The organism is Pseudomonas sp. PSE1(2024) (genome assembly GCF_050990555.1).
Classification (GTDB): domain Bacteria; phylum Pseudomonadota; class Gammaproteobacteria; order Pseudomonadales; family Pseudomonadaceae; genus Aquipseudomonas; species Aquipseudomonas aphyarum.
Genome location: NZ_CP158967.1, coordinates 302059 through 763431, shown reverse-complemented (window position 1 = coordinate 763431; position 461373 = coordinate 302059). Strand labels below are relative to the sequence as shown.

389 protein-coding genes, 4 tRNA genes, 5 pseudogenes and 1 riboswitch (2 of these 399 cut by a window edge) are annotated in these 461373 nt (G+C 61.4%); of the genes and pseudogenes, 196 read left to right on the top strand and 202 right to left on the bottom strand.

Annotated features, from left to right (window positions below; genetic code table 11):
- A protein-coding gene (locus tag ABTV87_RS03280) for a prepilin peptidase (RefSeq protein ID WP_085609191.1) crosses the window boundary here: on the bottom strand, positions 1-137 show its 5' end (the start). 334 nt of this gene lie to the left of the window's left edge; only the first 137 of its 471 coding nucleotides appear in the window; it begins with the start codon at positions 135-137; the stop codon falls past the left edge of the window.
- Between the two features lie 75 nt (positions 138-212).
- Between ABTV87_RS03280 and ABTV87_RS03275 the strand changes: the two genes are divergently transcribed.
- Both ABTV87_RS03275 and ABTV87_RS03270 read left to right on the top strand, forming a co-directional pair.
- Positions 213-659 (top strand): TadE/TadG family type IV pilus assembly protein, encoded by a 447-nt coding sequence (locus ABTV87_RS03275; RefSeq protein ID WP_085609192.1) that lies wholly within the window; start codon positions 213-215, stop codon positions 657-659.
- Positions 656-3403: an ATP-binding protein gene (locus ABTV87_RS03270; protein WP_433898986.1), complete on the top strand. Its 2748-nt coding sequence runs from the start codon at positions 656-658 to the stop codon at positions 3401-3403. Before ABTV87_RS03275 ends, ABTV87_RS03270 begins: the two co-directional genes overlap by 4 nt.
- On the opposite strand, the gene ABTV87_RS03265 is transcribed toward ABTV87_RS03270, so the two are convergent.
- The 5 genes from ABTV87_RS03265 to ABTV87_RS03245 form a co-directional block, all read right to left on the bottom strand.
- Positions 3400-5397 carry a pilus assembly protein TadG-related protein gene (locus ABTV87_RS03265; RefSeq protein WP_433898985.1) on the bottom strand — a complete coding sequence of 666 codons (1998 nt, stop codon included), beginning with the start codon at positions 5395-5397 and terminating at the stop codon, positions 3400-3402. The genes ABTV87_RS03270 and ABTV87_RS03265 overlap by 4 nt on opposite strands.
- A gap of 146 nt (positions 5398-5543) precedes the next feature.
- Positions 5544-6101 carry a DUF4136 domain-containing protein gene (locus ABTV87_RS03260; RefSeq protein WP_007951006.1) on the bottom strand — a complete coding sequence of 186 codons (558 nt, stop codon included), beginning with the start codon at positions 6099-6101 and terminating at the stop codon, positions 5544-5546.
- A gap of 54 nt (positions 6102-6155) precedes the next feature.
- Positions 6156-6770, bottom strand: coding sequence for a DUF4136 domain-containing protein (locus ABTV87_RS03255; RefSeq protein WP_433898984.1), 615 nt, complete (start codon positions 6768-6770; stop codon positions 6156-6158).
- Positions 6771-6782: 12 nt separating this feature from the next.
- Positions 6783-7532: a methyltransferase gene (locus tag ABTV87_RS03250; protein ID WP_221534663.1), complete on the bottom strand. Its 750-nt coding sequence runs from the start codon at positions 7530-7532 to the stop codon at positions 6783-6785.
- Positions 7532-7834, bottom strand: a complete 303-nt coding sequence (locus tag ABTV87_RS03245) for a MazG-like family protein (protein WP_007951009.1) — start codon at positions 7832-7834, stop codon at positions 7532-7534. Before ABTV87_RS03245 ends, ABTV87_RS03250 begins: the two co-directional genes overlap by 1 nt.
- A gap of 143 nt (positions 7835-7977) precedes the next feature.
- Here ABTV87_RS03245 and ABTV87_RS03240 point away from each other — a divergent pair, with 143 nt between their 5' ends.
- Together ABTV87_RS03240 and ABTV87_RS03235 are read left to right on the top strand one after the other, a co-directional pair.
- Entirely contained in the window at positions 7978-8271 is a 294-nt protein-coding gene (locus ABTV87_RS03240; protein WP_007951010.1) for a hypothetical protein, read from the top strand.
- Between the two features lie 37 nt (positions 8272-8308).
- Positions 8309-9658 carry an MATE family efflux transporter gene (locus ABTV87_RS03235; RefSeq protein ID WP_433898983.1) on the top strand — a complete coding sequence of 450 codons (1350 nt, stop codon included), beginning with the start codon at positions 8309-8311 and terminating at the stop codon, positions 9656-9658.
- Positions 9659-9667: 9 nt separating this feature from the next.
- Here the strand turns inward: ABTV87_RS03235 and ABTV87_RS03230 are convergent, their stop codons facing one another.
- From ABTV87_RS03230 to ABTV87_RS03205, 6 genes are all read right to left on the bottom strand, one after another.
- The gene (locus ABTV87_RS03230) at positions 9668-10462 is read right to left on the bottom strand and encodes a DUF4123 domain-containing protein (protein ID WP_433898982.1); all 795 of its coding nucleotides are present in this window, start codon (positions 10460-10462) and stop codon (positions 9668-9670) included.
- Positions 10459-11790 (bottom strand): type VI secretion system Vgr family protein, encoded by a 1332-nt coding sequence (locus ABTV87_RS03225; RefSeq protein ID WP_433898981.1) that lies wholly within the window; start codon positions 11788-11790, stop codon positions 10459-10461. Before ABTV87_RS03225 ends, ABTV87_RS03230 begins: the two co-directional genes overlap by 4 nt.
- A 232-nt stretch (positions 11791-12022) precedes the next feature.
- Positions 12023-13936: an arginine decarboxylase gene (speA, locus tag ABTV87_RS03220; RefSeq protein ID WP_011332271.1), complete on the bottom strand. Its 1914-nt coding sequence runs from the start codon at positions 13934-13936 to the stop codon at positions 12023-12025.
- Between the two features lie 218 nt (positions 13937-14154).
- Positions 14155-14526: a translation initiation factor Sui1 gene (locus ABTV87_RS03215; RefSeq protein WP_007951016.1), complete on the bottom strand. Its 372-nt coding sequence runs from the start codon at positions 14524-14526 to the stop codon at positions 14155-14157.
- Between the two features lie 186 nt (positions 14527-14712).
- The gene (locus ABTV87_RS03210) at positions 14713-15270 is read right to left on the bottom strand and encodes an NUDIX hydrolase (RefSeq protein WP_221534671.1); all 558 of its coding nucleotides are present in this window, start codon (positions 15268-15270) and stop codon (positions 14713-14715) included.
- Between the two features lie 3 nt (positions 15271-15273).
- On the bottom strand, positions 15274-16341 hold the full coding sequence (locus ABTV87_RS03205; RefSeq protein WP_039772049.1) for a DUF2333 family protein: 1068 nt from the start codon (positions 16339-16341) through the stop codon (positions 15274-15276).
- Between the two features lie 428 nt (positions 16342-16769).
- Between ABTV87_RS03205 and gcbA the strand changes: the two genes are divergently transcribed.
- The 14 genes from gcbA to ABTV87_RS03135 all read left to right on the top strand — a co-directional run bounded on the left by gcbA (position 16770) and on the right by ABTV87_RS03135 (position 35232).
- Complete coding sequence (gene gcbA, locus ABTV87_RS03200; protein ID WP_085609200.1) at positions 16770-18440, top strand: diguanylate cyclase GcbA; 1671 nt, start codon at positions 16770-16772, stop codon at positions 18438-18440.
- A 50-nt stretch (positions 18441-18490) separates the two neighbouring features.
- Positions 18491-20437 (top strand): methyl-accepting chemotaxis protein, encoded by a 1947-nt coding sequence (locus tag ABTV87_RS03195; protein WP_433898980.1) that lies wholly within the window; start codon positions 18491-18493, stop codon positions 20435-20437.
- Between the two features lie 58 nt (positions 20438-20495).
- Positions 20496-22253, top strand: a complete 1758-nt coding sequence (locus ABTV87_RS03190; RefSeq protein WP_433898979.1) for a protein-disulfide reductase DsbD — start codon at positions 20496-20498, stop codon at positions 22251-22253.
- Between the two features lie 132 nt (positions 22254-22385).
- Positions 22386-22841: a type II 3-dehydroquinate dehydratase gene (gene aroQ / locus ABTV87_RS03185; protein ID WP_007951022.1), complete on the top strand. Its 456-nt coding sequence runs from the start codon at positions 22386-22388 to the stop codon at positions 22839-22841.
- 24 nt (positions 22842-22865) lie between these two features.
- A complete protein-coding gene (accB, locus tag ABTV87_RS03180) occupies positions 22866-23333 on the top strand; it encodes an acetyl-CoA carboxylase biotin carboxyl carrier protein (RefSeq protein ID WP_007951023.1) in 468 nt (155 codons plus the stop codon).
- 17 nt (positions 23334-23350) lie between these two features.
- On the top strand, positions 23351-24709 hold the full coding sequence (accC, locus tag ABTV87_RS03175; protein WP_007951024.1) for an acetyl-CoA carboxylase biotin carboxylase subunit: 1359 nt from the start codon (positions 23351-23353) through the stop codon (positions 24707-24709).
- Between the two features lie 166 nt (positions 24710-24875).
- Complete coding sequence (prmA, locus tag ABTV87_RS03170; RefSeq protein WP_007951025.1) at positions 24876-25754, top strand: 50S ribosomal protein L11 methyltransferase; 879 nt, start codon at positions 24876-24878, stop codon at positions 25752-25754.
- Between the two features lie 30 nt (positions 25755-25784).
- Complete coding sequence (locus ABTV87_RS03165) at positions 25785-27050, top strand: DUF3426 domain-containing protein (protein WP_433898978.1); 1266 nt, start codon at positions 25785-25787, stop codon at positions 27048-27050.
- Between the two features lie 185 nt (positions 27051-27235).
- The gene (gene dusB / locus ABTV87_RS03160) at positions 27236-28246 is read left to right on the top strand and encodes a tRNA dihydrouridine synthase DusB (RefSeq protein ID WP_011332261.1); all 1011 of its coding nucleotides are present in this window, start codon (positions 27236-27238) and stop codon (positions 28244-28246) included.
- A complete protein-coding gene (gene fis, locus ABTV87_RS03155; RefSeq protein WP_002555375.1) occupies positions 28243-28563 on the top strand; it encodes a DNA-binding transcriptional regulator Fis in 321 nt (106 codons plus the stop codon). The genes dusB and fis overlap by 4 nt, the downstream gene beginning before the upstream one ends.
- An 82-nt stretch (positions 28564-28645) precedes the next feature.
- The gene (gene purH, locus ABTV87_RS03150) at positions 28646-30253 is read left to right on the top strand and encodes a bifunctional phosphoribosylaminoimidazolecarboxamide formyltransferase/IMP cyclohydrolase (RefSeq protein WP_102688348.1); all 1608 of its coding nucleotides are present in this window, start codon (positions 28646-28648) and stop codon (positions 30251-30253) included.
- Positions 30254-30400: 147 nt separating this feature from the next.
- A complete protein-coding gene (purD, locus tag ABTV87_RS03145) occupies positions 30401-31693 on the top strand; it encodes a phosphoribosylamine--glycine ligase (protein WP_433898977.1) in 1293 nt (430 codons plus the stop codon).
- A 102-nt stretch (positions 31694-31795) separates the two neighbouring features.
- Positions 31796-34573 carry a hybrid sensor histidine kinase/response regulator gene (locus ABTV87_RS03140; RefSeq protein ID WP_007951031.1) on the top strand — a complete coding sequence of 926 codons (2778 nt, stop codon included), beginning with the start codon at positions 31796-31798 and terminating at the stop codon, positions 34571-34573.
- Between the two features lie 62 nt (positions 34574-34635).
- On the top strand, positions 34636-35232 hold the full coding sequence (locus ABTV87_RS03135) for a MarC family protein (RefSeq protein WP_007951032.1): 597 nt from the start codon (positions 34636-34638) through the stop codon (positions 35230-35232).
- A gap of 66 nt (positions 35233-35298) precedes the next feature.
- Here ABTV87_RS03135 and ABTV87_RS03130 read toward each other — a convergent pair whose 3' ends face one another.
- The 8 genes from ABTV87_RS03130 to ABTV87_RS03095 form a co-directional block, all read right to left on the bottom strand.
- Positions 35299-42429: a TcdA/TcdB pore-forming domain-containing protein gene (locus ABTV87_RS03130; protein WP_433898976.1), complete on the bottom strand. Its 7131-nt coding sequence runs from the start codon at positions 42427-42429 to the stop codon at positions 35299-35301.
- A gap of 303 nt (positions 42430-42732) precedes the next feature.
- Positions 42733-44436: a precorrin-3B C(17)-methyltransferase gene (gene cobJ / locus ABTV87_RS03125; RefSeq protein ID WP_433898975.1), complete on the bottom strand. Its 1704-nt coding sequence runs from the start codon at positions 44434-44436 to the stop codon at positions 42733-42735.
- Positions 44436-45170 carry a precorrin-2 C(20)-methyltransferase gene (locus ABTV87_RS03120; RefSeq protein ID WP_007951035.1) on the bottom strand — a complete coding sequence of 245 codons (735 nt, stop codon included), beginning with the start codon at positions 45168-45170 and terminating at the stop codon, positions 44436-44438. The genes cobJ and ABTV87_RS03120 overlap by 1 nt, the downstream gene beginning before the upstream one ends.
- Positions 45167-45793 carry a precorrin-8X methylmutase gene (locus ABTV87_RS03115; protein WP_433898974.1) on the bottom strand — a complete coding sequence of 209 codons (627 nt, stop codon included), beginning with the start codon at positions 45791-45793 and terminating at the stop codon, positions 45167-45169. Before ABTV87_RS03115 ends, ABTV87_RS03120 begins: the two co-directional genes overlap by 4 nt.
- Complete coding sequence (gene cobG, locus ABTV87_RS03110; protein WP_433898973.1) at positions 45786-47084, bottom strand: precorrin-3B synthase; 1299 nt, start codon at positions 47082-47084, stop codon at positions 45786-45788. Before cobG ends, ABTV87_RS03115 begins: the two co-directional genes overlap by 8 nt.
- 158 nt (positions 47085-47242) lie before the next feature.
- Positions 47243-47905 carry a hypothetical protein gene (locus ABTV87_RS03105; protein WP_433898972.1) on the bottom strand — a complete coding sequence of 221 codons (663 nt, stop codon included), beginning with the start codon at positions 47903-47905 and terminating at the stop codon, positions 47243-47245.
- A gap of 53 nt (positions 47906-47958) precedes the next feature.
- Positions 47959-48795, bottom strand: coding sequence for a hypothetical protein (locus ABTV87_RS03100; RefSeq protein WP_433898971.1), 837 nt, complete (start codon positions 48793-48795; stop codon positions 47959-47961).
- A gap of 120 nt (positions 48796-48915) precedes the next feature.
- Entirely contained in the window at positions 48916-49590 is a 675-nt protein-coding gene (locus ABTV87_RS03095; protein ID WP_433898970.1) for a hypothetical protein, read from the bottom strand.
- 221 nt (positions 49591-49811) lie between these two features.
- Here ABTV87_RS03095 and cbiE point away from each other — a divergent pair, with 221 nt between their 5' ends.
- The 25 genes from cbiE to ureC all read left to right on the top strand — a co-directional run bounded on the left by cbiE (position 49812) and on the right by ureC (position 74117).
- A complete protein-coding gene (cbiE, locus tag ABTV87_RS03090; protein ID WP_433898969.1) occupies positions 49812-51023 on the top strand; it encodes a precorrin-6y C5,15-methyltransferase (decarboxylating) subunit CbiE in 1212 nt (403 codons plus the stop codon).
- Entirely contained in the window at positions 51016-52113 is a 1098-nt protein-coding gene (locus tag ABTV87_RS03085; protein ID WP_433898968.1) for a cobalt-precorrin-5B (C(1))-methyltransferase, read from the top strand. Before cbiE ends, ABTV87_RS03085 begins: the two co-directional genes overlap by 8 nt.
- Positions 52110-52838 carry a cobalt-precorrin-6A reductase gene (locus tag ABTV87_RS03080; protein ID WP_433898967.1) on the top strand — a complete coding sequence of 243 codons (729 nt, stop codon included), beginning with the start codon at positions 52110-52112 and terminating at the stop codon, positions 52836-52838. Before ABTV87_RS03085 ends, ABTV87_RS03080 begins: the two co-directional genes overlap by 4 nt.
- Before the next feature lie 191 nt (positions 52839-53029).
- A complete protein-coding gene (locus ABTV87_RS03075; protein ID WP_085609241.1) occupies positions 53030-53332 on the top strand; it encodes a type II toxin-antitoxin system RelE/ParE family toxin in 303 nt (100 codons plus the stop codon).
- A gap of 3 nt (positions 53333-53335) precedes the next feature.
- On the top strand, positions 53336-53626 hold the full coding sequence (locus tag ABTV87_RS03070; RefSeq protein ID WP_085609233.1) for an addiction module antidote protein: 291 nt from the start codon (positions 53336-53338) through the stop codon (positions 53624-53626).
- Positions 53627-53723: 97 nt separating this feature from the next.
- Positions 53724-54125, top strand: a complete 402-nt coding sequence (locus ABTV87_RS03065; protein WP_085609232.1) for a DUF2946 domain-containing protein — start codon at positions 53724-53726, stop codon at positions 54123-54125.
- A gap of 48 nt (positions 54126-54173) precedes the next feature.
- Entirely contained in the window at positions 54174-54653 is a 480-nt protein-coding gene (locus tag ABTV87_RS03060; RefSeq protein WP_433898966.1) for a copper chaperone PCu(A)C, read from the top strand.
- A gap of 21 nt (positions 54654-54674) precedes the next feature.
- Positions 54675-55121, top strand: a complete 447-nt coding sequence (locus tag ABTV87_RS03055) for a DUF2946 domain-containing protein (RefSeq protein ID WP_221534699.1) — start codon at positions 54675-54677, stop codon at positions 55119-55121.
- Between the two features lie 84 nt (positions 55122-55205).
- A complete protein-coding gene (locus tag ABTV87_RS03050; protein WP_433898965.1) occupies positions 55206-57326 on the top strand; it encodes a TonB-dependent copper receptor in 2121 nt (706 codons plus the stop codon).
- A gap of 79 nt (positions 57327-57405) precedes the next feature.
- Positions 57406-58785 (top strand): PepSY-associated TM helix domain-containing protein, encoded by a 1380-nt coding sequence (locus ABTV87_RS03045; protein WP_433898964.1) that lies wholly within the window; start codon positions 57406-57408, stop codon positions 58783-58785.
- Positions 58786-58947: 162 nt separating this feature from the next.
- Entirely contained in the window at positions 58948-61074 is a 2127-nt protein-coding gene (locus ABTV87_RS03040) for a TonB-dependent receptor (RefSeq protein ID WP_433898963.1), read from the top strand.
- Positions 61075-61086: 12 nt separating this feature from the next.
- Entirely contained in the window at positions 61087-61875 is a 789-nt protein-coding gene (locus ABTV87_RS03035) for an ABC transporter ATP-binding protein (RefSeq protein WP_221534707.1), read from the top strand.
- Positions 61872-62819 carry an ABC transporter substrate-binding protein gene (locus tag ABTV87_RS03030; RefSeq protein ID WP_433898962.1) on the top strand — a complete coding sequence of 316 codons (948 nt, stop codon included), beginning with the start codon at positions 61872-61874 and terminating at the stop codon, positions 62817-62819. The genes ABTV87_RS03035 and ABTV87_RS03030 overlap by 4 nt, the downstream gene beginning before the upstream one ends.
- Positions 62816-63826, top strand: coding sequence for a FecCD family ABC transporter permease (locus tag ABTV87_RS03025; protein WP_085609224.1), 1011 nt, complete (start codon positions 62816-62818; stop codon positions 63824-63826). The genes ABTV87_RS03030 and ABTV87_RS03025 overlap by 4 nt, the downstream gene beginning before the upstream one ends.
- A 205-nt stretch (positions 63827-64031) precedes the next feature.
- A complete protein-coding gene (gene urtA / locus ABTV87_RS03020) occupies positions 64032-65297 on the top strand; it encodes an urea ABC transporter substrate-binding protein (RefSeq protein WP_007950596.1) in 1266 nt (421 codons plus the stop codon).
- Positions 65298-65455: 158 nt separating this feature from the next.
- Positions 65456-66958, top strand: a complete 1503-nt coding sequence (gene urtB, locus ABTV87_RS03015) for an urea ABC transporter permease subunit UrtB (protein ID WP_433898961.1) — start codon at positions 65456-65458, stop codon at positions 66956-66958.
- The gene (gene urtC, locus ABTV87_RS03010; protein ID WP_085609222.1) at positions 66958-68037 is read left to right on the top strand and encodes an urea ABC transporter permease subunit UrtC; all 1080 of its coding nucleotides are present in this window, start codon (positions 66958-66960) and stop codon (positions 68035-68037) included. Before urtB ends, urtC begins: the two co-directional genes overlap by 1 nt.
- On the top strand, positions 68034-68903 hold the full coding sequence (gene urtD, locus ABTV87_RS03005; protein ID WP_007950599.1) for an urea ABC transporter ATP-binding protein UrtD: 870 nt from the start codon (positions 68034-68036) through the stop codon (positions 68901-68903). Before urtC ends, urtD begins: the two co-directional genes overlap by 4 nt.
- A 59-nt stretch (positions 68904-68962) precedes the next feature.
- Entirely contained in the window at positions 68963-69661 is a 699-nt protein-coding gene (urtE, locus tag ABTV87_RS03000) for an urea ABC transporter ATP-binding subunit UrtE (protein ID WP_007950600.1), read from the top strand.
- Positions 69662-69704: 43 nt separating this feature from the next.
- Positions 69705-70544, top strand: coding sequence for an urease accessory protein UreD (locus tag ABTV87_RS02995; RefSeq protein ID WP_433898960.1), 840 nt, complete (start codon positions 69705-69707; stop codon positions 70542-70544).
- Positions 70545-70577: 33 nt separating this feature from the next.
- Positions 70578-70880, top strand: coding sequence for an urease subunit gamma (ureA, locus tag ABTV87_RS02990; RefSeq protein ID WP_039766748.1), 303 nt, complete (start codon positions 70578-70580; stop codon positions 70878-70880).
- 9 nt (positions 70881-70889) lie between these two features.
- Positions 70890-71423 carry a GNAT family N-acetyltransferase gene (locus ABTV87_RS02985; protein WP_007950603.1) on the top strand — a complete coding sequence of 178 codons (534 nt, stop codon included), beginning with the start codon at positions 70890-70892 and terminating at the stop codon, positions 71421-71423.
- A 5-nt stretch (positions 71424-71428) separates the two neighbouring features.
- The gene (locus tag ABTV87_RS02980; protein ID WP_262159149.1) at positions 71429-71962 is read left to right on the top strand and encodes a GNAT family N-acetyltransferase; all 534 of its coding nucleotides are present in this window, start codon (positions 71429-71431) and stop codon (positions 71960-71962) included.
- Complete coding sequence (locus ABTV87_RS02975) at positions 71962-72267, top strand: urease subunit beta (protein ID WP_007950605.1); 306 nt, start codon at positions 71962-71964, stop codon at positions 72265-72267. Before ABTV87_RS02980 ends, ABTV87_RS02975 begins: the two co-directional genes overlap by 1 nt.
- Positions 72268-72416: 149 nt before the next feature.
- A complete protein-coding gene (ureC, locus tag ABTV87_RS02970; protein ID WP_433898959.1) occupies positions 72417-74117 on the top strand; it encodes an urease subunit alpha in 1701 nt (566 codons plus the stop codon).
- 49 nt (positions 74118-74166) lie between these two features.
- Here ureC and ABTV87_RS02965 read toward each other — a convergent pair whose 3' ends face one another.
- A complete protein-coding gene (locus ABTV87_RS02965; RefSeq protein ID WP_433898958.1) occupies positions 74167-81216 on the bottom strand; it encodes an NEL-type E3 ubiquitin ligase domain-containing protein in 7050 nt (2349 codons plus the stop codon).
- A 178-nt stretch (positions 81217-81394) separates the two neighbouring features.
- Between ABTV87_RS02965 and ABTV87_RS02960 the strand changes: the two genes are divergently transcribed.
- Positions 81395-82522: a sensor histidine kinase gene (locus ABTV87_RS02960; RefSeq protein WP_085609218.1), complete on the top strand. Its 1128-nt coding sequence runs from the start codon at positions 81395-81397 to the stop codon at positions 82520-82522.
- 4 nt (positions 82523-82526) lie between these two features.
- On the opposite strand, the gene ABTV87_RS02955 is transcribed toward ABTV87_RS02960, so the two are convergent.
- Positions 82527-82832, bottom strand: a complete 306-nt coding sequence (locus tag ABTV87_RS02955) for a chaperone modulator CbpM (protein WP_085609217.1) — start codon at positions 82830-82832, stop codon at positions 82527-82529.
- Positions 82833-82855: 23 nt separating this feature from the next.
- Positions 82856-83809, bottom strand: a complete 954-nt coding sequence (locus ABTV87_RS02950; RefSeq protein ID WP_433898957.1) for a DnaJ C-terminal domain-containing protein — start codon at positions 83807-83809, stop codon at positions 82856-82858.
- 293 nt (positions 83810-84102) lie between these two features.
- Here ABTV87_RS02950 and ABTV87_RS02945 point away from each other — a divergent pair, with 293 nt between their 5' ends.
- Entirely contained in the window at positions 84103-85377 is a 1275-nt protein-coding gene (locus ABTV87_RS02945; protein WP_127796776.1) for an Hsp70 family protein, read from the top strand.
- A gap of 126 nt (positions 85378-85503) precedes the next feature.
- Here ABTV87_RS02945 and ABTV87_RS02940 read toward each other — a convergent pair whose 3' ends face one another.
- The 3 genes from ABTV87_RS02940 to ABTV87_RS02930 all read right to left on the bottom strand — a co-directional run bounded on the left by ABTV87_RS02940 (position 85504) and on the right by ABTV87_RS02930 (position 87779).
- Entirely contained in the window at positions 85504-86517 is a 1014-nt protein-coding gene (locus ABTV87_RS02940; RefSeq protein WP_007950612.1) for an AI-2E family transporter, read from the bottom strand.
- Between the two features lie 98 nt (positions 86518-86615).
- The gene (locus tag ABTV87_RS02935; protein ID WP_064379136.1) at positions 86616-86921 is read right to left on the bottom strand and encodes a PsiF family protein; all 306 of its coding nucleotides are present in this window, start codon (positions 86919-86921) and stop codon (positions 86616-86618) included.
- Positions 86922-86984: 63 nt separating this feature from the next.
- Positions 86985-87779 (bottom strand): AraC family transcriptional regulator, encoded by a 795-nt coding sequence (locus ABTV87_RS02930; protein ID WP_375745170.1) that lies wholly within the window; start codon positions 87777-87779, stop codon positions 86985-86987.
- A gap of 98 nt (positions 87780-87877) precedes the next feature.
- Here ABTV87_RS02930 and ABTV87_RS02925 point away from each other — a divergent pair, with 98 nt between their 5' ends.
- Entirely contained in the window at positions 87878-88765 is an 888-nt protein-coding gene (locus ABTV87_RS02925) for a DMT family transporter (RefSeq protein ID WP_085609214.1), read from the top strand.
- A gap of 96 nt (positions 88766-88861) precedes the next feature.
- Here the strand turns inward: ABTV87_RS02925 and ABTV87_RS02920 are convergent, their stop codons facing one another.
- From ABTV87_RS02920 to ABTV87_RS02910, 3 genes are all read right to left on the bottom strand, one after another.
- Positions 88862-89752, bottom strand: coding sequence for an alpha/beta fold hydrolase (locus ABTV87_RS02920; protein ID WP_433898956.1), 891 nt, complete (start codon positions 89750-89752; stop codon positions 88862-88864).
- Between the two features lie 91 nt (positions 89753-89843).
- Positions 89844-90149, bottom strand: a complete 306-nt coding sequence (locus ABTV87_RS02915) for a DMT family transporter (protein WP_007950617.1) — start codon at positions 90147-90149, stop codon at positions 89844-89846.
- Positions 90150-90788 (bottom strand): FMN-dependent NADH-azoreductase, encoded by a 639-nt coding sequence (locus ABTV87_RS02910; RefSeq protein WP_433898955.1) that lies wholly within the window; start codon positions 90786-90788, stop codon positions 90150-90152.
- Positions 90789-90907: 119 nt separating this feature from the next.
- Here ABTV87_RS02910 and ABTV87_RS02905 point away from each other — a divergent pair.
- Together ABTV87_RS02905 and ABTV87_RS02900 are read left to right on the top strand one after the other, a co-directional pair.
- Positions 90908-91877, top strand: a pseudogene (locus ABTV87_RS02905) (LysR substrate-binding domain-containing protein).
- A gap of 31 nt (positions 91878-91908) precedes the next feature.
- Positions 91909-92439: a ferritin-like domain-containing protein gene (locus ABTV87_RS02900; RefSeq protein WP_064379129.1), complete on the top strand. Its 531-nt coding sequence runs from the start codon at positions 91909-91911 to the stop codon at positions 92437-92439.
- A 63-nt stretch (positions 92440-92502) separates the two neighbouring features.
- Here ABTV87_RS02900 and ABTV87_RS02895 read toward each other — a convergent pair whose 3' ends face one another.
- Complete coding sequence (locus ABTV87_RS02895; protein WP_433898954.1) at positions 92503-94578, bottom strand: AsmA family protein; 2076 nt, start codon at positions 94576-94578, stop codon at positions 92503-92505.
- Positions 94579-94960: 382 nt separating this feature from the next.
- Between ABTV87_RS02895 and ABTV87_RS02890 the strand changes: the two genes are divergently transcribed.
- The 7 genes from ABTV87_RS02890 to ABTV87_RS02860 all read left to right on the top strand — a co-directional run bounded on the left by ABTV87_RS02890 (position 94961) and on the right by ABTV87_RS02860 (position 100212).
- Positions 94961-95467: a hypothetical protein gene (locus ABTV87_RS02890; RefSeq protein WP_127796770.1), complete on the top strand. Its 507-nt coding sequence runs from the start codon at positions 94961-94963 to the stop codon at positions 95465-95467.
- A gap of 172 nt (positions 95468-95639) precedes the next feature.
- The gene (locus tag ABTV87_RS02885) at positions 95640-96272 is read left to right on the top strand and encodes a TetR family transcriptional regulator (RefSeq protein ID WP_007950628.1); all 633 of its coding nucleotides are present in this window, start codon (positions 95640-95642) and stop codon (positions 96270-96272) included.
- Positions 96273-96476: 204 nt separating this feature from the next.
- Positions 96477-96977 (top strand): urease accessory protein UreE, encoded by a 501-nt coding sequence (ureE, locus tag ABTV87_RS02880; protein WP_011332214.1) that lies wholly within the window; start codon positions 96477-96479, stop codon positions 96975-96977.
- On the top strand, positions 96974-97648 hold the full coding sequence (locus tag ABTV87_RS02875) for an urease accessory protein UreF (protein ID WP_221534724.1): 675 nt from the start codon (positions 96974-96976) through the stop codon (positions 97646-97648). The genes ureE and ABTV87_RS02875 overlap by 4 nt, the downstream gene beginning before the upstream one ends.
- Before the next feature lie 22 nt (positions 97649-97670).
- A complete protein-coding gene (gene ureG / locus ABTV87_RS02870) occupies positions 97671-98285 on the top strand; it encodes an urease accessory protein UreG (RefSeq protein WP_008001031.1) in 615 nt (204 codons plus the stop codon).
- A 27-nt stretch (positions 98286-98312) separates the two neighbouring features.
- Positions 98313-98885 (top strand): HupE/UreJ family protein, encoded by a 573-nt coding sequence (locus tag ABTV87_RS02865; RefSeq protein ID WP_064379124.1) that lies wholly within the window; start codon positions 98313-98315, stop codon positions 98883-98885.
- A gap of 199 nt (positions 98886-99084) precedes the next feature.
- Positions 99085-100212: an AGE family epimerase/isomerase gene (locus ABTV87_RS02860; protein ID WP_433898953.1), complete on the top strand. Its 1128-nt coding sequence runs from the start codon at positions 99085-99087 to the stop codon at positions 100210-100212.
- A gap of 82 nt (positions 100213-100294) precedes the next feature.
- Here ABTV87_RS02860 and ABTV87_RS02855 read toward each other — a convergent pair whose 3' ends face one another.
- The 9 genes from ABTV87_RS02855 to amaB all read right to left on the bottom strand — a co-directional run bounded on the left by ABTV87_RS02855 (position 100295) and on the right by amaB (position 111221).
- Entirely contained in the window at positions 100295-101200 is a 906-nt protein-coding gene (locus ABTV87_RS02855; protein WP_375745154.1) for a cation diffusion facilitator family transporter, read from the bottom strand.
- A 129-nt stretch (positions 101201-101329) separates the two neighbouring features.
- On the bottom strand, positions 101330-102094 hold the full coding sequence (locus ABTV87_RS02850; protein ID WP_433898952.1) for an SDR family oxidoreductase: 765 nt from the start codon (positions 102092-102094) through the stop codon (positions 101330-101332).
- A 739-nt stretch (positions 102095-102833) separates the two neighbouring features.
- Positions 102834-103550 carry an ABC transporter ATP-binding protein gene (locus tag ABTV87_RS02845; protein ID WP_007950655.1) on the bottom strand — a complete coding sequence of 239 codons (717 nt, stop codon included), beginning with the start codon at positions 103548-103550 and terminating at the stop codon, positions 102834-102836.
- Positions 103547-104419 carry an ATP-binding cassette domain-containing protein gene (locus ABTV87_RS02840; protein ID WP_007950657.1) on the bottom strand — a complete coding sequence of 291 codons (873 nt, stop codon included), beginning with the start codon at positions 104417-104419 and terminating at the stop codon, positions 103547-103549. The genes ABTV87_RS02845 and ABTV87_RS02840 overlap by 4 nt, the downstream gene beginning before the upstream one ends.
- Positions 104416-105717, bottom strand: coding sequence for a high-affinity branched-chain amino acid ABC transporter permease LivM (livM, locus tag ABTV87_RS02835; protein WP_433898951.1), 1302 nt, complete (start codon positions 105715-105717; stop codon positions 104416-104418). Before livM ends, ABTV87_RS02840 begins: the two co-directional genes overlap by 4 nt.
- Positions 105718-105720: 3 nt before the next feature.
- The gene (locus tag ABTV87_RS02830; protein WP_007950661.1) at positions 105721-106635 is read right to left on the bottom strand and encodes an ABC transporter permease subunit; all 915 of its coding nucleotides are present in this window, start codon (positions 106633-106635) and stop codon (positions 105721-105723) included.
- 146 nt (positions 106636-106781) lie between these two features.
- Positions 106782-107915, bottom strand: coding sequence for an ABC transporter substrate-binding protein (locus tag ABTV87_RS02825; RefSeq protein ID WP_127796765.1), 1134 nt, complete (start codon positions 107913-107915; stop codon positions 106782-106784).
- A gap of 364 nt (positions 107916-108279) precedes the next feature.
- Positions 108280-109563, bottom strand: a complete 1284-nt coding sequence (gene amaA, locus ABTV87_RS02820) for an L-pipecolate oxidase (protein WP_433898950.1) — start codon at positions 109561-109563, stop codon at positions 108280-108282.
- Between the two features lie 167 nt (positions 109564-109730).
- Positions 109731-111221 (bottom strand): L-piperidine-6-carboxylate dehydrogenase, encoded by a 1491-nt coding sequence (amaB, locus tag ABTV87_RS02815; protein WP_127796763.1) that lies wholly within the window; start codon positions 111219-111221, stop codon positions 109731-109733.
- A gap of 161 nt (positions 111222-111382) precedes the next feature.
- Here amaB and ABTV87_RS02810 point away from each other — a divergent pair, with 161 nt between their 5' ends.
- From ABTV87_RS02810 to nadE, 3 genes are all read left to right on the top strand, one after another.
- Positions 111383-112288, top strand: coding sequence for a LysR family transcriptional regulator (locus ABTV87_RS02810; protein WP_007950669.1), 906 nt, complete (start codon positions 111383-111385; stop codon positions 112286-112288).
- 107 nt (positions 112289-112395) lie between these two features.
- The gene (pncB, locus tag ABTV87_RS02805) at positions 112396-113619 is read left to right on the top strand and encodes a nicotinate phosphoribosyltransferase (protein WP_085608510.1); all 1224 of its coding nucleotides are present in this window, start codon (positions 112396-112398) and stop codon (positions 113617-113619) included.
- A 4-nt stretch (positions 113620-113623) separates the two neighbouring features.
- Positions 113624-114451 carry an ammonia-dependent NAD(+) synthetase gene (gene nadE / locus ABTV87_RS02800; protein WP_007950678.1) on the top strand — a complete coding sequence of 276 codons (828 nt, stop codon included), beginning with the start codon at positions 113624-113626 and terminating at the stop codon, positions 114449-114451.
- A 55-nt stretch (positions 114452-114506) separates the two neighbouring features.
- Here the strand turns inward: nadE and azu are convergent, their stop codons facing one another.
- On the bottom strand, positions 114507-114953 hold the full coding sequence (gene azu / locus ABTV87_RS02795) for an azurin (protein ID WP_064593127.1): 447 nt from the start codon (positions 114951-114953) through the stop codon (positions 114507-114509).
- 341 nt (positions 114954-115294) lie between these two features.
- On the opposite strand from azu, the gene ABTV87_RS02790 reads away from it, so the two are divergent.
- Together ABTV87_RS02790 and ABTV87_RS02785 are read left to right on the top strand one after the other, a co-directional pair.
- A complete protein-coding gene (locus ABTV87_RS02790) occupies positions 115295-115882 on the top strand; it encodes a TIGR00730 family Rossman fold protein (RefSeq protein WP_039766689.1) in 588 nt (195 codons plus the stop codon).
- A gap of 68 nt (positions 115883-115950) precedes the next feature.
- A complete protein-coding gene (locus ABTV87_RS02785) occupies positions 115951-116130 on the top strand; it encodes a hypothetical protein (protein WP_007950694.1) in 180 nt (59 codons plus the stop codon).
- Between the two features lie 128 nt (positions 116131-116258).
- Here ABTV87_RS02785 and ABTV87_RS02780 read toward each other — a convergent pair whose 3' ends face one another.
- From ABTV87_RS02780 to rpsF, 9 genes are all read right to left on the bottom strand, one after another.
- The gene (locus ABTV87_RS02780; protein WP_085608509.1) at positions 116259-117152 is read right to left on the bottom strand and encodes a transglutaminase family protein; all 894 of its coding nucleotides are present in this window, start codon (positions 117150-117152) and stop codon (positions 116259-116261) included.
- The gene (locus tag ABTV87_RS02775; RefSeq protein WP_433898949.1) at positions 117152-119638 is read right to left on the bottom strand and encodes a circularly permuted type 2 ATP-grasp protein; all 2487 of its coding nucleotides are present in this window, start codon (positions 119636-119638) and stop codon (positions 117152-117154) included. The genes ABTV87_RS02780 and ABTV87_RS02775 overlap by 1 nt, the downstream gene beginning before the upstream one ends.
- Before the next feature lie 88 nt (positions 119639-119726).
- Positions 119727-123002 (bottom strand): DUF2126 domain-containing protein, encoded by a 3276-nt coding sequence (locus tag ABTV87_RS02770; protein ID WP_433898948.1) that lies wholly within the window; start codon positions 123000-123002, stop codon positions 119727-119729.
- Positions 123003-123337: 335 nt separating this feature from the next.
- The gene (locus ABTV87_RS02765) at positions 123338-125641 is read right to left on the bottom strand and encodes a YgiQ family radical SAM protein (protein ID WP_085608506.1); all 2304 of its coding nucleotides are present in this window, start codon (positions 125639-125641) and stop codon (positions 123338-123340) included.
- 112 nt (positions 125642-125753) lie between these two features.
- On the bottom strand, positions 125754-127151 hold the full coding sequence (gene dnaB / locus ABTV87_RS02760; protein ID WP_007950700.1) for a replicative DNA helicase: 1398 nt from the start codon (positions 127149-127151) through the stop codon (positions 125754-125756).
- 120 nt (positions 127152-127271) lie between these two features.
- Positions 127272-127718: a 50S ribosomal protein L9 gene (gene rplI, locus ABTV87_RS02755; protein ID WP_433898947.1), complete on the bottom strand. Its 447-nt coding sequence runs from the start codon at positions 127716-127718 to the stop codon at positions 127272-127274.
- Between the two features lie 19 nt (positions 127719-127737).
- On the bottom strand, positions 127738-128628 hold the full coding sequence (locus tag ABTV87_RS02750) for a hypothetical protein (RefSeq protein ID WP_221535376.1): 891 nt from the start codon (positions 128626-128628) through the stop codon (positions 127738-127740).
- Positions 128629-128664: 36 nt separating this feature from the next.
- A complete protein-coding gene (gene rpsR, locus ABTV87_RS02745) occupies positions 128665-128895 on the bottom strand; it encodes a 30S ribosomal protein S18 (protein WP_002551829.1) in 231 nt (76 codons plus the stop codon).
- A 28-nt stretch (positions 128896-128923) separates the two neighbouring features.
- Positions 128924-129352, bottom strand: coding sequence for a 30S ribosomal protein S6 (gene rpsF, locus ABTV87_RS02740; RefSeq protein WP_007950702.1), 429 nt, complete (start codon positions 129350-129352; stop codon positions 128924-128926).
- A gap of 486 nt (positions 129353-129838) precedes the next feature.
- Here rpsF and ABTV87_RS02735 point away from each other — a divergent pair, with 486 nt between their 5' ends.
- A complete protein-coding gene (locus ABTV87_RS02735) occupies positions 129839-130801 on the top strand; it encodes an IS110 family transposase (protein ID WP_433897948.1) in 963 nt (320 codons plus the stop codon).
- A 29-nt stretch (positions 130802-130830) separates the two neighbouring features.
- Here the strand turns inward: ABTV87_RS02735 and rlmB are convergent, their stop codons facing one another.
- On the bottom strand, positions 130831-131598 hold the full coding sequence (gene rlmB, locus ABTV87_RS02730; RefSeq protein WP_085608504.1) for a 23S rRNA (guanosine(2251)-2'-O)-methyltransferase RlmB: 768 nt from the start codon (positions 131596-131598) through the stop codon (positions 130831-130833).
- Positions 131595-134225 (bottom strand): ribonuclease R, encoded by a 2631-nt coding sequence (gene rnr, locus ABTV87_RS02725; RefSeq protein ID WP_221535375.1) that lies wholly within the window; start codon positions 134223-134225, stop codon positions 131595-131597. Before rnr ends, rlmB begins: the two co-directional genes overlap by 4 nt.
- 226 nt (positions 134226-134451) lie before the next feature.
- Here rnr and ABTV87_RS02720 point away from each other — a divergent pair.
- The 4 genes from ABTV87_RS02720 (at position 134452) to ABTV87_RS02705 (ending at position 137575) form a co-directional block, all read left to right on the top strand.
- Positions 134452-134538: transfer RNA gene (locus ABTV87_RS02720), tRNA-Leu, on the top strand.
- Positions 134539-134720: 182 nt separating this feature from the next.
- Positions 134721-134807, top strand: a tRNA-Leu gene (locus ABTV87_RS02715).
- A gap of 192 nt (positions 134808-134999) precedes the next feature.
- Positions 135000-136010, top strand: coding sequence for an extracellular solute-binding protein (locus ABTV87_RS02710; protein ID WP_085608502.1), 1011 nt, complete (start codon positions 135000-135002; stop codon positions 136008-136010).
- Complete coding sequence (locus tag ABTV87_RS02705) at positions 136010-137575, top strand: ABC transporter permease (protein WP_433898946.1); 1566 nt, start codon at positions 136010-136012, stop codon at positions 137573-137575. Before ABTV87_RS02710 ends, ABTV87_RS02705 begins: the two co-directional genes overlap by 1 nt.
- Positions 137576-137616: 41 nt before the next feature.
- Here ABTV87_RS02705 and ABTV87_RS02700 read toward each other — a convergent pair whose 3' ends face one another.
- The 12 genes from ABTV87_RS02700 to ABTV87_RS02645 form a co-directional block, all read right to left on the bottom strand.
- Complete coding sequence (locus ABTV87_RS02700; protein ID WP_007950714.1) at positions 137617-139551, bottom strand: methyl-accepting chemotaxis protein; 1935 nt, start codon at positions 139549-139551, stop codon at positions 137617-137619.
- Between the two features lie 140 nt (positions 139552-139691).
- Entirely contained in the window at positions 139692-140981 is a 1290-nt protein-coding gene (locus ABTV87_RS02695; protein ID WP_007950715.1) for an adenylosuccinate synthase, read from the bottom strand.
- Positions 140982-141035: 54 nt separating this feature from the next.
- Positions 141036-142223 (bottom strand): ATP phosphoribosyltransferase regulatory subunit, encoded by a 1188-nt coding sequence (locus ABTV87_RS02690; protein ID WP_007950716.1) that lies wholly within the window; start codon positions 142221-142223, stop codon positions 141036-141038.
- Between the two features lie 313 nt (positions 142224-142536).
- Positions 142537-143406, bottom strand: coding sequence for a protease modulator HflC (gene hflC / locus ABTV87_RS02685; RefSeq protein ID WP_007950723.1), 870 nt, complete (start codon positions 143404-143406; stop codon positions 142537-142539).
- Positions 143406-144575 carry an FtsH protease activity modulator HflK gene (gene hflK, locus ABTV87_RS02680; RefSeq protein WP_085608500.1) on the bottom strand — a complete coding sequence of 390 codons (1170 nt, stop codon included), beginning with the start codon at positions 144573-144575 and terminating at the stop codon, positions 143406-143408. Before hflK ends, hflC begins: the two co-directional genes overlap by 1 nt.
- 96 nt (positions 144576-144671) lie before the next feature.
- Positions 144672-145973, bottom strand: coding sequence for a ribosome rescue GTPase HflX (gene hflX, locus ABTV87_RS02675; RefSeq protein ID WP_007950725.1), 1302 nt, complete (start codon positions 145971-145973; stop codon positions 144672-144674).
- 12 nt (positions 145974-145985) lie between these two features.
- Complete coding sequence (hfq, locus tag ABTV87_RS02670) at positions 145986-146246, bottom strand: RNA chaperone Hfq (protein WP_007902656.1); 261 nt, start codon at positions 146244-146246, stop codon at positions 145986-145988.
- A gap of 93 nt (positions 146247-146339) precedes the next feature.
- Positions 146340-147311, bottom strand: a complete 972-nt coding sequence (gene miaA, locus ABTV87_RS02665; protein WP_433898945.1) for a tRNA (adenosine(37)-N6)-dimethylallyltransferase MiaA — start codon at positions 147309-147311, stop codon at positions 146340-146342.
- Positions 147311-149218, bottom strand: a complete 1908-nt coding sequence (mutL, locus tag ABTV87_RS02660; RefSeq protein ID WP_433898944.1) for a DNA mismatch repair endonuclease MutL — start codon at positions 149216-149218, stop codon at positions 147311-147313. Before mutL ends, miaA begins: the two co-directional genes overlap by 1 nt.
- Positions 149215-150600, bottom strand: coding sequence for an N-acetylmuramoyl-L-alanine amidase (locus ABTV87_RS02655; RefSeq protein ID WP_433899831.1), 1386 nt, complete (start codon positions 150598-150600; stop codon positions 149215-149217). Before ABTV87_RS02655 ends, mutL begins: the two co-directional genes overlap by 4 nt.
- A gap of 51 nt (positions 150601-150651) precedes the next feature.
- A complete protein-coding gene (gene tsaE / locus ABTV87_RS02650) occupies positions 150652-151122 on the bottom strand; it encodes a tRNA (adenosine(37)-N6)-threonylcarbamoyltransferase complex ATPase subunit type 1 TsaE (RefSeq protein WP_007950729.1) in 471 nt (156 codons plus the stop codon).
- Positions 151110-152609, bottom strand: coding sequence for an NAD(P)H-hydrate dehydratase (locus ABTV87_RS02645; RefSeq protein WP_433898943.1), 1500 nt, complete (start codon positions 152607-152609; stop codon positions 151110-151112). Before ABTV87_RS02645 ends, tsaE begins: the two co-directional genes overlap by 13 nt.
- 63 nt (positions 152610-152672) lie before the next feature.
- Between ABTV87_RS02645 and queG the strand changes: the two genes are divergently transcribed.
- Positions 152673-153743: a tRNA epoxyqueuosine(34) reductase QueG gene (queG, locus tag ABTV87_RS02640; protein WP_433898942.1), complete on the top strand. Its 1071-nt coding sequence runs from the start codon at positions 152673-152675 to the stop codon at positions 153741-153743.
- Positions 153744-153752: 9 nt separating this feature from the next.
- On the opposite strand, the gene ABTV87_RS02635 is transcribed toward queG, so the two are convergent.
- The 5 genes from ABTV87_RS02635 to orn form a co-directional block, all read right to left on the bottom strand.
- Complete coding sequence (locus ABTV87_RS02635; protein WP_433898941.1) at positions 153753-155243, bottom strand: leucine-rich repeat domain-containing protein; 1491 nt, start codon at positions 155241-155243, stop codon at positions 153753-153755.
- A gap of 338 nt (positions 155244-155581) precedes the next feature.
- Positions 155582-160345, bottom strand: a complete 4764-nt coding sequence (locus tag ABTV87_RS02630) for an RHS repeat-associated core domain-containing protein (protein ID WP_433898940.1) — start codon at positions 160343-160345, stop codon at positions 155582-155584.
- A 240-nt stretch (positions 160346-160585) separates the two neighbouring features.
- Positions 160586-161596: a hypothetical protein gene (locus tag ABTV87_RS02625; RefSeq protein ID WP_433898939.1), complete on the bottom strand. Its 1011-nt coding sequence runs from the start codon at positions 161594-161596 to the stop codon at positions 160586-160588.
- 298 nt (positions 161597-161894) lie between these two features.
- Entirely contained in the window at positions 161895-162506 is a 612-nt protein-coding gene (locus tag ABTV87_RS02620; RefSeq protein WP_064593093.1) for a trimeric intracellular cation channel family protein, read from the bottom strand.
- An 83-nt stretch (positions 162507-162589) separates the two neighbouring features.
- The gene (orn, locus tag ABTV87_RS02615; protein WP_065258764.1) at positions 162590-163132 is read right to left on the bottom strand and encodes an oligoribonuclease; all 543 of its coding nucleotides are present in this window, start codon (positions 163130-163132) and stop codon (positions 162590-162592) included.
- Between the two features lie 107 nt (positions 163133-163239).
- Here orn and rsgA point away from each other — a divergent pair, with 107 nt between their 5' ends.
- Both rsgA and ABTV87_RS02605 read left to right on the top strand, forming a co-directional pair.
- Positions 163240-164271 (top strand): small ribosomal subunit biogenesis GTPase RsgA, encoded by a 1032-nt coding sequence (gene rsgA, locus ABTV87_RS02610; RefSeq protein WP_123470897.1) that lies wholly within the window; start codon positions 163240-163242, stop codon positions 164269-164271.
- A gap of 112 nt (positions 164272-164383) precedes the next feature.
- Positions 164384-165637, top strand: a pseudogene (locus ABTV87_RS02605) (IS3 family transposase).
- 3 nt (positions 165638-165640) lie between these two features.
- Here the strand turns inward: ABTV87_RS02605 and motB are convergent.
- Positions 165641-166732, bottom strand: a complete 1092-nt coding sequence (gene motB / locus ABTV87_RS02600) for a flagellar motor protein MotB (RefSeq protein ID WP_127796743.1) — start codon at positions 166730-166732, stop codon at positions 165641-165643.
- Between the two features lie 3 nt (positions 166733-166735).
- Positions 166736-167587 carry a flagellar motor stator protein MotA gene (gene motA / locus ABTV87_RS02595; RefSeq protein WP_007952169.1) on the bottom strand — a complete coding sequence of 284 codons (852 nt, stop codon included), beginning with the start codon at positions 167585-167587 and terminating at the stop codon, positions 166736-166738.
- A 166-nt stretch (positions 167588-167753) separates the two neighbouring features.
- Here motA and ABTV87_RS02590 point away from each other — a divergent pair, with 166 nt between their 5' ends.
- The 3 genes from ABTV87_RS02590 to asd are packed head-to-tail and all read left to right on the top strand — an operon-like array spanning position 167754 to position 171026.
- Positions 167754-169292 carry an HDOD domain-containing protein gene (locus tag ABTV87_RS02590; RefSeq protein ID WP_258712799.1) on the top strand — a complete coding sequence of 513 codons (1539 nt, stop codon included), beginning with the start codon at positions 167754-167756 and terminating at the stop codon, positions 169290-169292.
- Positions 169293-169331: 39 nt separating this feature from the next.
- Positions 169332-170147 carry a rhodanese-like domain-containing protein gene (locus ABTV87_RS02585; protein ID WP_064379082.1) on the top strand — a complete coding sequence of 272 codons (816 nt, stop codon included), beginning with the start codon at positions 169332-169334 and terminating at the stop codon, positions 170145-170147.
- 18 nt (positions 170148-170165) lie between these two features.
- On the top strand, positions 170166-171026 hold the full coding sequence (gene asd / locus ABTV87_RS02580; protein WP_007952166.1) for an archaetidylserine decarboxylase: 861 nt from the start codon (positions 170166-170168) through the stop codon (positions 171024-171026).
- 60 nt (positions 171027-171086) lie between these two features.
- Here the strand turns inward: asd and ABTV87_RS02575 are convergent, their stop codons facing one another.
- A complete protein-coding gene (locus ABTV87_RS02575) occupies positions 171087-171488 on the bottom strand; it encodes a lectin OAA family protein (RefSeq protein WP_011332171.1) in 402 nt (133 codons plus the stop codon).
- 221 nt (positions 171489-171709) lie between these two features.
- Between ABTV87_RS02575 and ABTV87_RS02570 the strand changes: the two genes are divergently transcribed.
- The gene (locus ABTV87_RS02570) at positions 171710-173464 is read left to right on the top strand and encodes a molecular chaperone (protein ID WP_433898938.1); all 1755 of its coding nucleotides are present in this window, start codon (positions 171710-171712) and stop codon (positions 173462-173464) included.
- A 118-nt stretch (positions 173465-173582) separates the two neighbouring features.
- On the opposite strand, the gene serB is transcribed toward ABTV87_RS02570, so the two are convergent.
- Positions 173583-174797, bottom strand: coding sequence for a phosphoserine phosphatase SerB (serB, locus tag ABTV87_RS02565; RefSeq protein WP_007952163.1), 1215 nt, complete (start codon positions 174795-174797; stop codon positions 173583-173585).
- Positions 174798-174931: 134 nt separating this feature from the next.
- On the opposite strand from serB, the gene ABTV87_RS02560 reads away from it, so the two are divergent.
- A complete protein-coding gene (locus ABTV87_RS02560; protein WP_085608487.1) occupies positions 174932-176440 on the top strand; it encodes an AhpA/YtjB family protein in 1509 nt (502 codons plus the stop codon).
- Positions 176441-176806: 366 nt separating this feature from the next.
- Here ABTV87_RS02560 and ABTV87_RS02555 read toward each other — a convergent pair whose 3' ends face one another.
- The 6 genes from ABTV87_RS02555 to ABTV87_RS02530 all read right to left on the bottom strand — a co-directional run bounded on the left by ABTV87_RS02555 (position 176807) and on the right by ABTV87_RS02530 (position 184035).
- Positions 176807-177517, bottom strand: coding sequence for a PqiC family protein (locus tag ABTV87_RS02555; protein WP_007952202.1), 711 nt, complete (start codon positions 177515-177517; stop codon positions 176807-176809).
- A gap of 177 nt (positions 177518-177694) precedes the next feature.
- Positions 177695-179959 (bottom strand): DNA topoisomerase IV subunit A, encoded by a 2265-nt coding sequence (parC, locus tag ABTV87_RS02550; RefSeq protein ID WP_085608486.1) that lies wholly within the window; start codon positions 179957-179959, stop codon positions 177695-177697.
- Between the two features lie 7 nt (positions 179960-179966).
- Positions 179967-180491, bottom strand: coding sequence for a retropepsin-like aspartic protease family protein (locus ABTV87_RS02545; RefSeq protein WP_085608485.1), 525 nt, complete (start codon positions 180489-180491; stop codon positions 179967-179969).
- Complete coding sequence (locus ABTV87_RS02540; RefSeq protein ID WP_085608484.1) at positions 180488-181477, bottom strand: esterase-like activity of phytase family protein; 990 nt, start codon at positions 181475-181477, stop codon at positions 180488-180490. The genes ABTV87_RS02545 and ABTV87_RS02540 overlap by 4 nt, the downstream gene beginning before the upstream one ends.
- Complete coding sequence (gene parE, locus ABTV87_RS02535; protein WP_085608483.1) at positions 181477-183384, bottom strand: DNA topoisomerase IV subunit B; 1908 nt, start codon at positions 183382-183384, stop codon at positions 181477-181479. Before parE ends, ABTV87_RS02540 begins: the two co-directional genes overlap by 1 nt.
- A gap of 42 nt (positions 183385-183426) precedes the next feature.
- On the bottom strand, positions 183427-184035 hold the full coding sequence (locus ABTV87_RS02530) for a YqiA/YcfP family alpha/beta fold hydrolase (RefSeq protein ID WP_085608482.1): 609 nt from the start codon (positions 184033-184035) through the stop codon (positions 183427-183429).
- Between the two features lie 220 nt (positions 184036-184255).
- Here ABTV87_RS02530 and ABTV87_RS02525 point away from each other — a divergent pair, with 220 nt between their 5' ends.
- A complete protein-coding gene (locus ABTV87_RS02525; RefSeq protein ID WP_085608481.1) occupies positions 184256-185353 on the top strand; it encodes a type IV toxin-antitoxin system AbiEi family antitoxin in 1098 nt (365 codons plus the stop codon).
- Between the two features lie 2 nt (positions 185354-185355).
- Positions 185356-186255 carry a hypothetical protein gene (locus ABTV87_RS02520; protein ID WP_433898937.1) on the top strand — a complete coding sequence of 300 codons (900 nt, stop codon included), beginning with the start codon at positions 185356-185358 and terminating at the stop codon, positions 186253-186255.
- 24 nt (positions 186256-186279) lie between these two features.
- Here ABTV87_RS02520 and cpdA read toward each other — a convergent pair whose 3' ends face one another.
- From cpdA to ABTV87_RS02505, 3 genes are all read right to left on the bottom strand, one after another.
- Positions 186280-187095: a 3',5'-cyclic-AMP phosphodiesterase gene (gene cpdA, locus ABTV87_RS02515; protein WP_085608479.1), complete on the bottom strand. Its 816-nt coding sequence runs from the start codon at positions 187093-187095 to the stop codon at positions 186280-186282.
- Between the two features lie 105 nt (positions 187096-187200).
- Positions 187201-187653, bottom strand: coding sequence for a DUF1249 domain-containing protein (locus ABTV87_RS02510; protein WP_007952222.1), 453 nt, complete (start codon positions 187651-187653; stop codon positions 187201-187203).
- The gene (locus ABTV87_RS02505) at positions 187644-188261 is read right to left on the bottom strand and encodes an NUDIX domain-containing protein (protein ID WP_007952223.1); all 618 of its coding nucleotides are present in this window, start codon (positions 188259-188261) and stop codon (positions 187644-187646) included. The genes ABTV87_RS02510 and ABTV87_RS02505 overlap by 10 nt, the downstream gene beginning before the upstream one ends.
- A 221-nt stretch (positions 188262-188482) precedes the next feature.
- On the opposite strand from ABTV87_RS02505, the gene ABTV87_RS02500 reads away from it, so the two are divergent.
- A complete protein-coding gene (locus ABTV87_RS02500) occupies positions 188483-189229 on the top strand; it encodes an RsiV family protein (protein WP_085608478.1) in 747 nt (248 codons plus the stop codon).
- Here the strand turns inward: ABTV87_RS02500 and cytX are convergent.
- Together cytX and thiC are read right to left on the bottom strand one after the other, a co-directional pair.
- The gene (cytX, locus tag ABTV87_RS02495; protein WP_433898936.1) at positions 189198-190490 is read right to left on the bottom strand and encodes a putative hydroxymethylpyrimidine transporter CytX; all 1293 of its coding nucleotides are present in this window, start codon (positions 190488-190490) and stop codon (positions 189198-189200) included. The genes ABTV87_RS02500 and cytX overlap by 32 nt on opposite strands.
- Positions 190491-190678: 188 nt before the next feature.
- Positions 190679-192568, bottom strand: coding sequence for a phosphomethylpyrimidine synthase ThiC (gene thiC, locus ABTV87_RS02490; protein ID WP_011332157.1), 1890 nt, complete (start codon positions 192566-192568; stop codon positions 190679-190681).
- A gap of 146 nt (positions 192569-192714) precedes the next feature.
- Positions 192715-192820, bottom strand: a riboswitch (TPP riboswitch).
- Between the two features lie 196 nt (positions 192821-193016).
- Between thiC and ABTV87_RS02485 the strand changes: the two genes are divergently transcribed.
- The gene (locus ABTV87_RS02485) at positions 193017-194450 is read left to right on the top strand and encodes a TolC family outer membrane protein (protein WP_085608475.1); all 1434 of its coding nucleotides are present in this window, start codon (positions 193017-193019) and stop codon (positions 194448-194450) included.
- Between the two features lie 31 nt (positions 194451-194481).
- On the opposite strand, the gene waaA is transcribed toward ABTV87_RS02485, so the two are convergent.
- Positions 194482-195762: a lipid IV(A) 3-deoxy-D-manno-octulosonic acid transferase gene (gene waaA, locus ABTV87_RS02480; RefSeq protein ID WP_433898935.1), complete on the bottom strand. Its 1281-nt coding sequence runs from the start codon at positions 195760-195762 to the stop codon at positions 194482-194484.
- Between the two features lie 11 nt (positions 195763-195773).
- The gene (locus tag ABTV87_RS02475; protein WP_433898934.1) at positions 195774-196676 is read right to left on the bottom strand and encodes a LysR family transcriptional regulator; all 903 of its coding nucleotides are present in this window, start codon (positions 196674-196676) and stop codon (positions 195774-195776) included.
- 102 nt (positions 196677-196778) lie between these two features.
- Between ABTV87_RS02475 and ABTV87_RS02470 the strand changes: the two genes are divergently transcribed.
- The 4 genes from ABTV87_RS02470 to ABTV87_RS02455 all read left to right on the top strand — a co-directional run bounded on the left by ABTV87_RS02470 (position 196779) and on the right by ABTV87_RS02455 (position 200225).
- Entirely contained in the window at positions 196779-197111 is a 333-nt protein-coding gene (locus ABTV87_RS02470; RefSeq protein ID WP_085608473.1) for a DMT family transporter, read from the top strand.
- Between the two features lie 129 nt (positions 197112-197240).
- Positions 197241-198416 (top strand): NAD(P)/FAD-dependent oxidoreductase, encoded by a 1176-nt coding sequence (locus ABTV87_RS02465; RefSeq protein ID WP_258712794.1) that lies wholly within the window; start codon positions 197241-197243, stop codon positions 198414-198416.
- A complete protein-coding gene (locus tag ABTV87_RS02460) occupies positions 198413-199225 on the top strand; it encodes an aldo/keto reductase (RefSeq protein WP_433898933.1) in 813 nt (270 codons plus the stop codon). Before ABTV87_RS02465 ends, ABTV87_RS02460 begins: the two co-directional genes overlap by 4 nt.
- A gap of 31 nt (positions 199226-199256) precedes the next feature.
- The gene (locus ABTV87_RS02455; RefSeq protein ID WP_221533693.1) at positions 199257-200225 is read left to right on the top strand and encodes a metal ABC transporter ATPase; all 969 of its coding nucleotides are present in this window, start codon (positions 199257-199259) and stop codon (positions 200223-200225) included.
- Between the two features lie 66 nt (positions 200226-200291).
- Here the strand turns inward: ABTV87_RS02455 and hldE are convergent, their stop codons facing one another.
- The 4 genes from hldE to msbA all read right to left on the bottom strand — a co-directional run bounded on the left by hldE (position 200292) and on the right by msbA (position 205093).
- Positions 200292-201716, bottom strand: coding sequence for a bifunctional D-glycero-beta-D-manno-heptose-7-phosphate kinase/D-glycero-beta-D-manno-heptose 1-phosphate adenylyltransferase HldE (gene hldE / locus ABTV87_RS02450; RefSeq protein WP_007952241.1), 1425 nt, complete (start codon positions 201714-201716; stop codon positions 200292-200294).
- A gap of 102 nt (positions 201717-201818) precedes the next feature.
- Entirely contained in the window at positions 201819-202430 is a 612-nt protein-coding gene (gene cysC, locus ABTV87_RS02445; RefSeq protein WP_262159115.1) for an adenylyl-sulfate kinase, read from the bottom strand.
- Positions 202423-203127 carry a sulfotransferase family 2 domain-containing protein gene (locus ABTV87_RS02440; protein WP_007952246.1) on the bottom strand — a complete coding sequence of 235 codons (705 nt, stop codon included), beginning with the start codon at positions 203125-203127 and terminating at the stop codon, positions 202423-202425. Before ABTV87_RS02440 ends, cysC begins: the two co-directional genes overlap by 8 nt.
- 163 nt (positions 203128-203290) lie before the next feature.
- A complete protein-coding gene (msbA, locus tag ABTV87_RS02435) occupies positions 203291-205093 on the bottom strand; it encodes a lipid A export permease/ATP-binding protein MsbA (protein WP_221533692.1) in 1803 nt (600 codons plus the stop codon).
- Between the two features lie 154 nt (positions 205094-205247).
- Here msbA and ABTV87_RS02430 point away from each other — a divergent pair, with 154 nt between their 5' ends.
- On the top strand, positions 205248-207110 hold the full coding sequence (locus ABTV87_RS02430; protein WP_221533691.1) for a bifunctional O-antigen ligase/aminoglycoside phosphotransferase family protein: 1863 nt from the start codon (positions 205248-205250) through the stop codon (positions 207108-207110).
- Between the two features lie 2 nt (positions 207111-207112).
- The gene (locus tag ABTV87_RS02425; RefSeq protein ID WP_007952252.1) at positions 207113-208336 is read left to right on the top strand and encodes an acyltransferase family protein; all 1224 of its coding nucleotides are present in this window, start codon (positions 207113-207115) and stop codon (positions 208334-208336) included.
- A gap of 4 nt (positions 208337-208340) precedes the next feature.
- Here the strand turns inward: ABTV87_RS02425 and ABTV87_RS02420 are convergent, their stop codons facing one another.
- From ABTV87_RS02420 to glnE, 16 genes are all read right to left on the bottom strand, one after another.
- Positions 208341-208964 carry a CatB-related O-acetyltransferase gene (locus ABTV87_RS02420; RefSeq protein WP_085608468.1) on the bottom strand — a complete coding sequence of 208 codons (624 nt, stop codon included), beginning with the start codon at positions 208962-208964 and terminating at the stop codon, positions 208341-208343.
- A gap of 3 nt (positions 208965-208967) precedes the next feature.
- Positions 208968-209888: a glycosyltransferase gene (locus ABTV87_RS02415; protein WP_258713584.1), complete on the bottom strand. Its 921-nt coding sequence runs from the start codon at positions 209886-209888 to the stop codon at positions 208968-208970.
- A gap of 14 nt (positions 209889-209902) precedes the next feature.
- Positions 209903-211057 (bottom strand): glycosyltransferase, encoded by a 1155-nt coding sequence (locus ABTV87_RS02410; protein WP_433898932.1) that lies wholly within the window; start codon positions 211055-211057, stop codon positions 209903-209905.
- Positions 211054-212490 carry a PIG-L family deacetylase gene (locus ABTV87_RS02405; RefSeq protein WP_258712789.1) on the bottom strand — a complete coding sequence of 479 codons (1437 nt, stop codon included), beginning with the start codon at positions 212488-212490 and terminating at the stop codon, positions 211054-211056. Before ABTV87_RS02405 ends, ABTV87_RS02410 begins: the two co-directional genes overlap by 4 nt.
- Before the next feature lie 8 nt (positions 212491-212498).
- Positions 212499-213395 carry an antimicrobial resistance protein Mig-14 gene (locus tag ABTV87_RS02400; RefSeq protein ID WP_258712788.1) on the bottom strand — a complete coding sequence of 299 codons (897 nt, stop codon included), beginning with the start codon at positions 213393-213395 and terminating at the stop codon, positions 212499-212501.
- Positions 213395-214525, bottom strand: coding sequence for a glycosyltransferase (locus ABTV87_RS02395; RefSeq protein WP_221533688.1), 1131 nt, complete (start codon positions 214523-214525; stop codon positions 213395-213397). Before ABTV87_RS02395 ends, ABTV87_RS02400 begins: the two co-directional genes overlap by 1 nt.
- On the bottom strand, positions 214509-216266 hold the full coding sequence (locus ABTV87_RS02390; RefSeq protein ID WP_007952261.1) for a carbamoyltransferase family protein: 1758 nt from the start codon (positions 216264-216266) through the stop codon (positions 214509-214511). The genes ABTV87_RS02395 and ABTV87_RS02390 overlap by 17 nt, the downstream gene beginning before the upstream one ends.
- 172 nt (positions 216267-216438) lie before the next feature.
- Complete coding sequence (locus tag ABTV87_RS02385; RefSeq protein ID WP_221533687.1) at positions 216439-216774, bottom strand: YceK/YidQ family lipoprotein; 336 nt, start codon at positions 216772-216774, stop codon at positions 216439-216441.
- A gap of 159 nt (positions 216775-216933) precedes the next feature.
- Entirely contained in the window at positions 216934-218385 is a 1452-nt protein-coding gene (locus ABTV87_RS02380; RefSeq protein ID WP_258712786.1) for a lipopolysaccharide kinase InaA family protein, read from the bottom strand.
- Positions 218385-219137, bottom strand: coding sequence for a lipopolysaccharide kinase InaA family protein (locus tag ABTV87_RS02375; protein ID WP_007952279.1), 753 nt, complete (start codon positions 219135-219137; stop codon positions 218385-218387). Before ABTV87_RS02375 ends, ABTV87_RS02380 begins: the two co-directional genes overlap by 1 nt.
- Complete coding sequence (locus ABTV87_RS02370) at positions 219134-219868, bottom strand: lipopolysaccharide kinase InaA family protein (RefSeq protein WP_007952281.1); 735 nt, start codon at positions 219866-219868, stop codon at positions 219134-219136. The genes ABTV87_RS02375 and ABTV87_RS02370 overlap by 4 nt, the downstream gene beginning before the upstream one ends.
- Positions 219868-220674, bottom strand: coding sequence for a lipopolysaccharide core heptose(I) kinase RfaP (gene rfaP / locus ABTV87_RS02365; RefSeq protein ID WP_085608461.1), 807 nt, complete (start codon positions 220672-220674; stop codon positions 219868-219870). Before rfaP ends, ABTV87_RS02370 begins: the two co-directional genes overlap by 1 nt.
- Positions 220675-221796 (bottom strand): glycosyltransferase family 4 protein, encoded by a 1122-nt coding sequence (locus tag ABTV87_RS02360; protein ID WP_085685321.1) that lies wholly within the window; start codon positions 221794-221796, stop codon positions 220675-220677.
- Positions 221796-222857 (bottom strand): lipopolysaccharide heptosyltransferase I, encoded by a 1062-nt coding sequence (gene waaC, locus ABTV87_RS02355; protein WP_221533685.1) that lies wholly within the window; start codon positions 222855-222857, stop codon positions 221796-221798. The genes ABTV87_RS02360 and waaC overlap by 1 nt, the downstream gene beginning before the upstream one ends.
- Position 222858: 1 nt before the next feature.
- Positions 222859-223893, bottom strand: coding sequence for a lipopolysaccharide heptosyltransferase II (gene waaF / locus ABTV87_RS02350; RefSeq protein ID WP_039766536.1), 1035 nt, complete (start codon positions 223891-223893; stop codon positions 222859-222861).
- Between the two features lie 51 nt (positions 223894-223944).
- Positions 223945-226884 carry a bifunctional [glutamate--ammonia ligase]-adenylyl-L-tyrosine phosphorylase/[glutamate--ammonia-ligase] adenylyltransferase gene (gene glnE, locus ABTV87_RS02345; protein WP_085608459.1) on the bottom strand — a complete coding sequence of 980 codons (2940 nt, stop codon included), beginning with the start codon at positions 226882-226884 and terminating at the stop codon, positions 223945-223947.
- A gap of 384 nt (positions 226885-227268) precedes the next feature.
- Between glnE and aceE the strand changes: the two genes are divergently transcribed.
- From aceE to msrA, 5 genes are all read left to right on the top strand, one after another.
- Positions 227269-229914 (top strand): pyruvate dehydrogenase (acetyl-transferring), homodimeric type, encoded by a 2646-nt coding sequence (gene aceE, locus ABTV87_RS02340; RefSeq protein WP_007952295.1) that lies wholly within the window; start codon positions 227269-227271, stop codon positions 229912-229914.
- Between the two features lie 11 nt (positions 229915-229925).
- On the top strand, positions 229926-231890 hold the full coding sequence (aceF, locus tag ABTV87_RS02335; RefSeq protein ID WP_240872119.1) for a dihydrolipoyllysine-residue acetyltransferase: 1965 nt from the start codon (positions 229926-229928) through the stop codon (positions 231888-231890).
- A 278-nt stretch (positions 231891-232168) separates the two neighbouring features.
- The gene (locus tag ABTV87_RS02330) at positions 232169-233566 is read left to right on the top strand and encodes an alkaline phosphatase D family protein (RefSeq protein ID WP_433898931.1); all 1398 of its coding nucleotides are present in this window, start codon (positions 232169-232171) and stop codon (positions 233564-233566) included.
- A gap of 238 nt (positions 233567-233804) precedes the next feature.
- On the top strand, positions 233805-236501 hold the full coding sequence (locus ABTV87_RS02325) for a putative bifunctional diguanylate cyclase/phosphodiesterase (protein ID WP_085608456.1): 2697 nt from the start codon (positions 233805-233807) through the stop codon (positions 236499-236501).
- A 105-nt stretch (positions 236502-236606) separates the two neighbouring features.
- Entirely contained in the window at positions 236607-237272 is a 666-nt protein-coding gene (msrA, locus tag ABTV87_RS02320) for a peptide-methionine (S)-S-oxide reductase MsrA (RefSeq protein WP_007952303.1), read from the top strand.
- Positions 237273-237430: 158 nt separating this feature from the next.
- On the opposite strand, the gene ABTV87_RS02315 is transcribed toward msrA, so the two are convergent.
- The 5 genes and pseudogenes from ABTV87_RS02315 to putP form a co-directional block, all read right to left on the bottom strand.
- Positions 237431-238270, bottom strand: coding sequence for a 23S rRNA (adenine(2030)-N(6))-methyltransferase RlmJ (locus ABTV87_RS02315; protein ID WP_007952304.1), 840 nt, complete (start codon positions 238268-238270; stop codon positions 237431-237433).
- A 232-nt stretch (positions 238271-238502) separates the two neighbouring features.
- Positions 238503-238823 (bottom strand): annotated as a pseudogene (locus tag ABTV87_RS02310) (hypothetical protein).
- A 331-nt stretch (positions 238824-239154) separates the two neighbouring features.
- Complete coding sequence (locus tag ABTV87_RS02305; RefSeq protein WP_433898930.1) at positions 239155-239862, bottom strand: DUF4123 domain-containing protein; 708 nt, start codon at positions 239860-239862, stop codon at positions 239155-239157.
- On the bottom strand, positions 239852-241867 hold the full coding sequence (locus tag ABTV87_RS02300) for a type VI secretion system tip protein VgrG (RefSeq protein WP_433898929.1): 2016 nt from the start codon (positions 241865-241867) through the stop codon (positions 239852-239854). Before ABTV87_RS02300 ends, ABTV87_RS02305 begins: the two co-directional genes overlap by 11 nt.
- A 227-nt stretch (positions 241868-242094) precedes the next feature.
- The gene (putP, locus tag ABTV87_RS02295; protein ID WP_007952308.1) at positions 242095-243579 is read right to left on the bottom strand and encodes a sodium/proline symporter PutP; all 1485 of its coding nucleotides are present in this window, start codon (positions 243577-243579) and stop codon (positions 242095-242097) included.
- Between the two features lie 457 nt (positions 243580-244036).
- On the opposite strand from putP, the gene putA reads away from it, so the two are divergent.
- Both putA and ABTV87_RS02285 read left to right on the top strand, forming a co-directional pair.
- On the top strand, positions 244037-247990 hold the full coding sequence (gene putA, locus ABTV87_RS02290) for a trifunctional transcriptional regulator/proline dehydrogenase/L-glutamate gamma-semialdehyde dehydrogenase (RefSeq protein ID WP_221533681.1): 3954 nt from the start codon (positions 244037-244039) through the stop codon (positions 247988-247990).
- A gap of 278 nt (positions 247991-248268) precedes the next feature.
- Entirely contained in the window at positions 248269-250065 is a 1797-nt protein-coding gene (locus ABTV87_RS02285; protein ID WP_433898928.1) for an acyl-CoA dehydrogenase, read from the top strand.
- Positions 250066-250187: 122 nt separating this feature from the next.
- On the opposite strand, the gene ABTV87_RS02280 is transcribed toward ABTV87_RS02285, so the two are convergent.
- The 4 genes and pseudogenes from ABTV87_RS02280 to ABTV87_RS02265 all read right to left on the bottom strand — a co-directional run bounded on the left by ABTV87_RS02280 (position 250188) and on the right by ABTV87_RS02265 (position 252755).
- On the bottom strand, positions 250188-250895 hold the full coding sequence (locus ABTV87_RS02280; protein WP_431768100.1) for a methyl-accepting chemotaxis protein: 708 nt from the start codon (positions 250893-250895) through the stop codon (positions 250188-250190).
- A 207-nt stretch (positions 250896-251102) separates the two neighbouring features.
- Positions 251103-252080, bottom strand: a pseudogene (locus ABTV87_RS02275) (cache domain-containing protein); the annotation flags it as partial.
- Between the two features lie 145 nt (positions 252081-252225).
- Positions 252226-252528 carry a cell division protein ZapA gene (locus ABTV87_RS02270; protein WP_007952314.1) on the bottom strand — a complete coding sequence of 101 codons (303 nt, stop codon included), beginning with the start codon at positions 252526-252528 and terminating at the stop codon, positions 252226-252228.
- Positions 252525-252755, bottom strand: coding sequence for a hypothetical protein (locus ABTV87_RS02265; protein ID WP_007952320.1), 231 nt, complete (start codon positions 252753-252755; stop codon positions 252525-252527). Before ABTV87_RS02265 ends, ABTV87_RS02270 begins: the two co-directional genes overlap by 4 nt.
- Positions 252756-252927: 172 nt before the next feature.
- Between ABTV87_RS02265 and ABTV87_RS02260 the strand changes: the two are divergent.
- The 6 genes and pseudogenes from ABTV87_RS02260 to trxC form a co-directional block, all read left to right on the top strand.
- Positions 252928-253758: pseudogene (locus tag ABTV87_RS02260) on the top strand (MCP four helix bundle domain-containing protein); the annotation flags it as partial.
- A 30-nt stretch (positions 253759-253788) separates the two neighbouring features.
- Positions 253789-254661: a methyl-accepting chemotaxis protein gene (locus ABTV87_RS02255; protein WP_371850982.1), complete on the top strand. Its 873-nt coding sequence runs from the start codon at positions 253789-253791 to the stop codon at positions 254659-254661.
- Positions 254662-254954: 293 nt separating this feature from the next.
- Positions 254955-256697 (top strand): potassium/proton antiporter, encoded by a 1743-nt coding sequence (locus tag ABTV87_RS02250; RefSeq protein ID WP_258712782.1) that lies wholly within the window; start codon positions 254955-254957, stop codon positions 256695-256697.
- 34 nt (positions 256698-256731) lie between these two features.
- Positions 256732-260085, top strand: coding sequence for a mechanosensitive channel MscK (gene mscK, locus ABTV87_RS02245; RefSeq protein ID WP_433898927.1), 3354 nt, complete (start codon positions 256732-256734; stop codon positions 260083-260085).
- A gap of 48 nt (positions 260086-260133) precedes the next feature.
- Positions 260134-261597, top strand: coding sequence for a protein adenylyltransferase SelO (gene selO, locus ABTV87_RS02240; RefSeq protein WP_433898926.1), 1464 nt, complete (start codon positions 260134-260136; stop codon positions 261595-261597).
- 449 nt (positions 261598-262046) lie between these two features.
- On the top strand, positions 262047-262481 hold the full coding sequence (gene trxC, locus ABTV87_RS02235) for a thioredoxin TrxC (RefSeq protein WP_258712779.1): 435 nt from the start codon (positions 262047-262049) through the stop codon (positions 262479-262481).
- A 7-nt stretch (positions 262482-262488) separates the two neighbouring features.
- Here trxC and ABTV87_RS02230 read toward each other — a convergent pair whose 3' ends face one another.
- Positions 262489-263259: a ParA family protein gene (locus ABTV87_RS02230; RefSeq protein ID WP_085608442.1), complete on the bottom strand. Its 771-nt coding sequence runs from the start codon at positions 263257-263259 to the stop codon at positions 262489-262491.
- A gap of 369 nt (positions 263260-263628) precedes the next feature.
- Here ABTV87_RS02230 and ABTV87_RS02225 point away from each other — a divergent pair, with 369 nt between their 5' ends.
- Genes ABTV87_RS02225 through ABTV87_RS02125 form a run of 21 tightly spaced genes read left to right on the top strand, consistent with a single transcriptional unit; the run spans position 263629 to position 282079 of the window.
- Complete coding sequence (locus ABTV87_RS02225; RefSeq protein WP_115076289.1) at positions 263629-264354, top strand: beta-ketoacyl synthase chain length factor; 726 nt, start codon at positions 263629-263631, stop codon at positions 264352-264354.
- Positions 264330-265139 (top strand): lysophospholipid acyltransferase family protein, encoded by an 810-nt coding sequence (locus tag ABTV87_RS02220; RefSeq protein ID WP_258712778.1) that lies wholly within the window; start codon positions 264330-264332, stop codon positions 265137-265139. Before ABTV87_RS02225 ends, ABTV87_RS02220 begins: the two co-directional genes overlap by 25 nt.
- Positions 265120-265380, top strand: coding sequence for a phosphopantetheine-binding protein (locus ABTV87_RS02215; RefSeq protein ID WP_007952344.1), 261 nt, complete (start codon positions 265120-265122; stop codon positions 265378-265380). Before ABTV87_RS02220 ends, ABTV87_RS02215 begins: the two co-directional genes overlap by 20 nt.
- A 9-nt stretch (positions 265381-265389) precedes the next feature.
- Complete coding sequence (locus ABTV87_RS02210) at positions 265390-265644, top strand: acyl carrier protein (protein WP_007947135.1); 255 nt, start codon at positions 265390-265392, stop codon at positions 265642-265644.
- Entirely contained in the window at positions 265641-266186 is a 546-nt protein-coding gene (locus tag ABTV87_RS02205; protein WP_085608440.1) for a hypothetical protein, read from the top strand. Before ABTV87_RS02210 ends, ABTV87_RS02205 begins: the two co-directional genes overlap by 4 nt.
- Complete coding sequence (locus ABTV87_RS02200) at positions 266183-267862, top strand: acyl-CoA synthetase family protein (RefSeq protein WP_258712777.1); 1680 nt, start codon at positions 266183-266185, stop codon at positions 267860-267862. Before ABTV87_RS02205 ends, ABTV87_RS02200 begins: the two co-directional genes overlap by 4 nt.
- On the top strand, positions 267855-268589 hold the full coding sequence (locus ABTV87_RS02195; protein ID WP_258712776.1) for a glycosyltransferase family 2 protein: 735 nt from the start codon (positions 267855-267857) through the stop codon (positions 268587-268589). Before ABTV87_RS02200 ends, ABTV87_RS02195 begins: the two co-directional genes overlap by 8 nt.
- A complete protein-coding gene (locus ABTV87_RS02190; protein ID WP_433898925.1) occupies positions 268586-269533 on the top strand; it encodes a glycosyl transferase in 948 nt (315 codons plus the stop codon). Before ABTV87_RS02195 ends, ABTV87_RS02190 begins: the two co-directional genes overlap by 4 nt.
- On the top strand, positions 269514-271058 hold the full coding sequence (locus ABTV87_RS02185) for an HAL/PAL/TAL family ammonia-lyase (protein ID WP_163973891.1): 1545 nt from the start codon (positions 269514-269516) through the stop codon (positions 271056-271058). The genes ABTV87_RS02190 and ABTV87_RS02185 overlap by 20 nt, the downstream gene beginning before the upstream one ends.
- Positions 271051-271476, top strand: a complete 426-nt coding sequence (locus ABTV87_RS02180; RefSeq protein ID WP_085608436.1) for an acyl-CoA thioesterase — start codon at positions 271051-271053, stop codon at positions 271474-271476. Before ABTV87_RS02185 ends, ABTV87_RS02180 begins: the two co-directional genes overlap by 8 nt.
- A complete protein-coding gene (locus ABTV87_RS02175; RefSeq protein WP_258712773.1) occupies positions 271473-272075 on the top strand; it encodes an outer membrane lipoprotein carrier protein LolA in 603 nt (200 codons plus the stop codon). The genes ABTV87_RS02180 and ABTV87_RS02175 overlap by 4 nt, the downstream gene beginning before the upstream one ends.
- Entirely contained in the window at positions 272059-274398 is a 2340-nt protein-coding gene (locus ABTV87_RS02170) for an MMPL family transporter (RefSeq protein WP_258712772.1), read from the top strand. Before ABTV87_RS02175 ends, ABTV87_RS02170 begins: the two co-directional genes overlap by 17 nt.
- A complete protein-coding gene (locus ABTV87_RS02165; protein ID WP_258712771.1) occupies positions 274395-275555 on the top strand; it encodes a sodium:proton antiporter in 1161 nt (386 codons plus the stop codon). The genes ABTV87_RS02170 and ABTV87_RS02165 overlap by 4 nt, the downstream gene beginning before the upstream one ends.
- A complete protein-coding gene (locus ABTV87_RS02160; RefSeq protein WP_433898924.1) occupies positions 275542-276789 on the top strand; it encodes an NAD(P)/FAD-dependent oxidoreductase in 1248 nt (415 codons plus the stop codon). The genes ABTV87_RS02165 and ABTV87_RS02160 overlap by 14 nt, the downstream gene beginning before the upstream one ends.
- Positions 276786-277511: a class I SAM-dependent methyltransferase gene (locus tag ABTV87_RS02155; RefSeq protein ID WP_433898923.1), complete on the top strand. Its 726-nt coding sequence runs from the start codon at positions 276786-276788 to the stop codon at positions 277509-277511. Before ABTV87_RS02160 ends, ABTV87_RS02155 begins: the two co-directional genes overlap by 4 nt.
- Positions 277511-277993, top strand: a complete 483-nt coding sequence (locus tag ABTV87_RS02150; protein WP_433898922.1) for a hypothetical protein — start codon at positions 277511-277513, stop codon at positions 277991-277993. Before ABTV87_RS02155 ends, ABTV87_RS02150 begins: the two co-directional genes overlap by 1 nt.
- The gene (locus tag ABTV87_RS02145; protein ID WP_258712770.1) at positions 277990-279186 is read left to right on the top strand and encodes a beta-ketoacyl-[acyl-carrier-protein] synthase family protein; all 1197 of its coding nucleotides are present in this window, start codon (positions 277990-277992) and stop codon (positions 279184-279186) included. The genes ABTV87_RS02150 and ABTV87_RS02145 overlap by 4 nt, the downstream gene beginning before the upstream one ends.
- Positions 279183-279662 (top strand): hotdog family protein, encoded by a 480-nt coding sequence (locus ABTV87_RS02140; protein ID WP_007952360.1) that lies wholly within the window; start codon positions 279183-279185, stop codon positions 279660-279662. Before ABTV87_RS02145 ends, ABTV87_RS02140 begins: the two co-directional genes overlap by 4 nt.
- Positions 279655-280383 (top strand): 3-ketoacyl-ACP reductase FabG2, encoded by a 729-nt coding sequence (locus ABTV87_RS02135; RefSeq protein ID WP_258712769.1) that lies wholly within the window; start codon positions 279655-279657, stop codon positions 280381-280383. The genes ABTV87_RS02140 and ABTV87_RS02135 overlap by 8 nt, the downstream gene beginning before the upstream one ends.
- Entirely contained in the window at positions 280383-281618 is a 1236-nt protein-coding gene (locus ABTV87_RS02130; RefSeq protein WP_221533662.1) for a beta-ketoacyl-ACP synthase, read from the top strand. The genes ABTV87_RS02135 and ABTV87_RS02130 overlap by 1 nt, the downstream gene beginning before the upstream one ends.
- A 20-nt stretch (positions 281619-281638) precedes the next feature.
- A complete protein-coding gene (locus ABTV87_RS02125) occupies positions 281639-282079 on the top strand; it encodes an excinuclease (protein ID WP_258712768.1) in 441 nt (146 codons plus the stop codon).
- Between the two features lie 48 nt (positions 282080-282127).
- On the opposite strand, the gene ABTV87_RS02120 is transcribed toward ABTV87_RS02125, so the two are convergent.
- Positions 282128-282415, bottom strand: coding sequence for an addiction module antidote protein (locus ABTV87_RS02120; RefSeq protein WP_011332089.1), 288 nt, complete (start codon positions 282413-282415; stop codon positions 282128-282130).
- Positions 282416-282585: 170 nt separating this feature from the next.
- Between ABTV87_RS02120 and ABTV87_RS02115 the strand changes: the two genes are divergently transcribed.
- Positions 282586-283023, top strand: a complete 438-nt coding sequence (locus tag ABTV87_RS02115; protein WP_085608424.1) for an excinuclease — start codon at positions 282586-282588, stop codon at positions 283021-283023.
- Here the strand turns inward: ABTV87_RS02115 and ABTV87_RS02110 are convergent, their stop codons facing one another.
- On the bottom strand, positions 283024-283920 hold the full coding sequence (locus tag ABTV87_RS02110; RefSeq protein WP_039766450.1) for a LysR family transcriptional regulator: 897 nt from the start codon (positions 283918-283920) through the stop codon (positions 283024-283026).
- A gap of 139 nt (positions 283921-284059) precedes the next feature.
- Here ABTV87_RS02110 and ABTV87_RS02105 point away from each other — a divergent pair, with 139 nt between their 5' ends.
- From ABTV87_RS02105 to ABTV87_RS02095, 3 genes are all read left to right on the top strand, one after another.
- Positions 284060-285316, top strand: coding sequence for an MFS transporter (locus ABTV87_RS02105; protein ID WP_433899830.1), 1257 nt, complete (start codon positions 284060-284062; stop codon positions 285314-285316).
- Positions 285317-285394: 78 nt separating this feature from the next.
- Positions 285395-286660: an AAA family ATPase gene (locus ABTV87_RS02100; protein WP_258712766.1), complete on the top strand. Its 1266-nt coding sequence runs from the start codon at positions 285395-285397 to the stop codon at positions 286658-286660.
- A complete protein-coding gene (locus ABTV87_RS02095) occupies positions 286657-287301 on the top strand; it encodes a retron system putative HNH endonuclease (RefSeq protein ID WP_230734891.1) in 645 nt (214 codons plus the stop codon). Before ABTV87_RS02100 ends, ABTV87_RS02095 begins: the two co-directional genes overlap by 4 nt.
- A gap of 71 nt (positions 287302-287372) precedes the next feature.
- On the opposite strand, the gene hemE is transcribed toward ABTV87_RS02095, so the two are convergent.
- From hemE to ABTV87_RS02040, 11 genes are all read right to left on the bottom strand, one after another.
- Positions 287373-288440 carry a uroporphyrinogen decarboxylase gene (gene hemE, locus ABTV87_RS02090; protein WP_258712765.1) on the bottom strand — a complete coding sequence of 356 codons (1068 nt, stop codon included), beginning with the start codon at positions 288438-288440 and terminating at the stop codon, positions 287373-287375.
- Between the two features lie 253 nt (positions 288441-288693).
- On the bottom strand, positions 288694-290112 hold the full coding sequence (locus ABTV87_RS02085) for an FAD-dependent oxidoreductase (RefSeq protein ID WP_007909438.1): 1419 nt from the start codon (positions 290110-290112) through the stop codon (positions 288694-288696).
- Between the two features lie 33 nt (positions 290113-290145).
- The gene (gene gltB / locus ABTV87_RS02080; RefSeq protein WP_258712764.1) at positions 290146-294591 is read right to left on the bottom strand and encodes a glutamate synthase large subunit; all 4446 of its coding nucleotides are present in this window, start codon (positions 294589-294591) and stop codon (positions 290146-290148) included.
- Positions 294592-294941: 350 nt separating this feature from the next.
- On the bottom strand, positions 294942-296537 hold the full coding sequence (locus ABTV87_RS02075; protein WP_007952374.1) for an AAA family ATPase: 1596 nt from the start codon (positions 296535-296537) through the stop codon (positions 294942-294944).
- 10 nt (positions 296538-296547) lie between these two features.
- Positions 296548-297648 carry a 3-dehydroquinate synthase gene (aroB, locus tag ABTV87_RS02070; protein WP_007952380.1) on the bottom strand — a complete coding sequence of 367 codons (1101 nt, stop codon included), beginning with the start codon at positions 297646-297648 and terminating at the stop codon, positions 296548-296550.
- Between the two features lie 150 nt (positions 297649-297798).
- Positions 297799-298317, bottom strand: a complete 519-nt coding sequence (aroK, locus tag ABTV87_RS02065; RefSeq protein ID WP_045121685.1) for a shikimate kinase AroK — start codon at positions 298315-298317, stop codon at positions 297799-297801.
- A gap of 4 nt (positions 298318-298321) precedes the next feature.
- Positions 298322-300400: a type IV pilus secretin PilQ gene (gene pilQ, locus ABTV87_RS02060; RefSeq protein ID WP_258712763.1), complete on the bottom strand. Its 2079-nt coding sequence runs from the start codon at positions 300398-300400 to the stop codon at positions 298322-298324.
- Positions 300401-300414: 14 nt separating this feature from the next.
- Complete coding sequence (locus ABTV87_RS02055) at positions 300415-300939, bottom strand: pilus assembly protein PilP (protein ID WP_258712762.1); 525 nt, start codon at positions 300937-300939, stop codon at positions 300415-300417.
- On the bottom strand, positions 300936-301559 hold the full coding sequence (pilO, locus tag ABTV87_RS02050) for a type 4a pilus biogenesis protein PilO (RefSeq protein WP_085608413.1): 624 nt from the start codon (positions 301557-301559) through the stop codon (positions 300936-300938). Before pilO ends, ABTV87_RS02055 begins: the two co-directional genes overlap by 4 nt.
- Positions 301556-302122 (bottom strand): PilN domain-containing protein, encoded by a 567-nt coding sequence (locus ABTV87_RS02045; RefSeq protein WP_007952387.1) that lies wholly within the window; start codon positions 302120-302122, stop codon positions 301556-301558. The genes pilO and ABTV87_RS02045 overlap by 4 nt, the downstream gene beginning before the upstream one ends.
- Positions 302122-303186, bottom strand: coding sequence for a pilus assembly protein PilM (locus ABTV87_RS02040; protein ID WP_007952389.1), 1065 nt, complete (start codon positions 303184-303186; stop codon positions 302122-302124). The genes ABTV87_RS02045 and ABTV87_RS02040 overlap by 1 nt, the downstream gene beginning before the upstream one ends.
- 220 nt (positions 303187-303406) lie before the next feature.
- Between ABTV87_RS02040 and ABTV87_RS02035 the strand changes: the two genes are divergently transcribed.
- Entirely contained in the window at positions 303407-305851 is a 2445-nt protein-coding gene (locus tag ABTV87_RS02035; protein ID WP_371915874.1) for a penicillin-binding protein 1A, read from the top strand.
- 270 nt (positions 305852-306121) lie between these two features.
- On the opposite strand, the gene ABTV87_RS02030 is transcribed toward ABTV87_RS02035, so the two are convergent.
- The 3 genes from ABTV87_RS02030 to rpmE all read right to left on the bottom strand — a co-directional run bounded on the left by ABTV87_RS02030 (position 306122) and on the right by rpmE (position 308617).
- Positions 306122-307390, bottom strand: coding sequence for a malic enzyme-like NAD(P)-binding protein (locus ABTV87_RS02030; RefSeq protein WP_007952395.1), 1269 nt, complete (start codon positions 307388-307390; stop codon positions 306122-306124).
- A gap of 184 nt (positions 307391-307574) precedes the next feature.
- Positions 307575-308357: a thermonuclease family protein gene (locus ABTV87_RS02025; protein ID WP_433898921.1), complete on the bottom strand. Its 783-nt coding sequence runs from the start codon at positions 308355-308357 to the stop codon at positions 307575-307577.
- Between the two features lie 41 nt (positions 308358-308398).
- Positions 308399-308617, bottom strand: coding sequence for a 50S ribosomal protein L31 (gene rpmE, locus ABTV87_RS02020; RefSeq protein WP_007952398.1), 219 nt, complete (start codon positions 308615-308617; stop codon positions 308399-308401).
- A gap of 180 nt (positions 308618-308797) precedes the next feature.
- Between rpmE and ABTV87_RS02015 the strand changes: the two genes are divergently transcribed.
- From ABTV87_RS02015 to ABTV87_RS01970, 10 genes are all read left to right on the top strand, one after another.
- Complete coding sequence (locus tag ABTV87_RS02015) at positions 308798-311017, top strand: primosomal protein N' (protein WP_192563210.1); 2220 nt, start codon at positions 308798-308800, stop codon at positions 311015-311017.
- Between the two features lie 210 nt (positions 311018-311227).
- Positions 311228-312964, top strand: a complete 1737-nt coding sequence (gene argS / locus ABTV87_RS02010; RefSeq protein WP_102718298.1) for an arginine--tRNA ligase — start codon at positions 311228-311230, stop codon at positions 312962-312964.
- A 1-nt stretch (position 312965) separates the two neighbouring features.
- A complete protein-coding gene (locus ABTV87_RS02005) occupies positions 312966-313682 on the top strand; it encodes an SPOR domain-containing protein (protein WP_011332070.1) in 717 nt (238 codons plus the stop codon).
- Positions 313683-313940: 258 nt separating this feature from the next.
- Positions 313941-314471, top strand: a complete 531-nt coding sequence (gene hslV / locus ABTV87_RS02000) for an ATP-dependent protease subunit HslV (RefSeq protein ID WP_003196958.1) — start codon at positions 313941-313943, stop codon at positions 314469-314471.
- A 55-nt stretch (positions 314472-314526) separates the two neighbouring features.
- Positions 314527-315864, top strand: a complete 1338-nt coding sequence (gene hslU, locus ABTV87_RS01995; protein ID WP_007952406.1) for an ATP-dependent protease ATPase subunit HslU — start codon at positions 314527-314529, stop codon at positions 315862-315864.
- 76 nt (positions 315865-315940) lie between these two features.
- A complete protein-coding gene (locus ABTV87_RS01990) occupies positions 315941-316318 on the top strand; it encodes a DUF971 domain-containing protein (RefSeq protein WP_262159084.1) in 378 nt (125 codons plus the stop codon).
- A gap of 258 nt (positions 316319-316576) precedes the next feature.
- Positions 316577-318256 (top strand): class II poly(R)-hydroxyalkanoic acid synthase, encoded by a 1680-nt coding sequence (gene phaC, locus ABTV87_RS01985; protein ID WP_433898920.1) that lies wholly within the window; start codon positions 316577-316579, stop codon positions 318254-318256.
- Between the two features lie 68 nt (positions 318257-318324).
- Complete coding sequence (gene phaZ, locus ABTV87_RS01980; RefSeq protein WP_007952412.1) at positions 318325-319179, top strand: poly(3-hydroxyalkanoate) depolymerase; 855 nt, start codon at positions 318325-318327, stop codon at positions 319177-319179.
- Between the two features lie 151 nt (positions 319180-319330).
- The gene (gene phaC / locus ABTV87_RS01975) at positions 319331-321013 is read left to right on the top strand and encodes a class II poly(R)-hydroxyalkanoic acid synthase (RefSeq protein ID WP_433898919.1); all 1683 of its coding nucleotides are present in this window, start codon (positions 319331-319333) and stop codon (positions 321011-321013) included.
- Between the two features lie 28 nt (positions 321014-321041).
- A complete protein-coding gene (locus ABTV87_RS01970; protein WP_007952414.1) occupies positions 321042-321662 on the top strand; it encodes a TetR/AcrR family transcriptional regulator in 621 nt (206 codons plus the stop codon).
- 69 nt (positions 321663-321731) lie between these two features.
- On the opposite strand, the gene ABTV87_RS01965 is transcribed toward ABTV87_RS01970, so the two are convergent.
- The 3 genes from ABTV87_RS01965 to ABTV87_RS01955 form a co-directional block, all read right to left on the bottom strand.
- A complete protein-coding gene (locus tag ABTV87_RS01965; protein WP_115076253.1) occupies positions 321732-322598 on the bottom strand; it encodes a phasin family protein in 867 nt (288 codons plus the stop codon).
- A 10-nt stretch (positions 322599-322608) separates the two neighbouring features.
- A complete protein-coding gene (locus tag ABTV87_RS01960; protein ID WP_007952416.1) occupies positions 322609-323031 on the bottom strand; it encodes a phasin family protein in 423 nt (140 codons plus the stop codon).
- A 258-nt stretch (positions 323032-323289) separates the two neighbouring features.
- Positions 323290-323565 (bottom strand): polyhydroxyalkanoic acid system family protein, encoded by a 276-nt coding sequence (locus ABTV87_RS01955; RefSeq protein WP_007952417.1) that lies wholly within the window; start codon positions 323563-323565, stop codon positions 323290-323292.
- A gap of 165 nt (positions 323566-323730) precedes the next feature.
- Here ABTV87_RS01955 and ubiE point away from each other — a divergent pair, with 165 nt between their 5' ends.
- The 10 genes from ubiE (at position 323731) to ABTV87_RS01905 (ending at position 331790) form a co-directional block, all read left to right on the top strand.
- Positions 323731-324501, top strand: coding sequence for a bifunctional demethylmenaquinone methyltransferase/2-methoxy-6-polyprenyl-1,4-benzoquinol methylase UbiE (gene ubiE, locus ABTV87_RS01950; protein ID WP_007952418.1), 771 nt, complete (start codon positions 323731-323733; stop codon positions 324499-324501).
- Positions 324501-325124 (top strand): ubiquinone biosynthesis accessory factor UbiJ, encoded by a 624-nt coding sequence (locus tag ABTV87_RS01945; RefSeq protein ID WP_007952419.1) that lies wholly within the window; start codon positions 324501-324503, stop codon positions 325122-325124. The genes ubiE and ABTV87_RS01945 overlap by 1 nt, the downstream gene beginning before the upstream one ends.
- The gene (gene ubiB, locus ABTV87_RS01940) at positions 325121-326725 is read left to right on the top strand and encodes a ubiquinone biosynthesis regulatory protein kinase UbiB (RefSeq protein ID WP_221533646.1); all 1605 of its coding nucleotides are present in this window, start codon (positions 325121-325123) and stop codon (positions 326723-326725) included. The genes ABTV87_RS01945 and ubiB overlap by 4 nt, the downstream gene beginning before the upstream one ends.
- A gap of 80 nt (positions 326726-326805) precedes the next feature.
- A complete protein-coding gene (gene hisI / locus ABTV87_RS01935) occupies positions 326806-327207 on the top strand; it encodes a phosphoribosyl-AMP cyclohydrolase (RefSeq protein ID WP_007909357.1) in 402 nt (133 codons plus the stop codon).
- The gene (locus ABTV87_RS01930) at positions 327200-327532 is read left to right on the top strand and encodes a phosphoribosyl-ATP diphosphatase (protein WP_007952422.1); all 333 of its coding nucleotides are present in this window, start codon (positions 327200-327202) and stop codon (positions 327530-327532) included. Before hisI ends, ABTV87_RS01930 begins: the two co-directional genes overlap by 8 nt.
- Positions 327533-327557: 25 nt before the next feature.
- Positions 327558-327836: a twin-arginine translocase TatA/TatE family subunit gene (locus ABTV87_RS01925; protein WP_007952423.1), complete on the top strand. Its 279-nt coding sequence runs from the start codon at positions 327558-327560 to the stop codon at positions 327834-327836.
- 10 nt (positions 327837-327846) lie between these two features.
- Positions 327847-328293, top strand: a complete 447-nt coding sequence (gene tatB / locus ABTV87_RS01920; protein WP_085608403.1) for a Sec-independent protein translocase protein TatB — start codon at positions 327847-327849, stop codon at positions 328291-328293.
- Positions 328290-329078 (top strand): twin-arginine translocase subunit TatC, encoded by a 789-nt coding sequence (gene tatC, locus ABTV87_RS01915; protein WP_007952425.1) that lies wholly within the window; start codon positions 328290-328292, stop codon positions 329076-329078. Before tatB ends, tatC begins: the two co-directional genes overlap by 4 nt.
- Positions 329075-329782, top strand: a complete 708-nt coding sequence (locus ABTV87_RS01910) for a 16S rRNA (uracil(1498)-N(3))-methyltransferase (RefSeq protein ID WP_127796664.1) — start codon at positions 329075-329077, stop codon at positions 329780-329782. The genes tatC and ABTV87_RS01910 overlap by 4 nt, the downstream gene beginning before the upstream one ends.
- Positions 329783-329873: 91 nt before the next feature.
- Positions 329874-331790: a methyl-accepting chemotaxis protein gene (locus ABTV87_RS01905; RefSeq protein ID WP_085608400.1), complete on the top strand. Its 1917-nt coding sequence runs from the start codon at positions 329874-329876 to the stop codon at positions 331788-331790.
- Between the two features lie 168 nt (positions 331791-331958).
- Here ABTV87_RS01905 and ABTV87_RS01900 read toward each other — a convergent pair whose 3' ends face one another.
- The 20 genes from ABTV87_RS01900 to hutC all read right to left on the bottom strand — a co-directional run bounded on the left by ABTV87_RS01900 (position 331959) and on the right by hutC (position 356449).
- Entirely contained in the window at positions 331959-332693 is a 735-nt protein-coding gene (locus ABTV87_RS01900; protein ID WP_085608399.1) for an amino acid ABC transporter ATP-binding protein, read from the bottom strand.
- On the bottom strand, positions 332686-333645 hold the full coding sequence (locus ABTV87_RS01895; RefSeq protein WP_007952431.1) for an amino acid ABC transporter permease: 960 nt from the start codon (positions 333643-333645) through the stop codon (positions 332686-332688). Before ABTV87_RS01895 ends, ABTV87_RS01900 begins: the two co-directional genes overlap by 8 nt.
- Positions 333646-333786: 141 nt before the next feature.
- Positions 333787-334584 (bottom strand): transporter substrate-binding domain-containing protein, encoded by a 798-nt coding sequence (locus tag ABTV87_RS01890; protein WP_039772466.1) that lies wholly within the window; start codon positions 334582-334584, stop codon positions 333787-333789.
- A 247-nt stretch (positions 334585-334831) separates the two neighbouring features.
- On the bottom strand, positions 334832-337402 hold the full coding sequence (gene mdoH, locus ABTV87_RS01885; RefSeq protein WP_433898918.1) for a glucans biosynthesis glucosyltransferase MdoH: 2571 nt from the start codon (positions 337400-337402) through the stop codon (positions 334832-334834).
- Complete coding sequence (locus ABTV87_RS01880; protein ID WP_085608516.1) at positions 337395-339209, bottom strand: glucan biosynthesis protein G; 1815 nt, start codon at positions 339207-339209, stop codon at positions 337395-337397. Before ABTV87_RS01880 ends, mdoH begins: the two co-directional genes overlap by 8 nt.
- A gap of 321 nt (positions 339210-339530) precedes the next feature.
- Positions 339531-339968 carry a D-aminoacyl-tRNA deacylase gene (dtd, locus tag ABTV87_RS01875; RefSeq protein ID WP_064592873.1) on the bottom strand — a complete coding sequence of 146 codons (438 nt, stop codon included), beginning with the start codon at positions 339966-339968 and terminating at the stop codon, positions 339531-339533.
- Complete coding sequence (gene pip, locus ABTV87_RS01870) at positions 339965-340936, bottom strand: prolyl aminopeptidase (RefSeq protein ID WP_007952436.1); 972 nt, start codon at positions 340934-340936, stop codon at positions 339965-339967. Before pip ends, dtd begins: the two co-directional genes overlap by 4 nt.
- Positions 340937-341040: 104 nt before the next feature.
- Positions 341041-341958 carry an alpha/beta hydrolase gene (locus tag ABTV87_RS01865; RefSeq protein WP_433898917.1) on the bottom strand — a complete coding sequence of 306 codons (918 nt, stop codon included), beginning with the start codon at positions 341956-341958 and terminating at the stop codon, positions 341041-341043.
- Positions 341958-342905, bottom strand: a complete 948-nt coding sequence (locus ABTV87_RS01860) for a choline ABC transporter substrate-binding protein (protein WP_433898916.1) — start codon at positions 342903-342905, stop codon at positions 341958-341960. The genes ABTV87_RS01865 and ABTV87_RS01860 overlap by 1 nt, the downstream gene beginning before the upstream one ends.
- Positions 342906-343151: 246 nt before the next feature.
- Complete coding sequence (gene hutG / locus ABTV87_RS01855) at positions 343152-343952, bottom strand: N-formylglutamate deformylase (protein WP_433898915.1); 801 nt, start codon at positions 343950-343952, stop codon at positions 343152-343154.
- Between the two features lie 10 nt (positions 343953-343962).
- Complete coding sequence (hutI, locus tag ABTV87_RS01850; protein ID WP_433898914.1) at positions 343963-345168, bottom strand: imidazolonepropionase; 1206 nt, start codon at positions 345166-345168, stop codon at positions 343963-343965.
- A 145-nt stretch (positions 345169-345313) separates the two neighbouring features.
- Positions 345314-346846, bottom strand: a complete 1533-nt coding sequence (gene hutH, locus ABTV87_RS01845; protein WP_127796658.1) for a histidine ammonia-lyase — start codon at positions 346844-346846, stop codon at positions 345314-345316.
- Between the two features lie 130 nt (positions 346847-346976).
- A complete protein-coding gene (gene hutH, locus ABTV87_RS01840; RefSeq protein ID WP_433898913.1) occupies positions 346977-348500 on the bottom strand; it encodes a histidine ammonia-lyase in 1524 nt (507 codons plus the stop codon).
- 89 nt (positions 348501-348589) lie between these two features.
- Positions 348590-349420: a quaternary amine ABC transporter ATP-binding protein gene (locus ABTV87_RS01835; RefSeq protein ID WP_052266509.1), complete on the bottom strand. Its 831-nt coding sequence runs from the start codon at positions 349418-349420 to the stop codon at positions 348590-348592.
- Positions 349417-350268, bottom strand: a complete 852-nt coding sequence (locus tag ABTV87_RS01830) for an ABC transporter permease (RefSeq protein ID WP_007952475.1) — start codon at positions 350266-350268, stop codon at positions 349417-349419. Before ABTV87_RS01830 ends, ABTV87_RS01835 begins: the two co-directional genes overlap by 4 nt.
- Positions 350269-350352: 84 nt before the next feature.
- Positions 350353-351321, bottom strand: a complete 969-nt coding sequence (locus ABTV87_RS01825) for an ABC transporter substrate-binding protein (RefSeq protein ID WP_007952476.1) — start codon at positions 351319-351321, stop codon at positions 350353-350355.
- Between the two features lie 70 nt (positions 351322-351391).
- A complete protein-coding gene (locus tag ABTV87_RS01820) occupies positions 351392-352864 on the bottom strand; it encodes a purine-cytosine permease family protein (RefSeq protein WP_433898912.1) in 1473 nt (490 codons plus the stop codon).
- Positions 352865-353027: 163 nt separating this feature from the next.
- On the bottom strand, positions 353028-354710 hold the full coding sequence (hutU, locus tag ABTV87_RS01815; protein ID WP_433898911.1) for a urocanate hydratase: 1683 nt from the start codon (positions 354708-354710) through the stop codon (positions 353028-353030).
- A 462-nt stretch (positions 354711-355172) separates the two neighbouring features.
- A complete protein-coding gene (locus ABTV87_RS01810; RefSeq protein ID WP_433898910.1) occupies positions 355173-355742 on the bottom strand; it encodes a HutD/Ves family protein in 570 nt (189 codons plus the stop codon).
- On the bottom strand, positions 355739-356449 hold the full coding sequence (gene hutC, locus ABTV87_RS01805; RefSeq protein WP_170844914.1) for a histidine utilization repressor: 711 nt from the start codon (positions 356447-356449) through the stop codon (positions 355739-355741). Before hutC ends, ABTV87_RS01810 begins: the two co-directional genes overlap by 4 nt.
- Before the next feature lie 146 nt (positions 356450-356595).
- On the opposite strand from hutC, the gene ABTV87_RS01800 reads away from it, so the two are divergent.
- The gene (locus ABTV87_RS01800; protein ID WP_221533635.1) at positions 356596-357960 is read left to right on the top strand and encodes a formimidoylglutamate deiminase; all 1365 of its coding nucleotides are present in this window, start codon (positions 356596-356598) and stop codon (positions 357958-357960) included.
- Positions 357961-358097: 137 nt separating this feature from the next.
- Here ABTV87_RS01800 and ABTV87_RS01795 read toward each other — a convergent pair whose 3' ends face one another.
- Both ABTV87_RS01795 and ABTV87_RS01790 read right to left on the bottom strand, forming a co-directional pair.
- Positions 358098-358667: a lipocalin family protein gene (locus ABTV87_RS01795; protein ID WP_433898909.1), complete on the bottom strand. Its 570-nt coding sequence runs from the start codon at positions 358665-358667 to the stop codon at positions 358098-358100.
- A 31-nt stretch (positions 358668-358698) separates the two neighbouring features.
- Positions 358699-358953: a hypothetical protein gene (locus tag ABTV87_RS01790; protein ID WP_007952486.1), complete on the bottom strand. Its 255-nt coding sequence runs from the start codon at positions 358951-358953 to the stop codon at positions 358699-358701.
- A gap of 282 nt (positions 358954-359235) precedes the next feature.
- Between ABTV87_RS01790 and ABTV87_RS01785 the strand changes: the two genes are divergently transcribed.
- Complete coding sequence (locus ABTV87_RS01785) at positions 359236-361128, top strand: methyl-accepting chemotaxis protein (RefSeq protein WP_433898908.1); 1893 nt, start codon at positions 359236-359238, stop codon at positions 361126-361128.
- Between the two features lie 62 nt (positions 361129-361190).
- Here the strand turns inward: ABTV87_RS01785 and ABTV87_RS01780 are convergent, their stop codons facing one another.
- From ABTV87_RS01780 to ABTV87_RS01760, 5 genes are all read right to left on the bottom strand, one after another.
- On the bottom strand, positions 361191-361793 hold the full coding sequence (locus ABTV87_RS01780) for a DUF924 family protein (protein ID WP_007952490.1): 603 nt from the start codon (positions 361791-361793) through the stop codon (positions 361191-361193).
- Between the two features lie 3 nt (positions 361794-361796).
- Positions 361797-362807, bottom strand: a complete 1011-nt coding sequence (locus ABTV87_RS01775; RefSeq protein ID WP_007952492.1) for a class 1 fructose-bisphosphatase — start codon at positions 362805-362807, stop codon at positions 361797-361799.
- A gap of 195 nt (positions 362808-363002) precedes the next feature.
- Positions 363003-364367, bottom strand: a complete 1365-nt coding sequence (locus ABTV87_RS01770; RefSeq protein WP_433898907.1) for a DUF3999 domain-containing protein — start codon at positions 364365-364367, stop codon at positions 363003-363005.
- Positions 364364-367960 (bottom strand): DUF2339 domain-containing protein, encoded by a 3597-nt coding sequence (locus ABTV87_RS01765; protein WP_433898906.1) that lies wholly within the window; start codon positions 367958-367960, stop codon positions 364364-364366. Before ABTV87_RS01765 ends, ABTV87_RS01770 begins: the two co-directional genes overlap by 4 nt.
- A 102-nt stretch (positions 367961-368062) precedes the next feature.
- Positions 368063-370513: a glycogen/starch/alpha-glucan phosphorylase gene (locus ABTV87_RS01760; protein ID WP_007952498.1), complete on the bottom strand. Its 2451-nt coding sequence runs from the start codon at positions 370511-370513 to the stop codon at positions 368063-368065.
- A 258-nt stretch (positions 370514-370771) separates the two neighbouring features.
- On the opposite strand from ABTV87_RS01760, the gene ABTV87_RS01755 reads away from it, so the two are divergent.
- Positions 370772-371209: a YkgJ family cysteine cluster protein gene (locus ABTV87_RS01755; protein ID WP_007952500.1), complete on the top strand. Its 438-nt coding sequence runs from the start codon at positions 370772-370774 to the stop codon at positions 371207-371209.
- Positions 371210-371320: 111 nt separating this feature from the next.
- On the opposite strand, the gene typA is transcribed toward ABTV87_RS01755, so the two are convergent.
- Positions 371321-373141, bottom strand: a complete 1821-nt coding sequence (typA, locus tag ABTV87_RS01750) for a translational GTPase TypA (protein ID WP_007952502.1) — start codon at positions 373139-373141, stop codon at positions 371321-371323.
- A gap of 139 nt (positions 373142-373280) precedes the next feature.
- Entirely contained in the window at positions 373281-374735 is a 1455-nt protein-coding gene (thiI, locus tag ABTV87_RS01745; protein ID WP_433898905.1) for a tRNA uracil 4-sulfurtransferase ThiI, read from the bottom strand.
- Between the two features lie 327 nt (positions 374736-375062).
- Between thiI and glnA the strand changes: the two genes are divergently transcribed.
- From glnA to ntrC, 5 genes are all read left to right on the top strand, one after another.
- A complete protein-coding gene (glnA, locus tag ABTV87_RS01740; protein WP_011332032.1) occupies positions 375063-376469 on the top strand; it encodes a glutamate--ammonia ligase in 1407 nt (468 codons plus the stop codon).
- 285 nt (positions 376470-376754) lie between these two features.
- Complete coding sequence (locus ABTV87_RS01735) at positions 376755-377264, top strand: DUF4124 domain-containing protein (RefSeq protein ID WP_433898904.1); 510 nt, start codon at positions 376755-376757, stop codon at positions 377262-377264.
- Positions 377261-377884, top strand: coding sequence for a DUF4124 domain-containing protein (locus ABTV87_RS01730; RefSeq protein ID WP_433898903.1), 624 nt, complete (start codon positions 377261-377263; stop codon positions 377882-377884). The genes ABTV87_RS01735 and ABTV87_RS01730 overlap by 4 nt, the downstream gene beginning before the upstream one ends.
- A gap of 230 nt (positions 377885-378114) precedes the next feature.
- Positions 378115-379200, top strand: a complete 1086-nt coding sequence (gene glnL / locus ABTV87_RS01725; protein WP_085608657.1) for a nitrogen regulation protein NR(II) — start codon at positions 378115-378117, stop codon at positions 379198-379200.
- The gene (ntrC, locus tag ABTV87_RS01720) at positions 379197-380633 is read left to right on the top strand and encodes a nitrogen regulation protein NR(I) (protein ID WP_007952518.1); all 1437 of its coding nucleotides are present in this window, start codon (positions 379197-379199) and stop codon (positions 380631-380633) included. The genes glnL and ntrC overlap by 4 nt, the downstream gene beginning before the upstream one ends.
- Positions 380634-381043: 410 nt before the next feature.
- On the opposite strand, the gene ABTV87_RS01715 is transcribed toward ntrC, so the two are convergent.
- Complete coding sequence (locus tag ABTV87_RS01715; RefSeq protein ID WP_085608656.1) at positions 381044-381484, bottom strand: hypothetical protein; 441 nt, start codon at positions 381482-381484, stop codon at positions 381044-381046.
- On the opposite strand from ABTV87_RS01715, the gene ABTV87_RS01710 reads away from it, so the two are divergent.
- Positions 381483-381938, top strand: coding sequence for a tRNA (cytidine(34)-2'-O)-methyltransferase (locus tag ABTV87_RS01710; protein WP_007952520.1), 456 nt, complete (start codon positions 381483-381485; stop codon positions 381936-381938). The two genes, ABTV87_RS01715 and ABTV87_RS01710, sit on opposite strands and share 2 nt — an antisense overlap.
- A 64-nt stretch (positions 381939-382002) precedes the next feature.
- On the opposite strand, the gene secB is transcribed toward ABTV87_RS01710, so the two are convergent.
- From secB to ABTV87_RS01695, 3 genes are read right to left on the bottom strand one after another with little or no spacing between them, the layout of a single operon-like run.
- A complete protein-coding gene (gene secB, locus ABTV87_RS01705; protein ID WP_007909233.1) occupies positions 382003-382488 on the bottom strand; it encodes a protein-export chaperone SecB in 486 nt (161 codons plus the stop codon).
- Between the two features lie 57 nt (positions 382489-382545).
- On the bottom strand, positions 382546-382800 hold the full coding sequence (gene grxC, locus ABTV87_RS01700; protein WP_007952522.1) for a glutaredoxin 3: 255 nt from the start codon (positions 382798-382800) through the stop codon (positions 382546-382548).
- Position 382801: 1 nt separating this feature from the next.
- Positions 382802-383215, bottom strand: a complete 414-nt coding sequence (locus tag ABTV87_RS01695) for a rhodanese-like domain-containing protein (protein WP_007952524.1) — start codon at positions 383213-383215, stop codon at positions 382802-382804.
- A gap of 152 nt (positions 383216-383367) precedes the next feature.
- On the opposite strand from ABTV87_RS01695, the gene gpmI reads away from it, so the two are divergent.
- The 5 genes from gpmI to ABTV87_RS01670 all read left to right on the top strand — a co-directional run bounded on the left by gpmI (position 383368) and on the right by ABTV87_RS01670 (position 389954).
- Positions 383368-384894, top strand: a complete 1527-nt coding sequence (gene gpmI, locus ABTV87_RS01690; RefSeq protein ID WP_433898902.1) for a 2,3-bisphosphoglycerate-independent phosphoglycerate mutase — start codon at positions 383368-383370, stop codon at positions 384892-384894.
- Positions 384895-385030: 136 nt separating this feature from the next.
- The gene (locus tag ABTV87_RS01685; RefSeq protein ID WP_115076224.1) at positions 385031-386317 is read left to right on the top strand and encodes a murein hydrolase activator EnvC family protein; all 1287 of its coding nucleotides are present in this window, start codon (positions 385031-385033) and stop codon (positions 386315-386317) included.
- A 31-nt stretch (positions 386318-386348) separates the two neighbouring features.
- Positions 386349-387668, top strand: coding sequence for a S41 family peptidase (locus ABTV87_RS01680; protein ID WP_007952532.1), 1320 nt, complete (start codon positions 386349-386351; stop codon positions 387666-387668).
- Positions 387669-387670: 2 nt separating this feature from the next.
- Entirely contained in the window at positions 387671-388447 is a 777-nt protein-coding gene (locus ABTV87_RS01675; protein ID WP_045121689.1) for a divergent polysaccharide deacetylase family protein, read from the top strand.
- A 106-nt stretch (positions 388448-388553) separates the two neighbouring features.
- Positions 388554-389954 (top strand): Vps62-related protein, encoded by a 1401-nt coding sequence (locus ABTV87_RS01670; protein WP_433898901.1) that lies wholly within the window; start codon positions 388554-388556, stop codon positions 389952-389954.
- On the opposite strand, the gene ABTV87_RS01665 is transcribed toward ABTV87_RS01670, so the two are convergent.
- From ABTV87_RS01665 to ABTV87_RS01635, 7 genes are all read right to left on the bottom strand, one after another.
- Complete coding sequence (locus ABTV87_RS01665; RefSeq protein WP_007952542.1) at positions 389935-390690, bottom strand: substrate-binding periplasmic protein; 756 nt, start codon at positions 390688-390690, stop codon at positions 389935-389937. The two genes, ABTV87_RS01670 and ABTV87_RS01665, sit on opposite strands and share 20 nt — an antisense overlap.
- A gap of 76 nt (positions 390691-390766) precedes the next feature.
- The gene (hisF, locus tag ABTV87_RS01660) at positions 390767-391537 is read right to left on the bottom strand and encodes an imidazole glycerol phosphate synthase subunit HisF (protein ID WP_007909211.1); all 771 of its coding nucleotides are present in this window, start codon (positions 391535-391537) and stop codon (positions 390767-390769) included.
- 9 nt (positions 391538-391546) lie between these two features.
- Positions 391547-392284, bottom strand: a complete 738-nt coding sequence (gene hisA / locus ABTV87_RS01655) for a 1-(5-phosphoribosyl)-5-[(5-phosphoribosylamino)methylideneamino]imidazole-4-carboxamide isomerase (RefSeq protein ID WP_003220753.1) — start codon at positions 392282-392284, stop codon at positions 391547-391549.
- A gap of 42 nt (positions 392285-392326) precedes the next feature.
- Positions 392327-392587: a DUF2164 domain-containing protein gene (locus ABTV87_RS01650; RefSeq protein ID WP_011332018.1), complete on the bottom strand. Its 261-nt coding sequence runs from the start codon at positions 392585-392587 to the stop codon at positions 392327-392329.
- The gene (gene hisH, locus ABTV87_RS01645) at positions 392588-393226 is read right to left on the bottom strand and encodes an imidazole glycerol phosphate synthase subunit HisH (RefSeq protein ID WP_007952546.1); all 639 of its coding nucleotides are present in this window, start codon (positions 393224-393226) and stop codon (positions 392588-392590) included. It abuts the gene before it with no gap.
- Positions 393226-393819, bottom strand: a complete 594-nt coding sequence (gene hisB, locus ABTV87_RS01640; RefSeq protein WP_007952547.1) for an imidazoleglycerol-phosphate dehydratase HisB — start codon at positions 393817-393819, stop codon at positions 393226-393228. Before hisB ends, hisH begins: the two co-directional genes overlap by 1 nt.
- Positions 393820-394089: 270 nt before the next feature.
- Positions 394090-395754, bottom strand: a complete 1665-nt coding sequence (locus ABTV87_RS01635) for an OFA family MFS transporter (RefSeq protein ID WP_007952548.1) — start codon at positions 395752-395754, stop codon at positions 394090-394092.
- Between the two features lie 355 nt (positions 395755-396109).
- On the opposite strand from ABTV87_RS01635, the gene ABTV87_RS01630 reads away from it, so the two are divergent.
- The 5 genes from ABTV87_RS01630 to ABTV87_RS01610 all read left to right on the top strand — a co-directional run bounded on the left by ABTV87_RS01630 (position 396110) and on the right by ABTV87_RS01610 (position 400314).
- Entirely contained in the window at positions 396110-398335 is a 2226-nt protein-coding gene (locus ABTV87_RS01630; RefSeq protein ID WP_433898900.1) for an AsmA family protein, read from the top strand.
- Positions 398332-399399, top strand: a complete 1068-nt coding sequence (gene mutY, locus ABTV87_RS01625; RefSeq protein WP_433898899.1) for an A/G-specific adenine glycosylase — start codon at positions 398332-398334, stop codon at positions 399397-399399. Before ABTV87_RS01630 ends, mutY begins: the two co-directional genes overlap by 4 nt.
- The gene (locus ABTV87_RS01620) at positions 399396-399668 is read left to right on the top strand and encodes an oxidative damage protection protein (RefSeq protein ID WP_007952551.1); all 273 of its coding nucleotides are present in this window, start codon (positions 399396-399398) and stop codon (positions 399666-399668) included. Before mutY ends, ABTV87_RS01620 begins: the two co-directional genes overlap by 4 nt.
- Positions 399669-399772: 104 nt before the next feature.
- Positions 399773-399848: transfer RNA gene (locus tag ABTV87_RS01615), tRNA-Phe, on the top strand.
- Between the two features lie 136 nt (positions 399849-399984).
- Positions 399985-400314 (top strand): hypothetical protein, encoded by a 330-nt coding sequence (locus tag ABTV87_RS01610; RefSeq protein WP_221533625.1) that lies wholly within the window; start codon positions 399985-399987, stop codon positions 400312-400314.
- Positions 400315-400319: 5 nt separating this feature from the next.
- Here the strand turns inward: ABTV87_RS01610 and ABTV87_RS01605 are convergent, their stop codons facing one another.
- Positions 400320-400769 (bottom strand): carboxypeptidase regulatory-like domain-containing protein, encoded by a 450-nt coding sequence (locus tag ABTV87_RS01605; RefSeq protein ID WP_221533624.1) that lies wholly within the window; start codon positions 400767-400769, stop codon positions 400320-400322.
- 260 nt (positions 400770-401029) lie between these two features.
- Between ABTV87_RS01605 and ABTV87_RS01600 the strand changes: the two genes are divergently transcribed.
- The 4 genes from ABTV87_RS01600 to ABTV87_RS01585 all read left to right on the top strand — a co-directional run bounded on the left by ABTV87_RS01600 (position 401030) and on the right by ABTV87_RS01585 (position 404022).
- Positions 401030-402088 carry a PDDEXK nuclease domain-containing protein gene (locus tag ABTV87_RS01600; RefSeq protein ID WP_433898898.1) on the top strand — a complete coding sequence of 353 codons (1059 nt, stop codon included), beginning with the start codon at positions 401030-401032 and terminating at the stop codon, positions 402086-402088.
- Between the two features lie 69 nt (positions 402089-402157).
- On the top strand, positions 402158-403129 hold the full coding sequence (locus ABTV87_RS01595) for an alpha/beta hydrolase family protein (RefSeq protein WP_258712752.1): 972 nt from the start codon (positions 402158-402160) through the stop codon (positions 403127-403129).
- A gap of 20 nt (positions 403130-403149) precedes the next feature.
- Positions 403150-403563, top strand: coding sequence for a hypothetical protein (locus ABTV87_RS01590; protein WP_007952560.1), 414 nt, complete (start codon positions 403150-403152; stop codon positions 403561-403563).
- Between the two features lie 6 nt (positions 403564-403569).
- Positions 403570-404022, top strand: coding sequence for a hypothetical protein (locus ABTV87_RS01585; RefSeq protein ID WP_085608645.1), 453 nt, complete (start codon positions 403570-403572; stop codon positions 404020-404022).
- 70 nt (positions 404023-404092) lie between these two features.
- Here ABTV87_RS01585 and gabP read toward each other — a convergent pair whose 3' ends face one another.
- Positions 404093-405484 (bottom strand): GABA permease, encoded by a 1392-nt coding sequence (gene gabP / locus ABTV87_RS01580; protein WP_007952562.1) that lies wholly within the window; start codon positions 405482-405484, stop codon positions 404093-404095.
- A 552-nt stretch (positions 405485-406036) separates the two neighbouring features.
- Here gabP and ABTV87_RS01575 point away from each other — a divergent pair.
- From ABTV87_RS01575 to ABTV87_RS01545, 7 genes are all read left to right on the top strand, one after another.
- Entirely contained in the window at positions 406037-406810 is a 774-nt protein-coding gene (locus ABTV87_RS01575; RefSeq protein ID WP_007897462.1) for an ABC transporter ATP-binding protein, read from the top strand.
- A 13-nt stretch (positions 406811-406823) separates the two neighbouring features.
- Entirely contained in the window at positions 406824-407573 is a 750-nt protein-coding gene (locus ABTV87_RS01570; protein ID WP_039764659.1) for an ABC transporter substrate-binding protein, read from the top strand.
- 78 nt (positions 407574-407651) lie between these two features.
- Positions 407652-408347: an ABC transporter permease gene (locus tag ABTV87_RS01565; protein WP_007952567.1), complete on the top strand. Its 696-nt coding sequence runs from the start codon at positions 407652-407654 to the stop codon at positions 408345-408347.
- On the top strand, positions 408344-409033 hold the full coding sequence (locus ABTV87_RS01560; RefSeq protein ID WP_007952568.1) for an ABC transporter permease: 690 nt from the start codon (positions 408344-408346) through the stop codon (positions 409031-409033). The genes ABTV87_RS01565 and ABTV87_RS01560 overlap by 4 nt, the downstream gene beginning before the upstream one ends.
- Entirely contained in the window at positions 409014-410249 is a 1236-nt protein-coding gene (locus tag ABTV87_RS01555) for a methyltransferase (RefSeq protein WP_433898897.1), read from the top strand. The genes ABTV87_RS01560 and ABTV87_RS01555 overlap by 20 nt, the downstream gene beginning before the upstream one ends.
- Positions 410250-410593: 344 nt before the next feature.
- Complete coding sequence (locus ABTV87_RS01550) at positions 410594-411409, top strand: FkbM family methyltransferase (RefSeq protein ID WP_433898896.1); 816 nt, start codon at positions 410594-410596, stop codon at positions 411407-411409.
- A 76-nt stretch (positions 411410-411485) separates the two neighbouring features.
- A tRNA-Thr gene (locus ABTV87_RS01545) sits at positions 411486-411561 on the top strand.
- A gap of 115 nt (positions 411562-411676) precedes the next feature.
- On the opposite strand, the gene ABTV87_RS01540 is transcribed toward ABTV87_RS01545, so the two are convergent.
- Both ABTV87_RS01540 and ABTV87_RS01535 read right to left on the bottom strand, forming a co-directional pair.
- Positions 411677-412102 carry a type II toxin-antitoxin system HicB family antitoxin gene (locus ABTV87_RS01540; protein WP_074689493.1) on the bottom strand — a complete coding sequence of 142 codons (426 nt, stop codon included), beginning with the start codon at positions 412100-412102 and terminating at the stop codon, positions 411677-411679.
- A gap of 31 nt (positions 412103-412133) precedes the next feature.
- The gene (locus ABTV87_RS01535) at positions 412134-412316 is read right to left on the bottom strand and encodes a type II toxin-antitoxin system HicA family toxin (protein WP_064384144.1); all 183 of its coding nucleotides are present in this window, start codon (positions 412314-412316) and stop codon (positions 412134-412136) included.
- 458 nt (positions 412317-412774) lie between these two features.
- Here ABTV87_RS01535 and ABTV87_RS01530 point away from each other — a divergent pair, with 458 nt between their 5' ends.
- Positions 412775-413041, top strand: a complete 267-nt coding sequence (locus tag ABTV87_RS01530) for a DUF3077 domain-containing protein (protein ID WP_433898895.1) — start codon at positions 412775-412777, stop codon at positions 413039-413041.
- 58 nt (positions 413042-413099) lie between these two features.
- On the opposite strand, the gene ABTV87_RS01525 is transcribed toward ABTV87_RS01530, so the two are convergent.
- Genes ABTV87_RS01525 through ABTV87_RS01515 form a run of 3 tightly spaced genes read right to left on the bottom strand, consistent with a single transcriptional unit; the run spans position 413100 to position 414703 of the window.
- Positions 413100-413810: an SDR family NAD(P)-dependent oxidoreductase gene (locus ABTV87_RS01525; protein WP_085608639.1), complete on the bottom strand. Its 711-nt coding sequence runs from the start codon at positions 413808-413810 to the stop codon at positions 413100-413102.
- 33 nt (positions 413811-413843) lie between these two features.
- Positions 413844-414488: a DsbA family oxidoreductase gene (locus tag ABTV87_RS01520; protein WP_221533614.1), complete on the bottom strand. Its 645-nt coding sequence runs from the start codon at positions 414486-414488 to the stop codon at positions 413844-413846.
- Positions 414485-414703, bottom strand: coding sequence for a tautomerase family protein (locus ABTV87_RS01515; RefSeq protein ID WP_007952610.1), 219 nt, complete (start codon positions 414701-414703; stop codon positions 414485-414487). The genes ABTV87_RS01520 and ABTV87_RS01515 overlap by 4 nt, the downstream gene beginning before the upstream one ends.
- A gap of 687 nt (positions 414704-415390) precedes the next feature.
- On the opposite strand from ABTV87_RS01515, the gene ABTV87_RS01510 reads away from it, so the two are divergent.
- Positions 415391-416317, top strand: coding sequence for a LysR family transcriptional regulator (locus ABTV87_RS01510; protein ID WP_085608637.1), 927 nt, complete (start codon positions 415391-415393; stop codon positions 416315-416317).
- Here ABTV87_RS01510 and ABTV87_RS01505 read toward each other — a convergent pair.
- From ABTV87_RS01505 to ABTV87_RS01480, 6 genes are all read right to left on the bottom strand, one after another.
- A complete protein-coding gene (locus ABTV87_RS01505; RefSeq protein WP_007952614.1) occupies positions 416234-416551 on the bottom strand; it encodes an AzlD domain-containing protein in 318 nt (105 codons plus the stop codon). The genes ABTV87_RS01510 and ABTV87_RS01505 overlap by 84 nt on opposite strands.
- The gene (locus ABTV87_RS01500; protein WP_085608636.1) at positions 416530-417246 is read right to left on the bottom strand and encodes an AzlC family ABC transporter permease; all 717 of its coding nucleotides are present in this window, start codon (positions 417244-417246) and stop codon (positions 416530-416532) included. Before ABTV87_RS01500 ends, ABTV87_RS01505 begins: the two co-directional genes overlap by 22 nt.
- Positions 417243-417620 (bottom strand): GNAT family N-acetyltransferase, encoded by a 378-nt coding sequence (locus tag ABTV87_RS01495; protein WP_007952618.1) that lies wholly within the window; start codon positions 417618-417620, stop codon positions 417243-417245. The genes ABTV87_RS01500 and ABTV87_RS01495 overlap by 4 nt, the downstream gene beginning before the upstream one ends.
- A gap of 79 nt (positions 417621-417699) precedes the next feature.
- Positions 417700-418446, bottom strand: a complete 747-nt coding sequence (locus ABTV87_RS01490; RefSeq protein ID WP_007952620.1) for a 2OG-Fe dioxygenase family protein — start codon at positions 418444-418446, stop codon at positions 417700-417702.
- Between the two features lie 233 nt (positions 418447-418679).
- A complete protein-coding gene (locus tag ABTV87_RS01485; protein ID WP_007952623.1) occupies positions 418680-419966 on the bottom strand; it encodes an OprD family porin in 1287 nt (428 codons plus the stop codon).
- Positions 419967-420265: 299 nt separating this feature from the next.
- A complete protein-coding gene (locus ABTV87_RS01480; protein ID WP_433898894.1) occupies positions 420266-420934 on the bottom strand; it encodes a DsbA family protein in 669 nt (222 codons plus the stop codon).
- A gap of 255 nt (positions 420935-421189) precedes the next feature.
- Here ABTV87_RS01480 and ABTV87_RS01475 point away from each other — a divergent pair, with 255 nt between their 5' ends.
- A complete protein-coding gene (locus ABTV87_RS01475) occupies positions 421190-423277 on the top strand; it encodes a TonB-dependent receptor (RefSeq protein WP_433898893.1) in 2088 nt (695 codons plus the stop codon).
- A gap of 65 nt (positions 423278-423342) precedes the next feature.
- On the opposite strand, the gene ABTV87_RS01470 is transcribed toward ABTV87_RS01475, so the two are convergent.
- The 3 genes from ABTV87_RS01470 to ABTV87_RS01460 all read right to left on the bottom strand — a co-directional run bounded on the left by ABTV87_RS01470 (position 423343) and on the right by ABTV87_RS01460 (position 427998).
- Positions 423343-423555 (bottom strand): hypothetical protein, encoded by a 213-nt coding sequence (locus ABTV87_RS01470; protein WP_007952633.1) that lies wholly within the window; start codon positions 423553-423555, stop codon positions 423343-423345.
- A gap of 245 nt (positions 423556-423800) precedes the next feature.
- On the bottom strand, positions 423801-424907 hold the full coding sequence (gene aguA, locus ABTV87_RS01465) for an agmatine deiminase (RefSeq protein ID WP_085608632.1): 1107 nt from the start codon (positions 424905-424907) through the stop codon (positions 423801-423803).
- Between the two features lie 178 nt (positions 424908-425085).
- Positions 425086-427998 (bottom strand): aminotransferase, encoded by a 2913-nt coding sequence (locus tag ABTV87_RS01460; RefSeq protein ID WP_433898892.1) that lies wholly within the window; start codon positions 427996-427998, stop codon positions 425086-425088.
- Between the two features lie 179 nt (positions 427999-428177).
- Between ABTV87_RS01460 and rfbC the strand changes: the two genes are divergently transcribed.
- The 4 genes from rfbC to ABTV87_RS01440 all read left to right on the top strand — a co-directional run bounded on the left by rfbC (position 428178) and on the right by ABTV87_RS01440 (position 432519).
- The gene (gene rfbC, locus ABTV87_RS01455; RefSeq protein ID WP_007952636.1) at positions 428178-428723 is read left to right on the top strand and encodes a dTDP-4-dehydrorhamnose 3,5-epimerase; all 546 of its coding nucleotides are present in this window, start codon (positions 428178-428180) and stop codon (positions 428721-428723) included.
- A gap of 106 nt (positions 428724-428829) precedes the next feature.
- On the top strand, positions 428830-430638 hold the full coding sequence (locus tag ABTV87_RS01450) for a sensor histidine kinase (protein ID WP_433898891.1): 1809 nt from the start codon (positions 428830-428832) through the stop codon (positions 430636-430638).
- Positions 430635-432023 carry a sigma-54-dependent transcriptional regulator gene (locus tag ABTV87_RS01445; protein WP_007952638.1) on the top strand — a complete coding sequence of 463 codons (1389 nt, stop codon included), beginning with the start codon at positions 430635-430637 and terminating at the stop codon, positions 432021-432023. The genes ABTV87_RS01450 and ABTV87_RS01445 overlap by 4 nt, the downstream gene beginning before the upstream one ends.
- Before the next feature lie 40 nt (positions 432024-432063).
- On the top strand, positions 432064-432519 hold the full coding sequence (locus ABTV87_RS01440) for a thioesterase domain-containing protein (RefSeq protein WP_433898890.1): 456 nt from the start codon (positions 432064-432066) through the stop codon (positions 432517-432519).
- Positions 432520-432532: 13 nt separating this feature from the next.
- On the opposite strand, the gene cysQ is transcribed toward ABTV87_RS01440, so the two are convergent.
- Both cysQ and nudE read right to left on the bottom strand, forming a co-directional pair.
- The gene (gene cysQ / locus ABTV87_RS01435; protein ID WP_433899829.1) at positions 432533-433366 is read right to left on the bottom strand and encodes a 3'(2'),5'-bisphosphate nucleotidase CysQ; all 834 of its coding nucleotides are present in this window, start codon (positions 433364-433366) and stop codon (positions 432533-432535) included.
- A gap of 5 nt (positions 433367-433371) precedes the next feature.
- Complete coding sequence (gene nudE, locus ABTV87_RS01430; RefSeq protein WP_007952641.1) at positions 433372-433938, bottom strand: ADP compounds hydrolase NudE; 567 nt, start codon at positions 433936-433938, stop codon at positions 433372-433374.
- 88 nt (positions 433939-434026) lie between these two features.
- Here nudE and yrfG point away from each other — a divergent pair, with 88 nt between their 5' ends.
- Complete coding sequence (yrfG, locus tag ABTV87_RS01425) at positions 434027-434689, top strand: GMP/IMP nucleotidase (RefSeq protein WP_007952643.1); 663 nt, start codon at positions 434027-434029, stop codon at positions 434687-434689.
- A 93-nt stretch (positions 434690-434782) separates the two neighbouring features.
- On the opposite strand, the gene lysM is transcribed toward yrfG, so the two are convergent.
- Positions 434783-435232: a peptidoglycan-binding protein LysM gene (gene lysM / locus ABTV87_RS01420; RefSeq protein ID WP_007952645.1), complete on the bottom strand. Its 450-nt coding sequence runs from the start codon at positions 435230-435232 to the stop codon at positions 434783-434785.
- 139 nt (positions 435233-435371) lie between these two features.
- On the opposite strand from lysM, the gene ABTV87_RS01415 reads away from it, so the two are divergent.
- The 4 genes from ABTV87_RS01415 to ABTV87_RS01400 all read left to right on the top strand — a co-directional run bounded on the left by ABTV87_RS01415 (position 435372) and on the right by ABTV87_RS01400 (position 440258).
- Positions 435372-436259, top strand: coding sequence for a LysR family transcriptional regulator (locus tag ABTV87_RS01415; protein ID WP_433898889.1), 888 nt, complete (start codon positions 435372-435374; stop codon positions 436257-436259).
- A 92-nt stretch (positions 436260-436351) separates the two neighbouring features.
- On the top strand, positions 436352-437191 hold the full coding sequence (fdhD, locus tag ABTV87_RS01410) for a formate dehydrogenase accessory sulfurtransferase FdhD (RefSeq protein ID WP_179693004.1): 840 nt from the start codon (positions 436352-436354) through the stop codon (positions 437189-437191).
- Positions 437188-439536: an FdhF/YdeP family oxidoreductase gene (locus tag ABTV87_RS01405; RefSeq protein WP_221533610.1), complete on the top strand. Its 2349-nt coding sequence runs from the start codon at positions 437188-437190 to the stop codon at positions 439534-439536. Before fdhD ends, ABTV87_RS01405 begins: the two co-directional genes overlap by 4 nt.
- 242 nt (positions 439537-439778) lie before the next feature.
- Positions 439779-440258: a YMGG-like glycine zipper-containing protein gene (locus tag ABTV87_RS01400; protein ID WP_085608624.1), complete on the top strand. Its 480-nt coding sequence runs from the start codon at positions 439779-439781 to the stop codon at positions 440256-440258.
- 56 nt (positions 440259-440314) lie between these two features.
- On the opposite strand, the gene ABTV87_RS01395 is transcribed toward ABTV87_RS01400, so the two are convergent.
- The 4 genes from ABTV87_RS01395 to ABTV87_RS01380 form a co-directional block, all read right to left on the bottom strand.
- Entirely contained in the window at positions 440315-440746 is a 432-nt protein-coding gene (locus ABTV87_RS01395) for an acyl-CoA thioesterase (RefSeq protein ID WP_433898888.1), read from the bottom strand.
- A gap of 31 nt (positions 440747-440777) precedes the next feature.
- Positions 440778-442001 (bottom strand): 3-hydroxyacyl-CoA dehydrogenase NAD-binding domain-containing protein, encoded by a 1224-nt coding sequence (locus ABTV87_RS01390; protein WP_433898887.1) that lies wholly within the window; start codon positions 441999-442001, stop codon positions 440778-440780.
- Between the two features lie 109 nt (positions 442002-442110).
- Complete coding sequence (locus tag ABTV87_RS01385) at positions 442111-444039, bottom strand: RecQ family ATP-dependent DNA helicase (protein WP_433898886.1); 1929 nt, start codon at positions 444037-444039, stop codon at positions 442111-442113.
- Positions 444040-444192: 153 nt separating this feature from the next.
- Positions 444193-444696, bottom strand: coding sequence for a polysaccharide deacetylase (locus tag ABTV87_RS01380; protein WP_085608620.1), 504 nt, complete (start codon positions 444694-444696; stop codon positions 444193-444195).
- Between the two features lie 304 nt (positions 444697-445000).
- On the opposite strand from ABTV87_RS01380, the gene ABTV87_RS01375 reads away from it, so the two are divergent.
- The 5 genes from ABTV87_RS01375 (at position 445001) to ABTV87_RS01355 (ending at position 448032) form a co-directional block, all read left to right on the top strand.
- Positions 445001-445282: a hypothetical protein gene (locus ABTV87_RS01375; RefSeq protein ID WP_085608619.1), complete on the top strand. Its 282-nt coding sequence runs from the start codon at positions 445001-445003 to the stop codon at positions 445280-445282.
- A 102-nt stretch (positions 445283-445384) separates the two neighbouring features.
- Positions 445385-446512: a hypothetical protein gene (locus tag ABTV87_RS01370; RefSeq protein WP_433898885.1), complete on the top strand. Its 1128-nt coding sequence runs from the start codon at positions 445385-445387 to the stop codon at positions 446510-446512.
- Between the two features lie 347 nt (positions 446513-446859).
- Positions 446860-447159 carry a hypothetical protein gene (locus ABTV87_RS01365; RefSeq protein ID WP_007952679.1) on the top strand — a complete coding sequence of 100 codons (300 nt, stop codon included), beginning with the start codon at positions 446860-446862 and terminating at the stop codon, positions 447157-447159.
- A gap of 157 nt (positions 447160-447316) precedes the next feature.
- Positions 447317-447760 (top strand): hypothetical protein, encoded by a 444-nt coding sequence (locus tag ABTV87_RS01360; protein ID WP_039764743.1) that lies wholly within the window; start codon positions 447317-447319, stop codon positions 447758-447760.
- The gene (locus ABTV87_RS01355; RefSeq protein ID WP_085608617.1) at positions 447760-448032 is read left to right on the top strand and encodes a type II toxin-antitoxin system RelE/ParE family toxin; all 273 of its coding nucleotides are present in this window, start codon (positions 447760-447762) and stop codon (positions 448030-448032) included. Before ABTV87_RS01360 ends, ABTV87_RS01355 begins: the two co-directional genes overlap by 1 nt.
- A gap of 173 nt (positions 448033-448205) precedes the next feature.
- Here ABTV87_RS01355 and ABTV87_RS01350 read toward each other — a convergent pair whose 3' ends face one another.
- On the bottom strand, positions 448206-449747 hold the full coding sequence (locus ABTV87_RS01350; protein WP_007952682.1) for a phosphoenolpyruvate carboxykinase: 1542 nt from the start codon (positions 449745-449747) through the stop codon (positions 448206-448208).
- A gap of 181 nt (positions 449748-449928) precedes the next feature.
- A complete protein-coding gene (gene hslO, locus ABTV87_RS01345; protein WP_085608616.1) occupies positions 449929-450831 on the bottom strand; it encodes an Hsp33 family molecular chaperone HslO in 903 nt (300 codons plus the stop codon).
- Between the two features lie 104 nt (positions 450832-450935).
- Here hslO and ABTV87_RS01340 point away from each other — a divergent pair, with 104 nt between their 5' ends.
- A complete protein-coding gene (locus tag ABTV87_RS01340; RefSeq protein ID WP_007952685.1) occupies positions 450936-451736 on the top strand; it encodes a phosphatase PAP2 family protein in 801 nt (266 codons plus the stop codon).
- A 67-nt stretch (positions 451737-451803) separates the two neighbouring features.
- On the opposite strand, the gene ABTV87_RS01335 is transcribed toward ABTV87_RS01340, so the two are convergent.
- Positions 451804-452211 (bottom strand): RNA-binding S4 domain-containing protein, encoded by a 408-nt coding sequence (locus ABTV87_RS01335; protein ID WP_007952687.1) that lies wholly within the window; start codon positions 452209-452211, stop codon positions 451804-451806.
- Positions 452212-452327: 116 nt separating this feature from the next.
- Between ABTV87_RS01335 and ABTV87_RS01330 the strand changes: the two genes are divergently transcribed.
- The 3 genes from ABTV87_RS01330 (at position 452328) to rimK (ending at position 454505) form a co-directional block, all read left to right on the top strand.
- Positions 452328-453107 carry an EAL domain-containing protein gene (locus ABTV87_RS01330; protein ID WP_007952688.1) on the top strand — a complete coding sequence of 260 codons (780 nt, stop codon included), beginning with the start codon at positions 452328-452330 and terminating at the stop codon, positions 453105-453107.
- A 76-nt stretch (positions 453108-453183) separates the two neighbouring features.
- On the top strand, positions 453184-453603 hold the full coding sequence (locus tag ABTV87_RS01325) for an ATP-dependent zinc protease family protein (protein ID WP_230737646.1): 420 nt from the start codon (positions 453184-453186) through the stop codon (positions 453601-453603).
- On the top strand, positions 453600-454505 hold the full coding sequence (gene rimK / locus ABTV87_RS01320) for a 30S ribosomal protein S6--L-glutamate ligase (RefSeq protein ID WP_007952690.1): 906 nt from the start codon (positions 453600-453602) through the stop codon (positions 454503-454505). The genes ABTV87_RS01325 and rimK overlap by 4 nt, the downstream gene beginning before the upstream one ends.
- Before the next feature lie 35 nt (positions 454506-454540).
- Here rimK and ABTV87_RS01315 read toward each other — a convergent pair whose 3' ends face one another.
- Complete coding sequence (locus ABTV87_RS01315) at positions 454541-455854, bottom strand: ATP-binding protein (protein ID WP_007952691.1); 1314 nt, start codon at positions 455852-455854, stop codon at positions 454541-454543.
- 114 nt (positions 455855-455968) lie between these two features.
- Positions 455969-456709, bottom strand: coding sequence for an osmolarity response regulator transcription factor OmpR (gene ompR / locus ABTV87_RS01310; RefSeq protein WP_007952694.1), 741 nt, complete (start codon positions 456707-456709; stop codon positions 455969-455971).
- 360 nt (positions 456710-457069) lie between these two features.
- Between ompR and ABTV87_RS01305 the strand changes: the two genes are divergently transcribed.
- From ABTV87_RS01305 to gshA, 3 genes are all read left to right on the top strand, one after another.
- Complete coding sequence (locus ABTV87_RS01305) at positions 457070-459394, top strand: Tex family protein (RefSeq protein ID WP_433898884.1); 2325 nt, start codon at positions 457070-457072, stop codon at positions 459392-459394.
- On the top strand, positions 459394-459777 hold the full coding sequence (locus ABTV87_RS01300; RefSeq protein WP_007952699.1) for a PaaI family thioesterase: 384 nt from the start codon (positions 459394-459396) through the stop codon (positions 459775-459777). Before ABTV87_RS01305 ends, ABTV87_RS01300 begins: the two co-directional genes overlap by 1 nt.
- Before the next feature lie 317 nt (positions 459778-460094).
- Positions 460095-461373, top strand: the 5' portion of a protein-coding gene (gshA, locus tag ABTV87_RS01295; RefSeq protein WP_085608612.1) for a glutamate--cysteine ligase. 305 nt of this gene lie beyond the right edge of the window; the window shows 1279 of its 1584 coding nt (coding positions 1-1279); it begins with the start codon at positions 460095-460097; its stop codon lies beyond the right edge, outside the window.

Sequence of the window (461373 nt, the reverse complement as noted above, 5' to 3'; positions counted from 1 at the left end):
CAGGTGGTGCCGAAAGACAGCAGATAGACCAGCGCGAGAGCGGCGGCACCCAGCGTCAGAACGTTGGCAATCCTTCGTTGCCGGGCATCCTGAGCCGCGCACGCCGTCAACCAGATCAGAAGGACAAGGCTTTGCATGCGGTAAAAACCGTCCGTTTTTGCTGAATGATTCTATGCTGATACTACGCATTGACTGTCAGGGTAGACGCACGGATGAAAACCGGCTCTCGGAAGGCGCAAAAAGGTGCGGTGGCGATCGAGTTCGCCCTGGTGTTCGTGATCTTTTTCGCGGTGTTTTATGGCCTGGTCAGCTACAGCCTGCCGTTCGTGCTGATGCAGACGTTCAACCAGGTCACCGCCGAAGCCATCCGCCGCGCCGTGGCGGTCGATCCCGCGATTCCCAACTATTCCAGCGTGCTGGTCAGCACCGCGAATACCGCGTTGACCCAGCAATTGTCGGTGCTGCCGTCGTCGCTGAACGTGGTGGTCGGCACGGATACGACAACGGTCTACGACCCGACTCAGGGCACGCTCACCGTCAGCGTCAATTACCCGGTGAGCAAACTCAATCGGGTCATCCCGTTTCTGGTGTTGCCGGGCATCGGCGCTGTCCCCAGCCTGCCCACCAACCTGACCGCCATTTCGAGCCTTAAATTTTGACTCCGGGTGACAACCTGCTCGGCCGCCTGCTCAAGCGAAGCATGGTCGCCAGCGATTTGCCGGACGTGCTCGGCACCCCGCTGACGGGCCTGCACATCCACCTCGACAACGACGGCGGCGTATTGCAAATGGCCGGCCCGCTGCGCTTGCTGCTGGCGCAACAGACGCCCCGTGACAAACCGTTGCCGTTGCACGACTACCTGCTGGCACACAGCACGCTGGCCATCGAGGGCCGGCCGCAGGACTGGCAAGGCCAACTGCTGGACCTGGACTTCCCCGGCCTGGGCGACCAGACCTTGCACCTGCGCGGCTGGGTCCAGCCGCTGGGCGATGGCTGGCTGCTGCAACTGATCGACATCGCCGACCTGTTGTCTGAACGCCAGCAAGCGCATCAGCGCGAGGCGTGCCACATGCTCGCCGAGCAGATCAGCAAACAGGTGCGCAGCTGCAGCCTGGGCCGGTTACCGATGCTTGTCAGCGAACAATTGCAGGTGATCGCCCAGCGCTGGCAGATCCCGTGCCTGGCGCTCGCCCTGCTCGATGAACAGGAACAAGGCTGGCAGATCCATCAACAATTCCACGCTCATGACGCCCCGGCGCTGTGGCACGACGGCCAGCGTCTGGGCACGCCGCTCGACAGTCTCAACGGCACCGGCCCGCAACGTTTGGGTGAGCATTACGGCCAGTATGAACACTCGCGGGTTCAGGGCCTGTTCGGCAATGCCGAAGGCTTCGCCGTGCCTTATAGCGATGATCGAGGCGTGATGGCGTGGCTGCTCTGCGGTTTTTACGCGGTGGACAAGACCGCGCCGTATCTGACCGACCGCGACTGGCTGATGCTGGCGGGCGCACTGGCCGGCCCACTGCTCGGGCGCTTGCGCGAACAACAGCATCAACTGCAACTGGAACGGCTGGAGTCGTTGCAGACGCTGCTCGGCACAGGCTGGTGGGAAATCAGCAGTAGCGAGCAGATTCAACTGGCCCCTACGCTGGCCGCCACGCTGCAACAGGACAGCTCGACGCTGACGCTCGACACCTGGCTGACGCTGATCCATCCCGCCGATCGCGAAGAAGTCCGCAGCCGCCTGCAAGCCCTGCAACTGCACGGGGAAATTCTCGACCTGTGCGTGCGCCTGCATGCTCGCGACGCCAGCCAGACGCCGGCGTGGTATCGCCTTCAGGGGCAAGTCACCGGCACCGGCGAGCATCGGCGGCTGGTGGGGTTCATGCTCGACATCAGCGACATCAAGAACCAGCAGCAACTGGCCGCCGCCGCCCATGCGCGGCTGGACAACCTGATCGCCAGTTCGCCGGCGGTGATTTACGTCCAGCACTACGTCGAAGGCGCCTTGCTGCCGGCGTTTTTCAGCGCCAGCCTGCAACCGCTGCTGGGCTGGAGCCTGGAGGACTGTGACGCCAGTGCGCTGGCAGAGCGGATTCACCCGGATGACCGTGCCCTGTATTTCGAGCGCACCCGGCAACTGCTGCGCGAAGGCTCGGTGCGCGCCCGCTATCGCCTGCGCGACAATCGCGGCGATTACCACTGGCTGCTCGACGAAGCCCGGCTGTTGCGCAATGACCTCGGCCTGCCGGTGGAGGCCGTCGGTTTGTGGCTGGACGTTACCGAAGCGACGCTGGCCGCCGAGCAGGTCAGACAGAGCGAGGAACGCTACCGGATTCTGGTGGAGGACTCGCCGGCGATGATCTGCCGCTATCGCCCGGACCTGATCCTGACGTTCGGCAACCGGCCGCTGGCGACCTATCTGGAATGCGCTCCCGAAGACCTGGCCGGGGTCGATCTGGGCAGCTGGATGTCCGACGTTCAGCGCGCGGCCTTCGTTGAGCGCCTGGCGCAGTTGACCCCGCAATCTCCTGTCAGCACCGCCGAAATCAACCTGCAATTGCCGGGGCGCGAACATGCGTGGTGGGTGTGGTCGGATCGCGGCGTGTTCGATGAGCACGGCAAACTGATCGAAGTCCAAGCCGTTGGCCGCGACAACACGGAAGTCCGCCGCTCCCAGCAGCAACTCACGCAAAGCGCAAAAATGGCCACCCTTGGCGAAATGGCCACCGGCCTGGCCCACGAAATCAATCAGCCGCTGAACGTCATGCGCATGGCCATCGTCAACGTGCAGAAGCGCCTGAGCAACGGCGATGTGCAGATCGATTACCTGACCGACAAACTCAATCGCATCGACGCTCAGGTGCAGCGCGCCGCGAAAGTGGTGGACCACATGCGGGTGTTCGGTCGCCGCTCGGAAATCGAGCAGCAGCTGTTCAACCCGGCCAGCGCCATCGAAGGCACGCTGTCGCTGCTGGCCGAAGGCATGCGCGGCAAAGGCGTGGATTTGCGCATCAGTGAAACCGCGTTCGAGGTTCAGGTGCGCGGGTACGTCGATCAGCTTGAACAGGTGTTGATCAACCTGATGGTCAACGCCCGGGATGCGCTGCTCGGCAAACGCGAGTCCGACTCGGCGTTCAAGCCGTGGATTTCGATCTACGCCGAGCGCGACGAGCAGAAGGTGCGGCTGTGGGTCGAGGACAACGGCGGCGGTATTGACCCGCGGCTGCTGGAGCGGATTTTCGAACCGTTCTTCACCACCAAACCGATAGGCGTCGGCACCGGTCTGGGGTTGTCGGTGAGTTACGGGATCATCGAGAACATGGGCGGCCACTTGAGCGTGCGCAACTCGGCGGACGGTGCACGGTTCTGCATCGAACTGCCGATCGCCCCCGACGACTAGATCACCAGATACGCCTTGCCGGTCTGACCACAGGTCATGTTGGCGCCGACGTCGACGTCCATGAGATTGATCCCCAGCCCCTTGAGCAAATTGTTGAGCAGCGGATCCAGCAGCGGGCTCACCAGGTTGGTGATCAGCGGTTGCAGGATCGTCGTGACATCGCTGATCAGGCTGGCGACGCCGGTGACGATCGCCCCCAGCGGGTTGCTGCCCTGGGGTTTGTAGACGATCAGATTGATCCCGGCGAGTGTGCTTGCCAGGCTGCTGACGATATTGGTTGAGGGCGCGGCGGCAATCACGCTCGGCGGCAGTTTCAGGTTGGGCGGTGTGGCGAACGGTGTACCACTGGAAAACACCAGATTCTGGGTGTTCTGCGCCACGCTGGTGTTGACCATGATCGCGATGCCGCCGGCGCCGTATGGCACGTGAGTGCTCGGGTCACAGCTGCCGATCCCCAGAATCTTGTGGCAGGTCACCGTGCCCAGGTCCACCAGCGGCAAGGGTGTGACGGTGGGTTCGGCGGCAGATGAAAAAGCGTTGGTCGGGTCGATCTTGCCCAGCTTGAGATCGGCAATCGAGGTGATGGTGCGGGCCGTCAGGCTTTTGGTACCGGTGTTGCCGGTCGGGCAACTGTAGTCGGTGACGTAACTGATGGCGCCGCCGGCATCCAGACTGATGTCGATTTGCGGCGAGGGCAACAGCTTCGGGTCCAGTTGTTCACAACCGGCACCGAGCAGGCAACCGACCGAGTTCAATGTGGCGACCAGATTGAGGCTCAACAGCGCATTGAGCGTCGGCGTCAGCGTGCCAACCAACCCTAGTACCGCATTGGCCAGCCCGGTCACCCCGGACAACACCGGCAGATTTACCGAAAGCAGCGTGCGAATCTGCGCAGTGCGCACATAAATCCGGTTTGGCCCGGTGGGGTTGGCCTTGGCCAGCGCCGGATCGCCAATCGCTGAAAACTGCGGCGGCTCGATGACCTTGACCCGCACTGTGACATTCGCCAGCCCCAGCACGCTGATCGGCAAGGTCGCGGCCACCGCGCTCTTGCTGTTGGCCAGTTGAATCACGCCCTGGACCAGTTGCAGCAACTGCAGATTGGCATCCAGCCCGGCGGCCGTGGTGCCGGTCTGCAATTGCAGAATTTCGCCGAGCTTGACCGGCGCGGCATTGATCGCCGCCACTTGCAACTGGCCCAGCGCGGTGATCACTTCAGCGGTGGCGCCATTGAGCTGCACCGCCGTAATCGCGGCCTGGATCAATTGGGTCACCGTGGCCTGGGTATTGAGCAGTTGGGTGTAATTGCCGGCGGCCACGTTAAGGTTGATCGCCAGTTGATTCAGGTAGCTGAGTAGATTGATGTCGGTATTGAGCAGGCCGTTCCAGCCCAGGGCCGTCAGGTTGACGCTGCCCCCGAGCAGCCCGGAAAACAGCGGATTGAGGATGTTCGATTGGGCGGTGTTGATGCTGGCCAGGTTACTGCGGATGTTCAATTGCGCGACGGTCGGCTTGGGTTTGGCCGCCACCGCCGAAGCATAAAGTACCGTGTTGAGATTGACCGGTGTGCCACTGAACAACGCCTGCACGCCACCGGCAAAACTGGTTGTGACGGTACGATTGGCCGCGACCTTGACCGCCTCTGATTGCGTTGCGTCCACCGTAAACGTGCGCAGGCCGGTAGCGGCTGTCGCCAACTTTCCGCAATCGATCACAAGAACGTTGGTGGCGTTGGCAACAAAGCCGTTGCGCGTCGCACTTTGCCCCGCGTAACTGGCGGCGGTGAGGCCCGGCAGGCAATTGCCGCCACGGCTGACGGCTTCGAGGGCGGCGGTGTCCACCAGGCGCTGCAGTTTGCGTTGTTCCATGTACAGGCGGCCGCTGTCCACGACCAGCAGCATCAACACCAGCGCCAGGCTGAGGGTGGCGGCCGCCATCAGGCCGATGGCCCCGCGCTGCCGGGCTGGCCCGCCGCACTGCGGATGACGCGACATGGCGCACTCCTTTGCCGGCGCACTGCCGGGCGCAACCTCCATTGGTGGATTTGAGTGTAGACGCGCTGCACCGACACTGCTGGCAACGCGCCAGTTTCACCCGCCCATAAAAAAGGGAGCCATAGGCTCCCGTTTTTTGTACAGGCTCAGCGCGGAGGGTAATTCGACAGGATCCGCGCCACCGTCTCGCGGATGGCATTGCTGCGATCCGCCGGGTTCGGCGTGCGGCTGAGCATCTGTTCGTCGCTGCCGCGCCACACCAGTTTGCCGTCCTTGCCGTCGAGCAGATCGACCTGAATGGTCGCCACCTTGTAGGTGATATTGCGGGTCTCGTTGTACATGGGCGCGCCCCAGTAACCGTTCCACGGGCCACCCCAACCGCCGCCGTAGTTGGTGGTCACCTGTTGCTGACGATCCTCGACGATCAGGTAGGTCTGCACAAACAGATCGCCTCGGGCACCCGAAGCGGCCGGGCGCAGACCACGCTGATCCAGTTGGTCGGCAACAGCCTGGCGGATGCGTTGTTCGGTCAGGTCGCTCTTGATCCGTGGATCGTCTGGGCGGTATTGCAGGGCGGGGTCTTTCCAGCTCCAGCTGCGGTACGCGGCAAAGTCGCGGCTGGCGTCGAAGTCATGATTGACCTGGTTGGCGGCGCAGGCACTGAGCAGTGCGGCCACGGCCAGTAAAGCGAGACGGCGGAACATGGTTTTTCTCCGGTGGAAGACATGAACCTGAGGGAGCTTCTCAATTGCAGGAAGCTAACCGGGAGGATACGCCGACAGGGCCTTTTCGACAGCCTCGCGAATCGCATCGGTGCGATCACCTTGTTTGCCCTGGGTGCCGGTTTCGGCGCTGGCACTCCAGACCGGCTGACCACTGCCGGCGTCGAACAGATCGACCCGCACCACTACGACCTGTTCCTGATAGGTACGAACGATCGGCACCGTGTTGTACATCCCGTATCCGCGGCCGTAACGGTCATAACCACCGTATCCGCCGCCGTAATAACCGTAATCGTCCTGCACCTGACGCAGGCGGGTTTCCAGGCTCAGGTTGGCACTGACCAGCAGATCGGCCGGACGATTGTCATGCAGCGGGCGTAAACCGCGCTGGTCCAGCGCACTGCTGACGGCTTCGGCCACTTGCGCCGAATCCGCCCAGGCCGTGCCCGGCGGCAGCTGACCGTTGAGCCACGCCCAACTGCGATAGCGCCCGTAATCACGAGGGGGCGCGGGATAAGCGCTGCGGTCGAAGGTGGTCGCCGCTTGCGGGGGCGCCGGCGGCAATGGTCGCGACTGCGCCACGTAAGGGTTGCTGCCCTGGCAGGCGGCCACCCCCAGACAGATCAGCAGTAACCCTGAATGACCTTTCATATCTCGCTCCGATCAGATCGGCCGGCAGATCCAGTGCAAGTAGCGCCCAAGCCCGGCGAAGCTTGGGTGACGACGGTGGGCGAGCTCCATCTCGAGCAAATCAATCAACTCGGCGCGGGCCTGGAATTCCACCGGCATGTAATCGTGGAAAACCCGCACCCCGCTCTGGGTTTCGACCTGCCACAACCCGGCGAGTTGCGTCGCCAGTTCCCGTGGATCGAGTGGCTGCTGCGGGGTCAGGCTCTGCTTTTCGCCGGCCATGTCGTTCTTGCGCATTTTCTTGAAATGGCCTTTGAGCAGGTTCCGGTAAATCAGCGCATCGCGGTTGTAGAACGCCAGCGACAGCCAGCCGCCGGGCTTGGTCAACTGATGCAGCACCGGCAGGATCGCGTGGGGTTCGGCCAGCCATTCCAGCACCGCATGGCACAGCACCAGATCGTAGGGTTCGGTGAGCTGGCCGAGCAGTTCCTGCCAGGGTGCCTGAATGAACGTCGCGGTTTGCCCGGCTTCGGCAAAGCGCTGGCGTGCGCCTTCGAGCATCGGCTCGGCCGGCTCGGTGAAGGTCACCTCGTGCCCGCGTTCGGCCAGCCACAGCGACATGTGGCCCAGGCCGCCACCGATGTCCAGCACCCGCAACGGACGATCCGGCAAGGCTTCGGCGAGGTCGGCCTGCAGCACTGCGAGGCGGATCGCGCCTTTGGCGCCGCCGTAGATTTTTTCGGCGAAGCGAGTCGCCAACTGATCGAAATGACGGTCGCTCATCAGCTGAACCGCCGTTCGCTGTCGGCGAGCTTGCTGCGCACCACTTCATTCATGTCCAGCCCCAGTTCGCTGCACAGCAGCAACAGATAGAGAACGATGTCGCCGACTTCCTGACCGGCGTGGGCGAGTTTGTCCGCCGGCAATTGGCGGGACTGGTCTTCGGTCAGCCACTGGAAGATTTCCACCAGTTCGGACATTTCCACGCTGGCGGCCATGGCCAGGTTTTTCGGGCTGTGAAATTGCCGCCAGTCATTGCGGTCGCGAATGGCGTGCAGGCGTTCGGTCAGTTCAACAAGGTTCATCGGGCTCTCCTGAAGGCGTATAGCTTCGGGGGGAAGCTGCGCGAAGGCAAGCGCCAGTCGCCCGTTAAAACCCTCTATGCTTGCAGGGAACTCGACCGCACCCGCTGCGGCCCAAGGCTCAGCTCTTTCATCAGGAAACAGACATGCAGGTAGAAAGCTTTTTCGAATGGCTGGGCCAGGCGCTCGGCTCGATCATCCGCTTCATCGTCGACGGCCTCAGCGGCCTGTTCAATCTGCTGGGCAACGCCGGGGGCAACTTTGTCGACGGGCTGTCGAAGGCGCTGGGGATGGACACGTCGATCATCAGCATCATCGCGCTGATCGTCGGCCTGATGCTGCTGTGGTCGGCAATCCGCGCGTTCATGAATGCCTCGATCATTGCCGGGATCATCTGGTTGCTGCTGGGATTGTGGCTGCTGAGCTGGATCATTCACTGACACCTCCCGCTACAATGCCGCTCCCCAAGGAGCCCGCATGTCCAACCTGATCGCCGACTGGCGCGACCGCCCGACCCATCGCCGGGTCTGGGCCCTCGCCGCCCCCATGATCCTCTCCAACATTTCCGTGCCGCTGGTGGCGTTGGTCGACAGCACCGTCATCGGGCATCTGCCCCACGCCCATCAACTGGGCGCGGTGGCGGTAGGTGCCAGCCTGTACACCTTTCTGGCCTGGGCCATGGGTTTTCTGCGCATGGGCACCACCGGCTTCGCCGCGCAGGCGGCCGGGCGCAGCGACGGTGCAGCCTTGCGGCAGATTCTGCTTCAGGGCCTGCTGCTGGCAATGGGGCTGGCGCTGCTGCTCGGCACCCTGGGCGTACCGCTGAGCGGCGTCGCGCTGCACTTCATGCAACCATCGGCAGAACTGGATCAGCTGACCCGCGACTTCTTCCACACCCGGCTGTTCGGGCTGCCGGCAGCGCTGGCCAGTTATGCGCTGGTCGGCTGGTTCCTCGGCACGCAGAACGCCCGGGCACCGCTGGCGATTCTGCTGAGCACCAACCTGATCAACATCGTGCTCAACCTGTGGTTCGTGATCGGCCTGGACTGGGGCGTGGTCGGTTCGGCGCGGGCCTCGGTGATCGCCGAATGGAGCGGCGCCCTGCTCGGCCTGTGGATGACTCGCAAGGCACTGCGCGCCTATCCCGGCCACATCGCCTGGGCCGCCCTGAAAGTCTGGCAGAGCTGGCGCCCGTTGCTGGCCGTCAATCGCGACATTTTCATCCGCAGCCTGGCCCTGCAATCGGTGTTTTTCCTGATCACCGTGCAGGGCGCGCGACTCGGCGATGCCACGGTCGCGGCCAACGCGCTGCTGCTCAACGGCCTGCTGCTGACCGCCCACGCGCTGGACGGTCTGGCCCACGCCGTCGAAGCCCTGTGCGGCCACGCCATCGGTGCCCGCGATCGTCTGGCCCTGCGCCGCTCGCTGGTGGTTGCCGGTGGCTGGTCGTTGCTGGCCAGCCTGGGCTTTGCCGCGCTGTTTCTGTTGGCCGGCCACTTGTTCATCGAAATGCAGACCGACATCCAAAGCGTGCGCGACACCGCCTTCATCTACTTGCCCTATCTGGCCGTCCTGCCGTTGATCGCGGTCTGGAGCTACTTGCTCGACGGCCTGTTCATCGGTGCCACCCGCGCCCGGGAAATGCGCAACGGCATGTTGGCGACCGTGATCCTGCTACTGCCGGTCGCCTGGGCGCTGCAAGGTCTGGGCAATCACGGCCTGTGGATATCTTTCCTGCTGTTCATGGTGCTGCGCAGCCTGACCCTCGGGGGACTGGCGTGGTGGCTGCAGCGCACCGATGACTGGTTCAACGGTGCCGCTCACTGAAGCGGCGTTTCACGACGGGGCGTTCAGCCAACGCCGACGCAACAGCTCAAGCCGCTCCCGTGGGGTCAATCCTTGCGGCAGCGGCGTCAGCTCGGCACGCGGATGCTGCAAACGCAGCCACAACCAGTCGTCCAGCAGCGCCTGCTCGCTGAACCCCAGTTCCAGGCCTTGCTCCTGAAAGGAAGACATCAGCCGATAGTCGTTCCCTGTCGCCTGACTCCAGCGCCAGACATGCTGATCCAGCAGGCAGCGGTGCAGGCGTTCGCGCTGTCGACGGGTCAGGCTTTGCTCGATCCGCAGCGGCTCCACGGCCAGCCCCGGATTGCGCAATTGCTGCCAGCCCTGACTGCCGCCGGCCAGATCGGCCCAGGTCCCGCCGAACCAGCGCAGCCACCCGATCGGCCCGAGCCAGCAGCTCAACTGCCGGGCATCACAGGCATCGAAAAAGTAGCTGGCGGTCTGGCGATTGTAGAAATTGAGCAGTGCCCGGTGATTCAGGCCGACTGACACGGTCAGCATCCGTTGCAAGTGTTCGCGCAATAACGGCGCCGAGGCCTCGCTGCCCAGCAGCAGCCCTTGCCAGGTCTGCGGGTCGGCGTGGCAAAGCGCCGACAGCGCCGGGCTGTCACGCAGGTCGATCAGCCACGGGCCCTGTTCACTGACCGGCTGGAACTCCGTACCGTCAAACAGCTTCAGGCTGTGCACACCGGCAAATCCCTGGCGTAACGTCTGCACGGCCTGTGGTGCCTGTGCGATATCCAGCAACAACCATTGAGCGCGCTGTCCGGGGGCCGCGACGCTCATCTTCCGTCGCTCGTTTTGAGCCCGGCGACCAATCGACAGCTGCACAGTGACGCCGCGCAATGCCGATAACTGCCACCGCCCGGTATCAGGCACAACAACAATAACGGCTCGGCCGCTTTCAGCCATTGAGGCAGGCCCGCGCTCGCCAGACGCTCGGGCAGTGCTGACGGTGCATCATCCTCGATGGCTTCGGTGAGTGCCGGAACCTGCAAGACGCCGCTGATCACGGGCTGCTCTGGGTCACCTTCCAGAAAGCTCACCACCACCTCCACCCCGTCCTTCAATGATGCCATCGGCGTATCGGCCAACGCCGGAGCCAGCGGCAGCCAGCAATGGCTGGGGCGGGCCCCTTCTCCCTGATAGAGCCAGTCGAACTGAACGGCCACCGGCCGCACGGCATCCGGTTGCATTTCCTCGACCGACACCACCCACGCACGTTGCGGGCTGCACATGCGCGCACCCCGGTATTCAACGGATGATCGGGGCCGCGGCAACTGGTCAGCGGCAAAGATCCGATTGCTGTAGGGCGGCTCGAGGGACTGATCGGCCCGATGCTCGATTCGGCTCACCAGCCAGTGCGCATTCGCGTCTGCCAGGGGCTGGCCGGAAATCGTCAGCCAGTGACCACTGCGCAGGGTTGGCGAATCGGAGTGCCCCTGCGCCGTGCGTGTCCGCCGCGAACCTGCTGCATGCAGGCGCGCGTGTTCGCCCAGTTGCCAGCGGCTCACATCCTCGCCCTCGCATCGCAGGTTCCCGGCGCGTGGCAGTCGAGCCGGGTCATCCCCGAACACCAGGCAATGCCCCCTGCCCCCATGTTCGAAGTGATAGTGAATGCGTGCCTGGCCGCACAACCGCTGCATCAATTCCAGATCCGACTCGCCGTACTGGGTGCAGAACGTGCGGGGCGGATAGGCGTTCTGCAAATCAAACCGGCGCCCGTTGCCACTGATGCCGTGCTCCCTGAGCACCTGATCAAGAATCTGTGGTATCGAAAGATCACTGAAGATGCGCTGGCTGTAACGCAGGCCCAGGCAGCTCAACCGAGGCCCGAGTCGCGCCCGAAACAACCGGGCACCGCGCCCCTGTTCATGCTGGACAAGACTGTGCAACTGCCCGTGAACACCATTGCCACAAGGCCCGAAACACAGGCGCGCCGAACGGTACATCAGGCCGGCAAGGTCCAGGTGCGGATCATCGACCAGCACGTCGATCTCGAATGAAAAAGGCTCGCTGATGGCTTCGCAACCCGTGAATGCCAGGACTTCAAGCGAGTCGGACAGGCCCGCTACATCGAGACGAAACGACGGCTCGTCGGCTGGATCGAACATGGGGGAATTCTCTACAGGGGGGCGGGCGGGGATTCTCGCCGAGACCCATGGCCGAGTAGAGGGCCGAACTACAAATTCGGAAATGACCTACGCGAAAAGCAGACGACGTCACTTTGCTCGCCTGGAAGCAAGCCGTTTCGCGAAGAGAAAAAGAAGCGTCTCACCTGGTTGTCTGAAACGTCCGCGGTGAGCGGAACAATTTCAGACAACCCGATGAAAGCGGAACCTGGCCTCAGGAAGACAGGTAGGAGGAGCGGGTCAGACCCAGGCGCAATGCATCGAGGAACTGGGTGCGCTCGCTGGCGCTGATGCGGGCACTGGCGCATTTGTCGCGGTAGTGGGTCATCAGCTCTTCCGGCGACAGGTGCACGTAACGCAGCATGTCTTCGATGGTGTCGTGGGTTTCAATGCCGGCGTGGTACACGCTGCCGTCGGCGTTCTGGTAGATGTTCACCGAGTCGGTGTCACCGAACAGGTTGTGCATGTCGCCGAGGATTTCCTGATAGGCGCCGACCAGGAACACGCCCAGCAGGTAGTCTTCACCTTCGTTCAGCGCATGCACCGGCAGGCTGGTCTCGATGCTCTGCTCGTCGACGTACTGGTTGATCTTGCCGTCGGAGTCGCAGGTCAGGTCTTGCAGAACGGCACGACGCAGCGGCTCTTCGTCGAGACGGTGCAGCGGGATGATCGGCAGGACCTGATCGATCGCCCAGGTGTCCGGCAGGCTCTGGAATACCGAGAAGTTGCAGATGTACTTGTCGGCCAGCTTGTCGTTGAGTTCGTCCAGCACCTGACGGTGCGAACGCTGACGCGCTTTCAGCGAGTTGTGCAGGCGACGGCACACGGCGAAGTAGCACTGCTCGGCCAGGGCTTTTTCGGCCAGGGTCAGCTTGCCGTCGGCGTACTGGGCGGCCACGTCGCTCATGTAGTGGGTGGCGCGCCAGTAGGTTTCGGTGACCATTTCGATGTCGGTCGGGCCGAGCAGGTCAACCAGCCACTGCACGGTTTCCGGCAGCGCTTCCTTGTTCTCGATCTGTGGCACGTCGTCGTTGTGCTTCTCGACGTCGGTCACCTGCACCACCAGCATCGCGTGGTGCGCGGTCAGCGAGCGGCCGCTTTCGGAGAAGATGTGCGGATGCGGCAAGGCCTGCGCGTCGCAGAACTCTTTGAGCATGCCGACCACGACACCGGCGTAGTCATCCATGTCGTAGTTGATCGAACTGGCGTTGCGCGAGTGGGTACCGTCGTAGTCGACGCCCAGGCCGCCACCGACGTCGATGTGATCGACCGGCAGACCGAGGTTGCGCAGCTCGCCGTAGTAACGGATCGCTTCCTTGAAGCCGTGCTGGTAGTCAGCGAGGTTGGCGATCTGCGAACCCATATGGAAGTGCAGCAGGCGGATGCCCTGATCCAGGCCCGCCGCGCGGAAGCGCTCGACCACGGACAGCAGTTGCGCCGCCGACAGGCCGAACTTGGATTTCTCACCACCGGTGTCCGCCCACTTCGACGATGCCAGCGACGACAGACGCACGCGCAGGCCGACCTGCGGCTTGACCTTCAGCGAGGCGGCTTCTTCGATCACCAGACCGACTTCGGATTCTTTCTCGATCACGATGAACACGTTGTGACCGAGCTTCTGGCCCATGAGCGCCAGACGGATGAACTCGCGGTCCTTGTAACCGTTGCAGACGATGGTGCCGCCCTTCGGCGCCAGCGCCAGCACCGCCAGCAGCTCAGGCTTGGAGCCGGCTTCCAGACCGATGGAAACGTTCTGGGTGGCGATGATGTTTTCGATCACCGCTTCCTGCTGGTTGACCTTGATCGGGTACAGCGCGGTGTATTTGCTCTGGTATTCCAGACGCTCGATGTTCGCATCGAAAGCGCCGGTCAGCTGACGGACGCGGTCTTGCAGGATGTCGGGGAAACGCACCAGCAGCGGCAGGGACAAGCCACTCTTGCGCAACTGGTCGACTTGTTCGAACAGATCGATAGGCGAGCTGCTCGGGCCGTTCGGACGAACTTCGACGCGACCGGCGTCATTGATCGCGAAATACCCGGCCCCCCAATGGCGAATCCCGTAAACACTGCGGCTGTCCGCAACTGTCCATTGGCTGCCATCGTCTTTGCGTGTGCGTCGTACGGACATCGAAGTCCCCTATAAAGAAGTCATAGTGCGTCGCCTGATCTCAGGCCGGCGCAGTCTAAAGAATGAAAATGACGGTTCGTCAGCGGGGCGGTAGACCGCGCTGACAGCGTTGAGTTTAGAAACCGGTCATGAACAGGCTCTGTGAAAACCATGGAAACGACGTCAGACCCAGGGACTCTGGAGCTGAATCAAGCCGCCGGTGGGTTTCACAGAGGCTGCTAGCCGCCGGACTTCTTCGCCTTGAAACCGTGCTTGACCAACTCGGCCAGGAGCAGCTCGACGTGGTCGCCCTGGATCTCGATGATCCCGTCTTTCAACGCGCCGCCGGTGCCGCAACGTTTCTTCAACGTTGTCGCCAGCTCCTTGAGTGCGTCTTCGGCCAGGGGCACGCCGGTGATGGTGGTCACCGTCTTGCCGCCACGGCCCTTGCTCTCGCGGCGCACGCGGGCAATGCCGTCGCCGGCCGGGATCACGGTTTGTTTGCAGATACAGGCGTCCACCGGCTTGCTGCATTCCGGGCAATGACGACCTGCGTCGGTGGAAAATACCAGGCCGCCCAGGGCGGCGAAGGATGCGGCTTTTTTGGCCACCGGCAATCCTCTCGGGAGGACAAAGACTGATCGCAGCCTTGGGCAAGGCTATCGACCGCGAAGCCCCACTCAGGCAGGGGCAGCGCTACTGTGCCATGAGCTCCTGAAAGCGGGCCGGCACAGCTTGAAAAGGTCGCGCAGTGTAACGGCAAAAACGCCGATTGCTAAGTGCCAATCGGCGCCAATTTATGTGTTCTTTGCGACGTCGCTTTGCTGAGCCTTCAGATAGCGTTTCAACGCGGCCAGAGAGTCCGGGCAATAAGGCTTTTGCTGGATTTCCAGCATGACCTGCTCGACCGGAATAAAGCGCGCTTCGAGCACTTCTTCCGGCTGCAGGATCAGCGGCCCGTCCCACACCGCCGAAAACGCCGAACACCAGAGGCGATTGCCGGTGTCTGCGAAGTAGAAATGGTCGTGGGCCGTCAGCTCGACGCCGCTCACTCCCAATTCTTCTTCCAGTTCACGGGCCGCCGACTCGGCGTAGGTCTCGTTCGCCTGCACCATACCGCCTGCCGCCACGTCCCAGTAACCGGGATAGATGGCTTTGCTCAACGTGCGCCGATGCACGCAGAGTTCACCGGCGGAGTTGAACAGCATGATGTAGGTGCCACGGCCGATCAGTCCGCGCTCGCGCAGGTCGGAGCGCACCAGGGCGCCGAGCAGGTTGTCCTGCTCGTCGACCCAGGCGATCTGTTCGGCATCCGAGGCGGCGCGGTGGGCCGCCTCTTTGGCGCTCTCGTCCATGACTCAGCCCTGATTGAGCAGTTGACGCAAATCGATCACGGCGGCGTTGGCTCGGGAAATATAGTTGGCCATGACCAGCGAGTGGTTGGCCAGCACACCGAAGCCGCTGCCGTTGAGGATCATCGGGCTCCAGATCGGCTCCTGCGACGCCTCCAGCTCACGAATGATCTGACGCACGCTGACGGTCGCGTTCTTCTTCGCCAGCACGTCGGCGAAATCGACCTCGATTGCGCGCAGCAGGTGCGACAGCGCCCAGGCCTGGCCGCGGGCTTCGTAGAACACGTTGTCGATCTGCATCCACGGAGTCTCGACGACTTCCTCGTCGACCTGCGGCACTTCACCCACCGCCGGCACTTCGGTTTTCAGCGCGGTGTTGAGCTTGACCCGGCCAACGCTGGCCGACAGGCGTTGCGACAGCGAACCGAGACGGGTGCCCACATCGCCCAGCCAGTTGTTCAGGTTGTCGGCGCGGGCGTAGAACAGCGCGTTTTTCTGGGTCGGGTCGGACAGGCGCGCCTGATAACGGCTCAGGGAATTGATGCCTTCCTGATATTCCGATTCGCTGGACGGCAGGATCCAGCTCTTGTTGTCGAAGTTGAAGCGCGGCTCGGCCTTGGCCAGGTCGGCGTCTTCAGCCGATTGAGACTGCGAACGAGCGAAGTCCTTGCGCAGGGCACGGGTCAGGTCGCGGACCTGCACCAGCACGCCGTATTCCCAGCTCGGCATGTTGTCCATCCACAGGCCCGGCGGGAAACGGTCGTTGGAAATGTAACCGCCCGGCTTGTCGAGCAACGTGCCGGCAACGGTTTTCAGGGTTTCGACGGTGGTGTAGCCGACCACCATCTGCTTGCCCTCTTTCTCGGCGGCAACCTGAGCGTTCTGCGCCACGGGAAACAGCGCCGGCTCCTGGCTCCAGTACCAGCCCAGGCCGATGGTCACCAACAGGTAAATGGCGACCAGCGTGGCCAGCGCTCGGCTGAACAACAGCCCGCCGACATAGCTGCGGGCGGCCGACTTGGGCTCGGCGGCACGTTCAGGCGCGCTGCCCGCGCGGTTCTTCCAGTCCAGCATGGCGATATCCTTTCAATCTTGGGTTCAACGGTTCGACCACAACCATACAACAACGTGCCTCGACCGGGCACCCGTCAATATTGACAGGCGTTGTCTCGCCACCCGACACGAGGCCGGGACAGACCGCCCTAAGGGATTCCCCGATAGCGGATTCATCGCCATTTCGCCGCCAATACCCGTAACGCGACAGCACAAACACCCTGCTCCACCTTTCTCATCCTCCGATAAACTCACCGGCATTCAGATCGGCAAATGCCCGGTAGATGGGGACTTCCCCGACGATCAGGTTCAAATTGAAACCCGACAGTCAGAAACTGAATGACGTCGTACCGCAGATTATTGACGTACGACACTCATGTAAGGGAAAAGAGGTGCTAGCATAGAGCCACCAGTCGATCTCAGCATGCACCCTAACTAGTAGTCAGGATATGACCGAGCCAGAAGACCCCAGCCGTGAGCGCCTCAAGCACCACTTTGCCCAGCGGGTAATTCATCAGGCACGTCAGATTCTTGAGATATGGCAGCGCCTGCAACGCAGTGAGTGGTCCACTGCCGATCTCGCCGAACTGAGCGAGGCCAATCTGCGCCTGCTGCGTTTTGCCGAGCGCTTCGAACAGCCCGAACACACGCAGCTGGCCCGCCACATCAGCCAGTCGCTGGAAGCGGTGGACGCCAATCGCGGGCGCCTGAGCAGCGGCCTGATCACCGATCTCAACCGTTTGATGCAGCGCTTGTCGCGCACCGGCCTGCGCCATGGCGATCAGCTTGATCAGACCTTTCTGCCGCCCCTGCGCAAACCGATCTACGTGATGCTGCAGGATCACGACCGCGCCGAGCGGCTGGCCAAGCAGCTGGAGTTTTTCGGTCTGAGCGCCCAGGCGCTGGACAGCGTGTCGGCGTTTCGCTCCTCGATGGTCGAGCGCCTGCCGGCCGCGATTGTCATGGACGTGGATTTCAGCGGCGCCGGCGTCGGCCTGAAACTGGCCGCCGAAGCTCAGCAAGGTCTGGAAGAACCGCTGCCGCTGCTGTTCTTCAGCCTGCACGAAACCGACACCCCGACCCGCCTCGCGGCGGTGCGCGCCGGTGGCCAGGAATTCCTCACCGGCACCCTCGAAGCCTCGAGCCTGCTGGAGAAGATCGAAGTCCTGACCTGCGTCGCCCAGTACGAACCCTATAAAGTGCTGATCATCGACGACTCCCGCGCCCAGGCCCTGCACACCGAACGCCTGCTCAACAGCGCCGGGATCGTCACCCGCACCTTGATCGAACCGATCCAGGCCATGGCCGAGCTGGCGGACTTCCAGCCGGATCTGATCATCCTCGACATGTACATGCCGGCTTGCACCGGCACCGAGCTGGCCAAGGTCATCCGCCACAACGACCGCTACGTCAGCGTGCCGATCATTTACCTGTCGGCCGAAGACGATCTGGACAAGCAACTCGACGCCATGAGCGAAGGTGGCGATGACTTCCTGACCAAGCCGATCAAGCCGCGCCACCTGATCACCACTGTGCGCAACCGCGCCGCCCGCGCGCGCAACTTGAAGGCACGGATGGTCCGCGACAGCCTCACCGGCCTGTACAACCACACGCACATTCTGCAATTGCTCGAAGACTGCTCGTTCCGCGCCCGCCGTGAGAACAAGCCGCTGAGCTTTGCGATGCTCGACATCGACCACTTCAAGCGGGTCAATGACAGCCACGGCCATCCCATGGGCGATCGGGTGATCAAGAGCCTGGCGCTGTTTCTCAAGCAGCGTCTGCGCAAGACCGACTTCATCGGCCGTTACGGCGGCGAGGAATTCGCCATCGTCATGCCGGACACCGATATAGAAGCGGCGCACAAAGTGCTCGACGAAATCCGCCAGCGCTTTGCCGAAATTCACTATCCGGCCCAGCCGCAGGATCTGTGGTGCACCTTCAGTGCCGGCGTGGTGGAAATGCACGACGACTCCGACAGCCTGATGATGGCCAGCCAGGCCGACGAGGCGCTGTACCGCGCCAAGGGCGAAGGACGCAACCGGGTGCAGACCGCGCGCGACTCAAAGCAAAGTGCCACTTTTTCATCGGATTCGACCCAATCGGTCATAACCCTGTAACAGAACCGCAATAAATTCAGGCGCTTACCATTCTGCCGTTGGTAGCCGTCATGCGCCTGAAGTTGCTCACCAATCTCAATACTCTGTTGCTGGTCGCCGTCTGCGTGGCCCTCGGCGCCACGCTGTGGTGGTCGCAGAAAGCCCTGGAGCGCCCGTATCTGTTGATGGAGCGTTACCTGGGGCTGTCGCAGCAATTTCAGAATGACGTGGCACGCAATGTCGAGGATTACCTCGCCAGCGGCGACGCCCTGCGCCTGAGCAGCGCCAGCCAGGCCATCGATCAATTGCAGAAAGAACTCGGCGAGCTGCCGCCGGCGCTGGCCGACAACTTGCGCCCGAGCCTCACCGGCCTCGATGAATTCAGCAAGACCGACCTGCTGGCCGCCGGCAAACTGGCCGGTGATCCGCAGGCCCTGCTGTTGCAGGCCGAGCGGGAATTGAGCGCCAGCCTCGACCAGCTCAGCACCTACGCCGGCGGCAACGCGACCTACCTGACGCCCCTGCTGGTCGCCTCTCAACATCTGGGCAAACTGTCGCTGGCCCGGGACAAACTGGTCAGCAGCGGACGCAGTGAACTGGCCGCCGATGTCGAGCGCGAAGTCAGCAACATCCGCACCCAGGCCCAGACGATCGACGCCCTGCCCTTGCTCGGCGTGGTCGCCAGCAGTGAGTCCGGCAGCGACGATTTCGCCGCGATGATGGGAATCGAAAGCACGGAAAAAGCCGCTGCCGAAGACGCCGGCGTCGGCCTCAAACGCGAGCTCAACAGTTTGCTCGGCCGTTACCCGGCCGAGCTGGCGCGCACCCGCGAGCAGATCCAGAAACGCACCGACCTGAGCACCGCGACCCACCAGAAAATCGCTGCCGTGCAGCAGGCCATCGCTGGTCTCGAACCCGTGGTGCGTGCCCAGCACGGGCAGATCCAGGGCGAAGTACGGCTGATGCAAGGCGTGATGATCGGCCTTATTCTGCTGATCGCGCTGCTGATCGACACCCTGCAGCGACGCCTGGCCCGCACCCTGACCAACCTCGCGCCAGCCTTGTCGACCTGGGCCGAAGGCGATTTCAGCCGCGACATTCATCTGGGCAAGACCAACCGCGAGCTACACGACATCGAAGCCTCGCTCAATCGCCTGCGTGCCTATCTGGTGGACTTGGTCGGGACCATTCGCGGCAATGCCGAGCAAGTGGCCGGCAGCAGCCGCACCCTCGCCGAACTGAGCAATGACTTGCACAGCGGCGCCGAACATCAGGCCGGCGATACCGCGCTGATCCGTGATTCCCTCGGCGAACTGGAAGCGACCATCCAGCAAGTGGCCGGCGATGCAAGGCAGGCCGCCGACGCCAGTCGCCATGCCGGGCTGGCCGTCGAACACGGGCAACAAGTGATCGGCCAGAGCCTCACTGGTCTGCACGCACTGGTCGGCGAAGTGCAAGGCAACGCGCAGATGATCGAACACCTGGCCGAAGAGTCGGCAACCATCGGCGGCGTGCTGACGGTGATCCGCTCGATTGCCGACCAGACCAACCTGCTGGCGCTCAACGCGGCGATCGAAGCTGCCCGCGCCGGGGAAATGGGCCGGGGTTTTGCCGTGGTGGCCGAGGAAGTGCGCTCGCTGGCGCAACGCACCGCCGGCGCCACCGCGGAAATCCAGACCCTGATCGCCGGCCTGCAAACCGCCGCCCGGCAATCGGTCGAGGGCATGCGCGCGCAGGTCGAACACGCCGAGGCCACGGCCAATCAGGCGCAATCGGCGGACGGGGCGCTGGACAAGATTGTCGGCGCGATCCAGACCATCTCCGACACCGCGATCCGCATCGCCGACATCACCGCGCAACAGAGCGGCGCGGTCAGCGAGATCCGCGATCACAGCGAACGGATTCACCAATTGGGCGGGGACAATCTGCTGCGCATCGGTCAGGGCCGCGAGCAGGGCGAGAACCTGCTGTTACTGGGAGGTCAGCTGCACACCGCCGTGCAGGCGTTCCGCGTGTGACACACAGCGCAGGGCCAAGTCCGCTATCATTCCCGCACCTTTGATTCGCGAGATTGTCATGCGCCGTCTGCTCTGCCTGCTGTTTTTCGTCTTCGCCCTGCCGGCCGGCGCCGCCGGTCTGTTCGACAGCAAACCCAGCGCCACGCTGGGCTCGGTCAACAACAGCGCCGATTTCCTGCCGGTGCGCGAAGCCTTTCAACTGAGCCTGGTCGAGAGCACGCCGCAATCGGTCAAACTGCGCTTCGTCGCCACCGAAGGCTATTACCTCTACCGCCATCGCTTCCAGTTTCGTGCCGAGCCTGCCGAGGTAAAACTTGGCGCCGCACAACTGCCCCAAGGCGAACAGAAACACGACGAGTATTTCGGCGACGTCGAGGTCTACCACGGCATTCTCGATGTGGAGCTGCCGCGCAATGATTCCCGGGCGTTTACGTTGGCCGTCACCTATCAGGGCTGTGCCGACAAGGGTTTGTGCTACCCACCGGAAACCGAACGCCTGAGCATCGAGGGCAACGCAGCGGCAAGTGACGCGTCCGCTCCGGTGACGGATTGGGACTGGCGTGATCTGGCGCTGTTCTTCCTGGCGGGCCTGGGCCTGACCTTCACGCCTTGTGTGTTGCCGATGCTGCCGATCCTGTCCGGCGTGGTGTTGCGCGGGCAGGTCGGCGGTTGGCGCGGCTTCAATCTGTCGCTGGCTTATGTGCTGCCGATGGCGGCGTGCTTCGCGCTGCTTGGCGCGCTGATGGGGCTGTTCGGCGCGCAACTGAATTTGCAGGCGCGGCTGCAATCGGCGTGGGTGCTGGTGCCGTTTGCGATGTTCTTTGCGGTGTTCGCGCTGGCGATGTTCGGCGTGTTCGAGCTGAAACTGCCGCACTTCATCAGCAGCCGCCTCGACCGGATCGCCGGCCGTACCGAAGGCGGCTCGCTGTGGGGCGCGGCGGTGTTGGGCGTGGTGTCGAGTCTGCTGGTATCCCCGTGTGTTTCCGCCCCGCTGGCCGGCGCGCTGCTTTATATAAGCGCCAGCGGCGATGCGCTGGGCGGCGGCCTGAAGCTGTTCATGCTCGGGCTGGGCATGGGCGCGCCGCTGTTGCTGGTGGCCACCGGCGGCGCAGCGTGGCTGCCGAAAAGCGGGCCGTGGATGATGTACGTGAAGAACGGCATCGGCGTGTTGCTGCTCGGGTTGGCCATCGGGTTGCTCAGCCGGGTGTTGCCGGGGCAGATCACCTTGCTGCTGATCGGCCTGCTGGCCGGCGGTGTCGGCCTGTTCCTCGGCGCTCTGGAATTCGTCTACAAACCGCCGCGCAAACGCCTCGGCCAGTTGCTCGGCATGTTCCTGCTGTTTTATGCGCTGGCCTGCTGGTACGGCGCGTTCAGCGGGCAGACCGACCCGCTGAATCCGATAGCCCCGGCACGCCTTGCCGACAGTGGCTCGACCGCGCAAAACAGCGGTTCGTGGCAGACCGTCAGCACCCCGGCGGAACTGGATCGAGTGCTGCTCGAAGCGAAAACCGCCGGCACCCCGCTGCTGCTCGACTGGTACGCCGACTGGTGCATCAGCTGCAAAGTCATCGAACACGAAGTGCTCAATGACGCGACAGTCGTCGATCGGCTCAAGGGCTATCGGCTGATCCGCTTCGATATCACCGCAAGCAATGCCGAACAGCGCACCCTGCTCGACCGCTACAGCCTGTTCGGCCCACCGGCGCTGATGTTCTTCGGCAAGGACGGGGTGGAACGTCGCGATGTGCGGGTGATCGGCGAGATCAACACCAGCGACTTCGCCGAACGTGTCGCCAAAGCGAATGACCGGATTTAATCAGTCAGTCACATATTTTGCGCAAACATCGGACATCGTGCTGGCTATTGCAGAGAACTGGACAGTCACAAAGTCTTTGCGGCATAGTCGCCGGGTTCTGACGAAGGCTCACCCATAACAAGGAACACGCAGATGGCAACGCTACTGGTGCTGCACGGCCCCAACCTGAACCTGCTCGGCACCCGGGAACCCGGGACCTACGGGTCGACCACCCTGGCGCAGATCAATCAGGATCTGGAACGCCGCGCCCGTGAAGCCGGCCATCATCTGCTGTATCTGCAAAGCAACGCCGAGTACGAATTGATCGACCGCATCCACGCCGCACGCGGCGAGGGCGTGGACTTCATTCTGATCAACCCGGCAGCATTTACACACACAAGTGTCGCATTACGTGACGCGCTGCTGGGAGTGAGCATCCCATTCATCGAAGTGCATTTGTCCAACGTGCACAAACGCGAACCTTTCCGCCATCACTCTTACTTCTCCGATGTAGCGGTAGGAGTGATCTGCGGCCTTGGCGCCAGCGGTTATCGACTGGCCCTGGAGGCTGCACTAGAGCAGCTTGAACAACAAGCTATACGCCCCTGACCGACCCTTGGGAGTTGATGATTCATGGATATCCGTAAAGTTAAGAAACTGATCGAATTGCTGGAAGAGTCCGGCATCGACGAGCTCGAGATCAAGGAAGGCGAAGAGTCCGTACGCATCAGCCGTCACAGCAAGACCCCGGCGCAGCAGTATTACGCACCGGCTCCGATGCAGGCTCCGGCCGCTGCACCTGCCGCCGCTGCCGCTCCGGTTGCTGCTGCAGCAGCTCCGGCTGCCGCTGCTGCTCCAGCGCTGAACGGCACCGTTGCCCGTTCGCCGATGGTCGGCACCTTCTATCGCAAATCTTCGCCAACCTCGCCGTCCTTCGTTGAAGTCGGCCAGACCGTGAAGAAAGGCGACACCCTGTGCATCGTCGAAGCCATGAAGATGATGAACCACATCGAAGCTGAAACCAGCGGTGTGATCGAGTCCATCCTCGTCGAAGACGGCCAGCCGGTTGAGTACGACCAACCGCTGTTCACCATCGTTTGAACTGCGGAGAGCCTTTGATGACTGCGAAGTTGGAAAAAGTTCTGATCGCTAACCGCGGTGAGATCGCCCTGCGGATTCTGCGTGCCTGCAAAGAGATGGGCATCAAGACCGTCGCCGTTTACTCCAAGGCCGACAAAGAGCTGATGCACCTGGGTCTGGCAGACGAATCCGTCTGCATCGGCCCGGCTTCTGCCGCTCAGTCCTACCTGCACATCCCGGCCATCATCGCTGCCGCTGAAGTGACTGGCGCTACCGCCATTCACCCAGGCTACGGTTTCCTCGCGGAAAACGCCGACTTTGCCGAGCAGGTCGAGAACTCCGGCTTCGCCTTCATCGGCCCGAAAGCCGACACCATTCGCCTGATGGGCGACAAGGTATCGGCCAAGCACGCGATGATCGAAGCGGGCGTGCCAACCGTTCCAGGTTCCGACGGTCCGCTGCCGGAAGACGAGGAAACGGCGCTGCGCATCGGTCGTGAAGTCGGCTACCCGGTGATCATCAAGGCCGCCGGCGGCGGTGGTGGTCGCGGCATGCGTGTGGTGCACAAGGAAGAAGACCTGATCGCCTCGGCGAAACTGACCCGCTCCGAAGCTGGCGCGGCGTTCGGCAACCCGATGGTCTATCTGGAAAAATTCCTGACCAACCCGCGCCACGTCGAAGTGCAGGTTCTGTCCGACGGCCAGGGCAACGCCATCCATCTGGGCGACCGCGATTGCTCGCTGCAACGCCGTCACCAGAAGGTTCTCGAAGAAGCGCCAGCACCGGGCATCGACGAGAACGCGCGCAAGGAAGTCCTGGCTCGCTGCGTCAAGGCGTGCATCGACATCGGCTACCGTGGCGCCGGCACCTTCGAGTTCCTGTACGAGAACGGTCGTTTCTACTTCATCGAAATGAACACCCGTGTTCAGGTGGAGCACCCGGTTTCGGAAATGGTCACCGGTATCGACATCGTCAAGGAGATGCTCAGCATCGCCGCTGGCAACAAGCTGTCGTATACCCAGGATGATGTGGTGATCCGCGGTCACTCGCTGGAATGCCGGATCAACGCCGAAGACCCGAAAACCTTCATGCCGAGCCCGGGTACGGTCAAGCATTTCCACGCTCCAGGCGGCAACGGCGTTCGCGTCGATTCGCACCTGTACAGCGGTTATGCCGTTCCGCCGAACTACGACTCGCTGATCGGCAAGCTGATCACTTACGGCGCGACCCGCGACGAAGCCATGGCCCGCATGCGCAATGCCCTGGACGAAATCGTGGTCGACGGGATCAAGACCAACATCCCGCTGCACCGTGATCTGACCCGCGACGAAGGCTTCTGCAAAGGGGGCGTGAACATTCACTACCTCGAGCACAAGCTGGCTGGCGAGAAGCACTAAGCTTCAGCCCGCACCTGACAAGGCCGCCTTCGGGCGGCTTTGTTGTTTCTGCAGGTTTCATCTGCTCACACATTCCCCGCTCCCACAAAACCGTCGCGCTCGCGTAAACTTGCGCGCTTCTCGCAGGCCGCTAGGCTGCAATCAATCTTTTTCACAGGTGCCCGCCATGCCTTGGCTGCAAGTAAGACTCGCCATCAGCCCGGAACAAGCCGAAACCTACGAAGACGCTTTCCTTGAAGTGGGCGCCGTTTCGGTGACCTTCATGGACGCCGAAGATCAGCCGATCTTCGAACCGGAACTCAATACCACCCCGCTGTGGGCGCACACCCACCTGCTGGCCCTGTTCGAGGGCGGCACCGAAGCCGCCCCGGTACTGGCCCATCTGGAACTGCTGACCGGCAGCCCGCTGCCCGAGCACCACAGCGAAGTGATCGAAGACCAGGACTGGGAACGCAGCTGGATGGATGGTTTCCAGCCGATGCGCTTCGGCCAGCGCCTGTGGATCGTGCCGAGCTGGCACGCCGCACCGGAGCCGGACGCGGTCAACCTGCTGCTGGATCCGGGCCTGGCGTTCGGCACCGGCACCCACCCGACCACCGCCCTGTGCCTGGAATGGCTGGACGGCCAGGACCTGAAAGACTGCAACGTGCTGGATTTCGGCTGCGGCTCGGGGATTCTGGCGATTGCCGCCCTGCTGCTCGGCGCGAAAGAAGCCGTGGGCACCGACATCGACGTGCAGGCACTCGAAGCTTCGCGTGACAACGCCGGGCGCAACAACATCGCTGACGAGCTGTTCCCGCTGTACCTGCCGGAAGACCTGCCGCAGGTCAAAGCCGACGTACTGGTCGCCAACATTCTGGCCGGTCCGCTGGTTTCCCTGGCGCCGCAACTGTCCGGCCTGGTCAAGTCCGGCGGGCGTCTGGCGCTGTCCGGGATTCTTGCCGAACAAGGTGACGAAGTCGCTGCCGCCTACGCGCAGGACTTTGATCTCGACCCGATCGCCAATCGTGATGGCTGGGTGCGCATCACCGGCCGTCGGCGCTAGAATGACCGCCTGTTCAATCCGGATCGCCGCATGACCGACAGCTTCGTCACCCAGTGCCCGCATTGCCAAACCAGTTTCCGCGTCAGCCACGCTCAGTTGAGTGTGGCACGCGGGGTGGTTCGTTGCGGCTCCTGCCTGCAAGTGTTCAATGCCGCCAAGCAATTGCTGGAGCAACACGCAGGCAAGGAAGCGGTCACGCCGGTGGCGCCGCTAATCAGCGAGCCGCCGATCAGCGAGCCTGCGCCTGTCGAACCACCGGCCATCGTCGAAACGCCCGAGCCGCGCGCCATCAGCCAGAAGCAATGGAGCGCCGCCGAGCTGGATCTGGACAGTCTGGATCTGGACGAAGAACTGGCCCGCCTCGAGCAACGGGAAATCCAGCCAACGACCGAGTTCGGCCGCCCACGCGAAGATGCCCTGAGCGCTCGCCGCGACAGCCACGAACCGGAAGACACGACGTGGCCGGACAGCCTGTTCAGCGAACCGGCAGATGAGCGCGCACCCGAAGTCGAAGATGAACCCGACGTCGTCGAGCCCGAGCCGATCAAACCGGAGCGCACCGAACCTTCGCTGTCGCTGGAACCGGTGGATCTCGACGATGAACCGCCGATCCCGCAACTGCGCCTGCACGATCCGATCGACCCGAATGCCCGCCGCGAACGCCTGTCGGCCAGCGACGACGTCGACGACGAACTGCCACTGATCGAAGCTCCGCGCAAAAAACGCGAACGCGTTGAATCCAGCGTTCGCGCCGAAGCCTTGCAGGATCTGACCGACGATCCGCTGCAACTGGACTGGCAGAAACGCCGCTCGCCCTGGGGCCGTCGCCTGCTCTGGCTGTTGCTGATCGTACTCGCCGCTGCCGGCCTGGGCGGACAGTACATCGCCTATCACTTCGATGAACTGGCGCGCCAGGATCAATACCGGCCGTGGTTCCAGCAACTGTGCCCGCAAATCGGCTGCACGGTGCCGTCCAAGGTCGATATCGCCAAGATCAAGAGCAGTAATCTGGTGGTGCGCAGCCACCCGGAATTCAGCGGTGCGCTGGTGGTGGACGCGATCATCTATAACCGCGCGCCGTTCTCGCAGCCGTTTCCGCTGCTGGAGCTGCGCTTCGCCGACCTCAACGGTCATCTGATCGCCAGTCGTCGCTTCAAACCCGGCGAATACCTCAACGGCGACCTCGAAGGCATGGCGGAAATGCCGCCGCAGACGCCGATCCACATCGCCCTGGACATCCTCGATCCAGGCCCGAAAGCCGTGAACTACAGCCTGAGTTTCCACTCGCCCGAGTGAAACGCTTCACCGCTTCCAGATTGACGGCAGTTTTCTGACTGCGCAGCGCGCGACCAAACCGCCGGTAATAACAGAATAACTGTTCAGATTTTGTTCAATTCAGCCTTTATCCAGTCATCGAGAGCGGGTATCATGCCAACCCTTTTTCGAACTCTCATGATCCGGCCCCACTTCAGGGAAGTCCTATGTCGGCGGTACGCATCGGCCCATATACATTGCAGAACGGCTTGATCCTCGCCCCGATGGCGGGCGTCACCGACCAGCCCTTTCGTCAGCTGTGCAAGCGTTTGGGCGCAGGGCTTGTAGTCTCGGAAATGGTCACCAGTGACATGAGCCTGTGGAACACCCGCAAGTCGCGCATGCGCATGATCCACGAAGGCGATCCCGAGCCACGCTCGGTGCAGATCGCCGGTGGCGATGCGCAGATGCTGGCGGATGCGGCCCGGGCCAACGTCGAACTGGGCGCACAGATTATTGATATCAACATGGGTTGCCCGGCGAAGAAGGTCTGCAACAAGGCCGCCGGCTCCGCGTTGTTGAAGGATGAGGCACTGGTTACCGAGATCCTGAACGCCGTCGTGGCGGCAGTTGATGTGCCGGTGACCCTGAAGATCCGCACCGGATGGGATCGCGACAACAAGAACGGCCTGACCGTGGCGAAGATCGCCGAGCAGGCCGGGATCACGGCGCTGGCGGTGCATGGCCGCACCCGCGCCGACCTGTACACCGGCGAAGCCGAGTACGACACCATTGCCGCGATCAAGCAGGCGGTGTCGATTCCGGTCTTTGCCAACGGCGACATCGTATCGCCGGAAAAGGCCCGCTACGTGCTCGACGCGACCGGTGCCGATGGCCTGTTGATCGGCCGAGCTGCCCAGGGGCGGCCATGGATTTTTCGCGAGATCGAACACTTCCTGCGTACCGGCGAAAAACTGCCGGCGCCGGAGCTGATCGAGGTGGAACGCATTCTGCTTGAGCATCTGGCCGCCCTTCACGCCTTCTATGGGGACGTGATGGGCGTGCGAATTGCCCGCAAGCATGTGGGCTGGTATCTCGCAACCTTGCCGGGCGCCAGGGAATTTCGCGCCCACTTCAATCGTTTGGATGGTACGGAAACACAATGCGCCAACGTTCGGGAGTTCTTCGCCGAACGTTACAAGAGCCTGACAGGGGACGGAGAAGGGGTGGCCGCATGACGATGATGACCGAGACTTTAGTGAGTGGAACAACACCCGTGAGCGACAACGTGAATTTGAAACAGCACCTCAATACCCCGAGCGAAGAAGGCCAGACCCTTCGCGGGAGTGTCGAGAAGGCGCTGCACAATTATTTCGCCCACCTTGAGGGCGCGTCCGTCACGGACGTGTACAACCTGGTGCTCTCCGAAGTCGAGGCTCCCCTGCTCGAAAGCGTGATGAACTACGTCAAGGGCAACCAGACCAAGGCCAGCGAGCTGCTCGGACTGAACCGCGGCACGCTGCGCAAGAAACTCAAGCAGTACGATCTGCTGTAAGCATTCAATCAAACCAGAAAGGCGCCCGCGTAAAACCGGTCGCCTTTTTTGCTGACTTCCCTTGCTTTTGATGGAAATTGAGATGACCGACCAGACTACCCGCCTGCCGATCCGCCGCGCCTTGATCAGTGTTTCCGACAAGACCGGGATCCTCGAATTCGCCAGGGAGCTGGAAGCCCTGGGCGTGGAAATCCTTTCCACCGGCGGGACCTTCAAACTGCTGCAGGACAACGGCGTGGCCGCAGTGGAAGTCGCGGATTACACCGGTTTCGCAGAGATGATGGACGGTCGGGTGAAAACCCTGCACCCGAAAATCCACGGCGGGATCCTCGGTCGTCGCGGTATCGACGACGCCATCATGAACGAGCACGGCATCAAACCGATCGATCTGGTAGCCGTCAACCTGTACCCGTTCGAAGCCACCATCAGCAAGCCAGGCTGCGACCTGCCGACCGCCATCGAGAACATCGACATCGGCGGCCCGACCATGGTCCGTTCGGCGGCGAAAAACCACAAAGACGTGGCCATCGTGGTGAATGCCAGCGATTACGCCAACGTCCTGGAAAACCTCAAGGCCGGCGGCCTGACCTACGCTCAGCGTTTCGACCTGATGCTCAAGGCGTTCGAACACACCGCCGCCTACGACGGCATGATCGCCAACTACATGGGCACCGTGAACCAGGCCGCTGACACCCTCAGCACTGAAGGTCGCAGCGAATTCCCGCGTACCTTCAACAGCCAGTTCATCAAGGCCCAGGAAATGCGCTACGGCGAGAACCCGCACCAGAGCGCAGCGTTCTACGTTGAGGCCAAGCCTGCCGAAGTCGGCATCGCTACCGCCACCCAGCTGCAAGGCAAGGAACTGTCGTACAACAACGTGGCCGACACCGACGCCGCGCTGGAATGCGTGAAGAGCTTCGTCAAACCGGCCTGCGTGATCGTCAAGCACGCCAACCCGTGCGGCGTGGCCGTGAGCCCGGACGCCGAAGGCGGCATCCGTCAGGCCTACGAACTGGCCTACGCCACTGACACCGAATCGGCGTTCGGCGGCATCATCGCCTTCAACCGTGAACTGGATGCCGAGACCGCCAAGGCGATCGTCGAGCGTCAGTTCGTTGAAGTGATCATCGCCCCAAGCGTCAGCGAAGAAGCCCGCGCCATCGTCGCAGCCAAGGCCAACGTGCGCCTGCTGGCCTGCGGCGAGTGGTCGGCGGATCGCGTTCCGGCCTGGGACTACAAGCGCGTCAACGGTGGCCTGCTGGTACAGAGCCGCGACATCGGCATGATCGGCGCCGACGACCTGAAAGTGGTGACCAAGCGCGCCCCGACCGAACAGGAAGTCCACGACCTGATCTTCGCCTGGAAAGTGGCCAAGTTCGTCAAATCCAACGCCATCGTCTACGCCAAGAACCGTCAGACCATCGGTGTTGGCGCCGGCCAGATGAGCCGCGTGAATTCGGCGCGTATCGCTGCGATCAAGGCTGAGCACGCCGGTCTGCAAGTGGCTGGTTCGGTGATGGCGTCGGACGCGTTCTTCCCGTTCCGCGACGGTCTGGACAATGCGGCCAAGGTCGGTATCACGGCGGTGATCCAGCCGGGTGGTTCGATGCGTGATGCTGAAGTGATTGCTGCTGCTGATGAAGCCGGCATCGCGATGGTGTTCACCGGAATGCGCCACTTCCGTCACTGATACACAGATTCAAATGTGGGAGCGAGCCTGCTCGCGAATGCAATCTGCCAGCGACGTTGACGTTGACTGACACACCGCTTTCGCGAGCAGGCTCGCTCCCACATAAAGCGCTCCAGCAGCGCCTGACAGAATTTTGAGGTTTTTGAAATGAATGTTTTGATCATTGGCAGCGGTGGCCGCGAACACGCACTGGCCTGGAAAGTGGCTCAGGATCCGCGTGTGCAGAAAGTTTTCGTGGCACCGGGCAACGCCGGCACTGCGATTGAAGCCAAGTGCGAAAACGTCGCCATCGACGTGCTGGCCCTTGAGCAGCTCGCTGACTTCGCCGAGAAAAACGTTTCCCTGACTATCGTCGGTCCGGAAGTGCCATTGGTGGCCGGCGTCGTCGACCTGTTCCGCTCCCGTGGCCTGGACTGCTTCGGTCCGACCGCTGGCGCCGCGCAGCTGGAAGGCTCGAAAGCCTTCACCAAGGATTTCCTGGCACGCCACAAGATCCCGACGGCCGATTACCAGAACTTCACCGAGATCGAGCCGGCCCTGGCTTATCTGCGTGAAAAAGGCGCACCGATCGTGATCAAGGCCGACGGCCTGGCCGCCGGTAAAGGCGTGATCGTCGCCATGACCCTGGCCGAAGCCGAAGACGCCGTGCGCGACATGCTCGCCGGCAACGCCTTTGGCGACGCCGGTTCGCGCGTTGTCATCGAAGAATTCCTCGACGGCGAAGAAGCCAGCTTCATCGTCATGGTCGACGGCAAGAACGTTCTGCCGATGGCCACCAGCCAAGACCACAAACGCGTCGGCGACGGCGACAGCGGCCCGAACACCGGCGGCATGGGTGCTTACTCCCCGGCTCCGGTTGTCACCGCCGACGTGCACCAGCGCGTGATGGACCAGGTGATCTGGCCGACCGTGCGCGGCATGGCCGACGAAGGCAACGTCTACACCGGTTTCCTGTACGCCGGTCTGATGATCGACAAGGCCGGCAATCCGAAGGTCATCGAGTTCAACTGCCGTTTCGGCGATCCGGAAACCCAACCGGTGATGCTGCGTCTGCAATCGAGCCTGGTGCTGCTGGTCGAAGCCGCACTGGCCCAGGCGCTGGACAAGGTTGAAGCACAGTGGGATCCACGTCCGAGCGTCGGCATCGTGCTGGCCGCCGGCGGTTACCCGGGCGACTACGCCAAGGGCGCGCCGATCAACGGTCTGGACGCAGCCGCCGCACTGGAAGGCAAGGTCTTCCACGCCGGTACTGCGCTCAAGGACGGCAAGGTCGTGACGGCCGGTGGTCGGGTGCTTTGCGCCACCGCCATGGGCGCCAGCGTCGGCGCCGCCCAGGAGCAGGCCTACAAACTGGCCAAGGCCATCGACTGGGAAGGCTGCTTCTACCGCACCGACATTGGCTACCGCGCCATTGCCCGTGAACGCGGTGAGTCTCAGTAATAAGCTACGCTGTGTTTCCGGCAGGGGCTCATCGCCCTTGCCGGACTGTTCCGACGCTGCGCATCGTTATATTCTGGCATCAACCTACGAAGGGATTTCGCCGTGCGCTGGCTCAGGATTGCCATAGGCTTCACCGTCACGCTGTTGACCTTGCTCTGCATGCTCCCGGCCCAGGCCGCGCAAGGCAGTGGCTGGTCGGTATTGCTTGACGATCAGGGCAACCTCCAGTTGAGCGACATCCGCTCCGCCCGCTACACCAATCAATTCAGCCCTATCGAGCTTGACCGCCTGACCGCGGCCGAACCCGATGGTGCCTTGTGGCTGCGCTTCAGGCTGGCGCCCGGCAAGCACGAACAAGTGCTGCGGATCTTCGCCCCCGACCTGTCGCACCTCAATCTGTATGTCCTCGACGGCGATCGCCTGATCGAACAACGCGACACCGGCACCACCCAGCCCCAGGTGGAACGACCGCTGCCGAGCAGCGACTTCATGCTGCCGCTGCCGCAAAGCGACAAACCCCTCGACGTTTACCTGCGACTGGTCTCCGATCACCAGTTGCGCCCGTACATCACCCTGCAATCGGCTGTGATGGCCGCGGCCAATCACAACCAGACGCTGATCTATGGCCTGCTGTTCGGCTGTCTGGCGATGCTGATCCTGCACAACCTGATCCGTTACGCCTACACCCGCTCGCGCAGCAGCCTGTGGCTCGCGGTGTGTGAAGGCCTGTTGAGCCTGAGCCTGTTGCTGTTGCTCAACCTCGCCGGTCCGTGGCTGCCGAACTGGCACGCGATCCAGACTCCTGGCGCCTATCTGGCCCTGCTGCTGACCGCTCCGGCGGGCCTGATGTTCGCCTACCGCTTCTTCGCGCCGCTCGGCCCGCATCCGCTGAACAAGCTGCTGATCGGCGACATCCTGTTCATCGTGATCTGCAGCCTGCTGCTGTTGTTCGTCAACACCCTGCCGCTGAACATCATCACCTACGCGCTGGTGGCCCTGGCCGGGCTGAGCATGTTGCTGGTGGCGTTCTATCACTGGCAGAAAGGCTACCGCCCTGCCCGCTTGTTCGTCGCCGCGATGGTGGTGTTCAACATCGGCACGCTGATCATCCTCCCGGCCCTGCTGGGGCTGACCCTGGTCGCGCCGCAAGGCCTGATCATGACCCTGATGGGTTTCATCTGTATCAGTGGCCTGCTGATGAGCATCGCCCTCGGCGAGCGCCAGCGCAGCATCACCGAAAGCCGTTTCAGCATCAGCCGCGACCTCGCGGCGAGCAACGCCGAGATCAACGCCAAGGCCGAGTTCCTGGCCAAGATCAGCCACGAGATCCGCACGCCCATGAACGGCGTACTGGGCATGACCGAACTGCTGCTCGGCACACCGTTGTCGGTCAAGCAACGCGATTACGTGCAAACCATCCACAGTGCCGGCAACGAACTGCTGACCCTGATCAACGAGATCCTCGACATCTCGCGGCTCGAGTCCGGGCAGATCGAACTGGACGACGTGCAGTTCGACCTCAACGCGCTGATCGACGATTGCCTGAGCATCTACCGCGCCAAGGCCGAACAGCAGAACGTCGAGCTGATCAGCTTCATCCAGCCGCAAGTGCCACGGGTCATCAGCGGCGACCCGACACGCCTGCGCCAGACGTTGCTGAGCCTGCTGGAAAACGCCCTGAAGAAAACCGAAGAAGGTGAAGTGCTGGTAGTCGTCGCCCTCGACGAACGCAGCGCCGGGCCACGCCTGCGCATTGCCGTGCAGGACAGCGGCCAGCCGATGGATCAGGAAGAACGCGACGCGCTGATGCACGCCGAGTTGCACAGCAAGCACTTCCTGTCGGCCAACCGCCTGGGCGGCAACCTCGGTCTGGTGATCGCCCGCCAATTGATCCGTCTGATGCAGGGCGAGTTCGGCATCAAGAGCGGCGCCAGCCAAGGCAGTACGCTGTGGCTGACCCTGCCGCTGGACCCTGATCGTCTGGAGCATCCGACCTCGGACCTCGACAGCCCGCTGCAAGGCGCACGCGTGCTGGTGGTCGACGACAACGACACCTGCCGCAAGGTGCTGGTGCAGCAATGCAGCGCCTGGGGCCTGAACGTCAGCGCCGTGCCGTCGGGTAAGGAAGCGCTGGCCCTGCTGCGCACCAAGGCGCATTTGCGTGATTACTTCGACGTGGTCCTGCTCGACCAGAACATGCCCGGCATGACCGGCATGCAACTGGCCGCCAAGATCAAGGAAGACCCGAGCCTGAACCACGACATCCTGCTGATCATGCTCACCGGCATCAGCAATGCGCCGAGCAAGATCATCGCGCGCAACTCGGGGATCAAACGCATCCTGGCCAAACCGGTGGCCGGCTACACCCTCAAGACCACGCTCGCCGACGAACTCAACCAGCGCAACCGTGGTCAGGTGGTGTTCCAGCCACAGGTCGCGAGCCCCGCTGCGCCGGTCAAGGTGCCGAGCGATTTCCGCATTCTGGTGGCCGAAGACAACACCATTTCGACCAAGGTGATCCGGGGCATGCTCGGCAAACTCAACCTGCAGCCAGACACCGCCAGCAATGGCGAAGAAGCCTTGCAGGCGATGAAAGCCCAGCGTTACGACCTGGTGCTGATGGACTGCGAAATGCCGATCCTCGACGGCTTCTCCGCCACCCAGCAACTGCGGGCGTGGGAAGTCGGCAATCAGCGCATCCGCACGCCGATCGTGGCGCTGACCGCGCACATCCTCGCCGAGCACAAGGAACGCGCGCGCCAGGCCGGAATGGACGGGCACATGGCCAAACCGGTGGAGCTGTCGCAACTGCGTGAGCTGATCGAGCACTGGGTGGCCCAGCGTGATCAACAGAACCGCGCGACGACGCAACCGTCGTGAGCCGACAGACACGATAGCGCCTGTTAGACTCCCCCGACTTTCCCCGCCAGCGAGCCCGCGCCATGCTCCACGTGTTATTCAGTGTTTACCTGAAGATGCTGGTGCTCTACAGCCCGTTCTTCGTGTTATCCTGCTTCATCAGCCTGACCCGCGGTTACTCGCGCAAGGAACAACGCCGCCTGGCCTGGAAAGTGGCAGTCGCCACCCTGGTCTCGAGCGTGTTGCTGTATCTGTTCGGGCGGGTGATTTTCGATGTGTTCGGCATCACGGTGGATGCATTCCGCATCGGTGCCGGCAGCGTGCTGTTCATCTCGGCGCTGGGCATGGCGCAGGGCAAGTCGGCCGTGCAGACCGACAACGTGCAGCAGGATGTGACGATCGTTCCGCTGACCATTCCGCTGACTGTCGGCCCCGGCACCATCGGGGCACTGCTGGTGATGGGCGTCAGCCAGCCGCACTGGGATGACAAACTGTTTGCGATCATGAGTATCGCCCTCGCCAGCTTCACGGTGGGTGTGGTGCTTTACTTGTCGAACCGCATCGAACGCATTCTCGGCGATCAGGGTTTGCAGATCGTCAGCCGCCTGATGGGGTTGTTCGTGTGTGCACTGGCGGCGCAGATCATCTTTACCGGGGTCAAAGGCTATCTGGTGCCTTGAACCCTGAAACGAAAAGACCGCCGACGGTAACGTCGGCGGTCTTTTTTCGTCAGTAACCGCGGACCGTCAACCCGCCGACTCGACGGCTTTCTTCGCATCCGCCTGATCGATCAACGCTTTCAGCGTCACGCCCTCGGCGCCTTCCTTGCGCGCCTTCAACCAGCGCACCAGCGTCGACACCTGGCACGGACGCAGGCCATTGATCTCAAGCATCGCATCACCCCGCTGCGAGGGATCTGACGCATCCGCATTGCGCACCAGAACGCAGTGCTCACTGTCGGGGTCGATCAGTACCAGATGATCCTCGACCATCGCCACCTCCAGCTTCTGAGGGACAGTCAGCGTCAGGATCAAACGGCTCATGACCAGCGGGCGGGCCCCCAGCGGATAACGACAGTCCACCACCAGCGAGTCGAGCTTGCGCATGAGCGCCTCCGACAGGTGCCACTTCATCGCACCGCGCCCTACCCGCAAAACGAGCGTGCGCACATCGTCCGGGATCACCGGCAGAAGATCGTAGGCATCCACCCGTCCTTCGAGCACCAGCACGTCACCCGTGCGTTGGACGTAATCCAGCGGCTTGATCTGGCGCAGGCTCGGATAACCCTGCACAACTCGATCCTGCGGATCATGCAGCAAGACATCGGCATGCCGCCGGGTTCCGAGCAGCTGGTAATCCTCAGGCAGGTCGGCAGCGGGGATCTGAACCAGCCGCGCGCTGTCAGCGATGTACCACTGCACACTGGCGTCCTGTGCGGCGATCGAAATGAACGGACGATGCGCTTCGTTCGCCAGCAAGGCCTGCAAGTCGCTGATCAGATGTTCGCCATGGGCCGCCAGCCAATTCTGTTGCACACCGATGATCTGCGGTGGCTCCTGATGCTCCAGTTGCAGCACCACACCTTCGCGCGTCGTGCCCACGAGACCCGCACCGTGGACCCGCACATCGGCAAAGCGCCACGCCGTCCAGAGTCGTTCTGGCCTGGTCAGCATCCGGGTCTGCAACAACTGCGTGCCCTCTCCGAACGCCGACTGCAGATGTTGCGGATCGATAAACGTCTGGCGCCAGACCTCACCACTCTCGGGCTCGAACAGCCATGCCGACAGATTGTCCGGTGTCATGCCCAGCAACCGGAGCTGCGTTTGCTGCGCTTCACACAACAACAAGCGGTTGTCCACGTACCAGGCGTGCAAGCGCGCATCCCCGGCAGCATTGGCAATGCCGACAATAGGGAATTGCTCGACGGCGTATTGCCGGGCGATCGCTTCGAGCGCCAGCCACCATTGCTTGCGTCCCTTGAGCCAGGGTTCTGCCAGGCCGGCAAAATGCAGCTCACCATCAGCGCCGATCCCGAATGACAACCCGTCCTCGGTGCGGGCCTGATAGCCATTGTGCTCAGCCGTCACCTGCTTCAGGCGCTCGGGTTGCACCCAGCGGTGCGACCATTGATTCTGCTCCTGCGCCACAGTGCGCTGCACCCGGCACAGGCTCTGGAACGGTCGGTCGTAAATGACAAACACGTCGCCGTCATCGGCCGGCGTCAGCAGCATCAGCTCGTTCAGGTTCTGGATCGAATCGGGCCAGGCGCGCGCATGGTGACGTCGCGGTACCGGGCGCACGATCAGGTTGTCACGGGTACGGACCCAGGCCATGTCCCGCTCGTTCTCTTCGATCATCCAGCAGACCGAAACATAAGGCGCGAACTGCCAGTCGACCGTGGCAAAGTCTTTGTCCGCATGAACCGGCATGCGCTTCGCCCGATCACCCAGCACCGGAGCCCAATCTGCCAGGCTTTTGCTGTCATCGAACAGCGCTGCGTAAGTCGGTTCAAGCCCGCGAGTGACGGAGCTCAACCACAGCTCACCTTGGTGTATCAGGTAGTTGAGGCGCTCAAACGTGCCGTCTTCATACGTATATTCCTGCACCACATGGATGACACCCTGGCCATCGGCTTCAACACTGCGAATCGAGCTCGCGCCCTCGTGTCGGAAGATCAATCGATAACGATGGCTCAGCAGCCCGGTGTCGGCATCGACCTGGCAGATATCGTAGCCACTCTGATCATGGAAAAACGCCGAGCCGCCGGTGACCACCGAGAACAATCCCTCATCGTCGAACACTTCATCATTGCGGATATAGAGGACCCGATCCTCCATGGCGTCGTACCAGCCGTTGGTGTAACGCGGCGCCTTGGGGTTTTCAAAAGGAACCCGGTAGTTGTGGATCGGCGTATAGCGCAGCGCCAGTCGATGCGCCCGTGCCAGCGCTTGCAGATGATCCTGCAGGGTCTGGTCATCCAGCCCTTTGGGCGCCTGTTCCTGCAGCAGCTCCAGCTCGTGCCGTTTGCCGTCGGCGATCCTGAAGAGCCGGCCATTTTCGATCAGCAGGGAGATCTCCGGCGCACTGTTCGCCGTCACCTTGAACTGGCAGCCTTTGACACTGAACTGCCCGTCCTGGCTGAACACGATCTCCGACTCTCGGGCCCAGGGTGCGACGATGGTCCAGCGGTTCTTTTGCGCCCCCACGGACACCAGTTCGACGTTGACACCTGGATTGAGCACCAGCGTGCAAGCGCCTCCCCCACCCTGAATCCGATAACTGATCTGCTCGTGCCAGGGCTTGGGAATCACCGGCACAACCAGTTTGCGCGCCTGTGCATCGAGCGTGATGCTGATCTCGGTCGGGCGATAATCGGGGTACATCCGATGAACAATGTAATGGCTGGGGAAAGAGTAGAACGAAAACAGGAACAGCCATTGGCCGTCGGCTTTTTTCTTCTCCAGACGCCGCGCGATGTCGAAACCCTTGTCGTGGCGTTGCGATGAAAACGGCAGGATCTGGTACTCGTAGCCGTAGCAAGTGAGCGGCGTGCAGGGCAGGACAATGGCCTGCTCGGCCGATGGTGCGAACGTCATTTCGGCGGGGTAGCCTAGCTCTTTACTGAGGTGGATGGCTCGCGGGTAATCGACCTCGAAGTCCGGCACACCGAAATGATCACGCAGCGGATACAGCCGGGAACTGTCGAGCAGCAGTTTGCCGGCGCTCAGATCCAGTCCGTTGATGATCAGCGACGGTCGCGGCAACCAGGCACCTTGCTCGTCGCTGTAGTGAAATCCGGCGCCGTGATGTGCCTGCTCCAGCTCCGCGAAAAACAGTCCGACCGCCTTCGCTTCTTCAGCGATGGTCGCGAAGTTCTGCGCCAGCGCAGTCACGCCGACGGCCAGCCCTCCAAGAATCACCCCGGCGCCTCCCAGCACCGCAGCCGCCGTACCCGCGCCAGCGGCCGCTGCGCCAAGTCCCGCACCGGTCAGGGCCAGACTGCTGGCGTCGAAGGTCAGTTGGGTGGCATAGGTGGCGGTCTCGACATCGTTGCGGGCATTCGCCAACTGATAGATATCGAAGCCGACATTCGCCAGACCCAGCACCGCGCCGACACCCTCGTTGGCCACATGCCCGGCCACCGCGCCGAGGGTTCTGCCGGTCAACGGCTCAAGCGCTTCGCCGACCACCTTCGCAGTGGTGCGGGCGATCAGTTTTTCATCACGCAATGCGGCTTGCACCAGGCCGATCAGCCCCGCCGCATCGACCACATTGCCATGCACCAGTTGTGCGTAGTTGACGTAGGCATGCCACTGCACCGCGGTGCTCACAGTGCGATCTTCGCCCTCGCGCCCGCGCAATGCATTCATCAGCGCCTGTACCGCAAAACCGGCATTGAGCGTGTGCACGGCCGCCGCCTCTGTCGGATCCACCACCGCGCCGGTCGCAGGTTTGTGCCCCAGCGTCGAAAACAGATCCGTCAGGTAATTCCTGATCCGCAGCAGGCGATCATCCCGGCTGGTGACCACGGCGACCGTCTCGCCACTTTGCGGGTCGAGCATGTGTACCCGGTAACCGCCTTCAGGGGTCACCTCCAGCGAGTCGAACAACGGCACCAGTGGAGTGACCGACTCATGGCCCTCCTGCAAGCGTGCAGTGACGTCGGCAATCTGCTCGGCCCACCAGTCATTTTCTGAAGACAGCAACGCACTGCCCAGGCGCGAATTGTCCATGAGCGATCGACCGTGAGCGCTGTTCACCCTTTGGCGAACGGACCTGAACGGTTTGTCCGGCAGCGGTTCATCCCTGAGCAACTGACTTACCTTGATGCCGTTCGACAGGTTCAGGGCGGCAACCTTTTCGCCTTGCACATCGATCAGATCGAACTGCGGACGGCCGGGTTTGCCGTACACGGCATAATGACGGGCGATATGCGTGTTCTTGAAAAATTGCTTCAGGGCCATCCGGAAGGTCGCCGGGCTGTCGAATTCGAACAGGCCGAAGTTCGGATCGTAAAAGTGGTAAACGGCCGTACTCCCGTTTACGGTCCGGGCCACCAGCATCGAGTGGTTGTCCGAGTTGAGCATCAGGGTTCGAGGCCCTGCGGACGCCTCGAGAGTCGCGACCATGTTGTCCAGATCGACCCGCCCCAGCGCCGTGCCCACCTCTGCGGCGTTCACACCACGCATTTCCTCCAGCGCGGCCAGAAACGCCTTCGAGTCCGAATGCTCCGGCTCAAGTACCGCCAGATAGAATCGCTCGCGCAACTGTCGGGTGGCCCCCTCGCCCTCAGTGAGGGCGGCACTCATCGCCAGCGCCAGCGGAAAACAACGTCCGGCCGCGGTATCACCCAGCCCGTGCATCAACAAATCCTGAGGCACCAGTTTGACGGTGCCGGCCGCGAACTGATTGAGCACCTGCTCCGCCCGCTCCTGGATTTGATCGCGATGCTCTTGAGTGGCCAGCCGCTGGATCTGCGCTACCCGGCGCCCCCAGTCAAACAGCGTCGCAGCGTTGGCCAGCGCGTTCTTTTTCAGGCTGAGTGCGTTGACCGAATGTGCGGGCAATTCATCACCCACACTGGCCATGCCTGCCATGAACGCAGGTGCCCGGTGCTGATAGAGCTGCTGTTCAATTAGCGCGTAACGCCCGGACGTACCGCGCTCACTGACGCTGTTGATCAGATTGTCCAGCGCACCGTTCAATGCGGAAAATCGCTGGGCATCCAGTGAATCGGCGCCCAGCAACGCGCCGATCGTCAAACGCTGCAGCGGGTTGAGCTGCGCGAGTTGCCAGGAACGGGTACCCAGCCCGATCAGCAGCTCATCCAGCGCGATACTCTGGGCAATCGGACTTTTCGGGAATGCCGGTGGCCGCAGGCGAGTGTCCTGATGACGTATGGCCTGACGATCATCGAAGCTCAGCGGCAATCGGTCGGCGAACACGACCGGCCCATCGTGGCCGCTCATCATCGCCTTGGTAAACGGTTCCCCGAGGTGATCAGCCATACGCTGCAACAGCTCGGTATTCAGGACATGACGTCCTTCGACCAGTGGCCAGCCGAGTTCGAATTCGACGGTGGTCTGCTTGAGCAATTCGGCGACATTCCCGGCGTAGCGGGTTTTGTATCGGCCGTCGCGCCAGCTTTGCTGTTCAGTATCGAGCCACTTTCGGGTATCGGTTTCGTTTTCTTTCCAGGAGTGATCCAGCTCCTCTTCAGTGACCTGATTGACCGTCTGCAGAGGTGCGATGGCCATTTCCCGCCGTGACGCCTGCGCCCCTTCGGGCGTTAAAAATGTCTTTTCGAAATCGCTGGTGCCATCCTTGATTCCGGCGGGTCCGGTCAAATAGATCGTCCCCTCGTTTCCCGGACGGATACCTTCGTTGTGGTATCCGGCAACGGCATCCGCCAGATAAGCCGCAAAAAGGGACTCCATTCCCGGCAACTCAACCAAAGGCCCGTAAGATCGTTCCAGTACTTCGTTGGCCAGCGGACTCATCGCTTCATGCTCTTGAAGTCTGATACCTCTTTCAATCGCCAACCGGGTGGTGTCATCGAGCAGTTCGTAGTTGAACCTGAAGCGCTTGAGCACGGACTCAAGTACCGCCGAACCGGCATGAGCCATCATGTAGGCATTGCTGATCGTGTTTTCCATTGCCACTGCGCGCAGCGCATACGGTCGGACAAGCAGATCCTGCGGAGGCTGAAACACCTGAGTCAAAAGCGGCCGGCTTTTGGCAAACGCCTGCAGCACCGGGCGATGCTCTTCGGGTATTTGCAGCAGCTTGTCTCTGTACCGCCCCCGTAGCGCCTGTCGACCGGGCATCCAGTCGGGATTCTGATCCAGCATCAACTGCAAGACACCGAGGCGCGCATCAGCACCAAAGTCGCTGATATCGATACCTGCAATTTCCTTCAGCAACGGCGGCAAATTATCAACATCGCTGTAGCTGCCACCTTCGAAGTGCAAGACCTCTGCTCTTACGATATCCGACGCAGCCGCCAGGTTGCCCCGCATGCGCATTTCCCGCTGGTAAACATCCCGCAACTTCAAAGGTATTTCCGAACCCGCCAGATCGCGCACTCGAATATTACCTCCGACCAGCGCATCGATACTTTCACGGTTCTTTGCTTTCAACGCCCTTAAATCCTGAACGTTCTGCCCATAAGCACGGCTCAACAACTGCAATCTTGCTTCATCGGCGGATTCGCCCCTCGCAACCGCCGCATCAATGTGTTCGCTCATCTGTTGCTTCAAAGCGATAGCGCGGGCGACATACATCTCGCCCAAAACCTTGTCGGAGAGGCTGTCGACGCCCCCGTGCTCCATGGCGTCCGCCTTGGCCGCCTCGACCATCAAGCGATTGGCCTGCCAGGCCAGCAACGCATCACTGTCATACCAGACGTTGATCTGATAACCCTGACCGGCCAATACCTGTTTCCAGACATTGATGTAATCGCGCTGGATGTCACCGACTCCGCCACCCAGCCAGACGAAGTGCAGGATCTTCGGCACCTGCGTAGCAGGTGTCTTCATCAGTTCAACGCTGTAGTTCAGCCGCGACTCGAAGTCGCTGACCCTGGCGCTGATTTCTGAAAGATCGGGCGCTGTTTCCGTCTTCGGGCTCGGCGCAGGTGCTTTTTCAACTTCACGTCGCACCCGATGCCCGTCGAACTCTCCAAGCGCCCGCTTTAACAGCGCGAGGGGTTGCAAGAGCCGTGGCGAGTCGAGCAAACCGACACAGGCAAAGTAGTAACGGATCACCTCGTCATAACGAACGGTATTCTTGTAGGGTAACAGCGCTTGTTCAAGATCAGACAATTTGAACAGATTGACAAACTTTACATACCCGCCATGAACTTTAGCTTCCTGCATTGAAACATTTCCTCGACATAATAAATTACACGCGCGCGCCGACGCCGCGAGAGCAAACAACTTGCAACAAGCAAACACTAAAACCCGAACAAACTTCACATAACCGAAACTAGTGCAAAACAATACCCAAAGACAAACACAAAGCCATTCAAACAATGTCCAACGAAACATCCAACAACACTAGACCATTCAAACAAACGCTATTGAAACAAATACAAACTTCAGAAAGCGCACAAACCAAAAAGGCCGCGAATTGCGAATTCGCGGCCTTTTTGGGTTTTATCGAAAACTAATATAACGGTATCAGGCTACGGGCTTGTCCCCGTACCACCTCGGTGTATACACCCACTCCCCGCCTTCCGGGCGAGGGAAGGTGCACGTAGTGGACGAACCGATCAGGACCATGGTGCGCATGTCGACCTGATCCGGAGTCAATGCGCCCAACGTGGTGGTGCGTAACGCCTGTCCGGGACGGCCGATATCGCGGCCCAACACCACCGGCGTTTGCGGCGTGCGGTGTTGCGCGACGATTTCCAGCGCTCGCCCCAGTTGCCACGGACGGGCACGGGAGATCGGGTTGTAGAAGGCCAATGCCAGATCCGCCTCGGCGGCCAGATCCAGACGTTTTTCGATGATCGACCACGGCTTGAGGTTGTCCGACAGCGACATCACGCAGAAGTCGTGGCCCAGCGGCGCACCGGCCTGAGCGGCGGTGGCGAGCGACGCCGAAACACCCGGCAGGATTTCCAGATCGACGCTGTGCCACGCCGGGTCCGTCGACTCGTGCAACGCTTCGAGCACTGCCGCCGCCATGGCGAACACGCCCGGATCGCCGGACGAAACGACGATCACCGAACGGCCCTGAGCCGCCAGCCTGAAGGCGTGACGGGCACGCTGCATTTCTTCGCGGTTGTCGGTGCAATGCTGCACCTGATCGTCGCGGAACGGGCCGGCCATGCGCACGTAGGTTTCGTAACCCAGCACGTCGGTGGCCCGAGCCAGTTCGGCTTTCACCGCCGGCACCATCAGCTCTGCCGCACCTGGGCCGAGGCCGATGACGGCCAGGCGACCGCGTGGACGGCCGACCTGTGAAACATCCAGCGGCTGTTCGGCCACGGCGATGGCAATGTCGCGGGATGTTGTGATGATTCGAGCGGCGGAGACTGCATCGCGAGCCAGCTCACCGATGTCATTCGCCGGCGCGACAAAGCGCAGCGGCACTGCCAGTTCAAGCGCTGCTTCACGCAATACCGGACTGGCCATCTGAGTATCCGCCGCCACCAGACAGGTCAGCGATTGAATCGCCACACCGGCCTGCTGCAACGCATCGCGAATTGCATCAGGCAGGTCGGCCACATCGGCACCGACCGCCACCGCCACGCTGCGCGGATAAATCAGCAACTCACTGGCGCTCGCCGCGCGGGCATCGCTGCCCACATGAATCGAACGCTGCGCCTGTGGATCCTCCGGCAGTTGCGCCTGCGCAAGCCAAGGCGCAGCACCGTCGATGCGCACGCTGTGGCCGGCGAGCAGATCGGACACGAAGCGTTTGCCCTGCTCCAGATCGCCGAGGGCATAACCGCCGGGCGGGTTGAGCAGGCAGGTGCCGAAACGCAATTCGCCACTGGTGGTGATCGCCGCTGCCACTTCAAGCGCAGCCGCGATCTCGCGGGCCATGACGTTCACCCCGCCGAGGCCACCGAGCAATGGCACCACGGCGCTGCCGTCTTCAGCCACGGCGAGCACCGCTGGCTCGACGCCTTTCTCCAGCAGCAGCGGCGCCAGGGTGCGGATGACAATGCCGGCCGCGCACAAGGCAATGATCGGCGTGTCCTGTTGATACAGCTCGCGCAGGGTCGCGCCGAAGTCGCTGTAAGTCAGATCAGCCCCTTCGACTCGCCCGTTGAGCCCGTGAATCTGCGACGCCGGATAGACCTGCTTAAGGCGACGGGCCGTGGCCAGCGCGCCCTGGCCGAGGATGACGATGGCCGGTGTGGAGTGAGTCATCAGCCTTGCCACCGTTCGCCGGGAACAATGATCAGCGAGAAGTACGGCGACGACATCGGCTCGACCTCATCCAGCGGTACGATCTTCTGGTTGGCCATGGTCGCGCGCTCGACGTACAGCGCACGCTCAGCCAGGCCCAGCTCTGCCAACACGTCGCGCACTTTCGGAAAGTTGCGCCCCAGCTTCATGATCACCGCCGCGTCGGCATCGGCCAGACGGCGCTTGAGTTCATCGTGAGGCAGCACGCCGGACAGCACCGACAGGCTCTGATTGCGATACACCAGCGGCGCGCCCAGCACCGACGCGCCGCCGAGCATCGAGCAGACGCCCGGCACCACTTCGGCTTCGTAACGGCTGGCGAGGCGATCGTGCAGGTACATGTAGGAGCCGTAGAAGAACGGGTCACCTTCGCAGATCACCGCCACGTCGCGACCGGCATCCAGATGCGCGGCGACTTCTTCTGCCGCGTCATCGTAGAAATCGCTGATCACTTGCTCGTAGGACAGCGGCGCCGGCAGCACTTCGGTGGTCACCGGGTACACCAGCGGCAGCAGATTCTGCGCGTCCTGCAGGTGCGCTTCGATGATGCCGAACGCGTTGCCCTTCTTGCCCTTGGCCACGAAGTACGCCACCACCGGCGATTCGCGCAGCAGGCGCAGGGCCTTGACGGTAATCAGTTCCGGATCACCGGGGCCGACGCCCAGGCCAATCAAACGTCCTTGAGCCTGCATCATTCGATCTCCGTGGCGAGGGCATTGACCGCGGCGGCGGCCATGGCGCTGCCGCCGAGGCGGCCCTGCATGATCACGAACGGCACGCCACGGCTGTTGGCGGCCAGCTCGGCCTTGGATTCGGCAGCGCCGACAAAGCCCACCGGGAAGCCGAGGATCAGCGCCGGTTTCGGGGCACCGGCGTCGAGCATTTCCAGCAGATAGAACAGCGCGGTCGGCGCGTTGCCGATCACCACCACGCTGCCTTCCAGATGCGGGCGCCACAGTTCCAGCGCCGCTGCCGAGCGAGTGTTGCCCAGCTCGCGCGCCAGATCCGGCACGCTGTCATCGCGCAGGGTGCAGATCACTTGGTTGTTGGCCGGCAGGCGCGCACGGGTCACGCCCTCGGAAACCATCCGCGCATCGCACAGGATCGGCGCGCCGGCGGCCAGCGCATCGCGCCCGGCCTTGCCCGCGCCCTCGGAGAATTGCAGCCCGTTAATGGCCTCGACCATGCCGCAGGCGTGGATCACCCGCACGGCGAGTTTTTCCAGGTCGGCCGGGATGCGAGCCAGGTTGGCCTCGCTGCGAATGATCGCGAAGGAGTTGCGATAGATCTCCTGACCGTCGCGGATGTAATCAAGCATCAAGGGGGCTCCGTGAGCGGGCGGCGAGCAATTTCGCCGCCGCTTCGATAGTAAGGTTGTGAGCGTGCAGCGCGCCGAATCCCGGCAGGGCTGCATCGCGAAAATAGAGATCGTAGTGACCGGGGCCGACCGCCAGCAGCGTCACCGCAGCCCGATGTGCGGCCGCGCAGGAACGCGGGCAGCCGGACAGGTGCACATCCACGGCGTGTGGCAACAGCGTAGCCAGCAGGCGGGCATCGTGTTTGGTGTCGGCCAGGCCTTTGCCGCAGCCGTTGGCGCCGGTACAGGCGATCAGGTGCGCCAAGGGATCTTCGAAGCGGGTCAGCAGGTTCAGCTTGCTCAATTCGTCGAGCACTTGAACCGCATCGGTTTCCCGCACATTGGGCAGCAACAGACTCTGCCAAGGGGTGAAACGCAGGCTGCCGTCACCGAAGGTTCTGGCCAATTGTGCGGCGCCACGCAGCATGTCCGGATCGAGGCGGCCAAGCGCCGGGGCGGCACCGACATAGACCTGACCGGCCGATTGCTGAGGATGGATGCCGATGTGCAAACCCTCCGGTCCGGCTTCGCGCTGCCAATCAGCGGCTGACTTCAGGTTGATCCGCTGAGCGAGTTTTTCCAGAAACACCGGCGTCGGGCATTCATCCAGCAGATGGCGCATTCGCGCCTGCTCCGGACGGGCCAGATCGAGGAACAACTCCAGCACCGCGACCACCAGCGCATGTCCGTCCGCAAGCGCCACGGCAGCCAGCGGTCGATCCGTCGGGCAACCCGCCAGGCTGAACGCCAACAGCGTGTCGCCGCACTCTTCGAATGCCGACAACCACAGGTCATGGGGATGTTCGAGCATCGCCAGCGCTTCACCGCCATCCAGTTGCACGGCGAACTTGGCGCTCAGCTCGTGGAAGCGCGGATGACTTTGCAGGGTTTCGAGGATCTGCCCGGCCAGTGGACGAGTATCGAAGCGCATCCGCCGGTCGATGCCGGCGGAGGGGCTGAGCATCAGGTTGCGCACATCGTCACCCGCTGCGGTTCGCGGCCCGAGACCGGCGGCCAACAGGCTGTCGATCAGCGCGGCGGACTGCTCGCCGATCCCGCGAATCTGCAGATTGCCCCGGTTGGTCGCCTCGATCGCCCCGCCGGCAAACCGCTCGGCGGCATTGGCCACCGCATCGGCCTGATCGGCCGTGATCGAACCGCCATCGAGCTTGATCCGGCAGATCCCTCCATCCAGCGCCTGGACGATACGCAGCAACCCCGGACAGGCCGAGGGGCGTATGGCGTTGGACATCGGACGTTCGTTCAAAGGATGACCGGCTGGCAGGCAGTGCTGTGGTGGGCGAAAGGTCGCCATTATGCCTGCTTTGCCTGACTGCATGAAAAGTCTGCCGTCGGACAGCCGATCGTGTCGCATCATCTTTCCCGGCAGCTGGAGCTTACCGTCCGTTCTCAGGCCAGCGCGATGATCTGCTCCTGGCGCCGGTCGCCCAATAACGCAATCACTTTGTCCCGGGAAAAGACGTAATCTTCGGGGTCGATCAGCGCCCTGTAACCATCGATTGATAAGTTACCGCGCACGTTTGCGGTACTGAATCGATGGAGCAAAAGATTGCCTTCAATGACTTCATCAACTTCGAACGCGATGAACACCGTCGACACCCCGAGGCCCCGAGACAGAAGACTGAAACCGAACCGGACCCACCTGTCTTTATACAGGGCGTTCTCGAGCAAAACTTCCATTGCCAGTGTCGGGGCTGCCTTGCTCGACAGCGAATCCAGGCTGAGATCCACGACTTCACCGGTCGCAGCAGGGACCCATTGTTGAAAAGTCCGCCGAGCCCATTCGACGAGAGAAAAACTGCCCGGCATCGGTACAGGCAGACTGGCTTGCGGGTTATCCAGCAACATTGCACCGGTGACTCTCAGAGCGACCTTATTGGCCTGATTCCATGGATCGACCTGAGCAAAATCAGGACATTTGTGAGAGGCGACCAACTGAGCATAAAGCAGCGCATCCAGACCGTCGCACCTATCCGATTCCAGCAACTCATCCGCGACCAGAACCACCGTACCGGCACATATGAAGGTTTTAAAACCGATACCTGTATTCATCGAGAACTCCTTATAAAAAAGCCAGAGGCCCGTGCCTCTGGCTTCAATGAATATCAGGCCTTGCCAAACTCATAGCTGAGCGCTTTTTCGCGCTGTTCGGTCAGTGCCTTGACGATCAATGGCTCGACCATCAAGTAGTCTTCTTCGTCCATGGACATGGTGGCCGAACCGTTGTAGATACTGACGCTGGATGTAGTCCACTCGACAAACAGCACCTTGGTCGGTTGCGCCGCAGCGAAGTACTGAACGGCAGCGATGGCCATCGTAATGGTGCCGTCCTTGTCCTCCAGGGCACTCGACATACAGAAGTTACCGCCCTCGGCTTTTTTGGCGTTGCGCTCAAAAAGAACCAGCGCTTCAGGGACATCTTTCAGCGCGTCCATGGTGGCATCCGCCACGTCCTTGAGCACCTTCAAGGCTGCTGCACCCGTGCCCCCCACCGCCGACACCGCGGTGTGGATGATGTTCAGCGCAATGTTGTCCATGGTCAGTTTCTGGGAGGTGGCCTGGTAACGATTGTAAGGCTGACTGAACGCGAACCAGCCCGCCAGTTTCATCAGTCGCATGAATTCGTTGTAACGCTGCTCTTTCTGACTGGCGGCAGGGTATTTGAGCAAAGCAACCAGATCGGCGTACATATAAGTATTCTTCACAATGCGTTTGCTGCGTTTCGACATACTTTCATCAAAACCGGCAATGCCTGTGCCCATAATGGCTGCGTTAAGTTCATCCTTGTCGATTGGCAAACTGGCATTCAGCGACAACTTCGCAGAGCGAGGGACGGGCTGCGCCGCGATGAGTTGGTTACACTCCTCGATAAAAGCAATACGTTGAGCTGCAGACAGGACTTCATCAGCCACTTCATTGTTTTTAGCAATTACTTCATTCATTTCGTACATTCCTTTAAAAATCAAAACGCCTCCATGGCGCACACTCAAATTAACTTTCACTCAATCAACTAGCAACTTTCACTGAATTCAAGTTATTTCAATACAAACAAGAAACCAAATTTACTGATTCAGAGCAAACTCATTACGACGCATATCGCGGACCAGCTCTGCCAGTTCTGCTCGCCGAGCGTTCATGTTTTTCGGCGTATTCATGAAACGCCGCGCATAGATTTCCAGCTGCGACCTGGAATATTCGACATCCCAGAACAAATACTTCTTCGCCCACTGCGAGTTGAGCAAGCCGACGTGACTTATTACTATTTCAAGATGTTTATAATAATTGTAATAGGCCGGTGAAAATACAAAGTCATTCCATTCCCGGACACTTTCCGCAAACAAATCAAAGCCCGCCGGATTGTGTTCCAGCAATTGAAAGGTTTTTTTCATCTGCTGTCGCCTTCCACTACTCAGCAGTCTCGCCATCGACATTGACCAGGCATCCAGAAAGTCGCCTTCAAACTCCCGGCCGGTAACCCGCACTGGATCACCCAGCTCCCAGCCAAGATGTTGAAGCGATGCAGAGTAATACTCGAACCAGAAACCCGGAGCCTGTCCTCTATTCACGCGTTGGTCGGCTTGATGCTCTGCCCAGCGCATGCTGTCTTTGATAAACCGTTCATCTTCACGGCTCACCCCGGAAAAAAAAGTGAGCAAGCCATTACCCGCCACAATCGAGCTGCTTTCTTCAGCGCTTTCGGCGACTTGAGGCAGCACATTATTCTCAAACATTTCCATAGATTATCAATTCCCTTATAAAATTTACTGCTCAAAACAACAAATCACCCCTGACAAATTCATTGCCAACTACAATCAAAACTTATCAACAAAGAAACCACCCGAGAAAAAACAACATAAACATTAGATGTCTTCCAGGCTATTCAAATGCGCAGCAGTCATTTCGCGGAAGTCGAGTTATCATGTCGCCCACCGACGATAGATAAGTAATGAGGAATGGCATGACCCCCTGGCTGACGGTTGTAGGCATCGCCGAAGACGGCTTCAAGGGCCTGGGCAAGAATGCCCGGCGCGCTTTGATGGGCGCCTCGCGGATCATCGGCGGTCAGCGTCAGCTGGATCTGTTGCCAGTGTGCATCCGTGGCGAACGCCAGTTGTGGCCGAGCCCGTTTTCCATGGCCCCGGTGCTCGAGCGTCGCGGTGAAGCGGTGTGCGTGCTGGCCAGCGGTGATCCGATGTTCTACGGCGTTGGCGCGAGTCTGGCGCGGCAGGTGCCGGGGGCCGAGATGCTGATTTTGCCGGCGCCGTCGTCCTGCTCGCTGGCGGCGGCCCGACTGGGCTGGCCGTTGCAGGACGTCAGCGTGCTGTCGCTGGTGGCTCGCCCGCTTGCAGCCCTCAACGCACAACTGTTTAGCGGCGTGCGCCTGTTGTTGCTGAGCAATGACGGCCAGAGCCCGTCCGCCGTTGCGCAATTGCTGCGTGAGCGCGGATTCGGCGCCAGTCGTCTGAGTGTTCTGGAACATCTGGGCGGCGACACCGAGCGCCGGATCGACGGCACAGCCAACGACTGGAACGATCCGCTCATTGCCGACCTCAACGTGATCGCCATCGAATGCCTGGGCGATCCGCAGACACCGCGCCTGTCGCGTCTCGCCGGTCTGCCGGACTCGGCCTTCCAGCATGACGGCCAACTGACCAAGCGCGACGTGCGCGCGATCACCCTCGCCCGCCTCGCCCCGACACCGGGCGAATTGCTGTGGGACGTCGGCGCCGGCAGCGGCTCGATCGGCATCGAGTGGATGCGCGCTCACCCGAGCTGCCGCGCTCTGGCTATCGAAGCCGATGACGGCCGACAACAGTTGATCGAACACAACCGTGACGCCTTGGGCGTGCCCGGCCTGCAACTGATTCGCGGCAGTGCCCCGCAAGCTCTCGCCGGGCTGGAACGTCCGGACGCGATTTTCATCGGCGGCGGCGTGACCCGCGAAGGCGTGCTCGACACCTGCTGGGAACAACTCAAACCCGGCGGCCGACTGGTCGCCAACGCCGTGACCCTGCAAAGCGAAATGACCTTGATGAGCTGGCGCGAACGCCACGGCGGCGAGCTGACCCGCATCCACATCGCTCAAGCCCAGCCGCTGGGCGAGTTCGACACCTGGCGCCAGGCTCTGCCGATCACCCTGCTCGATCTGGTCAAACCCCTCGATGCGTGACGAAACCGCCGAACAACCCGCGCCCCTGCGCAGCGGCCTGACCACCGGCAGCTGCGCCACGGCCACCAGCCTCGCCGCTGCCCGTCTGCTGCTCGGCGGCGTGGTGGCGGACGCCGTGCAGATCGTCTTGCCCAAAGGCAAGCAGGTGCAGATGCGCCTGGAGTTCTGTCGACTGACTGATGACGGCGCTGAAGCCGGAACCATCAAGGATGCCGGCGACGACCCGGACGTGACTCACGGCGCTCTGCTCTATTCACGGGTGCAACTGATGGCCGAGCCGGGAATCCGCTTCATTGCCGGCAAAGGCGTCGGCACCGTCACCCGCCCGGGGTTGGTGCTGGCCGTCGGCGAACCGGCGATCAATCCGGTACCGCGCAAGATGATCAGCGATCACCTGACGCTGCTCGCCGAGGAAACCGGCTATCGCGGCGGCTTCGAGGTGACGGTCAATGTCGAGGGCGGTGAAGCCCTGGCGCTGAAAACCATGAACCCGCGCCTGGGGATTCTCGGCGGCCTGTCGATCCTCGGCACCAGCGGCATCGTCCGGCCGTTTTCCTGCGCGGCGTACATCGCCTCGATCCATCAAGGCATCGACGTGGCGAAAACCAACGGCTACCTGCACATCGCCGCCTGCACCGGCAACGCCAGCGAGGACACCATGCGCCGGGTCTACAACCTGCCGGAAATCGCCCTGATCGAAATGGGCGACTTCGTCGGCGCCGTGCTCAAGCACCTGCGCAAAGTGCCTGTGGATAAACTCAGCCTGTGCGGCGGCTTCGGCAAGGTCAGCAAACTGGCGGCCGGGCACATGGATCTGCACTCGCGCCATTCGAGCATCGACCTGCCGCAACTGGCCGAGTGGGCGGCGGCGATTGGTGCGGACGATGCGTTGCGGCAAGCCATTCGCGGGGCGAACACCAGTCAGCAGGCGTTGGCGATGGCCAGTGCGGCGGGCGTTGCCCTCGGTGATGAGGTCTGTCGCCATGCTTTGGAATTCGCCCGTAGCGTGGTGCCGGCGAAGGTCCAGGTCGAGGTGTTTGCGATTGATCGTCAGGGCGGCATCGTTGGCCATGCGGGAGCCTTTGTATGAAGCGAATCCTGTTGCTCGGCGGCGTGACTGAAGCGCTGGCCATCGCGCGCACTTTGGGACCGGAACACATTTACAGCCTGGCCGGCGTCGGCCGGGTGCCGACCGATCTGACGTGTCAGGTGCGCGTCGGCGGCTACGGTGGCGCCGAAGGTCTGGCGCAGTTCATTCGCGACGAAGGCATCACACTTTTGCTCGACGCGACCCATCCCTACGCCGCGCAAATCAGCCAGAACGCCGCCACCGCTGCGCAACTCACCGGCATTCCCTGCTGGGCCCTGCGCCGCCCGGCGTGGCAACCACAGCCGGGCGATGACTGGCGCGAAGTCGCCGACTGGGCCGAACTGATCACCGCCCTCGAACCCTTCCGCCGCCCACTGTTCACCCTTGGCCGCGAACCGCTGCAACACCTCGACGAAATCCCTGCGCACCAGTTCTGGACCCTGCGCGCCCTCGACGTCTACCCCGGCAACGAACGCTGCGAAGTCATCGGCGCCCGAGGACCGTTTCTGCTGGAGGATGAGCGGGCGCTGTTCGAACGCCGGCAGATCGACGTGCTGATCAGCAAGAACAGCGGCAGCACCGCAACCGAGCCGAAACTGGACGTGGCGCGGGAGCTTGGGGTGCCGGTGATGGTGTTGAAGCGGCCGGTGTTGGCGGGGATTGATCGGGAGTTCATGAGTACGTCTGAAGTCCTGAAAGCCCTCTCTACGTCAGATTATTCCTGATTTCGAGCTAATCCTTGATTTGGCCGGCAAATTTTCAGGAAGCAGCTGACTGTTCGCTTTTGCCACCTCAAGCCAAGATTTCGATTCCTTTAATCCCCACAGATTTGCAGCGAGCAAATTCTTGAAGCGCACTGCAGCGTTCAAGAAAAATGCAGCTTGTCAGTCTGTATCCCAAGGAATACGATTTCGACATGATCGAATTTGAACGATCCCCTGCATTTGCCGATTGGCTCGACTCGATGAAAGACACCAACGGCAAAGCTCGCATCATCGCCAGGATTCGAGGTGCAGAGCATGGAAACATGGGTGATTGCGAGTTCGTTGGCAGTGCCGTTTATGAAATGCGTGTTCATTACGGCCCCGGCTACAGGATGTACTTCACACGTAAAGGTAACGTGATTTATCTGCTACTGCTGGGGGGCGACAAGTCGACACAAAAACGAGATATCAAAAGCGCCATCCGGATGGCGCAAAGCATCGGTAATGAGGAGTAAGTCATGACCGAAAAATTCACCCGCTTCGACGCTGCAGAGTTTCTTAAAACGCCGGAGGAGATGGCGGCTTACCTGGACGCTTGTTTTGACGAAGATGCTGGCGACGGCGTTCTCATCCGTGCAGCGCTTAATGACATTGCCCGCGCCCAAGGCATGACCCAGGTTGCACGAGATGCAGGTCTGGGCCGCGAAAGCCTTTATAAAGCGCTGAGCAGCACTGGAAATCCGGAATTCGCGACTATCATGAAAGTCATGAAGGCGCTGGGTTTGCGGTTACATGCCGTAGCAGGCTGAATCCTCTGCGACACCAAACCGCACGACGCTTTTTTACTTATCGGCCCTGATCAGGCTAAATAGCCGCGCCTGATCGCCCACCCTACGGATCTGTCCCATGAACCGACACCGGCTCGCATTTGCCTGGATCGCCTGCTTCGCAGTGCTGTTCAACATGCTCGCCATGCCGTTGACGGGAGCGATGGCGCAGGCGGCGCAGACGCCGGCCGAGCAGTTGCTGTGGAGCAGTTTCTGCACCGGCAGCGGGACGAAGATGGTGGCGATCGACATCGGCAGCCTCGATCAGAAAGCGCCGCAGAGCGGTGACAATCATTCGACCATGCAGCATTGCTGGTGCTGTTCCGGATCGGCGCCGGTGGTGGCGTTGCCGGGGCATTCGCCGCAGCTGTATTTCGCTCAATACGAAAGCAATCGCAGCGTGGCGCCCGCCGTGCTGCAAACTCCGACACCGCGCCAGCAATGGCCGAGCCTCAATCCCCGCGCCTCTCCTCTGGTCTGATTTGTTCCCGCATTTGACCTGCGTTTCAAATCGTTCTGGAGAACTGCCATGTTGAACAAATTCATCGTCATCGCTGCGCTGTTGCTGCCTGCGTGCTTCGTCCATGCCCACGAATACAAGGCCGGCGAGCTGGAAATCGCCCACCCGTGGTCGCAGGAACTGCCGCCGAACGCGCCGACCGTTGCCGCGTATTTCATCATCCACAACGGCGGCAAAACCGCTGACCGCCTGCTCAGTGTCGACTCGCCCATCGCCCCGACGGCCGAACTGCACGAGCATGTGATGCAGGGTGATCTGATGAAGATGCAACAGGTGCCGAACGTGGCCATCCCGGCCGGTGGAAACGTGACCTTCGCGCCGATGGCCTATCACGTGATGCTGATGAATCCGACCGACCGCAGTCTGCTGACCGACGGCAAGCGCTTTCCCCTGACGATGCACTTCGAAAATGCCGGTGACGTGACCGTCGAAGTCGCGGTGCAGAAGAAGCCGCCGCAAGCCACGCAAGCCCACGCGCACGCCCAGTAACCGTTCCGGCAGACGCCGCCCATGCGCCCCCTGAGCGCCAGGCCCTCCCTGCAACGCCGTCAGACTGAACACCTGACCCGCGGCAGCTGGATCGCCCTGTTCGCCATGTTGATGATCTTCATCGGCCCGCTGATTTCCCAGTCGATGCCGATGGATCAGCACGCCTCGACCTCCATGCCGATGAGCATGGACATGTCGATGGACATGGCGGGCATGGATCATTCCGCGCATGAAGCAAAACCCTCGGCCGAACACTGCCCGCCGCAATCCTCGCACCATGTGCTGTGGGAAAAATGCGGTTATTGCAGCCTGCTGTTCAACTGCCCGGCGCTGACCGGCGGCGGCAGCTTCGCCACTTTCAGCATTCCACTCGTCAACACCTTCACCCCACCCTCCCCGCGTCTGGGCCATGCCCGGCAGACTTTCTTCCCCGGCGCCCGCACCCGCGCCCCGCCCGTCGCAGCGTAAACACCCACCTCTGATTGCACACGGTTGAGAAGACAGCCTCAGGCTGCCGGCCGTGTCGTTTACGACTGTTTGATGGAAATTGTCATGTCCAGGTTTTCTGCTGTCCCACGCCCGGCTTCTGCCCCGGCGTCCTTTGCCCTGAACGAATCCCGCGTTCGTTTCAGGCACGCTACCGCCGTCCTTTGCGGCGTCCTGCTGTCCCCGCTGGTCCACGCCGACGAACACGCCGGCCACACTGATGAGCTGAGCCCGACGGTGATCACCGCCATCGCCCCGAGTTCGCCGCTGACCATCGTCACCAACCCGAAAGACCCGCGCCAGCCAGTGCCGGCGAGCGACGGCGGTGACTACCTGAAAACGATTCCCGGCTTCGCTCTGGTGCGCAACGGCGGCACCAACGGTGATCCGGTATTGCGCGGGATGTTCGGTTCGCGCCTGAACATCCTCACCAACGGCAGCATGATGCTCGGCGCCTGCCCCGGCCGGATGGACGCGCCGACTTCGTACATTTCGCCCGAAACCTACGACAAACTCACCGTGATCAAAGGCCCGCAAACCGTGCTCTATGGACCGGGCGCGTCGGCCGGCACGATCCTGTTCGACCGCGAGCCGGAAAGCTTCGGCGAGCTCGGCACCCGGGTGAACGCCAGCGTACTGGCCGGCTCCCACGGGCGCTTCGACAAGGTCGTCGATGCGGCGGCCGGCGGATCGCTGGGCTACGTGCGGGTGATCGGCAACACCGCGCATTCCGACGACTACCGCGACGGCAACAACGACATCGTTGCCTCGCGCTATGACAAGTGGAACGGCGACGTGGCGCTGGGCTGGACCCCGGACGCCGACACCCTGATCGAACTCACCGCCGGCAAGGGCGATGGCGAAGCACGCTACGCCGGACGCGGCATGGACGGTTCGCAATTCCTGCGCGAAAGCCTCGGTCTGCGCGTCGAGAAATCCAACATCACCGATGTGCTGGAGAAGCTCGAAGCCCAGGTCTACTACAACTACGCCGACCACGTGATGGACAACTACACCCTGCGCACGCCGTCCGGCACCGGGATGATGGCCGGGCCCATGGCGTCCAACGTCGACCGCCGCACCCTCGGCGCGCGGATCAAGGCCACCTGGCGCTGGGCCGATATCCAGCTGATCACTGGGCTCGATGCGCAGACCAACGAACACCGTCAGCGCAGTGGCATGGGCATCGATACCTACAAGGATCAGCCGTACACCAAGGACGCCGACTTCCATAACTACGGGGTGTTCAGCGAAATGACCTGGTACGCCGCCGATCGCGACCGCCTGATCACCGGCGCCCGGGTCGACCGCGCCTCGGCCAGGGATTTCCGACAGACCACCGGCTCGGGAATGATGTCCCGCCCGAACCCGACTGCCGGCGATACCCGCGCCGACACCCTGCCGAGCGGTTTCATCCGTTACGAGCATGACCTGGCCGACAGCCCGACCACGCTCTACGCCGGCCTCGGCCACGCCCAGCGCTTTCCGGATTACTGGGAGCTGTTTTCGCCCAAGTCCGGCCCGGCCGGTTCGGTCAATGCGTTCGATTCGATCAAGCCGGAAAAGACCACTCAGCTCGACTTCGGCGTGAACTACAAGAGCGCCGAGCTCGAAGCCTGGGCCTCCGGTTACATCGGCCAGGTGCGCGATTACATCCTGTTCGATTACACCCCGGGGATGATGGGCATGAGCACTTCCCGCGCCGAGAACATCGACGCGCGGATCATGGGCGGTGAACTCGGTGCCGCTTACAAACTCACCGACAACTGGAAAGCCGATGCGACCCTGGCCTACGCCTGGGGCAAGAACAGCAGCGACGGCAAGGCTCTGCCGCAGATGCCGCCGCTGGATGCGCGCTTCGGTCTGACCTATACCGAAGACAACTGGAGCGCCGGCGCACTGTGGAGGGTGGTCGCCGCGCAAAACCGTATCGACCAGAACAAGGGCAACGTGGTCGGCAAGGATTACGACAAGAGTTCAGGCTTCGGCGTGTTCTCGCTCAACGGTGCCTACCGGATCAACAAACACTGGAAGGTCAGTACCGGCGTCGACAACCTGTTCGGCAAGGCTTACGCCGAACACCTGAACCTGGCGGGCAACGCCGGGTTCGGCTACCCGGCCAACGACCCGCAAGCGATCAATGAACCGGGGCGCACGCTCTGGACCAAGGTGGACATGAGTTTCTAACCCTCAAGGGCGCTCGCTCCCTTCAGGGAGCGGGCTGCAACAGACAACTAGAAGATCCAAGCCAAGCGGAGCACACGTGATGAAGCAGCCCAAACCGAATTTCTACAACCTGGCCTGGCGTTGGCATTTTTACGCCGGATTGTTCGTCGCCCCATTCATGGTGATGCTGGCCCTGACCGGCATCATTTACCTGTTCAAGCCGCAACTCGATTCGCTGATGTACAGCAGCCTGCTGAACGTCCCCGCCGGGCATCACACGGTGCCGGCCGATGACTTGCTGCAAAAGGTCAAAAGCGCTTATCCACAGGGCCAGGTCACCCAATACCTGCCGCCGGTGAATGCCGAGCGCAGCGCGCAGTTTGTCGTGGCCAATGCCGGCCATGAGCTGAACGTATTCGTCGATCCGTACCACGGCGACATCCTCGGCGAGCAGGATGCCAGGCAGAACCTGCAAGCCATCGCCCGGGCCATTCACGGCGAATTGATGATCGGCACCGTCGGTGACCGACTGATCGAAATGGCCGCCGGCTGGGGCGTGGTGCTGGTGGTGTCCGGGGTTTTCCTGTGGTGGCCGCGAGGTCAGGCAGCGGGGATTCTGTGGCCACGCCTGAGCAGTCGCGGCCGCGTGCTGTGGCGTGACCTGCATGCCGTTACCGGATTCTGGGGCGCGGCATTGCTGCTGGTGATGCTGCTCAGCGGCATGACCTGGACCGGCTTCTGGGGCAAGCAGTACGCCCAGGTGTGGAACGTGTTCCCGGCGGCGATGTGGGACAACGTGCCGACCTCCGACGTCGAGGCCGGCAGCCTCAACAACGCTGCGCGCCAGACCGTACCGTGGGCGATGGAAAACACCCCGATGCCGATGTCCGGCGACCACGCCGAACACATGGCCCACGGCGGCATGCAACACGGCCCCGCCGCCCCGACCATCCGCCTGCAGGATGTGCAGAACATCGCCGTTGAGCGCAAGGTCGAGCCGGGCTACAGCATCACAATGCCGACCACTGCCACCGGCGTATTCACCATCGCCGTGTTCGCCGACGACCCGCGCAACGACGCCACCCTGCACGTCGATCAGTACACCGGCAAAGTCCTCGCCGACGTTCGCTTCGAGCAGTACGGCGCTGTTGCCCGCGCTACCGAGATCGGCGTGATGCTCCACGAAGGCAAGATGTTCGGCACCTTCAACCAGATCATCGTGCTGCTGATCTGCCTGATGATCCTGCTCAGCGCCGTCAGCGGCGTGGTGATCTGGTGGAAGCGCCGGCCACAGGGCAAGTTCGGCGTGCCGCCGCTGCGCCACGACCTGCCGAAGTGGAAAACCGGGGTGGCGATCATGCTGGTTCTGGCGGTGGTGTTTCCGCTGGTGGGGGCTTCGCTGGTGGTGGTGTGGTTGCTGGATCGGCTGCTGTTGTCGCGTCTGGGCCGACAAGCTGAATCTGCCTCAACTTCATCATGAAACAGGCGAGATGCGCGATTTAGACAGATCTTTAAACTGCCGGGGCTTAAACTCCGGCAATTTTTAGTGTTACTGTATAACGCAAATTTGCTGCTCTGCCCGCAGCCATGCACTGTCATGAGCCTGCGGGCTTTTCTTTTGAAGAAGTGATTCACCGCCCCGATGAACAAGTACCTCTTGTCCAGTCTCTGTCTGTTCGCCCTGAACCACAGCGCCCACGCCGACAACGCCCCGCTGACGCTGCCCACCGGCACCATCACCGCACCGGCCAATGACGACCAGACCGTCAGCCTGACCACGCCGACCAGCGCCGGCTCGCGCCTGAACCTCAGCGCGATGGAAACCCCGGCCAGCGTCGAAAGCCTCAGCGGCGAGCAAGTCCGCGCCCGTGGCGATCGCAGCGTGCAGGACGCGGTGTCGCGCAGCACCGGCATCAGTCGCACCGGCACGCCGGGCGACGGCGGCACTTCGTTGCAGGCCCGGGGCTTTACCGGGCAGAGCTCGGTGATGCAGTTGTATGACGGCAACCGCATGTACACCGGCATGGGCACCGTGACGTTCCCGGTCGACACCTGGTCGGTAGAACGCGTCGATGTCCTGCGCGGCCCGGCCTCGGTGCTGTACGGCGAAGGCGCGACCGGCGCGGTGGTCAACGTGATCCCGAAGAAGCCGTTCGAAGGCGAAATCGAAAACCACGTGCGCGTCGGTTACGGCTCGTTCGACCGCCAGCAGCAGGCGTTCGACAGCGGCGGCTCGCTGACCGATACCCTTAGCTATCGCCTCAATCTCAATCGCCTGCGCAGCAACGGTTGGGTTGATCGCGGCGACTCGTCCAGCGACTTCATCAGCGCCGCCCTGCGCTGGCAGGCCACCGACGATCTGACCTTCACCCTGGCTCACGATTACGGCGATCAGCGCCCGCAGAACTACTTCGGCACGCCACTGATCAACGGCCAGTTGAAGGACAGCCTGCGCAACAAGAACTACAACGTGCGCGACGACAAGCAGCACTACAACGATCAATGGACGCGCCTGACCACGGATTGGCAGATCAACGATGCGGTCAGCGCCAGCAACGAGCTGTACTACCTCAAGGCCCAACGCCGCTGGCAGAACGCCGAGAACTACAACTTCGATATCGCTAGCCAACAGCTCAGCCGCAGCGGCTACTTTGGCATCGGCCACAAACAGGAGCAGGTCGGCGACCGCCAGACCTTCACCTTCAAGCACTCACTGTTCGGCCTCGACAGCCAAACCGTGACCGGTGTCGATTACAACCGCATCCGCTTTCAGCTCGACAGCAACTCGCCGTTCAACGACGTATTGCCGAACGGTCAGCCGCTGGATCGCTATCACCCGCAAACCGGCTATTTCGAGAGCGCCGATCCGTATCGCGATCAGTTCGACAGCACTACCAAACAGATGTCGGTGTTCGCCGAAAACCGCACGCAACTGAGCGAACGCTGGTCGCTGGTGACCGGCGTGCGCCGCGACTACGTGCACGTGGATCGCAACAATCTGGTCGACGGCAGTCAGAGCGACAAGACCCTGACCGGCAACAACTGGAAGGCTGGCCTGGTGTTCGCGCTGACGCAGGACACCTCGTTCTACGGCCAGGTCGCCACCAGCACCGATGGCATCGGCGGCCTGATTTCCCTGAGCCCGAGTCAGCAGCAATATGACCTCTCCACCGCCCGGCAAACCGAGATCGGCCTGAAGCAACTGTTCTGGGATCAGCGCGGCGAGTTCACGCTGGCGGCGTATCGCATCGTGAAGAAGAAGCTGTTGACCGACGACCCGGGCAACCCGACGCTCAAGCAGCAGGTCGGGCAGCAATCGTCGAACGGCCTGGAAGCCAGCCTCGATCTGCAACTGCCGAACGCCTGGCAACTGCAAGCCAACGCGGCGATCGTCAAAGCCAAATACGACGATTTTGAAGAGGTAGTCGGCGGCGTGCCGGTGTCGCGCAACGGCAATCGCCCGGTGGACGTGCCACGTCGCACTGCCAATCTGTGGCTGAGCAAGGCGCTGACCGATGATCTGAAGGCCGGTGCTGGTGTGCGTTACGTCGATGCGCGCTACGCCGACATGGCCAACCGCAACGAGCTGCCGAGCTACACCGTGGTCGATGCGACGCTGTCGTGGAAAGCCCTGCGCAACACCACGCTGGGGTTGCAGGTGAACAATCTGTTTGACCGGACGTACGCGCAAAGCCAATACAATGAGGGCCAGCAGTGGATTCTGGGTGAGCCTCGTTCGTTCTTTGTCACCGCTGACTACACCTTCTAGAACAGGAACGAAATGACCTCACTGTCCCTCACCCATCTCGCCTGGACACCTCTGGGCCACGGCCACTGCCATCACCAGTTCCAGCTGCGTGACGCCTCGTTGCAAGTGGCCTCCGGTGAGTTCGTCGGGCTGATCGGGCCCAATGGCAGCGGCAAGACCAGCCTGTTGCGCTGCGCCTATCGCTTCAGTCAGCCGGAACACGGTGAGGTCAGACTCGATCACCACAACGTGTGGAAACAATCCTCACGCTGGTGCGCGCAACGCATCGCCGTGGTGCTGCAGGAATTCCCCGACGCCTTCGGCCTGACCGTCGAAGAAGTGGTCGCCATGGGCCGCACGCCACACAAAGGCCTGTTCGACGGCGACACGCTGGAAGACCGCAATCTCGCCACCCAGGCCCTCAAATCCGTGGGCCTCGAAGGCTTCGAAGACCACGCGTTCGCCACCCTGTCCGGTGGAGAAAAACAGCGGGTGATCCTCGCCCGAGCCCTGACCCAGCAACCGCAACTGCTGATCCTCGACGAGCCGACCAACCACCTCGACCCGCGTTATCAACTGGAACTGCTGCAACTGGTCAAGCGTTTGCAGATCGGCACGCTGGCAAGCATTCACGACCTGAACCTGGCCGCCGCGTTCTGCGACCGTTTGTATGTGATCAACCACGGTCGCATCGTCGCCAGCGGCACCCCGCAACAAGTCCTGACCGTCGAACTGCTGCGCGACGTGTTCGGCGTCGAAGCATTGATCGATCCACACCCCCTCCACGGCTACCCGCGAATCACCTGGATAACCCGACCATGACTGTGCGCTCCCTGCTTTGCCTCGCCCTGTTGCTAGGCACGACCCAAGCCTTCGCCGAGGCCACCCAGTACCCGCTGACGATCCAGAGCTGCAACCGCGAAGTGACCTTCAAGGAAGCGCCGAAACACGCGGTCAGCCACGACATCAACATGACCCAGATGATGCTCGCCCTCGGCCTCAAGTCGAAGATGGCCGGCTACAGCGGCGTCAGTGGCTGGAAGTCGGTAACGCCTGAAATGCAGAGTCTTCTCGACGGTCTGCCGGAGCTGGCAGCCAAGTACCCGTCAGTGGAAACCCTGCTCAACGCCAACGTCGATTTCTTCTTCGCCGGCTGGGACTACGGCATGCGCGTCGGCGGCGATCTCACGCCGCAGACCCTGCAACCGCTGGGCATCAACGTCTATGAGCTGACCGAATCCTGCGCCTTCGTGATGAAGCGCCCCGCCGCCACGCTGGACGACACCTACAACGACCTGCGCAATCTCGGAAAGATTTTCGACGTGCAGGATCGCGCCAACGCGTTGATCGCCGACATGCAAAGCCAGGTCGCCGAAATCCGTAAAGACCTGCCTGCTGAAAAACCACGGGTGTTCCTGTACGACAGTGGCGAAGACCGCGCCATGACCTCCGGCCGCCTCGGCATGCCGCAAGCGCTGATCGACGCCGCCGGCGGGCGCAACGTTCTCGATGACGTTGAAGCGAGCTGGACCCGGGTCAACTGGGAAACCGTGGTCGAGCGCAATCCGCAGGTGATCGTGATCGTCGACTACAGCGAAATCACCGCCGAGCAGAAAATTGAATTCCTGCTGAAGAACAAGGCCCTGCAATCGGTGGACGCGATCAAGAACCAGCGCTTCATCGTCATCCCTTACGTGCAGGCCACGCCGGGGATCGACAACGTGCTGGCGGTTGAAACCCTGGCCAAAGGTTTCCACGGCGAATGATCAATCGTCGTTATGGCTGGCTGCTGATTGCCCTCGGCGCGGTGCTGTTGGTGTCGTGCGTGGTGTCGCTGGGCTTCGGCCCTGCGCGGGTGCCGGTGGACGTGGTGTGGCGGATTCTGCTGCACAAACTGTTCGGCCTCGGCGTGCCGGACTGGAGCGCCGGCCAGGAACACATCGTCTGGCTGATCCGCGTGCCGCGCATGTTGCTCGGTGCATTGGTCGGCGCCGGGCTGGCGTTGATCGGCGCGGTGCTGCAAGCAGTCACGCGCAATCCGCTGGCCGATCCGCACCTGCTCGGCGTCACCTCCGGTGCCACGCTTGGCGCAGTGATCGTGGTACTGCACGTCGGTGAAATCGTCGGCCTGCTGACGTTGCCGATTGCCGCGTTCATCGGCGCGTTGTTGAGCATGTTTCTGGTGCTGGGCATCGCCAACCGCCAGGGTCGGCTGGACAGTGATCGGCTGCTGCTGTGCGGCGTGGCGGTGTCGTTCGTGATGATGGCGATCGCCAATCTGCTGTTGTTCATGGGCGATCACCGGGCCAGTTCGGCGGTGATGTTCTGGATGCTCGGCGGCCTTGGTCTGGCGCGCTGGGAGTTGCTGGCGGTGCCGGCGCTGAGCGTGTTGCTTGGCTTGATTCTGCTGATCGGCATGGCCCGTCCGCTGAACGCCTTGATGGCCGGCGAACAGACCGCCGTCACCCTCGGCCTGAATGCCCGGGCGGTGCGTCTGCGGGTGTTCGTGATCGCCTCGCTGATGACCGGGGTGCTGGTGTCGATCAGCGGCTCCATCGGTTTTGTCGGGCTGATGGTGCCGCACATTGCCCGGCGCCTGATCGGTGCTGAGCATCGGCGTCTGCTGCCAGTGTGCGTGTTGCTCGGCAGTGTGTTTCTGGTGTGGGTCGACGTCGCTGCGCGGACGTTGATCGCACCCGAAGACCTGCCCATCGGCGTCGCCACCGCAGCCCTCGGCGGCCTGTTCTTCATCGGCCTGATGCGCCGCCGCTGAACCCTCCGGGTGCGCCCCAATCTGGCGCACCCCGTTGCACCTTTGCATGCAACACGTCCCCTCATGGTGCGCCGACTCTGCGCGCAACCGCTCTAAACCGACATTTCCCTGCCCGAACCCGACCGGGCACAGCCCTTGCAAAACAGCCTTCAGTCGTTCGCATCTGCCAACCATAAAAAACTTTAACGTTCATGGAGATCGCACAATGAAGCGTCGCAGTTTGATCAAGGCTTTCACACTCACGGCATCCATTGCCGCGATGGGCATGACCTGGACCGTACAGGCCGCCGAGACCATCAAGGTCGGGATTCTGCATTCGTTGTCCGGCACCATGGCGATCTCCGAAACGTCGCTCAAGGACATGGCGTTGATGACCATCGACGAGATCAACGCCAAGGGCGGAGTGAACGGCAAGATGCTTGAGCCGGTGGTGGTCGACCCGGCGTCGAACTGGCCGTTGTTCGCGGAAAAGGGCCGCCAGTTGCTGACCCAGGACAAGGTCGCGGTGGTGTTCGGCTGCTGGACCTCGGTGTCGCGCAAATCGGTGCTGCCGGTGTTCGAAGAACTCAACGGCCTGCTGTTCTATCCGGTGCAATACGAAGGTGAGGAGATGTCGCCGAACGTGTTCTACACCGGCGCCGCGCCGAACCAGCAAGCGATCCCGGCGGTTGAATACCTGATGAGCGAAGAAGGCGGCAGCGCCAAGCGCTACTTCCTGCTCGGCACCGACTACGTGTACCCGCGCACCACCAACAAGATCCTGCGTTCGTTCCTGCACTCCAAAGGCGTAGCGGATAAAGACATCGAAGAGGTCTACACCCCGTTCGGTCATAGCGACTATCAAACCATCGTCGCCAACATCAAAAAATTCTCGGCCGGCGGCAAGACCGCTGTGATCTCGACCGTGAATGGCGACTCCAACGTGCCGTTCTACAAAGAACTGGCCAACCAGGGCCTGAAGGCGACCGACGTACCGGTGGTGGCGTTCTCGGTGGGCGAAGAGGAACTGCGCGGCATCGACACCAAGCCGCTGGTGGGCAACCTCGCGGCGTGGAACTACTTCGAGTCCGTGGATAACCCGGCGAACAAGAAATTCGTCGCCGACTGGAAAGCCTACGCGAAGAAACACAACCTGCCGGGCGCCGACAAAGCGGTGACCAACGACCCGATGGAAGCCACTTACGTCGGCATCCACATGTGGGCGCAGGCGGCGGAGAAAGCCAAATCGACCGACGTCGACAAGGTCCGCGAAGCCCTCGGCGGCCAGACTTTCGCCGCGCCGTCCGGTTACACCCTGACCATGGACAAGACCAATCACCACCTGCACAAACCGGTGATGATCGGCGAGATCCAGAGCGACGGTCAGTTCAACGTGGTGTGGCAGACCGAGGGGCCGATTCGGGCGCAGCCTTGGAGTCCGTTCATTCCGGGTAACGACAAGAAGCCGGAGTATGCGGTGAAGAGCAACTGAGCCATTGGATGCCCGCCTCGATACTTGAGGCGGGTACAAATCCCTGTGGGAGCGAGCTTGCTCGCGAAAGGGCCCTGACAGTCGACATCGATGGTGAATGTCAGACCGTTTTCGCGAGCAAGCTCGCTCCCACAATGTCCGCGTCAAGGCGACTGACTATGCCAACTGCCCTATACCGTTTCCTCTTGGCCCTCGCATTTTTGCTGCCGATAGCCGCCCACGCCAGCGACGCCGAAGACTTCGTCGCCGCCAACCCCACGCAACAAGCCAAATTGCTGGAAGCTTGGGCCGCGCAGCCCGATCCGGCCCGTGTCGAACTGATCAACGCCCTGCAACAAGGCGAACTGACCGTCGACGGCCAACCCAAAACCCTGCGCCTGAACAATCGCCTGCGGGGTCTGATCGACACCGCACTGGCCAGCCACCAATTGCTTGCCGCCGACGCCAAAACCCGTCTGACCGCCGCGCAGCAATTGCAGAAAAGCGCCAAACCGGCGCAGCTGAAATTCCTCGACCAGCAACTGGCTGGCGAACAAGACGAAAACGTCCACGCCGCGCTGAGCCTGGCGCTGGCCAATCTGCAACTGGTCGACACCGACCCGGCGGTGCGCCTCGCGGCCGTGCGCCTGCTTGGTGAAACCGGCGACCCGCTGGCCCGCACCCGCCTCGAAGGCTTGCTCGAACCCGGCGTCGAAACCGATGCCAATGTGCGCACCGCCGCCGAAACCAGCCTCGCCCAGGTCAAGCGCAAACTGCTGGTCGGCGAACTGCTCGGACAGGCCTTCAGCGGCATGTCCCTCGGTTCGATTCTGTTGCTCGCGGCGCTGGGGCTGGCGATCACCTTCGGCCTGCTCGGCGTGATCAACATGGCCCACGGCGAGATGCTGATGCTCGGTGCCTACTCGACCTACGTCGTGCAGTTGATGTTCCAGCGCTACGCGCCGAATGCCATCGAGTTCTATCCGCTGATCGCGCTGCCGGTGGCGTTCTTCGTCACCGCTGCCATCGGCATGGCCCTGGAGCGCACGGTGATCCGTCACCTCTACGGCCGCCCACTGGAGACCCTGCTCGCCACCTGGGGCATCAGCCTGATGCTGATTCAGCTGGTGCGTCTGGTGTTCGGTGCGCAGAACGTTGAAGTGGCGAACCCGGCGTGGCTGTCCGGCGGGATTCAGGTGTTGCCGAATCTGGTGCTGCCGTACAACCGCATCGTGATCATCGCCTTTGCGTTGTTCGTAGTGGTGCTGACCTGGCTGCTGCTGAACAAGACCCGCCTCGGTCTGAACGTGCGCGCCGTCACCCAGAACCGCAACATGGCCGCCTGCTGCGGCGTGCCCACCGGGCGCGTCGACATGCTCGCCTTCGGTCTCGGTTCGGGCATCGCCGGACTCGGTGGCGTGGCCCTGAGCCAGATCGGCAACGTCGGCCCTGACCTCGGCCAGAGCTACATCATCGACTCGTTCCTGGTGGTAGTGCTCGGCGGCGTCGGCCAACTGGCCGGCAGCGTGTTCGCCGCGTTCGGCCTGGGCATCGCCAACAAGATTCTCGAACCGCAGATCGGTGCGGTGCTCGGCAAGATCCTGATCCTCGCGCTGATCATTCTGTTCATCCAGAAACGTCCGCAAGGCCTCTTCGCACTGAAAGGACGGGTGATCGACTGATGAACCAGCCTCTACTTGTCACGGCCACACAAAAGGCCGGCCCGAAAGTCACTCTCGCTGTCGGCGCCGTTGTTCTCGCCTTGCTGATCGCCCTGCCGCTGCTGTCGTTGTTGCCGGCGGAGAGTGCGCTGCATGTCTCGGCCTACACCCTGACGCTGGTCGGCAAGATTCTCTGCTACGCCATCGTCGCCCTGGCGCTGGATCTGGTCTGGGGTTACGCAGGTCTTTTGTCGCTGGGTCACGGCCTGTTCTTCGCCCTCGGCGGCTATGCGATGGGCATGTACCTGATGCGTCAGGCCGCCGGTGATGGCTTGCCGGCGTTCATGACCTTCCTGTCTTGGACTGAATTGCCGTGGTACTGGAGCGGCACCGGCAACTTCCTCTGGGCGATGTGCCTGGTGGTGTTGGCGCCGGGGTTGCTGGCGCTGGTGTTCGGTTTCTTCGCCTTCCGCTCGCGGATCAAGGGCGTGTATTTCTCGATCATGACCCAGGCCCTGACCTTCGCCGGGATGCTGCTGTTCTTTCGCAACGAGACCGGCTTCGGCGGCAACAACGGCTTCACCAATTTCCGCACGATCCTCGGTTTCGGCATCACCGAACCAGGTACTCGCGCGGTGCTGTTTCTGGCGACGGTGCTGTTGCTGGTGGCGAGCCTGTTCATCGGCTGGCGCCTGGCACGCAGCAAGTTCGGCCGGGTGCTGACTGCCCTGCGCGATGCGGAGAATCGCCTGATGTTCTGTGGCTACGATCCACGCGGTTTCAAGCTGTTCGTCTGGGTCTTGAGCGCGGTGTTGTGTGGACTGGCCGGTGCGCTATACGTGCCGCAGGTGGGAATCATCAACCCGAGCGAAATGTCGCCGACCAACTCGATCGAGGCCGCCGTGTGGGTGGCCCTTGGCGGGCGCGGCACCCTGATCGGCCCACTGCTCGGCGCCGGCGTGGTCAACGGCATGAAGAGCTGGTTCACCGTGGCCTTCCCCGAATACTGGCTGTTCTTCCTCGGCGCGCTGTTCATCGTCGTGACGTTGTACCTGCCCAAAGGCGTGATCGGTCTGCTGAAGAAACGAGGTGAATCATGAGAGTCACGGCGAGCGCAGAATTCATGCTGGAACCGGCCTTTTTCCCGGTGGAGCCCAACAAGGACGAAGGCACCAGCCGCGACTCGATCGGCCTCGGGCAACGCGTCGGGCCGGGCCTCGACACCCGCCACGGCACGATCCTGACCCTGGAAGACATCAGCGTGAGCTTCGACGGTTTCCGGGCGCTGAACAACCTGAACCTGTACATCGGCGTCGGCGAACTGCGCTGCATCATCGGCCCCAACGGCGCGGGCAAGACCACGCTGATGGACGTGATCACCGGCAAGACCCGGCCGAGCCACGGCAAGGCGTGGTTCGGCGAAACCCTCGACCTGACGCAGATGAGCGAAGTGCAGATCGCCCAGGCCGGCATCGGTCGCAAGTTCCAGAAACCGACGGTGTTCGAAGCGTTGAGTGTGTTCGAGAACCTGGAGCTGGCGCAGAAAACCGACAAGTCGGTGTGGGCCAGTCTGCGGGCGAAGTTGAGCGGCGAGCAGAAAGACCGGATCAGCGAAGTGCTCGACACGATTCGCCTGACCACTTCGGTCAATCGCCCCGCCGGGCTGCTGTCTCATGGGCAGAAGCAGTTTCTGGAAATCGGCATGTTGCTGATGCAGGACCCGCAATTGCTGCTGCTCGATGAACCGGTAGCGGGCATGACCGACGCCGAAACCGAGTTCACCGCCGAGCTGTTCAAGTCGCTGGCAGGCAAGCATTCGCTGATGGTGGTGGAACACGACATGGGCTTCGTCGGCTCGATTGCCGACCACGTCACGGTGTTGCACCAGGGCAGCGTGCTGGCCGAAGGATCACTGGAACAGGTGCAGGACAACGAGCGCGTGATCGAGGTTTACCTCGGCCGCTGAAGAGGAATCCGATCGTTCCCACGCAGAGCGTGGGAACGATCACCGGGGAGAGTTTGAACATGCTGCAAGTCGACAAGCTGCACCAGTACTACGGCGGAAGCCACATCCTGCGCGGCCTGAGCTTTGACGTGAAGGTCGGCGAAGTGACCTGCCTGCTCGGGCGTAACGGTGTGGGCAAGACCACGCTGCTCAAATGCCTGATGGGCCTGTTGCCGGCCAAGGAAGGCGCGGTGAACTGGGAAGGCAAACCGATCACCACGTTCAAGCCGCATCAGCGGGTGCACGCCGGGATCGCCTACGTGCCGCAGGGCCGGGAGATTTTCGGCCGGCTGACCGTGGAAGAAAACCTGCTGATGGGTCTGTCGCGATTCCCCGGCAGCGAAGCCAAGGAGGTTCCGGCGTTCATCTACGAGCTGTTCCCGGTGCTGCTGCAAATGAAACAGCGGCGCGGCGGTGACCTGTCCGGCGGTCAGCAACAGCAGCTCGCGATTGGCCGCGCACTGGCCAGTCGTCCACGGCTGCTGATCCTCGACGAACCCACCGAGGGCATTCAGCCGTCGGTAATCAAGGAAATCGGCGCGGTGATCAAGAAGCTCGCCGCCCGGGGCGACATGGCGATTCTACTGGTGGAGCAGTTCTACGATTTCGCCGCCGAACTGGCCGATCAGTACCTGGTGATGTCCCGGGGCGAGATCGTGCAGCAGGGCCGTGGCGAAAATATGGAAGCCGAAGGTGTGCGCGGGCTGGTGACTATTTGAGGTTACGGTCTAATCTGTAGCGTCCTAACGATAATTAGAAAACATGAACTTACCTTTAGCGACTGCCCTGTTTACCCCGAGCTGGCACGCCGAGCTGGAGCTGGCCTACGCCCGCTTCGGCGATTGCACGCGGCCGACCCGACGCCGGCACCTCGGCCCGTTGCGGGTGCAAAAGCATCTGTACGCCGAAGGGCCCGAGGTCTGCCAGCACATCATCGTCCACCCGCCGGGCGGGATTGCCGGCGGTGACCGGCTGGACATCAGCGCCCGCGTCGAACAAGGCGCCTGGGCACAGATCACCAGCCCCGGCGCGGCCAAGTGGTATCGCGCGGCAGGGCCCGCTTATCAGTCGCTGAACCTGCATGTCGCTGATGGCGCGACACTGGAATGGCTACCGCAGGAAACCATCGTTTACAGCGCCGCCCAGGCAGAACTCACGACTTCGATTGAGCTTGAAGGCGATGCGCGGCTGTTCTACTGGGACGTGGTGGCGCTGGGTCGCCCGGCCAGTGGCGAGCGTTTCGACCTCGGGCACTTCCAGGCGCATCTGGATATTCGCCGTGATGGGCGGTTGTTGTGGCATGAGCGCCAGCGCATCGTCGGCGATGACGGCTTGCTTGATTCGCCGATCGGGCTGGATGGCAATCCGGTGTTTGCGACGTTGCTGGTGACCGGTGAGATTGATGCTGAATTGCTGGAGCGCTGCCGCTCGCTGGGCCACGAGGTGCGCGGGGATCTGACGCAGTTGCCCGGTCTGTTGGTCGCCCGTTGCCTGGCCAGTGAAGCGTTGCTGGCGCGGGCCTGGCTGATCGATCTCTGGCGATTGCTCAGACCTGCGCTGCTCGGCCGCGAAGCCCTGCCTCCCCGAATCTGGAATACCTGATTTTCTTCAACTGCCGACAATGGATTTCAAACGATGGACCTGACCCCACGCGAAAAAGACAAGCTACTGATCTTCACCGCCGGCCTCGTGGCCGAGCGGCGACTGGCCCGTGGCGTGAAGCTCAACTACCCGGAAGCCATGGCCTACATCTCGGCGGCGCTGCTCGAAGGCGCCCGTGACGGCCAGACCGTGGCCGAGCTGATGCACTACGGCACCACCCTGCTGACCCGCGATCAGGTGATGGAAGGCATCCCGGAAATGATCCCGGAGATCCAGGTCGAAGCGACGTTTCCCGACGGCACCAAACTGGTCACCGTCCACCAACCGATCGTCTGAGGCCGCGCCATGACTTACACCATCCGCGATGCACTGCACGCCGACCTGCCGGCGATCCGCGACATCTACAACGACGCCGTGCTCAACACCACGGCGATCTGGAATGAATCCGCCGTCGACCTCGGCAACCGTCAGGCGTGGTTCAGCGCGCGTCAGGCCCAGGGGTATCCGATCCTGGTGATCGTCGACGCCGACAACACCACCCTCGGCTACGCTTCGTTCGGTGACTGGCGGCCGTTCGACGGTTTCCGCCACACCGTCGAGCACTCGGTCTACGTGCGCAGCGACCAGCGCGGCAACGGCCTCGGCCCGCAACTGATGACTGCGCTGATCGAACGCGCGAAAACCTGCGACAAGCACGTCATGGTCGCCGCCATCGAGAGCGGCAACGCCGCGTCGATTCGCCTGCACGAACGCGCCGGTTTCATCACCACCGGGCAGATGCCGCAAGTCGGCACCAAGTTTGGCCGCTGGCTCGACCTGACCTTCATGCAACTGACCCTCAATCCTGGCGCGGAGCCGCCGCCCGCCCACAAGGAGTGACACCGATGAACCCCGCCCAACTGCGACGCGTCAATGCTGAAAGTTTTGCGCACTATCGTCAGGGCCTGATCGACCTGCTGCTCGACGCCGTGGGTTATGGCGCCAGCGTCGGTTTCATGGCCGATCTCGATGCCACACAGGCCCGCGCTTATTTCGACGATGTGCAGGACAACCTGAACAAGGGCAACGTCTTGCTGTGGGTGGTGGTCAAGGACGAACAGGTGCAGGCCAGCGTTCAGTTGAGCCTGTGCCAGAAAGCCAACGGCCTCAACCGCGCCGAGGTGCAGAAACTGCTGGTGCGCGAACACGCCCGGCGGCGCGGCCTCGGCCAGCAATTGATGGAAGCGCTTGAGCTGGCGGCCCGCCAATACAAGCGCGGCATGCTTTACCTCGACACCGAGGCCGGCTCCCCGGCTGAAGATTTCTACAAGGCCCTGGGTTATACCCGCGCCGGGGAAATCCCCGACTACGCCTGCGACCCGAACGGCACCTATCGCCCGACGGCCCTCTATTACAAAGTCCTGCAAGGAGCGAACTGATGATTCCCGGCGAGTACAAAATCCAGCCCGGCGACATCGAACTCAACGTCGGTCGCCGCACTGTCAGCCTGAAAGTGGCGAACAGCGGCGACCGGCCGATCCAAGTCGGCTCGCACTATCACTTTTTCGAAACCAACGACGCCCTGACCTTCGACCGCGCCGCCAGCCGTGGCATGCGCCTGAACATCCCGGCGGGCACGGCCGTGCGCTTCGAGCCGGGACAAAGCCGCGAGGTGGAACTGGTGGATTACGCCGGGCACCGGCGGGTGTTCGGGTTTGCCGGGCGGGTCATGGGTGACCTCTGAAATTTGCGGTGTCTCCATCGCGAGCAGGCTCGCTCCCACATTAAACCGAGTTCCTCCAGCTGGAATCCGATCCCCTGTGGGAGCGAGCCTGCTCGCGAAAGTGAGCGCAGCGAACGATCTCAAAACCAATTGAATTCCAAGGCGAACACATGAAGATCTCGCGTCAAGCCTACGCCGACATGTTCGGCCCCACCGTCGGCGACAAGGTGCGCCTGGCCGACACCGAGCTGTGGATCGAGGTCGAACAGGACTTCACCACCTACGGCGAAGAAGTGAAATTCGGCGGCGGCAAAGTGATCCGCGACGGCCAGGGCCAGAGCCAGTTGCTGGCGGCCGAAGTGGTCGACACCGTCATCACCAACGCGCTGATCATCGACCACTGGGGCATCGTCAAAGCCGACGTCGGCCTCAAGGACGGGCGCATCGCCGCGATCGGCAAGGCCGGCAACCCGGACGTGCAGCCCGGCGTGACCATCGCCATCGGCGCCAGCACCGAAGTGATTGCCGGCGAAGGCATGATCCTCACCGCCGGCGGCATCGACACCCACATCCACTTCATCTGCCCGCAGCAGATCGAAGAAGCACTGATGAGCGGCGTCACCACCATGATCGGCGGCGGCACCGGGCCGGCCACCGGCACCAATGCAACGACCTGCACTTCGGGGCCGTGGCACCTGGCGCGAATGCTTCAGGCAGCGGATGCGTTCCCGATGAACATCGGCCTAACCGGCAAGGGCAACGCCAGCCTGCCGGAGCCGCTGATCGAGCAGGTCAAGGCCGGCGCCATCGGCCTCAAGCTGCATGAAGACTGGGGCACCACCCCGGCGAGCATCGACAACTGCCTGAGCGTCGCCGACCAGTACGACGTGCAAGTGGCGATCCACACCGACACCCTCAACGAGTCCGGTTTCGTCGAAACCACCCTCGGCGCGTTCAAGGGCCGGACCATCCACACCTATCACACCGAAGGTGCCGGTGGCGGCCATGCGCCGGACATCATCAAGGCCTGCGGTTTCGCCAACGTGCTGCCGAGTTCGACCAACCCGACCCGGCCATTCACCCGTAACACCATCGACGAACACCTCGACATGCTGATGGTCTGCCACCACCTCGACCCGAGCATTGCCGAAGACGTGGCGTTCGCCGAAAGCCGCATCCGCCGCGAAACGATTGCCGCCGAAGACATCCTCCACGACCTCGGTGCGTTCTCGATGATCAGCTCCGACAGCCAGGCCATGGGCCGCGTCGGCGAAGTCATCACACGCACCTGGCAGACTGCCGACAAGATGAAAAAGCAGCGCGGCCCGCTGCCTCAGGACGGCGAAGGCAACGACAACTTCCGCGCCAAACGCTACATCGCCAAGTACACGATCAACCCGGCGATCACCCACGGCATCAGCCATGAAGTGGGTTCGGTGGAAGTTGGCAAGTGGGCCGATCTGGTGCTGTGGCGCCCGGCATTCTTCGGCGTGAAACCGACGCTGATCCTCAAGGGCGGCGCCATCGCCGCCAGCCTGATGGGCGACGCCAACGCGTCGATCCCGACCCCGCAACCGGTGCACTACCGCCCGATGTTCGCCAGCTACGGCGGCTCGCTGCACGCCACCAGCCTGACCTTCATCAGTCAGGCAGCGCAGGAGTCCGGACTGCCCGAAGCGTTGGGCCTGAAGAAGAAAATCGCCGTGGTCAAAGGTTGCCGCGACGTGCAGAAAACCGACTTGATCCACAACGACTACCTGCCGAACATCGACGTCGACCCGCAGACCTATCAGGTCAAGGCCGACGGCGTGTTGCTCTGGTGTGAACCGGCCGAAACCCTGCCGATGGCGCAACGTTACTTTCTGTTCTGAGTCAGCGCCCCGGTCGTCGAGGCTTTCGATGACCGGGACTGCCGACACTTCAGCGGGTTGAAGTGTCCATCGAATAACGTGAAGAGCCAGGCTGCTCCTCGTCGAGAGTGACCGTCAGCGGTTCGCCTGTTTCCAGGTGCGACAGGGCAATCAGTTGCTGGTTGCGCTCGATACCGCGCTCGATCTCGAGCATCTGTACCGCCTCCTGGTACGCCGTGCTGGTCACGTCTTCATATTCGTCCTCGAGTCGTTGCAGCTTTTCATCCGCGCTGCGCTTGAGTGCGCCGAGTTCGTCCGGGTACTTCTCGGTCAGGTACTGCACCCAGTATTCGCGACTGATCAGCTCTTCATAGAACTGCTCGCTTTTTTCCGCCGTCACGACGGCGTCACGCGCCGTCGCCAGCTCCTCGCCCCTGATGGGTCGGGCAAATCGCATGTGCCTTGGCTGCCCGGGCAGTTGCAGGCCGTCCTCCCAACCTGAAGTCAGACCGATTCGATATTGCAATCGAACTTCCGCAGGATCGGCATGACGTCCCATGTTGCGGGCAGCAAGTTTTTCCACCTCGCCCAGGCGGAACAGCTGCCGCGACAATTCGAGCAGGGCGCGCCCCTTCGCCAAGAGGCCGGGTTGCAAATGTCGCAAGGCGTTGTACTCGAACACCTTGACCTCGATTTCACTGAACGCCAGGGTGCGGCCATCGACGCATGTCGTGTGCGTGGTCGCCATGGAAAACAGTGTGTCGCGCAGCTCCTGACTGCCATCGGCCGCTTCGACGATTTCCCAGATGCGTCGTGTCAGATCGGCGCGAAACACCCGGAACTCCTCCGTATGCGGCATCTGCGAAAGCAGATGGAAGAAGGCGGCGTTGTCGGGCTCGGCGGCCAACCGCTGCCACATCGCCCAACAGCGAGCGGCATCCTCATGAGGAATGTTTTCAATCCAGGGTGTGGCCTGGAGTTCAAGAACGCTTTCAGCAAGTGTCGGAACCACTTCATCCGGTTCTGCATCACTTTCGAAGCCCGCGCCATCACCGTCACTTTCGGTCGTACTGTCCATGTCATCGATCATCCGGTCGATGTCGGCATACGTCAGGCCCAGCACGTCGCCACGCCCATGGGTATCGGCGTAATCACGCAGCTGGATCAGACTTTGTTGCGACATTTCGTAGTTCTCCGACAGATTGCTGCCGGCTAGCAAACCGGCATGGTCGCTGTCGTACAACTCGACGGGAATCGACGAGATTTCGTTGTTGCTCAGATCGATCGCTCGTAAACGGGGAGCTTGCAGCACCCCTTCCGGCCATGCCGTGAGCAGGTTGTCACGCAGGTTCAGCCGCTCCAGCCGCTCCAGTCGGGCGACGCTGAACGTGCGCAGGCCGTTGTGGCTCAGGTCCAGCCGCCGCAGCTGCGGCAGGCCCGCCAGCGTTTGATCCAGCGCTGCGGAATCCACAAGCCCGGTGAATGACAGCTCCAGTCGCTCAATTTGCAGCATGTGCCCCACTGGCTCGGGAATTGCCAGCAAGTGATTGCCGCCGATGTTGAGCCTTCGCACCTGCGTGAACGCCCTGAGAAAGTCATTGGAACCCTCGGTAGTGAGCTTCACTCCCGAGAGGTTCAAGGTGCGCACCGCCGCGAACGTTTCTTCCAGTGCGGGCAGGTTGCCCACCTGCAGGCCGTCGAGATTCAGCTCTCGGTCAAACACGCCATTCCAGTCGACCGTGCCCTCACGCCAGCATTCGATGATCCGCTGTGCGGCGAGCTGACGAGTGCGCGATGACACGACCCAATCCATGCCCCGGGTTTCATGGGTGAACAACCAATCGTTCAGGCGTCGCGTCAGCGACTCGAACGTCTGCTCCCAAGCGTCGATTCGTGCACCGATCTCAACTTCGGTCAGCCCCGCGCCTTGCAGCCGTTCAATCGCCAGCTGCGCCTGAGCGCTGTCGTACTGCGAGCGCAGGCGCTGGATACGTGCAACCCACCCGGCCGGACCTTCGCCTGCCGACAGCGGCGGCAGCGGCAACAAACGTCGAGCGATCACCGAGCCACTTTCGACAGGCGGCGTGCGATGGCGCGGTTCTTCCAGCGCAAAGCGCTGCAACGATCCTGGCAGCAGGCCTCTGGCCTGTTCGATGCGCTGACGTGCGATGACCAGCAACAGGTTGGCCTGCTCGGTCAGCGGTGTTCCGACCAGGCTGGTATCGAGCAACAACGCGTCACGCGCCAGCAACGCCTCCGGCAGCGAGGTCAACTGACTGTTGCTGAGATCCAGCCAGGTCAGCTCCGGCAGAAGCTCTGCCCCCACCGGCCATTCGCGCAGGGCCGTCGCGCTGAGATCCAGCGCCATCAGGCGATTCATCCCGCGCACGTCGATACTGCTCAGCGGATTGTCGTGCAGGTTCAGGGTTTCGAGTGCCGGCAGGGTATCTGCATCCAACGGCAATTCACTCAAGCCACAATGGCTCAGATCGAGGGTATCGATCCCGCGAAAGGTGCTGATGAAACCACGCAACTGCTCGACCGGTGCCTGCAATCCGGCCAGATGCAGACTTCTGACGTGGGTGAATCCTTCTGCCGAAAGCGTCGGCAGACTGTCCACCGGCGAGCCGAGAATATCCAGCACCGACGCATCGTTGGGCAAGCTGACGTACAGGTTGAAAAATATACTTTCGGTCCGCGCGCCATAACGCTGGAACAATCCGCTGCGCCAACTGGCCTTCAGTGCATCGGCGACCGCCAACCGCGCGGTCCCGCCATTTTGAAGCGTCGGTTCGGCGCCGACCCACCCGTCCAGACGGTTGAGTTCACTGAACTGTTCACTCAAGGTTTCGATCGCCGCAAAGCGGCTGCCGACGTCAGCCCATTGCGCCTTGAACCCCGTACTCAAGACATCGAACAGGCTCGGCTCCATGCCGACAAAACGCTTGAGTTCGCCGCGGCAATAGTCCGCGACCATTTCGTCCAGATCGAGCAGATGCCGGGGCTGGTTGCGGACAAATTCGTAGATCGGTTTGAACACCCGACGCGGGAACCTCGACCAGTCCAATGACAGGCCGGACAACAGCCGCTGATGGCCCTCATAGATTTCCATCGGCAGGGTGTTGATTGCCGTTGATCGCAGGTTCAGGCGCTCCAGCCGTGGCAAATCCAGAACACCGTGTGGCCATTGGTGCATTTGCGGACTGCCGATTTCCAGCCTGCGCAGTTGGCGCAGGCCGCCGACCTCGAGCGTCATGGGCACCACCGGGTTCATGCCGCTGGCGGTACAGTGCAGCTCCAGTTCTTCCAGTCGGGTCAACTCCCGAAGACGCGTCGCCACCTGGCCGGTAATCGGTGTCGAGAGCTTCAGACGGGTCATGTGACGCAGGGTTTTCAAGGTCGCGAGCACTTTGTCGAATTCCGCAACGCGCGCGGTCAGTGCCAGTTTCTCGACATTGGGAAACGCCGCAAGCGTGTCGCCCACGACCGGAACGCGCAACGTCAGTTCGCGAACATGGGAGAAGTCCGCCGCCAATGACGGCAGCGGCGCGTCACTGATCAGCGTCAGGCGGGCCGCTCGCGGATCGTGTTCAGCCAACGGTGCATTGCGCCAACAGTCCTTGATGTTTTGCACCACGCTGACGAACTCGTCACGGGCACTGCGCAGGCGCAGGTTCTGCGACATCATCCACTGATCGAGTGTTGTTTCCAGTTCCCGCCACTCGCTCAACCGGTTATTGAGCAGATGAAAGATCTGTTGGTCGGTCTTGCCCAGCCGCCATTGCTCGAGAATGAAGCCGCGAGCCTGAACATCGGTCAGCCCCGGGTAGACGCTCTGGACATGACCGGTCAACGCCGGGTTCGGCCCCGGTCCATCGCCGCTGGCGGGATAACCGAGCAGTTTGGGGGCAATGCGTTGCGGCGGTTTGAACCATGGTTTTTCTGCCGCGCCCGCACGCAGAATCCGGGCCGACTGACTGCGCTCGGCAAGCGCTCGCTCAATGATCGCGTTTTGCAACTCGATGCTCTGCCCGACACTCGGAAAACCCAACGCATGACGTGCAGGATCGGGCAAGGCATGCATCAACGAGCTGAAAAAGTTATCACCCGTGTGGGGAATGCTATTGAGCGGCTCACCACGCTCATTGTCCGCTTGAAAGGCATCTCCATGCTTGACCAGGTACTTGTGCGCAGAGGCCGTTTCGCTGCCGATGGCATCCAGCATCGGCCCGCTGATGCTGCCCTCGCGGATTTCCAGACGCACGTCATCGGACCAGCCCGGCAGCCGCCGCAATGTGTGCAACGCCAGATGGCGACTGTCGGGCGAGGCCATGGTTTCACTGCGCAACCCGGCCAGAGCCCGGGTCAGGCGTCCCTGCTGGCGATACCAGCGACCGAGTTCCTGCAAATGCGACGGGACCTTCGCGGCGCTGTCCAGTCGCGCCAGCTCTTCGGCATCGGCCTGTCCCAATGCTGCCGTTGCCTCTCGCCCGGTCAACCCGGGGACGACTCGTTGCAGCTTCGCCGCCCGAGGGTCGACTGGATCGTTTGCCTTGAGAAGACTGTCGAACAACGCGGGCTGGTGCGCGCTGGCGTAGTCGGCAATCTGTCTGGAGAACTCCTGTGCCCTCGATGCGCGAACCCGTGCAGGCTCGCCACCCAGCAGACGCACCGTCTCTGCCTCATCCAGTGCCGCGAGTATCCGGGCCGGTAGCTCACCGTTCAGCACCTCGGCCCGGCTGATGCGAATCGGCGCCTTGCCGCCGCGTTTCGTCCCGTAACCGATTGCCCGCCCCGAGAAGTCCGGGCTGTCGAAGATCTGCAGCCTGCGCCCGAACGGCCAGCGCGGCATGTCGGGAAGCAGCGGCAACAGATGCATGAATCGACTGTCGACTGCCTGAGTGCCGGCTGCCTGTTCGACGATCAGTCCGGCATCGCGCTCGGCGTTGAACAGTTGCATGGCATCCGCCAGTTCCGGTGGCGGCAAGGCGTTGTCCAGGTGCATCTTGCGCAAGGCGTTGTCGCTGACATCGGCGACATCGGCCATCGTCAATAATTGCTCGTCAGAGAACGGGGCAGTGCGGTGGCCGATACGCCGCAACAGCGTCAACCGGTCCCAGACCTGCGGGCGTTCCAGGGTATATCGCCATGCGCCGGCGCCGTTGTGCGTCAAGGGTGGCTGATAGGCCTGCGGATCGCTCGGATGCTGGATGCGCCAGGCTTTGAGCGACTCGTCGTAAGTCTGCTGATAAGTCTTGCCATCGAGGCGTATGCAGTTTTTTTCTCCCGACTTGTACTGCCCCAACGCATTCGGTACAGCATTCTCGTCCAGTGTGACCGGACTTTCGTAGCCACTCAGATCAGGCTTCCACAAGCGAGTCGTGCCGTCCGGCATTTCCACCGGGTGCAGGTGCTCGATGACCGGTGTCGATCGGGCGGCGGTCAGCCGGGCGAGCCCTTTGCCGGCGCCCGCCATCAAGGCAATCAACGCCAGATTCTGCGCGACATCGATCAGATGCGCCTTGGCGGCCTTGCGATCACCCTCGCTCCACTCGATGGCGCCTTCAAGGGTTTCTTCGAGCAGTTGCCCGGCCATCACCACCATCATCACTTCGCCCAATACCGGCACGAACATCGAGACGCCCATCAGCACCAGCATGCCGATGTTCAACAATGTGGCGAGCTTCTCCGAGCGCACTTTGGCGTCGACATCCGCCGTGGGCACGGCATGGCTACGGGCATCGGCGATCAAACGGTCACGATGCTGCTCGAACTGGTAATTCCACAGGTCGATGTTGTCCGACCAGATCCCGCCGCCCTTGCGCGACAGGTCAACCGGGTTCAGATACGGATCTGCGTTGGGCACCTGTTCGACCGGCGGCGCAGGCGGTAACTCGTGAATGCCGATCAGTGCCGCGTTGATCGGATTGAGTGCCTTGAAAAACTCATTGAGCAGCGGCTCGTAAGGAGCGAGTTTTTGCGAAAACGTGCGGTTCGGCGTGTCGTCGGTGAACTGGCCGAAGTAGCGCGGTCGGTCGGCATACGCGACGAACTGGCTGAAAAACCGCTGGTAGCTATTGGGGTCTGCAGGATGAGCCTGAGTCGCATCGGGAGCGGTGAACCGCTGCTTGAACATCGTCGCGATTTCCCGCCCCTTGTAGCGTTTGAGCGGGTGGTAGGGATCACCCGGGATGTACAGGATCGCGTCGTCGCTGTAGCGATACTTCTCGCAGATCGTGAACATTACACAGCCGGTCATGCGCCGGCCCATCAGGCCCAGATCACGGAACCAGATTTGCCGCTGGCCCTGACGCGGTGCCAGTTCGCCGTTGAGGATCGATCGAATCGAGGCGTAATCCTCACGGCCGATATCACCCTTGACCAACGCCAGTTCTGCAGCTGCATGCAATGCGGTTTTATGGGCGTCGATGAATTTATCGCGCAGCACGTGCTCGGCCACCGCGTCTCTGGGGTGCAGGAAATCCTTGAGGTAAGCCTGGTATTTCTCCCCGATGTCCAGCGAGCGGCACAGGCCGGTGAATTGCTCGACGGTCAGGTGCGTGTTCAACGGCGCAAGCGTGCCGGGTGTCGAGGTTTCACTGCGAAATCCCGATGTTTCATGAAAAGCCCCGTTTTTGCATTCTCGGGCTTCGAAGTTGTGCAGCGCCGCTTGCAGCAAGGGCAGCTTCAGGACTTCGAAGAAATCGATATCGATGGCAAAAATCCCGATCTCCACCGGTTTGTTCAGCACCAGCCAGGTCTTGCTGACGTCCAGCGTCACGTTGAAGCGGTCCTTGAGGGCCTTGGTCAGCAACGGCGCGGCGAAGCTGTCGATGTCCTGAAAGGTCGACATGGCCTTGTCCAGACGGGTCTGGGCGGCGAGGCTGGCGGTCACGGCATCGCCCACCGCCTTGCGTTGATCGCGCGATGCGCGCCTGTACCAGTCAGGTTTGGCGGGATCGACACTGTTCACCCCTTCCCGCTGCCGAGCCGAGGCGTTGATCAGCCAGTCCGGGCTGGCCTTCTGAAGGAAATCGGCGTGCAGACTTTGCGTCGCGCGCGGAACTGGCGGGAGGGGGGCGTCATCGGGTGATGATCGGGTGACAGGGATTCCGGGCATGGTTTCACTCCTTGAAATGGAGCGAAAGCAGACCATGCCAAGCCTCTGTGGCTGCGGTAGATATGTATCGTGGCACCGCGGGTTGTCAGCGAAAATTTCAGATCCGAGCGGCGCTTTCATTCCCGCGCAAAGGGGCTAATATTCGAACGCCCCGCCTTGAATTTCCAGGAACCCGGACATGCGTTTATCCGAATTCATCCGGCAACACGCGGATCACATCGTCGAGGAATGGGAACAGTTCGCCAGGACCATCACTCCGGCGGCCGACACCATGGATCGGGCAGCGTTGCGTGATCATGCCCGGGCGATCCTGCTGGCCGCCGCGCGCGACATGGACACCGCACAGACCGCCAGCGAGCAAATCGCCAAGGCCAAGGGCGAAGGCCCGGAGAAAACCCCAAGCCTGGACGAGGCCGGCGCCAGCCATGGCGAGTTGCGGCATACCGTCGGGTTTGATCTGGTGCAGATGACATCGGAATTCCGCCATCTGCGGGCCTGTGTGATTCGCCTTTGGGTCAACAGTCTGGAATCCCCGGACATGGCGTATTTTCAGGACATGATCCGCTTCAACGAAGCCATCGACGAAGCCCTGGCCGAATCGACGGCCGCCTACGCCGAGCAGGTGAACCGCTCGCGGGACATTTTCCTCGCGATCCTCGGTCACGACCTGCGCGCGCCGCTGCAAGCGGTCAGCATGTCCACCGAATTGCTGATGCGCAAAACAGCGCTTGAAGGCGATGCGCTGACCTGTGCGCTGAACATCAAGCAAGGCGCGCGGCACATGGCGGCGATGGTCAGCGACCTGCTGGAACTGGTGCGCAGCCGCCTGGGCAGAAGCCTGCCGATCGAACCGGCACCGATGGACCTGGCCGACGCGGCGCGAGCAGCCATCGCCGAAGCCTGCGCCGGCAATCCGGAATGTGATCCAACACTGAAAACCGAGGGCGACACCCGCGGCGTCTGGGATGCCGGACGGATCGATCAATTGCTGCAAAATCTGATCGGCAATGCCTTGCAGCATGGTTCAGACCCGCGGGAAGTTCTGGTGACGCTGCGGGGCGATTCGGGAAGCGTTCACCTGAGCGTGCAAAACTACGGCAACCCCATCCCCGAAGAGGCCATCGGCACGATTTTCGATCCATTGGTGCGCAGTGCCGACGAAGAACTCGGCCAACCGTCGACCAGCCTCGGTCTGGGCCTGTTCATCGTCAAGGAAGTGGTGACCGCCCACGGCGGGGCGATCGAAGTCAGTTCAAGCGAAGCCGACGGAACGCTGTTCAGCGTGACGCTGCCCAGACAGGTTTGAAGCGCTACTCGACCACCAGCCGCGCCAGACGCTGACGGAGCATGCGGTTCTCGGCCCGCAGCTCCTGCACTTCTTCCAGCAGGTCCAGCGCCAGGGCGACGCCTTCCCATTCCAGGTCAAGGTCGCGCCGCAGCTTGGCGGCGCGTTTGGCCAGGGCCAGTTCGTAGTCGGTGAAGCGCCACTCCCTGGGCTGCGTGCCCTGAGGTTCGAGGATGCCGTGTTCGACGATTTCGATCACGTAGACGTCCGACAGGTCGGCCGCCTCACAGAATTCTGCCATGTCCAGTTGAACGATCAGGGGGCTGCTCATGATGGGCTACTCCGTCGTCAGTATCAGAAGTTCTCTCGCGGATTGAAGGCGGCCTTCTTCGCCAGCTCCTGCCACAGCGCCTTGACGTCATCGCCGTTGGCTTTCGGCATCACGGCCTTCAGCTGGACGAACAGATAACCGCGCTCGCCGGCCTTATTCTGCAGGCCGTGGCCCTTGGCACGCATGCGCTGACCGTTCTGGCTGCCGGCCGGGACCTTGAGGTTGATCTTGCCGGTCAGGGTCGGCACGGCCACTTCGGCGCCCAGCGCCAGCTCCCAGGGAGCAAGCGGCAAGGTAATGATCAGGTTTTCGCCTTCGACGTCGAATTTCGGGTGCGGCGCGAAACGGATGGTCAGGTACAGATCGCCATTGGCGCCGCCACCGATGCCCGGTGCACCCTGGCCCTTGAGGCGAATACGCTCGCCGTCGGTCACGCCCGCCGGGATCTTCACGTTCAGGCTCTTGCTGGTGTTGCTGACGTGCTGGCCGGAACCGTTGTATTGCGGCACCTGGAAGCTGATCTTTTTCGACTCGTTCGAAAGCGTCTCTTCCAGAAAGATCGGCAGTTCCAGTTCCACGTCTTGCCCTCGCCGTCCGGCGCTGCGGGATTGCCGGCCAGCGCCGCCACCGAAACCGGGGCCGCGATTGCCGAAGATCGAACTGAAGAAGTCCGAGAAGTCACCGGTGTCCTGACCGCCACTGTTGCCAAAGCCGCCACGGCTCTGCCAGCCCGGCGGGCCCTGGAACGGCTGACCGTGCTGGCCGTAACGGCGCAGGTCATCGTATTCAGCGCGTTTGTCGGCACTTTTCAGCGCTTCATAGGCTTCCGAGGCGTCCTTGAACTTGGCCTCGGCGTCCTTTTCCTTGCTGACATCGGGGTGGTATTTGCGCGCCAGCTTGCGATAGGCAGCCTTGATTGCCTTGTCGTCAGCCGTCGGCTCCACGCCGAGTATCTTGTAATAGTCTTTGAAGTCCATCGAAGGAATCACCATCCGTTATCGATTTCGCGCCGATGCCAGCATGCGCCGATTCGCGCAAGGCTGGTTGACCGATCTCAAGGTTGTGACCGGGTGGCGCAGCAGAAGTTTATCGGCAGTGGACGGCGGTTCTTGCGACCGCCGGTATGTCTGCCGGCCCATGCCAGCAAGTTTGGGGCAAAGCGGCGAGTTTCAAGCAAGCTTAGACGTGAAATAGCAGATGACCGGCCTTCGAATCTGTCGCGCACTGACATACACTGCGCGGCCGTTTTTTTGACCGGAACCGAAAGACCATGAAAGACGCCTCTCCAGCCCGTGCCTGCGGCATCGACTTCGGCACGTCCAACTCCACCGTCGGCTGGCTGCGCCCCGGCGTGGAAACGATGATCGCGCTGGAAGACGACAAGATCACCCTGCCGTCGGTGGTCTTCTTCAACATCGAGGAGCGCCGCCCGGTTTACGGCCGTCTGGCGCTGCACGAGTACCTGGAAGGCTACGAAGGCCGGCTGATGCGCTCGCTCAAGAGCCTGCTCGGTTCCAAGCTGATCAAACACGACACCAGCGTCCTCGGCACCGCGATGCCGTTCAAGGACTTGCTCGGGCTGTTCATCGGCCAGCTCAAGAGCCGCGCCGAAGCGGCCGCCGGTCGTGAGTTCGAGCAGGTGGTGCTGGGCCGTCCGGTGTTCTTCGTCGACGACGATCCGCTGGCCGACCAGGAAGCCGAAGACACCCTGGTGGAAGTGGCGCGCAAGCTCGGCTTCAAGGACGTTTCGTTCCAGTACGAGCCGATTGCCGCGGCCTTCGACTACGAGTCGACCATCGAAAAGGAAGAGCTGGTACTGATCGTCGACATCGGCGGTGGTACGTCGGACTTCTCGCTGGTGCGCCTGTCGCCCGAGCGTCGCGGTGTGGATAACCGTCACGATGACATTCTCGCCACCGGCGGCGTGCACATCGGCGGGACCGACTTCGACAAACAGCTGAGCCTGCAAGGCCTGATGCCACTGTTCGGCTACGGCAGCCGCATGAAGAGCGGTGCATTCATGCCGACCAGCCACCACATGAACCTGGCGACCTGGCACACCATCAACTCGGTGTACTCGCAGAAATCGACCCTGGCTCTGGGCAGCATGCGCTACGACATCGAGGACACCGGCGGCATCGACCGTCTGTTCAAGCTGATCGAACAGCGCGCCGGGCACTGGTTGGCGATGGAAGTGGAAGAAACCAAGATCCAGCTGACCCACAACGACAGCCGTCATGTGCCGCTGGACCGCATCGAGTCGGGCCTGAGCGTGGAACTGACCCGGGCGTTGTTCGAATCGGCCATCGAGTCGCAACTCGAGCGCGTGCGCGGCAGCGTCACCCAGTTGCTGGCGGACGCCAATGTGGCGGTGGGTCAGGTTGATACGGTGTTCTTCACCGGTGGCTCGAGCGGTATTCCGGCACTGCGCAACAGCGTCTCGGCGATGCTGCCGAACGCGCGGCATGTTGAAGGGAATATCTTTGGCAGTATCGGTAGCGGTCTGGCGATCGAGGCCATGAAACGCTATGGCTCGGTGAACTGACACCGCACGAAGATCGTTCCCACGCTCTGCGTGGGAATGCAGCCCGGGACGCTCTGCGTCCCAAAGCGGACGCAGAGCGTCCATTGAGGCATTCCCACGCAGAGCGTGGGAACGATCAAGCCTGGATCAAACCATCCCGCCCAGCTTCAACTCACTCTTCAAATACGCGTAATAGATCGGCCCCGCCACCACCCCCGGCAGGCCGAACGCGGCCTCGAACACCAGCATTGCCAGCAGCAACTCCCAGGACTTGGCACTGATCTGCCCGCCGACGATGCGCGCGTTGAGAAAGTATTCCAGCTTGTGGATAAAGATCAGATAACCCAGCGCCGCAATCGCCACCCAGATCGACAGCGACAGACCGACGATGGTAATCAGCGTGTTCGACATCAGGTTGCCGATCACCGGCAGCAGACCGAGCAGGAAGGTCAGCACGATCAGGGTCTTGGTCAGCGGCAGCTTGATCCCGAACATCGGCAGGATCACCGCCAGGAAAATCCCGGTGAAGAAGGTGTTGAGCAGGGAAATCTTGATCTGCGCGAACACGATGTTGCGAAACGCCTGAACCAGCAGGTGTAGACGGTCGAACAGTGCGGCCGCCAACGGCTTGCGCTTGGTGACGTCCGGCACGCGCTGCAAGGCGATGATCGCGCCCAGCACCATGCCGATCAGCAGCGTCACGAACATGTGCGCCGCGTCCTTGCCCACCAGTTGCAGGTCGGACAGGTGTTTGCTCGCCCATTCACCGATGGCCACACGGAACTCGGCGGCACTGGCCGGCAGGTAGCTGTCGAGAAACGGCGGCAGTTGCCCGCGCGCGCGGTCGACCACGCCCATGAATTTATCGAGGGAAGCCCCGGGGTTTTCCGCCTCGTGCAGCAGGAAACTGATGGCCCCGGCAAAGATCAGCGCCAGCACACTCACCACCAGCGTGCCGAGCAGCGCCACCGCCAGCCAGCGCGCGCGCCGGCCTTCGATCAGACGTTGCAGTTGCGGGGTGAGCATGTTGACCAGTTCGAACACCAGCAAGCCGGCCAGCAGACTGGGCAGCAAACGCAATGGCAACACCAGCAACAGACCGCCGAAAATGATGATGCAACTGACCCAGAACACTACATGACGCTCAGAAAACGTTGGCATACAGCCTCAAAACGAACGGCGTAAAAGGATTGGCAGTCTGCCAGCGATCCGGCGCCGAAGCGAGCGGATGCCCTGCCGCTCGCTGCGATCTGTCGATCTTATTTTTTCTTCAGGCAATCACTCATGAACGTCTTGCGCGCATCACCGGTCAGCGCCTTGGTCTTGGCATCGGCATTACAGGTTTTCATCTTTTCCTGCTGCGGGGTCAGGGCCTTGGCGTCGTTGGCCGCCGGAGCTGCCTTGAGGCAGGTGCTCATGAAGGCTTTGCGCTCGTCGCCCTTGAGGCTCTTGGCCGTGGCGTCGGCATTGCAGGTGGTCATCTTGTTCTGTTGCGCCGTGGCGGCGAAACCCTGGGAGCACAGCAGCAGACCGATCATCAACAAAGGGACACGCAGCATCTTCATGGAGTTTTCTCCTTGGCGCCGCCTCGATGGAGGCGGCCTCCGGCTGAGTGTAGTCAAAGCTTGTTACACCTTCCTGCCATCAAGGTGGCTGCGCCGGTATTGCTCGGGGGTACATCCGGCCTGCCGGGCAAACATGGCGATGAAGGCCGAACCGCTGCTGTAACCGAGGTCGAAAGCGATTTCCTGCACGCTGCGCGCCGACTCCAGCGCCTCGATGGCCGCGAGATAACGCAGCCGCTGGCGCCACTCGCCAAAACTCATCCCCAACTCCCGCACGAATTGCCGGGCCAGGGTGCGCTCGCTGACATGCACCTGCGCCGCCCAATGCGCCAGCGGCTGGTTGTTGCCGGGCTCGGCCTGCAGGGTTTCGAGGATGGTCAGCAATCCGGGGCTGCTGGCGTAGGGCAGATAGCATTGGTGAACCGGCGCCTGGCGCAATTGATCCACCAGCACCTGGGCCAGACGCTGGTCGGCTTCGAACGCGGGGATCTTCACATCACGAGCGGCGAAGTCCTTGAGAATCGCCTTGAGAATGTCGCTGATCGCCAGGGTGCAGGCCTGCGCCGGCAAATCGGAACAGACATCCGGCGCCAGGCACACCGCCCGATAGTTGACCGGTTGATGGCTGTAGAAACTGTGCTCCACCTGCGGCGGCACCCACACCGCGTACTGCGGCGGCGACATGAAACGGCTGCCGTCGACATCCATGTGCAACACGCCGTGGGCCGCGTATTCCAGCGTGCCCCACGGATGGCGGTGCGGTGCGGCGTATTCATGGGCGTTGAAGTCGGCATAGCGGAAATACACCGCCGACGGCAGTTCGCTGAAGTCCAGCAGATCGATATGTTTACTGTTCATGCTGTCCGGAATCAGGGGCGGGTTGTCCGGTTCGCAGTATAGGCCTGCATCCAGACAGGGGATAATCACCGTTCATCAACGTACTGGTTTCTCCTCCCATGCAATACGCGTTTCCCCTGCTGGCGATTTTCATCTGGGCCGGCAACACCGTGATCAACAAGCTGGCCGTTGGCGCGATCTTCCCCGCCGAGATCGGCTTCTACCGCTGGCTGCTCGCCGGCCTGCTGTTCACACCGTTCATGCTCAGGAAGGTAATCGCGCACTGGCCGCAGATCCGCCCGAACCTGGGCAAGATTTTCATCCTTGGCGTGCTGGGCATGGCGGTCTATCAGAGCCTGGCGTACTTCGCCGCGACCATGACCAGCGCCACCAACATGGGCATCATCCTGTCGCTGATGCCGTTGATGTCGCTGGCCATGGCGATCATCAGCCTCGGCCAGCGCCTGACCGCCGGTGCGCTGGTCGGTGCGGTGCTGTCATTCGCCGGTGTGCTGGTGGTGGTGTCGTCCGGCAGCCTCGGCGCACTGCTGCAACACGGGGTGAACCTGGGTGACGCGATGATGCTGGTCGCCACCCTCGCCTACGCGATCTACAGCACCCTGCTGAAAAAATGGCAACTGCGCCTGCCGCCGCTGGTGTTGCTGTATTTGCAGGTGCTGGTGGCGGTAGTGGTGCTGTTTCCGCTGTACGTCATGTCGCCGAAAACCGGCCTGACCCTGCAGAACATTCCGCTGGTGCTGTACGCGTGCCTGCTGGCCTCGATGCTCGCGCCGCTGGCCTGGATGCAGGCCGTACAGCGCCTGGGCCCGAGCCGGACCACGCTGTTCTTCAACCTGCTGCCGTTGATCACGGCGCTGATTGCAGCGGTGGTGTTGAAGGAACAACTGGCGATGTATCACCTGGTCGGTGGCTTGCTGACGCTGGGCGGGGTGATTCTTTCCGAGCGCTGGACGACGGTGCTCGGCCGCAAACTCAGCGTCGCCTGATCTGGCCTCTTCGCGAGCAAGCCCGCTCCCACATTTGGAATGCGTTCCCCTGTGGGAGCGGGCTTGCTCGCGAAGAACGATGACGCGGTCTGACTGCTAGACCCCGGCGGCTTTCAACCGCGCGGCATGCTCGACGAACAGCCGCACCGGGTCCGCGCCTTTGCCGACCAGTCCCAGCGACTGGTTGACGATGTCGAAGTGATCCATCGGGTAGTCATCGCCGATGACCGTGCCCAGGTGCGAGCTGTAGCGTCCGACCATGCCATCGCACTGCCCCGGCTCGCGCACGAAGGTTTTGGCGAACAACCGGCAACTGCGGTTGGTGCCGTCAAACAGGTTGCCACCGCGATCGGTCTTGCCCGGTTGCAAGGTGCCGGACCACGAGTAATAACGCACGCCGTTGACCTCTTCCGGCCCCTGCCCGCCCCAGGTTTCTGGCAGGCCCTGTGGATAACGCTGGTTGAACAGCGCCACGCCTTCAGTGGTCAGGGAATGGTGCGAGGCGTGGATATCCACCGGCAGTTTCGGCCCGTGATAACCGGTTTCCAGCAGCGCCATCAGCCAGCCGACAAAGCGTAACAGCGCTTCCAGAATGCGGCCCTTGGCGCTGTCCGCCGGATAGTGTTTCGCCAGATAGTCGGCCAGTTCCGAACCGTGATTGGGCCCGGCCACCGATGTGACTGAAGCCACCAGATCCGGTCGCTTGGCCGCCGCGTAACGCGCCGTCAGCGAACCCTGGCTATGGCCAAACAGATTGACCTTGGCCGCACCGGTCTCGCGCAGGATTTCATCGATCAGCGCCAGCAACTGCTCGCCACGCACTTCGGTGGAATTGAGCGGCGACACCTGCACCGCAATCACCGTCGCACCGCCCCGGCGCAACGCTTTGATGATCCCGTACCAGTACGGGTACAGCACCAGACGGATGAAACCGAGCATTCCCGGCACCAGCACCAGTGGATAACGTGTGGCCGAATCTTGCGACATGGGCAAACATCCTTGTGGTCGGTGAGTGGATGCAGGGCCTGCAAAACGCCCGCCAAGCATCCTCCTCGATGATGACAACTCCACGACCAGCCTACTTCAGCCCCACCACCCCCGCCACAATCAGCCCCACCGACAACAACTTCACCAGCGTCAGGCTCTCGCCCAGCAGCGCGAAACCGAGAAACACCGTGCCGAGCGAGCCGATGGCGGTCCAGATCGGATAAGCGATGCTCACCGGCAACTCGCGCATCGCCAAGGTCAGGAAATAGATCCCGCCCACCGCCGCAACCACGGTGATCAGCGACGGCCACAGCCGGGTGAAACCCTCGGCGTACTTCATGCCCATGGCGAAGGTGACCTCGAACCCGGCCGCGATCAGCAGAAACAGCCAGGCCACCTAGAACGCCCGGGCCAGGTCGAGCAAGCGCTGCTCGGCCTCGGCCACCGACACCGCGAAGGTGCGCTCGGCGGACTCCTCGCCCTCGGCCGCGACCACCGTGACGTCGTTGATGCCGATGAAGCCAAGCGCGGTGCGCAACCAAGGATCGGCGTGGTTAAGCGCCTCCAGCTCACCGCCCGGGCCGAAACCGAAACCGCCGCGACTGGTGACGATCAGCGCCTTTTTGCCGTGCAGCAGCGGCGTGTATTGGGCGATGCCATTGTCCAGCGTATGGTCGAACGTCAGACCCAACCGCACGATCTGATCGACCCAGGCCTTCAGGCCGCTGGGCACGTTGAAGTTGTACATCGGCGTGGAAATCAGCAGCAGGTCGTGATCGAACAACTCGCCCACCATCTGATCGCTGAGCGCCAGATCGGCCTGCATCGTCAGCGGCCGAGCCTCGGGTTCCGGGTAAAACGCCGCTGCGACAAACGCTTCATTCACCGCCGGAATCAACGCACGCCCAACCTCGCGGCGAGTGACCTGCGCCTGTGGATGACGGACTTGCCAGGCGCTGAGAAAACTTTCCGCCAGACGACGCGAATGGGAGCGTTCACCGCGTGGGCTGGCATGGATCGCAAGAATCTTGCTCATCTGAATCTCCTTGGGACTAGACTTGAGTGACTGTGTGGCGCCAGATTGCTGCCATTCAGTCGTCGCCTCAAATGAGCAAAAATCATTCGGGATGAATTGATTTCATCCGTGGAGTTTTCATGTTTGCTGCCTTGCCCCTGACCGCCCTGCGCGCGTTCGAATCAGCCTCGCGCCTGTTGAGCTTCAAGGCGGCCGCCGAAGAACTGGCGGTGACGCCGACGGCGATTTCCCATCAGATCCGCTCGCTGGAGGACTGGCTCGGCGTGGCGCTGTTCGAACGCCTGCCGCGTCAGGTGCGCCTGACCGAGGGCGGCGAGCGGCTGTTTCGCAGCCTGCATGGGGCATTTCTGGAAGTGGCGCAAAGCGTTGATACCCTGCGCCCGCAACGCAGTGGCAGCAGCCTGACGCTGTCGACCACCGCCGCGTTCGCTGCGTTGTGGCTGGTGCCACGTCTGGGACGGTTTTACGCTAAACACCCGAACATCAATGTGCGGCTGGACACCCATTGCGAAGTGATCGACCTGCATCAGGACGCCAGCGTCGATCTGGTGTTGCGCTACAGCCTCGACGATTACCCGAACCTCTACGGGTTGTGCCTGTTCGATGAATCGTTCGGCGTGTACGGCTCGCCGGAACAAGTGGCGCTGGCCGCCCGCCGCACCCCGGCGCTGATCAGCGTGCGCTGGCACAACTCAAAGCTCTACGCCCACGGCTGGGAGGCATGGTGCGCGCAGTCAGGCGAGAACTGGCTGAATCAGCATCCAGCCGTCCGCGAATACGACGAAGAGCATTACGCCCTGCAAGCCGCCATCGCCGGACAGGGGCTGGTGCTGGCGAGCAATATTCTGGTGTCGGAGAGTGTCGCCAGTGGTTTGCTGGTGCCGTACAAGGGCGAGGTGCAGGTCGACGGCGCCGGTTACAGCGCGCTTTGCGTACCGGGCCGCGAGCGGCATCCACCGGTGAAAGCGTTTTTTGCCTGGCTGCGCGAAGAGGCGCAGCTTTCCGGGCATGTGCCGCGCTGAATCCGACAAAACTTTTTGCAGCGTTCATCACTCACAACCTGGTAACGATCACGTCAGCAGAACGTGACGCCAATCGGATTAGCCTCCAGGAGACTGAAATGAGTGACCTGCATTTGTCTGATGTTCAAACCCTGCGCGAGCGCGCACGCCAGCACGTGGAAAACGGCGCGGTGACCGAAAGCTACAGCGCTAACCGTGAAGAAGTGCTGCGCCTGCTCAACGAATCGCTGGCCACCGAACTGGTCTGCGTCTTGCGCTACAAGCGCCACTACTTCATGGCCAACGGCCTGAAAGCCAACGTCGCCGCCGACGAGTTCCTCGAGCACGCCACTCAGGAAGCCGAACACGCCGACCGTCTGGCCGAGCGCATCGTGCAATTGGGCGGCGAGCCCGAATTCAACCCTGACCTGCTGTCGAAGATGTCCCACGCGCAATACGTGGCCGGCAACACCTTGAAGGAAATGGTTTACGAAGACCTGGTGGCCGAACGGATCGCCATCGACAGCTACCGCGAGATCATCCAGTACATCGGTGAAAAGGATCCGACCACGCGGCGGATCTTCGAAGACATCCTGGCTCAGGAAGAAGAGCATGCGGATGACATGGCCGATATCCTGAAAGACCTCTAATCCCCGCTCCCCCGCTGACCGATCGTTCCCACGCTCTGCGTGGGAACGATCGGGTTGCAGCGATTACTTGGTGGGTTTGACGGTCACCGGCGCCTTGCCCGCCTTCATCTGTTCCAGCAACGGCGCGCACTGATTCGGCTCGCCACCACTCGGCGCCACCAGCGCCAGCAGTCCCGCCGCCGGTGCAGCGATCACGCCCAACGCCACCATCCCCGCCCCGCGCAGAATCAGCGGCACCGCTTTCACCCCGGCATCCGGCTTGATGAACTTGCCACGCACGTACAGCGGCGAACGCAGGGAAATCAGACGCCAGCCCTTGGACTCCGGCGTCACCGTCAGATCCAGTTGCTCGGTGGCCATGTTCGCTGTGCCATCGATGTAGATGATTGCGTTCTCGGTATCGAACACAAACAGCCGCGTACTCGCCAGGCCGGTCTTGATGTCGAAGTCCGCCGCCGCGCAGTTGATCTTCACTTCCTTGTCGCCAAAGATCTTGCCAACCACATAGTTGCCGACGTTGAGCCCGGCCAGTTCCATCAACTCGCGACTGATCGCGCCGTCGTTGATCAGCATCTTCAGATTACCGTTGGCGCCGCCCAGCAGTTTGGCCACCGAGTTGCCGCGTCCGGCAATATCAGCATCGCCGTTGAGCTCGCCGAAACTGGTCTTCATCGGCTCGAAGGTCGGGAACAGCTGTTTGAGCTTAAACTTGCGCGCGGTCAATTTGGCCCGGCCTTCCAGTGGCTCGGTACGACCGTTGAGGCGAATCTGCGCGTCGAGGTTGCCACCGGCCACGCCGAAGCGCAGTGGCTCCAGACTCAGTTCGCCGTCGTTGAGTTTGAGGTGGGTATAGAGGTCGGTGAACGGCAGTTCTTCGCTGTGGACGATGCGTTTGCCGGTGAATTCGACGTCGGCGTCCATGTCGCGCCAGCGCTCGGTCTTGAATTCTTCCACCGGCAACACCTTGTCCGCCGGCTGTTTGCTCTCGCCGCCACGGGCCTTCTGCTTGGCATTGGAGTCGGCACCGATCAGCGGCGCGAGGTCGGCGAACAGCAATTGATTGGACAGCAGCGCGCCACTCAGCTTGGGCCGTGGCTGGCTGGCGACGTAAGCCAGATCACCATGAATGTCGCTGCTGCCGATCTTGCCGTTGAACTGTTCATAGCGAAATTGCGCCCCGCCCGGCTCATGCAGCTTGGCGATCAAATGACCGTCGGTGGCGTACGGCGGGGTGTCCGGCAGGGTCACGCCGGTCAGCGGATACAGATTGCCGAGGCTGGCGCCTGCCAGTTTCAGGCGCAGATCGAGGGCACCGAGATTCAGCGGATCGGTCAGGGTGCCGGCGAGTTCGACGCTGGTATCGCCGATCTTCGCCTGGGCCTGCAACGGGAACGGTTTGCTCGCGTCCTGCAGAGCCAGCAAGCCACCGATCTTGCCCTGGCCGGCGAGTTTCTGGCCGTGGTACTGGCCGGTGACTTTCAGGCCGAAGGCGTAATCCTGCGGTGCACCGCCCTTGTCCTGCGCGGTTTTCGCCGCTTTGTCGCTGACGATGTCGCTGAACGGAATCGGCTTGCCCAGCGGGTCGATCAGCAGGTCGAGGTTGGTCTTGAGGGTCTGGTCATCGAGGGTGACGTGGCCCTTGTCGAAGCCGATGGCGCCGATGTCGACCACCCAGTTCGACGGCTCGGCATTCGGGTCCTTGGGGTCGAACTTGAAGGTCCAGTTGGCGCGGCCGTCGGCCAGGCGCTGCAATTGCGCGTTGGGTTCGGTCAGGTCGATCCGTGGAATCGTCACCCGCTGCGCCAGCAAAGCCAGTGGCGAAATGCGCAGCTCGACCCGTTTGAGGGTGACCATCTGCGGCTGTTTCGACCAGTCCGGATTGCCCAGCGTCAGGTCCTCGGCCACCACATGCGGCCACGGCACCCAGGCGCGCCAGCCGCCCTCGTCGAGTTCACGCCGCCAGACCACCGACAGGTTGCCGTTGATGGCGAACGGTCGATGCAGTTCTTCCGAAACTTTGGCGTTGAGCGGCGGTTTGATCCGGTTCCAGTCGAAGAACACGATAATCAACACCAGCACTGCCAGAAGCAGCACGAGGGTAGCGAAGGTCCAGGCGAAGATTTTACGCGTGCGCGTCATTGCACAAAGCTCCTGAAGACGACTGCATCCATTGGCACGACGCAGCTGAAACGACGGGCCGTGATGGCCCTCATGAAACCTGTGACTGACAAACAGCCCGCAGGTTTAATCCGAAGCCCCCTCGAGGGGGAAAAACGGTCGCCATTCTGACCGATCGGTCGAATTGGCGTTACCGGACCCGCACATTTGCGGGGCGCGAGTGGGTGGAAAATACCCACCTCAGTGCAAAACCGCCCGCCTGAAACACCCGAGCTAGAGCCTCCCAAGCGAACAATCAATTCTGTTGATTATTACCATTGTGTTTATGAACTTTTATATCGACTTATCGAGAGTAGCATTGCCCTCGTACCCACTTTATCGCCCTCCCAAGGAGCAACCCATCATGAAACGCCAACTTCTGTTCAGTCTTACCCTCTCGATGCTGGCCAGCACCGCTTTCGCCCTGCCAGCTGCCGAACAGGCTACCCCGCAAGTGAAATCCAGCCACTCGGTGTTCAGCCAGACTGTTGCCGCTGATGGCTCGGACCGCACTCCACAAGGCCAGACCCTGGCTGAAAACGGTCGCAACCGTCTGGAAGAAAAAGGTCTGGTTCAAGATGGCTATGACAAAACCCCACAAGGTCAAACCGTAGCTGAAGGCGGCCGTGATCGTCTGGAAGAGAAAGGTCTGGTTCAAGACGGTTCGGATCGCACTCCACAAGGTCAAACCCTGGCTTCTGACGGTGGCGACCGTACCCCACAAGGCCAGACTCTGGCTTCTGACGGCGGCGACCGTACCCCACAAGGTCAAACCCTGGCTGCTGACGGCTACGACAAAACCCCACAAGGTCAAACGCTGGCCGAAGGTGGTGGTGACCGTGTGATCGAACGCAACAGCGCTTTGAGCTAAGCCAATGGCGGCCTGGAAAAAAAGCCCAATCCCCGGATTGGGCTTTTGACTTTTCAGCAGCCTGTATAAAGAAGTCGCGATTTCCCGCTTTCATCCCCCCCTGCCGTTCGACGCCGACAAAGCCGATTTGCTAGAGTGCGGCGCTTGTCTTGCCTAAGAACACTCCCTTGCGATGCTGCCCCGCGCCGAACAGAAACAACAGACCCGCAACGCCCTGATGGACGCTGCCCGCCACCTGATGGAAAGCGGCCGAGGATTCGGCAGCCTGAGCCTGCGTGAAGTGACGAAAACCGCCGGCATCGTGCCCACCGGTTTCTACCGGCATTTCGCCGACATGGACGAACTCGGCCTGGTGCTGGTCAGTGAAGTCGGCCAGACCTTCCGCGAAACCATCCGCCTGGTACGCCACAACGAATTTGTCATGGGCGGCATCATCGATGCGTCGGTGCGAATCTTTCTCGATGTGGTCAGCGCCAACCGTTCGCAATTTCTCTTTCTGGCCCGCGAGCAGTACGGCGGATCGTTGCCGGTGCGTCAGGCCATTGGCCGTTTGCGGGAGGACATCAGCTCCGACCTGGCGGCGGACCTGGCCTTGATGCCCAAGCTGCAGCACCTCAATCGCGAGGGCCTGAGCGTGATGGCCGACCTGATCGTCAAATCGGTGTTCGCCACCCTGCCGGACATCATCGACCCGCCCGCCGAAGCCCTGCCCGAGCATCTGACGCCCCAGGCGAAGATCACCCAGCAGTTGCGCTTCATCTTTATCGGGTTGAAGCATTGGCAAGGGCTCGGCAGTACCGAGTGAGAAAGCAAAAAATCGCAGCCTGGAGCTGCGATTTTTTTTGCGCCGCAAATTGGTGCATGTAAAAAACTTCATGCACCAAAACACCCCACAATCCTGCAACATCTTGAAACATCCACTAGTCTCCGACAGGGTTTTCCTACGCTTCGTCCGATTGGCAAGCCCCTTGCTCTAGCCTGAGCATTGTCCACTGCTGGAAGCTTTCCGATGCTGGTGATTCATCGCAGAATCGACCCCCAACCCGTCTGGGCCGCCGAGTTGCACCTGACCTTCGAAGCCAGGAGCAAAAGCCGCCTGCGCTGTTTCAGTGCCGAAGGCGAAGACGTCGGACTGTTTCTGGAGCGCGGTCAGCCGCCGCTATATGACGGCGAATGCCTGCAAGCCGAAGATGGCCGGATCGTCCGGGTCTGCGCCCGCCCCGAACAACTGCTGCACGTCACCTGCGCCAACGCCTTTGAACTGACCCGCGCCGCCTATCACCTGGGCAATCGTCATGTGGCGCTGCAAGTCGGTGACGGCTGGTTGCGCCTGCTCGACGATTACGTGCTCAAGGCGATGCTTGAACAACTGGGTGCGCAGGTCGAATCGATCGAAGCGCCGTTCCAGCCGGAACACGGCGCCTACGGTGGCGGCCATCATCATTCGCGGCACGGTGACGAAGACTTCAACTACGCGCCGAAACTCCATCAGTTCGGCGTCCGTTTGTGAACCCGGCCTGGGCGCTGCTGCGCCTGGCCAGTCCGCAATTGCCGATTGGCGGCTACAGCTATTCCCAGGGCCTGGAAATGGCTGTGGATAACGGCCGCGTCGACAGCCCGGACAGCGTCCGTCGCTGGATCAGCGATCAATTGCTGCTCAACCTCGCGCGGTTCGAGGCGCCCATGCTGCTCGCCCATTGCCAGGCCGCCGCGGACGAACACTGGGATGAATTGCGCAAGCTCTGCGAAAGCCATCGCGCCAGCCGCGAAACCCGCGAGCTGCATTTGGAGAGCCGGCAGATGGGCTACTCGTTGCAGCAATTGCTCAACGGCCTGCCCGAACTCGATCAGCCCGCGCGGGACTTTCTCGAACACTGCGCCGAACCGCACTTGGCCCTGTGCTGGGCACTGGCCGCGCGCGCCTGGCAGATCAGCCCGCAGGACGCCCTCGCCGCGTGGCTGTGGAGCTGGCTGGAAAACCAGCTCGCGGTGCTGATGAAAACCCTGCCGCTGGGTCAGCAAGCCGCCCAGCGCCTGACCAGCGAACTGCTGCCGCTGCTGCAACAGGCGCAGCAGGACGCCACCCGAATCAATCCCGAACACCTCGGCAGCGCCGCGTTCGGTCTGTCCCTGGCGTGCATGGCCCATGAGCGCCAGTACAGCCGCCTGTTCCGTTCCTAGGGCCTTTTATCTGGAGAATCACATGAACACACAACCCCTGCGCGTCGGTATCGGCGGCCCGGTCGGTTCCGGCAAGACCGCGTTGACCCTGGCCCTGTGCCTGGCCCTGCGCGAGCGCTACAACCTGGCCGTGGTGACCAACGACATCTACACCCGCGAAGACGCCGACTTTCTGGTGCGCAACGAAGCGTTGGCACCGGAACGCATCATCGGCGTGGAAACCGGTGGCTGCCCGCACACCGCGATCCGCGAAGACGCCTCGATCAACCTCGAAGCCGTGGATCAACTGAACCGGCGCTTTCCGGGGCTGGATCTGATTCTGGTGGAGTCCGGCGGCGACAACCTGTCAGCAACCTTCAGCCCGGAACTGTCCGACCTGACCATCTACGTGATCGACGTTTCGGCCGGCGACAAGCTGCCGCGCAAGGGCGGGCCCGGCATTTGCAAATCCGACCTGCTGGTGATCAACAAGATCGACCTCGCGCCGCTGGTCGGCGCCTCGCTGGAGATGATGAACAGCGACACCCAACGCATGCGCAACGGCAAGCCGTTCGTGTTCAGCAACCAGAAAACCGGTCAGGGCCTGGAAGAAATCATTGCCTTCATCGAACGCCAGGGCCTGCTGACCGCAGCCTGATTCACTGATCAACAAGGAAGCTTATCCATGACACTCAAACGCATTCTCGGCGCCGTCGCACTGCTGCTGACACCGGCCTTGGCCTTCGCCCACCCCGGCCACGGCGACTCTGGCCTGGTGGCCGGCATCAGCCACCCGATCGGCGGCCTCGACCATTTGCTGGCGATGGTGGCCGTCGGTTTGTGGGCGGCGCAGCAGCAAGGCGCGGCGCGCTGGGCGCTGCCGTGCACCTTCGTCGGCACCATGCTGATCGGCGGCCTGCTCGGTTTTGAAGGGCTGGAGTTGCCGGCGCTGGAAAGCGGGATTGCCGCCTCGGTGCTGGCGCTGGGTCTGGCGGTGGCGCTGGCGGTGCGTCCGCCACTGGTGATGGCGGTGGCGGCAACGGCGCTGTTTGCGCTGTTCCATGGCGTGGCCCATGGTTTGGAGTTGCCGGACATGTCGAGCCCTTGGGCGTATGCCGCCGGTTTCGTGGTTGCAACGGCTGCGCTGCATGCGGCGGGTTATGCCGTCGTGCGTTTTCTGCCTCAGGCGGCCGCGCCGCTGGTTCGACTGGCCGGAGCGGCTTCGGCGGTGACCGGCGCGTGGTTGCTGGCCGGTTGAACTCTATCGCCTGATCAGGCCTCTTCGCGAGCAAGCCCGCTCCCACAGTTGTTCTGTGTTGTTCACAAGTATTGTGTTCGGCGTGACCATTGTGGGAGCGGGCTTGCTCGCGAAGGCGGACTGACAGACACCGCGTCTCTAAAGGCCGCCGCTCTGCTACCATGTCGCGCAATCGCCCCTGCCGTGACGACGTCCGCCCATGCCCCACGCTTCCCGCTCCACCTCCCTGCCTGAACTGACCGCCCTGTTCGGCGAAGTGCAACAGCACTTTCTGAACGTGATCGTGCCCCTCTGGCAAGGACCGGGCTGGAACGCTGACATGGCGTTGCCTTACGAGGCGCTGGACGCCGCGCATCAGCCGCTGCCACCGCAGCGCTACCGGGCCATGGCCTGCGCACGGCAGCTGTACCTGTTTTCCAGCCTGATCGGGGTTGTGGATAACGCCGAAGCCCGCGCAGCTGCGCTGTTTCGCTCCCTGCAACGGCACTTCCACGATGCCGAGCACGGCGGCTGGTTCTACAGCATCGATCCGCAGGGCAAACCGCTGGATCAGCGCAAGGATCTCTACACCCACGCCTTCATCCTGTTCGCCTGCGCCCACTATTGGGACAAATCCCGTGAACCGTTGGTGGAATCGACCCTGAACGCCGCGCTCGAAGTTATCGGCCGACGATTCGCAACGGGCGACGGCCTCTACGAAGCCTGCCTCGACCGCGACTGGATCACGCTGGAAACCGGCCCGCTGCAAAACCCGCTGATGCACCTGGCCGAAGCCTTCCTGGCCACGTTGGCCGTGCGCGAAGATCCCCAGACCCAGCAGGCGCTGAGCGAGTTATGCACAGCCATGCACAAGCGCTTCATCGAACCGCAACAGGGCGTGTTGATGGAAAAGCCGCTGGGGGCTGTGGATAACTGGTTTGAGCCAGGGCATCAGTTTGAATGGTACTTCCTGCTCGAATCCTCGCCGCTGTTGCGCGGGTCGAAGCTGCACGCGGCACTGGATCGTGCGTTTGCCTTCACCGAACAACAGGGCGTCGAGGCCGACACCGGTGCGGTGCTGGCCATGCTCGATCCGCAAGGACACGGGAAGGATTCGACCCAGCGCATCTGGGCCCAGGCCGAATACCTGCGCGCCCTGACCTTGCGTCCGGGCAGTGAAAGCGCGGTGCTGCGCCAGTTGCAGGCGCTGCAACAGCGTTTCCTGCATGTCGGCGGCTGGCACGAGTGCCGTGACGATCAGGGTGAGGTCAGCCGCAAGGACATGCCGTCGACCACGCCGTATCACCTGGCGACGTGTTATGCCGGTCTGACTGAATATCTACGCTAACTGACCCTCCGCAATCGCCAGCAGGCTGGCTCCCACAGGATTTGCATTCCAATGTGGGAGCCAGCCTGCTGGCGATTGGTCCTCAGGCAATCCACTTCCGGTCGCCAGTGAAGCTGATGGTCAGCCAACGCGCCGCGTCCGGTTTGCCCAGCTTCGCGGAAATCTCCTCACGCAGCACATCCAGCTGGCCGACGCTCTGCAGCCGGTAATCCGCCGGCAACACCACATGAATCTCGATGAACCGCGCCCGCCCGTGCTTCTGCACGTAGGACACGTAATCGTCGAAACCATGCTCGACCTTCGCGGCGTCCATCACTTGGCGCACCTGATCGTCCAGCGTGTCCGGCGCAATGCCGAGCACGTCCCGCAGCGCCGGGCCGAGGATCTTGAACGCCGGCGGCAGCATGGTCAGAGCCAGCACGATGAGAATCAGCGGGTCGACGAACTTCGCCCACTCGCCATAACCCTGGGACTTGAGCAGCAACGCCGCGAGGAAACTGATCAACAGGCCCACCGACAACATCGCGTCCACCAGCCAGCTGATGTTGTCGAACTGGATGAGGCTCGACTTGAGCTTGCGATTGCGGTGGCGGACGTAGAAGAAGTAGGCGAACTCGACAACGGTGAACACCGCCGCGTAGATGATCACCAGCCCCAGTTCGATCTCACGACCGCCATTGATGATGCCGAACACACCGTTGAGAAACGCGTAGATCGCGATCAGCAGCAGGAAACTGCCCTCGATCAAAAGTACCATCGGCTCCAGATGCCAGAAACCGAACTGGAAGCGCTGGTTGCTTTGCTTGGCGATCAGCTTCGCGGTGATCAGCATCAGGACTTTGATGAAGGTTGCGATCAGCGAAAAAAAGCCATCGAACAGGATGGACTGGGAACCCGAAACAAAACCGGTGGCGATCCCGGCGATCGACACGGCCAACATCAGGATGGTCGATTGTTTGAGCAGCGACTGCTCACCTCGGTTACTCACTTTGACTCCTCGAAAACCTTGAAAACCGCTGGGTGCGGTGGGGTTGTTGAGGAGTGAGTCTACCTTACTGCCAGAATTTGGCCGATTTGCCCTCTTCGCCAGCCGGCTGGCGAAGAGGGCAAAATCGCATCAAGCCTTGTTACGCTCGATGGCAAAACCGGCCCAGGTCTGGCTCACCGGCATCAGCTCAAGGCTGTTGATGTTGATGTGCGCCGGCGCATTCAGCACCCAGAAAATCGTCTCGGCGATGTCCTGCGGCTGGATCGGCTCGGCACCGGCGTAGGTCGCGTCGTAACGCGCCTGATCGCCGGCGAAACGCACCAGCGAGAACTCGCTCTCGCACAGGCCCGGCTCGATGTTGCTGACCCGCACGCCAGTGCCCTGCAGGTCGCACCGCAGGTTCAGCGAGAACTGCTTCACGAACGCCTTGGTAGCGCCATAAACGTGGCTGCCCGGGTACGGGTAGTTACCGGCGATGGAGCCGAGGTTGACGATGCCGGCGCCACGACCGTGGGCGATCAGGCGTGGCAGCAGCAGACGAGTGCTGTACATCAGGCCTTTGACGTTGGTGTCGACCATGGTGTCCCAATCGTCGAGGTCGCACTTCGGTGCAGGGTCCACACCCAGCGCGAGCCCGGCGTTATTGATCAGGCCGCGCAGCTTGGCGAACGATGGCGGCAGATTGGAAATCGCCTCCTCCATCGCCTTGCGATCACGCACGTCCAGCACCAGGCCATGCACTTCGGTCTGCTTCGACAGCTCGGCGCACAGCGCGTTGAGGCGTTCTTCACGACGACCGGTCAGCACCAGTTTCCAGCCGGCCTCGGCAAAACGACGGGCACAGGCTTCACCAAAACCGGAGGTCGCGCCGGTGATAAACAGGGTGTTGGACATCGTGTTCTCCTTGCTTCGGCCGCCCGGGCAGCCATTGGAATAGAAAATCAGCGGGCAGCATGCCCGGCCCCGCTTTAACCGGCAACCACCGAATCCTGCTCATTATTTGATCAATGGTCGCTACGCCATACGCGCCGTGGCCTGTAGCCATGTGCACGCACGTTATCCACAAGCCCTTCCACAGTTTCCGGGGGCAAGTGGAAAAGCGCAAAGCCGCGCCACACAAGGCTTTGCGGGCGATTTGGAAAGTTTTTTGCTTGACCCTGAACAACCAGTTGTGCCGGGCAGGGCATTTTGCACGACCGGGCGGTCATGGCCATGATTGCGCGAGGCCAGCAATTACGGCCCTTAGCCGAGTCTTTCCAGAGTTTAATCACAGACTTATCCACAGGATTGACCACAGCCATCCGCGCTGTTTTGCACGCCCATAAAAAGGTTGACAAACAGGCCTTCACCTCAGCAAAAACACACTGATCAAAAAACAACCACAGCGCTGCAAGCCACGGATTCAAAGGCTTTCAGCCAGCTACACCCACGTTATTCACAGCCAGCTCCACAGCAAACGGGGACAAGTCAAAACTGTGGAAAAACAGCCATTTGCAGCGGCTTTATGTCGCGCTTTGGCAGGTTGGCGATTTTGTTTTCCACAATTTCCCGAAAGTCCTGGTTTTCAGCGAACAAGCAGACGCAAAAAAGCCCCGACACTCACGTATCGGGGCTTGTGGACAACTTCAAACGATCAGTGACCGCCGAGGTAAGCGTTGCGCACTTCCTCGTTCACCAGCAGCTCCTTACCGGTGCCCGTCAGGCGGATCTCGCCGTTGACCATCACGTACGCCCGGTCGGACAGTTTCAGCGCATGGTTGGCGTTCTGCTCGACGAGGAAAATGGTCATCCCGGTTTTCGCCAGTTCCCGCAGGGTGGCGAAGATTTGTTTCACCACGATCGGCGCCAGGCCCAGGCTCGGCTCATCCAGCAGCAACAGCTTGGGCCGGCTCATCAGCGCCCGGGCGATGGCGAGCATCTGCTGCTCGCCGCCGGACATGGTCATGGCGCGCTGCGTGCGGCGCTCTTCGAGCCGCGGGAACAGCTCGAACATGCGCTGCATGTCTTCCTTGGCGTACTTGTCGCCGATCGGAATGGTGCCCATCAGCAGGTTTTCCTCGACGGTCATGTCGGGGAACACCCGCCGCCCTTCCGGCGATTGCGCGATGCCGTTGGAAGCGATGTAGTGCGATGACTTGTGGGTAATGTCCACGCCCTGATAGAGGATCTGCCCGCCCGCCGCCCGTGGCTGGCCGAAGATCGACATCAGCAGAGTGGATTTGCCGGCACCGTTGGAGCCGATCAGGCTGACGGTTTCCCCTTCGTTGATCTGCAGCGAAACGCCTTTGAGGGCCTGGATCGGGCCGTAGAACACGTCCAGATCCTTGAGTTCGAGGATGGGTTGCGTCATACGACTTCCTCTTCGTCGGCGCCCAGGTAGGCCGCGATCACTTTCGGATCGTTACGAATGGCATCCGGACCGCCCTCGGCGATGACGATGCCGTGGTCCAGCACCACGATGTGATCGGAAATGCTCATTACCATGCCCATGTCGTGTTCGATCAGCACCACGGTCAGATCGTGCTCGTCGCGCAGCAGCCGGATCATCGCGCTCAGCGCTTCGGTTTCCTGAGGGTTGAGGCCGGCGGCCGGTTCGTCGAGGCAGATGATCTGCGGCCGCGTGCACATGGCCCGGGCGATTTCCAGACGGCGTTGCTGGCCGTAGGACAGTTCACCGGCCAGACGGTTGGCGCAGTCCACCAGATCCACCACTTCCAGCCAGTAGAACGCGCAGTCCAGCGCGTCGCTTTCAGCCTTGCGATAGCCCTTGGTGTTGAGGATGCCGGCCAGCATGTTGCGGTTGACCCACATGTGCTGGGCCACCAGCAGGTTTTCGAGCACCGACATTTCCTTGAACAGGCGAATGTTCTGGAACGTCCGGGCGAGGCCCGCGCGGTTCACCAGATGAGTGCCGCCGAACATCTTGTAGTACAGGCGACTGGCAAAGTTTTTCGGCGAGACGAAGTCGGTCGGCTTGAACGACTCGCCCAGCAGCTGGATGACGTTGGTCTGCTGGCCGCGCACGTTGAGTTCGATCTTGCCGCCGGAGGCCTTGTAGAACCCGGTCAGGCAGTTGAACACCGTGGTCTTGCCGGCGCCGTTGGGGCCGATCAGGGCGAAGATCGAGTTGCGTTTGACCTTCAGGCTGACGTCGCTCAAAGCCTTGATGCCACCGAAATGCATCATCAGTTTTTCAACAGAGAGTACGACTTCACTCATGGCGCAGTCCTCTCATAGTGAATGGCACCTTTGCGTGGAGTGACCCCGGTACGGCTGATGCGAATCAGCCCGCGAGGTCGCCAGATCATCATCAACACCATCAGGATCCCGAACAGCAGCACGCGGTATTCGGCGAAGCCGCGCAGCAGTTCCGGAGCGACGGTCAGCACGAACGCTGCGATCACCACACCGATGGTCGAGCCCATGCCGCCGAGCACCACGATGGCGAGGATCAGCGCCGATTCGAAGAAGGTGAACGAGGTCGGGTTGACGAAGCCTTGGTAGGTGGCGAAGAACACACCCGCCAGACCCGCCGTGGACGCACCGATGGTGAACGCCGAGAGCTTGACCAGCACATGGTTGAGGCCCATCGAGCGGCAAGCGATCTCGTCTTCACGCAGGGCTTCCCAGGCGCGGCCGACCGGCATCTTCACCAGACGATGCTTGATGTACAGCACCGCCAGCACCACCAGGAACAGCACCGCATAGATGAAGTAATACTTCACGTCCGGGTTGTAGGCGATGCCAAAGAAATCGTGAAACGGTACCCCGCCATCCTTCGCACGCTTGCCGAACTCCAGACCGAAGAAGGTCGGCAGTGGCGCCGGCATGCCGTTCGGGCCGCCGGTCAGGGACAGCCAGTTGTTGAGCACCAGACGAATGATTTCACCGAAGCCCAGGGTCACGATCGCCAGGTAGTCGCCGTGCAGGCGCAGCACCGGGAAACCGAGGATGCAACCGGCAAGGCCAGCAGTGATCGCCGCCAGCGGCAGCACGGTCCAGAAGCCCAGCCCGAGGTACTGATATCCGAGCGCCAGACCGTAGGCGCCGATGGCGTAGAACGCCACGTAACCCAGGTCGAGCAGGCCGGCCAGACCTACCACGATGTTCAGCCCCAGACCCAGCAGCACGTAGATCAAACCGAGGATGACCACGCCCAGCAGGTAGGAGTTGGACACGAACGGCACGGCCACGGCCAGCACGATCAGCAGCGGGATGATCCAGCGCAGGCGGGATTTGTGATCGGCGGGCAACACATGCACGCCGGAACCGGTGCTCTCGAATCCTTCGAGAATGCGCAGGCCCTTGGGGGTTTGCAGGAACAGGCTGAGGGCAAAACGGCCAGCCATGACGATGGCGATGATCCACGCCACGCGGGTCGGTTCGAGGTTGAAGCTGTAGCCGTCGAGTACCACGCCGACAATCGGCCCGAACACGATCAGGGCAATCAGACCGGCGAGAATCGCCTCAACCAGGCTTTTTTTGACATCAATGGATTTTGTAGTGGTTGAAGACATCGCTTACACCTTCGACACAAGAGGACGGCCCAGCAGGCCCTGAGGCCGGAAGACCAGAACAAGTACGAGCAGCGAGAAGCTGAACACGTCTTTGTAGTCGGAGTTGACCAGGCCCGAGAACAGCGACTCGGAGATCCCGAGGATGATCCCGCCCAACATGGCGCCAGGCAGCGAGCCGATCCCGCCGAGCACCGCAGCGGTGAACGCCTTGATGCCAATGACGAAGCCTGCGTAGAAGTCGAACGTGCCGTAGTTCATGGTGATCAGCACGCCGGCCAGGGCCGCCATCGCTGCACCGATGATGAACACATAGGAAATCACCCGGTCGGTGTTGATCCCCAGGATCGAAGCCATCTTGCGGTCTTGCTGGGTGGCGCGGCACATGCGGCCGAGCTTGGTGTACTTGATCACGTAGGTCAGCAGGCCCATCCCGACGAACGCCGCGACAAGAATGAAGATCTTGGTGTAGGTCAGCTGGACGAAGCCCGAACCGACGTCGATGCGCCAGGCACCGGTGAGCAGCGTCGGAACACCCTGTTGGCGGGCGCCCTGGCTGATCTGGGCATAGTTTTGCAGAATCAGGGAAATACCGATGGCGCTGATCAGCGGTGCCAGTCGGGTGGAGTTGCGCAGTGGTTTGTAGGCGATGCGTTCGATGACCCAGCCATACACCCCCGTGACAACGATGGTGAAGACCAGTGTGCCGAGCATCAGCAGCGGGAAGGATTCGATACCGAAGTAAGCCAGCAGAGCCAGACTGATTGCCGCGAGGTAAGCGGAAATCATGTAAACCTCGCCGTGGGCGAAGTTGATCATGCCGATGATGCCGTAGACCATTGTGTAGCCGATGGCGATCAGGCCGTAGACCGACCCGAGGGTCAGGCCGTTGACCAGTTGCTGCAGGAAAATACCATCCATAACGCAATCTCACGCAGTGAGAACCTGCACACCCTGGGGCGCGCGGTTCTTCTAGGAAAAATACAGATTTACGTCGGAGCAATGTCAGCCACGACCGGGCTGGCCCCCACAGGTGTTCTGCAGAGGTCAGCCGATCGCGTCAGCCCTTACTTCTGTTTTTCCAGCTGGTGATATTTGCCGGTCGCGTCCCACTGGTAAACCACGTAGTCGGAGACTTTCAGGTCGCCCTTGGCGTCCCAGGTCTTCTCGCCCATCACGGTTTTCACTGGGTTGGCTTTCAGCCATTTGGCAGCGTCTTCGCCCTTGTTGGACTTGGCGCCGTTGAAGCCGGCGGCCAGTGCCTGAACCGAAGCGTAGGCGTACAGGGTGTAGCCTTCAGGCTCGGTGCCGGCCTTGCGGAAGGCATCCACTACAGTCTTGCTTTCCGGCAGCAGGCGCGGGTCGGCGCCGAAGGTCATCAGCACGCCGTCGACATACTGTGGGCCGCCAGCGGTGGTCACCAGTTCGTCGGTCACGATGCCGTCGTCAGACATGAACTTCACGTCTTTCAGGCCTTCGGTACGCAGTTGCTTGACCAGTGGACCGGCTTCCGGGTGCAGGCCGCCGAAGTAGACCACGTCGGCACCGGCCGCGCGGATCTTGGTGACCACGGCGCTGAAGTCTTTCTCGCCACGGGTCAGGCCTTCGTACAGCACCGGCTTCACGCCGCGTTTTTCCAGTTGAGCCTTGGTCGCATCGGCCAGGCCCTGACCGTAGGTGTCTTTGTCGTGCAGCACGGCCACTTTCTTGCCCTTGAGCACGTCGACGATGTAGTCGCCGGCCACAATGCCTTGCTGGTCGTCACGGCCGCACATACGGAACATGGCGCTCAGGCCGCGCTCGGTCACTTGCGGGTTGGTGGAACCCGGGGTGATCGCGATGATGCCGGCTTCGTCGTAGATCTCGGACGCAGGAATGGTGGAGGACGAGCAGAAGTGGCCGACCACACCGGCGACCTTCTGGTTGGTGAGGTCCTTGGCGACCGTCACCGCCTGTTTCGGCTCGCAAGCGTCATCGCCCTTGACCAGGACGATCTTCTCCCCGTTGACGCCGCCCGCCGCGTTGACCGCGTCGGCTGCCGCTTGTGCCCCTTTCATGTATTGCTCGCCAAATGCCGCGTTGGCGCCCGTCATCGGACCCGCCACACCGATTTTCACATCAGCTTGTGCAAACGCAGAAACACCCAGCGCAGTAGCCACTGCGAGGGCCAGAAAGCCTTTCTTGTAAAACGTCTGGGACATGAGGTGGTGCTCCAAGGTTTTTTTTAGTTGGCACTGCGACTTCACTTGAATGCTCAGAGCAAGGGCCGTGCCATCGGTTTTTTATTCTTCAAAAAGTCGCTGCTTTCTTGTTATTTCGACTGTTTCGTTCCCATTTTCATTGGGCGTGCAACCGTCTAAACCGCGGAAGGTGAAACCAATTATTTTTTCAGGCGCAACCAGCACGCGCCATCATTGCAACCGCGGCGCCAAACGACGTGCAACCAGCCTGTAACAGCCCGCGTCACCGAACTGCACACTGCTGGTGCGGGACTGCTACAACCCGCACCATTACAGGCTAGTCGCTACATCGAAAAGCGCCGCTTCCGGCAACATATTTCAACACTCAAATGACGATCCGCAGGCACTGGCCCGCGTGATACAGCGAGAACCCGGCCTCGTACAGACAACTGCGCAAGCCCACACCCGCCAGGGGCTGCATCGGTGCGAAGGGAATCGGCAACGCCTGAGGATTTCGGTTACACAGGTAGTCGGCGAACGCCTTGCCGACCACGGTGCCGGTGGTCACGCCACGACCGTTGTAACCGGTGACGGCCACCAGTCCGGGGGCCGGCTCGAACAGGCGCATCAGGTGATCGGGAGTGAAAGCGATGCGCCCGGTCCAGGTGCATTCCCACTCCACGGATTTGAGATTAGGGAAGTAATGCTGCTGCACCCGGTCGGCCCAAGCCTTGAGAAACCAGGCCGGTTTCTGATTGCCGTTGCCAAGGCTGCCCAGCAGCAGACGACCATCCTTGTCACGGCGGATGCTGCTCAGCACCTGGCGGGTATCCCACGAGCCCTGCCCGCCCGGGAGGATTTCATGGGCAGCGTCTTCGGTGAGCGGCACCGAAGCGACCTGATAGTAGTAACCGGGGAAGAAGTTACGCTTGAGTTCGGTCCAGTCGCCTTCGGTGTAGGCGTTGGAGGCGATCACCACTTGTTCGGCGAGCACCGCACCCTGCTCGGTCTGCACCGACCATTTCTGCCCCTGGCGCTCAAGACGCGCGACCGGAGAGTGATCGAACATCTGCCCGCCGAGGCCGATCACAGCGTTGGCCAGCCCGGTGACATAAGCCATCGGATTGAGCGTACCGGCACGCCGGTCGAGCAAAGCGGCGGCAATCTTCTGTGTACCGGTCGCCTGTTCACAGGCCTTGCCGGTCAACAGTTCGACCGGTGCACCGCGGCGTTTCCACTGTTCTTCGCGACTGCGCAGATCCGCCTCGCCCTTGGCGTTGTGCGCCATGTGCAGGGTGCCTTCGCGGCGCAACTGGCAATCGATGTTGTATTTATCCACAAGGCTGAACACCAGCGCCGGCGCCGCACCGAGCATGCGGTTGAGCTGACTGCCGACCGCCTCGCCGAAGCCGGCCTCGATCTCGTCCGGCGCAATCCACATCCCGGCGTTGACCAGCCCGACGTTGCGCCCGGAGCCACCATGCCCGGCGCGATGGGCTTCGAGCACGCAGACGCTCTTGCCCTTTTCCAGCAGATGCAGCGCCGCCGACAGCCCGGTAAACCCGGCGCCGATCACGCAGACATCGACTTTGACTTCGCCCCTGAGCGCCGTGTTATCCGGTCGTTGCGGCGTGAGTTTTTCCCACAGACATTCTTCGCGTAACGGCATTGCCAGACTCCAACAGAAACCTAACAAACACACAGTTCAACAATGTGGGAGCGAGCCTGCTCCGGGCGGCGCTCCGACGAAAGCGGCGTTTCAGCCAACATTGGTGTCGACTGACACACCGCTATCGCGAGCAGGCTCGCTCCCACAAGGGACTTACCGCTCAATCCTCAATCGAACGTGATGCCCTGCGCCAGCGGCAACTCCAGCGAGTAGTTCACGGTGTTGGTCTGACGGCGCATGTACGCGCGCCATGCATCCGAGCCCGACTCACGACCGCCACCGGTTTCTTTCTCGCCACCGAACGCGCCGCCGATCTCCGCGCCACTCGGGCCGATGTTGACGTTGGCGATGCCGCAGTCGCTGCCGACCGCCGACATGAATTTCTCGGCCTCGCGCACATCGGTGGTGAAGATGCACGACGACAGGCCTTGCGGCACGGCGTTGTTCAGGCGCAACGCCTCTTCGAAATCGCTGTAACCGACCACGTAAAGGATCGGAGCGAAAGTTTCGCTGCACACCACGTCACTCTGCTCCGGCATTTCAACGATGGCCGGCGCCACGTAGTAGGCATTCGGAAATTGATCTTCCAGTTGGCGCTTGCCGCCGAACACCCGACCGCCCTCGCTCAACGCCTGCTCCAGCGCGTCCTGCATGTTTTCGAAGCTGTGCTTGTCGATCAGCGGGCCGATCAGATTGCCTTCCAGCGGATGGCCGATACGGACTTTGGAGTACGCGGCTTTGAGGCGGGTGACGATTTCTTCTTTCACCGATTCATGGGCAATCAGGCGACGCAACGTGGTGCAACGCTGGCCGGCGGTGCCGACGGCGCTGAACAGAATGGCGCGCACGGCCATGTCCAGATCGGCGCTCGGGCCGAGGATCATCGCGTTGTTGCCGCCCAGTTCGAGAATGCTGCGGGCGAAGCGTGCGGCGACTTTCGGCGCCACTTCGCGGCCCATGCGGGTGCTGCCCGTGGCGCTGATCAGCGCGACACGCGGGTCATCGACCAGCGCTTCGCCGGCATCGCGACCGCCGATGATCACCTGGCTCAGGTGCGCCGGGGCATCGCTGAAATTCTTCAATACGCGCTCGAACAGCGCCTGACAGGCCAGAGCGGTCAGCGGGGTTTTCTCCGATGGTTTCCACACCACCGGGTTGCCGCAGACCAGCGCCAGCGTGGTGTTCCACGCCCACACCGCGACCGGGAAGTTGAACGCACTGATCACGCCGACCACACCCAGTGGGTGCCAGGTTTCACGCATGTGGTGGCCCGGGCGCTCGGAGGCGATGGTCAAACCGTAAAGCTGGCGGGACAGGCCGACGGCGAAGTCGCAGATGTCGATCATCTCCTGCACTTCACCGAGGCCTTCCTGAGTAATCTTGCCGGCCTCCCAGGAAACCAGTTCGCCAAGATCATTTTTGTATTCACGCAGCACTTCGCCGAACTGACGCACCAGCTCACCGCGACGCGGGGCCGGCACCTTGCGCCATTGTTCGAACGCATGATCTGCGCGACTGATGTGCTGCTCGACTTCGGCCGGGCCTTCCCAGTTCACGGCGCCGATGCGGCTGCCGTCGATGGGCGAATGCACCGGCACTTTGCCGTTCTGGTACAGGGCCGGGTTCACACCTAGACGATCAAGCAATGCGGCAACCATGGGTCACTCCTCGAGCAAAAAACTGAATGTGTGCGGGCGCGTTTTCACGACCGGGCAGACCTTTAGTTGTAGCGTCAGGAAGGCTGTGCAACAAACGACCTTTACGCGAGATATCATTCCGTTTATTCATGCTGCGCAGAAAGACAAGAAAAGGATCGCCCATGCTGAACAAACGCCACTTGCCGTCGATCACCGCGTTGCAGTGCTTCGAGGCCGTGACCCGACACCTGAGTTTCACCCGGGCCGCCGAGGAACTGAACCTGACCCAGAGCGCTGTCAGCAAGCAGGTGGCGCAGCTCGAAGAATTGCTGCAGCACTTGTTGTTCCGCCGGGTGCGCCGCCGTTTGCAGATGACCCCGGCCGGCGATCTGTACCTGGTGGAAGTCAGAAAAATCCTGACCCAGGTCGAGATGTCGACCCATTACCTGCGTTCCTACGGCGGCGAAACCGAAGTCCTGCGCGTCTCCACGCCCTCGACCTTCGGCGCCCGCTGGCTGGTGCCGCGCCTCAAGGGCTGGCGCCTGCGTCATCCATCGATTCATCTGGATCTGTGCAACGAGCAAGAGGCCGATGACCTGCTGCAAGGTCGCAGCGACCTGGCGTTCTATTTCGGCCAGGGTTCACGCCCCGGCACCGAATGCCTGAAGCTGTTCGGCGAAGAGCTGGTGCCGGTCTGCGCGCCGAGCAGCCTGCCGGACACTCCGTTGACTGATCCAACGCAACTCACCGATCTGGTCCTGCTGCAGAATGCTTCGCGCCCGCAAGCGTGGCACGACTGGTTCGACAGCCAGGGCTACCAGACCGAACACAGCTACCACGGCCCGCGTTTCGAAACCTTTTATATGTGCATCCGCGCCGCGCAGGTCGGCTGCGGCGTCGCCCTGTTGCCGAGGTTTCTGGTGGAAGAGGAATTGGCCGACGGCAAACTGGTCATTCCCTGGCAGCATGCAATGCCCAGCACCGATGCCTATTACCTGGCCTACCCGGAACACGCGGCAGAAGTGCCCAAGGTGCGGGATTTCGTGAAGTGGATGCTGGAGCAGATCGACAGTCCTGATGCGGTCTGAGGCGCTGCGCCGGGATAAAAATCGCTGGCAATCCCCACCCCGGATATGCGCCACTAGCGCCATTGATTGATACCGCGCCAACGCGCGGCCCGTCTGGAGACCCCGTTATGAGCGAGAGTGTGTTTGCCGATCGCATCGTGCAGAACCTGCTCGACACCGACTTCTACAAACTGACGATGATGCAGGCGGTGCTGCACAACTACCCCAACGTCGAAGTCGAATGGGAGTTCCGTTGCCGTAACAGTGAAGATCTGCGCCCGTATCTGGCGGAGATCCGCTTCCAGGTCGAGCGTCTGGCCGAGTTGAGCCTGAGCGCCGATCAGTTGAGCTTTCTCGAGCGCATCTCGTTCCTCAAGCCGGATTTCCTGCGCTTCCTCGGTCTGTTCCGCTTCAACCTGCGCTACCTGCACACCGGCATCGAGAACGGCGAGCTGTTCATCCGCCTGCGCGGGCCGTGGCTGCATGTGATCCTGTTTGAAGTGCCGCTGCTGGCGATCGTCAGCGAAGTGCGCAACCGCTATCGCTACCGTGAAACAGTGCTGGAACAGGCCCGCGAACAGCTTTACCGCAAGTTCGACTGGCTGACGGCCAACGCCTCGGCCGATGAATTATCTGAACTGCAAGTAGCCGATTTCGGCACGCGCCGACGGTTTTCCTACCGCGTGCAGGAAGAAGTGGTGAACGTGCTCAAGCACGATTTCCCCGGGCGTTTCGTCGGCACCAGCAACGTGCACCTGTCCCGCGAACTGGACATGAAACCGCTGGGCACCATGGCCCACGAATGGATCATGGCGCACCAGCAACTCGGCCCGCGACTGATCGACAGCCAGATCGCCGCCCTCGATTGCTGGGTTCGCGAGTATCGCGGCTTGCTGGGGATCGCCCTGACCGACTGCATCACCACCGACGCGTTCCTCGGCGACTTCGATCTGTTCTTCGCCAAGCTGTTCGACGGTTTGCGCCATGACTCCGGAGATCCGGTGCAGTGGGGCGAAAAATGCATCGCCCACTATCACAAGCTCGGCATCGACCCGATGAGCAAGACCCTGGTCTTCTCCGACAGCCTGACGCTGCCCAAGTCGCTGGAGATCTTCCGGGCGCTGCGCGGCCGGATCAATGTCAGCTTCGGCATCGGCACCAACCTGACCTGTGACATTCCGGGTGTCGAACCGATGAGCATCGTGCTTAAAATGACCGCCTGCAACGGCCAACCGGTGGCGAAGATCTCCGACGAGCCGGGCAAGACCCACTGCAAAGACCCGAATTTCGTCGCCTATTTGCGACACGTTTTCCAGGTTCCTGCCGTTTCCAGCCTTTCTAGCAAGGAGTGAATTCATGCAAGCCGTACAGCGTGAGATTGCTGAACAGCTCAACGTTCAGCCGCCGTTCGCCGATTACCAGGCCCTCGAAGCGGAAGTCGCCCGACGCATCACCTTCATCCAGGATTGCCTGACCAGTTCCGGGCTCAAGACCCTGGTGCTGGGCATCAGCGGCGGGGTCGATTCGCTGACCGCAGGGCTGCTGGCCCAGCGCGCCATGCGTGAACTGCGCGAGCGCACCGGCGACGAGGCCTACAAGTTCATCGCCGTGCGCCTGCCGTACGACGTGCAGTTCGACGAACACGACGCCCAGGCCTCGGTGGACTTCATCGCCCCGGACGAGCGCCACACCGTCAACATTGGCCCGGCGGTGAAATCCCTGGCCAGCGAAGTCGCAGCCTTCGAAGGCAAGCATGCGGTGTCGGTGGATTTCGTGCTCGGCAACACCAAGGCGCGGATGCGCATGGTCGCCCAGTACACCATCGCCGGCGCGGCTCACGGCCTGGTGATCGGCACCGACCACGCGGCGGAAGCGGTGATGGGTTTCTTCACCAAGTTCGGTGACGGCGCCTGCGACCTGGCCCCGCTCAGCGGTCTGGTGAAAAACCAGGTCCGGGCCATCGCCCGCAGCTTCGGCGCACCGGAATCGCTGGTGGAAAAAGTGCCGACGGCGGATCTGGAAGACCTTTCGCCAGGCAAGCCGGACGAGGCGTCCCACGGCGTGACCTACGCCGAGATCGACGCTTTCCTGCACGGCGAGCCGGTGCGTCAGGAGGCGTTCGACATCATCGTCAACACCTACAAAAAGACCCATCACAAACGGGTCATGCCGTTTGCGCCTTGAATCCAGGGCATAAAAAAAGCGTCCTTCGGGACGCTTTTTTTTGACCTTGTGTTGCTTACTTCAGGGTCACGGTGCCTTTCATCATCGAGATGTGGCCCGGGAACGAGCAGAAGAAGCCGTACTTCTCGTCAGCCTTGAGCTTGGACACGTCGAAGGTCACCGAGTCGGTTTCCTTGGCGCCGATGATCTTGGTGTGAGCGATAACGCGCTCGTCACCGTCCTTCAGGTAGTTCTTGTCGATGCCGGCGGCCAGGCCGTCGGTGGCGATCGGCTGCATGTCGGCTTCTTTGCTGATCACCAGGTTGTGGCCCATGACGTTCTTCGGCAGGCTGCCGGAGTGGGTCAGCTCGACGGTGAAGGTCTTGCAGCTCTTGTCGATCTCGATGGCCTTGGTGTTGAAGGACATCTGGTCGGTGGAATCAACGGTGGTTTTGCACTCGGCAGCCATCAATTGGCTGCTGGCCAGCGCCAGCAGGGATACCGCAACAACTTTGGAAAACATGGTGAATCTCCAAGGCAGGGTTAACAAAAACACGAATGGTTGGAAGACTGCCTGAAATCTTCGCAAGTTCCTATGACTTGAGTCAAAAATTGTATACAACTTTCAGGCTATGACACTCATCGAAACAATCTAACAGCCAGACGATTGGCCGGGCCGTATCTTCAGGGCTCAACACTCACCTGGAGTATCCGTCATGTCCTTCAACAGCCTGTTGTGCAGTCTGCTCGCCGCCTACGCCTGTGGTGCCAGCGGCACCTATGAAACCCCGAAACGCGAAGTCTAGCCCTTGGATCAAGGCGTGCCAGCCATTACCCTGTGACCGATTGACCCAGGAGGAAGGCATGTCTCTCACATCCGTTTGTGTATTTTGCGGTGCCAACGCTGGCACCACCCCGGCGTACACCGAAGCCGCGATCGCCCTCGGCACGGCTATCGCCGAGCGTAAGCTGACGCTGGTCTACGGCGGTGGCGCCGTCGGCCTGATGGGGATTGTCGCCGACGCCGCGCTGGCGGCCGGTGGCGAAGTGATCGGCATCATCCCGCAGAGCCTGATGGACAAGGAAATCGGTCACAAGAGCCTGACGCGTCTGGAAGTGGTCGACGGCATGCACGCGCGCAAGGCGCGGATGGCTGAACTCAGCGATGCGTTCATCGCCCTGCCCGGTGGCCTTGGCACCCTGGAGGAGCTGTTCGAAGTCTGGACCTGGGGCCAGCTCGGCTACCACGGCAAGCCGCTGGGCCTGCTGGAAGTGAACGGTTTCTACAGCAAACTCACTGCATTTCTCGATCACATCGTCGGCGAAGGCTTCGTTCGTGCGCCGCACCGTGACATGCTGCAAGTGAGTGAATCGCCGCAAACGCTGCTCGAAGCCCTCGACAACTGGAAGCCCACCGTCACCCCAAAATGGGTCGACCAGAAACCCGGTTAACCGCCGGGCACCGATACAGGGCAGAATACGCGCCGCTCAACCTCACCTTCGACCCCAGAGGATCGCCCATGGCCAAACCCAATTACTCCTTCGCCAAACGTCAACGTGATCTGGCCAAGGAACAGAAGAAAGAGGAAAAGCTTCAGCGCAAGAAACAGATGGCTGAAGAAGCGGCACTGAACCCTGATGGTGAAGTGGCGACCGATGATGATGTTGAGGCACCGAAAGACCAGGCACCCGACGCCTGAGCAACACTGCAGGACCACTGAACACAATCCCTGTGGGAGCGGGCTTGCTCGCGAAAGCGTCGTGACATTCACTATGGATGTGACTGACAAATTGCTTTCGCGAGCAAGCCCGCTCCCACATTTGATCTTCACTCCTCCAAGGGCAACACGGTGACGCGGACTTCCGGGTCGTGATTGCCACCACCCAGAATCACCCCGCGCAACGGCGAGACATCGGAAAAATCCCGGCCCCAGGCCAGGGTGATGTGCTCCAGTGCCGGCTGCACGTTGTTTGTCGGATCAAAATCCACCCAGCCCAGCACCGGGCAAAACACCGAAACCCAGGCATGGGAAGCGTCGGCGCCGATCAACCGTGGCTGCCCCGGTGGCGGTTGAGTCAGCAAGTAGCCGCTGACGTAACGCGCCGCCAACCCGCGTGATCGCACGCAGGCGAGCATCAGGTGCGCGAAGTCCTGACAGACCCCGCGTCGGCGCTCGAGCACTTCCACCAGCGGCGTCGCGACCTGTGTCGCTTCGGCATCGAAGGTGAATTCGCTGAAGATCTTCTGCATCAGGGCCTGCACACCCAACATCAACGGTCTGCCGGCCGGGAAACAACTTTCCGAGAACTCGACGAAACTGCGTTTCAGATGCACGTAAGGCGACTGGAATCGATAGCGACAGGCCTCCAGCAACGAGGCGGACAGCGGCTGGCTGCTGTAGGTCAGCGCGTTACGGGTCAGTTCCCAGGCCGGTGACTGATGGAAATCCACCACGGGCCGCGCCAGCACTTCGACCGTCAGCCGTGCGTTGACCTGCAACTCATCGTGAGGCCGTTCGAAAGCCAGGCGAGTCAGCGGATTGCCGAAGACATCCTGCTCGTCACGGCGGGTGGTCGGCTCCGGACTGATCAGCAGTTGCTGTTCGGTGCAGCGCTGCCACTCGCATTCGCGCGGCCACAGATGCGCCAGTTGCTGGGCCAGGGACACCGGACTGTTGTAGCGATAGCAGGTGTCGTGAAGGATCTGGTAATGGGCGCTCATCAGACGGACACCGTGCGCTGGCTGACATCATCGACATGGGCGAAATGGCGCAGGGCCAGACGATCCGACACCTGACTGCTGGCGTCGGCGATTTCCTGCAGCAAGTCCGCCAGACCGTCGAGGGCCGCGCGCACGCTGGATTCACCGAACAGCGGATTCTCCAGACAGCTTAGGTCGAAACGCGCCAGACGCTCGACCAGCGGCGGCAACCCCACCTCCCTCGGCACACCGAAATCATCATTCAGCCGCTTGAGGGTGCGGGTCACCAGTTTCAACTGGAACAGCACCGCATGAGGGTTCTGCTCGTCCAGCAGCAACAGGTCGAGTACCGGAATCAACTGCGCCACCGCCAGATAACGCGAGCGATAGGTGATGCTGCTGTTACCCAGCTCCAGCAACCATTCAAGCCCCGCTTGATCGAACGCCCCGGCGCCACGCAGGAAACCCGCGAGGCTGCTGCTGAGAAATTGCAGGCGCTCGATCCGCCGGCCGATCATCAGGAAGCGCCAGCCTTCGTCGCGGGTCATGTCGTCGAGGGCAAACCCGGACAACGCCGCCAGCGACATCACCAACCGGTTGAGAAAATCCAGCAGCTCGCCGAAATCCGGCTCGTCGGTGTCCAGCTCCGAAGCCTCTCGCTGCAACTCCACCAGCGCCTGCCAGTTTTCCCGGGACAGCTTGCCGCGCACTTGCGATGCCGCCCACTGCAAGCGTTGCAGGTTGGAACGCAGGCTGAACGACCAGTCCTCGCCGAGCAGTGCCGCGAGCAAACGCTCCGGCAGCTCACCCTCATCCGGCAGCAGCATCAGCCGCTCGCCCAGATCCACGGCGGCCTGCAAGGCTTGCGGGTCATCGCCGTCGACGTAACGCGCGAGCATGATGCGCAACAGCCGCGCGCTGTCGTCGCAACGCTCGCAGTAACGTCCGAACCAGAACAGGTTTTCCACCACCCGCGACGGCAGATACGGATCACGGCGCACCAGATCGGGCACGCCGATGTTGCGCTGGGCTTTCCACTGCTCACCGCTCGGCGGTCGATCCCCCAGCACCCAGGTGTCTTTGCTCGCGCCACCGCGCTGCATCGACACCACTTCGGCATCGGCTTCCGCGGCGACCCGGGTCAGGCCACCGGGCAGCACCCGATAACCATCGTGACTGGCCACTGCGTACATGCGCATGCCGATTGCCCGGGGTTGCAGTTGCCCGTCCTCGGGCTGCCAGATCGGCGCCTGGGACAACTGGGCGAGTTCTTGCGCGACATAGGCATAAGGGCGGGCCTGCATGCGCGCGGCGAGACTTTCACGCTGTTTTTCGCTCAGATCCCGACCAAACACCGGCGCAAAACTTTGCGACGGGAACGCCGGTTTGATCAACAGCTCAGGCAGTTTCTCCAGGGCCTGGGCCAACACCGGCGCTTCGCCGCACCACCACGTGGCGATGGACGGCAGGATCAGCTCTTCGCCGAACAGGTACTGATTGATCTTCGGCAGGAAGCCCAGCAGCCCCGGTGACTCCAGCACGCCGCTGCCCAGGGCGTTGGCCACCAGCACCCGTCCCTGACGTACCACCTCCAGCAATCCCGGAACGCCGAGCGCCGAATCCGTGCGCAGCTCCAGCGGATCACAGAAGTCATCGTCGAGCCGACGCATGATCGCGTGCACCCGGCGCAGGCCGCTGAGGGTTTTCAGGTAGACCGTGGCATCACGCACTGTCAGGTCGCCGCCCTCCACCAGCGGATAACCGAGCTGGCGGGCGAGATAGAGATGCTCGAAATAGCTTTCGTTGAAACGACCTGGGGTCAGCAACACCACCAGGGGCGCGTCATCGTCGCAGGGGGCCTGACGGGCCAGGGTTTCCTGCAAGGTGCGGAAGAAGCCGGCCAGGTGCTGCACTTTCAGATCCCGATACAACTCGGGGAAGGCGCGGGACACGATAGTGCGGTTTTCCAGCGCATAACCGGCGCCCGATGGCGCCTGGGTACGATCCGCCGTCACCCACCAGCGCCCGTCCGGCGTGCGCGCAAGATCCACGGCATACAGATGCAGAAAGGCCCCGTCCGGTGGTGCAATGCCCTGACAGGGCCAGAGAAAATTGTTGTGGCCGAACACCAGCTCCGCCGGCAACAAGCCTTCGCGGATCAACTGCTGCGGGCCGTACAGATCCGCCAGCACCGCATTGAGCAGCCGCGCACGCTGGGCAATCCCGGCCGACAGCTGTTGCCACTCATCGGCGGCGATTACGTGGGGCAACAGATCCAGCTCCCATGGACGGTCCGCGCCCTTGGGGTCGGCATAGACGTTGTAGGTGACGCCGTTTTCCTGGATCTGCCGGGTCAGCAACGCCTGACGCTGCACCAGTTGCGCCGGGGTGCTGCGCTGCAATTGGTCGACCAGTCGCCGCCAGTGCGGGCGCACCGCCCCGCTGTCGTCGAGCAGTTCGTGATAGGTGCCCGCTGTCAGCGGGTAGCGGTCAAGCAGGTCAGGCATGGAAAGCTCGGCAGCCGGCAAGGAGCGGTCAGACTAACGCAGGCACATGACGCCCGGATATACGAAAAATCCGGGCGTCGTGCCTGATTCAGAAACGTCGTAAATCGAGTGTCATCGGTAGTTCGTCGTTCGCTTCGACATTGGGTATCGGAAGTTTCCCCGGCGTATGTCCGATGCGGAAGAAACGCGCCATGCGTCGACTCTCCGCTTCGTTGGCGTTGACCGGCAGCGTCTCGTAATTGCGCCCGCCCGGGTGCGCGACGTGGTACTGGCAACCGCCCAGCGAGCGCTGCATCCAGGTATCAAGCAAGTCGAACACCAGCGGTGCATGCACCGGGATCGTCGGTTGCAGGCAGTTGGCCGGTTGCCACGCGCGGAAACGCACGCCGGCGACAAACTCGCCCACCCGCCCGCTCGGTTGCAACGGCACCGGGATGCCATTGCAGGTCAGCAGATAACGCTGCGGCGGCAGCCCCGTAAGCTTGACCTGCAATCGCTCCAGCGATGAGTCGACGTAGCGCACCGTACCGCCCGCCGCGCCCTCCTCGCCCAGCACATGCCAGGGTTCAAGGGCCTGACGCAATTCCAGCTCGATACCGTTGACGGCGTAGTCGCCGACCTTGGGGAAACGAAACTCAAGATGCGCCGCGAACCATTCGGCGCGCAGTGGATAACCGGCGTTGTTGAGTTCGACGATGACGTCGGCAAAGTCCTGCTCGATAAAATGCGGCAGCAGGAAGCAGTCGTGCAGTTCCGTGCCCCAGCGCACCAGTTTCGGCGGCGCATAAGGCTCGCGCCAGAACCGCGCCACCAGCGCCCGCAACAACAGCTGCTGAGCCAAACTCATGCGCGCATGGGGCGGCATCTCGAACGCACGCAACTCCAGCAGACCGAGGCGCCCGGTGGCGCCATCCGGTGAATACAGCTTGTCGATGCAGAACTCCGCGCGATGGGTGTTGCCGGTGACGTCGATCAACAGATTGCGCAACAGGCGATCGACCAGCCACGGCGGGCATTCCTCTCCCGGCGCCGGCATCTGCGCGAAAGCGATTTCCAGCTCATACAGCGCATCGTTGCGCGCTTCATCGACTCGCGGTGCCTGAGAGGTCGGGCCAATGAACAGGCCGGAAAACAGGTAGGACAGCGAAGGATGGTTGTGCCAGTAGCTGATCAGGCTGCGCAGCAGATCCGGACGGCGCAGAAACGGTGAATCGCCCGGTGTCGCGCCACCGAGCACGAAATGGTTACCGCCGCCGGTGCCGGTGTGTCGTCCATCGACCATGAATTTCTCGGTGGACAGTCGGGTCTGGCGCGCTTCTTCGTACAGAAATTCGGTGCGCTCGACCAACTCGTCCCAGGTCGCCGACGGCTGCACGTTGACCTCGATCACGCCGGGATCCGGGGTGATGCGGAAATTGCTCAGGCGCGGATCGCTCGGCGGCTCGTAGCCTTCCAGCAACACCGGACAGTGCAGCTCCTCGGCGGTGGCTTCGATGGCGGCCACCAGCTCCAGATAATCCTCGACCCGCTCCAGCGGCGGCATGAACAGGTACAACCGGCCTTCCCTGGCCTCGGCGCAGAACGCGGTGCGGGTCAGCCAGTCGGCGGACTCGTCGATCTTCGGCACACGCTCGTCCGCCGGAGCGGGCTCGCCGTGTTCGTTGAGCTGCGATGTTTCGGGCAGTTCGGGGAAGTCCTGATTCGGATCGTTCGGATGAATGAACGGATACTCTGCCGCCTTCACCCAGGGCTGCGAACCCAGTGGCAGGCGATAGCCGAGCGGTGAATCCCCCGGCACCAACCGGCAATGCTCGTCACGCAGATACCAGCGCCCGCTCTGCCATTGATCGCCCTTGGCGGTGCGCGCCAGCGGCAGCACCTGGCCGATGACCTTGTCCAGCCCCTGACTGAACACCTTGCGCAGTCGCGCACGTTCCAGCGGTTCCTCCAGGCGCGAGTCTTCGGCGCTGACGTTGCTCGGCAAGGCGCCTTCGCGCCAGAGGTAGTAGAAATTGTCTTCGTAGGCCGGGAATACGAAGCGTGTCGGCAGTTTCAGGCGTTCGGCGACACTCGCCAGAAAGCGCCCGGCCAGTTCACCCGTGGCGCCGTAATCCTGCTGCTCATCGGCAATCAATGCGTTGTTGTGCCAGATCGGCACGCCGTCGCGGCGCCAGTAGCAATTCAGCGACCAGCGCGGCAGCTGCTCCCCCGGATACCACTTGCCCTGGCCGAAATGCACCAACCCTTTGGGCGCGTAATGCTTGCGCATGCGCTGGAACAGTTCGGCGGATAGCCGACGCTTGTCCGGGCCCAGCGCAGCGGTATTCCATTCGGCACCGTCGGGGTCGTCGATGGACACAAAGGTCGGTTCGCCGCCCATGGTCAGGCGCACGTCGCCTTCCAGCAGGTCGGCATCGATCTGCCGGCCCAGCGCCTGGATCGCCAGCCATTGCTCATCGGTGTAGGGCTTGGTGACCCGGGGTGCTTCCCAGATCCGCTCCACGGACATTTCGTGGCTGAACTCGCATTCGCAAGGCTCCACCAGACCGCTGATCGGCGCCGCCGAGGACGGATCGGGACTGCAGGCCAGCGGGATATGCCCTTCACCGGCGAACAACCCCGACGTTGCATCAAGGCCGATCCAGCCGGCGCCGGGCAAATACACCTCGCACCAGGCGTGCAGGTCGGTGAAGTCCACTTCGGTGCCGGAAGGGCCGTCGAGGCTTTTCACGTCGGCAGTCAGTTGAATCAGGTAACCGGAGACGAAACGCGCCGCCAGCCCGAGATTGCGCAGCAGTTGCACCAGCAGCCACGCCGAATCGCGGCAGGAGCCGGAGGCATGCTCAAGGGTGTGTTCCGGGGTCTGTACGCCCGGCTCCATGCGGATCAGGTAATTGATGTCTTCGCTCAGACGCTGGTTGAGCGCCACCAGGAAGTCCACGGCCGGCAGCGGCGTACGGTCGATGGCGTCCAGATAGGCCTTGAATTTCGGCGTCAGCGGCAGGGTTTCGAGGTACGGCGCCAACTCCTTGCGTTCATCGGCGGCGTAGGCGAAGGGGACTTTCTCGGCGTAGGGCTCGAGGAAAAAGTCGAACGGGTTGAACACCGCCATCTCGGCCAGCAGATCGACCTCGATTCGCAACTCGGCGGTTTTCTCGGGGAACACCAGCCGTGCAAGGTAGTTGCCTTGAGGATCCTGCTGCCAGTTGATGAAGTGCTGCTCGGGCGAGACTTTCAGTGAATAAGACAGAATCCGCGTGCGGCTGTGAGCAGCCGGGCGCAGCCGCACGATCTGCGGGCCGAGTTCGACAGCGCGGTCGTAGCGGTAATGCGTGACGTGATGCAATGCGACATGAATCGACACGGCGTGCCTCCTGCGAGCCCAAGCGTATTCGAAAGCGCGCAAGACTTATGCCATGCAGAGGCTTGGGCGCTTTCCCGGAATGCTTAGGGCAGTACAGCACCAAAATCGGGCGATGCGGTGAAATGGTTTGGCACAGTTGCACGCAAATGTTGCGAAGAGCCCCTTCCCCTGACCCTCTCCCGTGATCGTTCCCACGCTCCTGCGTGGGAATGCAGCCCGTGACGCTCTGCGTCACTGGACGCGGAGCGTCCCTAGAGGCATTCCCACGCAGAGCGTGGGAACGATCAGCAAAACGCCAACCCGAAGGTTGGCGTTCTGTTCAGCTCAAGTGCGTTTTAGCGCGGTACGACCGGCTTGCGTGCCGGTTTCGGCCCTTTGCCTTTCGCGGCTTCCTTGCGCTCCTTGGCGGCCTGCTGGTTGCGGGCGAATGCCGCGGCCTTGGCCTGTTCACGCTTGTCCCAAGGATTGCCGCCGTCGCTGGCGCGTGGAGGCAGACCGGTGTGCTGGGTGAGGATCTTGGTGGTCTTCTCTTTCGCGACCTTGTGGCTGCCAGCCGGTGTCGAGTTCTTGCGACGGGCACTCTGGTAGCTGTCGGTGGCCGGCTGGTGCAGCGGGATCAACTGGTTCTTGCCCGGCCCGATCAGGTCGGCGCGGCCCATGCGGGTCAGCGCTTCACGCAGCATCGGCCAGCCTTTCGGGTCGTGATAACGCAAGAACGCCTTGTGCAGACGACGCTGCTCCTCGCTCTTGACGATGGTCACGCCGTCGCTCTTGTAGGTGACCTTGCGCAGCGGGTTCTTGCCGGAGTGGTACATCGCGGTGGCGGTGGCCATCGGCGACGGATAGAACGCCTGCACCTGGTCGGCACGGAAGCCGTTGCCCTTGAGCCACAGGGCCAGGTTCATCATGTCTTCATCGGTGGTGCCCGGGTGCGCGGCGATGAAGTACGGAATCAGGTACTGCTCTTTCCCGGCTTCCTTGGTGTACTTCTCGAACATGCGCTTGAAGCGATCGTAGGTGCCGATCCCCGGCTTCATCATCTGGTTGAGCGGACCTTCCTCGGTGTGTTCCGGGGCGATCTTCAGGTAACCACCGACGTGATGGGTCACCAGTTCCTTGACGTACTCCGGCGACTCGACCGCGAGGTCGTAACGCAGGCCGGAGGCGATCAAAATCTTCTTCACACCCGGCAAGGCACGGGCGCTGCGATACAGCTGAATCAGCGACGAGTGGTCGGTGTTCAGGTTCGGGCAGATGCCCGGGAACACGCACGATGGCTTGCGGCACGCGGATTCGATTTCCGGGCTCTTGCAGGCGATGCGGTACATGTTCGCGGTCGGGCCGCCGAGGTCGGAAATGACGCCGGTGAAACCCGGCACCTTGTCGCGGATCTCTTCGATTTCGCGAATGATCGACTCTTCGGAACGGTTCTGGATGATCCGGCCTTCGTGCTCGGTGATCGAGCAGAAGGTGCAGCCACCGAAGCAGCCACGCATGATGTTCACCGAGAAACGGATCATGTCGTAGGCCGGGATCTTTTCCTTGCCGTACGCAGGGTGCGGAACACGTGCGTAAGGCATGCCGAACACGTAGTCCATTTCTTCAGTGGTCATCGGAATCGGCGGCGGGTTGAACCAGACGTCGATCTCGCCATGCTTCTGCACCAGCGCACGGGCGTTGCCCGGGTTGGTTTCCAGGTGCAGCACGCGGTTGGCGTGGGCGTACAGAACCGGGTCGTTACGCACCTTTTCCATCGACGGCAGGCGAATCACGGTCTTGTCGCGGGTCATTTTCGGGCTGGCCAGGATCTGCACGACCTTGGCTTCTTCCGGATCGTCAATCGGGCCCTTCTCCTGCTCGATCGCGCAAGCCTGAGTGTCCTGGGTGTTGACGTACGGGTTGATGATCTTGTCGATCTTGCCCGGACGGTCGATGCGCGTGGAGTCGACTTCGTACCAGCCCGCCGGCGTGTCGCGACGGATGAACGCGGTGCCGCGCACATCGGTGATGTCTTCGATCTTGTGACCGTAGGACAGACGCTGGGCGACTTCGACAATCGCCCGCTCGGCGTTGCCGTACAGCAGGATGTCGGCGCTGGCGTCGATCAGGATCGAGTTGCGCACGCGATCCTGCCAGTAGTCGTAGTGGGCGATGCGGCGCAGGGAGGCTTCGATGCCGCCGAGCACGATCGGCACGTGCTTGTAGGCTTCCTTGCAGCGCTGGCTGTAAACCAGGCTCGCGCGGTCCGGACGTTTGCCGGCCATGCCACCCGGGGTGTAGGCGTCGTCGGAACGGATTTTCTTGTCCGCGGTGTAGCGGTTGATCATCGAGTCCATGTTGCCGGCCGCGACGCCGAAGAACAGGTTCGGCTCGCCAAGCTTCATGAAGTCGTCTTTGGACTGCCAGTTCGGCTGCGCGATGATCCCGACGCGGAAGCCTTGCGACTCAAGCAGCCGGCCGATGATCGCCATGCCGAACGACGGGTGATCGACGTAGGCATCTCCCGTAACAATGATGATGTCGCAGGAATCCCAGCCAAGCTGATCCATCTCCTCCCTGCTCATCGGCAGGAATGGCGCCGGCCCGAAACATTCGGCCCAGTATTTTGGATAGTCAAATAACGGCTTGGCTGCTTGCATGTCGATGACCGGTGTTGAGGTGCAAAATCGCGGGCGCGGAATATAGCACAAAAAATGACCAATTCCGACGGCTGTGGTCGGAAATATCAGGGGCTTTCAGACGACGACAGACTTACTCGTCGTCGTCGAAGTTATAGCTGCCCGGCGCGAGGTTTTCGAAGCGGGTGTACTTGCCGATGAAGGCCAGGCGGATGAAGCCGATCGGGCCGTTCCGCTGCTTGCCGATGATGATCTCGGCGATGCCCTTGTGTTCGGTTTCCGGGTGATACACCTCGTCCCGGTACACGAACATGATCACGTCGGCGTCCTGCTCGATCGCTCCGGATTCCCGCAAGTCGGAGTTCACCGGACGCTTGTTGGGACGTTGTTCCAGGGAGCGGTTGAGCTGCGACAGGGCGACTACCGGGCAGTTGAATTCCTTGGCCAGGGCTTTCAGGGATCGGGAGATCTCGGAAATCTCGTTGGTCCGGTTGTCACCGCTGGAACCCGGGATCTGCATCAGCTGCAGGTAGTCGATCATGATCAGGCCGATGTCGCCGTGCTCGCGCACCAGACGCCGGGTCCGGGCGCGCATTTCCGACGGGCTGATGCCGGCGGTGTCATCAATGAACAGCTTGCGGTCGTTGAGCAAGTTGACCGCCGAGGTCAGGCGCGGCCAGTCGTCGTCTTCCAGCTGGCCGGAACGCACCTTGGTCTGGTCGATACGACCGAGGGACGACAGCATACGCATGATCAGCGATTCACCTGGCATCTCGAGGGAGTACACCAGCACCACCTTGTCGCTGCGCAACACGGCGTTTTCCACCAGGTTCATCGCAAAGGTGGTCTTACCCATCGACGGACGGCCGGCGACGATGATCAGGTCGGCCGGTTGCAGGCCGCTGGTCTTCTCGTCGAGGTCGGTGTAGCCGGTGGACAGGCCGGTGATCGAGTCGGCGGTGTTGAACAGGGTGTCGATGCGGTCGATGGCCTTGGTCAACAGGTCATTCACGCCCACCGGGCCGCCGGTTTTTGGCCGGGCCTCGGCAATCGCGAAGATCTGCCGCTCGGCTTCGTCGAGGATTTCCTCGGCGGTGCGACCTTCGGGGTTGAAGGCGCTGTCGGCAATTTCAGTGCTGATACCGATCAACTGACGCAACGTCGCACGCTGGCGGACGATCTGCGCATAGGCTTTGATGTTGGCGACAGACGGCGTGTTCTTCGCCAGCTCGCCAAGGTAACCGAGGCCGCCGACCTGCGAGGTCTGACCTTCCTTGTCCAGTTGCTCGGCAAGGGTCACGACGTCGATCGGCATGTTCTGATCGGCCAGTTTGGCGATCGCACGGAAAATCAGACGGTGGTCATGTCGGTAGAAATCGCCGTCGGAGACTTGATCGAGCACGCGTTCCCAGGCGTTGTTGTCCAGCATCAGACCACCGAGCACGGCCTGTTCGGCCTCGATGGAATGCGGCGGCACCTTCAGCGCGGCGGTTTGCAGATCGTATTGCTCGGGAGCGGAGATTTCGTTCATGGCCACTTTTTAATCAGGAAAAGCAGGGAGTGCAGAAAGACAAAGGGCACGACCTGTAAACAGGATCGTGCCCGATGTTAACCGTCTGACGGACAAGCCGCCAGTCGATCAGGGTGTTGCTTAAGCTGCTACCACGACAACGCGTACGGTGGCTTCAACTTCGGCGTGCAGGTGCACAGCCACGTCGAATTCACCCACGTTGCGGATGGTGCCGTTCGGCAGACGAACTTCGCTTTTCGCAACGTCAACGCCGGAGGCGGTCAGTGCGTCAGCGATGTCGTGAGTACCGATCGAACCGAACAGCTTGCCTTCGTCGCCAGCGGTGGCAGTGATGGTCACTTCCAGCTCGGCCAGTTGGGCAGCACGGCTTTCAGCCGATGCTTTACGGTCTGCGGCGGCTTTTTCCAGCTCAGCGCGACGCTCTTCGAACGCAGCCAGGTTGGCAGCGGTCGCAGCGGTGGCTTTGCCGAAAGGCAGCAGGTAGTTACGGCCGTAACCGGCCTTAACGTTTACTTTGTCGCCCAGGTTGCCCAGGTTGGCGATTTTTTCCAGAAGGATCAGTTGCATGTGGAAATCCTCTTAACTTTTAACCTTCACCGTTCGCGTTATCGGTGTCTTTCGACACCCGACCGCGAAAATCAATCAGGCTGTCGACAATGGCCAGAACCACGAGCAACGGATAGATCAGCTGCATGAACAGCAACAGCGTCACGTACAACCCCACCAGCCAGAAACCGGCCAGTCGCCTTTGCGCCACCAGCCCGTGAATCAGGGCCAGCCCGGCGAACACCAGCGGTACACTGCACAACGGCGTCAACATGGCCATCTGTGCACCGAGATTCGGGCCCAGAAGCATCAACGCCAGCAGTAACATCGCCGGCCCCAGCGGGATCCGGATGGCGCGAAACTCGCGACCAAAACCACCCGGGTTGTACAACAACGCCTGCCAGTAACGCCCGACAATCAGGCTCAGCACGCTGACGATCTGCAACAAAGCCGCAATCAGGCCGGTCAGGACCGGTGCGATCAGCGACGCGAAATGCGCCTGCTCGTCTACCGACAATTGTTGGTAGGCATCACCGAGAAGCGCGGGCATGACCTTTACCAAGGCCTGCGCCAGCATCTCGATCTGGGGCGCAAACGCCGCCCCGAGCACCACTGAAAACACCAGCCCCATGGCTACGCTGACCAGCAGCGTACGGACCCAGGACTCGCTTGCGCGCAACACCAGCGCAAGCCCCGAAGAACCCAGCAGCACGAGAAGTGCCCGTGGGTCATCGGCATACAACCACCAGATCAATGCCGGCAGCAGTCCCAGCGACACGACGCCCAGGGCGTCGGTCAATCCGCGCCGCAGAAGCACCAGGCTCCCGGCGGCGGCACCCAACCAATACAACAACGGCAATGTTGCAAACCCGGCCACTACGAGAGTGGCCTGCATACGGCCGCGCATGATGAACTCAGCTAAGGCACGCATGCATTCAATCCTTTGCTACTTGTCGACTGCCCGGTCTCAGCGGCCGTGGCTGTCGGTGTAGGCCAGCAGGGCCAGGAAGCGGGCGCGCTTGATAGCGGTGGCCAGCTGACGCTGATAACGAGCTTTGGTACCGGTGATGCGGCTTGGAACGATTTTGCCGGTCTCGGATACGTAGGCTTTCAGAGTGTTGAGATCTTTGTAATCGATCTCCTTCACGTCTTCAGCGGTGAAGCGGCAGAATTTACGACGACGGAAGAAACGTGCCATTTGATAGGCTCCTTAAAAGGTCCGTGGATTACTCGTCAGCGTTATCGCTGTTGTCGCTGTCGCTATCGCTGTCATCGCCATCGGCGCTGCCATCGTGCTCAGGACGTTCGCGACGCTCACGGCGCTCACTGCGGTTTTCTTCAGCCTTGAGCATCTCGGACTGGCCGGTAACGGCTTCGTCGCGACGGATGACCAGGTTACGGATCACTGCATCGTTGTAGCGGAAGTTGTCTTCCAGCTCGGCCAGGGCCTTGCCGGTGCACTCAACGTTCAGCATCACGTAGTGAGCCTTGTGAACATTGTTGATTGCGTAGGCCAGTTGACGACGGCCCCAGTCTTCCAGACGGTGGATTTTGCCGCCGTCTTCTTCGATCAGCTTGGTGTAACGCTCAACCATGCCGCCGACTTGCTCGCTCTGGTCAGGGTGGACCAGAAAGATGATTTCGTAATGACGCATGAATGCTCCTTACGGGTTGTAGCCTGCCGCTCAAAAACGGTCAGACAAGGAGTGAATGACACTTATGGACTTGCTGGCGCGGGGCACATGCATGCCTGCCGCCACAGCAAGGGGCGCAATTGTAGAGAAGGGACTGAAGAGGTGCAAGGCAATTGGTGATTATTTGAACAGTCACCAAAATTTTGCCCCGCCATAAAACGCTGTGGGAGCGAGCTTGCTCGCGAAGGGGATACATCAGGCAACATTTTTGTCGACTGACACTCCGCTTTCGCGAGCAAGCCCGCTTGTATGTTTAGACTTGAAGGGGTGGGCGGGACTAAAAGCTCGATTCCGACTCTAGCCAGTACGGACCGTGGGAGACTTCTCGTCCCGCCCTTTCTACCTAAAGCGCCGATAAGGAATTCATCGGTAAAACCGACGATAGAGGCAAGCCAGCGCTACGGTAGACCCCGACAAGCTCTTAAACCCTAGCTCCGAGGATTCGTCATGACAATCCTTACCTCGCCAACGGTGATTGGTGTCGATGTGGCCAAGGCCGAAATCGTTGTTTATCGCGAAGATCTGGAAATTACCCAGGTCATCAACAATGACCGCACGTCTGTAGGTCGTTGGCTGAAGACCTTGCCCGCACAAAGCTCGATCGCCCTGGAAGCCACTAATCTCTACCACCTGGACACGGCCGAACTGGCCCATGGTATGGGGCATCGGGTTTACGTCGTGGACCCTTACCGGGTGAGCCATTACCGCGAAAGCATCGGTCAGCGTGCAAAAACCGACCCTTGTGATGCACGTCTTCTGGCGCGTTATCTAACCAGTGAACAGCACCGGCTGCGGGTCTGGAGCCCACCACCACGGCACTACACGGTGTTGAAAAGTCTGCTTAACAAGCGTGCGCAGCTGATGAAGGCCCGAGTCAGTATCATGCTGAGCTGGTCAAACGAACCTCTCCTTGAAGATCTTTTGGCCCATGGGTTGGAGCATTTCAAACAGCTTGATCAGGCCATTCAGGAATTACTTCGCAAAGTCAGCCAAGAGGCCGGCATTAGCGAAAACATCAGACGCTGCAAAGCGATTGAAGGGATTGGTGAACTCACGGCAACGGGCTTGGCAACTACGTATATGCGAGGTGAGTTCCCCAGCGCCGATGCGTTCATCGCCTTTCTGGGAATGGATTTGAAGGCAAAGGACTCAGGCAAGAAACACAGTCCTCGCCACTTGAGCAAAAAAGGTGACGGGGAATTACGGCGTCTTGCACACAATGCAGCTATGGCAGCTTGTCGATCCCCTGTTTGGAAACCGTTCTATGAATCCTATCTGGCAAGAGGTCTGGCCAGAACCCAGGCCTTGGTCATCCTCGCCCGCAAGCTTTGCCGGGTGGCATTCGCCCTCATGAAAAATCAGAGCGAATACCAACCCAATTTAAGGTTGCAGGGTTCCCCTGCAACATAGAATCTCCCACATTTGAATCGGCGTAAGGCTTAAGCCTTTTTGACAGTCGCCTTGGCCTTGGCGCCGCGCTGGCGCTGGGCTTCGAACAGGCACACGCCGGTCGCAACAGAAACGTTGAGACTGCTGACGCTACCGGCCATCGGCAGGTGCACCAGGTAATCGCAATGCTCACGGGTCAGGCGACGCATGCCTTTGCCTTCGGCGCCCATGATCAGGATGGTCGGGCCGGTCAGATCCTGGTCATAGATGCTGACCTCGGCCTCACCCGCCGTGCCGACGATCCACAGACCACGCTGCTGGAGCTTTTCCAGGGTGCGCGCAAGGTTGGTGACGGCCACCAGCGGAATCACTTCCGCCGCGCCGCAAGCCACTTTACGCACCACAGGTGTCAGGGTGGCCGACTTGTCTTTTGGCACAATGACCGCCAGCGCACCGGCAGCATCCGCCGAACGCAGGCAGGCGCCCAGGTTGTGCGGGTCGGTCACGCCGTCGAGCACCAGCAACAGCGGCGCGCCTTCGGTGCGATCGAGCAGCTCGTCGAGCATCGCCTCACCCCAGACCTGGCTCGGACTGACGTCCGCCACCACGCCCTGGTGCACGCCTTCGACCCAGGCGTCCATTTCGCGGCGCTCGGCCTGACCGATCTGGACCCGGTTTTCGTTGGCCAGTTCGATCAGCGTCTGCACGCGCGGATCGTTGCGGCTTTCAGCCAGCCAGATCTGCTTGACGCGTTTAGGGTGGTGACGCAGCAACGCTTCTACCGCGTGAACGCCGTAGATTTTTTCCAACTGACTCATGACTTCGCCTTCGGTTTACGCGCCCCGCCACTTTTGGCTGGAGCGGAACCCGCTTTCGGCGGGCCTTTACGGTGTTTGCTCGGTTTGGCTGGCTTGCCGCCGGAGGCCTTTTCAGGCGCCGACCGTCCGGTCTTTCCCCCGGACGCCGCTTTACCACCGTTTTTGGCGTCGGCCAGCAAGGCCTTCTTCATTTCACGGCTTTTGCGCAGTTCGGCGTTTTTCGCCACGGCATCGCTTGGGCGATAAGCCTCGGCGACCTTTTCCTTGGCAGGACGACGGCTGGCGGTTTTTGCCGGAGCCTTTTCTTCCACAACCTTCGCTGCTGGAGCGGTTGTCTCGGCGCCACGCTTCTTGCGGCCGATCGGCGCGCTGATGGTTTTTTCAGCCATCTCGAAGTCGATCTTGCGCTCGTCGAGATCGACGCGCATGACGCGCACTTCAACGGTGTCACCAAGACGGAAGCTGCGACCGGTGCGCTCGCCCGCCAGGCGGTGGTGCACAGGGTCGAAGTGATAGTAGTCGCCCGGCAGTGCGGTGACATGCACCAGGCCTTCGACGTAGATATCGGTCAGTTCGACGAACAGACCAAAACCGGTCACGGCAGTGATCACGCCCGGGAACGATTCGCCCACGCGGTCCTTCATGAACTCGCACTTGAGCCAGTTCACCACGTCGCGGGTCGCTTCGTCGGCGCGGCGCTCGCTCATCGAGCACTGCTCGCCGAGTTGCTCCAGCGCCGCTTCGTCGTACGGATAAATGCGCGCCTTCGGAATGGTCATCGCACCGGCACGACGAACGTGCGGAGTGTCCTGTTTCGAATGGATCACGCTGCGGATCGCCCGGTGCGTGAGCAGGTCCGGGTAACGACGGATCGGCGAGGTGAAGTGGGTATAGGCTTCGTAATTCAGGCCGAAGTGGCCTTCGTTCTGGGCGCTGTACACCGCCTGGCTCAGGGAGCGCAGCATCACGGTCTGGATCAGGTGGAAATCCGGACGGTCCTTGATGCTGGCCAACAGGGCCTGATAGTCCTTCGGCGACGGACCATCCTTGCCTTTGTGCAGGGACAGGCCGAGCTCACCGAGGAACGCACGCAGTTTTTCCAGACGCTCCGGTGGCGGGCCGTCGTGGACGCGGTACAGCGCAGGGATTTCGTGCTTCTTCAGGAATTCAGCGGTGGCCACGTTGGCCGCCAGCATGCATTCCTCGATCAGCTTGTGTGCATCGTTACGGGTGGTCGGACGGATTTCGGCAATCTTGCGCTCGGAACCGAAGATGATCCGGGTTTCCTGCGTTTCGAAATCGATCGCGCCGCGCACGTGACGGGCAGCCAGCAACACCTTGTACAGCGCGTAGAGCTGCTTGAGGTGCGGCAAGACGTCGGTGTATTCACCGCGCAGCTTGCGACCTTCGGTAGCCTTCGGCGTTTCCAGCATCGCACTGACCTTGTTATAGGTCAGACGGGCGTGGGAATGGATCACTGCTTCATAGAAGCAGTAGTCGGTCATTTCGCCGGACTTGGAGATGGTCATCTCGCAAACCATGGCCAGACGATCGACGTGCGGGTTCAGCGAGCACAGGCCGTTGGAGAGCTGCTCCGGCAGCATCGGCACCACGCGCTCGGGGAAGTACACCGAGTTGCCGCGCACCTGGGCTTCGTTGTCCAGGGCCGAACCGATCTTCACGTAGCTGGAAACATCGGCAATCGCCACGTACAACTTCCAGCCCCCGGAGAACAGGCGCAGCTTGCCTGGCTTGGCTTCGCAGTAGACCGCGTCGTCGAAGTCGCGGGCATCTTCGCCGTCGATGGTGACGAACGGCAGATGGCGCAGGTCGACGCGCTTCTCTTTGTCTTTCTCTTCGACTTCCGGCTTGAGCTTGCCGGCTTCCTTCAGAACGGCTTCAGGCCAGACGTGCGGAATGTCGTAGGTGCGCAGGGCAACATCGATTTCCATGCCCGGCGCCATGTAGTTGCCGACGACTTCGATCACATCGCCTTGCGGCTGGAAACGCGGAGTCGGCCAGTGGGTGATTTTCACCTCGACGAACTGACCGATCTGGGCGTTGGCGTTGCGGCCCGGGGTGACCAGCACTTCCTGCTGGATCTTCGGGTTGTCCGCAACGACGAAGCCGATACCGCCTTCTTCGAAGTAACGGCCGACGATGCTTTCGTGGGCACGGGACACCACTTCGACGATCACGCCTTCGCGACGACCACGACGATCCAGGCCGGACACACGGGCCAGGGCACGGTCGCCATCGAACACCAGACGCATTTGCGCCGGACTCATGAACAGGTCGTCGGAGCCGTCATCCGGCACCAGGAAGCCGAAGCCGTCGCGGTGACCACTGATGCGACCGAGGATCAGGTCGAGCTTGTCCACCGGCGCATACGTGCCACGGCGGGTGTAGATCAGTTGAGCGTCGCGCTCCATGGCGCGCAGGCGGCGGCGCAGGGCTTCGATCTGGTCTTCTGTGGTCAGACCAAACTCTTCGACCAGTTGCTCGCGGGCAGCAGGCGAACCCCGATCAGCAAGGTGCTGAAGGATCAGTTCGCGGCTGGGAATAGGGTTTTCATATTTTTCCGCTTCACGAGCGGCCTCGGGATCGAGGGACTGCCAATCGGCCATTAGAGAGTTTTCACCTTGTCTATATGCGGGTTAGTTTGGCATAGGCGCCATCAAACGGGAAATTTCCGACTATATAAGGCGCGTCTGGAGCCTTGTATCGACGCCTGGAGGGCGTTTTGAACACCGCTGGTAAAAAAAATCATTTTTTTTTGCTGGCAGGGGTTTACAGTTAAAAAGGCGCTCCGTATAGTGCGCGCCATCGACGACGCACACACGTTGACGAGATGCCCAGGTGGTGAAATTGGTAGACACGCCAGCTTCAGGTGCTGGTGACCTTACGGTCGTGGAAGTTCGAGTCTTCTCCTGGGCACCAATTTCGAGTTTGAGACTAGATCAGTTTCAAGACTCACACAAAAACCCGCGAAAGCGGGTTTTTTGCATTCTGCGCCCCGCCTTTTTTCTGAAAATGATTTATTAAAATCAAATCAGGGGTTTACAGATCAAAAGGCGCTCCGTATAGTGCGCCACATCAACAGCGGCAACGCTGAAGATGAAGCCCAGATGGTGAAATTGGTAGACACGCCAGCTTCAGGTGCTGGTGACCTTACGGTCGTGGAAGTTCGAGTCTTCTTCTGGGCACCAATTCAAATTCAAGGTCACGATCTTGAATTTCACAAAAACCCGCGAAAGCGGGTTTTTGCGTTTCCGGGGTTTGTAAAAGTCTGAGCCCCAACGCCTACCAGACCCACCTCCTCCCCGCAAGGCGCACTTGAGAAACAATATCGTTTATCATTGTTGCAAGTTTTTGCAATGCGACAGTGAGGAACCCTGCGAATGATGTTTCGAAATACCCTGCGCCGCGGCTTGACCTTCACCCTGCTCGGCCTGGCACTCGCCACTCCCCTCACCCAGGCTGCCGACGCAGTTTCCCTGACTCTCTATAACGGTCAACACAAGGAAGTCGGCGACGCGATCGCCAAAGCCTTCGAAGCCAAGACCGGCATTCACGTCAATGTACGCAAGGGCAGCAGCAATCAGCTGGCCAGCCAGATCATCGAAGAAGGCGACCGCTCCCCCGCCGACGTCATCTACACCGAAGAATCCCCGCCGCTGAACAACCTCGGCGAGCAAGGCCTGCTGGCCAAGGCCGACGACGCGACCCTGGCTGTTCTGCCGAAAGAATACGTCGCCGGCAACGGCACGTGGATCGGCGTTACCGCCCGGGTTCGCGTGGTGGCTTTCAACCCGAAACTGATCGACGAAAAGGACCTGCCGAAATCGGTGCTGGATTTCGCCGACCCGCAGTGGCAAGGCAAGGTCGGTTTCGTACCGACCAGCGGCGCGTTCCAGGAACAGGCTGTCGCCATCATCAAAAAACACGGCCGCGAAGCCGCCGAAGAATGGCTGACCGGTCTGCGTGCCTTCGGCAAGACCTATAGCAACAACATGGTCGCCCTCAAGGCTGTGGAAAACGGCGAAGTCGCCACCGTGTTGGTGAACAACTATTACTGGTTCGCCCTGCAACGGGAAAAAGGCCAGCTTGATTCGAAACTGCATTACTTCACCGGCGGTGACGTTGGCGGCCTGATCACCGTGTCCAGCGCAGCCGTGCTGAAATCCAGCAAACATCCAAAAGAAGCCCAGCAATTCCTCGCCTACATGGCCAGCGAAGAAGGCCAGCGCGTGATCACCCAGACCACCGCCGAATACCCGCTGCACAAAGGCATGGAATCGGATCGCGGCCTCAAGCCTTTCAGTGAACTGGAAGCGCCGGACGTCACGCCGGCCGATCTGGGTAATGCCGAGGAAGCGCTGGAGCTGGAACGCGAAGTTGGCCTGAACTGATGACCGCATCGTTATCCGCCCCCGCTACACGCGGGGGTTACGTGCCACGGCGCAAGCGGCCGTCGATCTGGCTGATGCTGCCGGTGTTGTTGCTGGTGGTCATGAGCCTGTTGCCGCTGGCCTACGTCGGGCTCAAAGCCTGGCAGGCGGGCTGGTCCGAGGCGCTGCACTTGCTGTGGCGCCCGTATGTGTTCGGCCTGCTGCGCAATACGCTAGCGCTGATGGTTGGCGTAACCGTGACCTGTGGCCTGATCGGCCTGTCACTGGCGTGGTTGCTGGAGCGCAGCAATCTGCCGGGCCGACGGCTGTGGGGCGTGATTCTTTGCCTGCCGTTCGCGGTGCCGGCATTTGTCAGCAGCTTCACCTGGGTTTCGCTCAGCGCGCAGTTCGAAGGACTCGGCGGGGCGATTCTTGTGATGAGCCTGTCGAAGTACCCGCTGATCTTTCTGCCAGTGGCCGCCACACTGCGCAATCTTGATCCCTCCCTTGAAGAGTCGGCTCGCACACTGGGACAGAATCGCTGGGGCGTGTTTTTCCGCGTCACCCTGCCCCTGCTCTGGCCTTCGCTGCTGGCCGGCTCGTTGCTGATCGCATTGCACATGCTCGTGGAGTTCGGCGCACTGTCGATCATTGGTCTGCAAACCTTCACCACCGCGATCTATCAGCAATTCGAACTGGAATTCAGCAATGCCAACGCGGCAATGCTGTCGGCAGTGTTGCTGGCGCTGTGCCTGATGCTGTTGTGGCTGGAGTTGCGCGTGCGCGGCAAGGGCCGTCATGTGCGCACTGGCCAGGGAGCGGCGCGTCGGGCTGAACAAGTGCGACTCGGGCCTTGGTCGATCGCCGGCCAGCTGTACTGCCTGATGCTGGCGATTGTCGGCAGCGGGGTTCCGCTGGGCATGCTGGCTTACTGGCTTGCCGTGGGATCGTCAGCGGCATTCCCGGTTGCGGCGATCACCGAAGCTTTGCTGTCGTCGCTGGCGCTATCGCTGGGTGGCGCGGGATTGTGTCTGGTACTGGCGGTGCCGGTCGGGTTGCTGGTGGTGCGCTACAAAGGCCAATTGGCGATCTGGGCCGAGCGCTTGCCCTATCTGCTGCACGCCCTGCCGGGATTAGTGATCGCCCTGACGCTGGTGTATTTCGCCCTGCATTACGTGCCGGCGCTGTACCAGACCTCCGCGCTATTGCTGTTCGCTTATGCGCTGCTGTTTCTGCCGCTGGCTCAGGCGCCGATCCGCACGGCTTTGAACAAGGCCGCACCGCAACTCGAAGAAGCCGCCCGCACGCTGGGCGCCTCTTCGTTCACGGCGTTCTGCCGAGTGACCCTGCCGATTATCTTTCCGGCACTTGGCGCGGCGTTTGCGCTGGTGTTTCTGGATGCCATGAAAGAACTGACGGCGACGCTGCTTCTGAGCCCGACCGGGCTCAACACATTGGCGACCGAAGTCTGGGCGCACACCGCGAATGTCGAGTTCGCAGCGGCGGCGCCTTATGCGGCGTTGTTGATTGTGGTGTCCGGGCTGCCGGTGTATCTGCTGACGACCCGAATGTATTTGAGCCGATAAAAAAATCGCAGCCGAGGCTGCGATTTTTTTTGCCCGGACTATCAGGCCCGGAACTGCCCCAGACTCGCCTTGAGCTGCGCCGCCAGACCATCCAGCACCTTGCCGCTGGCCGTGGTCTCGACCACCGCCTGGGCGGCTTTCTCGGCCTGGGCATGAATCGTCTCGACCCGCCCACGTACAGCCTGCGCGCCTTGCGCCTGATGCGCCGCTGCCTGAGTCGCCAGGCCAATCGCCGCATGCACCTGCTCGACCGACGCCTGCACCGACTGCTGCAACCGCGCACTGTCACGCAGTACCAGCAAGCCTTCGCTGGCCTGACGCCCGGCCTGGCCGATCGCCTCCACCGCCTCACGGGCACCCTGCTGCAAGGCCACGATGTGCGCCTGAATGTCGCCGGTGGAGCTTTGGGTCTTGCTCGCCAACGCACGGACTTCATCCGCCACTACCGCAAACCCGCGACCGGTCTCGCCGGCTCGGGCCGCTTCGATGGCCGCGTTGAGCGCCAGCAGGTTGGTCTGCTCGGCGATTCCGTGAATCACGGTCAGGACCACTTCGATCTGCTCGCTCTGCTGCGCCAGCCGTTCGATAACTTTCGCCCCGGTATCGACCTGCCCCGCCAGCGCCTCGATCAGACTGCCGACCTTGGCCGAGGTGCGAGTGTTCTCGTCAGTGGCCTGGCGAATATCCACCACCTGCTTCAGCGCCGCCTGCATCGCATGACTTTCCGATTGCGCTTCGTCGGCCATTTGCGAAAGCGCCCGCAGGCTTTCGGCCACTTCATCACGCTGCATCCCGGCCGCAGCATCGGCACCGGCGTTGCGCAGGGTCATGGCGCCGATTTCCAGACCGGTACGCTGAGCCACATCCCCGGCCTCGCGCACGATCGGCTGCAACTTGTCCACAAAGCGGTTGACCGCCGACGCCATGTCGCCGATTTCGTCCTTGCTGTTGATCTGCACGCGCTTGGTCAGATCGCCCTCGCCTGCTGCCAGATCATCCATGGCGGCGTTGAGCATTTTCAGGCGATTGACCACTCGATGACCGAGCACCACCGCCAGCAGCAACAGCACGCCGGCACCGACCAGCGCCAGGCCCATGCCGATACGCCAACGCAGGGTTGCTGCTGCGTCCTGCACGGTACTGGTGGTGTTGGCCTTCATTTCGGCAGCCGTGGATTGCGCCGATTGCAGGCGCGCACGCATGGCGGTGGCACTGTCGGCAGCGGCGCCCTTGAGGCTGTCGCCGACCAGTTGATCGCTGCTGGCAATCAACGCCGTGAAGCGCTGATCGAGCGCCGCCAGATCGGTTTCGACCGAAGCAGTCGAGACGCCCATCAGCACCTTGCCGATTTCCACGCCATTGGGATTGATCGAGGCTTCGAGGTAGTAGACCGACGGATCGTTCTTCGCCGCATCCAGCACTTTATCCAGCGCCCGCTCACCCTGGCCTTTTTCCAAAAGGGCCTTGTTGATCGGGTTTTCGCGGTTGAGGTAGCGGGTCAGATGTTGGCCGGTGGCGTCGTCATACACCACGAACAGCACGTTGGGATTGCGCTGGGCCCGGCGGGCGAACTCGGACAGGGTCGGCACGTCGCTGTCCCACATGGCGCGAGGCGCCACCGAGGCCAGCAACTGGGCCATGTCATTGGCCGAATCCTTCAGGTCTTTTTCCAGAGTCGCACGCAGCTGCGCCTGCTCTTCCTTCAGACGCGAGGAAAGGCCGGCGGTAAGACGCTGACGGGTACTTGAGGAAAGGTTGTCGAGGCTCGACGTGACTTCGCGCCCGGCCTGCTCAAGCTCACCGGACAACTTCTGGCTGTCGGCGCCCAGACGAGTGCCGAGATCGGCTTCCAGCGCAGTGACGGTGCTCCGCGTCAGGGCGACGGCCACCAGCACTTGCACCAAAAGGGCGATACCAAGGGTAACGAACACAGGCCGCAACAGACGGCTTTGTAACAGTGAGAGAACGGCTGACACTTTGAATCCCTCTACTTCTGACGCCATTAATTTGATGGCACTCTTGTAGACAGAATCACAGCAAAGGTCATGCCGTCCAACAGGCATAAACGACAAAGGCCCCGATGAAGGGGCCTTTGTGTTTTTACATCAACGACTTATCAAGCGAACGGATGGCGCAGAACGATGGTTTCGTTGCGGTCCGGACCCGTCGAAATAATGTCGATCGGCGCGCCGATCAACTCTTCAACGCGTTTGATGTAGGCACGAGCGTTAGCCGGCAGCTCTTCCAGGGTTTTGGCACCCACGGTCGATTCGGTCCAGCCTGGCACTTCTTCGTACACAGGCTGCAGACCTACGTAGCTGTCAGCGTCAGTCGGGGCAACAGCGTTGCCTTGTGCATCCTTGTAGCCGGTGCAGATGTTTATGGTTTCCAGACCGTCGAGTACGTCCAGCTTGGTCAGGCAGATGCCCGAGATGCTGTTCACATCGATAGCGCGACGCAGGATAACGGCGTCGAACCAGCCGCAACGACGGGCACGGCCGGTGGTAGCACCGAACTCGTGACCTTGCTTGGCCAGGTGCGCACCGACTTCGTCGAACAGCTCGGTCGGGAATGGACCCGAACCTACGCGAGTGGTGTAAGCCTTGGTGATGCCCAGGATGTAATCCAGGAACATCGGGCCAACGCCCGAACCGGTCGCAACGCCACCCGCGGTGGTGTTGGAGCTGGTCACGTACGGATAGGTACCGTGGTCGATGTCGAGCAACGAACCCTGGGCGCCTTCGAACATGATGTCTTTGCCGGCGCGACGCAGGTCGTGCAGCTCGGCAGTCACGTCCAGCATCAGCGGCTTGAGCAGCTCGGCGTATTCCTTGCACTCGGCCAGAGTCTTTTCGTACTCGATGGCAGGCTCTTTGTAGTAACCGACCAGCATGAAGTTGTGGTAGTCCACCAGTTCACGCAGCTTGTCTTCAAAGCGCGGCATGTTGAGCAGGTCGCCAACACGCAGGCCACGACGTGCAACCTTGTCTTCGTAAGCCGGGCCGATGCCGCGACCGGTCGTACCGATCTTCAGCTCGCCGCGGGCCTTTTCACGGGCCTGGTCCAGCGCCACGTGGAAGGACAGGATCAGCGGGCAGGAAGGGCTGATGCGCAGGCGCTCGCGCACCGGTACGCCTTTCTCTTCCAGCTTGGTGATCTCGCGCAGCAGGGCGTCAGGTGCAACCACCACGCCGTTGCCGATCAGGCACTGCACGCCTTCGCGCAGCACGCCCGACGGGATCAGGTGCAAGACGGTTTTTTCACCGTCGATCACCAGAGTGTGACCGGCGTTGTGGCCACCCTGGTAGCGCACTACGGCGGCAGCATGTTCGGTCAGCAGATCAACGATCTTGCCTTTGCCCTCATCACCCCATTGGGTGCCCAGGACTACGACATTCTTACCCATAACACTTGTCCTCATTCGCGCAAACTTGGTGCCGGCGTCAGCCGGCAGGAAAACTCAAGAAGCCAGTGGCGATACTTGCCAAAGCCCGTTCTGCTGGATCAATTGCCGGTCGCAGTCCGCATCACGGGCGGCGGCCAAAGGTTGTCCAGGCAACGCCTGAACGACACGCTGACCCTCACTGCGCAACTGGCAAACCTGCTGCCAGAGTGCCGCATCCGTACTGTCAGGCATCCAGATACCGCCAGACGGTAGCTCGATCTCAGCACGCCCCAGGGTCACCAGGGTTTTCAAATCGGTGGAGAAGCCGGTGGCCGGACGGGCGCGACCGAAGTCGGCGCCGATGTCGTCGTAGCGACCGCCCTGGGCGATGGACTGGCCAACACCCGGCACGAACACCGCGAACACCACACCGGTGTGGTAGTGATAACCGCGCAGCTCGCCGAGGTCGAAGTACAGCGGCAGCTCCGGGAAACGCACCGACAGACGCTCGGCAATCGCCAGCAAGTCTTCCAGTGCCGCCAGTACCGGGGCCGGCGCATTGGCCAGACGCTCGCGGGCAGCGGTCAGTACTTCACGACCGCCGCACAGGTCGACCAGCGCACGCAGCATGCCGGACAGATCGGCCGGCAGGCCTTCGGTCAAGGTAATGACCTCGTCGATGGCCTTGCGTTGCAACGCATCGAACAACTGCTGCTCGACTTCACCCGACAGGCCGGCCGCCTGGGCCAGACCGCGGTAGATGCCGACATGTCCGAGGTCCATGTGCACGTCCGGCACGTCGGCCAGTTGCAGCATGGCCAGCATCAGGCTGATGACTTCGACGTCGCTGCTCGGGCTGGCATCGCCGTACAACTCGGCGCCCAACTGGATCGGGCTGCGCGAGGACGACAAGGCACGCGGCTGGGCATGCAGCACACTGCCGGCGTAGCACAGACGGCTCGGGCCTTCGCGACGCAGGGTGTGCGCATCGATGCGCGCCACTTGCGGCGTGATGTCGGCACGGAAACCCATCTGCCGGCCCGATTGCGGGTCGATGACCTTGAAGGTACGCAGATCCAGGTCCTGGCCCGCGCCGGTCAGCAGGGATTCCAGGTACTCGATATGGGGAGTCACGACAAACTCGTAACCCCAGCTCTGGAACAGATCCAACACCTGACGACGCGCGACTTCAATGCGCGCCGCTTCCGGTGGCAGTACTTCTTCGATGCCATCTGGCAGCAGCCAGCGGTCTACCGTTGCCATTACGCCATTCCCCTTAGATCCGGGCGGCCAGCCCGAGGGCGAGCCTTGAGTGAAGCAGAAAATGACCGGCCCGTTCAAAACGCACGCGCATGAACGACGCGGCGAAAGGCCTGTTACCGGCTTCGCCCATCACTTTCCTCGAAAAACTGTCGGGCCATTCAACCCGATCTTCTGCAACAAAAACAGCAATCAAACGTGCAGACGCAAAAAAGCCGGGAATTTCCCGGCTGCCGCATCATACACACGTTTTCCCAAAGGATCACCCCGCCCGAGGTTTTAGCCGCCGGGCGGAATGATTCAGGTCAACGTCGTATCAAGGCTTGGACTTTTCCAGGTAACGGAAGAAGTCGCTGCTTGGGTCGAGGACCAGGACGTCGGATTTGTTCGCGAAGCTTTCACGGTAGGCACGCAGGCTACGGTAGAAACCGTAGAACTCCTGATCCTGACCGTAGGCCTTGGAGTAGATCGCAGCGGCCTGGGCGTCGCCGTCACCGCGAATCTCTTCGGATTCACGATAGGCTTCAGCCAGCAGCACGCGGCGTTGACGATCGGCGTCGGCACGGATGCCTTCGGCCAGCTCGTTACCCTTGGCGCGGTGCTCGCGAGCTTCACGCTCACGCTCGGTGCTCATACGCTCGAACACGCTGCGGTTCACTTCTTTCGGCAGATCGATGGCCTTGACCCGGACATCGACCACTTCGATACCCAGCTCTTTTTCCGCCATCTTGTTCAGCGACGCGGTGATGTCAGCCATCAGCGCATCGCGCTCACCGGACACCACTTCGTGCAGGGTGCGCTTACCGAACTGGTCACGCAGACCCGATTCCAGACGACGGGACAGACGCTCGTCGGCGATCTGCTTGAGGCCGGACGTTGCGGTGTAGAAGCGCTCGGCATCTTTCACGCGCCACTTGGCGTAGGCATCGACCATCACGGCTTTCTTTTCCAGCGTCAGGAAGCGTTGTGTCGGTGCGTCCAGCGTCATCAGACGTGCGTCGAATTTACGCACCTGGTTAACGTAAGGAACCTTCACGTGCAGACCCGGCTGAACGTCAGCCTGAACCACGCGACCGAATTGCAGCAACACCGCGCGCTCGGTCTGAGCAACGATGTAGAAGCAGTTCCAGCCAACCAGTACCACAACAACGCCAACGATCAGGGCGATCAGCGATTTATTGCTCATCAGCGGGTCTCCCTTGTACGCGACTGCGGCAGGTCAGTGACATGCGGCGCAGCATCCGTGTTGTTGCTGACGGCAGCCGAACCGGTGACCGGTGCATTGCTGCCCGAACTGTTCTGAATCATCTTGTCCAGCGGCAGGTAAAGCAGGTTGCTCTGGCCGTTCTTGTTGCCGGTCACGAGTACCTTGCTGGTGCTGCTGAAGACTTCCTGCATGGTGTCCAGGTACAGACGCTGGCGAGTGACCTCGGGCGCCTTGCGATACTCGGCGACCAGTTTGGTGAAGCGATCTGCCTCACCCTTGGCGCGCGAGACCGTTTCGTCACGGTAACCGTTGGCATCTTCGAGGATGCGCTGTGCCTGACCACGGGCTTCCGGCACCACGCCGTTGGCGTAGGTTTCAGCCTGGTTGCGCGAACGCTGCTCGTCTTCACGGGCGCGGATCACGTCATCGAAGGCTTCCTGCACTTCACGCGGTGCCGCTGCGCTCTGTACGTTGACCTGGGTGACGGTGATACCGGTGCGATAGGTATCGAGGAAACGTTGCAGACGCTCCTTGATCTCGCTGGCCATCAGCTCACGACCTTCGGTCAGCACCTGGTCCATCGCGGTGGAACCCACCACATGGCGCAGCGCACTGTCGGTCGCGTGTTGCAGGCTGATTTCCGGCTGGTCGACGTTCAGCACGAAGTCCTGCAGGTTGCTGATCTTGTACTGCACGGTCAGCGGCACTTCGACGATGTTCTCGTCTTCGGTCAGCATCTGGCCCTGCTTGGTGTAGGCACGCTCACGCGTGACGTTCTCCATGTACTTCTTGTCGATCGGCGGGAAGTAGATGTTCAGGCCGGGACCGACAGTCTCGTAGTACTTGCCGAAGCGCAGCACCACGGCCTGCTCCTGCTCGTCCACGACGTACACCGCGCTGTACAGCCAGACGGCCGCCAGCACGACCAGGCCGATGCCGAGCAGGCCGCCGAAGCCGCCGCTCTTGCCCGAGCCACCACCGTCATCACCGCGTTTTTTTCCACCACCGAACAACCCGTTCAGGCTTTCCTGCAGCTTTCGGAAGGCCTCGTCGAGATCCGGCGGTCCCTTGCGGTCGCCGTTGTTGCGACGCTTGCCACCCCAAGGATCCTGATTGTTCGAGTTGCCACCCGGCTCATTCCAAGCCATAGCGCTCTCCATCTGATAAAGCAAAGACGCACCCACGGCGCGCCGACCAATGCTACAGAATGCCTGCCGTTGCGGCACAACCGCTTTGCCAGGCTTTTATTGCAAAGTGTGTTGCTCGATGAACTCCGTCGGCACAACGCCTTCACGACTCACCAGTCGATTGAGCTCCGAGCGTGGCAATCGAACGGCCAGCAAGCTGACCCCTTCTTCGTCGTGTTCTTCTTTCTGTACCGCGCCCAGTTCGAAGAACTGCGCACGCAGACGCGCGAACCGCTGAGGCAGGCGCAAGGTTCCTACGAACAGGTCACTGCCCAACAACTCGGCAATCGCCTGCTCGAGCAATTCCAGACCGGTGCCATCACGCGCCGACAGCCAGACCCGCTGGGGCTTGCCGTTTTCATCGCGCTGGATTTGTGGCTCAACGCCTTCAAGCAAATCGAGTTTGTTATAGACCTCGAGGATCGGCAAGTCCTGGGCACCGATCTCGCCCAGCACCACCATCACCTGCTCGATCTGCAACATGCGATCCGGTTCGGCCGCATCGATCACGTGCAACAGCAGGTCGGAGTTGCTCGACTCTTCGAGCGTAGACCGAAATGCCTCGACCAGTTTGTGCGGCAAGTGGCGGATGAAACCCACCGTGTCGGCCAGGACAATCGGCCCCAGGTCGTCCAGATCCAGACGGCGCAGGGTCGGGTCGAGCGTGGCGAACAGCTGGTCAGCCGCGTACACGTCGGACTTGGTCACGTTATTGAACAGCGTGGACTTGCCGGCGTTGGTGTATCCCACCAGAGACACGGTAGGGATATCCGCACGCGAGCGGCCGCGACGCGACTGTTCGCGCTGGCTGCGCACTTTTTCCAGCCGGCCCTTGATCTGGCGCAGGCGTACCCGCAGCAGTCGCCGGTCGGTTTCGAGCTGGGTTTCACCCGGGCCGCGCATGCCGATACCACCACCTTGACGCTCAAGGTGAGTCCAGCCGCGAACCAGCCGGGTGCTCATGTGGTCAAGCTGGGCCAGTTCTACCTGGAGCTTGCCCTCATGGGTACGGGCGCGTTGGGCGAAAATATCGAGAATCAGACCGGTACGGTCGATCACGCGACACTCGAAAACACGTTCGAGGTTACGTTCCTGACTGGGCGTAAGGACGTGATTGAAGATCACCAGATCGGCTTCTTCGGCGTGGACCAGGTCGCGCAATTCCTCGACCTTGCCGCTGCCAATCAGGTATTTGGCGGTTGGCCGATGACGCGGCACGTTAAAAAACGCAACGGTCTCGGCGCCAGCCGAATTTGCCAGTTCCTGAAACTCCTGCGGATCTTCGCGCGCCTCAGGGTCCTGTCCATCCAAGTGAACGAGGATGACTCGTTCACCACCACCGTGGCGCTCAAAGAACAAAGGAGACTCCTATCAGGCGTTACCTGGCTCAGCGTCACCTGCTTCGGATTCGGTTGCGCTTGGCAGACGAATTGGACGAACCGGCACGACTGTAGAGATAGCGTGTTTGTAAACCATCTGGCTGACGGTGTTCTTCAGCAGGATAACGAACTGGTCGAACGACTCGATCGTGCCTTGCAGTTTGATCCCGTTCACCAGGTAGATGGAAACCCCCACTTTCTCTTTACGTAAAGTATTCAAGTAAGGGTCTTGTAGCGAATGCCCTTTTGACATGTGCCGCACTCCTTTAAGGATTCAATATAAAAAATAGGTAAACAGATGGCTTTTGCCGCCACACCCCCAAGGATAGACGGCAATTGCAAGGACTCAGCTCAATATGGAGATCGTCCCAAGGTATTTCAAGGCGCGTGGCAGATTGTCGCAATCCAGACTGTCGAGCCAGTGTAAATCTTTCCAGCTGCGCAGCCAGGTGAACTGTCGTTTGGCCAATTGGCGCGTGGCAATGATGCCCCGTTCCTGCATCTCGGCCGACGTCAGCTTGCCATCCAGGAAGTCCCAGACCTGGCGGTAGCCTACCGCACGTATAGACGGCAACCCGGCATGCAGGTCACTTCTATTACGCAGGGCTACGACCTCGTCGATGAATCCCTGTTCCAGCATATTTGTGAATCTTTGTTTAATGCGCTCGTGCAGTACCTGCCGATTAGTTGGAGCAATCGCCAGGTTCGCGACAGTATAGGGCAATTGTTGCAGTCCCGATGCGGCCGCTTCGGTACTTTGTACAGATTGTTTCAGCCGCAGTTCAGTCATGCTCTGACCGCTGACCCGGTAAACTTCCAGCGCACGACTCAGTCGTTGTGGATCGTTCGGATGGATGCGCGCCGCCGACTCCGGATCGATGATCGCCAGTTGATCGTGCAGGGCCTGCCAGCCAAGGCGTGCGGCCTCTTCTTCAATCTGCGCGCGAACCTCGGGATCGGCCGCCGGCATGTCCGCCAGACCGTCGATCAAAGCCTTGTAATAGAGCATCGTGCCGCCCACCAGCAGCGGAATTTTTCCACGCGCGGTGATCTCGGCCATGGCCTCCAGTGCATCGCGGCGGAAATCCGCTGCCGAATAGGCTTCGGCCGGGTCGAGAATGTCGATCAACCGGTGCGGAAACTCGGCCAGCAGTTCTTTGGACGGTTTGGCGGTGCCGATGTCCATGCCGCGATAGACCAGCGCCGAATCGACGCTGATCAGCTCGCACGGCAGCACCTTGGTCAGCTCGATGGCCAGGTCGGTCTTGCCCGCAGCGGTCGGGCCCATCAGGAAAATCGCTGGAGGAAGCTGGCTCATCAACGACCGCGCAGAAACAGTTTGTCCAGATCGTCCAGGCCCAATTGGGTCCAGGTCGGCCGGCCATGGTTGCATTGACCGCTGCGCTCGGTGTTTTCCATGTCACGCAGCAGGCCGTTCATTTCCGGCAGGGCCAGGCGCCGGTTGGCGCGGATCGCGCCGTGGCAGGCCATGGTGCCGAGCAGTTCGTTCAGATGCGCCTGGATCCGGTCGCTGGTGCCGTATTCCATCAAGTCCGACAGCACATCGCCGACCAGACGGTTGGCTTCGGCCTGTTTGAGCAGGGCCGGGATCTGCCGGATGGCCAGGGTTTCCGGGCCAAGGCGCTGCAATTCAAAACCGAGGCGCTGGAACCAAGCTGCATGTTCTTCAGCGCAATCAGCCTCGCGCTGACTGACCGCCAGCGACTCCGGCACCAGCAGCGGCTGACCGCTCAGGCCTTCGCTGGCCATGGCGACTTTCAGACGTTCGTACATGATGCGCTCGTGAGCGGCGTGCATGTCCACCAAAACCAGGCCTTGGGCGTTCTCGGACAGAATGTAGATGCCCTTGAGCTGCGCCAGCGCGTAGCCAAGCGGCGGAATGTCTTCCTGACCGGCCGGCAGCGCATTGGCGTTCGCTTCGGGCAGCGGCGCAAAAAACTCGCGGTACGCAGCCTGCGCCTCGGCAACCGGCACGGTCGATTGCGGACGCGGCGTGTATTGATACTGATAAGCGCCGCCAGCGCTGGCACCCGACGAGGTATTGAACGCCGGTTGCGCCTGCGGCTGCTCCAGCAACGCATTGGCCGCCAGACGCATTTCGCCCTGCGGACCGAATTCACCAGCTTCAAGGCCGGTTGGCCGGACGATCGCGGTAGTGACCGATCCGGCAAGCTGATCTTCCGGTCGCACATCACCGAGGGCACGGTGCAAGGTGCCATACAGGAAGTCATGCACCATGCGCCCGTCACGGAAGCGCACTTCGTGCTTGGTCGGGTGTACGTTGACGTCTACTGCTGCCGGGTCGACCTCGAAAAACAGCGCGAACGTCGGGTGCCGGCCATTGAACAGCACATCGCGATAAGCCTGACGCACCGCGTGGGCCACCAGTTTGTCGCGCACCGCTCGGCCGTTGACGAAGAAATACTGCAAATCCGCCTGACTGCGGTTGAAGGTCGGCAGACCGACCCAGCCCCACAAATGCAGGCCATTGCGTTCGATCTCGATCGGCAGCGCTTGCTCAAGGAAGCCCGAACCACAGATTGCCGCCACACGCCGGGCGCGGGCCGCGTCATCGTGGGCTTCGTGCAGGCTGAGGATGGTCTTGCCGTTGTGGCGCAGATGGAACGCCACGTCGAAACGCGCCAGCGCCAGACGCTTGATCACTTCTTGCAGGTGATCGAATTCGGTTTTTTCGGTCTTGAGGAATTTGCGTCGCGCCGGGGTGTTGAAGAACAGGTCACGGACTTCCACCGAAGTGCCGACCGGATGGGCCGCCGGCTGCACGCGGGGCGCCATGTCGCGGCCTTCGGTCTCGACCTGCCAGGCCTGATCGGCATCGCGGGTGCGCGAGGTCAGGGTCAGACGTGCCACGGAGCTGATCGATGCCAAAGCCTCGCCCCGGAAGCCCAGGCTCATTACTTGCTCAAGGTCTTCCAGGTTGCGGATCTTGCTGGTGGCGTGACGCGCCAGCGCCAGCGGCAGGTCATCGGCGGAAATGCCGCTGCCGTCGTCACGCACACGCAGCAGTTTGACGCCGCCCTGCTCGACATCGACGTCGATACGTTTGGCGCCGGAGTCGAGGCTGTTTTCCAGCAGCTCCTTGATCACCGAGGCCGGGCGTTCGACCACCTCACCGGCGGCGATCTGGTTCGCCAGCCGCGGGCTGAGCAGTTCAATGCGGGCAGCGTTCAGGACCTGATTCATTCTTTGGACGCCAGTTCGGTGCCGGGAATGGTCAGGTGCTGACCGACTTTCAGATCATCGCTTTTCAGATTGTTGGCGCTGCGCAGCGTGGCCGGCGAAATCTGATACCGCACGGCAATCATCGCCACGGTCTCACCCGGGCCCACCCGGTGATCACGCGGGCCCTGAGCGATCTTGCCCGAATCACGCAGCCAGGCGATGTAAGTGCCCGGTGGCGGATTCTGCTGGAAGAACTGACGCACGCCGCTGCTGATCGAACGCGCCAGCGCCTGCTGGTGGCTCGCGGCCGAAAGCTTGTTCGCTTCGTTGGCGTTGGAGATGAAGCCGGTTTCCACCAGGATCGACGGGATGTCCGGCGATTTCAGCACCATGAACCCGGCCTGCTCCACGCGCTGTTTGTGCAGCGGAGTGACCCGGCCAATGTTGGTCAGGACCTTCTGGCCGACGTTGAGGCTGGAGGTCAGCGAGGCGGTCATCGACAGGTCGAGCAGAACGCCGGCCAGCATCCGGTCCTTGTCATCGAGGCTGACGTTGCCGGCACCGCCGATCAGGTCGGAACGGTTTTCGCTGTCGGCCAGCCAACGGGCGGTTTCCGAGGTGGCACCACGGTCGGACAGGGCGAACACCGACGCACCGAACGCCGCCGCAGACGGCGCGGCGTCAGCGTGGATCGAGACAAACAGGTCGGCGCCTTTTTTGCGGGCAATCTCGGTACGGCCGCGCAGCGGGATGAAATAGTCGCCAGTACGGGTCAGTTCGGCGCGGAAGCCTTTCATGCCGTTGACCTGACGCTGCAATTCACGGGCGATCTGCAGTACCACGTCTTTCTCGCGCTGACCGCGAGAACCGGACGCACCCGGGTCTTCGCCACCGTGGCCGGCGTCGATGACCACAATGATGTCGCGCTTGCCGGCCGGGGCCGGCGGCAGTTTGATTGCAGGCTCGGCCGGGGTGACCGGCACCGCAGGCACGGTCGCAACCGTTGGGGTCGGCGCAGGCGTCGGCGCTGGTGCGGCGTCAGCCGGGTTGTCGAACAGGTCGACGACCAGACGGTTGCCGTACTGCGCATTCGGCGCCAGCGAGAAGCTTTTCGGGGTGACGGCTTTTTTCAGGTCGATGACCACCCGCAGGTCGGTCGGCGTGCGTTGGGCCGAGCGCATGGCGGTGATCGGCGTGTTGGCGGTCTGCACCTTCAGCGGCGCGCCGAGGGTGGCGCCGTTGATGTCGATCACCAGACGATCCGGCGCAGTCAGCGTGAAGACGCTGTGCTGCACCGGGCCTGTCAGGTCGAACACCAGTCGCGTGTTGTCCGGCGCCCGCCACAGGCGCACGCTGTTGACCTTCGTCTCGGCCACAGCGTTGACGGTTACTGCCATCAACATCAGTCCAGCGGCAGCCACCAACGCGCGAAAGCGCATACCTAACCCCATCATTCAATTGGTTTCCAATGCCAAAGCGGCACACCAGGCCTCGCCGCGCGAGCCCTGGGATAAAATGGTCAGCGAACGTCCGCTGTCTTGCGGGCTAATGGTAATGGTCAGGTCAGGCTTTGGCAAAAAGCCTGCACCTTTATCGGGCCATTCGATCAGGCACAGGGCGTCATCTTCGAAATAGTCGCGGATCCCGAGAAACTCCAGCTCCTCCGGATCGACCAGACGATACAGGTCGAAGTGAAACGCCCGGACGTCACCGATCTCGTAGGGCTCGACCAGGGTGAAGGTCGGACTTTTCACCGCCCCCACGTGCCCCAGACCGCGAATGATGCCCCGCGACAGCGTGGTTTTGCCCATCCCGAGATTGCCTTCGAGAAAGATCAGACCATGGCCCTGGGTGATACGGGCGATGCGTGCGCCAAAGTCGCTCATGGCCTGTTCATCGGCCAGGTACAGGGTTACTTCAGACACGGTGCATGCTCCTCCAACAACTGACGAATGGCTGGAATCAGATCACTGGCCGCCAGCCCACGGCCGAATTTACCTTGTTGCAGACCGGCGTTGGCGTGCAGCCAGACCGCCAGACACGCGGCATCGAAACCGTCCATGCCCTGGGCCAGCAGCGCGCCGATCAGACCGGCCAATACATCGCCGAGTCCGGCAGTGGCCATGGCCGGATGGCCTTGATGACACAGCGCCAGACGACCATCGGGATGAGCAATCAAACTGCCTGCGCCTTTGAGCACCACCACCGCTGTATATTTTTTGCTCAATGCCAGCGCCGCCGCCGGGCGATCGGCCTGCACCTCGGCGGTGCTCATCCCTAGCAGCCGCGCCGCCTCACCCGGATGCGGCGTGATCACGCAATCCTTGGGCAGACTGACGAAACCGGAGGCCAGCAGGTTCAGCGCATCGGCATCCCACACCTGCGGCAGCGAGGCATTGGCAGCAGCCGACAGCAGCGCCCTTCCCCAACCGGTCTGACCCAGCCCCGGCCCGACCACCAGCACGGACACCTTCTCCAGCAGCCCCATCAATTGATTGGCCGAAGAAGTGCCCAGCACCATGGCTTCCGGCACCCGGCTTAGCGCCGCCGGCACATGTTCCGGACAGGTCGCAAGCGACACCATACCGGCGCCACTGCGCAAAGCACTTTCGGTGCTCAACAGAATTGCCCCGCCAAAGCCGTGATCGCCGCCGATCAGCAGCACATGGCCGAAACGCCCCTTGTGCGCGGCCGGCGCGCGGGCCGCCAGACGCGGCAGGTTAACCGCGTTGAGCCGTTGAGCGGCGGCAGGAATGTCACTGAAGTTTTCGGCCGAGGCCTGCAGATCGTTAAACAGCAGTTCGCCGACGTGATCCGCCGCCGCGCCCGTGAACAGCCCGAGTTTCAGGCCGATGAAAGTCACGGTGAGGTCGGCGTGCACCGCCTCACCCAGCGCACGACCAGTGTCGGCGCACAATCCGGAAGGGATATCGACCGCCACCACCGGCAGTCCGCTGGCATTGATCGCCGCAATCGCAGCGGCATAAGGCTCACGCACTTCGCCGCTCAGGCCGGTGCCCAGCAACGCGTCAACGACGATGCCGCGCAACTCGCAGGACACATCCCACGGGGCAATCGAGACGCCGTCGGCCACGGCTTCGGCGTGCGCCACGGCGGCATCGCCCTTCAAACGCTGCGGCTCGCCGACAGCCAGCACCTGAACCTGCCAACCCGCACGGTGGGCCAGCGCCGCCACCAGATAACCATCGCCGGCGTTGTTGCCGTGCCCGGCCAGCACCGTCATTTCATTCGCGGCCGGCCATTGGCGTACCAGTGCACGCCACGTGGCATGGGCGGCACGCTGCATCAATTCGAAGCCCGGTGTGCCCGCGGCGATCAGCCGTGCGTCGAGTTCGCGCACCTGTGCGGCACGGTACAGCGCGTCGGGTAATTGATCTTTAGTGTGCGGCATGCGTCTTCGGGCTCCGATGTCTGGCAGAATTATACGCACCTCAGCTCCGGTTTCTCTCGCCTCATGTCCGCCATCACCACAGATCTGCCTGCCCTCGCCCAATCCATCAAGGACTGGGGCCGCGAGCTGGGCTTCCAGCAAGTCGGCATCAGCGGTCTGGACCTGGCCGAGCACGAGCAGCACCTGCAACGCTGGCTCGAGGCCGGCTACCACGGCGAAATGGATTACATGGGCGCCCACGGCAGCAAACGCTCGCACCCCGAAGAGCTGGTGCCGGGCACCTTGCGCGTAGTCTCGCTGCGCATGGACTACCTGCCGGGCGACACGCAAATGGCGCAATTGCTGGCGAAACCGGAAAAGGCCTACATCTCGCGTTATGCCTTGGGCCGCGATTATCACAAGTTGATCCGTAAACGCGTTCAACAACTGGCGGACAGGATTCAATCCGAGATCGGCCCGTTCGGTTTCCGCGCCTTCGTCGACAGCGCCCCGGTGCTGGAGAAGGCCATCGCCGAACAGGCCGGGCTGGGCTGGATCGGCAAAAACACCCTGGTGCTGAACCGCAAGGCCGGCAGTTACTTCTTTCTCAGCGAACTGTTCGTCGACCTGCCCCTGCCGGTGGATGAGCCCCACAGCACCGAACACTGCGGACGCTGCACCGCGTGCCTCGACATCTGCCCGACCAACGCCTTCGTCGGCCCGTATGTGCTGGACGCGCGACGTTGTATTTCCTACCTGACCATCGAACTGAAGAACGCCATCCCCGAAGACCTGCGACCGCTGATCGGTAACCGTGTGTTCGGCTGCGACGACTGCCAGATCTGCTGCCCGTGGAACCGCTTCGCCCGCCCGTCCGGCGAAAGCGATTTCAAGCCACGGCACAACCTGGACAACGCCGAACTGGCAGAGCTGTTCTTGTGGGATGAAGACAAATTCCTCAGCAGCACCGAGGGTTCGCCGTTGCGCCGTGCCGGTTATGAGCGCTGGCTGCGCAATCTGGCGGTGGGGCTGGGGAATGCGCCCTCAACGATTCCGGTGCTGGAAGCATTGCAGGCGCGACGGGATCATCCGTCAGAGTTGGTTAGAGAACATGTCGAATGGGCACTGCGCCAGCATCTGGATAAAAAGCCGTAAAGCTTTCCTTCACGAGCTCTCCACACCACTGTCCTCACCCTCGAATGCTGCAATTTGTGGCTGCATCTGGCCTTCTCCATCAACTTGAATCAGGACTTTCCTGTCCAGGCCAGCGGCCTCCATATAGACACTGACTCGCTGCAGCGTAGCCTCATCCAGCGGATTGTTTCGAAAGTTGAAATTGACTTGCCGAACATCCGGCACCTCGAAGAGTTCGTCTGGCAAGTGTGCAATTTCGTTATTGCGCAGATCGGCAAATGCCAGACTTTCGCTTTCAAATAGCCCGACAGGCACCTCGTTCAGCCCTGTATCCGAGAGATAAAGACTGTCCAGGCGCCTCATGAATCTGAGATCGGGCGACAGTCCGAGCGGGTTGTTGCTCAAGTCCAACAGTGTCAGTTGTTCAATGTGGGCAAGGCCTTCAACGCTGGCTTCGCTGAGCCGTATGTCACAGTTGTCCAAGGTCAGCGTCACCAGTTCCCTCATCTGGTACACCTCAGCGGGAAACGATTTCAACGCAAAGCCGGACAGGGTGAGATACCGCACACATGGAAAACTCGCGAGAAAGGTGCTGTCTTCCAACGGGGCAGTGCTGGTCAGACTCAACTCGCGAACATGGCTGAAATCCGCCGACAAACGAGGCAGGCTGCCAAGTACATCGAGATCGTAATCCAGCGTCGATGGAGTGTACGGATTGGCGCTGGTTGCCTTCCGGGACCAATTGTCCTGAAGCTCCTGAGCAAAACGCTCTCGGCTTGCTGTCTGCGCAGCAATTTCGGTATTTGTCAGAGGCAAACCCGTGACCGGGTGCCGGGACGGCACCTGCCCGGTCCACGCGCCAAGATCCTTCACCAGAGTGAAGTGTTGCGCTTCCAGCCGGGCCACTGCCAGCAGCGGATCACCCGTCAATCGCTCGCGGTGCATGGAAGTCCGAGCATCCTGGGCCATGGTCGGAAACAACGTTGCCAGACGCTCATCTACACTGCGCGCCAGCCCCGACGGGGCATCGCCTCGATCCAACGGGCTCCCTGATGCTATAGGGTGCCAGTACCTGCCCTCGGCGTCCGGCTCCATCAGCGGACCGGAAGCCTTGAGTTCTCTGGCGACCGTGGCGCGAAAAAGACCGCTTTCGGCATCCCGAACCACTTGTACGAAATGATCGTCGGAAACAGCCACATACTGGCGGTGTTTGAACTCACGAACGCCCTGCGCATCGACCTCGCCGAGATTTTTTCGGGCGGGCACCCGGTAGTCCGCGAAAGAAGTGGGCGAGGCAACTCCCGCCACTTCATTAATCGCGAAAAGCTCCACGCTCGGCCTGGGATTGGTTATCTGCGCCGTCGTGACAGGATCCGGCAGGAAAAGAGACGGTAGCGGATCCGGGCGATGCGGCAGGGCTGAGGGGGGAGAATCCCCGCTGGGCACCCGATGAGAACCATCGGCAGCGGAGTCATTTATTTTGCTGGAGCCAGGTTTGATCCTGGGTGATTTGTCAGCCATGAAACTCTCATCCTTGAGATTGGGTTGCACTGATAACGGAGTTCTACGCGAACCGTATCGAACGCGCAGGTCAGTCAGCCAAACCTGAATTGTCTGGCCCTCGAGAAAACCATCATACCGCTGCGCTTGCTGCGGGCTGTCGTATGTATGTCTACCGCATGAGCCTGCATGCCCAGACCGCCACCCCGCGGCGCGTTGACTGCCTGACCAGAAAATGAAAAGGCGCCTTCAGCGATTCCTGCTGGAACCGTTGAAGGCGCGACCGGATCATTCCTCAGAATATGTCCGGCAAAAGCACGAGTGAGCGTTGCTCTCCCGGCCATGGCATGCCACGCCCATCAAGCGCCTCTCACGGTATGACCAAACGCATGCATGGTCACCGTACGGGTGTCATGGTTCGCAAAGAAAAACAGGCGCGTGGCCTGGTTAAGTCTGATTTCTGTGTAACCCGTGTCATTGAAGTAACCTGGGTCGCGGAGTTGACGCGGATTGGGAGACTTGAAAGGGACCATCTCATTGTAATAAGTCTTGCCCCCAAGCCCATTGGCAGCTTCGCTTGGAGACTTTCCTGCGTCCTTGATTGCATCCTTGAAACGGAAGAATTTATCCCTTGAAATGTCATCAAGCTCTTCAAAACCGGGAATGGCGCCTCTTCCTGTTTTTTGCCCATCCACCGTCCCCCTGAAGCCCTGGGTCTTGTATGTCCATTTTCGTGCCCCCGCACTCGTTCCTGAAGTGCTTCGCCCCCCCATTCCACTCGCCATGGCTCTGGCGGCCTCGCGCGGATTGTTGCTCAATCCTGACTTGAAAGCCCCCGCCAACCTGCTGGCACCTCTGATAGCCTGACCCGCCAGCCCGGCGCCAAGAGATGCCAACCCAAGCCCCAGGCTGATGTAACCCAGAATGTCGCCAGCCGAAGATTGCGGATCCAGTTCATGCGCCAACTCGCTGGCAATGGCCGTAACGCCCGAGGCGACTCCCAGTCCCACGGCCAGTAATGCCAATGGCGTGGCCGCCCCCAGTGTCGCGATACTTGCAATACTCCCGATAAACCCCAGCGCAATCCCGGCAATCGACTGCCAGGAAACATGCCCCGTGGGATCCACTCGGTTAACCGGATCGCCAAGGCAATACGCGTAAGCATTCAAGCCGCCTGCATCGAGCGGGCTCAGGCTGTCCGGGCTGATGAAGCGCATCAGTGTCGGGCTGTAGGCCCGGTAACCATTGCCCAGCAGATACAGACCGGTGACTTCATCCAGTTGCTCGCCGTTGAAACCCGCCTGACTGAACAGGCCTCCCTCGACTGGCCGATGCCCGTAGGGACTGTAGGCGCTGTCGAGCGATTGTTCGCCATGCGAACGACTCAGCACGCTCTGCTGCTGATCAGCCCCGAAAAGCCGAATGCCCGCACCCGCTCCCAGTTGCTGCTGTCCCAATATCAGACGGCCGTGTCGCAGGACACTGCGTGATTCAGGACCACTGATTTCGCTGCTCACTTTGCCGTGGTGATAAAAGCGCTGCACCGCCGACTTCCCGGGTTGCGACAACTCAACCAGCCGATCGAGGCCGTCGTATTGGTAGCCGCGCAGGAGCTCCCCACGTGCATCGATCACCTGAGTCAGGCGGCCAAAGGCGTCGTAGGCCAGAGTGCGGTCCTGATCGTCCTTGATCATTCGGCCATTGGCGTCGTATTCCAGGGTGACCGGTGCCGGATAGTCGGCATGAGAATGTTGGACCCCGACCAATCGAGCCGGGTTCTGTTCGCTGAAACTGAACGTCGTCACGTTGACGCCCAGAGGGAACGTGGTTTGCAGGGCGAGAATGTTATCCAGCGCATCGAACGTGAATGTTTGCTGGATAATTTCCTTGCCATAAGGGTCTCGCGGTCGCTGGAGCCCTTCACAGTCGTACTGGATGACTCGCCCGCGTGCGTCGTAAGAGAACCGCTCATCGCGCAACACCATGAAGCCGCGTCTGAGAACCTTCTGCGCCAGCTTGCCCGCCACGGTGTAACTGGAGCTCAGTGTTTGCGAGGGCAATCCGTTGACTTCGAAACGGCGGGTCAGCTCACGACCGATATCATCGTAGGTCAGGTGCGTGAAGATATGATGCCCGGACAGGGTATCCCGGGTTTCGATCCGCTCAAGCAAACCAGCCTTGCCATAGAAATATCGAGTTTCCACCGGACCTTGCCTGTGCAAGGTTTCGCGCCCCCAGATGTCGTACTCGGTTTTGTGCCGCGTGCCCACCACGTCCACGTATTCCAGAGGGCGCCCCGCCAGCGAGTAGGTTTGGGAGGTCGTCTGGCGCCGTTCGGCAAAGCGGGTTGTTTCCGACTTCAGGCGCCCGGAAGGAAAGTATTCGAACAGATTCTCACGTCCTTGCTCGACGCAACTTTCCATTCTGCCGTTTCGTTCGTCATAGGTGAAACGGGTGAGTACTCCGCTGCCTGTTAGCGCTTTGCGCTCAATCAAGGCCCCACCCGGTCCCGATGAATAGACAAACCCGGTCGTTTCCCCTGCGGCGCTCGTGTGCGATGCGGGCTGAGTCTTGCCGGCCGAATAAACCGCAACCGACTTGCGCCCGCCCACCGAATGCTCTGTCAGCCGGTTCAAACCATCGAAGACCTGCTGCCCCAACAGTTTCCCGGCGACCCTGATGGCGACCGGCAATGCCTCGGAGCTATGGACGGCAAACTCGGTCTGTACCGCATGCCCGTCAGGCAAAACACTGCGAAACAGACGATCGTACGCATCGTACTCATAACTGGTCTTGTTCCCCGCCGGATCGGTTTGACTGATGGTGCGCCCCAATCCGTCGTACTCAAAGACGGTTTTGCCCAGGCTTTGCGCCTTGAGGTCGAAGACTTCAAGGCTGTCCGGCTTGCCGAAGGCATTGAAGACAGTGACGGTTTTACCCAGGCCTTGCTGCCAATGCTTGCGCTGGCGCTTCACCGGATCGAACTCGTTGTACTCGACTCGTCCGTCGGCATGGCGAGTCTCCTTGACCTGACCCCAGTTATCGTAAAACAGCTGCGACTTCACAGGGCGCGCAACACCGTCCCACCAATCGGTGCGGGTCTGCTCAGTCAATCGTCCGACCTGATCATGGAGCGCGGCATAGAACACTCGCATTGGAAATGCACCTGCCGGATCCGGGTTGTCACAATCCATTTCTTCAACGCCGATGACCCTCCCCAACGCGTCGTAGGTAACTTTTTGCATACCTCCCGACGGATCGGTCAGAACCACCGTGGCCGGCACGTCTACCTTGGCCGTTTCGTGACGCCATTGGTACGACGCGACATGCGCCGTGCCAGAGACAAGCGTCTTGCGGACACGACGCCCGAGCTTGTCGTATTCGAATGTAACCACACTGTCGTCGGCATCGCGCTCTGACAGCGCCAAACCGCTCAGGGTGGAAAGCGTTTGCTCGGTCGAACTCGCGGTACCGTCGAAACCCTGCAAGGTTGTCTTCAGCCTCAGGGAGAAATCGTCAGTCGCGTAGGCATAGTTGATACAAGTCGTCGTGCCGTTACGGGTGACCTTCTGCTGCTTCAAGAGGCCGTGTGTAAGCGGGTTGTCCGGCGTTTCCAGATAAGTCAGCGCAATGGTCGAACGATGGACTTCGCGATCTGCGACCCACTCGAAGAAGTTTTCCTCGACAGGCACCACACTGGCCAGCGTCCCTCCCTCGAGCATGGGGAGTAAGGCATAGCGGTAACGTGTGACGGTGGACGCACCGCCACCCGTCGCGGGGGCCACGGTTTTCTGCTTCAGGAAGCGGACAAACTCCAGCGGATCTGCCGGACAATCCGGAGTCTGGGTCGCCGGATAGTATTCAAACTGCGTTGTCACCCCGTCCACCCCAACCTGTTTGAGCAGGTTGCCGATGGCATCGTATTCAGTGACAGAGGTCTCGGAACGCTTCTCTTTTGTCGTCAGGTCCTCGTAAGTCAGGGTCTGGACTTGAGGCATCCGGAACTGCGCAGGTTGCTGAGTGAAAGGTAGCTTTACGTCACAGTAATATCGGGTTGAAACCGACGTTTGCGCATTACCGCAAGTGGTCACCTCGGAAATCAACAAATGGAACTTGTTGTAGGTTCGCTTGATGCGGGTGTGGACTGTGCTCCCGACAATCAGCCGCTCTTCGCTGGAATACTGATAGCCCCCCACGGCGCGGAAAAGAGGATCGCCATCGTCCTGGGGATCCGCTGCAACGCCGTGCCCAAGGTAATTATGGTCCGAGTAGGTGTAAATCTTGCTGACCTTCGGTTGCCCGTGTCTGGCGTAGATATCGTGGGCAATGACGCACGGCAGGCTTTGATCGCCCCCGACGGTCGGGAATCGATGGCCGACTTCCTTGTAGCGAATGTTTTCCACGGCACCCAGGGGCGATTCAACTCGGGTCAGATAACCGTCTGCGTACTGCAGCTTCCAGCCCCCACCTTCCGGCAAATCGATGGCGTTGACCTGATTGTTTCTGAGCGTCAGAGCAAACTCAGCGCTGGAGGGCGTCTCCGGATGCCGGGTCAGAATCACCCTTGTGTCTTTGCGGGCGATCTTGAGCAACGTTCTTTGGAAGTCGCTGATCTCGATCAGCATCGGCTGCTCATTGAACGTCCTGTACTTCAGGGAAATACTCACGCCATTGGCTGCGAATATCGTCTCGGGAACCGCGATGTTAGTCGCCCCATGGACCTTGAGCACTTCACGTCGACCATCCTTGTATCGGATCTCGTATCGTCCATCAGCAGTTTTCAGAACCTTGGCACTTTCCAGCTTCATTTCCTTGAAATGCAAGGCTCCCCGCGACTCCACAGCTTTATAGCTCTCGCCGCTGGAGAACGTCATGACTCTGCTGCGCAAGTCATAACGGGTGATCGACAAGGACCAGCCGGCGCCATAACCGGCATTGTGTGAATTCAAGGGATTGAAATTCAGCGCAAGATTGAATGAAGGGCCATTCAGATCGACGGACTGAATAGACCCAAGGGATAACGAACAGGTATAAACGCCGGTTCTGGGATCGACCCCGCCGGCTACAAAATCACCAAAATTGAAAGCATTCGAATGCACGGATTCCGGAGAGTGGTTACTCATAAATAACATCCTGTCATTTGTTTCAAAATCGAATCAATTACGCACAATAAAGAACCGCTTTTCCGCAATCATTTAAAACTGCGAAAAAACGGCTGCATTAACCGTAAAACAAATCGGGCGACATCAGACTTGCGCGCTGCCACGCTCACCATCAACCAATACAGGAGTCGACACCGTTGTATTTTAATCGGCAAGGTCTCGACGAAAAGAACTCAAGCAGTGACTGCACTCGCCGCGGACTTATCCCCGTTCCAGAAAGAACTCACGCTTTTCAGAGTCGGTCCGAATGGCCAACTTGTGCTCTGTGCCATATTGATCGATTACGGCAAACGGAAACACGCCATCGGCGCTGGAATCTGCCGCAGTGTACGCAAACTCGGAAAGCGCCTGCACGACGGTCAACTCGCCGTGACGATCATTGACTATCACGACATACTCTTTGGTCTTTGACGAAGAATCCAGAGCGTGATCTCGAAATGTATAATTTACAAAAGTATTGTCATTAACAGGTAGCGCCACAGTGATATCAGTCTTGTTCGGCCTTACCATGACTCCCTTCAGATAGTTGGTTTTCCACGCATGTACCCAGTTACCATAGGCAAACATGACATCATCCGTACCTTTTGAAGCAACCCAGTCCACCAGATTGATCTGCTGTCCCTGATAAACAAGTCCGAGATAGTAGTTCCAGATCCGGTTTCCCGGCTCCTCATTGCCGCGCCTGGTCGAAGTCCAGCGAAACTGGTCGACCGAATAGGTAACCGGCACCTGAGCGTCCAGAGTGACACTGCTGTCCTGAAAACCGGAAAGACCGGTTGCATTGCTTCGGATAGTCACTCCGTTCAAAAAAACGCTTGCCGCGATTTGCGTCGAGCCGCTACCCGAGGACGATACCCAGAATGTGCGCACTTGCGGATGGATACCGTTATCCGGCTCATCCTTAATCACTGGCGCTTCCAGCGTATATCGACCTTGATCGATACTGGCACTCCAGCCGTCGCGCAAGGCTCTCCCGGTGTTGTAGTGAATAAGTTCAACCGTATTCATGACGTCTCCTGGAACCAGAATGCGATCCCCGTTTTCATCATAACCTGACACCAGCACCTGAACCTTTACTTGCATGCGGCCGTTGCCGTACAGCACTTTATTTCGCGTGGACGAGGAAGAATTCAACTTCACTTTCAAGTCAATACTGTCCAGTCTTCCAGGACCGGCCAACTGATTTCCTGATACTTCGTTAAGCTCACTCATACTTTTACTCCTTGTGCTTGATGTCATTCCATACCTCGCAAAGCAAAAACGAAGTAAGCCATGAATAACATGCAACCCCAAACCGGCAAAAAGTTAAGTGTAAGAACCTGTAGCTAAAACCAATACAGAATCGGCAATTCTAAAAAATCGGCCATATTAACTTCGAGATACATTCATCATAAAATGTAAATCCAAAGAAAAAAGCTCTCGAAGAACGTAACGCGGCCGCCCCGGACAATCCAGATAGCAAAGAAGTCATTTGCTGGCAGACCAGCTATGGGTTCATTTGCGCAAGGTTTCAATGCTCGTCGTTATAGACAAACTTTGGCATTTCCCAGTGGAAACGAATCGCCAGAAGACGCAACAGGAAGCCACCAAACAGCGTGATCAGAATCGCCTGCTCGCTCGGCACGTTCAGGAACAGACAGAGCATGTAGCACCACGCCGCAGCGAACGAGACGCTGGCATACAGTTCGCGACGGAAGATCAACGGGATGTCGTTGCAGAAGATATCGCGCAGAATGCCGCCGAATACCCCGGTGATCACGCCGCTGACCGAGGCCACCAGCATGCCGTGGCCCATTTCAAGGGCAGTCATGCAGCCGATCAGGGTAAATGCCACCAGACCGACCGCGTCGAGCACCAGAAACAGCGAGCGCAGGTGCCGCATCCAGCGTGCGGTGAACACGGTGATCATCGCGGCGACCGTTGTCAGCACCAGGTATTCCGGGTGTTTGACCCAGGTCAGCGGGTAATGCCCGAGCAGCACATCGCGCACCGAACCGCCGCCTAAAGCCGTGACGCAGGCGATCAGCACCACGCCGAACCAGTCCATGCCGCGACGGCCCGCAGACAGGGCGCCGGTCATGGCTTCGGCAGTAATGGCGACGAGGTAGAGCATCAGCAACATGGTGGCGATCCTGGCAGGAAGGCGCGCAGTCTACTCACTTCGCCGAGGCACCAAAAGAGGGCACCTCGGCGTGGGTGCCGATCTCAGAACTTGATGAAATGCTTGCGGTAGTGCTGCAGCTCGGCGATGGATTCGCGGATGTCGTCCAGCGCCAGGTGGGTGCTGCCCTTCTTGAAGCTGTCGCGCACGTCCGGCGCCCAGCGCGCGGCCAGTTCCTTGAGTGTGGAGACGTCGAGGTTGCGGTAGTGGAAGTAGCTTTCCAGCGACTTCATGTGGGTATAAAGGAAGCGACGATCCTGGCAGATGCTGTTGCCACAGATCGGCGACTTGCCCTTCGGTACCCACTTTTCCAGAAACGCGATGGTTTCGGCTTCGGCCTCGGCCATGCTCACGCGGCTTTCACGCACGCGCTGGGTCAGGCCCGAGTTGCCGTGAGTGCGGGTGTTCCACTCGTCCATGCGGGCGAGGACTTCGTCGCTGTGGTGAATGGCGATCACCGGGCCTTCGGCCAGGGTGTTCAGGTCACTGTCGGTGACGATGGTGGCCATTTCGATGATCACGTCGTTTTCCGGATCCAGACCGGTCATTTCGAGGTCGATCCAGATCAGATTCTGCGGGTTTTGCATATTTCGGCTCCTGAGCAATGCTGCGCAGTTTAGCCTAGGCAGCCTGCCGGGCGTGCTAAACTCGCGGCCGTTTTACCTAATCGCTGCATTCTTCAGACGGAACACCCATGGCCAAACGCCAACTCAATCGTCGTCAAAACTGGCGCATCGAAAAGATTCAGGGCGAGCGCGCCGCCCGCGCCGCCAAACGCGAGTCCTCGGCTGTCGAGGCGCTCGAAGGCGGCGATCTGGGCCCGGAACAGCACGGCCTGGTGATCGCCCACTTCGGCGTGCAGGTCGAGGTCGAGGCCGTTGACGGCGAACTGGCCGGCCAGGTCTTCCGCTGCCACTTGCGCGCCAACCTGCCAGCGCTGGTGACTGGCGACCGAGTGGTCTGGCGCGCCGGCAACCAGGGCATCGGCGTGATCGTCGCGCAACTGCCGCGCACCACCGAGCTGTGCCGTCCGGACAGCCGTGGCCAGCTCAAACCGGTGGCCGCCAACGTCGACATGATCGTCATCGTCTTCGCCCCGCTGCCCGAGCCCCATGCGAACCTGATCGACCGTTATCTGGTCGCGGCGGAGCACGCGGGCATCCGCCCGTTGCTGCTGCTGAACAAATTCGACCTGATCGACGAGCAGAACGCCCCGGCGCTGAATGCCCTGCTGGCGGTCTATCGCACGCTGGGTTACCCGGTGCTGGAAGTCTCAGCGCACCACGGCAACGGCATGGAGCAATTGCAGCAACAGCTCGACGGGCGCATCAGCGTGTTCGTCGGCCAGTCCGGTGTCGGCAAGTCGTCGCTGGTCAACAGCCTGCTGCCGGAAGTCGAAACCCGCGTCGGCCCGCTGTCCGAGCTGTCCGGCCAGGGCACGCACACCACGACCACCGCACGCCTGTTCCACTTCCCCGGCGGCGGCGAACTGATCGACTCCCCGGGCATCCGTGAATTCGGCCTCGGCCACGTCAGCCGCGCCGACGTCGAAGCTGGTTTCATCGAGTTCAACGACCTGCTCGGCACCTGCCGCTTCCGCGACTGCAAACACGACCGCGAACCGGGATGCGCACTGCTCAAGGCCCTGGAAGACGGCCGCGTGCAGCAGCAGCGCATGAATAGCTATCGCTCGATCATCGCCAGCCTGCCGGAAAACGGTTACTAGGCTTTAAAATAGCCAGACACAAAAAAGCCGCGATCATCTCGCGGCTTTTTTGTGGGTCATGTCTCGTCCTGAATAAGGTTTACACCTTCTGGCTTCTTATCAGGAGGGTGCAATGGATTCGGGCGCAAAACGCAGTCAACGCGATTACACGCTGACTTTTAAATTGTCGGTTGTCGACCAAGTCGAAAAAGGCGAGTTGAGTTATAAAGAGGCTCAACGGCGCTACGGAATTCAGGGTCGGTCGACGGTGTTGGTTTGGTTACGCAAGCATGGTCGGCAAGACTGGAGCCAAGGCGCCTCCATTCGTTCCCAAAGGAACCGACCAATGGACGAGCCCACTTTGCCCTTAACTCCCGAGCAGAGAATCAAAGAGCTTGAGGAGCAGTTGGCGCTGGCGAATCAGAAAGCCAAGTTTTTTGAAGACGTGGTGGATGTGCTGAAGAACGACTACGGCGTCTCTGTCGTAAAAAAGCGGCCCGGCAAGTCGTTGCGCAGACCCAAACCCTGAGTGTCAGCAGGGCTTGCCATTTTATGGGGATCAGTCGCCAAGCCTTTTACAAACGTAATCGCGTCTATCGGGCTCGCATCGAGCAAGATCAGAAACTCATCCAGTTTGTGCAGACAATCCGAGTACGCCAACCCTGCATTGGCGCCCGCAAATTGCACTCGTTGATGCACGCGGAGCGTGAGAAACAGGAGCTGCATGTCGGCCGCGATCGGTTATTGGCTGTCTTGCGTGATCACCGCCAACTGGTCCGCAGGAAGCGGGCTTATCACAAAACGACCGACAGTCATCATCACTTCCGCTGCCATCCCAATCTGCTCAAACCAGGCCCATCGCAAGTTGTCGCTACCGGTCCGGAACAGGTTTGGGTAGCCGATATCACTTATCTGTCCACCAAGCGTGACGATCCGGTCTATTTGAGTCTGGTGACGGATGCCTTCTCGAGAAAAATAGTCGGCTATCACGTGCATGGCAGCTTACATGCCGACTCGGTGGCTCAAGCCTTGCGCATGGCTTTGAAGACGCGTCGAACACGCCAGAAACTGGTTCATCACTCGGATCGAGGTGTGCAGTACTGCTCGGCGCTTTATCAAAAGCTCCATGCCAAGCATGGCATTACGTGCTCAATGACTGATGGCTACGACTGCTACCAAAACGCCTTGGCAGAGCGGGTCAATGGCATCTTGAAGACAGAGCTTTTGCTCCATCGGCCAACAGACCTGGCGCAAGCGGAGCAAATGGTGCGGGAGGCGATCTTGATCTACAACCAGGAGCGCCCGCACCTGTCCTTAAAATACAAAACGCCCGATGCGGTGCATCGGGCGTTAGGGTGAAACAGGTGTAAACCTATTTCAGGACTAGACATCACTGTTTCGGCGCGGGGGCCGGAGCAGCGGCCGGTGCAGCAGGCGCCGGAGCTGGTGCCGGGGCTGGTGCCGCTGCGCCCGGCTCGGTCGGTTTCGGCAGCGGGTCGTCGAACAGGTTCAGCCGTTCGCGCAACTCGTGGGCCGGTACCGGCTGCTGATCCGCCGGCAAGGCGTTCGGGTCGACCGGGGTGGCCGGCGCGGCGCCGTTCTGGCCTTGATCTGCCGGTTGCGACGGGTCGGCACCTTGCGAACCTTCGATGGCCGCCTGGGCCTTCTTGGTCAGCACCACGATGTCGATGCGGCGGTTGACCGGGTTGAACGGGTTCTCCTTGTCGAACAGCGCCGACGAGGCGTAACCAACAACCCGCGCCACTTGAGCATCCGGATAACTGCCCGCCACCAGTGCACGCCGGGCGGCGTTGGCACGGTTGGCCGAAAGCTCCCAGTTGCCGAAGTCGCCATTGCCCACGTAAGGCTTGGCATCGGTGTGACCGCTGATGCTGATCTTGTTCGGCACCGCTTTGATGGTGTCGGCCATGGCCAGCAGGATGTCTTCGAAGTACGGTTTCAGGCGTGCAGAACCGGAGTCGAACATCGGCCGGTTCTCGGCGTCCATGATCTGGATGCGCAAGCCGTTCGGCGTGATCTCGAACAGGATCTGGTCCTTGAATTTCTGCAGTTGCGGGTTCTCGTCGACCTTGTTCTGCAGTTCTTGCAGCAGCAGTTCCAGGCGTTCCTTCTCGACCTGCTCGGCCATGCCTTCAACCTGTTCCGTGTCGACCGTGACCTTGTCCGGCTGCGGTTGAGACTTCACTTCAGGGTTGAGGGTGTTTTCCGGCGCGAGGGTCGGCGTACCGCCCAGATCGATGATGTACGGCGTGCCGCTCTCGGAGAAACCGACCGGGTCCTTGAAGTAACCGGCGATGGCGATCTTCTGCTCCGGGGTCGCGGTGGACAGCAGCCACAACACCAGGAAGAACGCCATCATCGCCGTCGCGAAGTCGGCGAAGGCGATCTTCCACGCCCCGCCGTGATGCCCGCCGGCGATGCGCTTGACGCGCTTGATGATTATCGGCTGGTTATTTTCCATGACTTAACGACCGCGAACAGCTTGTTCCAGCTCGGCAAAGCTTGGACGGTGAGCCGGGTACAGAACCTTGCGACCGAACTCGACAGCCAGCGATGGCGGCATGCCGGAAGCCGAAGCCACCAGCGAGGCCTTGATGGCTTCGTAGACGTTCAGCTCTTCCTTGGCATCGTGCGCCAGGGAGTGCGCCAGCGGGCCGAAGAAACCGTACGCCGCGAGAATACCGAAGAAGGTACCGACCAGTGCCGCACCTACGTGCAGACCGATGGACTTCTGATCGCCCTCACCCAGCGAGGCCATCGTCACCACGATACCCAGTACCGCCGCGACGATACCGAAACCCGGCATGGCGTCGGCAATGCCGTTCACCGCGTGGGACGGATGCTCGAGGTCTTCCTTCAGGCTGTACAGTTCCATGTCGAACAGACCTTCCAGCTCGTGGGGAGCCATGTTGCCGGAGGACATGATGCGCAGGTAATCGCAGATGAACGCGGTCATGCGTTCGTCTTTCAGTACCGCCGGGTACTTGGCGAAGATCGGGCTCGCGGCGGCGTCTTCGATGTCGCCTTCGATGGCCATCATGCCTTCGCGGCGGCTCTTGTTGAGGATCTCGTAGATCAGGCCCAGCACTTCCAGATAGAACGTGTGGCTGAAACGCGAACTGAACATGCTCAGGGATTTCTTGAGCACGTGCATCGTCATGTAGCCGGGGTTGGCCTGCAGGAATGCACCGAGTGCAGCACCGCCGATAATCATCACCTCGAAGGGCTGGATCAGAGCGGCAATCTTGCCGTGGGAGAGCACGTATCCGCCGAGCACGCTCGCGAATACGACGATGATGCCGATAATTTTAGCCATAGGTAGAAAGTACTTATTTAAGTCGGGTTCAAGGTCATATTCGGAAGTTAAAAAATCTCTTCTTCTACTTATCGGCAAAACTGCGCCAGACTATAGCCAGTTCAGGCGAAAAGCCAATTTAGCCCATGCCGGGCGCGTCTACAGTCAGTGAAGATCTCGTCCAGACATGGCTAATGAAACGAACGTCCCACACGTAAAACCGACCACACTCGATGGCTGGGTGAAGCTGCTCGACAGCGTTCGCCTGCCGGTGCCGCAAGACGCCCATGACCGGGTCTGCCGGGCGATTCGCGATGACCGCAGCTCGTTGCGCGACATCGCCGACCTGATGCAGGACAGTCCGGCGCTGGCCCTGAGCATCATCCGCGAAGCCAACCGCCACACCCACGGCAACATGACCGCGCCTGCGGAAAACCTCGAAGTGGCGATCAATCGTCTCGGCCTTGGCCGTACCGAAGAACTGCTCGCTCGCCTGCCCGCCGAACCTGCCGCACAGATCCCCCAGGCCCTGCGCCAGTTGCAGATGATCAGCCAGCACGCCACGCAACAGGCCAACGGTTTTTTCGCCAGCCGTCTCGCGCGCCTGTGGCAGGACATTCATTGGGGCAGCCTGCTGTTTCTGTCGCCGCTGTGGCCGCTGGCGCTGACCTTTCCCAAATTGCTTGAAGAGTGGGAAGTGCGGGTTATCCACAAGGGCGAATCAGCGCGAGTCGTGGAAAAGCAGCTATTCGGTGTGCGCCTGCTGAAAATCGGCGAAGCGCTGGTCGAAGCCTGGCGTCTGCCGATCTGGGTCCAGCAAGGTTATCGCCTGCTGCTGACCGAGCAGCGCGAACTGGTCAAAGTCCTGCGCATTGCCCGCGACGTCGATCATCCGCTGCGCCAGCAAAACCGCCTCGACGACGACCCGACCCTGCGCCGCTGGCTCAACCAGCCGGCCAACACCGTGCTGCTGGCCAACGGTCTGGCGCTCTCGGCGCAACAGGCCTGGGACAGTCCGCACAGTGAGCGCTGGCAATTCCTGACCAGCCTCTACCTGCAAATCTCGATGGACGAGGTGCAACAGCAGCTGCACCAACAGGCCGCCGTCAGCGCTCGCCATCATTCCATGCCGGACCTGTGGCACCCGGCGGTTTCGCTGCTGTGGCCGTGGGGCACCCGTCGCCTGCCCGCCGGAATGCTCCCGGCTGCGGCGCCTTCCGCTGAAGACCTGACCCAGTGGCGCCGGCAATGCGCCGAGTTGCTGGCTGTGCCAAGCCGCTTCACCAATGCCATGAGCCTGACCGTCGCCGCCCGCGATGCGCTGGTCGCCAGCGGTATGCGCCGGGTGATGATCCTGATGGCCGACCGCAGCCACGCCAATCTGCGCGTCCATCAAACCTCGGGGCTGCCGAAGGAAGCCGCTGCGCTCAATTTCGTCGTCAGCCAGAGTTCGGTGCTGCAACGCTTGCTCGCGCAGCAGGCGCAAGTACGCATCACCCCGGACAACAACGCCCAGTTTTCCGCCCTGCTGCCGCCCTCGCTGCGCACGCTGTTCCGTGGCGAACATCTATTCCTGCGCTCGCTGGTGAACAACGGCCGGGTGATCATGATCGTGGTCGCCGACCAGGGTGGCGGGCCGTTCGCCGACATCACCGTGCAAGCCTTCGGCAAAACCGCGCAGTGCATCGAGAAAGCCCTGCACAGTTTTAGCCAGCGCGGCCAATGACAGCTACAATCCTTCCCCTTTGTGCTCTGGAGACCTCACATGTCTGATTTCTCTGGCCTGGCCCTGGTGATCGAGCCGAGCGACCTGCTGCCGCGCCTCGAATCCCGCGATCTGATTCTGGTGGATCTGACCAGTGCCGCCCGCTACGCCGAGGGACATATTCCCGGCGCACGTTTTGTTGATCCGAAACGCACCCAGCTGGGTCAGGCGCCGGCTCCGGGCCTGTTGCCGAGCAAGGAAAAACTCGAAGAACTGTTCGGTGAGCTGGGCCATCGCAAAGACGCGGTCTACGTGGTCTATGACGACGAAGGCGGTGGCTGGGCCGGGCGCTTCATCTGGCTGCTCGACGTGATCGGTCACGACAAGTATCACTACCTCGACGGCGGTCTGCCGGCGTGGCTGGCGGAAGGTTCGCCGATGTCGATCCAGATTCCTCCGGCGGCGGGCGGCCCGGTTGCCCTGACGCTGCACGAGGAACCGACCGCCACCCGCGAATACCTGCAAAGCCGTCTCGGCGCCGCTGACCTGGCAATCTGGGACGCTCGCGGGCCGCTGGAGTACTCCGGCGAGAAAGTCCTGGCGGCCAAGGGTGGACACATCCCCGGCGCGGTCAATTTCGAATGGACGGCGGGCATGGATCAGGCGCGTCAGCTGCGCATCCGTACCGACATGCCGCAGATCCTCGAAAACCTCGGGATCACCAAAGACAAAGAAATCATTACCCACTGCCAGACCCATCACCGGTCCGGTTTCACTTATCTGGTGGCCAAGGCCCTCGGTTATCCGCGGGTCAAGGGCTACGCCGGTTCCTGGGGCGAATGGGGCAACCACCCCGACACCCCCGTCGAGCTTTAAGGATTTTTAAGGACAGTCATGAAAGAGCGTTTGTTTATCATCAGCCAATACCTGTTGCCGCATCACTTGCTGTCGCGCCTGGCCGGCTGCGTCGCCGAGTGCCGCGTGCGCTGGTTCAAGAATGCCTTCACCACCTGGTTCGCCAAGCGTTATCAGGTGGACATGTCGCAGGCACTGGTTGAAGACGTCACCGCTTACGAGCACTTCAACGCCTTCTTTACCCGTGCGCTGAAAGACGGCGCACGACCGCTGGACCAGACCCCGGGCGCAATCCTCAGTCCGGCCGACGGTGCGATCAGCCAGCTCGGCCCGATCGAACACGGTCGCATCTTCCAGGCCAAGGGCCACAGCTTCAGCGTGCTGGAACTGCTGGGCGGCGATGCAGCGAATGCGGCGCCGTTCATGGGCGGTGAATTCGCCACTGTTTACCTGTCGCCGAAGGACTACCACCGCGTGCACATGCCGCTGGCCGGCACCCTGCGCGAAATGGTCTACATCCCGGGCCGGATCTTCTCGGTCAACCAGACCACCGCAGAAAACGTTCCGGAACTGTTCGCCCGCAACGAGCGTGTAGCGTGCATCTTCGACACCGAGCGCGGGCCAATGGCCGTGGTGCTGGTGGGCGCGATGATCGTGGCATCGATCGAAACCGTGTGGGCCGGTCTGGTCACGCCACCGAAGCGCGAACTGAAAACCTTCCGCTACGACGAGGCCGCCCGTGCGCCGATTCATCTGGAAAAAGGTGCGGAACTGGGGCGCTTCAAGCTGGGTTCGACCGCGATCGTGTTGTTCGGGCCGGATCAGGTGAAATGGGTTGAAGAATTGAAAGCCGGCTCGCCGGTACAGATGGGTCAGGCCCTGGCACTGTCCAACGCCTGAACCTGTTGATCCGCCCTTTCGCACGTCTGCGAAGGGGCGGACACGACCTGAGTGGCGCCGTTACTCTATCTGCCCACGGAAGCCGATCGGCCCTTCGTTGGCGTAGGTATTGGTGCCGCTGAGGTTTTTCCCTCCGTCACTGGACGTGACGCTCAACGCGATAACGTTCTGGTTATCCCGCCCGCCGATCACCCACTTGCCACCTGGATGCCACGGGGCATCGTTGCCACCCCACTGGTTTTCGACGTTGTACTGGTTCTGGCCAGTGCGCTGAGCCTTGAAGCCAATAGGGCCTTCGCCGGCGTAGGTCATGGTGCCGGTGAAGCTTTTGCCACCGTCGCCGGACTTGATCTCGATCGCGACGACGTTCTGGTTGTCCCGCGCGCCCAGCACCCAGGTTCCACCCGGATGCCAAGGTGCCGAACTACCGCCCCATTGATTTGCCACTGCGTATTTAGACATGAACCTCATCTCCTTGAAGTTTTTCAGAGACCTGCCCGACGTTGCGGCAAGCCGTGCAACCGTGCGTTTCCGATCGCACGCCTGAGAGCCTAGTAGCGCCTGCCGAAATGGCACCAGGCCAGCAGACCAACGGTAAAAAAGCCTGACAATCGCCTGCGAAACAGAGCACAACTGCTAGAGTTTTTGGCATTGCCCTATTCGCCGCCGGAGCTTGTCACGGCATGAGTGAGCCACGATCCCAACCGAAACTGAGTGCCCCGACGCCCACGCAGTTGCGCCTGTCTTTCTGTGAAGCCACCCCGCGCGACCTCAAGCGCTGGATCGCCGGCCTGCCCAAGGCCAACATCGGCGAAACCGCGCGCCTGCTGTATCAAGGCCTCGGCGAACTCAATCAACTGCTGACCCCCAGCGACAATCGCCTGCATCTGCTGGAACTGTTACGCCCCGAGGTTTACTTCGTCTGCCAGCACCTGGAACGGCATTTTCTGCATCAGGCGATCATGCTCGATGAGCGCTCACGCAAGATCAGCAACCTGTGCCAGGCCCTGCAAAGTCAGCTGGCCATCGGTTACAAACAGATCATTGCGCGGATCGCGCCCAAGTATTCCCGGGATCGCGCAGCGCTTGTGAGCGAAGCGCTGCAACGGGCGACTCATGCGTTGAAAGGGCAACTGGTTCGCGCCACGCAGCTGTACAGCGCCGCACCGGAACAGCTGTGGTTCGAACTGCATCAATTGTTTCGCTGTGCCTGCGAGCTGCAACTGCAACATCGCCGGGTGCGCGACGACCTTGCCAGCCTGACCGGCGAGCTGAGTGTCGAACAGACCTACCTTGCGGCCCTGCTGCTGGGCAGCGCCCGTTGCAATCAGTTGCGCCAAAACCAGATCGCGCGTCTGGCCCAAGTAGTGGAACCATGGAGTGCGTGGCTGAAACTGCATCCCGCCCATCCGGGCGAAGGGTTGTTCGCGGTTTCGGCAGAGATCGACGCCGGCCCGCGCTACCGCTCCCAATTCCGTAGCGAGCAACAAGCCAGTCTGCTCGGTTTCGATCCGCAACCGCTGGTGAATGCCATCGAGGCCCACCTGCTGCATCAGGATGCGACCTCGCCGCTGCCCGTGCCGTCCGGCCTGACCCTCGACACCCTGCAACACCTGCACGCCACCTGGGGCGAAGCCGCCGAACGCAGCTTCAAGCGCACCGTCGGCCAGGGCAACCTGACCGTGTGTGTCGGCATGAGCGCCCTGCACTTCTACCTTGGCGGCGAGCGCACCTTCAGCGAACTGCTCAAGCACCCCGGGGCCCGTGCGGCGAATTTCAGCCGCGCGGTGGTTCAGGGCGAAAAGGACAGCTGGAGCCAGGCGTTCGATGCCGCACCACAGAGCACGTCCGATGAATTGTTGCCCTACGAGGAAATCCGCTACGAACCGCTGATCGACGATGAAGGCGACGCCGACAGTCAGCCGCATTACCCGACCTATGCCTTGCCGGTGATCAACCACAGCCCCGGCGGTTATTGCCTTGCTTGGCCAAAGGACGTACCGGCCGAATTGCAGGCTGGGGAAATGGTCGGGATTCAGGACAGCCTCAACCAGGGCTGGAGCATTGCCGTGGTGCGCTGGATCCGCCAGGTGCGCGGCGCCGGCACGCAAATGGGCATCGAACTGGTGGCGCCCCATGCCCGGCCGTGCGGGTTGCAACTGGTGCGTTCGCGGGATGATCACAGCCAGTATCTGCGCGGTTTGCTGTTGCCGGAGATCAGTGCGATCGATTTGCCGGCGACATTACTCGCGCCACGGCTGCCGTTTCAGGAAGGCAATAAAGTGCTGATCAACACCCAGGGCGAAGAGCACCGCGCCGGGCTGGATCGGCGGGTGGCCAGCACTCACAGTTTCAATCAGTTTGCCTATCGCTCGCTGGAGGCGGCCAGGAATGGCGGGAGCGAGGAGGATTTCGACTCGTTGTGGAAGTCCCTTTGAGTGGAGTCTGATAATCCGGGGCGCCCCCTTCGCGAGCAAGCCCGCTCCCACATTTGAAATGCATTCCAATGTGGGAGCGGGCTTGCTCGCGAAGGGGGCAGCTCAGGCGGCAGAGCTTTCAGAGCTGCCCGTCGCGATCCCGGAAGCCCAGCAGGTACAGCACGCCATCCAGACCGAGGGTCGAGATCGCCTGCTTCGCCGACTGCTTGACCAGCGGCTTGGCGCGGAACGCCACGCCCAGACCGGCAATCGCCAGCATCGGCAGGTCGTTGGCGCCGTCGCCCACGGCGATGGTCTGTTCCAGACGCAGACCTTCTTTTTCAGCCAGTTGCTTCAGCAGATCGGCCTTGCGCTGGGCATCGACGATCGGCTCGATCGCCACGCCGGTGCACTTGCCATCGACCACTTCCAGTTCGTTGGCGAACACGTAGTCGATGCCGAGTTTGGCCTGCAACTGTTTGGCGAAGTAGGTGAAGCCGCCCGACAGGATCGCGGTCTTGTAGCCCAGACGCTTGAGTTCGGCGAACAGGGTTTCGGCACCCTCGGTCAGACGCAGGGAGGCGCCGATCGAGTCGAGCACGCTGACATCCAGCCCCTTGAGCAGCGCCAGACGCTCTTTGAAGCTGGCGCGAAAATCCAGCTCGCCGGCCATTGCCCGCTCGGTGATTTCCGAAACCTGATCGCCGACGCCGGCGGCTTTCGCCAGCTCGTCGATGACTTCGGCTTCGATCAGGGTCGAGTCCATGTCGAACACCGCCAGACGACGGTTGCGACGGAACAGCGAATCTTCCTGGAAGGCGATGTCGACGTTCAGTTCCTGAGCCACGCTGAGGAACTCGGCGCGCAGCGCCTGCGGGTCGGCCGCTTCGCCACGCACGGAGAACTCGATGCAGCCCTTGCCCTTGTCAGCCGGGGTGTCCAGCGGCATGCGACCCGACAGACGGTCGATATGGTCGATGTTCAGGCCGTATTTGGCGGTGATCGAGCTCACGGCCTGCAACTGGCCGGCGGTGACCTTGCGGGTCAGCAGGGTAACGATGTGGCGTTTCTTGCCCTGATTGCCCACCCATTGCTGGTAATCCTCTTCGGACACCGGGGTGAAGCGCACCTGCTGGTCGAGCTCATAGCCCTTGAACAGGATGTCCTTGAGCACCGACTTGCCTTGCTCGGAGTCGGGGATTTCCACGAGGATGCCGAACGACAGCATGTCGTGGATCACCGCCTGACCGATGTCGAGGATATTCACACCACCCTGGGCCAGTACACCGGTAATGGCCGCCGTCAGACCCGGACGGTCGACTCCCGTGATGTTAATCAGGACGATTTCGCGCAACGCGCACCCCCGCAACTGGAAAAAAACCGCATTCTACCCACTTTCAGTGACCATCGGGCACCGCCAGCGCTTTGCCGGTCTAGGGCCTGTCGCTATACTGCGCGTCAACTTCACGGACAAAAGAGCCGAGCTCAGTGAACCGGCCCACGCCAGTTAAAACCGATAACTTCTTTCTGCTGATCTTCCGTGCACTGCGCCACCGCCGTGTACCGATTGCATTGCGCATTGCCAGCCATAACGTGATCCTGGTCGCCCTGGCCCTGGTGATCTATGCCTGCGTGATGGGCCTGCAATTCAAGCAGGCCATGCACGAGCAGGCCGATGCGCTGGGCGAAAGCCTGACCACGCAGACCGCCACCTCCGCCACCGAGCTGCTGGTGTCCAACGACATCCTCAGCCTCAACGTGCTGCTCAACAACCTGACCAAGAACAAGCTGGTGGCCCACGCCGCCATCTACAGCGTGGACAACCGCATCCTCGCCGAGTCCGGTCAGCGGCCCAAGCACGGCCTGCTCGGCGAAGCCGAGGGCATGTACGAGAGCAAGATCACCTTCCAGGACGTGACCGCCGGGCAACTGCGCATCAGCCTGGACATGGATCAGTTCCAGCAGCCGATGACCATCAGCCTGCAAAGCATGGGCATCCTGAGTGCGATCCTGCTGGCACTGTCCCTGGCCCTGAGCCTGCGTCTGGGCCGGCACATTTCCACGCCGCTGCTGCAATTGCGTGTGTGGCTGCGCCGGATCGACGAATACACGCCGGGGATCGAGCGTCAGGACGAGATCGGTGATCTTGCCCGCCAGTTGCACGCCAACTATGCCCCGGAGCCGGCTGAACCGGAGCCCGAGCCGGAACCCGAGTTCGAGGACGACGAGCCGGAATTCGAAGTGCGCAACCTGCGTGATCCGAGTTTCGACGAGAGCCGCCCGATGGCCGCGCAGAAGCCTGCGCCACGCCATGTGGTCAGCACCGTTGAAGACGACGATGACGAAGACCCGTTCGCCGATCTGCGTGACGAGTCGCTGGACGAAGCAGCGCAACCGGCAGTGCGCCGACCGACCCCAAGCGTGCCGCAACATACGGCGGTGCTGGCGGTGCAACTGGGTTCGCAGGAACAACTTCGCCGTTTGCCGCGCGCACGTCTGGAAGAGTTGCAGGATCGCTATCGCGACTGCCTGGAACAGGCCGCGTCGCTGTATCAGGGCGAAATCGAAACCCTGAACGACGGCAGTACGCTGATGCTGTTCCACACCGAAGACAGCGGCGACGATTACCTGACCAACGCCATCTGCTGCGGCGAGCTGCTGCGGGCGCTGGGCCACCAGTTGCAGATCGAAGTCGCCGACAGCGGCATCACCCTGCAATTGCAGCTGGGCCTGACCCTCGGCGATGAGCTGTTTGGTCTGAGCCAGATCGACTTGTTGCTGACCGACTCCGCCCAGGACGCCCTGGCCCTGTCGCAACACAGCCGCAACCTGCTGCTGGTGGAACGCAAGATCGGTGACGACGCGCTGATCCGCCAGCGTGCACGAATCCGGCCGATTGCCAGCCCTGAGGGGGCTTGCTGTGTGGAGCGGTTGATGGAGCCTTATCCGTCGATGCTTGAGCGGCAGCTGGCGCGGATGCATGAGCGCCGGGCTTAAGCCTTAGACCAGTTACAACGAAGCCCGCAGACGAGTGATTGCCTGCGGGCTTTTTTGTGCGTGGCGTTTTCGTGATTGCGCCTGGCCCTGAAGAGCCCCCTCACCCAAGCCCTCCCGAAACGTCGGACCGCCCGTAGGGAGAGGGAACCGATCCGGGAATATTGAAGAGCTGCAGCGACTTGAACGCCCAGCTTTGAATCCATAATCGCCAAGATTTTTCAGGTCGATGTATGACGCCAGACACCTCGGTCGGCTCCCTCTCCCTCCGGGAGAGGGCTGGGGTGAGGGAGCTTTTGATCTTCTACTCAGAACCCCAGACACAACAAAGCCCGCACAAGGCGGGCTCTGTTCTGACTCGTTCCAGCCTTAGAAGCGGAACACTTCCATATCCGTTCGAATCGGCGAAGCCATCGGGATCTTCGGCTGCTTCTCGGCTTCCGCCGCCGGTGCTGCCGGTTTCGGTGCCGGTTTGCGCGGCGCCTCGGCGACCGGTGGCTGATTGGCCAACGGCTTGAGCGCTACCGACAGCTGCTCCGCCAGACGCTGCAACAACACGCCTTGCGCCTGCACCTGCGCGGCGGTAGTGCCGGCATGCTGTTCCTGCAGATGGACGATGCGGTTGTCGCGCACCTGACCACGGCGGTCGATCAGACGCCATTGCGCGTCGAGGATCGCCGGTTGCGACTGACCCGAGTCCAGACGCGTAATGGTCAACAGCACCTGCACGTCCGGGGTGAAGCCCACAGTGGCCGGCGCCAGCACGACGCGCTGACTGTCCAGATGCCCGGCGACCTGACGCAACAGCAACTGATCGATGTCCGAAGACAGGCTGCCGGCCCAGCGGCCATCGACCGAGGCTTGCAGGCTGCCGTCCGGTTGACGCTGCAACAGGGTTTCACGTTGCAGGTAATCGGCAACGATCACAGGGCCCAGCAAAACTGCCATGCCTGAGCTTTGCGCAGGCTGAGCCGGACTTCCGCTGTCCAGCTGATACAGCGACACCGGCTGGTGAACGCTGCAACCCGCCAGGCCAAGAACGCCGGCGAGCAGGAAAATAAGGGGGCGCAGAGAAGTCATCATCCCGTCCAGGTGGCCGCCACAAGGCTGACCACAGTGAAAATACTCAATAAATATGAAGAACGCTCGGCCACGCCGGCGCTTGGAAAGGCCATATCATCCGTGAATATGCGTTCCGACTCCAGCGCCAAAGCGCCGATCTACGGGTTAAATCGTAGATCCGGCGCTCTAGGACGCTTAATTGAGGTTTTCGACGAGCAGCGCATCCACCCGCTGGAAGCCACGTGGCAGTTTGTTACCACGACGTCCACGTTCACCTTTGTAGTGTTCGAGGTCGTCGGCTTTCAGCGACAAGGTGCGTTTTCCGGCCTGCAGCACCAAAGTGGCGCCTTCCGGAAGAACGGCGATGTCCGTGACATATTCTTCGCGACTGGCCACACGCTCACCGGAAATACCGATGATCTTGTTGCCTTTGCCCTTCCCTAATTGTGGCAGATCGCTGATCTTGAAGATCAGCAGGCGACCCTCGGTCGTCACCGAGGCCAGCCAGTTGTGCTCGCGGTCGGCGACCGGACGCGGCGCGATCACCTTGGCGTTGTTCGGCAGGCTCAACAGGGCCTTGCCGGCCTTGTTCTTGGCTTGCAGGTCTTCGCCTTTCACCACAAAACCGTAGCCGGCATCGGAGGCGATCACGTACAGCGAGTCCTCTTCAGGCATCAGCACGCATTCGAACGTGGCGCCCGGCGGCGGCGTCAGGCGACCGGTCAACGGCTCGCCCTGGCCCCGTGCCGATGGCAGGGTGTGGGTGGCCAGCGAATAACTGCGACCCGTGGAGTCGATGACCACAGCGGACTGGTTCGAACGCCCCGCCGCCGAGGTCTTGAAGCCGTCGCCAGCCTTGTACGACAGGCCGGTCGCATCGATCTCGTGGCCCTTGGCCGAACGGATCCAGCCTTTTTCCGACAGCACAACAGTCACTTTCTCGTTCGGCAGCAGATCGTGCTCGGTCAGCGCCTTGGCTTCAGCGCGCTCGACGATTGGCGACCGACGGTCATCGCCGTAGGTTTCAGCATCTTTCAGCAGCTCGCTGCGAACCAGCTTCTTCAGCTTGGCTTCGCTGCTCAACAGGGCTTGCAGCTTGGCTTGTTCCTTGAGCAGTTCGTCCTGCTCGTCGCGCAGCTTCATCTCTTCCAGTCGCGCCAACTGACGCAGACGGGTGTCGAGGATGTAGTCAGCCTGGATTTCGCTGAGGTCAAAACGCTCGATCAGCCTGGCTTTCGGATGCTCCTCGGTACGGATGATGTGGATCACTTCATCCAGGTTGAGGTAAGCGATCAACAAACCGTCCAACAGGTGCAGGCGACGCTCGACCTTGTCGAGGCGGAATTGCAGGCGGCGACGTACAGTCAGCACGCGGAATTCCAGCCACTCCACCAGCAACGCACGGAGGTTTTTCAGCTGCGGCTTGCCGTCCAGACCGATGATGTTGACGTTGACCCGGTAGGTCGACTCCAGCTCGGTGCTGGCAAACAGGTGCTGCATCAGCGCTTCGTGGTCGACGCGGCTGTTGACCGGAATGATCACGATGCGGCACGGGTTTTCGTGGTCGGATTCGTCGCGAAGATCGGCGATCTGCGGCGCTTTCGACGGTTTGGCCTGCATCAGCGCGGCGATCTGCTCCAGCACCTTGGCCCCGGAGACCTGGTGCGGCAGCGCGGTGACGATGATGTCACCGTCCTCGACGTGGTACACGGCGCGCATGCGCACCGAGCCCTTGCCGGTTTCGTACATTTTCAGCAGGTCGGCGCGCGGGGTGATGATTTCCGCTTCGGTCGGGTAGTCCGGGCCCTGGATGTGTTCGCAGAGCTGTTCGACCGTGGCTTTCGGCTCGTCGAGCAGGCGCACGCACGCAGTGGCGACTTCGCGCAGGTTGTGCGGCGGCACGTCGGTGGCCATCCCCACGGCGATACCGGTGGTGCCGTTGAGCAGGATGTTCGGCAAACGTGCCGGCAACACCAGCGGTTCCTGCAAGGTGCCGTCGAAGTTCGGGCCCCAGTCTGCGGTGCCCTGGCCCAGTTCGCTGAGCAGGACTTCGGAGTAACGAGACAGCCGCGCTTCGGTGTAACGCATGGCAGCGAAGGACTTGGGATCGTCCGGCGCACCCCAGTTACCCTGGCCGTCCACCAGCGTGTAGCGATAGCTGAAAGGCTGGGCCATCAGCACCATCGCTTCGTAGCACGCAGAGTCGCCGTGGGGGTGGAACTTGCCGAGCACGTCGCCGACGGTACGCGCCGATTTCTTGTGCTTGGAATCGGCATCCAGCCCCAGCTCGCTCATGGCGTAGACGATACGCCGCTGTACCGGTTTCAGACCGTCGCCGATATGCGGCAGGGCACGGTCCATGATCACGTACATGGAGTAGTTGAGGTAGGCATTTTCGGTGAAGTCAGCCAGCGACCGGCGTTCTACGCCATCTAAGCTGTCTGCAAGGTTGTCGCTCATGCGGGCCTCATCGGTTCGTTGTCTGGCGCAGCAGCATGGTGCCGCCGCGCTGAGTAAATTCAAGTTTGTTCAGGGCGCTCATGCCGAGCAGCACCTGATCGCCATGCAGCCCCGGCGCCACCAGTGCGCGGACATCCCGCAGCACGATGTCGCCCAGTTGCAGGCGGTCGATACGGGTGCGATAGCCCTGGCTCAGGCCATTGGCCGTGCTCAGGGTCACACCGAAACCTTCTTCCAGCCTGAGGTTTTTCGCCACCTCGGCCGGAATTGCCACGTCGGTCGCGCCGGTGTCGAGCATGAACTCCACCGGCCGACCGTTGATCAGGCCACTGGCGACAAAATGTCCCTGGGCGTTGCCGATCAGTTTCACTTCGATAAAGCCGTTACCCTGTTGCGAAGCCACTTCCACATTGGGATTTCGCTGGCGTTCTTCCCACTGGCCGAAAAACCGCGTGGCCAGAAACAGCGCCGCGCACCACGCCAGAATCATCAGCACCCGACCGGTGCGTTTGCCCGGTGGTTGCTGGCTCATGGCTTGGCGCTCCAGCCACCCTCAGGCGCGGCGAAACGCCAGATGATCGGGCGAACCTCGCCATCGGCGCGCGGGCCAAAATTGTTGTCGACGCCGATCCATGCACCTTGAGCATCGACCACCAGTGCCTCTTCCAGCCCGAAGTTCTGCTCGTAACGACGATTGGCCTGCAACAGCTCGGCCGCATATGACCAGCAGAGCTCGACCTTGGCCGTCTGCGCATCGCGTCGACAGATCTGGTACGCGTTGCGCTCAAGGGTAAACAGCTTGCCGTTGAACAGGGAGATATCGGAAAAATCCCGATTGACCGGACGGGCTTTCGGGAACTGTGGCGGCTGCATTTCCATCCCGCCTTCGCTGAGCAGCACGCAGCGACCGTCACAATCCCACACTGTCTGCTGGCGCTTGATCAGCAACAAGCCACGGCTTTGCCGCTCGGCAGCCAGCCACATCTGATCGCCCGCCGGGTTGATCGCCAGGCCTTCGAATATCGCGTTGAATTGCAGCAGCATCCCGCTGGCCCGCGCCTCGCGAACCATCATCGGCGAGATTTTCAGCCACGACGACGGCCCCTGCGGCGGCACTTGCAGCACGGCCGCGTGAGCTTCGCTGACGATGTAGCGGTTGCCGGCGCTGTCGCAGCTGATGCCTTCGAAATCCAGATCGCCGCCCCGAATGAACGACGCCGCCCAGGTGCGCGAACTGATGCCCCACGGCAAGCCGCTGTCCGGCACTTTCGGCGGATCGATGCGCACGGCCGTGGCCTGCCAGACCCGGTCGCGGATATCGAGACGGTAGATCTGATCATCGTCGCGGTCCGAAACCGTCCACAGGTCATTGCCGCACAAGGCCAGCCCCGACAGGTTGCCGCCGCGCATGCCTTCGACCGGGTGTTCGGCGAGCACGCGCAGCTCTTGCACAGGCTCTGCCGACACCGTCATCGAACCCAGCAGCAACGCACCCGCCAAGGCCCAGCCAAACCGCATCAGGCCAGAACCTCGGCGAGGTTGCCCTTGGATTCAAGCCAGGTCTTGCGGTCGCCGGCGCGTTTCTTCGCCAGCAGCATGTCCATCATTTCCGAGGTCTCGGCGAAGTCGTCCCCGAGGGTCAACTGCACCAGACGGCGGGTGTTCGGGTCCATGGTGGTTTCACGCAGCTGCGGCGGGTTCATTTCACCCAGACCTTTGAATCGGGTGACCTGCGGCTTGCCGCGTTTCTTCTCGGCCACCAGACGGTCAAGGATCCCGTCGCGCTCGGCGTCGTCCAGGGCGTAGAAAATCTCTTTGCCCAGGTCGATGCGGTACAGCGGCGGCATCGCCACGTAGACGTGACCGGCATCCACCAGCGGGCGGAAATGCTGGACGAACAAGGCGCACAACAATGTTGCGATGTGCAGACCGTCGGAGTCGGCGTCGGCGAGGATGCAGATCTTGCCGTAGCGCAGCTGGCTCATGTCCTCGGCGCCCGGATCGACACCGATGGCCACGGCAATGTTGTGCACCTCCTGACTGGCCAGCACTTCGCTGCCGTCGACTTCCCAGGTGTTGAGGATCTTGCCGCGCAACGGCAGGATCGCCTGGAATTCCTTGTCCCGCGCCTGCTTGGCAGAACCGCCGGCGGAATCACCTTCCACCAGGAACAGCTCGGAACGCATCGGATCCTGCCCGGCGCAATCGGCCAGCTTGCCCGGCAATGCCGGCCCCTGGGTGATGCGTTTGCGCTCGACCTTTTTGCTCGCTTTCAGGCGACGGCCGGCGTTGCTGATTGCCAGTTCGGCCAGCGCCAGACCGGTTTCAGGATTGGCGTTGAGCCACAGGCTGAACGCGTCCTTGACCACACCGGAAACGAAAGCCGCTGCTTCACGAGACGACAGACGCTCCTTGGTCTGGCCGGAGAATTGCGGCTCCTGCATCTTCATCGACAGGACGAAAGCAATGCGCTCCCAAACGTCTTCCGGCGCCAGCTTCACGCCACGCGGCAGCAGACTGCGGAATTCGCAGAACTCGCGCATCGCATCGAGCAGGCCCTGACGCAGACCGTTGACGTGGGTGCCGCCCTGCTCCGTCGGGATCAGGTTGACGTAGCTTTCAGTGACCGAAGTGCCGCCCTCCGGCAGCCACAACAGGGCCCACTCGACCGCTTCCTTGGTGCCGGCCAGGTTGCCGCAGAACGGCGCGTCCGGCAGGCGCTCGAATTCGCTCACCGCGTCTACCAGGTAGGAGCGCAGGCCATCTTCGTAATGCCACTCGACCTTTTCGCCGGTGCCTTTGTCTTCGAAGCTGATCAACAGCCCCGGGCACAGAACGGCTTTGGCCTTGAGTACGTGCTTGAGGCGGCTGATGGAGAATTTCGGCGAATCGAAGTACTTCGGATCCGGCGCGAAATACACGCTGGTCCCGGTATTGCGCTTGCCGACGGTGCCGATCACTTGCAGATCGGTGGCCTTGAAGCCGTCGGCGAAGGTCATTTCGTATTCGTTGCCGTCACGTTTGACCCGCACCCGTACCTGGGTCGACAAGGCGTTGACCACCGAAATACCCACCCCGTGCAGACCGCCGGAGAACTGGTAGTTCTTGTTGGAAAACTTGCCGCCCGCATGGAGCTTGGTGAGGATCAGTTCGACGCCCGAAACGCCCTCTTCCGGGTGGATGTCGACCGGCATGCCACGGCCGTCGTCGCAGACTTCCAGCGAGTGATCGGCGTGGAGGATGACCTGGATCGATTTGGCGTGGCCGGCCAGGGCTTCGTCGACGCTGTTGTCGATGACTTCCTGGGCAAGGTGGTTCGGCCGACTGGTGTCGGTGTACATGCCGGGGCGTTTGCGCACCGGGTCGAGGCCCGAGAGGACTTCGATGGCGTCGGCGTTATAGGAGCTAGCGCTGGGAGTGGCCATAGGGTCTCGTCGTCAGTGATTCAATGAAAATGGGGCAAGACTTCACAGTGCGGTGAAATCGATTGCCTGATAGGTATCGGCGCCAATCCCGGCAAAGCTGAGCAATGCCGGCAATTGTGTAACAAATCCTTGGAAACTGTGATCGCCGCCGGCCTGGATGCGCAAGGCACAGGCCCGGTAATACTGCTGGGCAAGGCGATAATCCAGCGTTTCATCCCCGGTCTGCAACCATACCTGATAACGCTGCGGATCCTGCGGCGCCGGCACTTCCAGCTCGGCCAGAGCCGTCACGTGGTCGTGGGTCAGCTCCCAGGTTTCGTCGGTGTACAGGTTTTTCTGGGTGCCCAGGTATCCGTCGAACATCCGGTGCGGACTGACGGCCGGGTTGACCAGCAGGGCTTTCAGGCCATGGCGCTCGGCCAGGTGAGTCGCATAGTAGCCGCCGAGCGAGCTTCCCACCAGCAATGGCCGGCCGAGTTCGGCGATTGCCTGTTCCAGCTGACCGATGGCTTGGCGCGGGTGGTGATGCAGCGCCGGCACACGCAGTTGATCGCTCAAACCCAGCCGCTCCATTACCTCGACCAGCTGACAGGCCTTTTTCGAGGCCGGCGCACTGTTGAAACCATGGATATAGAGAATCGAACCGGACATTTGAGCTCCCTGGGCGTCGGCTGAAGATAGCGGAGTTTACAGGGAGTCTTGGTGGGTTGGGCCAGCTGTCCATTCGTTATCAAAAATAGCCTTGTTAGCTGATCAGATAACAAAGCAAAATTTGATAACAAATAAGGAACTTTCGTTGTTTATCCGTACTGATAAACTATTCTGCATCGATAACCTTGGCTGATCACCCCCGAAAAAATTGGGATCAAGCATGCAAAACAAAGTATCTGATCATCACGAAAAGAGCCTGCTGGCCGGTTTCGTTTCGGCGCTTGAGGAAGCGACCGGTGTTTCGGTCATACGCATCTGCGAGCAGGCTCAAAGCGAAGGAAGCGTGCTGGATGCCGTAGTAGAAGCCACTGCATCTGAAGAACAGTGGCATGTCCCGATCGAGATTCTGAACGAAGGCTATCCCCGCGATGTTCGAGATGCGGCGTGGACACTGGAGGGTTATCGCGCCCGGCTTCGCGCAAATGCTCATGAAAAAAACGTGATACCCATGGTTATTGCGAAACACCTGAGCAAAGGTGCCCGCGAAGAGTTGAAAGTAAGAAACATCGGTTACTACGACTCAAGCGGCTCCATGCATCTACGCCATGATCGGTGGCTGATCCACATCGAGCGCCCTTACGCAGGCAAAAAAGAGGTGGGCACCTTCTCTCTCTTCAGCCGCTCCAGAGAGAAAGTGATACACGCTCTTCTCCACCTGAAGGGAGACTGGTTCACCGGCTATCAGCTTGCTGAGGCATCTGAAACATCCGTCTACTCGGTCTCCGTTGTACTCAAGGAGCTCGAAAAACTCGAATGGCTGGTTACATCCGACGGACGCGGCCGGGACCAGCGCCGTAAACTCAGCCAACCGGGAAAGCTGCTCGACGCCTGGGCTGCCGCCCGCCAGAAATCCAAAGAAACGAAATCTCGCTGGTATCTATTCTCCTCGAGCCCTGAAAATCTCCTCACTCAAGTCTCGCTGACGGCGATGAAGTCAGGCATCCCGGACGACTGGGCAGTGACGGGGGCGACTGCTGCAAACGCACTATCACCTCTTTTGACCGGAGTCGATGTCGCCGAGATCGCAATCCCTTCGGAGTCCGTCAGCGATTTTGTGGCAGCTTTGGCACTGAAACCCGCCGAGAAAGGCTCGAACATCGTACTGATTGAGCGCAGCGGCGCAGAAATGCTGTTCCGCCAAAAGCATGAGGGAACATGGTTTGCCAGCCCCTTTATTCAATACATCGACCTGCTGAATGGTCGCGGAAGAAACAAGGAACTGGCCGCCCGGTTTCGTGCAGACATTCTAAGGATCTGATGATGGCTGTGGCCCCCAAGCCTAAAACCGCTGACGGCTACTCCAGCGACCATACCAATGCTTGCGAGCAGGTTCTCGTCACGCTGCTGGGCGCATTCGGAACCCTTAAAGCAACGATTCGACTGGTTGGCGGCCTCGTCCCGCGTTACCTCACGCCCGAAGCGCCTCCGAACATTCCGCCACATGCAGGCACATCGGATGTAGACGTGGTCCTCAACCTTCAAGTGATCGCCGAGGGCGGAGGCTATGCATCATTGGCCCAGCAGTTGGCCGAACGGGGCTTTGAACGCTTCACGGAAGACAATGGGTGGGCATCCGCCTGGCGCTGGCAACGGCGTATTTCCGACCGGCATGTTGTACTCGTCGAGTTTCTCAGAGGCGCTATCGAGCAAAAACCGTTCTCGACGATATCCATCGATGGTGAAGAGGTTTCCGCCCTCGCTATAGAGCATGCGGAAATCACTCATGACTGGTTCGAAGAAAAACGCGTGACCGCAACGCTGCTGGATGGCAAAGGCATTGCGATTGAAGATGTCCGGTATAAGGATCTGGTAGCGTTCATCATCCTCAAGGCGCTTGCATTCGACAGCCGTGGAGAACCCAAGGACGCAGGCGATCTGATTCACGTCATGCAATACGCCGGCCCTGCGCAATACATATCCGATCAGTTCCTGATCAAGCTCCAAAGTGGCAAACATGCTGATGCTCTGGAAGCAGGCCTGGACGCTCTGCAAAGAAAATTTGCGGAAGGAAATGGTGTGGAAGGATACCTTTTGACCGGCCCGGTGCTGTATGGCCAGTTCATCTACGGCAACGATGAGGAAACTTCAGAGCAGCGCATTCGAGCCCAACGATATGCAGCCGGTCTCGTGACGCAAGTGCTTCGATTGATCCGCACCTGAGGTGAACCCGCACGGACGAAGAAATCAGTAACCGTCGGAGCCGTAATCAACCTGAAAATCGAAACCCGTGACACGCTCTACACCGGTCTCGATCCGCCCATCCGGCAGCAATCGCAACCAGCGATACCCCGGTGCCTGTTCGCCGACCTTGAAGTCTTCGCTGCCTGGCTCGAACTGAATGCAGGTCGACGGCGACGCCATCAGCCTTACGCCGTTGCGTTCGCGGTCGATCTCCTGATGGACATGTCCCCACAGCACCGCACGGGCCTGCGGGAAACGGTCGAGCACTTCGAAAAACGCCTCGGGATTGCGCAAGCCGATCGGCTCCATCCAGGCGCAACCGATCGACACGGGATGATGGTGGAAGCACACCAGATGATGGCGATCCGGCGCTTCGCTCAGGGAGCGGGCGAGCAATTGCAGTTGGTCATCCTGCAAATACCCCGGCACCGATCCGGGCACCGCCGAATCGAGCAGGGTCACGCGCCAGTTGCCGACATCCACCACGGACTCCAGCAGCGCGCTCTTCACAGTCGCCTGAGCCATGATCTGCGGTTCGTCGTGGTTACCGGGGATCCAGCGGGCCGGCGCATCGATCTGTGCCGTCATCTGCCGGAATTGCTGGTAGGACTCCAGCGTACCGTCCTGGGACAGGTCGCCGCTGGCAACGATCAGGTCGATCCGCGGTTGCTGTTCGAGCACCAGCTCGATGACTTTTTGCAGGCTCTCGCGGGTGTTCATGCCCAGCAGCGTTCCGTCCGCCTCGGCGAACAGATGACTGTCAGAGAGTTGCACCAGCAACGCCGTGTCGGCGGTGGTCAAAGTCGATACGCTCGGCAAGGCGTTCTCCCCCGGGATCGCGGGACTGGATAGGTGCGGCAATTATGCGGGGGGACAGCGCAAAGAGAAACCGGCGAACCGGACGCAGTTCACAACTTGCGGCGGTTATCGGACCGCCGCGTATTCGTGTCCGCACGCCAGGCAATGACTCAGCCATTCGCCCAGGAACAGATTGAGCTGGGCCTTTTCGTCCGGCTGATGCATGGCCGCATTCGGGTAAGGATAGACGCCGCGAAAACGTCGCGCATGCTCGGCGCTGATCACCTCGGCCATGCGCGCGTCGTGATAGACCTGCACTTCCAGTTGCGGCACCGGCAGCCACGGCAGGCTGTGTTCCTGACGCACTTGCAGGGTCGTGGTGTACGGACAGGCCTGCAGCACTTCCAGGGTCAGCACGCCGAGCATCTGGTCGCCCTGGGTCACGGCGATGCGCCGTGCCTCCGGGTCGCTGCGCATGTCCGGCAACAGTCGCATCAGGCGCGCGTAGTTCGCCTCGCAGGCGGCTTGCAGGCCCACGAGGTCGACGCGGTAGCGATCGCGCAGCTTGTTTACGACCATAGCCCCCTCACTTCGGCGCGATTGAGCGCCAGCCACTGCAAGGCGATGATGCTCGCCGCATTGGCAATCCGTCCGTCACGTACGGCCTGCAAGGCATCTTCAAAAGCCCAGACCGTGACGCGAATATCTTCAGCTTCTTCCTCCAGCCCATGCAGGCCGCCCGCGCCTTCGGTGCTGCAACGCCCCAGATACAAATGCACGAATTCGTTGCTGCCGCCCGGCGATGGAAAGTATTTGGTCATCGGCCACAGGGCCTTGATGTCCAGCCCAGCTTCCTCCTGTGCCTCCCGGTGAGCAACTTCTTCCGGCTGTTCGTCCTTGTCGATCAGACCGGCGACCAGTTCCACCAGCCAAGGGTTGTCCGCCTTGCCCAGAGCGCCGACGCGAAACTGCTCGATCAGCACCACTTCGTCGCGCTGCGGATCGTAGGGCAGCATGCACACCGCATCGTGGCGCACGAACACTTCACGATTGATTTCGCGGCTCATGCCACCGGCGAACAGTTCGTGGCGCAAGTGCAGACGGTCGAGCTTGTAGAAGCCCTTGTAGCACTGCTCGCGTCGCACGATATCGACGGCGGTCGGAATGGCTTTGGCAAAATCGGTCATGAGCATCCTCTTTACTGCAAATCCAATACGAGGCGCCTTACCTGCGACCTCGACTTCGCGCCATCCTAACGCGCCCGTGACGTTTGATGCAGCCCCTTTACTGTCAGCGGGATGGACGGTGGAGGCGAAACCCACTCTAATTAGCTTAGTGGCGAACTGACCGCTTCGTTGAGAGTCGAAGCGGTAACTTTTTGCCTTCCCCTGCTTCAGAAAGGACGCCCATGTCGCTTTTCAAAATCGCCTCCGTGGCCGCCATCGCCCTGACCCTGGGCGCTTGCGCCAGTCTGTTCCAGCCCAACTACCGCACGCCGCTGGAAACCACCCGCGACGCCTCGGAAACGCTGAAACCCGGTTGCTCCAACCCGGACTGCCCGCTGGTGAACATCGATACGTTGCGCTTCCCGGCAGAACCGGCGCTGGACGGCATCATCGAAAAACGCCTGCTGCAAATGACCCGCACCGCACCGAACGCGCCGGTGGCGCCGACGCTGGCAGCGTATCGCGAGCAGTTCCTGGCCAACGCCGGCCCGCGCAACAGCAGCTATTTGCAGGCGAAAGTACGCGAGCAGCATGACGGTCTGGTGATCATCGAAACCTCGAGCTACCTGGACACCGGCGGTGCCCACGGTACGCCGGGACGCGGTTTCATCAACTATTCGCGTCAGCAGCACAAGGTGCTGACCCTGTCGGACATGCTGCTGCCGGGTCAGGAAGAGGCGTTCTGGAAAGCCGCGCAGGTGGCGCACAACAGCTGGCTGATCAGCACCAAGCTCGATCAGGAACCGGAGTTCGTGAAGAGCTGGCCATTCGTCAAAACCCCGAACGTGGCGCTGACCTACGGCGGCGTGATCCTCAAGTACGACGTGACCACCATCGCGCCGTATGCGCTGGGCCACGTCGAACTGAAGATCCCTTACCCGCGCCTGAACGGCATTCTCAAACCCGAGCTGTTTCCCGGCCGTAACTGAAAGCCCGACCGAGCACGAGTTGCAGCAGCCCTGCCAGCACCAGCGCCGGCAGGGTCGCACCGACATCCGGATACAGATTGGCCAGCAAGTGATAGGTGCTGATGCCACCCAGCCAGGCCAATAGTGCCGGCCAGCGCAACGCGGCGGACGCCACCTGGGCACTGCGCTTGCGCAGGATGAAGTGATCCACCAGCACCACGCCGAACAGCGGCGCAAACACCGAACCGATCAGCAGCAGGAAGTTCTGGTATTGCGCCAATGGCGCAAGCAAGGCGATCAGGGTGCAGATCACGCCGATGGCCAGCGCCAGATGCTCGACTTTCAGGCGCAACAGAATCCCGCTGGAAACCGCGGCCGAGTGAATATCGGCGAAAGCGTTTTCCGACTCGTCCAGCAAAATCAGCAACAGCGGAATGCCCAGACCTGCGCCGGCCAGCGCCAGCAGCAGCGCGTTGACTTCACCGCTCGGCGCGAAGGCCAGGGTGTAGGCCACGCCGAGGCTCATCAGCCAGAAGTTGCCGATGAAGAAACCGATTGCCGTGCCGCCGAATACGTTCTTCGCCCGCTGGCCGAAACGCGAGTAGTCGGCGATCAGTGGCAGCCACGAAAGCGGCATCGCAATCGCAATGTCGAAGCCCACGGCGAGCGGCATCGAGCCATCCCCGGCCTGTGCCCACAAGGCGGCGAGGTCTGCCTTGGCGAACAGGTTCCAGGTCAGCCAGATGCACGCGGCCAGAATCAGCCAGATGCCCCACTTGCGTAGAATCTTGCGCACAAACGTCAATGGCCCGCTGACCGCGAGCAAGGTCGCCAGCGCACCAAAGCACAAAGTCCACAGCATCGGACTGGCCCACAGCGAACCTTCGCTGAACGCACGGGTGCCGAGCAGGCTGGCCGCATCGCGCATGACGATGATTTCGAACGAACCCCAACCGATCAGTTGCAGCAGGTTGAGCAGCGCCGGCAGGCTCGCGCCTTTGCTGCCGAGGCTGAGTTTCAGCGCGGCCATCGACGACAGGCCGGTGTCGCTGCCGATCACGCCAACGGCGGCCAGCAACAGGACCCCGACCAGGGTGCCGAGGAAGATCGCCAGCAGCGATCCCGACAGGCCCAGCCCCGGCGCCAGCAATGCACCGGTCTGCAAGACCATCAGGCCGATGCCGAGGGAAAACCACAGGGAAAACAGATCGCGACCGCCGAACACACGCTGGTTGGCGGGCACGGCGAGGTCGGGGGAATAAGTACAGGGTTGAATGCTCAAGGGTGTTATCTCGGAGGAGTATTTTTTGTCATTGAGATCTTTGGCACCAGTTCTGACGCCTTCGCGAGCAAGCCCGCTCCCACATTCAAATCCCGCTGTTCACAAAATCTGTGTTCACAGGAGATCCAGTGTGGGAGCGGGCTTGCTCGCGAAGAGGCCAGCACAGACGCCGCAGAATTCAGGTCAGATCAAACCTTCTTGTACAGCTGACTGCCTTCCTTCTTGAACCGCTCGGCCTGTTCCGCCAGGCCCTGGGCGACGTCCACGTCGACCGCGTCGATCCGCTGGTTGGCTGCGTATTCGCGGACTTCCTGAGTGATCTTCATCGAGCAGAATTTCGGCCCGCACATCGAACAGAAATGCGCGACCTTCGCCGAGTCCTTCGGCAGGGTTTCATCGTGATACGAACGGGCAGTGTCCGGGTCCAGACCCAGGTTGAACTGGTCTTCCCAACGGAATTCGAAACGCGCCTTGCTCAAGGCGTTGTCGCGGATCTGCGCGCCCGGATGCCCCTTGGCCAAGTCCGCTGCGTGAGCGGCGATCTTGTAGGTGATGATCCCGGTCTTCACGTCATCCTTGTTCGGCAGACCCAGGTGTTCCTTCGGCGTCACGTAGCAGAGCATCGCGCAACCGAACCAGCCGATCATCGCCGCACCGATGCCGGAGGTGATGTGGTCGTAGCCCGGTGCAATGTCGGTGGTCAGCGGGCCGAGGGTGTAGAACGGCGCCTCGTCGCAGCACTCCAGCTGCTTGTCCATGTTCTCTTTGATCAACTGCATCGGCACGTGGCCCGGGCCTTCGATCATGCATTGCACGTCGTGCTTCCAGGCGATCTTGGTCAGCTCACCGAGGGTTTCCAGTTCGCCGAATTGCGCCTCGTCGTTGGCGTCGGCAATCGAGCCCGGACGCAGGCCGTCGCCCAGCGAGAAGCTGACGTCGTAGGCCTTCATGATTTCGCAGATTTCGTCGAAGTGGGTGTAGAGGAAGTTTTCTTTGTGGTGCGCCAGGCACCACTTGGCCATGATCGAACCGCCACGGGAGACGATGCCGGTCACACGCTTGGCGGTCAGCGGCACGTAGCGCAGCAAGACGCCGGCGTGGATGGTGAAGTAGTCGACGCCCTGCTCCGCCTGCTCGATCAGCGTGTCGCGGAATAGCTCCCAGGTCAGGTCTTCGGCGACGCCATTCACTTTTTCCAGCGCCTGATAAATCGGCACGGTGCCGATCGGCACTGGCGAGTTACGGATGATCCACTCGCGGGTTTCGTGGATGTGCTTGCCGGTGGACAAGTCCATCACGGTGTCCGAGCCCCAGCGAATGCCCCAAGTCAGTTTCGCCACTTCTTCTTCGATGGACGAACCCAGCGCGCTGTTGCCGATGTTGCCGTTGATCTTCACCAGGAAGTTACGGCCGATGATCATCGGTTCCAGTTCGACGTGGTTGATGTTGGCCGGAATGATCGCGCGGCCACGGGCGATTTCTTCGCGCACGAACTCAGGAGTGATTTCTTTCGGGATGCTCGCGCCGAAGCTGTGGCCGGCGTGCTGCTGCTTCAACAGACCGGCAGCGCGGGCCTCTTGCAGCTTCATGTTTTCGCGGATGGCGACGTATTCCATCTCGGCGGTGATGATGCCTTTGCGCGCGTAGTGCATCTGGCTGACGTTGGCCCCGGCCTTGGCGCGGCGCGGGTTGTTGACGTGGGCGAAGCGCAGCTTGGTCAGCTCCGGATCGGCCAGACGCTCCTGGCCGAAGTTCGAGCTCAGGCCTGGCAGGCGCTCGGTGTCGCCACGGTCGTCGATCCACGCCGAACGTACGTCGCCCAGGCCTTTGCGCACGTCGATCACCACATTCGGATCGGTGTAAGGGCCGGAGGTGTCGTAGACGGTGACCGGCGCGTTGATTTCGCCGCCGAAGTCGGTCGGGGTCACATCGAGGGTGATTTCGCGCATCGGCACGCGGATGTCCGGGCGGGAGCCCTGAACGTAGACTTTTTGCGAACGAGTGAACGGCTGAACCGACTGCTCGTCGACCTTGGCCGAGTCACTCAGGTTGATCGCGTTTTTAGATTTTGTAGTCATCACGGGCTCTCCAGACAGCATCCAGGCAGTGGATTGTCGGAGCAGAACCTGAAAGGCACGGACGCACCAGGACTGGTGCTGTGCATCGTCGTCGAGCGTTCGATTGTCGAACAATATCCCGGACGAAGCACAAGAGGACTCGCCGGGTGACGAGAAATCTTGTTCCCTACGCAGGCGCTAACCTGATCAGGTTCAACGGGATCCGAAATTATTCGATCTCAGCCTCATAGCAAGGCACCCCGACAAGAACCCGGCCAGTCTAGACACAACCGGCAAAGAACGCCAACACCGCTGCAAACACCATGATGAATGGCGCAATTGGCAGATTGTTGCCTGCCGCCTGCGCAACTACACTCGCTACGCCATGCTGCGCCTTGACGCTGCATGGGCCGCGCCTTACCTTTGGCGCCCGGATTATTTCCATAATATTCATGCTAGGGATCGCCTCATGCTGCGCAAACTCTCACTGGCTGTTGCCGTGTCTTGTGCGTCCACCGCCACGGTCTGGGCAGCAGAAGCGCCTTTATCGACCAAGACTGATCTGGTCAGCGTCTATCAGGAAGCGGTCGACAACAACGCCGACCTGGCCGCCGCCCGCGCCCAGTACGGCGCGCAGAAAGAAGTCGTGCCCCAGGCCCGCGCCGGGCTGCTGCCGAACTTGTCCGGTGGCGCCCAGGTCGCCAATGTGCGCACCGACATCGATCAGCCGTCGGCCGTCGCCAACCGCAGCGCCCAGTCGTATCAGGCGACCTTGGCGCAACCGCTGTTCCGCGCCGATCGCTGGTTCCAGTACCAGGCCGCCAAGGACGTCAACGAGCAGGCCGCGCTGCAACTCTCGGCCACCGAGCAGAACCTGATCCTGCAGACCGCCGAAAGCTACTTCAACGTGTTGCGCAGCCAGGACAACCTGGCCTCGACCAAGGCTGAGGAAGCCGCGTTCAAGCGCCAGCTCGACCAGTCCAACGAGCGCTTCGATGTGGGCCTGTCGGACAAGACCGACGTGCTGCAATCGCAAGCCAGTTACGACACTGCCCGCGCCAACCGGATCGTCGCCCAGCGTCAGGTCGATGATGCGTTCGAAGCGCTGATCACACTGACCAACCGTCAGTACAACTCGATCCAGGGCATCGTCCACACGTTGCCGATCCTGCCGCCGGCGCCGAACGACGCCAAGGCCTGGGTCGATACCGCCGCGAAACAGAACCTCAATCTGCTGGCCAGCAACTACGCGGTCAGCTCCGCCGAACAGACCTTGAAACAGCGCAAGGCCGGCCACCTGCCGACTCTCGACGCCGTGGCGAAGTACGAGAAAGGCGACAACGATTCGTTTGGCTTCAGCAACCCGAATGCTTTCGGCACGCCGTATGGCGGCAACGTCGAACAACGCACCCTGGCGTTGCAGGTGAACATCCCGATCTACAGCGGCGGGCTGACCAGCTCTCAGGTGCGCCAGTCTTACGCGCAACTGGATCAGACCGAACAGCAACGTGAAGGCCTGCGCCGGCAGATCGTCGAGAACACCCGCAACCTGCACCGCGCGGTGAACACCGACGTCGAGCAGGTACAGGCGCGCCGCCAGTCGATCATCTCCAACCAGAGCGCGGTGGAAGCCACGGAAATCGGTTATCAGGTGGGGACGCGCAACATCGTCGACGTACTCGACGCCCAGCGTCAGCTGTACACCTCGGTGCGCAACTACAACAACACCCGCTACGACTACATCCTCGACAACCTGCGCCTGAAGCAGGCGGCGGGGACGTTGAACCCGGGTGACTTGCAGGATCTGACGCGTTATTTGAAAGCTGACTACAACCCGGACAAGGATTTCCTGCCACCGGATCTGGCCAAGGCTGCCGAAGCCCAGCTCAAGGCCCGGCCTTAAACAAAAAACGCAGCCCTGAGGCTGCGTTTTTTTATGGGCGGTCGATCAACCTTCCCAGGCCATCGAGCAAACGTTGCAACGCGCCCTGATTGCGGCGCATCACACTCAGCCCGGCTTCTGCCATGCGCTGTGCATCGCGCGGCAGTTCGAACAGACGCTGCACTTCTGTCGCCAGACCTTCGGCGTCATCGACCTCGGCCAACGCCCCGGCGCTGAGCAATTGCGCGGCGATGTCGAGGAAGTTGAACAGGTGCGGGCCGCTGATCACCGGCTTCGCCAGCGCTGCCGGTTCCAGCAGGTTGTGACCGCCGTTGGGCACCAGACTGCCGCCGACGAACGCGCTGTCGGCCAGGGCATAGAGAAACAGCAATTCGCCCATGGTGTCGCCGAGCAGCACCGAAGTCTGTGCATCGACGCTTGCGCCAGTGGAGCGACGCACCGTGGCAAAACCTTCACGCTGGCACAACTCGAATACCGAGTTGAAACGCTCCGGATGGCGTGGCACCAGAATCAGCAGCGCATCGGGATGGTTGGCCAGCAAACGACGGTGAGCGTTCAGCACCACCTCGTCTTCGCCTTCATGGGTGCTGGCGGCGATCCATACCGGTCGCTCCAGCGCCTGCCATTGGCCACGCAGTTCAGCAGCGCGTTGCAGCAGTTGCGGGTCGATGGTCAGGTCGAACTTGATCGAGCCGGTGACTTCGACTGTCTCCGGGCGCGCACCGAGATCGCGGAAGCGCTGGGCTTCGGCCTCGGTCTGCACGGCGAACAGGCTCATCTCGGTGAGCATCGGCGCGGTCAGTTTGCTGAACCGGCCATAACCTTTGGCCGAACGCTCGGACAGGCGTCCGTTGGCCAGCGCCACCGGAATCCCGCGTTTGGCGCATTGGTGAATGTGATTCGGCCAAAGTTCGGTTTCCATGATCACCGCCAGTTTCGGCTGCACGCGATCCAGAAAACGCGCCGCCGCGCAGGGCAAATCGTAAGGCAAGTAGCAATGCTGGATGCGCGGCTCGTTGGCGAACAGCGCGTGAATGCGCTCCGAACCGGTCGGCGTCATGCAGGTCACGGTGATTGGCAGCTGTGGATAACGTTGCAGCAGTGCACGGATCATCGGTGCGGCGGCGATGCTTTCGCCCACGGACACGGCGTGAACCCAGATGCCGCCCGGTTGCAGGGTCGGCATGCCGTAGGAGAATCGTTCGCCAATCCGCTTGGCATACGCCGGTGCCTTGCGCGAGCGCAGCCACAGCCGAATCGCCACCAATGGCAGCCCCAGGTAAAACAGCGCGGTGTAGAGAGTTCTATTCATGGCGGCGGAGTTTATCGGCTTTTGCCGCCGATCGCCCGCAGGTGTATGGCAAATCGCTCCGCCAGCCAACGGGCGGCCGGCCCGAGGGGTTCGTCGCGGCGCCAGACCAGTTCCACCACCAGCGCCGGCGGCGTCCATTCGCTGTCCAGTTCCACCATCAGGCCCTGATACGCCGAGTATTGCACCACGTGGCGCGGCAGCCAGGCCCAGCCAAGGTCACGCACCAGCCATTCAGCCATCACGTAGAAACTGTCGGCGCGCCAGACCTGCGGACTGGCCGGTTCGCTGCCGGGATAGACGCTGCTCTGAGTCGACATCAGCAATTGCCGATGCTGAGCAAGCTGCTGGCAGTTGACCCGGGATTGCGCTGCCAGCGGATGATTGACACCGCAGACCGTGACCATTTCCACGCTGCCCAGCACCCGACGCTCCAGCGCTTCGGGGATTTCGTCGTGATAGAACAGCAGCCCGAGATCGGCCCGACGCTCCACCAGTTTGCGCGAGACTTCACCCTGGGCGGCGCTGGTCAGTTGCACCTCCAGACTCGGAAACTGCTCGGCCAGCGCGCCGAAGCTTTCCACCAGCGCCTGATAAGGCATCGCCTCGTCCTGGGCCACCCGCAGTTGCGCTTCCTGCCCGCGCATCATGGCCACGGCCCGACCGTTCAGGCGCTCGCACTGGCGCAACACTTCACGCGCCTCTTCAAGCAAAGCTTCACCCGTTTCGGTAAGACTCGGCTGGCGACCACTGCTACGCTCGAACAGACTGACACCGAGGTCGTCCTCGAGCATGGCAATCGCGCTGCTGATCGCCGACTGCGCCTTGCGTTGCTGACGCGCCACGGCGGAAAACGAACGCTGTTCAGCCACCGCGACAAACACCCGCAACTGCTCCAGATTCCACTGCATGCTCATCGGCCAACCCATCTTGTAAACAGATAGGTAATGACTTTACCCCATCTGGTGAATCACTAGAATGCCGCCTCAGAAAGCAACGCTACACACGAGGATTTGAACATGAACGCTTACGTCTACCTGGCCATCGCCATCTGTGCCGAAGTGATCGCGACCGTTTCGATGAAAGCCGTCAAAGGTTTCAGCACGCCTTTGCCACTGGTGCTGGTCATCGTCGGCTACGCCATCGCGTTCTGGATGCTGACCCTGGTGGTGCGCAGCGTGCCGGTGGGCGTGGCCTACGCGGTGTGGGCCGGCATGGGCATCGTGATGGTCAGCGTCGCGGCGCTTTTCATTTATGGGCAGAAGCTGGATGTCCCGGCAATGCTCGGGATGGCGCTGATCGTGCTCGGCGTGGTGGTGATTCAGCTGTTCTCGAAAACCGCCGGCCATTAATCCTGACCTAAGCCCTTGCAGGCAATCGTGCCGGCAAGGGCTCATGCCTTCCCTCTGTTGATCATCGACAAATCCCCTTTTCCCCGAGTCTGTATACTGCGCCCTCGTCTTGAACACTGAGGTCGTTGCATGCCATCTCCAATTTCCACCGACGTGCTGATTGTCGGCGCGGGTGTCGCCGGTCTCTGGCTGAACGCGCGCCTGCGTCGCCAGGGTTTCTCGACCGTGCTGGTGGAAAGCGCCAGCCTCGGCGGCGGGCAGAGCGTGAAGTCCCAGGGCATCATTCACGGCGGCGCCAAGTACGCGTTGCACGGTGCGCTGACCGGCGCCTCGGAAGCCATCGCCGACATGCCGCGCCGCTGGCGTGAAGCCCTGGCCGGTAACGGCGAACTGGATCTGAGCGGCGTGCGCCTGCTGTCCGAAGCCCATTACCTGTGGTCGCCGGGCACCCTGGCCGGCAACCTCACCAGTTTCTTCGCCAGCAAAGCGGTGCGTGGCCGGGTCGATCAGGTCAAGGGCGATCAACTGCCGCCGGCCCTGCAAGACAAACGCTTCAAGGGCAAGGTCTACCGCCTCGCCGAACTGGTGATCGATGTACCGAGCCTGATCCAGCGTCTGGCCGACCTGTCGGGTGACGGTCTGCTGGCCGGCCAGACCATCGAGCCGCTGCTGGAAAGCGGCGTGCTGGTTGGCTTGAAAGTCGATGGCCGCGAGATCTGCGCCCAGCGCATCGTGCTCAGTGCCGGTGCCGGTACCGCCGACCTGCTGACTGCTTTGGGCCTGACTCATCCGGCCATGCAACGCCGGCCACTGCACATGATCATCGCCAAGGGCCCGGGCCTGAAGCCGCTGTACGCGCACTGCCTCGGTGGCGGCACCAAGCCGCGCATCACCGTGACCACCCACCCGGCCGCCGACGGTCAGTGGGTCTGGTATCTGGGCGGCGACATTGCCGAATCCGAAGGCGTGGCCCGTGAGCCGGCCGAACAGATCGCCACCGCCCAGAAAGAACTCGGTCAGCTATTGCCATGGATCGACCTGAGCACCGTGCAATGGGCGACCCTGCGCGTCGATCGCGCCGAACCACTGCAAACCGGCCTGACCCGTCCGGACAACGCCTTCCTCGCTGAAGAAGGTCGCCTGCTGGTGGGCTGGCCAACCAAACTGGCCCTGGCGCCGGACTTCGCTGACCGGGTGATCGCGTCCCTGCAACGCGACGGCATCCAGCCGAGCCACTCGGCTCCGCTACCAGAATTGCCAAAACCACCGATGGGCGTTCCCGCCTGGGAGCAACTGCTGCCATGAGCCTGCCGACCCTGCACGATCTGCATCGCCCGCTGGGCAGCACCGGCCTGCTGGTTTCGCCGCTGGGCCTGGGCACCGTCAAACTCGGTCGCGACCAGGGCGTGAAATACCCCAACGGCTTCCAGATCCCCGACGACGATGCCGCGCGCATGCTGCTCAAACAGGCGCGGGAGCTGGGTATCAATCTGATCGACACCGCCCCGGCCTACGGCCGCAGCGAAGAACGCCTCGGCCCGCTGCTGCGCGGTCAGCGTCAGGACTGGGTGATCGTCAGCAAGGTCGGCGAAGAATTTGTCGACGGCCAGTCGACCCACGACTTCAGCGCCGCTCACACACGAATGTCGTTGGAGCGCAGCCTGCAACGTCTTGAAACCGATTTTATCGACCTGGTGCTGGTGCACTCCGACGGTAACGATCTGGCGATCCTCAACGACAGCGAAGTCTACGCAACCCTCGCGGCACTCAAGGCCGAGGGCAAGATTCGCGGCTTCGGCTTTTCCGGCAAAACCGTCGACGGTGGCCTCAAAGCACTGGAGCAAGGCGACTGCGCGATGGTCACCTACAATCTGAACGAACAAAACGAGAAGGCGGTCATTGACTATGCTGCTGCCCACGGCAAAGCCATTCTGGTGAAGAAGGCCCTGGCCAGCGGTCATGTGTGCCTGAGTCCCGGCGTGGATCCGGTACGCGCCAGCTTCGAGTTGCTGTTCGCCCAGCCCGGCGTGGCCAGTGCCATCGTCGGGACAATCAATCCGCTGCACCTCGCCCATAACGTTGCGACCGTTGCCCAGGTCCTTCGTGGTCACTGACGCCGCCTCGCGGCCTTAAGCAGGAGCCGACATGCCGCGTACGCTCATCAGAAAGAACCCGAGCAACTTCAAGACGCTGCCGCTGTTCGTCGAAGCCACGCCGGAAGGCCTGACCTACCAGAGCGTGGGCATGCCGCTGAATTTCGCCCAGACCCTGCAGCGGCGCAAACCGGTCAGCGTGGCCGACGCCGAGCGGTTTGCGCTGGAGCTGGCCAACCTCGGCGTCTCGGTACGCCTGACCCTGCACTGGCAGAATCGCGATTACTGGGTGCTGGTGCGCCAGCGTCGGCAGGATCGCGGCGATGTGGTGCTCAAGTTGATTTCCGGTTACGTACCAGCCCATGAGCTGAACATTCCGCTGCACACGGCGATCCAGGAGATTGCCGAAGAGTGCCTGCTGGAAACCCCGGAAGGCTGGCTCGGCGGGCGCTTCAACGACACCTGGCTGCCGGCGCCGTACGCCTCGGCGCTGCATTATCGCGAGGCCCTGCCCTTTCGCCTGACGCCGCTGTCCGGTTCGGCCCGGCCGGTGCGCTGCGCCAATCTGCAATTGCTCGAACGGCCGAGGGCCTACGTGCATTTGCCGACCGCGTCGCTGCAATTGATCTACGACTTGCGGCTGGACGTGCCCAAGGAAGCCAAGAACCTCAGCCTGTTTCATGTCGATGAACGGCTGGAAGGCGATCAACTGGTCGCCCGGCTCGACCGCAAACGCCCCGATCTGTACTTGATGCCGTTGCAGGACAGCGAACCGCTGCCCGAGCTGTACACGCTGAAGAAAGGTCAGTTGTACCCGGCGGGCACTCGCGGCCTGTACCTGGCGGAAAGTTTCGCCCGGCAGGACGGCTGGCTGGTGCGCGATGAGCGGATTCGCTGGAAGGACTGGCTGCGCCAGCAGGGTTTGACCCCGCCGCCCAAGGACACGGGGCTGGCACGGTTGCGCGGCAAGGCGAAGCAACTGCTGAAGAAGATCGTGCCGCGCAAGAAAGTGAACTCCTGAACGGCAAAAGACCGCGCCTGCGAGTGACTCCAGAGAGTCGTCGCAGGCGCGGTCTTCATGTTTGCATCACTCGGACTTGCGGATTTTTTCCACAATCGCCGTGGTCGAGCTGTTTTCCACCAGCCCCAGCACTTTAACGGTGCCACCGTAGGCTTTGACGATATCGGCGCCGACCACTTGATCGATACCGTAATCGCCGCCCTTCACCAGCACGTCCGGCTTGACCTCGCGCAGCAGGTTTTCCGGGGTGCCCTCGGCGAAGCTGATCACCCAGTCCACCGCACCGAGACCGGCGAGAACCGCCATGCGCCGGTCAACGCTGTTGATCGGCCGGCCCGGCCCTTTCAGGCGGCTGACCGAGGCGTCGTCGTTGATCGCGACGATCAGGCGATCGCCCTGGGCCCGCGCCTGCTCGAGGTAGGTCACGTGGCCGGCGTGCAGGATGTCGAAGCAGCCGTTGGTGAACACGATCTTCTCATTGTGCGCCCGGGCATCGGCGACTGCCAGCAGCAGTTGCTCCAGACCCAGCACGCCACGCTCGGAACCTTCTTCACGCTGAATGGCGCGACGCAGTTCCGGGGCGCTGATCGCCGCGGTACCCAGCTTGCCGACCACGATGCCCGCCGCCAGGTTGGCCAGCGCTACCGCGTGCGGCAGTTCTTCGCCAGCGGCAATCGCAGCCGCCAGAGTGGAAATCACTGTGTCGCCGGCACCGGTCACATCGAACACTTCACGGGCCCGCGCAGGCAAATGCAGCGCCGGATGATCCGGACGCAGCAGGGTCATGCCGTGTTCGCCACGGGTCACCAGCAGTGCGCCGAGATCCAGGTCGTGCATCAGCGTCGCGCCCTTGGTCACCAGCTCGTGCTCATCGGCGCAGCCGCCGACGATGGCCTCGAATTCGCTGAGGTTCGGGGTGATCAGGCTTGCGCCACGGTAGATCGAAAAATCCTTGCCCTTCGGGTCGGCCAGCACCGGAATGCCTTTGGCACGCGCGGCCTGGATCAGCGCCTGATGGTTTTTCAGGGCGCCTTTGCCGTAGTCGGACAGCACCAGCACCTTGATGCCTTCGAGCAGATCATCGACCTGCGCGCCGAGGGCCAGTGCGTCGGTGGCGAACGGTTCTTCGAAGTCGATACGCAGCAATTGCTGGTGCCGGCTCATGACCCGCAGCTTGACGATGGTCGGCTGGTGCGCGATGCGCTGGAACAAGGCTCGCACGCCCGCACCCTTGAGGCTGTTGCTCAGGCTGTCGGCGGCTTCGTCGTCACCGGTCACACCGACCAGCGACGCCGGCGCACCCAGCGCGGCAATGTTCAAGGCAACGTTGGCGGCACCGCCCGGGCGGTCTTCGATTTGCTCGACTTTAACGACAGGAACCGGCGCCTCAGGGGAAATCCGTGAGGTACCACCATGCCAGTAACGGTCGAGCATGACATCGCCGACCACCAAGACAGGGGCTTGATCGAATCGCGGCATGGACAACTTCATGGAGCAACCCACATACAAAATGAACAGGGGCGCGATATTAACACAGGGTTGGCGAAGGCTTGTGCGGCGGCTGCAACAGGATGAAACAGCTGGCTTTTTTGCTCATTTTTTAAGCAGAAAAGCCGCCAACCGCTCACAGGCCTCGCTCGGCTCGACCGCTTCCGTGTCGATCCGGCACTCCGCCGCCAACGGCGCCTCGTAAGGGCTGTCGATGCCAGTGAAATGCTGGATACGACCCTGGCGCACCGCCTGATACAAACCTTTCGGATCACGGCGCTCGCACACCGTGAGCGAAGTGCTCACATGCACTTCGATGAAGTCGCCCTCGGCAAACAGTTGCCGCGCAGCATCCCGCTCGGCCCGAAACGGCGAGATCGCCGCGACGATGACGATCAGCCCCGCATCAACCATCAGCCGGGCGACTTCCGCCATGCGCCGGATGTTTTCCCGGCGACCGGCATCGTCCATGCCCAGGTCCCGGCACAGACCATTGCGCACGTTGTCGCCATCGAGCAGAAAGGTGTGCATCCCGAATTGATGCAGGTGCAGCTCCAGCGAATTGGCCAGGGTCGACTTGCCGGCGCCGGACAACCCGGTCAGCCACAGGCAACGCGGCCGCTGTCCCTTGAGCGCGGCTCGCGCCTGGCGGGACAGCGCAAGGCTGTAGGGGCTGATGGCAGGCCGTGTCACCAGACTGTGCAGCGCCTCATTCATAACCGAGCAACTCGTAGTCGCGCTGATAGGCCCGACGCACCAGCCGACGGGTTCGCGCCGAGCAGAACTCCCGCGCCTTCAGCGGTTGGCGCTGCCGGGAGCTGTTGACGTGCGGCAATTGACACACCATCCCCAAACGGTCGCAAACCTGTTTGAAATCCTGTTCCAGATGTTCCTGGTAACCGATGAAGTCCAGGGCCAGATGACCCAGTGAATCGGTGAGAAAGTCGGTCTGTGCGGCAAAGTGCAGCTGCCGCGAGATCGTCTCCGGATGCAGCCAGCGTGCGACAAAATCGTCGAAATCCCGATATTGCCGAACCATCTGCTGAGCGGCGTGATCGCGCCCGCCCAAGGTGTTGCCATGCAAAAAGGCGTAAGCCGAATAGGCGCGCTCCAGCGGATCGCGCACAAAGGCAAATTTGTAGGCCGCGGCATATTGCTCGGGAAATTGCTCTTCGTACCAGTACAACGGCAAGTGTCCGGGACGCCAGCCGTCGAACATCGCCGCGCACAAGCTGCTGCCGGCGCATTTGGGCACGTGGATAAACAGACAGTCGCGCTGCTCGAAGGCAGCGGGAAAGGCCAGACTGGCCGACATCGACTTGTTCACCACTTGCCGGTCGACCACCGACAGGCGCCCCAGCAGAAAGGCCCGCTGCGGCTTGGGCAGCAATTTCCAGAGATAACGTTGCAGCATGCCAGCACCCGCGCGAAGAGGATGGCCCCTTCGATTTGAAGTCAGAGTTCGTTCAGGAACCTTAACAAGCGCGATGGCCGGTTTTATGCCGGTTTGGTCAAGAAGGGTAAAGGACTGGATACAAATCGCCGGGCGCATTGCGCGCCCGGGGTTTTCGGCGGGATCAGGCGATGTCTTCGGCCGGGGCGTCGAGGCCCATGGCGTTGAGACGCGCGTAGTAGCCGTTCTGTGCCAGCAGGTCGTCGTGAGTGCCGCGCTCGACGATCCGGCCCTGATCCATGACCAGAATCAGATCGGCCTTCTCGATGGTCGACAGGCGGTGAGCAATTACCAGCGTGGTACGGCCCTTCATCACTTGATCCAGGGCGGCCTGGATGTGCCGCTCGGACTCGGTGTCGAGAGCCGAGGTGGCCTCGTCGAGGATCAGCACCGGCGCGTTCTTGAGCAAGGCGCGTGCGATTGCCAGGCGCTGGCGCTGGCCACCGGAAAGCAGCACGCCGTTCTCTCCGACCTGGGTGTCGAGGCCTTCCGGTAACTGCGCAATGAAGTCCATCGCATACGCATCACGCGCGGCTTTCTCGATGTCTTCACGCGGCGCCCCGGCCAGGTCACCGTAAGCAATGTTGTTGGCCACAGTGTCACTGAACAGCGTGACATGCTGGGTCACCTGGGCGATGTGGCGGCGCAGGTTGAGCAACTTGTACTGCTCGACTTCCACGCCGTCGATCAGGATCTCGCCCTTGTCATGGTGATAAAAGCGCGGGATCAGGTTGGCAAGCGTCGACTTGCCGCTGCCCGAACGCCCCACCAGCGCCACCATTTGCCCCGGCTCGGCCGAGAAGCTGATGTCGTCGAGTACCTGACGTTCGGTGCCCGGGTAGGTGAAGCTCAGGTTGCGCACATCGAGGCGACCGCTGACCGAATCGCGCTCGACCGTGCCGGTATCGACTTCCGGCTCGACGTCCAGTTGCTCGAAAATGCTTTCGGCACCGGCCACACCCTTCTGGATGGTCGAACTGACTTCGGACAACTGGCGGATCGGCTTGGGCAGCAGGCCGGCCAGAGTGATATAGGCGACCATGTCACCGGCCGACGCGTCACCGCGCAGGAACAGCACCAGGAACATCAGCACCGCCATGGCGCTGTAGATCACCAGTTGCAGCATCGGCGTGTAGATCGCGCCGGTGCGAGTCATGCGCAGTTGCTTGTCGGTGTTGCTCTGGCTGGCGTCGAGAAAGCGTTTCTCCTCGTAAGCTTCACCACCGAAGCTGCGCACCACGCGATAGCCCTGGATGGTTTCCGAGGCGACGTGGGTGACGTCGCCCATGGCCAGCTGGATCTTCTTGCTCTGCTTGCGGAATTTCTTGCTGGCGGTGCGCACCATCACGGCGATCAGTGGCAGGATCGCGACCATCACCAGCGTCAGCTTCCAGTTCATGAACAGCAGGGAGGCGAACAGGAAGATCACCGTCATGCCTTCACGGATTACGACCTTGATCGCATCTGTTGCCGCCCCCGTGACCATCGTCACGTTGAAGGTGATACGCGAAATCAGGTGACCGGAGTTATGCTTGTCGAAATAACGGTTGGGCAGGACCAGCAGGTTGTTGAACAACTGCACCCGCAGGTCGTGCACCAGGCCCAGGGAAACCTTGGCCAGGAAATAGTTGCCCAGATAAGATCCCAGACCCTGCCACGCAGCGATCAGAATGATCAGCAGCGGTACGGCCTGCAACAGTTGCAGATCGCGCAGGTAAGGCACGGTGGGAAACAGCACCGCCTCGGGATTGGACAGACCGTCGACAAAGTACTTGAGGATGTAGCCGAGCATCGGCTGGGTCGAGGCAAAAATCAGAAAACCGACGATGCTGATCAGGAACAGACTGATGTACGGCCGGACATAGCCGAGCAGGCGGAAGTAGATTTTCAAGCTCGAAGGGCTTGCGGCGGGACTGGAGTCGGTCATATCACGCGAAAGTCGATAAAAAGGACGCTGACTTTAGCACAGCTTCTTCAGGGTTCTGGCAATCGGGCAAAGGCTGCTATTGTTAGGCATCTTTTTCAGCATCAAATAGCCATCATCGAAATGGCCGATCAACTTCAGGATTGAATCTCTCAGCATGCAACTTCGCGGCTTCAGCAGTACTTCCAATCGAATTTTCGATTTCATTAGTCTGTGGATACTCCCCGCCGGCTACTTCCTGCTCTTGTGCGCACTGTTTTTCCTGCCGGGTCGCAGCCTGCATCACAAACTGTTTTACGGCTTGTTCAGCATTCCGACGCTGATCGCCATCTGCTTGCGCCCGCGGGCGTTCAAGGAGTTGCTCCAGGAGCCACTGATCATCGCACTGCTGCTGTTCGTCGCCTGGGCGCTGCTCAGCCTGTGCTGGGGACCGGGGGATGAACCGATCGGCGGTATGTTCAAGCCGCCGCTGCACACCTTGCTGTTGTTCGCCGGCTGCTACCTGCTGGTGCGCTATCGCAACGATATCCTCCAGCCCTTGCTGTTCACGGCGGCACTGGTTGCGCTAGTGGCCACCAGTGTCTTCCTGATCCATTTTGCCCGCACCTATGAGCCCGGGATGCGCCTGGTCGGTGGTGGCGCCTTCGACAACCCGCTGCTCAGTTCTCATCTGTTCGGTTTCTTTTGTGCCTACTGGCTCAGCATCAGCATGACCTGCAAGCGTCGCCAGCTGCTCTGGCTCAGTATGCCGGCGATGGCGATCATGTTCGCGGCGGTGATCGGCACCGGTTCCAGAACCCCGCTGGTCGCCCTGACCGCGGCGGCACTCTGGCTGTGCTTCATCTGCTGGAACCGTCGTTCGCTGCTGCTGCTGGGCGCGCTGGCCACCAGCGGTGCGGTGGTCATGGCCGTGTTTTCGCAAATGATCATCGAACGTGGCGACTCCTATCGCTTCGAAATCTGGCAACTGGCCTTGAACAAGATTTCCGATCATCCGTGGATCGGCCACGGCTATAACGCCAACCTGTCGATCGATCCCGGTGTCGGATACAACTTTCAGGAGCCGCACAGTTTTGCGCTGGGTGTCCTCTATTACGTCGGCCTGCTGGGCCTGCTGCCGTGGTTGTTCTTCCTCGCCTGGGGACTGCTGAGCAGTTGGCGCCAGCGTGTACAGCCCTTGCTGATCATCGCCTCGACCCTGCTGGTATTCGGTATCGGTGCGGGACTGACCGAGGGTGGCGGCATCCTTTCGCGGCCCAAGGAGCACTGGTTCCTGCTGTGGATACCGCTGGCACTGATTGCCGCACTGAGCATTAACCTGCGTGCCCGCCGCCTGCTGGACAGGCCGGTGGTAAAACGCTCGGCAGCCGACATGCAGCAGCTGAGCCAAAATGCCCGGATCATCGAAGAAGACGGCCTGGGGCCCAAAGTTCTGCGCCTGGAAGATGGCAGTTTCCTGAAACTATTCCGCCGTCGCCGCTGGTACACCTCCGGCACCTTCAATCCCTACTCCGAGCGATTTGCCGTGAACAGCGAGCAATTGCGCAGGGCAGGCATCCCGACCCCGGAGATACTGGGTCTTTATCGTCTCGAAGACGGCAGCAGCGCCGTTCATTATTCGCCTTTGCCGGGCCATACCCTGCGTCAGGTGCTGCAAGGCATCACGGCTCCCGCAGTACGCCAGGCCCTGGTGGAACGCTTTGGCAAGTTCATGGCCCAACTGCATGAACAGGGCGTGTATTTCCGCTCGTTGCACCTGGGCAACGTACTGGTGCTGGAGGATGGCGAATTCGGATTGATCGATCTGGCCGACCTGCGCATCTATCCGTCGCCCCTGAGCCTTTCATTGCGCCAACGCAACTTGCGTCACATGCAGCGCTACACGGAAGACAAGCGCTGGCTGTTCGAGGATCACTTCGATGCCCTGCTCCAGGGTTATTCGGTGACGGCCTCCAAAGCTGCGGTCGACAATCTGCACCGGCAGGTGCAACAGGGAGGTCGCCCGGTCCGGGCCCATTGATCATGACGGATACAAACCCAGTCTATGCCGCGATAGCGTATCTGCTTGCTATCGCGACTTCGGCTCTGCTCCTTCGCCTGCTACCCAAAGCGGCCACGCATTTGCAACATGCCGGCGAAAGCCGCTATGGCAGTATTGACGGCCTGCGTGGCTACCTGGCTTTTGGCGTATTCATCCATCACGCCATCATCACCTGGTTTTACCTGCGTACCGGTGTGATCGACTTTCCGCCCAGCAACTTCTACTCGCAACTGGGTCAGGCCAGCGTTGCGCTGTTTTTCATGATCACCGGTTTTCTGTTCTGGAGTCGTCTGCTCAAACAGGGCCGTGATCACGACTGGCAGGCCTTTGCGGTGTCACGGGTATTTCGGCTTTACCCTCTGTATCTGCCGCTGATGCTGATCGTGTTTGTCACGGTGTTCTACCTGCAAGGCTGGGAACTGAAGGACTCCGGTACACAACTGGCCGGGCAGATACTGGCCTGGCTGACCTTCGACCGACCTGACATCAATCAGTACCCGCAGAGCGGGATGTTGATTTCCAACGTGACCTGGACGCTGGCCTATGAGGTGTTTTTCTACCTGGCACTGCCGCTGCTGGGGCTGGTGTTCATCTATCGTGGACACTGGCTGCAAGTGGTGCTCTGCCTGATCGGGATCTACACCCTGTATCAGGTGGTCGGTTGGGAACATTCGCTGAAAAAGCACTTCCTGGCGAGTTTTCTGGGAGGGATTGCCGCAGCCTACTGGGTGCGTCGCCCGCAGCTGGCGGCATGGGGTCAGACACGTCTCGCCACCGTAATAGCCCTGCTGGCTCTGGTCCTGGTGATGACGCTGTACAAACGCGCCTTCAACCTGATGCCGTTGCTGCTGTTGACCGTGTTCTTCCTGATCGTGGCCTCGGGCAATCCGCTGTTTGGCGCCCTGCGCCTGCGCAGTGTCCGCTGGCTGGGAGAGATCAGCTACAGCACCTACCTGCTACACGGTTATGTGCTCTGGATCATGGTGCAGCAACTGCCGCACTTCATACCCTTCAACCCGCAAAACCCGATCCTCTATCTGCTGTTGATGGCCGTGTGCAGTTGCCTGCTGATCGTCATCGCCAGCCTGACATTCCTGTACATCGAAAAACCGGGCATTGAAGCGGGCAGGACATTTCTGCAGTGGTTGCGCCAGAAAAGGTCCGGGTCGAAGAAGCTGGCCGAGAAAGCCGTTCAGGATCGCTGAGCAGCTATGTCGATCGACGCTGTCGGGCGTAACTGAGGAATCCCTCGACGTCATCGCTGCACAGCGTGCCGGCCAGCCCGTTCAATTCGGCTTCCGGCCAGTCCCACCAGGCACTCTGCAACAGCTGGTGACGCTGTTCCTCGGGGAACCGCCAACGCAGGAACTTCGCGGGATTGCCCCCCATGACCGCGTAGGGTTCGACATCCCGCGTAACCAGCGCACCCGCCGCGATGATTGCACCGCTGCCGACAGTGACGCCCGACAGGATCGTGCAACCGGAACACAGCCAGACATCGTTGCCGATGGTCACGTCACCATGGGTGCCGCTGTAATCGCTGATGTGGGCCGCCTCCGGCAGCATCGCCGGAAACGGAAACGTGGTCACCCAGTCGGCACGGTGATGCCCACCGAGAAAAATCTGCACGCCTTCGGCAATCGAACAATAGGCGCCGATGTTCAGCGTCGAGCCTTCCTTCCAGTCATGCACCAGCGGCAAGCCATAACTGCCCCGACCGAAACCATAGTCAGGGTAGGCCTGCCGGAATCGCGCCGTGCCGCGTTCGATCTTCGGCAATTTGCGAATAGCCCGTTTCGCGCGTCGCTCGCGCCAGCGCTGAATCCAGCCCATGGCTCAGTCTTTTTCCAACGGTGAAAACAGCAACCGGCCCAACCCGCGCCAGGTTTTCTTGTTCCAGGCCTTGAACGGGATTTGCGCCAACAGCTCCCGCGCCAGTTTGCGATCGCGGTTGGCGGTTTTCAGGAACATCGAGTTGAGCGACTTGTAGCGCACTTCGTCGTACAGCGGATGATCGCTGAACAGCGCGTAGGTGCGCAGGATGTTCTCGATCATGAAACGGTGATTCTTGTAGGAGTTGGTGGCGTGCTTGCGGTAGCGCGCCATCACCACGTTCAGGCCATCGATGAAGTACCCGGCGCGGGTAATTTTCAGCTCGATGTACAGATCCTCAAGACGAATCGTCGGGTCGAACCCGCCCACCTTGTCCAGAGCCTCACGACGGATCATCAGGGTCGGTGCCGGCGGATACGGCTTGCGTTCCAGGAACATGTCATCGAAATCCGCGCGACGGAACGGCACGTCCCGGCGCTGACGCTTTTCCGGGTAGAGATTGCCGTCGGCGTCCATCAGCTCGATGTTGCCGGCGCAGATGCCCACTTCCGGTTTGCCGTCCATGTAAGCGACCTGAGTGGCGATCCGGTCGGGGTACATGATGTCGTCGGAGCCGAACGGCACGATCAGGCTGCCCTTGGCCCGTGCGATCGCGCCGTTGAGCGTATTGGTCAGGCCCTGGTTCTGCTGCACCCGGAAGTCGAAGCCGTGCTTGGCCTGCAAGGCAGTGATGCGCTCGACACTGTCGTCCTTCGAACCGTCGTCGACCACCAGCAGCTCGATGTTCTGGTAGCTCTGGTTGATGACGCTGAGGATGCTTTCCTCGATGTACGGGCCATGGTTATAGGAGGCGATGATGACAGTGACGAGAGGTTGCTCACCGCTCACGACTGCGGACTCGCTGAAGGCTCTTTCTTCGCTCATGGCTCTTTCTTCGCTCACGGCTGTTCCTTGCGGGCCTGCTCCAGGCCGGAGTCGATCAGGTTCAGGTATTCCTGGCGGAAGACCTCGATGTCGTGCTGCTCCTGCAAATAACGATAGGCCTGCTCGCCCTTGGCCTTGAGCTCGTCATCCGACAGCGCGAGGTAGGTGTCCAGCGCCGCAACCAGGCTCGGTACGTCCCTGGGCGTGATCGACAAGCCACCGGCACCTTCGATCAGCGGCAGCATGGCCGGCACGTTCGAGGCGATCACCGGCAGATGCCCGCTCATGCCTTCCAGCAAGGCCAGGCCCAGGCCTTCGGCCAGCGACGGCATGGTCCAGATATCGAACGCGCGCACGTACTGCAGGGCGTTTTCCTTGAAGCCCAGCAGGTGCGCCCGGCCGCTCAGGCCCAACTGTTCGATCTCGGTGGCCAGCGGCGCCTGCAGGCGCCCGGCACCGATGATTGCCAGCTGGGTGTTCGGGTATTTGTCTTTGAGTTGGGCGAAAGCCTGCAACAGGTAAGTGTGGCCCTTGACCGATACCAGTCGCCCCAGCGCCCCGATCAGCCGCACCTTCGGGTCGATGCCCAGCAACTCGCGAGCGCGTTCGCGACTGTGCTGCAAACCTTCGGCCTGCTCGATGTCGATGGCGTTGGTGATTGCGTACGTGTTCTGGTCAGTGAAACCGCAATCGCAATCCAGCAAATACTGTTTGACCGCCGGCGACACGCCGACGAAGCGCCAGTGCCGATCGATCAGGCGCTGAGTCTGGCGACGACGGTAGAAGCGGTCGTACTCGCCGAAACCGTGGGAAATGCCGATGCACAGCGGCACTTTCAACCAGCGGTTCAGCGTCAGCATCATGTTCACCGGTTTGAAGCGGTTGCAGATCACGACGTCGAATTTTTCCCGGCGGCAGAACTTGTACAGCTGCCACATCGCCCGCAGGCGCATGCCCTTCAGGGACTTGTCGGAAAACTCGAAATACACCGAACGGTCAGCACGGCTGACGGCTTCGCCCGGCCCTGGCTTGCCGCGCAGGAAAGCGGCGGTCACTTCGTAACGATCGGTCGGCAGCGCCTTGACGATTTGCTCGGCGAGGTCGGCGAAATCATGGGATTTGACGTTGTAGTCGGGCTGCAGCTGCAACACCTTTGACCGTTGACTCATAAATCTCCCCGGTTGACGCCCGTTTCGCCCTGTTTGAGTAGCCAGAACAGCTCCTGGCGCCTGACCGCTTTTCTGAAAAATTCGTTCTCGCCGTAGACCGACGGCATCCGACCGGCCAGCAGTCGCTGAAACAGCCGGCGCAGGCGACGCTTGAACGGGGCCGGTGGCTGCAGGTCATGCATCATGCTCAGCGCCATGGCCTTGTCCCGTTGCAATTCGATCGACAGCGGCAGGCACAGCGGCTGCATCGCCACGCCTGCGTCGAACGTCGGCGGCAAGGCAATGCCCTGCCCACTGTCGCCCATCGGCCAGCGGTCATTGTCGTGCAAGTGATTGGCGTAACCGAGCAGGGTCGGTTGGTAATCGAGACCGCGCAAGGCTTCCAGCACCGCTTCCTGGGCGCAGATATGGTCGGGATGCGGATCCAGCGTCGGGTGCGGCAACACGATCACATCCGGGCGCGCGCGGGCCAGTACGTCACGCAGGTCGGCCAGCAGGTTGTTCCAGGTCGGCGCGCCGTCGGCATCGCCGGGCAAGGCAAACGGATTCAGCTGACGAAACATCCGCGTGTCGTTCAGATCGGCTTCCCGCGAGCCAATCGGTTGATTGGGCGCAGCCTGCATCGCCGCCAGTTGCAGGCAGAAATAACCGAGCTGCACGCAATGTTCCTGCGGCACGCCAGCCCAGCGCGGTACGGCAAGACTGTCCCAGGCACGCAAGCGGCCCTTGAGCCGCGCCGCCTCGACCTTGTTCAGGCCCATCTGTTGATAGTGTTCGGCTTCGATCTCGCCGGCAGTCAGGGTCACGATCCAGGCTTCTTTGGCCTGGCTGTACAGACCGTAGGCGGCCAGTTCGGCATCGTCGGCGTGAGGGGCGATGACCATCACCCGCTGCTGGCGGTAGTCCGGTTGCTCCAGCGCCCACAGCACCGGCTCACCGGACACCCGGCAAAAGCGCCCGCGCAGACGCAACTGGCCTTGTGACAAGGCCTGCGCCTGACCGCTGAGGTTCAGATAACGCAGGCCATTGACGCCGCGTTCGAACGTCTGCGCATCGGGATGGGTGCCACCAGCCAACTCGACCCGAGGATCGAAGAAGCGTCCCAGAAAGCTGCTTTTGACCTTCACGGCGAGGATCAGCGTGGCGTCGTCCACCAGCATCACACCCTCGTCGAGGCGCAATTGCTCGCCGTTCAAATGCACTTTTGGCTGCGGTGTGAACGGCGGAAAGCTGTATTGGTAATCGTCTTTCGGCGAATAGAACAGGTGATCGGCGAACCAGGCTTCGTGGGCGATCCAGCCAATCACCGCCAGCACCAGCGGCAACCACCAGGCCACCAGCACGCCGAGGGCGATCAACACGATCAGTGCGATCAACAGGCCGATGCGCTTATTGCGCCGGTGACGCTTGAGCAGTTGCTGTTTGCGGCTCATGGGCTGACTCATACGGTGAAGACCGGCACAGGATTGCACCAGCGATCCTTGTATTCACGGTCGGCGCGACCGAAGGAAAAGCGCAGCGGCTTGTCCAGTGCCCGCGCATGCTCCCAGGCAGATTGCGTATTGAGGAAACTCAGGACGCTGCCAGGGCTGAATTCACGGGTTTCAGGATCGACGCCACCGTTGATGTACTCGACGCTGATCCACTCCGGGGCTTCGACGCGGTACACCAGTTGGATGGCGATCGGTGCATCGTTGAGGAAGATCACCGAGCCGATCAACAGCTCGCGCAACAGCTCGATGACTTCGGCCATGCGCGCCGCGCCAGTGGCCGGGAAACCCCAGCGGCGCTGAAACAGGACGCAATAAATGGCTGCCAGTTCGGCACTGGAAAAATCGCTGACCGGCCGCACCACCCCGCCCGCCTCTTCCAGCAGGCGCAGTTCACGGCGCTGGTTGTAGCGAAACTTCTTCGACAGCTCTTCGGGAGTGCGGGCCATGGCCAGTTGTTCGGTCTGCAACTTGAGGCCGCTGAAGCGGTTTTCGTTGAGCGCCGACAGGTAGCGCCCGCGATGGCGCAGCGGGGCCTGGGCATCGGCGGCGGCCGGCAGGATCAGCTCGGCGTTGCCGAGGTCGAACAGGCCTTTCTTGCCGTTGCGTTTGAGCACGTCCTTGGACAAGGCCAGGTCGCGGCCCCAGGTCGGGATCGCGGCTTTGATTTCGCCCTGCTGTTCCCAGGCCAGATAGCGCACCGGGATGCCGGCCAGATTCGCCAGACGCTCGACGACCATGGGATGAGTCGCGACGCTGCCGCCGAAACGTTGCCAGGCCTGTGCATAAGTTGAGGCGTCAACGGGCGACCAGCCACGTTCGCGCCAGCCTTGAAATCGGTTGAGCATCAGCCCCTCGGTGCCAGATCGGTAACTTGCGGCAAATGCCAGAAGGTGTCGCGTACGGCGCGGTCGGAGAAGCGCTCGCGCAGGCGTTCGAACATCATCTCCGCGCATTGGCGACGCTGCTGCTCGTCCATACCGGCCAGATGTTTCAGGCCCTGGGCCAGATGTTCTGCGTCACCCAGCGGGAACAGAATGCCCACGCCTTCGACCACTTCCTTCGCCCCGCCACACGCCGTGGCCAGCAACGGCACGCCGGCGGCCATGGCCTCCAGCAGCACCATGCCAAACGGTTCGTGGTCGGAGCTCAAGGCAAACACATCGAACGCGCGGAAGTAATTGCGCGCATCCGGCACCTGACCGAGGAACAGCACGCGATCACCAACGCCCAGCTCACGGGCCTGCGCCTTGAGTTCGTCCTCAAGACGACCCTTGCCGAGAATCACCAGTTGGCTGTTGGCCGGCAGACCGGGCAATGCCGCGGCAAAACCGTGCAGCAGCGTGGCCTGATCCTTGTCCGGGTGCAGACGACCGACGTTGCCGACAATGAACGCATCCGCCGACAGACCGAGGGTCTCGCGGGCTTCACGGGCGGACACCTGACTCATCTGCAACGCCGAGACATCGATGCGGTTGTAAAGGGTCTGGATACGCGCCGCCGGCCATTTCGGCAGACAGTGGCGCATGTCGTCGCGCACCGCATCGGACACGCCGAGCAGGCTCAGACGCTTGCGGAAAATCTGCGCAAAGAGTTTGCGCGAGCCGCGTTTGTAATCGCCAAACGCGTGGTGCACGCCAATCACCGGCAGCGAAGTGCCGAGCAAGGCGATGTAGATCGGCTTGAAGCGATGGGCGATGCAGAAACTGAAATTGCGTGAAGCGGCGATCTTGCGCAGATCGCCGATGGCGCCCAGCTTCAGGCCACGAATGGCCTTGGAGCTGTATTCCATGAACAACACTTCATCGGAGGCGCAGGCCGCGGCCACCTCGCTATCGGCAGCCCCGGTCAGAAATACCGTGGTGACCCGATAACCGGTGCCCGCGAACAGGCTGGCGTACTGCCGCGCGCAGTCGAGGAACGGCCCGTCATAGCCGTGACAGAACTGCAGCACATGGCGTTCAGCCGAGCGTGTCATAAGCGTTTGCGCCTTCTTTGACCACCAGGATGTCTTCCATGATCAGGTACTGCAGATCCGAGCCGAAGAACATGTTCAGGGCGTCGGTCGGCGAGCAGATCATCGGTTCACCACGGCGGTTGAGCGAGGTGTTCAGGGACACGCCGTTGCCGGTCAGCACTTCCAGCGCCTTCATCATGTCGTAGTAGCGCGGGTTGTATTCGCGCTTGAGCACCTGGGCCCGCGAAGTACCGTCTTCGTGGACGACTTCCGGCACGCGGGTCTTCCACTCTTCAGCCACTTCGAAGGTGAAGGTCATGAACGGCGCCGGGTGATCGATCTTGATCATCTGTGGCGCAACGGTGTCGAGCATCGACGGGCAGAAAGGCCTCCAGCGCTCGCGGAATTTGATCTGGTGGTTGATGCGGTCAGCCACGCCAGCCACGCTCGGGCAGCCGATGATCGAACGACCGCCCAGTGCACGCGGACCGAACTCCATGCGGCCCTGGAACCAGGCCACCGGGTTGCCATCGACCATGATCTTGGCGATCTGCTCCGGCATGTTGTCGAGCTTGCGCCAGGTCGGCTTGTTCTCGTGACGGGCGCACGCGGCGATCACGTCTTCGTTGCTGTACGACGGGCCGAGGTAGACGTGTTCCATCTTCTCGACCGGCACGCCACGGGCGTTGGACACATAGGCCGCTGCGCCAACCGCCGTACCGGCGTCGCCGGAAGCAGGCTGTACGAACAGCTCCTTGACGTCGTCGCGGGCGATGATTTTCTGGTTGAGCTTGACGTTCAACGCACAGCCACCGGCGTAGGCCAGCTTGCCGGTTTCCTTGAGCACGTCGCCCAGGTAGTAGTCGATCATCTGCAGCGCGATTTTTTCGAACAGCGCCTGAATGCTGGCGGCGTAGTGGATGTACGGCTCGTCGGCGATGTCGCCTTCGCGCTTCGGACCCAGCCACTCGATCAGCTTCGGCGAGAAGTAGTAACCCTTGCCCTTCTCTTTATAGCGACGCAGGCCGATCACGTTGGCGTAGTCGGTGTTGATCACCAGTTCGCCGTTCTCGAACGAGGCCAGACGCGAGAAATCGTATTTGCTGGCGTCGCCGTACGGCGCCATGCCCATGACCTTGAACTCGCCGTCCAGCATGTCGAAACCGAGGAACTCGGTGATCGCGCCGTACAGGCCACCGAGGGAGTCCGGATCGAAGAATTCCTTGATCTTGTGGATCTTGCCGTTTTCGCCATAACCGAAGAAGGTCGTGGCGTACTCGCCCTTGCCGTCGATGCCGAGGATCGCGGTTTTCTCTTTGAAACCCGAGCAGTGATAGGCGCTGGAAGCGTGGGCCAGGTGGTGTTCAACCGGCTCGATCTTGATTTTCTTCGGATCGAAGCCCAGTTGCTCCAGGCACCAGACGATCTTGTTGCGATAGCGCTTGTAGCGACGGTTGCCCATCAGGATCGCGTCGAGTGCGCGGTCCGGGGCGTACCAGTAACGCTTGGCGTACTGCCAGCGAGCCTTGCCGAAAATGCTGATCGGGGCGAACGGAATCGCCACCACGTCAACGTCGGACGGCTTGATGCCTGCCTGCTCCAGGCAGAACTTCGCCGATTCGTAGGGCATGCGGTTCTTTGCATGTTTATCGCGTACGAAGCGCTCTTCCTCAGCCGCCGCGACCAGCTTGCCGTCGATGTACAAGGCTGCTGAAGGATCATGGCTAAGGGCGCCGGACAGGCCAAGAATCGTCAATGCCACAGGGGTCTAGCCTCTTTAGTCTGCATTCAGGCGCGATGCGCCTTGAAAAATGATGTGCCCTCGCACCGGGCGAGAGACAGCTAAAGGGCGGGATTATAGCGTAAACGTGGCGGGAATGACCCTGTGCGAATTGCCCCATGTCGTTCAACCCACAGAACCCTTGTCCATGGGCCTATCCACGGCTTGGTCGCCAATAAACACTGATATTCCCGTCCACTGCCTGGCGATAGATCGTGTAAGGCAGAAACGCCGTGTCGAACACCCCGGACAGGGTCAGGTCGAGCAGGACGACCGGCACCAGAATGCCAGTAGGATCGGGCGGCGCGTGCAGCAGGCAGAAATCGTGGGCGAGCCCGCTGTAGATGCGCGGAATCGACTGACAGTAGGTCTTCTGTTTGCGCAGGCCGCGCGTGGCGCCTTCATCGTCCTGCAACACCGTGACGGCGGTGCCGCAGCCGGACAGTACCAGGGAAAATGCGCCGATCGTGATAGCGTTTTTGATGCTCAAGGTTTGCCCTCCGGGAACGTCGGGGCAAACTAGCATCGGGGTTTTGCGAGGGGCAGTTCATGGGTTCCGGGAAGACCGTAGGACAAGTCACAAGGATTTGTCGCCACATGCCTTACCCGAATTCAACTGCAGAAATGTCTTACGCGCTGGCGAAAACAATCATGCAGTGCCCACTACATCCTTGGGCAATCGCTGATCGATCACATGATACAGCGCACTGCTCTCAGGCCAGTTGCGCATGAACCGCGCGCGATCCCGGGCATAGGCCGGGGCGAAGCTGCCCACCGAGCCGTGCTGGCACATCGAGTCCAGATCGATCAGCGCCCAGCGGTCTTCTTGCCAGAACAGGTTATGACCCTTGAAGTCGCCATGGCTGATGCGTTCGGCGATCAACCGTGCAAACAGCTGATCCAGTGCCTGCAATTCGCTTTCAGGCGCTTCACCGCTTTCAACATATGGCGCAAAGCGCTCGATGATGTCCGGCCCCGCCAAGTGTTCGGTGATCAGATAGGCCTTGCTGCGCAGCCAGAAAAACCGGGTTTCCAGTACTGCCAGCGGTTTTGGTGTGGCAATGCCGAGAAACGCCAGGCGATTGCCTTCGCGCCAGGAATGCCAGGCGCGGCTTGGACGCCAGAAGCGCTTCAGCCAATGGGCAAAATTCTTGATGTTGTAACGCTTGATCACCAGAGGACGCCCGGCAACCTCGACCTTGCCGACACTGGCCGCGCCGCCGGTCTTGTACAAATGGCCCTGATCGAGCAAGGCATCGGCCTGTTCCAGCACCGGCAGCATCGCGGGCTCTTCCTCGCGGCGGATCGACCGCAGACCGAACGCGCCGCGCTTGACGCTGAACAGCGTGCATTCACGACCGACCTTGATCAGGTAATCCTTCAAGCGCCAGGCGCGCACCTTGTCGATCTGCTTTTGCAGGGCTTCCAGCGGCAGCGCGTGTTCGCTGTTGCTCAGCAGGTAATACACCAGCAATTCTTCGGTGAACGGCTCGAGCGATTTGGGCAACTGGGCGAAGAACACCCCGAGGTTTTCCAGCACTTTGTGCCGGGACAACGGCTGGCCGGCATTTTCTGCACAGATACCGGCGCCATCGATCAGATACAGCTGACCACCGTGGCGCAGCAGGTTGTCCAGATGCAGGTCTTCCTGCCACAGGCCTTTGCCGTGCAACTGACCGATGGCACCAAGCGCTTCGGCCAGCACCGCCGATTGTTCGTCGGCCAGCACCGGCAAGGATTCGACCTTGCTCCAGGCATCGCCCAGGCTCTCGGCGCCTTCGAGGAACTCGAACAGCAGCCAGCCACCCTCGCCGTCCTTCAAGCCATCGGCCAGCAGCAACGGCGTGGTCATGCCCTGGGCGGCGAGCAGTTTCACGCCCTCCAGTTCACGCTGAAAATGCCGCGCTGCCTTGCTGCCGACCAGCAATTTGGCCAGCACCGGACGCCCGCGCCACACACCGGCACCGACGTAACGCTGCCCCGGCAACACCCGCAACAGGCTGAGCAACTGCAAATCGGCAGCGCCCGCCGCATCGGCCAGCGAAACCGTCAGCGGCAGACTCGGCGTACGCCCGGCATTTTTCAGGTCGGACAGCTGCATCAGCGGGTCTCCTTGCGACTGCGCCGCGCGGTCAGCCGCGTGACCCAGCTATCGACCAGCGAACTGTCCGTCGATTGATCGAGATACGCCGCCAGCAGCTCACGCAATTGCGCTTCGCTCCACTCCGGCGCACGGCGCAGCAGCGGCTCCAGATCCTTGACCCGGTCACGCATACCGAACAGCAACGGCCGAGTCTTCTCCAGGTCGATCAACTGGGCCTGATAGCCGTCGCCCTCGGCACGCAGGAAAATGTGTTTTGGATAGAAGCAGCCATGCACCTGACGCATGCCGTGGAGATGGCGCGCCAACAGGCCGCAGGACTTGAGAATCGCCGATTGCTGCGCGGCATCGAGGTCCGACCAGCGCTGCAACAGCGAATCGAGATCGTCCCAGCCGTCCAGCGCCCGGGTCAGCAGGATCGCACGGACTTCGCCGTTGACCTTGCGCTCACCGAAGAACGCCGCCTGCAACGCCGGAATGCCGAGCTTGTTGTAACGACTGATGTTGCGAAATTCCCGGGCGAACGTCGGCTCGCCGAAGGGCGCGTGCAGGGTGCGGGTCAGGTAATTGCACTGGCGCTTGAGGTAATAGCCATGCCCTTCCAGATCCAGACGAAACACGCTGCTCCAGCCGCCGCCATCGGTGTTGGGCTCATCCACGGCGTCGAGCTGCTTGGACCACAGCGCATCGAACGTGCCGAGACCGTGGCGCTCCAGCAGCGCACGGTCTTCAGCGGCCAGAAAATCAGTCATTCGCGTCCCTCGAAAAATCTCACCACGTGGCGAATCCGTTGCTTGTCGGCGGCATTCAGCCGATCACGTCCACGGTATTGCAGGTAAAAGCGCAGGCGCTGGGTGTTCGACAGGTGATACTTGGCCACCTTGTCGAGGCAGGCCAGATCCTTGGTGATCCGATACTTGAGCCAGAAACCGCGCCAGAAATCGCCGTTCGGGCAGTCGATCAGAAACAGCTGCGCCTGATCGTCGATCAGCAAATTGCGCCACTTCAGATCGTTATGGGTGAAGCGGTGGTCGTGCATGACACGCGTATAAGCAGCCAGCTGCCGACTGACGCCGTCGACCCAGGCACGATCCTTGAGCTTGGGATCGTTGCGTTCGGCCAGCGCCGACAAGTCTTCGGTGCGCGGCAGTTCACGGGTGATCATCGCCCCGCGATCGTAGGCCATGCCGTTGCGCTCCAGCCCCCACGCCACCACTTCGGCGGTGGGAATGCCCCACTTGGCGAAGCGTTTGAGGTTCTGCCATTCCATCTTCACCCGGGGCTTGCCCAGATAACGCCGCAGGCCCTTGCCGGCACCGGTGTAGCGCTTGACGTAATAGTTGACGCCGTTGAGTTGCACGCGAATGACTTCGGACAATGGATCGCGAGTCAGGCGCTCGCCCTGAAGGGCAAATACCGCTTCGAGGCTACCGAAATACTGCGCAAGTTCACTGTACTCAGGCTCCAGATTCCAACCCGCCATCAGAGCGCATCCCCGTACCGTTGCTTGCGCGCGTAGAGCTTGTTGGCCTTGCCTTCGAGCCAGCTCAGCAACGGCGCTTCTTCAGCCAGGATCTGGCGCAGCGGTTGCTGGAAGTAACCTTTGAGGAAGCGCAGCTTGTCGCGGCGGGTCAGGCCGATGTCCAGTGCGGAAAAGTACAGCGCCGCCAGATCCTTGTTGCGCCAGCGCTGAGTGATCGCCGGACGGGTCTGGGCGCGGTGCAGGTCGATCACCGAGAGTTTGAAATCTTCGGGCGTGACCGGTTTGTCGGTGTGCAGCAGGAAGTGGCAGATGTAGCAGTCGCGGTGATTGACCCCGGCGCGATGCATCATGCCGGTCATGCGCGCGACCTCGGCGATCAGCGCCCGCTTGAGTTTCGGCTGCGGCGGTTGCTTGACCCAGTCGATGCTGAAGTCTTCGAGACTGATGGTCGGCGCCAGCTCTTCGGTGACGATGAACGAATGCTGATCCGCCGGGTTGCTGCCCTTCTCGCCGTAAGCGACGGCGGTCATGGTCGGCACGCCGACTTCCTGCAAACGCTGGATGGCTTTCCATTCCTGACCCGCGCCGAGCACCGGCAGTTTGGCGGTCAGCAGGTTCTTGAAGATCTCGCCCCAACCGATGCCCCGGTGAATCTTGACGAAAAAGCCATTGCCGTCGACTTCCGTGCGCAACGTCCGGCGGGCTTCCAGCTCGCGGTACACCTCGCCCTGCAAGCCCTCGACTTCCACGAATGCATCGCGGCCAGCCCACAGGCTCTTGAACGGTTCAGCCAGCATCAACTTCATTTAAGCGTGCTCCGCCAGAATCACATCGGCCGCGTGCTGCGGCATGCTGTAGAGGTCGGCCGTCTCGGCGAAGGCCAGACCGTTGCGGCTCCAGGCCGCCCGTGCAGCGTCGTCGTTCAACATGTCAGTCAGGTATTGCGTCAGTTGCGCCTGATCGAACGGTTCGTCCAGCACTCGCCCGGCGTCGGCCTCGGCGATGTAATGGGCGTAACCGCAGACCGCGCTGACCAGCACCGGCAACCCGGCGACCAGCGCTTCAAGCAGCACCGTACCGGTGTTTTCGTTGTACGCCGGGTGGATCAACAGATCGGCGCCGAGCAGGAAACGCGGGATATCGCTGCGCCCCTTGAGGAACGTCACGTTGTCGCCCAGGCCCAGCGTCGCACTCTGCATCTGGAACAATTTGGGGTCATCCTGGCCGATTACAAACAGCCGGGTGCGTTTCTTCAGCTCGGCAGGCAATGCGGCCAGCGCTTTCAGGCTGCGATCAACACCCTTTGTCTTGAACCCGGAACCGATCTGCACCAGCAGCAGTTCGTCGTCCTTGAGATTGAATTCGGCGCGGAAACCGGCGCGAATCTGGTCGGCATCCGCAGGGCGGCGACGGTCCTGGGCGATGCCCGGCGGCAGCAGGTGGAAGCGTTCCAGCGGCGTGTCGTAATGCTTGATGAACAGCGGCTGCTGCACTTCGGAAATCATCAGCACTTCGGTCTTCGCGTCTTTGGCGAACACTGCGCGCTCGTACTCGGCGAAGTGGCGGTAACGGCCCCAGCGGCGATACAGCGAATTGCGCAGGTTCTGCGCCTTGTCTTCGAAGCAACCGTCGGCGGCGTAGTAGACGTCCAGCCCCGGCATCTTGTTGAAGCCGATCAGGCGGTCCACCGGGCGCTTGGCCAGGTCCGCTTCCATCCACGCGCTGAGCTTTTCGTTGCGCCGGTGATTGAAGAACGCCTTGACCGGCGCCACCAGCACTTCGAAACCGGGTGGCACGTCGCCTTCCCAGATCAGGGTGTAGACGCGGATCTGGTGCCCGCGCTTCTGGCATTCGAGGGCGATGCGCATGAAATCGCGCTGCAAGCCACCGAACGGGAAATATTTGTACAGGACAAAAGCCAATTGCATCAGCGCAGCTCCTCAGCCATCAACAACGTGCTCAGTCGGCTGGCAACACGCTCGGGATTCAGACGCGTGAAGCACAGGGGCCACTCGCGTTTCAGGTCAAACTGACGGGCATCCTGCGCGGTCGGTTGATACGTACATTTCTTTTGCAGGCACGGCGCGCACGGGAAATCGCTGCCGAGGTGAATCTGCAGCTTGCCGTAGGCGCCGGTCAGGCCCGGATTGGTCGGGCCGAACAGGGAAATCGTCGGCACATCCAAAGCGGCGGCAAGGTGACCGAGGCCGGTGTCCACCGCGACGCAGGCCTGGGCGCCGGCGAGCACCTTGCCGACCCCGGCCAGGTTCAGCTTCGGCAGCACTTCGGCGTGTTTGAAACCGGCGGCGATGCGCTCGGCCCGGGCCTTCTCCAGCGGGCTGCCCCACGGCAGCTTGATCCCGACGCCGAGGTAGCCGACCCGCTCGGTCAGCTCGCGCCAGTAGGCTTCCGGCCAGTGCTTGGTGTCCCAGGTGGTGCCGTGGAGGAACACCACGTAGGCATTTTTGCGCGGCAGTTCGACCAGACGCTCGACGTTGAGGCCGTAATCGCCCAGGCCTTTGGGCAAGTCATAACCCAAGGCGATAGCGAACAATTGGCGCACACGCTCGACAGCATGCTGACCTCGGGCCACCGCCAGTTTGCGGTCATAAAAGCGCGCGGCGATCGGCTCGCGGGCCGAGCCCTTGTCGAGACCGGCCACCGGGGCTTTGACGTAGCGGGTCAGCCAGGCGCTTTTCAGCAGGCCCTGAGCGTCGATCACCAGATCATATTTATTCGCCCGAACGGATTGCTTGAAGCGCTTCCATTCGCCGCTGGTGATGGTTTTCCAGATGTTTTTGCGCCAGCGGCGGATCGCCACCGGAATCACTTTGCCTACGGCCGGGTGCCAGGTCGGAATCTCGGCGAAACCTTCTTCCACCACCCAGTCGAACTTGATCCCGGGAATCGCCCGGGCGGCGTCGGTCAGCGCCGGCAACGCGTGAATCACGTCGCCCAGCGATGAAGTCTTGATCAGCAATACCCGCAAGTTAATGAACCTCGACCACAGAGCCCTGCAAACGCTGCAAGGCATCGTTGACCGCGTCCGGCATCAGCTGGCGCAGACAGTTGTAATGGCCGAAACGGCAAGTGCGGTCGAAGCAAGGGCTGCAATCGAGGCCCAGACGGACGATTTCCACATGCTCGGCCAGCGGCGGGGTGAAACCCGGCGAGGTCGAACCGTAGACCGCCACCAACGGACGATTCAGCGCGGCGGCCACGTGCATCAGGCCGGAATCGTTGGAGACCACCGAGTCGGCGCAGGACATCAGGTCGATGGCCTCGGCCAGCGAAGTGCCGCCGCTGAGGTTCACTGACTCTTCGCGCAGGCCCGGAATCAGCCGCGCGCGAATGTCTTCGCCGACCGCGTGATCGTTCTTCGAGCCGAACAGCCAGACCTGCCAGCCTTCGCGGATACGCGCCTCGGCGACCTTGGCGTAATGCTCGGACGGCCAGCGTTTGGCTTCACCGAATTCGGCGCCGGGGCACAACACCAGCACCGGACGGTCGAGGGTCAGACCGAACTTGGCCAATGCGGCCTCGCGGGTCACCGGATCGATTTGCAGACTCGGGCGCGGATAAGGTTTCGGCAGCTCGGCGTTCGGCTCGTAGGCCAACGCCATGAAACGCTCGATCATCAGTGGATAACGTTCTTTATCCAGCGTGCGCACGTCATTGAGCAGGCCGTAGCGGAATTCGCCGCGCCAGCCGGTGCGTTTCGGGATGCCGGCGAAGAACGGCACCAGCGCCGACTTCAGCGAGTTCGGCAGCAGGATCGCCTGGTCGTACTGGCCGGCCAGGGATTTGCCGATCCGCCGACGGGTCGCCAGCTCCAGCGCGCCGTGGCCGAGCGGGAAGCTCAAGGCCTTGCGCACTTCGGGCATGCGTTCGAGGATCGGCCGGCTCCACTCGGGGGCCAGCACGTCGATTTCGCACTGCGGGTGGCGCTGCTTGAGACACTGAAACAGTGTCTGCGCCATCACCATGTCACCGACCCAACTGGGCCCAACGATCAGAATATTCATGTGGTTTCCATAAACGAACCGGGGAGGCTTTACGCCTCCCCGTCTCGAGAATCAGCTTAGCCCCAGCTCACGCCAGATCCGCATCACCTGCCGCCGTTCGTCTGCGAACTGATCGCCCGGTATCACCCCGGCGTCCTTCTGCAAGGCCTGCCGGTGGGCGGCGGAACGATAGGCCTTGTAGGCCTCACGCAACAGGCTGGCGTCTTCGGCAGGCATCAGCCCTTCGTGCTCCAGCTCTTCCAGAATGCGGATATTGTCCGTCCAGCGCAGCAACGGCGGGTGGGTTTGCGACCACGCCAGAGCCGCGTATTGCACCATAAATTCAATATCGACGATACCTCCGGCGTCCTGCTTGAGGTCGAACGGCGCCGTGGCCTCGAAGGCATTCGCCCCGGTACCGGCGGCGGTGCTCTTGCTGCCGAGGTTGTCGCGCATCTTGGCGCGCATCTCACTCACTTCCTGTTGCAGTTTCGCCAGATCCCGCGCCTTGCCCAGCACCTGGGCCCGGACGTTCTCGAACGCCTGGCCGACATCCTTGCTGCCCACCAGCACCCGCGCCCGCACCAGCGCCTGATGTTCCCAGGTCCAGGCTTCATTTTCCTGATAGCGCGCAAACGCGCCGAGCGAACTGACCAACAGCCCGGACGCCCCGGACGGACGCAGGCGCATGTCCACTTCGTACAGCTGACCGGAGTTGGTCTGCGCGGTCAGCAAGTGAATGATCCGCTGGCCGAGCCGGGTGAAGAACTGCGTGCCATCGATCGGTTTCGGGCCATCGGTTTCGGCCTGCTGGTCGCCATCGTGGATGAACACCAGGTCCAGATCCGAACCATGCCCCAACTCGATCCCGCCGACTTTCCCATAACCGACAATGATGAAGCCGGGATCGCACAGCGTGCCATCGGTGCGCAGCGGCGTGCCGTACTTGGCCACGGTCTGGCGCCAGGCCAGGGCCAGCACTTGTTCCAGAATCGCTTCGGCCAGCCAGGTCAGGTAATCGCTGACTTTCATCAATGGCAGGCTGCCAGCGATTTCCGAGGCGGCGACGCGCAAGCGATGCGCCAGTTTGAAATGGCGCAGCGCTTCCATCTGTTGTTCGAGGTCGTCTTCCGGGATCCGCGTCAGGCGCTCGCGCAACTCGGCGGCCAGTTCCGGCGCCAGCGGCGGCTTGAACAACCGGCCTTCGTTGAGCAGTTCATCGAGCAGCAGCGGGAAACGGGTGATCTGCTCGGCGATCCACGGACTGGCGGCGCACAGCGTCAGCAAACGCCGCAGCGCGCCGGGGTTTTCCGTCAGCAGCACCAAATAAGCCGAGCGCCGGGCTACCGCTTCGACCAGCGGCAACACCCGCTCAAGCACCAGATCGGGATTTTCATGCTCCACCGCCTGGGCGAGCAGACGCGGAATAAAGGCATCGAGACGCTCGCGCCCCAGACGCTGCATCGCCCGCAACTGCGGGCTGGCACGCAGGCTCGCCAGTGCCTTCAAGGCCTTGGTCGCGTCAGCGAAACCGCCCTCTTCCAACTGGCGACAGGCCGCTTCCTCGTCCTGAGCCTCTTCCCACAGCGGCAGCCATTCACCGCCGACCACCACTTCGCTCTCGACGCCTTCGTCCTCATCGGGATCGGCGATCACTTGCGCAAAGTGCCACGCCACCCGGCCGCGCCAGAACATCAGCTTCTCGTGGAATGCCTCCCAGTCGTGGAAACCGAGCATGAATGCGATACGCGCCTGATCCTGAGCGCTGTCCGGCAGCATCTGGGTCTGGCGGTCGGCAATCGCCTGAATCGCGTGTTCGGTGTAACGCAGGAACTCGTAACCTTCGCGCAGTTCGCTGATCACCGCCGGCGGCAGATAGCCCTGCCCTTCGAGCGTGCTCAACACCTTTAATAGAGGGCGCTGTTGCAGACTCAGGTCGCGACCGCCGTGAATCAGTTGAAAGGCTTGGGCGATGAACTCGACTTCGCGGATACCGCCCGAGCCCAGCTTGATGTTGTCGGCCATGCCTTTGCGTCGCACTTCCTGCTGGATCAACTGCTTCATGGTGCGCAGTGCTTCGATCGCCGAGAAGTCCAGATAGCGCCGGTAAACGAACGGCCGCAGCATTTCCTGCAACTGCTCGCCCGCCACCTGATCGCCGGCCACCACCCGCGATTTGATCATCGCGTAGCGTTCCCAGTCGCGGCCCTGATCCTGGTAATACTGCTCCAGCGCATTGAAGCTCAGCACCAGCGCGCCGGACGAGCCGTACGGGCGCAGGCGCATGTCGACGCGGAACACGAAGCCGTCGACGGTGATAGGGTCGAGGGCCTTGATCAGGCGCTGGCCGAGGCGGATGAAGAATTCCTGGTTATCCAGCGGGCGCTTCACGCCGACGGTTTCGCCGCCCTCGGGGTAGGCGAAGATCAGGTCGATGTCCGAAGAGAGGTTCAGCTCGACCGCGCCGAGCTTGCCCATGCCGAGGATGACCATTTGCTGCGGTTCGCCGCTGCGCCGGCCGGTCGGCGTGCCGAACTGGTCGCAATGGCGACGGTACAACCATTGATAGGCCTGATCGATGCTGGCGTCGGCCATGTCCGAGAGATCGCGGCAGGTCTGCACCAGATCGGCCTGGCGGTTGAGGTCGCGCCAGATGATGCGAACCTGATGCCGGGTGCGCTGACGACGCAGGGCCCGGCCCAGTTCATCTTCGGTCTGGGCGAGGCTGACGGCGGCGGCGATCTGCCCGCACAACTCACCTTTGGCGAACGGCCGGTCCAGTTCGCCGGACTGCACCAGCGACAACAACATCAAAGGGTCACGAACGCTCTGTTCAATGACGAAATCGCTGGCGGCGCTGACGCGGGCGAACTGCGCCCAGCGTTCCGGCGTCCAGGACGAGAAGCCGTGATCGTCTTCCAGTTGACCGACGGCCGCACGGAACGACTGCTCCGATCGGCTGACCAACGGCAGGAGAATGGCGGGCAGTTCGGCAAGCGCGGGCAGGGTCATGGTCTATCCTTGATCGGCGTGTAAATGGCCGCTTGTAGTGATGATCGAAAAACCGCTACGCGAAGGACTGTCGAACAAAAGTGAGAAATAGCTGAAATTTCTTTTTCTTTGGCAGCCAGCATCAAACTTTCACCTTTTTCGGATGGCTAAAGACCAACCTTAACGATTATTCTCACAACGCAGTCGGAGGCCACAAGCCTTTCATCTGTAGTTTTACTACTCGTCTATACATTCGAAAGGCTGAAATGCCGGATGATTTGTAGTAAAACTACACGCCGCCGGAACAACCTGTCGGCAATCCAAGAATTTTAAATCGTCTGCCCACAAGGCCAGTCGCAAACTCAGGCAACCGATTCTGGAAGCCTTTCCGCCCTGGAGCAAGCCATGCAAGACCTCGATCCCGTCGAAACCCAGGAATGGCTGGACGCCCTGGAATCGGTTCTCGACAAAGAAGGCGAAGACCGTGCTCACTATCTGATGACCCGTATGGGTGAACTGGCGACCCGCAGCGGTTCGCAGCTCCCTTACGCCATCACCACGCCTTACCGCAACACGATCCCCGTTACCCACGAAGCACGCATGCCTGGCGACCTGTTCATGGAACGCCGCATTCGCTCGCTGGTACGCTGGAACGCGATGGCCATGGTAATGCGTACGAACCTGAAAGATTCTGACCTGGGTGGTCACATCTCCAGCTTCGCTTCCAGTGCGACCCTGTACGACATCGGCTTCAACTACTTCTTCCAGGCCCCGACCGACGAACACGGCGGCGACCTGATCTACTTCCAGGGCCACACCTCGCCAGGCGTTTACGCCCGTGCATTCATGGAAGGCCGCATCACCGAAGACCAGATGAACAACTTCCGCCAGGAAGTCGACGGTCAGGGCCTGTCGTCCTACCCGCACCCTTGGCTGATGCCTGACTTCTGGCAGTTCCCGACCGTTTCGATGGGTCTGGGCCCGATCCAGGCGATCTACCAGGCTCGCTTCATGAAGTACCTGGAACACCGCGGTTTCATCCAGCCGGGCAAACAGAAAGTCTGGTGCTTCCTGGGCGACGGCGAGTGCGACGAGCCGGAATCCCTGGGCGCCATCTCCCTGGCCGGCCGCGAGAAGCTGGACAACCTGATCTTCGTCATCAACTGCAACCTGCAGCGCCTCGACGGCCCGGTTCGCGGCAACGGCAAGATCATCCAGGAACTCGAAGGCGTGTTCCGCGGTGCTCAGTGGAACGTGACCAAAGTCATCTGGGGCCGTTTCTGGGACCCACTGCTGGCCAAGGACGTCGACGGCATCCTGCAACGTCGCATGGACGAAGTCATCGACGGCGAGTACCAGAACTACAAAGCCAAAGACGGCGCGTTCGTTCGTGAACACTTCTTCAACACGCCTGAACTCAAGGCGATGGTTGCTGATCTGTCCGACGACGAGATCTGGAAACTCAACCGTGGCGGCCACGACCCGTACAAGGTCTACGCGGCGTACCACGAAGCGGTCAACCACAAAGAACAACCGACCGTCATCCTGGCCAAGACCATCAAGGGTTACGGTACCGGTGCGGGCGAAGCGAAGAACACCGCGCACAACACCAAGAAAGTCGACGTCGACAGCCTGAAGCTGTTCCGCGACCGCTTCGACATCCCGGTGAAAGACGAAGAGCTGGAAAACCTGCCGTTCTTCAAGCCGGAGCCAAACAGCGCCGAAGCCCGTTACCTGGCCGAGCGCCGCTCTGCACTGGGCGGTTTCGTACCTCAGCGTCGCGCACAGAGCTTCAGCGTACCGACTCCGGATCTGGACACCCTCAAGGCGATCCTTGACGGTTCCGGCGACCGTGAAATTTCCACCACCATGGCGTTCGTGCGAATCCTCGCGCAACTGGTCAAGGACAAGGAAATCGGCCCGCGCATCGTTCCGATCATCCCGGACGAAGCCCGTACCTTCGGTATGGAAGGCATGTTCCGTCAGCTGGGCATCTACTCGTCCGTCGGCCAGCTCTACGAGCCAGTCGATAAAGACCAGGTGATGTTCTACAAGGAAGACCAGAAAGGTCAGATCCTTGAAGAAGGCATCAACGAAGCAGGCGCCATGAGCTCCTTCATCGCTGCCGGTACTTCGTACTCCAGCCACAACCAGCCAATGCTGCCGTTCTACATCTTCTACTCGATGTTCGGCTTCCAGCGTATCGGCGATCTGGCCTGGGCCGCTGGCGACAGCCGCACCCGTGGCTTCCTGATCGGCGGCACCGCCGGCCGTACCACCCTGAACGGTGAAGGCCTGCAGCACGAAGACGGTCACAGCCACCTGCTGGCTGCCACCATCCCGAACTGCCGCACCTACGATCCGACCTACGGCTACGAGCTGGCGGTGATCATTCAGGACGGCATGAAGAAGATGACCGAAGAGCAACAGGACATCTTCTATTACATCACCGTGATGAACGAGTCCTACCAGCAGCCAGCGATGCCGGCCGGTGCCGAAGAAGGCATCAAGAAAGGCATGTACCTGCTGGAAGAAGACACCCGCGATGCGGCGCACCACGTACAGCTGATGGGCTCCGGCACCATCCTGCGTGAAGTCCGTGAAGCGGCGAAGATCCTGCGTGAAGAGTTCAACATCGGCGCCGATGTATGGAGCGTCACCAGCTTCAACGAACTGCGTCGCGACGGCCTGGCCGTAGAGCGCAGCAACCGTCTGAAACCTGGCCAGAAGCCTCAGCGCAGCTACGTCGAAGAATGCCTGAGCGGCCGTAAAGGTCCGGTCATCGCCTCTACCGACTACATGAAACTGTTCGCCGAGCAGATCCGTCAGTGGGTACCGTCCAAGGAATTCAAAGTCCTGGGCACCGACGGTTTCGGCCGCAGCGACAGCCGCAAGAAACTGCGTCATTTCTTCGAAGTCGACCGTCATTTCGTGGTGTTGGCAGCCCTGGAAGCACTGGCTGACCGTGGTGATATCGAACCTAAAGTCGTGGCCGAGGCCATTACCAAGTTCGGCATCGACCCGGAAAAACGCAACCCACTAGACTGCTGAGGAGAAACTCTGTGAGCGAACTCATTCGCGTACCTGACATCGGCAGCGGTGAAGGTGAAGTAATCGAACTGTTTGTGAAGGTCGGCGACCGTATCGAAGCCGACCAGAGCATCCTGACTCTGGAATCGGACAAGGCCAGCATGGAAGTGCCGGCCCCGAAAGCCGGCGTCATCAAGAGCCTGAAAGTGAAGCTGGGCGATCGCCTGAAAGAAGGCGACGAACTGCTGGAACTGGAAGTCGAGGGCGCCGCAGCTGCGGCCCCTGCTCCGGCTGCTGCTCCTGCCGCCAAGGCCGAAGCTGCACCGGCTGCCGCTCCTGCACCGGCTGCACCAGCTGCTGCCCCTGCTGCCGCTTCGGTTCAGCAAGTGCACGTGCCGGACATCGGTTCGTCGGGCAAGGCCCAGATCATCGAGATCCAGGTCAAGGTCGGCGACACCGTCGAGGCTGATCAGTCGCTGATCACCCTGGAATCCGACAAGGCGAGCATGGAAATCCCGTCGCCTGCCGCTGGCGTGGTCAAGGCCATCAGCGTCAAGTTGAACGACGAAGTCGGCACTGGCGACCTGATCCTGGATCTGGAAGTGGCGGGTGCTGCGGCCCCTGCTGCGGCCGCTCCGGCCCAGGCTGCTGCTCCGGCCGCTGCCGCTGCTCCGGCGCCTGCCGCTGCTCCGGCCGCACCGGTTGCCGACAGCGTTCAGGACATCCACGTTCCGGACATCGGTTCGGCCGGCAAGGCCAAGATCATCGAAGTGCTGGTCAAGGCTGGCGACAGCGTTGAAGCCGACCAGTCGCTGATCACTCTGGAATCCGACAAGGCGAGCATGGAAATCCCGTCGCCTGCCGCTGGCGTGGTGGAAAGCGTTTCCATCAAGCTGGATGACGAAGTCGGCACCGGCGACCTGATCCTCAAGCTGAAAGTCAAAGGCGCCGCTCCGGCTGCTGCCCCGGCTCCAGCTGCCGCTGCTGCTCCGAGCGCTCCGGCACCAGCCGCTGCTGCTCCGGCTGCCGCTGCACCTGCTGCTGCCGCTCCAGTTGCTGCTCCAGCCAAGCCGGGCGCCAAGGTTCACGCCGGCCCTGCCGTGCGTCAACTGGCTCGAGAGTTCGGCGTCGAGCTGAGCGCTGTCGGCGCCAGCGGTCCGCACGGTCGCATCCTGAAAGAAGACGTGCAGGTTTACGTCAAAGCCATGATGCAGAAGGCCAAGGAAGCACCGGCCGCTGCTGCTGGCGCAACCGGTGGCGCGGGCATCCCGCCGATTCCGGTCGTCGACTTCAGCCGTTTCGGCGAAATCGAAGAAGTGCCGATGACCCGCCTGATGCAGGTCGGCGCCGCCAACCTGCACCGCAGCTGGCTGAACGTGCCGCACGTAACGCAATTCGACTCGGCGGATATCACCGAGCTGGAAGCGTTCCGAACCGCACAGAAAGCTGTCGCAGAGAAGGCCGGCGTGAAGCTGACCATCCTGCCGCTGCTGCTCAAGTCCTGCGCACACCTGCTCAAGGAACTGCCGGACTTCAACAGCTCGCTGGCACCAAGCGGCAAGGCGATCATCCGCAAGAAATACGTGAACATCGGCTTCGCCGTCGACACCCCGGATGGCCTGCTCGTACCGGTCATCAAGAACGTCGACCAGAAGAGCCTGCTGCAACTGGCCGCCGAGGCCGCTTCCCTGGCTGAAAAAGCCCGGACCAAGAAGCTCTCGTCGGACGAGATGCAAGGCGCCTGCTTCACCATTTCCAGCCTCGGCCACATTGGCGGTACCGGCTTCACGCCGATCGTCAACGCGCCGGAAGTGGCGATCCTCGGTGTTTCCAAGGCAACCATCCAGCCAGTCTGGGACGGCAAAGCCTTCCAGCCGAAACTGATGCTGCCTCTGTCGCTGTCCTACGATCACCGTGTGATCAACGGCGCCGCTGCTGCACGCTTCACCAAGCGTCTGAGCGACCTGCTGGCGGACATCCGCACCATCCTGCTGTAAAGCGCTCGGCCCTCCGGCAACGGAGGGCCGACCGTGTTCCACGTTTTCGAGCGCCACACGCTCGTACCTCAACCCCGTCAGTTTGGCGGGGCTTTTTTTTGCCTGAAATAACGTTCGCCTGCACTTTTCCCACAACTTGCGCTGATATAGGCCACGACTTTAGTCCACTTCAAATCGATATTTTTCAGCGACAGGCAACTAACCTTGGCGCATCAAAGTTGCACCGAAAAGCCAGGCAACTTTATCAATCACCAACACTTATTCGAATGGATTCGAACATGCTGAAACCTACTGTCGGCCCGATCGTTGGCCACACAACAACTAATCAGGCGCGAATTTTCATTCGTGGCGGACTGCAACATAACGCTGCCGTATTTGCCGGCATCCGTTACCGGATATTGGATTCGCAACAATGGCAGACGGGCCAGTTTGTAAAACTGGATTCAACCCGCGACATGACTGAAGTGCTGGTGCTCGATCATTTGCAAGCCGACACCGAGTACGAATACCAAACCGGCTGGTTCAGCCCGATGAGTCCCGTCCACACTAACCACAGCGTGGCGGAGCTGCCGCTGCAATGGCCACGGGATATCTATCGCCTGCGCACCCGCAGCAGCCAGCTTTTGCAGCCGCGCGCCTACATCCTTGGTTCCTGTCGCTACCTGCGCATGACCTCCGGCATCCCGGTGCTCCCGCACCTGGGCGACCGGATCTTCGCGTCCATCAGCCAACTGATCGAAGGCGCACAACCGGCGATCAGCGCCATCATGATGTGTGGCGATCAGATCTACGCGGACGATTTGAACCTGTTCGCCCCGGACCGTGACTATGACGACTTCATTGCAAAGTACCGTGCGGCGTTTTCCCTGCCCAATATCCGACGACTGATGTCGGAGACTTCGACTTACATGATTCTGGATGATCATGAAATAGAAGATAACTGGCCAATGAACGCCCACGAGTCCGATGAAACACTGTTTAGCAATGCGATGAAGGCTTACGAACTCTATCAAGCCAGTCATAGCCCTGCTTATTCATCAACAACTAACGGCACAATCGACTGCACTTCACTGAAGCACTACTGGTATCAATTCAGCGACGGCGATATCGAATGGTTTGTGACGGACAGTCGAACTCGCCGCGACTTGTCGAACAACAACCGTCGCATCCTCGATGAACAACAGGAACAGGCCTTGTGCACGTGGCTGGTCGAAAGCACGGCACGGGTCAAGTTCGTGGTCACCAGCGTCATGTTCTACCCCGACCGCAAAATGAACGGCGATGATGCCTGGGCGGGCTTCCCCGAACAGCGCCTGCGCTTGCTGGAAACCATTCGCCAACATCGGCTCAGGAACGTCGTGTTCATTTCCGGCGATGTGCATGGTTCGCTGACCAGTCGCCTGAGCCACAGCGAAGACCCGGACTTTGAAGTACACACCGTCGTGTCTTCACCGCTGAGCAACAGCAAACTGCTGCCCTACGCCACCGCCGCGACCTTCACGCTAGATCAACCGCTGGCGCAGACCGAGGCAGGCGAATACCGGCACGCGCTGACCAGCCAGGTCATCAGCCAGGACAACTTTGCGCACATGGTGGTCGAGGCCGGGCGGATCCAGGTCAACTATCACGACCGGGATGGCAGGCACCTGCAATCCATCGATATTCCGTTGCGATGAATCCAGCGGCACGACCGTTCCGGATGCCCGAAGGCTCTGGAACGGCCATCTCCACGGTTGATAGCATTAGTTTCCGGCAAGTGCTGGAGAAATGTTCACTGCAGCCGACATATTCTTATAGCACTTGGCCTTCATGTCTCTTGTCAGTCGGTGCCGCAATGATGCAACCTTGCCGCAGGCAACAGTAAAGAGGGCGAGAGCCCGGCGCGTTCAGCAAATTTCCAAGCGAGTTCCCTTCATGAAGAGCCAACCCGATGCCGCCAGCCGTATGGTGGCCGAGGTAGTGACGCAGTTGCCTGTGCCCTCGCGGCTCGGCATGCTGCGTTTCGAGCGCCTGAATGAAGCCAGCTGGGCGATGCTGTTTCTCGATCCCAACTGTGAACGCCAGTTCGGCCAGCCTGCCGTCGAACTCTGCGCTTTGGTCGGCTCGCCCTACGCCAGCCTGATGGAGCCCGAAGCGCGCTATCAGTTGCACGACGCGATCCAGCAACAACTCGGCGAAAGCCCGCATTATCTGGTGCGCTACACCCTGCACACCGCCGCCGGCGCGCTGAGCATTCTTGAACTCGGCGAAGCCTACAGACAGCACAACCGCCACTTGCTGCGCGGTTACCTGCTGGCGGTCGACAACGTGTTCGACGAAGCACCGACGCTGCCGTCAGTCGACCTGGAAACCCAGAATTCACGCCTGCAAATCGCCCTTGAGCTCAATCAGCGTGCCCAGCAGGAACAACTGCAGCATCTGGAGCGGGTGCGCGCCCAGCAGGACCTGATCCTGCTGCTGGCCCGCCAGCGCTACAGCAGCCAGAACTCCCTGCAAGAAGCCGCCGAACTGATTACCCGTTGCGCCTGCGATATCTATGAAATCGACTGCGCCAGCCTGTGGAATCTCGAAGGCCAGAAACTGGTGCCGATCTCGGCGTACCACCGCGCCACCCAGGAATACATCCTGCCGGACGTGATCGACGTCAGCGGCTTCCCCGATTACATGGAAGCCCTGCACGGCAGCCGCGCCATCGACGCGCACAATGCGATGCGCGACCCGCGTACCCGGGAAATGGCCGAAGCCCTGCGCCCGCGTGACGTCAACGCCATGCTCGACGCCAGCATCCGCGTCGACGGCCAGGTGGTCGGCGTGTTGTGCCTGGAGCAGACCGGCGTCACCCGCGCCTGGCAGTCCGACGAAATCGCCTTTGCCGGTGAACTCGCCGACCAGTTCGCCCAAGTCATCAACAATCACAACCGCCGCACTGCCACCAGCGCGCTGCACCTGTTCCAGCGCGCGGTCGAGCAGAGTGCCAACGCCTTTTTGCTGGTCAACTGCGACGGCGTGGTCGAGTACGTCAACCCGAGCTTCACCGCGATCACCCAGTACACCACCGAGGAAGTCCACGGCCAGCGCCTGTCGGAGTTGCCAGCCCTGGAAAACTTAAGCGAGCTGCTGTTCGACGCGCCCTCGGCGCTGGCCAAGAGCAACAGCTGGCAGGGCGAGTTCAAGAGCCGCCGCAAGAACCTCGAACCCTACTGGGGTCAGTTGTCGATCTCCAAGGTCTATGGCGACAACCGTGAGCTGACGCATTACATTGGCATCTACGAAGACATCACCCAGACCAAACTGGCGCAGCAGCGCATCGAGCGCCTGGCCTACACCGACAACCTGACCAACCTCGGCAATCGGCCTGCATTTATCCGCAACCTGGATGAACGCTTCGCCCGAGATAGCGATACCCCGATCAGTCTGCTGCTGGTGGACATCGACAACTTCAAACGGATCAACGACAGCCTCGGCCACCAGACCGGCGACAAACTGTTGATCAGCCTGGCCCGGCGCCTGCGCAACAGCCTCAGCCCGAGCGGCAGCCTGGCGCGGTTCGCCAGTAATGAATTCGCGGTGTTGCTCGACAACACCGACCTCGAAGCCGGCCAACAGATCGCCAGCCAGCTGCTGATGACCCTCGACAAACCGATGTTCGTCGACAACCAGTTGATCAGCGTCACCGGCTCCGTGGGCCTGGCCTGCGCGCCGCTGCACGGCCGCGACCCGCAGACCCTGATGCGCAACGCCGGTCTGGCCCTGCACAAGGCCAAGGCCAACGGCAAACATCAGGTCCAGGTGTTCACCGAAGCGCTGAACGCCGAGGCCAGCTACAAACTGTTCGTCGAGAACAACCTGCGCCGCGCCCTGACCCAGAACGAACTGGATGTGTTCTACCAGCCGAAGCTGTGCCTGCGCAGCGGTCGCCTGCTCGGCATGGAAGCATTGCTGCGCTGGAACCACCCGGAGCGCGGCATGATCCGCCCGGACCAATTCATCAGCGTCGCCGAGGAAACCGGCCTGATCATTCCGATCGGCAAGTGGATCGCCCGCCAGGCCTGCCGCATGAGCAAGGCGCTGACCGCCGCCGGCATGGGCAATCTGCAAGTGGCGATCAACCTGTCGCCCAAGCAGTTCTCCGACCCGGATCTGGTGGCCTCGATCGCCAACATCCTCAAGGAAGAAGCGCTGCCGGCCAATCTGCTGGAGCTGGAACTGACCGAAGGCCTGCTGCTGGAAGCCACTGAAGACACCCACTTGCAGCTCGACCAGCTCAAGCGTCTGGGCCTGACCCTGGCCATGGACGACTTCGGCACCGGTTACTCGTCGCTCAGTTACCTGAAGAAATTCCCGATCGACATCATCAAGATCGATCGCAGCTTCATCCATGAAATCCCGGACAACCAGGACGACATGGAAATCACCTCCGCCGTGATCGCCATGGCCCACAACCTGAAACTCAAGGTCGTGGCCGAAGGCATCGAGACCGCCGAGCAGCTGGCGTTCCTGCGCCGACACCGCTGCGACGTCGGCCAGGGCTACCTGTTCGACCGGCCGATTCCGGGCGGCGAGCTGATCCAGGCGCTCAAGCGCTACCCGCGCGGCCCGCTCTGCCTGTAAACCCCAAGACAGTACCCGCACATTTTGCCTAGTGATTAACCGGGCATCATTGGGCACACTGGCGGTCAGACTTTTTACATCCCATCCTGACTGAGAGGAACGATCATGGTTCTGCGCTCGGAAATTCTGGTGAACAAAAACGTGCTACCGACAAAAGAACAAGCTCTGCCTGGCCGCGAAACCGCAATGACCCTGCCTGAAAAGCACTTCGTGTTCGAAGACACGCCGCTGCTCGGCCCGTTTTTCGAAGACGTCGATTTCGCGATCTTCGGCCTGGGCTGCTTCTGGGGGGCAGAACGCCGCTTCTGGCAGCGCGAAGGCGTGGTCAGCACCGTGGTCGGCTACGCTGGCGGTTACACGCCGAACCCGACCTACGAAGAAGTCTGCTCGGGCCTGACCGGCCACGCTGAAGTGGTGCTGGTGGTGTATGACAAGGCCAAGGTCAGCTACGAAGAGCTGCTGGCGATGTTCTGGGAACTGCACAACCCGACGCAGGGCATGCGCCAGGGCAATGACATCGGCACTCAGTACCGCTCGGTGATTTACGCGACCCATCCGGAGCAACTGGATGCGGCGCTGAAGAGCAAGGCTGTCTATCAGGCTGAGCTGTCGAAGGCGGGTCTGGGTGAAATCAGTACCGAAATCGAACAGGCACCGACCGTTTACTTCGCCGAGACTTATCACCAGCAGTATCTGGCGAAAAATCCGGAAGGCTACTGCGGGATTGGCGGCACTGGCGTTTGCATGCCACCAAGCCTGGCGGGTAACTGACCGCGTCGTCTGACCGCGACCACTGATCGTTCCCACGCTCCGCGTGGGAATGCAGCCCGGGACGCAGAGCGTCCCAACAGCGGACGCAGAGCGTCCATTGAGGCATTCCCACGCTGACGGTTCGACGCCTCGACGTGGGAACGATCATTGACGGTTGATCAGCTCTCGGCGATCAACCAATCCATCTGCCACCCACCCTGGGTCTGCCCAAGTTTCTTGGACAGCCACGGCAGCAGCTCACGCAATTCTTCCTCCAGCCCCCACGGCGGATTGGCAATCGCCAGGCCAGAGCCGTTCAGGCTGTTCGGCGTGTCCAGCGGATGCACCAGCAGCTCGACCCGCAGCAACTTCGGCGCACCGGTGCCGGCCAGATCCTGATAGAAACGACGCAGCGCACGCTGATCCTTCACCGGATACCATATCGCCGCCACGGTCTGACGCATCCGGCCGATGGCCTCTTTCATCGACGCCGCACAGCGCTGCATTTCATCGAGCTGTTCGAACGGCGGATCAATCAGCATCACCGCGCGTTTCTCCTGCACCGGCAACATCGCACGGGCCACATGCCAGCCCTCGCCCAGATGCACTTTCACCCGACGATCACCGGCCATGTTGTCCTTGAGCAGGACGCCGTCTTCGGGGTGCTTTTCGTTGAGCATCACCCGATCCTGCGGCCGGGTCAGACGCCGCGCCAGCTCCGGCGAGCCCGGGTAATAGCGCAACTGGCCATCCGGGTTCATCTCGTGCAGCACTTTCATGTAGTCCGCGGTCAGCGCGGGCAGATCCGGCTGATCCCACAAGCGCGCGATGCCTTCCAGGTACTCGCCGGTACGGTTGGCCTGATCGCCCTGCAGGTCATACAGACCGATGCCGGCGTGGCTGTCGAGATAGGCAAACGGCTGCTCCTTGCGCGACATCAGGGCGATGAGGCGGGTCAAGGTCAGGTGTTTGAACACATCGGCGTGATTGCCGGCATGGAAGGCGTGACGATAATTCATGGCTGCTCCTGCGAGGGCCGTGAAGTTTACCTTTTACCGGGCGGCAAGTCAGGGGCTCGCAGCTGAGTGGCGTGCCGCTGCACTAATGATCGTTCCCACGCCCTGCGTGGGAATGCAGCCCGTGACGCTCCGCGTCGCATGGGGTATCAGCCACAATTGCGGTGGACGCCTGGAACGCGGAGCGTCCCTGGAGGCATTCCCACGCAGACGGTTCGACGTGGGAACGATCGAGTCAGGACGGTATGGCGTGTAGGCGCTTGCCAATCACATCCAGCACATCACAGCCGTCACGCAATGGAATAACGCAGAGCTGGGCGAAGTCGCTGAGGATGACCGAGTCGCACTCGACCGAGCCGCGCATGCACATGTTTTCCAGGACCTAGATGACGGCGCGGATACGGTAGTTGGCGGCGTCCATCAGGACATCGAGCGGGGCGTGGGTGTCGATGAACAACGTGGGCATGTCGTTGCAGTTGCTGGTCAGCGCCATGAGGCGGTTGTTGGGGTGAGGGATGAATGGTTCGTAGGGTGGATCTGGATGAAGCGTGCTCATTGTTTAATCCTCTGGTAGTGAAAGAGGCGCACACCGTTTCCCTCCTACAGGATTGGGTGGCAGCCATGCGCGGGGTAGGAGGACTGAGACCAGAGCACTCAGCCACGCCGAAGCGTGCCCGCGCATAACCGCCGCAAAGGATCTTACGGTCGAGCGAAGACTGCCGCAAATCGGGCAACGACGCTTATGCACTGCTCTGAAATCAGGGCTCCTACGCCCTGCCTCCACACTTGCGGAGACAACCAAAGACTATCCCCGCACCACCGCGCCCACCAGTTCACGCAAACCGCCGCAACTCGCAGGAAACGTCCGAAGCCTTTGCCCGGAAATTTCACTCTGACTCGTCCCGCAAGTAGTCCAGCAATGCCGAAGCCGACGATTCGTCCGACGCCGAAACTTCGAAAAACCTGACAACCTTGCAGCGCAAGACATCGGTAGGGAATGCTTCGAACAACGCCGGTTGCTCCTCGCTCAACCACTGCAAGGCATTCTTGATCCGGGCATCACCGCCGAATTGCGCAAGCAGCTTTTGCGGCACCGACCACCAAGGAAACTCCCGCCCCGAGCCCCTCGCCCTGCCCCCGATCTCGACGACCTGACCGTTGATCAATCCTCGCGTGAGGACCGGCAGCAATTGGCCGGCATCCACTTCGAACGACTCAAGGATCGGCAACAAAAACCGCCCATCCCAAAACCGGAAGAACACCGCTTTCCCGTCCGGCATCAGCACCTGGGTCAAACTGCGAAAGTGCTCGACCACCGCCTCAAACCCTGCCGAAGAAACCGCCAGCCAACCCCAGTCACGAGACTCCGTGGTCGCCACCCAATCCAGAAACTCACTGCCTACGTCGACGATTCCCACGTAGGGCATCACCGCATCCCACTCGGCATAGATCGTTTCCGCCCAGACCGGTTTCGGCATCTGCGCTTTCAGCGGCCAAGCCTTCAGCGGATCCACCGCACTGGCGCTACTGAAAATCGCGAACACCTGCTCCGACGGCTTCAGCGGCACATCCTTCAACCATTGATCAGGCTGCACAGACACCGTCCTTGCAGCGCTCGCATTCTTCGCAGAACGGTGCGTCTCCTTTAAGGCTCATGATTTGCGCGGCAGTCAGAATCGCAGCCGGTGCAGCCACCAGTTTCTCCGGCAACCCCGGCACGGTCGGCGCCGCGCTCATCGCCGCCATCGGCGCGCCACCCACCACAATCGGCACGCTGCTGAAGATCCCGCCGGGGCCGATGTTGATCCACTGCCCGCCGGCCTGGATCGTCGCGCTCGCCCCGCCGTCGATCACCACCTGCTGGCCGGCGCTGACGTGAAATTGCGCATTGGCGCTGAACGTCTGGTTGTTCACGCGGATATTACGGTCGCCGGTCACAGTGAGGTGGTCGTCCTGCTTCACTTCGGTCTGACGCTGGCCGTGGGTGATGCGCTGCTCATCGGCCTTCAATTCATGCTTGGCGAGACCAGTCACGACAACACTGCGCTGGTTATCCACCTGTACCTGTTGATCATTCAGTACATGCTGCGTCCAGTTTCGCTGGGCGCGCAGGTAGATTTCCTCGGCGCCTTTGCGATCTTCGATACGCAATTCGTTGTAGCCCCCGCCGCCGGGACTACTCTGGCTGCGGAAAATACTGCGGGTCTTGTCGGCCGGCAGATCCAGCGGCACCGGCGTGGCGGCGTTCGGCAGGCACCCCATGACCAGAGGCTTGTCGGCATCCGAATCGATAAACCCCACCAGCACTTCCATGCCGACCCGTGGTATCAGCACGCTGCCATAACGGTCATGGGCCCAACCGCTTGCGACCCGCAACCAACAACTGGAATGCTCGTTGAGTTCGCCGTCGCGGTCCCAGGCCAGTTGCACCTTGACCCGGCCGTACTCGTCGCAATGGATTTCACTGTCTTGCGGGCCGGTGACTACGGCTGGCTGATAACCAAGCATCCGTGGTTTTTCCGGGCCCATCGGCGGGCGGAAGAATACGTCCCACGGCGTGGCAAGAAAGGTATTACGGTAACCCTGGAATTCATCACCGTCGCTGGTCACCGATTCCTCCAGCACTTGCGGCTGTCGGCCATGGTGCTCGAGAGAGGTCAGCAGCCAGAGGTCATTCAAATCCTGGCGCGGATGCTCGGCCAGTTGCAGGAAATGTCCGCTGACCAAGGCAGATTGATCGCTGCGACCCTCGGCCTGACGGTAGTCGGCGACATGCCGCTCAAGGGTGCGCTGGGCCAGTTGCTTGCCGGTTTCGCGCTCGGTGAACTGGCCGGGAAAGTGGTAATCCTCCAGCACCGGGCGCTGTTCGCTTTCGGCGCGACTTTGCAGCGCCAGCCGGGGTTTGCTGAAGTCGTAATCACGTCGGGTGACCACGCTGGTGCGGGTTTCCACCCGAACGGTGAAGCGCTTGATCGCCGGTGCAGCCGCAGCCATGCCGCTGCCCGGCAGGTACAGCGTCGGCTCGGCCAGACGCGGGAACACCGTTTGATCGTCACCGAACACCAACAGATGCCCGTCCGGGCTGTGCTGAAAGTGGAAGTGAATGCCGACTTCGGCACACAGCCGCTGGATGAACGCCAGATCGCTCTCGGCGTACTGCACGCAGTATTCACGCGGCGGGTAATCGCTGCCGAGGCGAAATTCGAAGGCGTCGCGCAGGATCGCGTGATCCTTGAGGATCTGCGTCACGATCTGCGGAACGCTTTGGTGCTGGAAAATTCGCTGGTTGATCCGATGACCAAGGTAGGCCAGACGCGGAACGAGGCTGACGTGATAGCGGGTCAGACGCTTGCCGGAATCCCCCTGCCCGACCCGATAGATCTGACCGTGAATACCGGAACCGTCTTCATCAAAACTCAGAAACGCCTGACAGTGCAGCAGGCTTTCCAGATCCAGATCCGGCCGTTCACTGACCAGCTCCAGGTCAAAGCGAAAGGGTTGGCTGATGGCTTCCTTGCCCGTGAACTCAAGGACTTTGAGGTCAAACTGGGCGCCTTCGACGGTCAACGTGAAACGCGGTTGATTGGCAGGCGCGAACATCCGATGTCTCTCTGCAGATTGAGGGCGGGCGATTCTGCATGAGGGGCAAGGGGTGCAGGATGGGTGACTGAAAAATCAGATTTCCCCTACTTGAAATTTCGATCTGCCCTTCAAAAATCGGCGCATTCGACTACAGACTTTTCCTTCAGAAAAATCGCAGGCAATAAAAAACGGCCCGCTTCCTGTAGGACGCGGGCCGTTTTCTTGTGAGCCTCAGCTCATTTCCATCACTTGTTCAGATGGAAATCTTTCTCGGCCGCTTCAAAACGCTGAACCATGCCGGCGCTCGGCTGGCCCATCAGGCTGACGAAGTAGATCGCCAGGCTGGCGAAGATGAAGCCCGGGATGATTTCGTACAGACCCAGCAGTTCGAAATGCTTCCACACGATCACGGTGATCGCGCCGACCAGGATGCCGGCCAGTGCGCCGTCACGGGTCATTTTCTTCCAGATCACCGAGATCAGCACGACCGGACCGAAGGCTGCTCCGAAACCGGCCCAGGCGTAGGACACCAGACCCAGCACGCGGTTGTCCGGGTTGGCAGCCATCGCGATAGCGATCAGTGCAACCAGCAACACCATGGCACGACCGACCCATACCAGCTCGACTTGCGAAGCGGATTTACGCAGGAAAGTCTTGTAGAAGTCTTCGGTCAGGGCGCTCGAGCACACCAGCAACTGGCAGCTCAGGGTGCTCATTACCGCCGCCAGAATGGCTGACAGCAGCACACCGGCGATCCACGGGTTGAACAGCAGCTTGGCCAGTTCGATGAACACACGCTCGTGGTTCTCGGTCACTGGACCCGCGACTTCCGGGTGCGCCGAGAAGTAAGCAATACCGAAGAAGCCCACGGCCACGGTGCCGCCCAGGCACAGGATCATCCAGGTCATGGAGATGCGACGGGCATTGGCGATGGATTTCACCGAGTCGGCGGCCATGAAGCGCGCAAGGATGTGCGGCTGGCCGAAGTAGCCCAGGCCCCAGCCCATCAGCGAAATGATGCCGATGAAGGTGGTGTTTTTCAGCATGTCGAAGTTGCTTGGATCTTGCGCTTCGATGGCCAGGAACGTGGTATCGACGCCGCCGGTGGCCAGCAGCACGATGATCGGCGTCAGCAGCAGGGCGAAGATCATCAGGGTGGCTTGTACGGTGTCGGTCCAGCTCACCGCGAGGAAACCGCCGACAAAGGTGTAGGCAATCGTCGCTGCAGCACCGGCCCACAGCGCAGTCTCGTAGGACATGCCGAAGGTGCTTTCGAACAGACGGGCACCGGCAACGATGCCGGAAGCGCAATAAATGGTGAAGAACACCAGAATCACTACCGCCGAAATGATGCGCAGCAGACCGCTTTTGTCTTCAAAACGGCTGGCGAAGTAGTCCGGCAGGGTCAGCGCATCGCCGTTGTGCTCGGTTTGAACACGCAGACGGCCGGCGACGAACAGCCAGTTCAGGTAGGCACCGACGATCAGGCCGATGGCGATCCAGCTTTCGGACAGGCCGGACATATAGATGGCACCCGGCAGGCCCATCAGCAACCAGCCGCTCATGTCGGAAGCGCCGGCGGACAATGCGGTCACCACGCTGCCCAGGCTGCGGCCGCCCAGAATATAGTCGGAAAGGTTATTGGTGGAGCGATAGGCCATGAAGCCGATCAGCACCATTGCTGCGATGTAGATCACGAACGTGATCAGGGTTGGATTGCTTGCGCTCATTACGTACGTGCCCTGGCTTTGTTTTTATGTAGCGGCGGCGGTTGCACCGTTTGCAGACCGAGGTCTGACAGACGATTCGCACGGCCGCGCATTTATGACCAATGTTTCCCCAGGAAAGCCATTGGCCGGTACACCGGGTTTTCCCCGGTTGCACCTTGGGCGCGAATCCTATTCAACAAACTAAAACAGGTGCAACCAGTTTCTTGAGAATTAGTTGCACCTAATCGGAATTATCCCGAAAAGGCGGTTTTTTGCTCCCTTTTAGCGCAATCAGGGGCCTTTGCTAGAAGCAAAAGCACCAAGCAGGAGCGGCACTTTCGTACCAGAAATTATTTCCTGACGAGTTGCCGAATATTCCGACAAAAAAGGGTTGCACCCGGTTGCACCTCTTTCGGCTCGCGGCTAATCTTGCCGCCAGCTGTTGTCGCGCAACTGCGGCACCTATGAGGATAAAAATATGGCTACCACCACCCTTGGGGTCAAACTTGACGACCCGACCCGCGAGCGCCTGAAGGCCGCCGCAACCTCGATTGATCGCACACCGCACTGGCTGATCAAGCAGGCAATTTTCAATTACCTGGAAAAACTCGAGGGTGGTGCAACCCTGACCGAGCTGAACGGTTTGACCGCCAAGGACGCCGACGACGCGGGCGAAGTCCACACCGATCACGCTCACCAATGCTTCCTTGAATTCGCCGAAAGCATCCTGCCGCAATCGGTTCTGCGCGCCTCGATCACCGCTGCTTACCGTCGCCCTGAGCCGGAAGTCGTGCCGATGCTGATCGAGCAGGCTCGCCTGCCGGCGCCGATGGCCGAAGCCACCAACAAACTCGCCGCGACCATCGCGGAAAAACTGCGTAACCAGAAGAGTGCCGGCGGTCGTGCAGGCATTGTTCAGGGCCTGCTGCAGGAATTTTCCCTGTCGTCCCAGGAAGGCGTGGCGCTGATGTGCCTGGCCGAAGCGCTGCTGCGTATCCCGGACAAGGGCACTCGCGATGCGCTGATCCGCGACAAGATCAGCACCGGCAACTGGCAGCCGCACCTGGGCAACAGCCCGTCGCTGTTCGTCAACGCCGCGACCTGGGGCCTGCTGCTGACCGGCAAACTGGTCTCCACCCACAACGAAGCCGGCCTGACTTCGTCCCTGAGCCGCATCATCGGCAAGAGTGGCGAGCCGATGATCCGCAAGGGCGTCGACATGGCCATGCGCTTGATGGGCGAGCAGTTCGTGACCGGCGAAACCATCGCCGAAGCCCTGGCCAACGCGAGCAAGTTCGAAGCCAAGGGCTTCCGTTATTCCTACGACATGCTTGGTGAAGCGGCGCTGACCGAACACGACGCCCAGAAGTACCTGGCCTCGTACGAACAAGCCATTCACTCGATCGGCAAAGCCTCCCACGGCCGTGGGATTTATGAAGGCCCGGGCATCTCGATCAAACTGTCGGCCCTGCACCCGCGTTATAGCCGCGCCCAGTACGAGCGCGTGATGGATGAGCTGTACCCGCGTCTGCTGTCGCTGACCCTGCTGGCCAAGCAATACGACATCGGCCTGAACATCGACGCCGAAGAAGCCGACCGCCTGGAGCTGTCGCTGGATCTGCTCGAGCGCCTGTGCTTCGAACCGCAACTGACTGGCTGGAACGGCATCGGTTTCGTGATCCAGGCTTACCAGAAGCGTTGCCCGTACGTGATCGACTACGTGATCGACCTGGCTCGCCGCAGCCGTCATCGCCTGATGATCCGCCTGGTGAAAGGCGCGTACTGGGACAGCGAAATCAAGCGCGCCCAGGTCGAAGGCCTGGAAGGCTATCCGGTCTACACCCGCAAGGTGTACACCGACGTTTCCTACATCGCCTGCGCCCGCAAACTGTTGTCGGTGCCGGAAGTCATCTACCCGCAGTTCGCCACGCACAACGCCCACACCCTGTCGGCGATTTATCACATTGCCGGTCAGAACTATTACCCGGGCCAGTACGAATTCCAGTGCCTGCACGGCATGGGCGAACCTTTGTACGAGCAGGTTGTAGGCAAGGTCTCCGAAGGCAAGCTGAACCGTCCGTGCCGCGTGTACGCTCCGGTCGGCACTCACGAAACCCTGCTGGCGTACCTCGTACGTCGTCTGCTGGAAAACGGCGCTAACACTTCGTTCGTCAACCGCATCGCCGACCAGTCGATTTCGATCCAGGAACTGGTGGCTGATCCAGTTGCGCAGATCGAGCAGATGGCGACCGTGGAAGGTGGTTTCGGCCTGCCGCACCCGCGCATTCCGCTGCCGCGTGATCTGTATGGATCCGAGCGCGCCAACTCCAGCGGCATCGACATGGCCAACGAACATCGTCTGGCCTCGCTGTCCTGCGCCCTGCTGGCCACCGCGCACAACAACTGGAAAGCCGCGCCGATACTCGGTTGCGCCTCCAGCAACGAAGCGCCGGCACCGGTGCTGAACCCGTCCGATCTGCGTGACGTGGTCGGCCACGTGCAGGAAGCCACTGTCGAAGACGTCGACAACGCCATTCAATGCGCCCTGAACGCCGCTCCGATCTGGCAGGCCACCCCGCCCGCCGAACGTGCCGCGATTCTGGAACGTGCCGCTGATTTGATGGAAGGCGAGATCCAGCCGCTGATGGGCCTGCTGGCCCGCGAGGCCGGCAAGACTTTCGCCAACGCCATCGCCGAAGTCCGCGAAGCCGTCGACTTCCTGCGTTATTACGCAGTGCAGGCGCGCAACGATTTCAGCAACGACGCCCACCGCCCACTGGGCCCGGTGGTCTGCATCAGCCCGTGGAACTTCCCGCTGGCGATCTTCAGCGGTCAGGTCGCCGCCGCACTGGCCGCCGGTAACCCGGTGCTGGCCAAACCGGCCGAACAGACTCCGCTGGTCGCCGCACAAGCCGTGCGTCTGCTGCTCGAAGCCGGGATTCCGGAAGGCGTGTTGCAACTGCTGCCGGGTCGCGGTGAAACCGTCGGCGCCGGCCTGGTGGGCGATGAGCGCGTCAAAGGCGTGATGTTCACCGGCTCCACTGAAGTCGCGCGTCTGCTGCAACGCAACATCGCCGGTCGCCTCGACAACCAGGGCCGCCCGATTCCGCTGATCGCCGAAACCGGCGGCCAGAACGCGATGATCGTCGACTCTTCGGCACTGACCGAACAGGTGGTGATCGACGTGGTGTCGTCGGCCTTCGACAGCGCCGGCCAGCGCTGCTCTGCGCTGCGCGTCCTGTGCTTGCAGGAGGATTCCGCAGATCGCGTCATCGAAATGCTCAAAGGTGCGATGGCTGAAAGCCGTCTCGGCAACCCGGAGCGCCTGTCCGTGGACATCGGCCCGGTGATCGACGCCGAAGCCAAGGCCGGTATCGAGAAGCACATCCAGGGCATGCGCGACAAAGGTCGCAACGTGTACCAGGTGGCCATCGCCGATACCGAGGAAGTCAAACGCGGCACCTTCGTCATGCCGACCCTGATCGAACTGGAAAGCTTCGACGAGCTGCAACGCGAGATCTTCGGCCCGGTGCTGCACGTGGTGCGCTACAAGCGTAAAGAGATCGACCAGTTGATCGCCCAGATCAACGCCTCCGGTTACGGCCTGACCCTCGGCGTGCACACCCGCATCGACGAGACCATCGCCAAGGTGATCGACAACGTCAACGCCGGTAACGTCTACGTCAACCGCAACATCGTGGGTGCCGTGGTCGGCGTCCAGCCGTTCGGTGGCGAAGGCCTGTCGGGTACCGGTCCGAAGGCCGGTGGCCCGCTGTACCTGTACCGTCTGCTGTCGACGCGTCCTACCGATGCCATCGAACAATCCTTCGCTCGCGGTGATGCTGCCGTGGCACCGGACGTTCGTCTGCGCGACGCCATGAGCAAACCGCTGACCGCCCTGAAAGCCTGGGCCGACAGCAACAAGTTCGCCGACCTGAGCACCCTGTGCGTGCAGTACGCAGCGCAGTCGCAAAGCGGTATCACCCGCGTACTGGCCGGCCCGACCGGCGAGAAGAACAGCTACGCGATCCTGCCGCGCGAGCACGTGCTGTGCCTGGCGGACATCGAAGGTGATCTGCTGACCCAGCTCGCGGCGGTATTGGCGGTGGGCGGTTCGGCGGTCTGGCCGGAATCCGACACCAGCAAGGCATTGTTCGCACGCCTGCCGAAGGAGATTCAGGCGCGGATCAAGCTGGTTTCCGACTGGAACAAGGACGACGTGGTGTTCGATGCGGTTCTGCATCACGGCCATTCCGACCAGTTGCGTGCGGTCTGCCAGCAGATCGCCAAACGTGCCGGCGCCATCGTTGGAGTTCAGGGCCTGTCCCAGGGCGAGACCAACATTGCGCTTGAGCGCCTGGTGATCGAGCGCGCGCTGAGCGTCAACACTGCGGCAGCGGGCGGTAACGCCAGCCTGATGACCATCGGCTAAACCCCGCGCGATCGTTCCCACACTCCGCGTGGGAATGCAGCCCGGGACGCTCCGCGTCCCATCGGTGCCAGACTTGAAGTTGGCAGCGCGGCTGGAACGCGGAGCGTCCCTTGAGGCATTCCCACGCAGAGCGTGGGAACGATCAGCACAGGAACATAAAAATGGGCGCCCTCACCGGCGCCCATTTTTTTGGCCTCTCCATCACCGTTATCAATCTTCCTTTTCAGCCTTTATTCGCACGCCTAGACTCGGCCCATTCCAAAAAAAGGTAGGCCGCCATGTCCGAGACGCTGCTCAGTTCCCGCAATCTGGCTTTCGAGCTGTACGAAGTCCTCGATGCCGAGGGCCTGACCCGGCGCGAGCGGTTTGCCGAGCACAACCGCGAAACCTTCGATGCCGCCATCGGCACGGCGCGCAACATCGCCGAAAAGTACTTCGCACCGCACAACCGCAAGGGCGACGAGAACGAGCCGCGCTACGAGAACGGTCAGGCGATTCTGATTCCCGAGGTGAAACCGGCGGTGGATGCGTTCCTCGAAGCCGGATTCCTCAACGCGGCGCGCAGTTTCGACGCCGGCGGCATGCAACTTCCTACACTGTTGTCCCAGGCCTGCTTCGCCCACTTCCAGTCGGCCAACGCGGCGTCGACCTCCTATCCGTTCCTGACCATGGGTGCGGCCAACCTGATCGAAAGTTTCGGCACCGAAGAGCAGAAGCAGCGCTTCCTGCAACCGATGATCGACGGCCGCTTCTTCGGCACCATGGCCCTGACCGAACCTCATGCCGGCTCGTCACTGTCGGATATTCGTACACGCGCAGAGCCTGCGTCCGACGGCACTTACCGCCTTAAGGGCAACAAGATCTTCATCTCCGGCGGCGATCACCCGCTCTCGGAAAACATCGTGCACATGGTGCTGGCCAAGCTGCCGGACGCGCCGGCCGGGGTGAAGGGTATGTTCATCGTGCCCAAGTTTCTGGTCAACGATGACGGCAGCCTCGGCAAACGCAATGACGTGCTGCTGGCCGGGCTGTTCCACAAGATGGGCTGGCGCGGCACGACGTCCACGGCGCTGAACTTCGGCGATAACGGCGAGTGCGTCGGCTATCTGGTAGGCAAGCCGCATCACGGCTTGAGCTATATGTTCCAGATGATGAACGAGGCGCGGATCGGCGTCGGCATGGGCGCGGTGATGCTTGGTTATGCCGGTTATCTGTACTCGCTGGAATACGCTCGCGAACGTCCGCAGGGCCGGGTGCCGGACAGCAAGGACCCGACGACGGCGCCGGTGGCGATCATTCAGCACGCCGATGTCAGACGCATGCTGCTGACGCAGAAATCCTACGTCGAAGGTGCTTTCGATCTCGGTCTGTATGCGGCACGGCTGTTCGATGACACCACCACGCTGGAAACCGAGGCCGAACGCAAACAAGCGCATGAACTGCTGGATTTGCTGACGCCGATCGTCAAATCCTGGCCGTCGGAGTTCTGCCTGAAAGCCAACGAACTGGCGATCCAGATTCTCGGTGGCCACGGCTACACCCGCGAATACCCGGTGGAGCAGTATTACCGCGACAACCGTCTGAACCCGATCCACGAAGGCACCCACGGCATTCAGTCGCTGGACTTACTCGGGCGCAAACTGGCGCAGAACGGTGGCGCCGGGCTCAAGCAACTGATTCGCCTGATTGCCGACACCGCCGAGCGCGCGGTGGCGTACGAATCGTTGACTGAATTGCGTGAGCCGCTGGAGAAACTGGTGGCGCGCTTACAGACGGTGACCATCGGTCTGCTGACGGATCTGGCTCAGGGCAAGGTCAACAGCAGCCTGGCGAACTCGGCGTTGTACCTGAAGGTGTTCGGGCACGCGGTGATTGGCTGGCGCTGGCTGGAGCAGGCGATTCGAGCCGAGGAAGGGTTGGCCAAGGGGAATGCGGCGGATGCCGACTTCTATAAGGGCAAGTTGCAGGCGGCGCGGTATTTTCTGACGTGGGAAGTGCCGGGGTGCCAACATGAGCTGACGTTGCTGGAGGCGCGGGATGATACGTGTCTGGCAATGCAGGATGCGTGGTTCTGATCCCACGGTGATCGTTCCCACGCTCCGCGTGGGAATGCCTCCTGTGACGCTCTGCGTCACGATCTTGAGAGGACGCGGAGCGTCCGGGGCTGCATTCCCACGCAGAGCGTGGGAACGATCAATCAAGATAGTTTGAACCCACCCATCTGCCGCGCCAGATCATCCGCCAACCGCTGCAACATCTGACAATCCTCACGACAAGCCCGAACCTCCCCCGCCGTCGCCCGGGCCAGATCGGAAATCCCCTGCACGTTGCGGTTGATCTCCTCGGTCACCGCCGACTGTTCCTCAGTCGCCGTCGCCACCTGGTGGTTCATGTCACTGATGCGCTCGACCTGCCCGGTAATCGCAGTCAAAGAAGCCCCGGTACGCTGACTCGATTCAACACCAGTCCCCGTCGCGGCCTGCCCGGTGCGCATCGATGAAACCGCATTCTCCGCCCCCTGCTTGAGGCTGCCGATCATCTGCTGGATCTCGTCGGTAGACGCCTGAGTCCGTCGCGCCAATGTCCGCACTTCATCCGCCACCACCGCAAAACCACGCCCCATGTCCCCGGCCCGCGCCGCTTCGATCGCCGCGTTCAACGCCAAAAGGTTGGTCTGCTCGGACACCCCGCGAATCACCGCCAGCACCTGATCGATCGACGCCACCTGATGCGCTAGCTCACCCACCGCGCCCGCCGCGACGCCGATTTCATCGGACATGCTTTCTATATGGCGAATCGAGCCCCCGACCACTTCCCGCGCCTGCATCGCTTCATCACGAGCGGTTTGTGAGGCGAGCGCGGCATTGCCGGCGTTCTGGGCGATTTCCTGCACGGTCAGGCCCATTTCGTGGACGGCGGTGGCGACCATGTCGGTCATTTCCTGCTGACGACCTGAGCGCTCGGCGGTGTTATCCACAACCCGGGCCACCTGGCCGACGGCAACACGCAGACGCTCGCTGGTGGTCAGCACTTCGCCGATCATTCCGCGCTGGCTATCAAGGAAACGGTTGAAGCCCCGAGCGAGGTCGCCCAACTCATCCGCGCGGCTGGAATCTAACCGATGGGTCAAATCTCCACCACCGCTACCGATTGCTACCAGCGCAGCTGTTACCTGACGAATCGGTCGCACCAATCCCTGAGCCAGCCAGATCACCAGCGCCAGGCAAACCAGTGCCACCGCCAGACCGATGCCGCTGCTCATCCACATCGCCCGGCGGGCTTCGGCGTAGATCTGCGACTGTGGCACTTCGGCCACCAGGGTCCAGCCGAGGTCGCGCAAAGGCAGGCTGAAGGCGAGGAAGTCTTCGCCATCGCGCTGGAAGCTGCTGTTGGTTGCCACTTTATGGCCCATGACCGCTTGTGCTGCCGAGCCACCGATCTGCTCGCTCAAGGTGCGCTTGCCGCTGAACTGCGCCTCGGGATGGACCTGGATCAAACCGTCGGAACGCACGAGATAGACCTTCCCGCGCTCGCCGAAGCTGAAGTTGTGGATCAGCTCCGACAGCTCTTTCATGCTCAACCCGAGCCCCGCGACACCGACCACTTTGCCGGCCTGCTCGACCTTCAAATCGATGAACAGCGCCAGCTCTCCGGTCGCCCCGTCGTTGTCGATGTTCAGGGTTCGCGGCTGGTTGCTGTCGAGGAAAGAGTAAAACCACGCATCGGCCGGTTTGGATCGGCTGAGGGTGCGATCCAGGCCTTTTTCGGTGATGTAATGATTGGATTCGGTGCCGATGATCAGCGCGGTAAACGCCTTGTGTTCGGCGCGGATGCCTTCCAGATACTGCGCAAAGCCCGCCGTTTTGGCGGAGTCTTCACCATTGGCCAGCCAGTCGCGGACCATCGTGTTACTGGCGATGTCCTTGGCGGCGGTGAGGGGTTGAACGAGGATTCGTTCGATGTCGTTGCGCGTCGCTTCGATGCTCGACGGCAGCGCCTGTTCGACCAGATAGCTCTGGGCGAGGCGGTTGACCACCAGGGTATAAATGCCAACCACGATCAGAATGCTGACCAGCAGGGCGGTGCCCATACCGAGGATCAGCTGCCATTGAATACTGCGACGCCAGAACTGCATGGAGCACCCCCAAAGAATAAGAGGCTGAAACACTGCAACAGCCGTGCCGATTGTATACAACGCAATCGACAATCTTATTCTTTGGTTGTGCGCAACCCCATCAACCCTGATTGATGGTCTTGGCGATGGTCTCGACCGTGGCGCTGACTTGCTCTTGGTAACGCTCGAGTTCTTCCTGATGCTGTTTCTTCATTTCAATCTGCTGCGAGCACAGATTCATCGCCGCGAGCACCAGCAGGCGGTCGCCGATCAGCGTCGGGTATTTGCGCTTGGTGTCGGCCAGTGCGGCCTTGAGCATCAATGCGGCGTCCAGCAGGGTCTGTTCTTCCCCGGCCGGTGCCTTGATCGAATAGTCCTCCCCCATGATGGAGATGACTTTTACCCCTGCTGTGCCGTGGTTCATGCGCTGACAGGGCCTGCGTTGACGCGATCAACCAGGGCCTGGATGCGCGCGGCGGTGGCGCCGTGCTTTTCTTCCTGTTCCATCAGGCTCAGTTGCAGGCTTTCGTTTTCATCCTTGGCCTGGGCCAGTTCCGTGGACAGGGTCTGGTTGGTTTCCGACAGGGTCTGGTTCTGTTGCACCAGGTCGCTGACAAGCTGTTCCAATTGGCTGAGGGATGCTTCCAACATTTTGATCTTCCAGGGCTTTTTCAAAGGGCGCGTACGATAAAGAAAAGTCGTCGTTGACGCCAGGGTTAAACCGGCGCAAGGCCTTGATTTTCCTGGCGGCTCGACCGTTCTTGCGAGTCTTAGAGACTGTCATCTGCCAATCTGGTTCCTGCACTTCGTCGCTTGCGTGCGGATGCGACAAATACGCACATGGACTAAAGAGTTCATTCGCCTGACCGATAAGTCACCCAACAGCAGTCTCAGCCCGCACGGATGCGGCCCTTCCCTGGTATCCGCCTCCATGTCCCTTCGTAATATGAACATCGCCCCCCGGGCGTTCACCGGCTTCGCCTTGATCGGCGGCCTGATGCTGATTCTCGGCGTGTTCGCCCTGAATCAGATGAGCAAGATCCGCGCAGCAGGCGAAGACATCGCCACGGCCAGCGTGCCTTCGATCAAAGCCCTCGACGAATTCACCCAGTTGACCCTGCGCCTGCGCGTGCTGTCGTATCGGTTGCTGATCAACCGTGAGCCAGACGTCCAGCAAAAAACCATCGAGCTGTTCGATTTGCGCAACCGGCAGATCACCGACGCGCAACGCGCCTACGAGCCGCTGATCGATGGCCCGCAAGAACGCGCGGCTTATGATCAGTACGTGCAGTTGCTGGCGCAGTACCGCCAGCTCGAAGACCGGATGAAGACTCTGTCGCGCAACAATCAGGTCGACGAACTGCGGCAGATGCTCAACACCGATTTGCTCGCCAATTCCGAAGCGGTGAATACCGCTCTCGCGCGCTTGCTGGAGATCAACACCCAACAGATCGCCGAGACCAATCAGGGCGCCACTGATCAGTATTCGATGTCGTTTAATCTGGTCGTGACCCTGTTAATCATCGCCACCGGCCTGACTTTGTTGTTCGCCTGGCTGTTGACCAGCAGCATTACCAAACCAATTGCCAAGGCACTGGATGCGGCGGAAACCATCGCCGAAGGCAACCTGACCCAGCCGATTCACGTTGACGGCACCGACGAAGCCGGGCGCCTGCTGGCGGCCATGGCCAAGATGCAATCGAAGCTGCGCGACACCCTGCAGCGGATTTCCGGCTCGGCCACCCAACTGGCCTCCGCCGCCGAAGAGCTGAACAGCGTCACCGACGAAAGCGCCCGTGGGCTGACCCAGCAGAACAACGAAATCGAACAGGCCGCCACCGCGGTCAACGAGATGACCAGCGCTGTTGAAGAAGTCGCGCGCAACGCGGTCAGCACGTCGGAAGCCTCGAAGAACGCCACCACCTCTGCCGGCGACGGGCGCGATCTGGTGCAGGAAACCGTCAGCGCCATCGAACGCATGAGCGCCGACGTGCAGAGCACCGCGACCCTGATCGGCGACCTGGCCAACGAATCCCGCGACATCGGCAAGGTACTGGACGTGATCCGTGGCCTGGCTGACCAGACCAACCTGCTGGCACTGAACGCTGCGATTGAAGCGGCCCGTGCCGGTGAAGCCGGCCGTGGTTTTGCTGTGGTGGCTGACGAAGTCCGTGCCCTGGCGCACCGCACCCAGCAGTCGACCAGCGAGATCGAGCGCATGATCGGCAGCATCCAGAGCGGCACCGAACACGCCGTGGACTCGATGCGCAACAGCACCGAGCGCGCCGAGTCGACCCTGAACATCGCCCGTGGCGCCGGTCTGTCGCTGGACACGATCAACACGGCCATCGTCGAAATCAACGAGCGCAACCTGGTGATCGCCAGCGCCGCCGAAGAACAGGCGCAGGTTGCGCGGGAAGTCGATCGCAACCTGGTGAACATCCGCGATCTGTCGGTGCAGTCGGCGACCGGCGCGAATCAGACCAGTGCGGCGAGCAACGAGCTGTCGCGATTGGCGCTGGATCTGAACAATATGGTTGGGCGGTTCAGCCTCTAACCCTCTGCATTGATCGTTCCCCCGTCGAGGCACCGAACCGTCTGCGGGGGAATGCAGCCGCCCTCTGCGTTGATCGTTCCCACGCTCTGCGTGGGAACGCAGCCCGGGACGCTCCGCGTCCCAGAAGCGGACGCAGAGCGTCCATTAAGGTATTCCCACGCGGAGCGTGGGAACGATCATGCGCCAAGCTGAAAAACCTTTTTGACAGCATCACATTTCAACAGGTTAGAATCGCTGGCACGCAGACTGCATGGTCAGTTTGTGCCCGTCTTTCCGCTTCTGGAGTACTGCCTTTGAATGCGACGACCATCAACAGCCTGTTCTTGATCGGCGCGTTGCTGGTAGGCGCAAGCATTCTTGTCAGCTCCCTTTCTTCCCGTCTCGGCATCCCGATTCTGGTGATCATCCTCGCGGTCGGCATGACTGCCGGGGTCGATGGCGGCGGCATCATTTTCGATAACTACCCGACGGCCTATCTGGTCGGCAACCTCGCGCTGGCAGTGATCCTGCTCGACGGCGGCTTGCGCACCCGGGTGTCCAGTTTCCGCGTGGCCCTGTGGCCGGCCCTGTCGCTGGCCACGGTCGGAGTGCTCATCACCACCGGCCTCACCGGCATGGCCGCCGCCTGGTTGTTCGATCTCAATCTGATTCAAGGCCTGCTGATCGGCGCCATCGTCGGCTCCACGGACGCCGCGGCGGTGTTCTCGCTGCTTGGCGGCAAGGGCCTGAACGAGCGGGTGACCGCCAGCCTGGAAATCGAATCCGGCAGCAACGACCCGATGGCGGTGTTCCTCACCGTGACCCTGATCGACATGCTCGCCAGCGGCCAGACCGGCCTGCACTGGAGCCTGTTGACCCACCTGATCCGCGAGTTCGGCATCGGTGGGGTGATCGGCCTGGGCGGTGGCTGGCTGATGCTGCAACTGGTCAACCGGATCAATCTGGCCGCCGGCCTGTATCCAATTCTGGTGATCGCCGGCGGTCTGGTGGTGTTCGCCCTGACCAACGCCCTGCACGGCAGCGGCTTCCTCGCCGTGTACCTGTGCGGTCTGGTGATCGGCAACCGCCCGGTGCGCAGCCGCCACGGCATCCTGCACATGCTCGACGGCATGGCGTGGCTGGCGCAGATCGGCATGTTCCTGGTGCTGGGTTTGCTGGTCACTCCGCATGATTTGCTGCCGATCGCCGTACCTGCCCTGGGTCTGGCGCTGTGGATGATCCTGTTCGCCCGGCCACTGTCGGTGCTGGTCGGGCTGCTGCCGTTCAAGGCCTTCCACGGTCGCGAGAAAGCCTTCATTTCCTGGGTTGGCCTGCGTGGCGCGGTACCGATCATTCTGGCGGTGTTCCCGCTGATGGCCGGGCTGCCGAATGCACAGCTGTACTTCAACCTCGCCTTCTTTATCGTGCTGGTGTCGCTGCTGGTGCAGGGCACGAGCCTGCCGTGGGTGGCCAAGCTGCTCAAGGTGACGGTACCGCCGGAGCCGGCGCCGATTTCGCGGGCAGCGCTCGAAGTGCACGTCACCAGCGAGTGGGAGCTGTTCGTTTACAAACTCGGCGCGGAAAAATGGTGCATCGGTTCGCCCCTGCGCGAGCTGAAAATGCCCGAAGGCACACGTATCGCTGCCCTGTTTCGCGGCCAGCAACTGCTCCATCCGTCGGGTAGTACGGTGCTGGAAGTCGATGATTTGCTGTGTGTTATCGGCCATGAACACAACCTTCCGGCCCTCGGGAAACTGTTCAGCCAGGCGCCGCAACGCGGCCTCGATCTGCGCTTCTTCGGCGACTTCGTACTCGAGGGAGACGCCCAGCTCAAAGCGGTTGCCGCCCTGTACGGCCTGCCCGCCGAAGGCATCGATCCGGAGATGACCCTGGGCCACTTCATTGCCCAGAAAGTCGGCGGTGCACCGATCGTTGGCGACCAGGTGGAATGGAACAACACCCACTGGACGGTTGCGGTCATGGACGGGAACAAGATCGGCAAAGTGGGCGTCAGATTCCCCGAAGGAAGTCGCCCGGGCCCCGGGCTCTTCCTCTAAACTGCGTCCACTCTCACTTGCTTGACCGGTCTCTATGCCTACCCTGCGCTCTTTTTTCCTCGCGGCCCTGCTGGGCCTGAGTCTTTCCGTCGGCCCGCTGCAAGCCGCCGAACCGCCGTCCAGCGACGCCGTGCAGGCCAGCCTGGATAAACTCACCGACAGCAAACTGCCCGAGGCCGACAAGAAGGCCCTGCAGACGGTCCTGCAAAACACGCTGAACCAGCTCAACAACCGGCGTGACTACGAGCAGAAGCTGATCGACCTCAAGCAGCAGCTGGCCACTGCGCCGAAGCAGACCATCGAGAATTCGCGCGAACTGACCCGCCTCAAGGCCAGCGCCGTGGTACCGGTAGCGCAGCGCTTCCCCAAGGAAAACATCCAGCAGCTGGAGCAGATGCTCACCGAGCGCTCGACCCAGCAAAGCGATCTGCAAAAGGCCCTGGCCGACGCCAACAGCCTGATCATCACCGCCCAGACCCGCCCCGAGCGTGCCCAGGCCGAGATTTCCAGCAGCCAGACGCGCATCCAGCAGATCAACAACATCCTCAAGACCGGCAAGGACGCCGGCAAGACCGTCAGCGCCGAGCAGCGCGACCTGCTCAACGCCGAACTGGCCGCCTTGAACGCGCTGATCCCGCTGCGCCGTCAGGAGCTGGCCGGCAACAACCAATTGCAGGATCTGGGCAACAGCCAGCATGACCTGCTTTCGGAAAAGTCCGACCGTCTGGATCGCGAGATCCAGGAACTGCAAACCCTGATCAACCAGAAGCGTCTGACCCTCTCGCAGGAGACCGTGACGCAGCAGTCGATCGAGGCTCAGAAGTCCGGCAGCAGCACCCTGCTCGCCACGGAAAGCGCGGCCAACCTCAAACTTTCCGACTATCTGCTTAAAAGCACTGACCGACTCAACGAACTAACCCAGCAGAACCTGCAGACCAAGCAGCAACTGGACAGCGTGACCCAGAGCGATTCGGCCCTCGACGAGCAAATCAACGTGCTCAAGGGCAGCCTGCTGCTGTCGAAGATTCTCTATAAACAGAAACAGGCGCTGCCGCGCCTCAAGGTCGACCGCGACCTGGCGGACCAGATCGCCGACATTCGCCTGTACCAGTTCGAAATCAACCAGCAGCGCGAACAGCTGAGCAATCCGGCGACGTATGTCGACAACCTGCTTTCCACCCAGCCGCCGGAGCAAGTCACGCCACAACTGCGCAAGAGTCTGCTGGAGCTGGCCAACACTCGTGTCGATCTGCTGGAACGGCTGAGTCGCGAACTGAGCGCGATGCTCAACGAATCGATCACCCTGCAACTCAACCAGAAACAACTGCTGAGCACCGCGCAAAGCCTGCGCGCGACCCTCGACGAGCAGATGTTCTGGATCCCGAGCAACAAGCCGCTGGACACCGAATGGATGCGCGGCGTGCCGGAACGCCTGAAGCGTCAGATCGACACGTTGCCGCTGGCCTCGAGCCTCAGCGAACTGACCGACGGCCTGACCCAGCGGCCGCTGTTGTTCCTGCCGCTGGCATTGCTGATCGGCGCGCTGCTGTGGCGCCGCAAGCAGTTGTATTCACGCCTGAACAAGGTTCACCAGGACATCGGCCACTTCAAGCGTGACAGCCAGTGGCACACGCCGCAGGCGATCCTGATCAACATTCTGTTGGCGATGCCGGTGGCGCTGGGCCTGGCCTTGTGCGGGCTGGCGTTGCAGATCGACGCACGGGGGCAGAACGCGAACATGGGCGCGGCGCTGCTGCAAATGGCCCAGGCGTGGCTGGTGTTCTACACCGCCTACCGGATCCTCGCGCCGGGCGGCGTGGCTGAACTGCACTTCCGCTGGGAAAAGCCGCAGGTCGAATTCCTGCAAGGCTGGGTGCGTCGCCTCGGACTGGTGGTCATGGCGCTGGTGGCGGTGGTGGCGGTTGCCGAACTGCAACCGGCGGCGCTGGCCGACGATGTGCTGGGCATGCCGGTGGTGCTGACCTGCTACGCCCTGATGGCATGGCTACTCAGCCGCCTGCTGATCAGCAGCCCGACCCACGAAAACGCCTCGCTGTTCCGCAAGGCCGTGGGTGTGATGTTCACCCTGCTGCCTATCGCGCTGTTCGTCGCCGTGTGCTTCGGCTACTACTACACCGCGCTGAAGCTCAGTGACCGCTTGATCAACACGTTGTACCTGCTGATGTTCTGGCTGGTGATCGAAGCCACCTTCGTCCGTGGTCTCGCGGTCGCGGCACGTCGTCTGGCTTACCAGCGCGCCCTGGCCAAACGTCAGGCCGCGAAAGAAGCCGGCGACGGCGAAGCGGTGATCGAAGAGCCAACCCTGGACATCGAGAAGGTCAACGAACAGTCCCTGCGCCTGATCCGTCTGGCGCTGCTCGGCGGTTTCATCGCCGCGCTGTACTGGGTCTGGGCCGACCTGATCACGGTGTTCTCGTACCTCGACAACATCACCCTCTACGAATACACCAGCGGTACCGGCGCCAACATGAGCATGGTGCCGATCAGCATCGGCGACATGCTCGGCGCGCTGATCATCATCGGCATCACCTTTGCGCTCGCCCGCAACTTGCCGGGTCTGCTTGAAGTGTTTGTGCTATCGAAACTCAATCTGGCCCAGGGCAGTGCCTACGCGACCACGACGCTGCTGTCGTACGTGATCGCCGGGGTCGGTTTCGTCTCGACCCTGTCGACCCTCGGCGTGAGCTGGGACAAGTTGCAATGGCTGGTGGCGGCGCTGTCGGTGGGCCTCGGTTTCGGCATGCAGGAGATCTTCGCGAACTTCATCTCCGGCATCATGATCCTGTTCGAGCGCCCGGTGCGGATCGGCGACACCATCACCATCGGCAACCTGTCGGGCACGGTGAGCAAGATCCGCATCCGCGCCACGACCATCACCGACTTCGACCGCAAGGACATCATTGTCCCGAACAAGACGTTCATCACCGGGCAACTGATCAACTGGTCGCTGACCGACACCATCACCCGGGTGACCCTGAAACTGGGCGTCGATTACGGTTCGGATCTGGATCTGGTCAAGGAACTGCTGCTCAAAGCCGCCCGGGAAAACCCGCGCGTGCTCAAGGAACCCGAGCCGCACGTGTACTTCCTCAACTTCGGCGAAAGCACCCTCGACCACGAATTGCGCATGCATGTGCGTGATCTCGGCGACCGCAACCCGGTACTCGATGAGGTCAACCGCTTCATCAACCGCGAGTTCAAGAAGCAGCACATCAACATCTCGTTCCGCCAGATGGAGGTTTACCTGAAGAACCTGCATGGCCAGGAATACAAGATGGTGCCGATCGAGCCGGAAACCAAAACCATCGTGCCGGTCAGCGACGACCAGAAACCGTTACAGGAACCGCCGCCGGCCAAACTCGACTAACCCGGCTAATCCCAGCAGAATGCTCGGACATTCTGCTGGAGCCGGTCCTTGAAAGCCCTCGACGAACTGACCTTCGACAACCGCTTCGCCCGCCTGGGCGATGCGTTCTCGGCCCACGTGCTGCCCGAACCGATCGACAATCCGCGACTGGTCGTGGCCAGCCCTGCGGCCCTGGCGCTGCTGGATCTGGATCCAGCAGTGGCCGACACCCAGGAATTTGCCGAGCTGTTCGGCGGCCACAAGCTGTGGGCCGACGCCGAGCCTCGGGCGATGGTCTATTCCGGGCATCAGTTCGGCGGTTACACCCCGCAGCTGGGCGACGGTCGCGGGCTGTTGCTGGGCGAGGTCTACAACACGGCCGGCGAGCACTGGGACTTGCATCTGAAGGGCGCCGGGCAGACGCCGTTCTCGCGCATGGGCGACGGTCGCGCGGTGCTGCGCTCCTCGATCCGCGAGTTTCTCGCGTCCGAAGCGCTGCATGCGCTGAACATCCCGTCTTCACGCGCCGCCTGCGTGATCGGCTCCGACACCCCGGTCTGGCGTGAGAAACAGGAGCGCGCCGCGATGGTGCTGCGCCTGGCGCCGAGCCACATCCGTTTCGGCCATTTCGAATATTTCTATTACACCAAGCGTCCCGAACAGCAGAAGCTGCTCGGCGAACACGTGTTGGCGATGCACTACCCCGAATGCCTGGAACAGCCGGAACCGTATCTGGCAATGTTCCGCGAAATCGTCGAGCGCAACGCCGAACTGATCGCCAAATGGCAGGCCTACGGCTTCTGCCACGGTGTGATGAACACCGACAACATGTCGATCCTCGGCATCACCTTCGACTTCGGCCCGTTCGCCTTCCTCGACGATTTCGACGCAAACTTCATCTGCAACCACTCCGATGATCAGGGCCGCTACTCCTTCAGCAATCAGGTGCCGGTCGGCCAATGGAACCTCAGCGCCCTGGCCCAGGCCCTGACGCCGTTCATCAGCGTCGAAGCCCTGCGCGAAACCCTCGGCCTGTACCTGCCGCTGTTCCAGGCCCATTACCTCGACCTGATGCGCCGCCGTTTCGGCTTCACCAGCGCCGAGGACGACGACCAGCAACTGCTGGAGCAACTGCTGCAACTGATGCAGAACAGCGGCGTCGACTACACGCTGTTCTTCCGCCGCCTGGGCGAAGAGTCAGCCGAACAGGCCGTCGCTCGCCTGCGCGATGACTTCGTCGATATCAAGGGTTTCGATGCCTGGGGCGAGCGCTATGTCGCCCGTGTCGCACGCGATGGTGCAAGCGATCAAGAACAGCGCCGCGCGCGGATGCATGCGGTGAATCCGCTGTACATCCTGCGCAATTATCTGGCGCAGAAGGCGATTGATGCGGCGGAACAGGGTGACTACACCGAGGTGCGGCGGCTGCATGCGGTGCTGAGCAATCCATTCGAAGAACAGCCTGGAATGGAGAGTTACGCGGAACGGCCGCCGGAGTGGGGCAAGCATTTGGAGATCAGTTGCTCGTCTTGAGGCCGTTTCCAGCTTCCAAATGTTCAAGACGATCGATGTAACTGGCGATAAGCGTCGAGATGGCGGCCTATCATTTCGACCAAACCCATGAGCGGGTGTGACTCGTCCGCTCCAGCCATGCCTCTCAGTTCCTTAACTGATTCGACCAAAAAATTGTATTCCTCGTCTGACTCTGGCCGTTTAAGGACAGGTGCGACGTGAATCCAGTGCTCAATAGCCAACTCAACTATTCCGCTCATTTTTGCCCCTTGCGTTGGTTCCCAGCGAATTACCAGGACGCCCGGATTCACTCTATGTCGTGAGCAGAAGGAGAAAAATCAGCCGAAACGACACTTTATGTAGGAGACATCCTCGATTACTGAAGGTAACTGCTGTCAGATTTCGCCTTGATAAATACCTCGCACGACTCCAGATTTGTTGTACGAACTGCCTAATTCACCGAGCCGATCATGACCGACCCACTCCTCATCCCCTGCCCCTCCTGCAACGGCCTCAACCGCATCCCCGCCGAGCGCCTCAACGACCATCCGAAATGCGGGCGCTGCAAGTCCGAGGTGCTGCTGAACAAGCCGTTCGAGCTCAAGCAAGGCGATTACGCCAGTCAGATCAAGGGTGATCTGCCGTTGCTGGTGGACGTGTGGGCGGACTGGTGCGGACCGTGCAAGTCGTTTGCGCCGGTGTTCGAGCAGGCGGCTGCGCAGTTGGCGGGCAAGTGCCGGCTGGCCAAGCTGGACAGCGAGGCCAATCAGCAATTATCGGCACAGTTGGGGATTCGTTCGATTCCGAGCCTGATTCTGTTCCGCAACGGCCGGGAAGTAGCCCGTCAGAGCGGGGCCTTCCCGTCGCCACAGTTAATGGCCTGGCTGCGCAGCCAGGGCATCTGACAAGGCTTCAGGCGTCTTCGAGCAAGTTGTGCAGTTCGACGAACTGCTGCGTCAGCTTGTGCCGTGGATCGAGGTGAATCAGCGGCGTGTTGGCCTGATGGGATTCGCGCATGCGCACTGAACTGGCGAGGTAGACCGGCAATACCGGCAGGCCCTCGGCGATCAGTTCGTCGAGGATCTGCTGCGGCAGGCTGGCCCGGGCCTGGAACTGGTTGACCACAATGCCTTCGACTTCCAGGCCTTCGTTGTGGTCTTCCTTCAACTCGTCGATCTCGGCGATCAGACCGTAGAGGGCCTGACGCGAGAAGCTGTCGCAGTCAAAGGGAATCAGTACCCGATCGGCGGCAATCAGTGCCGAGACCGCATAGAAATTCAGCGCCGGCGGCGTATCCAGATAGATCCGGTCGTAATCCTCCGACAACTCGTCGAGCAGCTTTCGCAGCTTGTTGATCTTGTGTTTGGCCTCGAGCTTGGGCTGCAAGTCGGCCAGTTCGGCGGTGGCGGTGATGATGTGCAGGTTGTCGAAGGGCGTTTCGTAGATATCCGCCTGATTCCTTTTTGAGAACGGCCCGGAAGACAGGGTCTGTTTGAAGAAGTCGGCAATGCCCATCGGAATGTCGTCACCCGTGAGCCCGGTCAGATACTGAGTGGAATTGGCCTGGGCATCGAGGTCGACCAATAGCGTGCGATAACCTTCGCTGGCGCTTACCGCCGCCAGATTGCAGGCAATGCTGGATTTGCCCACGCCACCTTTCTGATTGAACACCACGCGCCGCATGACAAAACCTCCGTGTATCAAAGAATGACCGAGTGTAGTGGTGCCCGGTGCCGGTTCGCTACCTCGATGGACGCGGACTACAAAGTCAGGCGCCAATCTCCCAATGAATACGGCGCAAAGAGACCCGTTGATCGCCGATTCGCCTGACAGACAGACACCCGACAACCTGGATAATGGCCAAGTGACAGCTCTTGCCGCGTACCATTCGGTTCATTTCGTCGTTCAAAATGTAACCAGCATTTGCTACACACTCGTCGCACCGGGATAATGCGCGCCACCCGGCGCCACGCGCCATGCCATTTCAGGCTAAATCAGCTCAGCGGCGACGTTGGCGAAACCGCGTCAACTCAGCCCGCAGGGGCGGGATAAATGTCCGTGATCAACTTCAACATCGCCCAATGGCGCGCCTGGGCTCCCGGGCTCGACAGTGTGGAAGCCTGGCAAGCCTGGAGCCGACAACCAGTCGTGCTCGAAGGCAGCGATGCCGCACCCGATGTGTCGTTTCTGCCGGCCATGCAGCGCCGTCGTCTAAGCCGTCTGGCGCGGATGGCGTTCAGTGTCGGCTGGCCGCTGGCCGACGGTCGGGAAAATCTGCCGCTGGTGTTTGTCTCCCGGCACGGCGAAACCCCGCGCACCTTTGAAATCCTCAGCGATCTGGCCAACGAACAGCCGCTGTCGCCGACCCAGTTCAGCCTGTCGGTGCACAATGCGATCATCGGCCTGTGGTCGATCATGCGCGGCGAAACCAGCGAAATGACCGCGCTCGCCGCGGCCGGCGACGGCCTCGAACACGGCATGCTCGAAGCGGCGACGTTGCTGAACGAAGGCGCCCCGGCGGTGCTGCTGGTGATCACCGAGGAACAGCCGCCCGAAGCCTATTCGACGTGGATCGACGACGTACCGTTTCCCTACGCGGTCGGGCTGTTGCTCACCCCCGGTACCGACTGGCGGCTGACCCTGAACAGCGCCCCCGAAGCACTGTCCAAAACGCAGTGGCCCCATGCGCTGAATCTGCTGCGAACCCTGCTCGGTCAGCAACCCCATTGCCAACATGCCTGGAAGACTCGTCTATGGACCTGGCAACGCAACCTGTAATCGGAAAAAACCGCGACGCCTATTACTGGCGTCTGCTGGCCACCGCCACCAGCTTCGCCCTGTTCGGGCTGGGTGGCCTGTGCCTGCGCCTGCTGGTATTTCCATTGCTCGGCTGCCTGCCGGGCGATGCCAGGGTGCATCGCGAGCGGGCGCGCCAGACCGTCAGCCGGCTGTTCTGGTTTTTCGTCCGGTTCATGGCCCGTACCGGCGTGCTGACCTACGACATTCAGGGCGCCGAACGTCTCGGCCGTCCGGGGCAGATGATCATCGCCAACCACCCGTCGCTGATCGATGTGGTGTTCCTGATCGGTCTGGTGCGCCGGGCCAACTGCGTGGTGAAGAAAAGCCTGTGGGAAAACCCCTTCACCCGTGGCCCGCTGCGCAGCACCGAATACATCAGCAACGACGGCAGCATGGACATGCTCGACGCTGCCGCCGGTGCCCTGCAGAGCGGGCAGACCCTGATCATTTTCCCCGAAGGCACCCGCACCCAACCGGGACAGGCGCCGGCCTTTCATCGGGGTGCGGCGGCCATCGCATTGCGCGGTGCGAAAATCGTCACCCCGGTGGTCATCCACGTCAGCCCGACCACCCTGACCAAGGCCGAACCCTGGTATCGCATTCCCAGTCGCCGCGTGCACTTCAGTTTTCGCGTCGGGGCCGATATAGACCCACAGACTTTCGCCGCGCAGGGGCCCCCGCCCCAGGCTTCGCGCAAGCTCAACGACTATTTGCACCAATTCTTTATCAAGGAGCTCGCCGAAGATGAGCGATCTAAACCGTGACATCAAAGAGCTGATCATCGACGCCCTGGGCCTCGAAGACATCAGCGCAGAGGACATCGGCGACGACCAGACGCTGTTCGGCGAAGGCCTGGGCCTGGATTCCGTCGACGCTCTGGAGCTCGGCCTGGCGATCCAGAAAAAGTACGGCATCAAGATCGACGCCGACGCCAAGGACACCCGTAACCATTTCTCCAACGTGGCGAGCCTTGCGGCGTTCGTCACGGCAAAACAGGCAGCTTGAGACCGGACCATGCAAACTCGTGACGACATCTTCAACACCCTGCGCGATGCCCTGGTCGAGCTGTTCGAACTGGACCCGGCTCGCGTGAGCCTGGAATCCAACCTGTATCAGGATCTGGAAATCGACAGCATCGACGCCGTCGACCTGATCGATCACATCAAACGCCAGACCGGCAAGAAAATCGCCGCCGAGGAATTCAAGTCGGTACGCACCGTCAGTGACGTGGTCGAGGCGGTCTACCGTCTGGTTCAACCGGCCGCATGAGCCGACTGATCGGCCTCGGCCTGCTGCTGGCAGGCCTGCTGTATCCCTTTGCGGTGTATTTCGGCATGGAGCATTTCGCACCATGGCAGTTCGGCCTGCTGCTGGGCGGCCTGTGGCTGGCCCGGGCGCTGACCGGCGAACGCAAGCCCGGCAGTTTGTGGATGGCCTGCGTGGCGATCGTGTTCTGCCTGCTGCTGGCGGTGTTCGACAGCACTTTGCTGTTGCGTTGGTACCCGGTGCTGATCAGCGGCTTCATGCTGGTGCTGTTCAGCCTGAGCCTGAAATACGGCCCGCCGATGGTCGAGCGTCTGGCTCGCCTGCGTGAACCGCAACTGCCGCCCAAGGCGATTCGTTACACCCGCCAGGTCACCGTGGCCTGGAGCGTGTTTTTCTTTTGCAACGGTTTGTGCGCCGCCCTGCTGACACTGTGGGCGCCGCTGAACTGGTGGATGTTGTACACCGGCCTGATCTCCTACGGATTGATCGGCCTGATGTTTGCCATTGAATGGCTGATACGACAACGGGTAAGAGGTCGCCCATGAACTGGATAAAACTTGAGCAGCTGTTGCTCAAGGATCTGCCGCAGCGCGCAATCACCGTCGTGCCGGCACTCGATCACGCAAACCTGCGCGAACAGGCCCTGAGTCTGGCGGCAGGTCTGCAAGCGCGCGGCGTACAACGTCTGGCGGTGCATCTGGAAGATGCCGCCGACCTGGCCGTCGCCCTGCTCGGCGCCTGGCGCGCGGGCGTCAGCGTATTGCTGCCTTCGGATCTGCAAGCGCAGACCCGCCAGCGCTGGTCGAACGACGTCGATCTGTGGCTGACCGATCAGGCCGATGACGCCCGCCTGAGCGATGTGCTGCAACCTCCCCTGCCCGCTGCCGAACTGGATCTCGACCAGTGCCGCTTGAGCCTGTGCACCTCCGGCTCCAGCGGCGAGCCCAAGCGCATCGACAAATCCCTGCGCCAACTGGCCAACGAAGTCGAAGCCCTTGAGCAACTGTGGGGCGCGGATCTCGGTGAGGCCTGCATTCTTGGCAGCGTCGCCACCCAGCACATCTACGGCTTGCTGTTCCGCGTGCTGTGGCCGATGTGCGCCGGGCGCCCGTTCCTGCGCAAACAACTGGCCTTCCCGGAAGACCTGCAACGCGCCAGCCGCGAGCACCCGGCCTTCGCCTGGGTCGCCAGTCCGGCGCTGCTCAAACGCATGGGCGACAACCTCGACTGGCCAGCCCTGAGCGTCGTGCGCCGGGTGTTTTCGTCCGGTGGCGCACTGCCGGCTGACGCCGCACAAAGCCTGCATCAACGCCTGGGACAGTGGCCGACGGAAATCCTCGGCAGCTCGGAAACCGGCGGCATCGCCTGGCGTCAGGGCGAATCGTTGTGGCAACCGTTTTCCGGCGTCGAGTTGAGCCAGGACAGCGACGGGGCCTTGCTGATCGCTTCGCCTTACCTGCCCGCCGGGCATGTCGAACACACCGCCGATGCGGCGCGCATTCAGGCCGATGGCCGCTTTGAATTGCTCGGGCGGCTCGACCGGATCGTCAAACTCGAAGAAAAACGTATCTCTCTGCCGATGCTAGAACAGGCGCTGGTGGCCCACGACTGGGTCGCCGAAGCGCGTCTGGGCGTGGTGCAGGAAAACCGCGCGTCCCTCGGCGCGCTGCTGGTGCTCAGCGAATCCGGCCTGTTTGCCCTGCGCGAACACGGTCGGCGTAGCCTGACCGAAACCCTGCGCCGTCATCTCGGCGACCATTGCGAGGCCCTCGCCCTGCCTCGCCGCTGGCGTCTGCTGCGACAGTTGCCGCTGACCTCGCAGGGCAAGTTGCCTCAAGCCGACGTCGAAGCCTTGCTGTTGGCGCCACGGCCCAAAGCACCGGAGATTCTGGAGCAGGCTGAAACCGAGGGCGAATGGAACCTGCAATTGAGCGTTCCGCCGGATCTGGCCTACTTCAGCGGCCACTTCCCCAAGGCCCCGGTACTGCCGGGCGTGGTGCAGGTCGAATGGGCGCTGAACCTGGGTCGGCAACTGCTGAACCTGCCCGGCGCGTTCGCCGGCATGGAAGTGCTGAAATTCCAGCAACTGGTGCGCCCCGGCGATGAAATCCAGTTGCACCTGCGCTTCGACCCGGAGCGCGGCAAGTTGTATTTCGCCTACCGCAACGACACCGCGACCTGCTCCAGCGGGCGGATTCTGCTGGGAGTTGGCGATGCATAATCCTTGCGCCGTGATCCCGGTCTACAACCACGAAACCGCCATCGGCACGGTGGTCGACGCCCTGCTCGCCCAGGATCTGCCGTGCATTCTGGTGGACGATGCCAGCAGCAAATCCTGCGCGGCGGTGCTCGACGCGCTGGCCGAGCGCGAGCGGGTGTATCTGGTGCGCCTCACTGCCAATCAGGGCAAGGGCGGCGCGGTGATGACCGGTCTGCGTGAAGCGGCGCGACTGGGCTTCAGCCATGCCTTGCAGGTCGACGCCGACGGTCAGCACGACTTGCAGGATGTCGCGCGTTTCATCGAGGAATCCCGCGCTCACCCCAAGTCGCTGGTCTGCGGCTATCCGCTGTACGACGCCAGCGTGCCCAAGGGCCGTTTGTATGCGCGTTATCTGACCCACGTGATGGTGTGGATCAACACCTTGTCGCTGCAGATTCGCGATTCGATGTGCGGCTTCCGGGTGTATCCGCTGGAACCGACGCTGGGCGTGATCGACTCGGCGCGGATCGGCAAGCGCATGGATTTCGACTCGGACATTCTGGTGCGCCTGTCATGGCGCAATCAGCCGATGCGCTGGTTGCAGACCAGCGTGCATTACCCGCTGGACGGCGTGTCGCACTTTCGCCTGTTCCACGACAACGTACTGATTTCGAGCATGCACACGCGCCTGTTCTTCGGCATGTTGCTGCGTCTGCCCGCAATCCTCTGGCGACGGTGGCGCGCATGACTATCGAGACCGACAAGAAGCACTGGGCCGACCGCGAAGAGCGCGGCAGTTTCCTGCTGATGAAATTCACCGCGTTCGCCGCCAAAGTCCTTGGCCGACGCCTGCTGAGTCCGTTGCTGTACGGCATCGTTCTGTACTTTTTCCTGTTCGGCCGCACCGCCCGGCGCAGTGCCTGGCAGTATCAACAGCGCCTCGCCGACTGGAGCGGTCGCCACGAATTGCGCCCGACCCGGTGGCGGGTGTTCCGCCAGTTCATGGCATTCGCCGATTCGCTGCTCGACAAGCTCGACGTGTGGAACGGCAAGCTGAAGATCGAGCAGATCGAAATCATCGACCCGGCGCTGCTGCGCAATCAGTTGCGCGGCAGTCGCGGGCAAATGCTGGTGGGCGCGCACCTGGGCAACCTCGAAGTGTGCCGGGCGCTGGCGGAGCTGGGCGAAAAAGTCACGATGAACGTGCTGGTGCACACCAAGCACGCCGAGCAGTTCAATCGCCTGCTGGGCGAGGCCGGGGCGACCAACCTGCGTCTGATCCAGGTCAGCGAACTGGACCCGGTGATCATGCTGCAACTGCACGAACGCCTGGAGCGCGGCGAGTGGCTGGCGATTGCCGGCGACCGCGTGCCGCTGCATGGCGGGCGCAGCGTGACCGTGGACTTTCTCGGCCACCCGGCGCCGTTCCCGCAAGGGCCGTGGCTGCTGGCCGGCCTGCTTAAATGCCCGGTCAACCTGCTGATGTGCCTCAAGCAACCAGACGGACACTACCGCCTGACCCTCGAACCGTTCGCCGACGCCGTCGTGTGGTCACGCCGCGAGCGCGAACAGGTCATTCATCAGTGGGCCACCCGCTACGCGCAACGCCTGAGTCACTATTGCCTCGAAGCACCGTGCCAATGGTTCAACTTTTACCCATTCTGGAAAACCGATGACAACGCCAACTCCTGAGCCGGTCACCTTCGGCGAACGCCCTTTGCGCATCGAAGACGTGCTGGCCCTGGCCAACCGTCAGGCGCCCGTGCAGTTGCAGAGCGACGCGCCTTATCGCGAACGCATCGCCAAGGGCGCGCGGTTCCTCGATTCGCTGCTGGACAAGGAAGGCGTGATCTACGGCGTGACCACCGGTTACGGCGATTCCTGCGTGGTCGCGGTGCCGTTGCATCACGTCGAGGCGCTGCCGCGTCATCTCTACACCTTCCACGGCTGCGGGCTGGGCAAACTGCTCGACGCTCAGGCCACCCGTGCAGTGCTGGCGGCGCGTTTGCAGTCGCTGTGCCACGGCGTGTCCGGGGTGCGCATCGAGTTGCTTGAACGCCTGCATGCCTTCCTTGAACACGACATTTTGCCGCTGATTCCTGAAGAGGGTTCGGTAGGCGCCAGCGGCGATCTGACGCCGCTGTCCTACGTCGCCGCAACCCTGTCCGGCGAGCGTGAAGTGATGTTCCGTGGCGAACGCCGCCAGGCTGCCGATGTGCACCGCGAACTGGGTTGGACGCCTTTGGTGCTGCGCCCGAAAGAAGCGCTGGCATTGATGAACGGCACCGCCGTGATGACCGGTCTGGCCTGCCTGGCTTACGCCCGCGCCGATTACCTGCTGCAACTGGCCACCCGCATCACCGCGCTGAACGTGGTGGCGCTGCAAGGCAATCCGGAACACTTCGACGAGCGCCTGTTCGCCGCCAAGCCGCATCCGGGTCAGATGCAGGTTGCCGCGTGGCTGCGCAAGGATCTGGCGATCGACGCGCCGACCGCGCCGCTGCACCGCTTGCAGGATCGTTACTCGCTACGCTGTGCACCGCATGTGCTCGGCGTGCTGGCCGACAGCCTGAACTGGCTGCGCTCGTTCATCGAGACCGAACTCAACAGCGCCAACGACAACCCGATCATCGACGCCGAAGCCGAGCGCGTGCTGCACGGTGGGCACTTCTACGGCGGACACATCGCGTTCGCCATGGACAGCCTGAAAAACCTCGTGGCCAACGTCGCCGACCTGCTCGACCGACAACTCGCGCTACTGGTGGACGAGCGTTACAACCACGGTTTGCCGAGCAACCTGTCGGGCGCCAGCGCCGACCGCGCGATGCTCAACCACGGCTTCAAGGCCGTGCAGATCGGCGCCAGTGCCTGGACCGCCGAAGCGTTGAAAAACACCATGCCGGCCAGCGTGTTCTCGCGCTCCACCGAGTGCCACAACCAGGACAAGGTGAGCATGGGCACCATCGCCGCTCGCGACGCCATTCGGGTGCTGGAGCTGACCGAACAGGTCGCCGCCGCCACGTTGCTCGCGGCCAATCAGGGCGTGTGGCTGCGCGGTCGCGATGCAGACGCGCGTCCGCTGCCACCGTCGCTGGCCGCCATGCACGAACAACTGGCCCAGGACTTCCCGCCGGTGATCGAAGACCGCGCCTTGGAAGGCGAACTGCGCCTGTGTCTGCAACGCATCGCCGAACAACACTGGAGGCTGCATGCGTAGTGCCGGAGTGCTTCACGCCGATACGGAAATCCTCGTGCCGTTTTTTGACGTCGACACCATGCACGTCGTCTGGCACGGCCATTACGTGAAATACCTGGAAGTGGCACGTTGCGCATTGCTCGACAAGATCGGCCACAACTACAACCAGATGGTCGACTCGGGCTATGCGTGGCCGGTGATCGACCTGCAACTGCGCTACGTGCGCGGCGCGGTGTTCGGCCAGCGGCTGAACGTGCGCGCCAGTCTGGTGGAGTGGGAAAACCGGCTGAAGATTAACTACCTGATCACCGACGCCCAGACCGGCGAGCGCCTGACCCGCGCGAGCTCGGTACAGGTCGCCGTCGAGATGAGCAGCCGCGAGATGCAACTGGCCTCGCCGAAAGTCTTCACCGATGCCGTGGAAAGGATGCTGCGATGAATGTGCTGTTGAAATCCCTTGGGGCCCTGGCGCTGCTGACGCTGTCGTCGCTGGCCAACGCCTTCGACCTGCAACAGTTGAGCGAGCAACTGGCGAAACCGGACGTGATCCACGGCCAGTTCACCCAGGAAAAACACCTGCGCGCCCTGCCCCAGCCGCTGATCAGCAAGGGCAGCTTCGTGCTGGCGAAAAACCACGGCCTGCTGTGGCTGCTGAAAACCCCGCTGCAACAGGATTACCGCATTAGCGCCAAGGGCATCGCCCGACGTGATGCCACCGGCTGGCAACTGCTGCCGAACAAGAGCGCCGGGGCCGAGCAGAACCGTTTGTTCCTCGCCGTACTGCAAGGCGACAGCAGCGGTCTGCAACGGGATTTCGAACTGGCCCTGAGCGGCGATGCGCAGAAATGGCAACTGACCCTGACCCCGCGCTCGGTGCTGCTCAAGCAGGTGTTCAATCAGATCAACATCAGCGGCGGCACCTTGGTGAACACCATCGAACTGCTGGAAACCCAGGGCGACAGCACCGTGTTGCGCATGCAGGACAGCACCGCCGGCCAACCTCTGAGCGACGCGGAGCAACATGACTTTGCCGAGTGAACGCAGGCTGCCCTGGCTGTTCCTGATCCTGCTGCTGGCCGTCGTCGCACTGGGCGCCTGGCAGTGGCGCGACGGCGCGCCGCTGTCGGCCAACCTGATGGAACTGGTGCCCGGCACCCATCCGGACGCCCTCGAACTGCGCGCCGAACAACGCATGCAGGAACCGCTCAACCGCGACATCCTGGTGCTGATCGGTCACGCCGATCGCCAGCAAGCCGTCGCCATGGCCCAGACCCTGGGCGAGCAATGGCAGGCCAGCGGGTTGTTCGAAAAAGTCCAGTGGAACCTGCAAGCGGACCTGCCGGCCCTGCGCACGCAGTTGCTGCAAGGGCGGCTGGCGATGCTCTCGGCGGATGACCGGCAACTGCTGAGCGAACATCCCGACGCCTTTATCCAGCAACGGGTGCAGGCACTGTTCGACCCGTTCACCGGGTTCAGTCTGGTGCCGAGCCAGGACGACTGGCTGGGTCTGACCGGGCGCATCCAGAACAGCCAGCCGCAACATGGCGCGGTGCAACTGGACATCGGCAGTGGCGCGTTGATCGCCGATGCCGACGGCAAAAGCTGGGTGCTGCTGCGCGCACGCACTACCGGCAGCGCCTTCGACATGAATCAACCGCTGCAAGTCGCCGCCCTGTTGCAACACAGCCGTGAACAAGCGGCTCGCGCCGACGTACAACTGCTGGCCGCCAGCGGCCTGCTGTACGCCGCCAACGGTCAGCAGCAGGCGACCCGGGAAATGACCTGGGTCGGCGGCGGCGCCACCATCGGCATCCTGTTGCTGTTGCTGCTCGCCTTCCGCCGCTGGCGGGTGCTGCTGGCGTTCATTCCGGTGCTGGTCGGCATGCTGTTCGGTGCGGTGGCCTGTGTTGCGCTGTTCGGGCACATGCACGTGATGACGCTGGTGCTCGGCTCCAGCCTGATCGGCGTGGCGGTGGATTACCCGCTGCACTACCTGTCCAAGAGCTGGAGCCTCAAGCCGTGGCACAGCTGGCCGGCGTTGCGCCTGACCCTGTCCGGGCTGACGTTGAGCCTGATCACCAGCGCCATCGGTTACCTGGCACTGGCCTGGACGCCCTTCCCGGCGCTGACCCAGATCGCGGTGTTCTCCGCCGCCGGTTTGCTCGGCGCCTACCTGTCGGCGGTGTGCCTGCTGCCGGCGCTGCTGAAAAACGTCGAACTGCGCCCGGCGCAATGGCCGCTGCAACTGGCCGAGCGTCTGGTGCGGTTGCGGGAAACCCTGCTCGAGCACGTCAGGACGCCGGTGTTGCTGGCCCTGCTGATCGCCTTCTGCGTCGGTGGCCTGCTGCAACTGGAGAGCAAGAACGACATTCGCCAGTGGGTCGGCGCGCCGCAACGTCTGACCGATGAGGCGCAGACCATTGCGCGGATTACCGGCTACCAGCCGACCAGCCAGTTCTTCCTGGTGCGCGCCGCCGATCAGCAGCAATTGCTGGAACGGCAAGCGGCCCTGAGCGAGCGGCTGGATCAACTGGTCAACCTCGACAAGTTGCAGGGTTATCTGGCGCTCAATCAACTGGTCAGCCCGCCGGCTCAGCAGCAACAAGTGCGTGAGGCGCTGAGCAAGTTGCCGCAGTTCTGGCAGCCGTTGCTGGAGGTCGGCGTGCCGCTGGCGGCGCTGCAAACCGAGCTGAAACAGTTACAGGAACTGCCCGCCGAAGACATCGATGCAGCACTGGCCGGTCCGCTCGGCGAGCCCTACCGCACGTTGTGGCTGGGGCCGACCGAGGACGGCGTGGCAGCGATGGTCAGCCTGCAAGGCCTGAACAATCCGTCGCTGTTGCGGGTGCAGGCGCTGGACCTGCCCGGCGTGATGCTGGTGGACCGGCTTGGCGATCTGAACAAGGTGTTCGCCCAGACCCAGATCAGCGCTGCTGAACTGAAACTCGCGTCCTGCGTATTGATCGTGCTGGTGCTGATGCTGCCGTTCGGCCTCGGCGGCGCGCTGCGGATCGTCGCCCTGCCGCTGCTCGCTGCGCTGTGCAGCGTCGCCAGCCTGGGCTGGCTCGGTCAGCCGCTGACCCTGTTCAGCCTGTTCGGCCTGCTGCTGGTGACGGCGATCAGCGTCGACTACGCGATCCTCATGCGCGAGCAGGTCGGCGGTGCGGCCGTGAGCCTGCTTGGCACCTTGCTCGCGGCCGCCACCACCTGGCTGTCGTTCGGGCTGCTGGCGGTGTCGAGCACGCCGGCGGTGAGTAACTTCGGCCTGTCGGTGAGCCTCGGTCTGGCCTTTAGCTTCATGCTCGCGCCGTGGGCCGGGCGTCAGGCCCACGCGGTTGCAGTCACGGAGCCTTCAGCATGATGGTGGTGATTTTCTGGCTGATGGCCCTGTCGCTGTTCTTCGTCGCCACCCGGGTCGGCCGGCACTTCGGGTTGATCCCGATCGTCAGCCAATTGCTGCTGGCAAGCTTCGGCCTGCCGCTGTTGATGTACTTCTGGATCGAACCGGGCTGGCAACTCAACGGCGCCGAACTGATCGCGCCGGGCTGGCTGAAAAACCTCTACAGCCTGAGCTTCGCCCTGCTGCTGGGGCACATCCTCAGCGACGTGATCGACCTGCGCCTGGACCGCCAGAGCGTGAAGATCGCCCTGCCGAGTTTCGCCGTGCCGTTCACCTGCGGCCTCGCGACGGCGTACTGGCTGTTGCCGGCGCAGCCGTGGATCAACTCGCTGGCGATCGGTCTGGTGTTCGCCATCACCGCGATTCCGGTGTTGTACCTGTACCTGCGCCACATCGATTACCCGCCCGCCGCCACCCGGCGTCTGGTGCAGACCGCGATCCTGATCGACCTGACCTGCTGGACGCTGTTCGGCCTCGCCCAGGGCAGCCTGCACCTGAGCAGTCTGCTGCTACCGCTGGGAATGGCCTGCGTACCGGTGCTGCTGCGGGTATTCGGCATCCGCCGGCCATTGACCTACAGCCTTGGTTTTTTTGCGCTATTGGTGCTGGCCGAACACTACAAACTCAACGCACTGATTTTCGGCATCGGTTATCTGCTGTGCATGGCCGCGCTCAAGGTGCCGCTGGTATTGCCGCTGCCGGCGCACTGGATGAACCGCTTGCAGACCTGGGTCGCGATTCCGCTGATCCTCACTTTCGGCATCGTCCAGATCGACGTACACAGCGCCCTCGCCAGCCTCGGCGCCGTGCAATGGGCGGCGCTGCTGCTGTTGCCGATCGCCAGCAAAATCCTGGGCAACTGGCTCGGCCTCGGCTGGGCCGGCGCGTCGTTCGCAGGCGCCAGTCGCTGGCGCGAAAGCGTGCTGCTGAACATTCGCGGCTTGAGCGAAATCGTTTTTCTCAACCTGCTGTTGCAACAACAGCTCATCAGTCCGGCGCTGTACTTTGCGCTAATGCTGATGGGTCTGATCGCGACGCTGTTGCCGGCCTTCATCGGCCTGCACCGGGCGTCACTGAACCCTATTGCCGTACCCAGGAGCTCGCGTGCCAATCGTTGAAATGGAATCCCGTCAGGTCGTGATCATCGGCGCGGGCCCCTCCGGCGCCATTGCCGCCGCACTGCTCAAGCGCAAGGGGCACGACGTGCTGGTGATCGAGCGCCAGCATTTCCCGAGGTTCTCCATCGGTGAAAGCCTGCTCTGCCATTGCCTGGATTTCGTCGAAGAAGCCGGCATGCTCGAAGCGGTAAATGCCGCCGGGTTCCAGCGCAAGAACGGTGCGGCGTTCGCCTGGGGCGAGCGCTACAGCGCCTTCGATTTTGGTGACACCTTCACCGCCGGCAAGCCCACGACCCTACAGGTGCAACGCGCCGACTTCGACAAGTTGCTGGCCGATCAGGCGGCGTTGCAGGGCGCGGAAATCCGCTACGGCGACGCGATTGTCAGCGTCGATTTCGAACGCCCGCGACCGCAGCTGAATGTGCGCCGCGAAGACGGCAGCGAGTACCGCGTCGAAGCTGGCTTTGTCCTCGATGCCAGCGGTTACGGCCGCGTGCTGTCGCGTCTGCTCGACTTGGAAGCACCATCGAACTTCCCGGTTCGCCAGGCCGTTTTCACCCACGTTGAAGACCATATCGATCACCCCGGTTTCGACCGCGAGAAGATCCTCATCACCACTCACCCGCAGCACCGCGATATCTGGTTCTGGTCGATCCCGTTCAGCAACGGTCGCTGCTCCGTCGGCGTGGTGGCTGCCGCTGAACATTTCGCGGGCCGCGATACCGACCTCGACGCCTGCCTGCGCGGGTTCATCGCCGAAACCCCGAGCCTGGCCAAGGTGCTGAACAACGCCGTGTGGGACACCCCGGCGCGCACTCTCGGCGGCTATGCGGCGAACGTCAAAACCCTGCACGGCCCGGGCTTTGCGCTGCTGGGCAACGCGGCGGAATTTCTCGACCCGGTGTTCTCCTCCGGCGTGACCATTGCCATGCGTTCCGCGAGCATGGCCGCCGCTGTGCTGCACCGGCAGTTGCAGGGCGAAACGGTGGACTGGCAGCGAGAGTTCGCCGAGCCGCTGAAACGCGGGGTCGACACTTTCCGCTGCTACGTCGAAGGCTGGTACGCCGGCACTTTCCAGGACGTGATTTTCCACGAGCAAGGCTCCCCGGAAATCCGCCGCATGATCTGCTCGATCCTCGCCGGCTACGCCTGGGACGAACGCAACCCGTTCGTCAGTGAAGCGCGCCGTCGGCTGAAAACGATCTCCGAACTCTGTGCAAGGGACGACACATGAATTATCTGAGCGACAACTACGTCGAGGAAACCCGCTTCGGCTTCTGGTTCCTGCGCAGCCACACCTGGCAGCACCATGTGCTGCGCGTGGCGATCAACGATCTGCGCGGACTGTTCAGCGAATCGTTGCCGGCCAACCCGGTGCTGCTGGACGCTGGTTGCGGCCAAGGCAAGTCGTTCGGTCACCTGCGCCAGACCTTCGCGCCACAGCGCCTGATCGGCGTCGATGCCGATCCGCACAGCCTGGAATTGAGCGCCGCCGAGGCCGCGCGTCTGGGCTTCGACGTCGATCTGATCGGCAGCGACTGCGCGACGCTCAATGTGCCGGACGCCAGCGTCGATCTGCTGTTCTGTCACCAGACCTTCCATCATCTGGTGGAGCAGGAAAAAGCCCTCGCCGAGTTCTATCGGGTGCTCAAACCCGGTGGTTATCTGCTGTTCGCCGAGTCCACCGAGGCTTACATTGATACGTGGGTGATTCGCTGGCTGTTCCGTCATCCGATGCACGTGCAAAAGAGCGCGGCGCAGTACCTGGAGATGATTCGCCAGCAGGGTTTCGAGTTCGGCGAACAGAACGTTTCGTACCCGTACCTGTGGTGGAGCCGGTCGAAGGATTTCGGCCTGCTCGAGCGTTTTGGATTGCACAAACCAAAACCATTCGGCCAGCGGGAAGAAACCCTGGTCAACGTGGTGGCCCGCAAACCCTTGAACGAGGCTGTCTGATGTTGCGTGTTCTGCTGCTCGCCTGCGTCTTGCTGCTCGGTGCCTGCGCCAGTCAGGCGCCGCTGCCGGCCGGCAACCCGAGCCTGCCGCTGCCGATGCAACTGCATATCGAGCGTCACCTGGCCGGGCAACAGCAAGACTGGTTGCTGGTGATCCAGCGCGAAGGCCCCGGCATCCGCTGGTCGATGATGGATCCGCTGGGCATTCCCCAGGCGCGCCAGCAGTTGATCGACGGGCACTGGCAGGCCGACGGCCTGCTGCCGCCCAACCCGGAAGCCCGGGAGCTGTTCGCCGCGCTGCTGTTCGCCCTGACCCCGGCGGGCGAGCTGTCGCGCAACTACCCCGACGCGCAGCAACAGGGCAACCAACGTTCCCTGCCGACGCGTTGGGACATTCGTTACACCCAACCCTTGAGCTTCGAATTGAACCTGTCACAAGGCCCGCACTATCGCGTAACGCCACTCGGTGAACCGACGTCATGACCGCCTATCTCAATGCCCTCGGCGTGATCTGCGCCCTGGGGCGCGACAAGCAAGCCGTGGCACGCAACCTGTTTGCCGGCGACTGCTCGGGCATGCGCCGCGAGTCCGGCTGGGTGCCGGAGCGCGAACTGCCGGTGGCCGCCGTGCACGGTGATCTGGCGCCGATTCCCGAGGCGCTGGCCGACCAGCGCAGCCGCAACAATCAACTGTTGCTGGAAGCCGCGTTGCAGATTCGCGATGACATCGAGCAGGCGATCCAGACGTACGGGCGCGAGCGCATCGGCGTGGTACTCGGCACCAGCACTTCCGGTATCGACGAGGCCAGTCGCGGCCTGGCGCACTACATTCGCGACCACCAGTTCCCGACCGATTACGACTACCGGCAACAGGAACTCGGCGCCCCGGCGAATTTCCTCGCCGACTGGCTGCAACTGAGCGGCCCGACCTATGTGATTTCCACCGCCTGCACCTCCAGCGCACGCGCGCTGATGAGCGCCCGACGCCTGCTCGATCTAGGCCTGTGCGACGCCGTGCTGTGCGGCGGTGTCGACAGCCTGTGCAAACTGACCCTCAACGGTTTCAGTGCGCTGGAAGCGGTGTCCGACGAGCGCTGTAATCCGTTTTCCGCCAACCGCAACGGCATCAACATCGGCGAAGCGGCGGTGCTGTTCGTGATGAGCAAAGCACGCGGCGCAGGGCCGGGCATCGCCCTGCTCGGCGCTGGCGCCAGCTCCGACGCGCACCATATTTCCGCACCGGAACCGAGCGGCCGTGGCGCACTGCAATCGATGCAAAAAGCCCTCGATCAAGCCCACCTGCAAGCCGGCGACATCAGCTACCTGAACCTGCACGGCACCGCGACCCAGCACAACGACGCCATGGAAAGCCTGGCCGTCGCCGCACTGTTTGCCGAAGGCGTGCCGTGTTCCTCGACCAAACCGATGACCGGCCACACCCTCGGCGCCGCCGGCGCACTGGAAGCGGCGTTCTGCTGGTTGAGCCTGAGTACCGACAACCCTGACCACGCTTTGCCGCCGCACGTCTGGGATGGCCAGCCGGATACGGACCTTCCACCGCTCAAGTGGGTGACCGCAAGCGAACGCCTGGCGTCCATTGCACCCCGCTACCTGATGAGCAACTCATTTGCCTTCGGTGGCAATAACGTCAGCCTGATTATCGGAGACGCCCCATGACCCACTGGCCGCTCGCCGAACTGCTGCCCCACGCTGGCGACATGATCCTGATCGACCGGATCCTGAGCTTTGACGACGAACAGATCCACACCACCCTCACCGTCCGGCCCGGCGGCCTGTTCAGCCTGCCAGACGGCAGCCTGCCGGCGTGGGTCGGCGTCGAGTTGATGGCGCAAAGCGTCGCCGCGTTCGCCGGCTGCCATGCGCGGCAAAAAGGCAACCCGGTGGAGCTGGGCTTTCTGCTCGGCACACGCAAGTTCGAATGCAATGTCGCGGCCTTTCCGGTTGGCAGCGAACTGACCATCCATGGCCTGCGCTCGCTGGAAGACGACAACGGCATGGGCGTGTTCGAATGCCACATCAACGCGCCCGGCATCGAGGCCAGCGCCCGGCTGAACGTGTTCCGCCCGCCCCACGCGGCGGACTATCTAGAGCAATCCCGCAACGAAACAAACAAGGAGTCGAACGATGACTGAATCAATACTGGTCACCGGCTCCAGCCGTGGCATCGGCCGCGCCATTGCCCTGCGCCTGGCCAGTGCCGGCCACGATATCGTCCTGCATTGCCGCAGCGGCATGACGCAAGCGCAAGCAGTGAAAGCCGAAGTCGAAGCGCTCGGCCGCACCGCGCGCATCCTGCAATTCGACGTGGCTGACCGCGAAACCTGCAAAGCCATCCTCGAAGCCGACGTTGAAGCCCACGGCGCCTACTACGGCGTGGTGCTCAATGCCGGCCTGACCCGCGACGGCGCCTTTCCGGCCCTGAGCGACGATGACTGGGACGTGGTGCTGCGCACCAACCTCGACGGTTTCTACAACGTCCTGCACCCGGTGATGATGCCGATGATCCGCCGCCGCGCCGCTGGTCGCATCGTTTGCATCACCTCGGTCTCGGGGCTGATCGGCAACCGTGGTCAGGTCAATTACAGCGCGTCGAAAGCGGGTGTGATCGGCGCCGCGAAAGCCTTGGCGATCGAACTGGCCAAGCGCAAGATCACGGTCAACTGCGTCGCGCCGGGCCTGATCGACACGGCGATGCTGGATGAAAACGTGCCGGTGGAAGAACTGCTGAAAATGATCCCCGCACAACGCATGGGCACGCCTGAAGAGGTGGCCGGTGCGGTGAATTTCCTGATGTCGGCGGAAGCGTCGTACATCACCCGCCAGGTGCTGGCGGTCAACGGAGGCTTGTGCTGATGAAGCGCGTCGTCGTCACCGGCATGGCCGGCATCACCTCGCTGGGCAGCGACTGGGAGACCATCGCCAGCAATTTCGCCGCCAACCGCAGCGGCATTCGCCGGATGGACGAGTGGGATCGCTTCAGCGAGCTCAACACCCGTCTGGCCGGGCCCATTGATGATTTCCAGGTGCCGGCGCACTGGACCCGCAAACAGCTACGCAGCATGGGCCGTGTTTCGCGGCTGGCCGTCGGCGCGGCGGAAAAAGCGCTGGCCGATGCCGGCCTGCTCGGCGACGAATCGATCAAGGACGGGCGCATGGGCGTGGCCTGTGGCTCGTCCACCGGCAGCACCGACGAGATCAAGGCGTTCGGCAACATGCTGCTCAACTCGGTGGCCGAGGGCCTCAACGCCAACTCCTATGTGCGGATGATGCCGCACACCACGGCGGCGAACATCAGCATCTTCTTCGGCCTCACCGGCCGCTTGATCCCGACCTCCAGCGCCTGCACCAGCGGCAGCCAGGGCATCGGTTACGCCTACGAGGCGATCAAGTTCGGTCGTCTGCCGCTGATGCTCGCCGGCGGCGCCGAAGAGCTGTGCCCGACCGAGGCGATGGTGTTCGACGCGCTGTACGCCACCAGCCTGAAAAATGATGCACCGCACACCTCGCCACGCCCGTACGACAAGGGCCGCGACGGTCTGGTGATCGGCGAGGGCGGCGGCATGCTGGTGCTTGAAGAACTGGAGCATGCCCTGGCACGCGGTGCGCACATTCACGCCGAAATCGTTGGTTTCGGCAGCAACGCCGACGGCCAGCACACCACCCGCCCCGAGCAAGTCACCATGCGCCGGGCAATGGAACTGGCACTGGAAGACGCAGGCCTCACGCCGGACGTCATCGGCTACGTCAACGGCCACGGCACCGCCACCGAACAGGGCGATGTCGCCGAAACCCTGGCAACCAGTGCCCTGTTCGGAGAACGCATGCCGATCAGCTCGCAAAAAAGCTTCCTGGGCCACACCCTCGGCGCCTGCGGGGCGCTGGAATCGTGGTTCAGCATCGAGATGCTCAACCGCGACCTGTACGTGCACACGCTCAATCTCGACGAGGTCGATCCGCACTGCGGCAAGCTCGACTATCTGCGCGGCGAGTTCCGCCAGATGAGCCACGAATACGTGATGAACAACAACTTCGCTTTCGGCGGGGTCAACACCTCGCTGATTTTCCGTCGCTGGCCCCAACCGAATTAATCCAGGTCAAGGAGACCTCCATGCACTTAAAGAAACTCGCTGCCACTCTGCTCATCTGCGCCTTGCCGGCCGTCAGCCAGGCCCGTGACACGGCGGTGTACCTGCCGTTCGACAAGGCCGTCGCCGAAGCGACCCGCACCGGCAAGATCGACGGCAGCGTGAAGTTCTATCTGGCGGGCAACGCCCCGGCCGGCAAAGTCACCGTCGTCACCCCCGGCGCCGTGACCAACAAGAAGACCAACGCCTTCAACAAGACCGACCAGGAAGCCTGCGAGTGGGTCGTGCAATCGGCGATCATCAGCCTGCACCAGGCCGCGAAAAGCGCCGGCGCCAACGCCGTGACCAACATCGTCAGCTTCTACAAGAGCAACGAGCGCAAGGATGCGAAAACCTACGAATGCCACGCGGGCGCAATCATGGCCGGCGTAGCGTTGAAGGGCGATCTGGCGACGGTTCAGTAACGGCCGGAAACGACAAAGGGCGCCTTTCGGCGCCCTTTTCTATTCAGATCATGTGCTGGCATGCAACTTCAGCCCCAGCGCTTTCATGACTTTGAGGATCGTTCCAAATTCAGGATTTACCTCGCCTGACAGTGCGCGATAAAGACTTTCCCTTGATAGCCCCGCATCCCGCGCGACCTGGGTCATGCCACGCGCCCGAGCAATCGTGCCAAGTGCCTTGGCAATAAAAGCCGGGTCGTCACCCGCCTCTTCCATGCAGGCGTCCAGATAGTTGGCCATGTCCTCTTCTGTCTTGAGGTACTCGGCTGAGTCCCAACGAGTGAATTGTTCGGTCATGGGTTTTGCTCCTGCCAGGATTCCGCGATGAGCCTGGCTTGCTTGATGTCTCGATATCAGCTGTAGCCGTTGAGCTACACGCACTCTACATGGACTTCTCTCTGTCCGATATACGGCGTCTACACTCGTCATACCCATGATTTGCTGCGCGTTACGTCAAGGAGATGACCATGCAAGCGAAAGACCTCATCGCCGCCGCCCTTTTCAGCCTGCTCCCCAGCGCCAGCCACGCCACCAATCTGATGTACATGCCGTTCGAAACAGTTGTGTCGGATGCAATGCGCGCCGGGCGGCTGGACGGCAGTGTGAAGTTTTATCTGGTCGGCAACGGGCCTCAGGGGACTCAGCGGTTGTTGCAGCGCGGCGTGGTCAGTGACTTGAAGACCAACGGTTTCAACAAGAGCGATCACGACTCCTGCGAGTGGGTGTTGCAGTCGAATCTGATTGCGCTGCAGGCCGAGGCCAAGCGTGTCGGGGCGAATGCGGTGACCAATATCGTCAGCTACTACGACCAGCATGTGCGCAAGGATCTGAACACTTATGAATGTCGGGCCGGGGTGTTTGTGACGCGGGTGGCGTTGAAGGGTGATCTGGTTCGGCTGCCCTGATCAACCGGCTTCAACCTTGCGCGTGAGCAACTCGACAAACGCCTTGGCCATCGGTGATTTCTGATCCTTGCGCTGCACCAGCCACACCGCCGTCACGGCCTCGGGATCGAGCAGCGGCCGATAGACCACGCCGTCGATGCGCATCCGCTGATACGACGCCGGCATCACTGACACGCCCAGACCTGCGGCCACCAGACCGATGATGGTCATGGCTTCGCCGGCCTCCTGGGCGAAGTGCGGGCTGAACCCGGCGTCGCGGGCCAGGCTGATCAGTTGCGAATACAGACCACTGCCGTAGCTGCGCGGGAAGAACACGAACGGCTCCAGAGCCAGCGCCGAGAGGAACAGCCCCTCTTCAGAGCCCTGTGCCAGCGGATGTTTGGAGCTGAGCACCGCGACCAATGGCTCGCGCATCAGTTCGACTACGCTCAGCGAATCCGGCAGGCCCAGCGGGCGCATGATGCCGACTTCGATCGATTCGTCCACCAACGCGTCGGCCACCATGGTGCTGCTCATCTCGCGCAGGTTCAGGTGCACGGCCGGGAAACGCTGACGGAAGGAAAATATCGCCTGGGGAATGGTCGAGTTGAACGGCGCCGACGAGGTGAAACCGATCTTCAACTCCCCCAGCTCGCCGAGTTGTGCACGGCGGGCCACGTCGGCCGCTTTATCGACTTGCGCCAGCACAAGCCGCGCCTCTTCCAGAAACAGTCGCCCGGCCTCGCTGAGCTCGACCCGACGATTGGTACGCTCGAAAAGCCGCGCGCCGACTTCCTGTTCCAGCGCCTGGATCTGCTGGCTCAGCGGTGGCTGGGAGATACCCAGCACTTGCGCGGCGCGGCCGAAGTGCAGTTCTTCGGCAACGGCGATGAAGTAGCGCAGATGACGTAATTCCATGGGCATCCCATTAGGTCGTGAAAGCTATCAAACAGGTCGAACAATATATTGGATAGAAACATTAGCCAGCTATATGATTTTTTCATTGCCTGCCTGCCCGCGCCCTCCGAGGTCTGATGTGAAAACCGCCGTCGCTCCACTGGCCCATGAAGTACCGCCCGCTACGGCGGACGATGTGCTGACCGAACTGCAAGAAATCTACATCGAGAAAGGCACGCCCGCGTTCATGCGCACGGTGCTCGCGCTGTTCAGCGGCGGCTTCGCTACCTTCGCCCTGCTGTACTGCGTGCAGCCGATGATGCCGCTGCTGTCCCACGAATATTCGATCAACGCGGCGCAGAGCAGTCTGATCCTGTCGGTGGCCACCGGCATGCTGGCGTTTGGTCTGCTGATCACCGGCCCGATTTCCGATCGGGTCGGGCGCAAGCCGGTGATGGTTGCCGCGCTGTTTGCCGCGGCCCTGTGCACCATCGCCAGTTCGATGATGCCGAGCTGGCACGGCGTATTGATCATGCGCGCGCTGATCGGGTTGTCGCTAAGCGGCCTGGCGGCGGTGGCAATGACTTACCTGAGCGAGGAAATCCATCCGCAGCACATCGGTCTGGCGATGGGTCTGTACATCGGCGGCAACGCGATTGGCGGGATGAGCGGGCGGTTGATCACCGGGGTGCTGATCGACTTCGTCAGCTGGCACACGGCGATGATGGTGATCGGTGGGCTGGCGCTGATTGCGGCGGCGGTGTTCTGGAAGATCCTGCCGGAGTCGCGTAACTTCCGCTCCCGCTCGCTGCATCCGCGCAGCCTGCTCGACGGCTTCACCATGCACTTTCGCGATGCCGGCCTGCCGCTGCTGTTCCTTGAAGCGTTCGTGCTGATGGGCGCGTTCGTCACCCTGTTCAACTACATCGGCTACCGCCTGCTGGCCGAGCCGTACCACATGGATCAGGTGTTCGTGGGACTGTTGTCGGTGGTGTACCTGTCGGGCATCTACAGCTCGGCGAAAATCGGTTCGCTGGCCGACAAACTGGGCCGCCGCAAAGTGCTGTGGGCCACCATCGCCCTGATGTTCGCCGGCCTCGCCCTGACGATGTTCACACCGCTGCCGCTGGTGATCATTGGCATGCTGATCTTCACCTTCGGCTTCTTCGGCGCCCACTCGGTGGCCAGTAGCTGGATCGGCCGCCGGGCGCTCAAGGCCAAGGGCCAGGCGTCGTCGCTGTACCTGTTCAGCTATTACGCTGGCTCGAGCATCGCCGGGACGGCGGGCGGGGTGTTCTGGCACATGGCAGGATGGAACGGGATTGGCCTGTTCATCGGCGCGCTGTTGCTGGTGGCGCTGTTGGTGGCGTTGAAGCTGGCGAAGTTGCCGCCGTTGGGTGGTGGCGAAAAGGTTTAGCCACAACTGCGCCCTAGCGGTAATCACGGGCCAAGGTACACTGACGGCATTCGCCTGCTTTGGTAAAGGGAAGCCAGAATGCGCCTGGACCGTCTCCACATTCAGAATTTTCGTTGCTACGAAGATGCTACTTTCGACTTTCAGCCAGGGTTCAATCTGGTGGTGGGGGTTAATGGGAGCGGGAAGACGTCGTTGTTGAATGCCGTAGCCCAAAGCTTTGGCGAGATATTCGCCTCGGCGGGCCACTCTATGAAGATATCCGATGATGACGATGTACGTACCGTTATCAACCATCACCAAAACGGAACCCGCTTTGAAAAGACTTTCCCACTGACGCTTGAATGCGAGGGAAATGCCTTTCAGAACCTGTTTTGGGCTCGAACAAAGCGCAGGCTTTCAGGTGATGAATTTGCACCTATACCTGTTTTGAACACGAAGAATTTCGGCCCGTCGACACTCGCAGAAAACACCGATATTCCGCTGATCGCTTTTTATCGCGCAGACCGTCGCTGGACTACCAGTAGCGCATCTACAGAACAGGCCGCATCGCTCAAATTATCGCGACTTGATGGTTATAAGAATTGGTCGAACGCAGCCACCAACCTGCAAGACTTTGAAAGTTGGCTCGTTAAAAAGACGTTGGAGCAACTGCAAAAAGCTTTTCGGTCTGCCAAGCCAGTAACTGAATTTTACGATGAGCTTTCACTGGTAAATTCTGCCTTGCAAGCGATGTTACCGGGCTCAAGTGGACTTTATTACGACGTCGAACTTGCGAGCTTGATTGTTGATATGGGCGGCAACGCCACTTCGAAGTTCAGCAATCTAAGTGATGGTCAACGCGGGATGGTTGCGTTGTTCGCCGATATCGCCCGACGCATGTGCATCCTCAATCCCCACATGGGCAAAGACGTCCTGAAGAACACCTCAGGCGTGGTCATCATCGACGAACTGGATATTCACCTTCACCCGGCCTGGCAACGCAGCATCGTGCCTGCATTGAGACAGGCTTTTCCCAAAGTCCAATTCATCGCCGCAAGCCATTCCCCACAAATCATCGGCAGCCTGAAACCTGTGGAAGTCATCGTGTTGCACAACGGGGATCCTACTCATCCGCGTGTCACCTACGGTCTGGATTCCAGCAGCGTGCTTGAAGAGGTAATGGGCGTTACGCAGCGCGAACCAGAGATCGAAGATCTGCTGTCCGAGCTTTTTTCCACGTTGGAAGACAACGACCTCGAAAAGGCAAAATCACAACTTGAGGCGCTGAAAAAGAAAGCCCCCGACCTACCGGAGTTCGCCGGCGCCGAAGCACTGATCAGGCGCAAGGAGATTCTCGGCAAATGAAGCGAGTGCTCAAAGGAACTGAACCCGCTTCATTTACAGATTGGAAAAACTCGGCGAACGACGAGTGGAGTCCAACTTACCCAACGCTACAAAACCCGCAAAAACGGGATTTGCATAATGCCCTGCTTAAGGAGCAAGGCTTCTTCTGCTGTTATTGCGGCCGGGAAATAGATGCCTCGACCAGCCATATCGAGCACTTCAGACCTCAAGAGCATTTCGAAGAGCTGGCGTTGGAGTTTCACAACCTTCATGCCTCCTGCCTGCGAGAAACCAAGCCCGGCAACCCGTTGCACTGCGGCCATAAGAAGGGCAACTGGTTCGACGAAAACCAACACATTTCTCCCACCGACGAGAACTGTGAACAGCGCTTCCGATATCTGCGAACCGGCGAAATCCAGCCAAAAGATTCTGACGACCTTCCCGCCACAAAGATGATCGAGGTACTGGCGTTAGACATTGCCTATCTCAAAAATCGACGTCAGGACACAATCCGCCGCCTCTTCGATGATGAGTTTGTCATGCAAGTCAGCGAAGAAGAGCTTGAGCGGTTGGTGACAGCGATCAGAAATACCGCGATTCCCAATCAAAAACCCTTCGACCACATCATCGCCCGCTACGCCGAGCAACTCCTCGGACGCTAAACCCATCGCAAATAAAAACGCCCGGCACAAGCCGGGCGTTTTTGTTTTCTAGCATTAGAGCTGAGCGCCGATTACTCGTGATACTGCGCCGACAACTCGTGCACCGCGCGCAGGAACGCGCCGGCGTGTTCCGGATCGACTTCCGGGGTGATGCCGTGGCCGAGGTTGAACACGTGACCACTGCCTTTGCCGTAGCTGGCGAGGATGCGCCCGACTTCGGTGCGGATCGCTTCCGGCTTGGCGTACAGCACGGTCGGGTCCATGTTGCCTTGCAGCGCGACCTTGTCGCCGACGCGTGCGCGGGCGTTGCCGATGTCGCAGGTCCAGTCCAGGCCCAGTGCGTCAGCGCCAGCGTCGGCGATGCTTTCCAGCCACAGGCCGCCGTTTTTTGTGAAGAGGATCACCGGCACCTTGCGACCGTCGTGCTCGCGGATCAGGCCGCTGACGATTTTCTTCATGTAGGCCAGGGAGAACTCCTGATACGCCGCCGCCGACAGGTTGCCGCCCCAGGTATCGAAGATCTGCACCGCTTGGGCGCCGGCCTGGATCTGGCCGTTCAGGTACGACGTCACCGACTGTGCCAGCTTGTCCAGCAGCAGGTGCATGGCTTGCGGGTTGTCGTAGAGCATCGCCTTGGTCTTGCGGAAGTCTTTCGACGAGCCGCCTTCGACCATGTACGTGGCGAGGGTCCACGGGCTGCCGGAGAAACCGATCAGCGGTACACGGCCGTTCAGTTCGCGGCGGATGGTGCTGACCGCGTCCATCACGTAGCCGAGGTCTTTGTGCGGATCCGGGATCGGCAGGGCTTCGATGTCGGCCAGGGTGCTGACGACTTTCTTGAAGCGCGGACCTTCACCGGTCTCGAAGTACAGGCCCTGGCCCATGGCATCGGGGATGGTGAGGATGTCGGAGAACAGGATCGCCGCGTCCAGTTGCGGATAGCGGTCGAGGGGTTGCAGCGTGACTTCGCAGGCGAATTCCGGATTCATGCACAGGCTCATGAAATCACCGGCCTGGGCGCGGATGGCGCGGTATTCCGGCAGGTAGCGGCCGGCCTGGCGCATCATCCACACTGGGGTGACGTCTACGGGTTGCTTGAGCAGGGCGCGGAGGAAACGGTCGTTCTTCAGGGCAGTCATGTCGGCATCCGGAAAAAAAGTGCGGGCATTTTCTCAGAGCGCGACGCAAAAGGCACGGATGCAGGTCAGCCTTTTGTCTATCGGGTCAATTTGTCGCGCTGGAAATGCGCTATCAGCAACACTGAGAAACAACTGTGGGAGCGAGCTTGCTCGCGAAGAGGGCTTCACATACAACATTGCTGTTGGCTGATCCACCGCTTTCGCGAGCAAGCTCGCTCCCACAGGGTTATTGCTTTTGGCTCAGGATCCGGGTTTAGACGCCTAGGTAATCCAGGATCCCTTCAGCCGCATTGCGGCCTTCGAAGATCGCCGTTACCACCAGGTCAGAACCGCGCACCATGTCGCCACCGGCGAAGATTTTCGGGTTGCTGGTCTGGTGCTTGTACTGACCTTGCTCGGGCGCAACGACGCGGCCCTGGCTGTCAGTCTGGATCTCGAACTGCTCGAACCACGGCGCCGGGCTCGGGCGGAAACCGAAAGCGATGACCACGGCGTCGGCCGGGATGATCTCTTCGGAGCCCGGGATCGGCTCTGGGCTGCGACGGCCACGGGCGTCCGGTTCGCCGAGACGGGTCTCGACCACTTTCACGCCTTCGACCTTGTCCTCGCCAACAATGGCGATCGGCTGGCGGTTGTAGAGGAATTTCACGCCTTCTTCCTTGGCGTTCTTCACCTCTTTGCGCGAGCCGGGCATGTTCGCTTCGTCACGACGATAGGCGCAGGTCACCGACTTGGCGCCCTGGCGGATCGACGTGCGGTTGCAGTCCATCGCCGTGTCGCCGCCGCCCAAAACCACGACCTTCTTGCCTTTCATGTCGACGAAATCTTCCGGCGACTTTTCAAAGCCCAGGTTGCGGTTGACGTTGGCGATCAGGAAGTCCAGCGCGTCATAAACACCCGGCAGGTCTTCACCGGCAAAACCGCCCTTCATGTAGGTGTAGGTGCCCATGCCCATGAACACGGCATCGTATTCGGCGAGCAGTTGCTCCATGGTCACGTCCTTGCCGACCTCGGTGTTGAGGCGGAATTCGATGCCCATGCCGGTGAAGACTTCGCGGCGATTGCTCAGCACGGTCTTCTCGAGCTTGAACTCGGGGATGCCGAAGGTCAGCAGACCGCCGATTTCCGGGTTCTTGTCGAACACCACCGGGGTCACGCCGCCACGCACCAGCACGTCGGCACAACCCAGACCCGCCGGGCCTGCGCCGATGATCGCGACACGCTTGCCGGTCGGTTTGACCTTGGACATGTCCGGGCGCCAGCCCATGGCGAACGCGGTGTCGGTGATGTATTTCTCGACCGAACCGATGGTCACCGCGCCGAAGCCGTCGTTAAGGGTGCAGGCACCCTCGCACAGACGATCCTGCGGGCACACCCGACCGCAGACTTCCGGCAGGGTGTTGGTCTGGTGCGACAGCTCGGCGGCCTGGAGGATGTTGCCCTCGGCCACCAGCTTCAGCCAGTTCGGAATGAAGTTGTGCACCGGGCACTTCCATTCGCAGTACGGGTTGCCGCAACCCAGGCAGCGGTGGGCCTGGTCGGCCGACTGCTGGGGTTTGAACGGTTCGTAGATTTCCACGAACTCTTTCTTGCGTTGACGCAACAGTTTCTTCTTCGGATCCTTGCGCCCGACATCGATGAACTGGAAGTCGTTATTCAGACGTTCAGCCATTGTTAAAACCTCATCAAACTCTTCAGGCGCATATCACTGCGGGTTGGCACGGGTGCTGGAAAGCAACGACTTCAGGTTGGCAGCCTTCGGCTTGACCAGCCAGAAACGACGCAGGTAGTCATCGAGGTTCTCGGCGAGTTCACGACCCCACTCGCTGTCGGTTTCCGCGACGTACTCGTTCAGCACGTTCTGCAGGTGGCTGCGATAGGCTTCCATCGCCTCGCCGCTGATCCGCTGGATTTCCACCAGTTCGTGGTTGACCCGGTCAACGAAGGTGTTGTCCTGGTCGAGCACGTAGGCGAAACCGCCGGTCATGCCAGAGCCGAAGTTGTAACCGGTCTTGCCCAGAACGCAGACAAAACCACCGGTCATGTACTCACAGCAGTGATCGCCGGTGCCTTCCACAACCGTGTGGGCACCGGAGTTGCGCACGGCGAAACGCTCGCCTGCGGTGCCGGCGGCGAACAGCTTGCCGCCCGTGGCGCCGTACAGGCAGGTGTTGCCGATGATGGCGCTTTCCTGAGTCTTATAAACGCTGCCCTTCGGCGGCACGATGGTCAGCTTGCCACCGGTCATGCCTTTGCCGACGTAGTCGTTGGCGTCGCCTTCCAGGTACATGTTCAGACCGCCGGCGTTCCACACGCCGAAGCTCTGACCGGCAGTGCCCTTGAAGCGGAAGGTGATCGGCGCTTTCGCCATGCCCTGGTTGCCATGCTTGCGCGCGATTTCGCCGGAGATCCGTGCGCCGATCGAACGGTCGCAGTTGCAGATGTCCAGATCGAACTCGGCGCCGCTGAGGTCGTTGATCGCCGACGTCGCCATCTCGACCATTTTCTCGGCCAGCAGGCCCTGGTCGAATGGCGGGTTGCGCTCGACGCCGCAGAACTGAGGCTTGTCCGCCGGGATGTGATCGCTGCCCAGCAGCGGAGTCAGATCCAGGTGATGCTGCTTGGCGGTCTGGCCTTCGAGGATTTCCAGCAGATCGGTACGGCCGATCAGCTCTTCGAGGGAACGCACGCCCAGTTTTGCCAGCCACTCACGGGTTTCTTCGGCGACGTAGGTGAAGAAGTTCACCACCATGTCGACGGTGCCGATGTAGTGATCCTTGCGCAGCTTCTCGTTCTGGGTCGCGACGCCGGTGGCGCAGTTGTTCAGGTGGCAGATGCGCAGGTATTTGCAGCCCAGCGCGATCATCGGCGCAGTACCGAAGCCGAAGCTTTCAGCGCCGAGGATGGCTGCCTTGATCACGTCGAGGCCGGTTTTCAGGCCGCCGTCGGTCTGGACCCGAACCTTGCCGCGCAGATCGTTGCCGCGCAGGGTCTGGTGGGTTTCGGCCAGGCCAAGTTCCCATGGAGCGCCAGCGTATTTGATCGAGGTCAGCGGCGAAGCACCGGTGCCGCCGTCGTAGCCGGAGATGGTGATCAAGTCCGCATAGGCCTTGGCCACACCGGCGGCGATGGTGCCAACGCCTGCTTCAGCCACGAGTTTCACCGAGACCAGCGCCTTCGGGTTGACCTGTTTCAGGTCAAAGATCAGCTGCGACAAGTCTTCGATCGAGTAGATGTCGTGGTGCGGCGGTGGCGAAATGAGGGTCACGCCCGGTACTGCGTAACGCAGCTTGGCGATCAGCCCGTTCACTTTACCGCCCGGCAGTTGCCCGCCCTCGCCCGGCTTGGCGCCCTGGGCGACCTTGATCTGCAGCACTTCGGCGTTGACCAGGTATTCCGGGGTCACCCCGAAACGGCCGGTCGCAACCTGCTTGATTTTCGAGCTCTTGATGGTGCCGTAGCGTGCCGGGTCTTCGCCGCCTTCGCCCGAGTTGGAACGCGCACCGAGGCGGTTCATGGCTTCGGCCAGGGCTTCGTGAGCTTCCGGCGACAGGGCGCCCAGCGAGATACCGGCGGAGTCGAAGCGCTTGAGCACCGATTCCAGCGGTTCGATTTCACTGATGTCCAGCGGCGTGTCGAGGGTCTTGACCTTGAACAGGTCGCGGATCATCGACACCGGACGGTTGTCCACCAGCGAGGTGTATTCCTTGAATTTGGCGTAGTCGCCCTGCTGCACGGCGGCTTGCAGGGTGTTGACCACGTCCGGGTTGTACGCGTGATATTCGCCACCGTGGACGAACTTCAGCAGACCGCCCTGCTGGATCGGCTTGCGCGGACTCCAGGCTTCGGTGGCCAGTGCTTTCTGCTCGGCTTCGATGTCGATGAAACGCGCACCTTTGATGCGGCTCGGCACGCCACGGAAGCTCAGGTCGCAGACTTCTTCGGACAGGCCGATGGCTTCGAACAGCTGAGCACCGCGATAGGACGCGATGGTCGAGATGCCCATCTTCGACAGGATCTTCAACAGACCTTTGGTGATGCCTTTGCGGTAGTTCTTGAACACCTCGTAGAGGTCGCCCAGTACTTCACCGGTGCGGATCAGGTCGCCCAGCACTTCGTACGCCAGGAACGGATAGACCGCCGAGGCGCCGAAACCGATCAGCACTGCGAAGTGATGCGGATCGCGTGCAGTGGCGGTTTCCACCAGGATGTTGGAGTCGCAGCGCAGGCCTTTTTCGGTCAGGCGGTGGTGCACCGCGCCGGTGGCGAGCGAAGCGTGGATCGGCAGTTTGCCCGGAGCGATATGACGGTCGCTCAGGACGATCTGGGTACGACCGGCACGCACGGCTTCTTCAGCCTGATCGGCGACGTTGCGGATTGCTGCTTCCAGGCCGACGCTTTCGTCGTAGTTGAGGTCGATGATCTGCCGCTCGAAACCCGGGCGGTCGAGGTTCATCAGCGAACGCCACTTGGCCGGGGAAATGACCGGCGAGCTGAGGATCACGCGCGAGGCGTGTTCCGGCGATTCCTGGAAGATGTTGCGCTCGGCACCGAGGCAGATTTCCAGCGACATCACGATCGCTTCACGCAGCGGGTCGATCGGCGGGTTAGTCACCTGCGCGAACTGCTGGCGGAAATAGTCGTACGGCGTGCGCACGCGCTGGGACAGCACGGCCATCGGCGTGTCGTCGCCCATCGAGCCAACGGCTTCGTAGCCTTGTTCGCCAAGCGGACGCAGTACCTGATCGCGCTCTTCGAACGTGACCTGATACATCTTCATGTACTGCTTGAGCTGATCGACGTCGTAGAAAGCCGAACCGTGGTCGTTGTCTTCCATGGTCGCCTGGATGCGCAGGGCATTCTTGCGCAGCCATTGCTTGTATGGATGACGGGATTTCAGACGGTTGTCGATCGCGTCGGTGTCGAGGATCTGCCCGGTTTCGGTGTCCACGGCGAAGATCTGGCCCGGGCCGACACGGCCTTTGGCAATCACGTCTTCAGGCTTGTAGTCCCACACGCCGATTTCCGACGCGAGGGTGATGAAACCGTTGGTGGTAGTGACCCAGCGCGCCGGACGCAGACCGTTACGGTCGAGCAGGCACACCGCGTAGCGACCGTCGGTCATTACCACGCCAGCCGGACCGTCCCACGGTTCCATGTGCATCGAGTTGTACTCGTAGAACGCACGCAGATCCGGGTCCATGGTTTCGACGTTCTGCCACGCTGGCGGAATGATCATCCGCACGCCACGGAACAGGTCGATGCCGCCGGTGACCATCAGCTCAAGCATGTTGTCCATGCTCGAGGAGTCGGAACCGACACGGTTGACCAGCGGGCCGAGTTCTTCCAGATCCATCAGATCGTTGGTGAACTTGGTGCGACGGGCCTGGGCCCAGTTGCGGTTGCCGGTGATGGTGTTGATCTCGCCGTTATGGGCGAGGAAGCGGAATGGCTGGGCCAGCGGCCATTTCGGCAGGGTGTTGGTGGAGAAGCGCTGGTGGAACACGCAGATTGCGGTTTGCAGGCGCTCGTCGCTCAGGTCCGGATAAAACGCGGCCAGGTCGGCCGGCATCATCAGGCCTTTATAGATGATGGTCTTGTGGGAAAAGCTGCAGATGTAGTGGTCGGTGTCGGCGGCGTTGGCCACCGACGAACGACGACGGGCGCTGAACAGCTTGACCGCCATGTCCTGATCGCTCAGGCCTTCGCCGCCGATGTACACCTGCTCGATCTGTGGCAGGCGCTCAAGGGCCAGGCGGCCGAGGACGCTGGTGTCGATTGGAACTTTGCGCCAGCCGATCAGTTGCAGGCCTTCGGCCAGGATCTCGCGGTTCATGTTCTCGCGAGCGGCTTCGGCCTTGGCCGGATCCTGATTGAAGAAGACCATGCCCACGGCATATTGCTTGGGCAGCTCGACGCTGAAGGTTTCCTGGGCAATGGCACGCAGGAACGCGTCGGGCTTTTGGATCAGCAGACCGCAACCGTCACCGGTCTTGCCGTCGGCATTAATCCCACCGCGGTGGGTCATGCAGGTCAGGGCCTCGATGGCCGTTTGCAAAAGGGTATGACTGGGTTCGCCCTGCATATGGGCTATCAGGCCGAAACCGCAGTTATCCTTGAATTCATCTGGTTGGTACAGACCTGCTTTCATAGACACTTTCTCACCAGGCTGCCTCTTTTCGAGGCAAATTTCTTTTCAATTCAACCACTTGCATCTCGCGCCGAACGTACGCCGGCTTAGCGGGGGCAAAAGGGTGGTCATTGTACACAGCGACACAGAGGCTCACAAATTTGACGACGAAATGTCGCAAATTAATGTCGCATTTGTGAAAGGTTTAAAGCGATCTGCTGTGCTAGTCAAAACTTTTTTAATTTTGACCGCAACGACTCAAAGACTACTGTGACGCAGACACCACAAGGCACGCGGCCCGTAAGGGCGGCGCGCACTTGTAGAAATTTTGAGGTGCTTGGAGAGGCGGCCTGGGTAAGGCCGCCGAATCTTCAGCGAGTTGTTGCCAGTTCCTGTTGGACGCTGGCGACAGTGCGAGGCCAAGGTTTACCAGCCTGAACCTTCGCTGGCAAGGCCTTGATGGCAGAAACGGCTGCATCACGATTGGCGAAGTTGCCGTAGGTGATCACGTAGAGAGGCTTGCCGTTGAGGACTTTCTTGAAATAACGGTACTCGCCGCCCTGCTCCTTGACGAAGCTTTGCGCGGTCGCTTCGGAGCTGGTGCCGAGGATCTGCACCACGTAGTTGCTGGTCGGCTGACCGGCGTACCAGCTGCCACCGGCGGCCTTGGCGACGGTGACCGGCTTCTCGGCAGGTTTCGCGGCGGCAACAGGCTTGGCAGGCGCCGGAGCCGGTTTGGCCGCTGGAGCGGCCGGAGCAGGCTTGGCGGTAGCGACCTGGGTCGGGGCCGGGGTCGGCTTCGGTGCCGGAACTGGAACCGGGGTCGGTGCAGGGCCGGCCTGAACGCCCGCCGGTGGCGCGGTGGTGGTCACGGTCGGTGGCGTGTTGCTGGAGCCTTCGACCGGCACGCCGTCGTCGCCCTCAGTGATGCCACCCGCTGCTTCAGCCAGCGGGCCACGCATCACCGGTTGCGAGTTGCCGACCAACGGCAGCGGCATCGGCTGGGTATTGCCGTTGAATTCGACGGACGGTGCGCCACCCGCCTGCGGCGTGCCCTGGCCCAATGGCAGTTGCGCCTGCTCGTTGGCCGGCGCACCGGTGGTCGGTGCCTTGTTGCGACCCGGCATCAGCCAGGCGGCAGCGACCGCGACCACAACGACGGCGGAAATCGCCAATACGTGTTTCTTCGGCATGTTGAACCCCATACTTGGACGCTTGACCGCAGAGCGGCTGGCAATCATGACTTCGATCAGAGCATCGCGAGCGACCTGGTTGATGTTGCCGGGCCAACCCTCGGAGCTTTCGTGAATATCAGAGATCTGATCCGCGGTGAAAAGTTCGACCCCCCGGCCCGCGCCTTCGAGCCGCTGGTCGAGATACTCGCGGGTTTCTTCTTCGGTGTACGGCTGCAATTCGATGACGTGGAAGCGCTCTTCCTCAAGGTGCAAAGCCTCGAGCTGGGCGATCAGCGACGACTCACCGAACAGGAACACGTGCGGGCGGCCTTCCGGCGCGCCGGCGCCAAGCGCCATCAGCGCTTCAAGCGCGGACTCGTCGAGCTGCTCGGCATCGTCCACCAGCAGATAGACTTCCTGACCGGTCAGCGCCAGCTGCACGACCTGATCGAGGATCGCCCCGACTTCGGCCTGGGCCACGTCCAGCGCTTGGGCGATCTGGCGCAGCACACCGGCTGCATCGCCGGCGCCACGGGCGGAAACGACGACGCTCTGCACCGATTGCTTGTTGGTACTGGCAACCAGCGCCTGACGCAGCAGGGTCTTGCCGCTGCCCTGCGGGCCGGTGACCACCAGCAGCAACTGGCTGTAACGCGCCAAATGATGCAGCTGACCCAGCACCGGCTTGCGCTGGGCCGGGAAGAATTTGAAGCCCGGCACCCGCGGCGCGAAAGGGTCGTGACTTAACTGGAAATGGCCGAGGAACGCCTCGTCGGCATGCAAACTAGTCATCGGAATCTTATTAACCTTTAAGCTGAGCCAGAGCGCGGTAATCCGCTCCCAGCGTGGCCTGTAGAACCTCTTTCGGATAATCGTCGGTCACCACCGCTTCGCCCATACGGCGCAGCAGCACCAGGCGCAAGCGACCGTCGATCACTTTTTTGTCAATTGCCATGTGTTCAAGAAAATCGGCTTCGGTCATCTCTTCCGGCGGGATCACCGGCAGACCGGCACGCTGGAACAGGCGGATGCCGCGATCGCGCTCCTGCTCGCTGATCCAGCCCAGGCGCGCGGACATTTCCAGCGCCATCACGGTGCCAGCAGCGACCGCTTCCCCATGCAACCAGACACCATAGCCCATGTGGGTTTCGATGGCGTGGCCAAAGGTGTGGCCGAGATTGAGGGTGGCCCGTACGCCGGTTTCCTTCTCGTCGGCGCCGACCACCGCCGCCTTGGCAGCGCAGGAGCGCTCGATGGCATAAGTCAGGGCCGTTTGATCCAGCGCACGCAGGGCGTCGACGTTTTCCTCAAGCCAGGTCAGGAACGGTTCGTCGCAGATCAGGCCGTACTTGATGACTTCCGCCAGGCCGGCCGACAGCTCGCGCGCTGGCAGGGTTTTCAGGGACGCGGTATCGATCAGCACCACATTCGGCTGATAGAACGCGCCGACCATGTTCTTGCCCAGCGGATGGTTGATCCCGGTCTTGCCGCCCACCGACGAATCGACCTGGGACAGCAGCGTGGTAGGGATCTGAATGAAATCGACGCCGCGCTGGTAGCAGGCGGCCGCGAAACCGGCCATGTCGCCGATCACACCGCCGCCGAGGGCGATCACCGTGGTGCGGCGGTCATGACGAGCGGTCAGCAGGCCGTCGAAGATCAGTTGCAGGGTTTCCCAGTTCTTGAAGGCTTCGCCGTCGGGCAGCACCACGGAAACCACCGAGAACTGCGCCAGGCTGCGGGTCAGACGCTCGAGATAGAGCGGCGCAACGGTCTCGTTGGAGATGATTGCCACTTGCCGCCCGTGGATATGCGGGGCCAGCAGCTCAGGCTGGTCCAGTAATCCTTCGCCAATGTGAATCGGGTAGCTGCGCTCGCCTAGGTCGACCTTGAGTGTCTGCATGTGTCCCCACGATGAAGATGAAGCAGGCGTCCTGCCTGGAATTATCGAATGTTCACGGCATGTGCTGGTGTGACGCCACTCGCACGCCATCCGCCACAACCCTTGGCGGCCATTACAGGTCGCCGAGGATAGCGCATTTCGTGCGGCGCTTTAACGGGGCGGAAGTTGCTGCAGGCGGTCGAGAATATCGAGCACGACCATGCGCGGTGGCCGCTCGTCGGTTTCCACCACCAGATCGGCTATTTCCCGATAGAGCGGATCACGGATCGCCAGCAGATCGCGCAGGGTTTTCTCCGGATTGGCGGTGCGCAGCAACGGCCGGTTGCGGTCGCGGGAAGTGCGGCCGACCTGCTGCTCGACGGAGGCGTGCAGATACACCACCCGCCCGCCCTCGTGCAGGGCCTTGCGGTTGGCATCGCGCATCACGGCGCCGCCGCCGGTCGCCAGCACCACGCCGTCGAACGCGCACAGCTCGGCGATCATCGCCTGCTCACGATCACGAAAGCCGGGCTCGCCTTCCTTGTCGAAGATCCACGGAATATTGGCGCCCGTACGCAGTTCAATTTCCTTGTCGGAATCCTTGAACGGCAGGCGCAGCTCTTTGGCCAGTAATCGGCCGATGGTGCTTTTTCCAGCCCCCATCGGTCCTACAAGAATCAAATTTCGCACAGAATCAACGACTCACAGCAATCGCCTGGTTATTCATGATACGCGGAGTGAGAAATACCAGCAGCTCGGATTTTTTCTCCGAAACCACATCACGCCGGAAAAGGCGGCCAAGATACGGCACATCGCCAAGAAATGGCACCTTATCTACAACCTTGCTTTGAGTATTTGAGAAAACGCCCCCAATCACGATGGTCTCGCCGTCGTTCACCAGCACCTTGGCGTTGACCTCGTTTTTCTTGATCGGCGGTACATCCTGCACTTTGTTCAGGTAGTCCGGTTCGTCCTTGGTGACCTTGACCTCCATGATGATGCGGTTGTCCGGGGTGATCTGCGGCGTCACTTCCAGCGACAGCGACGCCTCCTTGAAGGACACCGACGTAGCGCCGCTGGAGCTGGCTTCCTGGTACGGAATCTCGGTGCCCTTGAGGATCTTCGCGGTCTCCTTGTCGGAGGTGACCACCTTGGGCTGCGAGACGATTTCGCCGTTGCCGGTCTTCTCCATCGCGGTCAGCTCGAGGTCGAGCAATACGTTGTCGGTGATGAACGCGATGCCGATCCCGGACGTATTGTTGACCGTGCCCATGTCGACGAACGGCGAGTTGGTGCTGGTGCTGCCCGGCGTACCAATGGTGGTCGACGAACCGTTGCTGACCCCGGAAGTGTTCCAGTTGCCCTTGTTCTGGATCGAACCGCCCCAGCGCACGCCCAGGCTCTTGTCGTAATCGACGTTGGCCTCGACGATCCGCGCCTCGATCATCACCTGACGCACCGGGATATCCAGCTGCGCCACGATCCGCCGCAGCTCGTCGAGGCGATCCTGGGTCTGGTAGGCAATGATGTTGTTGGTCCGCTCATCGACGGTGATCGAACCCCGCTCGTCGACCTTGGCCTCGGCGCTGGTGACCGACTGAAACAGCTTGGCGATGTCCGCAGCCTTGGCGTAGTTCACTTGCAGCAGCTCGCGGCGCAACGGCGCCAGTTCGGCGATCTGTTTCTGCGATTCCAGTTCCTGCCGTTCGCGGGCGGCGATTTCATCGGCCGGCGCCACCAGCAACACGTTGCCGACCTTGCGCTTGTCCAGGCCTTTGGTCTTGAGCACCAGATCCAGCGCCTGATCCCACGGTACGTTCTGCAGGCGCAAGGTGATTCCGCCCTGCACCGTATCGCTGGCCACCAGATTGAGGTTGGTGAAGTCGGCGATCAGTTGCAGCACCGAACGCACATCGATGTCCTGGAAGTTGAGAGAGAGCTTTTCGCCGTTATAGCTGTTGCGGTCGGCGTTGCGCTTTTGCAGGTCATCGACGGTCAACGGCCGGATGCTGACGGTCAGCTTGTTGTCGGTCTGGTAAGTGGAATAGTCGAACGTACCGTTGGGTTCGACGGTGATCGTCGCCCGATCACCACTGACACCAGCGTTGACGAACTGCACCGGGGTGGCGAAATCCTTGACGTCGAGGCGCACCCGCAGCGGTTCGGGCAATTGGGTACGGGCGAAATTGAGGATGATCTTGCCGTCGTGTTCCTGAATATCCGGTGCGATGGCTGGATCGGACAGGTCGATGACCACGTTGCCCTCGCCCGCCGTGCCACGCTGGAAATCCACACCGCGAATGGCTCTGGCGGTTGGCGCAAAGGTCCGGACCGGCGCTGCCGCAGGTGCTGCGCGCGGTGCACGAGCCGCCGGACGCGGGGCAGCGGCTTTGCTGCCTTGCCCGACCACCACGAATACCGCATTGCCTTCGACCCGGGTGTCGTAAGGCGCCAGTTGCGTCAGGCTGATGATGAGCCGCGTCCGGTTATTGGCCTCGACCACCGTGGCCGTGCGGGCATTGCCACTGCCCAGGTCACGGGTCTTGCTCGCCAGCTGACTGGCGACACCCGGCAGATCGAGAGCGATCCGTGCCGGCGAATCGGTGGTATAGCCCTTGGGCTGCGGGGGTGGGCCGTCGAATGACAGCTTCAGCTCGACCCGGTCGCCCGGCAGTGCCGCGACGTCCAGCGCCTTCAGATTGGCTGCCTGTACCATCGGTGAAAGCAGCGCCATCCATAGCGAAAAACCGAGGGTGGAAAAAATCCTGTTCATTATTCGACTTCCACTTAAGAGTGCTCTTTCAAAGGAATGGTGCGCGGCCGCTCAAGCCAGGCGCCCTGGCCATCCGGAACGATTTCCACCACTTCGACCTGGGAAGCGCTGATCGCAACGATCCGCCCGTCGTTACGGCCCAGGTAATCGCCGACCTTGAGCCGATGGACCCCGCCCGCCCCCCGCAGCAACGCGAAGGAACCAGAGGCGTTGGCAATCGTGCCGACCATTTCAAACTGCTCGATGTTGAAACCTTCGAGGTATTGCTTGACCCGGTTGGGATCGGGTTTCACGTCGCGAGAGCCGTGTTTCTGCCCGGCCAGATCGACCCGTAACTGACGCGAAAACGGACTGCGCAGGTTGGCGGCGCTGTAGGTGAACGTCGGGAAAGAGCGGAAGGTCGGGGTCGGCTCGATCTTGCCCGGCGGACGCAGGCGCACTTCATTCATGTAGGCGTCGAGGTCACTGAAGTCATCGCCGCCACAGCCACCGAGCATCAATAACAATGTCGATAAGGCGATAAAACGGATCGGGCTCATTTTTGCAGCCCCTTGTCGTTGTAGCGGTAGGTCTTGGCGAGAATGCTCATGCGCAACTTCGGCCCGCCTTCGGGATTGGCCGGCGCCAGCTCGAAATCGTGCAGGGTGACGATCCGTGGCAGTCCGGCCACGCCGCTTACGAAAGTCGCAAGGTCGTGATAGGCACCGGTTACGGTGATCTGGATGGGCAGTTCGATGTAGAACTGTTGGGTGACCTCCGGCAGCAGCTTGATCTCTTCGAATTCAAGACCGCTGCCCAGCCCGGTGCGCGTGATGTCTTCCAGCAACCCCGGCACTTCGGTGTCACTGGGCAATTGCCGCAACAGCACGCCGAACGAGTTTTCCATCTCTTTCATCTGCTGGGTGTACAGCTCCAGATTGGCCGCCATGCGCGCCTTGCTCGCGAATTGCTCCTTGAGGGTGACCTCCTCCTCACGCTTGAGCTCGAGCTGGTTCTCCAGGTCACTGATGAAAAAGTTATAGCCAAGCGCCAGAACCAACACCATCAACAGCCCGCCGGCCAGGCTTTTGACCACTGGCGGCCAGGAGCCGATGTTGCTGGTGTCCAGGTCGTTGAAATCGACATTGCGCAGGCTGTCCAGCCACTCGGACGGCTTCATTGGTCGTCCTCCTCGATCCGGGGTCGAGTCTGGCGAACGGTCAGCTGAAAGACGTTGGCCTGATCCACCTGGCCAGCGGTGGTGGCTTTCACTTCATTGAGGTTGGGCGCATCGAACCAGTCGGAGGCATCGAGATTGCGCATCAGGTCGGACACCCGATTGTTCGACTCCGCCGCGCCGCTGATCGACAGGGTCTTGCCGACCATTTTCACATCGGTGAAATACACCCCGTCGGGCAAGGTGCGCGCCAGCTGATCGAAAATCCGCCCGCTGATCTGCCGGTTGCCCTGCAAGTCCTGGATGATGCGCATGCGCTCCACCAGTTGCTGGCGGTGGGCCTTGAGTTCGCTGATCTGTTTGATCCGTTCGTCGACCACGGCGATCTGCTTGCCGATGTAGTCATTGCGCGCGACCTGCCGCGCGATGGCGGCGCTGATGATCTGGTCGGCAATGAGCACCGCCCCGACCGAACCGACCACCACGCCGGTCAAGGCCAGCAGGAAGCGTTTGCGCCGCTCTTCGCGACGCTCCTCGCGCCAGGGTAAAAGGTTGATCCGCGCCATCAGTCGAAACTCCTGAGCGCGAGCCCGCAGGCAATCATCAGGGCCGGCGCATCGCTCGCCAGGGCCCCGGCGTTGACCTTGCTGCTCAAGGCCATGTCGGAAAACGGGTTGGCCACCTGGGTCGGTGTGTTCAGGCGCTCTTCGATCAGCCGGTCGAGCCCGGGCACCGACGCCGTGCCGCCGGCCAGCAGAATGTGGTCGACGGCGTTGTACTGGCCGGAGGCGAAAAAGAACTGCAGGGAGCGCGACACCTGCTGCACCAGCGCCTCGCGAAACGGTTGCAGCACCTCGCTGACGTAGTCGTCCGGCAGGCCGCCCTGCTTCTTGGCGAGTCCCGCCTGTTCAAGGGTCAGGCCATAACGGCGCTGGATTTCCTCGGTCAGCTGTCGACCGCCGAACAGCTGTTCGCGGGTATAGATGATCCGGCCGTTGTGCAGGACGCTGAGGGTGGTCATGGTGGCGCCGATGTCGACCACGGCCACTGTCAGCCGGTCCTGGGACGCGGCCAGTTGCGTCGCCAGCAGGCCGAACGAGCGTTCCAGTGCGTAGGCTTCGACATCCACCACCCGCGCGGTCAGCCCGGCGAGGGCGAGCGCCGCTTCGCGGACTTCGACGTTTTCCTTGCGACAGGCGGCCAGCAGTACGTTGACCCGCTCGGGGTTGCGCGGCGAAACGCCCTGGACTTCGAAGTCGATGGCGACCTCGTCCAGCGGATAGGGAATGTATTGATCGGCCTCGATCTTGAGCTGGTTTTCCAGTTCATCGTCGGACAGCCCGGCGTCCATCTCGATGACCTTGGTGATCACCGCAGAGCCGGCCACCGCCACCGCCACGGTTTTCAGCCCGGTGCGCGCCTTGACCAGCACCCGGGACAGGGCCTGGCCGACGCCCTCGAGCTCGGCGATGTTCTTTTCGACCACGGCACTCGCCGGCAACGGCTCCACCGCGTACGCCTCGACCCGGTAGCGCTCACCCTGACGGCTCAGCTCCAGCAGCTTCACCGATGTGGAGCTGATGTCGATCCCCAGTAACGTATTGGCCTTTTTATTGAAGAGTCCTAGCACTACCAATTCCCTATGACTATCCGTGAGTTACGGACTCTGTAATGCGCATTGCGTTCCCTCGCCCCGTCTTGACAGAAGCGCAAATGACGCCCCCAGCGGAAAAGTGCTTATAATGCCCAGCGATTTTTTCCGCTTTTTACTGCCGGCGCGGGTCGTTCTGTGTGTTTCCCGGAACCCTGTCGCCCAATTCATTCTTTGCCGTGGATGTCCAAAAGCCTTGATTCGTCTGCTGAAATTTTTCGGTTGGTCCATCGTCGCCGTTTTCTGCGGACTGCTTTTAGGTCTCAGCGGCGCGTTTCTTTACCTTAGTCCGGGTTTGCCATCTGTGGAGGCGCTGAGAAGCATTCAGTTGCAGATTCCACTGCGGGTCTACAGCAGCGACAACAAGTTGATCGCAGAATTTGGCGAAATGCGCCGCACACCGATCCGTTTCGCCGACATTCCCCCCAATTTCATCAATGCGTTACTAAGTGCTGAAGACGACAACTTCGCCAATCACTATGGCGTCGACCCGAGCAGCCTGATGCGTGCCGCGACCCAACTGGTCAAGAGCGGTCACATCCAGTCCGGCGGCAGCACCATCACCATGCAGGTGGCGAAGAACTTCTTCCTGACCAGCGAACGCAGCTTCTCGCGCAAGACCACCGAGATCCTCTTGGCCCTGCAGATCGAACGCCAGCTGACCAAGGACGAAATCCTTGAGCTGTACGTGAACAAGATCTATCTGGGCAACCGCGCCTACGGCATCGAGGCGGCGGCGCAGGTGTATTACGGCAAGTCGATCCGCGAAGTCAGCCTGGCGCAGATGGCGATGATCGCCGGCCTGCCGAAAGCCCCGTCGCGCTTCAACCCGCTGGCCAACCCGGCGCGCAGCAAGGAGCGTCGCGACTGGATCCTCGGGCGCATGTACAAGCTCGGCAAGATCACCGAAGCCGACTACACCGCCGCAATCAACGAGCCGCTGAACGCCAGCTATCACGTGCCGACCCCGGAAGTGAACGCACCGTACATCGCCGAGATGGCCCGTGCGGAAATGGTCGGTCGTTACGGCAGCGACGCCTATACCGAAGGTTTCCGCGTCACCACCACGGTGCCGAGCAACCTCCAGGAAATGGCCAACACCGCGCTGCACGAAGGCCTGATGACCTACGACCAGCGTCACGGCTACCGTGGCCCTGAATCACGTCTGCCGGGCAAGACCCGTGAAGCCTGGGCCACCGAACTGACCAAGCAACGCACGATCAGTAGCCTCGAGCCGGCCATCGTCACCCAGGTCGACAAGAACGGCCTGCAAGTGCTGACCCGCACCGGCGAAGAGCACGTGGCGTGGGACACCATGAAATGGGCCCGCCCGTTCCTCAACACCAACAGCATGGGCGCCAACCCGCGTCAGCCGTCGGATGTGGCACAGATCGGCGACCTGGTTCGCGTGCAGCGCCAGCCAAACAATTCGCTGAAGTTCAGCCAGATCCCACAGGCGCAAGGCGCGCTGGTGTCGCTGGATCCGCAGAACGGCGCGATCCGGTCGCTGGTCGGCGGCTTCGCCTTCGAGCAGAGCAACTACAACCGCGCGATGCAGGCCAAGCGTCAGCCGGGCTCGAGCTTCAAGCCGTTCGTCTACAGCGCCGCACTGGACAACGGCTACACCGCCGCCAGCCTGGTCAACGACGCGCCGATCGTGTTCGTCGACGAGTACCTGGACAAGGTCTGGCGTCCGAAGAACGACACCAACACCTTCCTCGGTCCGATCCGTCTGCGTGAGGCGCTGTACAAGTCGCGCAACCTGGTGTCGATCCGCCTGTTGCAGGCGATGGGCGTGGGCAAGACCATCGACTACATCACCCGCTTCGGCTTCAACAAGCAGGACCTGCCGCCAAACCTGTCCCTGGCGCTGGGCACCGCGACCCTGACGCCAATGGAAATCGCCACCGGCTGGAGCACCTTCGCCAACGGCGGCTACAAGATCACCCCGTACATCATCGACAAGATCGAAAGCCGCAATGGCGACACGCTGTTCGTCGCCAATCCGCCGACCGTACCGCAGGGCGGCGCGGCCACCGATGGCATCGCGGCCCCCGCTACCGAATCGTTTACAGTCAATGCAGCGCCGGTTCCGGGTGAAGCGCCGGGCAACGCCGCCGTGCCGCAAGCACCGGCAGTTGCCGAGCGCATCGTCGATGGCCGTACCACCTACATCCTCAACAGCATGTTGCAGGACGTGATCAAGCTCGGCACCGGTCGTCGCGCACTGGCTCTGGGCCGCAGCGACATCGCGGGCAAGACCGGTACCACCAACGAATCCAAGGATGCGTGGTTCTCCGGTTACAACGCCGATTACGTGACCACCGTGTGGACCGGTTTCGACCAGCCGGAAAGCCTCGGTCGCCGGGAGTTCGGCGGCACCGTGGCACTGCCGATCTGGATGAACTACATGGCCGCCGCGCTCAAGGACAAGCCACCGCATGTCCAGCCGGAGCCGGAAGGCATCCTCAGCCTGCGGGTGGACCCGGTCAGCGGTCGTGCGGCATCGCCGAGCACGCCGGGGGCCTACTTCGAGCTGTTCAAGGCTGAGGACACGCCACCGTCGGTCAACGAGATCGGCAATGGCACCGTGCCGGGCAGTCCGCTGCCAGCGGATGAGCAGGCGCCGATCGATCTGTTCTGATCCTGATCCTGAACCGCTAAAAAGCCCCGCCTTCGATTGAAGTACGGGGCTTTTTATTACCTGTTCATTTTTGTGTTGTCTGGGCCGGCCTCTTCGCGGGCAAGCCCGCTCCCACAGTAACCGGGTGTACGCTCCATTTGTGAACGCCACAAAACCCTGTGGGAGCGGGCTTGCCCGCGAAGAGGCCCTTAAGATCACCCCAAAATCAACAGGCATAAAAAAGCCCCGACTCTCACGAGCCGGGGCTTTCGGTTGAAGCGCTACAACGACTTAGCCGTTGAACACGTCATCCACGCTTTTCAGCGGGTAGTTCTTCGGATACGGCAGGGTCGCCACACCAGTCTCGATCGCGGCCTTGGCCACGGCGTCGGAGATAACGGTGATCAGGCGCTTGTCCATTGGCTTCGGAATGATGTACTCACGGCCGAATTCCAGGGAGATACCGCCGTAGGCGTCGCAGACTTCCTGAGGCACCGGCAGCTTGGCCAGTTCGCGCAGGGCGTTGGCGGCAGCGATCTTCATTTCTTCGTTGATGCGCTTGGCGCGAACGTCCAGGGCACCACGGAAGATGAACGGGAAGCCCAGCACGTTGTTGACCTGGTTCGGGTAGTCCGAACGGCCGGTGGCCATGATCACGTCGTTACGGGTGGCGTGAGCCAGTTCCGGGGAGATTTCCGGATCCGGGTTGGAGCAGGCGAAGACGATCGGGTTGGCCGCCATGCGCTTGAGTTGCTCGGCGCTCAGCAGGTTCGGGCCCGACAGGCCGACGAATACGTCAGCGCCTTCGATGGCGTCGTCCAGGGTGCGTTTCTCGGTAGGGTGAGCGAACACAGCCTTGTACTGGTTCAGGTCGTCACGGCCAGCGTGGATCACGCCAGTACGGTCAACCATGAAGATGTTCTCGACCTTGGCGCCCATGCTCACCAGCAGTTTCATGCAGGAGATGGCGGCTGCGCCAGCGCCCAGGCAGACGATCTTGGCGTCGGCCAGGGTTTTGCCAGCGATTTCCAGGGCGTTGATCATGCCCGCAGCGGTCACGATCGCGGTGCCGTGCTGGTCATCGTGGAATACCGGAATGTCGCACTGCTCGATCAGAGCACGTTCGATCTCAAAGCACTCAGGCGCCTTGATGTCTTCCAGGTTGATGCCACCGAAGGTGATGGAAATGCGTTTTACGGTGTCGATGAAGGCTTGCGGGCTTTCGGAGTCGACTTCGATGTCGAAGACGTCGATGCCGGCGAAGCGCTTGAACAGCACGCCTTTACCTTCCATGACCGGCTTGGAAGCCAGTGGGCCGAGGTTACCCAGACCCAGAATCGCGGTGCCATCGGAAATGACTGCAACCAGGTTGCCCTTGCCGGTGTACTTGTAGGCCAGTTCAGGATCGCGGGCGATCTCGCGCACTGGTTCAGCTACGCCGGGGCTGTAGGCCAGCGACAGGTCGCGGGCGGTAGCAGTGGCCTTGGTGAGCTCGACACTCAGCTTTCCTGGACGAGGATTGGCATGATATTCGAGAGCGGCAGTTTTCAGATCAGACATTTTGGCATTCCGCTTTTTACTGTTGGACAGACTGGTCAGCGAGGATACGCGCCTCGCAAAGTCCCCACAAGACTGCCCGGTCACCCCTGTCAAGCGCCCTGCCCTAAGACTTTGGGCCAAGAGCCACGGCGCACAAGGGCTAGACTGTTCACAATCGACAGAAAAAATGTCTACAACTTTTTATTCAGCGGGACGACTGAAGCATCGAAGGATCGGTCAGCGGCAACAGCCAGCGCGCCTGACCTGATTTCAGTCCGCCGCGCCGGGAACGGTCGACCACCCAGCCACGAGCCTCGATCTGCTTGCCCTTCAACGCCTGCAGAGAGGTGGCGTCGAAGCGATCCAGCAGATTGGGTGCAACGCGCAGTACAACCTTGTCCTGCAACTCGATCCAGATTCCGCCGCGATTGCGTTGAACCTTGCTCACACGACCGCTGACCACGGCAAAACCAGAGCGCTCGATCTGCTCCGCTTTCAGTACAGGAGAGCGCTTCCACAGGCCCAGCCCGGCCTTTCGCGCGCGGCGCTCGGCGGCTTGCTGGCAATCGACCAGATCGACATTCGGCGCCACCGCGACCTGGAAACCGAGACCATCGGCGAGCATCTGCGCTTCGAGATTCTCACCCTTGGCGCTGAAAACATGGGCCAGGGTGCGGCCGTAACGGTCCTTGGACTCGGCGCCGAGTCGTAGGCCGACCCGCCCTTCGCTCTCGGCGACCAAGGCTTCGAGGCGCTTGCGCGCGGCCACAGCAAACGGCTCGTCGCTGCGACCCTGCTTGCCGAGTTCGGGCGTATTGAGGCCGATCATCCGCACATTGCGCCCATCGCCCAGGCGCAGGGTGTCGCCGTCGACCACCCGCTGCACCGTGGCGCTGTCCAGCCCGGCCGGGGCCGGGCACAAGGCCTGGGCGGCGGAGAGCCAAATCGCGGACACAAAAAAGGCGCCCGCAAGGGACGCCTTTTTCATCAGACCGGAAAAGCCGCTGAGGTTTTCCAGAATGAAGGGCCTTAGGCCTTTTTCGCGCCGAAAGCACCGAAACGGTCGGCGAACTTCTGAACGCGACCACCGGTGTCCAGAGTCTTCTGCTTACCGGTGTAGAACGGGTGGCACTCGTTGCAAACGTCGATCGCCAGGGCTTTGCCGAAGGTCGAACGGGTTTCGAACTTGTTGCCGCAGCTGCAAGTTACTGCAACTTCTGGGTAATTCGGGTGGATATCGGCTTTCATGGTGTTTTCCTCAGCTGGCGTGCCGCCATCCAACACGATTGTTGAATACCGCACGTAATTAGGCCGCGGATTCTACCAGACAATCCCGATCACGCAAGCTGTCGCTGAGACCGACCGTCTGCTAGGCTCCCGGCCCAAACCTCATCCCCGCTGCTTGTTAGCTTCTTATCGAGATCCCGCGTGCCCGACGCCATTCTGCGCCTCGCCCTGCCTTCGCCCCTGCGCCGCCTGTTCGACTATCGGGCCCCGGCCGGCGTGCTGCGTTCGCAGTTGCAACCGGGCATGCGTCTGCGGGTGCCGTTCGGCCGACGGGAGATGATCGGGATTCTGGTGGAAGTCACCGACACCAGCGAAGTGCCGGTGGAAAAGCTCAAACCGGCGCTGGCGCTGCTCGACGCCACAGCACCACTGCCGCCGGCGCTGTTCAAGCTGTGTCTGTGGACGGCGCAGTATTATCAGCACAGCCTCGGCGACACCCTGAGCTGGGCGTTGCCGGTGCTGTTGCGCCAGGGCGAACTGGCCGAGGTTCGGCAGGAACGCTTCTGGTCCGCCGCTCCCGGCGCCAGCCTCGATGACCCGCGCATCGCCCGCGCCCCGCGCCAGCGTGAAGCCCTGGCGACGCTGGCCCAACATCCCCACGGCGTCGCCCATCAGTTGCTGAGCAAACTGATGCTGAGCAAGGACAGCCTCGACCTGCTGCTGGCCAAGGACCTGGTGCAGGTCGAAGTGCGCCGCCACGCCCCCGGCGCGCGCCATGAACACTGGCTGGCCCAGCCCGAGCTGCCGCTCAACAGCGAACAGCGCGCCGCCTACGAGGCGATTCGCGCCGGGTTCGACAGTTATCACGCGTTTCTGTTGGCCGGGGTCACCGGCAGCGGCAAGACCGAAGTCTATTTGCAACTGATCCGCGAAACCCTCGAGGCCGGCAAGCAGGCGCTGGTGCTGATCCCGGAGATCAACCTCGGCCCGCAGACCCTCGCCCGCTTCGAACAACGCTTCAATGCACGCATCGCCCTGCTGCACTCGGCAGTCAACGATCGTGATCGGCTGGATGCCTGGCTCGCTGCCCGCGATGGCGAGGCCGACATTATTATCGGCACCCGTTCGGCGCTGTTCACCCCGATGAAGAATCCGGGGCTGATCATCATCGACGAAGAACACGACGGCTCCTATAAACAGCAGGAAGGCCTGCGCTACCACGCGCGGGATCTGGCGCTGGTGCGCGCGCGGCAGGAAAACATCCCGATCGTGCTCGGCTCCGCGACCCCATCCCTGGAAAGCCTGCACAACGCCTACACCGGCCGTTACGGACTCCTACGCCTGAATGAACGTGCCGGCGGCGCCAAACAGCCACGTTTCCTGCGCTTGGATGTGAAAAGCCGTCCACTGGACAGCGGCATTTCCGGGCCGATGCAGCAAGCCATCGGCCAGACCCTCGCCGCCGGCCAGCAGGTATTGGTGTTCCTCAACCGTCGGGGTTTTGCCCCGACTCTGCTGTGCCACGATTGCGGCTGGATGTCCGAGTGCCAGCGCTGCGATGCGCGGATGACCGTGCACCAGCGCTACGGCGAATTGCGCTGCCACCACTGCGGTTACGTCGAGCGCGTACCGCGCCAGTGCCCGAAGTGCAACAAGGTCGATCTGCGCCCCGTGGGCGCCGGTACCGAGCGGGCCGAGGAACGGCTGGCGATTCTGTTCCCGGACTATCCGGTGCTGCGCGTCGACCGTGACAGCACGTCGCGCAAGGACGCGATGAACCAGCTGTTCGCCACGATCCAGAAAGGCCAGCCGTGCATTCTGGTCGGCACCCAGATGTTGGCCAAGGGGCACCACTTCCCTCGGGTGACGCTGGTATCCATCCTCGATGCCGACGGCGGGCTGTTTTCCGGCGACTTCCGCGCCAGCGAGCGCATGGCGCAGTTGATCGTGCAGGTCGCCGGCCGGGCCGGGCGGGCGGAAGAACCGGGCAAGGTGATCATCCAGACGCATCTGGCCGACCATCCTTTATTGGTGCAACTGACCGAGCAGGGTTACTTCGCCTTCGCCGAACAGGCCCTGAGCGAACGCCGCGCCGCCGGACTGCCGCCGTTTTCCCACCTCGCCCTGCTGCGCGCCGAAGCGCACAAGCCGGGGCAGGCCGAAGGCTTTCTTGATGAGGCGTGCAGCGAGGCCGAGCGCTTGCTGGCCGAACAGAATCTGACCGGCATTGAACTGCTGGGACCGGTGCCGGCGCCAATGGAACGCCGGGCCGGGCGCTTCCGCGCGCAACTGCTGTTGCAAGCCACGGCCCGGGCGCCGCTGCACCGATTGCTGGCGAGCTGGCTGCTGGTGCTGGAGCAGATGCCAAGCGGCCGCGCGGTGCGCTGGTCGCTGGATGTCGATCCCGTCGACTTGTATTGATCTGACGCTCGCCTTCGCGAGCAAGCTCGCTCCCACAGGGAAATGTATTCCAGGGTGGGAGCGAGCCTGCTCGCGAAAGCAGTCTATTTGTCACCACACATCCACATCCTGCCTGCTAAGGTTGGCAAGCCCGTCTTCGCAACGGATAATGCCCAGTTTTTCCACCCGCGCATCGATGCGCCGCCGCGCTTGCGGTCGAAAGAGAAGACCATGAAAGACACCATTCGCCAGCTGATCCAACAAGCCCTCACCCAACTCGTCAACGAAGGTGTGTTGCCTGAAGGCCTGACGCCGGCGATCCAGGTGGAAAACGCCCGGGACAAGACCCACGGCGACTTCGCCAGCAACATCGCGATGATGCTGGCGAAGCCTGCGGGCATGAAACCGCGCGATCTGGCGGAAAAAATCATCGCCGCCCTGCCGGCTGACGAGAACGTCACCAAGGCCGAAATCGCCGGCCCAGGCTTCATCAACTTCTTCCAGAACACTCAGGCGCTGGCCTCGCGCCTCGACGCCGCACTGGCCGACGCTCACGTTGGCGTGCGCAAGGCCGGCCCGGCGCAACGCACCGTGGTCGACCTGTCGGCACCGAACCTGGCCAAAGAGATGCACGTCGGCCATTTGCGCTCGACCATCATCGGCGACGGCGTGGCGCGGGTACTCGAATTCCTCGGCGACACCGTCATCCGTCAGAACCACGTCGGCGACTGGGGCACCCAGTTCGGCATGCTGATGGCGTACCTGCAGGAAAACCCGATCACCAGCGACGAGCTGTCGGACCTGGAAAACTTCTACCGCGCCGCCAAGCAACGCTTCGACGAATCTCCGGAATTCGCCGACCGCGCCCGTGGCCTGGTGGTCAAGTTGCAGGCCGGCGACGCTGAATGCCTGGCGCTGTGGACCAAGTTCAAGGACATCTCGCTGTCGCACTGCCAGAAGATCTACGAACTGCTCAACGTCAAACTGACCATGGCCGACGTGATGGGCGAAAGCGCCTACAACGACGACCTGATCAACGTGGTCAACGACCTGAAAGCCGCCGGCATGCTGGTCGAAAGCAACGGCGCCCAGTGCGTGTTCCTCGACGAATTCAAGAACGCCGAAGGCGAGCCGCTGCCGGTGATCATCGTCAAGGCTGACGGCGGTTACCTGTACGCCACCACCGACCTGGCGGCCGTGCGTTATCGCAGCGGCAAGCTGAAGGCCGACCGTGCGCTGTACTTCGTCGACCAGCGTCAGGCCCTGCACTTCCAGCAAGTGTTCGCCGTCGCGCGCAAGGCCGGCTTCGTGACCCATCCGATGGAAATGGAGCACATGGGCTTCGGCACCATGAACGGCGCCGACGGCCGTCCGTTCAAGACCCGTGATGGCGGCACCGTAAAGCTGATCGACCTGCTGACCGAAGCGCAGGAACGTGCCTACAGCCTGGTGAAGGAAAAGAACCCGACCCTGGCCGAAGACGAACTGCGCGCGATCGCCAAAGTGGTCGGCATCGGCGCGGTGAAGTACGCCGACCTGTCGAAGCACCGCACCAGCGACTACAGCTTCAACTTCGACCTGATGCTCAACTTCGAAGGCAACACCGCGCCATACCTGCTGTACGCCTACACCCGCGTGGCCGGCGTGTTCCGCAAACTGGGCAAGGATTTCAGCGAAGTCGACGGCCAGATCGTCCTCGAGGCCGCGCACGAGCAGGAACTGGCAGCCAAACTGGCACAGTTCGGTGAAGTGCTGAACAACGTTGCGGAAAAGGGCACGCCACACACCCTGTGCACTTACCTGTACGACGTTGCCGGCCTGTTCTCCAGCTTCTACGAGAACTGCCCGATCCTCGCCGCCGACACCCCGGCACAAATGCAAAGCCGTCTGCGCCTTGCCGCGCTGACCGGCCGTACCCTCAAGCAAGGCCTGGAACTGCTCGGCCTGGAAACCCTGGAGCGCATGTAAGTTGGCTGCCAAGAAAAAACCTGCACCCAAGCGTGGCGCCAGCCGTTACCAAGCTCCAGCGAAGCAGCCGATTCCGGGCTGGCTGTGGATGGCCATCGGCCTGACGGTCGGCGCGTTCATCGTGTTTCTGATGAAACTGGAGCCGGGCAAGGGCAGCGACACGGTCAAGCGCGAGAAGATCGAGCAACAGCAACAACAGAAAGCCACCAAGATCGCCGAGGCCAACAAGACCCCGCCGAGCCCGACGCAACCGGTGAAGCCGAAGTACGACTTCTACACCCTGCTGCCGGAATCGGAAGTGATCGTGCCGCCGGACGCCGTGCCGGAGAAAACCCTGCCGACGCCACAGGTGCCGGCGATCCCGACCACGCCGGTGACCCCGGCCGAAGCGGCGAAGATCGACACCGCACGCGCACAGGCTGCACTGGCCGGGATCACCCCGCCGCCAGCGCCGCCGGTGACCAAGGCTGCACCGGTGACCAAGTTCTTCCTGCAGGCCGGTTCGTTCCGCAAAGAGACGGATGCCGACAAGGTGCGCGCGCAGATCATTCTGCTCGGCCAGGCGGTCGCGGTTGAGTCAGGGACGGTCAAGGATGAAACCTGGTACCGCGTACTGGTCGGCCCGTTCAGCAACCGCGAACAACTGACCACCGCCCAGAAACAACTGGCGGGCGCCGGCTTCAGCAACCTGTTGTTACAACAACGCCAGAGCCGCTGATACCTCCCCACCGATCGTTCCCACGCTCTGCGTGGGAATGCAGCCCGGGACGCTCCGCGTCCCTTGCCGCAGGGACGCGGAGCGTCCATTGAGGCATTCCCACGCGGAGCGTGGGAACGATCATGTCGTTCTGCGTGGGAACGATCATGTACAAAGCACCGCTCGTCCCCTCTCCCGCCCCGCAGTTGAAATCCTCTCCACCACCCCCATATGAATGGGCATAAGGCATTTTCGCCCCGCAGTGTGGAGACTCTTCCCTTGACCACCATCGTTTCAGTCCGCCGCCACGGCAAAGTCGTCATGGGCGGCGACGGCCAGGTTTCTCTCGGCAACACCGTGATGAAAGGCAACGCGAAGAAAGTTCGTCGCCTGTACCACGGCGAAGTCATCGCCGGTTTCGCCGGTGCCACAGCCGACGCCTTTACCCTGTTCGAACGTTTCGAAGGCCAGCTTGAAAAGCACCAGGGCCACCTGGTTCGCGCCGCCGTCGAACTCGCCAAAGAATGGCGCACCGACCGTTCCCTGAGCCGCCTCGAAGCGATGCTCGCGGTCGCCAACAAGGACGCATCCCTGATCATCACCGGCAACGGTGACGTGGTCGAACCCGAAGACGGCCTGATCGCCATGGGTTCGGGTGGTGCCTATGCGCAAGCCGCCGCCAGCGCCCTGCTGAAGAAGACCGACCTGTCGGCCCGCGAAATCGTCGAGACCGCTCTCGGCATCGCCGGCGACATCTGTGTATTCACCAACCACACCCAGACCATTGAGGAGCAGGATCTCGCTGAATAAGCCTGACGCGGCCCCTGTGCCACGGCTTGTTTCTGCTTGAGGACCGTCAATTATTATGTCCATGACTCCCCGCGAAATCGTCCACGAACTCAACCGCCACATCATCGGCCAGGACGATGCCAAGCGCGCCGTCGCGATTGCCCTGCGCAACCGCTGGCGCCGCATGCAGCTGCCTGAAGAGCTGCGCGTTGAAGTGACCCCGAAGAACATCCTGATGATCGGCCCGACCGGTGTCGGTAAAACCGAGATCGCCCGTCGCCTGGCCAAACTGGCCAACGCGCCGTTCATCAAGGTCGAAGCGACCAAGTTCACCGAAGTCGGCTACGTCGGCCGTGACGTCGAATCGATCATCCGTGATCTGGCCGATGCCGCGATCAAGATGCTGCGCGAGCAGGAAATGACCCGCGTTCGTCACCGTGCCGAAGACGCCGCCGAGGACCGTATCCTCGACGCCCTGCTGCCACCGGCACGCATGGGCTTCAGCAACGAAGAAGCGCCGACCCAGGATTCCAACACTCGCCAACTGTTCCGCAAGCGCCTGCGCGAAGGTCAGCTGGACGACAAGGAAATCGAGATCGAAGTCGCCGAAATGGCCGGCATCGAGATCGCCACGCCTCCGGGCATGGAAGAAATGACCAACCAGTTGCAGAACCTGTTCGCCAACATGGGCAAGGGCAAGAAGAAGGCCCGCAAGCTCAAGGTCAAGGAAGCGCTGAAGCTGGTACGCGACGAAGAAGCCGGTCGCCTGGTCAATGAAGAAGAGTTGAAGGCCAAGGCTCTGGAAGCGGTCGAGCAGCACGGCATCGTGTTCATCGACGAAATCGACAAGGTCGCCAAGCGCGGCAATGTCGGCGGCGCCGATGTGTCCCGCGAGGGCGTGCAACGTGACCTGCTGCCGCTGATCGAAGGCTGCACCGTCAACACCAAGCTGGGCATGGTCAAGACCGACCACATCCTGTTCATCGCCTCCGGTGCGTTCCACCTGAGCAAGCCGAGCGATCTGGTACCGGAGCTGCAAGGCCGTCTGCCGATCCGCGTCGAACTCAAGGCCCTGAGCCCGCAGGACTTCGAACGCATCCTCAGCGAACCGCATGCCTCGCTCACCGAGCAATACTGCGCACTGCTGAAAACCGAAGGCCTGAACATCCAGTTCCAGCCGGAAGGCATCAAGCGTCTGGCGGAGATCGCCTGGCAGGTCAACGAGAAGACCGAGAACATCGGTGCCCGTCGCCTGCACACACTGCTCGAGCGTCTGCTGGAAGAGGTGTCGTTCAGTGCCGGCGATCTGGCCAGCGCCCACGACGACAAGGCGATCCAGATCGACGCCGAATACGTCAACAGCCACCTGGGCGAATTGGCGCAGAACGAAGACCTGTCCCGTTATATCCTGTAAGCCATACTTACAGTGGTCGTGAAACTGTGGGAGCCATCGGCTCCCACAATTTTTTTCACCTGACGGAACGCCGGCAATGACCCAACTCCCCACCGACATCAAACTGCACAAAGCCTCGAAAACCCTGTCGCTCAAATACGCGTCCGGCGAGGAATACACCCTGCCCGCCGAATTCCTGCGCGTGCATTCCCCCTCCGCCGAGGTCCAGGGCCACGGCAAACCGATCCTGCAATTCGGCAAGCTGAACGTCGGCCTGACCAAGGTAGAACCGGCCGGTCAGTACGCACTGAAACTGACCTTCGATGACGGTCACGACAGCGGCCTGTTCACCTGGGATTATCTGTACGAGCTGGGGCGACGTTATGACGCACTCTGGGCGGATTATCTGGCCGAGCTCAAAGCCGCCGGCAAAACCCGTGACCCGGACCAGTCCGTCGTCAAGCTGATGCTCTAGTCCGCGCCTCGGACTGTTTAGAGGGCATTTTCTAGATTCATCTGTTTGAATGCTCCGCTAAAGCGGCCCGGGATCGGCTGCTTGCGAAAAAAATCAATCTCGGGTAACCAATGGAACTGGCAAGTTCCCTGCAGTGCTCTACGACTGTAAAGCAGCTATGCAGAATCAACGGTCACCCGAGCAGTAGTACCTGGCATTGGCTGTGGAACTGCACAGCAGAAAACCGGGTACTCGTCTCAGGACAATGGAGCGTCGTAGATGAGTAACAAGAATAACGATGATTTGAAGTACCAGGCCTCGGAGAACACCCTGGGGCTGAATCCTGTCGTTGGGCTTCGCGGAAAGGATCTGCTGGCCTCTGCTCGAATGGTGCTGACCCAGGCCATCAAACAACCGATCCATAGTGTCAAACACTTCACCCAGTTCGGCCTTGAGCTGAAGAACGTGCTGTTCGGCAAATCCGACCTGCAACCGGCGGGCGATGACCGTCGCTTCGTCGATCCGGCGTGGAGTCAGAACCCGCTGTACAAACGTTATCTGCAAACCTACCTGGCATGGCGCAAGGAACTCCATGCCTGGATCGACGACAGCAGCCTCTCGCCCAAGGACATCGCGCGCGGCCACTTCGTGATCAACCTGATGACCGAAGCCATGGCGCCGACCAACACGGCGGCCAACCCGGCGGCGGTCAAACGCTTCTTCGAGACCGGCGGCAAAAGCCTGCTCGACGGCCTCTCGCATCTGGCCAAGGATCTGGTGCATAACGGCGGCATGCCGAGCCAGGTCAACATGGGCGCGTTCGAGGTCGGCAAGAGCCTGGGCGTGACCGAAGGCGCAGTGGTGTTTCGCAACGACGTGCTGGAGCTGATCCAGTACAAGCCGATCACCGAGCAAGTGCACGAGCGCCCGCTGCTGGTGGTGCCGCCGCAAATCAACAAGTTCTATGTATTCGACCTGAGCCCGGACAAGAGCCTGGCGCGCTTCTGCCTGCGCAACAATGTGCAGACCTTCATCGTCAGCTGGCGCAACCCGACCAAGGAACAGCGCGAGTGGGGCCTCTCGACCTACATCGAAGCCCTGAAGGAAGCGGTCGACGTGGTCACCGCGATCACCGGCAGCAAGGACGTCAACATGCTTGGCGCCTGCTCCGGCGGCATCACCTGCACCGCCCTGCTCGGTCACTACGCGGCAATCGGCGAGAACAAGGTGAACGCCCTGACCCTGCTGGTCAGCGTGCTCGATACAACGCTGGACAGCGACGTCGCGCTCTTCGTCGACGAGCAGACCCTGGAGACCGCCAAGCGCCATTCGTATCAGGCCGGCGTGCTCGAAGGCAAAGACATGGCCAAGGTCTTCGCCTGGATGCGCCCCAACGATCTGATCTGGAACTACTGGGTCAACAACTACCTGCTCGGCAACGAGCCGCCGGTGTTCGACATCCTGTTCTGGAACAACGATACGACTCGACTGCCGGCCGCGTTCCACGGCGACCTGATCGAGATGTTCAAAAACAACCCACTGATCCGCCCCAATGCACTGGAAGTGTGCGGCACGCCGATCGACCTCAAGCAGGTGACCGCCGACATCTTCTCGCTGGCCGGCACCAACGACCACATCACCCCGTGGAAGTCCTGCTACAAGTCGGCGCAGCTGTTTGGCGGCAAGGTGGAATTCGTGCTGTCCAGCAGCGGGCATATCCAGAGCATTCTGAACCCGCCGGGCAACCCGAAATCGCGCTACATGACCAGCGACGAAATGACCGCCAATGCCGATGACTGGCAGGAAAACTCGACCAAGCACGCCGACTCCTGGTGGCTGTACTGGCAGGCGTGGCAGGCTGCGCGGTCGGGCGAACTGAAAAAGGCGCCGACCAAGCTGGGCAACAAGGCGTATCCGGCAGGCGAAGCTTCACCGGGCACTTACGTACACGAGCGGTAACCGACACACCTCACTCCCTTTCGGGAGTGAGGTGAACACTGAGATTGCGACCCACAGGGCCTTGAAGCATGCCGCACCCGTTCATCTTTCGAACTGTCGAGCTGGATGGCCAGACCATCCGCACGGCGGTCCGCCCCGGCAAGCCTCACTTGACGCCCTTGCTGATATTCAACGGCATCGGCGCCAACCTGGAGCTGGTGTTTCCTTTTGTCGCGGCGCTGGATCCGGACCTGGAGGTGATCGCCTTCGACGTGCCCGGTGTCGGTGGCTCCTCGACGCCGAGCCGACCGTATCGCTTTCCCGGGCTGGCGAAGCTCACCGCGCGGATGCTCGATTACCTCGACTACGGACAGGTCAACGTGATCGGCGTGTCCTGGGGTGGCGCGCTGGCGCAACAGTTCGCCTACGACTATCCCGAGCGCTGCAAGAAGCTGGTGCTGGCGGCGACCGCTGCCGGTGCGGTGATGGTGCCTGGCAAGCCGAAAGTGCTGTGGATGATGGCCAGCCCACGGCGCTACATCCAGCCGTCCCATGTGATCCGCATCGCACCGATGATTTACGGTGGCTCGTTCCGCCGCGACCCGACACTCGCCGCCAGCCATGCGGCCAAGGTGCGTTCGGCGGGCAAGCTCGGCTACTACTGGCAACTGTTCGCGGGCCTGGGCTGGACCAGCATTCACTGGCTGCACAAGATCCACCAGCCGACCCTGGTGCTGGCTGGTGATGACGACCCGCTGATCCCGCTGATCAACATGCGCATGCTCGCTTGGCGAATCCCCAACGCGCAGTTGCACATCATCGACGACGGGCATCTGTTCCTGATTACCCGGGCCGAGGCGGTGGCGCCGATCATCATGAAATTCCTCCAGGAGGAACGTCAGCGTGCGGTGATGCATCCGCACCCGACACCGCTGGGCGGATAACCGTCCCGGCACGGATTTCTGGACAGCGTTTTGCAACGCGTCTGGACAGGTGCGTGGCAGGAGGCCACGCAGGCAGCAACCCGCAACAGCGTCTATGGTGTTCTGGTTCGGTGTGTTTGTTTTTGGCCTGAAGACGAAGGAGTGTTGAGTCATGCGTGACAAACCAGCGACGGGCGTCGTGCCCAGCCCCGCCGTGTTCATCAATGCACAGAGTGCCATGACCGGTCTGCGCGGCCGCGACCTGATCTCGACCTTGCGCAGCGTGGCAGCCCACGGGCTGCGCAATCCGATCCACAGTGCAAAACACGCCTTGAAGCTGGGAGGCGCGCTCGGACGCGTGCTGCTCGGCGAAACCCTCCACCCGACCAATCCGCAGGACAGCCGCTTCGCCGATCCGGCGTGGAGCCTGAACCCGTTCTATCGGCGCAGCCTTCAGGCTTATCTGGCCTGGCAGAAACAGGTCAAGAGCTGGATCGACGAGAGCAGCATGAGCGACGACGACCGCGCCCGCGCGCACTTCGCCTTCACCCTGCTCAACGACGCCGTGGCGCCTTCCAACACGCTGCTCAATCCGCTGGCGGTCAAGGAGCTGTTCAACTCTGGCGGCCACAGTCTGGTGCGCGGTCTCAGCCATCTGATCGACGACCTGCTGCACAACGACGGCCTGCCACGCCAGGTGACCAAACAGGCTTTCGAAGTCGGCAAGACCGTCGCCACCACCACCGGCTCGGTGGTGTTTCGCAACGAAATGCTCGAGCTGATCCAGTACCGGCCGATGAGCGAGAAGCAGTATTCGAAACCGCTGCTGGTCGTGCCGCCGCAAATCAACAAGTACTACATTTTCGACCTCAGCCCGAGCAACAGCTTCGTCCAGTTTGCGCTGAAGAACGGCTTGCAGACCTTCATGATCAGCTGGCGCAACCCGGATGTGCGCCATCGCGAATGGGGCCTGTCGACCTACGTCGAAGCCGTGGAAGAAGCGATGAACATCTGCCGGGCGATCACCGGTGCCCGCGAGGTCAACCTGATGGGTGCCTGCGCCGGCGGGCTGACCATTGCGGCGCTGCAAGGGCATCTGCAGGCCAAGCGGCAGTTGCGGCGGGTGTCCAGCGCCACCTATCTGGTGAGCCTGCTCGACAGTGAAATGAACACCCCGGCCACCCTGTTCGCCGATGAGCAAACGCTCGAAGCGGCCAAGCGGCGCTCCTATCAGAAAGGCGTGCTGGACGGTCGCGACATGGCCAAAGTGTTCGCCTGGATGCGCCCCAACGATCTGATCTGGAGTTATTTCGTCAATAACTACCTGTTGGGCAAGGAGCCGCCGGCGTTCGACATCCTCTACTGGAACAACGACAGCACCCGCCTGCCCGCCGCGTTTCATGGCGACATTCTGGACTTCTTCAAGCACAACCCGCTGACCCATCCGGGTGGCCTGGAAGTGTGCGGCACGCCGATCGATCTGCAGAAGGTCACGGTCGACAGCTTCAGCGTGGCCGGCATGAACGACCACATCACGCCGTGGGACGCGGTGTATCGCTCGACGCTGTTGCTGGGCGGTGAGCGGCGCTTCGTGCTGTCCAACAGCGGCCACGTGCAGAGCATCCTCAACCCGCCGGGCAACCCGAAAGCCAATTACGTCGAGAACGGAAAGCTCAGCGGTGATCCGCGCGCCTGGTACTACGACGCCAAGAAAGTCGACGGCAGCTGGTGGCCGCAATGGCTGGAGTGGGTGCAGCAGCGCTCCGGCACCCTGCACGAAACCCAGATGACCCTCGGCAACGCCAATTATCCACCGATGGAAGCGGCACCCGGCACCTATGTGCGTGTGCGCTGACTGACTCAAGCCCTTTTAAGAAGACTGGATGAAAACAAGCGAACGGATCCTCGAATGTGCCCTGCAGTTGTTCAATGAAAAGGGCGAGCCGAACGTCTCCACCATGGAGGTTGCCAATGAAATGGGGATCAGCCCCGGCAACCTCTACTACCACTTCCACGGCAAGGAACCGCTGATTCTCGGCCTGTTCGAGCGCTTCCAGAACGACCTCGCCCCGCTGCTCGACCCGCCCGCCGATGTCGAACTGGCGCCGGAGGATTACTGGCTGTTCCTGCACCTGATCGTCGAACGTCTGGCGCAGTACCGCTTCCTGTTCCAGGACCTGTCGAACCTGGCCGGACGCCTGCCGAAACTGGCCAAGGGCATTCGCCAGTTCCTCAACGTGCTCAAGCGCACGCTGGCATCATTGCTGGCGCGGCTGAAGGCGTCGGGGCAGTTGGTCAGCGACACCCAGGCGCTGGGGCAACTGGTGGAGCAGATCACCATGACGTTGCTGTTCTCGCTGGACTATCAGCGGATTCTTGATCGCGAAGGGGAAGTGCGGCTGGTGGTGTACCAGATCATGATGCTGGTGGCGCCGCATCTGTTGCCGCCGGTGAAGGTGGCGACGGAGAGGATGGCTTTGCAGTATCTCGAAGATCACGAGTAATCCGACGGCTTTTACCCAAACAAAAACGCCCGACCTTCACAGGCCGGGCGTTTTCTTGAGCCCTGAAAATCAGGACTGACTGGTTGGCGTCGACGGAGTCGATGCAGCAGTCGGAGCAGGCGCCGGGGTTGGAGCCGAGGCGGAGTTCGACGTGCTTGCCAGTGCTTGCGGTGTGGTCACCGGTTTTGGCGCAGCTGGTTTCGGCGCAGCGGCTTTCGGCGCGGCCGGTTTTTTCACTGCCGGTTTCTTCGCCGCAGCCGGTTTGGCGGCAGGCTTGGCAGCGGGTTTGGCGGCAGCGGTTTTCGCTGCTGGCTTGGCCGCAGGTTTGGCAGCTGGTTTTGCTGCCGGCTTGGCGGCGGCCTTGGCGGCAACCGGTTTGGCCGCGGCTTTCGCTGCAGGCTTGGCAGCAGCGGTTTTGGCTGCAGGTTTTGCGGCCGGTTTGGCGGCGGCTTTAGCCAGTGGCTTGGCAGCGGTTTTGGCCGCAGGCTTGGCTGCTGCGGTTTTGGCCGCGACAGGCTGAGCTTTCAGGCCGGTGAGTTTTTCGATCTGCTTGGTCAGGGTATCGACCTTCTTGTGCAGATCCTTCACCTCGTTGCGGCTCGGTACGCCCAGGCGCGAAATCGCACTGTTCAGGCGCTTGTCGAAAGCCCCTTCCAGCTGATCCCAGGTGCCCAGCGCGCGATCTTTCACGCCGCTGATACGCGATTTTGCCGAGCTTGCAGAATCCTTGGCAGCATCGACTTTCTTGCCGACTGCAGCCTTGGTGAGCTTCTCGGCTTTCTCGCCGTCTTTGACCAATGTATCGAAGAGCTTGCTGCCGTCAGTGTCGATCTTCGAGTACACGCCTAAACCAGCCAGCCAGATCTTGCGGGAATAGTCTTCGACTTTTCCGATCCACGAGCTGCCTTCTTTATCGGTGTTCTTTTTACCAGCCATCCCGTTCTCCTTAAGATTTACGCGCGACGCGTTCGAGCAATGCCGTCAGCTCATCGAGCTTAGCAGAGAGTGCCTCAACGTCATGTTTAGACGGAATGCCGATACGATTCAAGGCACTGGCGACACGCGTGTCGAACGCCTTCTCGACCTTGTCGAGCTGAACTTCGACCCGGCCTTTGAAAGAGCTGACTTCGCTCTTGGCTTCATCGATCTCGGCGTTGGCCGCTTCGAGTTTTTCGGTGACGGCTTTTTTGCCTTTCTTTTCAACAGTTTGACCAGCCTTGATCAACTCCTGAAAGTACTCGCTGCCCTCCTGACCGACCTTGGTGTAGGCACCCAGGCCTGCCAGCCAGATCTTGCGGGCATAGGATTTGACGTCGCTCAGAGCGGAAGTCGAAGCGTCGATTTTTTTCTTCAAAATGACTTTGGCCATGGTGCACCTCACGCGCAGAAGGTTTGAGGAACTGCCCTGACGAGTGTCGGGCTCACGCACAAAGTAGGGAGAAAAATTAGAAACGGCACCCTAACAACTGACATAAACAGGTGGGCACACCACAAAACAAATGTGGGAGCGGGCTTGCTCGCGAATGCGGTGTGTCAGTCACGGAAATGTCGGCTGATACAACGTATTCGTCGGATCGCCGCCCGGAGCAAGCTCGCTCCCACAGGGGGATTTCATTTCAGGCAGAAATCAGACCAGCGCTTTATCCAGCGCCTTTTCGATCTCGGCTTTGATCATGCCGCTCATGGCCGACATCATCAGGCCCAGTTCCACGTCGACCCGGATCGAATCCTCGGCCACATGCACCGCGCCCTTCACGCCCGACCGTTTGAGGTTCAGGACATCGCCCGACCACTGCGGCTCCAGGCCATATTGATCGGAGAGTTTCTGCGCCAGTTTGTCGGCTTTCTCGCGGGCTGCTTCCTTGCCCAGGCTGTGGGCACGCTCAACACTGATATGGGCCATTGAATGACTCCTGCTTTTTGAATGGGGCTATGAATGCCTGCAACGAATCTTGACCGCCACTGCGGCAAATCGTCCCGAAGGTTGCCCATCTTACCTTTAGCCATTCCAAGACAAAGCATGGCTTGGGGATTAGAATGTCGCGCATTCTCTTTTGGTGACAGCGATATGACTGATCAGCGCAAAGGCAGCGATGCCGAACCCACCACTCACTTCGGCTTCAAAAACGTTCCGGAAAGCCAGAAAGCGGAAAAAGTCGCTGAGGTGTTCCACTCCGTGGCCGCCAAGTACGACCTGATGAACGACCTTCTGTCGGGCGGCATGCACCGTCTGTGGAAGCGTTTCGCGATCGAACTGTCGGGCGTGCGCGCCGGTAACCGCGTGCTGGACATCGCCGGCGGTACGGGCGACCTGACCAAGAAATTCTCGCACCTGGTCGGCCCGACCGGTCAGGTGGTTCTCGCGGACATCAACGAATCCATGCTCAAGGTCGGTCGTGACCGCCTGCTGGATGTCGGTGTTTCGGGCAACGTCGAGTTCGTTCAGGCCGACGCTGAAAAGCTGCCGTTCCCGGACAACCATTTCGACTGCGTGACCATCGCCTTCGGCCTGCGCAACGTGACGCACAAGGAAGACGCCCTGCGTTCGATGCTGCGCGTACTCAAGCCGGGCGGTCGCCTGCTGGTGCTGGAATTCTCCAAGCCGACCAACGCGCTGATGTCCAAGGCCTACGACGCCTACTCGTTCGCCTTCATGCCGCTGATGGGCAAGCTGATCACCAATGACTCGGAAAGCTATCGCTACCTGGCCGAATCGATCCGCATGCACCCGAATCAGGAAACCCTGAAGTCGATGATGGTCGACGCCGGTTTCGACCGCGTGACCTATCACAACATGACCGCAGGCATCGTCGCCCTGCACCGCGGCATCAAACCCTGATGCTGCTGACCGGGCTGCTCGCCAGCGTCGAACTCGGCCTGAACCGCGTGCTGCGTCTCGACAGCACGGCGCTGCCGCGACTGGCGCATCTGACCGGCAAAGTGATTGCCGTGGATTGCCGCAGCCCGGCGCTGCAACTGTTCATCCTGCCGAGCGACGAAGGCCTGATGCTGGCATCCCACTGGGAAACCGGCGTCGACTGCACCCTGCGCGCCCCGGCCTCGAGCCTGGTGAAACTGGCCCTGAGCAAGGACAAGACGGCGGTGCTGCACGCGCCGGAAGTCGAACTCGACGGTGACAGCGGCGTGCTGCTGGAGCTGGCGGGCGTGCTGCAGGATCTGGAGCTGGACTGGGAGTACGAACTCTCGCGCTGGCTGGGCCCGGTCGCCACGCAACTGGTCGGCGGTCACCTGCGCAGCCGCGCCCGCTGGTATCAACAAGGATTTGCCAGCCTCAACCAGAACCTCGCCGAATACCTGGCCGAAGAATCGCGTACCCTCGTCGGTCAGCGCGAAGCCGAAGCCCGCTTCAGCGAACTGGACCGGATCAAACTCGATCTGGAACGTCTCGAGGCGCGCTTCGAGCGCCTTTCCCGATCCCTCGACCCAAGCGATAACGCATGAAGCTGCTCGCCGTCCGCCGTCTGTTGCGCATCCAGCGCGTCGTGATCCGCTACCGCCTCGATGACCTGCTGTTCGACCTGCCTTTGCCGTGGTTCCTGCTGGCGCTGCGCTACGTCTTGCCGTGGCGCTGGCTCCCGCGCAAGCCGCTGGACCTGAGCCGTGGCGCACGCCTGCGCCTGGCCTTGCAGGACCTGGGGCCGATCTTCATCAAGTTCGGGCAGATCCTTTCGACCCGCCGCGACCTGCTGCCGGAAGACATCGCCGATGAGCTGATGCGGTTGCAGGACCGCGTGCCGCCGTTCGATTCGCAGCTGTCGGTCAAGCTGATCGAAGAGCAACTGGGCAAGAAGATCAGCGAAGTGTTCAGCCGCTTCGACGTCGAACCGCTGGCCTCGGCCTCGGTGGCGCAAGTACACGCCGCGCAACTGAAGACCGGTGAAGAAGTGGTGGTCAAGGTGATCCGCCCGGGCCTGAAGCCGATCATCGCCCAGGATCTGGCGTGGCTGTTCATCCTCGCCCGCGCCGCCGAAAAGGTCTCCGCCGACGCCCGTCTGCTGCACCCGGTGGACGTGGTCAGCGACTACGAAAAAACCATCTACGACGAACTCGATCTGTTGCGCGAGGCGGCCAACGCCAGCCAGTTGAAGCGCAACTTCGAAGGCTCGCCGCTGCTTTACGTGCCGCAAGTCTATTGGGACTGGTGCCGGCCGAAAGTGCTGGTGATGGAGCGCATCTACGGGATTCAGGTGACGGATCTGGCGACCCTCGCCGACCAGCGCACCGACATGAAGATGCTCGCCGAACGCGGCGTGGAGATCTTCTTCACCCAGGTGTTCCGCGACAGTTTCTTCCACGCCGACATGCACCCGGGCAACATTTTCGTCAGCACCGTCAACCCGTGGAGCCCGCAGTACATCGCGATCGACTGCGGCATCGTCGGCAGTCTGACCCCGGAAGACCAGGACTACCTGGCGCGCAACCTGTTCGCCTTCTTCAAGCGCGACTACCGCCGCGTGGCGCAATTGCACATCGATTCGGGCTGGGTACCGGCGGAAACCAAGCTCAACGAATTCGAAGCGGCGATCCGTACCGTGTGCGAGCCGATCTTCGAAAAACCATTAAAAGATATTTCATTTGGCCAGGTGCTGATGCGCCTGTTCCAGACCGCGCGCCGCTTCAACATGGAAGTGCAGCCACAACTCGTATTGCTGCAAAAGACCCTGCTGAACATCGAAGGCCTGGGCCGCCAGCTGTACCCGGACCTCGATCTGTGGAACACCGCACAGCCGTTCCTCGAACGCTGGATGCGCGAGCGCGTCAGCCCGAAAGCCTTGATCGGCAACGTCCAGAGCCAGTTCGAACAACTGCCGCACCTGGCCAACATGGCCCGCGACCTGCTCGAACGCATGTCCCAGCCCCACGCCAACGACCCGCCGCCACCATGGAAAAAACGCAAGGACGACTGGTTCCTGCGCCTGCTCGGCAGCGCCCATCTGGCGGGCGGTACGATCCTCGCCGCCGGGGGCCCGATGCACGAACTGGGGCATTGGCCCGCCGGAATCATGGTGGCAGTCGGCTTGTATCTGGTCGTTCGCCGATAGCCAGTTCCGTGATCGGCTGGCACACTGTTTCAACGCCTGAACCCGACTATTGAAGTGTGGGTTCGCTGTCGGAGTCGAAGATGAAAAACTGGCTGGACGAGATCAAGTGGGACGCCGATGGCCTGGTGCCGGCGATTGCCCAGGATCACAAGACCGGACGCGTATTGATGATGGCCTGGATGAACCGCGAAGCCCTGGAGCTGACCGCGGCGGAAAACCGTGCCATCTATTGGTCACGTTCCCGTGGCAAGCTGTGGCGCAAGGGCGAAGAATCCGGCCACGTACAGACGCTGCATGAAATGCGTCTGGACTGCGACGCCGACGTCATCATCCTGATGGTCGAACAGATCGGCGACATCGCTTGCCATACCGGCCGTCAAAGCTGCTTCTACCGCGTCTTCGAAAACGGCGACTGGAAAACGGTCGACCCGGTCCTGAAAGACCCGCACGCTATTTACTCCGCAGGACACAAACATGAGTGACACCCTGACCCGCCTTGCTCAGGTGCTGGAAGAGCGCAAGGGCGCAGCCGCCGACAGCTCGTATGTCGCCAGCCTGTATCACAAGGGTCTGAACAAGATTCTGGAGAAAGTCGGCGAAGAATCGGTCGAAACGATCATCGCCGCCAAGGACGCCGCCGTCAGCGGCGACTGCAGCGACGTGATCTACGAGACCGCCGACCTGTGGTTCCACAGCATGGTCATGCTCGCCCAGCTGGGGCAGCATCCGCAGGCAGTGCTGGATGAACTGGATCGCCGTTTCGGCCTGTCCGGACACGTCGAGAAAGCCTCGCGCCCGTCCGCCTGAACAACTATTAGAGAGGAACAGCAACATGGGCATTTTTGACTGGAAACACTGGATCGTCATCCTGGTGGTCGTGGTACTGGTGTTCGGTACCAAGAAACTGAAAAACCTCGGCACCGACGTCGGCGAATCGATCAAGGGCTTCCGTAAAGCCATGAACGACGACGAAAAACCGGCCGATCCGACCGTCACGCCTGCGCAGCCGGTTCCACCGGTTCAGCCGCAAGCCACCGCTCAGGCCAACCCGCCGCACACCATCGACGTGCAGGCGCAGAAAGTCGAAGAGCCGATCCGCAAAGACGTGTGAGCACTGACTAATGTTTGGTATCAGCTTCTCTGAACTGCTGCTCGTCGGCCTCGTTGCCCTGCTGGTGCTGGGTCCCGAGCGTCTGCCGGGCGCTGCGCGCACCGCCGGCCTGTGGGTCGGACGGCTGAAGCGCAGCTTCAACGCGATCAAACAGGAAGTTGAGCGTGAAATCGGTGCCGACGAAATCCGTCGGCAACTGCACAACGAGCACATCCTGTCGCTGGAGCAGGAGGCGCGGAAGATTTTCACGCCGGTTCAGCAGGAGCCGACGCCGGTCGAGCACGTGGGTGAGCAGACGATTCACAGCCCTGCAGCTCCAACGCCTGTGGCACCTGCTGTAGCGCCAACCGAACCAGCGCCTGTCGTCGCGCCAGCCCCGGTTGAACACGTAGCTCCAACCGCCGCGCCGACCACACCAGCGCCTCACGACACCACTCTGCCGCCGCGAGCCCCATGAGCGATCTCCCCGAAAACGACCAGCACATGCCGCTGGTTTCGCACCTCACCGAGTTGCGCACCCGCCTGCTGCGTTGCGTGGCGGCGATCTTCATCATCTTCGCCGGGCTGTTTGCCTTCACCCAGCAGATCTACACCTTCGTCTCGACGCCGCTGCGTGAATACCTGCCGGCCGGCGCGACGATGATCGCCACCGACGTGTCGTCGCCGTTCCTGACGCCGCTGAAACTGACGATGATGGTCTCGCTGTTCCTGGCGATTCCGGTGATCCTGCATCAGATCTGGGGCTTCATCGCACCGGGCCTGTACAAGCACGAGAAGCGTGTCGCGGTACCGTTGCTGATCTCCAGCATCCTGCTGTTCTACACCGGCATGGCGTTCGCCTACTTCTTCGTGTTCCCGCTGATCTTCAAATTCTTCGCCTCCGCCACCCCGGCCGGCGTGGAAATGATGACCGACATCACCAGTTACCTCGATTTCGTCATGACGCTGTTTTTCGCCTTCGGCGTGGCGTTCGAAATCCCGGTGGCCGTGGTGCTGCTGGTGTGGATCGGTGTGGTCGACGTCAAATACCTGAAGAAGATCCGTCCGTACGTGATCATCGGCTGCTTCGTGGTCGGCATGATCCTGACCCCGCCGGACATCTTCTCCCAGACCCTGCTGGCCGTGCCGATGTGGATGCTGTTCGAAGTCGGCATCCTGTTCGGCAGTCTGGTCAGCAAGCGCGAGCGCCCGGAAGAAACCGCCGACGACCACAACGACCAGCCGCCAGCGACTCAGCCATGAACCTGCTGCTGCTCGAAGAGGCCGACTTCATCGCGGCCGACCGCGTCGTGCTGCGTGATCGGCGCCTGACTCACATGCAGGAAGTCCACCGCTCGGAAGTCGGCGACAGCCTGCGGGTCGGGCGCATCAACGGGTTGATGGGCTCGGCCGAGCTGCTGCGCCTGGAAGCAGGCGAAGCCGAACTGCGGGTCACCCTCGATCAACCGCCGCCGGCCAAACTGCCGCTGACCCTGGTACTCGCCCTGCCCCGCCCGAAGATGCTGCGCCGGGTGTTCCAGACCGTGGCGACCATGGGCGTGTCGAAGGTGATTCTGGTCAACAGCTACCGGGTCGAGAAAAGCTTCTGGCAGACGCCGTTCCTCGAACCGGAAGCGATCCGCGAACAACTGATCCTCGGCCTCGAACAGGCCCGGGATACGGTGCTGCCGGAAATCATCATCGAGAAGCGCTTCAAGCCGTTCGTCGAAGACCGCCTGCCGGCCATCACCGACGGCACCCTCGGCCTGGTCGGCCATCCGGGCAACTTCCCGCCCTGCCCGCGTGCCCTGAGCGAACCGGTGACCCTGGCCATCGGCCCCGAGGGTGGCTGGATTCCCTACGAAATCGATCTGCTGGCCAAGGCCGGGCTGCAACCGGTGCAGCTTGGCGAGCGAATCCTGCGGGTCGAAACCGCCGTCACCGCGCTGCTCGCCCGGCTGTTCTGAAGTCTTCGCCAGACAAAAGGCGTTACAGATTGCCATCATGCGGCCGATACCCTCCCCATAAGTCCAATTAGTGGTCCGAGGGAGTCGTCGCATGTACCGTTGGTTAGCCGAGAGTCTTGGAAACGTCAGCGTCAAACGTAAGCTTGGAATCGGTTTCGGCCTGGTGCTGCTGCTGACCCTGTTGATCACCTTCACCGGCTGGACCGGCATGAGCGGCATCATCAGCCGGGGCGACAAACTCGGCTTCATCTCCAGCCTCAACGAGCTGACCAAGGACCTGCGCCTGGCGCGCCTGGACTATGAAGCCCGCCGTGGCGAACAGGGCCCCGGTGCGGTCAACGACCTGCTCGGCAAACTCGACGCCGGCCTGCAAAGCGCTCGCGGCATGATCGAGCAACCGTCCGACGTGGCCATGATCGATCAGCAACTGGCGGCGGTTGCCGAGTACAAACGCGCCTTTGGCGACATGACCCAGGCCACCGTGCAGCGTGAAGACGCCCGCAGCAAACTCGGCGCCAGCGCCGATAACGCCGTGGCCAAGGTCAGCGAAGTCGAGAAATCACTGCTGCAAGGCGACAGCGTCGCGCAATTCAACAGCGTGATCGAGCTGAGCAAACTGCTGCAGCAGGCGCGCTATCAGGTGCGCGGCTACACCTACAGCGGCAAGGCCGAAGCCGAACAACCGGCGCTGGATGCCATCGCCGCCGCCCTGAACAATCTGGAAAGCCTGCCGAGCAAACTGCCCGAGCAACACATCGCCAACCTGCAGCAGGCCACCGAATCGCTGAAGGCTTACCGCGCTGCCGTCAGCCAGTTCCGCGACTCCCAGGTGAACAATGCCAAGGCGCTGGCCCGCATGTCGGCCCAGGGTGACATCCTGCTCGATGTCAGCAAGAAACTCACGGTGTCCCAGACCATCGTCCGCGACACCGATGCTGCCAGCGCCAAGAACCAGCTGCTGATCGCCACTCTGCTGGCCGTGGCTTTCGGCCTGCTCGCCGCTTGGGCGATCACCCGCCAGATCATCATTCCGCTGGAGCAAACCCTGAAAGTTGCCGAGCGCGTGGCCGCCGGTGATCTGACCCACAACCTGGTGTCCCTGCGCCGCGACGAACTCGGCCAACTGCAACGCTCGATGCAGAGCATGACTCAAGGCCTGCGCGAATTGATCGGCGGGATCAGCGACGGCGTGACCCAGATCGCCAGCGCCGCCGAAGAACTGTCGGCCGTGACCGAGCAGACCAGCGCCGGCGTGAACAATCAGAAAATCGAGACCGACCAGGTCGCGACCGCCATGAACGAAATGGCCGCCACCGTGCAGGAAGTCGCGCGCAACGCCGAGGAAGCTTCGGAAGCAGCGGTCGCCGCCGACCAGCAGGCCCGTGAAGGCGACAAGGTGGTTGGCGAAGCGATCGCCCAGATCGAACGTCTGGCTGCAGAAGTCGGCCACTCCACCGAGGCCATGGGCGAGCTCAAGCGCGAAAGCGACAAGATCGGCAGCGTGCTTGACGTGATCAAGTCCGTGGCCCAGCAAACCAACCTGCTGGCCCTCAACGCGGCCATCGAGGCCGCTCGTGCCGGTGAAGCCGGTCGCGGCTTTGCGGTGGTTGCCGACGAAGTCCGCAGCCTGGCCCAGCGCACTCAGAAGTCCACGGAAGAGATCGAAGAGCTGATCGTCGGTCTGCAGAACGGCACCCAGCAAGTGGCGACGATCATGGACAACAGCCGCACCCTGACCGACAGCAGCGTCGAGCTGACCCGGCGTGCCGGTGGTTCGCTGGAAAGCATCACCCGCACCGTCTCGGCGATTCAGGCGATGAACCAGCAGATCGCCGCGGCGGCCGAGCAGCAGAGCGCCGTGGCCGAAGAGATCAACCGCAGCGTGCTGAACGTGCGGGATGTCTCGGACCAGACCTCGGCGGCCAGTGAAGAGACGGCGGCCTCCAGCGTCGAGCTGGCGCGTTTGGGCACTCACCTGCAAACGCTGGTGGGCCGGTTCAAGGTGTAAGTGGACGCCCGATCGTTCCCACGCTCCGCGTGGGAATGCATCCTGTGACGCTCCGCGTCACGCTTGCGAAGGGACGCAGAGCGTCCTGGGCGGCATTCCCACGCAGAGCGTGGGAATGATCAGTGATAAAAAAACGCAGCCTGTGGCTGCGTTTTTTTTGCCCTGCGTTTAGAGGACTTGCCGCAGGAACGCCTGGGCTCGCGGATCCTTCGGTGCATCGAAGAACTCTGACGGCGAGGCGTCTTCCAGCAGTTTGCCGTGATCGAAGAACAGTACCCGATCCGCCACTTCCCGGGCGAAGCCCATTTCGTGGGTCACGCAGACCATGGTCATGCCTTCCACGGCCAGGTTCTTCATCACGTCCAGCACCTCGCCGACCATTTCCGGGTCGAGGGCCGAGGTCGGTTCGTCGAACAGCATGACCTTCGGATCCATCGCCAGCGCCCGGGCAATCGCCACGCGCTGCTGCTGACCGCCGGACAGGCGCGATGGATATTCGCGGGCCTTCTGGGCGATGCCGACCTTCTCCAGCAATGCCAGAGCCTTGGCCTCGCTTTCCTTCTGGCCGCGCTTGCGCACGACTTTCTGCGCCAGGCACAGGTTTTCCAGCACGGTCATGTGCGGGAACAGATTGAAATGCTGGAACACCATGCCGACTTCGCGGCGGTAGGCGTTGACGTCGGTTTTCGGGTCGGCCAGTTGCAGGCCGTCGATGCTCACCGAGCCGGAATCGAATTCTTCCAGACCATTGAGGCAACGCAGGAACGTCGACTTGCCGGAACCGGACGGGCCGATCACCACCAGCACTTCACCCTTGGCGACGGACGTGCTGACGTTATCCACCGCGCGCACCACTTGCCCACGGGTGTCGAAGACTTTTACCAGATCGCGGACTTCAATCACTTTGCGCGAGCCTCCGCTCAAGCCGGCTGGCGATTTTCGACAGCGGCAGGTTGATCAACAGGTATAGGCCGGCGACGCAGAACAGGATCTCGAACGGCGAGAACGACGTGGTGATGACTTCACGACCGCTTTTCAGCAGCTCGGTGATGGCGATCACCGACACCAGCGAGGTGTCTTTGACCAGACTGATGAACTGCCCGGCCAACGGTGGCAGCACGCGCTTGAACGCTTGCGGCAGCACCACATGACGCATCGACTGGCCGGCGCTCAGACCCAGCGAACGCGCCGCTTCGTTCTGGCCACGAGCAATCGACTGGACGCCGGAACGGATGATTTCCGCCACGTAGGCGCCGGTGAACAGCGACAGCGCGGCGATCCCGGCGAATTCCCGGGACAGGTTCATCACCGTGCCGATGAAGAAATAGAAAATGAAGATCTGCACCAGCAGCGGCGTGCCGCGCACCAGTTCGACATAAATCGTCGACAGGTCGCGCAGGGTCGGGTTGCTCGACAGCCGGCACAGCCCGGTGGCCAGACCGATCAGCAAGCCCAGCACGCCGGACACCACCGACAGCCAAAGCGTGGTCCACAGGCCCCACAACAGTGGACCTGCCGCCCAATGCCGCGTCACGCCCACGACGTCGCCTTCGGCCACATCGTCGCCCTGAGCGAATTGCAGGCTGTTTTCGTCGACGGTCAGGTGCTGCTCGTCACCGGCATCGTTGCGCAGAGTGACCTGCGCGCTGCCGCCCTTGCGCACCAGTTCGCTGACGGTGGAAATGTCGGTCGCGCGCTGGGTTTCCTCGGCCTGATAGGCGAAGTACTGCGGCACACGATTCCAGCGCCATTCATAGGACATCAGCGACGTGGCGTAATACAGCGCGCCGGCCAGGCCGACCAGCACCAGCACGGTCAGGACGTGCCAGGGCCATTGGGCTTTTTTCTGTTTCATTGAATGTTTCTCTGATTCGCTCGTTCCCACGCTCTGCGTGGGAATGCATCCTGTGACGCTCTGCGTCACGCTTGCGAAGGGACGCGGAGCGTCCCGGGCGGCGTTCCCACGCAGAGCGTGGGAACGATCGGCGAGCGGGTGTTATTCCATGTCCTTGAGCCACTCGGTGCTCTTGAACCACTTGTCATGGATGCGATCGTAGGTGCCGTCTTCGTGGATCTGGTGCAGGAAGTTGTTGATGAAGTTGATGCTGTCGTAGTCACCCTTCTTCAGACCGAAGGCCAGCGGCTCGTAGGTGAACGGCTTGTCGAGGAACACCAGTTTGCCGGCGCCGACCTTGTTCACTGCAACGACGTTGTACGGCGCGTCGTAGATGAAGGCGTCAGCCTTGCCGTTGACCACGTCGAGCACGGCTTCCTGCTCGTTGTCGTAGCCGTGGTACTTGGCCTTGGAGATCAGCTTCTTGGCGACCATCTCGCCGGTGGTGCCCAGCTTGGAGGTGATGCGGTAATCGGCGGTGTTCAGGTCTTTATAGGACTTGATGGTGCCTTCCAGCTCTTTACGGATCAGCAGGGTCTGGCCGACCACGATGAACGGTTCGCTGAAGTTCAGGCGCAGGTTGCGTTCCTGGGTCAGGGTCATGCCACTGCCGATCATGTCGAACTTGTCGGTCATCAACGCCGGGATGATCCCGTCGTAACCGGTGGAGACCAGCTCCAGCTTGACGCCCATGGCCTTGGTCATGGCTTTGAGGATGTCGACTTCGAAACCGATGATTTCGCCGCGCTTGTTGGTCATTTCGAACGGCATGTAGGTCGGATCCATACCGACTTTCAACGAGCCGCGCTTGACCGCGTCATCGATTGCGCCGGCCTGCGCCGCATTGACTGCAACCAGTGCCGTGACGCCGACCAGCAGCATCGACAGATACTTCTTCATCTTCAAGTCCCCAAAACCATTGCGTTTGCGGCGCGAAAACCGACAGAAATGGACAAGATTGTCCGGGTGCGCCAATTCGGGGACGGATGCTAACGCACTCGTCCGTTTGCACAAGGTTTTTTGATCGGTTGGTGCCGGATGGGACGCAGAGCGTCTCGGGCTGCATTCCCACGCAGAGCGTGGGAACGAGTGATCCGCGACGGTAATCGGCAGGCAAAAAAAACCCCGCTTTCGCGGGGTTTCTTCATCAGGCCGGTTGCGTCTGCAAGCTCACCGGCTTGAGCGGCAGCAGCGGTGCATGAGGGTCGGCTTTCACCGAAGCCCGCCATGCATCCAGCCACTCGGCGTGACCTTCGGCCCACACCTGCTCGTGCAGACGGGCCAGGGCCACCGGATCGCTCAGCAGTTGCAGGCGATCATGGTTGTTCAGCCCGGCCGGGCCGACCTTGATCGCGTGACGCACACGTTCCTGGCGCAGCCATTCGATCGGCTCGGCCTCACCGTGACGCGAGGTCGCCAGCGAGCACGCCAGGGCGTTCTGCTGCGGATCGACCACGGCGCGGACGAAGCCGTCGTTCAGCGCGTGCCAGCGGTTTTCGTGGGTGTACTGATCGGTGGCCAGCAGCGCCTGTGGCGGATTGTATTCCTCGGGGATGAGGAACAGGCTCTCGTCACGGGATTTGAGGCCCAGACCGACGCGACTGGAAATCACCGACACCGGAATCGACAGCATCAGCGAACCGACGATCGGCACCAGCCACCACAGGAAGCTTGGGTTCAGCCAGATCACCAGCAGCGCCCAGAAGAAGCCCAGCAGGGTCTGCGGACCGTGACGCTTGACCGCTTCGCTCCATGGCGTCGAGTCGTCGTCACGCTGCGGCGAGTTCCAAGTCGCGGCCCAGCCGAGGAACGCGGCCAGAACGAAACGGGTGTGGAAAATCATCCGCACCGGCGCCAGCAGCATGGAGAACAGCATCTCCAGCAGCATCGACAGGGTCACCTTGAACTTGCCGCCGAACTCTTTCGCGCCCTTGGCCCAGATCAGGATGATGCTCAACAGCTTCGGCAGGAACAGCAGCACGATAGTCGTCGAGAACAGCGCGATCGCCTTGTCCGGGTGCCATTGCGGCCACAGCGGATACAGCTGACGCGGTTCGAGGAAGTACTGCGGCTCCATCAGCGTGTTCACCGCCAGCAGCGCGGTCGACAACACCAGGAAGAAGAACCACAGCGGTGCCGACAGGTAAGACATCACGCCGGTCAGGAACACCGCGCGGTGCACCGGGTGCATGCCTTTTACCAGGAACAGACGGAAGTTCATCAGGTTGCCGTGGCACCAGCGACGGTCACGCTTGAGTTCGTCTAGCAGGTTCGGCGGCAGTTCTTCGTAGCTGCCCGGCAGATCGTAGGCAATCCACACGCCCCAGCCGGCACGGCGCATCAGCGCAGCTTCAACGAAGTCGTGAGAGAGGATCGCACCGGAGAACGCACCCTTGCCCGGCAACGGCGCCAGGGCGCAGTGGTCGATGAACGGCTTCATGCGGATGATCGCGTTGTGACCCCAGTAGTGGGATTCACCCAGCTGCCAGAAGTGCAGGCCGGCGGTGAACAGCGGACCGTAAACGCGGGTGGCGAACTGCTGCATGCGGGCATACAGCGTGTCCATGCCCGAAGCACGCGGCGCGGTCTGGATGATGCCGGCGTCCGGAGTGGCCTCCATCAGGCGTACCAGACTGGTCAGGCACTCGCCGCTCATGACCGAGTCGGCGTCGAGTACGACCATGTACTTGTAGTCACCACCCCAGCGACGGCAGAAGTCGTCGAGGTTGCCGCTCTTGCGTTTGACGCGACGGCGACGGCGGCGATAGAAGATCTTGCCGAAACCCTTGGCTTCGCGGCAGACGTCCAGCCAGGCCTGCTGCTCGGCAACGCAGATGTCGGTGTCGTTACTGTCACTGAGGACGAAGAAGTCGAAACGGTCCAGGTCACCGGTAGCGGCGACCGACTCGAAGGTCGCACGCAGACCGGCGAACACCCGAGGCACGTCTTCGTTGCAGATCGGCATCACCAGTGCGGTGCGCGCATCCTTCGGAATTGGCTCGTTGCCGGCACTTTTACCGGAGATCCGGTATTTATCGTGGCCGGTGAGCAATTCGAGGAAGCCCATCAGCGCGGTCCAGAAACCGGCCGACACCCAGCAGAACAGAATCCCGAACATGATCAGGATGCTGGTCTGCAGCGCATACGGCAGCACTTGCGTGGCGGTTTGCAGCAGCGGTTGATGCAGGACTTCTTCCAGATCGACGAACGACCAGCCCTGGTACGGCATGATGCCTTTCATGTACCAGCCGGCGACGATGGTCTGGCCCAGCATCAGCACCAGCAGAATGTAGCGACGGATCGAACCGACCGTGCGCCAGCGCGCCGCCGGCAGCACGTTGGCGTCCTTCGGCGGTTGCGGCGGGTTGGTCCGGCCGGTCAGGCGGCGCCAGCCACGCACCAGAATGTTGGTGCGCCACGGCTCCGGCACGACCTTGGTCCGACGGATCGGCGGCGTGGCCTTCATGCTGACCCGGCCGCTGGCGTCGAGCACCAGCATTTCCGCGTCTTGCAGCTCTTCGGCGGTGCTCAGGGTCAGGCGCTTGCCCACCGAAGCCTGGGCGGCTTCGGTCGGAGCGTCAAAGGTCTTGGACGACAGGCGTTCATGCAATTCGCTGAAGGACCGGCAGCCCGCGAGTTCCGCGCGCTGCTCGTCGGTCATCGGCAGATGCGCCAGGTACTCGGACAGAGTCTCTGGCTGTACTTGAGAGTTACTCATCGGCAGGCAACTGATAGCTCCAGGTCTCGGTCAGGACTTCTTCAGTCGGTGCCGATTCCGGTGTGGCTGGGGCCGCGTCCGCAGCGGCTGGCTGCTTGGCGTCTTTGTTGGCCTTGTCCTTGGCATCTGCAACCGGCTTGGCGTCGGCCTGTTTGGCCTCGGCGGCCTTGGCTTCCTTGTCGGCTTTCTCTTGTTGCTTGGCGGCAACCTTGTCGGCTTTGGCTACCGACGAGTTGGACGTCGGCACCGAAGACTTGGCCAGATCAGCGGTCACCACTGGCTGAACCAGAGCCGCGCGCATCTCGGTGGACTTGCTCGCGTCCTTGATCTTCATCCGCAGGGTCAGGCGCCAGCCCTTGGTTTCAGGGTTGTAGCGCACGCTGTTCTCGACCAGCTCGGCGTTGTCGCCAACGCTGACCTGGCTGCGAACGTCCGCATCCGGGGCCAAAGCGGCCAGAGACGGGCCTTCGAAGTCGACCAGGTAGGCAACGCTGCCATCCGGCTGACGGATCAGGTTCGATTGCTTGACGTCACCCGTGGAGCGCAGGGTCTGGTTGACCCAGGCGCTGTCCGGCGCGTGCAGTGCGGCTTCGTCGATGGTCCAGTGCATGCGGTAGGCGAAGTCCAGCGGCTGGCCAGGCTCCGGCAGTTTTTCCGGGCTCCAGAACGCAACGATGTTGTCGTTGGTTTCGTCGGCGGTCGGGATCTCGACCAGATCTACGGTGCCTTTGCCCCAGTCGCCCTTCGGCTCGATCCAGGCGCTTGGGCGCTTGTCGTAGCGGTCGTCGAGGTCTTCGTAGTGGCTGAAGTCACGGCCACGTTGCAGCAGACCGAAACCACGCGGGTTCTCGACGCTGAACTGGCTGACAGCCAAATGTTTAGGGTTGTTCAGCGGACGCCAGATCCACTCGCCGTTGCCGGCATGGATCGACAGACCGCTGGAGTCGTGCAGTTCACGACGGTAGTTGAGCACTTTCGACGGCTGGTTGGCGCCGAACAGGAACATGCTGGTCAGCGGCGCGATGCCGAGCTTGCCGACCTTGTCACGCAGGTACATCTGGCCCTTGACGTCGACAATGGTGTCGCTGCCCGGACGCAGGATCAGACGGTAGGCGCCGGTCGCACGTGGCGAATCCAGCAGGGCGAAGATCACCAGGTGCTTGTCGCCCGGCTTCGGCTGCTGAATCCAGAACTCGCGAAAACGCGGAAATTCTTCGCCGGACGGCAAAGCGGTGTCGATTGCCAGACCACGGGCCGACAGACCGTAGGTGTGACCCTTGCCGACGACGCGGAAGTAGCTCGCGCCCAGCATGGTCATGATTTCGTCTTGCTTGTCAGCCTTGTTGATCGGGTACAGCACACGGAAACCGGCATAGCCCAGTTGTTCGGTGGCCTTCGGATCGAACTGCAGGTCGCCGAAATCGAAACGGCTCGGATCGTATTTGATCTCTTCGACGGTGTTCGCGGTGATTTCGTTGATTTTCACCGGCGTATCGAAGTGCATGCCCTGGTGATAGAAGGACAGCTTGAACGGGTTCTTCTGGTCGGCCCATTCGGCTTTTTCGGTGCGGAAACGAATCTTCTGATAGTCCGCGAATTTCATTTCACGGAATTCGTTCGGCAGGTTGCTGCGCGGGGCTTCGAACTTCTGCCCGGCCAGCTCTTTGGCCTTGGCCGACACATCGTCAAGATTGAATGCCCAAAGCTGGCCGGCGCTGAGCAGGCAGAGTACTGCCGAGCCCGCTACCAGAGCGCTGCGCAAGCGTTTGGCAGACAATTTTGCTGCATTACAGGGACTAACAATCACGAGCAACCCTCGCCGAAAACAGATCAATAAACCAACGGCCAGATGAAGTGCCTGTGAGGGATTCGGTACAAAAGAACCGACCTTTCAGGGCACCCTTGCCAAGTTGGCGAGCATTGTTCCGACTCCGCTGGGTCAAAATGATTCCCCAATCGGATCCGGACAAGTCTCTACCTAAGTCAAAATGGACCAACGAACGCTGATCCCCGTAGCGCGCGATTATCTAGTAGCCCGCGTGACAACGCATCAGGGGTAACAAAGTATTTATCGCGAAAATTCCCTGTTTTCAGTCGAAAAGCCCTTAAAAAGATGTTTCAAGCGCTTTCATGTCTGTAACAGGAAGGTTACCGGGCCATCGTTGACCAGGTGCACCTGCATATCCGCGCCGAATCTACCTGATGCCACTGTGCCATGCATCTGTTTCGCTTTGCTTAATAGATAGTCGAATAATTCTTCACCCAGCGCCGGAGGGGCGGCGGTCGAGAAACTCGGGCGCAACCCGCTTTTGGTGTCGGCAGCGAGGGTGAACTGAGAGACCAGCAGCAACCCGCCGCCCACATCCGCCAGGGACAGATTCATCTTGCCCTCCGCGTCACTGAACACTCGATAGTTAAGCAGCTTATGCAGAAGTTTGTCGGCGCTGGCCGGCGTGTCGTCGGGTTCGACCGCCACCAGCACCAATAAACCCTGATCGACACTGCCGACCACCTCGCCCGCCACTTCGACCCGCGCGCCTTTCACGCGCTGCAACAGCCCCTTCATGCTTCTTCGGGCGGCAGGTCGAGCAGACGACGGGCCATTTTGCTGGCGGCGCGCACCAGTGCATCGGTGATGCCCGGCTCGGACGCGGCGTGGCCGGCATCGCGGATCACCTGCAGCTCGCTGTTCGGCCAGGCCTGATGCAGTTCCCAGGCGTTGTCGAGCGGGCAGATTACGTCGTAGCGACCATGGATGATCACGCCTGGCAGATGGGCGATCTTGCCCATGTCGCGGATCAGCTGGTTTGGCTCAAGGAACGCATTGTTGGTGAAGTAGTGGCATTCGATCCGCGCGATCGACAAGGCGCGCTGCGGCTCGGAGAAACGGTCGACCACCAGCGGGTTCGGACGCAGGGTCGCGGTGCGCCCTTCCCAGGTCGACCAGGCTTTGGCTGCGTGCATCTGGGCGATCTGGTCGTTGCCGGTCAGGCGTTTGTGGAAAGCGCTGAGCAGGTCATCGCGCTCGTCCAGCGGAATCGGCGCGAGGTAGTCCTGCCAGTAATCGGGGAACAGACGGCTGGCGCCAGCCTGGTAGAACCATTCGATTTCCTGCGGACGGCAGAGAAAGATCCCGCGCAGGATCAGCCCATGCACGCGCTCCGGGTGGGTCTGCGCGTACGCCAGCGCCAGGGTCGACCCCCAGGAACCGCCGAACAGCACCCATTTGTCGATGCCCAGGTGTTTGCGGATGCGCTCAAGGTCTTCGACCAGATCCCAGGTGGTGTTGTTTTCCAGGCTGGCGTGGGGCGTGGAACGACCGCAACCGCGCTGGTCGAAGGTGACAATGCGATACAGGTTCGGATCGAAGTAGCGGCGACTCTGGGCGTCGCACCCGGCGCCGGGACCTCCGTGGATGAACACCACCGGCAAACCTTCCGGTGAACCGCTTTCGTCGACGTACAGTGTATGGGTGTCATCGACGGCCAGATCGTGCCGTGCGTGAGGTTTGATCTGCGGAAACAAAGTCTGCATTGCGCGCTCCGTAAGGGGTCGAGGTCATCCCTGGGGGGACTTCTATTATTCTGCCGTCCGGCATCATAAACCCGATTTACGTCAATGAGCATGCCCGCACGCTGTCACAATTTGTCAGCCATGAACCCCAGGAGGTTCTCAAAGAGACGATCGACCTCGGCGACCTGATGCCGCGCCCGCAGGCAGCCGTGAACCAGCCCTTCGCCGTAATACAGCGCCGCGTCGACGCCCGCTGCGTTAAGCCGTTCGGCGTAGCACACGCCGTCGTCACGCAGCGGATCGAACTGCGCCACGGCGATCCAGGCCGGGGGCAACCCGCTGAAGTCCCCGGCCAGCAACGGCATCGCATAAGCGTTCGGCTTCGCGGTGCCGCGCAGGTACAAGGCGTGATAGCAATCGACATCGCTGCTGGCGAGCAACGGCGCATCGGCGCATTCGCTGCGTGACGCCAACTGCTCGTCGCCTCCCAGCCCCGGATAGATCAAGACCTGCGCCCCCGGCAGCGGCTCGCCGGCATCGCGCAGCGCCAGGCACAGCGCCGCCGCCAGATTGCCGCCGGCGCTGTCGCCCGCCACCAGCATCCGCCCGGGATCGAACCAGAACGGCCCGCTGCGCAACGCGCGCCAGACGCTCAGGCAATCCTCGAAACCGGCCGGGAACGGATGCTCCGGCGCCAGCCGGTAATCCACCGCCACCACCATTGCCCCGAGCGCCATGGCCAGCTCGCAGCAGATGAAGTCATGGGAGTCCAGCCCGCCGACCACCCAACCGCCGCCGTGCAGATACAGCACGCACGGCCAGCCACTGGCCGATGGCCGGACAGGCGGACGATACGAACGCACCGCCACCCCGCTCAACTGGAAATCCACCACCTCCAGACCCGCCGGCCGTTCGGGCGTGAAGGCGCGGCACATGGCGTCATAGGATTTGCGCAATCCGCCGAGGCTGCTGTCATCGCTGGCAAAGCCTTCGGTTCTGGCGACGAACGCCGCCATCGACGGCGAGAGTGGATAAGTGCCCATCAGTTTTTCAGGCTGGCCTGAACCGTGGCCACGCCGTCCTTGCCGTCGAAACTGCTGACACCCGCCAGCCAGCGTTGCAGGTCTTCGGGATGCTCACGCAGCCAGGTCTTCGCCACTTCCTGAGGGGTCTTGCGCTCCATGATCGGCACCATCAACTGGCTTTCCTGGGCGGCGGTGAAGGTCAGGTTTTCCAGCAGTCGATGGACGTTCGGGCAGCGCTCGGCGTAGTCCGGCGCGGTGACGGTGGAAACGGTGGCGGCGCCTTCGTTGGGGCCGTAGACGTCTTCGCTGCCGGTCAGGTAGGTGATTTTCATGTTGATGTTCATCGGGTGCGGGGTCCAGCCGACGAATACCACGAATTCCTTGCGGTTCACCGCTCGCTGCACGGCGGCGAGCATGCCGGCCTCACCGGATTCGATGATCTTGAAATCCTTCAGGCCGAAATGGTTGGTTTCGATCATGGTCTTGATCGTGGTGTTGGCGCCGCTGCCGGGCTCGATGCCGTAGATTTTGGCGCCGAGCTGATTCTTGAATTTCGCGATGTCGCCGAAGGTTTTCAGCCCCGCCGCCGCCACGTAATCCGGAACCGCCAGCGTCGCCTGGGCGTCGGCCAGGCTTGGTTTGTCCATGACCTTGACCTGATTGGCGGCGAGGAACGGCGCGATGTTCTTGTCCATCGCCGGTTTCCAGTAGCCGAGGAAGATATCGAGGCGCTTGTCGCGGATGCCGGCGAAGATGATTTGCTGCACGGCGCTGGTCTGTTTGCTTTCGTAGCCGAGGCCGTTGAGCAGCACGTCGGCCATGCCGCTGGTGGCGATCACGTCGGTCCAGTTGACCACGCCCATGCGCACGGTTCTGCAGGATGCATCGTCGGAAGCCATGGCGCCGGCGCTGAGCAGCGCACTGCCGGTAAGGATTAACGCACAACGAGTGAACAGTCTTTTCATGTGGGATCGTCTCGTGCGGCAGCGGGTTATTGTTCGGATCGGTGTCTTCTTGCACCGTGGCCGAAACATTACGCAGCAGACGAGCGGGAAAAGCGAACTGTGGCGACCAGGATTTGCACGGTGGCGACTTCTCCCGATCGTTCCCACGCTCTGCGTGGGAATGCCTCAAGGGACGCTCCGCGTCCAGTGACGCGGAGCGTCACGGGCTGCATTCCCACGCGGAGCGTGGGAACGATCACAGCTGATTCAGTTGTAGTGCTTTTTGCCCCAGGCGAGCAGCCCTTGCAGCAATTCCTTCAGCACCAACCGCGTCGGCTCCGCCAGATCGGCGCGGTAGCGGAACGGTTCGAACTCTTCCATATACGTGCACTGGCCCAGCTCCAGTTGCACGGCGTGGATGTTCTCGGCCGGGTTGCCGTAGTGACGGGTGATGTGGCCGCCCTTGAAGCGTCCGTTCAGCACATGGCTGTAAGCGTCGTGGCGTGCACAGATCGCTTCCAGCTGCGTGGCCAGTTGTGGATCGCAACTGGCGCCATTGAAGGTGCCGAGGTTGAAGTCCGGCAGTTTGCCGTCGAACAGGTGCGGGATGATCGAGCGGATCGAATGCGCATCGAACAGCAGCGCGTAACCGAACTCGGCTTTCAGCCGCGCCAGCTCTTCCTGCAGGGTGCGGTGGTACGGCGTCCAGATCTGCTCCAGGTATGTCGCACGTTCTTCTTTCGACGGCTCCTGCCCGTCCTTGAACAACGGAATGCCATCGAACAGCGTCGCCGGGTACAGGCCGGTGGTGGCGCCGGCGTACAACGGTTTGTCGTCGGACGGCCGGTTCAGGTCGATGACGAATCGCGAGTATTCGGCCGCCAGCGTGCTGGCGCCCAGTTCGGCGGCGAAATCGTAGAGCTGCGGAATGTGCCAGTCGGTGTCCGGCAGACTTTTCGCGTCCGGGATCAACCCGGCCTCGACCGCCGGGGTCAGGCGCACACCGGCGTGGGGCATGCTGATCAGCAGCGGCACGCGACCTTGTTTGAAGTTCAGAACCTTATCCACAACCGCTCTCCTACAGACTTGATTCAACGCCGTGACGCACGACGCGTTTGTCCAGTTCACCACCCAGCCAGTACGCCAGGTCCGCCGGGCGATCGATCTGCCAGGCGACAAAATCCGCGACCTTGCCGGCTTCCAGTGAGCCGTGGGTATCAGCCATGCCCAAAGCTTGCGCCGCGTGAATCGTGGCGCCGGCCAGGGCTTCTTCCGGGGTCATGCGGAAACAGGTGCAGGCCATGTTCAGCATCAGACGCAACGACAGCGCCGGCGAGGTGCCGGGGTTGAGGTCGCTGGCGATGGCGATTTTCACTTTGTGTTTGCGCAGGGCTTCCATCGGCGGCAACTGGGTTTCGCGCAGGAAGTAGAACGCGCCCGGCAACAGCACCGCGACGGTGTCGGACTCGGCCATGGCGATGGCGTCGGCTTCGTCCATGAACTCCAGGTGATCGGCGGACAATGCGTGGTAGCGCGCGGCCAAACTGGAGCCGTGCAGGGACGACAATTGTTCGGCGTGCAGTTTCACCGGCAGATTGAGTTTTTGCGCGGTAATGAACACCCGTTCGACCTGCTCCGGGGAGAACGCCAGGTATTCGCAGAACGCATCCACCGCATCCACCAGGCCTTCGGCGGCCAGAGCCGGCAGCATCTCGGCGCAGATGTGATCGATGTAGTCGTCGGCGCGATCCTTGTATTCCAGCGGCAAGGCGTGGGCCGCCAGGCAGGTGCTGCGCACGCTGATCGGCAGCTCGGCGGCGAGGCGACGGATGACCCGCAGAATCTTGCGCTCGCTGGCCAGATCGAGGCCGTAGCCGGATTTCATTTCGACCGTGGTCACGCCGTCGCGCATCAGGCTTTTCAGACGTTTGGCGGCGCTGGCGAACAGCTCGTCTTCCGAGGCTTCGCGCGTGGCGCGCACGGTGCTGGCGATGCCGCCGCCGGCGGCTGCGATCTCGGCGTAACTGACGCCTTGCAGGCGCTTCTCGAATTCGCCGCTGCGGTTGCCGCCGAACACGGTGTGGGTGTGGCAGTCGATCAGGCCGGGGGTGACCCACGCGCCTTGCAGGTCATTGACCGCCGGGTATTCGCCTGACGGCAATTGGCTGCGCGGGCCGATCCACTCGATGAGTGCACCGGACGTCACGATGGCCGCATCCTCGATGATCGAGTAGACGCCTTGCGCCATGGTTGCGACGTGGCAGTGTTGCCAGAGGGTTTTCATCCCAAGTCCTCGTCTTGTGATCGTTCCCACGCTCTGCGTGGGAATGCCTCAAGGGACGCTCCGCGTCCAGCGACGCGGAGCGTCACGGGCTGCATTCCCACGCGGACGGTTCGACGCCTCGACGTGGGAACGATCAGTGGTGGGGTTAAAGGCTCGGCAGCAGTTTCGCCGGAACCAGTTCAGTCAGAACCCGCGAAGCCAGCAACTCGGTCGCCGCATTGATATCCGGCGCGAAGAAGCGGTCCTTCTCGTAGAACGGCACTTCGCGACGCAGAATTCCCCTGGCCTGTTCCAGTTTGGCCGAAGTCTTCAGGCCGTTGCGCAGGTCCAGGCCCTGCACCGCCGCCAGCCATTCCACCGCCAGAATCCCGCGCGTGTTCTCGGCCATTTCCCACAGGCGCTTGCCGGCGGCCGGGGCCATCGACACGTGGTCTTCCTGGTTGGCGGAGGTCGGCAGGCTGTCCACCGAATGCGGATGGGACAGCGCCTTGTTCTCGCTGGCCAGGGCCGCAGCGGTCACCTGGGCGATCATGAAGCCGGAGTTCACGCCACCGTTGGCCACCAGGAACGGCGGCAGTTGCGACATGTGCTTGTCCATCATCAGCGAGATACGGCGCTCGCTCAGGGAACCGATTTCGGCAATGGCCAACGCCATGTTGTCAGCGGCCATGGCCACCGGCTCGGCGTGGAAGTTGCCGCCGGAAATCACGTCGCCTTCAGCCGCGAACACCAGCGGGTTGTCGGATACGGCGTTGGCTTCGACAGCCAGCACTTCGGCGGCCTGACGGAACTGGGTCAGGCATGCGCCCATGACTTGCGGCTGGCAACGCAGCGAGTACGGGTCCTGAACCTTTTCGCAGTTCTGGTGCGAGTCGGAGACTTCGCTGCGCTCGCCCAGCAGATCGCGGTAAGCGGCCGCGGCGTCGATCTGGCCTTTCTGGCCACGGGCGGCGTGGATGCGCGCATCGAACGGCGAACGCGAGCCGAGCACTGCTTCCACCGTCAGACCGCCCAGCGCCAGCGCGCCGGCGAACAGGTCTTCACCTTCGAACAGACCACGCAACGCGAATGCAGTGGACACCTGAGTGCCGTTGAGCAGCGCCAGACCTTCTTTCGCCGCCAGGGTCAGCGGGGTCAGACCGGCGACTTTCAGCGCTTCGGTCGCTTCCATCCACTCGCCCTTGTAGCGCGCCTTGCCCTCGCCCAGCAGCACCAGCGACATGTGCGCCAATGGCGCGAGGTCACCGGAGGCGCCGACCGAGCCTTTCAACGGAATGTGCGGGTAGACCTCGGCGTTGATCAGGGCGATCAGCGCATCGATCACCACCCGACGGATGCCGGAGAAACCACGGCTGAGGCTGTTGACCTTGAGCACCATGATCAGGCGCACCAGCTCATCGCTGATCGGCTGGCCGACGCCGGCGGCGTGGGACAGCACCAGCGAGCGCTGGAGGTTTTCCAGGTCTTCGCTGGCGATGCGGGTCGAGGCCAGCAGGCCGAAACCGGTGTTGATGCCGTAGGCGGTGCGGTTTTCCGCGAGGATCTGCTCGACGCAGGCCACGCTGGCTTCGATCTGCGCGCTGGCGCTGTTGTCGAGGGTCAGCTTGACCGGGTTCTGATAAACGTCACGCAGTTGGGCCAGGCTCAGTTGGCCGGGGATCAGGTTCAGCGCAGTCATTTAAATGCTCCTTTTGAGGCATTCAGCTCTTAGTTAAAGAGAAACTACCAGTCGCTCCGGAGCATTCCGTTATCCGTCGCCTCTCGTCTTTTGGACGATCCGCGCCTTGGCACGCTGGTATGGGTAGTTGTCAGTGCAAATTCGGTAATGCGTTGTGTATCAGATCCGTGTCTTTCAGAACGCTTGCAGTTGCGGCGATATCCGGCGCCAGCCAGCGGTCCTGATCGTAGGCGGGGACTTTTTCGCGCAGCAGTCGCCAGGCGGTATCGGTTCCCGCGCCGAAGCGCTGCTCCTTGAGGAATTCAAACGCCTGGGCCGCCAGCAGGTATTCGATGGCGAGGATCTGCGTGCAGTTTTCCAGCGCGCGATGCAGCTTCAGCGCAGCGTTGGTGCCCATGCTCAAGTGATCTTCCTGCAGCCCCGAAGTGACGTAGTTGTCGAGCACCGCCGGTTGCGCCAACTGGCGGTTTTCCGCGCACAGCGACGCGGCGACGTATTGCACGATCATCATCCCGGAGTTCACCCCCGGATTGGCCACCAGAAACGCCGGCAGACCGCTGACGTGCGGGTTGATCAAACGGTCCAGACGCCGCTCGGCAATCGAGCCGATTTCGGCCATTGCAATCGCCAGCAAATCCGCCGCCAGCGCCACCGATTGACCGTGCGGGTTGGCCTGGGACATCACCCGGAAATCGTCCGGCGTGCCCAGCAGCAACGGGTTGTCGGTGCAGCCGTTGAGTTCGGTTTCGATCTGTTTGATCGCGTGTTCCAGTTGATCGCGGGCAGCACCGTGCACCTGCGGGATCGAGCGGATGCTCAGTGCATCCTGGGTGCGAATGCCTTTGCTCGCGGCGATCACTTCGCTGCCATCGAGCAAGGCGCGCAGATTGACGCCCACCTGCTGCATGCCCGGATGCGGCTTGAGCGCGATGATCTCGGCATCGAACGCGGCGATCTGGCCGCGCTGGGCTTCGAAGCTCATGGCGCCGATCACATCGGCCCATTGCACCAGCCGCGTGGCGTCGGCAATCGCCAGGCAACCGAGGCCGGTCATGCACGGCGTACCGTTGACTAGGCACAGGCCGTCCTTCGCCCCGAGTTGCACCGGTTGCAGGCCCTCTTCCGCCAGCGCCTGCTGTGCAGACACGATCTGCCCGCGATAGCTGACATTGCCCACGCCCAGCAGCGCGATGCCGATGTGCGCCATGTGGGTCAGGTAACCCACCGACCCCTGGGACGGCACTTGTGGGGTGATGCCGCGATTGAGCAGCGCCAGCAGCGCTTCGACCACCCGGCGATGAATGCCGGATTTGCCGTGGCTGTAGTTGCGGATCGCCGAGCACATGATCGCCCGGGTCTGCTCATCGGCCAGCACCGGACCGACGCCGCAGGCATGGCTGAGCAAGGTGTTGCGCGACAGCTGGCTGAGCTGTTCGTCTTTTAGCGAAACGTTGCACAGCGCACCGAGCCCGGTGTTCACGCCATAGGCGCGCTCGCCGCTGGCAACGATGCGCTGGACGATGCCCTGTGCGTTTTCAATGCGCGCCCAGGTCTGCGCCGACAGCTCGAGCTGCGCGCCGTGACGGGCGACTGCGACCACATCCTGCCAACGCATAGGGGCGTCGGCGATAACGATTTTTTCAGCCTGGGACATCTAAAACCTCTTTAACCTGATCGTCACGGGATGCATTCCCACGCAGACGGTTCGACGCCTCGACGTGGGAACGAGCCTGCCGTAAACCTTTAAACCACCGCCGCCCGCCGCTGCACGAAGCGGTCGACATATTCGTCCGCCGGCGAATGCAGGATCTCTTTCGGCGTGCCGACCTGGATCAGGCGGCCGTCCTTGAGGATCGCGATGCGGTTGCCGATGCGCACGGCCTCGTCGAGGTCGTGGGTGATGAAGACGATGGTCTTGTGCAGGGTCTTTTGCAGCTCCAGCAACTGGTCCTGCATCTCGGCGCGGATCAGCGGATCCAGCGCACTGAACGCTTCGTCCATCAGGATAATGTCGGTGTCCGCCGCCAGGGCGCGGGCCAGACCGACCCGCTGGCGCATGCCGCCGGAGAGCTGGTGCGGGTATTTGTTTTCGTAGCCCTTGAGGCCCACGGTGTTGATCCAGTGCAGCGCGCGTTCGGCGCACAGCTGCTTGCTCTCGCCACGCACTTTCAGGCCGTAGGCGACGTTGTCGAGCACGGTCTTGTGCGGCAGCAGGCCGAAGCTCTGGAACACCATGCTGATCTTGTGTCGGCGAAATTCGCGCAGGGCTTCCATGTCGTATTGCAGGATGTCCACGCCGTCCACCAGGATCGCGCCGCTGGTCGGGTCGATCAGGCGGTTGAAGTGGCGCACCAGGGTCGACTTGCCGGAGCCGGACAGGCCCATGATCACGAAGATCTCGCCGGTACCGATGCTCAGGGACAAGTCATTGACCCCGACCACGCAACCGGTTTCGTTCAGCACCTGATCCTTGGTCTTGCCCTGGCCGACCATCGCCAGGGCGTCCTTGGCGCGGTTGCCGAAAATCTTGAAGACGTTTTTGACTTCGATCTTGCTCACGGTTGCGTTGCTCATTTGCTCACCTCATGCCGTGGCCGACCATACGCCTGGGTAATGCGGTCGATGACCACTGCGAGAATCACGATCGCCAGACCGGCCTCAAGACCGCGTCCGACGTTGAGGGTCTGAATGCCCACCAGCACATCTTCCCCCAGGCCACGGGCGCCGATCATCGAGGCGATCACCACCATCGACAGGGCCATCATGGTGGTCTGGTTGATCCCGGCCATGATGCTCGGCAGGGCCAGCGGCAGTTGCACGCCGAACAGTTGCTGCCAGCGGTTGGCGCCGAAGGCGTTGATGGCTTCCATCACTTCGCCGTCGACCTGGCGAATGCCCAGATCGGTCAGGCGGATCAGCGGCGGTGCGGCGTAGATCACGGTGGCGAAAATCGCCGGCACCTTGCCCAGGCCGAACAGCATCAGCACCGGAATCAGGTACACGAAGCTCGGCATGGTCTGCATGATGTCGAGCAGCGGCATCAGCACCGAACGCAGGCGATTGCTGCGCGCCGAGAGAATCCCCAGCGGTACGCCGATCAGCACCGAAATGACCGTCGCCACCATCATCAGCGCGAGGGTCTGCATCAACTTGTCCCACAGACCGACGGCGCCGACCAGGAACAACAGACCGACGATCACGGCGGTGGTCACGACTTTGCGCGTTGCGTGCCAGGCCACGACGCCGACGATGGCCAGCATCAACCACCACGGTGCGGCGCGCAGCAGGCCTTCAAGATTGACGATGGCCCACAGCAGGGTGTCAGAGATATGGCGGAACACATCGCCGTAGTTGGTGACCAGCGCATCGACCCAACCGTTGACCCAGTCGGCGATGGAAAAGGTAAAGCTTTCGGGAAACATAAGCGGCTCTCAATCAGGAAACTCAATCAAGCGATTGCGGCGAACACCCCGGCCAGCCTCTCGGTTGGCCGGGAGGAATTCGACCTACAGCGCCGCGTCGATTTTCTTGGCAGCGTCTTCACTCACCCACGCATGCCAGACCTCAGGATGTTCCTTGAGGAAGATTTTCGCCAGTTTTGGCGACTCGATACGTTCCTTCGCCATGCGGCCCAGGTTCTGGTTCAGCAGGTCGATCGGCAGGTTGACCTTTTCCAGCACGGCCACCAGTTCCGGCGCTTGCTCGTGGAAGGTTTTGGACAGACCGACCTTGATGGTCACGGTCTTGTCGACGCCCGCTTTTTCTTCCAGTTTCACCGCGTCGATCTGGCCCATCAGCGGGGTTGGCGACCAGTAGTAGAACAGGATCGGCTCGCCACGCTTGTAGCTCGACAGCACGGCCGCATCCAGCGCTGGACCTGTGCCCGGACGGAAGTTGGTGTAGCTGTTTTCCAGGCCGTAGCTTTTCAGCATTTCGCTGTTGTCCAGTTCGCAGGTCCAGCCGGCCGGGCAGTTGTAGAAGCGGCCCTTGGAAGGCTCTTCGGCGTCCTTGAAGACGGCGGCGTATTTGCCCAGGTCGGCGATGTTTTTCAGGTCCGGCGCCTTGGCTTCGAGTTTGCGTTTGGCGTCGCCTTCGATCACGTAGCGCGGCACGTACCAGCCTTCGATCGCACCCACCACCGGCGCGCCGACACCGACGACCTTGCCGGCCTTCTCGGCCTTGTTCCAGACCTCGCTGCGGCCGACCCATTCTTCGGCGAAGATCTGGATGTCGTTGCTGCTCAGGGCGTTTTCCATGGTGATGGAGTTGCCCGGCAGGCTGTCGGTCTTGCAGTCGTAACCTTTCTCCAGCACCACCTGCAGAACGTCGGTCAGCAGCATGCCGCTTTCCCAGTTCAGGCCGGCGAATTTCACCGGTTTGCCGGACTCGCACCAGCCGGCGGCCTGGGTCGCGCCGGCGCTGGCCAGCAGGCCCATGGAAAGCAATGTGGTCAGCAGGGTCTTGTTCGATTTCATTGTTGTGACGCTCCTAATCATGAATTGGCTTACGGCAGTCAAGAGGCATCCAGCCCTGTCCACGTCCAAATCAGGCCTGCGCCGCAGCGCGACCGGCCCCGCTTGTTTTAGGTTGTACAACGCTGTCCTGCTCGACGGGCAGAATCAGTCGATCGGGTACGGTGCCGTGCCATTTTTTCGCGCAGACGTAGTACAGCGCTGCGGGCAGCACGAGGCCGATGATCCAGGAAATATCCACATCCCCCAGGGCCGCTACCAATGGACCGGTATAGAACTTGGTGGAAATGAACGGCAGTTGCACCAGCACCCCGAACACATAAACGCTGATACCGAGGAGGTTCCAGCGGCCGTAGCGACCGTTCGGATCCGCCAGCGCCGGTACGTCATAGCGCTCGCGGGTGATGCAGTAGTAGTCCACCAGATTGATCGCACTCCACGGCGTGAAGAACGCCAGCAGGAACAGGATGAAGGACTTGAACGCACCCAGGAACGAGTGCTGGCCGAGCAGCGCGATCAGGGTCGCCGCGCCGACGATCACCAGCACGAACCCCAGACGCTGCATGCGGGTGACCGTCAGGTGGCCACGGAAGCCGCTGATGATGGTCGCGATGCACATGAAGCTGCCGTAGGAGTTCAGGGTGGAGATGGTGACCTTGCCGAACGCGATGCTGAAGTACAGCAGCGCGGCGGTGGCACCGGTCCCGCCCAGACCGACGATGTAGGCGACTTCATGACCGGCGAATTGCCCGTTGGCCGAAGCGGCCGCGAACACACCGAGGATCATCGCCACCTGCGCACCAATTACCGAACCGGCGCCGGCGGCGAAGAAGGTTTTCACCGACGACACCTTGCTGGGCAGGTAGCGCGAGTAGTCCGCCACGTACGGGCCGAAAGCGATCTGCCAGGAGGCCGCGAGCGACACCGCCAGCAGGAAACTGCTCCAGCTGAAGTGGCGGATTTCCAGAAGTGCGCCGACATCCACCTGACTCATCAGACGGCTAAACAGATACACGAAAGCAATCACGCCAATGGCACTGGCGATTCGGCCGATCCAGTGGATCACCCGATAGCCGAGCACCGTGACCACCACGATGACGCTGGCGAAAAGCAGGATGCCGACGGTGTCGCTGACCCCGAACAACTGACCCAGCGCCTGACCGGACAACACGGTCCCGGTGGCGGTGAAGCCCAGGTACATCAGGCACACCAGCACGATCGGAATCGCCGCGCCGTAAACGCCGAACTGCACCCGGCTGGAAATCATCTGCGGCAGGCCAAGCTTCGGCCCTTGCGCCGCGTGCAGCGCCATCACCCCGCCGCCCAGCAGTTGACCGATCAGCAGACCGATCAATGACCAGAACACATCGCCGCCCAGCACCACGGCCAGGGCCCCGGTGACAATCGCGGTGATTTGCAGGTTGGCACCCATCCAGAGGGTGAACTGACTGAACAGACGACCGTGTCTTTCCGCTTCCGGGATGTAGTCGATCGAACGCCTTTCGATCAACGGTTTACTGCCTGCACGATCGGTGTTGCCCGCCATGATTCAACCTCTGTGGATTGTTTTAATTGTTCACTACGCTTCTGTAGGGCCGCTTTTCTGTGGGAGCGAGCTTGCTCGCGAAAGCGATTTGTCAGTCAGCACAGATACTGAATGTGCCGGCCTCTTCGCGAGCAAGCTCGCTCCCACATAAAGCCAAAGCCTTTTATTTGCCGGTGATCATCGGCAGGTTCAGCCCTTGTTCCTTGGCGCAGTCGATGGCGATCTGGTAACCGGCATCGGCGTGACGCATGACGCCGGTACCCGGGTCGTTATGCAGCACGCGAGCGATACGCTCGGCCGCTTCGTCAGTACCGTCGCAGACAATCACCATGCCCGAGTGCTGGGAGAAGCCCATGCCGACGCCGCCGCCGTGGTGCAGGGACACCCAGGTCGCACCACTCGCGGTGTTCAACAGAGCATTCAGCAGCGGCCAGTCGGAGACTGCATCGGAGCCATCCTGCATCGATTCGGTTTCACGGTTCGGGCTGGAGACCGAGCCGGAGTCGAGGTGGTCGCGACCGATCACGATCGGTGCCGACAACTCGCCGCTGCGGACCATTTCGTTGAACGCCAGACCGAGCTTGGCCCGCAAGCCCAGGCCGACCCAGCAGATACGCGCCGGCAGACCCTGGAAGCTGATGCGCTCGCGCGCCATGTCCAGCCAGTTGTGCAGGTGGGCGTCGTCCGGGATCAGCTCTTTGACTTTGGCGTCGGTCTTGTAGATGTCCTGCGGATCACCCGACAGCGCAGCCCAGCGGAACGGGCCGATTCCACGGCAGAACAGCGGACGGATGTAGGCCGGTACGAAGCCCGGGAAATCGAATGCGTTTTCGACGCCTTCTTCCTGAGCCATCTGACGGATGTTGTTGCCGTAGTCGAAGGTCGGGATGCCTTGCTTCTGGAAGTCGAGCATGGCTTTGACGTGCACGGCCATCGATTGCTTGGCGGCCTTGATCACGGCAGCAGGTTCAGTCTTTGCGCGGGCGCGGTATTCGTCCCAGGTCCAGCCGGCCGGCAGGTAACCGTTGAGCGGGTCGTGGGCGCTGGTCTGGTCGGTGACCATGTCTGGACGCACACCGCGACGGACCAGTTCCGGGAGGATTTCAGCCGCGTTACCCAGCAGCGCGATGGAGATCGCCTTGCCTTCTTTGGTGTATTTGGCGATGCGGGCCAGGGCGTCGTCGAGGTCAGTGGCTTGCTCATCGACATAACGGCTTTTCAGGCGGAAATCGATGCTGACCTGCTGGCATTCGATGTTCAGCGAGCAGGCACCGGCGAGGGTCGCGGCCAGTGGCTGGGCGCCGCCCATGCCGCCGAGGCCGGCGGTCAGTACCCACTTGCCGGTGAGGTTGTCGTTATAGTGCTGGCGACCGGCTTCAACGAAGGTTTCGTAGGTGCCCTGGACGATGCCCTGGCTGCCGATGTAGATCCAGCTGCCGGCGGTCATCTGGCCGTACATGGCCAGGCCTTTGGCGTCGAGTTCGTTGAAGTGTTCCCAGGTTGCCCAGTGCGGAACCAGGTTGGAGTTGGCGATCAGCACGCGCGGGGCGTTGCTGTGGGTCTTGAACACGCCGACCGGCTTGCCCGATTGCACCAGCAGGGTTTCGTCTTCGTTGAGGTTGGTCAGGCTCTCGACGATCTTGTCGTAGCATTCCCAGTTACGCGCAGCGCGGCCGATGCCACCGTAGACCACCAGCTCTTTCGGGTTCTCGGCGACTTCCGGGTCGAGGTTGTTCATCAGCATGCGCAGCGGCGCTTCGGTCAGCCAGCTCTTGGCGGTCAGCTTGTTGCCGCGGGCGGCACGGATTTCGACGTCACGAAACTTAGTGGTTTTGTTGTCAGTCACGAAAAAGACTCCTCAGCGATCAATTCAAACCAACCCTGGCAGTGGGCAAGCAGCCTGTGCGCATCAGTGCGCGACAAGCGAATCAGTGGACGCTGCGGAGAGTCTCGTTCGACTCATACGCATACGTCTTTACTTGTACATACAAGCATATGCAATCGAGCGGCCAACTTGTTGGAGGGTCGTTCAACAAAAATCCCGGGCAGGGCTGGAAAGCGCCTGAATCAAGGGCTCTGGCGTTGATGAAATTTTTCGCGGGGTGGATTGAGGGCAGCGAGCGGTTGTTACGAAAGCGTGGTTTTGCGCCACGCTGGGGCGTTCGGTAACAAGTTGGTGCGCATTTCGGGAACGTCGGGACGAAAAAAAACCGCTGCTTTCAAAGCAGCGGTTTTTGATCGTTGATCGTTAGATCGTTCCCACGTCGAGGCGTCGAACCGTCTGCGTGGGAACGATCAGAAGGAAGGATCAGCGCGGAGACAGTTCGATCACGCAGCAGCCGGCATTGACGGCAATCTCGGTCAAACCGGTGTTACCGTCCAGTTGCAGGCAGTCATGGCGGCCGAGTTGCGACGCACTGTCACCGACCGTGACCTCCAGCAATTCGCTGACGCTGAAGACCAGCACGGTGCTTGCCGAACTGAAAAACCGCTGTTCGCCGTCCAGCCATTGCAGGCGTGCGCTGTAACGCTGGGGCGAGTAGATCAGGTTGAAGTCGCGGATTGCGCCGCCGAGCAAGGTGCAGGACACCTGGCTTTCGCCGCTGAAGGCAAACGGGTCGAGGGGTAACAACGGCCGGGTATCGTCGCCGTCGACACACAGGGTCATGCCGTCGCCCTGCAATACCGTGATGACCCGCTGGTAACCGGCGAAGGTCGAAAAGCCGCCGGATTCGGCAATGTCGGCAATCGACAGGCGCCAGCCAAAACCGTCGAGGCCGGCGCCGGTGTCACGGGTGATTTCCTCGGTGCTGCCGCCGCCGTTTTTCCACGGCATGCGCGGGTAGCCTTCGGCGCGTAATACCTTTAACTCTTTCATTTATGAAACCGACCTTCCAGACGATGACGGGAACCGGGGTGAATCAGGCGCGCCGCCGTCACCGGCTGACGACCCGACCACGTACGCCGGCGGATCAACAGGCAAGGCTCGCCTTTTTCGATCTGCAGCAATTTGCATTCGGACGCTTCGGCGAGGATCGCTTCGACCACGTGCTCGCCTTCGGTCAACGGGGCGACCTGGTTCAGATAGGCGTAAGGCGTCTGCAGGGTGAAGTCCTGCTTGAGGTATTCCGGGGCGACCAGCGCGTTGACGAAGCGGTCTTCGATCTGCACCGGAATGTCGTTTTCGTAATGCACGATCAGCGAGTGAAAGACCTTCTGACCTTCGCGCATGTCCAGCGCCAGCGCGCGCTCGGAACCGGCGGCCTCTTCTTCCAGGGTGATTACCTGACAGGTGTGGCGATGGCCACGGGAGGCGATTTCGTCGGCGATGTTGTGCACTTCGAACAGCGCGGACTGGCTCTTCGGTTCAGCAACGAAAGTGCCGACGCCTTGCATGCGTACCAGCAGACCGTCGGCGGTCATTTCCCGCAGCGCGCGGTTGATGGTCATGCGGCTGAAGCCCAACTGGCTGACCAGCTCGCTTTCCGACGGCACGCGGTAATGCGGCGGCCAGTTACCGCTGTCGATCTGCTGGGTGATCATCTGTTTGACGCGGGCGTACAAGGGCGCCGGACTGTCGCCCATGTTCGCGGCCAACGGGGAGACTGGAGGCGGAGTCGGCACGGTGGATCCCTGTTCATTGGATGAAAGTTGCTAGCTTGCCGGAGTTTACCGGGCAGGCAAACGTCTGTATATGTATATACAAATAACACACGATGGGGTGCTGAACCATGTCCGCCTTCTTTGCCGAACGCGCGCTGCTGCCTAACGGATGGGCCAACAATGTACGTCTCGAGGTCAGCGCCGATGGCGTGTTGACCCGAATCCAGGCCGATTCCACCGCAGATGACGCCGAACGGCTGAGCGGTCCGCTGCTGCCGGGGATGCCGAATCTGCACTCCCACGCGTTCCAGCGAGCGATGGCGGGACTTGCAGAAGTGGCCGGCAATCCCAACGACAGTTTCTGGACCTGGCGCGATCTGATGTACCGGCTCGTCGGAAAAATCAGCCCCGACCAGCTCGGTGTGATTGCCCGTCAGCTGTACATCGAAATGCTCAAGGCCGGTTACACCTCGGTCGCCGAATTCCATTACGTCCACCACGATTACAACGGCCAGCCTTACGCCGACCCGGCCGAACTGGCGTTACGCATCAGCCAGGCGGCCAGCTCCGCCGGCATCGGCCTGACGCTGTTGCCGGTGCTCTACAGCCACAGCGGTTTCGGCGGCCAGACGCCGAACGAAGGCCAGCGCCGTTTCATCAACAGCACCGAAAACTACCTGAAGCTGCAATCGCGCCTGCAACCCCTGCTGGCGCAGCAAAAGGCGCAGTCGCTGGGCCTGTGCTTCCACTCGTTGCGCGCGGTCACGCCACAGCAGATCAGCGAAGTGCTGGCAGCCAGCGACCAGCAATGCCCGGTGCACATCCACATCGCCGAACAGCAGAAGGAAGTCGACGACTGCCTGAGCTGGAGCGGTCGTCGTCCGCTGCAATGGCTGTACGAAAACACCGAAGTCGATCAGCGCTGGTGCCTGGTCCACGCGACTCACGCCAATCCGGAAGAAGTCACGCTGATGGCCAAGAGTCGCGCCATCGCCGGCCTGTGCCTGACCACCGAGGCCAACCTCGGCGACGGGATTTTCCCGGCGGTGGATTTCCTCGCTCAGGGCGGGCGCATGGGCATCGGCTCCGACAGCCATGTGTCGTTGAGCGTGGTGGAAGAACTGCGCTGGCTGGAATACGGTCAGCGCCTGCGCGATCAGCGGCGCAACCGCTTGTATGGCGCGGATCAGCCGATGGTCGGCCGTACGCTGTATGACGCGGCGCTGGACGGTGGTGCTCAGGCCTTGGGCCAGCCGATCGGCGCGCTGGAAGTCGGCAAGCGTGCCGACTGGATTGTGCTCGATGGCAACGATCCGTATCTGGCCACGGCCAGCGGTGACGGGATTCTCAATCGCTGGCTGTTTGCCGGTGGCGATCGTCAGGTACGCGACGTGCTGGTCAATGGTCAGTGGGCTGTGCGCGAGGGGCGACATGCCGGGGAGGAGGACAGCAATCGCGCCTTCACCCAGGTCCTGCGAGAGCTTTTGGGCTGACACAAACCTCTGTTACTGATCGTTCCCACGCTCTGCGTGGGAATGCAGCCCGGGACGCTCCGCGTCCCGAAAGCGGACGCAGAGCGTCCATTGAGGCATTCCCACGCGGAGCGTGGGAACGATCAGAACAGGAGACATCAGTTGGACGTCTTGGCCATCTGCTGATCCGACGTACGCCAGATCAGGCGCGTGGTGTCGTAACCCTGCTGACGCGCCTTGCTCAGCAGTTCCTCACGCACCACGCCGTTGACGGTCGGCGTGCGGGACAACAGCCACAGGTAGCGACGACTCGGGTCGCCCACGAGCGCGGTCTTGTAGTCATCGCTGACGTACAGCACCCAGTATTGCCCCTTCGCCACACCCGGAATCAGGCGCGAAAACCAGGTATCGAACTCGACCCACAGCTTGTCGGTCTTGCCCGGCACCTGTGGATAAGCCGTGCCTTTGACTTCTTCCCACTGCCAGTCCGCCGTCAGGCAGCGGTTGTACACCCCGACATTGCCGTCGGGCTTGAGGGTGTAGCGGGCTTCGGATTGCGCGCAATTGCGCTGGAAATACATCGGCAGACGCGCCAGTTCGTACCAGGTGCCCTGGTAACGCTTGAGATTGACACTGTTGACCGTCTTCGGCGCCAGCGGATCTTCACCGGACGTGGCGCAGCCGGCCAATACCAGGCCGGCCAAAAGGACAAGCAATAACCGCTTCATTGTTTTTCTCCCGTGGGCGCGTAGCCCCGGTTTACTTCAGGCCTTGGCCGGAAAACATCAGCACTTTGTCACCGGCGTACTGCACGCTGATAAAGCTGTTCTTGTCGCCCCAGGTACAACTGGACATGCCGAGCGCGCCCGAGCAATCGGTGGGCTTGCCAAGCAGTGTCTCCACTTCGGCCTTGGCCATGCCGGCCGAGAGCTTCGAATAGTTTTCCTGATTGACCTTGCTGCATGCGGCCAACAGCACGCAAAACGACAGCAGGGCGATAGATCGCAGCGACATGGTGTAACTCCTGGAACGGAAGGGGGATGGCATGGCGCCAACCAGAAGCTTAGAAGAGAAAACCCCTGTCTGGTTCCCTGGGAGGCTGGCTATTTGTTAGCCCGCTCGTCCGGCTTTCGCCGGTAAATCAGACAGTTTGTAAGGCTATTGAGCATTTCGTCGTATTTCGCAAAAGGCGCCTAATCTTTGGCGCGCCGCGGTCGAAATAAGAGCAGCGCAAAGCCCGATAGTGTGGCAAATTGCCGCCCTTTCTTGACCAGCCCCTTCGCGGTAGCTCACTTAATGACCAGAAACATGAAATTCAGCCACAAGATCTTGTTGGCTGCCGCCCTCGTGGTGGCCGTTGCGTTCGCCTGTTTCATTTTGTTCAACGACTATCGCCAGCGCGAAGCCCTGCAAAGCAGTACCGAAGCGTCGATGCAGGAACTGGGCAGCCTGACCACCAGCAACATCCAGACCTGGCTGGAAAGCCGCATCCAGTTGCTGCAATCGATGGCGCAACAGGTTGTCGCCGACGGCAACGCCCCGGCCAGCCTGAAACGCATTATCGACCTGCCCGCCTACACCAGCAATTTCCAGCTCAGCTACTTCGGCGGTGCAGACGGTGTGATGTTCTCGGTCCCGGCCGGCAACCGTGCGCCGGATTACGATCCGCGCGCCCGTGGCTGGTACAAGGCGGCCAATGCTGCGCAACAGACCATCGTCACCGAACCGTACATCGCCGCGTCGTCGGGCAAACTGGTGATCACCGTCGCCACCCCGGTGCAGCGCCAGGGCCAGATGATCGGTGTGGCCGGCGCCGACATTGACCTGTCGAGTGTCAGCGCGATCATCAACTCGCTGAACTTCGGCGGCCACGGTCACGCGTTCATCGTCGGCGCCGACGGCAAAATCCTGATCCACCCGGACAGCAAACTGGTGCTCAAGACCCTGGCCGAGGCCTATCCCAACGGTGCGCCGAAAGTCAGCCCGGGCCTGAAAGAAGTCGAGTTCGACGGCAAGACCCAGCTGATCTCCTTCACCCACGTCAACGGCGTGCCCTCGGCCGACTGGTACGTGGCGCTGGTGCTGGACAAAGACACCGCGTTCTCGATGCTCAGCGAGTTCCGCACCTCGGCGCTGATCGCCATGGTCATCGCCGTGGTGATCATCATCGCCCTGCTCGGCATGCTGATCCGCGTACTGATGCAACCGCTGCTGACCATGGGCCGCGCCATGCACGACATCGCCGAAGGCGAAGGTGACCTGACCAAACGCCTGACCATCCACGGCCACGATGAATTCGGCGCGCTGGGGCTGTCGTTCAACCGTTTCGTCGAGCGCATTCACACTTCGATCCGCGAAGTGTCGTCGGCCACCGGCCAGGTCAACGAAGTCGCCCTGCGCGTGGTCGCGGCGTCGAACTCGTCGATGTTCAACTCCGACCAGCAAGCCTCGCGCACCAACAGCGTGGCCGCCGCGATCAACCAGCTAGGCGCCGCCGCCCAGGAAATCGCCCAGAACGCCGCCCTCGCCTCGCAACATTCCAGCGACGCGCGCAGCCTGGCCGAAGACGGCCAGCAGGTTGTGGATAAAACCATCCACGCGATGCAACAGCTGTCGGCGAAGATCAGCGACTCCTGCGGCAACATCGAAACCCTGAACAGCAACACCGTGAACATCGGGCAGATTCTGGAAGTGATCACCAGCATCTCCCAGCAGACCAACCTGCTGGCGCTCAACGCCGCCATCGAAGCGGCCCGTGCCGGAGAAGCCGGTCGTGGTTTCGCCGTGGTCGCCGACGAAGTCCGCAACCTGGCGCACCGCACCCAGGATTCCGCGCAGCAAGTGCAGAAGATGATTGAAGAGCTGCAAGTCGGCGCGCGTCAGGCGGTCGGCATCATGACCGAGAGCCAGCGTGAGAGCGAAAGCAGCGTCGGCATCGCCAACCAGGCCGGCGAACGCCTGGGCAGCGTGACCCAGCGTATCGGCGAGATCGACGGCATGAACCAGTCGGTAGCGACGGCGACGGAAGAGCAGACGGCGGTGGTCGAGTCGATCAACGTCGATATCAACGAGATCAACACGCTGAACCAGGAAGGTGTGGAGAACTTGCAGGCGACGTTGCGGGCTTGTGCGGATCTGGAGCAGCAGGCTGCGCGGTTGAAGCAGTTGGTAGGCAGCTTCAGGATTTAAGGCGCTCTCACTGATCTCTTCGCGGGCCTTTCTGCGAAGAGGTCAGTCGTCTTGATACTGATTCAGAAACTCGACCCTGGTTGCGAAAGAAACACCAACTCCTCCGCCGTAGACTCCCGCCCCAACACCGCATTGCGATGCGGAAACCGCCCAAACCGCGCAATCACCTTCTGATGCCGCTCGGCATAATCCAGGTTGTCGGCAAACACCCCGCGCTCCGCTTCCGGCTGTTCAGCCACCAGTTCGATGAATCGCGAGACGGCTTCATTCTGCACCGCGAGGTTTTCGCAGTGTTCGAAGACGAGGTAGATGAAGAGTCGCTGGATCGGTTTCAACTGCCGATCGAAGTCTGCAGCAATCCCCTGAGCAACCAGTTTCTGGGCCCGTAGATCACCGGAAAAAGCCTTGGGCGTATCGCGAAAGATCATTCGCGGGAGTTGGTCGAGCAAAAGCACCACCGCCAGCCAACCTTCGGGACGTTGCGTCCACTCGGTCAATTCGCCAGCGAGGGCCTGATCGACAAAGACCCCGAAACGCTCACGCGCTTCGAGGTCCTGGCTGTCTTTCTTGCCGAACCACAACCCGCCCTGTTGCGCCGTCACTTCAGTAGCCGATTCGGAGTGACCGAACCACCAATCGAGCAACGGCTGCCAGGGCGCGTTCATGGTTTATTCCTTGTGGTAAGCCGTGGCGCGGGCGACTTCTTCTTTCGAGCCGAGGAACACCGCTACGCGCTGGTGCAGGCCTTCAGGCTTGATGTCGAGAATGCGCTGGTGACCGTCGGTGGAAGCGCCGCCCGCCTGTTCCACCAGGAACGACATCGGGTTGGCTTCGTACATCAGACGCAGTTTGCCCGGCTTGGACGGCTCGCGGCTGTCGCGCGGGTACATGAACAGACCGCCACGGGTCAGGATGCGGTGCACGTCGGCGACCATCGCCGCGACCCAGCGCATGTTGTAGTTCTTTTTCAGCGGACCTTCTTCACCGGCCAGCAATTCCGAAACGTAGCGCTGTACCGGAGCTTCCCAGTGACGCTGGTTGGACATGTTGATGGCGAATTCCTGGGTGGACTCAGGAATGGTGATGTCTTCGTGGGTCAGGACGAAGCTGCCCATTTCGCGGTCCAGGGTGAAGCCTTTGACACCGTGGCCCAGGGTCAGCACCAGCATGGTTTGCGGACCGTAGATGGCATAACCGGCGGCAACCTGCTGAGTGCCTGGCTGCAGGAAGGCCTTTTCATCCAGCGCTTCGTTCTGGCTCAGGTATTCGTTCGGGCAACGCAGCACGGAGAAGATGGTGCCGACCGGAGCGTTGATGTCGATGTTCGACGAACCGTCCAGCGGGTCGAATACTAGCAGGTAGGCGCCTTTCGGGTATTTGCCCGGGATCTGGTAGGCATTGTCCATTTCCTCGGACGCCATGCCGGCCAGGTGACCGCCCCACTCGTTGGCTTCGAGCAGGATTTCGTTCGACAGCACGTCGAGCTTCTTCTGCACTTCGCCTTGCACGTTTTCTGTGCCCATGCTGCCCAGAACACCGCCCAGGGCGCCTTTGGACACGGCGTGGCTGATCTCTTTACAGGCACGCGCCACCACTTCGATCAGGAAGCGCAGATCGGCAGGAGTGTTGTTGCTGCGGGTCTGCTCAATCAAATAGCGACTCAGGGTAACGCGGGACATGGACGGCTCCGGTGGAATGGGGGGCTAAAAACCCGCGCAGTTTACAGGGAGTCTGAAACCGTAGCGAGCAATGACGCCCGGTAACGTGCGTCGGGTGCAATTCCTGCTATCAGACGTGATCGAACCGAGAGAGTTCAGGCACCGGATTCAGCGTAGTTGGAAACCCGACGGGTGTAGAGGCCACACCCGTCATATTCAGGACTTGGCCGGCGGCTTGCGCAGCAGACTGAAAGCCATTGCCGCCAGAAACAGCACGCTGAGCAGCAACACCGCCCACAGGCCGAATTTCTTCCAGTTGGTGTCCGCCGTGGCCGAGGTGGTGGCCGTCGAAGTCTGGGTCGCCAGCGCTTCGCCCTGCACCGTGGCCTTGCCCAGCGTGGCCAGTTTCTCCGGTTTGAAATCGGGGATCAGCGTGGTCAGCGGCAGGTTCGCCGTCTTCACGTTCGGATTGCCCAGCGCCAGGCTGTAAGGCCCGTCGCCGCGCGCGAGGAAGATCACCTGCGTGGCGCGCACCGCGTATTTCACACTCGGCGCCTGATCGCCGAGACCGCCGCCACGTTCGTCGACCGTCAGTTTCAACTGCTGCACGGTCTGCCCGTAGAGCTGCAATTCGTTCTGCACCACGTCCTGGCCATTCTGGGTCAGGCGATAGAGCAAGCCGCTGCTCAGCGGTTGCCACGGCAGACTGCTTTCGCGACGCCCCGACAACGTCACCGGCGCCAGGCTGTTGGCCTGTTTCAGTTCGACCTGCACCCGCTCGATGTTCAGCCCCATCGGCAACTGCCAGGTGTATTCGCCGGGCTTGCCGCTGCTGCCGGCCAACGCTGGCGACCAGACCAATGGCAGCGGCAGGTTGCGCGGATCGCTGCTTTTCAGTTGCGCCGACGTCAGGACCGGCGCCGAAGCCGGCGAATCCCACAGCAGACGCAGATACCGCGCCGATTGCCCCGGCAGCGCCACTTCATGTTGCTCGACCCGTTCGTCGGCAAACGTCAGGCGCGCGACCTGGCCCTCGCCCCAGGCCTGCCAGTGCTGCAAATCATCGCTGGCCTCGATGCTGAAACGCTGGAAGCCGTCGCGCTCGCTGGTCCAGTCGAGGATCAGTTGCTGCAACGGCGCCTTGATCGCACTGGCGTCGAGCAGCCAGCCGCGCAGCACTTCTTCACCGGCTTCGAGCTGGCTGGACGGCTGTACTTCCACCAGCGTGCCGGTGGTGGTGGATTGCACGCGAACGCTCGGCGCGCGCTCGGTGGCATCCGCCGAGTTGTACAGCGGGAACCACTTCACCTCATGCAATTGGCCGACGTCGCGGGTCTGCGCTGACTCCCGGGCCAGCGCATAGGCCTGCGGTTCTCCGGCGGCGTTGAACACCCGCAGGTCGCTGAGATCAGTCTGGCGCGCCTGCAACTGCACGCTCAGCGGCAGTTCGAGGCGATACCACGGGCCGGAACCGCTGACCGACAACGGCACCTGCGCGGCGAAGTCCGCCGGTTTTTCCTGGGCGCCGGCCGTCATGGCCACGCCCAGCAACAGCCACCCGAGATTAAGCTTGCGACTCAAGACGACACTCCTTCGGTTTCCGGGGCCGGTTTGTCCGCCGCCGGTGCAGCGTCGACGCGTTTGGGCGGCAGCGGCGCAAAGTAGCCCACCACCAGCAGCAACACGCCGACGCCGATGAACGAGACGATCCGGGCCAGTCCGCCACGGTTGCTCAATTCGACAAAAATCAGTTTGGCCACCACCAGCGCAATCAGCGCCGCGCCGATCAACCAGACTTCGCGGCGATGGCGCAGGTGCCCGCCGATCATCAGCCCGAGCGCCATCAGCGTCCAGACGATGGACAGACCGGCCTGCACCAGCATCGATTCGAGCAACAGGTCGAGCTCGAACGGAATCCCCGCCCAATGGTGCGCAGCGCGGGTGACCAGCGCGGTGCAGAGCGCGAACAGCGAAATACCGGCAATCAGTTGCGTCGCGTATGCCGCGTAATCCTGGCGGATCGACAGCTCGGCCACGGCGCTGCGCGACCAGACGTAGACACCGAACAGCGCAAACAGCAGACCCAATTCCAGCGGGTTGAGCAGCGGTAAATAAGGCAGCGGTTCGGCATTGCCATCACTCACGCCATTGGCCAGCCAGAACCAGACCAACATCAACACCGCCAGCGGCGCCGCCGCGTACAGGCGATATTCACGAGGGAACGCCGCCACCGGCCACGGCCACTGACGCGGCGCAGCCATCAGCAACAAATACACGCTCGGCAGAATCGCCCAGCCCAGCCAGCGCCAGGCGTTGTATTGCTCGGACAACAGCAGCAGGCCGTAGCGCAACTCCAGCGCCAGCACGCCGATCAGCAGCCAGCAACCGAGCACATGCGCCGTGCTCAAGGCCCGCGCCGACAACATCGGCGCCAGGCGTCGCAGGCTGATGAAATGCACGACGAACACCGCCGCCCAGGCCAGCCAGCCGAAATCCGCCGCCGGGTGATAACGCGAATGCCACGCACCGAGCAACACCAGTCCGGCCGCCGGAATCAGCACGGTGCAGAGCAACCCGAGCGACGGCCATTTCAGGCGCAGTGCCAACAGCGTCCACAACGCGACACTCAGCGCGGCGACCAGCAGCAACAGCGGCCCCTGCAGATTCAGCGGCGCAAACCGCAGCACTTCGCTGACCCACGCCAGCGCCCACCAACCGGCGCCCCACACCAGCAACACTTCGGACAGTCGCTGCAGACTCAGCACGTCGAACGCCGAGGCGTGATTGCCCAGTTGCAGGCGCCACGCCCCGATCATCGCCGCCAGGCCCAGCACCAATGGCGTCCAGAATCCGCCATGGGCCAGCGGTCGCAGACCTTCGCTGGACAACGGCCCGAGCAGTTCGGGGCCGGCCAGCAAAAACGCTGCGCCGCCGATCAGTTGCAACAGCAGACCGAAAACAAAACTCACGCGCTGCTTGAGGTACAGACTGAGCCAGATGATCAGCAAGCCACTGGCCGCCCACACCGCGCTCGCGGTTTGCCAGGGCAGCACGAACAACACCGCCAGATTGATCAACACCAGACCTGCCAGCAGCACCACCGACAAACCGCGCAGCAAACGAACATCGCTGCGCACCATCTCGTCGCGCGCCGCCAGCAACATGCCGGCGATCAGCGCCAGACCGATCAGCGATGCGCTGAGCAAACCGCTCCACCCGGCGCTGAACACGGCCGCCGAATCCTCGCCCGCCCCTTGCAGGCGCAACAGGAACAACGCTCCGCCGAGCAGTTGCACGGCAAACGCGGTGAACAGGAAGGTGCGCGATTGCAGGCGCAAGCCAACGAACAAAGTCACCAGCCCGGCCAGCGCCCAACTGATCGCCGTGCCCTGAGTGAAGAAGAACAGCGGCGCCAGCAGATACAGGAAGGTCAGCCCCAAGCACGCCAGCACCGACAAGCCCTGACGTTCCCACGGTGAAGTTTGCTCCGGCGACGCCTTGCGCAATTGATAGAAGCTGAACAGCAACGCCGCGCCGAGCATCAATGCCCCCAATGGCGCACCGTATAGCAGACTGCTTTCGCCAACGCGCAACTGACTGAGAAACGCCAGCGCCGAGCCCAGTTGCAGCAGCAACGCGAAGGCCCGGGCCAACGGCCGTTGCTGACGCAAGCCGAGCCAGAAAATCCCCGCGCCCTCTACCGCCCAGGCGGCGGAGGTCCAGCGCGCATCCAGCCCCAATGGAATCGCCAGGCTGGCGAAAATTACCCCGAGCGCCAGGCAAGTCTCGCCCAGCAACAATGCGCGTCCGCCCATCAGCACTTTGGCGAGGGCCATGTAGATCATGCCCAGCGCCAGTGCGCTGAACGCCGCTGCAAATTCCAGATGCTGCACCAGCGCGAATTGCAGGCCGAAACCCACCAGTGGCGGACCGAACAGCATCGTGCCGTCGACGTAGTCGCCCTTGCGCGCCGACCAGTGCAGCAGCGCCTCACGATCACCGTCTGCCGGGGCGTCCGGCATGTCCAGCAACTTGCGTCGGGCGAACATCAGGCCGATGGCCAGGTACATCAGGAAGAACAGAATCAGGAACGGCTCGGTGCTCCACAGCAACTCCGGCGTGTACGAGCGCAGGCCCCAGGCGAAACCGATGCCGAAGGTGCCCACGAAGCCGATCAGGTTGAGCAGGCGCCAGGCCTTGAACCAGGCGATGGCCAGGATGCCGGCGTTGAGCAGCGCGAAATAACTGAACAGCGCGACATGGTTGCCGGCGCCGGTCGACGTCAGAATCGGCGCGGCGAAACCGCCCAGCGCGGCGACGCAGGCCAGGGCCAGGGAGTCCTGGGTGATGGCCAGAATGGCCGAGAACACCGTCACTGCCACCAGCAAGCCCAGCGCAGCAGACGGATCGAGCAGCGGGTGCAGGCGCATCGCCGCAAACACCGTCAGGTACAACACCGCGATCCCGGTGCCTTGCAGCATCAAGGCGTAACTGTTGTTGCGATGGCGCAACCACCAGCCCAGCGCCAGCAATCCCAGCGCTGCCGCCGCAACCCCGGCGTAACGCAATTCGATCGGCACCACCATGCCTTCGGTGGCGTAGCGCAGCAGGAACGCCAGACCGAAGAACAACAGCACCACACCGACCCGCAGCACGGTGTTGCCACCGAACAGCCAGTTGCGCGCAGCGCTGATGCCGCGCTCGATAAGGTTCGGGCCACGAGGTTCGGCGGGTTGTCGGGGTTCAGGTTCAGGCGTAACGGCGTCCAGACGCCAGACATCGACCGGCAGCGGCTGGCTCGGTTCGCTGGCCGCGACGGCGACAGGTTCGAGTTCGGGTGGCAGCTCCCAGACCAGCTCGGGTTCTGCGGCAGCGGGTTGTTCAAATACCGTGACGGGTTCAACGACCGTTTCGCTGGCCGGCGCGACGCTCGGCGGCACTGGCGAATGCACCGGAGCACCCTCCAGCAGAAACAGACGCTGTTCGACGCCCTGCAACGCGATCTTCGCGTGATCCAGCTGACGCTGTTGCTCGGCAGCCTGTGAACCGAGCCGGGCAATCCGCATCGCCTGCCCGATGGCGAGCCCCAGCAACGCGCCCAACAGCGCATCGCTGAACGACTCGTCGAGCAGCCAGCCGAGCAGCAGCCCGATCAACATGAACATCCATTGCATGGTCGATATCCCTGAGCAGCCCCGTGGCGGGGCGGAACCAACGCTCAGTATATCGGCCCGGCCCAACAATCGTGGGGCCGGGCGCACATTTGTCGCTAAAAGTTACTCCAGTGCCTTCCAGATATCCGTGGCGTACTCGCGGATCGTCCGGTCGGAGGAGAACCAGCCCATGCGCGAGGTGTTCAGCACCGCTGAACGCCACCAGTTGTTGGCGTCGTGCCAATGCGCATCGACACGCATCTGCGCATCCCAATAGGAGTCGAAATCGGCGCAGACGAAGAACCGGTCGTAATCCACCAGCGAATCGATCAGCCCGGTGTAGCGCGACGTGTCATCCGGCGAGAACACCCCGCTACGGATCGCCTGCAACACATCGTTCAAACGGTGGGACGCAGCGATATCCGGCAAGGCGCTGAACTCGTGGTTTTGCTTGCGCGCCTCGACCTGCTGGGCACTGAGGCCGAAGATGAACATGTGCTCGGCACCGATGTTTTCGCACATTTCCACGTTGGCGCCGTCGAGGGTGCCGATGGTCAGCGCGCCGTTCAGGCCGAACTTCATGTTGCTGGTGCCCGAGGCCTCGAAACCGGCGGTGGAAATCTGCTCCGACAGGTCCGCCGCCGGAATGATGCTTTCCGCCAGGCTGACGTTGTAGTTAGGCAGGAACACTACTTTGAGCAGGCCGCGCACGGTCGGGTCGTTGTTCACCACCCGGGCGATGTCGTTGGTCAGTTTGATGATCAGCTTGGCCTGGTGATAACTGGCCGCCGCTTTGCCGGCGAAGATTTTCACCCGCGGCACCCAGTCGATTTCCGGCTCGGCACGGATCGCCTGATACAGCGCGACCGTATGCATCAGGTTGAGCAACTGACGTTTGTATTCGTGAATCCGTTTGACCTGCACGTCGAACATCGCCGCCGGATTGACCGCGATCCCCAGCCGTTCATGGATCAGGTAAGCGAGGGCCTTTTTGCTGTGCAGCCGCTGCTCGGCGAAGGCTTTGCGGAAGGCTGGTTTTTCGGCGAACGGCTCAAGATCGAGCAGACGCTGTTCGGGGTTATCCAGAACATCCGCGCCGAGGGAATCGACCAGCATCGACGTCAGTTCCGGGTTGGCCTGGTACAGCCAGCGGCGGAAGGTGATGCCGTTGGTCTTGTTGTTGATCCGCTCCGGATACAGCTTGTGCAGTTCGGCGAACACGGTTTTGCGCATCAGCTGCGTGTGCAGCCCGGACACGCCGTTGACGCTGTGAGAACCGAGGAACGCAAGGTTACCCATGCGCACCCGGCGACCGTTGTCTTCCTCGATCAGCGACACCGCGCGCAGCACGTCGAAATCGTGGATACCCTTGGCCCGCAGCGAATCGATGTGCTGGGCGTTGATCAGATAAATGATCTGCATGTGCCGCGGCAGCATGCGCTCCATCAGGCCCACCGGCCAGGTTTCCAGCGCTTCGGGCAGCAGCGTGTGGTTGGTGTACGACAGCGTGTCGACGGTGACTTGCCACGCCGCGTCCCAGGCCACGTCGTAGACATCGACCAGTTGGCGCATCAGTTCGGCGACGGCGATCGAGGGGTGCGTGTCGTTGAGCTGGATCGCCGCGTGATCGCCGAGGGTCAGCACCGAGGTGTGCATGTTGCGGTGACGGCGCAGCAGATCCTGAAGCGAGGCGGCGACGAAGAAGTATTCCTGACGCAGGCGCAGTTCCTGCCCGGCTTCGGTGCTGTCCGCCGGGTAGAGCACGCGGGAAATACTTTCGGCCCGGGCCACTTCGGCGACCGCGCCCAGGTGGTCACCGGCGTTGAAGCGCTCCAGGTGCAGATCCTCCATGGCTCGCGCCCGCCACAAGCGCAGGGTGTTGACGCTCGCGCCGCGCCAGCCGACCACCGGAGTGTCGTAAGCAATCGCCCGGACGGTTTCCGCCGGGTGCCAGACTTGCCGGGACTTGCCGCTGGCGTCGGTGACGGTCTCGACGCTGCCGCCAAAGCCGATCGGATAGACCACCTCTGGCCGCTCGAACTCCCAGGGGTTGCCGAAGTCCAGCCAGTGCTCGGTCTGTTCCTGCTGCCAGCCGTCGACGATGGCCTGGCGAAACAACCCGTGCTCATAACGAATACCGTAGCCGTGGCCGGCGATGCCGAGGGTCGACATGCTTTCCATGAAGCACGCTGCCAGACGTCCGAGACCACCGTTGCCCAGTGCCGCATCCGGCTCTAGGATGCGAATGCGCTCAAGATCGACGCCCAGTTCGGTCAGCGCTTCACGGGCGACGTCCAGCAGGCCGAGGTTGCTCAGGCTGTCGTACAGCAGACGGCCGATGAGGAATTCCAGCGAGAGGTAATACACCCGCTTCTGGCCTTTGCGGTAGATCTGCCGGGTGTGGTCCATCCAGTGCTCGACCATGTGATCGCGCGCCGCCAGGGCGATGGCTTCGAACCAGTCATGGTCGAAGGCGTGATCCGGGTCTTTGCCCACCGCGTAGGTGAGTTTGGTCAGGACGGCGTCGCGGAATGCGGCCACCTCTGCTTCGCGAACTAGTGGTTCTTGAGTCATCGATAGGACCTCGAGCGAGCGGGGAGTTGTCAGAGCCTAGACGGTCTGACCGACGGTAAGGGCTCTGGTTCGGCAGTTTTTACCGAGAGTGTGAGATCGACCGGCAATACTCTGGCGAATGCCTCAATGAATGCAGGGGCCGTGCCGAATTGTCGGACGATGCGGGTGCATGAAGAAAAAATCTGGCGAAAGGTTGTTCAAAAATCCACCAGTCCCGGTATGATCGCGCGCCCTGATGCACACGCCTGGTAAACACCGATGATGAAGCCCAACCTGATCGCCGCAGCCGAGATCGACCGTCTCGATACCTGGGCCAAATATTCGGCCCCGATGTGCGGCTCGTGCGTTTCCAGCTGCTGCACGCTGCCGGTCGAGGTCAAGATCAAGGATCTGGTGCGCATCGGTGTGGTCGACGAGTTCGAACTGGGTGACCCGCCGAAGAACATCGCCAAGCGTCTGCAAAAGGAAGGTCTGGTCGAGCGCTTCAACCAGAAGTCGGGGATCTTCACCCTGCAGCGCATGAGCAACAACGATTGCTACTACCTGGATCGTAAGAGCCGCCTGTGCACCATTTATGACAAGCGCCCGGACACCTGCCGCAACCACCCGAAGATCGGCCCGCGCCCGGGTTACTGCGCGTACAAGCCGAAGGAAGTGGAGCGGGTGCAGAATTCGCGGTCGATCGAGCGCTTCTGATCCCGCTTGATCGTTCCCACGCTCTGCGTGGGAACAATACTTCCAAAAGCCAGACAAACAAAAACGCCCCCGGTCTCTCGACCGGGGGCGTTTTTTTAAGCCTGGGCTAAATTACGCCTTGGCTTTCTTGGCAGCGCGGGTACGCTCGCTTTCGTCCAGGATCTTCTTGCGAAGACGGATGGACTTAGGAGTAACTTCGCACAGCTCGTCTTCCTGGATGTATTCCAGAGCCTGTTCCAGGGTGAAGCGAACAGGTGGGACCAGAGCGATGGTTTCGTCTTTACCCGAAGCACGCATGTTGTCGAGCTTCTTGCCTTTGGTCGGGTTCACACCCAGGTCGTTGTCGCGGGAGTTCTGACCAACGATCTGACCGTTGTAGATCTCCTGGCCGTGTTCCACGAACAGCTTGCCACGAGCCTGCAGGGTTTCCAGGGAGTAGGTCAGTGCCTTGCCGGTTTCAACCGAAACCAGAACGCCGTTCTGACGGCCGGACATGTGGCCCGACTTCACTGGAGCGTAACGGTCGAAGATCGAGGTCAGGATGCCAGCACCGTTGGTCAGGGTCAGGAACTGGTTACGGAAACCGATCAGACCGCGAGCAGGGATGTTGTATTCCAGACGAACACGGCCTTTGCCATCCGGCACCATGTTGCTCAGGTCGCCTTTACGCAGACCCATTTCTTCCATGACCTTGCCCTGGGATTCTTCAGGGATGTCGATGGTCACGTTTTCGAACGGTTCCTGCTTCACGCCGTCAACTTCACGGATGATCACTTCAGGACGGCCCAGGGCCAGCTCGAAGCCTTCGCGACGCATGGTTTCGATCAGTACCGAGAGGTGCAGCTCACCACGGCCGGATACCTTGAACTTGTCAGCCGAGTCGCCTTCTTCAACGCGCAGTGCAACGTTGTACAGCAGCTCTTTGTCCAGACGATCCTTGATGTTACGGGAGGTCACGAACTTGCCTTCTTTACCGCAGAATGGCGAGTCGTTTACCTGGAAGGTCATGGAAACGGTTGGCTCGTCAACGGTCAGAGGCTTCATCGCCTCGACATTGTTGATGTCGCACAGGGTGTCGGAGATGAACAGCTCGTCGAAACCGCTGATGCAGACGATGTCGCCAGCTGCAGCTTCTTCAACGTCAACGCGGTGCAGACCGTGGTGACCCATCAGCTTCAGGATACGACCGTTACGGCGCTTGCCGTCGGCGCTGATAGCGACAACCGGGGTGTTCGGCTTGACGCGACCACGAGCGATACGGCCAACACCGATAACACCCAGGAAGCTGTTGTAGTCCAGAGCGGAGATCTGCATCTGGAACGGACCGTCACGGTCAACAGCCGGAGGCGGAACGTGGTCGACTACCGCTTGGTACAGCGCGGTCATGTCTTCGCCCATGGCGGTGTGGTCCAGACCGGCGATGCCGTTCAGGGCCGAAGCGTAAACAACCTGGAAGTCCAGTTGTTCTTCGGTAGCGCCCAGGTTGTCGAACAGATCGAAGATCTGGTCCAGAACCCAGTCAGGACGCGCGCCCGGGCGGTCAACCTTGTTGATGACCACGATTGGACGCAGGCCGGCTTCGAAAGCCTTCTTGGTCACGAAACGGGTTTGCGGCATAGGGCCGTCCTGGGCGTCGACCAGCAGCAGCACGGAGTCAACCATGGACATTACGCGCTCAACTTCGCCGCCGAAGTCGGCGTGGCCCGGGGTGTCCACGATGTTGATGTGGTAGCCGTTCCAGTTGATGGCGGTGTTTTTCGCCAGAATGGTAATGCCGCGCTCTTTTTCCTGGTCGTTGGAGTCCATCACGCGCTCGTCGTTGAGCTCGTTGCGCTCCAGAGTGCCGGATTGACGCAGGAGTTTGTCTACCAGGGTGGTCTTACCATGGTCAACGTGGGCAATGATGGCGATGTTGCGTAGATTTTCGATCACTTGTGTATCTCGATCAGAGGATTCGGTTTGCTGACAAGTCTTGGCAGCGATTGACAGTAGTGTCCGGCATGGCCGTTACAGCTTGACGGCGGTGTCGGGGGGCCGGTGACGCAGGCCACAGGCAAACAGCCCCGGGCACTTAGCTCGGTCGATAAACGCGCACATTGGCATGCCCCTCACTGAGCAAATGGTGGGCATGCAGGCGACTCATCACGCCTTTGTCGCAATACAGCAGGTACTGGCGAGTAGGGTCCAGTTCCTTGAAACGAGCGTTCACTGCGTAGAACGGCATCGTCTGTACCTCTATGCCGGCGAGTTCCAGCGGGTCATCCTCGGCGGCATCCGGGTGGCGGATGTCGATGACGATCTGACCGGCCAGCGCTTCGCTGACTTCTTCGATCTGCAAATCCTGGCCCAATTCGTCTATCACCCGATCGATCGGCACCATTCTGGCGTTTGCGAGCGCACGCTCGAGCACCGCCATGTCGAATTCCTGCTCTTCGTGCTCGACCCGGCCACGCTTGGCGGCGGTCTTCGGGTTGACCGAGATGACGCCGCAGTATTCCGGCATGTGCCGGGCGAAATTACCGGTACCGATCTGGTCGGCCGTGTCGATGATGTCCTGCTTGTGGGCGACGATCAGCGGTCGCAACACCAGCTTGTCGGTGACGCAATCGATGACCGACAGGTTCGGCAACGTCTGGCTCGACACCTGGGAAATCGCTTCGCCGGTGACCAGCGCATCGATGTGCAGGCGTTCGGCGATGCTCGACGCTGCGCGCAACATCATACGCTTCAATACAACGCCCATATGACTGTCGTCGACCTTGCCGAGAATTTCGCCCAATACTTCTTCGAACGGAACACTGACAAATAGCACGCGTTGCGAGCTGCCGTACTTCTTCCAGATGAAATGCGCGACTTCCATTACGCCCAATTCGTGGGCACGACCGCCCAGATTGAAAAAGCAGAAGTGCGTCATCAGGCCGCGACGAAGGATCTGGTACGCGGCAACCGTCGAGTCAAAACCGCCGGACATCAATACCAGCGTCTGCTCCAGCGCACCGAGCGGGTAGCCGCCGATGCCATTGTGCTGGCTGTGGATCACGAACAACCGTTTGTCGCGAACTTCGATGCGGACTTCGATTTCCGGCTGTTTCAGGTCGATTCCGGCGGCACCGCACTCACGGCGCAGCTTGCTGCCGACGTATTTTTCGACGTCCATCGAGCTGAACGCATGCTTGCCCGCACGCTTGCAGCGCACCGAGAAGATCTTCCCGGCCAGCGCATCGCCGTAGTGCTGCTTGCACTTCTCGGTGATGTCGTCGAAGTCACCCAGCGGGTACTCGTCGATCTGCAGAAAGTGCGCGATGCCCGGCATGCAGGTCAGGCGTTCGCCCATCTCTTTCAGGGCCTTGGGGTCGGTGACGCGGGTTTCCAGCTCGAGATTGTCCCACACACCGTTCACCACCACGGCCGGGTCCAGGTCGCGGAGCACGGTGCGGATGTTCTTGGCCAGCTGGCGGATGAATTTCGTCCGGACAGGTCGGCTTTTGATGGTGATCTCGGGGAAGACTTTTACGATTAGTTTCATGAAAACAGCGCGCGCAGGGCCAGCCGAAAAAGGGGGGCGCGGATTATAGCGGAAATTGCTCAAGGTTTAACCAGTTAATGTGCAGAAGGTTTTGCACGCACCAAAACGGGTCATTTTTCGATTTGAGCGCTACATTAAAGGGCGAGATTTTCGCCTTTAAGGCGCTTTCGACCTTTAGAAGCGTGAATTTGGGGCAAAAAACCCATGCTGGGGCACTGGCATGCAATTTGCTCCCTTGTGAGGCAGGTTGCCTTGGCAGAGTATTCGCGCCGGCATCACCACTATTAAGGGCATCCACTACCCGCCCTAATTCACCCGGAGGACACTATGTCGAAGTCGGTTCAACTCATCAAAGATCATGACGTCAAGTGGATTGATCTGCGCTTCACGGACACCAAAGGCACTCAGCACCACGTGACCATGCCGGCTCGCGATGCGCTGGAAGACGACTTCTTCGAAGTTGGCAAGATGTTCGACGGTTCCTCCATCGCTGGCTGGAAAGGCATCGAAGCCTCCGACATGATCCTGCTGCCGGACGACGAAACCGCCGTTCTGGACCCGTTCACCGAAGAGCCGACCCTGATCCTGGTCTGCGACATCATCGAACCTTCGACCATGCAAGGTTACGATCGCGACCCGCGCGCCATCGCCCGCCGCGCCGAGGAATACCTGAAGACCACCGGTATCGGTGACACCGTATTCGCCGGTCCAGAGCCTGAGTTCTTCATCTTCGACGAAGTGAAGTTCAAGTCCGACATCTCCGGCTCCATGTTCAAGATCTACTCCGAGCAAGGCTCGTGGATGTCCGACCAGGACGTGGAAGGCGGCAACAAAGGCCACCGTCCAGGCGTGAAAGGTGGCTACTTCCCGGTCCCGCCGTTCGACCACGACCACGAAATCCGTACCTCCATGTGCAACGCACTGGAAGAAATGGGCCTGACCGTTGAAGTTCACCACCACGAAGTGGCAACTGCCGGCCAGAACGAAATCGGCGTCAAGTTCAACACCCTGGTGAAGAAAGCCGACGAAACCCAGACCCTGAAATACGTTGTGCACAACGTTGCCGACGCTTACGGCCGCACCGCGACCTTCATGCCGAAGCCGCTGTACGGCGATAACGGTTCGGGCATGCACGTTCACATGTCCATCTCCAAAGATGGCAAGAACACCTTCGCAGGTGAGGGTTATGCCGGCCTGTCCGACACTGCCCTGTACTTCATCGGCGGCATCATCAAGCACGGTAAGGCCCTGAACGGCTTCACCAACCCGGCCACCAACTCCTACAAGCGTCTGGTGCCAGGCTTCGAAGCGCCGGTAATGCTGGCCTACTCGGCTCGCAACCGTTCCGCCTCGATCCGTATTCCTTACGTCAACAGCCCGAAAGGCCGTCGTATCGAAGCCCGCTTCCCGGATCCGGCTGCCAACCCGTACCTGGCTTTCGCAGCACTGCTGATGGCCGGTCTGGACGGTATCCAGAACAAGATCCACCCAGGCGACGCAGCTGACAAAAACCTGTACGACCTGCCGCCTGAAGAGGCGAAAGAGATCCCGCAAGTTTGCGGCAGCCTGAAAGAAGCCCTGGAAGAGCTGGACAAGGGCCGTGCGTTCCTGACCAAGGGCGGCGTGTTCTCCGACGACTTCATCGACGCTTACATCGCGCTGAAATCCGAAGAAGAAATCAAGGTCCGCACCTTCGTACACCCACTGGAATATGAGCTGTACTACAGCTGCTGATCCGGTAGCGCCGCGCTACGCGGCGTGACAAAAAGAGGCCTCCTTCGGGAGGCCTTTTTTATTGGCCGGAATTCGTTGGCGATGCACCACACAGTGGGAGCGGGCTTGCTCGCGAAGGCGTCGTATCAGTCAGCATCACCTCCAATGATCCGCCGCTTTCGCGAGCAAGCCCGCTCCCACAGGGACTTGTGGTGCTTGAATACATTTCTGGATGTGCAGCGAGTTGGGCCAACCGCCGCGACTGGCCTATGCTGCAACCCATCGTTTTCGTTTCCGGTCGATTTCATGGGTCGCACCCTTCTCTATATTCTGCTGCTGATCGCCCTGCCCTCTGCCGCGCAGATCTACAAGTACACCGACGCCAGCGGCAACACGGTGTACAGCGATCATGCGCCGGACGGCGTGCAGGCGCAGCCGGTGGAGTTGCCGCCGCTCAACAGCGTCCAGCCTCAGGCACCGAGCGCGCCCTCTTCAGACACCACCAGCCGCGAGCCTGCGCGAAATGCCTATGAAGTGCTGGAGCTGACCGGCCTGCCCACCGAAGAAGCCCTGCGCGCCAACAACGGCACCTTCACGGTCAGCGTGCTGATCAAGCCGCGCCTGCAACCGCCGCATCAATTGCGTCTGCTGCTGGACGACGCGCCTTATGGCCAGCCGAGCAACGTGCCGATCCTGCAACTGGTAAACGTTGACCGGGGCGAGCATCGGCTGGCGGTGCAGGTGATCAATGGCGAGGCGATCATTCAGCAGAGCCCGGCGGTGGTGTTCACCGTCCAGCGGGTACACAAGCCATGATGCGGGGATTGATTGCCCTGTGCCTGTTGCTGATCGCGTTTGGCGCATCGGCCGAGGTGTTCACTTACATCGACGCACAGGGCAATCGCGTCTACACCGATCAACCGCATGGCAACGCCAAGCGTGTGCCGCTGGCTACCAGCAATCGGATGGCCTCGAATCCGACCGCCGCTGCGCCGGTCACGCCGTCGAAGAAATCAGCAGAGCCGCCACTGTTCCACTACGACATGCTGCGCGTGCTGATCCCCGAGCCGGACGCGACCATTCGCAGCAGCGCCGGCGAGCTGATCGTCAGCGTCACCAGCGAGCCGGGCCTGCAACGAGGTCATCTGTATCGCCTGCTGCTGGACGGCCAGGCCGTCGGCGAACCCGGCCTGAGCCCGGTGTTCCCGCTGAGCAATATCGATCGCGGCAGCCACAACCTGTCGGTGGAGATCCTCGATGCTCAGGGCCGAACCGTGGAGAAAACCGCCAACCAGCCGTTCCACATGCAGCGCATTTCCCTGGCGCAGAAACGTCAGGTCAAACCCTGCGTCAGCGCCGACTACGGCGTTCGCCCGGAATGTCCGCTGAAAGACAAACCCGCCGAACCGAAAAATCCTTTCCTGCGTTTCTTCTGACGCCGTTCAGCTTTGCGCACTATATTGGTGCAATACGCTGCACCGTACTCACATCCCAACCCATTTTGGTTCGAAAGTACCCGCCAGAGCGGTTCGGCTGCCACGCAAACGAGCGTCAAACGCCCGTTTCAGGGGTTGAACGCTTCTTTTCGGAGCCTTGGTTTGGTTTTTGCATTTTCCTCGCATCAGCGCTGTATCCCTGCGCGCGCCATGCTCCAAAAGAGGTCCTCATGACCATCAGTGACGCACTGCATCGCTTGCTACTCGACAACCTGACCACCGCCACCATCCTGCTCGACAGCGAATTGCGCCTCGAGTACATGAACCCGGCGGCGGAGATGCTGCTGGCCATCAGCGGTCAGCGCAGCCATGGGCAGTTCATCAGCGAGCTGTTCACCGAGTCCACCGAGGCGCTCAACTCGTTACGCCAGGCGGTGGAGCAGGCGCACCCGTTCACCAAGCGCGAAGCGATGCTCACCGCTCTCACCGGCCAGACCCTGACCGTGGATTACGCGGTGACACCGATCCTCAGCAACGGCGCGACCCTGCTGTTGCTGGAAGTCCATCCCCGTGATCGCCTGTTGCGCATCACCAAGGAAGAGGCCCAGTTGTCGAAGCAGGAAACCAGCAAGATGCTGGTGCGCGGCCTGGCCCACGAGATCAAGAACCCGCTGGGCGGCATCCGCGGTGCCGCGCAACTGCTGGCCCGGGAACTGCCAGAAGACAGCCTGCGCGACTACACCAACGTGATCATTGAAGAGGCCGACCGCCTGCGCAATCTGGTCGACCGCATGCTCGGCTCGAACAAACTGCCGTCGCTGGCCCTGTGCAATGTCCACGAAGTGCTGGAGCGTGTCTGCCACCTGGTCGAGGCCGAAAGCCAGGGCTGCATCACGCTGGTGCGCGATTACGACCCGAGCATTCCCGACGTCCTGATCGACCGCGAACAAATGATTCAGGCGGTGTTGAACATCGTGCGCAACGCGATGCAGGCCATCAGCAGCCAGAACGAGCTGCGCCTGGGCCGCATCAGCCTGCGCACCCGTGCCATGCGCCAGTTCACCATCGGCCACGTCCGCCATCGTCTGGTGACCAAGATCGAGATCATCGACAACGGCCCGGGCATTCCGGCGGAACTCCAGGAAACCATCTTCTTTCCCATGGTCAGCGGCCGTCCGGACGGTACCGGGCTGGGCCTGGCCATCACCCAGAACATCATCAGCCAGCACCAGGGCCTGATCGAGTGTGACAGCCACCCCGGCCACACCACGTTTTCGATCTTTCTGCCACTGGAACAAGGAGCCACATCGACATGAGCCGTAGTGAAACCGTGTGGATCGTCGATGACGACCGTTCTATCCGTTGGGTTCTCGAAAAAGCCCTGCAACAGGAAGGCATGACCACCCAGAGCTTCGACAGTGCCGATGGCGTGATGAGCCGCCTCGCGCGCCAGCAGCCGGACGTGATCATCTCCGATATCCGCATGCCCGGTGCCAGCGGCTTGGACCTGTTGGCGCGGATCCGCGAGCAGCACCCGCGGCTGCCCGTGATCATCATGACCGCTCACTCCGATCTGGACAGCGCTGTCGCCTCCTATCAGGGCGGCGCGTTCGAATACCTGCCCAAGCCGTTCGATGTCGACGAAGCGGTGTCGCTGGTCAAGCGCGCCAATCAGCACGCCCAGGAACAACAGGGCCTGGAAGTCGCACCGACCCTGACCCGCACCCCGGAAATCATCGGCGAAGCGCCGGCGATGCAGGAAGTGTTTCGTGCCATCGGGCGCTTGAGCCACTCCAACATCACCGTGCTGATCAACGGCGAATCCGGCACCGGCAAAGAACTGGTGGCCCACGCCCTGCACCGCCACAGCCCAAGAGCGGCTTCGCCGTTCATCGCGCTGAACATGGCGGCGATCCCAAAAGACCTGATGGAATCCGAGCTGTTCGGCCACGAGAAAGGCGCGTTCACCGGCGCGGCCAACCTGCGTCGCGGCCGTTTCGAACAGGCCGATGGCGGCACGCTTTTCCTCGATGAAATCGGCGACATGCCGGCGGACACCCAGACCCGACTGCTGCGGGTGCTGGCCGATGGCGAGTTTTATCGCGTCGGCGGGCATGTGCCGGTCAAGGTCGATGTGCGGATCATCGCCGCGACGCACCAGAATCTGGAAACCCTGGTTCACGCCGGGAAATTCCGTGAGGACTTGTTCCACCGCCTCAACGTGATCCGCATCCACATCCCGCGTCTGTCGGACCGTCGCGAAGACATCCCGACCCTGGCCAAGCACTTCCTCAGCCGCGCCGCGCAAGAACTGGCGGTGGAGCCGAAGCTGCTGAAAAGCGAGACCGAGGAATACCTGAAGAACCTGCCGTGGCCGGGCAACGTGCGCCAACTGGAAAACACCTGCCGCTGGATCACCGTGATGGCGTCCGGGCGCGAGGTGCACATCAGCGACCTGCCGCCGGAACTGCTGAGCCTGCCGCAGGACTCGGCGCCAGTGACTAACTGGGAACAGGCACTGCGCCAGTGGGCCGATCAAGCCTTGGCGCGCGGTCAGTCGAGCCTGCTCGACAGCGCGGTGCCGGCGTTCGAGCGGATCATGATCGAGACCGCGTTGAAGCACACCGCCGGACGTCGTCGTGACGCTGCGGTCCTGCTGGGCTGGGGCCGCAACACCTTGACCCGCAAGATCAAGGAACTCGGCATGAAGGTCGATGGCGGGGATGACGATGAGGGCGATGAAGGCTGAGATTCAGCGCCAACCTGCACCGCCGCAAGGCACCGTGACCCTTAATCGGGCACGGTCATTGGCCCAGGCTTGCACTGTAAACCGCTGAAAACCCCAACCTGTAAAAAGACGAAGGCCCCGTATTACGGGGCCTTCGTCGTTGTGTCGGGCTTTTTTGTTTCAAAACGAGAAAAACTGGCACGCCCCCTGCAATAACTCCATCAGGTGATTCGATTCACCCACCCTTTCGGGGGCCTTGGTACAGGCAGGCCGGGGATTCCCCTCTTTACACCGGACTCATCGAGTCCACCCTTTTGGGGCCCTTGATACAGGCAGGTCAGGGGTTCCTTCTTTACACCGGCTCAGAACGCGATGCGATGAGCCCGCCCGTTTCGGGAACCTTGGTACAGGCAGGCCGGGGATTCCCTCTTTTATTGCTCCCGGAGATGGATCTCCAGCCGCCAGCGGTCATCGACCGCCTGGCCAACCCAGTCGCCTTGCAGCGGCCGCGCCGCCACCAGCGTCAGCAACAATCCCCCGTCACTCAGCCGCGTCCGCCAGTTCACGTCCTTGCCGTTGAACTTGAGCTGACCTTTCTGCGCCTTGCCTTCAGCCTCGAACAGCAACGCGAGGCTGCCATCGACGATCTCGCCGTGCAGCTTCGGCTCGTTGTTGAACCAGACCGCCAGACCGCCATCGATCACCTCGACCTGCTGCAAGACGGTTGGGTCAGGCGTGGTCAAACGGCCGATCATCATCCCGACCATCACACCGACGATCGCCAGCGATGCCATCACCCGCGGGAATAGTTTCGAACGCGGATCCGCTTGCGGCGTAGAATGCGCGTCATCTTTACCTTCGGAGCCGTGCATGTTTCACGTCATCCTTTTTCAACCGGAAATTCCGCCGAACACCGGCAACGTTATCAGGCTGTGCGCCAACAGCGGCTGCCACCTGCATTTGATCGAACCGCTGGGTTTCGAGATGGACGACAAACGCCTGCGCCGCGCCGGTCTCGACTACCACGAGTATGCCACTTTGCAGCGCCATGCCGACCTCGCCAGCTGCCTGGAAAGCCTCGGTCATCCACGGCTGTTCGCCTTCACCACCAAGGGTTCGCGGCCGTTTCACGATGCCGCGTTCGTCCCCGGCGATGCGTTCATCTTCGGCCCGGAAAGCCGTGGCCTGCCGCCGGAAGTGCTCGATGCCCTGCCCGGCGAACAGCGCCTGCGCCTGCCGATGCGCGAAGGCTGCCGCAGCCTGAACTTGTCCAATACTGTGGCAGTCGCCGTGTACGAAGCGTGGCGGCAGAACGACTTCAAGTAATGCCACTCGATCGCCCAAGAAAAAAGCGCCTGTAACGGCGCTTTTTTCTTGGGCGATCGACCGCTTACTGAACGGTCGGGGTCTCGCCGGACTCCTGCATGCGCTGCAGCTCTTGCGCGTACAGGGCGTCGAAGTTCACCGGGGCCAGCATCAGGGCCGGGAACGAACCGCGGGTCACCAGGCTGTCCAGGGTTTCGCGAGCGTACGGGAACAGGATGTTCGGACAGAACGCACCCAGGGTGTGGCTCATCGAAGCCGCGTCCAGGTTCTTTATCAGGAAGATGCCGGCCTGTTGCACTTCAGCGATGAAGGCCACTTCTTCACCGTTTTTCACGGTCACGGACAGGGTCAGCACGACTTCGTAGAAATCACCTTCCAGGGCTTTCTGGCGGGTGTTCAGATCCAGAGCGACCGCCGGATCCCACTGCTGGCGGAAGATCGCCGGGCTTTTCGGGGCTTCGAAGGACAGGTCGCGTACGTAGATGCGCTGCAAGGAGAATTGCGGTGCGGTTTCTTCTTCGCTGGCTGCAGTGTTCTGTTGGTCAGTCATCTCAGATCCTTTCTGATCTTGGGTCTTTTAGGGTTCTTGGTTTGCAGGTGCAGCAGTTCAGGCCTTGAGCAGCGCGTCGAGCTTGCCGGCGCGCTCCAGGGCATACAAATCATCACATCCGCCGACGTGGGTGTCGCCGATCCAGATCTGCGGCACGGACGTGCGTCCGGCCTTCTGGGCCATGGCGGCGCGCACCTGCGGCTTGCCATCGACCTTGATCTCTTCGAAGGCCACGCCTTTGTTCGCGAGCAGGTACTTGGCGCGCGAGCAGTAAGGGCAGTAATCGCTGGAGTAGACGATGACGTCGCTCATGTCACTTCACCAACGGCAGGTTGTCGCCTTTCCAGCTGGAAATCCCGCCGGACAGCTTGGCGGCGGTGAAGCCGGCCTTCATCAGTTCGCGGGCGTGGGTGCCGGCGGTCTGGCCCAGGGCGTCGACCAGAATGATGGTCTTGGCCTTGTGCTTTTCCAGCTCGCCGATACGGGCGGCCAGTTTGTCCTGGGGAATGTTCACCGCGCCAACGATGTGACCGGCGGCGTAGTCCTTGCTCGGACGGATATCGACCACCACGCCGGCTTCCTTGTTGACCAGTGCGGTCAGCTCGCCCGTGCTCAGGCTTTTACCGCCGCCCTGCACCGTATGCGCCAGCAGCAAAGCCAGCAGTACGACGAAGATACCGACAAGAATGTAGTGGTTAGTGGCAAATTCAATCAGGTGAGCAACCATCGAAGGAGGTTCCAGGGCGTTAAAATGTCGGCCAGTATACACAGCCACTATGGTCGGCCAAACCCCGTCCGGCGGTGACGCCGCCGGAACTTCGCTTTAAACTCCAACTCCCTTTTCCATCGCCCTCTTCTTATTAGCCACGAGTGGATTCCATGACTACCACGCCTAAACCTTTGGTCCTGATGATTCTCGACGGCTTCGGTCACAGCGACAGCCCCGAATCCAACGCCGTCTATGCGGCCAAAAAGCCTGTGCTGGATCGCCTGTGGGCCACCGTGCCGAACGGCTTGATCTCGGGCAGCGGCATGGACGTCGGTCTGCCGGACGGCCAGATGGGCAACTCCGAAGTCGGCCACATGAACCTCGGCGCCGGGCGCGTGGTGTATCAGGACTTCACGCGCGTGACCAAAGCGATCCGCGACGGCGAGTTCTTCGAGAACCCGACCATCTGCGACGCCGTGGACAAGGCCGTGGCCGCCGGCAAGGCCGTGCATTTCATGGGCCTGCTGTCGGATGGCGGCGTGCACAGCCACCAGGATCACCTGATCGCCATGGCCGAACTGGCCTTCAAGCGCGGCGCCGAAAAAATCTACCTGCACGCCTTCCTCGATGGCCGTGACACGCCGCCGAAGAGCGCTGCCTCGTCGATCGAACTGCTCGACGCGACCTTCCAGGCGCTGGGCAAGGGCCGCATCGCCAGCCTGATTGGTCGCTACTACGCCATGGATCGTGACAACCGTTGGGACCGAGTGTCCCAGGCCTACAACCTGATCGTTGATGGCAACGGCGAATTCAACGCCGCCACCGCCCAGGAAGGTCTGGAAGCCGCTTACGCCCGTGGCGAGAGCGACGAATTCGTCAAGGCCACCAGCATCGGTGAGCCGGTAAAAGTCGAAGACGGCGACGCCGTGGTGTTCATGAACTTCCGCGCCGACCGCGCCCGCGAGCTGAGCCGCGTGTTTGTCGAAGATGGTTTCAAGGAATTCGAGCGCGCACGCCAGCCAAAAGTGCAGTACGTGGGCCTGACCCAATACGCCGCCAGCATCCCGGCCCCCGCCGCCTTCGCGCCGGGCAGCCTGGAAAACGTGCTCGGCGACTACCTGGCGAAAAACGGCAAGACCCAGCTGCGCATCGCCGAAACCGAGAAATACGCCCATGTGACCTTCTTCTTCTCCGGCGGTCGTGAAGAACCGTTCCCGGGCGAAGAGCGCATCCTGATCCCGTCGCCGAAAGTCGCCACCTATGACTTGCAGCCGGAAATGAGCGCGCCGGAAGTCACCGATCGCATCGTCGAGGCCATCGAGAACCAGCGCTACGACGTGATCGTGGTCAACTACGCCAACGGCGACATGGTCGGCCATAGCGGCGTGTTCGAAGCCGCGGTGAAAGCCGTGGAATGCCTGGACACCTGCGTCGGCCGCATCGTCGAAGCACTGGAAAAAGTCGGCGGCGAAGCGCTGATCACTGCCGACCACGGCAACGTCGAGCAGATGGCCGACGAATCCACCGGGCAAGCCCACACCGCACACACCACCGAGCCGGTGCCGTTCATCTATGTCGGCAAGCGTGACCTGAAAGTCCGCGAAGGCGGCGTGCTGGCGGACGTGGCGCCGACCATGCTGAAACTGCTGGGCCTGGAAAAACCGGCGGAAATGACTGGCACTTCGATTCTGGTCTGATATCAAAAACGCCCTGTAATCAGCCTGAAACGGCTTTTTATGACGAACGCCTCAAAGCAGTTGGCTTTGAGGCGTTTTTTTTGCCGCGTCGGGCGGGCATACTAGGCCGTCCCTTACCCTGGTGCCGCCCGCCTCTATGCTTCGCGTCCTGATCGCCCTCGCTCTGACATGCCTGCTCCAACCGGCCTTCGCGGATGAGCGCGCGCAAACCCAACAGCAACTGGACGCCACGCGCCAGGACATCGCCGAGCTGAAAAAACTGCTGGGCAAGCTCCAGGAAGAAAAATCCGGCGTGCAAAAGGAGCTCAAGGGCACCGAAACCGAGATGGGCAAGCTCGAGAAACAGGTCGAAGCCCTGCAGAAAGAGCTGAAGAAGAGCGAATCCGAGCTGCAGCGGCTCGATGCGGAGAAAAAAAAACTCCAGAGCGCGCGCACTGAACAGCAGCGACTGATCGCCATCCAGGCCCGCGCCGCCTACCAGAACGGTCGCCAGGAATACCTCAAGCTGCTGCTCAACCAGCAGAACCCCGAGAAATTCGCCCGCACCCTCACCTATTACGACTACCTGAGCCAGGCTCGCCTGGAGCAGCTTAAAAGCTTCAACGAAACCCTGCGCCAACTGGCCAATGTCGAAAAGGACATCGGCTTGCAGCAGGCGCAATTGCTGGTACAGCAAAGCGATCTCGACACTCAGCGCGAAGCGCTCGACAAGGTCCGCAAGGAACGCCAGCAGGCCCTTGCCAAACTCAATGACGACGTGAAAGCGCGGGACCAGAAACTGGCCGCCCGCGAGCAGGATCAGGCAGACCTGTCTAAAGTCCTTAAAACCATTGAAGAAACCCTGGCCCGCCAGGCTCGTGAGGCAGAAGAAGCGCGGCAGAAAGCGCTCATCGCCCAGCAGGAAGCCGAAAAAAAGCGCTTGCGTGAGGCCGAGGCGGAAAACACCGACGCCCCACGCAAACCGGTCAGATCGACTCCCGGCGCCCTGGTGTCCAGCGGCGGCGAGACCTTCGGTGGCCCTTTTGCTTCAAGTCGGGGAAAACTTCCATGGCCGGTTGATGGTCGACTGCTGGCACGCTTCGGTGAAACCCGTGGTGACGATGCCCGTACCAAGTGGGACGGCGTGATGATCAGCGCCTCCGCCGGCAGCCAGGTGCATGCCGTACACGGCGGGCGCGTGGTGTTCGCCGACTGGCTGCGCGGTGCCGGGCTGCTGGTGATCCTCGATCACGGCAACGGTTTTCTGAGTCTTTACGGTCACAACCAGACGCTACTGAAGTCGGCAGGTGACGTGGTAAAAGCCGGTGAGTCCATCTCCACTGTGGGTAACAGTGGCGGCCAGGACACACCAGCGCTGTATTTCGCAATTCGTCAGCAGGGTCACCCGAGTGATCCGGCGCAATGGTGCCGTGCGCAAGGATAAGCACGCCATCTAATTCAGGAGTTCGTTCGACATGCTGCATTTGTCCCGCCTTACCTCGCTGGCCCTGACGATCGCCCTGGTGATCGGCGCGCCTCTGGCGTTTGCCGCTCAACCGGCTCCGGCCGTCGCTCCGGCAGGTACTGCCGCGACTTCCAAGGCGCCGTTGCCGCTGGAAGAGCTGCGCACCTTTGCCGAGGTCATGGACCGGATCAAGGCGGCTTATGTCGAGCCGGTGGACGACAAGACCCTGCTGGAAAACGCGATCAAGGGCATGCTCAGCAACCTCGATCCGCACTCCGCCTACCTCGGCCCTGAAGACTTCACCGAGTTGCAGGAAAGCACCAGCGGCGAGTTCGGCGGCCTGGGCATCGAAGTCGGCGCCGAAGACGGCTTCATCAAGGTCGTGTCGCCGATCGACGATACGCCAGCATCGAAGGCCGGCATCCAGGCCGGCGACTTCATCGTCAAGATCAACGGCGCGCCGACCCGTGGCCAGACCATGACCGAAGCCGTGGACAAAATGCGCGGCAAGATTGGCCAGAAAATCACCCTGACCCTGGTGCGCGACGGTGGCACGCCGTTCGACGTAACCCTCGCTCGCGCCGTGATTCAGGTGAAGAGCGTCAAGGCGCAACTGCTGGAATCGGGTTATGGCCTGATCCGCATCACCCAGTTCCAGGTCAAGACCGGCGAAGAGGTCTCCAAGGCCCTGGCCAAGCTGCGCAAGGACAATGGCAAGAAGCTCAACGGCATCATCCTCGACCTGCGCAACAACCCGGGCGGCGTATTGCAGGCAGCGGTGGAAGTGGTTGACCACTTCATCACCAAAGGCTTGATCGTCTACACCAAGGGCCGGATCGCCAACTCCGAACTGCGCTTCTCCGCCACCGGCAAGGACGAAAGCGAAGCGGTGCCGATGGTCGTGCTGATCAACGGTGGCAGTGCCTCGGCCTCGGAAATCGTCGCCGGCGCCCTGCAGGACCAGAAACGCGCCGTGGTCATGGGCACCACCAGTTTCGGCAAGGGCTCGGTGCAGACCGTGCTGCCGCTGAACAACGACCGCGCGCTGAAGATCACCACGGCGCTGTACTTCACGCCGAACGGCCGCTCGATCCAGGCCCAGGGCATCGTCCCGGACATCGAAGTACGCCGTGCCAAGATCACCAACGAGGCGGACAACGACTACTTCAAGGAAGCCGATCTGCAAGGCCACCTGGGCAACGGCAATGGCGGCGCGGACAAACCGACCGGTTCCGGCGGCAAGGCCAAGGCGATGCCGCAGGATGACGATTACCAGCTGGCCCAGGCCCTGAGCCTGCTCAAAGGCCTGAGCATCACGTCCGGCCGTTGAGGATGTCTTTGCGTTTCGTCTTTGTCCTGCTGTGCTGTCTGGCGGGTGCTGCTCACGCGGAACCTGCCAGACCAACACCTCAAAAAGCCTACCTGACGCTGATCATCGACGACCTGGGGCAGAACCTGCCCCGGGATCGCCGCGTGCTGGCCCTCCCCGGGCCGGTGACCACAGCGATCATGCCCGACACCCCGCATGCCACCGAATTCGCCCGCGAAGCCCATCGCGCCGGCAAGGTCGTGATCCTGCACATGCCGATGGACCCGGCCACCGGCCCGTTCGCCTGGCATCCCGAACTGCCCATCGAAGAACTTGAAAAACGCCTGAACGCTGCGTTCAAAATGGTCCCCTACACCGCCGGCATCAACAACCACATGGGCAGTCGCATGACTGCACAACCAGTGGCGATGGCGTGGTTGATGGGCGAGTTGCAGCGCCGCCACAAGTTCTTCGTCGACAGCCGCACCAGCGCCCAGACCGTCGCTGCGCAACAGGCGCAGAAAATCGATCTGGCGAGCGTTTCGCGGGATGTGTTTCTCGATGACGAACGCACCGAAGCGGCGATCCTGACGCAGTTGCAGACGGCGATCAGCCTGGCGCACAAACAGGGTTCGGCCGTGATGATCGGCCATCCGTATCCACAGACTCTGGCTGTGCTGGAGCGTGAGTTGCCGAAGTTGAAGGCTCAGGGCATCGAGTGGATCGACATCAAGCAAATGATCAGCGTACGCAGTAATCGTGCGACAGCCGCTCATGGCAAAGACGGCGTTTACCGGTAACAAGTTGTCACCAAGCAATAAATAGATACCGCAGGACGCCACCTCCAGACCCGGATATTGAGACCCGTCGCGGCCACCGTGCCGTTTTCTCTATTCAGGATCAATCATGGACACCCAAACCCATCTCATATCACCGACTCGGCAAATGGAGCCCATAGCGGTTGAAAACCTGCTGATCAATTTCACCACCGAATTTCACAGGATCTGGGACAACACAGGCTCAAAGTCAAAACCCGGCAGCTTTTGGCGCCCCACTCCGGCTCCCGACCTGCTGCCCGGCTATTTCCCCTTGGGCGACCTCGTTATCTCCGGACGGGACAACATCAACGAAAAACGGGTAATGGCCGTTGTCCGTGAAGGAGACTTGCAAAATGCCGAGGCCGGCAAAGGCCCGGCACTGAGCAGGCCCAATGACTATCAATGGGTCTGGAGCGATACCGGCTCGCGGGCCAACGGTGACTGTTCTATCTGGCGGCCGATCCCACCCGAGGGTTATGTGGCACTCGGGCTGGTATGTTCCAACGACAGCAGCAAACCGTCCTTCAACGCCGTTCGCTGTGTACGCGCCGACCTGGTGGTAGCCTCAAGTGCCAGCACCCTGATCTGGAGCGACAAGGGCAGCGGAGCCGACCGCGACTTCAGCACCTGGACCGTCTCCCCCCCGAGCGCCCCCGCCGGGGAGATCTACTTTGCCCCCGGCACCTTTATCGGCGCTAACGGCTACAGCAAACCTGCAGCTCCCATCACCGCATACGCCTTGCGGATGCCGATTCCGCTTCAGGTCCAGACTCCACCGGCGGCACCCGTACTGACCGGGCACGATGCCTCCGCCGCCCTGACGCCATCCCGGATCACACAGGTTGTCAGATTGCCGTGGTTCGCCGTCAGCGACCCGCTGATGCCAAGCCTCGTACAGCTGAAGACTTCACCGTTTTACCGCCTGGAAAGAACTGATCACTACTTGCTCGTCGGCGAAGGCCGGAACAGCTCTGACATGCATCGCCCTTTCAGGTGGAGAGCCAGCCGAGCCCAGTCATTCGAGATGGTGCGCACGTTCACCCGCAATACGGGTCTCGACATCGGCAACCAATGGCCTTCGGCAATGTCTGCGCCTCAGTCGGCCATCACCTGCTCAGCCAGGCTGGGCGACAGCTTCTGCAACACCGGATCGGCACCCTATGAATGGGTGAATTCCTCGGAGGCAGAAGTTATTGCGCTGGTTGGAAAAAACCGGTTCGCCGCGGTGTATCTGATGCAAAGCGACTACCGATTACTGCGCGAAGATGGCTCACAAGTGGAGGGCCACCTCAGCTTTACCGATATGGATAGCCTGCATCTGGCGGATTACCCCGCCGAGCTGGAGCCGGCAAAGGACACGAAGAAGGAACTCGAGAAACAGACAGCCGTTGCGCCCGAACAGGAACCTGAAAAGCTGCCGGCTGCGGAGCCCAAGGCGGATCCGCAACCAACGACAGGATCAGCGATAGTTACAGATACCGCCCCATGATCTCGTCCACCACACCGTCCTTGCGCATCTGATCGAGCGCCGCCTGAAGCTTGGCAACGGCTTCGTCCGGCACGTCCTTGTTCAGTGCCAGATACAGTTCTGCACTATTGAAGCGCAGGACGGTTTTCAGCCCGGTCACGCCATCCTGCCGCGCCAGATAACGGCCGGCAGGATCGCCGGTGGCCCACAGATCGATCTGTCCGCTGACGAGTTTTTTGGCGTTGTCCTGATCGCGCAGCACCACCACCGGCTTCAGACCCTGCTTGGTCAACGTCTCGGCAATCGCATCGCCCTTGTAGGCGCCGATCTTGTACTTGCGCGCGTCATTGAGGGTTTCGAGAGTGATCTTGCTGTCGGCCTTGGCCAGCATGACCCAGTCGTCCGGGCCGATCGGGCCGACCCACTTGAAGAGCTTTTCGCGATCCGGCAGGCGTGCCATGACGAACGCACCGTAACCGGGATTCTCCAGCGCCAGCTTGTAGACCCGCTCCCATGGGAAACGCAGGGTCAGGCTGTAAGTGATGCCGGCACGCTTGAACATCTCGCGCACGATGTCCGTGGCGATGCCGTTGATGTTTTCATCCTGGGCGAAATTCTTGCCGTTCTTCGCCATGTTGTACGGCGGGAAGTTTTCGGTGAGGAGCACCAGATCGGTGTCGGGACTTTCTTCGGCGTGGCCGGTGTTGATCAACAACACGGAGGCACTGGCGAGGGCGAGAAGCAGGCGTTTGATCATGTCGGGCTACCGAAATCCATGGCGTGCCCAAGAGTGCCTTGGGTACGCCATGCTGTCCACTGGCCTGTATGGATGTTTAACGCATTACGATGCCGCGTTTGGCCATGTAGGCCTTGGCTTCCTGAACGGTGTATTCGCCGAAGTGGAAAATACTCGCCGCCAGCACCGCGCTGGCGTGACCTTCAAGGATGCCGTCAGCCAGATGCTGCAGGTTGCCGACGCCGCCGGAGGCGATCACCGGAATGCCCAGCGCATCGCTGATGGCGCGGGTCACGCCGAGGTCGAAACCGTTTTTCATGCCGTCCTGATCCATGCTGGTCAGGAGGATTTCACCGGCACCCAGGCCTTCCATTTTCTTCGCCCACTCGACCGCGTCGAGGCCGGTCGGCTTGCGACCGCCGTGGGTGAAGATTTCCCAGCGCGGGGTTTCGCCCGGGCCGGAGACCTTCTTCGCGTCGATGGCGACGACGATGCATTGCGAGCCGAAATGCTGCGCCGCTTCGCCGACGAATTCCGGGTTGAACACGGCAGCGGTGTTGATCGACACCTTGTCCGCACCGGCATTGAGCAGGTTGCGGATGTCCTGCACGGTACGCACGCCACCGCCGACGGTCAGCGGGATGAACACCTGGCTGGCCATGCGCTCGACGGTGTGCAGCGTGGTGTCACGGCCATCGACGCTGGCGGTGATGTCGAGAAAGGTAATCTCGTCGGCACCCTGTTCGTCGTAGCGACGGGCGATTTCCACCGGGTCACCGGCGTCACGGATGTTCTCGAACTTCACACCTTTGACGACCCGGCCGTTGTCCACGTCCAGGCAAGGGATGATGCGTTTGGCCAGCGCCATGGTCAGTCCTCAGCCTTGGTACGAGTCGCAGAAAGCTTGCGCTTCGGCGACGTCGAGAGTGCCTTCGTAGATCGCCCGGCCGGTGATGGCGCCGATGATGCCCGGCGCCTTGGCGTCGAGCAGCGACTTGATGTCACCCAGGTTGTGAATGCCGCCGGAAGCGATCACCGGGATCTTGGTGGCAGCAGCGAGCGCAGCGGTGAACGGAACGTTGCAGCCCTGCATCATGCCGTCTTTGGCGATGTCGGTATAAACGATCGAGGAAACGCCGTCGGCTTCAAATTGCTTGGCCAGGTCGATGACCTGCACGGTGCTGATTTCAGCCCAGCCATCGGTGGCGACGAAACCGTCTTTGGCATCCAGACCGACGATGATCTTGCCCGGGAACGCGCGGCAGGCTTCAGCGACGAACGCCGGATCCTTCACCGCTTTGGTGCCGATGATCACGTAGCTGACGCCAGCCTTGACGTAGTGCTCGATGGTTTCCAGCGAACGGATGCCGCCGCCGATCTGGATCGGCAGGGTCGGGTAGCGCTTGGCAATCGCGGTCACCACTTCGCCGTTGACCGGCTGGCCTTCGAAAGCGCCGTTCAGGTCGACCAGATGCAGACGGCGGCAACCGCCCTCCACCCACTTGGCAGCCATGCTCACCGGGTCATCGGAGAACACTGTGGAATCTTCCATGCGGCCCTGGCGCAGACGTACGCAGGCACCGTCTTTAAGATCGATAGCGGGAATAATCAGCATCTGGCAAACCTTCAAATTTGAATGTTCAGCTTGGCTCGGAAATCAGTTTTTCTCGAGCGCCCACAGGTCGCTTTCGATGCTTTCAAACCGCTCCTTGAGGTGGGTCTGCACATCGAAAATCGCCCTGTTGTAATAGTGCGGAGCAATTTCGCGGGTAAACAGCTCAAGAATTTCCGCCGCCTCGAACGAACCCAGGTCCAGTTCGAAACGATCCTCCATGAACCGCTGAATCTTGCGGTTGGCCTCGCTCTCCTGCTCGGGAGTGAGGGTCAGGATCGGCGGCTTGGATTTCTTGACGGCCATTTACCAGCGACCGTCCCACGCAGCGAAGTTCTGCAGCAATTGCAGGCCATGGGTATGGCTCTTCTCCGGGTGAAACTGCACGGCGAAACGCGAACCTTCGGCCAGCGCCGCGGCGAAATCGACGCCGTAATGACCGCTGCCAACCACCTGCCGCGGGTTGCCGGCGGCGATGTAGTAGCTGTGCACGAAGTAGAAACGCGCCAGGTCCGGAATGTTGTGCCACAGCGGGTGATCCACCGCCTGCTTCACTTCGTTCCAGCCCATGTGCGGGACTTTCAGGTGCTCGCCGTCTTCATGCAGGTCTTTGCCGAAGAACTTCACCGCGCCCGGGAACAGGCCGATGCAGTCAACGCCGTCGTTCTCTTCGCTGCTGTCGAGCAAGGCTTGCATGCCGACGCAGATGCCGAGGAACGGACGATCCTGGCTGACTTCACGCACCAGCGAATCGAAACCGAGGCGACGGATCTCCGCCATGCAATCGCGAATCGCGCCGACGCCGGGGAAAACCACGCGGTCAGCTTCGCGAATCACTGCCGCATCGCTGGTGATCAGCACCTTGCCGGCACCGACGTGCTCGAGGGCCTTGGCCACCGAGTGCAGGTTGCCCATGCCGTAATCGATAACTGCAACCGTCTGCATTACAGGACGCCCTTGGTCGAAGGCATCTGGCCGGCCATGCGGTCATCCAGCTCGACGGCCATGCGCAGCGCGCGGCCGAATGCCTTGAACACGGTTTCGATCTGGTGGTGGGTGTTGGTGCCGCGCAGGTTGTCGATGTGCAGGCTGACCAGCGCGTGGTTGACGAAGCCCTGGAAGAATTCCTGGAACAGGTCGACGTCGAAGCCGCCAACGGTGGCGCGGGTGTACGGCACGTGCATCTGCAGGCCCGGACGGCCGGAGAAGTCGATCACCACGCGCGACAGCGCTTCATCGAGCGGCACGTAGGCGTGGCCGTAGCGACGGATGCCTTTCTTGTCGCCAATGGCTTGCGCGAAGGCCTGGCCGAGGGTGATACCGACGTCTTCCACCGTATGGTGGTCGTCGATATGCAGATCGCCCTTGCATTCGATATCCAGGTCGATCAACCCGTGACGGGCGATCTGATCCAGCATGTGCTCAAGAAAAGGAACACCGATATTGAATCGGGCCTTTCCGGTGCCATCAAGGTTGATCGAGGCTTTGATCTGGGTTTCCAGAGTGTCGCGCTCGACAGACGCCTTACGTTCGGCCATCACCAGCTCCGCAAAATCATTGGGCGAAAAAGGCAGCCATTATAGGGGCGCGGGGCCGAAACAGAAACACGAGAGGTGATATGACAGACGGATAGAAGCCCCGACTGTCGCGGGTAGACATGTCCATACAAGCCATTACAGGCACCCGGAAACAAATGTGGGAGCGGGCTTGCTCGCGAAAGCAGTGGGTCAATCAACAGTGATGTCGACTGACCGGACGCCTTCGCGGGCAAGCCCGCTCCCACAGGGGTTCTGCGTTTTAACGGTTACTTAGTGGAACAGAACCGCCGTCTTCTGCAGGGTCACCCACACACCCCACGCCAACGGAATCCCCACCACCAGCCACGCAGCGATCGCCAATGGCTTGCTGCCCGGCGCGGCTTTCCACTCCAGCACGGTGCTGGCGTCAGCACCCTTGTCGTGGCCCAGCGCCTGTTCGGCGGCCAGTTCGGCGTCGGTCATGAAGTACTTGTCGGCCACCGGGCGCACCAGCAGGTTGCACAGGAAGCCCAGCACCAGCAGGCCGGCGAGGATGTACAGGGTGATGTCGTAAGCGGCGGCGCGTTCAACACCGATGCTCAGCTGATACTCACGCAGATAGTTCACCAGCACCGGACCCAGCACGCCAGCAGCAGCCCAGGCAGTCAGCAGACGACCGTGGATCGCGCCCACCATCTGCGTACCGAACAGGTCGGCCAGATACGCTGGAACGGTCGCAAAACCACCGCCGTACATCGACAGGATGATGCAGAACGCCGCCACGAACAGCGCAACGTTGCCCAGGTGACCGAGGTTCGGGATCAGTGCGTACAGCGCAAAACCCAGTGCGAAGAACACGAAGTAAGTGTTCTTGCGGCCCAGGTAGTCCGAGAATGACGCCCAGAAGAAACGACCGCCGATGTTGAACAGGCTCAGCAGACCGGTGAAACCGGCTGCAATGGCAGCGATGGAAGCCAGTTGGCCGGCGTCCAGCTGACCGAACGGCAGATCGTTGCCCAGCAGCTTGCCGCCGAACACTTCCTGCAACAGTGGCGAAGCCATGCCGAGGATGCCGATACCGGCAGACACGTTCAGGCACAGCACCAGCCACACCAGACGGAATTGCGGGGTTTTCCACGCCACATTCACGTGAACGTGACGGTGGGTGATCATCGCGTTCGACGCTTTCTTAGCCGGAGCGGTCCAGCCTTCAGGCTTCCAGCCGGTTGGCGGCACGCGGTAGGCCAAGGCGCCACCGATCATGAACACGAAGTAGATCGCGGCCATGGCCACGAAGCTCTGCCACACGCCCACGCCAGCCGGCGAAGCGAAATGGCTCATCAGAGCGGTTGCCAGCGGCGCACCGACCATCGCGCCACCGCCGAAGCCCATGATCGCCATGCCGGTCGCCATGCCGCGCTTGTCCGGGAACCACTTGATCAGGGTCGAAACCGGCGAGATGTAGCCCAGGCCCAGACCGATACCGCCGATCACGCCGGAGCCGATCCACATCAGCCAGATCTGGTGGGTATAGATACCCAGTGCGGAAATCAGCAGACCGCCGCACCAGCACAGTGCCGATACAACGCCGGCCTTGCGTGGCCCGGCGTGTTCGAGCCAGCCACCCCAGATCGCTGCCGAGCAGCCGAGGAAGATGAAGAACAGGGTGTAGATCCAGCCGAGCATGGAGATCGGCCAGTCGCATTGCGACGAGAAGACTTGTGCGATGAAGCTCATGTCCGGTGCGCAAGCCACCGGAGCGGTCACGCCCAGCGCCTTGGACAGCGGCAACCAGAACACCGAGAAGCCGTAGGCCATGCCGATGCACAGGTGAATGGCCAGAGCGGCCGGCGGGACCAGCCAACGGTTGAAACCGGGCTTGGCGATGATGCGTTCCTTGGACAGGAATCCGGGCTGATCGGCTTTGAGGCCGTCCGCCGTAATGGTCGTGCTCATTGTGTATCCCCCAATTATTAGTATGGTTCGCCAGCCACTGCTCACCCCCGGCCTTTATGCACGCAGGCATGACCGTTTTTTGCGGGTGAAGCTCCTTGAAAGCGCGACGTTAAGTCGCAGATGGGCGGACGAACGGGCGAAGGTTACCATTTGCACGTGACAGAAAAACCAAACTGATATCACCTTTTTTGAGTCATCTGATCTCCTGATGCCGGGGAACCCCGATGCCGATCGTTGTCGAAGCGCTGTACATCACGGTTCAGCAGGCTGCACGGGACACCGCAACAGCGCGGGTTGATGCAGCGCTATACTCCCCGGCTAAATTACGAATTCGACTACTTACAAGGACTCGCCCATGAAAGCGTTCGGCAAAATCCTGGGTCTGGTACTTCTCGGGCTGTTGCTGATCATTGTGGCGGCGGGCTTCGCCCTGACCCACCTGTTTGATCCCAACGACTACAAAGACGAGATCCGCCAGATAGCCCGCGACAAGGCCCACATCGAGCTGACGCTCAATGGCGATATCGGCTGGAGCCTGTTCCCGTGGCTCGGCCTGGAACTGCACGAGGCCAGCGTCGCGACCCTGGCCAAGCCTGCCGAACCGTTCGCCGACCTGCAGATGCTCGGCCTGTCCGTACGCGTGCTGCCGCTGCTGCGCCGCGAAGTGCAGATGAGCGACGTGCGCGTCGAAGGCCTGAACCTGCGCCTGAACCGTGACAAGAACGGGCATGGCAACTGGGAAGACATCGGCAAGGTGCCGCCCAAGGCCGGTAGCAATCCGGCGCCGACCACCACAGCCGAAACCGCCCCCGAGGCCCCTGCGCAACCGGAAAAACCGGCCCAGCCGATCCGCCTCGACATTGACAGCCTGACCGTCAACAACGCCCGCGTGGAATACAACGACGAGCTGACCGGCAAGCAATTCAGCGCCGAAAGCATTCAGTTGAGCACCGGCGCGGTTCACGATTCGACCAACATTCCGGTCAAGGCCACCGCGTTCCTCGGCACCAACCAGCCAGTGCTGCGGGTGCGCACCGAGCTCAACGGCGAGCTGCGCTTCGAACGCGCCCTGCAACGCTACAAGTTCGAAGACCTGAAGCTTTCCGGCGAAGTCGCCGGTGATCCGCTACAGGGCAAGACCGTGACCTTCGCCGCCCAAGGCCAACTGTTGCTGGACAAGGCCGCCAACGTCGCCGAATGGACCGGCATCAAGCTCTCGGTCAATCAGTTGCGCGCCTTGGGCGAGTTGAAGGCCAACGACCTGGACAAGACGCCACAGATCACCGGCGGGATTTCCATCGCCCAGTTCGACCTGGCGAAATTCGTCGACAGCATCGGTCAGACCTTGCCGGCCATGGCCGAAGGCAGCCTGAGCAAGGTTGAACTGGTTAGCCGTGTCGCCGCGACGCCAACCAGCGTGGCGCTGGACAACATCAACCTGAAACTCGACGACAGCAGCTTCAGCGGCCGCATCGCCGTCGAAGATTTCGCCAAGCAATCGCTGCGGGCAGTCCTTAAGGCCGACACCTTCAACGTCGACCGCTACCTGCCGCCGAAATCGGAAAAAGCCAACAACGCCACGCAGGTCCGTCAGGCCGAAGTCGCCAGCACCGAAGCCGATGCCATGGCCGGTGCCGGCAGCACACCGCTGCCGGAAAAACCGAGCAAAAGCGCCTGGAGCACCGAGCGCCTGTTCCCTGTCGAGCGCCTGAGCAAGCTCGACGTGAACGCCGACCTGACCTTCGGCCAGTTGACCCTCGACAAGCTGCCAATCCAGAACGCCGCACTGAAAGCCACCGGCCAGGGCGGCCTGCTGACCCTGGAGAACCTGCGAGGCGAGCTGTACAACGGCGACTTCGAAGCCAAGGGCACGCTGGACGTGCGCCAGACCGCGCCGATACTGAACCTGCAGACCCGGATCAACCGGGTGCCGGTGGAGAAAATCCTCGAAAGCCAGGGCAAGAATCCGCCGGTCAAGGGTCTGGTCAATCTCACCAGCACCGTCACCGGCAGCGGCAACAGCCAGCAGGCGCTGATCGAAACCCTCAATGGCAACGCCAGTTTCGTGATCAACAACGGCGTGCTGCTCAACGCCAACCTTGAACAGCAACTGTGCAAAGGCATCGCCACCCTCAATCGCAAATCCCTGAGTGGCGAGCCGCGCGGCAAGGACACGCCGTTCCAGGAACTCAAGGGCAACCTGACCTTCCGCAACGGCGTGGCCAGCAACCCGGACCTGAAAGTGCGCATCCCCGGCATGAGCGTCAACGGTGACGGCGATATCGACCTCAAGGTGCTGGGCATGGACTATCGCGTCGGCATCATCGTCGAAGGCGACACCAGCGCTATGCCGGACCCGGCCTGCCAGGTAGGTGACAAATTCGTCGGCATCGAATGGCCGCTGCGCTGCCGTGGCCCGTTGGAACTGGGCGCCAAGGCCTGCCGCGTGGACAACGAACGCATGGGCCAGGTCGCGACCAAACTGGCCGGCGACAAGATCAGCGAAAAAATCGACGAGAAACTGGGTGACAAAGTCAGCCCGGAACTGAAAAACGCATTGAAGGGGCTGTTCAAGCGATGAGAGCGGAGCAGTTTTCCACGGCGGTGCTGGAATGGTTCGACCGCCACGGCCGCCATGATTTGCCCTGGCAACAGAACATCAACCCGTATCGGGTGTGGGTGTCCGAGATCATGTTGCAGCAGACTCAGGTCAGCACCGTGCTCAATTACTTCGACCGGTTCATGGCCGCGCTGCCGACGGTCCAGGCCCTGGCCGAAGCGCCGGAGGACGAAGTGCTGCACCTGTGGACGGGGCTGGGTTACTACACCCGCGCGCGCAATCTGCAGAAGACCGCGAAGATTGTCGTCAGCCAGTACGGCGGCGAGTTTCCCCGGGATGTCGAGAAGCTCACGGATTTGCCGGGCATCGGCCTGTCGACTGCGGGCGCGATCGCCAGCATCAGCATGGGCCTGCGCGCGCCGATTCTCGACGGCAACGTCAAACGGGTGCTGGCGCGCTTTACCGCGCAGGAGGGCTACCCCGGCGAACCGAAGGTCGCCAAACAGCTGTGGGCCAACGCCGAGCGCTTTACGCCGCAGGATCGGGTCAACGCCTACACCCAGGCGATGATGGATCTAGGCGCCACACTCTGCACCCGCAGCAAGCCGAGCTGCCTGCTGTGTCCGCTGGAAAAGGGCTGCGAAGCGCACATGCTCGGCCTGGAGACGCGTTACCCGATCCCCAAGCCGCGTAAAGCCATCCCGCAGAAACGCACATTGATGCCACTGCTGGCCAACGAGGACGGCGCGATTTTGCTCTATCGCCGCCCGTCCAGCGGATTGTGGGGCGGTTTGTGGAGCCTGCCGGAACTCGATGGCCTCGACGACCTGCAACACCTCGCTGCGCAGCACTCGCTGGAACTGGGCGAGCAGCAGGCGCTGCCGAGCCTTGTCCACACCTTCAGCCACTTCCAGCTGTCCATCGAACCCTGGCTGGTTCAGGTACAGGAAGCCGGCGGTCACGTGGCCGAGGCCGACTGGCTCTGGTATAACCTCGCCACCCCGCCGCGCCTGGGCCTCGCCGCCCCGGTCAAGACCTTGCTCGAACGCGCGGCCGCCGTCTTGAATGCAGGAGAGTCGACATGACCCGCACCGTAATGTGCCGCAAGTACAAAGAACAACTCGAAGGCCTGGAGCGCCCACCGTACCCGGGCGCCAAGGGCCAGGACATCTTCGAACACGTCTCTGCCAAGGCCTGGGCCGACTGGCAGAAACACCAGACCCTGCTGATCAACGAAAAACGCCTGAACATGATGAACGCCGAAGACCGCAAATTTCTTCAGGGCGAAATGGACAAGTACTTCTCCGGCGAGGAATACGCTCAAGCGGAAGGCTACGTTCCGCCTGCAGAGTAAACCCCGCAAAATCGGGGGTCGGATCGTAAGCGACGGAATTAATTTAAGAAATTTTAAAAAAGTCGTTGACGTAAATCCGAAAAACCCTTTTAATGCGCCCCGTTGCCCAGATAGCTCAGTCGGTAGAGCAGGGGATTGAAAATCCCCGTGTCGGCGGTTCGATTCCGTCTCTGGGCACCAAATACCGAAAACCCTGAATCGCAAGATTCAGGGTTTTTTTATGCCTGCGATTTGATGACGGCCCGATCCCGCCCTTCTTGCAGGCCGGAATTCGCGATACGTTGCCCAACCCTTACGGAAGAGGGTCATCCCCGCGATGAACCAGAGAAGAACCCGCGTCCCCCTGCCCCATCCCGCGCAACCCGTAAAACGCACCGACTGGCTGATGATCGCGCTCGGCCTGGTGCTGATCCTGTGTATCGGCCTGATTGCCTACGAAACCGTGGACGGTCTGATTCAGGGGCGCATCAGCAACATGGCACGCGGCAAACGCTTCGCCGTGTATTCGCTGACCACACAACCCGCCAGCTTCTGGTTTGCCGTCGCCACGCATTGCCTCCTCGCCCTCTTCCTGTCGGGCGCCGCGTGGTTATTGATCTGGCTGGGCCGCACGGCAACGGTCGCGCCTTCCCGGCGCGACCGGTAACGCCACTAGCTGTTGTCATTCCAGTGAAACACCAGATTGCGCGCAGCACCGCCGCCAATTTCCGCCGCATCCCGGCGCGTTTCACCATTGCGGGTCGCGACGACCGTGTATTTGCCGGGCGGTAACTGTACGTAGACCAATGGACCGGTCTGATTCAGCGTCAGCACGGTCTGGCCCGGAGCTTTCTGAATCATCACGTCGACATCGGCGGTGTACTGGTTTTGCATGCCGACGGCGAACGTCATGTGCAGGTTGTAGCCCGCGGATTGCTGAATGGCTTTCGACTCATCTTCACCAATCCCGCCGGCCAGATAGCGAACACCGTTTTGCTCTTGCTGCTGAACCTGCACAGCAGAACTGTCGACCGGCTCCAGACTCGCAGCCTGCGCCATGATCGGAAACAGCAGCACCGCCGCAGCGGCAACGGACAGCACGAAGGAAAGAACGCGTTTCATGAGGACGACTCCCGGGCTCTCGCGGAACCCAATCGTTACCTCTGTTTAGATTTTGTCTTGCGGGGTGGGTTTTAGAACGATTGGGAGTTGCGGTTGATACGAAAAGGACTACACGCCGTACTCCTCGTTCGCGGACTTCGTCAGCCTGATCTCGCAAAACCCGCCCACTCTTCCTTCAGTGGCATCAGAGGCGGCCGGCATCCCCAGACCAAGGCAATTGGCATGCTCTTGCTTCTGTTCCCCCTGAGCCGGAAGACCTGATGAGCCAACTAAAACCTGCTGACACGCAAGATCCAAAAATTGATTCGCTACTGGGCGACCTGGGCGAACTGATACGCGAGGCGCGGCAGAAAGTGCTGCGAACGGTCGACACGATTCAGGTCCAGACCTGCTGGCAGATCGGGCGACACATTGTCGAGTTCGAGCAACAGGGTGCCCGGCGCGCGGGGTATGGAAAACAGCTCCTGGCTACGTTGGCAAAGGAACTGACTGCGGACTTTGGGAAAGGCTTCGACGTTACTAATCTTCGAAAAATGCGGCAGTTTTATCAGCTCTTTCCAATTCGAGACGCACTGCGTCTCGAATTGAGCTGGACCCATTACCGCAGGATATTGCAGGTCGAAAGCGAACCCGCCCGGCAGTGGTACATGAACGAAGCCGCTGCACAAAACTGGTCAAGCCGCGCCCTTGATCGCCAGATCAACACGCTCTACTACGAACGCCTGTTGCTGAGCCGAGACAAAACCGACGTCTATGCAGAGGCCGCGACCAACATTGCCGCGATGAAAAGCAATCCCCGGGAATTCATCCGCGACCCCGTCCTGCTGGAATTTCTCGGCCTGCCATCACCGGGCAAGCTTCAGGAGTCCGAACTGGAACAGGCCCTGATGGATCAGCTCCAGGGATTTCTCCTTGAGCTGGGCAAAGGCTTCGCTTTTGTCGGTCGCCAGCAACGCATCAGCGCTGGCGACGATGATTTTTACATTGACCTGGTGTTCTACAACTACCTGCTCAAATGCTTCGTCATCCTCGATCTGAAGCGCGGCAAACTCAGCGCCCGCGACGTGGGCCAGATGGACATGTACATCCGCATGTACGACGACCTGAAACGCAGCGAGGGCGACGGGCCAACGGTGGGGATCATTCTCTGCGCACAGCAAAATGAATCGGTTGCGCGCTACACGATCCTCAAGGGCAATGAACAACTGTTCGCCAGCAGCTACAAACTGGTGCTGCCGAGTGAAGAGGAGTTACGAGCGGAGTTGAACCGTGAACACACTCGACTGGAAGAACGCTTGAGCGATCAGACGGCTGATTGACCGTCGACGGATTGTTCACCGAGCTGGCTGGGACTATCGTTGGCAGCTACTCCGCGAAGGTCGAGAGCCATGGGTTTTCAAGAGACGCACGCACTGGAAGATGCCCGGAGCGAAACCACGCTCGAAAGCGATGTTCAGGACGCACCCTTTCAGGAACCCGCCGCCGATGGCTATCTGCTCGGCGGCTTCACCTGGCGCCACGCTTCGCCCGACCCACAACGCCCAGTGGTGATCATCAACGCCGCCACATCCGTGCGTTGCCGCCACTACTCACGCTTCGCGGCGTACCTGTTCGCCAACGGCTTTGACGTGATCATTTACGACTACCGGGGCATTGGCGAGTCGCGACCAAAGTCGATGAAGCGTTTGCAGGCTTCGTGGACGGATTGGGGCGCGCTGGATTTCGAGGCGATGCTCAAGTGCGCGCAGCGGGAATTTCCCGGGCAGCCGATCGATGTGGTCGGGCACAGCTTCGGCGGCTGCGCAGCAGGCCTGGGGGCCTCTGGAAAGATAATCCGACGACTGGTGACGGTCGGCGCGCAGTTCGCTTACTGGCGCGATTACGCGCCCGAGCACCGCTGGCGAATGTTCGGCAAATGGCATCTGCTGATGCCGTTGGTCACGCTGCTCTGTGGCTACTTTCCGGGCAAGCGACTTGGCTGGCTGGAAGACACGCCCGCCGGCGTGGTGCGCGACTGGAGCACGCCTGCCGCGCGTTATGAGCGGCGCCCGAGCGGCAGAGCGATGGCGGACTTGCCCTTCGCCAACGTCCGGGCCAAAGCCCTGGCAATCAGCATCAGCGACGATCCCTACGGCACGATTCCCGCCATCGAACGCCTGCTCGCTTACTTCCACAACGCGCAAAAGACCCACCTGCGAATCGAGCCGCAGGACATCGGTGAGCAGCAAGTCGGACATTTCGCCTTTTTTCGCAGCGCATACCAAGCCACACTATGGCCCATCGCTCTGACCTGGCTGCAGACCGGCGAACTGGCCTCCGACACACCGGGGCGCAAAATCCCACGCAGCCAAGCCCTTTAACGCACCACGGAACACACACCATGGCTTCCGCCAACAAGCAGCAAAAACGCGCCGCCCGGGCCAAGACCAAGGCCAAGCAGAACCGCACCAAACGTGCGGAAGCGCCAGTCGAGCTGGACCCGAACGACGACCGCATCGACTTCGAGTCGGTGGACCTGACCGAACTGTTCAAGAAAATGATCGACGCCGAGAAGATCAGCCAGCAGGCCCTGTGCACCGCGTTCCTCGAAGACCCACTGCTGGAGCTGGTGTACGAGCAGGAAGGCGAAGAAGGCGCGATGGATTTCATCCTCGCCGCGCTGATCGAGTACCGCCAATGGTCCACCGAGACCGACGAGGCTGGCGCTCTGGCGTGGATCGAATCGCCGGATTTCCAGAAAGACTATGTGGCCGCGTCCGACGCAATCGCCGCACAAACCCAACAGAAAAACTGAGTTCCCATGGCATCCCTGAACAAGCAACAGAAACGCGCCAAACGCGCCAAGGCCAAAGCCAAGCAGATCCGCATGGTCGGTCGCAAACCTCTGGCGCAGGACGATGACCTCGGCCACCTCGCCGAGCCGATCCCGGAATACACCCTGGCGATGTTCAGCAAGATGCGCGACGCCGAAGCCGTCAGCCGCAACGAAATGCTGCTGACGCTGCTCCGCGAGCTGGCGTTCATCATCGTCGATCACCCTGAACTGCTGGACATGGAAAACGCCGAGAACGAAGGCATGGCCGCCACTCACCTGGCCGCCGACATGCTGATCGACTACCGCATGTGGGCCGACGGCATGGATCGCGAGACCGCCCAGGCCTGGCTGAGCGAACCGGAGTTCATCAGCGATTTCGGGATTGCGCTGGACACCTACGGTCAGTCGGTGGAAGCGCAGGAAGAGAAGAGCGAATAAACCGCTCGCAGTAACAAAAACGGCCGCTTGTCATCACTGATAGCGGCCGTTTTGCGTTACGCGTTGCGGATCAGTTCAGAACCGCGGCGCCACGTTTTTCCAGATTGCGGCGGCGAGCCACCAGCAGGCCGGCAGCGACCACCAGCAGGCTGAGCAGGCCGGTCGCGAGGATTTCCACGCGGTGGGCGTCCTGGAACAGCATGATGGTCAGGGCCGCGACGATGAATACGATCACCGCGTAGGTCAGGCCCGGGAACAGCCACATGCTGAAGACAATTTTTTCGCCGCGAGCCATGCGTTGTTTACGCATGCGCAGTTGCGAAATCGCGATCACCAGGTACACCAGCAGCGCGATGGCGCCGGAGCTGGCCAGCAGGAATTCGAACACTGCAGCCGGGGCCACGTAGTTGGCGAAGGTGCACAGGAACGCCGCACCGGTGGACAGCATCACCGCCCAGTAAGGGGTGCCGCTCTTGTTGGTGCGGGTCGCCATGGCCGGTGCATCGCCACGCTTGCCGAGGGAGAACAGCATGCGCGAAGAAGTGTACAGCGCCGAGTTCAGGCAGCTGGTCACAGCAACCAGAACCACGATGTCGACGATCATCTTGGCGTTCGGGATGCCCATGCGCTCAAGCACGGTCTGGTAGGAACCGACGCTGGCCAGAACCGGGTCGTTCCATGGCACCAGGGCCACAACGATGAAGATCGAAACGAGGTAGAACAGGCCGATCCGCCAGATCACCGAGTTGGTGGCCTTGGAGATCTGCTTGCCAGGGTTCTTCGATTCCGCGGCCGCGATGGTCACGATCTCGGTACCCATGAAGGAGAACATGGTGGTCAGGATCGCGCCCAGCACCGCGCCCATGCCGTTCGGCAGGAAGCCTTGGGTGTCGAAGATGTGCGACACGCCGCTGACCTGGCTGTTCGGCAGGAAGCCGAAAATGGCTGCGACGCCGAGGATGATGAAACCGATGATCGCCACGACTTTGAGCAGGGCGAACCAGAATTCGAACTCACCGTAGTTTTTCACGCTGAACAGGTTAGTCACCGTCAGCAGCATGGTGATGATCAGCGCGAAGGCCCAGATATCCACACCCGGGAACCACGCGTGCAGGATGGTTGCGGCGGCGTTGGCTTCCAGCGGAATCACCAAGACCCAGAACCACCAGTACAGCCAGCCGATGGTGAAACCGGCCCAGTGACCGATAGCGCGGTCGGCGTAAGTCGAGAACGAGCCAGTGTCAGGTGAGGCAACAGCCATTTCGCCGAGCATGCGCATCACCAGCACAACCAGCGCGCCAGCAGCGGCGTAAGCCAGCAGAACAGCGGGACCTGCGGCGGCGATGGCGTGGCCGGAGCCTACGAACAGACCTGCACCGATCACCCCGGCGATCGACAGCATGGTCACATGACGCGGTTTGAGCCCCTGTTCGAGGCCATTGGAGCTTTGGGTACTGCTCATTGAAACTACCTTTGCGAGGAAAGCGATTCAGTCCGGCCCGTCTGGTTTTCCTTCTCGTAAAAAGAAACCAACGGGGCGTTCCAGATTCTGCACGCAATAATTGCGCCAAAATGTTTCAAACTCTTCTGGCCTGCGGTTTTCAGCGCGACCGGACAGTCATCGCAAGTCCTTGAGAATACTGGCCTTTCGCCAAAGCGTTACCCTGCGACCCACTTTCTAGACGAATCAGCGCACCAGAAACACACTGAAAAAGTACGGGATGCACAATAAAAGGGCGAATGAGGAACGTTCGGCCGGTTAGCGCTTCCAACACCCCGCCAAAGGTGGCAACATCGCGCCTTTTTTTACGCGACACCCACGGGAATCCACGTTCAAACACCCGTTCGGTTGTTGATGGGGCGACAGTCTGCTGCGCCGATGCGACAACCTGCCACACGCCATCCGTTTACCGCTCGTAGCGCTGTTGGCTGCCATTGAAACGCTATGCTAGCTTGGCCGCCTCGCCAGGAAGGCCAACCAACAGCAGGAGCGCAACATATATGAGGAACGCACATGGCTGAGGCCACGCCCGCGCTTGAAATCCGCAACTTGCACAAACGCTACGGACAGCTTGAGGTGCTCAAAGGCATCTCGCTGACCGCCCGCGACGGCGATGTGATCTCGATCCTGGGTTCCTCCGGTTCCGGCAAGTCCACGTTCCTGCGTTGCATCAACCTGTTGGAAAACCCGCATCAGGGCCAGATCCTGGTGGCCGGGGAAGAACTCAAGCTCAAGGCCGCCAAGAATGGCGAACTGGTTGCCGCCGACGGCAAGCAGATCAATCGCCTGCGCTCCGAGATTGGTTTTGTGTTTCAAAACTTTAATCTGTGGCCGCACATGAGCGTGCTCGACAACATCATCGAAGCCCCGCGCCGCGTGCTCGGCCAGAGCAAGGCCGAAGCCATTGAAGTCGCCGAAGCGCTGCTGGCCAAGGTCGGCATCGCCGACAAGCGCCACGCCTACCCGGCGCAACTGTCCGGCGGCCAGCAACAGCGCGCGGCGATTGCCCGCACACTGGCGATGCAGCCCAAGGTGATCCTGTTCGACGAGCCCACCTCCGCCCTTGACCCGGAAATGGTCCAGGAAGTACTTAATGTCATCCGCGCATTGGCCGAAGAAGGCCGCACCATGCTGCTCGTGACCCATGAAATGGGCTTCGCCCGTCAGGTCTCCAGCGAAGTGGTGTTCCTCCACCAGGGCCTGGTAGAAGAGCAAGGATCGCCACAGCAGGTGTTCGAAAACCCGCTTTCGGCGCGCTGCAAACAATTCATGTCCAGCAACCGCTAACGGAGCTACCCGCATGCAGAACTACAAAAAGGTCTTCCTGGCCGCCGCCGTCACCCTCGCATTCAGCGCCGGTGCCATGGCCGAGACCCTGAAGATGGGCATCGAAGCGGCTTACCCGCCGTTCAACAATAAAGACGCCAGCGGCAACGTCGTCGGCTTCGACAAAGACATCGGCGACGCCCTGTGCGCCAAGATGAAAGTTGAATGCTCCGTGGTTACCTCGGACTGGGACGGCATCATCCCGGCCCTGAACGCCAAGAAGTTCGACTTCCTGATCTCCTCGATGTCGATCACCGACGAGCGCAAGCAAGCGGTGGACTTCACCGACCCGTACTACTCCAACAAGCTGCAATTCATCGCGCCGAAAAACGTCGACTTCAAAACCGACAAGGCTGCGCTGAAAGGCAAAGTGATCGGCGCCCAGCGTGCGACCCTGGCCGGCACCTTCCTGGAAGACAACTTCGGTGACGACATCACCGTCAAGCTGTATGACACCCAGGAAAACGCTTACCTCGACCTGACCTCCGGTCGCCTGGACGGCATCCTCGCCGACAAATACGTCAACTACGAGTGGCTGAAAAGCGACGCCGGCAAAGCCTACGAATTCAAGGGCGACCCGGTGGAAGAAAGCGACAAGATCGGTATCGCTGTACGTAAAGGCGACCCGATCCGCGAGAAGCTGAACGCCGCGCTGAAGGAAATCGTTGCCGACGGCACCTACAAGAAGATCAACGACAAGTACTTCCCGTTCAGCATCTACTGATCCTGACCTGCCGGATCGGCGCCGTTACATGACGGCGCCGATCCCCGGCCTTGCCTGCCGCGATTTGAAAAGAAATCCATGATTATCGACCTCTACGGATTCGGCCCGGCGCTCTTCGCCGGCGCGCTGATGACCGTCAAACTGGCACTCTCGGCCCTGTGCCTGGGGCTGGTGCTCGGTCTGCTCGGCGCCTTGGCCAAGACTTCCCCGTACAAGCCGTTGCAATGGCTTGGCGGAACCTATTCGACCCTGGTGCGCGGCGTCCCGGAATTGCTCTGGGTGCTGTTGATCTACTTCGGTACGGTCAACGCGATGCGCGCGCTCGGTGAGTTCCTCGGCAATCCCGAACTGGAGCTCAGCGCCTTCGCCGCCGGCGTCATTGCGCTGGGCCTGTGCTTCGGCGCCTACGCCACGGAAGTGTTTCGTGGCGCGATCCTCGCCATTCCCAAAGGCCACCGTGAGGCCGGCGTGGCCCTGGGCCTGTCGAAATGGCGGATCTTCACCCGGCTGATCATGCCGCAGATGTGGCGCATCGCCCTGCCCGGCCTGGGCAACCTGTTCATGATCCTGATGAAAGACACCGCGCTGGTGTCGGTCATCGGCCTGGAAGAAATCATGCGCCACGCGCAGATCGGCGTGACCGTGTCCAAGCAGCCATTCACCTTCTATATGGTGGCGGCGCTCATGTACCTGTGCCTGACCGTGCTGGCGATGATCGGCATGCACCTGCTGGAAAAGCGCGCCGCACGCGGCTTCGCGAGGAGCGCTCAATGAATTGGGAAGTCATCATCAAGTGGCTGCCGAAACTGGCCCAAGGCGCGACGCTGACCCTGGAACTGGTGGCCATCGCCGTGATCGCCGGTTTGCTGCTGGCGATTCCGCTGGGCATCGCCCGCTCTTCGAAGCTGTGGTACGTGCGCGCTTTGCCCTACGCCTACATCTTCTTTTTCCGTGGCACGCCGTTGCTGGTTCAGCTGTTCCTGGTCTACTACGGCCTGGCGCAATTCGATGCGGTGCGTAACAGCTCGATGTGGCCGTACCTGCGCGATCCGTTCTGGTGCGCCACCGCGACCATGACTCTGCATACGGCGGCGTACATCGCCGAGATCCTGCGCGGCGCGATTCAGGCGATTCCGCCGGGTGAAATCGAAGCGGCCCGGGCGCTGGGCATGTCCCGACCGAAAGCGTTGTTCTACATCATCCTGCCGCGTGCCGCGCGCATCGGCCTGCCGGCCTACAGCAACGAAGTGATCCTGATGCTCAAGGCCAGTGCCCTGGCCAGCACCGTGACCTTGCTGGAACTGACGGGCATGGCGCGCACGATCATTGCCCGCACTTACCTGCCGGTGGAAATCTTCTTCGCTGCCGGCGTGTTCTATCTGGTGATGGCCTACGTTCTGGTTCGCGGCTTCAAGCTGCTGGAACGCTGGCTGCGCGTCGATGCGTGCCAGGGGCGCTGATTCTTCCGACGTGTTGACGGGCGAGGCCCTACTCGCCCGTTTCACGGCACTGGATTCATTTCTCACAGCCCATCAGGCGTTGTGGAAGCCCCGCCCGTTCACTCATCTGCACCTGCCCTGGGAAGCGTCTTACCCGGAACTGGCCTCGTGGCTACGCGGGCGGTCGCTGGAAGATGCAGAAAACGCCCACAACCAACCTGCCGAACTCTTGAATGCCCCGGAGCCGTTTGCTTCATTGGCGGCGTTGTCGCTTGAGTTGAGTGCGGTGGGTGAACTGCCTGCACATTCGCTGGAAGCCGCCGGGCATCGTCTTAATGTCGATGTGCCGGGGCGCAAATGGCAGCAGATCGAAGCCTTCGCCAGCCGCTTGTCGTTTGCCGCGCAACCGAGACACTGGCTGGATTGGTGTTCGGGCAAAGGTCATTTGGGGCGGCGTCTGCTCGGTGCTGATCAGCAACTCACCTGCCTGGAATATGACCCGGCGCTGGTTGCCAGTGGTCAGGCATTGAGTCAGCGTCATCGATTGAATGCGCTGCATGTCGAGCAGGATGTGCTCGCTGCAAACACCGCTTTATTGATGAACGCCGAACACACGCCTGTTGCCCTGCACGCTTGCGGTGATCTGCATGTGCGGCTGATGTATCTGGCTAGTGCCGCCGGTTGCCGACAATTGGCTGTTTCACCGTGCTGCTATAACCGGATCAGTCGCACTGAATATCAGGCGTTGTCCTCCGCAGGTTCGCGATCAGACTTACAGCTCTCGCTGGAAGATCTTTCACTGCCAATGAGCGAAACCGTCACCGCCGGTGCCCGCGTCCGACGTCAGCGTGACACCTCCATGGCCAGGCGACTGGCCTTTGATCTGTTGCAACGGCAAGTGCGCGGCGTCGACGAATACCTGCCCACGCCTTCTCTGCCCAGCGCCTGGCTGGAGAAACCGTTTGCTGATTACTGCCGCGACCTGGCAGCGCTGAAAGAGTTATCCACAATCGGCTCGCCAGATTGGGTAGCACTGGAAGTCGCCGGTTGGCAGCGATTGGCCGAAGTTCGCAACCTGGAACTGCTACGCGGACTGTTCCGACGGCCGCTGGAGCTTTGGCTGAATCTGGATCGGGCACTTTTCCTCACCGAACAGGGATACGTCGTACGCCTCGGCACCTTCTGCGAGGCGCCGCTCACACCGCGCAATTTCCTGTTGCTGGCCGAACGCGTTTAATCTTTCACAGCCTGTGGATAACTCTGTTGATGGTTTTCTCGTGGATCCAATATCCACGGCTGTTTCAGGCCATTAACAGCGCTGGTCATTTTTTGTTCACATAAATAAAAAACCGGCAAAACAGGGATTTGCGACTCAAATGAGAACCCGTCCACAAAAACCTGCCTAAGCCCGCCCTCTTCAGAGCCTGTTGTGCATAAGCCCTCGACCAAAAGGACATAACCGCCGAATCGCGGACGCCGGCAACGGACAATTGCGCCTGCCATCCGCCCTTGCTATACAGACCTACGCCGCGCAGGTAGCGCACACCCGAACAAGAAAAATCTGACCGACAGGAAGCGACCGTGACGTTCATTTCTTACGCACAGAATTTCGAGGACGTTCGCCTTTGGCGCGCCCTGCAGTATTTTGAAAACGGTTTTTATATCGACGTCGGCGCCAATGACCCGATCCACGACTCGGTCACCAAGGCCTTTTACGATCGCGGCTGGCAAGGCATCAATGTCGAACCGATGCAGAACTACCACGACGCACTTCGCAAAACTCGCCCCCGCGACACCACGCTGCAATGCGTAGCCAGCGACCAGCCGGGCGAACTGACCTTCTACGGCATTCCCGACACCGGCCTGTCCACCGCTGACCCGGTCGTTGCGCAAGAACGCAAAAACCTCGGCATGGACGTGCAAAGCCTCACCGTCCACGCACGCACACTGACCTCGATCTGCGAAGAGCACGCCGCCGAGCGACCGATCCACTTCCTGAAAATCGACGTCGAGGGCCATGAAGAAACCGTCCTGCGCGGCATGGACTTCAGCCGCTTCCGCCCATGGATCATCCTCATCGAAACCCCATGGGAGCGCGACCACACCTGGGAACACCTGGTGACCGACGCCGGCTACACCAACGTTCTGTTCGACGGCCTCAACAGTTTCTTCCTGGCCAACGAACACATCGGCCTCAAACCCGCGTTCGACCTGCCACCGTGCAACCTCGACAACTTCCAGCTGTGCAAAGGCCACAACCTTGCCCACCCGGTAAACCCTGCACTGGAAACCGCCCTGCAACGCGCCGAACAAGCCGAAGCCGAACTGCGCGCCATGCAAAACAGCCGCGCCTGGCGCGCTGTACAAAAACTGCGCAACGTCCTGCGCCGGGCGTGATTCGCAGAGGGCGCAAAAATAGTCTGAATTCAGGGGTTTACAGAAGCACCCGAGTCGCTATAATCGTCGCCCACACGCCGGTATAGCTCAGATGGTAGAGCAACTGACTTGTAATCAGTAGGTCCCGGGTTCGATTCCTGGTGCCGGCACCATACAAAACGAAGCCCCTGCAGAAATGCAGGGGCTTTGTTGTTTCTGGAGAGTGTGTTTTCCACCCCAAATGAAAAGCCCCCGACAGCCATCACTATGGGGGGATTTTCTTCAACCTTACGCAGCCTCAACCGAAAGTAAAATCCGCCGTCCAAGCTGCTGCAATGCACGCTCAACATTCTCAATCTTGGAGTGATGCAGGAAATCGACTAACCGATCTACCTGGGGCCGTTGCACACCCAAGCGACGCGCTAGTTCAGCTTTACTCACCCCAGACTCCAGAAGCGTATTCCACAACCCAACCTTTGCAGCAGTCAGTGCAGGCAGACGCAATACCGCGTCACTTTCCTGCTCTCCCGCATCACCTGTTGGAATCAACCGGCGATCATCAACATAAATCGACAAAGCTGTTTCCATTGCATCAATGGCGCCGTCTAGCGCTTCCTCAAGGGTGTCGCCAGCGGCATGCATCTCTGGAATTTCTGCGCAGGACAACCAGACACTGCTCGGCTCCTCGTGGACTTCCAACGCATATTCGAACATCACGTTTCCTCTCATGGGGTACAGCTGGGCCTCAATCCTTGAGGCCCAGCTGTTTGATTATCGATTTTCTCAACCCTTCGCCCATCTCCTTGGCTCCGTGGTCGGGAAAGACAGTTGATCTGCCATTCAAGGAAACCTTGAAATGGCTGCCCTTGCCGGTTTGGAACTCAACGCCTTGGGCTTTCAACCATCGCCGAAACTCGCTGTACTTCATGTGCATCACTCGCTGTTTCGGTAGAGCGAATGTGCAACATATTTGTTACGCATGCAACATAACTGTTGCACCGCACATCTGGAAGATCGCTAGCCCCGCCACCACCTGGCCACGATTGCGCGCAACCCTCCCCCACGCTACCGTCAAACCCGTCGCTGCCAATTCAGCGACCGGGCCTGATAACCCGCGTAAGATACAGGCGCACCAGCGCCCCAACCCACGTTTGCCGGCGTTTTTTTGTGCCTGCATTTCCGTGTAATGGCGGCTGTGCGTGGGAGACCTTCGGGTCTGCCGGGTTCCTGTATCTCCGGTTTATCAGCCTGCGCATAGCTGCCACCCATTCGCCTGATAACGAATTGGCAGCCCTCATTTGATACAGGGAGTTTCACAAATGATTAGCATTGATCCATCCGAAATCTGCAAACGACTCCACCAACCAGCAAACGGTAGGTGAAGCCATGACCAATCCCCACGATCTGAAAACCCTCGGCCTCACCCATTTCTCCTTCCAGTCCAACCACGCACTCTTCCGCACCAACCCCGGCGTCCCGGTCGTCACCGCCCTCTCCCACGCTTCGCATCTGCTGCACCTTTCCAAACTGCTCACGTCAGATACTTCTGCCGCCAACGATCCGGAACTCCACGCCAGTGCCTCGCAATATTTGCAGGAATTGAGCAAGGCACTGGTCGATGACGCGATCAAAGTGCTGACTCCGGATCCATAAACCGTCACCCACAAAAAAGCCCTCGCATCGCTGCGAGGGCTTTGTGTTGCCGCATCAATCAGTGCCCAGCGCTCTGCCCACCGTCCACATGCAGAATCTCGCCAGTCACGAAGTTCGCGTTATCGAGATACACCACTGCCTGCGCAATATCGTCGATCTCGCCCATGTGCCCAACCGGATGCAGCGCCCCCAGTGCCGCGTGGGTTTCCTCGCCGTGCATCGGTGTCTTGATGATGCCCGGCGATACCGCGTTCACCCGGATTCCGCGCTTGGCGTATTCGATGGCCAGGGATTTGGTCGCGGCGTTGAGGCCGCCTTTGGTCAGCGAAGCGAGGACCGAGGGCACGCCGTCGATGGCGTGGTCGACCAGGCTGGTGGTGATGTTGACCACGTGGCCCTTGCCTTGTTTTTCCATCTCGGCGATGGCCAGTTGGGTGATGTAGAAGAAACCGTTGAGGTTGACTGACAGCACGGCGGCGTAGTCTTCCGGTGTGTAGGCGGTGAACGGTTTGGCGACGAAGATGCCGGCGTTGTTGACCAGGGTGTCGATGCGGCCGAAACGTGCCACGCCTTCGCTGATTACACGCTGTGCGGTGGCCGGGTCGCCGATGTCGCCGGCGATGGTCAGGATCTGCGGATCGTTCGACGGTTTGATCGAGCGCGAGGTGGCGACGATGTTGTAGCCCAGTTCACGGAAGGCCTTGACCATGCCTTCGCCCAGACCTTGGGAAGCACCGGTGATAACGACGGTTTTTTTCGAATTGCTCATGATGAAATCCTCAATCAATAAGTAGGTGTTGAATCAGGCGGTAGCCAGTTGTTTCAGCATTTGTTCGTAGTACTCGACCGATTGCGAACCGGACACCAGGTGCTTACCGTTCAGGATCAGCGCGGGCACCGAGTTGATTCCGTGCTGCCGGTAAAACGCCTGCAGTTGCCGCACTTCGCTGGCGAATTCGTCGTTGGCCAGCACCTTGCGGGCCCTCGCCGCATCCAGTCCCGCTTCGGTCGCCAGACGGATCAGCGTCGGGTGATCGTTGGGGTTGTCGCCGTCGCGGAAGTAAGCGCGCAGCAGGATCTTTTTCAGCGCGACCTGCCGCCCTTCCTGCGCCGCCCACATCAGCAATCGATGAGCGTCGAAGGTGTTGTGAAAGTGCGTGCGTTTCTCCAGGTCGAACTCGAAACCGATGGCTTTGCCGCGTTCGATCTGCATCTTCTTGCCGGCGGCGACGTCTTCGGCGGTGCGGCCGTATTTGCGCATCAGGTGCTGCACCGCCGGTTCACCTTCGGCGGGCATGTCCGGGTTGAGTTCGAAGGGCTTGTAGGTCAACTCCACCGACACCTCGCCGGCCAGATTGCCGATCGCCTGCTCCAGCGCTGTCGCCCCGAGTGCGCACCAGGGGCACACCACGTCGGAGACGAAATCGATGGTCACGGTCGGGGTCATGACTGGCCCCGTTCCGCCAGTTGTCGGCGGTATTCGGTAGTGGTGATGCCGGCGTAGCCCCAGTTATCGGTGTCGACTTCTTCGATCACGATGTGGGTCAGGTCCGGGCGTTTGTTGAGGACGCGTTCCAGGGTTTCGGTGATTTCGGCGATCACCTGAGCTTTCTGCTCGCGGGTAACACCGTCGCGGGTGATGCGTACGCTGACAAATGGCATGACGACTACTCCAGTGACCTGCCCTCGGGATGATGGTCAGGTGTTGGAGCTCAATGTAGGCGTGTGCCGGGAGGGGAAAAAGTAGGGGTGGGGTACTTCATTTGTGAGGTGGTGTAATGAATAGCCTGTAACAACGACACCAGAATTTGAGCAAAACGAACGCGTCAGTTCAGCGTGATTCAATGCCTTTTTCTGCATCTCCTTGTGCCTTCAGCCAATCGAATCAAAATACTGGCGAAGGAGTAGTGCTTCCCTCATGGCGCGGGCGGTCTTCTGCGAGGGTCTTCGCACATGTTCGGATTTTCGTTTAACCAGCATCGCAATTACCTATTTCCAGACAGTGCGACTTATTAGAGACGATCACTCTGACAGTCGATATCAGCTCATTCGCAATGATCTCTGGGACCTGTCCGTAAAAACTGCGGGTAAAAGGCACCCTTCGTGTCAGTCGTTTCCCTTGAAAAATCCCCGAAGACGCACCCAAACCGTGCACTTTTTTTGACCCCAATCACCCCCACGTCACCAAAAACCCCGATCCTGTGTCAGCCTCCAGCCATCGGCGGGGACATCAATTCGCTACTAATTGCGCGACAACTATGCTCAGGTACAGGAATATAGCCGGCAAATGGCGCCGTTCAGGTCGTCACGTACACAACAATACCCAGCCCACTTCAGAGGGCATTACCCATGGATAGCAGAACCTTACGCAACCTCATGCGCATCGTGCAGACCGGCTCGTTGTCGGCCGCAGCCGAGCATTCGTGCCTGACCGTGCAGGCCTTGGCCGCACAGTTGAACAAGGTCGAAGAGCAGTTCGGTTTCCGCTTGTTTAGACGATCCAACAAGGGGCTGACGCTGACGCCGCAAGGCACCGAGCTGACGCCCTATATGGACAGAGTGCTGATTGCCACGCGGCAGATGGAAGAGAAAGTCGAAGCATTGAAGGTGCCGGGACAGCGCACGTTGAAAGTGGCGTTGAACACCACGCTGGCGCCGGACTTCAACCGGCGAATGATCGGACGCCTGATCGAGGTGTTTCCCGATTACCAGATGGAATTCAGCTACGCCGAGTCGATGGAGAACCTCAGCAAGCTGAAGAACGAAGACTTCGACCTTGCCGTGTTGATCGGCCCGCAGCGCCCGGGCTTGCCGAGCATTGTCCTGCCGGAAGTGCAGGTGCAGGTGGTCGGCGCGCACTGCGGTCAGGAGAACGATCCGCTGACGTTGCTTGGCAACAAGTTTCAGGTGCGTCCCGCAGAAGATTGTCCGTATTCCCACAGCTTTTTGCGTTTTCTCGACGCCGGGCTGGGCAATCACGAGAACAGTCAGCGGACGATCTACTCCTGCAGCGAAACGCTGACCTTGTCGCTCATCACCCAGATGGACGCGGTCGGCATGGTCTCCCGCGAGGCCGCGCAGAAGAACGGCCTGACGATTTTCCCCGGGTTCGAGGATTTCCTCGAAGTGCGCCTGGCGGTGAACAACCCGGATCTGTCCGGCCAGGCGTTGAACGACGTGGTCGATCTGCCGCTACATGAACGAGCCGAGCGCAATGTACGCAGCCGTCCCAACCGCCACACTGAGAAAGAGGTTTTTGCTGAAATACGCACATAACAACGTCGGAATCGCTGCATAGAATTCCGGGCGATCGAGCTGTATGTGCTGATCCTTGATCAACAAGGGTGTCAGGCTGATCGCAGCGACGATCGCCACCGGCAGGTACTCCAGCGCCCGGGCGACGAAGGGCGGCCAGTGCTCGGTGTTGACCTGCAGCGGCAAGGCCCGTGGCAGGAAGGTCACGGCCATCATCAGCGCGACCACCAGAATCAGGAACGTTTGGTCAGGCATACACCCACTCCGCAGCCCACAAACGTGGCGATGAAAACGTTGAATGGCGAGCTGCCCACCAGACTCAGTGCGCCCATGCAGACGACTGCGGCCAGAGCGGCGATGAGTTTGTTGCGGGTGTTGCACAGCGAGACCAGCACGTAGAGCATCATCGCGGTCAGCGCGTAATCGAGCTGGTATTTGATCAGGTGCGACGCGTACTGCGCGCACAGAGCGCCGAGCAATCCGCCGATCACCCAAGAGGTGTGGCAGAACAGGTTGAAGCCGATCAGATATCGAATGTTCACCGGCGCACCAGTGCCCAGTTTGACGCTGTGGAAGGCGAACGATTCATCGGTCAGGCCGCCGGCGTAACACCAGCGCTCCATGCGGCTCAGACCCAGTGCCCGCAGGGCCTTCGCCATGTAGACCGACATCAGCATGTGCCGCGCGTTGATCAGAAACGTGGTCAGCACGATGGTGGTCAGCGATGCCCCGCTGCTGATCAGCGCCAGCGCCGCAAATTGCGAAGCCCCGGCATACACGAACAGACACATGGCCACCGGCAGCCACAGCGGCAGCCCCGCGTTGACCGCCATCAGCCCGAACACGAACGACACGGTGAAGTAACCGGCCACCACCGGGCTGGCTTCGGCAAAGGTGCGCGATGGCTGACGGTCGACCATCAGCGGCGCACTGCCGGATGTTTCATTCATAGATCCCTCTCAAATGTCCGCTCGCCGTGAGGTTCGCAAAAACCCTGGGCCGTCCAGAAACGCTTGCCCGCGAGGTTAGCATCGTCGACGAACAGAAACATCCGCAGCACACCGACCCGTTTCATGTCGGCCGACGCCGCTTCCACCAGCCGCTGGCCGACGCCCTGGCTGCGATAGCGCAGGCTGACCGCCAGATGGTTGATCGTGCCGCGACTGCCGAGCATGCCACCCAGCACCGCGCCGACGATTTCGCCTTCAACGTCGAAGGCAAGATAGGCCGTGGTGGTTTTCTGGATCAGCACGCCGCGCAGGCATTTGGCGTCCTGCCATTCGCAGAACGACACTTCGTCGAACTGGCGGAAGAAGCGCTCCATGCGCTGCGCGTCCTTGGCCGTCGCGCGCCGCAGCACCACCGGTGTCGAGCACTCGACACCGTCTATTTGGGTGATCTGATTAGCGAACAATGTCGAAAGCGGTCCCGGGCCGCGAGAAAGAAATTGCCAGGATTTGCCGGTACGCCATGGCGTGGGAGTGAGTGTTGCGTGCCGGTGTCACGTAGTGACGCATGTCGCGATCGAGGAAGTAAGTGGTGTCGAGAATTTCCTGGTAGGTGGTCGACGCCAGTTGATGCTCGTGGATGTCGTACAGACGACTCTCCGCACCCTCGACATTGTTGCGACCCCAGAAGTGCACGCCACTGAACGGGTAACCATCGCAGTGAATCCCTTCCGGAGTGATTTCCAGTTGTTTGCCGGGCTTGATCTCGATGCGGATCTGATGGATCTGGCACTGCCAGATTTCATCGTGCAGCTCTTCCGGCAACACGCTTTTGTACACTTCGAAGTCGGTGTCGATCAGGCTGCGCATCACCGGCGAGCTGATGACTTCGTCCGAGAAGTCCTGGAAGTGCCGCACCACGCCGCCCACATAGCTGTTGTTGGCCTTGGACTGCACGTACGCGCGATGTTCCAGTTGCTTCAGTTCGCGAGTCTTGGGGTTGTATTCAAAGTCGCTGTAACGACGGTAACGCATGCCGGCTTCGGCCTGACCGTAGTAACTGTCAGGCTCCATGTTTTCCCAACTTTTGGTCAGTCTGACGAAGTCGGCGAAATGACCGTAGAGATTGAAGTCAGCACCCTGCACATTGGCGTACTTGTCGCGCCGTAGCGATTCGCCCACTTCTCTGGTTAAAACGATCATTACCAAATTCTCCGCTGCATTGAGCGGCCTAATCTATTAGGTGGAGAATTTGCGTCCATGAGAAAGAATTTCAGGCATTTAAAGCCCTATTTGAAACGCAATTTGAAACGGCTTGAAAGTGCATTTCAAATGACAAAAACACGGGTTTTTATGCTGTTTTTTCAAAAAGCGTCAAAAAAAAACCCCGAACAAGTCGGGGTTTTTCTGTCGCGTTTCGCGGGTTCAACCGATCATCAGAAGATGTTGATCGGGTAGTCCACGAACACACGCAGTTCGTTGCCGCTGACGTTGTATTCGCTGGATTTCTGCGAAACACGCAGGATCGAGCTGCGCAGCTTGATGCTCAGGTCTTTGGCCGGGCCACTTTGCACGACGTACTTGAACTGGTTGAAGATCTCACGCTCGGTGCCGCCTTCGCTGGTGGACGTGGTGATGTTGTCACCACGCACGTAAGCGAAGTTGTAGCTCAGACCCGGTACGCCGAATGCGCTGAAGTCCAGGCCGTAGCCCAACTGCCAGCTGCGCTCGTCTTCAGCGTTGAAGTCGGACCAGTAGGAGTTGGCCAGGTAGATGGTGTTGCCACCGTCACCCACGCGACCCTGACCTTTCTGGTAACCGCCGTAGGCGTAACCCAGGTTGCTGTCGCCGGTGGAGCGCTGGTGCGCCACGGTGAACGAGTGCGGGCCGGTGGCGAAGGTCGCTGCCAGGCTCCAGATCTTGTTGTCGTCGCCGGTCACACCGTTTTCGCGGACGTAGGAGTTGTCCAGCTTGGTGCGGTAACCGTTGAAGTCCAGGGTCAGGGACTGATCCTTGTCGATCGGGAACACGTAGTTGGCGTTCACGTATTGCTTCTTCAGCACGTCTTCAACGTCGGATGCGTACAGCGCAGCCTTGAACTGTTCGGTGAACTGGTAGCTACCGCCCAACACGTTGATCGACTTCAGACCACCGCTGTCACGGCCTTCAGCGCTCTTGCGCGATTCGGCGGTGAAACGACCGGCGTCCAGTTGCAGACCTTTGATCTCTTTGGAAGTGATCAAGGTACCAGTGTAGCTTTCCGGCAGCAGACGCGAGTTGTCGTAGTTCAGCACCGGCAGGGCCGGCATCTGGTCGCCGTAGGTCAGCACGGTGTTGGACAGACGGAATTTCACCGCTGCACCACCCTTGGACAGGTCGTCAGCCGCGTTGCCGCTGTCACCCTGTTTGAAGAAGTCGATACCGCCAGCGCCGCTGCGGCCCTTGCCGCCGTCCAGACGCAGCGCGTACAGACCGAACGCGTCCACACCTACACCGACGGTGCCTTGGGTGAAACCGGACGAGAACGTACCGATAGCCGCTTGGCCCCACTCGGCTTTATCGTCGTTACCGTCTTTGTAGTCACGATTGATGTAGGCATTGCGCAGCAGCACTTTGAGGCTGCTGTCTTCAACAAAACCCTTGGACTCGGCCTGGTCGTTAGCCATGGCCGAAGTGGCACTCAACATCCCCAGTGCGATCAGACTGATTCGCTTGTTCAACATTTTGTTTTCCTTATTACGGGTTGAAACGCGCTGTGTCGAACGGCTGAAACGGCGCTTATTGCACTCTTTTATTCACCCCGAAACAAAAAGACCCGCTCAAGACTATGTCATGGCGGGCCTGCTCCTAATTTTGAGTCATGGCGGTTAGCCACAGGCGTTGGGCCGAATCGTAGCCGCGCCCTCAACAATGTGTCAATTTCAAGAATCGTCTTTAAATAGGCGAAAAACGTCTAAAAAAAGTAAATTTTGCGATGGCTTCGTGCACGGAATTGCCCGCAGTCAGGGATTTTGATGCGGGATTACGCGCAACCGTCGAGGCCACAGACTGGCAGGGTTTCAGTCCCTGGCGCAGGCGTAAACGACTCACTCAACCATCGGGCGAAGGCTTCTGGCTTGCCCAGCCACGGCCCGATATCAACCAGTGTGAATTGACCGTCCTGTTCCAGTGCAAAAGTTGGAAAACCATGCCCACCAACTTTTGCCAACAGGGCGCGGCTGTTCTTTATATGTTGTTCGGTGTCGACGGACTGCACGGTGTTCAAGAAAATATCGGCGCTGTAGCCCAACTCCACCGCAAATTCCAACAGCACACTTTCGTCGGCGATTCGCCGCCCTTCGACATAATGCGCAGTCTGCAAACGGCCAAGTAGTTCCAGGCCACGACCGTCGATTTTTTCCGCTGCCATCACAGCAGCAATCGGTGGTGCCGAATCAAACACCGCCGAGTGATCGCGCAACAAGCCTTCGAAGTAGGCGTCGCCGAATTGCTGACCGGTGTATTCGGCAATGCGCCGATCATGTGGCATTACGTAATTGCGCAGTTGCGGTGAAACGTTCTGGCGGTTGGCACCGGTCATCATGCCGCCGGCGTGGGCGACTACCGGCAGCACTTGCTGTGCGGCTTGCACCAGTGGTTTGGCGCCATAGCACCAGCCGCACAGCGGGTCGTAGATGTAATGAAGAGTCATCGGAAAGCTCCGCTCGGAAGGTGGGAAAAATGATGTCGGCACATTAGTCCCTCGGTCGTTGCGGAAAAACGCCGGAATGGCTTTCAGTCTGTTTCGGCAATCGGTCAAATGCACTCGTTGTCCGCTCCGATACAAATCTGAAATAAATTGACACAATCAAACCACGGAACCTTTCAGGAATAATTAACGGAAGTAAATGCAAAGCATTACCATTCGCGCGCTCGAATTCTTTCACCCTTTCGGATGCGCTTTTCAATGCCTGCCCCGTTCCGTCTCACGCCCGTCACGCTTGGGCTTTCTGCCTTTTTGTCTTCCGGTTTCGCTTACTCCGCGACCGAACTGCCCGCCACCTCGATCAGTGCCGAAACCCAGGCCGACGACCCGCGCGTGAGGGTCAGCAACACCGCCACCCGTACCTCAACCCCTGTGCGTTACGTGCCCCAGGCGATCGACTCGGTCAAGACCGCCAACTTCGCCAACTACGGCACCAATGACCTGGGCGACGCCTTGAGCGGCATGCCCAACGTCAGCAGCGGCGGCGATACGCGCTTCGACAGCCTGCGCATCCGCGGCTTCGACGCCAGCAATGACTTCTATCTGGACGGCATCCGCGACGACAGCCAGTACAAGCGCGACCTGCACAACATCGAACGCGTCGAAGTGCTCAAAGGCCCGGCCGCTGTGTTGTACGGCCGTGGTAGCCAGGGCGGGATCGTCAACCGCGTCAGCAAGGCACCCGAATTCGGTCGTCGCTCGACCATCGAGGCCCAGGGCGGCAGCGAAGATCTGCGCAGCCTGTACGCCGACCTCAGCACCGACCCGAGCGACAACATCAGCCTGCGCCTGAACATGGGCAACATGGACGAGAACAGCTTCCGCGACGGCGTCAGCGGCAATCGCCAACTGTTCGCACCGTCGATGAGCTGGCAGCTCACGCCTGACCTGAACTGGCTGGTGCAATACGAATACAGCCGCTACAACCGCACGCCGGATCGCGGCATTCCCGGCGTCAATGGACGTCCGGCAGATGTCGGCCGGGACACGACCTACGGCAACGATCACGATTTCATCGACGACAAGACGCAATCCCTGCGCTCGAAACTGGCTTATGAAATCAACGACAACTGGCAGCTGCGCCACACACTCGGTGTGTTCAAGCTCGACAGCGATTTCGACAACACCTACCTCACCGGCTACACCCCGGCGACCAGGAAAGTCACCCGCCAGCACTGGCAGCAGGACCTGACCACCCGCAACGTATTCAACAACGTTGAGCTGGAAGGCGGTTTCGAAACCTTCGGCCTGGAGCACCGCCTGCTGACCGGCCTCGAAACCGGCAGCCAGCGCCGCGACCCGACGCTGTACAACGCCGCCACCGGCCGTGGTACTCAACCGGTGCCATCGCTGGATCTGTACAACCCCAACCGCGACCTGCGCCACACCGGGCGCATGCAGGTGTCGAGCAGCAGCCACACCGAAGTCGAAAGCCGCGCGGTCTACGTTCAGGATCAACTGCGCCTCAACGATCAATGGCAATTGCTCGCCGGTCTGCGCTACGACACCTTCGATATCGAGTCGACCAACAAGCTGCGCAACATCTCCGAAGACCGTGACAGCCATAGCACCAGCCCGCGTTTCGGCGTGGTCTGGACGCCGCTGCAGAACCACTCGTTCTACGCCTCGTGGACCAAGACTTTCTCGCCGGTCGGCGGCGGTCTGATCGGCATCACCCCGGGCGCGGCCGGCAACACCAATGACCTGAGCCCGGAGCTGACCAAGCAGAAAGAAATCGGCGTGAAGAGCGACTGGCTCGACGATCGCCTGAGCACCACCCTCGCCGTCTATGAGCTGGAACTCTACAACCGTCGCACCACCGATCCGAACGACCCGACCCTGACCGTGCTCAGCGGTCTGCAACGCTCGCGCGGGATCGAGCTGACCGGTACCGGCAAGATCGTCGGCAACTGGTACGTGCGCGGCGGCGTCGGTGTGCAGGACGCAACTATCGAGAAGGACAACAACGGCCTGGAAGGTAAACGCGTGAACAACGTGGCCAAGCGCAACGGCAGCCTGTTCCTGACCTGGAAACCGGAAATGGGCTGGTACGCCGAAACCGGCCTGACCCTGGTCGGTCAGCGTTATGCCGACAACGCCAACACCACCGTGCTGCCGGGCTACGGTCGCTGGGACGCACTGGTCGGCTACCGCCACAAGGACTGGGACCTGCGTGGCGCCCTGAACAACATCACCGACCGCGAGTATTACTCGTCGGCCACCAGCGCGTTCCAGATCCAGCCGGGCGCACCGCGCAGCCTGGTGGTTACCGGCACCTACAGCTTCTGATATCGCGCCCATAAAAAAAGCGCTGCCATCCCGGCAGCGCTTTTTACAATCCTTGTTTGTTCTTCTTATCCTTCCATCACATCCCAAAGTGCTTCCAGTTCGGCCTCGCTGAACAGGCCAGCGGGGTAACGCTCGATCATCATCCGGCGCGGATCAGGTTCCCTGATCTGACGCGTTCCATTGGACTTCAACCAGTGCGCGACAATCTGGAGCGACTCACTATTTACAGCCATGGGATGCAACGTCCGCTCGCTGATTACGTTCACTTCGGCGTTCATTTCAGCGCTCTCTCCCCGTTCATGAGCGGCTACGTTATCCAAGGTTTATGACAGAACTGTTGAAGTTCTCCCCCCTCCCTAGTGCGCCATGAGCGATACAAGACCTATGCCAACGTCATGAAATTGTCGACCGGCGGACATAAAGAAACCCGCAGTCCTGACGGGCTGCGGGTTTCTCTTCAACCGTGGGCAACAAATGACTGCCCGGTCGTTTTTTCAATCAACTCAAGCTGTTACATCCGCACTCACTCTTTGTGCGGTGCGGGTTGCTGTTGGGTAAGGCAGTGAATATTGCCACCGCCCAGTAACAGTTCGCGGCCCGGCACCATCACCACTTCGTGTTGCGGGAACAGGTTCTGCAGGATCTCCCGGGCCGGCGCGTCCATCGGATCGTCGAAGCTTGGCGCGATGATGCCGCCGTTGACGATCAGGAAGTTCACGTAGGAACCGGCCAGACGCACGCTAGGGTTACGTTCCTGAGTGCCATCCACCGGATCCACGCCCGCGCACTCTTCTTCAGTGGCGAACAGCGGCCCCGGAATCGGCATCTTGTGCACCGTGAACGGGCGGCCCTTGGCGTCGGTGCTGCTTTCCAGCACTTTCATCGCGGCCTGGCAGCGCGGGTAGTTCGGATCCTGCGGATCGTCGGTCCACGCCAGCAACACTTCGCCCGGACGCACGTAGCAGCAGAAGTTATCCACATGGCCGTCGGTTTCGTCGTTGAACAGGCCATCCGGCAGCCAGATGATCTTGTCCACCGACAGGTTTTCGCTGAGCACCGCTTCGATTTCTTCGCGGCCCAAATGCGGGTTGCGATTGCGGTTGAGCAGGCATTCTTCGGTGGTGATCAGGGTGCCTTCGCCGTCGACATGAATCGAGCCGCCTTCGAGCACGAAACCTTCGGTGCGATAACGCGAGCTGCGCTCGATTTCGAGGATCTTGCCGCCGACCTGGGAATCGCGGTTCCACGGCGAATACAGGCCGCCGTCAAAGCCGCCCCAGGCGTTGAAGTCCCAGTTCACACCGCGCACTTCGCCGCTGTTGTTGATCACGAAAGTCGGGCCGCTGTCGCGAACCCAGGCGTCATCGCTGGACATCTCGACCACACGGATATTCGGCACGTCGAGGCGAGCGCGAGCGTTTTCGTACTGGCCGGCGGACACCGCCACGGTCACCGGTTCGAAACGCGCGATGGCCTTGGCCACAGCGGCATGGGCAGCCTGAGCTGGCTTGCCGCCCAGACGCCAGTTGTCCGGACGTTCCGGCCAGATCATCCAGGTCTGGGTTTGCGGTGCCCATTCGGCCGGCATGTAGAAGCCATCGGCGCGTGGTGTGCTTTTCAATGTGGTCATGTCGATCAGACTCCAGGGAACCGTCGAGGGTTTTCAACACGCCGTACAGGGATGGACGACGGACTATGGCGACTTTATAAACGATAAATATCGGCTTTAGAAGCCAATAATAAAAAACAATCTGAATTAGCCCCTTCAAATACCGATACAAATCGGTATTTGAAGGTTGCGGATCGTTTCAAAGCCCTTCTTCAAGCACCTTCGCCAGCATGTCGACAAAGAAATCCACGCTCTGACGCGAGGTGACCATCGGCGGCTTGATCTTCAGGACGTTCAGGTAATCGCCGGTTGGCTGCATGAAAATCCCCAGCGCCCGCAGACGATCACACAACAGCGTGGTTTCCTCGGTCGCCGGTTCCAGGGTTTCCCGATTGCGGATCAGCTCGACCCCCAGATAGAACCCGGAACCGTGCACCGCGCCGACCAACGGATATTGATCGATCAACGCCTCCAGCCGGGTCTTGAAGTGAGCGCCGACCACTTGGGCGTTTTCCCAGAGTTTTTCTTCTTCCATGACGTCGAGCACCGCCATGCCGATCTGGCAGCTCACGGGACTGCCGCCGGCGGACGAGAAGAAATAACCCTCGGCTTCCAGCGCCTCGGCGATTTCCCGGCGGGTGATCACAGCACCCAGCGGCTGGCCGTTGCCCATGCCTTTGGCCATGGTGATGATGTCCGGCACCACGCCCTGCTCTTCGAAACCCCAGAAGAAGTGGCCCATGCGCCCGTAACCGACCTGCACCTCATCGGCGATGCACACGCCGCCCCGGGCGCGCACCAGTTCATAGACTTTTTTCAGGTAACCCGGCGGCAGCGAGATCCCGCCCGCATTGCCGTAGACCGGCTCGCAGATGAACCCGGCCAGTTGGCGTTTCTGCTCATCAATCTTCGCCAGATGATGTTCGACGCTGCGCACGTAATCCGGCGCCGAATCCGGGCCGCGAAATTCGCCGCGATAGGTGTTGGGAGCGGTGACCGCATGCACCCAGTCCGGGCGACTGTTCAGGGCCTGCGGGTTATCGGCAATCGAGGTCGAGACCGCGTCCGCGCCGACCGTCCAGCCGTGATAGGCCTCCAGCACGCTGATCATGTCGCGGCCACCGCTGGCGGCCCACGCCAGGCGAATCGCCAGGTCATTGGCCTCGCTGCCGCTGTTGACCAGGAACACCCGATCCATGCCCTCCGGCGCCAGCTTCAGCAAGCGCTCGGAAAACTCGGCGACCGCCGCATAGTTAAATCGCGAGTTGGTGTTGAGCAGCGACCACTGCCGGCTCGCCACCGCCGCCATGCGCGGATGACCGTGGCCGAGCACCGCGACGTTGTTGAGCATGTCGAGATAGGAGCGGCCCTGCATGTCGATCAGGTGATTGCGCCAGCCGCGCTCTATGCGCGGCGGGTCGACGTAATAATGCTTCTGGGTGCGGGCGAAACTGGCGTCGCGGCGCGCCAGCAGGGTTGCCGCGTCCAGCTCGGGTTCGGCGTCGCAGGCCAGGCCCAGCAGCGCGGCCGGTGATGGGGAAAGTGCTTGCCAAGCAGCCGCGCGGGTCGGCGTGCAGAACAGCGGCGCTTCAAGCTGTGCGCCGCGAATCAATTGCACGATCAACGGACCGTCCACCGAACCCATCACCTGGCCTTTGACCAGCGCTGCGCCGCCGTGCAACGAAGGTTTCACGCCCCACAAACGCAGGCTCAGTTGCGGGCCGTCGAGTCGCAGCGCGCCGTCGGCCGACAGGTGAAGTACGCCAGCAAACGGCGCTTCCACCGTCGAACCCTGGGGCACGTGCAATTCGACGTGCAGCGGGAATGTCTCTGGCTCATCGGCGCTGTCAGGCCGGGTGCGCGACAACCGGTATTGCCCGTATCGACTGGCCGCCAGACCGTGGATGGCCGCGGCTTCACTCAACAGGCGCTGATCGATGCCAGGTTGCTCCCAGTTGCCCGCCTCGAAGTGCGCGCTCAACACCCCCAGATCGATCAACGCGAATTCGCGCCCGACCAGATCGGGCAGCAACGGCGCAAAACCTTCACTGTCGATGGCTGGCAATGTCTGGCCGACCGCCGTGAGAATCGCCGCCTCCATCAAGGCCAGCGGCACCGACGTGGCGACCCGGAAGATCTCCCACTCGTGGGTCAGGTTGTCGCGGCTGTAGGTATTGCCCGGGTCGATGCTGACCTGTTGCTCGCCACTGAGCACCAACACCGCCGCCCGTGCCACGATCAGCGGCCACAGCGCCAGAAGCTCTTCGTGTTGCAGCGGATTGACCGCGTGATAGGCCTGCACGGCCGGCAGAATCACGAACGGGTCGCCTGCGGCGTGATGCAGCAGCGCGGCGCAGGTGACCGACAGGTCGGTGATGCGCCAGGTGCGCACCAGATCGCCGAAATCGATGACGCCCTGCAACTGCCAGTGCCGCCGGGCGTCACGCTGCCAGACCACGTTGTCGTCGGTGATGTCCATGTGGATCGCCTGCACCGGCAGCTTTTCCAGCAGGGGCTGCAAACGAAGCCTGGCCTGTTCGGCAGCCTCGGCGATCAGCGTGCGCTGGCGTTCATCGCCGATGACCGGCAGCAGGTGCTCGATCAGGGCACTGGCGTGGCGCGCGTCCCATTGCAGCGTGCGTTCAAGCCCCGGATGGTCGAACCCGGCCAGGGCCAGATCCATTTCGCCGCAGAGCCGGCCGAACCCGGCAACAACCTCATGGCCAAGATGATCGAGAGCCGTCAGTGGCTGGCCCTCAATGTAATCGAGCAGTCGCACATGCACCGATTCTCCACCGACGTCCAGGGTCAGCAGGTCTTGGCCGTCATTGGCCGGGATGACCCGGGGAACGTGGACATCGCAGTGTTCAGCCAGATATTTCAGGCCAGCATGCTGGGCTTGCAGTTCGACCAGCGAATAGTCGCCCCGACAGATCTTCAGCACGAACCGCCCACGCTCGCTGTCCACGCGATAGTTGAGGTCCTGTTGGCTGCCCAGGGCCTGCAACGTGCCGTTCAAGCCGTAATGCTGCGCCAGCAGATGCCGGGCCTGCTCCAGCGAAACCTGAGGGCTGGGCAAACTGGCGCGATGAATCAACGTGGCGAACGACATGGAACGACCCCTGAAATTTTAATAGGCGCCTATATCGCCATTGCTACGGGCGATTAGCAACCCCCGACCATCCGTCCCCCGACGCCCTGCGAGGCAAGTGGATTTGCATGCCCCCCTCGCACCCTCTGGCACTTTGCGCAAGAATGTCGGCCATTCAAACCTGCCACTGGAATATCCCCATGAATGTAATCCCCACTGACCTGCCTGGTGTCCTGATCATCGAACCCAAGGTGTTTGGTGATGAGCGCGGGTTCTTTTACGAAAGCTTCAATGCCAAGGCGTTTCAGGACGCGACCGGCCTCGACACGCAGTTTGTGCAGGACAACCATTCGCGCTCGCAGAAAGGCGTTCTGCGTGGGCTGCATTACCAGTTGGAAAACACCCAGGGCAAACTGGTCCGCGTCACCGTCGGCGAAGTCCTCGATGTCGCCGTGGATATCCGTCGCAGCTCGCCGCATTTCGGCAAGTGGGTGGCCGTGCGTCTGTCCGCCGACAACCATCGCCAACTGTGGGTACCGGAAGGTTTCGCCCACGGTTTCGTGGTGCTGAGCGAGTTCGCCGAATTCCTCTACAAGACTACTGACTACTACACCCCGTCGGCCGAGCGCAGCATTCGCTGGGATGACCCGGATCTGGCTATCGACTGGCAGCTGGACGAAGCGCCAAAACTGTCGGCCAAGGATCAGGCAGCCGCCTTCTTCAAGGACGCCGACGTCTTTTCCTGAAGTCCTGTGTGAATTTTCAGCGCCGCTGCACACCCGACCACGGGTGCGCAGACTGCGCCGGCAAGCCTAGGCATAATGCGCCTGTACCCACAGGCGCTCGATGCTCATGACTCCGACCCTTCCCCGCCGCCCCCGCTGGCGCAGTCTTGCCCTGCTGGCTCTGTGCCTGGCACCGCTGCTGTGGCCGCTGGAACATCTGGCCGAGCGCTATTACCGCAGCGAACTGGCCGGCCAGAACCGCCAGACCCTCGACCTCTACGTCGCCAACCTGCTGGGCACGCTGCATCGCTATGAAGTGCTGCCGCAAATCCTCGGCGACCTCCCGGCCCTGCGCGCGGTGCTCGGGGCGCCGGATGACGGCGTGACCCAGGGCAACGCCAACCGCCTGTTGAAGAACATCGCGGCGCAGACCGGCGCCGAAGTCATGTACCTGATGGACACCAGAGGCCAGACGCTCGCGGCATCGAACTGGGACAAGCACGACAGTTTCGTCGGGCGCAATTTCTCTTTCCGGCCGTACTTCAGCGAGGCCATGGCCGGCCGCCTCGGGCGCTTCTTCGGTCTGGGCACCACCTCCGCCAAGCGCGGCTACTTCTTCGCCGCTGCCGTGCGCAATGGCGAGAAAATCATCGGGGTGCTGGTGATCAAGGTTGACCTCGACCACACCGAAAGCCTGTGGGGCAAAACCCCGGAACAACTGCTGGTGACCGACCACAACGGTGTCGTCATCCTCACCTCGCGCCCGGAATGGCGCTTTCGCGCGACCCGCACTCTGAGTGATGCCGAGCGTGCGGCGATCACCGCAATCCAGCCCTACCCGACCCGCGAGCCACGCCCGCTGAATCTGAGCCCGACCGCGTGGCTGCCGCAGACCCAGGACATCGCGGAAACCGGCTGGAGCGTCAGCATTCTGGCCCCGCGCACGTTGATCGACCGACCGGTGCGCACGGTGGTGGCGATCGGCGGCGCCACCTTGCTGGTGGTGATGCTATTGCTGGGCCTGATGATGCAGCGTCGTCGTCATTATCTGGAACGGATCGCATTCGAAGCCAAGGCCCGACGGGAGCTTGAGGGGCGGGTCGCCGAACGCACCAGCGATCTCGAAGGCCTCAACCGCCGCCTGAAACAGGAAGTGCTTGAACGCGAACAGGCCCAGCAGGAACTGGTGCGCGCCCAGGACGATCTGGTGCAGGCCGGCAAACTGTCGGCGCTGGGGACAATGTCGGCGAGCATCAGCCACGAACTTAACCAGCCGCTGGCGGCGATCCGCAGCTACGCCGAGAACGCCGAAGTGCTGCTCGACCACGAACGCACCGAAGATGCCCGCGGTAACCTCAAGCTGATCAGCGAGCTGACCGGGCGCATGGCCTCGATCATCGCCCACCTGCGCGCCTTCGCCCGCCGCGACCGCCACGCCCCGGAAAGCGTCGCCCTGCAACCGGCGCTGGACGACGCGCTCGCCTTGCTGGCCAAACGTCGCCGCAGCATGGATGTCGAGCTGATCCGTGACCTGCCCGCCGCCACCCTGTGGGTCGAGGCCGGGGAAACCCGTCTGCGTCAGGTGTTGGGTAACCTGCTGGCCAACGCCCTCGACGCCCTGACGGAAAAAGGCCCGCCGCGCAAATTGTGGCTGAGTGCCGAATCCACCGACGAAGGCGTCAACCTGTACATTCGCGACAATGGCCCGGGTTTCTGCATGGAAGCCCTGGGCCGCGCCAGCGAACCGTTTTACACGACCAAGACCCGCACTCAGGGTCTCGGTCTGGGGTTGGCCATTTGCGAAACCCTGATGCGCGCCTTCGGTGGTGAACTGTCGTTCGCCAACCACAAGCAAGGTGGCGCCTTGATCACCCTGCGGCTGCGCGCCGGCGCGCCCGGGGTCAGCCTGCAACCGTCCGAGGATCGAAGCGCATGACCATCGACAACCGCATTCAGGTGGTGCTGATCGACGACGATCCGCACCTGCGGCAGGCCCTCGGCCAGACCCTGGATCTGGCCGGCCTGAAAATTCTTCCGCTGTCCGAGGCCAAAGGTCTGGCCGCGCAACTGGAGCGCGACTGGCCGGGCGTGGTGGTCAGCGACATCCGCATGCCCGGCATGGATGGCCTGGAACTGCTGAGCGAACTGCACGCCCAGGACCCGGAACTGCCGGTGCTGCTCATCACCGGCCATGGCGACGTGCCCCTGGCCGTGCAGGCCATGCGCGCCGGTGCTTATGACTTTCTGGAAAAACCCTTCGCCAGCGACGCCCTGCTCGACAGCGTGCGCCGCGCCCTGGCCCTGCGGCGCCTGGTGCTGGACAACCGCAGCCTGCGCATGGCCCTGAGTGATCGCAACGAACTGAGCGCGCGGTTGGTCGGCCAGTCGGCGCCGATGTCACGCCTGCGCGAGCAGATCGGCGCGCTGGCGGCGACCAAGGCCGACGTGCTGATCCTCGGCGAAACCGGCGCCGGCAAGGAAGTCGTCGCCCGCGCCCTGCACGATCTGTCGAGCCGACGTAACGGCCCGTTCGTGGCGATCAACGCCGGAGCGCTGGCCGAGTCGGTGGTCGAAAGCGAACTGTTCGGCCATGAGCCCGGCGCTTTCACCGGCGCGCAAAAGCGCCGGATCGGCAAGTTTGAATTCGCCAATGGCGGCACGCTGTTCCTCGACGAAATCGAAAGCATGAGCATGGATGTGCAGGTCAAACTGCTGCGCATGCTGCAGGAACGCGTGGTCGAACGACTGGGCGGCAATCAGTTGATCCCGCTGGACATCCGCGTCATTGCCGCCACCAAGGAAGACCTGCGTCAGGCCGCCGATCAGGGACGTTTCCGGGCGGACTTGTATTACCGCCTCAACGTGGCGCCGCTGCGCATTCCGCCACTGCGTGAACGGGGCGAAGACGCGTTGATGCTGTTCCAGCATTACGCCGATGAAGCCAGCGCGCGCCATGGTCTGCCACCGCATGAACTGCAACCGGCGCAACGGGCGTTGCTGCTGCGGCATTCATGGCCGGGCAACGTGCGGGAATTGCAGAACGCGGCGGAGCGTTTTGCCCTCGGCCTGGAACTGGCACTGGACAACACGCAGCCCGATGGCAGCCCCGGCACCACCGTCGAAATCACGGCGGGCGGGCTCAGCGAGCAAGTGGAAAACTTCGAGAAATCCCTGATCGCCGCCGAACTGGCCCGCTCTCACGGTTCCGTGCGCAGTCTCGCCGAAGCCCTGGGCATTCCGCGCAAGACCCTGCACGACAAACTGCGCAAGCACGGGTTGAATTTCGCTGGCAGCGGCGGCCATTCCGACGAATCCGAATGAAGCACGCTCAATTCACTTTTCTGCCGCAAGAGGTCCGGGCATGAATCACGACAGTCGTTATCTGGAATCCGTTCTTCACCACGACATCCCACTGACCCGGGACATGGGCCTCAAGGTGCTCGACTGGCAGGAACAGCAACTACGCCTGCACCTGCCGCTGGACGCCAACGTCAATCACAAGAGCACCATGTTCGGCGGCAGCCTGTATTGCGGCGCGGTGCTGGCGGGTTGGGGCTGGCTGCATTTGCGTTTGAAAGAGGAAGGCATCGAAGACGGGCACATCGTGATTCAGGAAGGGCAGATCAGTTATCCACTGCCGGTCACGGGCGATGCCATTGCGATCTGCCCGTCACCGAGCGCTGCGGTGTGGAAGAAATTTTTGACGATGTATCAGCGCTACGGACGGGCGCGACTGACCCTGCACACGCGGGTGGTCAATACGGGAAGCGATGAGGATGCGGTGACGTTCAGCGGGCAGTACGTCCTGCACCGCTGAAGACTGAGGGAGCTTACGAGCGGGCGAGTTCGAGCAGCTTCGCCCGCCACGCGGCTTTCGCTGGCAACGCCAGGAAGAAACCGTTCAACAACGACTCTCGTGGTGGGTAACAGAACGCTTCGCCTCTAAGGTCCAGCACCTCGCCACCCGCCCCTTCCAGAACGCCCTGCGCGGCTGCGGTGTCCCACTGCGAAGTCGGCGCCAGACGCGGGTAGCAATCGGCAGCACCTTCGGCCAGCAGACAGAACTTCAGCGAACTGCCGATGTTGGCCAGCTGCAACTCGCCAAGGCTGGCACTCAATCCAGCCAGCAAGCGTTCCTGCTCCGGGCTCGAATGACGACGGCTGGCAACCACGGTAAACGCTTCGCCAGGTCCCGGCACGTCACGAACCTGAATCGCCACCGGCGTACCGCCCGTATCGCCGCGCCAGGCACCAATCCCGGCTCCGCCGACGTAGAAGCGACCGTTGGTCGGCATCGTCACCACACCGAACACCACCCGGCCGTTCTCGATCAGCGCGATGTTGACGGTGAATTCTTCGCTGCCGCTGATGAACTCCTTGGTGCCATCCAGCGGATCCACCAGCCACCAGCGCTGCCAGCTCGCGCGCACGCTTTGCGGGATGTTGGCGTCCTCTTCGGACAGCACCGGAATGCTCGGATCCAGCGCTGTCAGGCCGGCCACGATCACGTGATGCGCGGCCATGTCCGCCGCCGTCACCGGCGAATCATCGGACTTGGCGGTGACGGCTACGTCGGCGCGCCAGAACGGCAGGATCGCCTCACCGGCCCGTAATGCCAGCTCGACCACCGGCGCCATCAACGGATGGGGAAAACTCATCGGCATCTCACTCATGACTGGAAAAATCCGCGCTGGGTCAGCAGGTCGCGGGTCAGGTACAACGCCGCCAGGGCGCGTCCCTCACTGAAATTCGGATTTTGCGCCAGCGTCGACAGCTCCCGCAGGTTGACCTTGTCCACACGCATCGGCTCGGGCTCATCGCCTTCGAGGCGTTCTTCGTACAAATCGGTGGCCAGCACCACCTGTATCTTCTGGCTCATGTAACCGGGGGACAACGACAGCTCGGTCAGATGCTCCAGTTGTCGCGCGCCATAACCGGCTTCTTCCTTGAGCTCGCGTTCGGCGGCAGCCAGCACATCTTCGCCGGGTTCGATCAGGCCTTTGGGCAACGACAGTTCATATTCGTCGGTGCCACCGCAGTATTCCTCGACCAGCACCGCGTGCTCGGCATCGAGCATCGCCACGATCATGACCGCGCCATAGCCGGCGCCCTTGCCGACCAGCCGCTCGTAGGTGCGTTCCACGCCGTTGGAGAAACGCAGCTTCAGCTCTTCGACGCAGAACAGCCGGCTGGTGGCGACGATCTCGCGGGCAAGTACGGTGGGTTTCTGGCGCATGCAAAGCTCCTTGGCGTGAACGCGCTACTATAACGCGGCTTTTCCGATTGTTTGCGTCGGATATCTTTCTACCGTTCGAGACGTTGCCATGCCTTCATTACCGTGGTCCGACATCGATACCGTTCTGCTCGACATGGACGGCACGCTGCTGGACCTGCACTTCGACAACCACTTCTGGCTGGAACACCTGCCGCAACGCTACGCCGAACTGCATGGCGTGAGTCGGGCCATGGCGGAAATGGAATTGCAGCCGCTGTTCGAGCGCCATGCCGGTCAATTGCAGTGGTACTGCCTGGACTTCTGGAGCGCGGAACTGAAGCTGTCGGTGCGTGAACTGAAACTGGAAACCGCCCACCTGATCGCCCTGCGCCCGGACGCCGACACCTTTCTGGAAGCGATCAAACGAGCCGGCAAACGCGTGGTGATGATCACCAACGCGCACCGCGATTCACTGTCGCTGAAACTGGAACGGATCGAACTGGCGCCATACTTCGAACGGCTGATCAGTTCCCACGATTACGGTTTCCCCAAGGAAAACCCGCAATTCTGGGACGCCTTGCAGGCCGACATCGGTTTTGACCCGGCACGCAGCCTGTTCATCGACGACACCTTGCCGATCCTGCGCAGTGCGCGGAATTTCGGCGTGGCGCATCTGTTGGCCGTGAAGGAACCGGACAGCCGCAAAGGGCCGAAGGACACCGGGGAGTTTGCGGCGGTCGAGGATTATCGGGATTTGATTGCGGGCCTGTAGACCGCATCGTCCCCATCGTGAGCAGGCTCGCTCCCACAACTGAAATGCATTCCAATGTGGGAGCGAGCCTGCTCGCGGTAGCGGTATCTGCGATTACTCAGGAATACGCAGCACCTGCCCCGGATAGATTTTGTCCGGATGCTTGAGCTGAGGCTTGTTGGCCTCGAAAATCTTGTTGTACTTGTTGGCGTCGCCGTACACACGCTTGGAAATCGCGCTTAGCGTATCGCCCTTCTCGACCGTGACAAATTTTGCAGCAGCGGCAACGCCACCGGTCACGGTGATCTGATCGTCCACGCCGCTGACGCCGGCCACGTTGCCCAGCGCCAGGAGGATTTTTTCTTTTTCCTCCTGAGTAGCCGCCTCGCCAGTGGCGATGACCTTCTCGCCTTCAACCTTGACCTGGATCTTCGAGGTGTCGATGCCGGTCAGCGCGTCCTGCACGTGCTTGGTCAATGCCTCGCCATTGGCTTCAGCCTTGTCCGGCGTCAGCGCGTCGAGGATTTTTTCACCTGCTTCTTTCAGAAAGCTGAAAAGGCTCATTGCGTTTCTCTCCATGGAATAAAGGGTCAGTCGACAAAGCCTAGACCACCCCGGACAAACCCGGTTCCGGCCCGACCAATGACCCTGCCCCCGCGCAAGCGGTAGAATCGCTCACCCTTGCCAGCGCCCCGGAGCGAAGATGGACATCAAGCAGCTGAAATTCCTCATCGCCCTCGACGAAACCCGCCATTTCGGCCAGGCCGCCGCCCGCTGCCACATCACCCAGCCGACCTTGTCGATGCGCCTGCGCAGCCTCGAAGAAGAACTAGACCTGCCGCTGGTCAACCGTGGCCAGCGCTTCGAAGGGTTCACCGCGCCGGGCGAACGGGTACTGGCCTGGGCGCGCACGGTGCTGGCGGCTTATGACGGCTTGCAGGCGGAAGCGGCGGCCTGTCGCGGCAATCTGATCGGCACCCTGCGGCTGGGCGTGGTGCCGTTGTCGAGTTTCGATGCGCTGCCTTTGCTGCAACGCCTGCACGCGCAACACCCGAACCTGCGCTTCGAACTGTCCTCGCTGAGCTCCGAACAGGTTCTGGAGCAACTGGCGAACAACCGCATCGACATTGGCGTGTCTTACCTGGATCGCCTCGACGGCGAGCGTTTCGAATCCCTGGCGTTCAGTGAAACGCAGATGGGGCTGCTCTACGACCAGCGGTTCTTCAGCTTTGGCGAAGCACCGCTGAGCTGGGAATCACTGATCGAACTGCCCCTGGGCATGCTCACCAGCGGCATGCACTTTCGCCAGTCCATCGACCATAACTTCCACAGTCGTGGCCTGACGCCGCAACCCTTGCTGCAAACCGACGCCGTCCACCAATTGTTGCAAGCTGTGCACGGCGGGCTGTGCTGCGCGGTGATGCCGCTGGACGGCGGTCTGGAAAACCTCACGGATAACCTGCGCCTGCAACCCATCGAAAACGCCCAGACCCTCGCCCGACTGGGGCTGATCATGCGTCGCGGCGCCCCGCGTTCGGCGCTGGCCGAGGCGTGTTTCGCGCTCTATCAAAAATCACCAACGGACGCTTGATCGACGGCATCTATCGAAGGATCGACACTAGCGATTAGACGCGACAACTTGCCGCGCCTAGTCTTAACGTTGATCAATCCGTCGGTGATGCCATGAACGCCAAGCGCCCGGCCTGCGCGGCGCCTGCTCTCGAAACGCCCGCGCCAGCCGCCAGTCAGACCTACAGCTACAGCGATCTTCCCCTCGCGGAATCGGCCAGCACCGCGCTGGCCGAAGAAGTCGCGTTGGCGATTGCCTACAACGGCATCAGCCAGGCCGTGATGCTGGTCACCCCGACCGACCTTGAAGACTTCATCGTCGGCTTCAGCCTCGGCAGCGGCATCATCGAAGACGCCTCGGACATCTACGACCTGCAACTGAGTGGTTCGGGCTCGGCGCAATACGCGCAAGTCACCATTGCCAACCGCGCCTTCTGGAACCTCAAGCAGCAGCGGCGGCAACTGGCCGGCACCAGCGGTTGCGGACTGTGCGGCGTGGAAGCAGTGGAGCAGGCGCTGCCTGACCTCAAGGTTTTGCCCGGCGCCCCCTTGCCGCCCATCGAATGGCTCGACGGTCTGCGCCAGCGCATCGGCGCGTTCCAGCCGCTGGGCCAGCATTGCGGCGCGGTGCACGCAGCGGTGTTCATGAACGCCAGCGGTGAATTACTGCTGGGCCGCGAAGACATCGGCCGGCACAACGCCCTCGACAAGCTGATCGGCGGCCTGATCCGGCAAAAGATATCCACAGCCGGCGGGCTGGCGATTGTTACCAGCCGTTGCAGCCTCGAATTGATCCAGAAAGTTTTGCGGGCCGGGATTCAGACCCTGGTCAGCCTGTCCGCGCCCACCGGCCTCGCCGTGCAATGGGCCCGACGCCACAACCTCAATCTCATCCACCTGCCGCAAAAGAACGCGCCGCGGGTGTATAGCCCAGAAATGGAGAAACACTCGTGAGCCAACACCATCAAGCCGACCAGAAACCCGTCCCGCGCTACAAGCCTTACAAGGGCGCAGCCGGCGGCTGGGGCGCACTGATCAGCGTGGCCCAGGCCTGGCTGACCAGCGACAACGCCCTGAAAAACCTGCGCATGATGCTCAAGACCAACCAGAACGGCGGCTTCGACTGCCCGGGCTGCGCCTGGGGCGACTCGCCGGAAAGCGGCATGGTCAAGTTCTGCGAAAACGGCGCCAAAGCGGTGAACTGGGAAGCGACCAAGCGTCGAGTCGATGGCAAATTTTTCGCCAAGCACAGCGTCACCGCGTTGCTGGAACAGAGCGATTACTGGCTCGAGTATCAGGGCCGTCTGACCGAGCCGGTCGTGTATGACGCCGAAACCGATCGCTACAAGCCGATCAGCTGGGACGATGCCTACGCGCTGATCGGCAAACACCTGCAAGCGCTGTCGAGTCCGGATCAGGCCGAGTTCTACACCTCGGGCCGCGCCAGCAACGAAGCGGCGTATCTGTATCAACTGTTCGTGCGCGCCTTCGGCACCAACAACTTCCCCGACTGCTCGAACATGTGCCACGAGGCCAGCGGCGTGGCGCTGGCGCAGAGTGTCGGCGTCGGCAAAGGCACCGTGACCTTCGACGATTTCGAACACGCCGACGCGATTTTCGTCTGGGGCCAGAACCCGGGCACCAACCACCCGCGCATGCTCGAACCCCTGCGTGAAGCGGTGAAACGCGGCGCTCAGGTGGTGTGCATCAACCCGCTGAAAGAGCGGGGTCTGGAACGTTTCCAGCATCCACAGCACCCGATCGAAATGCTCACCAACGGCGACAAGCCGACCAACACCGCGTATTTCCGCCCGGCGCTGGGCGGCGACATGGCGGTGCTGCGCGGCATGGCCAAGTTCCTGCTGCAATGGGAACGCGAGGCGCAGAAGGCCGGCGCACCGGCGGTGTTCGATCACGACTTCCTCAATGAACACAGCGTCAACGTGCTCGAGTATCTGGGCGTCGTCGATGACACGCCGTGGGAACAGATCGTCGCGCAGTCCGGCCTGACCCTGGTGGAAATCGAGCAAGCGGCGCGCATGTACGCCAAAGGCAAGAACGTGATCATGTGCTGGGCGATGGGCATCACCCAGCATCGTCATTCGGTGCCGACCATCCAGGAAATCGCCAACCTGATGCTGCTGCGCGGCAACATCGGCAAGCCCGGCGCCGGTCTGTGCCCGGTGCGTGGCCACAGTAACGTGCAGGGCGACCGCACTATGGGCATCAACGAGCGTCCGCCGGTGGCATTCCTCGATTCCCTGGAGCGTCGCTTCCAGTTCAAGGTGCCGCGTCACAACGGGCACAACGTGGTCGAAGCGATTCACGCGATGGCCGAAGGTCGCGCCAAGGTGTTCATCGGGCTGGGCGGCAACTTCGCCCAAGCCACACCGGACAGCCCGCGTACCTTCCAGGCCCTGAGCAACTGCGACCTGACCGTGCAGATCAGCACCAAGCTCAACCGCAGCCACCTGGCTCACGGCAAGGATGCGTTGATCCTGCCGTGCCTGGGCCGTACCGACATCGACATCCAGACCGAAGGCCCGCAAGCCGTCACCGTGGAAGACTCGTTCAGCATGGTGCACGCCTCCAACGGTCAGTTGCAGCCACTGTCGAACCAGATGCGCTCGGAGCCGTCGATCATTGCCGGCATCGCCGCCGCGACCCTGGGCAGCAAACCGGTGGACTGGAACTGGCTGGTGGCCGACTACCGGCGCATCCGCGAGCTGATCGCCGACACCATTCCGGGCTTCAAGGATTTCAACGAGAAGGTCAAGAACCCGGGCGGTTTCTACCTCGGCAACAGCGCCGGCGCGCGCAAGTGGAACACCACGTCAGGCCGGGCCAACTTCAAGCCGAACATGCTGCCCAAGGACCTGATCCACGAGCGCACTCGCGCTACCGGCCAACTGCCGGACCTGATCCTGCAATCGATGCGTTCCCACGATCAGTACAACACCACGATTTATGGTCTCGACGATCGTTATCGCGGCGTGAAGGGGCAACGTGATGTGCTGTTCGCCAACGAGGCGGACATCATTCGTCTGGGCTTCAAGCCGGGGCAAAAGGCTGACATCGTGTCGCTGTGGGACGACGGCCGCGAGCGTCGGGTGAAGGGCTTCACGCTGCTGGCGTTCGATATTCCGGCGGGGCAGGCGGCGGCTTATTACCCTGAGGTGAACCCGTTGGTGCCGCTGGAAAGCACCGGCGATGGCAGCCATACGCCGACGTCGAAGTTTATTGCTATCCGGCTGGAAGCGGCGAGTGAAACGGGGCTGATCATGGCCAAATCGGCCTGATCCTGATCGCTCCCACGCTCTGCGTGGGAGCGCAGACACTTTTCAAACGCCCACAAAAAAGGCCGCTTTGTGATCAAAGCGGCCTGTCCGAAGTAGCTAAAGACCGGCGAAAAACCGTTAAGTTCCGTCCAAAAATCAGTAACTTGCAGAATTGTATACAAGTCGTGTTATTCGTCGGATTTCGATTGTCACGCCCATTCCAGAGCCTCAGGATCGCGCCGTCATCCCTTTGAGGCTCCTCTATGAAGTTCTCCTCGATTCTCTTGTTGTCCCTTGGCCTGGTCAGTGGCTTCGCTTCTGCCGGAGGCACCACCGAAGCAGGTGTGGGCGGCGCATTGGGCGGGGTTCTTGGCTCGGTCGTCGGTCAATCGTTAGGCGGCAGTACAGGTTCAACCATCGGCGCAGCCCTGGGCGGCGCGGGTGGTAGTGCGGTGGGCGCCGACAAGCGCAGCCGTGGTGAAGCAGCCATTGGCGGTGCACTGGGCGCAGCCGGCGGCAACGTGGTCGGCCGCAGCATGGGCGGCACCACCGGCAGCCTGATCGGCGCAGCAGCCGGCGGCGGCGCGGGTGGCGCGCTGGGCAACTACATGGGCAACAAGAGCGATGACGATGATCGTCATTACGACCGTGGCCGTGACCGTCGCTACTACCGTGACGACCACCGTGGTCGCGGTCATGCCTACGGCCATCGCAAGCATCACAAGTACTATCGCCACCGCTGAGGCGAAGGCTTGAAGAAAAAATCGCAGCTCCCCCGGGCTGCGATTTTTTTTGCCTGTCATACCGTCAGGCGTTCCAGCGCCTCGCGCAATGGGGCCGGAATCGACACCGGCTGATTGGACGCCCGGTCGACGAATACATGCACGAAGCGCCCGGCGGCACAGGCTTCGCCCTCTCCTTCCTTGAACACCGCCAGTTCGTATTGCACCGAACTGTTGCCCAGCTTGCCGACCCGCAGGCCAATCTCGATTCGATCCGGAAAAGCGATCGACGCGAAGTAGTCGCAGGACGAACTAACCACAAACCCCACCACCTCGCCGTCATGGATATCCAGCCCTCCGACCTGGATCAGGTACGTGTTCACCGCCGTGTCGAAGAAGCTGTAATAGGTGACGTTGTTGACGTGGCCGTAGGCGTCGTTGTCATGCCAGCGCGTGGTGATCGGCTGGAAGTGCGGGTAATCGCTGCGTTGCGGCATCGGGTTGGACATCAGTGTCGATTCCTGGAGTGATATGCCCAGTCTAAAGGTAAAAACCCTTGCCTCGCGCCGCCAGCTCGCCGATCAATGGTGCCGGTCGCCAGTGATCGCCCTGCCGGGTCTCCAGCGCCAGCAACCGTTTATGAATGTCGGCCAGCCCCTGATCGTCCGCCCAGGCCATCGGCCCGCCTCGCTCCGCCGGGAAGCCATAGCCATTCAGGTAGACCTGATCGATGTCATGCGCCGACTCGGCAATCCCTTCCTGCAGGATCTTCGCGCCCTCGTTGACCAACGCCAGCAGGCACCGCTCGAGGATCTCCTCCGAGCCGATATCCCGGCGATGAAATCCCAACGCTTCGCTGACGTTCAACACCAGCGCATCGACCTCGGGATCATGCTCGGCCTGACGACTGCCCGGCTCGTAATGGTAATAGCCATTACCGGACTTCTGACCGAAGCGACCCTCTTCGCACAAGTGGTTATCCACCTGAACCTCGGGCGCGTCCTGCCCTTTGCCGGCCAGCTCGCGGGCACGCCACTCGAGATCGATGCCGACCACGTCGTACATGCGAAACGGCCCCATGGCGAAACCGAAGCTCTGCAATGCCGCATCGACCTGGTGCGGGTACGCCCCTTCGAGCAACATCTTGCGCGCTTCAAGCACATACGGATGCAGCATGCGATTGCCGATAAAACCGTGGCAGTTGCCCGACACCACACTGACCTTGCCCATGCGCTTGCCCAGCTCAAGCGCGGCCTCAAGCACAGCCGGAGAAGTTTGTGCGCCACGGACTATTTCCAGCAACTTCATGATGTGCGCCGGGCTGAAGAAATGCAGGCCCAGCACTTGAGTCGGGCGTCGTGTCGCGGCGGCAATGGCGTCGATGTCCAGCGCCGAAGTATTGCTCGCCAGCAGCGCTTCGGGCTTCAGCACGCCATCGAGCTCGCGGAAAATCTTCTGCTTGAGTTCGAGGTTTTCGTACACCGCTTCGATTACCAGGTCGACGTTGCGGATCGCCACATAGTCTGGCGCCGCACTGATACGGGCAATCCGCGCATCGGCCTCGGCCTGGTCGATCCGTCCCTGTCGCACGTTGTGCGCGTAGATATCGGCCACCGTGGCCAGCGCCTGTTCGAGCATTTGTGGATTGTTATCGACCCACTGCACTGACACGCCGGCGTTGGCCAGGCACATGACGATGCCGCGGCCCATGGTGCCGGCGCCGATCACGGCGGCCTGCTGAATAGCGAAGGATGTCTGGCTCATGTTGTTCTCTTGTTGGCGATCCGAAGACAGCCATCACCATAGTCAGCCACCGGGCATTTTTGAAGTTCATTGCCGTGATGATCGACATTCAGCAGATGGATTCGGAATTTCAAAGATGCGTCTGAGCCCAGGCCCGGACCTCGGCGTAGGGATATTCCTCGAGCGCCGCAAACCCGGAAATGGCCCGCGCCTTGAGTTTGGTAAACAGCGGCACACTGATTCCGCAGAGGAACCGGGTCAGCCGCTCGGCCGACGGAGCACTGCCAGCGTGCCGCTGATGCCTGTGGATAAAATCGCCACACAACGCCGCAAAATTTTTATCCACAAGCGCCGGCAGTTCCGGAGGCGCCGGCAACCGGGCGACGTGCCCGTGACACACCGAGCAATGTCCGCACTGCTGCGGCGCATTGTGATCGCCAAAATATTCGGCCAGCCGATATCCGAGGCATCGCTCGGTGGCGAACAGCTCGAGCATGGCGTGAATCCGCGCCACTTCGGTTTGCTCATGGCGGGTGAAATACTCATGCAGTTCAGCGCTCAGGGCCTGGCTGTCGAAATCGCCGCGCAGGACGTTGTAGACCTCGGTCATTTGCTTGCTCTCAAGCTCGACCCAGCCCTTTTCCTGAAAGTAATCCAGCGCCTTCACCACCCGATTGCGCTCGGCGGAATACTGCTCGTACATCGCCTCGAAATTCACCGTGGCCCAGGTGCGTGCGCGGCTTGAGGTCTGGATGATCGCGGCGACGAAATCCCTGCGCTCGCCCTCGAAGCGTTCAAGCAATGCTTCGGGCTCCAGCAGGTATTTGAAACGGTATTCGGCGTAGTACGCGTAGCGCGGGGCAATCAGCCCTCGCAACTCCAGTTGCACCAGTAACGTCTTCAGAGGCAACGAACGAATGTTGCTCTGATCCGCCAACGGCCCCAGCAGAAATTCCCATTGGCCTTCGGGTGCGGCGGCCTGCAATTCGTCGAGCACATGACGAATGCCGTCCTGTTCCGGCGTGTCGCCATACACGAAGTTTTCCAGCACATTGAGGCTGTCGCGGTTGGCCAGCACCAGGCAGTCGGACGGCTGCCCGTCACGTCCGGCGCGACCGATTTCCTGGCTGTAGTTTTCGATGGATTTGGGCAGGTCGAAATGCACCACGTTGCGGATGTCGCTCTTGTCGATGCCCATGCCGAACGCGATGGTGGCGACGATGCAATTGGACTGCCCGCCCATGAAGCGCTTCTGGATTCCGTCCCGTTGCTCATGAGGCAAACCGGCGTGATAAGCCTCGGCCTGAATACCATTGCGCTCAAGATGTTCGGCAATCTGCTCGGCGGTTTTCTGCAGGGTGACGTAGACAATACTCGGCTGCCCCGCGCGCTCGCTCATCCACTCCACCAGCCGTCGGCGCTTGTCCTGCCCACGCACCGGCTCGACCAGCAGATTGAGGTTGTGTCGATAGAAACCGGTGGTCACCACATCTTCTGCCGCGATGGCGAATTTCGCCTGCATGTCGGCGATCACTTTCGGCGTCGCCGTGGCAGTCAGCAACAGGGTTTGCGGGATGTTGAACTGGCGCTGGTAGTCCGGCAGCTTGAGGTAGTCGGGACGGAAGTTGTGGCCCCATTCGGAGATGCAGTGCGCCTCGTCCACCACCAGCAGCGAGATCGGCACCTGCTGCAAAAAGTTGCGAAAGCGCTCGTTCTTCAAACGCTCCACGGAAATCATCAGGATCTTCAGTTCGCCCGAACGGGCGCGCGCCATTACATCGTTGGCGTCTTCGCGGCTCTGCGCCGAATCGATGCTGCCTGCCGAAATCCCGTGTCGTCGCAAAAACTCGAGCTGATCCTGCATCAGCGCCAGCAGCGGCGAGACCACCAGCGTCAGATGGGGCAGCAAGAGCGCCGGCACCTGATAACAAAGGGACTTGCCGGAGCCGGTGGGAAATATCGCTGCTGCCGAGCGCCCGGCGAGAACGGCGCTGATTGCGGTCTCCTGGCCGGGTCGAAACTGTGGATAACCGAAAACCTGTTCCAGGGTGTTGTGCATTCGCTGTCACTCCGTTGACCGCTGTGATGCCAACAGCCTAGCGGGCGATCGCAGCGAGTCGAGAAAAGGTCGGGGGTCAAATCGATACGGGATGATACCCGACGACCTCCAGCCTTTGGCCAACGTCGTGACGGCGGGGCCGTGACAGCGGGACTACGGCTGCAACACCGCCACTCGCAATTGCTCGTTCAACAGCTGCTCATGCACGCCCTGGCTTTTGCTGGCCCACAGTGCATGGGCCGGGCTGATATCACCGGTGAATGCCGCCGCCAACTGACGCAGGTCGGCGACACTGCGCACCCGAGGACAGAACGCTTGCTCGTCGCAGTTCTGGCTGGCGTTGCGATAGGTGGTGAGCAAACGATCCCATAGGCCGTCACGCACTTGGCGGATCGACTTGAGCTGCACATGCGGCACGCCCAGACGTTGTTTCAGCCCGGACTCATCCAGGCCTTCGCTGGCCAGCAGTGCCTTGCCGAACATCAGCACTTCGGCGCGGGACGCCGTGTCGATGCTGGCCTGGGTCGTGAGTGCGTCCGGCCATTCGGTGCGCTCCACTTGGGTGAGCACCAGTCCATTGCCCGCCTCGGAGGCCAACGCCAAACGACAACCACCCGCCCATAGCAAAACGATCGAGGCCATTCGTAGCCACTGCATACCTAATTCCCTTTAAGTCTGTGTCGGACGTTTGGAAACACCCCACGGATTCTGGCGCGCACCATACAGATGTTTAACGGGAATCGCCCGACAAACACGTAGGAAATTTCGCCCATCAGGGTTTGGCTGTGAAAAAGCCGCAAAAACGCGTAGGGCAAATGCCCGTACCCCGGAAAAACCCCTACGAATTCTGTCCATTGTGGCTGTCTTGTCCCACTCGACGGCGCCCTTCTATAGTGGCCGGCGCGACTGAAAACACTGTGTCGGCCCGCCGAAGCGACTTCGTAAAGGACACGCCTCAACCATGAACATGTTCACACCGCTGAATACTCGTTTTCGCCCTCTCAAGACCTGCAACGGCGACAACCCGGTAATGGTCATCGACACCGCAGCTGCACCGGGTGACCTGCTCAATGCCGCCGATCAACGCCTGCGTGCCGCCAGTGATCTGCTGGAAACTCTTTACTGTTTGTGTTTCAAACAGGCCGATGTGAAAGATATCCCCAACATCGTCAATGCGCTTTATTTGTTGACGCAGGACGGCTGTGACTTGCTGGAAGTTGCCAGACAGCAAATAAATAGTTAAAGCCAGCTGACCAACTTACAAAGTTCGCAACAACCCATCACTTCCATTACAACAAAGATTGGAACTAGCCTGTTTGCTCTTACATCAATCAAGAGCAACAACATGACTACGCTGACTATTTTCTTTTGCGGTACAGGTTCGACAAAGTTTGATAACGCCCACGAAAACTATTGGGACGGTGAATTGGTTTCCACACTTGCCTCTCATCACGTCGGTCGCGAGTTCGCCGAATGGATCGTGGTCGATGGCCCCGGCACCAGCAACCTGCAAGCCGATGAACTGTTCACCCAATCCAAGGACTACGGCCTCAGCGGGACCTTGTTCGGCAAGGGCTGGGAGGAAAACGTCCTGCACGCGATGAACATCATCAAAGGCAAGTGCGACTGGCAGCGCGAGCAACTGACCGAAGCGGAATACAACCGCCTCAAAGCCGCTGGCATCCCGATTGAAGATGTAAAAGTCGAAGGTTCCTGGCTGTGGCGTAAATATAACTATGGCGATCGCAGCGTCACGCAACAGAAGTTACAGGAACAGATTATTAAAACCTTTCGCAAGGACGGTGTTATTCCAACAAAAGTCAATCTGGTGGGCTGGAGCCGCGGCGGCATCAGTTGCCATATGCTGGCCAATGCCATGTTCAACGACAGTGCACTGAAAAACATCCCAGTGAATATCTTTGCCATCGACCCGGTACCAGGTATTGGCAACTTTCAGGAACAACGGGTAAAGCTCAACGCCAACGTAAAAGAATATGTGGGTTTCTATGCACGGGATGAGCGCTCCAAGGGCTTCAGTTGCGTCATCCCGCAAACCGCGACCGGCACCAAGACCAGCATCTTCCCCATGCCCGGCCGTCACGCCACCCTGGTCGGCAACGCCTCCGCCGACGGCAACAGTGGTCCAAAAGTGCTGGCCGAACCCGGCCTCATCGTCCGCCACTTTGCCGAGGTCTGCCTGAAACGCTGGGGCACCGTACTCGACAAAAACCTCAACCTCACCGACGCCGACCTGCGCAACCATGCCGCCACCATCGTCAACGCGGCAGCGAAATACAAGGCCATGGAGAAGTGCTCCTACACCTGGTTCACCGAACTGGATCAAGGCGAGCGCTACGTTTCGCTGGGCAGCAAAGGCGTTCCGTTTTCGACGGTGAAAGGCACGATCTACAGCCCGGCGACCGGGCTGACCACGAGTGTGCTGGATGTTGAGGGGTATCGGGCGATTCGTTGAAAACCGTGATTGAACTGTAGGAACAGCCTGCCGGAATCTGCATCCCGTTCCTACACGCAGCGGCGCCTTGTCTTCTATCGGCGCCAGTGGGCTGAAACCTATAGTTGTGACTGTCGCTGCCAATTCAGCGACTCGGGCTTGGTCACCCGAATGGATCATGCATTCGCGTCCGCTGTATGCTGCCGGCACTCAATTGCCAGCAGCGTTATGGTGGCTGTGTTTGGGACGCTTTCGAGCGTGCCGGGTATGTGCATGATCCTCACCGGTTGACCAACCCGAACACAGTCGCCTCCAGTCGCTTGGTCACGATGTGGTGGCTTCATTCGAAGCAATTGAGGATCTAAAAAATGAAATCATGGAACGAGCTCCACTCCGATCGCTACCGCCCACTCGACTCCAACCTCACCGACACCAAGCCCCTCGTCATCGACACCGAAGCCAACCCGCAAGACATCCTCGAATGCGCCGTCCAGCGCCTGCGCGCCTCAAGCGACCTGCTGCAAACCCTCTACTGCCTCTGCTTCAAACACGCCGACGTAGAAGACATCCCGCACATCACACACGCGCTCTACCTTCTCACCAAAGACGGCTATGACCTGCTCCAGGTCGCCCAGCAACGAATGCTCAACTGGAAAGCGCCGGCCTGACGAATTCCTCGGCAGGCGTGTTCACAGCTAGAACTGCCTGCCCCTATCTCGAACACTGACGCTGACATCTCCGGCGCGAAACTTAAGGATCAGAATTTTGCAAACTATTATTGATTGCGTACGATGGGAGCCATTGTTCAACCAAGGGCTTGCCTTCATGACCACTGAAACCATTGATCACAGCACTCTCACGCGGCTGTTTGAGAACGGTTCGATCAGTAGCGCACATATCGTCGCCAAACCCGGTGGCTGGTCGATTCAGATTCAGCAAGGAAGCAAAGAATACTCACTGACCGCACAACGCAGTGGCCAGGTACGTCTGTTCAAGCGGCTTGAAACACTGGTGACCTACCTGCAAGGAGTGGGCATCAATCACTTCGATGTGGACGCCTCCAGTTACGACCCCCTACAGATAAAAACCTATGCTCGCCCTGATCGCGCCGAAGCGATGAAACAAGCTCATGAAGCAGCTGCGTATGAAGAATGGGTCAAGCAACAGGTACAAATCAGCATTGATGACCCAAGACCCAGCGTCAGCGATGAAGACGCTCGCAGGATATTTGCCGCCAAACGGGATGCCCTGCGTCAGCGAGCACGTTGATGAGGTTGGTCTGGCGCCAAGAAGCGCTGGATGACCGAGACAACATCATGGAGCGTATCAGCCAGGAAAATCCCGTTGCAGCGATTGAACTCGATGAGGCCTTCGAACTGAAAGGAGAAAGCGCTCGCCAGCACCCAGCCCTGTACCGAAAAGGTATCGCGGAAGGTACCCGCGAAATCGTCGTCACTCCAAACTACGTCATCATCTACGCAATCAAAGTTGACGTTGTGGAAGTACTACGAGTGCTGCATACCAGACGGCAATGGCCATGATGGCTGGAGAGAAAATGCTCAGGGGATTCGCGGCTCCTTAAGTAGCATTATTCTGGCTGTTTAACGCGGATTGTGCGGGAATAATGGCAGTTGATCTGACAATGAAATCCAACCCGTCACCCACAAAAAAGCCGCCCTCAAGAGGCGGCTTTTTCATTCACCAAAACTAAGTCTTACAACTTAGGCCCGGCAGCCTTGATCGCGTCGCTCACTTCGAACTTCTTGAAGTTCTCGATGAACAGACCGGCCAGTGCTTTGGCAGCTTCGTCGTACGCAGCCTTGTCAGCCCAGGTGTTGCGTGGGTTGAGCAGGTTGGTTTCGACGCCCGGTACGGCCAGTGGCACGTCCAGGTTGATGGTGTCCAGGTGCTCGGTGGCTGCACCGATCAGCGCGCCGCTCTGGATCGCTGCGATCACCGCGCGGGTGGTCGGGATGTTGAAGCGTTTGCCGACGCCGTAGCCGCCGCCGGTCCAGCCGGTGTTGACCAGGTAGACCTTGGAGCCGAAACCGCGGATGCGCTTGATCAGCAGTTCAGCGTATTCGCCGGCCGGACGCGGGAAGAACGGTGCGCCGAAGCAGGTGGAGAAGGTCGACTTGATGCCGCTGCCCGAACCCATTTCAGTCGAGCCCACCAGAGCGGTGTAGCCGGACAGGAAGTGGTAGGCCGCTTGTTCTTCGTTGAGGATCGACACTGGCGGCAGGACGCCGGTCAGGTCGCAGGTCAGGAAGATCACAGCGTTTGGCTCGCCGCCCAGGTTCTTCTCGGAACGCTTGGCAACGTGCTCCAGCGGGTAGGCCGCGCGGCTGTTCTGGGTCAGGCTGACATCGGCGTAGTCGGCGTGCTTGGCGTCGTCGATCACGACGTTTTCCAGCACCGCGCCGTGCTTGATGGCTTTCCAGATGACCGGCTCGTTCTTCTCGGACAAGTCGATGCACTTGGCGTAGCAGCCGCCTTCGATGTTGAAGACAACGCCTTCGCCCCAGCCGTGTTCGTCGTCACCGATCAGGTAACGGCTTTCGTCGGCGGACAGGGTGGTCTTGCCGGTGCCCGACAGACCGAAGAACAGGGTTACGTCGCCTTCTTCGCCGATGTTGGCAGCGCAGTGCATTGGCAGTACGTCAGCGGCCGGCAGCAGGAAGTTCTGCACGGAGAACATGGCTTTCTTCATTTCACCGGCGTAACGCATGCCGGCGATCAGCACTTTCTTCTGGGCGAAGTTGATGATCACGCAACCGTCGGAGTTGGTGCCGTCACGCTCAGGCACGCACTCGAAGTTGGCGACGTTCAGCACTTGCCACTCTTCGCGACCGGCCGGGTTGTACTGAGCCGGGTTGATGAACAGGCAACGACCGAACAGGTTCTGCCAGGCAGTCTGGGTGGTCATCTTCACGGCCAGGTAGTGATCTTCGGCCGCGCCTACATGCACGTGGGAAACGAAATGCTCTTGCGCGTTGTTGAATGCTTCAACACGAGCCCACAGCGCGTCGAACTTGTCGGCCGGGAACTTGCGGTTGATCGGGCCCCAGGCGATTGCAGCCTGGGTGGAAGGCTCTTCAACGATGAAACGGTCGACTGGCGAACGGCCGGTGCGGTGACCGGTGCGAACAACCAGAGCGCCGGTATCGGCAAGCTCGCCTTCACCGCGGTTCAGGGCTTCTTTTACCAGATCATCAACACTCAGATCGGTGTACACGGCGTTATTGGCTTGCGTCATGAGGTTCCCCGTCGGCCAGTGGCCGAGTGTGCTCCAAACGTTTTGTAGTAGAAAGTCGTGCACTACTACCGCGAAAAAAGTGGGCCGGATTATGCCAGAAAAGCCCAAAAAGAGTAGGGCCCTCCCGTCGTAACGGCGTTATTCCGTCGTTGAGCAGTGAATTTACCTGCGCTGAACCGTTTTAGTGCCGGGTATCTGACGGCGTCTCGACGCCCGCGCCAGCGAACAATTGAGCGATATCTGCCGCATCGAACAGGTAGCGCTGGTTGCAGAACTGGCAATCGATCTCGACTTTTCCACCTTGCTCGGCCACGAGTGCCTGCGCATCTTCCAGACCCAGGCTGACCAGGGCATTGCCCGAACGCTCGCGGGAGCAGCTGCAGTGGAAGCGCAGTTTCTGCACATCGAACAGACGAACCTGCTCTTCATGGTAGAGGCGATGCAGAACCGTTTCGTTGTCCAGGCTCAACAGTTCATCAGCGGTCAGGGTGTTGCCCAGCGCGGTGATGTGCTGCCAGCTGGCGGCGCGTTCTTCTTCGTCTTTCAGGCGATCGGCCGGCAGTTGCTGCAGCAACAGACCACGGGCACGACGGCCATCGGCGCACAGCTTGAAGCGAGTGCCGACCTGCTGGGACATGACGAAATAGTTGGTGAAGCAGTCGGACAGGGTTTCGCCGTCGAGGTCGACGATGCCCTGATAACGCTGGCCGGCGATCGGGTCGACAGTCAAGGCCAGGACACCGTTCGGCATCAGGTCGCCGAGGGTCGCATCGGCCGGAATCTGCTCGGCGTGATAGCGCGCCAGGCCACGGATTTCTCGCTCGCTGGAGCATTCGATCATCAGCAGCGGGATCGGGCCTTCGGAGCGGGCCTGAAGAATCAACAAGCCATCGAATTTCAGGGTGCCCACCAGCAACGACGCGGCCGCCATCAGTTCGCCCAGCAATTGCGCAACCGGTTCCGGGTACGGGTGCTTGGCGAGCACTTCGGCATAGCTGCGCTCCAGCGACACCAGTTCGCCGCGCGTGTCGCTGTCATCGAAGATGAAGCGTTGGGTGTAATCGGTATCGAGGAAATCGGTCATAGGTCTGGGTATCTGAATGTGATGACAAAATGGTTACAAAGAATGAAAATCCCGCGCTTCTGGCATCCTTTTTGATGCCGATGTTCAGCCACGGGAGGCATTTTATGAACAATCCGGGTTTGTTCCAATCAAGGTGGAACCTCGGCCGGCTGGTTCTGTGCAACATCGTGCCATTGGCACTACTGGCTTTCTGGTTATGGCCTACGGGTCAGATGCTGTGTGTGATTTTCGACGAGTGGCTGTTCCGCACACTCAATGCACCGCTGGCCAGCAACCCCATATGGCTCCACATCTGGGCAATTGCAAGTCTGCGACCGTTCGACATCGTCGTCGGCCTGATTCTGCTGACGCTGCTGATCAAGGGCGACTGGGTGTTCAGGGCGATTGACGTGCGTCGCGCCTTTTTCGGATTTTTTTCGATCCTGCTGCTGATGGTGGTGATCCGCGCGCTGTTTTCCAAGTTCGCCGATCACATGGGCTGGCAGCACAGCAGCCCGTCGATGGTGCTCGAAGGCGCAGTGCACATCAGCGATTACTTCCCGCACCTGGAGAAGACCTGGGAACTGAAGGACCGCTCGAGTCAGAGCTTCCCCGGTGACCACGCTTCGGTGCTGCTGATCTGGGCACTGTTCATGGGCGTGTTCAGTCGCACGGTCGGCCAGTTCCTGGTGATCTGGGGCCTGGCACTGCTGTTCATGTTGCCGCGCCTGGTCGCTGGTGCACATTGGGGCCAGGACGATTACATCGGCGGCATGCTGTTGGCGGTGTGGGCACTGGGCTGGGGTTACTACACGCCGTTTGCTTATCACGCGGCGAATTTCTGGCTGAAGGTCACGGCGCCGGTTTTCCGGCTGCTGGGCAAACTGCCGATGGTTTCGCGGATGAGTGTGGTGTCCGCGCAGTAATCAACGGTGACTGAAAAAAACGCAGCCGCCGGCGGGTCTTGAACCCAGGCCGGCAGGCTGCGTTTTTTTATTCGCCGCTACTGTTCCCACGAAATTTAAACAGATCCCGGCGCTGCTTCTTGCTCGGTTTGCCGTCGGTGGTCACGCCCAAGGCGCCCGCCTTGCGCATCGCCGCAGCCGCTTCACGTTTGGCAATACTCGCCTCGGTCTCGGCATACAGCGTCTGCGCCTCAGGTGCACCGCGACGCACGATCGACAGGGCCTGAACCACAACGGTCTTCTCATCGAAGCCGGTGCGAATCTCGAACTCATCGCCAATGCGTGGCTCTTTGCCAGGCTTGCAGCGCTCTCCCCGACAATGCACCTTGCCGCTCTCGATGGCAGCCTTGGCCAAAGCGCGAGTCTTGAAAAAACGCGCGGCCCACAGCCACTTGTCGAGACGGACCTTGTCGTCCTCTTCCTGTTTTTGCGCCATATGAATTCCTCGTTCAGCCAGTAGTCGGAACTGTACTACCGATTCTGTCGGGCGCAAGAATCCGGCCCTCCAGATAAACTGTGATCTTCGCCGGTTCAACGGCATGGAGTGATCGAGTGACCAAATTTCCGTCTTCATTGACCTCGCCCAAATCCGGGTGCCTGGGCTGCCAGCAAAGCGAGCCGCTGGGCTTCGATTTTTCGTTCGCTTATCAGCCCATCGTGGATCTGCGTGACGAATCGGTGTACGCCTATGAGGCACTGGTTCGTGGGGCGGCCGGTGAAGGCGCTTTAACGGTGTTGGATCAGGTTACAGAAGATAACCGCTACCGTTTCGACCAGCTCTGCCGGACTCGGGCCATCGAAGGCGCAGCCGAGCTTAATATGCAGACACACTTGTCGATCAACTTCATGCCCAACGCCGTCTATCGTCCAGAGTTATGCATTCGCAGCACCCTGGAGGCTGCCAGAAAACACAATTTCCCGATCGACCGGCTGATTTTCGAAACACTGGAAAGCGAGCACGTAGATAACTATCGCCATTTGACCAATATTCTGCGTGAATACCGCGAATTCGGCTTCAAGACGGCCATCGACGATTTCGGTGCCGGCTATTCGGGGCTCAATCTGCTGGCCGATTTCCAACCGGACTTGATCAAGCTCGATATGGCGCTGATCCGCGATATCGACCGTGACCGTGTTCGTCAGGCTATCGTTCGGGGGATTGTCACAATCTGTGCGGAGTTGGACGTTACAGTCATCGCCGAAGGCATAGAGAGTGCGGGGGAGCGGGATTTCCTGGCGGACTGCGGAATATTTCTGATGCAGGGTTACTGGTTCGCCAGACCCGCATTCAAAGCGTTAGCCCAGGTGTCCCCTGAAGCGTGGACGCGTTAATCGTTGGTTTTTTCCATTGAAGACATTTGACCATTTGACCGTTATCGGTCTGCGCGAGTGGGTGGCGCTTCCGGATCTGGGAGTCGCTGGCCTTCGGGCAAAAATCGACACCGGCGCCAGCACCTCCAGCCTGCATGCCACCGACATCGAGCCGTTCGAACGTGACGGCGAGAAGTGGGTGCGCTTCACCGCGCACCTGGGCACCGTCGTGCAGTTACGCCATCGGCGATGCGAAGCGCCACTGGTCGCCCGCAAGACCATCAAGAGTTCGAACGGTCAGGCCCAGGTGCGCTACGTGATCAGCACCACCCTGGCCCTGGGTGACCGGGTTTGGCCGATCGAGTTCACCCTCGCCTGCCGCAAGTCCATGCGCTATCGCCTGTTGCTCGGTTCCAAAGCCCTGATCGACGGCCAGCTGGTGGTCAATCCGGGCATCAAATATGTACAAGACAAGCCGGTGTTCCCGGTATCTACCTCCTCCACAGGTGTTGCATGAAGATCGCTGTGCTGTCGCGGAACCCGCGTCTGTATTCCACCCGCCGTCTGGTCGAAGCCGGAACCGAACGCGGGCATGAAATGGTGGTGATCGACACCTTGCGCGCCTATATGAACATTGCCAGCCACAAGCCGCAGATCCACTACCGCGGCAAGCCGCTGGAGGGTTTCGATGCAGTGATCCCGCGGATCGGCGCGTCGGTGACGTTTTATGGCTGCGCAGTGTTGCGTCAGTTTGAAATGATGGGCGTGTTTCCGCTCAACGAATCGGTGGCCATCGCCCGCTCGCGGGACAAGCTGCGTTCGTTGCAGTTACTGTCACGCCGGGGCATCGGTTTGCCGGTGACCGGCTTCGCCCACTCGCCGGACGATATTCCCGACTTGATCGACATGGTCAACGGCGCGCCGCTGGTGATCAAGGTGCTGGAAGGCACACAGGGCATCGGCGTGGTGCTGTGCGAAACCGCGACGGCGGCGGAGTCGGTGATCGAGGCGTTCATGGGCCTGAAGCAGAACATCATGGTGCAGGAATACATCAAGGAGGCCGGCGGCGCCGACATCCGCTGCTTCGTGGTCGGCGACAAGGTGATCGCGGCGATGAAACGTCAGGCCAAGCCCGGCGAGTTCCGCTCCAATCTGCACCGGGGCGGCAGTGCCAGCCTGATCAAGATCACCCCGGAAGAACGCATGACTGCGCTGCGTGCAGCCAAGGTCATGGGGCTGTCGGTGGCGGGTGTGGATATCCTGCGCTCCAACCACGGGCCGCTGGTGATGGAAGTGAACTCGTCACCGGGTCTGGAAGGCATCGAAACCACCACGGGCAAGAACGTGGCGGGGATCATCATCGAGCATCTCGAGAAGAATGGCGGGCCGAACATGACCCGCACAAAAGGCAAGGGTTGAACCTTGAATCAGGCGGCCGCAAGGCCGCCTGAAACTTAAACCGCGTCTCGCGGCAGCATCAATCCCAGCGGTAACCGAACCCGTGCTTCCAGTCCGCCACCGGAGCGGTTGCGCAGTTCGACATTGCCGCCGTGCATCGAAGCAATCCGCTTCACAATCGCCAGTCCCAGCCCGGTGCCCTTCCCGCCCCGGGCACGATCGCCACGGGTGAACGGGTTGAAGATCGCCTCAAGTTCGGAAGGATCGATCCCCGCCCCACGGTCCATCACGCTCAGCACCACGTATGGCGCGCTGGTGTCACCGGACACATAGGCCGCGACGTCCACACTGCCGCCGGCATGATTCAGCGCGTTGCCAATCAGGTTGTTCAGCAGACGCTTCATCGACACCCGACGCAGCGGGAACGGCTGGATCGGTTCCAGGCGCAGGCGCACTTTCTCTTCGGTCTGGTTATAGGGCGCCGCCACTTCACGCACCAGATCGCTGAGGTCCACCTCCTCCACCGACTCGTCCCGACCATCGCGAATGAAGGCGAGGAACTGGTCGAGGATCGCGTCCATGTCTTCGATGTCGCGCACCATGTCGTCGGTCAGGTCGGTGCGGTCGCCCATCAACTCCAGTGACAGCCGCAGACGGGTCAGCGGGGTCCGCAAGTCATGGGATACCCCCGCCAGCATCAGCTCACGCTCGCGACCGGCCTGCTCGACGTCTTCGGCCATCTGGTTGAAGGCGCGATAAACCTCGGCCATTTCGCTGGGGGTGTCGCTGATCGGCAGGCGCACGCTGCGGCCCTGGCCGAGTTGCCGGGCGGCATAAACCAGACGCTTCAGTGGCTGGTTAAGCTGGCTGACGAAAATCCACGCAGACGCCGTGGACAGCAGGCCGATCGCCAGGAACCAGCCGAGCACGTTCCAGATTTTCTGGCCACGCAACGGGTGCGGGTACAACGGCACTTTCAACCAGCCATCACCGAGGCTCGGCGCGCGAACCCACAAGGCCGGCGGCGAGTGCATGCGCAAGCGCACTTCGGTGTCGGCACCCAGTTCCGCCTGCATCTGCCGCTGGTAGATTTCACTGTACGGCCAGTGCTGTTCGCCTTCCGGCACACCGGCGCCGACCACCCGGATCAGCGTGGCGGCATCGGCGATTTTCGCGCGGTTCTCTTCGTCGGCGGCCCAGTAGGCGCGCAGCGTCAGGGCGACGCCGTGGCTGTATTGCCGATCCACCAGCACGTCCTCGTTCATCAACAGATAAACCAGGGTCAATGCCTTGGAAAACAATACGACGATGAGCACCAGCCACAGGGTGCGGGAGAAGAAACTTTGGGGGAACCAGACGGGGGTTTTCATGGATAACCGCTACACACTTGCAGGAGCGAGCAATGCTCGCATATTGCGGATTGCGAGTCTGCGCGGACGGCGTTTCCGACCGTTTCCCGCAGACCCGCTCCTACAAATCACCCATCACTTGGTGGAGTTGCCATCCGGCACGAACACGTAGCCGACACCCCAGACGGTCTGGATGTAGCGCGGCTTGGACGGATCGGGTTCGATCATCCGGCGCAGACGGGAAATCTGCACGTCGATGGAACGCTCAAGGGCATCCCACTCACGGCCACGGGCCAGGTTCATCAGCTTGTCGCGGGTCAGCGGCTGACGGGCGTTCATCACCAGGGCCTTGAGCACCGCAAACTCACCGGTGGTGAGCATGTGCACTTCGTCGCCGCGTTTGAGTTCGCGGGTGGCCAGGGACAGCACGTAGTCGCCGAACGTGACGTTTTCTTCTTCACTGCCCGGCGCGCCCGGCACCGGCGCGGCCTGACGGCGCAACACGGCTTTGACGCGAGCCATCAGCTCGTCCGGGTTGAATGGCTTGGCCAGGTAATCGTCGGCGCCCAGTTCCAGGCCCTTGATACGGCTCAGCTCGTCGCCCTTGGCGGTGAGCATGATGATCGGAATCTGATTGTTCGCGCCACGCAGGCGGCGGCAAGCGGTCAGGCCGTCTTCGCCCGGCAGCATCAGGTCGAGGACGACCAGGTTGAACACTTCACGCGACAGCAGACGATCCATCTGCTCGGTATTCGGTACGGCGCGGGCACGGTAGCCCTTGCTGACGAAAAAGCGTTCCAGCAGGCTGCTCAGCCCCGGATCGTCGTCAACGATGAGAATTTTTTCGCCTTCAGCAGTTTGTGCAGTGCTGCTCATTGGATGCTCCTTTTAGCTCGGCGCGCATTATGGCGTAGCTGCCGTTATACGCACCGTGTGCATTGTTAGCAGATTTTTCCTTCACTGCCAGAAAACCGGGGCTTGTGCCTACAGACTGCTTCGCCCCCGAATGACAGAACGCTGGTTATAATGCGCGGCCTTTTGTGTCAGGCAACGTCTGAATCGTTACCGCAGGTGGCCGTCCTTTATTTTCATGGGCGCCGCAGTAATTGTTCGATTTCACGGGTCAATGGGATGCCTTTTGACCCAGGCAGCGGCCAGCATCAAGCCGCCCCACCAGACTCCGGGCCTTCATTTACGCGCCTGCGAGCCTGCTTTCACAATTTGTCAGGTGGTTTTATGGACAGCATCAACAGCCGCATCGCCGAGGAACTCGGCGTACGCCCACAACAGGTCGAAGCGGCCGTCGCGCTACTCGATGAAGGCTCTACCGTTCCCTTCATCGCCCGTTACCGGAAAGAAGTGACCGGCAGCCTCGATGACACCCAATTGCGTCATCTGGAAGAGCGTCTGCGCTACCTGCGAGAACTCGACGAACGGCGCATCAGCATTCTTTCCAGCATCCAGGAGCAGGGCAAACTCACCCCTGAGCTGGAGCGCGAAATCAAACTCGCCGACACCAAGACCCGCCTCGAAGACTTGTACCTGCCGTACAAGCAGAAGCGCCGCACTAAGGGCCAGATCGCCCTGGAAGCCGGCCTCGGCGAACTGGCCGACGGTCTGTTCAATGACCCGTCGCTGGCCCCGGAAGCCGAAGCCGCGCGCTTCGTCGACGCCGAAAAAGGCGTGGCCGACGCCAAGGCAGCGCTGGAAGGCGCCAAGTACATCCTCATGGAGCGCTTCGCCGAAGACGCCAACCTGCTCGAAAAACTGCGCACCTACCTGAAGCAGGAAGCCACCCTCAGTGCCCGCGTGATCGCCGGCAAGGAAGAGGAAGGCGCGAAATTCCGCGATTACTTCGAACACGACGAACCGCTGAAAAGCATGCCGTCGCACCGCGCGCTGGCGATTTTCCGTGGCCGCAACGAAGGCATTCTCAGCTCCGCGCTGAAAGTCGGCGACGAGCTGCCGGGCACCCTGCACCCGTGCGAAGGCATGATCGGCCAGCACGTCGGCATCCAGAACCAGAACCGGCCGGCCGACAAATGGCTGGGTGAAGTGGTGCGCTGGACCTGGAAGGTCAAGCTCTACACCCACTTGGAAACCGACCTGCTCGGCGAGCTGCGCGACGGCGCCGAAACCGAAGCGATCAACGTGTTCGCCCACAACCTGCACGACCTGCTGCTGGCCGCCCCGGCCGGCCCGCGTGCCACCCTGGGCCTCGACCCGGGCCTGCGTACCGGTTGCAAGGTTGCGGTGGTCGACTCCACCGGCAAGCTGCTGGATCACGCCACGGTTTACCCGCACGTACCGCACAACAAATGGGATCAGACCATCGCGATTCTGGCCGCCCTGTGCGCCAAGCATTCGGTCGACCTGATCGCCATCGGCAACGGCACCGCCAGCCGTGAGACCGACAAGCTGGCAATCGAGCTGATCAAAAAATACCCAGCGATGAAAATGACCAAGGTCATGGTTTCCGAAGCCGGCGCATCGGTGTATTCGGCATCGGAGCTGGCAGCCAAGGAATTCCCGGATCTGGACGTGTCGATCCGTGGCGCCGTGTCGATCGCCCGTCGTCTGCAGGATCCACTGGCCGAGCTGGTGAAAATCGATCCGAAATCCATCGGTGTCGGCCAGTACCAGCACGACGTGTCGCAACTGAAACTGGCGCGCGGTCTGGACGCCGTGGTCGAGGACTGCGTGAACGCCGTGGGCGTGGACGTGAACACCGCCTCCGTGGCACTGCTGGCGCGGATCTCCGGCCTCAACGCAACCCTGGCGCAGAACATCGTGACTCACCGTGACGAGCACGGCGCGTTCAAGACCCGCGCCGCGCTGAAGAAAGTCGCGCGTCTGGGCGAGAAAACCTTCGAACAGGCCGCCGGCTTCCTGCGTGTGATGAACGGCGACAACCCGCTGGATTCCTCGGCCGTTCACCCGGAAGCCTATCCGCTGGTGCAGCGCATCGCCGCTGAAACCGACCGCGACATTCGCTCGCTGATCGGCGACGCCTCGTTCCTCAAGCGTCTGGATCCGAAGAAGTTCACCGACGAGACTTTCGGTCTGCCAACCGTCACCGACATCCTGCAGGAACTGGAAAAACCGGGCCGCGACCCGCGCCCGGAGTTCAAGACTGCCGAGTTCCAGGAAGGCGTCGAGGACCTGAAGGACCTGCAACTGGGGATGATCCTCGAAGGCGTGGTGACCAACGTGACCGCGTTCGGCGCGTTCGTCGACATCGGCGTGCATCAGGACGGTCTGGTGCACATTTCGGCGCTGTCGGAGAAATTCATCAAGGATCCGCGCGAAGCGGTGAAGGCTGGTGACGTGGTGAAAGTGAAGGTCATGGAAGTCGACATCCCGCGCAAACGCGTCGGCCTGTCGATGCGCATGAGCGACACTCCGGGCGAGAAGATCGACGGCGCCCGTGGTTCGCGTCCGGGCTCGGCACCACGCCAGTCGCAGGGTTCGGCTCCGCGCAAGGAAAGCACTCCGGCGGCTCCGGTAAATAACGCGATGGCGTCGCTGTTTGCCAACGCCAAGCAGTTGAAGAAACGCTGATGGATATTCCGGCCGGGCTCGTCGAGAGCGCGTTTTTCAAACTGTTGGGCTGCCGCCTGCACAGTCTGGAAACCGGGGTGGCGCAAGTCGCCCTGGCGCTGGAACCCGAACTGCGCAACCGCGGCGGCAAGCTGCACGGCGGCGCGCTGTTCAGTCTGGTCGACATCGCCATGGGGCTGGCCTGTTCCAGCACCCACGGCTTCGACCAGCAGAGCGCGACCATCGAGTGCAAGATCAACTACATCCGCGCCGTCTCTGAAGGCGAGGTAATGTGCACGGCGCGGGTGATCCACCCGGGCCGGCGCACGCTGGTGGTCGAAGCCGACGTGATGCAGGGCGACAAACTGGTCGCAAAAGCGCAAGGCACGTTCGCTGTCCTGTAGATGTTGTTCATCATTTTGAGTTAATTTCGGCGCTGTGATCGCAGCGTCGGAGTTTCCTGTGGGAGCGGGCTTGCCCGCGAATGGGGCGTATCAGCCAGTATCAACTTGTCTGACACACCGCTTTCGCGGGTAAGCCCGCTCCCACAGGGATCTCATTTTCTTCGCGTGTATCAGCCAGATTCAAGGATTGAAGTCGGCGTTTCCAACATGGGTTTAACCACCCGAAAACCAGGCGAAAACGCCAGTTTCAACTTCACCCTTGTAGACCGTCCTGCCCACCCCCATATTGGGGCGACTGACGCGTGAAGGAATCCAAATTGAGCGAACTTCTCAACCGCCGCCTGGCTCTGCTCGGCGAGCGCGCTAACCTCTCTCTGCTTGAGCAGTGCCTTCACGGTATCGAACGTGAATGCCTGCGCGTGACCGGCGAAGGCCGCCTGGCCCAAACGCCGCACCCTGAAGCCCTGGGTTCCGCGCTGACCAACGAACAGATCACGACCGACTATTCCGAGTCGCTGCTGGAGTTCATCACGCCCGCCCTGCCAGACCCGGCCGACACCCTGGCGAGCCTGGACAAGATTCATCGCTTCGCCTACAGCAAGCTCGGCAACGAGTACCTGTGGAGTCCATCGATGCCGTGCCCGTTGCCGGCCGAGGAAGACATCCCGATCGCCTATTACGGCACCTCCAACATCGGTCAGCTCAAGTACGTCTACCGCAAGGGTCTGGCCCTGCGTTACGGCAAGACCATGCAGTGCATTGCCGGGATTCACTACAACTTCTCCCTGCCGGAAAAGCTCTGGCCGTTGCTGAAAGAAGCCGAAGGCTTCGTCGGCACCGACCGGGATTTCCAGTCGTCGTCCTATATCGCGCTGATTCGTAACTTCCGCCGCTACAGCTGGCTGCTGATGTACCTGTTCGGTGCTTCGCCGGCGCTGGACGCCGGTTTCCTGCGCGGTCGTGCGCACCAGTTGGAACAGCTGGATCCGGACACCCTGTACCTGCCCTACGCCACCAGCCTGCGCATGAGCGACCTCGGTTACCAGAGCAACGCCCAGGCCGGCCTGACCCCTTGCTACAACGACCTGGCGAGCTACACCGACAGCCTGCGCAAAGCGGTGGCCACGCCGTACGCGCCGTACGTCGAAGTCGGCACGCATCAGGATGGCGAGTGGGTGCAACTGAACACCAACATCCTGCAGATCGAGAACGAGTACTACTCGAACATCCGCCCGAAACGCGTGACCTATACCGGCGAGCGGCCGATCCAGGCCTTGATGGCCCGTGGCATTCAGTACGTCGAAGTGCGCTGCCTGGACATCAACCCGTTCCTGCCGATGGGTATCGACCTCACCGAGTCGCGCTTCCTCGACGCGTTCCTGCTGTACTGCGCGCTGAACGAAAGCCCGCTGCTGACCAATAACTCCTGCGGCAACGCCACCTCCAACTTCCTCAGCGTGGTCAAGGAAGGCCGCCGTCCGGGCCTGCAATTGCAGCGCGACGGCCAACCGGTCGAGCTGAAGGAATGGGCCGCCGAACTGCTGGAAAAAATCGCTCCGCTGGCGGCGATGCTGGATCAAAGCCATGGCGGCGATG

Coding starts and splice junctions, on each gene's coding strand:
- ABTV87_RS01765 (WP_433898906.1), bottom strand. CDS start 367,960: ATGCAATGGATGTTCATGTTGATCGGGCTGCTGCTCGGCTGGCTGCTC.
- ABTV87_RS02860 (WP_433898953.1), top strand. CDS start 99,085: ATGCCCCACGCTTCCCGCTCCACCTCCCTGCCTGAACTGACCGCCCTG.
- ABTV87_RS03035 (WP_221534707.1), top strand. CDS start 61,087: ATGACCTCACTGTCCCTCACCCATCTCGCCTGGACACCTCTGGGCCAC.
- ABTV87_RS02765 (WP_085608506.1), bottom strand. CDS start 125,641: ATGCAAGCAGCCAAGCCGTTATTTGACTATCCAAAATACTGGGCCGAA.
- hisB (WP_007952547.1), bottom strand. CDS start 393,819: ATGGCCGAACGTAAGGCGTCTGTCGAGCGCGACACTCTGGAAACCCAG.
- ABTV87_RS01835 (WP_052266509.1), bottom strand. CDS start 349,420: ATGAGCAACGCAACCGTGAGCAAGATCGAAGTCAAAAACGTCTTCAAG.
- ABTV87_RS02395 (WP_221533688.1), bottom strand. CDS start 214,525: ATGACACGCTCGGCTGAACGCCATGTGCTGCAGTTCTGTCACGGCTAT.
- tatC (WP_007952425.1), top strand. CDS start 328,290: ATGAGCGATCTCCCCGAAAACGACCAGCACATGCCGCTGGTTTCGCAC.
- ABTV87_RS02075 (WP_007952374.1), bottom strand. CDS start 296,537: ATGACTAGTTTGCATGCCGACGAGGCGTTCCTCGGCCATTTCCAGTTA.
- ABTV87_RS02695 (WP_007950715.1), bottom strand. CDS start 140,981: ATGGGTAAGAATGTCGTAGTCCTGGGCACCCAATGGGGTGATGAGGGC.
- ABTV87_RS03205 (WP_039772049.1), bottom strand. CDS start 16,341: ATGCTGGACTGGAAGAACCGCGCGGGCAGCGCGCCTGAACGTGCCGCC.
- ABTV87_RS01970 (WP_007952414.1), top strand. CDS start 321,042: ATGAAAACAAGCGAACGGATCCTCGAATGTGCCCTGCAGTTGTTCAAT.
- ABTV87_RS03275 (WP_085609192.1), top strand. CDS start 213: ATGAAAACCGGCTCTCGGAAGGCGCAAAAAGGTGCGGTGGCGATCGAG.
- ABTV87_RS01695 (WP_007952524.1), bottom strand. CDS start 383,215: ATGGTTGCTCACCTGATTGAATTTGCCACTAACCACTACATTCTTGTC.
- hisH (WP_007952546.1), bottom strand. CDS start 393,226: ATGCAGACGGTTGCAGTTATCGATTACGGCATGGGCAACCTGCACTCG.
- ABTV87_RS01635 (WP_007952548.1), bottom strand. CDS start 395,754: ATGAGCACGACCATTACGGCGGACGGCCTCAAAGCCGATCAGCCCGGA.
- ABTV87_RS02845 (WP_007950655.1), bottom strand. CDS start 103,550: ATGACGCAACCCATCCTCGAACTCAAGGATCTGGACGTGTTCTACGGC.
- ABTV87_RS01965 (WP_115076253.1), bottom strand. CDS start 322,598: ATGGCTGGTAAAAAGAACACCGATAAAGAAGGCAGCTCGTGGATCGGA.
- ABTV87_RS01670 (WP_433898901.1), top strand. CDS start 388,554: ATGGACACCCAAACCCATCTCATATCACCGACTCGGCAAATGGAGCCC.
- accB (WP_007951023.1), top strand. CDS start 22,866: ATGGATATCCGTAAAGTTAAGAAACTGATCGAATTGCTGGAAGAGTCC.
- ABTV87_RS01685 (WP_115076224.1), top strand. CDS start 385,031: ATGCTTCGCGTCCTGATCGCCCTCGCTCTGACATGCCTGCTCCAACCG.
- ABTV87_RS02995 (WP_433898960.1), top strand. CDS start 69,705: ATGAACTTACCTTTAGCGACTGCCCTGTTTACCCCGAGCTGGCACGCC.
- ABTV87_RS02840 (WP_007950657.1), bottom strand. CDS start 104,419: ATGAGTGAAGTCGTACTCTCTGTTGAAAAACTGATGATGCATTTCGGT.
- ABTV87_RS01775 (WP_007952492.1), bottom strand. CDS start 362,807: ATGTCCCGCGTTACCCTGAGTCGCTATTTGATTGAGCAGACCCGCAGC.
- ABTV87_RS01440 (WP_433898890.1), top strand. CDS start 432,064: ATGAATCACGACAGTCGTTATCTGGAATCCGTTCTTCACCACGACATC.
- ABTV87_RS01715 (WP_085608656.1), bottom strand. CDS start 381,484: ATGCACGGCTCCGAAGGTAAAGATGACGCGCATTCTACGCCGCAAGCG.
- ABTV87_RS02585 (WP_064379082.1), top strand. CDS start 169,332: ATGTCTGATTTCTCTGGCCTGGCCCTGGTGATCGAGCCGAGCGACCTG.
- orn (WP_065258764.1), bottom strand. CDS start 163,132: ATGCAAAACCCGCAGAATCTGATCTGGATCGACCTCGAAATGACCGGT.
- mdoH (WP_433898918.1), bottom strand. CDS start 337,402: ATGAGTAACTCTCAAGTACAGCCAGAGACTCTGTCCGAGTACCTGGCG.
- ABTV87_RS02135 (WP_258712769.1), top strand. CDS start 279,655: ATGACTGAATCAATACTGGTCACCGGCTCCAGCCGTGGCATCGGCCGC.
- ABTV87_RS02980 (WP_262159149.1), top strand. CDS start 71,429: ATGAACCCCGCCCAACTGCGACGCGTCAATGCTGAAAGTTTTGCGCAC.
- ABTV87_RS03130 (WP_433898976.1), bottom strand. CDS start 42,429: ATGCAGGAAGCTAAAGTTCATGGCGGGTATGTAAAGTTTGTCAATCTG.
- hemE (WP_258712765.1), bottom strand. CDS start 288,440: ATGACTGCCCTGAAGAACGACCGTTTCCTCCGCGCCCTGCTCAAGCAA.
- dnaB (WP_007950700.1), bottom strand. CDS start 127,151: ATGAACGAAATCTCCGCTCCCGAGCAATACGATCTGCAAACCGCCGCG.
- ABTV87_RS02965 (WP_433898958.1), bottom strand. CDS start 81,216: ATGCCCGGAATCCCTGTCACCCGATCATCACCCGATGACGCCCCCCTC.
- ABTV87_RS02175 (WP_258712773.1), top strand. CDS start 271,473: ATGAATGTGCTGTTGAAATCCCTTGGGGCCCTGGCGCTGCTGACGCTG.
- tatB (WP_085608403.1), top strand. CDS start 327,847: ATGTTTGGTATCAGCTTCTCTGAACTGCTGCTCGTCGGCCTCGTTGCC.
- ABTV87_RS01495 (WP_007952618.1), bottom strand. CDS start 417,620: ATGGAGCGCTTCTTCCGCCAGTTCGACGAAGTGTCGTTCTGCGAATGG.
- ABTV87_RS02935 (WP_064379136.1), bottom strand. CDS start 86,921: ATGAAGATGCTGCGTGTCCCTTTGTTGATGATCGGTCTGCTGCTGTGC.
- ABTV87_RS02930 (WP_375745170.1), bottom strand. CDS start 87,779: ATGAACAGTAAACATATCGATCTGCTGGACTTCAGCGAACTGCCGTCG.
- ABTV87_RS02375 (WP_007952279.1), bottom strand. CDS start 219,137: ATGACTGATTTTCTGGCCGCTGAAGACCGTGCGCTGCTGGAGCGCCAC.
- dusB (WP_011332261.1), top strand. CDS start 27,236: ATGTCGGCGGTACGCATCGGCCCATATACATTGCAGAACGGCTTGATC.
- pip (WP_007952436.1), bottom strand. CDS start 340,936: ATGCAGACTTTGTTTCCGCAGATCAAACCTCACGCACGGCACGATCTG.
- gcbA (WP_085609200.1), top strand. CDS start 16,770: ATGACCGAGCCAGAAGACCCCAGCCGTGAGCGCCTCAAGCACCACTTT.
- ABTV87_RS03225 (WP_433898981.1), bottom strand. CDS start 11,790: ATGTTCGATCCAGCCGACGAGCCGTCGTTTCGTCTCGATGTAGCGGGC.
- parE (WP_085608483.1), bottom strand. CDS start 183,384: ATGGCCACTCCCAGCGCTAGCTCCTATAACGCCGACGCCATCGAAGTC.
- ABTV87_RS01585 (WP_085608645.1), top strand. CDS start 403,570: ATGGCATCCCTGAACAAGCAACAGAAACGCGCCAAACGCGCCAAGGCC.
- ABTV87_RS03100 (WP_433898971.1), bottom strand. CDS start 48,795: ATGAATGAAGTAATTGCTAAAAACAATGAAGTGGCTGATGAAGTCCTG.
- ABTV87_RS01665 (WP_007952542.1), bottom strand. CDS start 390,690: ATGATCAAACGCCTGCTTCTCGCCCTCGCCAGTGCCTCCGTGTTGTTG.
- pilO (WP_085608413.1), bottom strand. CDS start 301,559: ATGAAGCCGTCCGAGTGGCTGGACAGCCTGCGCAATGTCGATTTCAAC.
- rplI (WP_433898947.1), bottom strand. CDS start 127,718: ATGCAACTGATCCTTCTGGAAAAAATCGCCAACCTGGGCAACCTGGGC.
- ABTV87_RS02380 (WP_258712786.1), bottom strand. CDS start 218,385: ATGCAGCTGTCCGACCTGAAAAATGCCGGGCGTACGCCGAGTCTGCCG.
- ABTV87_RS02125 (WP_258712768.1), top strand. CDS start 281,639: ATGCACTTAAAGAAACTCGCTGCCACTCTGCTCATCTGCGCCTTGCCG.
- ntrC (WP_007952518.1), top strand. CDS start 379,197: ATGAGCCGTAGTGAAACCGTGTGGATCGTCGATGACGACCGTTCTATC.
- ABTV87_RS01710 (WP_007952520.1), top strand. CDS start 381,483: ATGTTTCACGTCATCCTTTTTCAACCGGAAATTCCGCCGAACACCGGC.
- rpsF (WP_007950702.1), bottom strand. CDS start 129,352: ATGCGTCATTACGAAATCATCTTTCTGGTCCACCCTGACCAGAGCGAG.
- ABTV87_RS02165 (WP_258712771.1), top strand. CDS start 274,395: ATGATGGTGGTGATTTTCTGGCTGATGGCCCTGTCGCTGTTCTTCGTC.
- urtD (WP_007950599.1), top strand. CDS start 68,034: ATGAGAGTCACGGCGAGCGCAGAATTCATGCTGGAACCGGCCTTTTTC.
- ABTV87_RS02095 (WP_230734891.1), top strand. CDS start 286,657: ATGAAGCGAGTGCTCAAAGGAACTGAACCCGCTTCATTTACAGATTGG.
- phaC (WP_433898919.1), top strand. CDS start 319,331: ATGCGTGACAAACCAGCGACGGGCGTCGTGCCCAGCCCCGCCGTGTTC.
- gpmI (WP_433898902.1), top strand. CDS start 383,368: ATGACTACCACGCCTAAACCTTTGGTCCTGATGATTCTCGACGGCTTC.
- ABTV87_RS02405 (WP_258712789.1), bottom strand. CDS start 212,490: ATGAGCCGCAAACAGCAACTGCTCAAGCGTCACCGGCGCAATAAGCGC.
- ABTV87_RS02950 (WP_433898957.1), bottom strand. CDS start 83,809: ATGGACTTCAAAGACTATTACAAGATACTCGGCGTGGAGCCGACGGCT.
- ABTV87_RS01955 (WP_007952417.1), bottom strand. CDS start 323,565: ATGGCCCATATCAGTGTTGAGCGTGCCCACAGCCTGGGCAAGGAAGCA.
- ABTV87_RS01610 (WP_221533625.1), top strand. CDS start 399,985: ATGAACCAGAGAAGAACCCGCGTCCCCCTGCCCCATCCCGCGCAACCC.
- mutL (WP_433898944.1), bottom strand. CDS start 149,218: ATGAATCAGGTCCTGAACGCTGCCCGCATTGAACTGCTCAGCCCGCGG.
- hisI (WP_007909357.1), top strand. CDS start 326,806: ATGAAAAACTGGCTGGACGAGATCAAGTGGGACGCCGATGGCCTGGTG.
- ABTV87_RS01895 (WP_007952431.1), bottom strand. CDS start 333,645: ATGAAACAGAAAAAAGCCCAATGGCCCTGGCACGTCCTGACCGTGCTG.
- ABTV87_RS01520 (WP_221533614.1), bottom strand. CDS start 414,488: ATGACCCCGACCGTGACCATCGATTTCGTCTCCGACGTGGTGTGCCCC.
- ABTV87_RS02100 (WP_258712766.1), top strand. CDS start 285,395: ATGCGCCTGGACCGTCTCCACATTCAGAATTTTCGTTGCTACGAAGAT.
- ABTV87_RS01590 (WP_007952560.1), top strand. CDS start 403,150: ATGGCTTCCGCCAACAAGCAGCAAAAACGCGCCGCCCGGGCCAAGACC.
- phaZ (WP_007952412.1), top strand. CDS start 318,325: ATGCCGCACCCGTTCATCTTTCGAACTGTCGAGCTGGATGGCCAGACC.
- cobJ (WP_433898975.1), bottom strand. CDS start 44,436: ATGACTCACTCCACACCGGCCATCGTCATCCTCGGCCAGGGCGCGCTG.
- ABTV87_RS02085 (WP_007909438.1), bottom strand. CDS start 290,112: ATGGCTGAACGTCTGAATAACGACTTCCAGTTCATCGATGTCGGGCGC.
- ABTV87_RS02500 (WP_085608478.1), top strand. CDS start 188,483: ATGTCGCTTTTCAAAATCGCCTCCGTGGCCGCCATCGCCCTGACCCTG.
- ABTV87_RS01515 (WP_007952610.1), bottom strand. CDS start 414,703: ATGCCATTTGTCAGCGTACGCATCACCCGCGACGGTGTTACCCGCGAG.
- ABTV87_RS02325 (WP_085608456.1), top strand. CDS start 233,805: ATGAAGAGCCAACCCGATGCCGCCAGCCGTATGGTGGCCGAGGTAGTG.
- pilQ (WP_258712763.1), bottom strand. CDS start 300,400: ATGAACAGGATTTTTTCCACCCTCGGTTTTTCGCTATGGATGGCGCTG.
- ABTV87_RS03080 (WP_433898967.1), top strand. CDS start 52,110: ATGAAGCGAATCCTGTTGCTCGGCGGCGTGACTGAAGCGCTGGCCATC.
- ABTV87_RS01825 (WP_007952476.1), bottom strand. CDS start 351,321: ATGAAATCGAACAAGACCCTGCTGACCACATTGCTTTCCATGGGCCTG.
- ABTV87_RS02945 (WP_127796776.1), top strand. CDS start 84,103: ATGAAAGACGCCTCTCCAGCCCGTGCCTGCGGCATCGACTTCGGCACG.
- hldE (WP_007952241.1), bottom strand. CDS start 201,716: ATGAAGTTGTCCATGCCGCGATTCGATCAAGCCCCTGTCTTGGTGGTC.
- ABTV87_RS03210 (WP_221534671.1), bottom strand. CDS start 15,270: ATGGACGAGAGCGCCAAAGAGGCGGCCCACCGCGCCGCCTCGGATGCC.
- lysM (WP_007952645.1), bottom strand. CDS start 435,232: ATGAGCCTTTTCAGCTTTCTGAAAGAAGCAGGTGAAAAAATCCTCGAC.
- ABTV87_RS02180 (WP_085608436.1), top strand. CDS start 271,051: ATGCGTAGTGCCGGAGTGCTTCACGCCGATACGGAAATCCTCGTGCCG.
- ABTV87_RS02810 (WP_007950669.1), top strand. CDS start 111,383: ATGCTGAACAAACGCCACTTGCCGTCGATCACCGCGTTGCAGTGCTTC.
- prmA (WP_007951025.1), top strand. CDS start 24,876: ATGCCTTGGCTGCAAGTAAGACTCGCCATCAGCCCGGAACAAGCCGAA.
- hutI (WP_433898914.1), bottom strand. CDS start 345,168: ATGAAAACCCTCTGGCAACACTGCCACGTCGCAACCATGGCGCAAGGC.
- ABTV87_RS02850 (WP_433898952.1), bottom strand. CDS start 102,094: ATGTCCAACACCCTGTTTATCACCGGCGCGACCTCCGGTTTTGGTGAA.
- ABTV87_RS01890 (WP_039772466.1), bottom strand. CDS start 334,584: ATGAAGAAGTATCTGTCGATGCTGCTGGTCGGCGTCACGGCACTGGTT.
- ABTV87_RS01730 (WP_433898903.1), top strand. CDS start 377,261: ATGATGCGGGGATTGATTGCCCTGTGCCTGTTGCTGATCGCGTTTGGC.
- ABTV87_RS01925 (WP_007952423.1), top strand. CDS start 327,558: ATGGGCATTTTTGACTGGAAACACTGGATCGTCATCCTGGTGGTCGTG.
- ABTV87_RS02465 (WP_258712794.1), top strand. CDS start 197,241: ATGCCATCTCCAATTTCCACCGACGTGCTGATTGTCGGCGCGGGTGTC.
- ABTV87_RS02455 (WP_221533693.1), top strand. CDS start 199,257: ATGCCGCGTACGCTCATCAGAAAGAACCCGAGCAACTTCAAGACGCTG.
- ABTV87_RS01795 (WP_433898909.1), bottom strand. CDS start 358,667: ATGAAGCGGTTATTGCTTGTCCTTTTGGCCGGCCTGGTATTGGCCGGC.
- ABTV87_RS03075 (WP_085609241.1), top strand. CDS start 53,030: ATGATCGAATTTGAACGATCCCCTGCATTTGCCGATTGGCTCGACTCG.
- ABTV87_RS02885 (WP_007950628.1), top strand. CDS start 95,640: ATGCTGCCCCGCGCCGAACAGAAACAACAGACCCGCAACGCCCTGATG.
- ABTV87_RS01385 (WP_433898886.1), bottom strand. CDS start 444,039: ATGCACAACACCCTGGAACAGGTTTTCGGTTATCCACAGTTTCGACCC.
- ABTV87_RS01365 (WP_007952679.1), top strand. CDS start 446,860: ATGAAATCATGGAACGAGCTCCACTCCGATCGCTACCGCCCACTCGAC.
- aroQ (WP_007951022.1), top strand. CDS start 22,386: ATGGCAACGCTACTGGTGCTGCACGGCCCCAACCTGAACCTGCTCGGC.
- ubiE (WP_007952418.1), top strand. CDS start 323,731: ATGACTGATCAGCGCAAAGGCAGCGATGCCGAACCCACCACTCACTTC.
- ABTV87_RS02790 (WP_039766689.1), top strand. CDS start 115,295: ATGTCTCTCACATCCGTTTGTGTATTTTGCGGTGCCAACGCTGGCACC.
- ABTV87_RS02630 (WP_433898940.1), bottom strand. CDS start 160,345: ATGAGTAACCACTCTCCGGAATCCGTGCATTCGAATGCTTTCAATTTT.
- ABTV87_RS02145 (WP_258712770.1), top strand. CDS start 277,990: ATGACCGCCTATCTCAATGCCCTCGGCGTGATCTGCGCCCTGGGGCGC.
- ABTV87_RS01445 (WP_007952638.1), top strand. CDS start 430,635: ATGACCATCGACAACCGCATTCAGGTGGTGCTGATCGACGACGATCCG.
- ABTV87_RS02265 (WP_007952320.1), bottom strand. CDS start 252,755: ATGTTGGAAGCATCCCTCAGCCAATTGGAACAGCTTGTCAGCGACCTG.
- ABTV87_RS02230 (WP_085608442.1), bottom strand. CDS start 263,259: ATGCGGCGCGTGGTGTTCAATCAGAAAGGTGGCGTGGGCAAATCCAGC.
- hflK (WP_085608500.1), bottom strand. CDS start 144,575: ATGGCTTGGAATGAGCCGGGTGGCAACTCGAACAATCAGGATCCTTGG.
- ABTV87_RS02330 (WP_433898931.1), top strand. CDS start 232,169: ATGCTGAAACCTACTGTCGGCCCGATCGTTGGCCACACAACAACTAAT.
- rfaP (WP_085608461.1), bottom strand. CDS start 220,674: ATGAAGTTGATGCTGGCTGAACCGTTCAAGAGCCTGTGGGCTGGCCGC.
- ABTV87_RS02510 (WP_007952222.1), bottom strand. CDS start 187,653: ATGGTCGTAAACAAGCTGCGCGATCGCTACCGCGTCGACCTCGTGGGC.
- hflC (WP_007950723.1), bottom strand. CDS start 143,406: ATGAGCAATAAATCGCTGATCGCCCTGATCGTTGGCGTTGTTGTGGTA.
- ABTV87_RS01500 (WP_085608636.1), bottom strand. CDS start 417,246: ATGAATGAAACATCCGGCAGTGCGCCGCTGATGGTCGACCGTCAGCCA.
- ABTV87_RS01800 (WP_221533635.1), top strand. CDS start 356,596: ATGTCCGCCTTCTTTGCCGAACGCGCGCTGCTGCCTAACGGATGGGCC.
- ABTV87_RS01335 (WP_007952687.1), bottom strand. CDS start 452,211: ATGGCGCAAAAACAGGAAGAGGACGACAAGGTCCGTCTCGACAAGTGG.
- ABTV87_RS01910 (WP_127796664.1), top strand. CDS start 329,075: ATGAACCTGCTGCTGCTCGAAGAGGCCGACTTCATCGCGGCCGACCGC.
- ABTV87_RS03195 (WP_433898980.1), top strand. CDS start 18,491: ATGCGCCTGAAGTTGCTCACCAATCTCAATACTCTGTTGCTGGTCGCC.
- ABTV87_RS01605 (WP_221533624.1), bottom strand. CDS start 400,769: ATGAAACGCGTTCTTTCCTTCGTGCTGTCCGTTGCCGCTGCGGCGGTG.
- ABTV87_RS01490 (WP_007952620.1), bottom strand. CDS start 418,446: ATGATCGTTTTAACCAGAGAAGTGGGCGAATCGCTACGGCGCGACAAG.
- ABTV87_RS01450 (WP_433898891.1), top strand. CDS start 428,830: ATGACTCCGACCCTTCCCCGCCGCCCCCGCTGGCGCAGTCTTGCCCTG.
- ABTV87_RS02215 (WP_007952344.1), top strand. CDS start 265,120: ATGAGCGATCTAAACCGTGACATCAAAGAGCTGATCATCGACGCCCTG.
- ABTV87_RS03040 (WP_433898963.1), top strand. CDS start 58,948: ATGAACAAGTACCTCTTGTCCAGTCTCTGTCTGTTCGCCCTGAACCAC.
- hfq (WP_007902656.1), bottom strand. CDS start 146,246: ATGTCAAAAGGGCATTCGCTACAAGACCCTTACTTGAATACTTTACGT.
- ABTV87_RS02545 (WP_085608485.1), bottom strand. CDS start 180,491: ATGAGCCAGCAACCACCGGGCAAACGCACCGGTCGGGTGCTGATGATT.
- ABTV87_RS02150 (WP_433898922.1), top strand. CDS start 277,511: ATGTTGCGTGTTCTGCTGCTCGCCTGCGTCTTGCTGCTCGGTGCCTGC.
- ABTV87_RS01395 (WP_433898888.1), bottom strand. CDS start 440,746: ATGTCCAACCCGATGCCGCAACGCAGCGATTACCCGCACTTCCAGCCG.
- ABTV87_RS01505 (WP_007952614.1), bottom strand. CDS start 416,551: ATGCCTGACCAAACGTTCCTGATTCTGGTGGTCGCGCTGATGATGGCC.
- ABTV87_RS02910 (WP_433898955.1), bottom strand. CDS start 90,788: ATGAGCAAGATTCTTGCGATCCATGCCAGCCCACGCGGTGAACGCTCC.
- ABTV87_RS02115 (WP_085608424.1), top strand. CDS start 282,586: ATGCAAGCGAAAGACCTCATCGCCGCCGCCCTTTTCAGCCTGCTCCCC.
- ABTV87_RS01360 (WP_039764743.1), top strand. CDS start 447,317: ATGACCACTGAAACCATTGATCACAGCACTCTCACGCGGCTGTTTGAG.
- hslU (WP_007952406.1), top strand. CDS start 314,527: ATGTCCATGACTCCCCGCGAAATCGTCCACGAACTCAACCGCCACATC.
- purD (WP_433898977.1), top strand. CDS start 30,401: ATGAATGTTTTGATCATTGGCAGCGGTGGCCGCGAACACGCACTGGCC.
- ABTV87_RS02780 (WP_085608509.1), bottom strand. CDS start 117,152: ATGAGCGCCCATTACCAGATCCTTCACGACACCTGCTATCGCTACAAC.
- ABTV87_RS01560 (WP_007952568.1), top strand. CDS start 408,344: ATGAATTGGGAAGTCATCATCAAGTGGCTGCCGAAACTGGCCCAAGGC.
- ABTV87_RS03190 (WP_433898979.1), top strand. CDS start 20,496: ATGCGCCGTCTGCTCTGCCTGCTGTTTTTCGTCTTCGCCCTGCCGGCC.
- ABTV87_RS01480 (WP_433898894.1), bottom strand. CDS start 420,934: ATGACTCTTCATTACATCTACGACCCGCTGTGCGGCTGGTGCTATGGC.
- ABTV87_RS01945 (WP_007952419.1), top strand. CDS start 324,501: ATGCTGCTGACCGGGCTGCTCGCCAGCGTCGAACTCGGCCTGAACCGC.
- ABTV87_RS03135 (WP_007951032.1), top strand. CDS start 34,636: ATGCTCCACGTGTTATTCAGTGTTTACCTGAAGATGCTGGTGCTCTAC.
- ABTV87_RS02280 (WP_431768100.1), bottom strand. CDS start 250,895: ATGGGCCTGACCGTGCAGGAAATCGCCCAGAACGCCGGCAATGCCGCG.
- ABTV87_RS02200 (WP_258712777.1), top strand. CDS start 266,183: ATGAACTGGATAAAACTTGAGCAGCTGTTGCTCAAGGATCTGCCGCAG.
- ABTV87_RS01355 (WP_085608617.1), top strand. CDS start 447,760: ATGAGGTTGGTCTGGCGCCAAGAAGCGCTGGATGACCGAGACAACATC.
- dtd (WP_064592873.1), bottom strand. CDS start 339,968: ATGAAGGGGCTGTTGCAGCGCGTGAAAGGCGCGCGGGTCGAAGTGGCG.
- msrA (WP_007952303.1), top strand. CDS start 236,607: ATGGTTCTGCGCTCGGAAATTCTGGTGAACAAAAACGTGCTACCGACA.
- yrfG (WP_007952643.1), top strand. CDS start 434,027: ATGCCTTCATTACCGTGGTCCGACATCGATACCGTTCTGCTCGACATG.
- ABTV87_RS02190 (WP_433898925.1), top strand. CDS start 268,586: ATGACTATCGAGACCGACAAGAAGCACTGGGCCGACCGCGAAGAGCGC.
- ABTV87_RS02410 (WP_433898932.1), bottom strand. CDS start 211,057: ATGAGTCAACGGTCAAAGGTGTTGCAGCTGCAGCCCGACTACAACGTC.
- ABTV87_RS02440 (WP_007952246.1), bottom strand. CDS start 203,127: ATGCTGCAACGTTATCTCTGGAAATTGCTGCCCAAGCCGCAGCGGGCC.
- ABTV87_RS02300 (WP_433898929.1), bottom strand. CDS start 241,867: ATGTTCGCGCCTGCCAATCAACCGCGTTTCACGTTGACCGTCGAAGGC.
- accC (WP_007951024.1), top strand. CDS start 23,351: ATGACTGCGAAGTTGGAAAAAGTTCTGATCGCTAACCGCGGTGAGATC.
- ABTV87_RS01785 (WP_433898908.1), top strand. CDS start 359,236: ATGACCAGAAACATGAAATTCAGCCACAAGATCTTGTTGGCTGCCGCC.
- ABTV87_RS01990 (WP_262159084.1), top strand. CDS start 315,941: ATGACCCAACTCCCCACCGACATCAAACTGCACAAAGCCTCGAAAACC.
- ABTV87_RS02140 (WP_007952360.1), top strand. CDS start 279,183: ATGACCCACTGGCCGCTCGCCGAACTGCTGCCCCACGCTGGCGACATG.
- ABTV87_RS01510 (WP_085608637.1), top strand. CDS start 415,391: ATGGATAGCAGAACCTTACGCAACCTCATGCGCATCGTGCAGACCGGC.
- ABTV87_RS01735 (WP_433898904.1), top strand. CDS start 376,755: ATGGGTCGCACCCTTCTCTATATTCTGCTGCTGATCGCCCTGCCCTCT.
- ABTV87_RS02625 (WP_433898939.1), bottom strand. CDS start 161,596: ATGAGTGAGCTTAACGAAGTATCAGGAAATCAGTTGGCCGGTCCTGGA.
- ABTV87_RS03050 (WP_433898965.1), top strand. CDS start 55,206: ATGTCCAGGTTTTCTGCTGTCCCACGCCCGGCTTCTGCCCCGGCGTCC.
- hutH (WP_127796658.1), bottom strand. CDS start 346,846: ATGACTGCGCTGAACCTGATCCCCGGCCAACTGAGCCTGGCCCAACTG.
- ABTV87_RS01370 (WP_433898885.1), top strand. CDS start 445,385: ATGACTACGCTGACTATTTTCTTTTGCGGTACAGGTTCGACAAAGTTT.
- ABTV87_RS01905 (WP_085608400.1), top strand. CDS start 329,874: ATGTACCGTTGGTTAGCCGAGAGTCTTGGAAACGTCAGCGTCAAACGT.
- mscK (WP_433898927.1), top strand. CDS start 256,732: ATGCCTACCCTGCGCTCTTTTTTCCTCGCGGCCCTGCTGGGCCTGAGT.
- ABTV87_RS02030 (WP_007952395.1), bottom strand. CDS start 307,390: ATGTCTGATCTGAAAACTGCCGCTCTCGAATATCATGCCAATCCTCGT.
- ABTV87_RS02110 (WP_039766450.1), bottom strand. CDS start 283,920: ATGGAATTACGTCATCTGCGCTACTTCATCGCCGTTGCCGAAGAACTG.
- ubiB (WP_221533646.1), top strand. CDS start 325,121: ATGAAGCTGCTCGCCGTCCGCCGTCTGTTGCGCATCCAGCGCGTCGTG.
- rpsR (WP_002551829.1), bottom strand. CDS start 128,895: ATGGCACGTTTCTTCCGTCGTCGTAAATTCTGCCGCTTCACCGCTGAA.
- ABTV87_RS03025 (WP_085609224.1), top strand. CDS start 62,816: ATGATCAATCGTCGTTATGGCTGGCTGCTGATTGCCCTCGGCGCGGTG.
- ABTV87_RS03120 (WP_007951035.1), bottom strand. CDS start 45,170: ATGATGCAGGCTCAAGGACGTTTGATTGGCCTGGGCGTCGGCCCCGGT.
- ABTV87_RS03065 (WP_085609232.1), top strand. CDS start 53,724: ATGAACCGACACCGGCTCGCATTTGCCTGGATCGCCTGCTTCGCAGTG.
- ureC (WP_433898959.1), top strand. CDS start 72,417: ATGAAGATCTCGCGTCAAGCCTACGCCGACATGTTCGGCCCCACCGTC.
- msbA (WP_221533692.1), bottom strand. CDS start 205,093: ATGACCGACTCCAGTCCCGCCGCAAGCCCTTCGAGCTTGAAAATCTAC.
- ABTV87_RS03085 (WP_433898968.1), top strand. CDS start 51,016: ATGCGTGACGAAACCGCCGAACAACCCGCGCCCCTGCGCAGCGGCCTG.
- ABTV87_RS02315 (WP_007952304.1), bottom strand. CDS start 238,270: ATGAATTATCGTCACGCCTTCCATGCCGGCAATCACGCCGATGTGTTC.
- cysQ (WP_433899829.1), bottom strand. CDS start 433,366: ATGCCGATGAGTTTTCCCCATCCGTTGATGGCGCCGGTGGTCGAGCTG.
- ABTV87_RS02205 (WP_085608440.1), top strand. CDS start 265,641: ATGAGCCGACTGATCGGCCTCGGCCTGCTGCTGGCAGGCCTGCTGTAT.
- ABTV87_RS02540 (WP_085608484.1), bottom strand. CDS start 181,477: ATGCGGTTTGGCTGGGCCTTGGCGGGTGCGTTGCTGCTGGGTTCGATG.
- ABTV87_RS01540 (WP_074689493.1), bottom strand. CDS start 412,102: ATGTTCGAATATGCGTTGGAAGTCCACGAGGAGCCGAGCAGTGTCTGG.
- ABTV87_RS01525 (WP_085608639.1), bottom strand. CDS start 413,810: ATGAGCAATTCGAAAAAAACCGTCGTTATCACCGGTGCTTCCCAAGGT.
- motB (WP_127796743.1), bottom strand. CDS start 166,732: ATGGAAAATAACCAGCCGATAATCATCAAGCGCGTCAAGCGCATCGCC.
- ABTV87_RS02940 (WP_007950612.1), bottom strand. CDS start 86,517: ATGCCAACGTTTTCTGAGCGTCATGTAGTGTTCTGGGTCAGTTGCATC.
- thiC (WP_011332157.1), bottom strand. CDS start 192,568: ATGACTACAAAATCTAAAAACGCGATCAACCTGAGTGACTCGGCCAAG.
- ABTV87_RS01595 (WP_258712752.1), top strand. CDS start 402,158: ATGGGTTTTCAAGAGACGCACGCACTGGAAGATGCCCGGAGCGAAACC.
- ABTV87_RS01865 (WP_433898917.1), bottom strand. CDS start 341,958: ATGGGCACTTATCCACTCTCGCCGTCGATGGCGGCGTTCGTCGCCAGA.
- ABTV87_RS01760 (WP_007952498.1), bottom strand. CDS start 370,513: ATGACTCAAGAACCACTAGTTCGCGAAGCAGAGGTGGCCGCATTCCGC.
- ABTV87_RS01375 (WP_085608619.1), top strand. CDS start 445,001: ATGAACATGTTCACACCGCTGAATACTCGTTTTCGCCCTCTCAAGACC.
- ABTV87_RS01830 (WP_007952475.1), bottom strand. CDS start 350,268: ATGTTTCCCGAAAGCTTTACCTTTTCCATCGCCGACTGGGTCAACGGT.
- ABTV87_RS02960 (WP_085609218.1), top strand. CDS start 81,395: ATGCGTTTATCCGAATTCATCCGGCAACACGCGGATCACATCGTCGAG.
- ABTV87_RS02645 (WP_433898943.1), bottom strand. CDS start 152,609: ATGCCGCACACTAAAGATCAATTACCCGACGCGCTGTACCGTGCCGCA.
- fdhD (WP_179693004.1), top strand. CDS start 436,352: ATGAACGCCAAGCGCCCGGCCTGCGCGGCGCCTGCTCTCGAAACGCCC.
- ABTV87_RS02055 (WP_258712762.1), bottom strand. CDS start 300,939: ATGAGCCCGATCCGTTTTATCGCCTTATCGACATTGTTATTGATGCTC.
- urtB (WP_433898961.1), top strand. CDS start 65,456: ATGCCAACTGCCCTATACCGTTTCCTCTTGGCCCTCGCATTTTTGCTG.
- purH (WP_102688348.1), top strand. CDS start 28,646: ATGACCGACCAGACTACCCGCCTGCCGATCCGCCGCGCCTTGATCAGT.
- ABTV87_RS02620 (WP_064593093.1), bottom strand. CDS start 162,506: ATGTTGCTGATGCTCTACCTCGTCGCCATTACTGCCGAAGCCATGACC.
- ABTV87_RS02975 (WP_007950605.1), top strand. CDS start 71,962: ATGATTCCCGGCGAGTACAAAATCCAGCCCGGCGACATCGAACTCAAC.
- ABTV87_RS01340 (WP_007952685.1), top strand. CDS start 450,936: ATGAACAATCCGGGTTTGTTCCAATCAAGGTGGAACCTCGGCCGGCTG.
- ABTV87_RS02430 (WP_221533691.1), top strand. CDS start 205,248: ATGCAACTTCGCGGCTTCAGCAGTACTTCCAATCGAATTTTCGATTTC.
- ureG (WP_008001031.1), top strand. CDS start 97,671: ATGAACACACAACCCCTGCGCGTCGGTATCGGCGGCCCGGTCGGTTCC.
- parC (WP_085608486.1), bottom strand. CDS start 179,959: ATGAGCGACAACCTTGCAGACAGCTTAGATGGCGTAGAACGCCGGTCG.
- livM (WP_433898951.1), bottom strand. CDS start 105,717: ATGTCTTCAACCACTACAAAATCCATTGATGTCAAAAAAAGCCTGGTT.
- ABTV87_RS02895 (WP_433898954.1), bottom strand. CDS start 94,578: ATGACGCGCACGCGTAAAATCTTCGCCTGGACCTTCGCTACCCTCGTG.
- ABTV87_RS01470 (WP_007952633.1), bottom strand. CDS start 423,555: ATGAACGCCGAAGTGAACGTAATCAGCGAGCGGACGTTGCATCCCATG.
- ABTV87_RS02400 (WP_258712788.1), bottom strand. CDS start 213,395: ATGCTCAACCGATTTCAAGGCTGGCGCGAACGTGGCTGGTCGCCCGTT.
- hisA (WP_003220753.1), bottom strand. CDS start 392,284: ATGCTGATTATTCCCGCTATCGATCTTAAAGACGGTGCCTGCGTACGT.
- ABTV87_RS01485 (WP_007952623.1), bottom strand. CDS start 419,966: ATGTTGAACAAGCGAATCAGTCTGATCGCACTGGGGATGTTGAGTGCC.
- waaF (WP_039766536.1), bottom strand. CDS start 223,893: ATGAATATTCTGATCGTTGGGCCCAGTTGGGTCGGTGACATGGTGATG.
- ABTV87_RS01620 (WP_007952551.1), top strand. CDS start 399,396: ATGACCCGCACCGTAATGTGCCGCAAGTACAAAGAACAACTCGAAGGC.
- ABTV87_RS02420 (WP_085608468.1), bottom strand. CDS start 208,964: ATGGGCTGGATTCAGCGCTGGCGCGAGCGACGCGCGAAACGGGCTATT.
- ABTV87_RS03245 (WP_007951009.1), bottom strand. CDS start 7,834: ATGAACCTTGTTGAACTGACCGAACGCCTGCACGCCATTCGCGACCGC.
- ABTV87_RS01570 (WP_039764659.1), top strand. CDS start 406,824: ATGCAGAACTACAAAAAGGTCTTCCTGGCCGCCGCCGTCACCCTCGCA.
- ABTV87_RS01300 (WP_007952699.1), top strand. CDS start 459,394: ATGGATATTCCGGCCGGGCTCGTCGAGAGCGCGTTTTTCAAACTGTTG.
- azu (WP_064593127.1), bottom strand. CDS start 114,953: ATGTTTTCCAAAGTTGTTGCGGTATCCCTGCTGGCGCTGGCCAGCAGC.
- ABTV87_RS03250 (WP_221534663.1), bottom strand. CDS start 7,532: ATGAGCGACCGTCATTTCGATCAGTTGGCGACTCGCTTCGCCGAAAAA.
- asd (WP_007952166.1), top strand. CDS start 170,166: ATGAAAGAGCGTTTGTTTATCATCAGCCAATACCTGTTGCCGCATCAC.
- ABTV87_RS03030 (WP_433898962.1), top strand. CDS start 61,872: ATGACTGTGCGCTCCCTGCTTTGCCTCGCCCTGTTGCTAGGCACGACC.
- pncB (WP_085608510.1), top strand. CDS start 112,396: ATGAGCGAGAGTGTGTTTGCCGATCGCATCGTGCAGAACCTGCTCGAC.
- ABTV87_RS01650 (WP_011332018.1), bottom strand. CDS start 392,587: ATGGCCGTCAAGAAATCCAAGCCGCCGATCCTGACCCTCACTCCCGAG.
- ABTV87_RS02900 (WP_064379129.1), top strand. CDS start 91,909: ATGAGTGACCTGCATTTGTCTGATGTTCAAACCCTGCGCGAGCGCGCA.
- hutC (WP_170844914.1), bottom strand. CDS start 356,449: ATGGGCGACAGTCCGGCGCCCTTGTACGCCCGCGTCAAACAGATGATC.
- ABTV87_RS02195 (WP_258712776.1), top strand. CDS start 267,855: ATGCATAATCCTTGCGCCGTGATCCCGGTCTACAACCACGAAACCGCC.
- ABTV87_RS02370 (WP_007952281.1), bottom strand. CDS start 219,868: ATGGCGGGTTGGAATCTGGAGCCTGAGTACAGTGAACTTGCGCAGTAT.
- ABTV87_RS02785 (WP_007950694.1), top strand. CDS start 115,951: ATGGCCAAACCCAATTACTCCTTCGCCAAACGTCAACGTGATCTGGCC.
- ABTV87_RS01810 (WP_433898910.1), bottom strand. CDS start 355,742: ATGAAAGAGTTAAAGGTATTACGCGCCGAAGGCTACCCGCGCATGCCG.
- ABTV87_RS03255 (WP_433898984.1), bottom strand. CDS start 6,770: ATGAAAGGTCATTCAGGGTTACTGCTGATCTGTCTGGGGGTGGCCGCC.
- ABTV87_RS01555 (WP_433898897.1), top strand. CDS start 409,014: ATGCGTGCCAGGGGCGCTGATTCTTCCGACGTGTTGACGGGCGAGGCC.
- urtE (WP_007950600.1), top strand. CDS start 68,963: ATGCTGCAAGTCGACAAGCTGCACCAGTACTACGGCGGAAGCCACATC.
- ABTV87_RS02155 (WP_433898923.1), top strand. CDS start 276,786: ATGAATTATCTGAGCGACAACTACGTCGAGGAAACCCGCTTCGGCTTC.
- ABTV87_RS02530 (WP_085608482.1), bottom strand. CDS start 184,035: ATGTCCGGTTCGATTCTCTATATCCATGGTTTCAACAGTGCGCCGGCC.
- ABTV87_RS02985 (WP_007950603.1), top strand. CDS start 70,890: ATGACTTACACCATCCGCGATGCACTGCACGCCGACCTGCCGGCGATC.
- ABTV87_RS01600 (WP_433898898.1), top strand. CDS start 401,030: ATGAGCCAACTAAAACCTGCTGACACGCAAGATCCAAAAATTGATTCG.
- nudE (WP_007952641.1), bottom strand. CDS start 433,938: ATGCGCCAGAAACCCACCGTACTTGCCCGCGAGATCGTCGCCACCAGC.
- ABTV87_RS03060 (WP_433898966.1), top strand. CDS start 54,174: ATGTTGAACAAATTCATCGTCATCGCTGCGCTGTTGCTGCCTGCGTGC.
- glnL (WP_085608657.1), top strand. CDS start 378,115: ATGACCATCAGTGACGCACTGCATCGCTTGCTACTCGACAACCTGACC.
- ABTV87_RS03235 (WP_433898983.1), top strand. CDS start 8,309: ATGTCCAACCTGATCGCCGACTGGCGCGACCGCCCGACCCATCGCCGG.
- ABTV87_RS01755 (WP_007952500.1), top strand. CDS start 370,772: ATGATGAAGCCCAACCTGATCGCCGCAGCCGAGATCGACCGTCTCGAT.
- ABTV87_RS01630 (WP_433898900.1), top strand. CDS start 396,110: ATGAAAGCGTTCGGCAAAATCCTGGGTCTGGTACTTCTCGGGCTGTTG.
- ABTV87_RS02270 (WP_007952314.1), bottom strand. CDS start 252,528: ATGAACCACGGCACAGCAGGGGTAAAAGTCATCTCCATCATGGGGGAG.
- aroB (WP_007952380.1), bottom strand. CDS start 297,648: ATGCAGACACTCAAGGTCGACCTAGGCGAGCGCAGCTACCCGATTCAC.
- putP (WP_007952308.1), bottom strand. CDS start 243,579: ATGAGCGCAAGCAATCCAACCCTGATCACGTTCGTGATCTACATCGCA.
- ABTV87_RS02505 (WP_007952223.1), bottom strand. CDS start 188,261: ATGACCGATTTTGCCAAAGCCATTCCGACCGCCGTCGATATCGTGCGA.
- ABTV87_RS03240 (WP_007951010.1), top strand. CDS start 7,978: ATGCAGGTAGAAAGCTTTTTCGAATGGCTGGGCCAGGCGCTCGGCTCG.
- gabP (WP_007952562.1), bottom strand. CDS start 405,484: ATGAGCAGTACCCAAAGCTCCAATGGCCTCGAACAGGGGCTCAAACCG.
- ABTV87_RS02460 (WP_433898933.1), top strand. CDS start 198,413: ATGAGCCTGCCGACCCTGCACGATCTGCATCGCCCGCTGGGCAGCACC.
- ABTV87_RS03095 (WP_433898970.1), bottom strand. CDS start 49,590: ATGGAAATGTTTGAGAATAATGTGCTGCCTCAAGTCGCCGAAAGCGCT.
- ABTV87_RS02025 (WP_433898921.1), bottom strand. CDS start 308,357: ATGAAAAAGGCGTCCCTTGCGGGCGCCTTTTTTGTGTCCGCGATTTGG.
- rimK (WP_007952690.1), top strand. CDS start 453,600: ATGAAGATCGCTGTGCTGTCGCGGAACCCGCGTCTGTATTCCACCCGC.
- phaC (WP_433898920.1), top strand. CDS start 316,577: ATGAGTAACAAGAATAACGATGATTTGAAGTACCAGGCCTCGGAGAAC.
- ABTV87_RS01820 (WP_433898912.1), bottom strand. CDS start 352,864: ATGGCGGGCAACACCGATCGTGCAGGCAGTAAACCGTTGATCGAAAGG.
- ABTV87_RS02570 (WP_433898938.1), top strand. CDS start 171,710: ATGAGTGAGCCACGATCCCAACCGAAACTGAGTGCCCCGACGCCCACG.
- ABTV87_RS01315 (WP_007952691.1), bottom strand. CDS start 455,854: ATGAAAACCCCCGTCTGGTTCCCCCAAAGTTTCTTCTCCCGCACCCTG.
- ureA (WP_039766748.1), top strand. CDS start 70,578: ATGGACCTGACCCCACGCGAAAAAGACAAGCTACTGATCTTCACCGCC.
- ABTV87_RS02220 (WP_258712778.1), top strand. CDS start 264,330: ATGGACCTGGCAACGCAACCTGTAATCGGAAAAAACCGCGACGCCTAT.
- miaA (WP_433898945.1), bottom strand. CDS start 147,311: ATGAGCCAGCTTCCTCCAGCGATTTTCCTGATGGGCCCGACCGCTGCG.
- ABTV87_RS02865 (WP_064379124.1), top strand. CDS start 98,313: ATGACACTCAAACGCATTCTCGGCGCCGTCGCACTGCTGCTGACACCG.
- aguA (WP_085608632.1), bottom strand. CDS start 424,907: ATGACCACATTGAAAAGCACACCACGCGCCGATGGCTTCTACATGCCG.
- grxC (WP_007952522.1), bottom strand. CDS start 382,800: ATGAGCGACGTCATCGTCTACTCCAGCGATTACTGCCCTTACTGCTCG.
- ABTV87_RS02705 (WP_433898946.1), top strand. CDS start 136,010: ATGACCGCATCGTTATCCGCCCCCGCTACACGCGGGGGTTACGTGCCA.
- ABTV87_RS03165 (WP_433898978.1), top strand. CDS start 25,785: ATGACCGACAGCTTCGTCACCCAGTGCCCGCATTGCCAAACCAGTTTC.
- ABTV87_RS02775 (WP_433898949.1), bottom strand. CDS start 119,638: ATGCCTGACCTGCTTGACCGCTACCCGCTGACAGCGGGCACCTATCAC.
- queG (WP_433898942.1), top strand. CDS start 152,673: ATGTCCGCCATCACCACAGATCTGCCTGCCCTCGCCCAATCCATCAAG.
- ABTV87_RS02710 (WP_085608502.1), top strand. CDS start 135,000: ATGATGTTTCGAAATACCCTGCGCCGCGGCTTGACCTTCACCCTGCTC.
- urtA (WP_007950596.1), top strand. CDS start 64,032: ATGAAGCGTCGCAGTTTGATCAAGGCTTTCACACTCACGGCATCCATT.
- hisF (WP_007909211.1), bottom strand. CDS start 391,537: ATGGCGCTGGCCAAACGCATCATCCCTTGCCTGGACGTGGACAACGGC.
- ABTV87_RS02955 (WP_085609217.1), bottom strand. CDS start 82,832: ATGAGCAGCCCCCTGATCGTTCAACTGGACATGGCAGAATTCTGTGAG.
- ABTV87_RS02555 (WP_007952202.1), bottom strand. CDS start 177,517: ATGACTTCTCTGCGCCCCCTTATTTTCCTGCTCGCCGGCGTTCTTGGC.
- ABTV87_RS01565 (WP_007952567.1), top strand. CDS start 407,652: ATGATTATCGACCTCTACGGATTCGGCCCGGCGCTCTTCGCCGGCGCG.
- ABTV87_RS01305 (WP_433898884.1), top strand. CDS start 457,070: ATGGACAGCATCAACAGCCGCATCGCCGAGGAACTCGGCGTACGCCCA.
- ABTV87_RS02925 (WP_085609214.1), top strand. CDS start 87,878: ATGCAATACGCGTTTCCCCTGCTGGCGATTTTCATCTGGGCCGGCAAC.
- ABTV87_RS02830 (WP_007950661.1), bottom strand. CDS start 106,635: ATGGATGGTATTTTCCTGCAGCAACTGGTCAACGGCCTGACCCTCGGG.
- ABTV87_RS01535 (WP_064384144.1), bottom strand. CDS start 412,316: ATGAAGTACAGCGAGTTTCGGCGATGGTTGAAAGCCCAAGGCGTTGAG.
- ABTV87_RS02655 (WP_433899831.1), bottom strand. CDS start 150,600: ATGTTGATGGCAGTAACCGTCAACGCTGTGGCCGAGACGAAGGTCAAC.
- ABTV87_RS01415 (WP_433898889.1), top strand. CDS start 435,372: ATGGACATCAAGCAGCTGAAATTCCTCATCGCCCTCGACGAAACCCGC.
- ABTV87_RS03070 (WP_085609233.1), top strand. CDS start 53,336: ATGACCGAAAAATTCACCCGCTTCGACGCTGCAGAGTTTCTTAAAACG.
- ABTV87_RS02890 (WP_127796770.1), top strand. CDS start 94,961: ATGAAACGCCAACTTCTGTTCAGTCTTACCCTCTCGATGCTGGCCAGC.
- ABTV87_RS02470 (WP_085608473.1), top strand. CDS start 196,779: ATGAACGCTTACGTCTACCTGGCCATCGCCATCTGTGCCGAAGTGATC.
- secB (WP_007909233.1), bottom strand. CDS start 382,488: ATGACTGACCAACAGAACACTGCAGCCAGCGAAGAAGAAACCGCACCG.
- rnr (WP_221535375.1), bottom strand. CDS start 134,225: ATGGCCGATTGGCAGTCCCTCGATCCCGAGGCCGCTCGTGAAGCGGAA.
- fis (WP_002555375.1), top strand. CDS start 28,243: ATGACGATGATGACCGAGACTTTAGTGAGTGGAACAACACCCGTGAGC.
- ABTV87_RS02525 (WP_085608481.1), top strand. CDS start 184,256: ATGCAAAACAAAGTATCTGATCATCACGAAAAGAGCCTGCTGGCCGGT.
- ABTV87_RS02750 (WP_221535376.1), bottom strand. CDS start 128,628: ATGCGTGCCTTAGCTGAGTTCATCATGCGCGGCCGTATGCAGGCCACT.
- putA (WP_221533681.1), top strand. CDS start 244,037: ATGGCTACCACCACCCTTGGGGTCAAACTTGACGACCCGACCCGCGAG.
- ABTV87_RS01575 (WP_007897462.1), top strand. CDS start 406,037: ATGGCTGAGGCCACGCCCGCGCTTGAAATCCGCAACTTGCACAAACGC.
- ABTV87_RS02255 (WP_371850982.1), top strand. CDS start 253,789: ATGGCCAAGATGCAATCGAAGCTGCGCGACACCCTGCAGCGGATTTCC.
- ABTV87_RS02485 (WP_085608475.1), top strand. CDS start 193,017: ATGCTGCGCAAACTCTCACTGGCTGTTGCCGTGTCTTGTGCGTCCACC.
- amaA (WP_433898950.1), bottom strand. CDS start 109,563: ATGCCGTTACGCGAAGAATGTCTGTGGGAAAAACTCACGCCGCAACGA.
- ABTV87_RS02825 (WP_127796765.1), bottom strand. CDS start 107,915: ATGTCCCAGACGTTTTACAAGAAAGGCTTTCTGGCCCTCGCAGTGGCT.
- urtC (WP_085609222.1), top strand. CDS start 66,958: ATGAACCAGCCTCTACTTGTCACGGCCACACAAAAGGCCGGCCCGAAA.
- ABTV87_RS01400 (WP_085608624.1), top strand. CDS start 439,779: ATGAAGTTCTCCTCGATTCTCTTGTTGTCCCTTGGCCTGGTCAGTGGC.
- glnE (WP_085608459.1), bottom strand. CDS start 226,884: ATGACCCTGCCCGCGCTTGCCGAACTGCCCGCCATTCTCCTGCCGTTG.
- ABTV87_RS02045 (WP_007952387.1), bottom strand. CDS start 302,122: ATGGCGCGGATCAACCTTTTACCCTGGCGCGAGGAGCGTCGCGAAGAG.
- glnA (WP_011332032.1), top strand. CDS start 375,063: ATGTCGAAGTCGGTTCAACTCATCAAAGATCATGACGTCAAGTGGATT.
- ABTV87_RS02575 (WP_011332171.1), bottom strand. CDS start 171,488: ATGTCTAAATACGCAGTGGCAAATCAATGGGGCGGTAGTTCGGCACCT.
- ABTV87_RS01860 (WP_433898916.1), bottom strand. CDS start 342,905: ATGAAAAGACTGTTCACTCGTTGTGCGTTAATCCTTACCGGCAGTGCG.
- amaB (WP_127796763.1), bottom strand. CDS start 111,221: ATGGTTGCCGCATTGCTTGATCGTCTAGGTGTGAACCCGGCCCTGTAC.
- cbiE (WP_433898969.1), top strand. CDS start 49,812: ATGACCCCCTGGCTGACGGTTGTAGGCATCGCCGAAGACGGCTTCAAG.
- rsgA (WP_123470897.1), top strand. CDS start 163,240: ATGGCCAAACGCCAACTCAATCGTCGTCAAAACTGGCGCATCGAAAAG.
- ABTV87_RS01675 (WP_045121689.1), top strand. CDS start 387,671: ATGTCTTTGCGTTTCGTCTTTGTCCTGCTGTGCTGTCTGGCGGGTGCT.
- ABTV87_RS01390 (WP_433898887.1), bottom strand. CDS start 442,001: ATGAGCCAGACATCCTTCGCTATTCAGCAGGCCGCCGTGATCGGCGCC.
- ABTV87_RS01680 (WP_007952532.1), top strand. CDS start 386,349: ATGCTGCATTTGTCCCGCCTTACCTCGCTGGCCCTGACGATCGCCCTG.
- ABTV87_RS03055 (WP_221534699.1), top strand. CDS start 54,675: ATGCGCCCCCTGAGCGCCAGGCCCTCCCTGCAACGCCGTCAGACTGAA.
- ABTV87_RS02920 (WP_433898956.1), bottom strand. CDS start 89,752: ATGTCGCAAGATTCGGCCACACGTTATCCACTGGTGCTGGTGCCGGGA.
- motA (WP_007952169.1), bottom strand. CDS start 167,587: ATGGCTAAAATTATCGGCATCATCGTCGTATTCGCGAGCGTGCTCGGC.
- ABTV87_RS02130 (WP_221533662.1), top strand. CDS start 280,383: ATGAAGCGCGTCGTCGTCACCGGCATGGCCGGCATCACCTCGCTGGGC.
- ABTV87_RS01350 (WP_007952682.1), bottom strand. CDS start 449,747: ATGACGCAAGCCAATAACGCCGTGTACACCGATCTGAGTGTTGATGAT.
- ABTV87_RS02590 (WP_258712799.1), top strand. CDS start 167,754: ATGGCTAATGAAACGAACGTCCCACACGTAAAACCGACCACACTCGAT.
- ABTV87_RS01780 (WP_007952490.1), bottom strand. CDS start 361,793: ATGAACGCGCCCTGGCAGCCGTTGCTCGATTGGTGGTTCGGTCACTCC.
- ABTV87_RS03265 (WP_433898985.1), bottom strand. CDS start 5,397: ATGTCGCGTCATCCGCAGTGCGGCGGGCCAGCCCGGCAGCGCGGGGCC.
- ABTV87_RS01460 (WP_433898892.1), bottom strand. CDS start 427,998: ATGTCGTTCGCCACGTTGATTCATCGCGCCAGTTTGCCCAGCCCTCAG.
- rpmE (WP_007952398.1), bottom strand. CDS start 308,617: ATGAAAGCCGATATCCACCCGAATTACCCAGAAGTTGCAGTAACTTGC.
- ABTV87_RS02185 (WP_163973891.1), top strand. CDS start 269,514: ATGACAACGCCAACTCCTGAGCCGGTCACCTTCGGCGAACGCCCTTTG.
- aceE (WP_007952295.1), top strand. CDS start 227,269: ATGCAAGACCTCGATCCCGTCGAAACCCAGGAATGGCTGGACGCCCTG.
- cobG (WP_433898973.1), bottom strand. CDS start 47,084: ATGTCCAACGCCATACGCCCCTCGGCCTGTCCGGGGTTGCTGCGTATC.
- hutH (WP_433898913.1), bottom strand. CDS start 348,500: ATGTCCCAGGCTGAAAAAATCGTTATCGCCGACGCCCCTATGCGTTGG.
- ABTV87_RS01960 (WP_007952416.1), bottom strand. CDS start 323,031: ATGGCCAAAGTCATTTTGAAGAAAAAAATCGACGCTTCGACTTCCGCT.
- ABTV87_RS02520 (WP_433898937.1), top strand. CDS start 185,356: ATGGCTGTGGCCCCCAAGCCTAAAACCGCTGACGGCTACTCCAGCGAC.
- ABTV87_RS02360 (WP_085685321.1), bottom strand. CDS start 221,796: ATGCAATTGGCTTTTGTCCTGTACAAATATTTCCCGTTCGGTGGCTTG.
- ABTV87_RS02225 (WP_115076289.1), top strand. CDS start 263,629: ATGTCCGTGATCAACTTCAACATCGCCCAATGGCGCGCCTGGGCTCCC.
- ABTV87_RS02415 (WP_258713584.1), bottom strand. CDS start 209,888: ATGAGCGAAGAAAGAGCCTTCAGCGAGTCCGCAGTCGTGAGCGGTGAG.
- ABTV87_RS02425 (WP_007952252.1), top strand. CDS start 207,113: ATGACGGATACAAACCCAGTCTATGCCGCGATAGCGTATCTGCTTGCT.
- ABTV87_RS02735 (WP_433897948.1), top strand. CDS start 129,839: ATGACAATCCTTACCTCGCCAACGGTGATTGGTGTCGATGTGGCCAAG.
- ABTV87_RS02285 (WP_433898928.1), top strand. CDS start 248,269: ATGTCCGAGACGCTGCTCAGTTCCCGCAATCTGGCTTTCGAGCTGTAC.
- thiI (WP_433898905.1), bottom strand. CDS start 374,735: ATGAAACTAATCGTAAAAGTCTTCCCCGAGATCACCATCAAAAGCCGA.
- ureE (WP_011332214.1), top strand. CDS start 96,477: ATGCTGGTGATTCATCGCAGAATCGACCCCCAACCCGTCTGGGCCGCC.
- mutY (WP_433898899.1), top strand. CDS start 398,332: ATGAGAGCGGAGCAGTTTTCCACGGCGGTGCTGGAATGGTTCGACCGC.
- ABTV87_RS01475 (WP_433898893.1), top strand. CDS start 421,190: ATGCCTGCCCCGTTCCGTCTCACGCCCGTCACGCTTGGGCTTTCTGCC.
- gltB (WP_258712764.1), bottom strand. CDS start 294,591: ATGAAAGCAGGTCTGTACCAACCAGATGAATTCAAGGATAACTGCGGT.
- ABTV87_RS03105 (WP_433898972.1), bottom strand. CDS start 47,905: ATGAATACAGGTATCGGTTTTAAAACCTTCATATGTGCCGGTACGGTG.
- argS (WP_102718298.1), top strand. CDS start 311,228: ATGAAAGACACCATTCGCCAGCTGATCCAACAAGCCCTCACCCAACTC.
- ABTV87_RS01790 (WP_007952486.1), bottom strand. CDS start 358,953: ATGTCGCTGCGATCTATCGCCCTGCTGTCGTTTTGCGTGCTGTTGGCC.
- ABTV87_RS03115 (WP_433898974.1), bottom strand. CDS start 45,793: ATGCTTGATTACATCCGCGACGGTCAGGAGATCTATCGCAACTCCTTC.
- rfbC (WP_007952636.1), top strand. CDS start 428,178: ATGAATGTAATCCCCACTGACCTGCCTGGTGTCCTGATCATCGAACCC.
- ABTV87_RS02120 (WP_011332089.1), bottom strand. CDS start 282,415: ATGACCGAACAATTCACTCGTTGGGACTCAGCCGAGTACCTCAAGACA.
- ABTV87_RS02170 (WP_258712772.1), top strand. CDS start 272,059: ATGACTTTGCCGAGTGAACGCAGGCTGCCCTGGCTGTTCCTGATCCTG.
- ABTV87_RS03045 (WP_433898964.1), top strand. CDS start 57,406: ATGAAGCAGCCCAAACCGAATTTCTACAACCTGGCCTGGCGTTGGCAT.
- trxC (WP_258712779.1), top strand. CDS start 262,047: ATGACCGACCCACTCCTCATCCCCTGCCCCTCCTGCAACGGCCTCAAC.
- ABTV87_RS02690 (WP_007950716.1), bottom strand. CDS start 142,223: ATGGCAACGGTAGACCGCTGGCTGCTGCCAGATGGCATCGAAGAAGTA.
- ABTV87_RS03260 (WP_007951006.1), bottom strand. CDS start 6,101: ATGTTCCGCCGTCTCGCTTTACTGGCCGTGGCCGCACTGCTCAGTGCC.
- ABTV87_RS01530 (WP_433898895.1), top strand. CDS start 412,775: ATGACCAATCCCCACGATCTGAAAACCCTCGGCCTCACCCATTTCTCC.
- speA (WP_011332271.1), bottom strand. CDS start 13,936: ATGTCCGTACGACGCACACGCAAAGACGATGGCAGCCAATGGACAGTT.
- ABTV87_RS02210 (WP_007947135.1), top strand. CDS start 265,390: ATGCAAACTCGTGACGACATCTTCAACACCCTGCGCGATGCCCTGGTC.
- nadE (WP_007950678.1), top strand. CDS start 113,624: ATGCAAGCCGTACAGCGTGAGATTGCTGAACAGCTCAACGTTCAGCCG.
- ABTV87_RS01930 (WP_007952422.1), top strand. CDS start 327,200: ATGAGTGACACCCTGACCCGCCTTGCTCAGGTGCTGGAAGAGCGCAAG.
- ABTV87_RS02475 (WP_433898934.1), bottom strand. CDS start 196,676: ATGAGCATGCAGTGGAATCTGGAGCAGTTGCGGGTGTTTGTCGCGGTG.
- ABTV87_RS01380 (WP_085608620.1), bottom strand. CDS start 444,696: ATGCAGTGGCTACGAATGGCCTCGATCGTTTTGCTATGGGCGGGTGGT.
- ompR (WP_007952694.1), bottom strand. CDS start 456,709: ATGAGCAGCACTGCACAAACTGCTGAAGGCGAAAAAATTCTCATCGTT.
- cysC (WP_262159115.1), bottom strand. CDS start 202,430: ATGAATGAGGCGCTGCACAGTCTGGTGACACGGCCTGCCATCAGCCCC.
- hslO (WP_085608616.1), bottom strand. CDS start 450,831: ATGACCGATTTCCTCGATACCGATTACACCCAACGCTTCATCTTCGAT.
- ABTV87_RS02635 (WP_433898941.1), bottom strand. CDS start 155,243: ATGGCTGACAAATCACCCAGGATCAAACCTGGCTCCAGCAAAATAAAT.
- waaA (WP_433898935.1), bottom strand. CDS start 195,762: ATGAATAGAACTCTCTACACCGCGCTGTTTTACCTGGGGCTGCCATTG.
- rlmB (WP_085608504.1), bottom strand. CDS start 131,598: ATGAGTCAGTTGGAAAAAATCTACGGCGTTCACGCGGTAGAAGCGTTG.
- ABTV87_RS03230 (WP_433898982.1), bottom strand. CDS start 10,462: ATGAGCGTCGCGGCCCCCGGACAGCGCGCTCAATGGTTGTTGCTGGAT.